Origin of the sequence: uncultured Maribacter sp. (genome assembly GCF_963974015.1) — a bacterium.
Lineage (GTDB): Bacteria > Bacteroidota > Bacteroidia > Flavobacteriales > Flavobacteriaceae > Maribacter.
Genome location: NZ_CAXBBZ010000001.1, coordinates 519,044 through 980,416 on the forward strand (window position 1 = coordinate 519,044; position 461,373 = coordinate 980,416).

Here is a 461,373-nt window from a genome sequence, read left to right on the forward strand (position 1 = left end):
GTTAATAGAGCTTACGATGAAATTATAAAAAACAGAAAAGGAACTAAAATCATTGTAGCGGTACTTGATTCTGGTATTGATTTAAACCATGAAGACCTTGACGATGTTTTGTGGACCAATACCAAAGAAAAGGCAGGCAACAATAAAGATGATGATGGTAATGGCTATATTGATGATATTCATGGTTATAACTTCTTAGGAGAATCATATAATGAACAATTAGAATACGTTCGTATGTTGCGCTTAAATATTGGTGATGCGGCAACGCTATCGAAGGCAAAAGCAATGTTAGACAAAAAGTATAACGAAGCATTACAAGGAAAACAACTTTACGAACAGAACAAGCAACTTTACGAACAGAACAAACAGCAATACGAACAGATTTTACAGGCTGTGAAAATTGCCGATAGCGCAGTTAAAAAATATCTAAACAAGGAAACGTATACTCAAGAAGATTTAACCACCATCACAACTGAGGACGAGGCTATGCAACGAAATATAGCAGTGCTTAATCAAATGTTCGGTATTAAAAATTCCATTCCAGAAGTTGTTGAGGAATTGAATGATGGTATTGAGGAATTGAGTAATGGACTTGAGGAAGTAGGGGATGGTATTAAATACTTTTCGGATCAAGTAAATTACAACCTAAATAAGGATTTCATCGGCAGGGAGCCTGTTGGTGATGACCCTTACGACATTTCAGATATCGCCTATGGTAACGGCAATCCAAAAAACAGGGTAGCCGATGAAAGCCACGGTACGCATGTTGCCGGTATAATAGCAGCTGAGCGTAATAATGGGTTAGGCGTTAACGGAGTTGCCAACAATGTAGCAATAATGAGTATTAGAGCGGTGCCTAATGGTGATGAATATGATAAGGATATAGCTCGCGGCATTCGTTATGCTGTCGACAATGGCGCAAGGGTTATCAATGGTAGTTTTGGAAAATCCTATTCTCCAAAAGCCGATTGGGTATATGATGCGATTAAATATGCAGCAGAAAAAAATGTTCTTTTCGTACATGCAGCAGGTAATGATGGCGCAAACTTAGATGACCCAACGAATGGAAATTTTCCGAATGATCAAATTAATAATGGTCCTGAAATTTCGGATAACGTTATTACGGTTGGCGCATTAAATCCAAAATACGGTTCTGAGCTGGTTGCCAGCTATTCGAATTACGGTAAAGTAAATGTTGATATTTTTGCTCCAGGTACCGATATTTATTCTACCTACCCGAACAATGAATATGAATACTCACCAGGCACCTCAATGGCAGCACCTGCAGTAGCAGGAATAGCAGCCCTTGTAATGTCACAATATCCATCACTTACTGCCGCACAGGTAAAAAAAATAATCTTACAATCTGGGTTACCAATTAAAACCACGGTAATTTTAGGAAACGATGGAAAAAAGAGCGGTTCTCTTAATGAAATTTCCAAATCCGGCAAGATCGCAAACGCTTATAATGCTTTGGTATTGGCAAGTAAAGTAGCTGCCAGACAGATTCAATTATAATAATCACAAAATACATATGACTAAATCAATTTTAAGTTTTTTTATCGCATTATTCACTATTGGGTTAATGGCTCAGAATAAAACTGACTACTGGCAACAACATGTAGACTATACCATGGATGTGGATATGGATGTGGATAATTTTCAATATACCGGAACACAAACATTGGTCTACACCAATAATTCGCCAGATGAATTAAAAAGGGTTTACTTCCATTTATATTTCAATGCTTTTCAACCAGGTAGTGAAATGGATATTCGTTTGCAAACCATTGCTGATCCTGATAGTCGTATGATAACAGAAGAAAAGAAAAGTAGGATTTCTACCCTATCTGAAAGTGAAATGGGATATCTACACCCTACTTCTTTAACACAAGATGATAAGAAAGTAATATTTTCTGAAGAAGGCACTGTGTTAGTCGTTGACCTAGCTTCACCAATTGCGTCGGGCAGCAAATCTACTTTTAACATGTCTTTCAATGGTCAAGTTCCTCTACAAATTAGACGTTCTGGCAGAAATAACGAAGAAGGTGTTGCGTTGTCTATGAGCCAGTGGTATCCAAAACTTGCAGAATATGATTTTGAAGGATGGCATGCAGACCCTTATATAGCACGTGAATTTCAAGGTGTATGGGGTGATTTTGATGTGAAATTAACCCTAGATAAAAATTATACAGTTGGTGGTACTGGTTATCTTCAAAACCCTAATGAAATAGGGCACGGTTATGAAACACCGGGAACAAAAAGCAAAAAGCAAAAAGGGAAAACATTAACCTGGCATTTTAAAGCGCCAATGGTTCATGACTTTATGTGGGCGGCAGATCCTGAATACATTCACGATATTCAAAAGGTTCCTAATGGTCCGGTAATACATTTTCTATATAAAAACGATCCTAAAATCTTAGAAAACTGGAAAAATCTTCAACCAAAAACAGTTGAAGCTATGGAGTTTTTTAATAAGAATATAGGCGAATATCCTTATGACCAATATTCTGTAATACAAGGTGGTGATGGCGGTATGGAATATGCCATGTCCACCCTAATAACAGGTGACCGTGAATTTGGCAGCTTAGTAGGTGTTATGGCCCATGAAATGGCACATTCTTGGTTTCAGCACATATTGGCGACCAATGAAGCAAAACACGAGTGGATGGATGAAGGATTTACTTCCTTTATCTCTAAACTTTGTATGAGCGAGATAATGGACTTGGATAAGGACAATCCTTTTGAGGGCGCCTACAAAGGGTATAGAAATCTAGCGCTTTCGGGTAAAGAACAACCACAGACGACCCATGCAGATCGTTATGGTCTTAATTTCGCTTACGGCATATCCGCTTATAGCAAAGGTTCTATTTTCTTATCTCAATTAGGCTATGTTATCGGTCAGGATAAATTAATGGAGACCATTCGAAAATACTATACTGATTTTAAGTTTAAGCATCCGGTTCCTAACGATATTAAGCGAGTTGCAGAAAAAGTCTCTGGCTTTGAATTAGATTGGTATTTAACCGATTGGACCCAAACAACGAACACCATTGATTATGGCATAAAAGAAGTTGCCGCAATAGATAATAGTACTAAAGTAACTTTAGAACGCATCGGTTTGATGCCAATGCCTTTGGATATTCTTGTTGTTTACAATGACGATAGCAGGGAAACTTTTTATGCTCCTTTACGTATGATGCGGGGTGAAAAAGAAAACCCATATGAAGGTATAGAAAGAACTGTAATTAAAGATTGGGCTTGGGCCTATCCTACTTATGATTTTGTAATAAACAAACCTATTTCTTCCATAAAAGCTATTGTTATAGATCCATCACAATTAATGGCTGACATTAATTTGGAAAACAATGTTTGGCAAGCGGAGTAATTGGATATGGCACTGTTCAAGATATCAATGCTTCCTTTTTAAGGGGTAAAATCTTTATAATAATAATTTGGGAATGGATTTATCCTTCGGTAAAAAGGAAAAACTTAAAAGTAAAAAGCTCTTCACACAATTGTTTGAGGAAGGCAAGGGTGTTTCGGTATATCCGTTGAAATTAATTTATATCTCTACCGAAAAGAAGGAGACTCCTATACAAACCGGAGTTACCGTATCTAAGAGGAATTTTAAAAGTGCCGTTAAAAGAAATAGAATAAAGCGTCTATTACGTGAGTCTTACAGACTTAATAAAGGATTGGTTTTTAACAATACAGATGCAAACTTTGCGTTTCTATTTTTATACCTTGGTAAGGATATGCCCTCCTTTGAGCTATTAGACCAGAAAATGAAGCTCGTATTGAACAAGTTTAAGCTCCAGATTAATGAAAAAAATACTCAGTAAAAAAGTACTTGTACCTATTATAGCGATTGTCTTTCTTTTTGTAGGAAGTAGTTATAAAAGTGACTTTTTTGAAATAGCGAAGCAAATAGAAATTTTCACCACCCTGTTCAAAGAATTGAACATGAATTATGTGGATGAAACGAACCCTGCAGAATTAATGGATACCGCCATTAAAAACATGTTAGAGGAATTGGATCCGTACACCAAGTTTTTAAACGAACAAGATGTTGAAACCTATCGAATAAATAATGCGGGTGAATATTCTGGCATCGGTGCAATGGTTCGCTCATTTAAAGATAAACTGTTAATTATAGAACCACACCAAGGATATCCGGCAGATAAGGCTGGTTTAAAAGCGGGAGACGAGATAATACAGATTGGAGATATCGAAGTGGCTGATTTCGAAGAAAATGCCAGTGAGCTCTTAAAAGGCGCTAACGGTTCAACAGTGACCGTAACTTATAAAAGACAGGGCAAAACAAATACAACAACTATTACTCGAGAAGGTATAGAAGTTGATGCGGTTCCTTACTTTAATATGATCGATGATAAAACTGGTTATATCGTATTGGCAAAATTTAATGCAAAAGCATCTGAACAAACAAAGGCCGCCTTGCTGGACTTAAAAGGAAAAGGTGCCGAAAAAATAATACTAGACCTTAGGGATAACCCTGGCGGGTTACTTTCTGAGGCTATTAATGTGACTAATCTTTTCGTTCCCAAAGGGGAATTAGTGGTAACAACTAAATCTAAAGTTAAAAAATTTAATCGTGAATATCATACCAATAATCAACCTGTAGATGAGGATATTCCTTTAGTGGTTTTAGTAAATGGCAGCAGTGCTTCGGCAAGTGAAATTGTATCGGGCAGCTTGCAAGATTTAGATAGGGCGGTAATCATGGGAGCAAGAAGTTTTGGAAAAGGCCTAGTTCAACGCCCCTTAAAATTAACATACGGTACACAATTAAAAGTAACCATTTCAAGATATTACACTGCTTCTGGTCGCTGTATTCAAGCATTGGATTATTGGAATAGAGACGAAAGTGGCAATGCAGTAAGAAACACAACATATACTGATTTCGCTACCCGAAACGGCAGAAAAGTACAAGATGGTGGGGGAATTCTTCCTGACATCGAAGTGGCTACCTCTAAAACTAATGACCTTACATTGGCCTTACTTCAAAACAACATTATTTTTGATTATGTTACCAATTATTTTTATGCGCATAAATATAACTCGGTTACAGATTTTAAATTTACAGATGACGATTTTAGTGCTTTTAAAAATGAAGTAAAGAAAAGTAGTTTCTCTTTTGAGACCAAAGCAGAAAAGGCTATTAAAAAAGCACTCTCAGGAGATGAAAATGATTTTTTAGGAAGCGATGTTAAGGATAGCTATAAAACACTTTTGGCTAATATAGAAAAAGGCAAAATTAATGCCCTTGACAAGTACCAAAGTGAGATTCAAAAAAACCTAGAAGATGAAATCGTAAAACGATACTTCTATAGAGATGGTTTATACCGGTATTATCTAAATAACGATGAAGCTATTTTAGCTGCAACAGAATTATTAGGAAACACTTCTAAGTATAATGGTATTTTAAAGTAGATACCCTTTAATTATAAGAGCAAGATTTAGCATCTGAAACAATATAATACTCTTTATAGTTTTTAGCTTTAGGATCTGTACACCCTTTTAAATTTCTGATTTTAATATCTCTAAAATCAATAGGTTGGCCTTCACTTTGCAATGCTATTAACCCTTCTTTTAAAGGCTTGCCGTCTTGTTTGATTTTTGGGTCATAACCATTCGCTACTTCTCCACCAATTTGTGGCTTCGTGTATTGCAAAACCGTTTTTCCATTAATTATATGCGTAATTAAAGAATCGTGCAATACAATTAATTCGGCTGTTACCCATTGATCTCCAAAATAGGTGTTTGAACTCGAATTAATACAGTGTCTAGGGTCTATTTTACCTTCATAGACAACATCTGTGCCCGGGGAGCACATATTGCCCGTAGGCCGCTCCTTACCCTCTTCTATACCTGCCAGAAATTGCATTTCTACAGAGATAGGCCAGTCTTGTTCCTTAAGCATCGTTTTTGGGTCTTGTGAATGGAACATAATACCGCTATTCTTCAAAGTGTACTCTGGCGCTCCTTGATAAAGTTCACCAACAAACCTGTATTGCATGGTCAAATGAAAATCTGAAAAGGGTTTGTCATAATACAAATGTGAAAAACGCTCGTTAAACTCACCTTCATACTGATCATAGCGCACTTTTACCATACCATTCTCAGCTCTAAAGGTTTCCCCATAATTATCACCAACTTCATAATGATGAATTTTTGTGGTCCATCCTTTTAGGTTTTCCCCATTAAACAGAGTTTCCCAATCACCTTCTGTTTGTTGAGATTTTGTTATACTACAACCTACTATGAAAAGTAAAGCTGTATAAAGGAATCTTGTTTTAAGTACTACTTTTTTCATTTATTGGTTTTTTAGATTTAATCGGATGATTTTTATGTAATCCAAAACTTAATTATTCAAAGAGAGAATCAGCATCTTTTGATGGTGCTTCAAACTTTCTCAAATAAATGATTCGTTCGTTTTTACTTCTTCGATTCATAAATTCTTTTTTGGTTAAATTAGGGTCTATTTGACTAAAATGACATTTGTAGGAATCAAATGCCGTACTAAGATCTGCCGCTGAATATGAAATTTTAGTTCTTAAGTATTTCTTATGTTGTCCTCTCAGTGTTTTGGTGTCAACGTCATCTATTGATTCAGAAGGTGTGCCATAAAAGAACAAGGACATTGGCTTTTGCCATTCACTACTTAAATATACCTGGGTTACCGATGCCCCTACCAACCTATGGTCCATATGGGTTGAGCCACCATCTGGTCCCCAAGTGATTAAAACATCTGGCCGAATTCTCTGAATAATATTTTTCAATTCTAAAACAATAGCCCTTGCGTGAGGTACATGGCCATCATAGCCTTCATCAGCTTTTAACTGGTCGTGATAATCTAAGTGTATCAATTCTGCACCCAATTGATTGGCGGCACACTTCATTTCTTCTTTACGGGTAGCAACCAAAGTTTCACCCGCTAAATGATCATGAAAATCATTGGTGCCATATCTGCCATCGGTAACTATCACCAAATAAACTTTAGCGCCTTCCCTAGTGTACCTTGCCAAAATTGGTGCAATCGTACTTTCATCATCTGGATGTGCAAATACAGCTAAAATAGACTTGCCTTCAAAAGGTTTTTGCCCTCGTAATTCACCTGTTTCAAAAAGTAATAACGTCGTAAGAAAAATAAGAATTAAAGAATGGTGACTAATGAAAATTAAAAACGCCCCTTTTTTATTGTTCATAATACCTCCTTTTACTTTTGAATATAACGAATATTGCTTGATTTGCGCATTTTATATTGTAGTATAACAAATGTGTGATGTTAATACCACAACTATATAATTAGATGCAGAATTCAAATATTGTGTTTTCTTATACTAAATATTTCAGATTTTGAAATAGATTTTTTTCTTATCTAAAAAGTAGGTGATGAACCAAAAAATAAATAATACAAGCAGTGAGTTCAATACCAGAATCAACGATTCAGATACCCCAAATGGGGCTAATAACCCTTCCGTCCAAATTAAACCAAAATCCCTAAACCATTGTACACCTACTGTTTCGGCAAAAAGATAAATAAATATAGCATTAGTGCCCACAACCGAAAATACAGCACCCCATTTTTTATGGTTGGCCCTTACGTCTATAACCCAGTAGAAAAAGGTTAAGGTTAAGATGGCCAAACCACCTGAAACTAGGGTAAAAGAGGAGGTGGCAATGCGTTTTATAATAGGTGTGATATTTAAAATATCTAAGACAAACCCAATAATCAATATCGAAATTCCACAAATTAGAAAAGTTTTTAGTTTATAGGCTGTCGATTTATTCTGCAATAATAGTTGTCCACATAGTACGCCCCATATAGTGTGAGCAGCTGTAGGGATAAAGTTTACAAAAACCCAATATCCACTATTTACCTTTCCCATAACCAACATATCAACATAAGAGCCGAAACTATCATGCCCTTCTACATAAGGTGCTTCGATGTTATAGCCTCTATACAACAACTCTGTCAATATCAAAAGTGCGGTAGATATAATTATTTGATTTTTGTGTGACATACCCATAATGGCGTAGGCTATTAAAATAGTAAAAGCCAATTGCACTAAAACATTCCATAATTCCCAAACCAAGGCATGGTTATAAACACAATGCAATAAGACACCAAAGCTGAACAAAAGAAAGCATCGTTTTAAAATATGCTTAGTTACATTTTTTCTATTACCTGTTGCAAGACGTTTTCGCAGCGAAAAAGGCATAGCTACCCCCACAATAAACATAAAAAAAGGCTGAATTAAGTCCCAAAACCGCAATCCGTTCCACGGATGATGATGCAACTGTAATGCTAAAGGTTCTAAAAATGTGCCTTGGGTAAGTTCGAAAAAATGATGATGAAATCCTGCTGCTTCCGCAATTAATAAAAACATAATCACTCCTCTAAATACATCTAAGGAATAAAGTCGTTCAGAAATTGGTGCAGATAATTGAGCCATTGTTTTTTTATTTATTTAGACTTCCACTTAAATGTAATTGATTTAAATGGAAAAAGTAACTGTTCGTATTTTATCCCTACTTTTAAATTGACAAACTAAAACCTCACATATTTAGCAATTCAAATTATGCGAAACTATTTTTTAATAACCACTAGCTTACTATTATGTCTGCTATCACAGAGTCAAGAGACTAAAAAAGATTCAACCCCTAAAGCAATTCCAGAAGCCAAATCTTTCATCACAAAACATCAAGGTGTTTTTGGAGGTAAAACTCTTGATTACACCACTACTGCGAAGGAAACTTTTCTAACGAACAAAGATGGCGATTCAATAGCCACGTTTTGGTCGGTTGCCTACACTAAAACATCGATGGGCGATGTTACAAAACGGCCTGTTACTTTTGTTTTTAACGGTGGGCCAGGTTCTGCTTCAATGTGGTTGCACCTTGGTTTTTTTGGACCTAAAATTGTAAAAGTAGATTCTGAAGCCAAAAATGATGATGGGGCCGCACCCTATAATTTAGTAAACAATGAGCATGGACTATTAGATATTACCGATTTGGTATTTATTGATCCTGTAGGAACTGGATATAGCAGATTAGTTGGTAAGGGTGAAGGAAAAGACTTTTACGGACTAAAAGAAGATGTAAATTCTTTTGCCCAATTTATTAGAAAATGGGTTACTGAAAATGAACGATGGTTTTCTCCTAAATATTTGGCAGGTGAAAGTTATGGAACTACACGTGCCGCAGCCCTTGGTAAAGCTTTGGAAGGGTCAGGCCAGAATATGGCATTAAACGGAATGATACTGATATCTCAAGCCTTAGATTATGCCGGCTCTACATCAGAACCAAATAATATAACTTCATTTATTACCTATCTACCAAGTATGGCTGCCACCGCATGGTATCACAAAAAAGCTGGACTAGGCAAAACATTGGAAAGTTTCACTCAAGAATGTCGTGATTTTACTTATAACACCTATGTTCCTTCACTTTATAAAGGCAATTTACTTGCCGATGAAGAAAAAGGTGTAATCGCAGAAAAGCTTGCTTATTTTACTGGACTGGACAAAACTTATATACTTCGTTCAAACCTAAGAATTTTAATGGGTCGCTTTCAAAAGCAATTATTGTTAGATAAAGGATTGGCTATTGGTCGTCTTGACGGACGATTTATGGGAGACGAAGAAGATAAGGTGTCTGAAAAGCCTCATTTAGGTGATGCTGCCAGCTACCAAATTAGTGCTGCCTATACCGCAAGTCTTAACCATTACTTTGCATCAGAATTAAAAATAAAAATGGACAGACCTTATATCACCTCTGGTGGTGGTTCAAATTGGCGCTGGAGAACTGTGCCAGACACTCAATATTGGGAGCCAATGCCGGTAAATACAGCACCGGATCTAGGGGAAACTATGCGTAGAAATACCGCAATGAAAGTAATGGTGGCAAGTGGTTATTATGATTTAATTACTCCTTTTTTTGATGCGGAATACACTTTTGATAGAAACGGAATTGTGAAAGAACGTGTTCAAATGAAGTACTACGAAGCGGGTCATATGATGTATACCCACGAACCAGATTTAATTCAGTTAAGTAAAGATATTCGTGAATTTATAAGTACTAATTAAGTATTAGAAATAGCATCTTATGAGGATTAACTCCTATTTATTTACATTTTATATCCTATCGCTTTGCATCCTTGTCGGTTGCAAAGAAGAGGCTTCAATAAAAGATGATAAAAGGTATACTACATGGTCCTCGTATTTAGGTGATTCTGGTAGAAGTCATTTTACGGTCCTTAACCAAATTACACCTCAAAATGTTTCGCAATTAGACGTTGTTTGGCGATACGAAGCGCCCGATTGGGGACAAATGCAAATGAATCCTTTAGTTGTTGATAGCCTTGTCTATGGGGTAACCGCAGCATTACGCGTAGTAGCGCTTCATGCTGAAACAGGTAATGAACTATGGCAATTCGGCGATTCGGTTCAAGTATGGCATTCTACAAGTAGAGGTGTCTCTTACTGGGAAAAAGGAAATGACAAGCGTATTCTATGCACACGTGGTGCTGATCTTTATGCTCTTGATGCGCTCACTGGAATACCTATTCCCTCTTTTGGTATAGATGGAAAAATAGACATGCGTTCGGGAATGCCAGAGTCTGCAAAAGAAAAATTTGTTATTTCTAATACTCCTGGCACTGTTTTTAAAGACATTATTGTAATGCCTTTAAGAATATCTGAAGGTTCTGATGCAGCACCTGGTGATATTATGGCCTTTAATGTAATTACCGGTAAACCAGAATGGGTGTTTCACACCATACCTCACCCAGGAGAATTAGGGTATGAAACTTGGGAAGACCCCAACGCTTACAAAAGTCCAATGGTAGGTGCTGCCAATAATTGGGCAGGTATGGCATTAGACGAAGAAGCAGAAATTATTTATGTGCCAACAGGTTCTGCCGCCCCTGATTTTTATGGTGGTGACCGTTTGGGAAGCAACCTCTACGCTAATTCTTTAGTGGCTTTAGATGTAAATACCGGTGAATATCTTTGGCATTTTCAATTCACCCATCATGATATTTGGGACCGCGATCCTCCGGCCCCACCTAATTTGTTAACAGTAAATCATAATGGTCAAAAAATAAAAGCGGTGGCACAAGTCACCAAACAAGGATATGTTTTCCTATTTGATCGTATAACAGGGGAGCCTTTGTTTGATATAGAAGAAGTACAAGTTTCACCTTCAACATTAATTGGTGAAGTAACTTGGCCTACACAACCGATTCCCACAAAACCGAAGCCTTTTGCACGACAATCAAATGAGCTAACAAAAAAGGATATCAACCCTTATGCCGAGAATAAAGAGGAGCTTTTAGAATTTTTCGAGTCCGCGGAAAAAGAAGTGTATAGTCCCCCTAGTCTTGAGCCTACATTATTGCTTCCTGGTTATGATGGTGCTGCTGAATGGGGAGGTGCAGGTGTTGATCCTGAAGGTGGAATTCTATACGTGAATTCCAATGAAATGGCTTGGAATTTAAAGATGAAGGTCAATGAAGCAAATGCTCAAGAAATGCCTTTAGGTAAGCGTATTTATAGTAGTAAATGTGTTACTTGTCATCAGTCAGATAGAAAAGGTTTAGTAGCTAGTGGTTTTCCTTCCCTAATAGATATTGATCTTAAGAGAAGCAAAGAAGAGGTGGCCTCTATTGTTACTCAAGGAAAAGGTATGATGACCGGTTTTCCAACATTGTCCAATCTAGAAAAAGATGCTTTGCTTCAATTTCTGTTCAATGAGGAGCAAACTTCAGCCCATCAAGGAAAAAAGGAAATTGCCAACACTTTAGAAGAGAATCCATACTTACATGGTGGCTACAATAAGTTTTTAGATAGTAATGGTTTGCCCGGTATTTCGCCACCTTGGGGAACACTAAACGCTATAGATTTAAATTCAGGGAATTTTTTATGGTCTATTCCCTTTGGGGAAACCATGTCGCTAAAAGAAAAAGGATTTCCTACCACAGGTACTGAAAATTATGGCGGACCTATTATTACCCAAAACGGACTACTGCTTATTGCTGCCACAAAAGATGGTTTTTTTAGGGCATTTAATAAAACAACTGGTGAACTTCTATGGGAATATGAATTGCCTGCAGCTTCATTTGCCACACCAAGTACATATGAGTACAAGGGCAAACAGTATATCGTTCTTGCTTGTGGTGGTGAAAAATTAGGAACTAAAAAAGGAAATCAGATTATTGCATTCGCATTAAAGTAGAGATACTTTATAAGTTACATTTGGTGTTGTAATAGTGAACTATATCTTTCACGTGCTTTTTCTTAAAATCTCTATTTTGTATTTTCTTTACAAGTTCAGGGCAATTTGAAAAATAATCTGACGCAGCCTTTTTAAAATTTTTAGAAAATAATTGGTTCGACCCTAGGTGGGTTAATTCTCCGTTTTCTCCACTTTTCACATAAAGGTTTTGTAAATCGTAGAAATTACCTCCGGTCACGTTCATGTGACCATTGGCGCCACCCATTTGCATTGGGGGTGCATATCCTTTTTCTTCCAATACGTAAAGATTGACAGCACCAATTTCTAACTCTTTTACAACATTAAATCGCCCTTTAGGTGTTTCAATATAAACATACGTTGAAGGTTCTTCACTATCATAAATAACCGCTTTTTGTAGCTCGCTAAAATGAAACTTTTCGGCTTTTTGCCCTTTTGCTTTTTTGAACTTTATTTGGTCGCCTCCAATTAATTTTGCTAAACCTTTTCGTTGTTTTCCGTCCTTAAATTCTAAAGTTGCCAGATTATTTTGTGCAAGTATAGGCGCAGTTGTTAAAAGACAAAAAAGGAAGGTGTAATAGGAAGCTTTTTTCATAAATCTATAATGAACATTAATTATCATTAAACGAATCTATTGCTGTCTTGGTATGCTTTACTTTAAAAAGAGTTTTGAAAATAAAACTTATTAATCTTTAAAAACACTCAAGTTTTTTAAAAGTGGGTCGTTTTCTTTAAGTAATCTTTTGGTTCGTAAATAACGACTAACATTGTATTCGTCATAATTTGAGGCATTCTTATCTACACTGCTTACCCGAACCATATTTGAAGAATGGATAAATTGATTATCGCCAATCCACATACCTACATGTACTACTTTTTCTGCAGTCGAATCGGTTGCTTTTCTACCAAAAAACAACAAATCACCTTTGTCCAATTTACTAAAATCTGCTATGGAATCTATAGGTTTACCTGCATGTACCTGCTGTGAAGCATCACGCGGAATTACCATACCATTCATGTAATAAATAGTTTTAGTGAAACCGCTACAATCAACTCCCTTCGTTGATGTCCCTCCCCACAAATAAGGTACCCCCATTAATGATTTTGAGGTTTCAATTAGCGCATTAGCATCATAGCTTAAACTAGACAACCATGATGTATAATCACTTGCTTCTTCTTTAGAAACCAAAGCTTGTCTACCATCTGGAAATTGAACTTTATAATAACCTTCTTCTTCCTCTAAAACCTTCAAAAGACTGCCGGCAACAAGGTCAGATACTCGTATTGTTTTATCTGTTAAATCATATGCATGACCGTAAGTATTCGTATAGATGATCTTATTTGAGGTTTCCCACCGAGATAAACTTTTCTCATCCATTAATTGAATACCGCCAGCATCTACCCATGCCAAGTATTCATCTGGTGTTTGTATCAAATACCAATCTGAATCCTTTTTTAAAACATTGACTTCTGTGCCAAGAATAGCTTGTGTTGCTAATTCTGCAGAGTGCTTTGGATTGCTTCTTAGATTGGCCGCAGAAATATTGATAATTGCCTTTGTTTTGCCTTTCAAATCTGATGATGGAAGTATATTAATTTCATCTACAAACTGAATACCTTTCTCCTTCAAATTTGCTTTTAGAGAATCTATCGCCTTTGGTAGATTACTTTCCCCTACCAATTTTAAACCAGAAGGATCTTCTAAAACATCTACATTAAAAAGGGCCGTACGCTTATCAGGAGCAAAAAAATCTTTTATGCTCTCAATCTCATCGTTAGAAATTTTCTTTTCTTCCAAATTCGTGCCGCATGATATATTCAATGCTATCAAAATCAACACAAAAGCTTTTTGTAACAGCGTTTTCTTCATACCTAAAAAAATTTCAAATAGTATTAGCCTTGTGAATTTATGTAAATTTATCGCAAATGAAGAAACTTAAGGTCATAGAACTTTTTGCTGGTGTTGGTGGATTTCGCTTGGGCTTGGAGGACTCGGACAAGTATAAAGTAATCTGGAGCAATCAATGGGAACCCAGCACAAAAACACAGCATGCCTCACTAGTTTACGAAGCCCGGTTTGGAAAACAGAACCATAGTACTATGGATATTTCTGAAGTAGAAACAAAAGTAATACCAGATGCAGATATTCTAGTGGGTGGTTTTCCCTGTCAGGATTATTCTGTAGCTACTACCTTGCAAAATTCTAAGGGTTTAATTGGTAAAAAAGGAGTGTTATGGTGGAGTATTCATAGAATACTATCGGAAAAGAAAAATCCGCCAAAGTATCTTTTTTTAGAAAATGTAGATCGCTTACTAAAATCACCCTCGAACCAAAGAGGTAGAGATTTTGCCATAATGCTAAAGAGTCTTGATGATTTAGGATATGCAGTAGAATGGAGGGTAATAAATGCCGCAGATTATGGTATGCCCCAACGTCGCAGACGAATTTTCTTCTTAGGCTATCATAAGTCGACGCCGCTTTACAAAAAATTTAAAAATATAACACCAACAGAATGGATTTTTGACACCGGAACAATTTCAACTGCTTTTCCTATTACCAGTGCTTCAACAAAAACAACTGCATTTACAATTGATGAAGATTTGGTTTCACTATCAGAAAATTTTAATGTAGATGGAAAATTATCCCCTTTTCAAAATACAGGTGTATTTATAACCGGACAAGTTCATACGGCTAAAACCCTGCCTGATTTTGATGGAAAAAGAACCGTTTTAAATGATATTCTAGAGAAAGGTAAAATACCCGATGAGTTTTATATAGCTGAGGATGAATATGAAAAATGGGAATATTTAAAAGGTGCAAAAAAAGAAATACGAACAGCCAAGACAGGATTTTCATATAACTATAGTGAAGGAAGTATGATTTTTCCAGATTCGTTAGATAATGCGTCAAGAACAATAATTACGGGCGAAGGCGGTAAAAGTCCTTCTCGTTTTAAACATGTGGTTCAGACCAAAAAAGGGCTAAGAAGACTAACTCCTTTAGAACTAGAGCGTTTAAACATGTTCCCAGAAAACCATACTGCCCTTGAAGGAATTTCAAATACCAAAAGAGCTTTCTTTATGGGTAATGCTTTAGTGGTGGGAGTTGTTCAAAAAATAGCGAATATTCTTGCTAATAAAATTAGTTCAACGTGAAAAGTAAATTCACGTCTGATTTAAGAAAGGAGAAACAACTCTCTAATCTTTTAGATGTATATTATGAAAAAACTTTAGTCTATTATGAAACATGCCGAGTTTATGATATGAAACGTCAAATGGCAGGTATTGACCTTATATTTACCCATAAGCAAACAAAAACTGTTTTTAATATTGACGAAAAAGCGCAATTAGATTATATAAATGAAGATTTACCCACATTCGCTTTTGAATTAGGCTACTATAAAGAAGATATCTATAAAGAAGGTTGGCTTATTGATATACATAAGAAGACCGATATCTACTCTTTGGCAACTGCCATATATGAAGATGAACCCAACATATTTACTTCATGTAAAATAACATTTGTTAACCGAAAAATGTTGCTTTCTTTTCTAAGTAAAAAAGCTATATCCAAAGAAGTTTTGAAAGTTTATTGTGACGCTAATGTAGAGCACCATGGTAAATTAAAAATAAAGGAATTAAATACAAGAACTGAGGGTTATCTCTATTTTTCAAAAAACAATAAACCTGAAAAACCGATTAATCTAATTCTAAAATTAGAATTTTTAATTGATCAAGGGATTGCCAAGCGATTGATTTAAAATATGTTCAATTATCTCAACATATTGTTAATCAACGTATAAAATTTTGAATTGTCATTTTTTTTGTTATCTTATTAGGTATGGTAAAGTTAGAAAAGTCAGATAATACAGCGTTTTTAGAAAAATCAATTCAACATTTAGAAGCAACAGGTTTTGAAAATATAAAAGCCGATATGGAGGGTTATGAAACTCCCAAATCATATACTAGAAAAGGCAAAGAAGATCATATTACCCCAGATATTGTTGCTATTAAGAATGGAAGGAAATACTATTTCGATATTAGTCTTAAATCTCCAAAGACAAGGTTACTAAAATCGAAATGGTTGTTTTTAGATACATTAAGTCGTATGAATTCTAACCGTTTTAGAATTATAACTACTAAAGGGCATTATAAGTTTACGGATAGTATGTTAGAGGATATAAATTTGAGTAATAAAACTCCTATTAAAATTTAAATGCACTAATAATATATATAAAGATATAGCCGCTTTTAGCGGCTATATTTATTTTTTAACCATCTGAATATGTGGAATTCCATCTTCTAAGTATCCTTCACCAATTGCTTTAAAACCTAGTTCTGTATAAAATTTATTAAGATAGGTCTGTGCCGAAATTTTTATTTGTTGTTCCTTAAACTTTTCATTGACCGCATTAATTGAGGCTTGCATAATTTCTTTTCCATAACCATACTTTCTGTAGTCTTTATGTACGGCAACCCTACCTATACTAGCTACATCAAAATAATCGCCAGGTTTAAAAATTCGAGTATATGCAACAACTTTATTTTTATTTATTCCAATTACATGAAGTGCCTTAGCATCTTTACCATCTAAATCTTGGTACACACAATCTTGTTCAACAACAAAAATTTCACTTCGTAACTTCAACAAACTATACAGTTCTTGAATAGTTAATTCATTAAATTTTTTTACTTTAATATCTAACATTAATTAGTGTAATTAACTTGTTATGTTTATATCTATTATCAACTAATTATTTAATTTTTAATTAGTTACTTATTCCTTTTAAAGGTTATTAACATATATTTAATAGTCTTTATTGAATGGGAATTTTTTCAACCCTACGTTCATGTCTTCCTCCGGAAAAAGGAGTATTCAAAAATGTGGATATCATTTCAAGAGCTTGAGGTAAGGCTATATATCTTGCAGGTAAGCTTATTATATTAGCGTCGTTATGTTCTCTTGCTAGTTGTGTTATTTCTTTGGTCCAACATAAAGCAGCTCTCACATTTTGTTGTTTATTAGCTGTCATACAAGCCCCATTTCCACTACCACAGATTAAAATACCAAAATCAACTTTACCTTTTTCAACATCTTGGGCAACTGGATGAGCAAAATCTGGATAATCAACACTATCAGTACCATCGGTACCATAATTTGTTACCTCTACTTGTAGAGATTTCAATAAACCAATAATAGCTAGTTTATATTCGGTCCCAGCATGGTCATTACCAATAGCTACTTTCATAAGCATATTTTTAATAGGTTAATTGTTCATTATTTATCGTGCGGGGGATCGATAAAATGGATTATAAAGGTACAATAATCAAGCATTCACAACAAAATTTAAGCACTTGACAACAATTGTTATAGTTTAAAATATATTAGTTGTTAATTACTATGTTATAAGCTAGTTTACTCGATGCATAAATTGTTTAAAAAAACATGCTTAAAAATTTGCTTTTTAAAGTTGATATCTGCTTACACTTTTAATCTTCAAAAGAAGAATTAAAATATTAGAAAGTATGAGTTAATTTTTATCAATTAAACACCTCTGGTTAACATTAAAATTACATTTAGTTATTAATAAATTCATGTTAATAGAGGTTATAAACCATTTGTGATAACTTCTCAAAATACTGATTTCCAATATCCAATTAGGTTAAAGTTCTGTCAACAACTTTTAGTATATCATAAAGTCAAGAAAAAATGAAATAAGTTATACCTGTTATTAACAGACTATAATAATCATCAAAATTTAATTTAATTTAAAAGAAAAAATGTCAATTATGATATATATGTTAATAACAACTTATTAGCTTAACTTTTCAATAATAGGTTGACTAATAGGTAGTGGATTATAATTCGTAATTTTCCAACAAATAAAAAGTTTAATGTCGAAGAGAAATAAAAAGGCGAATAATCATAGAAAGAATGAAATTACAAAAGGAATTTTTACTGTTCTTGAAAGGGAACCTAGTAAAAGTTTTAATTACAAACAGATTGCCGCAAAGATTGATATAACTGATGCTCAAGATAGAAATATCCTAATTAAAAGGTTAACAGAGCTTAAGGAAAAGAAGCGTATACAAGAAATTGAACGAGGTCAATATAAAGTATTAGAAAATACGAAGTCGTACCATGAAGGTACCGTGGATATTACAGGTAAGGGAAATGCCTATATCGTTGTTGAAGGTATGGATGATGATATTTTTATACCATCAAATAAAATAAATAAAGCTTTTCATAAAGACAAGGTAGAGGTTTATATATACCCTAGAAGTAAAAGTAAAAAGTTAGAGGGGGAAATAGTAAGGGTTATTGAACGATACAAAACCACATTTGTTGGTATTGTAGATATGCAAAAAACATTTGCTTTCGTAAGGCCAACAGATTTTAGAATGTATACCGATATTTTCGTTTCAAAAGATAAATTGGGAGATGCAAAAGATGGTGAAAAGGTTTTGGTTGAAATTACCGATTGGCCAGATAATGTAGATTCACCTTTTGGTAAAGTGACCGAGGTGTTAGGAATACCAGGCGAACATGATACTGAAATACATTCAATACTTGCTGAATACGGATTACCTTATTCTTTTCCTGCAGAAGTTCAACGTTTTGCCGATGGATTAGATACTAGTATTAAAAAGGAAGAAATTTTAAAACGTAGGGATGTTAGAGATGTTTTGACATTTACTATTGATCCTAAAGATGCCAAAGATTTCGATGATGCACTTTCGTTTCAAATATTAGAAAATGGAAATTATGAAATTGGCATTCATATTGCCGATGTATCTCATTACTTAGAAAAAGAAACGATTTTAGATGACGAAGCTTATGAAAGAGCTACATCTGTTTATTTGGTTGATCGTGTAGTACCTATGTTACCTGAAGTATTATCAAATAATGCGTGTTCATTAAGACCTAATGAAGAGAAGTATACATTTTCTGCCATTTTCGAGCTTGACGATACTTCGATGATAAAAAATCAATGGTTTGGAAGAACTGTAATCAATTCTAACGAACGTTTCGCATATGAAGAAGCTCAACATATCATAGAAACTGGTAAAGGTCTTATTCCTCAAGATATATCTATCAGAGATTCAGTTTACACTGTTTCTAATGATGTAGTAGAGGCTACATTGATAATGGACCGACTAGCAAAAATTATGCGTGATAAACGTATGGATCAAGGTGCATTATCTTTCGATAAAGTTGAAGTGCGCTTTAATCTTGATGAAAATAGTGAACCAATTGGGGTTTATTTTAAAGAATCTAAAGATGCTAATAAACTTATAGAAGAGTTTATGCTTTTAGCTAATAGAAAGGTTGCAGAATTTATTGGTAAACAAAAACCAAAAAAGACTTTTGTATATAGAGTGCACGATGATCCAGATCCAGATAAATTAATGGCTTTGAACGGTATTGTATCTAAATTTGGACATAAATTGGATTTTAAGGATAAGAAATCTATTAGTTCATCTTTAAATCAATTGCTAGAAGATGTTAAGGGTAAAAAGGAGCAAAATATGGTCGATACCCTCACTATTCGTAGTATGAGTAAGGCTATTTATACTATTGATAATATTGGTCATTATGGGTTAGCTTTCGATTATTATACACATTTTACCTCACCTATCCGTAGATATCCTGATGTTATGGTTCATAGGTTATTACAACATTATCTTGATGGTGGCAGTTCAGCTAAAGAGGAAGAATTTCAGAAGAAATGTAAGCATTCTTCCGATATGGAATATTTAGCTTCTAGCGCAGAACGTGATTCAATCAAGTATATGCAAATTAAATTTATGCAAGATCATAAAGATGAGGAGTTTCGTGGTGTTATAAGTGGTGTTACCGAATGGGGAATATATGTTGAAATTATAGCAAACAAATGTGAGGGTATGATTCGTATTCGAGACATAAAGGGAGATTATTATATCTTTGATGAAAAGCAATATGCTATAGTTGGTGAACGTACCAAGAAGAAATATACACTTGGTGATGAGATAACCGTTATGGTTAAAAGTACCGATTTAATAAAGAGGCATTTAGATTTTGCTTTGATACCGAATGATAAAAAATAATTTGGAACGGAATTTGGTATAAGGTGGCTGTATTAGAAAGGCAATATTGAAGTTAGTTGCTTTTCTATAAAACAAATTTATACGTAAAGAATGAAACAAGTACTAGTTTTAATGTTTCTCTTCGGATGTATTTTGGTTACTGGCCAGGATAGTAAGGTTACTCATAAATTAGAACCCTTTAAAGAACTAAAAGGTTTTGATGGTTTATCTATTAATCTTATAAAATCTACTGAGAACAAAGCAATAATTTCTGGCGAAAATACCAACAGTGTTGCTATTGTTAATGTTGACGGTATATTAAAAATACGCATGCAAATAGGTAAGATTTTTAGTGGATATAAAACTTTTGTTGATTTATACTACTCGGATAAAATTTTAGTTATCGATGTCAATGAAGATGCTAGGATAGTAACTAAGGATAATATTAAACAAGAAGTTTTAGAATTAAAAGCACAAGAAGGTGGTGAGCTTATTGTAAACGCAGAAGTTGAACAAATGTTAATTAAGTCAGTTTCTGGCGGGATTATTAGAACAACAGGTTCTTCTAATTTACAGGATGTTCAAATCAATACTGGTGGTGTATATGAAGGTAAAGATTTTAGTACAAATTTTTGCACAATAAATGTAAATGCTGGTTCTAGGGCGGAGATCAATGCAAAGGATTATGTAAAGGCAACTGTTAAGGCTGGTGGTGAAGTTTTGGTTTATGGTAATCCAAAAAAATTAGAAGAAAAAACTGTCTTTGGCGGTACAATAAAAAGAATGTAAAATTTCATGTTAGAAGATATACAAGCGGCGATTCCTTTAGGCTTTTTTTTAAGTTTTATGGTGGGTCCTGTTTTTTTTGTTCTTTTACAAACAAGTGCGGTTAAGGGTTTTCGGGCGGCAATAACCTTTGATTTTGGTGTTTTATTGGCTGACATTTTATTTATTCTTCTTGCTTATTTTAGTAGTTTTCAGTTACTGGAGAATTTAAGCAATCAACCTGGGTTATATGTTTTTGGTGGGGTTATACTTTTAATTTATGGATTAGTTACTTTTTTTAAGGTAGATAGTAGTAAGGAAATACCAGAAGTATCCAAAAAAATTAAAAAATCTGATTTCTTAAGCCTATTTATAAAAGGGTTCTTACTGAATTTTATAAATATTGGGGTTCTTGTATTCTGGTTAGGTATTATTATTATTGTTGGACCCAATTTAGATAATCAACCGAATCGTTTTTTTACGTTTTTCGCTACTGTACTTCTCTCCTATTTTATAACAGATATATTTAAAATTTTATTAGCGAAACAGTTAAAGAAAAAGCTAACTGTTAAGAGAATTTTTTTAGTGAAAAAGGTTATAGGTATTATACTTATTATTTGTGGTATAGTACTAATTGTTAAAGGCTTCCTTCCTAAGGACCAGTTTAACATTGAACATGAACTAGAAAGATTTGAACAAAATATTATAGAATAAAAAAAGCCGGTTAAAAGCCGGCTTTTTTTATTTAAATTTAAAAAAGTATTATTTTTTATATTTTTCATTAAGTAACTTAACTATTTCATCGGTTAAATTATTTTTTTCAATACCATAGAGAACACTACCACCATCGCCACCACCTAATATGTATGAATAACCGTTGGCCTCACCATAAGATTTAATTTCTTCTTTAACTTTAGAAACGATGCTATCCATTTCAGTTTGACCGGCTAATTGAAGTTGCTGATCTTGTTGTTGTAATTGTTGTCCAATTATTTGACCCTTTTGTTGCATAGCGGCATATTCCTCCTGTGCCTTAGTTTGAGACATTGATTGTGCCTTAGCTTGAAAAGCTTGTGCTTCCATTTGAAAGGCTTGTGAAATACTATCTCTTTTGGAAGCTAGTGCATCAGCTTGAATTTTAAATTTTGATTCAACATCAATTTTCTGTTGGTACTCATCCATCAACTTTACATTATCTACATATCCGATCTTTTCTTGTTGACACGAAGCCAATAATGCAATAGCTAATAGTACTATTAGATTTTTCATTTTTTTCATTTTTAAGTTTTGCAAAAGTAGTAAAGCTTTCTTACATGAAATTGTTTTTAAAAACTATTATGAAAGAGATTTTCCCTAGTATTGATTTTTATTATGTTTTTTTATTATTTTATAGATAACTCTTATTTTATAATCTTATTATAAGCCGTTTTAAAGAATTATCTTTTATTTAGTGACATGTTCATAAGGAGGACGATAAAAACGCATTAAAAAGTCTTAATTAGGTTTTTATACTCTTTTTAGCACATATGTGAGCGAAGAATACTCACTAGTTCTATTTGCTTTATAATTTGATAGCCATCCTTGGTAAATCGCTCTAAAATAATTTTGTTTTCCATTCTTATATTTTTCCGATAATAGAGAAACATAATATGAGTCTAATGGCATTGGTATGGTATTAATTATTTTGAAATTTTGTTCTTTAAATAATTCTGAAATAGCATGTTGAGAAAAGTGCCATAAGTGTCGAGGAGTGTCATATGCTGCCCAATATTCTTTGTAATGTATAGCATCATTTGATTTAAAATTAGGAACTGCAATAATTAAGGTACCTTCTTCAGTTAATAGATTCGTAATTTTTTTTATTTGATCTTTTAAATCAGGAAGGTGTTCCATTACATGCCACAAAGAAATAATATTGAATTTTTGTAGTCCTAAATTTTCTAATTTTTCTACTACATTCAATTTTTTTGACACTGCTTTTGTACGGGCTTGTTCATTTGGTTCAACTCCAAATATCGTCCAGTTTTCTTTTTTGGCAGAGGCTAAAAATTCACCTGTTCCACATCCAATGTCAAGTAATGTTTTTCCGTTTTTTGAAAATTGATTTATCAATTTTGTTTTTTTATGTAAGGTATATTTTTTAGCTATCAAATATATTTTTTCAAAAAAATTAGTAGATGAATCGTTGTGTGAAATGTAATTTGTTGTTTGATAATATTTATCTAAATTTTTTGGTTGTGGTTTGGTAATAAGCATATCATAGTGGGTATCTAATTCAAGTGAAAATTCTTCTTTTGTTAAAAGGTAATCTTTAGTTTTTAGATGTATAATATTTTCTGACATGCTTAATTTCAATATTTTGATATAATTGATTTTCATTGTTCCACGTGGAACAATTTCTCCTACCGGCCAAGGAAAACTAAAAGAACACTAATATCGCTTGGCGTAACACCACTAATTCTTGATGCTTGTGAAATGGTTACAGGTTGTATTTTGGTCAACTTTTCTCTAGCTTCGAAGGAAAGTGATTTTAGTTTTGAGTAGTCAAAGTTTGTTGGAATTTTTACAGCTTCAAGTCTGTGAAGCTTATCGGCATTTACTTTTTCTTTTGCTATATATCCTGAATATTTTATTTGAACCTCTGCTTGTTCTAGAACTTCACCATCAAAATTATTTTCTTTTATGAAACTGGAAACTTTATCAAGTTGTAACATGTGATCCATAGTTACATTAGGTCTTGAAAATGCTTTATACATTTTATCCGATTGTTTGACTAAAGCAGAATCAACACTTTCTAATATTGGATTTATTTCATTTGGCAGTACACTGGTTTCCTTAAAGAAGTTTATTAAAGAATCTGATTGTTCCAGTTTTTCTTCCATTCTTTTCATACGTCCCTCACTTGCTAAACCTATAGAAAAACTAAGAGGTGTTAATCTTAAGTCTGCGTTATCTTGTCTTAATAACGTTCTATATTCTGCTCTTGAAGTAAACATTCTATAAGGTTCTTCTGTACCTTTTGTTATAAGGTCATCTATTAATACGCCAATGTAGGCTTCGTCCCTTTTAAGAATTAATGGGTCTTTTTCATTTAATTTTAAATGTGCATTGATACCGGCCATTAAACCTTGGGAGGCCGCTTCCTCATAACCTGTGGTGCCATTTATTTGACCAGCGAAATATAAATTTTCTATTAGTTTTGTTTCTAAGGTGTGTTTCAATTGTGTTGGTGGAAAATAGTCATATTCAATAGCATAGCCTGGTCTAAAAAATTTAACTTTTTCAAAACCAACAACTGAACGGAGAGCTTTAAATTGGATATCTTCAGGCAATGAAGTTGAGAAACCGTTTACGTAAACCTCAACGGTTTCCCATCCTTCAGGTTCAATAAACATTTGGTGACTGTCTTTGTCGGCGAATCTATTTATTTTATCCTCTATAGATGGGCAGTATCTTGGACCTGTACTTTTAATTCTACCATTGAACATTGGTGATCTATCGAAACCCTCTCTTAGTAAATCATGAACCAATTCACTTGTGTGTGTCATATGACAATCACGTTGCTGTAATAAAGGTTTAGTGTTCGTATAAGAAAACTTTTCTGGTATTGTATCACCTGGTTGAACTATCATTTTAGAATAATCTAGCGATCTGCCATCTACTCTTGGTGGTGTACCGGTTTTCATTCTACCACTTTGAAAACCTAAATTAAGTAGTTGTTCCGTTATTCCGGTTGCTGCTTTTTCACCAGCTCTGCCTCCTCCAAATTGTTTTTCTCCAATATGAATTAATCCATTCAAAAATGTGCCGTTCGTTAAAACAACGGATTTTGATTTTATATCAATTCCTAAAGATGTTTTCACTCCAACAATTTTATTGTTTTCAACCAAAAGACCTGAGACCATTTCCTGATAAAAATCTACGTTTAGCGTTCGCTCAAGCATTAATCTCCATTCTTCGGCAAAACGCATTCTATCGTTTTGTGTTCTTGGACTCCACATTGCAGGCCCTTTAGATTTGTTCAGCATTTTAAATTGAATTGCTGATTTGTCCGACACTATACCACTATATCCGCCAAGGGCATCTATCTCTCTTACAATTTGTCCTTTTGCAATTCCACCCATGGCAGGATTACAGGACATTTGCCCTATGGTTTGTAAATTCATGGTAATCAAAAGTGTTTTTGAACCCAAATTTGCAGCAGCGGCTGCAGCTTCTGCACCCGCGTGACCTGCACCAACTACGATAACATCATATTCTTCTCCAAACATATCTTCTATTGTTCCACGTGGAACAGCTTTATTTTTTCTTCTTCTTTTGCGCGCATTTCGGCAGTAGCTGCATCCGTTTTATCCGAATAACCCATTAGATGTAATACCCCATGAATCATTACGCGTTTTAATTCATTGTCAAAGGAAACATTAAATTCCTTTGCATTCTCTTTTACACGATCAATTGAAATGTATATGTCTCCAGAAACATTTTTTCCTGACACATAATCAAATGTTATGATATCAGTCAAGTAATCATGTTGAAGATAATCTTGGTTGATTTTTAGCAAATAATCATCATCACAGAAAATGTAGTTTAATTCATGTATCGAAAAACCTTCTGTCTTACAGGTTTCTGTTATCCACGATTCATAGGTTGTTTCTGCGGTTAATTTGAAATCAATTAGGTAATTGTAGTTAATCATTAGCTTTAAAATACTCTTTAACCTTGTTTTGAAAATTTTGGCGCAAAGGTAAGCTTTGCCTATTTAAAATTTCAACTTCATTACGATAATTATCTAATAATGAGGGTTTAGTAGTAATTGGATTGAAAAAATCCTTTTGATTTGCCTTACTTTCTCTTTCAGATTTCTTGCCTTGTTTTAATGCTGCGTTCTCTAATTTTAATAATTCGTGTTGTATAGTGTTGGCTTTGTTGATAGTACGTTGTGTGATTCCGTTTTCTAATAAGTCGTTTTCAAAATCTTCCATCTGCTTAATCAACTTTTGACCTAGTTTTTGGTCGCCTGAATTAATCATATTTTGAAGTTGATTTTCTAGCTCTTGGCGAATTTTCTGTTGACTCTGGTAAATTTCGTAGATTTCTTTTAGCTCTGCTTCGCTCATGTTCCCTTGTCCTTCTCCATTAGTGCCAGATTCACCTGTTTTGCCATTTTTGCCACCAGTACCCTTACCTCCTTCTCCGTTCTCGCCATTTTGACCATTTTTCCCTTCCGAACCTTGTTTTCCACCTTCCCCTTTCTCTCCTTTTTTGTCATTTTTTCCTTGACCGCTCTCTCCCTCTTGCCCTTCTTTACCTTCATTTCCGGTTTTTCCTTCGCTACCCATTTTTTCACCTAATTGTTGTTGCCCCTTAATAATATCAGGTAATTGAAAACCGCCTTCACTTTGTCCAGAACCTTTTCCCATTTGCATACTTTGCTGCATATTGTCCATAACTTCGGCTAAAAAATCTGCTAAACTATTGGCGGCGGTTAGTACATATTTTTGATGTGAAATACCTTGATATATTTGGCCATCGGCCATAGTTTCTAATGACTTATCAATGTTATAATAAACCTCTGTTATTTGCTCATTAACGAATTCAGATAGTTCAGCTTGTCTTAATGATAATGCAAATAGACTATCATCTACATGTTCAAAAAGACCCCTTAATTCATTCTGATCACGAACTGTTTCAGAGTATTGAGTAGCGTCTTGATCTTCTTTCTGTGCTAGCCTATCAAAAAGCGATTCTTGTTTAAACGAAAATATGATAAGATTATCCAATATCTGTCTTAACATTTCTGCATCCTCGGCAACCGAAGAACCACCACCACTACTTGAAGAAGATTCACTCAATTGTTTACTCAGTTCCTTCATTTTATCTGCTGCAGATTTTTGTTTTTTGTTTGCTTTGGTGTTGGAGTCAGTTTTCTCATCATCTTCTTTTTTCTTTAGCTCCTCTAAAGCGTCTTGTTGGTCTTCCTTAACACCTTCTTTTTTGGTATTGTCCAATTTTAAATCAATTGGTTTTTTTAGCTTTTCATTATCCTTTTTTAAAGCATCGAGTTCACTTGATATCTCATTGAATTTGTTATTCAATTCTTTTTGTTTTTCCGGGCTATTTTCTGTTTTGTTTTTCGTAGAAAGAATTTCTTGTTTTTTAGCTAATTCTTCTAAATCCTTAGATAATTGAGAAGCCTTTTCTGTTACATAATACCGTTTGGTCAATTCTAAAAGTTGTTCTAAGCTTCGCTCACTGTTTTGCTGCTTTTTGCCAAGCTCCTCTAGGCGTTTAGTCAAATCTTCCTTGTTTATTTTATCCGCTATTTTATTCAGTTCTTCCAGTAGTTTTTCGTTTTTCTTGGCGATTAACTCTTGTCGTTCTAATCGTTCTTGTAACAATTGGTTTAATTTGTTATCACTTGCATCTTTTGCTAAATTTTCTTTAAGCTCTTTGCTAAATTTTTGCATGAACTGTTCTTGGCGCTCTTGCTTCTTTAGAAAGTTTTTTATTCGATTTTGATCATTGAAGTTTAAGCTACTTTTTTCTTTTTGATTTTGATTTAATTCTTCTAGAGATTCTTTCTGTTCTTTAGCTCTTACTAAAGACTTGTCTAAATCTTTAATTAAGGATTGTTGTGATTCTAAATCTTTATTTTTTAACTGATTCTCATCTAGTACTATTTGTTGAAATACCTGACTTTTTACACTTTTGCCATTGTGGATAGCATCGTTGTCGGTTATTTTAAAATAAAAGCCATAATCCTTACCTGTTTCTAGATTTAAACCAGAAGGAAATGTATAATAGAACTGTTCATAATTTGATGATGGCTTTACCAATGAAACAATGCGCTCTTCTTTTTCATTTCCTACTTCAAAATAGACAATGTCTATTTTTCGTAGGCCGTAATCATCTGAAGCACTTCCACTGAAATAGGAAATGTTAGGATTAATAGTATCCAGTACTTGATTTACTTTGACTGTAGGATATTCATCTTTTATTACTTTAAAATCATACGTTAATCTTTCATAATTGGTCACATTTTTATTTGTGGTAGTTAATTGATAGTTCAAATCATTATAAATTTTCTTCTCTAATTTAAATTCATTTTTTTCCTTTGAAAATGGTAATGAAGTGTCTTTTTGAACGAGATTAATCTTATCGGTATGTTTTCCTTCAATCTTCCAGATTACTTGAGTTCCTTCTGGAATTACAGCGTTCCCTGTACTTTTCATGATTTCATTTCGCTTATTTAAGTAACTAGGATAATTTAAGTTCATAGTAAAATCAACTATGGACGGAGTTTCTAATGCTACCAAGGCGTAATTTCGAGAATTGACTTCGTTTGCACTAAATCTAAATTGTGTTGTTTTTATAGGAGGCGTAAAAGTGTGGACGTAAAAGCCATTTTCTTGTTGAAGTAAAATAGTTTGGCCATTTATTTCGATGTATACATTTTCTGGTTTAATAGAGCCTTTTGTAGCTACTTGAACAGTAAAAGATTCATCTTGAAGAATATTGAGATTCGAGGACAATAATTCGAAATGGAATGGGGCGGGTTTCTCAAAAGCCATTTCATAATTAACTACGCGTTCATAGGTGCCGAAAAAAGATTTCGAATTCCCTGTAAAGTAAAGCGTTGTAATTATTAATAATGGGATGAGTACATATTTTAAATATTTTGCTGCATCTTTATAATTAATTGCATTCGAAAATGGAATGGAATCCATTTGCTTTGAACGTTGTGTGATACTAGCCAGCAAAAGCTCTGATCGTTGTGTGTCTTCAGCTAAATCTAACAGATTGGTAAGTTTATCTCCTACTTCAGGGAAATGTTTTCCAATCATTGAAGCTGCAACTTTTCGGCTTATTCCTTTTTTTAGTTTTAAGAGATAAAAAATCGGAACCAAAATATAGCGGAAGAGTAGAAAAAGCTCTGTTGCTATAAATACACCAAACAGTATCATTCTGCCCATGGTATTAAGCCATAAAAAGTATTCTACACCCAATACAATTAAGAAAAATAGTAGTCCAAAGGCAAAAAACAACAAAATACCCTTAAGTAAAACTTGAGAGTAATGCTTTTGAATGAATTTATTCAAACGGTTTAAAATGTGGTTGAAGTCTTCCAAGGATTGAATTTTATACCAAGATAATGGTTATCACGAATGAATAATGGGAATAATTTGTTAAAACAAGACGGTATTCATTTGATATAACCGTTACCATCACTTAATTATTATAGTAAAAGATACAAATTCACGTTTCAGATTTTCTCTATAAAAACAGTTGGTTGTGTATCTTTGTTACTTCATAAAAAGAATATGTCAAAAAAAGTACGCGTTCGTTTTGCTCCTAGTCCTACTGGGCCTTTACATATCGGTGGTGTTCGTACCGCTTTATTTAATTATTTATTTGCTAAAAAACACGGTGGTGATTTTATTCTTCGAATAGAAGATACCGACCAAAATAGATATGTTGAAGGCGCAGAGCAATATATAATCGATTCGTTGAATTGGTGTGGAATTCCCTTTGACGAAGGTATCGGTAAAGATGGCGGTTATGGTCCTTATAGACAGAGCGAACGTAAATCTATATATAAAGAATATGCCGATGAACTTATAAAAAACGGAAAGGCATATTATGCTTTCGATACCTCTGAAAGTCTTGATGGACATCGAAAAAATCATGAGGAAAAAGGTAAAACGTTTATTTATAACTGGCATAATCGCCTTAAGCTCGACAATTCGCTGTCTTTAATGCCAGAAGAGATTCAACAAAGGCTGGATAATGGCGATGAATATGTCATTCGATTTTTAACCCCACCGGACGAAAAATTGGAGTTGACCGATATCATTCGTGGTCCAATGCAAATTGATACTAACGTTCTGGATGATAAGGTTTTATTTAAGAGTGATGGCATGCCTACGTATCACCTAGCAAATATTGTTGATGATCATTTAATGGAAATTACACATGTAATTCGTGGAGAAGAATGGCTTCCTTCTTTAGCATTACATAAGCAGCTTTATGATGCTTTTGGATGGGATACCCCCGAGTTCGCTCATCTACCGCTGATTATGAAACCTGTTGGAAAAGGAAAATTAAGTAAGCGTGACGGAGAAAAATTAGGCTTTCCTGTTTTTCCACTTTCTTGGAATGAGTCAGTAGGGTATAAAGAAACAGGATATTTTCCTGAAGCGGTTATTAATTTCTTGGCCCTTTTAGGGTGGAATCCAGGAACGGAACAAGAATTCTTTACTTTGGATGAATTGGTTGCCGCCTTTAGTTTAGAGCGTGTAAATAAATCAGGCGCACGTTTTGATCCAGAAAAAACCAAATGGTACAACCAATATTATTTGCAACAAACCCCAGATGTTGAGTTAGCAAAAAGTTTCTTACCTATGGTCAAAGAACGAACCACTAACGAATCATATGTGAACTTAGAGTATGTAACCAAGGTTGTTGCTCTTATAAAAGAACGTGCGGTATTCGTTTCTGATTTCTGGGAGTTAAGTGACTATTTTTTCGTAGCTCCTAAAGAGTATAATGAAAAGGCAGCTAAAAAGCTGTGGAAAGAGGATACTGCTGACATCATGAATGACTTAATCAATACGATAAAACCTATAGATGATTTTTCATCAGAGAGTACCGAAACACAAGTTAAAGCATGGATTGCCGAAAAGGAATTATCTTTTGGTAAGGTTATGCCTCCACTTCGTTTGTTTTTAGTGGGTGACATGAAAGGTCCTCATATTTTCGATATTATGGCTATGATCGGTAAAGAGGAAAGTATCTCTCGTATTGAAACTACCTTAAATAAATTGGGTTAAATCTAAATTTTCAGGATAATGATTTAAGCTTTATTTTCCTGAGAATTCACCCAATACCTGCATTGCCCTATCCGTATCTTTTGTTGATACGAAAATATGATCATGAAAGTAGGCGGCTACTACATTGCAACTAATATTATATTTTGTTAAGGCGTTAGCTACTGCCGCTGTTAAACCAACAGCATCTAATGCTGAATGAACGGTTAGGGTAATCCAAGAAGAAATGTATTCATACCTAAAATTAAACTCATCTGCTTTCTCCTTGGTTAAGATAACCGTAATACCTTCTGCCTCTTTAAATTCGAACAATATATCTTTTCTAGGAATTTGGTCGATGTCCTTTAGGGATATGAAAACATAACAACCCGCATTTAAACTTGGTCTTAAAGACTTTAATAATAGGTTAAGATCGGTTTCTCCTGCCATTTGGGGTTGCCTATGGGTTTCAAAAATAAAAATCGACCCTACGGGCCAATAAATTGTGTTACGCGGCTTAAAACACCTTTAATTTAAATCTGTTAATTATATAATTTATTCGCTTTTCCATCTGTCATTTGCCCAATCTTTCATTTCTGTATCGGTTAAAAAAGTCCAGGCAATTATTCTACTCATTTTATTGCCTTGCCCCATGGGTGTGGTTGTGTGTTTAATTGCCCCAATTTTTTCCAATCTATCATAGAACGAGCGTAAATTAGATTGTTTGGATACTAAGGTTGAATACCAAGCTGAATTTTTTGGAAATTGGGCACTTTCATTGATCATATTTAAAACAAAACGCTTTTCGCCACCATCCGTCCATAGTTCACCACCTTGTCCGCTGAAATTAAGTTCAGCTTTTTTAACTCTTTTTTTCTTAAGATTACTCAACTTTCTTAAAGTACCAGCCTCTGCTTCTGCTTGGGTAGCATGAAATGGTGGGTTGCATATTGTAAAATCTACTTTTTCTTCAACTTTTAAAATTCCAGAGAATATCTGCTCAGGTTTTTGCTGTAGTCTAAATTCTACTTTACCATGAAGTGAAGGATTTGAAGTAACAATTTTTTGTGCAGCTTCAATTCCTTTTGAGTCGATATCTGTACCAATAAATGACCATCCATAGGTACTATTTCCAATTATCGGGTAAACACAATTGGCGCCAACGCCAATATCCAAACAAGTAATCCGCTCCCCTTTAACGAAAGCCCCATCATTACTTGCGGCTAAAATATCTGCAATGTGGTGAATATAATCTGCTCGACCAGGTATGGGAGGACATAAAAAACCATCTGGTATATCCCAATAATCCAATCCGTAATGTGAGATTAATAACGCTTTATTCAAGGCCTTAACCGCTTTAGGGTTAAAAAAATCAATGGAAAGATTACCATACTTGTTTTTGGCTACAAATTCTTTAAGGTCAGGGTTTACAAGGCGTAGCGCCCTTAAATCGTAACGTCCGTTATGTTTGTTGCGTGCGTGTAAACTTGGCTTTTCTAAATGTTCCTTTTTCTTAGGGTCTGGCATAATGTGGAATTGAATACTATAGGGCCCAAAGCTAAAGCTAATTTTTAAGTGGCGCTATTATTTCTTCGCATGCGTTTAGGGCCATACCAAAGCCAAAAACCGGTAATCGTAAAAACCAGAAGAGCAACACCCATAACCGAAGTATAAAAAACCTTAATCTGATTGTCACTTGTGCCCAGATATTTATCTAAAATTGAACCATCATGTATGTTTTCAATCAAATCAGAATAACGACGGTCGACATGTAATAATTTTCCTGTTGCACCATCAAGTTGAAGTCCCCATAGATGATTGGCGTATATAAATTTCACCATTCCCTTGTCTTTTCTAATGTCGATACGATCGATGTCGGTTGAAAGTTTCGGTGAAATTGTTTTCAAAAGATAAGAGTTTGCCAAAACGCTAAGACTGTCAATAGGAAGCCATTCTTTTAGTTCGGTAGAAGTACCTCGATAAGATTTGGATAAAATGACACCTCCACTATTCTTTTTCCACCCTAGAAGTAATCCGGTTATAGCGATGAAAAAGAAAAATATAAACAATGCAGCCCCAGTAACTCTGTGTATTTTTCTAAAAATGCGTAATAATTTAGCCTGTCTCTGTCTTTTGGTGTCCTTACGCATTGGTTTCTTTCAGTTGTTTTGCAATATAGTCAGTTTTGAAAAAGACATACTAGAAGAAATTGTTAAAAGAAAATGACTAAACACAATATTTTATATGCTATTAAATAGTAACCTTTTATATTTTTCGTTTAAATAGCTACTTAACGTCCTGTTTAGGAATAGTATATTCACAATGCCTTCAGAAAGCAAAAAATTTGCTATTCAAAATGTCTATATCTAAAAGTGTTATTTAAGATATAATGATAGGGCGAATAGTGAAAATTAAACTATAGATTTTATCTATTAAATTTTAATTCTTAATAAACGAATTATTGATAATTTTACTAGAGTAGATAGAAAACAACTTTTAAAACTAATATAATCATGAGTAGTACTAATGGAAAAGGCGAAGCTTGGGATGTGAATGATTCCTCAGCAGCAGATTGCCCATTTTTAAATGGTGAATTAAATCAAGCAGCAGGTGGTGGCACAACCAATAAAGATTGGTGGCCCAATATGTTGAACTTAAATATTTTAAGGCTGCATTCTAAGTTGGCCGACCCGATGGATGATGACTTTAATTATGCGGAAGAGTTTAAGTCTTTAGATCTTGCCGCTATTAAAAAGGATTTAACCGATTTAATGACAGCGAGCCAAGATTGGTGGCCAGCTGATTATGGTCATTACGGACCTTTCTTTATACGTATGGCTTGGCATAGTGCAGGTACGTATCGTATTGCTGACGGTAGAGGAGGTGCTGGTGCAGGAAACCAAAGATTTGCACCATTAAATAGTTGGCCAGATAATGCAAACCTAGATAAGGCACGTCTATTGTTATGGCCTATTAAGCAGAAATATGGAAAAAAGATTTCTTGGGCAGATTTGATGATATTGACAGGCAATGTGGCTCATGAAAGCATGGGTTTACCAATGTTTGGTTTTGGGGGAGGCCGAGAAGATATATGGCAACCTCAAGAAGATATTTATTGGGGTTCTGAAACGGAATGGTTAGGAAATAAACAGCGATATGATGAAGATGGAAACGAATTAGAAAATCCTCTTGGCGCTGCGCATATGGGGTTGATTTATGTGAATCCGGAAGGGCACAATGCAAACCCTGATCCTTTAGAAGCAGCACATTATATTAGGCAGACATTCAAAAGAATGGCCATGGATGATTATGAGACCGTTGCCTTAATAGCGGGCGGCCATACGTTCGGAAAAACACATGGTGCTGCAGACCCTGAGGAATATGTTGGTGCAGAACCTGCTGCTGCCGATATTACAGAACAAGGTCTTGGGTGGAAGAGTAGCTATGGATCAGGTTCTGGTGCCGATACTATAACTAGTGGGCTAGAGGGTGCATGGACTCAGACTCCAACCAAATGGAGTCATAAATATTTTGAAAACCTATTTGGTTTTGAATGGGAATTAACAAAAAGTCCCGCTGGAGCTTGGCAGTTTAAACCAGTTGGTGATGCTGGCTCAGGAACTGTGCCAGATGCGCATATTGCAGGTAAAACACACCAGCCTTTTATGTTGGTTACCGATATGTCTTTACGAATGGATCCTGCTTATGAAAAGATTTCAAGAAACTTTTTAGAAAATCCTGACGAGTTTAAAGATGCATATGCGCGTGCTTGGTTTAAATTAACGCATCGTGATATGGGGCCTGTAGATCGTTACTTGGGGCCAGAAGTACCACAAGAGGAATTAATATGGCAAGACCCTGTACCTAATGTAGATTTTGAGCTTGTTAATGATAGCGATATTCAAGAATTAAAGAAGAGTATTTTATCTTCTGGCTTATCAATTTCAGAATTGGTATCTGCTGCTTGGGCATCAGCCTCTACATTTAGAGGTTCTGATAAACGTGGTGGTGCTAACGGTGGGCGCATTCGTTTAGCGCCCCAAAAGGATTGGAAGGTAAATAATCCTGAACAGTTGGCTAAGGTTACCGCTACATTAGAAAAGATCCAGAAAGATTTCAATGATAAGCAAACGGGCAATAAGAAAGTATCGTTTGCAGATTTAATGGTATTGGGTGGCTCTGCTGCTGTTGAAAATGCCGCTAAAGTTGCAGGATATGATATAAAAGTTGGTTTTAACGCCGGGCGTACCGATGCAACGCAAGAGATGACAGATGTTGAAGCTTTTAATGCATTAGAACCAATTGCTGATGGATTTAGAAACTTTACAAAACAAAAATTCTCAGTAAAAGCTGAAGAACTTCTAGTTGACAGAGCAAATCTTCTAACATTGACTGCACCAGAAATGACAGTTTTAGTTGGTGGTCTGCGAGTTTTGGGCGCTAATTATGATGGATCTAAAAATGGTGTGTTTACCGATAGACCTGGTATATTGACAAATGACTTTTTTGTTAACTTATTGGATATGGGTACAACTTGGAAAGCAGCCTCAAATGATGACACTGTTTTTGAAGGAAGTAACCGTAAAACAGGTGATGTAAAATGGACAGGTACAAGAGCTGATTTAATATTTGGATCTAACTCCGAATTACGCGCATTGGCCGAGGTATACGGAACTGAAGATGCAAAACAGAAATTTGTTCGCGACTTTGCAAGAACTTGGACCAAAGTTATGAACTTGGACCGTTTCGATATTTAATGAAGTAAACTTAAGCCCGCATAAAAAGGCAGCTCTTTAGAGCTGCCTTTTTTGTTTGTTATAGTCAAGAGAGAACAATAATTTAACTAATTGATTGACCAAATGTCAATAAGTTGCTGTCGGGATCCAATAATGAAAATTCCTTTTGTCCCCAAGGCCGAATCCCTAATTTACCATTAGGGTGTATAGGCACATTATTTTTTAACACCATTTGGTATAATGTGTTGATATCATTTGTTCTAATATACACTTGACCGTAATTCTCTTTTGGATTAAGGGCTTCAAAAAGAAAGAAGTGTAATTGTATTTCATCTTTCTCTATCATTAAATACTCTGCATATTCATTAGTTCCATATTCTCTGAATCCTAACAAATCAAAATAGTATTCTCTAGTTTTCGCCTTGTTTCGCATGGGTAATTTTGGCTGTATTGAAACTAACATTGCTTTTGTCTGTTTTAAAAATATAATGATTTAAAGATAGCCTTTATGCCACATTCATAAATGTGCATATCACAGTTATAACCTTTGAATAGTATTTTATAATTAAGTTTTGATAGTTGTTATGAGATTATTGCTGTAACAATTGCTTATGAAATACTACTAATAACAAGAAGGTATTTAGTATCTTATCAGTATTAACTATAAACTTAAAAATTATGGGCTCATTTATTTGGATTCCGATTGTATTTTTTGTGATCATCACTATTCTTTCGGGCGTATTTATCGTAAAACAGCAGACTGCAGTTTTAATTGAAACCTTTGGAAAATTTACCAGTGTTAGACAATCTGGCATACAATTTAAGATCCCTTTTGTACAACGTATTTCAGCTCGTATAGGTTTAAAAATTCAGCAGTTGGATGTAATTATTGAAACTAAAACGTTGGATGATGTTTTTGTTAAGCTAAAAGTATCGGTTCAATATGTTGTGATCAAAGAGAAAGTTTACGATGCCTTTTACAAATTAGAATATCCACACGAACAAATTACATCGTATGTGTTTGATGTTGTTAGGGCTGAGGTACCTAAAATGAAATTAGATGATGTTTTTGTAAAGAAAGATGATATTGCAATTGCGGTAAAATCAGAACTGCAAGAGGCAATGTTAGACTATGGATTTGATATCATAAAAACATTGGTTACAGATATTGATCCAGATGCTCAGGTTAAAGAAGCCATGAACCGTATTAATGCGTCTGAACGACAAAAAACTGCTGCACAATTCGAAGGAGATGCCGCACGTATTTTAATTGTAGAGAAGGCAAAGGCAGAAGCAGAGAGCAAAAGACTACAAGGGCAAGGTATCGCAGACCAGAGAAGAGAGATTGCTCGAGGATTGGAAGAATCTGTAGAGGTATTGAATAAAGTTGGTATAAATTCTCAGGAGGCTTCAGCATTAATTGTAGTAACTCAACATTATGATACTTTACAGAGTATTGGTGAGGCGACGAATACAAATTTAATACTATTACCAAATTCACCCCAAGCAGGTAGTGATATGTTGAATAATATGGTGGCTAGCTTTACGGCTAGTAACATGATTGGTGAAAGCATGAAAAAAACTAACAAGCCAAAAATCAAAGAATAGTATTAACCAACAAGCCAAAAATCAAAAAACCCAATAACTTAAGTGTTTTTGGTTTTTCGGATGGATTTGGTTCAGGGTTTATCAGAATAAACCTGTCAGCCCCTTTTTGTTTTTAATAGCCTAAAACATCGTTTTAATTAGCATTGAATAATTAAACATCCAAGCGACACCTAATAGGTCTATTAAACTAAAAAAGCCCTTAGATCATAAGTTTAAGGGCTTTTTCATATCATCATATTCAATAAGATTATGCTCATTGATAAGCATTTTCTATACTATTGTTTTTCTTGTATTTTTGCCCAAGAATCACGTAAACCTACGGTTCTATTAAAAACAAGATTCTCAGGTGTAGTGTCTGGATCAACACAGAAATATCCAATACGTTGAAATTGAAAACGCTCACCTGGTTGCGCATTTTTTAGTGCAGGCTCAACATACCCCGTAATAACACTCAAAGAATCTGGATTAATAAAATCTAGAAAATCTTTGTCTTTGTGCGTATCAGGACTTTCATCTGTAAAAAGGCGGTCGTATAATCGAATTTCTGCAGGTACAGCATGTGCTATAGACACCCAATGTAATGTTCCTTTTACCTTACGCAAACTTTCCTCTGTTCCGCTACCACTCTTGCTTTTAGTGTCATAAGTGCATTGCACCTCGACAATATTCCCTTCGGTATCTTTTGTGCAACTCTCCGCTTTAATGATATAGCCATTCTTTAAACGTACTTCACCACCTAATTTTAAACGGAAAAACTTTTTGTTCGCCTCTTCTTTAAAATCTTCTTGCTCTATGTATATTTCTCTAGAAAAAGGTACTTTTCGGGTACCGGCAGCATCGTCCTCAGGTGAGTTTTCAGCTTCTAACCATTCTGTTTCACCTTCAGGATAATTAGTGATTACAAGTTTTAATGGATTTAAAACACCCATCACCCTATGGGTAATCTTATTCAAATGCTCTCTAACATTAAATTCAAGTAGAGAAACATCGATAAGGTTATCTCGTTTTGCAATACCTATAGCATCCACAAAATTCCGTATCGACTCAGGAGTATACCCTCTTCTTCGCAAACCTGATAAGGTCGGCATTCTAGGATCATCCCATCCAGTAACAAACCCCTGCTCAACTAATTGTAACAGTTTACGTTTACTGACAACAGTGTGGCTTAGATTTCTGCGCGCAAACTCTCTTTGTTTCGGACGTATTTTTTTAGGGTCATAAACTTGGTCTAAAAACCAATTATATAATTCGCGATGCATTGCAAATTCTAATGTACAGAACGAATGTGAAACCTGCTCAATATAATCGCTCTGACCATGTGTCCAGTCATACATTGGATAAATACACCAATCGGTATTCGTTCGATGATGGGCCTTATGCAGTATTCGATACATGATAGGATCTCTCATTAACATATTGGAAGAGGCCATATCTATTTTAGCTCTTAACACATGAGTTCCTTCTTGGAATTCACCGTTTTTCATCTTTTCAAATAGCTCAAGATTTTCTTCTATCGACCTATTTCTATTAGGACTATTGACACCCGGTTCGGTTGGTGATCCTTTTTGGGAGGCAATTTCTTCAGAGGATTGATCATCTACATAAGCCTTACCTTCTTTTATTAAAAGAACCGCCCAATCGTAAAGTTGTTGGAAATAATCCGAAGCATACCGTTCGGTATCCCACTTAAATCCCAGCCATTCTACATCTTTTTTAATAGCGTCTACATATTCTTGCTCTTCTTTTGCAGGGTTGGTATCGTCAAATCTAAGATTAACAGGGGCATTATAGCGTAGGCCTAATCCGAAGTTAAGGCAAATAGAACTGGCATGACCAATGTGTAAATAACCATTAGGTTCAGGTGGAAAACGAAAACGAAGCTCTTCTTTGGTATACCCATTTACCAAATCTTCTTCCACTATTTGCTCAATAAAATTTAAAGACTTTGATGTCTCGCTCATGTCATGATATTTCAGTCTACAAAAGTAGCAAAATTGCCTTAATTGGCAGGTTTAAATTGAACACACCTTATATAAAATGAGTTTCACAACAGAAATCTTCCTTCCGACAACATTAAATTCCTGTTCGTCGTAATAAATAACATATTTGTCTATGGATTGATGGAATAGTGAATTTTTTTATTAACCATCTTTTCAACCGTAGTGGCCCCATAACTACAAATACTTATGAAAACCTTGACCAAAAAATCAATTTTTAGCGCATTAGTAGTGCTTTTCAGTGTCTTTCAATTAACGGCACAAGCAATAGTAATCAATGCACCCGAACCGGCTGATAATCCTAATTTGTCAGGCAGCAGTCCTTGGTCCGCCATTTGTGCCGGTAACAGTGGATTCAATGAATACTTTGTTAACATTAGTTGGATAGGAACCGCAAATGCCGGTAACGAGTTTATTCTTGAACTTTCTGATGCTGATGGAAGTTTCGATAATGCGCAAACACTAAAGACAATTACTGATAAGAATACAGTAAATGATTTTGACACGAGCTTTCCTATCCCTACCGATACTCGCGGCCAAGGATATAAAATGCGTGTACGAAGTACCGACCCAGTAAAGACTGGTTCAGCATCATCTGCATATAATATGTATTATATGGATGTAACTTCTAATTTAAATATTAGTGAACTAGGGGACGGTGTTCCTCCAGGGAGTGTTTGTAGCACTGGCGCTATAACCCTTCAGGTTGACAATATTCCCAATCCAGAAACCTATCAGTATATTTGGTTTAGAAGTGGAACTGAACTTACGGGAGAAAAAGGACACACATTGAATGTAACCCAAACGGGTATGTATAATGTGTATGTTGATTATGGACCTTTATGTACTGGTTCAGGAAATACCGATTCAAATATTGTTGATGTTAACATTGGAGGTACAGGAACAGGAATTGCCATTCACACTCCAACGAAAACATCTCTTTGTAGTACCGATACAGAAGTTTTGAGTATAGATCAAACAAATGCTTCTTGGAACTATCAATGGTATAAGGATGGTAATGCAATATTAGGCGCTACAGGAACTAGCTATACAGTTAATGCTGCAGTGACAGGATTTGAAGCTGATTATGCTGTTGAAATTGCTGGTACAGGAATATGTAATGAACTATCTGAAGTAGTCACTATAACGAATGCCGAGTTGTATACCGTAACTCTTGACAATGAATTGAACATGGTTCTTTTGCCTACTCAAAATCAAGTTTTAACAGTTAGTACAACTGCAAATACACCAAGTTATAAATGGTTTAGGAATAATATTGAAGTAGCAGGAGAAACAAATAGTTCCTTAACAATTTCTGAAGATGGGGAATATTATGCTGAAGTCACCCAAACTGGTGGTGCTTGTTCTGTTTCGTCAAAAAACTCAGAGATTACTACGGTTGTATCTCCCGCATCATTCGAGATAACTACGAATTATACCGGTTCGTATACCGCATGTGAAACAACGAGTATTACAATAGGTGTTGAATTGATCAATGCTGTTGCTGACAATGGTACCAAAACAGATGTGACTAGTTCTTTAATCGATGCTTTTACTTATCAATGGAAAAAAGATGGTGCAGATGTTACTGGGGCTACTGGTAAAAATATCAGTCTAGCATCAAATTTAGAAAATGGTAGTTACCTTTTAAATGCAACCATTCAAGCTTTTGATATCAACTCAAATACCTTAACTGCCCAATTATTAACTAGTGAAACTGTAAATATTACAAGTTCTGGAACTGTTTTTTGTAATGGGGGTGAAACAATAACAATAAGTACTTCAGCCGATTTAAGCTCATCAACTTTTGATTGGCAATTAGATGGTTCGTCGATAAATACCACGGATGCTACATTGACCATATCAACGCCAGGTATCTATAAATTAGTTTTAGATAGGGATGGTTGTTCTTTAAACTCAAATGAGATTACAATTACGCCTTTAGATGAAAATCTGATAACGTTAGACCCAGGTACCGAAATCGTAATTCCTGAAGGAACTACTAAAACAGTTACCGCTAACGGAGGTACTGCATATCGATGGGTAGATGCTAATTCAACAGAAATCAGTAATTCTGATAGTGTAACTTTTTCTGAAGCAGGTATCTATACGTTAATTGCCTCGATAGATAATTGTGAGATTATTAAGCAATTGGAAGTTACCTTTTTAGACACCTTCAAAGTTCCTAATGTAATTACCGTAAATGGAGATGGCATTAATGACCAATGGATAATTCCAAATTCATATTCAAATAAAGAAGATGTAAACGTGATTATTTATAACGAACAAGGTCAAGAAATTATAAATCAATTCGATTATAAAAATAATTGGCCGCAGTCGACGACTGCTTTCACCAAACAAAATATGGTGTTCTATTACAAAATAAGGAACGCCAGTGAGGTACTCAAACAGGGTACTATCACCGTAATACGATAAGCTAAAGCTCACCATGCTAAAGAAAAGTGTTTTATATCTATTGTTATTTGTGTTTGCTACCATGAAGGTTAGCGGGCAAGAGGAGAATCCGTTTGTAGCGTATGATGTTCCTGCCCAGAACCTTTTAAAGTATAACCGATTTTTAATCAACCCAACCTTTTCAACGGTTAGGGAAGATAAATCCTACATCAACCTGCTTCACCGAAACCAATCGGTACAATTTGATGATAACAATCAAAATTATTTCTTAAGTTATAGTGGTCGTATCAGTGATAGAACAGGTCTTGGTTTAAGTTTGTACTCCCAACAATCAGGTACGCTAAGTAACTTTGGTGTGTTGGCAAACTATGCCTACGGGGTAAAGCTTAACGATAAAAGCAACCTAACCTTTGGTGCAAATGTATCTTACTATAATAGTGGGTTCGACCAAGGCAGGGCTTCAACAGTGGAAGTTGATCCTTTTTTAGCGGGACTACAAGATCAGAACCTATTGTCTTTTCAACCTGGATTAAACCTTTCTTATGGAAAATTTGATGTAGGTGTTTTTGCAGAAAACTTATTTGACTATAATCTTAAATCTAGTGAGTCTCTAACTGAATTCAAGGATAAAACCTTTTCAGGACATTTACAATATACCCATCAGTTTGAAAATCAAACAGGCATATTTGAAGAAGGACGACTTATGCCATTGGCAAGAGTTAGGAAAATTGGAGAAGAAGATGTAACCTTAGGTGGAAGTTTAATATTAGACCTTCCAAAATTAGGTTGGATTCAAGCTGGGTATGATAGTTTTTATGGCGCTGCAGCTGGTGTCGGTTTCAACCTTAACCGTAGGATCTCGTTAGGGTATACGATGGAAAAAGGGTTATCTAATAATTTTGACAATTTCGGACTTACCCATGAAATTTCTTTTGCCTATTCTTTCTCACCTAATCTTACTGAAGATAGGGTAATGTTAGAAGATGATTACGAAGATGATATAGTGCAGAATGATATAGAGCCAGAGAATATTGCAACTAATGAAGAAATTGAAGAACTTAAACAAAAATTGGCAGAAAATGATGCCATTATAGAAGAGCTGATGTTTCGCCAAGATTCATTGGAGGCCATTCGCCAAACTGATTTAGAACGTCGTTTTGAAATGGTTATGCGAATGGTGAGAAATGAAACAAACGGCGATAGGCCCGATCTAGAAAAAAGAGCGAAAGAGCTTTTTATGGATGATGATACTAGAACCGGAGTTGCATCGGCCCAAGATCCAAGCAATATACAAGACCCTTCAACTTTAGACACTTTAAATGATGGGAAGCAACAAGATAGGGTAGCCGTTTCAGATAATAGAAGTGATACTTCAGTTGAAAGACAAGAATTAGCCGAGTCGAACACAAATCGAAATGATATAATCGATACAAAAGCAAATGAACTAGTACAAGCGAAAGATGCGGTTGTGGCGAATAGACCAAGAAAAGAAGTTAATCCTGTTACTACACCAGAAGTTGTTCAAGACGGTGTTAAAAGCAGAAAATTCAAAAATCTACCGAATGTAACTAATGGCTATTATGTAGTTGCCAATGTGTATAAAGGAGGTAAGTATATGGACAATTTCTTGACCACATTAAACAACAAAGGTATAAATGCAGATTACATTGATAATCCAAATAACGGACTTAAATATGTATATCTACACCGATATGAAACATTTGAAGATGCCGTAGCTGCCCACGACTCAAAGTTGAACGGTATGTACGATGGGGCCATGTGGATTATGAATGTAGACAATAGATATACCAATGAAGCCTACGCAAGTAACGTTAATAAAATCAAGGAGAAATCTTCTAAATATGATTCTGATGTGCTAACCTCAAATGTGGTAGTTAAGGATAATGTAGCTTCTACTGATGCCGATCCTAAGTCTTATGTTATTGATGGTGCAGGATCTAGTTATTACTTAATTGCAAATGTGTTCGCTAATCCGAACAATGCCAAAAAATTTGTTGACTTGTTAAACTCCTTCGGTTTAAGTGCTAGTTACTTTATCAACCCAAAGAATAACTATAGGTATGTATACCTTAAAAAACATGACTCTTGGACCAATGCTCTTATATCGTATTATTCTAAGCTAAATGACGCTTATAATGACAAGATGTGGATAATGCGCGTTAATCAAGAACAGATGGTTTAAAAGAGCTTAAAACCGCATAACAATACACTAAATCACCTAAGTTTAAACCATGTTATTAGGGCAGACGTTATACTAATCGAAATGGAAATAGTCTACTCTTTGTTTGAATTGGGCTTACTTATATCTTATTTTTTATAAAAACTTAGGCGATGTTTCTAAACAAGACATTGTACAGGCTCTTTCTCATATCTTTAATTACGTCACATTTTAACTTAGAACTGCTATTAAATAATAAACATGAAGCGACCTCTTTCCGGTTCATTCATTTTTGTAGTCCTTGATTTTTCTGATACTTGTTATATATTCTTAATGAAATATTTTTTGTTTAAATCTTGTTAGATATAGTAAGTGACTAAAAATTTGTTTACGGCCCTTGATCTTCATGTAATCTAAATATGGTCGCATCAGTAACAAGATGCCTTAAACTTCATTGTTGTAATCTCATATCACTTACCGAAAGATTAGTTCAGACTAAATTTTAATTCAGATAGTTAGGTTGGAGACGACCGTTTTTTGGCGTCTTAAGCGATAGAATAAAGGAATAGTACTTAATTATATAATCCACTAGAGTATGACATAAAATCGTTGGTAGTACTTATGAAAACTAAAAGACGCTCATTTTTGGAATTTATTAATATTGAACCACCATGTTTTATAAGAAACTTAATAAACACTGCCTTTAACAATATTAGATTTACTTGATGAAAATCAAGTGCTGTGAAGAAAGAAGAACTAAGAAAGTCTGTTATAATAGTTAACATACGTTATTGACAAATATGGGTTTTTTAGGAGACCCCAACCCAAAACGAATTATATTTTTATATGGAAAATTAAGCGCAAATAAATCTTCATGTTTTTTTAAATTTTAATAAGTCCGTTACCGTGTAAGATGTTGAGTTTCGTGATGCCATTTTGGATGCCTTTTTTTATAACGAATAGTCAATAAAAATTTTCTCCCTTCTCTATAGAACTAATAAATTGGAAAAGAAAGTCATATTCAAAACCGCAATTATTAAAAAATGAAACAGTTAGGCTATCCAAAATAAATAGAGATATAATTGTTTAAAGGGTGCTTGTTAGAAAATGATCTATAAGAAAGGGAATAACTGGTCTTTAAAAATTAGTAATCAGAAAAGTAACAAAATGAAGAATATTGTTATTTATTAAAGTAAACAAACCTTTCTGTTTTAGTTTTTTTAAGCAAAGAAAACAAGTTAAAAATTCACCGTTCTTCGTAAGTACGAACTTCATTTTGAAATGTAAATCATCACGATAATACTTTAAAAAAAATTAATACTTAAATCAGACTTTAAGTTTAAAAAATCCAGGTCTTATTTTCGAAGGTTTTAAGCTCATTTTTTACTCTAATTTTCTTATCTAAAATTGTATTTCTAACACCGATTTTTTCTTTTAAATAGTCTGATTTTATCCCAAAAAAATAAATATCTGTTCCTCTAATAAGCGGTTGAAAGTATTAAAAAATGGACTTTTCTAAGAAATCAAACCCATTCTAATTGCTGTTTCACAACAGAAACTGATCATACCACAACAATAAATTCTTTACCTAAGTACTATAGTGAATATTTGTTAGTGGAGATTTTCACCTGGAACGATTTGAATTTTAAATCGATTGTATGATTTTCTTCTGTAAGTATAGAACATGACCAAACTGACTAGTTTTTTAGATTTCACCAAATTCACTTCTCTAATGGGAAAACATTACACTAAATGTTTAATTTTTATTTTGTTTCTTGTTTTAGGTGCCCAAACGGCCCATTCGCAAGTTAAAGAACCGTTTCAAGTACGCTATGCTGCGGATATTAGGGGTGAATTGACCTTTGCCGCTAACAACATTGTAAGCGCGCAAATTGATGCGTACTGTACAGGCAATAGAAGAAATAGGGTGTGTTACCCAGAGCAAACACCTAATGACCCTTATAACTTAACAGGTAGTGCTTCAGATTATAATGACAATATTGATATGCAATACATAGATGTAGATGGCGATGCCTCTACATTTAGTTCTAGTAGCGCTATACTAACGGTTCCAGATGCAACTTGCTCCTTGGTGCGATATGCAGGTTTATATTGGTCAGCGGTTTATGTAAACTCTGATAGAAGCACTATTGATGATATTAAGTTTAGAATGCCTGGTGGTGCCTATCAAGACATAACGGCAGATGAGATACTTTTTGATGGCGACGGTGATACAGATTTTGGGTATTATAGCCCATATGCTGCTTATAAGGATGTCACCAATATGCTTACCGGATTGGCCGATCCCAATGGGGAATATACGGTTGCCAATGTAAGGGCTAGTACAGGAAGTAGTGTATCTGGTGGTATTTCTGGTGGTTGGACACTAGTTGTTGTTTACGAAAACCCAAACTTACCCGGCAGTAGATATATTACCACTTTTGATGGTTATGCGGGTATTAAATCCGGAGAAAGTGTAGATATTCCTATAAATGGTTTTACTACCTTGCCAGCCCCATTTGCTGTAAACGCAAAAATGGGAGTTGCGGCTTTAGAGGGGGATAATAGAATTAGCGGGGATGGACTTGCAATCGACGCTTTTGGTGCGGGTGTTTATATGCCATTATCTAATTCTGTTAATCCTGCAACTAATTTTTTTAACTCCAATATTACTAGGGATAATGCTTTAGTAACTGATAGGACACCGAATAGTACCAACACTTTAGGTTGGGACATGGATTTGTTCGAGATTGATAATCAATTTAACAATGTTATCCCTAATGATGCAACCAGTGCAACATTAAGAGCGAGTTCCTCACAAGATAAATATGATATCTTTTTCACCTCTTTTGATGTAGAGATCATTGCCCCAAATATTGTTTTGGAAAAAAGGGTAAACACACCAGGAGGAGATGATATTACAGGACTAGGTGTAAATCTTGGCCAGACTCTTGACTATGTACTTACCTATCAAAATATTGGAAATGATGATGGAGACAATTATACGATAAGGGACATACTCCCTGTTAATGTTTCCCCACCAGATGGACGTACCGATTTCATTGCAGCTGACTTTTCGCTCCCACCAGGAGTTACTTACGTTTATAATTCAGCCACTAGAGAAGTGGTTTTTACTATTCCTAATGATCTAATAGAAGAAAATGACCCAGCTTATGCTATTCGTATGCGGGTTCAGGTTGCCGAAAATTGTTTTGATTTTATCAATGCGTGTTCAGATTTGATACAGAATTTGGCTTATTCCACGTATCAAGGTGTTGAAAACTCTGCAATGGTTACGGATGACCCAAGTGTTACCGACTTTAATGCCTGTGGTTTTATTATTCCAGGAGCTACAAACTTTTTATTGGATGACCTGTCTGACTGTAATTTTGAGCGCACTGTTGAACTTTGTGGAAACTTCGCCGTATTGAATGCAGGTGATGGTTTTGATGAATATATATGGTATAGCGATAATAATGGTAACAATGATATTGATTCAGGAGACACTATAATTACAGATAGTGATCCCGACAACGACCCTAGTACAATAGTAGTCACCCAAGAGGGCACTTACATTGTGGATAAGATAGTAGCTGATCCATGTAAAGGATTTAAAGAAATTATTACGGTTTCTCCTTATGGATCAGGTCTTATTCCAAATCCAATAATAGAATATTTTAATGATGTAAATTCAGATAGCGACCCTTCTAATGATATAGCTGGTGAAATAGTACAATGTAGTGTAGATAGTGATCTATTGCCTAAACTATTTTTATGTGGTATAGATGATACCAAACTGCTACAGGTAAACATAGTTGATGCACAAAGTATTGTTTGGGAACAGTTAGATGAGGGTAGTTGTTCCGCATCTGGAGATGATTGCGCCAATAAAGCACTGACCTGTACATGGTCTCAAGTAGGTACAGGGAACAATTATACGGTAAACAGTGAAGGGCAGTATCGCTTGTCAGTTACTTATCAAAATGGTTGTACTAGCCGCTTCTACTACAATGTATTCCAAAACACCTTGGATATTCAATACAATGCAGAGGATATTATTTGTGGTGACCCAGGAAATATTACGATTACAAATTTAGGTAACGGCTATGGGTATCAATTGGTTGATGCTGCTACCAATAATATTTTGATTCCATTTAGTTCCAATAATGGTCCAAGTTTTGACTTCAATTCAGGAGAAAATGGCTCCTATATTGTGGAGGTTAATCAATTGGACCAAACTGGGAACCCTATTGATGGCGCTTGTGTTTTTAGCACCCCAGAAATAGGTATTTTAGATAGAAATGTATCTTATGCCGTAACCGCAAATGATGCTACCTGTAACGGGTTGGGCTCAATAAACATACAGATTAACAATGCCGACCCCAATTATGAGTATGAATTAAGATTGGATGATGGTTCTAATGGTGGCGCTGGCACTTTGATTGATAACGAAACAGCACAACCAGACAACAACTTTACTTTTACAGGTTTAGCTGAAGGAGATTACATTGTAATTGCGCGCACAGATGAAGGTTGTTCACATACCGAACAGGTATCTATTGTAAATAACAATGATCTTGCATTAAATGCAAGGGTATCACAGCATATCACCTGTAGAGAGGGTAATATTTTAATGGATTCTGGAGGTGGTCAAACGCCACACACCTATGCCATTTGGCAATATGTTGATAATAATGGGGTTACGGTAACTTCATATCCAACGCCACAGGACATACCTTCTTCTGAGTTTCAGACTAGTCAAATCTTTGACATATTTGATCCAGGTGACTATATTTTTGTAGTGGTAGACAGAAATAATTGCTTCTCATTTTCCAATAATGTAACTATTGAGTTTAGACCAGCTGCAGAATTTAATCCTACTTCGGTAATTGATGTGGCTTGTTTTGGGGATTCTAGCGGAACAATACAGTTTAATTTAATAGATGATAATGGTTATCAACTAACTTATTATCTATACGATGAAAATGATGTAGAATTAGCAACCAATACAACAGGTTATTTTCCAAACTTACCTGCTGGAGATTATACAATTGTAATTAACCAAAGAAAAGGTAGTGCATCTTGTGATTATACAGAGGAACATACAATTTCCGCTCCAAGTAATGCAATTAGCGCAACATCAACCTTAATTCAAGACTATACCTGTTTGCTAGAGGGTATTATTGAAGCACAAAATGTAACGGGAGGAACGGCACCCTATGAATATAGTATAGATGGCGTAAACTTTATTCCAGATAGCACACCAAATGCACATCGTTTTGAAAACCTTACAGATGGCACATATGCTATAACAGTTAGAGATGCAGCTGGATGTACGTATCCAACAGACCCAATAACGATATTACCTTTAAATGAACCCACAGATTTAACTTTTGTCGCAACCGCTCCTAATTGTCCTGATCTTACATCAGATGTAACAGTTTCTGTGGTAGGCGGGAATCCTAATTTCACATATGAAATTGTTGCCCCTGCAGGGGATGTTGCAAATAATGGAAATTCCAATGTGTTCGCTGGGTTAGACCCAGGCACATATACCTTTAGGGTAACGGATGACAAAGGCTGTGCTATTCAAGAAGATTTTACAATTACCCCTGTTGATAGAATTAGCGTAACCGGAGCTTTAAATAATAATGTTACTTGCTTTGGTTTATCAGATGGTTCTATAACATATACTTTAGCCGATTTAACGGGCACCTATGATTATAACGTAACGGGACCTGCAAATTTTTCTGCTTCGGCACAAACAAATGCAAGTATTCCATTAACGGGACTTGGTGCAGGTACTTATGTAATTGCAGTAACGGATAATACAACAAACTGTACAGATAATGCCTCCGTAACGGTAGCGGCTCCACCAGCACCACTCCTAATCTCAGATTTGGATGTAACAGATTTAACCTGTTCTACAACAGGAACTGTACCTGGTTCTGTGGTAATTACAGCAACCGATGGATGGGGAGGTTATGAATATGAATTAGAAGATCCTGCTGGGACAGTAACCGGCCCTCAGAGCACAAATTCCTTTACAGGACTTACGGATACTTCAGGGAATTATACAGTTACAGTGCGTGATGCAGGAGGCTGTGAAGTAACCCAGACATTTAGTCTAAACCCAACAGTTGCGCCCGTTTTGGAGGTTACTGCCAATAGTTTGTGTTATGATAGCACAACTGGATTAGTATTAACGGCTAATGTAACTTCTGGAGGAGTAGCACCTTTTCAATATCGATTAAATGGCGGCCCATACCAATCAAATGTTGATTTTACGGGATTAGGCCCAGGAAGTTACAATGTTGAGGTGATTGACAGTAGAAATTGTACGGCAACAACATCAATTGATGTTTTTCCTACCATGAGTGCTTCTGCCAGTTTACTAAAGGATTTAGATTGTACCATACCACCTGATGCCCAAATAGAAATTACGATTGCAGGAGGTAACCCGACCTTTAGCTATGAAGTCTTTTTAAATGGGGCTTCTTTTCAAGCAAATACAGCGGTTCCAAGTATACCGTTCACCTATACAACAACTACACCTGGCACATATGCTTTTGTAATAACAGACAGTGAAAATTGTACAATTACAACGAATGAAATTATTGTGTCCGATGCTTTACCACCTGTAAGCTTACCGGTTATCACCGATGCAAGCTGTAATGGCGATAGTAACGGAATTGTGGATTTGAATATTTCCGGCGGTTTGGCACCATATAGTATTGTCTTTGATGGCAGTGCACCATCAACACAAGAAATATATACTGACTTAGCAGCTGGTTCATATAACTATAGTATTACAGATAGCAAAGGATGTATTACTAATGGTACAGCCATAGTTAATGAGCCAAATGCACTGGTACTTGGCACTGATATCACTACGGATTATGATTGTACAACAGGTGCAGCAACAATAAGTGTGATTAGTGTTAACGGTGGTACCGGTCCATTTGAGTACAGTATTGATGGTGTTAATTTTGATGGAACAACGGCATTTACAGGTCTTTTAGATGGTTCTTACACCATAACAGTAAGGGATGCCAACCTTTGTATCGCAACAAGTACCGAGGTAATAGATCCATTAAACGAACCTACCGACCTTTCATTTACACAGACCGCTGTTATTTGCCCGGCTTTAACGAGTGATGTAACCGTAGCGGTTACTAATGGTAATCCAAATTTTATATATGAAATTGTTGCCCCTGCAGGGGATGCCGTTAATAATGTAAATAATGCAACTTTTACTGGTTTGGCGCCAGGTACATATACCTTTAGGGTAACGGATGATAAAGGATGTTTTATTGAAGAGGATTATACTATAGCACCAATTGATCAGGTGACAGCCGTTTCTCAAATTGTAAGCAATGTAACTTGTGTTGGGGATAGTGATGGTGAATTTACGTTCACGGTAACTGATTTTGCAAGCACATACAGCTATACCGTTGAGGATAGTTTAGGGAACCCCATTCAGTCAGCAATTACCATTAATACTGCAACACCTATTTCAGTACCTGGATTGGCTGCTGACACTTATGTGGTAAACGTTATTGATGACACCACTAATTGTAGTATTACCATTAACCCTGTAATTTCTGAGCCATCGGCAATTCTAGACTTTACCTTTACCAATACACCAGTTACATGTATCGAAAATGCCACAATAACCGTTACAGCGACAGGTGGTTGGGGCAACTATGAATACGAATTGGAAAACACCGTTGGTTCTGTTATTGTGTATGCCTACAACAGCAATAATCAATTTACCAACGTCCTAGCAGGAACTTACAATATTTATGTCAGGGATGCCAATGGTTGTATCGACACAAAACCAATAACCATAGATTCTGCAGTAGCGCCAACATTAGCTTTGGCAACATCAGATTTTTGTTATGACAGTACGGACCAGGCTTCGCTGACAATTGATATCACAGATGGTGTGGCACCTTATTCATATAGTATAAACGGTGGTGGTCAAAATAGTGTCGTTGGAAATCAGTTTACTGTACCAAACTTAACACCAAACACCTATAATATTATCGTTACTGATGCTTTTGGTTGTACATCCAATACCATTACAGAGACTATTGAGCCTCAATTAACGGCAAATGCAGTATTGACACAAGATCTTTTGTGTACAGGAAACGCTATTATAGATGTCACCATTGCAAATGGCTACATACCTTATGCTACTTATCAAGTACAAGTTGATGGAGGCGGTTATGGAGCTATCACTCCAATAGTTGGTAATTCATTTACTTATAACGGTGCAGCCGTTGCTGGAACATATCAGTTCTTAATTACAGATGCAAGAAATTGTACTATTGAGACTAATGAAGTTATTGTAACTGATGCTTTACCGGCTACAAGTACTCCAATAATCACTCATGTAACTTGTAATGGAGATACTAACGGAATTGTAGATTTAAATATCTCTGGTGGTTCAGCACCTTATAGTATTGTCTTTGATGGTAGTGCGCCTTCAACACAAGAAATATATACTGACTTAGCAGCTGGTTCATATAACTATGGTATTACAGATAGTAAAGGATGTGTAACTACCGGTACAGCCGTAGTAAATGAGCCTAATGCTTTAATACTTACAACTGGTATCACAACAGATTATGATTGTACTTCTGGGGCAGCCACTATCAGTGTAACAAACGTAAATGGCGGTACTGGCCCGTTCGAGTACAGTATAGATGGCGTTAATTTTGATGGAACAACGGCATTTACAGGTCTTTTAGATGGAACTTATACCATTACCGTAAGGGATGCCAACCTTTGTATCGCAACAAGTACCCAGGTAATAGATCCATTAAACGAACCTACCGATCTTTCATTTACCCAGACCGCACCAACCTGCCCTGCAATAGTAAGTGATGTAACAGTTAATGTCACAGACGGAAACGGACCTTTTACCTATGAAATAATAGCACCTGCAATAAGTGCAACTAATAACCTAAACAACAATGTATTTGCAGGCTTGGCACCGGGCACCTATACTTTTAGGGTAACGGATGACAAAGGATGTTCTGTAGATGAGGACTATACCATAAACCCTATACCTCAGGTTAGTGTGCTATATCAACTAGTTAGTAATGTTACCTGTGTTGGGGACAGTGATGGTGAATTTGCATTTACAGTCTCTGATTTTGTGAGTACGTACAGCTATACAGTAGAAGATAGTTTAGGCAACCCTATTCAATCTGCAAATAATATTAATACCACAACACCTATTTCAGTGCCCGGATTGGCAGCTGATACTTATATCATAAACGTAGTGGATGACACCACTAATTGTGATGTTTCATCTTCAGCTTTAATTACTGAGCCTGCTATAGCATTGGATTTTACTTTTACAAATACCCCTGTAAGTTGCATTGAAAATGCAACAATAAACGTTACGGCAACAGGTGGTTGGGGCAACTATGAATACGAATTGGAAAACACCGTTGGTCCCGCCATTGTGTATGCCTACAACAGCAATAATCAATTTACCAATGTCCCAGCAGGAACTTACAATATTTATGTAAGGGATGCCAATGGTTGTATCGATACAAAACCAATAACTATTGACCCAGTAGTTACACCTACATTAGCTTTAACAACTTCAGATTTTTGTTATGACAGTACGGACCAAGCTTCGCTGACCATTGATATTACAGATGGCGTGGCACCATATGCCTATAGTATTAATGGTGGAGGACAAAATGTTATTATTGGAAATCAGTTTACAGTTTCGAACCTCACACCAGATACATATAACATAGTAGTTACTGATGCTTTTGGTTGTACTTCCAATACCATTACAGAGACTATTGAGCCTCAATTAACGGCAAATGCAGTGTTAACACAAGATCTTTTATGTACAGGAAACGCTATTATAGACGTGGCCATCGCTAATGGATATACACCATATGCAACCTATCAAATACAAGTTGATGGTGGTGGATATGGAGCTACCACACCAATTGTAGGAAGTACATTTACTTATAATGGCGCAAGTGCCGCAGGAACATACCAGTTCTTAATTACAGATGCTAGAGGCTGTACAGTAGAGACAAACGAAGTGGTTGTTGAGCCTACCGTTTTACCACAAGCAATTCCCGTAGTAACCGATGTAGCTTGTTTTGGAGGTGCAGATGGTTCTGTATATGTAGATGTTGATGCAAATTTTGGATTAACGCCATATACCATTAGTTTTAATGGCAGTGCTTTTACGTCAACCACAACATATTCTGGCTTGGCTGCGGGCACCTACCCATATATCGTAAGAGATAGTAAAGGTTGTGAATTTAATGGAAATTCGGTTGTAAATGAGCCGTTACAGATACTTTCAAGTATGACTTCAAGAGACGTTACATGTAGTAATGTTCCAGGAGGGGGTAATGTTCTTGGGGGTGTTGATGTTACTGTTACACAGGGCGGAGTTGCTAATTTTACGTATACACTTTATGATAGCGCAAATAATATTGTTGTTCTTGGAAGTGGCGATCCTAACCCAGCTGTTTCCGCTAGTGCTACCCATTCTTTTGATGGAGTTGATTTTGGCGATTATTATGTAAGAATTGTGGATGCCAACGGTTGCGAAAGTGATTTGGGATCGGTAAGGGTAAGATCTAATCCATATTTATCATTAACAGCAAATATACCACCACCTGATTGTCCAACTGGCGGAACAGCCATTATAACCGCAACAGGAGGTTCTGGGGATTATGATTTTAGAATTTATGACGTTGGTACACTTCCGGATGCCGAGGTTACCACAGGCCCAACTACAGAGGAAGCAACTTTCAATGGCCTAAACCCAGGGCAAACCTATATTATTGAGGCGACTGACAATATTAATCTTTGTACAAGTTATCAAGAAGTGGTTATACCACCTTTATCTACTATCACTGCATTAGTTGATAGTACAACCGATATTACATGTACAGGTTCTGATGATGGTATAATGTCCTTTACTGTTGATAATTATGATAGTGGAGTAAATACAATTGACTGGGAAATTTTAAACGCAGTAACAAATACTAATGTTACTGGATCAGGTGCATATGCCGGAACTGTTGGTCCTGGACCTGCTGGAGGCCCACAGAGTTTAACAGTGAATCAGATACCTCCAGGTGATTATGTGTTATTGGTAAGAGAGGCAACCGCACCATCATGTACGGCAACCACTACCTTTAGAATTACTGAGCCTACTCCTGTAGCTTTAAGTTTAATAAGTCAAACTTCCGCTAATTGTAATGATGATGCAGAGGTTACGGTTAGAGCTAGTGGTGGAACAAGTCCATATACTTACGCATATGTTGTAGATGGTGCAGCTGTACCTAGTTCATTTCCTGAAGGAGCAACGTTTACATTAGACCCTTCTGTTAGTTTAGATTGGGATGTTTATGCCCAAGATGCTAATTTATGTATTTCACCTGTTTTAAATGTTACCATTACGGTAGACCCAACCCCTGGTATTGTCTTGTCGATAGTCGACGAGTGTGTTTCGGAGGGTACGTACGCCGTTGACGTTACGATGGACGTAGCTGGAGTTGGTCCCTATAGGATCAGTGTTGACGGCGGTTCGCCGCAGTCCGCCCCTGGATGGGTGTCCGCGGGTGACGTGGTAACGGTATCGAACCTATCGTCCGGCGCGCACACGATAGCGATCGTGGACGCCAACGGATGTGGTGAGACCGAGAACATAACGATATTCCCACCATTGACGGCCCTTGCGGCGGTAAGCTCCGACGAGAACTGTGACCCTGCCAATACGGGCGAGGTAACGGTCACTGCCAATGGCGGATCTGGAGTGTACACCTATACACGGACAAGTCCTGCGGGACCTTCCAACGGAACCGGTGTATTCACGGGCTTGACACATTCCGTTTCCTATACCTTTGAGGTAGAGGACACGGCCACCAACTGTATAGTCCCTGTAACGATTACCTTACCGGCACCCGAGTTGCCTACCTTTAGCCTATCGGCAACGGACGTTAGCTGTTTTGGCGGCAACGACGGTACGATTACGGTAACCTTGGATCCGGGCAATATAGATACGCCATACTTATATAGTCTAGACGGCGGGACCACTACACAGCCAACGAACGTGTTCACTGGCTTGGTTGCGGGCACCTATAATGTTACGGTGATATCCGACAAGGGATGTGAGGACACCAAATCGATAATTGTGGACGAACCAAGTTTATTGGCGATTTCTGCCAGTGCATCGGCATATACCTGTGACGATACGGCAAGTACCATTACGGTAACGATAGACAATGACGGAACGGGGAACCCATCGGGAACCGGTCCATACCTATATAGTTTTGACAATGGCGCCAACTTTGGCACTGACAACACGTACCAGGTGGCCTATGGTTCCGCTGCGGTCAATGTAGTGGTGGAGGACAGCAACGGATGTCAGGATACCGTATCGGTACCAGTCCCTGTGATGCAGGAGGTAACGGCGTCCATCAACCAATTACAGGTCATAGACTGTAACAATGGCGAGGAGATTATAGAGATCGTTGCCTTGAACGGATCGGGCAACTATACATACACACAATTACCTAGTGGCAATGTGGTAGCGGACCCGGCCAATATAGTGATCACCGCACCGGGCAACTATGTATACGAGATAACGGATACGACAACGAACTGTTCGGTGATCGTGGAGCACAATGTGGCACCATATGACCTTATCGATGCTGTTGCAACGGTAACAAACGACGCTACCTGTAGCGATAGTACCGATGGTACCATTGAGGTAACGGTAACGGGCTATGTTGGGACATTTGAATATGAGGTACGTGATGGTTCTGGCACTGCGGTTACCGCAACGATTACGGACAATGCCACGGCAGACCCATATGTGTTCACTGTGCCAAGTACATTTGGCGCGGGCACCTATACGGTAGCGATCACGGCAACCGCTTACCCGGAATGTACGGCGATAACCAATACGGTAACGATAGATGCCCCAGAACCATTGGCACTGACCTTGGTAGATGTGGTGAACGCGAACTGTAACGTATCCGATGCAGTGGTTACGGTACTTGCCAACGGAGGCACACCTGCATATACGTACGGTGCATCGCAAAGCGGGGCGGGAGTTCCAGGGTCCTTTACCTTTGACAGCACAATAGAACTGGACCCATCGGTGAACCTTAACTGGGACATCTATGTACGTGATAGCAACGGTTGTATCATAAGCGCCCCATTAGCTGTAACGATAGCTATGGACCCAACCCCTGGTATTGTCTTGTCGATAGTCGACGAGTGTGTTTCGGAGGGTACGTACGCCGTTGACGTTACGATGGACGTAGCTGGAGTTGGTCCCTATAGGATCAGTGTTGACGGCGGTTCGCCGCAGTCCGCCCCTGGATGGGTGTCCGCGGGTGACGTGGTAACGGTATCGAACCTATCGTCCGGCGCGCACACGATAGCGATCGTGGACGCCAACGGATGTGGTGAGACCGAGAACATCTCTATTGAACCTGAATTACAGATCAGTGCCTCGGTTAATACACAGCCAAGTTGTATTACCAATGATGGTATTATCGACTTTACGGTTACTGGTGGTTCTGGAGCATCGACTGTTCAGTTGTTACGATCTGACTTGACTGACACCGGACTAGTGCCAACAGCGAATCAATTTATAGGTGTAGCTTTTGGAGATTATATAGTTAGAGTAACAGATAATACGTTGGGAACACCAAACTGTTTTGCAGATGCACCAGTTTCATTGGAAGAACCAACACCTGTAACTTTATTGGCTACGGATAAAACGGATGTTTCTTGTGCTGGACTTTCAGACGGAAGGATTACGATTAACCTGGCACCAACAAGTATAGGGGTTAATGATAATCCACCGTATGTTTATGAAATAACGGACGGGACAAACACATTTACCCAAAATACGGGGTTATTTACAGGACTTCCTGCCGGAACGTATGATATTACAGTCACATCTAATAGAAACTGTATTGCTACGGACCAAGTAATTATCCGGGAACCATTTGCTTTGGATGCTGCTATTACGGCAGTAACAGAGTTAACTTGTAATATAAATAATGGCACGCAGTCAGCTTCTATTGAAGTAACAATTACTACAGGCACAGGAACACCAAACTATTTCTATAGTGTTAATGGTGGAGCGTTCCTGCCAACAGGTGGCGATGTGTTTACCTACGAAACAACCATTGCTGGCAATTATGATATTGTGGTAAGGGACCAAAACGGTTGTCCGTTCCCATTACCAACACAAACCATAGCGCCTTTAAATACGTTTACAGCTAATGTAACAACATTAAGCAGCATCACGTGTGATGTTAATAATCCAGAAGAAGTATTGATTACAGTAACTGATGATGGCAATCCTCATTACTATACATTTGAGCTATTGCCTATTGGAAACCCTAATGGCGTACAGACAGCGCTTACGGCAACTACGGCTAATTATGATTTAACCGCGGTTGGTAATTATACATTCAGAATTACGGATACCGATACTGGTTGTTATGTAGATACAGCTACTTATACAATTGCTCCATTCGACTTTATTGAGGTGACAGCTACAGCTATTTTACCAGTAACATGTTTTGGAGATGGTAATGGAACTTTAGAGTTTACTATTTCTGGATACACTGGTAATTATGATTATCAGGTATTTGATAGCAATGACAATCCTATTGGAGGAATCGTTAGTACAGACACCTCGGTAAATCCGAGAACTGTAGGAGGACTTTCAGGAGGTAATTATTATGTGACCATTACGGAAACAGATGTTCCTTTGTGTGATGATAATAGTAATATGGTTACAATTATATCTCCGGATATGCCATTGTCGGCAACTGTAGATGTATTGGCAGAAGCGACATGTACAAATGACCAAGGAGAAATTCTAATTGACCCAACAGGCGGATATGCTCCTTATGACATCGTAATGACCAATACAACAACAGGTCAGCCTGCATATACGGCTACAGACGTACAGTCTATTGTATTCACGGGACTCTCTGCGGGTAGTTTTGATATTACGATTACCGATGCCTCTGGATGTCCACGTTCTTATACCGAAGTGTTGAATCCTGCAACTCCAATTGTTGCTAATGCTACTCCGTTAATTACCGATTTAGCTTGTTATGGTGACACCGGGGCGATTGTTTCGGCAAATGTTACAGGTGGAGGTAGTGGTGGTTATGAGTATCAGCTCAATTATTATGATGACGCAGGAACCTCTATAGTATTTACAACCGGTCAACAGCTAAGTCCTGATTTTAATGATTTAGGAGCGGGTATTTATAGTATTACCGTAAGCGATGGATGGAACTGTGATGTTACTACAAATACTGTAGAAGTTAGGGAACCAACACCAGTTGAGGTATTTTTAATAAGAACTGATCCATTGACATGTGCTACAGGGGCAGAATTTGAACTTACGGCAATTGGCGGCAGTGGTACATATGAGTACAGTACAGACAATGTTACTTTCATGCCTATGACAAGCAACCCAATGGGATTACCTGCTACAGGTACTTTCCCAGCTGGAACGTATCAATATTATATAAGGGATGCCGTGAACGGTTGTGAAGCCGCGATATCAAATGCAATTACAGAAGATCCAATTGACCCGTTGACCTTGATTGTAGATCAGACGGCAGCATTCATTAATTGTACTGGCGAAAGTACAGCAGTTATTTATGCTGAAGCAACTGGAGGTTTGGGCAACTATCAATTTGAGTTGTTCACAGATGCTTCATTGTCGTTAGCGACACGTATTGCAGGTCCTCAGTCACAAGGCGTATTTAGAGACTTGAGCGCAGGAACATATTATGTAACTGTAATAAGCCAAGATTGTACAACAGCAGCTGAAGAAGTAGTTATTGTCGAACCTACACCTCTTTCTTATACTGAAAGTGTAATAGATGTAACATGTGCAGGTGAAAATGATGGTGAGATTACAGTAACGCTATCTGGTGGAGCTGGAGGTTTCCAGTATGCGATTTCTCCTAACCTGAACCAGTTCTTTGATAATAATACATTCACAGATCTAGAACCTGGTGAGTACACGATAATCGCACAAGACCAAAATGGTTGTTTCGAATATCTAACGTACACTATTTCAGAACCGGCAAGTTTAGTGGTATCTGCAGAAACTACACCAGAAATTTGTGTAGATAGTCAAGATGGCACGATAGTTCTTGAAATTAGTGGTGGGACAGCTCCTTATAGTACAGCGTTGAATTCTAGTGATGATGCAGATTTTGTATTAAACAGAACTGAGTTCATTGATATGGCTTCTGGTGAATATATTATCATTATTAAAGACGCAAATGGTTGCGACACCAATATAGTTGTTGAAATAGAGAGAGGTGTAAACCTCAATGCTACTATTGAACCGATTTATGAATGTTCAGGTGATACTCCAAGTAATTATGTGAATATCACGGTAGAAGATGATAGCGTTATAGGTGACATATTATATGCTATAGATTCTGTTGATCCGGCCGACTTACAATTGAATCCTGATTTCAGAAATACAGCGCCTGGTAGCCACTATATTACAATCGCTCATGAAAACGGTTGTATACAGACTATTGACTTTGTAATAGAGGCGTTTGATCCGTTGACCCTAAGTTTAGAACAACGTAACATGAATGAGATAACCGCTATCGCAGAAGGTGGAAGAGAAGAATACACCTACTACTTCGACGATATCGATAATGGTGATAAGAATACCTTTTACATTACTAGAACAGATACATATGAAGTTCGTGTTATAGATCAAAATGGTTGTGAATCAATTGCAAATATTTTCATGGAATTCATTGACATTGAATTGCCCAATTTCTTTACCCCTGACGGCGATGGACAGAACGATTTTTGGATACCAAGAAACATGGAACAATTTCCAGAAATACTAATAAAAATATTTGATCGTTATGGTAGAGTAGTTTCAGAACAATCGGCAGATTCAGAAGGTTGGGATGGTTTATACTCTGGTAAAGAATTACCTACAGGAGACTATTGGTATGTAATCAAATTGAATGGAGAAAGAGATGAAAGAGAATTTGTTGGTCACTTTACCCTATATCGTTAATATTTAACCTAAAAAGATGATGCGAAACAGTCTATTGGCCTTAGCATTTTTTATTAGTGCCTATGTTGCTAAAGCGCAGGAGCTAACCATACCCCAATTATCGCAATACCTTGCAGATAATCCGTTTGTGATGTCGCCAACGTATGCCGGTATTGGTGACCATGTAAAAATACGTCTTAACGGCCTTACACAATGGGTTGGTATTAAAGATGCGCCAGATACCCAGTCGCTTGCGGCAGATATGCGAATTGGTGAGAAGTCAGGTATAGGAACTTTATTATATAACGATAGTAACGGTGAAACAAAACAACGCGGCGCAAGGCTTTCTTTTGCGCACCACCTTACCTTGGACCGTTATGATGATGAGTTTTTATCTTTCGGACTTTCCTATAATTTTAATCAGTTTCGAATTGATATTCAGAATTTTGACGCCTTAGATCCATCTGTAACAGATGATAGAGCGACCACGAATCATAACTTTGATGTTGGCATGCTTTATCGATACGACAAGTTTTACTTTAGTGTAAATGCGTCTAATATTTTGGATAAGGATTTAAGCAATTTCAACCCTATTTATGAGCCAAATAGACTTAGAAACTACTATGTTTATACGGGGTATAGGTATATGAAGAAAAAAACGAGTAAGGTAGAAGTAGAGCCTTCTATTTTCTTTCAGTTATTTGAAAGTGATGGTCGTTCGGTAACCGATTTGAACTTGAAATTTAGGTTTTACGATTTTGAAGATTATTATTATGCGGGCATTAACTATCGTTTTTTGAATGATCAAATAGGAAACCCACTCTATATCGCCCCTATAGCAGGTTTAAAGAAGAGTAATTTTTACTTTGGATATTCTTATCAAGTTATTCTAAATGAAATTTTAGGCTATAGTTCAGGAACCCATGTGGTTACTTTAGGAGTAGATTTATTTCAAGGTATTAGTAATTGTCGTTGTACCTATTAAACCTTTCATGAGATTGATTAAGTTTGTTATCCAGAACATGAATAATGGGTAAAGTACAATTAGAAAATATAAAGGCATATGCGCATCATGGTTGTTTGCCGCAAGAGACCAATATTGGAAGTGATTATTTGGTTAATGTGTCGGTAGATACGAATTTATTAAAAGCTTCAATATCCGATCAGTTGAAAGACACGGTCGATTATGTTCACATCAATAAAATTGTCAAACAAGAAATGGCGATACCTTCTAAATTATTAGAACATGTAGCCAAAAGAATTATTGATCGAATATTTTTAGAACTTCCATCCGTAGAAAAATCAATGGTTTCCGTATCAAAAATCAACCCGCCTATAAACGGTGATGTTGAAAAAGTAACGGTATCATTGAATTTAAGTAGAGAGTAATTGGTTTTTTAAATATTAAATAATCAGTATTCCTTTATTTTCTTGGTTTTGTATGGCACTTGGAAAAGGATAATTGTTTATTTTTGCTATCCCTTAAAAAAGGGCATCGTGGCCGAGTGGCTAGGCGCAGCTCTGCAAAAGCTTGTACAGCGGTTCGAATCCGCTCGATGCCTCCAAAAAAAACCCTCCTATTTGGAGGGTTTTTTATTTTGTATCAATTTGTATTGTTAGTCTTCACTACGCTTAGCGACTATTAAAACTGCAAGAGAAATACCAATAGAATAGATGGTATAAAATATACTGCTATGGTTTTGGCCCCTTCGTAATCTTTGGCAACACGTTGTCCAAACAATAACATGAGTAAGGTTATACATGATAAAATTGCACCATAAATCGCAAAGAGCCTATCACCTGTACTTAAAAGTTGGTATATACCGATTAAACAAAGTATCCCAGCAACAACTTCTGTAACTAAAATTATACCGACCATCAAGGGTACTATGTTTTTAAGTGATGTTTTAGAAAAATGTTCTTTCAGCCATGAAACGTTTCCATTCCAATCAGAAATTTTGTCAAAACCACTTTGTAGAAAAGTAATTATTAAAAATAATAAAAGTAAAATCTCTGTTGCATGTTCTAAAATGTTTTTCATGGTAGTTTATTTAAGTTCGGTTTTTTTTCTGTGCAATAATCGCGTTAGTTTGATTGAAAGGTCGGTGAAAATGATTTTTGAATTTCCATTTCGTTCTATATGATATATAGCACCTTCAAGCTCCTTGGTTATATCTAAAATATTGTTTTCATGCACAAATGGCGCAAATTTTTTCAATTGAAATCCTTCTGCATGAATCTTTAAATAAGCAAGTTCCTCTGCACCATAATTTATCATTAAAGCTTGTCGCATTACTGTAATACAATACAGTAGAAAATTTTTCTGCGTTTCTCTTCCTGTCTTGGCAACTTCTTCGCTCCAAAGTATTAATTCATGAATTGCGGCCTTATTACCTTTTGCCTTAAAGGCACTGCGTACCCATTGTACAAACCAATTCTCAAAGACTAGATCTTCCGAATCATTATTCAACAGGTCTAAAGCTTTGTTGAAATTTCCGTTTGCTTCATGGGCTAATCTCATAGCTTCTGGTTTCGCGGCTCCTTTTTCTATTAAAGCATTTGCTATAGCATCTTCAGCCAAAGGGGGAAAATGAACCACTTGGCATCTCGATTTAATAGTTTGAATTATTTGTTCTTCATCTTCACATAAAAGAAGAAAAATAGTTTTATCGGGCGGTTCCTCAATTAATTTCAAAAGTTTGTTCGAAGCGGCCGTATTCATTTTTTCGGCCATCCAAATCAACATTACTTTGAAACCGCCTTCATAAGATTTTAAATAGAGTTTTTTTACAATATCTTGTGCTTCATCAACACCAATTTGCCCTTGCTTTTTTTCAATTTCAATATGGCGATACCAGTCAAAGAGATTGCCATAAGGCTGGTTTTTAATAAAATCGCGCCATTCTTTCATGTAATGGTTGCTAACCGCATGAGATTTCACTTTATCAGAATTGGCAACAGGAAAAGCAAAATGAACGTCTGGGTGGGAAAAAGAATTGAACTTAAGATTACAAGCTTCATTTTCTCCTTCATTCTCTCCATTGCGGTTTTGGCAAATAATGTATTGTGCATATGCCAAGGCCATTGGCAAAAGGCCACAGCCTTCTGGCCCAACAAAAAGTTGCGCATGAGGTATTCGACCTGCATCAGCACTTGAAGACAAGTGTTTTTTAATATGGGAAAGTCCTAATATATCTTTAAATAACATCGATTCAAATATAGTTGTTTTAAAGCATAACAAAATTAATGGAATTGAGCATAAATTATCCCGATTAGCACTTCAACCCAAGCCTATAAATCTTTACATTTGTTACTTAATAAAAGGAAAATCACATGAAAGTATTGAATGACTTTAATTTTGAAAATAAGAAAGCGTTAATAAGAGTGGACTTTAATGTACCATTAAATGATAAATTTGAAGTAACGGATACAAATAGAATTGAGGCAGCTAAACCAACTATAATTAAGATTTTAGAGGATGGCGGAAGCGCTGTATTGATGAGTCATTTGGGCAGACCAGAAGGCAAACGCAATCCTAATCTATCTTTAATCCATATTGTTAATGCAGTTTCTGAAATAATTGGAGTTGCTGTAAAATTTGTTGGAGATTGTGTAGGTGAAGAAGCAGAAAAAGCTGTTGCAGAATTAAAAAACGGAGAGGTTCTTTTGTTAGAAAATTTAAGATTTCATAGCGAAGAAGAGAAAGGGAATGAGAAATTTGCGGAAAAGCTTTCAAAACTTGGAGATATATATGTAAACGATGCTTTTGGAACGGCACACCGTGCTCACGCATCAACTACTGTGGTGGCAAAGTTTTTTCCGAATGCTAAGTGTTTCGGATTGTTAATGGCTAAAGAAATAGAAGCGATAGAAAAAGTAATGGCGACAGGTGAAAAACCTGTTTTGGCTATTCTTGGAGGAGCAAAGGTTTCTTCAAAAATCACTATTATCGAAAATATTCTAGATAAGGTTGATGACTTGATTATTGGTGGAGGAATGACCTATACCTTTATTAAGGCACAAGGTGGAAAAGTAGGAGATTCTATTTGCGAAGATGATAAGATGGACTTGGCTTTAGAAATTCTTGAAAAAGCAAAGCGAAAAGGTGTCAATGTTCATATACCCGTAGACGTAATTGCAGCAGATGATTTTGATGCCAATGCAAATACGCAAGTGGTAGATGTAAACAAAATACCTGATGGATGGCAAGGGTTGGATGCTGGCCCAGATACATTACAAAATTTTAAAAAGGTGATTTTAGCTTCTAAAACTATTCTCTGGAATGGTCCTATTGGTGTCTTTGAAATGGAAAAATTTGCAAAGGGGACTATTGAGGTAGGCAACTTTATTGATGAAGCAACAAAAAACGGTGCTTTTTCATTAGTAGGTGGTGGTGATTCTGTTGCTGCCGTAAAGCAATTTGGTTTTGAAAACAAAGTAAGTTATGTATCAACAGGCGGAGGCGCAATGTTAGAAAGTTTAGAGGGTAAAACCTTGCCTGGTATCGCGGCAATATTAGCATAGCAAAGGCGTTATCGATAAACGGGTTACAACGAAAAATTGTGCATTTTAAGAGAATTTATTTTATTCTCATTAAAAAATGTACGATTTTCGTTAGTTCCGTTAACAAATTCGCCTCTTATGAATAAATTCGCCTGCAAATATTTTTATTTTTTGGGATTAACTTTAGTTCCAATTTTGGGTTCTGCACAAAATAAGGATTCGGATACTACGGTTAAAGATTCTATAAGTGATAATTTAATTATTGTTGATGATTCTTTAAACAATGAAGTTTCTACTGCAATACCTATTGATCAAATTGAAAATTTAGCGAATTCTCCAATAGAAAAGCTAGTGTTGTTTAAGCCTACTGAATCTTCATCTTACAATCTTGAAGACAATGAATTGGCAGCCAAGTTTGATAGTCTATGGATGAAAGAACTTGTAGAAGCAGCCCCTCTTTTTGATGAAATGTATCAAGAAGTAATGGAGCTTGACACAATCTCCGATTTCGTTTTAGACTTGCCCACCGACACTTTAAAAATGCGTTTGGCAAGATTAAATGAAAAGACACCTTTTAATGTAGAATATAATGCATCTTTAGAGAGTGTAATTAAATCATTTTTAACAAGAAAAAGAGATTTAATGGAGCGTATGCTTACCATAAGTCAATTCTATTTTCCCTTATTCGAACAGCAATTAGATAATCATGATATTCCATTAGAAATGAAATATCTATCTATAGTTGAATCGGCTTTGAACCCTAAAGCTAAATCTCGAGTTGGTGCAACCGGCCTTTGGCAATTTATGTATGGTACTGGTAGAGAAATGAAATTGAACATCAATAGTTATGTTGATGAGCGAAGTGATCCAATAAAATCAACTGAGGCGGCGTGTAACTACTTGAATAGATTATTTAGGATTTATAATGATTGGGATTTGGCACTTGCTGCCTATAACTCTGGTCCAGGAAATGTAAACAAAGCAATTCGTAGAAGCGGAGGTCAAAAAAACTATTGGAATATTAGAAGAAACTTACCAAGAGAAACGGCAGGATATGTACCAGCATTTCAAGCTACCATGTATATTTTTGAATATGCCGAGGAACATGGATTAAAAACGAAAAGAGCAGAAAGAGCTTATTTCGAAACAGATACGATACATGTAAAAAGCTTGATAACATTTGACCAAATTTCAGAATTAACCGGCATCGATAAAGAGGAATTAAAAATATTAAATCCGTCCTATAAGTTAGATGTCATTCCTTTTGTTAATGGTAAAACTCATGCGTTGAGGTTGCCTGTACATAAAATGGGAAAATTTGTTGCAAACGAAGAGGCAATTTACGCACATGTAGAAGAAGAATTAAAAAGTAAGGAAAGTCCACTTGCAGAAATCACAAAACAAGCAGAACAAAATAGTATTCGTTATAGAGTAAGAGATGGTGATTTTCTTGGAAAGATAGCTGAACGTTACGGAGTTGGTGTAAGCCAAATTAAACAATGGAACGGTTTACGAAGTAATAATTTGCGTATTGGGCAACGTTTAACAATCTATCCAAGAAAAAATGCAACTGCATCTGTAAAACCTAGGGAAACGCCTGCTAGGAATGCTGTGGTAAGTAACTCAAAAACACACGAAGTAAGAAGTGGAGACTCTTTATGGACCATTTCTAGAAAATATCCTGGAGTTAGTATAGAAAATTTACGAAAGTGGAACGGTATTAGTGGTAATAATTTAAAACTAGGCACAAAACTTAAATTGTGTGACTGTTCTTCGTAAATTAAAATACCAATGAAAAAAAGAATTTTACTTTGTTTTTTTGCTATTCTAGGATTGTCAATTGCCTGTAAGGAAGAGGGCAAAGCTGATTATTTGCCAGAATCTGTAGGCGCAATGAATACGTTAACGATAGTAATCGATAATGAGCTATGGAAAAGTAGTGTTGGCGACGCAATTCGCGAAAATTATACTGCAGCAGCACAAGGCCTAACTTGGGACGAAGCGCTATTTAGTGTTACTCAAATTCCGCAACAAATATTTTCTGGATCTATTAGAAACACGAGCTCCGTTTTATACGTTATGCAAGATTCGTTAAATTTGGCTCACATGAAATCTAATATGTACTCTAAGCCACAAAAGGTCGGAGTTATAAAAGGTCGAAACAAACAAGAACTTATCGACAACATCAATAAGACTTCAGCCGAATTTATTAAGGATTTCAAAACACTTGAAATTTCAAAAGCGCAAAAACGATTTGAAAAATCATTAAATAAGGAGAAGGCTTTAGTAGATAAGTTTAATATTTCGATGAAAATCCCTTCTATTTATAGAGTAGGTAGAGAAGAAGACAATTTTGTCTGGATTTCGCGTGAAATCCAAAAAGGGAACATGAATATTATTGCCTATACCATGCCAGAGAATGGTTTTCAGAACGATTCTACTTTTGCGCAAGACATCATTAGAATGCGCGATTCTATAGGTGATCTTTTTATTAAAGGAAGTGATGTTGCAGGTAAAAATAATCACATGATTACAGAAAAGGCATTTACGCCATATGTCTTTCCTGCCGAGGTTTCTGGAAAAAAAGCGGCAGAAGTAAGGGGAATCTGGGAAATGTCCGCATACCCAATGGCAGGCCCGTTTTTAACGTATATCATAAATGATAAAGAAAACAATCGTAAACTTATATTAGAAGGTTTTGTATTTGCACCAGCGACTAAAAAGAGGGACTATATGTTCGAACTAGAAGCAATACTTAAATCTGTTCGATTTAACGTTGAATAGAAGAAATAATTAATTCAATTGACTTCAAAAACAAAGGCCCAGAAATTTCTGGGCCTTTGTTTTTTTAATCTTTAACTGTTGTAAAGATGTTCTGGATAGGTAGCATAATTATAGTAAAGTAAAAATGTTACTCTAATACTCTATATGTTACTAAAAGTAAACCCAGTAGATATTCTAAAAACTATTGCATAAATCGCCAAACCAATTAACACAAAACACAACCAAGAAAAGAGCTTAAAATAATTCTCAAGAATATAACTTCTCCAATTTCTAAACGCTTCTGTGTATATTTCTTTAACTAAAGTAATTTTTTCCATATCCTATATTTTAGGTGTTCCTGAAATATAAAGTTCCCTTTTAATTCTTCTTTTATTGAAAAGATTAGTTAAAAGGGGAATTAATACTACGAAAAGCATCTACAAAAAAACTATTTCTATGAAGTGTAAAACATGGCGGATTAAATACAAGAGTGAAGAAAGTGTCGTATTCGGTAAAAGGTATATAAGTATGGGCTAACGGCTAAATAAGGATAACAAAAAGGACTGTTTTGAAGTGACTATAAGAGTTTATGTATAACACCATAGGTCCTTTGTCAAAGTCAGAATATTTTAGTCAAAAAAACACCGCTTTTGGCGGTGTTTTTAAAGTTTACATATCTACGATAATAAATTCTGACCTACGGTTAAGATAGTGCTGTTCTTCTGTACAGCGAACAGAACCATCACAACCATTAAGTAATTTTTCTTCGCCATAACCAATTGCACTTTCTATTCGCGAAGGGTCTATACCTTGTGCTATAATATATTCCCTTGTTGATTTGGCACGTTTGTCAGAAAGGTATTTGTTATATACGGCATCACCTCGTGAATCGGTATGTGATTCAATTTTAATTATCATGTTAGGTGAATCGTTCATGAGAGCAACCAATTTATCAAGTTCTAAAGAGGCATCTTTTCGAATATATGATTTGTCGAAATTAAAGTGAATCATCTCTGTCTTCAGCTTTCTAATTCCGTTTTCAACTGCAATCATATCATTAAGTTTCCTCATTGAAACATCAACGTTTACGATTTCGTTATTTTTTGTTGCTGCATCTCTAGTGTCATCAAAGTAAGAACCCTTTGTAGTTTTTAGTACATATCTTTTATCCGATTCTAGATCTTCAAAAACGAAACTTCCATTTTCGTCCGTCTCCATTTCTTTAAGTTTGATGTTGTTCTCATCTAATAGTTGTACCAATGCATTTGGCATGATATCACCACCTACCAATTCCGTAACTATGCCGGAAATCGCGTTTGTATTCACTGGAATTTCCTCAATTTGTAATGTTTTAAACGAGTAAATATCATCATCACCCTTACCGCCCGCACGGTTAGATGCAAAGTATCCTTTTTGTGTATCCTCATCTACTATAAATGAAAAATCATCTTTTTTACTATTTATAGGTTTTCCAACATTTCTTACTTCTAGAAAGCCAACTTCATCATCGAAGGCAACTTCAAAAACATCTAAACCCCCTAATCCAACATGACCATCTGAAGAAAAGTAAAGTTTCTTTTCATTTATAAAAGGAAACATTTCTTTATGTTCTGTATTGATTTCAGGACCTAGGTTTCTTGGTGTAGAGAAAGAACCATCTTCTAAAACGTCTACCACGAAAATATCTGTTTCACCTATACTACCTGGCATATCTGAAACAAAATAAAGCTGCTTGCCGTCTTTGCTTAAAGCAGGGTGACCGGTTGAATATTCATCACTATTAAAAGATACTTCATCTGCCTTTGTCCATTCTCCATTTATTTTTTTAGAACGGTATATTTTAAGGTGGTTGATGCCATTTTTATCTCTTTTCAACTTTTTTCCATAATTATTTCTTGTAAAATACATGGTTTCATTATCAGGCGAGAAGGCTACCGATGCTTCATGGTATTTGGTGTTAATTTCTTTCGAGAACTTTATAGCATTCTTTAAATCTTGAGACTCTTCATTTACCTTGGCTACATACAAATCCAAATAAGGTTGATTATTCCATTTATACCGCCTAGTATTAAATATAGAGGAATCTTTTGCCGAAGCGTAAACAATTTCGTCGCCATTATAGAACATTGGTGAGAATTCGGAATATTTTGAATTAACATTAATATTTTTAACATCAAACCTGTCATCCATTCTTAAAAGACCGTCTAATACAACTTCATTTAATTCACTATTCTTTTCTATCTTTTCTCCTGCTAGTTTTCTATTGTATAATTTCATAAGGCGTTTAGACCTTTTGTAATTTCCGATTCCTTTCAGTGAATGTGCATATTTAAAAATATAATCAGAGCTCATTTCTGATTCATATTTTTCATACAAGATATTATACCATTTATAGGCTTTTTCCATATCTGTATTAAAATAATGCGCGTCACCTGTTTTTTTTAATACATCATAAGTGTAGGCTTCATTATTCTTATTTAGGGCAAGTTCATAAAGTTTTGCAGCCTCTGCGTACCACATCTTATTAAAGTACTCATCTGCTCTTTGTGTGAGGTTACTTTTAGATTTTATTTCAACTGATTTATGGGCAACATTTTTATTTGAAGTCAAAGTGCTTTGCTCAGAATTTTCTAAATTATCATAGGTAATATCTTCTAAAGGAATTAATTCGGAATCAGGTTCATCATTATCTATTTTAAGTATCCAGAATTCTTTATCATAACGATTGTGGAATTTTGTACTACAGTCTTCTAAAGCTGTCTCCCACGATTTATAGTGATTTAAATAAAGATAGAATAAATCGTTTTCGAGGTTTTGAAAATAACCTGAATCAAAGCCTTTTTTATTTAACTTTCGAATTTGAGATTTGAGATTTTTACTCTTACTAAAAATACCTACTATTACATAATAGCCATTTACAACTGCGTCTATATTGCTAAACGTTTTATTTGCAATACCATAAGAGGCTGAAACTCTTTCAAACGCTTCAGAGTCAGTTTCCTCAATTTCTATTAAGGTACTTGGGTCGTAATCGTTAGATGTTTGGTCAACAAGTTCAGATTGAAAACCTTGTGCATGAACAAAAAGCACAAATACTAGAAAAAATAAATTTATTAAAGCTCTCATAGACATATTTCTAAGTTGATTAGTATAGCTCAACTTCAATATTAAATATGGTACAGGGGGGTTAAGATTGTATTGATAATACCATATGTGTTACGAATTTAGCTTTAAAGCTTTTTTTCATATAGTATTTGTTGTGAAAGAAGTGTTTTTTGTCGTGTATTGACTGTTATCAGTAGCTTTGATATATGTTTAAACACATTTTAACCATGTATTTAAGTATTTAAAGGGCAAAATAGTATTGAGCTAAAAGTAATTTTAACTAGGCTTAAGTTAAAGACTAGTTATTTTTTGAGCATAAAAAAAGCCCTGTATTGCAGGGCTTGATAAAGTTTTATAAAAAAAATTAATCCTTTTTCTTTTCTTCTAATTGATCGTCCTCTTTAGAGGCATCTTTGAATTCTTTTATTCCACTACCTAAACCTCTCATTAGTTCAGGAATCTTTTTTCCTCCGAATAATAGCAGAACAACCACTACCACTAGAATTATTTGCGGAGCACCTATAGCCAAAAAAGTAGATAAGATTGTCATATGACTTTAATTTTAAATGGATTTCAAAGATACTAAAAACTTCTTAGTTTGCTGTTAATATTAACTTCAAGTGTTCATTTATTTAGAATAAAGCTAAATCTATAAACCAATTTGACGAACCCTAACTAATAAACCTTTTGGTATGATTAATATTTGCGTTCTAATTAGGCCCTGTCCGGTATTACAAAATGAGGTATTTTTTTTTGTAATCTATTCAATTAATATAATCTTAATCTTTTTAACTATAAACAAAGAATAGGTAATCACCTAATGTACAAATAATGGAATTTAATGAATTTTATTCTTTTTGAAGGGCAATTTAGGAGATTATGTAAACCAGATATCTATTAAAAACGTAAGTATAGTACTTTTAGACTTGTCTTGTAGAATTAATTATTTTAAAGAGAGTCTTAATTAAATTCTAAGTTTATCTTTGTTAGGATGGCCAAGAAAGTTAAAAAAAGAAAAGAAATAAAACGAAAGTTACTTCATAAGTACCGTTTGGTCATTTTGAATGAAAGTACTTTTGAGGAAAAAATATCTTTTAAACTTAGTAGACTTAATGTTTTTGTTACAGGGTCTCTTTTTATGATTACCCTTATAGGGCTAACTACTTTATTGATAGCCTTTACGCCTTTACGCGAGTATATACCTGGATATTCTTCGACACGGCTCAAAAAAGAAGCCACAGAACTTACGTATAGGACAGACTCTTTGGTTAGAACCTTAAATTATACCAATAAGTATTTGGATAATGTTCGAATGGTGTTAAAGGGAGATATAGAAAATACAGTTGTAAATAGAGATTCTCTTTTTCAACAGTTTAAATTAGATCCCGAATCTGTAGATTTAAATCCTATAAGGGAAGATTCATTGCTAAGAGCTGAAGTTGCACTTGAGGATAAATACAATTTATTTGAACGAACAATCGACAAAAAAAATCTGGTTTTATTTACCCCTGTATCAGGTGCAATATCTATGGGGTATAACCCGAATGAAAAGCATTATGCGGTAGATGTTACTGCTCCAACTGATAGTCCGGTAAAAGCTGTTGCCAATGGTACGGTCATTTTTTCCGAATGGACCGCCGATACGGGTTACGTGATTATTATCGAACACGAAGGTGGATTGTTGAGTGTTTATAAACATAATGGCTCATTATCAAAGTTTCAAGGAAATATTGTAAGGGGCGGTGAGGTTATTGCATCTGTAGGCAATACAGGTGAATTTACTACGGGCCCTCATTTGCATTTTGAGTTGTGGGATAATGGAACACCCATAGACCCTGTTAATTATATTGATTTTAATTAAAAATTAAATGTCTTTAAAGACTATAGCTGCTAAAATATTTGCTCATCGAATTGCTAAAAGGACCAGCAAGTGGGTAAACAAACCTATAGAAACGCAGCAAAAGGTTTTCGAAAGCCTAATAGAAAGTGCTGGTCAAACCAAATTTGGAAAGGACCATAATTTAAGTACCATTCGAACTCATGATGATTTTGTTCGAAATGTACCTATTAGAGATTATGAGGAACTAAAGGAATATATAGACTTAGTCGTGTTGGGCGAGAACGATATTCTCTGGCCGGGAAAACCTATTTACTTTGCAAAAACATCAGGAACGACATCGGGAGCAAAATATATTCCTATTACCGAGGTTTCTATTAAAGAACAGGTTAAGGCATCTAGAAACGCTATATTAAACTATATCCATGAAACGGGTAAGGCTGATTTCGTTTCTGGCAAAATGATTTTTCTACAAGGTAGCCCCGTTTTAGAAGAGAAAAATGGAGTTAAGTTGGGTCGACTTTCGGGTATATCGGCACATTATGTTCCTAATTATTTACAGAAGAATAGGATGCCTAGTTGGGAGACTAATTGTATCGAAGATTGGGAAACCAAGGTAGCCGCTATTGTGGAAGAAACCAAAGGTGAGGATATGACCGTTATTGCTGGGATTCCTTCATGGGTTCAAATGTATTTTGAAAAACTTAAGGAAAATACCAATCAGAATATTGGCGATTTGTTCAAGAACTTTGAGCTGTTTATATATGGAGGAGTCAATTATGAACCTTATAGAAAGAAGTTTGAAAAGTTAATAGGTAGAAAGGTTGCTAGCATTGAACTTTTTCCTGCAAGTGAAGGGTTTTTTGCATATCAAAATTCCCAAAAGGAAAATGGTATGCTTTTACTTTTAGAAGCAGGTATATTTTATGAGTTTGTAAAATCAGATGAATTTTTCGAAGAGAACCCGAAACGACTTACCTTAAAGGATGTTGAAATAGGAGTAGATTATTTAATGATCATTACTACGAATGCTGGTCTGTGGGCCTACAATTTAGGAGATACCGTTCGGTTTGTTTCTGTTTATCCCTTTAAAATTGTTGTTTCGGGTAGAATAAAGCATTTTATTTCAGCATTTGGTGAACACGTAATAGCAAAGGAAGTTGAAGAAGCTATGTTGGTGGCAACTAGCGCAACAGATGCCAGTGTAAGCGAATTTACAGTTGCCCCTCAGATTACGCCAGAAATAAATGAATTGCCATATCATGAGTGGTTTATTGAGTTTGAAAAGCTACCAAGCGACATGAATTTCTTTATTCAACAATTAGATGAGGCTTTGCAAAAGCAGAATAGTTATTATTATGATCTTATTGTTGGTAAGGTTCTACAAACTTTGAAGATTACACCAATTAAAAGTGGAGGTTTTCTATCTTATATGAAATCTATAGGAAAACTAGGCGGACAGAATAAAGTTCAAAGATTATCGAATGACCGAAAAGTGGCTGATGGTTTGGCGAAGTTTAGCACAACTAAAATCTAGCTTTTTATTAACAAATATTAAATTGTAATTTTGTTTGAAATCTTCCATGGGAAAAGCAATCACTACAACTAGAGCTCAAGAATCCACAAATGCTATTGAACGTATGTATATTACTATGCGGCATCTTTTTAATAGGGGCTTTTATAAGCCGAATGGAGTCTCTGGTGAAGCTTTAAAAAATGCATTATTACAATTAAGACCTGAAATTTATGGATCGGTCGCTGAAGAAAAAGCCGAATTAAATGGCCTTATCTATGTTCTTGAACGGTTGCCCGAAGGCATTGAGCAATGTACTTTTATTAATTTAACATCTGATGAAGGTTATGGTGCTTCCCATATCAATCCTATTATCCCGCCAAAGAGAAGAAGAAATTGTTATCGTATCGATGATGAGCAGATGAATATTGAAATTACTAGAGGTCGTTCTGACATCTATGATATTTTGACCCACTTAACCTTTTTGTTTATTGAATCAGAAAAAATCTGTAATCGAGTTTTAATACCTGAAACAGAAAAAACAATAAGAGATTGGACAAAGCTTGAAAATGCTGTTAATAAAGAAGAATTAACTCAAGAAGAACGTGAAATAGCTCTAATTCATACGGCCAATATTTTAGGAAGGTCTTTTGAGGAAATATTAGAGGTTTATAAAAAGTTCAGTACTAAAACAAACCCAGAGAGATTTTTAAAAGTAATTTACTGGCTTGGAAAGCTAGCGCTAGAAGAAGAAATTTCTGGTGAAAAAAGAGCTATTACATTTAGTGCTTTATTGAGAGAGCGATTGGGGCATCATATTCATGGTGAAATTTGGGCAAATAATATTAAAAGTGTTTTAGTAAAACATAATTTACAACATAGACCTATTCATATTATATCCGCAAATATGCATAGTGTTATGAATTCACTTTTTGCAAAGGCGGCTTTAACTAGCGAATTTTCAGACGCAGACTCATTAGATATATTTGAGGCACTAAGTAGTCCTGGTAATGCTGAATTAAGGAAGAAAGTAACTGAGTTGGCAGAAATCAATGGGATGATTTCAATCGATGATACCTCGGGTACCAATATCGATGTTCAAATTTTTGATACGGCGAAGATAAAAGTTGATAACTGTTCGTACGAATTTTCAATCGAAGAGATTGATAAAAAACCTGTTATATTTGTAATGGACTACGCATTTGGTGAGCAGGCTTATGAAACAATTGACGAGTTGTTAAAACCATATATCACAAAAAAGAACAATGGTTCTTTAATTAATGTAGATTCAGTTTCAATAATGGGTAAAGCAGGTATACTTGAAGGCGGAAAAGGTGATTTGATGATTCCATCGGCACATATTTTTGAGGGAACTGCTGATAATTATCCTTTTAGGAATGAGTTATGTGCCAAGGATTTTGAAGGATATGGACTTAAAGTTTTTGAAGGGACTATGGTAACTGTTTTAGGCACATCGCTACAAAACAAGGATATTTTAAAGTTCTTTCATAAGTCAACTTGGAATGTTATAGGACTGGAGATGGAAGGCGTGCACTATCAGAAAGCGATACAATCAGCATCGAAAATAAGAAAGAGTATTAGTGAAGATGTCAAGGTTAGATACGCATATTACGCATCAGATAATCCTTTGGAAACAGGCAGTACATTAGCCTCTGGAGGATTGGGTACAACAGGAGTTAAGCCCACGTATCTAATTACCGATAAAATTTTAAAACAAATATTTAATTCATAGAATGGCTGAAAATCAATCACCAAAAACGCAAAACAGTTCCGATGAAATAGATTTGGGACAATTGTTTCAATTGATAGGAAGAGGTTTTAATGCTGTTTTTCTGTTCTTTTTAAGAGTGTTTCTATATCTTAAGAAGAATATTCTAATTCTAATTAGCCTTCTTATACTTGGCCTTGCAATTGGTTATGGATTAAGTAAGATAATTTCCAAAAAACTTAAAACAGTTGTTATTGTTAAGCCTCAAATGGAGAGTAAAAATTATTTATATGATGTCGTTGAAGAAATTGAATCAAATATTCAAGCTGAAGACACATTATTTTTTAAATCTATAGGTTTAGATAAAGTGGATTTCAATGGACTGGAAATAACAATTGGGCGTGTTGAAGAAGAGATTAGCTCCGAAAGCGATATTAAATATTTAGAATTATTACAAAGTTTCGATAATATAGAAGCTATATCGGATATCATACGAGCAGAACTTCAAAATAAGAGTTCTTTCAATCACAGGATTATATTTTTTTATAAAAATGCGGAATCAGGAAAGAACTTTGCTAATAAAGTAATGGCGTACATTAACAAGAATCAATATTTTGATGGGCTAATAGAAATTTACCGAAGTAATGCCAATAGTCGTATCGAACAAAATAAAGTTTTATTAGAACAAGTTGATGAAATCATTACCAATTACGCGGCTAAAATGGTAAAGGATGAGTCACAGTTGGGTAGTGATAGAATTTTGCTAGATAATCAAGAAACAGTCAATATTACTGGGTTGTTTAGTCTAAAAAATGATTTGATTAGGGATATAGAATTAAAAAAACTAGAATTAGAAGAACGTTCGCAACCGATTAAAATAATAAATTTTGGAAAATCTCAAGAGATACATAAATTATTTTTTGGAAAGAAGATTATTTTGTTGCCACTTATTTTTTTAGGAAGTTTCTTTTTAGTTTCTTTCTTAGGGTATCTTAACAGAAAATCAGCTTCACTTTAAATATTGAATATGAATTTATTGATTACAGGGGGCGCAGGTTTTATTGGTTCTCACGTGGTAAGAAGATTTGTGCAAAATTATCCAAATTATCATATATATAATTTAGATGCTCTAACCTATGCCGGGAACCTTGAAAACTTAAAGGATATTGAAGACTTTCCTAATTATCATTTTATAAAAGGTGACATTGTTGATGAACCATTTATTAATGACCTATTCGTTAAAATTGATTTTGATGGTGTAATTCATTTGGCAGCAGAGTCACATGTAGACCGATCAATTGAAGACCCTTTAGCATTTGTGAGAACGAATGTTATTGGAACCGTAAACTTGTTAAATGCTGCAAAAAAGTTATGGTCTAACTCATATGTTAAAAAACGTTTTTACCATGTTAGTACCGATGAGGTCTATGGTTCTTTAGGTAAAGAAGGTTTATTTACCGAAACCTCTTTATATAATCCAAATTCACCGTATTCTGCATCAAAAGCAAGTTCTGACCACTTTGTTAGGGCATATGGTGAAACCTATGGCCTTCCATTTGGAATCAGCAATTGCTCAAATAACTATGGACCATATCATTTTCCTGAAAAATTGATTCCGCTATTCATAAATAATATTATTGAAAGAAAGTCATTGCCGGTATATGGAGATGGTAAATATACAAGGGACTGGCTTTTTGTAGAAGATCATGCTATGGCTATTGATTTGGTATTTCATAAAGGGAAAAATCATGAAACTTATAATATTGGGGGTTTTAATGAATGGCAAAATATAGATTTGGTTAAACTGCTCTGTAAAGTCATGGATAAAAAATTAAACCGAAGAGAAGGAGAATCCGAGAAGTTGATTGCCTATGTAAAGGATAGACCAGGACATGATTTAAGATATGCTATAGATGCTTCTAAAATAAACAAGGAATTAGGCTGGAAACCATCCGTTACTTTTGAGGAAGGACTGGAAAGGACGGTAGATTGGTATTTATCAAATTCAGAATGGCTAAACCATGTTACTTCGGGCGATTATAAAGAATATTATAAAAAAATGTATTCTTAAATTACTGCAAACCAAAAATATGAAAGGAATAATCTTAGCTGGCGGATCGGGAACAAGACTGCATCCATTAACACTTTCCGTGAGTAAACAATTGATGCCCATTTATGATAAACCAATGATATATTACCCCTTGTCTACCTTGATGTATGCAGGTATTCGAGAAATTCTAATTATATCCACCTCTAAGGATTTACCGCTTTTTAAGGAGTTATTGGGTAATGGTAAAAAATACGGTTGTTCTTTCTCTTATGCGGTCCAAGAATCACCTAAGGGTCTGGCAGAGGCCTTTATTATTGGTGCAGATTTTATAGGGGACGATAAAGTTGCCTTAATACTTGGAGATAATATTTTTTATGGTTCTGGTCTTGCAAAATTGTTGCAAAGCAACAGCGACCCGGATGGGGGAATAATATATGCCTACCGAGTACATGATCCAGAACGTTATGGTGTGGTTGAATTTGATGATACAGGAATAGCGATAAGCATTGAAGAAAAGCCATTAAATCCCAAATCCAATTTTGCTGTTCCTGGAATATATTTTTATGATAATGATGTTGTCGATATTGCGGCAAATATTCTCCCAAGCCCAAGAGGAGAGCTTGAGATTACCGATGTCAATAAAGAATATTTAAAACGTGGCAAATTAAGTGTAAGTATTTTAGATAGGGGAACTGCTTGGCTTGATACTGGAACTTTTCAATCGTTAATGCAGGCATCTCAATTCGTTGAGGTTATTGAGGAAAGACAAGGGCTAAAAATAGGGGCTATTGAAGGTGCTGCATATGAAATGGGTTATATCAATAAAGAACAATTTATAGAATTGGCGGCGCCACTTATGAAAAGTGGTTACGGAAAGAATTTATTAGGCATATTAAACAAGGATAAATGAAATTTACCGAAACCAAACTTAAAGGATGTTTTGTTTTAGAACCCACCATATTTTCAGACGAAAGAGGGTACTTTTTTGAATCATTTAATAGTAAAAAATTTAATGGGGCAATAGGAAAGGAAATTGAATTTGTACAGGATAACCAATCATTTTCTAATTATGGTATTATACGCGCTATTCATTATCAGTTAGGAAAACATGCCCAATCAAAATTAGTAAGGGTTCTGAGCGGAAAGGTGCTTGATGTTGCGGTAGATTTAAGAAAATCTTCACCTACTTTCGGAGAGCATGTTGCCATAGAATTAAGTGGTAAGAATAAAAAGCAACTTTTTATTCCAAGAGGTTTTGGTCATGGTTTTTCAGTATTATCTGATACGGCGGAGTTTTTTTATAAATGTGATAATTACTACAATAAGGAGTCTGAAGGTGGTATTATTTATAATGACTTAGTATTACAAATAGACTGGAAGTTAACTCCAGAAGAAATAGAGGTTTCTGATAAAGATTTGGTTTTGCCAACCTTAAACGAAGCAAGATTATGAAAAACATTCTTGTAACTGGCGGTAAGGGTCAATTGGCTAGCTGTATTAAAGATGTATCTGGAAACTTAGACAATCTGAACTTTATTTATGTAGATATTGATCAATTAGATATTACCGATATAAAATCTGTAAAAACCTTTTTTGAAAAAAATAACGTTTCATATTGCATTAATTGTGCTGCATATACAGCAGTCGATAAAGCAGAGTCAAATAAAGAAATGGCTGAAAGGATAAATGTCCTTGGAGCAAGGAATCTTGCGATAGCCTGTAAATCGAATGATGCTGTTTTAATACACATTTCCACTGATTTTGTTTTCGATGGCGTAAATACAAAACCTTATAACGAGGAAGACAAGGTAAACCCCTTAAGTATTTATGGGTTGACCAAACTTAATGGGGAGTTGGTTATAGCTGATTCGTTAAAAGAGTATTTTATCATTAGAACATCTTGGTTGTATTCTGAACATGGTAATAATTTTTTAAAAACAATGCTTAGGCTAGGTTCGGAAAGAGAAAATTTGGGTGTTGTAATTGATCAATTAGGCACTCCTACGTACGCTGGAGATTTAGCAAAAGCTATTATGACTATAATATGTGTAAATTCATCTGCATTTGGATTATATCATTATAGTAACGAAGGTGTTGCTAGCTGGTATGATTTTGCCCACGCTATATTTGAATTTAAAGATATTTCTACAGTTTTGAAACCAATTAAAACGGAAGCATACCCCACACCTGCGGCAAGACCTAGAAATAGTATTATGGACAAATCGAAATTTAAAAAAGAATTCGGTATTCAAATCCCTCATTGGCGTGAAAGTCTGCAAAAATGTTTAAATTCTTTATGAGGCCGGTAATATTTCTTGTCGTAACATTACTATTTCTGAATTGCCATAATACTGGTAGAATAAAAGCAAAAGAAGAAAAAAGTAAAATAGCTGATTTTTTGACAGTGAGTCTCAAGACTAAACTAGCAGAAGATGATATTCTTGAAGTTTATTATTCTGAGAGTGTACAGACCCCTTATAACAACCAAGATAAGGTAAGTCTTTATGTAAAAGGTGATAGCGTAATTCAAAAAATAGTGTTTAGACTTCCAGATAGAATTTACCCTATGAAATTAAGAATCGATTTAGGGTCAAAAAGGCACGAAACACCTATACAACTTGAAGAAATTGTCTTGACTACTGGTGGTAATTCCAGAGTGTTTAAATTTGAAGAAATTAAAACTAACTTTCGTAAAAACCAATATTTGGAAATTAACCCTGAATCAAACGGATACCTTAGAAAATTGATTAATGGGGTTTATGACCCCTTTATTTTAAGCGGTGATTTAACTAAGATTACAGTTGCCTTATTTAGTGAAAATTAGTTTTATGTCATTTATGATCAAAAATAAGGTTAACAATTTTATTTTAAAAAACCATAAATTTTTTAATGCCTTTTGGGCAATAATTTCTAAGCTTTTATCTGGTGTGAAATTAGTGGTCATTGGAATTATAGTTGCAAGATACCTGGGACCTAAAGATTTTGGGTCTTTTAGTTATTGTATAAGTTTTGTAACCTTATTTTCTGTTCTTGCAGAGTTTAGATTTCATAATATAATTATAAGGGAAATTTCTGAAAGTAAGATTAATACAGAAAAAATCCTAGGATCTGCTTTTTACAGTTGCTTTTTCTTTTCTCTATTAGGTTACATAACTCTAGTTATTTTAGTCAATTTGGTTGAAACAAATGAAAACCTTAAATATCTAATTTTAATTTATGGGATATCTTACTTTTTTCAAACCCTAAGATTTTTAAGGGCCTTTTTCATCGCCAAGTATAAAAATGATATTATTTTCCGAGTTGAAATATTGGTAGGTTTGATAGTGATGAGTTTAGGGCTATTATTGGGTATAATGGGTCAAGGTATAATCGCTTTCATTGTTCTTAGAGTATTTGATGTTTTAATGATATCAACTTTATTAGTTGTGTTTTATCAACTTGAATTCAAAAGGTTAAAAAAATGGCGATTTGACAAACAAGTTAGTATAGACTTGATAAAAAACTCCTCTCCATTAGTACTTTCAAGTTTAGCCCTTGTAATTTTTCAGCAGTTTGACAAAATAATGATCAAACAATTTTTAGATGAATATTCTGTAGGTCAATACACAGCTGCAGTTTCACTAATTAGTTTAATTGTATTCGCACCTGTAGTCTTATCTGAAGTAATAAGCCCATACTTAATAGCAACAAGGGAGAAAATAGGCAAAGAGGCATATTTGAGAAACACTCAACTTTTCTCGGATTATATTTTTTGGGGAAGTTTTTTATTATGTTTAATAGTTACACCTCTATCTAATTTTATTATAAAAACCGTCTACGGTGATAAGTATTTGGAGGCAATAATGGTAATGCAAATATTTTCATGGCAAGGTGTTTTGATAGCAATGGGCTCTGTGGCAGCACAAATCATGATTATTGACAATACGCATCAAAAGGCATATTTTAAAAGCATAGCAGGAGGCTTGATTAATATTGTATTAAATATTATATGGATACCAAAATATGGAATTATTGGAGCGGTTTGGGCCTCTTTGCTTGCTTACGTGGTTTCCTCTTACATTGCTCATTTTTTCATCCTTAGATACAGATATATTTTTTTTGTACAAACTAGGAGCATAACACATGGTTTATTGAATATCTTTACAGATTTAAAGAACAGAAAAAAAGGATTAAATGCTTAAATCTAATATTTCCCTAAAACCCTATAATACTTTTGGATTAGAGGCAAACGCCAAGGAACTTTTCTCGTTCTCTACTGTGACTGAATTGGATGATTTTATGACATCATATTATGGGTCTCTAGATAACATATTTATTTTGGGTGGGGGGAGTAATGTACTATTTTCTAAAAATTATGATGGTATCATAATTCATTCTAAGATAAAATATATAAAAACGGTCAAAGAAACTGCAACAGAAATTTTTCTTGAGGCAGGATCTGGACTGAATTGGGATGAATTTGTTCGATTTTGTGTTAAAAATAAATATTATGGTGCGGAAAACATGTCACTTATTCCCGGTAATATTGGAGCTACTGCTGTTCAAAATGCAGGTGCTTATGGTACTGAGGCAAAAGATTTAATTGTTACCGTTAAGGTATATGATTTAATTGAAAAAAAAGAGATAGAACTCACGAATAGCGAGTGTAATTTTGAATATAGAAATTCAATTTTTAAATCGGCTGATTTTAAAGACCGTATTTTAATAACTTCAATTGTTTATCGCTTATCTAAGATTTCTAAGTTTCAAGTTAAAATGAGTACCTATGAAGGAAATTTCATAAAAAGACAATTTCACTTCTGGAACGATTTCTTAGGTCATCTCTTTAGTAGTATAATTTTAAAGAGGAAGGGTGGTAAAAAAGCATTTTTTGATTATAGATTTTTAAAAAATCTATTGGAAGATTCTGGGTTGTTACCTTTAGCTTTAAAAAGAAGGATAGTTATTAAGACAAGAACCTCGAAGTTGCCTGATATTAATAAACTAGGGAACGTAGGTAGCTTTTTCAAGAACCCTATTATTTCTTTAGAAAAGGCAAATAGTTTGAAGAAGGAATATCCAGACGTAATATTGTTTCCATACCTTGATGATAAGATGAAAGTCTCTGCAGCTTGGTTAATTGATGGTTGTGGCTGGAGTGGTAAAACGCATGGAGCTGCAGGTTCGTTAAAGCATCTTCCACTTACCATTGTCAACTATGGTAGCGCAACTAGTAATGACATCCTTACTTTAGCTAAAAACATAGAAGAGGCGGTGTTTTTAAAGTATGATGTAGTTTTGGAGAAAGAAGTAGTAATTATATAAGAAATGAGGGCAAACGTTATAAATTTCCACCACGTATTAAACTACGGTGCAGTTTTTCAAGGCTACGCATTATGTGAATTTTTAAATAAAAATGGACATGAAGCTAAGCTAATTGATTATAGACCATTTTATTTTCTATCAAGAACTTATAGACCTGCTAAGGGCTTTGGAAAATCTTATAGAAAATATAAGATGAACAGAAATTTTCTTGATTTTAGAAAAAAGCATTTCAAACTTACAAAAGAAGTTTTCTTATCTGCTAAAAAGTTAACAAGACACTATGAGGGGTCTAAAGATGCCTTTATTTGCGGTAGTGATCAAGTTTGGAACGCAAACATAACAAACGGTACTATAGACCCAGGATATTTTTTGGATTTTGTTCCTGATAGTGGTAGAAAGATAGCATATGCTGCAAGCATTGGCCATACAAAGTTCAATAGGGCAAATAAAACAGAAATTGCTAAAAAACTACGATCTTATAGTTCAATATCGGTTAGGGAAGATTTTGCTAAACAAGAGGTTTTAGACATTACTGACAATGCAGTTGACCCATTTCTTGTTTTGGACCCAACACTTTTGCTTGAAGATTACACTGAGGTTTTGGATTATGAACTTGTGCCCATAGAAGACTATATGGTCATATACACTACTGAGAACAGCGATAGTTTTAGAGATTACATAAGACGCATATACGAACATCTTGGGATAAAAGCAATAAATCTTGGACATTATGATACTGGAATTGACTCAGTAGATTATACCAACATTCACCCCTGTCAATGGCTAGGCCTATTCGCCAAGGCAACCTATGTATGCACCAACTCTTTCCACGGCACTGCATTTTCAATTGTTTTCAACAGAAATTTCACGGTACTTGGCAGAGAAACCATGCGCGACTTAAACAGAAGGCAGCTCACGTTGATGGGTGGACTTGGCTTAGAAAACCGATTTTTATATAACGTTAATGATTTTGATGTTAACAAACATTTTAACGACATCAATTTTGTCGATGTAAAAAGAAAACTTGAAGAGCAACGAAAAAGCTCAGCTAAGTTTCTTTTTGATGCTTTAAGCTGAATTTACTACTCTAAATATTAATGAAATCACTCGTAAATAAATTTGTATTACTTTTTATCTTTTTGGATAATATATTCTTACCAATAAATTTAGGGTTTGATTTTAAATTAAATTATTTAGTAATGATTGGGTACGTATTTTACTATATGTTGACTCATAGTAAAATTAATTTATCAATAAAGAATCTAGTTTTTTTTACGATAGGGGTTGTTTTATTTTTTGGGTTAAATTTTTATGTAGGAATCTCTCGTTTTCTCATCACAAAACAATTGGCGTTAATATCCATAACATTAGTGTTTAGTTACCTTTTTATAAACTCCTATGATTTCGACCTAAAAAAGATTTTCAAAGATTATATTGATATCATTTTTTTTGCTTCAGTAATGGTTGTAGTTCAAATAATTGGCGTTGTCTTTAATCTAAATTTTCTAATCGATTTTTCTTACTTAGGTTTTGATACTGGGGGCATTGTGCTGAATGCGCCCAGAGGTAGGTTTCATTCCTGGTTTTACGAACCTTCTTTTATGGCATACGCATTCGCTCCAATAGTTTTTGTTAGTTTATGTAAGCTCTTTAGAATTGGAAATTTGATTTCTAAAGAAAAAGCTTTGTTTATTATAATAATCTCCTTGATGACCCAATCATCTATAGGCTTTTTAGGCTTTTTATTAAGTATTTCTATAATAGGGTTTTCTAAATTCCCTATCTTAAAAAGACCTGTTATACTTTTTGTAGTTGCATTTTGTTTTATTTTAGGTTCTATTTTGATTTACCGTATACCTCCTGTTAAATTGCGTGTTGATCATACTATTGCATTGTTTTTAAATGAGAATGTAACTGCTGATGATATTGTTAAGACCAATTTAAGTACCTATGCATTATACAGCAATTATGAAATCACAAAAATGGCGTTTAATAAAAACCCTGTTTTCGGAACTGGAATAGGTACATACGAACTTAATTACGATACGTATTTGAATAAAGTGATTCCTGATATTACATGGAGGAAATTTCATAAGTTAAATAGACAAGACGCAAATAGTTTGTTCTTTAGGATTCTGGTAGAAATGGGTTTGTTCGGTTTGCTATTTTATTTATATTTTGTTTTAAGTCGAAAACTAAAATATAGTTCTACAATAAAAACAGATTCAGAACAGTCCCTATGGATAATTAACAATGGTGTTTTTGTATTGATTTTCTTGCGCTTAATAAGACAAGGCCATTACACAATGCTAGGTTTTATTCTATTAATACTTATTTATTTGATTTCATTCAAACAAGCAAAAGCTATAAAAGCAACTAAATGAGAAAGAAAATAATAGTCATTTCAGGAATAAATATCAATCAAGCCGGTCCTTTGTCAGTAATGAAGGATTTGATGACTGTGTTTTCTGAGAATAAAGATGATAACACTCAAATCATTGCTTTAGTCAACAATAAGAAGTTATACGATTATAAAAATGTGAAATATTTAGAATTTCCAAAATCCAAGAAGAGTTGGTTTTTAAGAATTTACTATGAATATTTTTACTTTAAAAAACTTTCCAAAAGGTTAAAGGCAGATCTTTGGATATCTATGCATGACATGACCCCAAATGTTGAATGTGATAACCTTTATGTGTATTGTCACAATGCTACACCCTATTACTCACCTACTTGGAAAGATTGGATTTTTGGATCTAGAGCATCTCTATTTAGTTATTTTTATTCCTTTTTATATAGTATTAATATTAAAAAGAACAAAGGTGTTATAGTACAGCAAGATTGGTTTCGAAAAAAACTTATCGAAAAATTCAAACTTAAAAATGTAATAGTTGCCTATCCTGATATTAATATAGACGTTAACAATATAGGTTCAAAACTATCAGAAACAAACGTTAAAAAAATCTTTTATCCTAGCTACCCTAGGTCTTTCAAAAACTTTGAAGTTATCTGCGAAGCATACAAGCAACTGTTGCACAAGGAACAGGAAAAACTTGAAATATTTCTAACAATGGATAAAAATCAAAATGCGTATGCTTCTTATATTTTCAAGAAATACGGTAAATTCCCTAATATTCATTTTATTGGTCTTCAAACAAGGGAAAAGGTTTTTGAATATTATAGAAACGTTGATGCGCTAATTTTCCCTTCAAAGTTAGAGAGTTGGGGGCTTCCTATAACCGAGTTCAAGATTTTTGGAAAGCCCATTATTCTTTCTGACCTACCATATGCTAGAGAGACTTTGGGAACTTATGATTATGGTTATTTTTTCAACCCTGAAAAAGCAGAGGACCTTGCCCAAATATTCAGGTTACTGGTTAAAAATGAATTAGAAGTTAAGAAAGTTGAAAAAATAAAGGTAGACCAACCTTTTGTTGAAGGGTGGAAAGAACTGTACGATTACTTACTTGAGAATGATTAAGGCTGTATCCAGATTAGATTTGAGATTTATTTTACTGGCTACGGTATGCATTTTTCCTATTCTTAAGTTTAATGTAATTTCTATTGTTATTATTCTGTTTAGCTTGATAAGCATCATCATTTTTTTTACCCAAAAAGAAAAATTAAATAGTTTTTTTGTTAAACACTTCTTTTTAAATTCTATTTTATTTTTTCTACTGCTTATTTCATTAGCATACAGTTATAATTTTGATTTTGGGCTAAATAAATTGCAACAGGTTTTAAGCCTTATGGTTTTTCCTTTGATTATTTTTTTTCTTAATATAAAAATTGACCAAAAAAGGCTAAACATATTATTGTGGGTATTTACTGCAACCTGTCTTCTTTTAACAGCATATATCTATACAGAGTTAATTTCTAGTGGAGCATTCACCGCTTTGTTAAACAATGATATAAAGTTCTGGAACAATCCATTTCGTGAGGTATTGTATAGTTTAAAATATGTTCAGCTGCATCCTAGCTACTATTCGATATGGATATGTTTTAGTGCGTTATTTCTAACACAGGACGTGTTTAAACAGGAAAAATTATACACTATAATCATTAGGGTATTATTAGTTCTTATTCTTGTTTTTACCGCTTTATTATTTTCTTCTAGAGGCCCACTATTAGGCTTTTTTGTCGCCTTTATAATTGTATTACTTTCTCTTTTTAAATCTAGTAGCAAGAAGCTATTGTTTTTAGCTCTTGTTTTTACTGTTATAGGTGTATCTGTAACTCAAATGTCTTTTTTAAAGTCAAGATTTATTGATGAATTTTCGGCACAAGAGTTTCGCCCCCCTGTCGGCAACGCTCATACTTCAACCAATATCAGGGTTGGTATATATACTTGTGTTTTACAGATTTTCAATAATAATAAATTTATTGGAGTAGGAATAGGTGATGTACAAAATGAATTAGATAGTTGTTATCAACAGTTCCACACTAAGGTTTATGAAGAAAGTAACTACAATACCCATAGTAGTTATTTCAATATTTTATTAGCTACAGGTACTATTGGACTAATTATGTTTTTGGTGGTTTGGTTCTACCAATTTAAGTTAGCCTATAATTCAGAGAATAAACTTTATTTAGGTTTTTTGATTTTAATTGCTGTATCTATGTTATTTGAAAATATATTAATTAGAATGCACGGCGCTGTTTTTTATGCGCTGTTTAATTCTATTTTTGTAAAAAACCTATTTATAAACAAATCATCTTAAGTCGTGCAAAAATATAACCTAACCGTATCTATAGTTCTCTACCAGACCGACATAGATGAAGTAAATAACATTCTTAGAATACTATCGGAGATTTCTTTAAAGTATAAAGTTTTCTTGGTGGATAATTCCCCAACAGATGATTTAAAAACTGAATTTCAAGGTTTACCTAATGTAGAATATATTTTTACAGGAAAGAATTTGGGGTTTGGTTCAGGGCATAACGTTGCAATCAATAAGGTTAAAGAGCAAACTGAATATCACTTGGTTTTAAATGCAGATGTAAATTTTGAAGGAAAAATACTTGAAGAAATTTACGGGTATATGTCGAAAAATAATAATGTTGGTCTTTTAGCACCCAAAATATTTAATCCAGATGCTTCCATTCAGTATTCGGCAAAATTATTACCTACTCCAGCCAACCTTATAGTTAGAAGGTTTGTGCCAATTAAATGGCTGCAAAGTATATTGGATAATAGATACGAATTTCGATTCTTTTCTTTCGACAAAATAATAGAGGTACCGTATGTTATGGGTTGCTTTATGTTTATATCCGCTAATGTTTTTCAAAAAATAAATGGTTTTGACGAGCGTTTTTTCATGTATCCTGAAGACATTGACTTAACAAGAAGAATCCACGGGGAGTTTAAGACCATTTATTATCCTAAAGCTACCATAACGCATAAACATGGCAAGGGGTCTTATAAGAGTGGTAAACTATTATATTATCATATAACCTCAATGATAAAGTATTTTAACAAATGGGGTTGGTTTTTTGATAGCGAAAGGAGTGAAATCAATAACAAAATATTAGCTCAGTTTAAAGATATTAAATGAAAAGTATAGCAATTGTTTTTGGTGGTGCCGGATATATTGGCCGTAACATGGTAGCGGAATTTTTAAATGCAAATATTTTTGATGAATATATTATTTGTGACATACGTGAATTGAATGAATTTAAAGATGAGCAAAAGGTCAGTTTTAAAAACCTAGACGTAAGAAAAACCATAAGTATTGATTTGCCTTCGATGGATTTGAATAATACTTGGATTTTTAATTTTGCTGCGGTTCATAGAGAGCCAGGACATGAATTCCAAGAATATTTTGACACTAACATTCCAGGCGCTAATAATGTCACAGAATTTGCTCGTAGGACTGGAATAAAACATATTTATTTCACAAGCAGTATTGCACCTTATGGTAAATCACTAGAAAAGAGAACAGAACAGTCCATACTATATCCGTATACTGGTTATGGAATATCTAAAGCTTTAGCAGAGAAAATTCATAATATATGGTTAGCGGAAGACTCTTCGCGTAGATTAATTATTGTCAGGCCAAGTGTTGTTTTTGGGCCTAAGGACCCAGGCAATGTTTATCGAATGATAAAAGCGTTGAAAAAAGGAACATTTGTGTTGCCGGATGGAGGTAAGGTTATAAAGGCATATGGGTATATACATGGTTTAATTGATAGCATGTTATTTACTATTAATCGTAAAGAAAGATTAATTGTTTATAATTATGCAGAAAACCCTCTTGTACCTTTGGCAGAGATGACAGAAATAGTAAAAAAAGAATTCAACTATAATAAACCAGTCATGAAAATACCTGTTAAAATACTGGCAGTAGTGGCTATTGTTTTAAGAGGACTTTTAAAATTAATAGGAAAAACTACAGATATACATCCTGTCAGGGTTAGAAAAGCTGGATTCCCAACTAACATTGAACCAAGGTACTTGATCGATAAAGATTTTGAATTTAAATATGATTTCGAGAACGCCCTGCAGCATTGGAAAAAAGTATCGCCAGAAGATTTCTAAAATTATTGATTAAATAATTTTTAGGAGGCTAAAGATATTTTAAAACCTAGATTCATATTCTGTATTTAGGTTAAATTTGTATTACTTTTAAATAATAAACTAAAAAAAACCATAAACATTACAATTTACTATGAATGATCTAACAAATCTGCTTTCTCAGAGCTTTGATGAATCTTTTTCTATACTTGGGTATGTAACTAACATCATTATATGTGCAATTCTACTATATTTATTGTCTGTAGTATATGTAAAATATGGTAAATCTATTTCAAATAGATTTCAACTGTCTAGAGTTTTAATTTTGGTGGGTATAACTACGTTCATTATAATTTCAATAGTTAAATCCTCCTTGGCATTATCTTTAGGTCTTGTAGGAGCCTTGTCGATTATTAGATTTAGAACAGCAATTAAAGAACCTGAAGAACTTGGTTATTTTTTTATGGCTATTTCCATAGGTTTAGGCCTTGGGGCTAACCAATTATACCCTACAATAATAGGGTTTGTTGTTTTAGTGATGGTAATAATTCTATTAAACCTTAAAAAATCAAATAATCTTTCTCAAAACCTTTTAATTTCATTAAGAGTTGCTGAAGGAGATAAGTCTAAAATTGGAGATGAAATCAGTGAAATTGTAACTACTCATTGCAATCAAGTTAACTTAAAGAGACTCAAATATTCTGAAGGGCTTATTAACTTTAATTTTTTAGTGAATGTTGATTCTTTTGATGAAATTAAAAAAATCAATGACCAACTAATAAGTTTCGATAATAGTATAGATATCACTTTTATAGATAGTGAAATTTAACAAACCACTTTTTAAAGACCGTTTCTATGCAATTAAAAGGTAATAAAACAAACAAAAAAATAGTTTACACCTCTATTTTAGTAGGTGCTTGTTTAGTTTTCTTTGCAATTATTGGAACCTCTAAAACCTCTAAGAACGAGAAACAAAAGGAGGATGATTTAGAGCTCAAAACAAACATTGTTGTTGAAGAGAACAACATTAATTTTCGTGAGTTGATAGATAACGACATCAACTTAATCCATTCAGATTCTATAATAAACATTCATTTAGTCAGAAGCCTAGGCATTAACAGTCTGGTTTTTATTTATAGGAATGAACTTGTTGGAAGACAAAAGGATGATAACTTTTTCGTTCATTTATTTGTTAAGGATACGTCTAAAGTACTTAACGGGAAATACATAAATCTTGATTTTATACCACCAAAAATAAAACCAACCAGAATTGGAAATGAAGATTATTTCATATTCAAAAAGGCCCTTGTTTCAGAAAATTATAAAGACAAGTATATTGACTTAAAGCAGATCGATTTTATAAATGCTGGAAGATATAAGCCAGGCCTGAATAGATCATATAGTGCAGGAAATATCAAGGTTAAAGATGTTAAGAGCGTTAATCTTAGTAATAACTTTGAGACGGTTAGAATCTTCGTTAAGAACAATGCCTTTAAAAAAATAAAATCAAAGCGTGACGAAGCTATTAAAAATGGTATTCTGATTACCGAAGACGATGATATCATTAATGGGGAAATAAGCATAAACAACGGTGCTAAGTTAAAATCAGAATTTAGATTAAAAGGTGATTTGCCAGACCATTTGTTATCGCAAAATAAATGGTCTTATCGATTTATTATGAAAGGGGAAGAAACCTTTAAAGGGCTAAGGAAATTTTCAATTCAACATCCTAAGGTTAGAAATTATATGTGGGAGTGGCTTTTTCACAAGGTCATTAAAGACAATGAAATCATTGGTTTAAGATATAATTTCATAAATGTAGATATGAATTTAATCAATGGAAATGATTCTGTTGAAAAAACCTCATTGGGTATAATGGCAATTGAGGAATCTTTCGATAAAATACTTATTGAAAACAACAAGAAACGTGAAGGGCTCATACTCGCTTTCGATGAGTCTTTATTATGGAAAGATAGAAAAAAGCAAATCAGTACTGATTTAAGTCCAAGTTCACGGTCATCAAGACTTCATAGTCTTGACGTAGCTCCAATAAAGGTATTCAATCAAAATAAGGTACTCTCTGACCCAAAATTAGCCAAACAATTTGGAATAGCTAAGGACTTGCTTGAAGGTCTAAGGACTAAAAAATATAAAATATCAGAAGTTTTCGATATTGATAAATTAACAATGTTTACTGCTCTTTCAAATTTATTTGGTGGCCACCACGGACTTATTTGGCATAATTTGAGAATTTACTACAATCCTATTACCAATAAATTAGAACCAATTGCCTTTGACACCAATTCTGGAATGAAAATCACTAAAATTCAAGATTATCCCATGTTTATCGGTGATGAGGTATATGATAAATTATTTTTAGAAAAACTCAAATTAGTTAGCTCATCAGACTATATAAACGGATTCATAGAAAAGTACTATGATGAGTTAAATACCCTTCAAATTAACCTGAACTCAGAATTTAATATAGAATTAGATCTTTCTATACTTGAGTATAATAGTAATTTTATAAAAAAACACATTAATCCTTCAGATGTCATTACAGCTAATTTGATTGAGCAAAATGACAAAATAATCACTCTTGAAATTCAGAATTTATCCAAATACCCAGTTGAAGTGGTAAGCCTTATAAGTGATAAAGGTAGAAAGTTAAATACTCATCTTTCAACTCATATTATTAAAGGATTAAAGAAAGAACTTGTTTCTTTTGACCTTAATAAATCTTTCAACAACGCTTTTGTTTCAAAAAAAAATAAGAAAGGAGGTTTTAGATATCCAAAAGATGTTGATAAATTAAAATTAAAATACGGCATTCTAGGATTAAATTATCATAGGGAAAGTGGTATAATTCCATTTGGCAATAATCAAGAGTTAGATGTAAGTATAGCCAAATATAAAGAAATGTTTTTGCCAAATTTTAAGGATTTCTTATTTATAAACAACAACGAGAAATTGAAAACCGTCTACTTGAAATCAGGCGCCCATGTGCTTAATAAGACTTTAATAATACCTGCTGGTTTAACAGTAGTTGTAGAAAAGGGTTTTGAGTTGGATTTTAAGGACAAGGCCTCCCTAATTTCGTATTCCCCTATTATTGCCAATGGAATTAAAGACAATCCAATAAAATTCTTTTCCACAGACGCTTCTGGTGGAGGGATTTTTGTCACGGACACTGATCAATCCTCTAAGTTAGATTTCTGTACTTTCTCTAATTTAGCAAATCCAATCTATAATAATTGGGAATTATCTGGAGCGGTAAATTTTCATGAATCAAATGTAGAGATAACTAACTCTATTTTTGAAAATAATAATAGTGAAGACGGACTTAACATTATTAGATCAGACTTTTCAATTGGCTCAACTATTTTTAGAAATACTTATTCTGATGCCTTTGATGGAGATTTTGTAAGGGGAGAAATTTATGACAGCAAATTTGTTAATTGTGGAAATGATGGGATAGATGTTTCAGGGTCTCAGATTAATTTAAGGAATGTTGTAATCCAACAGCCATCAGACAAGGCAATTAGTGGTGGTGAGGCAAGTAATATTACTGGTGAGGGCATTAATATACTTGGTGGTGAGATAGGTATCGTGAGCAAAGATTCTTCCAAAATAGAGCTAACAGATGTTGTAATTTCAGATACAAGACTTGGATTGTCGTCTTTTCAAAAAAAATCGGAGTATGGTATTGGGGTAATTGAGATTTCAAATTTAAAACTGGTCAATAATGAATTGGATTATCTCGTAGAGAATGGATCCCAATTATCTATCGATAATATTCCGGTAATGACTGTTTCAAATAACGTAATAGATCAAATGTACGGGAAAGAATATGGTAAAAGCAGCAAGTAAAAATTTAAAGGATCTGTTTTACAATCTAAGGTTTGAACGTAAATTCATTTATATAGGACAAGACGTAGATGATATTATAAAAACAGTTGTGCTTGGTAATAAATTCTGTTTCAGAGAGATTTATCATAGGAGGCGGGTTAACAGTATGTATTTTGACGATAACAACCGAACGTTCTACACAATGAATGTGTCTGGTGATGGAATAAGAGAAAAATATAGGGTAAGATGGTATGGCGATGACTTTGCGCTACTATCAAACCCTACTGTTGAGATTAAGAAAAAATTTGGTGAAGCAGGAGACAAGTATTCTTATAAAATAAAAGATTTAAGTTTAGATTTAAAGGATTATTCCGTAGATGAGATATGTAACTTAATCTATACAAATATTAAAGAACCAAAGCTATCCACAAAATTTGGTTTCATATTTCCAACGTTATATAATTCATATGATAGAAGATATTTTTTATCTGATTGTGGTAAATTCAGAATCACAATTGATTATAATATGATTTTTTACAACCCAAATAGCTGTCAATTTCAAGCTTCTGAACGTAGTTTGGAAGACGTTATATTAGAGTTGAAGTATAACACCGTAGATGATAATGAGGGTAGAGAGGTTTCACAAGAATTTGGAACTCGGTTGTCGAAAAATTCTAAATATGTGAGAGGTTATGAGATGTTTAATTATTAAACATCTCAATTAGTTTTTTAAATGATACTAGAACTTTAAAGTTGAAATTTATTCTACAAATAAGGCTAATCTTAACCTTTTTTGAACTTAAACTATGTTTGAAATTAAATTGATAATATTAATGAAAAACCTACTGCAAAGGAATTTACCATTATTACTATTGCTGTTACAATCTTGTTCTAATGATTATAGCAGTAAAAGTTATGAAACAAATAATGTAGTAATATTAGTAATGGATGGGGCAAGGTTTACTGAAACTTGGGGAGATTCGACCCATCAATATATACCTAGACTGGCTAATAGAGTATTTAATTCTGGAAATGTATACACTAAATTTTATAACCAAGGCCCAACATATACTAATTCTGGGCATAGTGCCATAACAACAGGGAATTATCAAAAAATTGATAATACGGGTTCTGAGTTGCCTTTGGAGCCTTCAATATTTCAGTATTTTTTAAGGCAATCAAAAAAGGATAGTAGTAAAGCATTTGTAGTTGCAAGTAAGGATAAATTAGAAATTTTAACTAATTGTTCAGATACTGTCTGGCGTAATAGTTTTACACCAATGTCAAATTGTGGAATTAATGGATTAGGTAGTGGCTATAGAAATGATAGTATTACTTTTGAAAAAGCCAAAGAAATATTTACAACACATCATCCAAAATTAGTTTTAATTAATTTTAGAGAACCTGATTATTCCGGTCATACAAATAATTGGGATGATTATATAAATGGAATTAAAAAAGTTGATGAATATGTTTATAAGCTGATTGAATATGTTGAAAATGATGAAACATATAAAAATAAAACCACCTATTTTGTTACCAATGACCATGGCAGGCACTTGGATGATATTTCAACAGGATTTTCTGAACATGGAGACGGATGTGAGGGGTGTAGACATATTAATTTGTTTGCGTTCGGCCCAGATTTTAAAAGTGGTGCTATTTTTGAAAGAGAAAGGGAATTGATAGATGTTTCTGCAACAACGGCGGAACTTTTGGGATTTGAAATACCTACTGGAAAGGGGCAAATTATGGTTGAGTTATTTGAGTGAAAATAGTTTTGAAAGAATTTAGAAAAGTTTTAGATTCTAAGTTGCTAAAATAATAGCATAAACATTACTGTCCTCGTTAGAAAAGACTAAAAGGATGTGCAAAAACAACGAAAATAAATAATAATTTATTTAAATATTATTAACATATCATAAAGAAGCACATCAACGATAATATGAAATTTATTTACTTGCTGTTTTTAGTATTTCTTTTTTTGAATTGTGGTTCTAAAAAAGAAATATATAATTTACCAACGTTTTCAAATAACAATACGGTTAATTGTATTGTGGAAATCCCATCTGGTACAAATAGAAAATTTGAGTATAATAAAGAGTCTAAAAAATTCGAGATAGATTTAATTGAGGGTAAGGAAAGAGTTATACAATTCCTGTCATACCCAGCTAACTACGGCTTTATCACTTCTACATATTCTAATCCAGCTATAGGTGGTGACGGAGACGCTTTGGATATAATTGTTATATCAGAAGCTGTTAAAACAGGTACTGTAATAGAAACAATTCCTATTGGTGTTTTAAAGCTTATTGACAACAATGAATATGATTACAAAATAATTGCTGTACCCGTTAAAGAAGAACTAAGAATAATTAGCGCCCTTTCTTTTAGGGAACTCGAACAAAATTACCCTAAAATTTTAGATATTTTAGAGATATGGTTCTTGAATTATGATAGTCGAGATTCCCTAACGACTGAAGGTTGGGGTGATGAAAAGGAAGCAATAAAGGAAATTAGAAAGTCAATAAAATAGAGTCATGTTTTACGTTTTTAAAACTGAATTGCTATTAAATAATAAACGTTAAAAGAAATGCTCTTTAAACAAGGTAGATATTCAGGTTTTATAACACCTATTTCTTATGGGCTGGATTTATTGGTTATAAATTTGTTTACTTTTTTTTTACCAATAAATTTTCAGAATCCATGGCTGTTCCATTGCTATATTTCAATTACGTGGATTATTCTATCTTTTAAAAATGAATTTTATGTAATTCACAGGTATTCTAAGGCGGTAGTTCTACTTAGAAAACTATTTACGCAATTCGTTTTCTTTTTTTTAATCTTATATGCGTACATCGGCTTTTTTAAACAACCGTTAATGAGTAGATTGGCATTAGGTCAATATTTTATACTAGTTTTTGTTGGAATCGGTTTTTTAAAGTTATTAAACTTCTTTCTTCTCAATAAATATAGAGAGCGTATAAAAGGGAATATTAGAAATGTTGTTGTGATAGGTAAAAGCAAAAAGGCAAATCAACTTATAGAAGTTTTTAATACAAGACGTGAATTTGGGTATAATTTTTCTTCTCAATTTTCACCCAGAGATAAGGATTTTGAGTTGTTAAATTGTTTCAGATACATTGTGAACAATAATATTGATGAAATATACTGTTCGGTTTCTGAATTGAAGAATGATGAGCTTTCAGCATTTATTAATTTTGCCGACAATAATCTAAAAACACTAAAATTCTTGCCAGATAATAAAAATATATTTGCTAAGAAACTTAAATTTGAATACTATGATTACCTCCCAATCTTATCATTACGAGATATACCATTGCATAATTCCCTTAATGCTATTTTAAAGCGATTGTTTGATATTGTTTTTTCACTTGTTGTAATTTTCGGAATATTAATTTGGCTAGTGCCGTTATTGGCACTTTTAATATCACTAGAATCTAAAGGTCCGGTTTTCTTTATTCAAAAAAGAACTGGATTTGATAATGATGAATTCCAGTGTTTTAAATTTCGTTCTATGGCCATTAACGATTCATCTGATCATCAACAAGCAGGTAAAAATGACATGAGGGTCACTAAAATAGGACGATTTATTCGGAAAACTAGTATAGATGAGTTGCCTCAGTTTTATAATGTACTGTTTGGTAATATGTCAGTAGTTGGGCCAAGACCACACATGTTAAAGCATACTGATGAATACGCAAATAGAGTGGACAAATATATGTTACGTCATTTCGTGAAACCAGGTATTACAGGATTGGCTCAAATAAGAGGTTATAGAGGGGAAATAGAAAAAGATAGTGATATTCAAAACCGTATAAAGTTCGATATTTTTTATGTTGAAAACTGGTCTTTTTTCTTAGACTTAAAAATTATTGTTCAAACTGTTGTTAATGCCTTTATGGGCGAGGAAAAGGCATATTAAACATTATGAAAAGAATTTTAATAACAGGTGCGGCAGGATTTTTAGGTTCTCATTTATGTGATCGTTTTATCGCTGAAGGTTTTCATGTAATTGGGATGGATAATCTTATTACTGGCGACTTAAAGAATATTGCACACTTATTTCCATTGCAACATTTTGAATTTCATCATCATGATGTTTCTACCTTTGTTCATATAGAAGGTAAGCTTGATTATATACTGCATTTTGCATCACCTGCAAGTCCAATAGATTATTTGAAAATACCTATAGAAACATTAAAAGTTGGTTCGTTAGGTACCCTTAACTTATTAGGTCTTGCAAAGGAAAAGAATGCTAGAATATTGGTGGCATCTACTTCTGAGGTGTATGGAGATCCTTTGGTACATCCTCAAACGGAAGAATACTATGGGAACGTTAGTCCAATAGGTCCTCGAGGTGTATATGATGAGGCTAAACGCTTCATGGAGTCGATTACAATGGCTTATCATAGGCATCATGGACTTGATACCCGTATTGTACGTATTTTTAACACCTATGGGTCTAGAATGCGTTTAAATGATGGGCGTGTGGTGCCTGCATTTATGGGTCAAGCCTTAAGAGGTGAAGATCTAACGGTTTTTGGTGATGGTTCTCAAAGTAGGTCATTCTGCTATATTGATGATCAAGTTGAAGGAATATACCGTTTGTTATTTAGTGACTACACCGACCCTGTGAATATTGGAAACCCCCATGAAACAACTATTAAGCAATTTGCAGAGGAGATAATTGCACTTACCGGAACTAAACAGAAAGTTATTTATAAGCCTTTACCCCAAGATGACCCGACCCAACGTCAACCTGACATTACCAAAGCAAAAGAAATTTTAGGATGGGAGCCAAAAGTTAGTCGTTCAGAGGGCTTAAAAATCGTATATGATTATTTTAAATCCTTGTCTTCAGAGGATTTACAAAAAAAGGAACATAGAGATTTCTCCAGTAAATAGTTTTATTCTAATGCAAAGTTTATTTTTGCAAAAACCATAAGTATGAATATTTTAATCCTTGGATCAGGCGGTCGTGAACATGCTTTTGCCTGGAAATTAACTCAAAGTAATAATCTCTCGAAGCTTTTCGTGGCTCCTGGTAATGCAGGTACGGCAGAAATAGCAATAAATGTACCAATTGGTGTAAATGATTTCGAGGCTATTAAAGAGTTAGTTTTAAAAGAGAATATTGAATTGGTTTTTGTTGGGCCTGAAGACCCCTTGGTAAATGGTATTCATGATTTTTTCCTTAATGATAATCAATTGAATAAAGTCGCAGTTATTGGTCCGGAAAAATTAGCTGCTACTCTCGAAGGTAGCAAGGAATTTGCGAAGGAATTTATGATGCGACATCAAATACCCACAGCTCAGTATAAAAGTTTTACTTCTGAAACAGTCAATCAAGGATTTAGATTTTTAGAAGAATTAAATCCGCCGTACGTTTTAAAGGCTGATGGATTAGCTGCTGGAAAAGGTGTGGTCATTCTTAATGACTTAAATGAAGCCAAGATAGAATTAAAATCTATGCTGGTTGATAAGAAATTTGGTTCGGCCAGTGCAACAGTAGTTATTGAAGAATTTTTAGACGGTATAGAATTAAGCGTTTTTGTACTAACAGATGGGGATAGTTATAAAGTTTTACCAACAGCAAAAGATTACAAAAGAATAGGGGAAGGAGATACCGGACTCAATACTGGCGGCATGGGAGCTATTTCTCCCGTTCCATTCGCGAGTAAGGGGTTTATGGATAAGATTGAGCATCGTATAGTAAAGCCGACGGTAGAAGGGCTTAAAAAGGATAATATGCCGTATAAGGGTTTTATCTTTATTGGATTGATTAAAGTTGGTGAAGACCCAAAGGTTATCGAATATAATGTTCGAATGGGTGATCCGGAAACTGAGGTTGTTCTACCTAGAATTAAAAATGATTTAGTAGAACTATTACAAGCTGTGGCAAACGAAAAACTTTCTGAAGTCGAGTTGCAATTAGATGAACGTGCCGCAACCACTGTAATGACGGTTTCAGGAGGATATCCTGGTGCATATGAAAAAGGTAAAGAGATAAAGGGGATTGAATCTATCGGAGATTCATTGGTCTTTCATGCAGGTACAACCATAAAAAATGGCAAAGTAGTAACAAATGGAGGAAGAGTTATGGCAATTACTTCTTTCGGGTCAGATTTTAAATCCGCTCTGTCAAAATCTTACCAAAATGTAGAGAAGCTTTCTTTTGAAGGAATGAATTATAGAAAAGATTTAGGCTTCGACTTATAAAATTTTTATCGGATCTCTTTTAGAGATCCGATAAAAATATATCCTTAATTTTATAGGTAAGAGTGAGAAGTACTAGACGTATCCTCTTCACCACTATCATTATATTTCTTTAATTGAAGCATCCAATATATAAAAGCAGCTGAACCAATTAACATAAAAATCCAGTTAAGAATGTTGGAAATAGCCCAACTTTCCGCAAATCTAAATGGATCCATTGTGTATTTAAATATCACATTAACAAATAAATCCGCAATACCTTCAAAAAATGATTTCATCTTATTACTATATTTACTGACAAAAATATAAAAAGCTTAGATGATTTCAAGCATTTTTGAGAAAACAAAACCAATCAATTTCATTATTGTACTCGTTTTTTTGTTTCTTTTTTACTGGTCTGTACAATTTTACCTTTTAGACTATACGTTTACCGACATTGAAATTGCGCCATCGATTGTGGTGCTAAGCATTCTTTTGTTCAGTGTTTTTGTAGTAGATTTTGTGGTGAAAAGAAATAAATTGACGGGAACAAACTCCTTTGCTATCCTTTTCTTTACCCTGCTTTTTGTGGTTTTTCCTGAAACCTTAGGTGATAGCAATGCTGTTTTTACAAGTTTTTTTTTGCTGCTTGCCATGAGGCGCTTATTAAGTATTAAATCACTTAAAAATATAAAGCTCAAAATTTTTGATGCAGGTCTGTGGATATGTATTTCTAGCATTTTTTATGAATGGGCCATTTTATATCTTCTTTTGGTATTCGCGGCAATTTATATTTATGACCCTAAAAACATTAGGAACTGGCTAGTATTGCTATCAGTAGGATTTTCTTTTTTCATGATTTTATATGGGGTTATGGTTTTATTAGATGAAGTTTCTTTTATGATAATTCACTATGATTTTGCCATCAATTACGATGCGATTTTCCCAATCAAGTGGTGGTCTAGCCTTAAGCTATCACTATATGCGCTTTTAAATATGGCGCTTGCTTTTTCTACCTTCATACATTTAGGCAAAGCCGGTATGGGTAAAGTGATTATTATGCGATTAATTGCACTATCATTTATAATTGGCATAGTAGTTAATTTTTTGGTTACATCAGAAAATACAAGTGCGGTAATGATTACTTTTTTTCCGTCAGTTATATTCATTGTCAATTATTTGGAATCTATTAAGAAACCCAAATTTTTAGAGGCAATATTGATTGCCGGTATTTTGGTTCCTATTTTAGTTTTTGTAACCAAATTATAGTTTAAAACTATAAACTTTATCTTTGTCAAAAAAGCTCATATGTTTAGCGAGTTCGCATTTTCTATTTTTAATAATTGTATTGAAAAATATCACATTAAGGACGATGTGTATCAGATTTTTGAGAATCCATATTCAAAAGATGATATCGAATACCTTCTCTATCGAAAGAGTTGGATAGATACCGTTCAGTGGCATTATGAAGATATTATACGAAATCCTGAGATTGACCCACAAGCGGCTCTTGTCTTAAAACGTAAAATTGATGCCAGTAATCAAGACAGAACTGATTTGGTTGAATTTATAGACAGTTATTTTTTAAATAAATACCAATCGGTAGATGTTAAGCCTACAGCAACTATAAATACCGAAAGCCCAGCCTGGGCTATTGATCGCTTGTCAATTTTAGCGTTGAAAATATATCACATGAACGAAGAAACATACCGTTCAGATGCTTCTAATGACCATAAGCAAAAGTGTCGAACGAAGCTGAACATTCTTTTAGAACAAAAGAAGGACCTCTCTTTTGCAATTGACCAATTATTGGCAGATATTGAAAATGGTAGCAAGTATATGAAGGTATATAAGCAGATGAAAATGTATAATGATGAGGAACTAAATCCCATCTTACGTGGCAAATAATAGCCCAGTACATATTTTGGTCATACGCCTTTCTGCTATGGGAGACGTTGCTATGACCGTCCCTGTTCTTCTTGGTATTTGTAAAAAATATCCATCAGTTAAGATTACGGTTCTAACGAAACCTTTTATGGCGCCGATTTTTTCTGATATTCCGAATGTATCGGTTTTTAATGCTGACGTAAAAGGCAAGCATCAAGGAATATTGGGACTTTGGAAATTATACAAAGAGTTGGCAAATCTAGAAATTCATATGGTTGCCGATTTGCACCATGCATTGCGTAGTAGTATTTTAAAACAGTTTTTTAAACTTAAGACGATTCCATTTATTCAAATAGATAAAGGGAGGAATGAAAAAAAGGAACTAATAGACCCTAAAAGAGTAAAATTAGAACCATTAAAATCTACTTTAAATCGTTATTCAGAAGTGTTCGAGAAGCTTGGCTATATTATTTCTGTTGATGAAATGGATGTAATGCCTAAAAAACCTTTTCCAAAAGACTTCGTTCATTTAAAAGATAATGAAGAGCAATTACTTGTGGGAATTGCACCATTTGCAGCGTTTAAGGGAAAAATGTATCCTTTGAACTTAATGAAAGAAGTGGTTAATGAATTAAATAATACTAATAAGTATAAAATAGTATTGTTTGGGGGTGGAGAGAAAGAGGTGCTAATTCTTAATACTTGGGATAATCAATTCAATAATGTTTTTAATGCAGCAGGTAAACTTTCTTTTTCCTCAGAACTAAGTTTAATTTCTAACCTTGAACTTATGTTGGCTATGGATAGTGGAAATGCTCATCTAGCAGCGATGTTTGGTGTGCCTACAGTTACATTATGGGGAGTAACCCATCCTTTTGCAGGATTTTTTCCTTTCGGACAACCTATGGCCAATGCACTATTGGCGGATAGAGTTGAATATCCGTTGATTCCTACTTCTATCTATGGGAACAAGTTCCCAGCTGGCTATGAAAATGTAATGAGTACCATTCAACCTACCCAAGTTGTTCAAAAAATCATCGATATAATTAACAATAATGTTTAACATAATTTAAATTTAAGCTGTTACCGGTTTTGTTTCAATACTTCTGAAATATTGACGTAATTGTGTCATGAACCTATACTTTTTTGCACTTGGTGAAGAACCGGTCATTAATGTTCGTACTCCGAAATAAGAACTCATTAAAAATGTTGCCACCGCTTCGCAATCTACATGGCGGTCTAAATAACCATTAAATTTTCCCTTTTGTAATGCAGAAATCAGATTGACCTCCCATACGGTTACTATTTCATTTAAGTGGTACATGATTACCTCATTCTTACCATTGAATTCGGTAAGAAAGTTACTCAGTATGCAGCCAAAATCCATTTCATTATGAACAGCAGTTTCCATGGCTTCATCAAAACAGTTGGTTATTAAATTTAGTGGATTTTCGTGCCCTTCAATAGGTTCTATTAAACTGCTATATACTTTACGTGCAAGTAAGTTTTGAATTATTTGTACAAAGAAATCTTCTTTAGAATCAAAATGATAATAGAATGCTCCTTTTGATAATTCTAATTTTTTAAGAATATCATCTACACTTGTATTATAATACCCTTTGGCATAGAATAATTCTAGTCCTGTTGTTTGCATTCGTTGCATGGTGGCCATGCGCTTTAGACTTTTGTTCATGATATATAGATTTGGGTAAATCAGACCAATTGGTCTATATAAAGAACTTCCATATTGTAAAAAGCTTTAGTATTTATAGATGTAGATGTCCTAATTTTCGGTGAACGTACATTTTGTCGTTGAATGACAAGGATGGTAAACGGGGCTACAAACTAAGTGGTCGGTTTAAGTGTTCTTAAAAGAAGTTGTATTACGAGGGAAATTATAGATAATTAATTATAAAACCGCTCTGTGTTCAGCACTGAACGGTTTTATTCTAATATCTCTTATAAACATAATAGCGGAAGAACTAGACAAGTAAAATATTGACCTAAAATTCATGCTTACGCTACCGTTCCTTGACAACTGCTACCTGCGCCTGCCGTACAACCATAACAGTGCTGTGAGATAATGATGTTTCTATCGTTTAATAAATCTTCATTGTAATCTTTAATATGCTTCACTTTACTGGCAACCTTTAAATCTAACATTTGATTAAAGTCGCAATCATATAGCCATCCATCCCAACTGATTGAAATCGTATTGGTACACATTACATTTGCTACTGCAGAAGGATTATATGCTTCTACCAAGGCGTACATATAATCTTCATAATTTTCTGAAGCTATTAAATAATCTAAAAATCGTGCTATAGGCAGGTTCGTTATAGCGAACAAACTATGAAATTGAATATCAAAATCTTCTTTAAGTGCTTTTTTGAAATCCTTTTCCATTGCCGCTTGGTCTCCTGGCAAATATGCGCCTGATGGATTATATACTAAGTCTAATCGTAAGCTACTGCCGGGTAAGCCGTACCCTCTTTCATTCAGTTCTTGTAAGGCTTTAATCGATTTATCAAAAACCCCATCACCTCGTTGCTTATCTGTTTTTCCTCTGGTATAATGTGGCATAGAAGAAATTACGTGCACATTGTGTTTCTTAAAGAAATCTGGTAAATCATAATATTTCTTATTTGCTCTAATAATGGTAAGGTTGGAACGTACGATAAAATCCTTTATTCCTGCTTTTGCAGCTTCCTCAACAAACCATCTAAAATCAGGATTCATTTCTGGTGCTCCACCAGTTAAATCTAGAGTATGGGCTCCTGTATTTTTTATGACCTCTAAACACTGCATCATAGTTTCACGGGTCATTATTTCCTTACGATCCGGACCTGCATCTACGTGGCAATGCTCACATACTTGGTTACACATATATCCCACATTGATTTGCAGTATTTCCAACTTTTTAGGGCGTAGTGGAAAGTGGCCTATCTGAGCTATCTTATCCTTAAAATATGGAAGCTCTCCATCAGCGAAGATTCCTCCGTTCAATATTTCTAACTGCTTGTTGGAAACTGCTAAATCGTTCCCTTTCGCTTTTAATGATTTTGTAGCCATTTTTTTATTGTTGTGGGTTGAAGGTTGTTTGTCGTTCATATATTATTACGAATTCATAAACCGTTCAGCCTGTATTAATTTCTTTTTAATAGATAGCAATTTCTATTCTATACTTGTTTTGTAAATGGTTCATTGTCGATTTTTAAATTCTCTAACAACCGACAATGAACAACTATCAACCAAACTACATTGACAATTTATTGTACTTATTCATCATTTGAACACCATGAACCAGTGTAGCTCCACTTTCTATAGCAGCACCTACATGAACAGCCTCCATCATTTCTTCTTTCGTAATTCCTTTCTGTAATCCGTCTTTTGTATAGGCATCAATACAATAAGGACATTTAACAACATGGGATACCGCTAAAGCAATTAGAGACTTTTCCCTAGCACTTAGTGCGCCTTCTTCGAAAACCTTACCATAATAGTCAAAAAATTTAGTTCCTAATTCTTCGCTCCATTCTGTAATCTTTCCAAATTTTCTTAAATCTGCTGGGTCATAATACGTATTTGCCATCTTTTTCTGAGTTTTAGTATGTGTTGTATTTTTTTGCTCTTTATTAAAATATATAGGAATTCCCTGCCCCATTTTTTCTACTTCGGGGAGTATTTCCATGTTGTCCCAAATACCTGACGTAAGTGTGTCTCCGTAGGCTTCGGGCAAATGGTTTTTGTACATTAATTTTTGTGCGGTTTCTGCATCATATTCAAAGGAATGATGGGTATAGGTAACTTCACCGTTAGCAATGTCAAGAATCATATACCAAACTCTTGTTGTCCCATCATTTGCCGGCATACCTATAACACCAGGATTTAACCAAACCTTATAATTGAAGGACTGATGAAAGGGCAAGCCACAATGACCGGCTATAATAATTTCACTTTTAGTTTCTATAAAGCAGCGTTCTTTACTTTCTGTCGCGTTGGATGCAAATATAAATTCAGAGGTATTACCATAATTTCCATGGACAACGGTAACTTTTTTGCCACCATAATCAAAACTGATGTACTCCGGAATTTTCTTCATCCAATCTAATGATTGTTGCGACAAATGACCTTTGGTATAGGGAAACCACATTTTTGAAAAATCGTCACATCGACTACCACTTTTAAAATCACAGCCACAGTCTTCACTATCATTCGCCAATTGCAATTCTACATTACCCGCAATACTTAAAGCTCCCCATTTTTGAAACAATTGAACGGTTTCTTCGGGCTGCGCACAGTATCCGGTAATATCACCAGTGCTGATACAGTTTTCTGGTTTTATCCCAGCTTCTTCAGCAATGGAAATGAGCTTCTCTAAAGCTTGAAGGTTGCTATATACACCTCCGAAAAGTAACAGCTTTCCGCTTTTAGTGCCAATATGTTTTATTTCTTTATCCATGTTGGTATTATATATACAAGTAGGCAACAAATGATGCCCCAAAAATTAATCCAAAGTAAATCGGCGTACTTTCCTGACGTAAAAATAAGTGCTTGTGGAAACCAGTTGAAAATCAAAAGGAAACCAAAGAATAACCCACTAAACACACTTAAATGAAAACTTATTTTGGGAGCTTTCCCTCTCCAAAAAAGAAAAACAGGAGTCAAGCCAATAACCATAGTACCACTACTTGTTGTCGCCGAAAGTATTTCTGCATTTAAGAACACGGGAATTGTACCTAAAATTGCAACTACAACCATTGACCATCTGCCAAATTTAAGTGAGTTTCCAAATTTTAAATCAATCGCCACTAATTTTGAAAAGGATGAAAATGTAGAATCTAATGTAGATGCCGCAGATGTTATCATTATAAAATTAATGACCAACAAGATTAAGACACCAAAAGCTTTCCCCACTTCTACAGCAGCCTGCCCTTGCATACCTTGTGATTGTGCATAAACACCAATGGAACTAAATAGTATTATACATATTGCCCCTAGAATACTTGCCCATAGAAAACTTTTCAATGTGATTTTAGGACTACTAATAAATCCGCGATCAGTTAAAACAGGATCATGAAAAGGATAACTGAAGGATTGTAATAATGCCGCAAATAATAAATTCAACCCCGTTTCGAACGACCAGATTCCAGAATTTGCTACTTCCGTAACAGTTGTTGATGTTGTATTCCCAAAAATAGTGAACAATATTACCGCTAAAAGAATAGAAAAGAGTCCCATTTGGACAACATCGGTAAATATAGAACTACTCATGCCTCCTTTTAATACATAAGCCAATGTCAACCCTGTAAATACTAAAATGGACCAATAATACGACGATGTACCTGTAGATCCAAAATAAGTGCCAATGACCATAGTATTACTCCATACCTCGTTAAATAAGCGAATGGCAATCAAAATAGAAAATATAGTAACAGCAGATTGTCCGAATTTACTCGATAGAAAATGGTGTATGCTTGTATACTTTCCATGTAATCGCATTCTGTAAATTACAAAACCAGCTACGGCAAAGGATAGGTAGTATCCTGCATATGCAACCCCACCAACAATACCAAAGTCTAAGCCTAAATTTGCGGCGTTCGTAATACTCTTGGCAAATATCCATGAGATGATCAAGCTGCCCATTAACATAAACGTATTGGGCGCTTTCTTTTTCTGAACTGCTTTAAAAAACTGATTCGTGTCTTTTGCCCATGGGGAAAGTAAGAACAGCACCAAACTTGATGCTATAATTAAACTCCATTGCCAAATTTTTACTTCAGTCATTTAATTTTATTAATTGCTATTATTCAAGGTCTCTACTACACTCGACACGACCGGATTGTTTAATTCTTAACTATTCATCCCACCAAACCGGAACATTTATGCTATTGCCATCTGTTTTACTTGCGGCAGCTGCATAATTGACACTATTCAAAGCTTCTTCTTCTGATGGATAGGGCATGCGAACGGGAATTAAATTATCATTTAAACTTGCGGAAATCGTTTTCAATTGCGGAAATCCAGTTCTTCTATATTCAACCCAGCCTTCATAACCATTTATAGAATTAGCTATCCATTTTTGAGTAATGATGTTTTCTAAGGGATTACCATTAGCCAATGGTGCATCAACGGATAAATAATCGGCAGGTAGTTCCACTTGCCAATATGCAAAAGCTTGAGTTACCCCTGTATTGTATAGTGTTTCGGCATCACCAGTTATTAAGCCTTTTTGAGCTGCTTCTGCCAATAAGAAATGTGTTTCCATACTGGTCATGAAATTAGCGTCTAAAAGCCCTGTATTTTCTCTAAAAATGGCACCTAATAATGAATAATCTGCCAAGGAAACTCCTGCAGATGCATCTATACCGTTTAATAGTCCGTTGTACGCCCCATCAGCACTATTTGCAAATGGCCGATAAAGTCGGTCAATACGCGGATCATTTAAACCGGTCAATATTTCATCCATAGTTTCAGATAATACATAGTTATTGAAATCGCCTATTCTTAGACGGGCCAACCTAAAATTATTTGGCTCACCATCGGTAAAGTTGAAAATGGCATTTTCGCTGTTTTTATCTATAAAATTACCTTCCGTTGCCAATTCTTGTAATTGTGAAGCCACATTTACCCTATTAGAAACACGCATCAGGTATTTAATCTTCAAAGAATTTGCAAAACGAATCCAACCTTCCAAATCACCATTGAATAATATATCACCTTCCAATGCTATAGTACCTGTATAGTTTTCTAGGGCAGTTATACCTTTATCAAGATTATCAAAAACGCCACCTTCATCCATGTAAATAGATTCTTGGGAGTCATATACGGGGGTTACAGATTCTGAATCACCTTTGAATGCTTCAGAATATGGTACATCCCCGAACAAATCTGTCAACCCTGCTGCCATATACGCTTTCATTATTCTAGCGGGACCTTCATATACTGCGAATGCCGGACTTTCCCGTGATAGATTCAATACAATTTCATTATCCCTTAAGTTTTTATAAAAAATAGACCACGGATTTCCGCCTAGTTGTGGAGATTTTAAATCATGTCTATCAAATAAATTAAAATCAAGGGCGGTACTATATTGGCCTAGCAAGTTACCCGCCGTAAAACCTTCATAGGACATTTGTTCGCCATAATCATAGATCACCTGCCTAAGCAATAAACTGGGCTGTACAGTTACAGGTGCATTTGTGTTGGTATTAATTTCTTCAAAATCTTTTGTGCAGCCCATGACCAACAATAAGATTAGAATGCTATCTATATATTTCATCTTCTTTTTCTTAAAAATTAAATCCGGCTTTAAAACCTATACTTCTTGTTGTGGCGTATGACATATCTTCTACACCACTAATAAAACCTTGACCTTGTACAGCGAGTTGTTCAGGGTCAAAATGTGGATTCTCAGTAATAGCAAACAAATTCTTACCTATTAATGACAAGTTTAATGTAGCATCTTGATTAAAAAAGCTTAGGTTGTCGAAGGTGTAACCAATAGACAATTGACGTAATTTTAAAAATGAAGCATCGTAGGTATTGTTTTCCTCATGGTTTCTATCATAAAACTGGCGATAATAGCTTTCTGCGGATACCGCCACTGTATTTTGAGTGTACACCGGATTTTCCTCAGTACCTGTATTTACAACGCCTTCGGGAACAATACCATCTTCTGGTCTAAAAGCGGTTTCTGCTAATTGACCACCTACATTTCCTAATGCCTTCGTTCTTGAAACAATTATACCGCCTTGTCTCCAATCGAAAAGAAAGCCTAGATTCCAGTTTTTGTAATTGAACTGGTTATTGAAACCCAGCATAAAATCTGGATTGTAATTTCCTAGTTTTTGTAGTTCATTATCTGGAATATACCTGCCCTCATCTGTCAAGATAAAATCACCATTTTCATTTTTTAGATAGCCAGTACCATACAGATCACCAACGCGACCGCCTTCTTCTGCCTGTAAAAATACCGTTTGGTTTTGACTGTCATAAATTCTGGAATATGCCAATGTTAATCTACCTTCTTCTTGTGGTAAACTTTCTACGGTAGATCTGTTCGTGCTAAAATTCAAGGTGCTGTTCCACTTTAAGTCTTGACCTAGTATAGGCGAGATACCAAGAATAATCTCCACACCTTTAGAACGAACCTCACCACCATTTACTACTTGTTGAGTGTAGCCAGAAGAAATGCCTATCGGCAATGAAATTATCTGGTCTTTTGTTAATGCGTTATAATACGATACATCAAACCTTAGTTGGTCTCTAAAAAAGCGTAAATCGGCACCTAATTCAAGAGAAGAAGTACGCTCTGGTTGTAAATTTGGATTTGCAATGGTATTTGAATTACTAAAGGTCGGTTGCCCATTGAAAGGTGTTTGTGCAACAAAAGCACCTGTGGTTTGGTACGGATTGGTGTCATTACCCACCTGTGCCCAACTTGCCCGTAATTTTGTAAATGATATTGCCTCAGGCATTTCTAAAATTTCAGAAAGGATAAAGCTACTTGATACCGACGGATAGAAGAATGAAGTGTTATCTACAGAAAACGGATTTGCCAAAGCACTAGACCAATCGTTTCGACCAGTGATATCTAAGAAAAGAAAATCCTTATACCCGAATTTTGCAAGTCCGTAAATACTATTGATCCGTTTGTTAGATTCAAACTCAAAAACTTCTATCGGTGAAGCTGCATTTGATAACCTAAAAACACCCGGTTGTGCTAAACTTGTTGTTTGAGATTGAGAGGTAAAAGCTTTTTGGTCTAATCTGTTACCTCCTAAAGATACATCTACACTAAAGTCACTAAACCGATTCGAATAATTTAAAAGAAAGTCGGTGTTTATCTCCCTAAAGAAAACATCATGTTCTGCGTATGCACCATTAGAAAAACGATTAGAACTGTAGGCTCTTTTTAATTGGCGTAATTCACTTGAATAATCCATTCCCGTTCTAATAGATGCTGTTATGTGCCGGGTAATATCATAGTTGGCAGAGATGTTTCCAAAAACTCTATCTCGGTTAAAGGAGTTTGTGTTTTCGTTAAGAATGAAATACGGATTATCGAAAAAGGTGTAGTTGTAAGAATATTGTTGTAAACCCTCTAAACCTGGTTGCCAATAGTCCTTTAAATTTTCAATATTTAATGAACGAGGCCCCCATGCTACTAATGAATAGTTCACGTTTTCCGAGCCATAGCCGTTAGATGGCCTGTTATCACTTCTGGAATTGATATAACTAATAGATGAATTAACACGTAATTTTTCTATTGGTTGAAAATTTAGTCGAGTACTTATGGTTTGTCTGTCTAGATTAACGCCCGGAATAATAGATTCACTTCGTAAATCGGTAAATGAAAGGCGAAGGTTACCTTTATCAAACCCTGATGCTATTGAAATGTTATTGATCAAGGTTGTTCCGGTTTCGTAGAAATCCTTCAAATTATCCGGGTTCGACTTAAACTCAGTTGGTGTGATAGGAATTCCGCTGTAAAGAGCAGTATCACCACCACGTACAACACTTCCATCTGCTAAAGTCACCGGACTGTCATATTGCGGAATTAAATTGCCGACATCTAAGCGAGGACCCCAACTATAGGTGATCAAATCATTGGTTCCTCCTCCTAAACCGTCAACAAAGGCAAATTCATCAGAATTTCCTTGTCCGTATTCATTTTGAAATTCAGGAAGTTTAAAAGCGGAATCCACAAAAAAACTGGTATTGTAGGTTACTCCTAATCCTTTAGTGTTTTTACCACTTTTAGTTTCGATGATAATAACTCCGTTAGAAGCTCTTGTGCCATAAAGCGCAGCTGCACTTGGTCCTTTTAATACCGATACCTCTGCAATATCATCGGGGTTAACATCCATAGCGCCATTTCCAAAATCTATTTCTTGAAATCCGGCTGCCGCTTCATTGGTAAAGTTGAAGACCGAGTTGTTGTTTATAGGAACACCGTCCACAATAAACAACGGATTGTTATTGGAAAATGATGCTTCTCCACGAATGGTAATTTTTGAAGAAGAACCTACTCCGGTAGCACCTTGATTAATGGTTACGCCAGCTAATTTACCAGAAAGGTTATCTAAAAAGTTAACCGACTTTACTTCGGTAATACCTGCAGCATCTAAGGTTTGTACAACGTAGCCTAATTCTTTTGTTTCCCTTTTAAGTCCTAATGCGGTCAATACCACTTCATCTAAAATTTCAGTTGATTCTTCAAGGGTGATATTAATAGTATTGCGATTGTTTATAGGAACTAATTTAGATTGAAATCCTAAAACCGAAAACTCAATAGCACCTGAAAGGTTGGGCACATCTATTGAATATTTACCGTTTTCACTTGTCGTAGATCCGGTCAAGGTACCAGACAATACAATGTTTACGTACGGAATGGGATTTCCATAGGTATCTTTTACAATACCTGTTATTGTTTCTTGAGCATTGACCATGTTTAATACAAACAATGTCAACACTAGTAATAAGTGTTTCATATATAGCTTTTGAACTGAGTTTACATTTGCCCTATACTATGGCAGGGTTGGCTTTAAACAAATGAAACTTCAGGAGAGCCTTTATTGTAAAGAAAACTGTTGCGAAATAGATAAAAAAAGTTCTGGTTTAAGTGATATAGATTTCCGTTTCTTTTTAATAACCGTATAATCAACAGTAACAAGGTTGGCGATAAACTTCTGGAAAACGATAATATGGACTGTAGGTCCTTTTCGTTGTCCAAATCTTGTAGAACGGGTAGTTTAATTAATTCTGTTGACTCTTTTCTTAGCCATAATGATATTTGATGGTATAGGCTAAAACGTTGCCAAGGAAGGTTGTGAAAACCACTAACATCAAAATTAGATTTTTGTAAGCCCAACAAGTAGAAACCTCCGTCATTAGAAGGACCAATTACGGTCTTGCCCATTGATAATTGCTTGGCAGTATGTTTAAGGTGTTGGGTTTTTAAATGAGGAGTATCGTTACCTATGGTAATAATACTAGAGAATCCTTTGTCAAAAATATTGGCTATGGCATTTGTAAAACGTTCACCAAAAGTAGCGCCAACTTGATCTTTGTCTGAAAAGTGAAAAACAGGTAAACCTGTGTTATGGGCTTTCTTAAGAGTGACCCTCGTTAGATCGTGGAATAATTGCTCACCTTTAGAAATGGACTTATTGGCCAAATCTTCCTTGGCGGAATTGGCAAATACCAAAATAGCGGTTGTACCCTGTGAATTCAATTCAAATTTTCTTTCTCGTTAATAAACTTACGTAAAAATATCGCAAAGGTTTTCTTAGTGTATATAAAAATCAAAATTTAAGTATCCGAAGCTTCTTACTTTAAGTCAAAATGTCAGTTTAAACTAATCAGTCGGTTTTGAAGGTTCAAAATGTAATATTAAATATCTGTTTCCTATATAAACAGACACTTAAATCTGTCCATAAGTACCTTTTTAGCTAATTTACGGGCGTAATTTTACGTTTCAGACTGGTTAGTCTGAAAATTCCCTTAAAATTTCAATCAATTTTAAAAAATTATTAGCATTTGCGTATCTAGCACTGGCACAGCTATTGCAATTAGGCCAATAGAAAAATTAAAAAAATATTAATTATGAAATCAGACACAAATAACAAAAGCGCTTGGAAGGTTTACCTCTTCTCAGCGATTATTGCTCTAGTAGTAAGTTACGGGGTCATTGAATTTAACAAGCAAACTACAAAAGATGATGTTGGCGTGACAGTTGTTGATTCGGTTCCTGGTAGTCATGTTCTCTATACTGCCGACAATGAAGGAAATATTAAACCATTAGATTTTACCGAAACATCTGAAAAAGTTTTAGATGCGGTGGTACATATTAAATCTACGCAAACCGGTGCTTCTTACGGAAACCAAGGTGCACGTGAATTACCAGACCCTTTTAAAGAATTTTTTGGTGATATGTTCAAAGGGCAGTCTCCAGAAGGTATGCAGTCACGACCAAGAGTTGGAACAGGATCCGGCGTTATTATTAATGATAAAGGGTATATCGTTACCAACAATCATGTTATTGATAATGCAGATGAGGTTGAAGTTACCTTGTATAATAACCAATCGTATAAAGCAACGATTATTGGTACGGATCCCACAACAGATTTGGCACTTTTACAAATTAAGGCCGATAATCTAAAAACAATGGCCTTGGTAAATTCCGATGATGTTGAAGTAGGTGAATGGGTACTAGCAGTTGGTAATCCTCTAGGATTAAATTCTACGGTCACTGCAGGTATCGTGAGTGCCAAAGCAAGAAGTATTCATATTAATACGGATAAGTTTGCGGTTGAAAGCTTTATTCAAACCGATGCGGCCATTAACCCTGGTAATAGTGGTGGCGCTTTAGTAAATCTTGATGGTAATTTGGTAGGAATCAATACCGCGATTGCAAGTACAACAGGTACCTATACCGGATATGGTTTTGCCGTACCGAGTAATATCGTCACTAAGGTGGTCGAAGACCTTTTGAAATATGGAAATGTACAACGTGGGATGTTAGGAGCTACCATTAGAACAATGGACGGTAATTTAGCTAAAGAGAAAGATGTTGCGTTTAATAAAGGAGTTTGGGTAGAGCAAGTAGGTGAAGACAGTGGTGCAGATATGGCAGGTATTGAATCTGGTGATATCATTGTTAGTGTGAATGGAAAGGAAACAGGTACTTCGCCAAGACTTCAAGAAATTATTGCAGGTAAAAGACCTGGCGATAAAGTCACAGTGATAGTAAATAGAAATGGTAAGGAGAAAGAATTAGAAGTAGAACTTCAAAATTCTCAAGGCGGTACTAGTATTATCAAAAAGGAGGAAAAAGAGGTTTTTAACCTTTTAGGAGCCGATTTTGAGAATTTAGATAAGGAACTGGCCAAGAAGTTTGATTTGGACGGTGGCGTTCAGGTGACCAAATTATATCCTGGAAAAATTAAGAAGGAAACGCAAATTCGAGAAGGTTTTATCATTACACATATAGATGGTAAACGAGTAAAGGATGTTGATGACGTAGCATCTATTCTTGAGCGTAAAAAAGGCGGAGTCATGATAGAAGGAATCTACGAAGATGGTACTAAATATTATTATGCCTTCGGAATGGATTCATAGTCCTTGATTATACTTAATTTTATGCCGTGCTGATAATATTATCGGTACGGCATTTTTTTTGAAATCAATTCTAGATAGATGCAAACACGTTCAAAGTCCATAGGTTTAGTGCTTTCAGGTGGAGGAGTACGAGGTATGGCACATATAGGAGTTATCAAGGCCATGCAAGAATTTGGTGTTGAAGCTGGTGTTGTTGCCGGTAGTAGTGTGGGTGCCTTAGTAGGGGCATTATATTCAGCGGATAAGTCAATAGAAGATATGCTTCATTTTTTCAAGGATACTCCCTTGTTCAAATACAATTATTTTGCTGTTGCTAAGCCCGGTCTTATAAATACCGAACGGTTTATTGGGGCATTTCAAGAATATTTTCCTGAAGACAATTTTGCCGCTTTAAAGAAAGACTTACATGTTGTGGCTACGAATTTAGAAGAAGGCGAAGAAATTTTTATAAATAGGGGGGAGCTAATACTTCCACTTCTAGCCTCTGCAGCATTGCCTCCAGTTTTTAGTCCTGTTCATTATAATGGCGCTTTACATGCTGATGGCGGTATTATGAACAATTTCCCTTCAGAACCTGTAAAAAAGAAGGTTGACTTTATGATCGGTAGTAATGTATCTATCGTTTCTAAATTAGAGAAAAAACATCTCAATAATTCCTTTCAATTGACTGGCAGAGTTACGGGGCTTATGATTTATGCTATCAACAGAGAGAAAATCAATAGTTGCAATTTAATTATTGAACCACAAGAATTGGAACACATTGGTATTTTAGACCGTAGAGGTATAGAAAAGGCCTACGCCATTGGGTATGAAACGGCGGTTAGAACCTTTGAAAAAGTTCTATAAAACCGATCAGGCCCTATATAAGTCCTAAAATTTACAAATTACCAAAGGGGTTAACCTTATTACATGTATCAATTTACACATCGTCATAATCTACTTTGATAGTTGGTGTAGTAGGATGTGCTTGACAAGTAAGAATGTATCCGTCGGCTATTTCCTTATCCGTTAAAATTTGGTTCATGACCATTTCTGCTTTTCCTTCGGTTACTTTGGCAATACAACTACTGCATACACCACCCTGGCAAGAGTACGGGGCATCAATATTTTCTTTTAATACAGCATCTAAGACCAAGGTCTTTTTATCCATGGTAAATTGAAATTCCTCATCATCCAATACTACCGTAATAGCAGTTGAACCTTCCGCTTGAATAGGCAGTTCTTCTTTAATTTCGGTTGGGGTAAAAAGTTCAAAGAGAATTTTATCCTTGTCAACACCATTATCTAAAAGAGTATCACGTACCGTGTTGATCATAGCCTCTGGGCCACATAGATAATAGGCATTAAAATCGACAGCTGCATGTTTATTCTTTAAAGCGTAATTAACCGTTGAGGTATCGATACGACCAAATAGGGCCTTGTCTTCACGTGTTTGACTATTCGTGAAATAGACAAAAAACCGATTGGGATATTCTAATTCCAATTTCACCAAATCGGTGTAGAACATGGTTTCTTCGTACGATTTATTACCATAAACAAGTACGAATTTGTTCTTCGAATTACTGTCTAAAACCGATTTCACGATACTCATTATAGGGGTAATACCACTACCAGCAACAAAGGCAGCAATATTTTGAACCTCTTTCGAGGGCTTGTAAACGAAACGCCCTTCGGGTTCCATTACTTCAAGTACATCTCCAACTTGTAATTTATTATTCGCGTAGTTAGAAAATCCTCCGTTATCTACTTTTTTAATACCAATGGTAATACCATCTTTTTCTGGTGAGGAACTAATGGAATAGGCTCTCCTTAATTCTTTACCCTTTATTTCTTTTTTGATGGTGATATATTGACCGGCCGTAAAAGCAAAGGTCTGTGCCAAATCTTTTGGGATAGCGAAAGTTACCGCTACAGAAGTTGGCGTTAATTTTTTAATATGTTTTACCGTTAGTGGGTGAAAATGCGACATAGGATCGTTTCTTTAAATCGAAATACAAAATTAAGCATGCTTTTGAGATATCATATGACATTTGTCAAAAAATCTATATCTCAAAGTTTTTTGTTGTCACTGAGCTAAAATAGAGAACCCTTAAAGTTGCACTTTAGCATTAAACTTTGCATTTTGTAGTAATTAACCTACTGCGTTCAATAAACTTTTTATTTTTGGTCGTTTACCACTAAACCCAATTCTTGAAAAAATTAGCTTTTTGTTTTTTACTTGTATCTTTTAATTTCCTTACAGCCCAAAACGAGGCGGCCATTTGGTATTTTGGCGAAAATGCCGGGCTGGACTTTAACTCCGGGGCACCTGTGGCCTTAACGGATGGTGCCTTGATTACCCAAGAGGGCTGTGCCACCATTTCGGATGGAAATGGGAATTTGCTGTTTTATACAAATGGAGTAACCGTTTGGGACCGCACCCACAATCTTATGCCCAATGGTACGGGACTTTTAGGACATGATTCGAGTTCACAGTCGGCCATTGTGGTGCCTAATCCTGGCAACCTGGATCTGTATTATGTATTTACAGTTGACCAAAAAGGGGAAGCCAATGGCTTTCAGTATAGCGTAGTGGATATGACATTGAATGGGGGCTTGGGAGACGTTACCCTAAAAAACATACCCTTGACTACCCCTGTAGCCGAAAAACTAACGGCCGTGGAACATGCCAATGGTACGGATATTTGGGTACTAGTACATACCTATGGAAACGATCAATTTTTGGCGTATTTGGTAACCCCAACAGGAGTAATTACTACTCCTGTGGTTTCTTCAGTGGGTAGGGATTTGCCACTAGATCCTGGAAGTAAGGGAACCGGCGGTTACATGAAAATATCACCGGACGGCCAATATTTGGCATATGTTAACGGAATTGGTAGGGATCGGGACCTATTTCGTTTTGACGCACTTACGGGACAGGTCAGTGATTTTATAGATTTGAACCCCTATTTCCCAGCCCCCAATTTTTCGTTTATAAGCACTTCCTATGGGGTGGAATTTTCCTCGGATAGTAGTAAGCTGTACATTACTTCTGCAAATTTTTACCCGAATTTTACGTGGGAACATAATATTCATCAATTTGATATCTCTACTTATTCGGCACCGGCAATTTTGGCCTCGGGCCTGGAAATTGCCCCTATGAGACCTGGCGACGAAGGCGCGTTGCAACTAGGTATCGATGGAAAAATTTATGTGGCCGAATTTGGTCAAAACGCTTTGAGTGTCATCAATAATCCCAATTTGGGAGGTCTGGCCTGTAATTATGTACCGGATGCCGTTCCATTAATAAGCGGTTCAAGTCGGTTGGGGTTACCACCCTTTATCCAATCTTTTTTCGTTGTGGGCTTGCGGGCACGGAATTTCTGTTTGGGGGACGATACCGAATTTGAGGTGACCTCCACCGACCCCATTGTGAGTAATGCTTGGGACTTTGGGGATGGGAACAGCTCCACTTTGGAAACCCCAACACATACCTATGCAGCGGCAGGTACCTACCCTGTGAGTGTTACGGTTACCACTACATCGGATACAAAGACGGAATCCAAGGATATTACCATATATGAAACCCCGGTTGCCAACCCTCCTGCGGATTTGGTGGGATGTACCTCGTATGGTGGCTATAATATAGACCTACCCTCTTTTGATACCACCGTGTTGGGTACACAGGACCCCAACGATTTTAGCGTGGCCTATTTTTTATCCCAGGCCGATGCGGATAGCAATGTCAGTGCCTTGGAACCCATTCATTCCTTTGATTATGGAACTACCCCTGTGTATGTGAGGGTATCCAATGCGAACAACGGACAGTGCTATGACACCACCCAGTTCAATATCATAGCACGCGAAGCCCCGTTGGTAGATACCATAACCGATTGGACGGTCTGCGAGGACGATACGGACGGACTTTTCACTTTTGATCTTTCTCAGAAGAATATGGAGATTTTCAACGGTCAGGATGAAACCAAGTTCGAAATTCTATATTATGCCTCACAAGTGGATGCCGATGCAGGAACGAATCCCTTGCCCTTGAACTATACCAATACGGTAGCTACGGAGGAGATTTTTTTGCGGTTCCAGAACAGTACCTATACCGATTGTTACCGAACGGGTAGCTTTAATATTGAAGTGATTCCGGGAGTAACGGCCAACCAACCGAACGACATGTCCCTTTGTGATGACAACAACGACGGCGAAGCCATTTTCGACCTGACCCAAGCGGAAGCTGAAATCATCGGCATGCAAAATCCTGGTAGCTTGAACATCAGCTACCATGAATCTCAAAACGATGCGGATGCAGGTACAAACCCTTTGAATGCCAATAATTACTTGAGCGAAGCCTATCAAAACACAATATTTGTACGTGTCGCCAATGCTTCGGATGTTTCATGCTATGACACTACTTTTTTTGAACTGAACATATTTGATACCCCAATTGTGCCAACGGTGACGGATTGGTTGGTATGCGATGACAACAATGACGGGCAATTTATTTTCGATTTTACCCAGAAGGTGGATGAAATTATAGCAGGAGATAATGGACTTTCCGTTTCCTTCTATACGAACCAAACCGATGCCGATGTTGCTCAAAATAGAATCAATGGAAGCTTTGAAAATAGTGTAAATCCACAAATGGTTTATTTCCGTCTAGAAAATGCAAATAACCCCAATTGTTATGTTATAGGTGATTTTGACCTTCGGGTATTTGATAGTCCAACTGCTTATGTTGCTTCCGATTTTATCATTTGTGATATGGATGAATCAGGGGTGTATTCTTTTGACCTAAGCCAAAAAGATGCTGAGGTATTGAACGGTCAAGATGCTACTATATATAAGGTTAGTTATCATGACACAGAACAGGGAGCTAATGACAATTTAAACCCATTGTCAAAAAACGGTTATCAAAACAGCATTTATAATGAAACACTTTGGGCCAGGGTACAGCATATTTCATTAAATAGTTGTTATGACGTTACTAGTTTCAATCTTATCATAAACCCATTACCACAACCCGTTTTGGAAGAGCGTTATGTGATATGCCCAGATAGTCCGGACTTGATCATCGATGGCGGGGATTTTGAGAGTTGGTCATGGCAAGGTGCGAACGGTATTGAACTAAGTACCACCAGATTTTTTGAAGTAGTGGACTTAGGGGAATATCAATTGAAGGTGTCCCAAACCATGAACGGGGTAAGCTGTGATAATTCCGTAACCTTTGAAGTGTTGTCCTCTGGAGCACCGGAAAGTATGGAAGTGGAAACTAAGGGGTTTTCAGACCAAATTGATGTTACGGTTACCGCTACTGGAACAGGACCTTTTGAGTATTCTGTTGATGGTGAAAATTTTCAGGTAAATAATGAATTCAAAGTATTTCCTGGAAAATACACGGTGTATGTTAGGGATTTGGAGGAATGTAGAATTTTATCCGAAGAAATCATCGCCATTGGCTATCAACGCTTTTTTACCCCAAATGGAGATGGCAACAATGAATTTTGGAATATTATTGGTTCGGAGCTCTACCCAGGTTCTCAACTTTTCATTTATGATAGGTATGGAAAATTCTTGAAACAGTTGAGTGCTGATTCCAAAGGATGGGATGGTAAATCTAACGGAATATCGCTACCTGAATCAGATTATTGGTTTAAATACAATTACGCCAATAATCAAGTCATGACAGGGCATTTTACGCTGAAAAGGTAGCTTCAAAATGTATTGGTTTGTCAAATTTGGGAATATAAATTTGATCAGTCTTGTAACAATCCCAAGATTTATCTTACCAATACCCTGAACACCAAAACCAACCACAGTATGTTCAGACAATTTACTTCATTACAATGGAAATCATTCTTTAGGTCTTCCAATCTTGGCAAAAGCTTGGGCATAAAAATCTTGATGGGCTTTTTCGGAGTGTATATGCTCCTTTCACTTGCCGGTCTTGGAGGCGGAATGTACTTTATATTAAAAGAGATATTTCCAGATCAGAGCCCCATGTGGAGTATTGGTCAATATTTCATTTACTGGATCTTAATTGAATTATTCCTTCGGTATTTTATGCAGAAATTACCGGTTATGGACATTAAGCCTTTTTTGACGACACCAGTTAAGAAGAGCACTATTGCCCACTATATTTTAGGTAGATCAGCTGCTTCAATTTATAATTTACTGACGTTATTTTTTGTCGTTCCTTTTGCAATTGTACTCTTGTTTAATGATTATCCTGTACTCAATGTACTGCTATGGGTTGTTGCAGTCATGGCCATTGTTCTTTGTATTAACTATGTTAATCTATTGATCAATAAAAATGAAAAGGTTCTGATTGGTATCGCCAGTATTCTTGTAATAGGATATGGGCTAGATCACTTTGACGTTTTTTCGGTGAAAGAATTGTTCGCGCCTGTCTTTCATGCGCTATATGCATATCCGGTAACAGTTTTGATTCCAATTGCTTTGGCTGTAGGTATCTATTATGTGAATTATCAGTTTTTAAAAGACAAAATTTACTTGGATGCCACCTTAAAGGCGAAAAGTGTAGAGGCCAATACCTCAGATTTGACGTGGACAAAGCGTTTTGGGGAAATGGGATCCTTCTTACAACTCGATTTAAAAATGATTTGGCGTAATAAACGAACCAAGTCACAAGTCTTTATTTCGCTTCTGTTTGTTTTTTATGGTTTGGTATTTTATACGGTTGAGGTTTATAGTAGCATGATGCCTATGAAAGCCTTTGTCGGCATTTTTATGACAGGTATTTTCTTAAGTAATTTCGGGCAGTTTATTCCTGCTTGGGATAGTAGCTACTACAGTATGATGATGTCTCAGAACATACCTATGCGTAAGTACCTAGAGTCAAAAGTAATCTTGATAACGGTTAGTGTAGTATTTATGTTTCTGTTGACTATACCCTACGTATACTTTGGTTGGGAGGCATTGGCTATTAATTTTGGATGTGCAATGTATAATTTAGGAGTAAATATACCGGTCATTTTATATTTCGGGTCTTTCAATAAAAAACGGATCGAATTAGATCAGAGTCCGTTTGGGAATATGCAAGGCACGAGCGCTACACAATTTCTAATTATGCTGCCTGTTTTGGTAGTTCCGATTATACTATTCTCCATAATTTATTACGTGTTTAACTTACAAGTAGCGGTAATTGTACTTTCTGTCTTAGGGGCTTTAGGTTTTGCGATGAAGAATTACTTTATGAACTTAATTACAGAACAATACAAAAGAAAAAAATACGGAATGATTGCCGGCTTTAAAGAAAAGAGCAGTTAGAAATACAATTCACATTATCTTCTATTTTTTATAAATAAAATTTGAATTTCAAGATATGATTACAATAGAAAATTTATCTAAAAAATACGGTTCTCAAATAGTTTTAACTATTGGAGAATTAACAATTCCTACAGGACAAAGTTTTGGTTTAGTGGGTAATAATGGTGCGGGTAAAACTACCCTTTTTAGTCTTCTACTCGATTTAATTCAGCCTACAACGGGCCATATTATTAATAATGAAGTTCAAGTCAATACAAGTGAAGAATGGAAACCATTTACTTCCTCTTTTATTGATGAAACGTTTTTGATTGGATATTTGACTCCTGAAGAGTATTTCTATTTCATCGGCGACTTACGTGGGCAAAATAAAGCAGATGTAGATGCTTTATTGGCTTCTTATCAAGATTTTTTTCATGGAGAGATTTTAGGACAGAAAAAGTACCTAAGAGATCTATCGAAAGGAAACCAGAAAAAAGCGGGTATTGTTGCTTCATTTATAGGAAATCCTAAAGTGGTTATACTTGATGAACCTTTCGCCAATTTAGATCCAACTACGCAAATACGTTTAAAGCAAATAATTAAGGAGCTGGCAGAAAAACAAGATGTTACCGTATTGGTATCTAGTCACGATCTTATTCATGTTACAGAAGTATGTGAACGTATTGTAGTTTTAAATAAGGGAGAGGTAGTAAAGGATATTCAAACTTCTACCGAAACATTAAAAGAATTAGAGGTGTTTTTTGCAGGGTAAATGCATTGATTAGTAAAATGATACTGTATTTAATCGAGAAATCACATTTTCATTCATAAATCAAGAAACCGACCATCTGGTCGGTTTTTTTGTAACATAAAATATTCAAACATCTTTAAATGACGATGAATTTAAAAATGTATCGATTATCGTTTAATATTTTAATTAATAGCGCTGGTTTAGAATTGAAACAAACTACATAGTCGGTATTTGTGAGATGTGAAAGCCTGTTTTACTGTATAATACTTAAAAATAAAAACACGTTTTACCGATGAACCGTATAATAATATGGCTGTTTTTAAGTTAAATATACATACGTAGATCATCTATTTTGAACCTTAGAAAAAAACTTATTTTATCCGGTGTTTTGGCCAGCATGCTCTTTAATGCATGTTCTACCAAAAAAGACGCCCTTATAAACCGCAAGTGGCATGCATTAAATACCAAGTACAACACTTTGTATAATGGTAATATTGCATTTGAAGAAGGTCGTAACACCTTAAACGATACCTACCAAGACGATTATTTTGAAGTATTACCGGTAGAACGTTTGCAAGTCAGCGGAGAGATAAAACTTGATTCAGAAGACAATAATCCTAATTTTCTTATTGCGGAAGAAAAAGCAACTAAGGCCATTCAGCGCCATAGTATGGATATTAAGGATGAAGAGCGTAATCCTGAAATAGACGAAGCTTTTTTGTTGCTGGGTAAAGCACGTTATTTTGACGAGCGTTATATTCCTGCATTAGAATCATTTAATTACATCTTAAATAAATATTCAGAAAGCGATAAACTAAACGAAGCCAATATTTGGCGAGAAAAAGTGAATATCCGTTTAGAAAATGAAGATTTAGCAATAAAAAATCTTAAGCGTTTAATGAAGTTCGAGCAATTAAAGGATCAAGAGTATGCTGATGCAAGATCGATGATGGCACAAGCCTTTATTAATCTTAACGCACTTGATACAGCAGTACAAAACCTTAAAATTGCATCGCATTACACTAAAAAGAATCCTGAAAAGGGAAGGTATTATTATATCATTGGGCAACTTTATAATCAATTAGGCTATAAAGACAGTGCAAATTATGCTTTTGATAAAGTCATTGATTTAAATAGGAAATCGCCAAGAGTCTATATGATTAATGCTGAGATTCAAAAATTAAGGAATACCAAAATTACAAACGAGAATAAGGAAGAGGTTTTAGAGTACTTGACTGAAATGGAAGTGAATAGGGAGAACAGACCCTTTTTAGATAATATTTTCAGACAGTTGGCAGAATTTCATTTAGAGCAAGAATCAGATAGTTTGGCGTTGGTTTATTTCAATAAATCACTTAGGGCTACACAGAATAAACCAAAATTGAATGCCCTCAATTATGAGAATTTGGCCGAGTATAATTTTGATGAAAGTATTTACAAGTCGGCAGGGGCATATTATGATAGTGTACTTACCAATCTTGATGATAATACAAAAAAGTTCCGTTCCGTTAAAAGGAAACGTGATAACTTGGAAGATGTAATAAAATATGAGGATATTGTTCAATACGCAGATAGTGTCATAACACTTTATAAAATGCCTAAAGATGAACAATTGGCTTATTTTGGAAAGTATATTGAAAACTTGCAGAAAGAGAAAGAAGTAGCCGAGAAAAAAGAAAAAGATAGAATTACCGATGGTTTCGCAGCCTTTAATAAAAGTAAGGGGGGTAAGGAAAATAAAGGGAAGTTCTACTTTTATAATATTACCAGTTTAGGCTACGGACAAAACGATTTTAAGAATAAGTGGGGTAACCGTGAGTTAACTGATGATTGGCGTTGGTCAGATAAATCTAGAGTGAATGTTATAGATGATATTGCCCAAAATACCACTGGCATAACTGATAGTTTACGTACGATCGGCGATGACGAAAAATTTTCTCTCGAATATTATATGGATCGCTTACCAACTGATGTAACGGTAATCGATAGCCTAAATACAGAGCGTAATTTTGCTAATTATCAATTGGGATTGATTTATAAAGAGAAGTTCAACGAAAATTTATTGGCAGCTGGTAAGCTAGAAGATGTGTTATCATCGAATGCCGAAGAACGGTTGATTCTACCCTCTAAATACAATCTTTATAAGATCTATGAAGAGGTCGACAGTCCGCTAAAGAATGCGATGAAGAATGATATAATTACAAACCATTCAGATTCTAGGTATGCTGAGATTTTATTGAATCCGCAAGCGGTATTGGCCGATAATTCCGATAGTCCTGAAAAGCGATATGAAAATTTATTCAAAAAATTTAAGGACCAACAATTTTTACAGGTGATTACGGGCGCCGAGGAGAACATCAATAGATTTACAGGAGATCCAATTGTGCCTAAGTTTGAAATGTTGAAGGCAAATGCCATTGGTAGGCTTCAGGGTTTCGAACTGTTTAAAGAAGCACTTAATTATGTTGCATTAACGTATCCGAATAATCCGGAAGGCAAAAAGGCAGAGCAAATGGTAGCGGAGCAGTTACCTAAATTAGAGCCTAAAGAATTTTCTCCAGAAACAGATTCTAAAGGAACATCAAATTGGAAAGTAGTTTTCCCGTTTAAGCGCAACAATAATCAAAAGGCGTTAAAATTGATGGAATTGTTAGAAAAGTCCATCGAAGATCTTCGTTATAAAAATATAGTATCAAAAGATATTTATAACCTCGAAGATCAATTTGTGGTTGTACATGGCTTTAAATCTAAAGATTTTGCACTTGGCTATGCAGAGCTTCTAAAAAAAAATAAGGATTACCGAGTTGCTGATGAGAATTTTGTAGTTTTATCCGAGAACTATAAGATTATACAGGTACATAAGAATATAATAGATTATAGAAATACGCTTTTAACCCCAAAACCGTGAACAATGTTTTCAGACAGACAAAAACCTAAGGCTATGAATGAAATAGGAGGACAACCCAACAGAATTGAAAAGAATACCAAGATAAAAGGAGATATAATTTCCGAAGCAGATTTTCGTATCGATGGTAAATTAGATGGAAATGTAAAAACATCTGGTAAAGTAGTTATTGGTAAAGATGGCTATATACATGGTAAAGTAGAATGTGTGAATGCTGACATTGAAGGTAGCTTCAATGGTGAACTTTTAGTTTCTGACCTATTATCTTTAAAGGCATCTTCAGTTATAGAAGGTACGGTAACAGTAAGTAAATTGGCTGTTGAACCAGGTGCGACCTTCAACGCTTCATGTACAATGGGTGGTAAGAAAGGCTCGGGTAACAATGTAGGATTTAAATCATCAAACAGTAATGAAACCGCAAAAGCCTCGTGATGACAAGTCCGAACTTTTAAGAACAGCCGCTAGCTTATCAGGTATTGCCATTCAAATGGGTGCTACAATTTTCTTGGGCAATCTTTTAGGGGAATGGTTAGATATTAGGTTCGAAAAAACATATTTAGAAGATACAGTTACTTTACTTGCCGTATTTTTGTCCATATATCTGGTCATTAAAAAAGTAATGACCTTAAATAAATAAGGACAATTGCTTAAAAATATTCTCATAATAATAGTCGTGTTCCTTTTCGTGGGCACGACTTCTTATTTTTTCCATCTTTTTCTTTTAGAGGAAAAGCATCAATTTTTTATACCACTTCTTAAGAAAGCATATCTATTTCATTTTAGTTTTTCCCTAATTTTACTACTAGCGTTTGTCATTCTTGCTCAATACGATAAGTATTTTGTGCAATTAGGATTTATATATATGGCACTGTTGGTTTTTAAGATTGTGGTTTTCGCAGCCCTCTTTTATCCACAACTTTTAGGAGAGAATTTGTTATCCAGTTTTTACAGGGCTTCTCTATTAATTCCTGTTATTGTATTTTTGCCGCTTGAAGTGATTTTCATTTCAAAAATAATGCGAGGCAAAAAAGCTAAAATTTAAAGCTCTAAATTTGCGTAGATTAGGTTAATATAACTACTTTTGCGCAAAATTTCAAGAGCTTAATTTTTGAAAAAGATATAATGAAGAAAGTTTCAGAAACATTGAAAACGACAGCACTACTTTTCGTACTATGTTTTTCCTTACAAGGATTTGCATCGTCTGACGAGGACCAAAACCTTTCGGTAGACACTAAAGATGAGGTAGATGCATACATTATGCATCACATTAAAGATGCTCATGACTTTCATTTGTTTTCGTATACCTCTAACGGTGAGCGTAAACATGTTGGTTTCCCATTACCTGTAATCGTATGGTCTAGTAATGGTCTTGCAACGTTTATGTCTTCTGCTTTTCATCATGATGATGATGGTAAGGTAATTGTTGAGCGTAATGGTTCAAGTTTTGTAAAACTTCACAGTAAGATTTATGAACTGGAGTCTGGTGCTTCTCAAGTTGAATTCGACGAAACACATCACGCTACAAATGCACATAAAGTTTTAGATTTTTCTATTACTAAAAGTGTAATGGGTATATTATTGGTAGGTCTTTTTATGTTGATTGTTTTTAGTTCTTTGGCAAAACAATATACAAGCAAGAAAGTGCCAACTGGTTTTGGTCGGGTTTTAGAACCATTGGTTTTATATGTTAGAGATGAAATAGCACGTCCAAATATTGGGGAGAAGAAATATAGAAAATTCACTGGTTATCTTTTAACGGTATTCTTTTTTATCTGGATTTTGAACTTATTGGGATTAACGCCTTTTGGATTTAATGTGACAGGACAACTTGCAGTAACTGCTGCTTTGGCAATCTTTACTTTAATTATATATACGGTTAGTGGAAATAAAGATTATTGGATGCACATACTTTGGATGCCTGGAGTCCCTGTATTAATTAGGCCAGTTTTGGCTATTATTGAATTAGCGGGAGCATTTATAATAAAGCCATTTTCATTGTTGGTGCGTTTGTTTGCAAACATTTCAGCAGGGCATATTGTAGTGATGAGTTTAATTGCAATTATGTTCACCTTAAAGAATAGTTTAGGTGTTGTTGGCGCAACAGGCCTTTCTTTGGTGCTATCATTTTTCATCACTTTAATTGAAGTATTGGTTGCGTTCTTACAAGCGTACATATTTACAATGTTATCGGCATTATTTATAGGTATGGCAGTTGCAGAACATGATCACGAACACGAGCATGATGCACAGGGTCATGAATTGCCTGATGCAGAAGATGTAAGAGGAGATTTTATTTAACGAGAGTTTTTTTAATTTAATTATATAAATCAATTAGTATGGTAACTTACAATTTAATTGGAGCAGGTTTAATCGTAATCGGAGCAGGTATTGGACTTGGTCAAATCGGTGGTAAAGCAATGGAAGGTATTGCTCGTCAGCCAGAAGCGACAGGTAAAATCCAGACTGCGATGATTATTATCGCTGCACTTTTGGAAGGTTTGGCATTCGGTGCATTGTTCTTAGGAAAATAAGAACACAAAAAAACCAAAAAACATTTTCCTGTAACGGTTGGTTGCAGGAAATGTTTTTAATTATTGATTTACTATTTAAAAAATTAAGATATGGAAGTTTTAATTAACGATTTTTCACCAGGTCTGTTTGTTGTACAGACTATACTATTATTAGGTTTGATTTTCTTATTGGTAAAATTTGCATGGAAGCCAATATTAACTTCTTTGAATGAAAGAGAGTCTGGAATTAAAGATGCTTTGGCCGCTGCCGATAAAGCTCGTACCGATATGCAAAATTTGCAGGCAGACAATGAAAAAATGCTTCAAGAGGCACGTACAGAGCGTGAGGCTATGTTGAAAGAAGCGCGTGAAATCAAAGAAAAAATGATTTCTGATTCTAAAGAACTAGCTAAAGTAGAAGGCGATAAAATGTTAAAGCAGGCGCAAGTGGCAATAGAAAGCGAAAAGAAAGCGGCTGTTGCGGACATTAAGAACCAAGTGGCAGAATTATCTGTTGCCATTGCTGAGAAGGTCATAAAAGAAGAGTTGTCCAGTAGCGAAAAGCAATTGAAGCTAGTAGATTCATTGTTGAGCGATTTAAAACTTAACTAAGGTATATAATGAGCGAATCAAGAGCAGCATTACGTTATGCAAAGGCAATATTGGATATGGCCAAGGAAAAGAAAGCCTTGACTGCTGTTGAAAAAGATATGCGTTCAATCGCAGCTACTATTTCCGATAGTAAAGAGTTAAGAGATGTTCTTGCTAGTCCTGTAGTATCTGGTGTATCAAAAAAGAATGCTTTAACAGAAATCTTTAAGGGTAGCGATGCCATTACAGAGGGTTCAATTAGCATGTTGGTTGATAACAAGCGTATTGGAATGCTGAATGAAGTAGCATTAAAATATATTATTCTTAATGAGCAATTGAAAGGAAAAGGCGTAGCTTACGTAACTACGGCAGTACCTTTAAATGCTGAAATGGAAAAAAAGGTATTAAAGCAAGTTGCTACTATTACTGGTGACGAAGTAACCATTGAGAATAAAATTGATGAAAGTATCATAGGTGGATTCATTTTAAGAATAGGTGATTTACAATATGATGCAAGTATCGCCAACAAGCTAAATAATATTAAAAGAGAATTTTCGAATAGTCTATAATAACTATATAAGGCTAAGGATGTTTTCATCTATCGCCTAATATCTTATATCTAATTAAAAATGGCAGGAGTAAAAGCCGCTGAAGTATCAGCAATTTTAAAGAAACAATTATCAGGATTTGATGCTACCGCTACTTTAGACGAAGTAGGTACTGTTTTACAGGTAGGTGATGGTATCGCAAGAATCTACGGACTGGCAAATGCCCAATATGGGGAATTAGTTGAGTTCGAAGGTGGGCTTGAAGGTATTGTATTGAACCTTGAAGAAGATAACGTTGGTGTCGTTCTTTTAGGACCTTCTAAATCAGTTGGCGAAGGCGATACGGTTAAACGTACGCAACGAATTGCATCTATTAAAGTTGGTGAAGGAATTGTTGGTCGTGTGGTTGATACCTTAGGTAACCCAATCGATGGTAAAGGACCTATTGCCGGCAAGACTTACGAAATGCCATTGGAGCGTAAAGCACCAGGAGTTATTTTTAGAGAACCTGTTACTGAGCCAATGCAATCTGGTATTAAAGCAATTGATGCTATGATTCCGGTTGGTAGAGGACAACGTGAACTTGTAATTGGTGACCGCCAAACTGGAAAGACTACAGTTTGTATCGATACCATTTTAAATCAAAAAGAATTTTACGATGCAGGTGAGCCTGTTTTTTGTATCTATGTTGCCATTGGTCAGAAAGCTTCGACCGTAGCCGGTATTGCACAAGTATTGGAAGATAAGGGAGCTATGGCCTATACGACTATCGTAGCGGCTAATGCGTCTGACCCTGCTCCAATGCAGGTATATGCTCCTTTTGCAGGTGCTTCTATCGGGGAGTATTTCCGTGATACTGGTCGTCCGGCATTAATTATATATGATGATTTATCAAAACAAGCCGTAGCATACCGTGAGGTGTCCCTTTTGTTAAGAAGACCACCAGGACGTGAGGCTTACCCAGGTGACGTTTTCTACCTACACTCTAGATTATTGGAGCGTGCTGCAAAAGTGATCAATAACGATGCTATTGCAAGAGAAATGAACGATTTGCCAGAAGTGTTAAAACCAATGGTAAAAGGTGGTGGTTCTTTAACGGCTTTGCCAATCATTGAAACACAGGCAGGTGACGTTTCCGCTTATATCCCAACCAACGTAATTTCTATTACTGATGGTCAAATATTCTTAGAGCAAGATTTATTCAACCAAGGTGTACGACCAGCTATTAACGTAGGTATTTCTGTATCTCGTGTTGGTGGTAACGCACAGATTAAATCAATGAAGAAAGTTGCAGGTACGTTGAAATTAGATCAAGCACAGTTCCGTGAGTTGGAAGCTTTCGCGAAGTTTGGTTCAGATTTAGATGCTGCTACTTTGAACGTAATTGAAAAAGGACGTAGAAACGTTGAAATATTAAAGCAAGCTCAGAACGATCCTTTTACTGTTGAAGATCAGGTTGCAATTATCTATGCAGGTTCTAAAAACTTGTTAAGAGATGTTCCTGTAGAGAAAGTAAAAGAATTCGAACGTGATTATTTAGAATTTCTTAATGCAAAACATAGAGACGTTTTAGATACGTTGAAGGCAGGTAAACTTACAGATGAGGTTACTGATACGTTAACCGCGGTATGTAAAGATCTTTCTGCTAAATATAAAAAATAAACCTAGTACATAGTACTGAGTAAAAAGTACAAAGTGTTTTGCTTAACCATGTTGAACGATATGCTTTGTACTTATTACTAAATACTCTAAAGTATGGCTAACTTAAAGGAAATACGGAATAGGATTTCATCGGTTTCATCAACGATGCAGATTACCAGCGCCATGAAAATGGTTTCTGCTGCAAAATTGAAGAAGGCACAAGATGCCATTACAGCAATGCGGCCCTATGCCGATAAACTAACCGAATTACTTCAAAATTTAAGCGCTAGTTTAGATGGTGATTCAGGTAGTGTATATGCCGATAATCGTATTGTAAAAAAGGTTTTAGTTGTTTCCATAACTTCAAATAGAGGTCTTTGTGGTGCTTTTAATACCAATATTTTAAAGCAATCGGTTAATCTTGCTGATAATGTACATGCCGGTAAGGAAGTAGATTTTATTACTGTTGGTAAAAAAGCAAATGACTTTTTAGGAAAACGTTTTAAAGTTATTGCAAATCATAGTGGTGTTTATGATGACTTAACTTTTGATAATGTTGCTGATATTGCAGAAAGTTTAATGCTTCTTTTTACAAACGGATCTTATGACCGTATTGAAATTGTCTATAACAAATTCAAAAATGCGGCTACTCAAATTGTAATGACAGAGCAGTTTTTACCGATTGTTCCATTAGAAGTTGAAGGTACTGTGAGCGCAGATTATACGTTTGAGCCTTCAAAAGTTGAAATTATAGAACAATTGATTCCAAAATCTTTAAAGACACAATTATATAAAGGCATTAGAGATTCGTTTGCTAGTGAACATGGTGCACGTATGACAGCTATGCATAAGGCAACTGATAACGCGACTGAAATGCGTGATCAACTGAAATTAAAATATAACAAAGCAAGACAAGCTTCTATTACTAATGAAATCTTAGAAATTGTTGGCGGTGCGGAAGCATTGAATAATTAAGAGTTATTTCGTGCTTAGAAAGCAATCTTTTGATTATAAAATATTCTAATATGTAAAACCCCACATTAATGTGGGGTTTTATTTTTTATGGGTTTTAGATTCCTTTTTTTATCCGACTTTTGCCTTGACCATGAAATCCAATAAAACAGCCTTACTATTCATTTTCATTACCATTCTAGTTGATGTAATCGGCATCGGCATAATTCTTCCTATTATTCCTGATTTGATTATGGAATTGACAGGTGAAGGTAATCACATAGCAATTATCTACGGTATGTGGTTAACAACCGCGTTTGCCGGGATGCAATTCTTGTTTTCACCAGTTTTAGGTGAGATTTCTGATAAATTTGGTAGACGTCCTATATTACTTCTTGCACTTTTTGGGTTGAGCGTTGACTATATGATTCATGCGTGGGCCCCAACCATAGCCTGGCTATTTTTAGGAAGATTTTTGGCGGGTATCACAGGGGCAAGTTTTACTGTTGCATCAGCTTATATAGCAGATGTCAGTACTAAGGAAAATAAAGCAAAGAACTTCGGATTAATAGGAGCTGCTTTTGGTGTAGGATTTATTATTGGACCAGGTATTGGTGGCTTTTTTGGAGAAATTGATATTAGATTACCTTTTTATATCGCAGCAGGATTAACATTTGCGAACTTTTTATTCGGTTATTTCTTTGTTCCAGAATCTTTGGCTCTAGAAAATAGACGAGAAATTAATTTCACGAAAATGATTCCTGGGGTTTCTTTAGTGGCTTTGAGAAACTATAAAGGGTTATTATTATTGATTTCTGCTTTCTTTTTGGCAAACTTAGCGGGACAGGCTTTACCTTCTACATGGTCATATTATGGTATAGAGCGATATGATTGGAATCCGAGTCAAATTGGCGTATCACTTATGGTCGTTGGTCTTCTTGTGGCTATTGTACAAGGGTTTTTAGTGGGTGTATTGGTAAGGAAATTTGGTAAACGAAAAATCATTATTTATGGATTTATGCTGTGGACGGTAGGAATGTTCCTTTTTTCCCTAGCTTCTGAACCTTGGATGCTGTATGCCTTCTTAATTCCATATGCATTAGGCGGTATAGCTGGCCCAACTGTACAAGGGGTAATCTCTAATCAGGTATCTGAAAAAGAACAGGGAATTTTGCAAGGGTCTATTACAGGGTTGGTAAGTATTACTGCCATTTTAGGGCAATTCATTTTTGCACCGGTATTTTATTATTTTATCCGCCCAGAGGCTTCTATTTATTTTCCTGGCGCTCCATATGCATTAGCATCTTTATTCTTGTTAGCGGCTTTTATATTAGCATTCACAGCTATAAAACGGATGGATGTTGAGCCAGAATAACATTATTATACTAAGATTTACGTACACTTTAGTATTAAGCAGTAAATTAAAGACATATACTTATTTTTATAAATATCTATACTTACAAAAACTAACTTTGTAAACAGGGTTTTAATAGGTACATTTATTGCTTCAATTTAAGGTACTTGAATCCACTCAAAAAACTTTTTAAACAAACTGCTATTTATGGCTTGGCAACTGTCTTGCCAAGGATGATTTCATTTTTGTTGGTGCCTATTTACACCGAAGTAATGGCGCCAGGAAAGTACGGTGAAGTAACCCTTATTTTTTCATGGTTCGCAATTTTCAACGTGTTTCTTGCCTATGGCATGGAAACTGCATTTTTTCGATTTTATAAAGAAGCAGATAACCGTAAAAAAGTAGTGAGCACCTCATTACTTTCAATAATGGGCTCAACATTTTTATTGATGCTGATAGGAATTCTTTTTAAAGAAAAACTATCAAACGCCTTAAATATAGATTTGCCTTTCATGAATTATGTGTTGGGTATTTTAGCATTAGATGCACTAGCAATTATCCCTTTTGCATGGTTGAGAGCTAACGAGAAACCAATGCGATATGCTATTGTTAAAATACTTAATGTTTCACTTAATCTAGGGCTTACCCTCTTTTTCTTAATTCTACTACCTAAAATATCCGATGGAACTGCTTCTGGATTTTTGAATTCGATTTACAAACCTGATTATGAAATACCTTATATTTTAATAGCCAATTTATTAGCTAGTGGGATTACGCTACTTCTTATGATTAGGGTTTATATACGTCGACCATATGTCTTTGATGCCATTTTATGGAAAAGAATGGTAAGATACGCTATGCCTGTTATGGTTGCCGGTATTGCCTTTACCATAAATGAGGTATTTGACCGTTATTTACTTTCAGAATTATTACCTGTAGATATTGCAAAAAGCGAAATGGGTAAGTATTCCGCCTGTTATAAACTAGCGCTGTTCATGACCTTATTTGCTACGGCTTTCCGAATGGGAATTGAGCCATTTTTCTTCAGTCACTCTGACACTAAAAATCCGCAAAAAGCCTATGCTCAAATTACCAATTACTTTGTGGTTTTGGGTAGTATAATTTTGGTAGCAGTAGTTGTTTTCTCCGACGTGCTTAAACAATTATTAGTATTAAACGAGGCGTATTGGGAGGCGATGCCAATTGTACCTTTGATTGTATTGGCAAGTTTTTTCTTAGGAATATATCATAATCTATCAGTTTGGTACAAAGTAACCGATAAGACGATTTATGGTGCTTATATTTCAATGATCGGAGCTGTTATTACAATAATCATCAATTTTGTTTTCATACCTTATTTTGGGTATATGGCATCAGCTGTAGCTACGGTATCTGCATATGGTACCATGATGCTATTATCATTTTATTTCGGACGCATGTATTATCCTATTCCATATAACTTCAGAAAAATTAGCTTTTATTTAGTAGTGTCTATCTTGTTTTCCATCCTTTCATTTTACATTTTTGATAGAAATCTTTTTGTAGGCATACCATTGTTATTGTTGTTCTTAGGTTTGGTTTACAAACTTGAATTTGACAACTTAAAAAAATTATATTTAAACAGATGAACATAAAAATTATCAATAAGTCTAATCATGATTTGCCGAACTATGAAACTGGTGCATCTGCCGGTATGGACTTAAGAGCAAATCTTTCAGAATCCGTTATTTTGCAGCCTTTGGGAAGAACAATTATACCGACAGGTCTTTTTATGGAACTTCCGATTGGTATAGAGGCTCAGGTGCGCCCAAGAAGTGGTCTTGCAGCTAAAAAAGGAATTACTGTACTAAATGCACCTGGCACGATTGATGCAGATTATAGAGGAGAGGTAGGTGTCATTTTGGTCAACTTATCCAACGAACCTTTTACTATTGAAAATGGTGAACGCATTGCTCAAATGGTAATCGCTAAACATGAAAGGGCAGAATGGAGCCTAGTAGATTCGTTATCGGAAACAGCAAGAGGAGAAGGTGGTTTTGGAAGCACTGGTGTCAAATAAGTTATTTAACATATAATTATACGTTTAAGGGATATATGAAGAAGTGGTTCTTTTTGGTGATTGGAATTAGTGGATTTTTTTCACTAACGACAATCTATGCCCAAGAAGAACGAGACATAGAGGTTGAACAAAGTGCTGAAGTATTTTTAGAAGAGTATTCCGATGCTTTTCAAGAGAATTTTTTCGAGGGATTGAAGCAAATGGGAATTCGGAATTATGATCGTGCGATAACTTACTTTTTAGAATGTAAACGGCTTCAGCCAGAAAATACGGTGGTTTCTTTTGAATTGGCAAAATTTCACCTTTATGACAAACAATTTGAAGTAGCTCAAGAATATGCAATAGAGGCTGTACAAGGTGAACCAGAAAATTATTGGTACGCAGAAACATTAATAAATATAGTTGAAGCTAGAAAATCTGTTTTAGAAGATATCATAGATAAATTACCCTTTAATAATTCTGAGTTGAAAAGTAATATAACAGAGATTTATTTTTTGAAGGGGGATTATGTAACTGCCCAATCTATTTTAAAGGATTTAAAGGCAACTAAATCTATCGAAAGACTAGAGCAACGAATAAAGGATTCGCTCGAAATACAAAGGGAAAAGATTTCATCAATAGCTGTACTCAGCAAGAAATTTTCTAATGAAGATTTAAATGGAGTAGAAGAATACAAGTCGAAAATAAATGAGTTGCTAATAGCTAATCTTGATGCGGATAAATTATTATCAACGTCAGAAGAGGCTATGGAAAATTTTCCTTCACAGCCATTTTTTTACTATGCGAACGGCACTGCCTTAAACCGTTCACAAGAATACAATGATGCTATAGAAATTTTGGAAACAGCTTTAGATTACTTGATTGATGATATTGTTTTAGAAAATAAAATTTATAAGGAATTGGCCAATGCGTATACCGCAATCAACAATACGACAAAGGCAAATATGTACCTTAGTAAAATAAAACTAGGTTTTTAGATGATGAAGTTTTTGAAGGGGATTACCATAAAGCGTACATTGTTGATAGCATCAGTAGTGCTAATGGCTTCTTGTAAGAGTGCAAAGGTCGTTACGGGTGGAACTGTAGATGAGAAATTATCGGTAAAATCTGTCATAAAAGCGCATTATCAAAATCAGGCTAAATTTAAAACACTCAATGGTAAGGTGAGAATCAGTTTTTCAGATGGGGAATCTTCGCAGAATGTTTCGGTTAGTATACGAATGGAAAAGGACAAGGCCATTTGGATGAGTGCACCATTGGGTATCGTTAAAGCGTATATTACACCCGATCGTGTTTCGTTTTATAACAAATTGCAAAATGAATACTTTGATGGGGATTTTTCCTATTTAAGTGAATTATTGGGTACCGAGGTTGATTTCTCAATTTTGCAGAACCTGCTAACCGGACAAGCTATCGTTGATTTGAGACAAGAAAAATATGGTATTGATCTATTCGAAGAATCATACAGACTAACTCCTAAGTTGCCAGGAACGTTATATAAAACTTTATTTAGGATTGAGCCAAAAAATTACAAAATGGCTCTACAGCAACTTTCTCAACCTTTAGAGCAAAGATTGTTAGAGATATCGTATGAGAATTACCAAATCTTAGATAAGGAGATACTTCCAAATGAAATAAAGATTAGGGCGATTACCAAAGACAATGAGAATAATATAGCCCTAGAATTCAGGAATATTGAATTAAATGGCGCGGTTAATTTTCCGTATTCCATACCAAAAGGTTTTAAAGAAATAGAGCTATAATCAAATGCAGTTTAAACTACAACATGGCGTTTTATTTTTGTTGTTGGTCACTGCTATGACGTGTTTTGGTCAAACTAGTGAACAAAAGGCTTTAGAAGAAAAGCGTGAACAACTACAATCAGAAATTAGAAATATTAACCGTTTACTTTTTGCTGAGAAGAAGGAAAAAGGAAATGTTTTGGATCAAATGGAAGCGCTTGATAAGAAAATTACTGTGCGTCAACAATTAATTCGTGTTACCAATCAACAATCTAATTTGTTGAACCGTCAAATTAATACAAATATTAGAAATATAGGAAAGCTAAAATCTGAATTACAAGAAATCAAGGACGAATATGCCAAGATGATTCAGAAATCATATCAAAATAAGTCTAAGCAAAATAGATTAATGTTCTTATTGTCGTCCGAAAGCTTTTTTCAGGCTTTTAAGAGGCTTCAATATATGAAGCAATATACAGACTACAGAAAAGAGCAAGGTGCTCAGATTATTTCTAAAACCGAGGAGTTATCACGTTTAAATACTGACCTTAACGAAGAGCGAAAAGTAAAAGAGGTATTATTGGCCCAAAATAAAAAAGCAAAAGATCAATTGTTTGGTGAAATACAAACACAAAAAGCATTGTTAGGTACTATTCGTAAAAATGAATCTAAATATACTAGCGCAATTGATGCCAAGAGGAAAGAGGCCCGAAAGATAGATCAGCAAATAGAACGATTAATTAGAAGTGCTATCGCGGCATCCAATAAAAAATCGGGAAGCACTACCAAAAACTCAAGCAAGTTTGTCCTAACCCCTGAGGCGACTATCATTGCAAATAATTTTTCTGCAAACAAAGGCAAATTAATTTGGCCTGTTGAAAAGGGTATAAAGAGTCAAGGGTTCGGTGTGTATAGTGATCCTGTTTACCCAGGTATAAAACACCAAAGTAACGGTGTAATAATAGCAACAGACGAAGGGTCAAAAGCACGTGCTATTTTTGAAGGCGAGGTCATAGCTATTTTGGCTGTTCCAGGAGGAAATAAAGGGGTTCAAATTAAACATGGAAATTTTATTAGTACCTACTACAACTTATCTGATTTGTATGTTAAAAAAGGTGATAAAGTTGCTAGTAAAGAGGAGCTCGGGACTGTTTATACCAACCGGAATAATGGCCAAACTCGCCTTAAATTTTATCTTTATCAAGATACCTCTCGCTTAAACCCTGAAGATTGGGTGTATAGGCTTTAACTACTATTCGATATGCGAAATAAACCGGTAATTACAGATATTCAAGGAAGTTTTACCTTACGTAATGGTGTACAAATGCCATATTTAGGCCTGGGAACTTACCAAGCTGATAATGAGCAAGAAGTTGTAGATGCTGTAAAAGGAGCATTACAATTGGGTTACAGACATATAGACACTGCGTCTGCTTATAAAAATGAAGAAGGTGTAGGGCAGGGCATAAAAGAAAGTGGCGTTAATAGAGAGGAGATATTTGTAGTTACGAAGGTTTGGAACGCTGATCAAGGATATGAGTCTACGTTAAAGGCATTTGATGAGAGCTTAAATCGGTTAGGTTTAAAGTATTTGGATTTATATTTGATCCATTGGCCAGTGGCAGGTAAATACAAAGAAACTTGGAAGGCCCTTGAGTTTTTATATGCACAAAAGAAGATTAGGGCAATAGGAGTCAGTAATTTTTTAAAGCACCATTTAGAAGATCTAATGGAGGATTGCAAAATAGTTCCTATGGTGAATCAAATGGAATTTCATCCCCTTTTAGTACAGCAAAATTTGATAGATTTCTGTAATAAAAATTCTATTCAATATGAATCTTGGTCACCATTTATGCAGGGCAAGATTTTTGAATTAGATATTTGTAATTATTTGGCAAGAAAACATGAAAAATCAGTAGCGCAGATTATTTTGCGTTGGAATTTACAGAAAGGTGTGGTTGCTATTCCTAAGTCAGTCCATATCAATCGCATTACATCTAACGCGGATATTTTTGATTTTGAATTATCTAAAGAAGATATTAACTTTTTAGATAGTTTAGAAACAGGACAACGAAGTGGTCCTGATCCAGATAATTTTAACTTTTAGTAAATAAGGCTTTCAATTCAGTTGCATTGTCAGGCTTCATTTTACCTGCCAATACGAGACTCAATTGTTTTCTTCGAAGAGCACCTTCAAAACGAGATATTTCTAATTCCGTTTCAGGTACTAGTTCAGGCACCTCAGTAGGCTTGCCCGTTTCATCAACAGCAACGAATGTGTAAATCGCTTCATTTGCTTTGGTGCGCTTACCATTATAACGATCTTCTATCCAGACATCAATGTACACCTCCATAGAGGTGTTATAGGCTCTAGAAACTGCTGCTTCGACAGTTACAACACTGCCTAAGGGTATAGCAAGGTTAAAGGCTACGTGATTAACAGACGCCGTAACTGTAATTCTACGGCTGTGTCTACCTGCGGCAATACTAGCAGCACGATCCATTCGCGCCAATAATTCGCCCCCAAATAAGTTTTGCAGTGCGTTGGTCTCACTAGGGAGAACCATATCGGTCATTGTGGTACGAGATGCTGCAGGTGTTTTTGCTTCCATTAATTGAAATTTTCCGCAAAGATACGGGCATCAATGGTAGTTATAAAATGTGTATAGGTTTATTTTTTAGATAATAACCAAGCGTCTTTAGACTGGGTACGTTTAATTTCCCTTAACGCTTTTAATGCATCTGATGAATTGGTATAGCTTTCGTAGGTTACCATATGAAGTCCGTAGTCATTGGTACCATAATAATCCGCATTAAAACCACTTGCTTTTAGCTGCTCTATCTTTCTATCGGCATTGGCTTTTACTCTAAACGCACCAGCAACGATGTAATGCATTTCACCTTCTTCAATAGTTGGTGATGTTGTGGTAGTTGCTTCAACAGTTACGGTTGGTAGCTCTAAAGGAGAAAGGTCGAAAAAGGTGGCTTCTTGAATTTGTTTGGTTACATATTCTTGAGCATCTTGCCTAGCAACCTGTTCATTGGTACGTTGTTGTTGAAAAACACGATAACCTGTTACTCCAGTTGAAAATGCTAATAATAAAATAGCAGCGTATTTTAAATAAGGTCTAAAACCTTTATTTTCTCTACGTTCCGGGCTAATAACGAATGGTATATTTTCTTCGATTTCAACTATTTCCCTTTTTAGGACCTCTCTGGTAATAGGAATGGAATTAAAGTTAGAAAGACCGAAAGATGATGTCAAGTAGTTTGGTTCAGAAGCTGGTTGAAATAATATTTTATCCTCATTATTTCTGGATAAGGACCCAATATTCTTTAGGTTTAATGACGTTTCTTGTACTAAGATATTTTTCCAAACCTTAACTTGTTCCTCTATTGAGGACAATGCAGATTCAAAAGTGATTTTCTCTGATTCTGACACGTAAGATACTAGCAAACCATCATTGGAGATGAGTTGTTTGTTAAAGGCGATAGATTTATTTGGTGCACTGAACGTATTAGTGACTTGATTAATACTAGCCGAATTTTTTTGAGCAAGGAATGCTCCAAAACCTGGGACAACAACACAGTTGTACCTGTACAATAAATCGCTTATATAATGTTCTAAAACCATTGTTACGCAAATATGAAAAAAATATGGGGGCATAAAAACCTCTTTCGTAACTTTTTATTAACATATTTTTTTCTCTAATTTGTGAACAATTAATGAAAACTACACAACACACTGCTGATGAACTCATTGCAATACTTCGGTTGCAACATGTTCCAAACATCGGCGATATTTTGGCGAAGAAATTAATTTCGCACTGTGGAAGTCCATCTGCAATTTTTGAAGATAATCAGCGAAACCTTTTAAAAATTGATGGTATTGGTACACATGCCATAAGGCATTTATTCGAAAAAGAACATCTTGAAGCGGCCGAGGCTGAATACAATTATATGGTTAGAAATGATATCGTTTGCACCTATTTTCTAGATGCCTCATATCCTAATTATTTAAAGCATTGTATCGATGGGCCCATACTTATTTTTCAAAAGGGAAATATTGATTTAAGTAATCGAAAGATTATAAGTGTAGTTGGTACTCGTAATATTACTAGTTATGGAATGGCATTTTGTGAACAGTTCATTTCAGATGTAGCTCCGTTGAATCCTATTATTGTTAGTGGTTTTGCCTACGGGGTTGATATTTGTATTCAGAGGGAAGCAGTCAAAAATGGACTTCAAACTATAGGATGCTTGGCGCATGGGTTAAATCAAATGTACCCAAAGGTTCATGCGAAATATCAGGCTGATGTTTTGAAAAATGGCGGGTTTTATACTGAGTTTTGGAGTACCAGTAATCCGGAGCGGGAGAATTTTTTGAAGCGTAATCGTATTATAGCTGGCGTCAGTGAAGCAACCGTTGTTGTTGAATCTGCAGAAAAAGGGGGAAGCTTGGTGACAGCAGATATTGCGAATAGTTATAATCGTGATGTTTTTGCGGTACCTGGCAGAACAACCGACAAGTATAGCTTAGGCTGTAATAATTTAATTAAACAACAAAAAGCGCATGTCATGACCTCTGCCGCCGATTTAATTTACTTGTTAGATTGGGAAGTAGAGCAAAAGCCAAACAAAATTATTCAAAAGCAATTGTTCATAGAGTTGGATGAAGTTGAACAAGATATTTATACATATTTACAGAACAACGGAAAACAATTATTAGATAGTATAGCGTTAGATTGTGAATTACCCATATTTAGAACATCTTCAACGTTGCTAAATATGGAAATGAAGGGAGTAATACGGCCATTGCCAGGAAAATTGTTCGAAGCGATTTAGTCTTTACAAACTATTCGGTTTGTTTTTTACGGGGAACCATAACAATAAATGACATATTGCTTGTACAACGATTTATTTGAGCACTAAATCGAAGTAAATAGAGATAAGACTAGGATTTAAAAGGAAACCTATTTTTCTTAGTATCCCAACTTTTCACGAACACGTTCTAATACACCGTCGGCCACTTTTTTTGCTTTTTCAGCACCTAAAGCTAAAGCATCATCGATCTCGTTTAAGTTGTTCATATAGTAATTGAACTTTTCACGTGGCGCCTCAAACTTATTTACTATGACTTCATAAAGGGCTTGTTTGGCATGACCATAACCATAGTTTCCAGCTAAGTAATTGGCGCTCATTTCCTCTATTTGCGGTTGCGAAGCCAATATTTTATAAAGGGCGAATACATTATCGGTAGAAGGGTCTTTTGAATCTTCCATAGGCGTGCTATCGGTTTGTATGCCCATAATCTGCTTACGTAATTGCTTATCCGTTTGAAAAAGATTGATTAGATTCCCTTTGCTTTTACTCATTTTTGCACCATCGGTACCCGGTATGTACATCGTTTCTTCTTGAACCTTACCATCAGGCAATACAAATGTTTCGCCTAATTGTGCATGAAAGCGAGATGCTACATCACGGGTCATTTCAATATGTTGCATTTGGTCTTTACCAACAGGTACAATATTTGCGTCATACAACAGTATATCTGCAGCCATTAGCATAGGGTATGTAAATAAGCCCGCATTTACATCTTCTAATCTATCAGATTTATCCTTAAACGAGTGGGCAAGTGTTAGTCGTTGATATGGAAAAAAACAGCTCAAATACCAAGAAAGTTCAGTTACTTGTGGAACATCACTTTGTCTATAAAAAACAGTTTTTTCTATGTCAAGGCCAAATGCCAGCCAAGTTGCTGCTGTAGCATAAGTGTTTTGTCTTAGTTCAGTGCCGTTTTTTATTTGAGTAAGAGAGTGCATATCCGCAATGAATAAAAAAGATTCATTTTTTGGATTTTCCGCCATTTCTATCGCAGGCATAATCGCACCTAGTATATTACCTAAATGAGGGGTTCCAGTACTTTGTATGCCAGTTAAAATTCTTGCCATTTGCTTTATTTCTAAGAAAGCAAAGGTAAAACAAATACAAAAAAACTAACCTAAATAACTACTTTTGATTTATGCTTAAAGTCGTTAGACAAACCGGTCAAACACTATACCGTATTTGGTTTCATGTTTTGGTGGCCGTACCTATTCTAATATTTTTCCCATTTCTAGTCCTATTTGCGTCAAGGGAAAAGTGGTATCCACAATTTTTTTGGATGGCGCGAAACCTATGGGCGAAACCCATTCTATATGGAATGTTCTGTTGGCCAAATGTTAAGTATGATCAACGATTAGTTAAAGGAAGCAGTTATATGCTTGTAGCAAACCATACTAGTATGTTAGACATTATGCTAATGCTGGTGGTTAGTAGAAATCCATTTGTATTTGTAGGTAAAAAAGAATTGGTGAATATTCCTTTATTTGGTTTTTTCTATAAACGTGTATGTATTATGGTGGATAGAGATGATGCACAAAGTAGAACCGGTGTGTATAGAAGGGCTCAAAAACGATTACAGCAAGGATCGAGTATTTGTATTTTCCCAGAAGGGGGCGTTCCGGAGGAACAGGTTGTATTAGATAATTTTAAAGATGGTGCTTTCAAAATGGCTATTGCCCATAAAATTGCTGTAGTGCCAATGACATTTTATGATAACAAGAAAAGATTTTCATTTACCTTTTTTAGTGGAGGTCCAGGTAATTGTAGGGCAAAAGTACATCGGTTCGTTGCAACTGACTTCTTAAGACCTGAAGATACATCAATCTTACGAAATAGTGTTAGGGAGACTATCTTGAATGATTTAATTATTAATGGTTAGAATCTATACCCTAAGTTGATTCCTCCTTTACCGATAATGGTAAAGTCCCTATCGTTTTTGAAAAGGTTACGACCAATTCCCAAATCAATTTCTACCACAAATCCTCTTCTAGTAAGAAGCTTTACGCCGGTGCCAATACCAAGGGCAAAATCTATTATATTTTCTTCATAACCACCGTCGTAATAATAGATGTCTGTCGCAGGGTCATATGTATTGTCAAAAGTGAAATCATTGACGGAGTTTAGCATACCAAAAGCCTCAACAAAAAAACCTGAAGCATATTTTTTGCCAAAATACTGTCTATAGTAAGGAGAGACGTAATAGTTTAAATCTAAATTTTCGTCATCAAAAGCCAGTAAAAGGTCTACACCAATACCAGACTCATCATTAATTAAATATTGATAATCTAATTCAACAGCACCTAAAATTAAGAAGAGTCCGTTTATTTTCAGTTCATTCCTATCTTCTATGGGGCTAGTTGATGTCTCATTGTCTTGAGAAAAAATGGTATAACTAAATATGCAAAAACAGATTAAAAGAATTTTTTTCATCATAATTTTTAAAACTTAAAACTAAGGCCACTGTAAACTCCAATAGAATATGGTAAAAATGTACCGTCAACTTCTGAAAATGTATTTAATTGGTATTTGAAAATTGGTTCTAAGTTGAAACGAATCATAGGAGAAAATTTATAATTAAAACCAAGGCCCATATTTGCACTAAAGTTAAGGTCGTTAATGTTATTGGCTTCCCCGATTTCTGTAGTTAATTCCCCAGCTGTTAAAGAAACTGCATTATCTATTAAAAATAATGAACTTACACCACCAATAATATTAACACCGAATTTTTTATCTATTAGAGCATAGTTCACTTCAATTGGTAGTTCAAGATACGCAAATTGTTGCGACATATAACCATCTCTAGTGGCGCTTTTAGCAGTGACATCTAATGCGGAGTTAGAGGTGCTAAAATTTTCTGAGGCTACTTTTTTGCTTGAAACGGTAAGTGTTTCTGATGTAGGTGCGTAATCTATTGACGCTAATTGACCATTTGTAGATATTGCATTAATAGATGACGAAAAAGCAACATCTTCAGTATCATAGCCATAGTCAACTTTATTAATTCCTGAACGAATGGTCAGCTTTTTAGACACGGCATACGCGACAGATAGTCCATAGCTAAAGTTGATATTTCCTGACTTGGAGTTAGGGGTGAAGATTGAGTTTACAGGAGATCCTTTTCCATGGCCATTAAAATATACAGGAGCAACATTTGGCCCTGCTGACCATCTTTTACTTGCCACATCTTCTTTTTTCTCTTCTTTATCATCGATTTCTTCGAAAATGGATTTTTTATCTACTTCAGCTATTTCTTTTTTTTCATCGTTAAGTTCATTGATTGCAACTTCAGAACTTATATCTGACTTTTTATTGGTAATATTATTTTCTAAAGTAGTTTTTGAAGTTTCGAGCTTTGATTTATTTATACCATCTTTCATCGGTGTTGCTTTGTTTTGCATCTCATTGTCTAATTTTTTTTCTGAAGTATTTTCTACAATCAAAATGTTAGACTTTGCCCTATTTGCCTCGTTTTTTACTAAAAGATTATTCTTTTCAGACCGATTAGTATTATTTTTTTTGCCTGAAAACTGTATGGTCTTTTTGGAATTTCCAGTTTTTGTAGCAACTAGATTAGTGTCGTCATGAGCCTTTTTAGTATCATTAGTAAGGGTATCGACGAAGGTATTTTTTCTAGAAGTAGGCTGAATCTCTGTATTTTTTTCTTCTTTTTGAGTATCTACTAGTATCTCATTCGAAGTACGGTTCTCTGTAAACGGATTGAACGCAAGAAGGCCAATAACTAGTGTAGCAGCTATACTGCCCAGTTTCCACCAAATAGGAATAATTCTCTTCTTTCTCTTTTTTTCCAATGACGCATCAATAGCCCTCCAAACTTTATTGTCTGGGGTGGGTTTAAAGTCCGAGAGTTTGTCTTGGAAAAGTTCGTCTAATTTCTTTTTCTGCATCTTTTAAGATTTCAGTTTATAATCAATTCGATTATAAAAAATGTATTGTTATAATTGTAAATACCCCAATAATAGATTGGGTTATTTTAGTTTCTATTTTTTCTTTTAATAATGTACGAGCGCGTGCAAGGTTAGATTTAGAAGTACCAATTGAAGTACCTAACAATTGGCTAATTTCTTTGTGGGAGTATCCATCCAAAACATATAAATTGAATGTCGCACGATATTTGTTCGGTAATTCTTGAATTAAGGCTAACAGTGATTGTAGGCTAACATCACTAAAAGCATTATCTACGGTAACTTCTTCTTCAGTATTATCAGTAACTACGTTTAAAAACTCTTCCTTTCTATATTTCTGCAATACCGTATTAACGGTTATTCTTTTCATCCAACCTTCAAAAGACCCTTTACCTTGGTATTGACCAATTTTTTCATAAATGGTTATAAAACTATCATGAAGGTTATCTTCTGCGTTGGTTTTAGAATTAGAATATTTCAGACATATACCAAATAGAGTGGTGGCATAGGCTCTATATAAAAGTTCCTGTGCCTTACGGTCTCCCTTTTTACAATTTTGTATGAGTTCTTCTAGACTCACAAATGGTTGGTTATTTTAAGGTTTGTTAACTGGCACTAGTACTTCAAAATATTGAGCTTCTCCTTCGCTATTTTCACCTGTATAAAACTTAAAAGTGTAAGGGTCAGTGTAAATTACTTTAAAGTTAAATGACGCTGTTTGTTCTATTGATTGTAAGGTACAACCATCTATATCGGTTCTTACGGATCCAATGGCAACAACATTTCTAATCGTCAAGGAATCTTTAACAACATCAAAACCTTCATAATTAGTGCAACTATCGGGCTTAATATAGTTTACCAATATCTCATAGGTCTGATTATAATCAAAGGATTCAGGTAATTCTGCGTCAACAATTTCCAATGCTGTAAAATGAAAATTGGCGCCATCATCTTCTATCGAGCAACCATTGTTAATGAGCGCCAGAGTAACCACCAACAAAATTAACTTTTTTCTCATTGAACAATAACTTGCTTATAAGATGAAAGTTGGGCGCAATGGTTGCGTAGAAGGCAACTATGTTTAACTAAATAAAACTTTATTTAGCGTTCAGCGCATTAATTGCCTCTCGTATCTTACCATCCAATTCTTCAAAAAGTTCTGGATTATCTAACAAAAGACTCTTAACCGCATCACGACCTTGACCAAGTTTTGTGTCACCATAACTAAACCATGAACCGCTCTTCTTTATAATTTCATATTCTACACCAAGATCGATAACCTCACCAACTTTTGAAATCCCTTCACCGTACATGATGTCAAATTCAGTAGTACGAAATGGTGGAGCTACCTTGTTCTTAACTACCTTTACTCGAGTCTTGTTTCCTTGTACGTTACCATCTGTATCTTTTATTTGCGTAGATCTTCTAATATCTAAACGAACTGATGCGTAGAATTTAAGGGCATTACCACCAGTTGTTGTTTCAGGATTACCGAACATAACACCAATTTTCTCACGCAATTGGTTAATGAAGATAACGGTACAATTGGTTTTACTTATAGATCCGGTAAGTTTTCTTAGTGCTTGAGACATTAAACGAGCGTGAAGTCCCATTTTAGAATCTCCCATTTCTCCTTCTATTTCACTTTTTGGCGTCAATGCAGCAACCGAATCAATAACGACAATGTCAATTGCGCCAGAGCGAATTAAATTATCAGCTATCTCTAAACCTTGCTCACCATTATCTGGTTGAGAGATAATTAAGTTATCTATATCAACACCCAATTTTTGAGCATAAAAACGGTCGAAGGCATGTTCTGCATCAATAAAAGCTGCTATACCACCATTTTTTTGTGCTTCTGCAATGGCATGAAGTGTCAATGTGGTTTTACCAGAAGATTCAGGTCCGTATATTTCTATAACACGGCCTCTTGGATAGCCACCTACTCCTAAAGCAATATCCAATCCTAATGAGCCGGAAGGAATCACTTCAACATCGGCAACAACCTTATCACCCATTTTCATGACAGCACCCTTACCATAGGTCTTATCCATTTTGTCAAGGGTCAATTTTAATGCTTTTAATTTTGCTTCTTTTTCCGAACTCATTTTTAATTTTTTTGGAAAGCTAAATTACCAATTCTTTTTTGATTTGAATAATATTGAATCGTATTACGCAACCATTTTAAGTAATTATAATCTAATAAAAAATAGAAGGGCTTAATTGGTTATTCTTCCTTGTTTTTAGTGATAATGAACATTGGCGGCTATTTCCCTTTCTGTATTTCGAAAGAATGCTATGAAAAAGAAAAGAATGGAATAGTTATTAAAGAGTCTTGATTTTTCAAGACTCTTTTTTGATTCAAAGTGGTTAAGCTAAATAGAATAGGCTTATTTTTCTATATTATCATTACTTTTGCTTTTTAATTTTTTCTATAACTTAAAACTATTGGTATAGCATGCAACTGTACAATACACTAAGTGCAATAGAAAGAGCCGCTTTAATTGAAGAAGCTGGTAAGGAGCGTCTTACTATATCTTTCTATACCTATGCACATATCGGTAATACCGAATTATTTAGAAATCATTTGTTTATACATTGGAATGGGATGGATGTTCTTGGTCGAATTTATGTCGCTCAAGAAGGTATAAACGCTCAATTATCAGTACCTGCTGAAAATTTCAATATTTTTAAAGAGCATTTAGATAGCATTTCATTTTTGGAAAATGTTCGTCTGAACATTGCGATTGAGCAAGACAATCTATCATTCTTGAAGCTTAAAGTAAAAGTTCGAAATAAGATCGTGGCAGATGGCCTTAATGATAATAGTTTTGATGTTACCAATAAGGGAATTCATGTAGATGCAGAAAGGTTCAATGAGCTTATCGAAGACCCAGATACCGTTTTGGTCGATATGAGAAATCATTACGAGAGCGAAATCGGTCATTTCAAAAATGCAGTAACACCTGATGTAGATACATTTCGTGATTCGCTAGATATTATTGAACGAGATTTAGCAGACCACAAGAAAGATAAGAAACTTGTTATGTATTGTACAGGAGGTATTCGATGCGAAAAAGCAAGTGCTTATTATAAGCATAAAGGTTTCGAACAAGTTTATCAGCTTGAAGGTGGAATTATTGAATATGCAAGACAGGTCGAGAATAAAAATTTAGAAAATAAGTTCAGAGGTAAAAATTTTGTATTTGACCATAGAAGGGGAGAGCGAATCAGTGATGATGTCATTTCAAATTGCCACCAATGTGGAGAGGCTTGTGATGAACACGTTAATTGCGCGAATGAAGCATGTCATCTGTTGTTTATTCAGTGTAAATCTTGCGCTGAAAAAATGAACGATTGTTGTTCTGATACTTGTAAAAAGGTTCATGAATTACCTTTTGAAGAGCAAAAGGCACTAAGAAAAGGTAAAGTTGTCAGTAATAAAATTTTTAAGAAAGGCCGCTCAGAGGTTTTAAAGTTTAAGAAATAAAGTAATTTTTTAAGTTTAGTACTGTGGGAAGCCTAAAGTTTAACTAAAAATAAGCCGAGATTTCCCACTATTTTGATTCTATAGGATACAACTTATCGACCACTGGTTATTGATTGCAGAATATCGATACTACTAACTTGTCTTTTATTTCACATTAAAAAAACAGTATCTTTACCTATAAGTTTTTTATGAACCTTTTTTGGTGAATCTTTAAAAATTCGACCAAATCAATATATATAATATGGGTTGTAGTAGTTGTTCTACCGGTAAGGATGGACAACCAAAGGGATGCAAGAACAACGGTACTTGCGGTACAGATGGTTGCAATAAATTAACAGTTTTTGATTGGCTTTCCAACATGTCGCTCCCTAATGGGGAAAGGCCATTTGATTTTGTTGAGGTAAGATTTAAAAACAGTAGAAAAGAATTTTTCCAAAACACAGAAAATCTTTCACTTTCCATTGGCGATATTGTTGCCACTCAAGCTGTGTCTGGTCATGATATAGGTATGGTCACCTTAACAGGTGAGTTGGTTCGCGTACAAATGAAGCGAAAGAAGGAAGCGATTAATGCTCCCGACGCACCAAAAGTGTATCGTAAAGCCAGTCAAAAAGATATCGATATTTGGCAGAAATGTAGAGATAGAGAAGAGGAAATAAAAAAGCGCGCTCGTGAAATTGCTATTATCTTAAAACTTCAAATGAAGATTTCTGATGTTGAATTTCAAGGAGATGGCTCTAAAGCAACCTTCTATTATACTGCAGATGAACGCGTAGATTTCAGACAGTTAATAAAAGATATGGCCAAGGCATTTGGTATTCGTATCGAAATGCGTCAAATCGGGTATCGTCAAGAAGCACAACGATTGGGCGGTATTGGATCTTGTGGTAGAGAGTTATGTTGTTCTACATGGCTTACAGATTTTAGATCGGTAAGTACTTCTGCAGCACGTTACCAACAATTATCGTTAAACCCACAAAAACTAGCAGGACAGTGCGGTAAACTTAAGTGCTGTCTAAACTATGAGCTTGATGTTTATTTAGATGCCTTAAAAGACTTTCCTTCACAAGACACCAAATTATTTACAGATAAGGGTTTAGCCTTTTGTCAGAAAACCGATATTTTTAAAGAGATGCTCTGGTTTTCTTACAAAGAAGATCCAGGTAATTGGCATGTTCTTTCAAAGGATCAGGTAAATGAGATTTTAGAGAAAAATAAAAAGAAGGAGAAAGTCGCTAGTTTAGAAATGTATGCGATTGAAATAGAAGTAGAAGAAAAAGTAGTTTTTGAGAATGTAGTTGGTCAAGATAGCCTAACCCGTTTCGACAGACCTAAAGGTACTGGTAATAAGAACAAGAATAAAAGTAGGAATCGAAACCAAAATAAGAACAAGAACAGAAATCGAAAAAGAAATCAAAACAATGCGTAGTTTATCAAGTTGTTTTTTGGCAGTGATGCTTTTAGCTTCCTGTAATACCAATATTATTAAATCAGAATACCGTTCTATAAAAGATGGTGTTTGGAATAAAGATAACGTGCTTGAGTTTACTTTATCCGAAATGGATACTCTAGAAGGGCATGATATATTTATCAATATTAGAAATGATAATACTTTTCCGTATAGTAATTTATTCATAATTACATCCCTAACTACACCTGAGGGCGAAGTAACGAAAGACACATTAGAATATGCAATGTCTTTACCAGATGGCACTTGGCTTGGCAAAGGTAGTGGTAGTATTAAGGAGAATAAATTATGGTATAAGGAAAACATCGTTTTTTCGTCTTCTGGCGTATATACTATTGAGGTTTCACAAGCGATGCGTAAAAACGGTAATGTTTCTGGAATTATTGGTCTAGAAGGTATTACCGATGTAGGTATTGAAGTAATTAAAAGTAACCCGTAAGTTATGGCAAAAACGGAAAAGAAGAGTACAACAAATAGTTTTTCCAAATTCATAAAGTGGTTTTGGATTTTATTTTTATCAGGTATAGCCTTTGTGGCCTTGATATTTTTATCTGCCTCCTGGGGACTATTCGGGGAGCTTCCTCCTTATGAATATTTAGAAAATCCAAAGACTAATTTAGCATCTCAGATTATTTCATCTGACGGTAATTTATTGGGTAAGTTTTATCTAGATGATAACCGTACCGATATAAAATTTGAAGATTTGCCGGAAAATTTAGTGAATACTTTAATTGCAAGTGAGGATATTCGTTTTATGGATCATTCTGGTATTGATGCTAGAGGAACTCTAAGAGCATTTGCGTATTTAGGCAGTAAGGGTGGTGCAAGTACCATATCTCAGCAATTGGCAAGACAATTATTTGTAGGCGTTCGTTCTCGAAGCAAATTAGATGCTATTAAACAAAAATTAAAGGAATGGGTATTGGCTATACGTTTAGAGCGTAGTTATACCAAAGAAGAAATCATAAGTATGTATTTGAATATTTATGATTTTGGAAATAATGCCGATGGTATACGATCTGCGGCACGTATTTATTTTGGCAAAGAACCAAAAGATTTAAAGGTTGAAGAATCAGCTATGCTAGTTGGTATGCTACAGAACTCTTCATTGTTCAATCCATTAAGACGAGAAGAACTTACGCTTAACAAAAGAAATGTTGTTCTTGGCCAAATGGCTAAATACGATTATATCACCGAAGCAGAAAAAGATTCACTACAGGCCTTGAAAATGGATATTAATTACAATCCGGAAAGCCATAGAGAAGGTTTAGCTACCTATTTTAGAATGTACTTGCATCGCTTTATGAAAGATTGGATCGATAAAAATCCTAAGCCTGCCATGGAGGGTGATCGTGAACGTTATAACTTGTATTTAGATGGACTGAAAATTTACACGACCATTGATTCTAAAATGCAAGCGAATGCAGAGGAGTCGGTTAATGAACACATGACGAAGTTGCAAGCGGAATTTTTTCATCAAAACACACCGGATAGAAATCCAACAGCTCCGTTTTTAGATTTAACTCCGGAGGAGACGAATGGTATATTGGAACGCGCGATGAAAACATCAGAAAGATGGCGTATCATGAAGGATTTGGGTAAATCTGAAAAGGAAATTCGAGAATCATTTACCAAAAAGACCGAAATGACGGTTTTCGATTGGAAAAGCGCTACCAAGGAAAAGGATACAATTTTAACACCAATGGATTCCATTCGGTATTATAAAGCTTTTTTAAAAACAGCCATGATGTCGATGGAGCCACAAACTGGTCATGTTAAGGCTTGGGTCGGTGGGATCAATTATAAGCACTTTCAATATGATAACGTAATACAAGGTGCTAGACAAGCAGGTTCTACTTTTAAGCCTTTTGTTTATGCTGCGGCGATTGACCAATTACGATTATCGCCTTGTGATACACGGCCGGACACTCAATATTGCATTGAAGCAGGGAAACATGGAAATATGGAGCCATGGTGTCCTAGAAATTCTGATTTAAAATATTCTGGAAGCAGTTATACTTTAAAAAGAGCTTTGGCGAATTCAGTAAATACAGTTACCGCTCAGTTAATAGATGAGGTGGGTCCAAAATCTGTAGTTAGTATGGTTCGTAACTTAGGGCTTACTGGTGATATTCTTGAGGTGCCTGCTATTGCTTTGGGTACCTTAGATGTAAACGTGTATGAAATGGTAGGTGCTTATGGGGCCTTTGCCAATCAAGGGGTATATGTAAAACCGGTGATGGTAACTCGTATTGAGAATAAAGATGGTACCGTGCTTTATGAATATGTGCCAGAGACTAAAGATGTATTGAGTAAAGATGTTTCTTATGCAATTGTTGATTTATTGAAAGGTGTTACTCAAGGTGGTTCAGGTACGCGTTTACGTACAACAGGTGCTAATAAATTTAGAAAGGAATATGATGAAATCATTACCGGGTACCCATATGAATTAACGAACCCTATAGCAGGTAAAACCGGTACCACACAGAATAATAGTGATGGTTGGTTTATGGGTATGGTTCCAAATTTAGTAACCGGTGTTTGGGTCGGTGGTGAAGAAAGGTCAGTTCATTTTAAGAGTATCACTTACGGTCAAGGAGCTTCTATGGCATTACCTATTTGGGGGCTTTATATGAAAAAAAATTATGCTGATCCTGAACTTGGTATTTCAAAGGATGACTTTGAAAAACCTGAGGATATGTCAATCGAAATAGATTGCGATAAATTCACATCAGATATCAAAGAAGATAAAGATATTGAAGATGATTTAGATGACTTGGATTTTTAATCCAAGTTCTTAATTAAATAAAAAAGGTCTTGGTTTATACCAAGACCTTTTTTATTTAATCCATTTAAATTCGGTATTTTAGTGACAAGATAATTTAATAAGAAATGATACGTAAAACAGTAGCAAACGTAACTGAGGCATTGGTTGGTGTACAGGATGGAATGACATTTATGTTAGGCGGTTTTGGTCTATGTGGTATACCAGAAAATGCAATAAGCGAATTGGTAAAACTGGGTGTAAATGATATTACTTGTATTTCTAATAATGCGGGAGTAGATGATTTTGGCTTAGGATTATTGTTGCAGAAACATCAAATTAAAAAAATGGTGTCTTCGTATGTTGGTGAAAATGATGAATTTGAACGACAAATGCTCAGTGGGGAATTAGAGGTGGAGTTAACACCACAAGGTACACTTGCTGAAAAATGTAGGGCGGCACAAGCCGGTTTTCCAGCATTTTTTACACCTGCTGGTTATGGAACAGAAGTTGCAGAGGGCAAGGAAGTACGTGAATTTAATGGTAAGATGTACATATTAGAGGAAGCATTTAAAGCGGATTTTGCCTTTGTGAAAGCTTGGAAAGGTGACGCTGCTGGTAATCTAATATTTAAGGGTACGGCAAGAAACTTTAATCCTTGTATGTGTGGTGCTGCCACAATTACAGTTGCAGAGGTTGAGGAGTTGGTTCCCGTAGGTGAATTAGATCCTAATCAAATACATATTCCAGGAATTTTCGTTCAACGAATTTTTCAAGGTAAAGATTATGAGAAAAGAATAGAAAAAAGAACTGTACGTCAAAAATAAGATCATGTTAGACAAAAACGGAATTGCAAAAAGAATTGCACAAGAAGTGGAAGATGGCTATTATGTAAACCTTGGTATAGGTATACCAACTTTGGTAGCTAATTATGTACGTGATGATATTAGTGTTGAATTTCAAAGTGAAAATGGAATTCTTGGTATGGGTCCTTTTCCCTTTGAAGGTGAAGAAGATGCTGATTTAATCAATGCGGGTAAGCAAACCATTACAGCTTTGCCAGGTGCTTCATATTTTGACTCTGTAACTAGTTTTGCTATGATTAGGGGTAAACATGTGGACCTCACCATACTAGGTGCAATGGAGGTTTCTGAGAATGGTGATATCGCTAATTGGAAGATACCGGGAAAAATGGTTAAAGGAATGGGTGGTGCTATGGACTTAGTCGCTTCAGCAGAGAATATAATTGTCGCTATGATGCATACGAATAGGGATGGGGAATCTAAACTATTAAAAAAATGTAGTTTACCCTTAACTGGCGTTGGCTGTGTTAAGAAAATTGTAACCAATATGGCAGTTCTAGAGGTTACAAATAGTGGCTTTCTACTTTTAGAAAGGGCGCCAGGGGTAACAGTAGAAGAAATAATAGAAGCTACGGAAGGTGCATTAATTGTGGATGGTGAAATACCAGAAATGAAAAATATTTAACACCATGCTGTTTGTCGATAAAACAGTCATTTCATTTTTTTCACAACATGTATTATACTATACACAACATTAATTTTTTGAAAAGAGAAAAATCAGTGTATATTTAGAACGTAAAATCCATTTAACCTTTTAATTACTTAACCTAAATGAATTCTCAATTTAACCAGATCGCAGCTGAAGAAAAAGTTCAAGTTTATCGTAATGATTTTTTTAGCGGATTTTTAAGACTTACAAAAAAGTTGTTTATGATATAAATTACTTTTTAGACAATTACAAAAGAGCGACTTAAAATAGGCGCTCTTTTTTTATGCCAAATTTTGGTGTTTTGATTGCTCAAAATTAGTATGAACTGCCATTATATCGTTGAGATATAAATATATTTACTATGCAACCTAAGATGTTCACAACAGGTTTAAGGATTTTTACCACAAATATTATTTTGTAAGAAAAAGACTACATATTTTTGAAATGTAATAAAAAGTGAATCCCAAATCGCTTTTGAAACTTAACCTAAAATGAAGTATGTATTAAGATGCCTCGTTCTGTTGGTACTAATTACCTCTTGTTCAAAAATTGAAGAAAATAATGACCCTATTATTGGTATTTGGAAGCATACTGTAAAAACCGCAACTAATACTAATAAATTGGTTGTTGATAATGAAGAATGGATATTCAATGATGTTTATCTAGGTAGGTTTCATGGCTACAAAAATGGACAAGTAGTTTATTCAACAGATTTTAAATGGAGTGTAAATAATGATATTTATATGATTAGCTATCCAGGTACTGATTTCCCCTTTGATTTTATTGAAATGAAAGAAACGGAAAACGGTACTATTCTAGTAAGAATGGAAGGTAAAATATTCGCCGCAAAACAGTAGAAAAAAGTTGCAATTGAAAAATACACATTATCAGTTGAATTGCAATTAATAGCAATGTTAAAAATAGTCAAAATACCAAATCAACCATTTTGTATTATTTCCCCCAATTAGGAGCAAATATCTTTGCTCCTTTTTTTATTTTAGTAGTATGGAACTTACTTATACCAAATGTTCTCTTACTGATCTTCAGCAATTGCGTCAAATTTCTGAACAAACTTTCGTCACCGCCTTTGAGAAGGATAATAATCCTAATGATTTCAAAAATTATATTGAAAATGCTTTTGCATTAGAGCGAATAAAGGAAGAATTATTAAATCCAAATAGCGACTTTTTTTTCGCTCTGTCCAATAACGAAATAGTAGGTTATTTTAAACTTAACGTTGGGATTGCACAAACAGAAATTAAACAAGATAATAGTATTGAGCTTGAACGAATTTATGTACTTACTAAATATCAGAATAGTGGTTTAGGGGAACAATTTCTTAAGTACATAAAAAGTATCGCTTTAAAAAGAAACAAGAAAATCCTCTGGTTGGGGGTTTGGGAAGAGAATATACGAGCTATAAAATTTTATGAACGCCAAGGATTTAAAAAATTTGACACTCATCCCTATTTTATTGGTTTAGATGAGCAAACAGATTGGCTAATGCGTTTCGATTTAAGTACCTTGTAGCAAAAAAACAAACAGCAATGAAACTACATTACCTTATTCTTTTTGCATTTATTGGTTTTTTAAATCTAAATGCGCAAGATTATTACTTTCCAGATGTAAATACAGCATGGGAGCAAAAATCCCCGAAAGTATTTAAGATTAAGGATGCTCCATTAAAGGAAGCCATAGAATTTGCTGAAGCAAACGAATATTCAGGTTCACGCGATTTAAGAATTGCAATTTTAAAAGGTTTTGAAAAAGAACCTTTTCATCAAATTTTGGGTCCTACCAAAAAACGTGGTGGTCCAGCGGGCATGATTCTTAAAAATGGATATATTATTGCACAATGGGGAGATACTAAAAGAGTCGATATGACCTTTAGTGTTACTAAAAGTTTTTTGAGCACAATGGCTGGTCTTGCAGAAGACGAAGGATTACTTTCTAGTACTAATGATAAGGTGGGTGATTATGTATGGGATGATACTTTTAAAGGCGCACATAATTCTAAAATCACATGGGAACATTTGTTACAGCAGAATTCTGCTTGGTCAGGTGAATTATGGGGAGGTAAAGATTGGGCCGATAGACCACCTAGTGAAGGTGATATAGATGATTGGAAATTTGCGATACCTAAAGAACCAGGTACTGTTATGGAATATAATGACGTTCGCGTAAATGTGTTGGCTTATTCCCTTACTCAGCTTTGGCGCAAACCTATGCCAATGGTTCTTAAAGAGAAAATAATGGATAAGATTGGAGCTTCTTCAACTTGGCGCTGGTATGGGTATGATCATGCTTGGACAGAAATTGACGGACTACAAATGAAATCAGTTACAGGCGGTGGGCATTCTGGTGCCGGAATATTCATTAATGCAGAGGATATGGCTCGTTTTGGTTTATTGTTCTTAAATAATGGTAAATGGAAGAATGAACAGTTAATTTCTGAAAATTGGATTAAAAAGGCTACTACGCCATCGACCCCAAATGTTAATTATGGCTATATGTGGTGGTTGAACAAGAAAGGAGGTAGACATTGGGAAAATCTTTCCGAGAATATTTACTATGCAGCCGGTTTTGGCGGAAACTTTATTGTTATTGATAAAGAAAACGATTTAGTAGTAGTTACCCGTTGGTTAGAACCGAATAAAATTGGAGAATTTATGAGGAAAGTAAACGCTGCTCTAAACTAGTTCGTTTTTAGTAAACTGTTATAGCGAACAAAGAATTTCCACAGCTTGTTCTAAAGTTTCTTCCTTTTTTGCAAAACAGAATCTAAGCATATAATCATTTCTATTATCAACATTGAAGGAGGAAATAGGAATGGAGGCTAAACCATTGTCTGTAATTAAGCGCTTTCCAATAACTACATCTTTTTCCATAGAAATATTGGTATAGTCTAATAATTGAAAGTAAGTGCCCTGTGTGGGTTTGAATTTAAATTTGGACGATTTTATGCCGTTTAAGAAGAATTCTCTTTTTTTTTGGTAAAAATTGTTCAATTCAAGATAGTGCGACGGGTTTTTTAAATATGTAGCTAATGCACGTTGTACCGGATGATCTACACAGAAGACAGCAAACTGATGCACTTTTCTAAATTCAGCCATTAATGCAGCTGGGGCTACGCAATAACCAATTTTCCAACCGGTTACGTGAAATGTTTTTCCAAAGGATGCGCATACAAAACTTCGTAGCGCTAGATCAGGAAATCGCGAAGCACTTTCATGAGTATGGTCATCAAAAATAATATGCTCATAAACCTCATCACTTAAAACAATAATATTGGTGGGTTTTAGAATGGCCTCTAATTGTAACATATCCCATTTAGATAAGATTGTACCGCTAGGATTATGTGGGGAGTTAATAATCACCATCTTGGTCTTATCGGTAATTTTACGCTGAAATGCAGTCCAATCAATTTTATAATCAGGTGCATCCAATTGTACATAGATAGGTTTACCTCCATTTACTATAATGGCGGGCTCATAGCAGTCGTATGCAGGTTTTATGACAATTACTTCGTCGCCTTTACCAACAAAGGCTGTAATGGCGCTAAAAATAGCTTCTGTGGCACCTACCGTAACGGTTATTTCACTTTCTGGGCAATACTTGCTATTGTGAAGCGATTCTATTTTCTCGGATATCTGTTCTCTTAATCCATAATAACCTTGCATAGGAGCATATTGGTTATGACCTTCGTGCATGGCTTTGGTTACTAACGATTTTAATTTCTCATCGGTTTCGAAATTAGGAAACCCTTGAGAGAGGTCAATAGCATTATACTCTCTGGCAAGATTTCCCACTGTGGTAAAAACAGTAGTCTTTACATGTGGTAATTTTGAGGCATTTAAAAGAGGGCTATAATTCATAGTAGTAAAAGTATGAATTTTGAGAATGCCCATAAAAAAAAGCCCAACCTATTGGTTGGGCTTCTCAATTCCGTTACAAAGAATTATGCATGTTGCATTTCGTGTTTACCCTCTTTTATTTCCTCAATTAGTTTAGAATTAAATGCTGGTAGATCATGAGGGTTTCTACTGGTTACAAATCCTTGGTCTACTACAACTTCTTGGTCTACCCAATTGGCACCAGCATTTATCAAATCATCCTTTATCGAATTAAAAGAAGTCATTTTTCTACCTTTTACGACGCCTGCACTAATTAAAGTCCACGGTGCGTGACAAATTGCTGCTACCGGTTTCTTCATCTTAAAAAAATCCCTAACAAAATTTAAGACGTTTTCTTCTCTTCTTAACAAGTCTGGATTAATTACACCTCCTGGTAGAACCAGTACATTATAATCTTCAGCCTTTACTTCATTTATCGTTTTATCTACTTTATAGGTGTTCGACCAATTTCCGTCAGCCCATGCTTTTATCTCACCACTTTTAAGACTTACAATTTCAACTGTAAATCCTTCTTTTTCCATTGCTTCTTTAGGAGATTTTAATTCACTTTCTTCAAATCCATTAGTAGCTAATATTGCTATCCTCTTCACATATTTAGTTTTTAAGATTAATAATATTGTTTGATACTAAATTACGAAGTATAGAAGACTAATTCCGTTAAGAGCTTATTAAATAAGGCTTTCCAAGGGTTAAAGATTTATTAAATGAACTTTAAAAATATCATTTTGTGCTCATATATACCGAGTTTAGATGTGTAGTTGTCTTTTCTAAACATTTGGATAAGTTCTTTTTGATTTCAGTTTCCCAAAATCTTATTACCGTGTAACCAAGTCTTGTTAATTCTGTATTAACTTCCTTATCGCGTTGTATATTACGTTCAATTTTCGCAATCCAAAATTCTCTATTTGTTTTGATTTTAGGTTTTCTTTCTTCCCAATTTTTGCCATGCCAATATTCCCCATCTATGAAAATGACGGTTTTATATTTTGGCAATGCTATATCAGGCTTTCCTATTAATTTTTTATAATCAATTCGGTATCGATATCCTGCAGCATATAGTGCTTTACGAAAGGTTAATTCAGGTTTGGTGTTTCTACCTCGAATTTTGCCCATAATTTTGGAGCGCTGTGGAGTTGTGAAGAAACCAGATTCTTCATTAAATCGTGGCACTTTTATGCGTTCTTCTTTGTAATCTTTTGGCATGTATTAAAAATAAAAAATCCCAAGCCTTTCGACATGGGATTTTTAATATTTATTATAAATGGAACTTATCCTTTTACATTAGCACTTAAATACTCGCGGTTCATACGAGCAATATTTTCTAAAGAAATGCCTTTAGGGCATTCAATTTCGCAAGCCCCAGTGTTCGTACAATTTCCAAAACCTTCTAAATCCATTTGCGCGACCATATTTTTAACACGATCTACGGCTTCAATCTGGCCTTGTGGTAATAAAGCATATTGTGAAACTTTTGCACCTACAAATAACATTGCAGAGGCATTTTTACAACTTGCAACACAAGCACCACAACCAATACAAGTAGCAGCGTCCATTGCTTCATCTGCTGCATGCTTAGAAATAAGTGTACCGTTGGCATCTTGAGTGTTTCCTGATGTATTTACAGAAATATAACCACCGGCATGTTGAATACGATCAAATGAGCTTCTGTCAACCACTAAATCTTTAAGTACAGGGAAAGCTTTCGCTCTAAATGGCTCTATAGTAATGGTGTCGCCATCTTTGAACATGCGCATATGTAGTTGACAAGTAGTAACACCTCTATCTGGTCCATGTGCTTCACCATTAATAAACATTGAGCACATGCCGCAAATACCTTCTCGACAATCGTGATCAAAAGCTACTGGTTCATCACCTTTGTTAATTAACTGCTCGTTTAGAACATCCATCATTTCTAAGAAAGACATGTGTTCAGATATTTCTGTCACTTTATAGTCGACCATTTGACCCTTAGATTTTGAGTCTTTTTGTCTCCAGATTTTTAATGTAAGATTCATATTTTTTAGTTTTTGGTTGTTCGTTGTTCGTTGATGGTTTATACTAAAAACCAGCAACTAGCAACCATCAACTATTTGTAACTTCTTTGTTTTAATTCGATTTCGTTGAACTCTAACTGTTCTTTATGCAAAACTGCATCAGCAGGTTCTCCTTTAAATTCCCAAGCAGAAACGAATGCAAAATCTACATCATTACGTTTTGCTTCTCCTTTTTGTTCGCCATCAAGTTCAACGGACTCTTCTCTAAAATGACCGCCACATGATTCAGCTCTTTCTAAAGCATCTTTAGCGAATAATTCGCCTAACTCTAAGAAGTCAGCTACACGACCCGCTTTTTCTAGTTCGGCATTTAGTTCGTTTGCTGTTCCAGGAACACTTACGTTCTTGTAGAAATCTTCACGTAGTGCCTTAATTTCAGCCATAGCTTCTTTTAAACCTTGAGCATTACGAGACATTCCACATTTATCCCACATGATTTTACCCAATCTTTTATGGTAATAATCAACAGAATGAGAACCTTTATTGTTGATAAAGAAATTAATCTTATCGTTTACAGATTTTTCAGCTTCATCGAACTCAGGGGTATTCGTCGGAATTTTCCCTGTTCTAATTTCATGAGATAAGTAATCGCCAATGGTGTAAGGCAATACGAAATATCCATCGGCTAAACCTTGCATTAAAGCAGAAGCTCCAAGTCTGTTTGCTCCATGATCAGAGAAGTTGGCTTCACCAATACAGTATAAGCCTTCAACTGTAGTCATTAGATTGTAATCTACCCAAACACCACCCATGGTATAGTGTACTGCTGGATAAATCATCATTGGGGTTTTATACGGATTCTGATCTACAATTTTCTCGTACATCTGAAAAAGGTTCCCATATTTAGCTTCCACTATTGCCTTGCCTAAATCGTATATTTTTTCTTTAGATGCGTTTTCTATATTATGGATCTTAGCTTGTTCTATACCATAACGGTGTATGGCAGAAGCAAAATCTAAATAGACGGCTTCACCGGTTGCATTTACTCCGTAACCAGCATCACAACGTTCTTTTGCTGCTCTTGATGCAACATCACGTGGTACTAAATTACCGAATGCAGGATAACGACGCTCTAAGTAATAATCTCTTTCATCTTCAGATAAATCGGTCGGCTTTTTCTTGCCTTCACGAATTGCCATTACATCGTCCAAATTCTTTGGAACCCAAATACGACCATCATTACGTAATGATTCGGACATCAAGGTTAATTTAGATTGATAATCTCCAGAACGCGGTATGCATGTTGGGTGAATTTGTGTATAACAAGGGTTTGCAAAAAATGCCCCTTTCTTGTGTATTTTCCATGCAGCAGTTGCATTAGAACCCATGGCATTTGTTGATAAGAAATAAACATTTCCGTATCCACCCGAAGCAATAACGACTGCATGAGCAGAATGACGCTCAATTTCCCCTGTTATCAGGTTACGAGCAATAATTCCTCTTGCTTTGCCATTTACCTTAACAACATCTAACATTTCATGACGATTGAACGGGGTAATTTTACCACGCGCAATTTGTCTATTCATTGCAGAATATGCCCCTAATAATAATTGTTGTCCTGTTTGTCCTTTTGCATAAAAAGTACGCGAAACTAAAACACCACCGAATGAACGGTTGTCTAATAGTCCGCCATAATCCCGTGCAAAGGGTACACCTTGGGCAACACACTGGTCGATGATATTTCCAGACACTTCTGCCAAACGATAAACGTTCGCTTCTCTAGAACGATAATCGCCACCTTTTACCGTATCGTAAAATAAACGGTAAGTAGAATCACCATCTCCTTGATAGTTTTTAGCAGCATTGATACCACCTTGCGCTGCAATAGAGTGCGCTCTTCTTGGTGAATCTTGGTAACAAAACGTTTTAACGTTATAACCTAATTCTGCCAAGGTAGCCGCAGCAGAACCACCAGCTAATCCTGTACCTACAACGATAACATCTATGTTTCGTTTATTGGCAGGGTTTACCAAATCAATATGGTTCTTATAATCGGTCCACTTCGTTTTCAATGGACCTTTAGGTACTTTTGAGTCTAATACAGACATAAGTAAAAGGTATTAATGATTAAAATGATGATAAATGGCAATGAAAATAAAGCCTAACGGAATTATGATAGCATATGCCTTACCAAAAGTTTGAAGCTTTTTCTTTCTCATCGATGTAACACCGGCAGACTGAAAAGCAGAACTGAATCCGTGCATAAGGTGTAATGATAAAAATACAAAGGCCAATACATAAGCAGCAACCCTAATCGGATTTACAAATTTATGTGTCAGTTCTTCGTAGTAACGAAAACCTTCACCGTCTCCCAACATTCCGGACATATCGCCTTGAATATATTTGATATTGATTTCTGGTAACCAGAAATCAATAAAATGCAGTACTAAAAAGGCTAAAATTGCCAATCCACTGTAAATCATGTTTCTACTCATCCAGCTAGAATTAGCAGAACCATTGTTTTTAGCGTAATTAACTGCTCTAGCATTTCTATTTTTAATTTCTAGAATGAAACCCATCACAAAGTGATAAATAACTCCAAAGATTAAAACAGGTTGCAAAAGGTATTGTACGGCCCAAAAAGTACCCATAAAATGCGAAGCTTCATTGAACGCATTAGGACTGAAAACCGATAAAATATTAATTGCAAAATGCTGAAGTAGAAAAAACATTAAAAAGAAAGCAGAAAGTGCCATTGCATACTTTCTACCAATCGAAGATTTAAAAAATCCGCTCATTAGTTGTTAATTTTATACGCGAATTTACATCACACGCTAGTTATTAACAAGTTTTCAAGGGCTTTAGTATGTCAATTTAGATTCATTTTAAGAATCAATTTTATACTGTTGAACATTTATAACTTTAATCTACTAAAAGGATTAAAAATCTTGAACAAAAATCCAATGTGATAATTGATAAGTTTTGAACTGTGATTTTTCTATGGCCCAAAGCATGCCTTCATCTAAATTTTTGAATTGAATAATAGAGTTTTTAAAGAAAAATTGTTCTAAGAGTAAACTTGCCCAACTGCCAGAGGTTTGACCTACCACACTTTTAAAGGTCATTTTATGTCTGTTTTGATAAAACTTGAGCCAATTGGACGGTACTACATAATAGTTTGTTTATGCGATTGGCAATGTAGTTTATTGAAATTTCTAAGCCATATATGTTTTCAGCTGCGGTAACAATTTTAGAGGCGTCTTCCCACTCTGAAAAGAACTCCTTTATTCATTTCTGATATAATAATTCCCTATTCTCTTTGATCTGATTAAGCAACTGAAGCTTTTTTACTCGGTTCATTTTTCCATATCTTTTAATTGAATTGATAAGGCCTTGGTGGAAAGTTGAACTTCAATTAGACTCAAAACTAAGGAAATGATTAAAGCAAATAAACTAATGCCAAACACTATTTTGGCCAAAATTACATATTCAAAAAATAGGAGTGCCATTGTAATTACAGCTAATAAAAAACTGAATATAGCAGTTGCTTGCATGTTTTTTATTATGGTTAGTCTTTTGCGTAATTTTTTAACTTGTAAGCCAATAGATGGTGAAGCTGTTTCTTGATATTTTTGATGCAATTGACGAATTAGAGCAGCAATGGCTAGGTATCGAGCATTATAGGCTAACATGGTCAAAGAAATTGCGGGGAATAGTAAAGCAGGTATCCCTAAAGTAAGTTCCATATGTTTTTTGTAAGATTTTAATCTATAGCAATACCAAAATATGTCCAAGTGACATTTGTATTGAACGGATTTCGTTGCGCATGTAATTCACCGGGTTCTATAGTGATGCAATGTCCAGGTCCTACTTCATATTCTTTGCCCGAAATGGTAAAAACGGCTTTACCTGTCTGAATATGAAAAACTTCAAACATGGTGTCATGTTTATGTATTTCGACTTCTTGGCCAGGTTTAAAGACGGCTGTACCGTACATCATCAATTGAGGAATTTCATTATAACCAATTAATGTTCTTTTTTTTATCTCAGGATTATGGCTAACACCCAATTCTGGTAATTGATTCCAATCAACTATTTTCATAGTGGTTATTCAATTTCAAAAGTGACAAGTTCCGTTTTTCCGTTTCCTTTTAATTCAACAGAATAAGAACCTTTGGGCAGATAGGTCTTTCCATCATCTGCTGTCTTTAATTCCGTTTTATGTTTTTTGAGGTAGTTTAATTTTCCAATTTTGGAGAATGCCAAATCATATGATAGAATGTTGATTCCTTTATCAGACACAATATCGGTCTCACTAACTAAAATATCATCGTATGATTTTATTTTGGCTTGGTAAACCTCATCCCTGTTAGAATAAAAAGTTATATCTAATCCTGGTGTACTTGCTTTTGACCATGAGTTCCACGCATTGCCCCAGCGCTCAGAAAATTTAATGTTTTCGAGCGGATAAATGTGTAAATCCTTTTGAAGGACTTCAGGGGTCATTTTTTGTACGTTTGAAATGTCTGCCTTGTAAATACTTCTTCCGTGTGTGCCTACTAAAAGGTGTTTTGCTTCTGGTTGAATAACCAAATCATGTATGGCAATACTTGGCATTCCATCTTGGAAAGCCTCCCATGATGTGCCTTGGTCAAATGAAGCATATAACCCATTATCAGTACCTACAAAAAGTAAATTTTCATTTTCAGGATCTTCAATGATAACGTTCACTGGAGAATTAGGAATGTTGGCACTGATACTTTTCCAAGTTTTACCGTAGTCATTGCTTTCATACAAGTAGGTTGTAAAATCATCCCAACGGTAGCCGCTAAGCGCCAAATATACCCGCTCTTTCTTATGTTGTGAAGCCACTAAACTACTGACCCATAAATCCTTTTTGAGGGATCCAGATATAATTTGCCAACGACTACCCCCATCTTTTGATACCTGCGCAATACCATCATCACTACCTGTATACAGCAGTCCAAATTGAAAAGGAGATTCAGATATACAAGTTAGGGTGCCAAAAGGAACATTTCCTTCTTTGCCTCCTGAAGTAAGATCTGGTGAAATAGCTTGCCAAGTATCACCTTGGTCCATGGAGCGTATCAATTTATTGGTTCCAAAATAGAGGATGTCTTGATTATGTGGTGATAGCAAAATGGGCGATTCCCAATTGAAGCGATAGGGCTTTTCACCTAATTCGTGTTTGGGCCTAATAAAGGTGCGTTTATCATTTTTAAGATCTATTCTAGAATAATATCCAAATTGTGATCCGGTAAAAATGATGTCAGGATTTCTTCGGTCTATTTGAATTTGCATACCGTCCCCCCCGGCTACCCCTTTCCAAGGGTTGTGCCCTGTTTCTTGCCAGCTTGCATCGATTTCGGCATTATGAGGGCCCATCCAAACGCCGTTATCTTGGAGGCCACCATATACATTATACGGTTCTTGGTGATCAATGTTAATGGCAAAGAACGTACCCACTGGTTCTGAATTATTTTTAATCCAATGCTCCCCATCATCATAGGAAATATTTAGGCCTCCATCATTTCCATTGATCAAATGACCGGGTCTTTTAGGGTTTACCCATAGGGAATGATGGTCTACATGCACATTTTCTTTTTGTATGGACGTATACGTTTTACCTGCATCCTCAGATTTTATGATAGGTACCCCTAGAAGATAAATTTTATCCTTATTGTTTGCAGCTACACGCACTTGCGCAAATACATAACCGTAACTGTAAAACAGGTCGTCGATGTATTCTTCGTTCTGTTTTTTCCAAGTTTTTCCGGCATCATTACTTCTATAAACCTCTGCTCCAATAACAGGAGAGCTGGTTTCATCACCATCTCCCAAATAAAGTGCTAAGTCCACTGGTTTCACCTCATTTTTTGAAACCAGTTGCTTAACAGCGGTTGCCGTATATTTTTTAGGAAAGCGATTGTCCTTTAAAAAAGTGTCTAGTTCGGTATTATCCAATTTTTGAAAATCGGCATTTGACATCGTTTTAAAATCTTCCTTACTAAGCCCAGTAGTCTTTTCATTTTCATCGAATTTTTTCGGTCTTCGAAATTGATTATCATGAACGGCATAAACCGTGTTTTCATCATAAACGGCAAATCCTATTCGACCCACCCCATCGCCTGTCGGAAATCCACTTTCGGCGGTTGAAATTTTAGACCATGAATTACCTCCATCGGTGCTTATGTAGATGCCCGATGCATTTCCATTACCTGTAAAATTCCAAGCTTTCCTATCTTTTTGCCAAGCTGCGGCATACTGAATTGAAAAATCATTGGGGGCAAAGGCTACATCGATAATTCCCGTAGTATTGTTTATAAATAAGGTTTTTTGCCAGGTATCACCTCCATCTCTCGTCTTATACATACCTCGTTCTTCGTTGGGCGAATACAAATGCCCGGTTACCCCTACCACCACTTCATTCGGGTCTTTTGGATTTATAATGATTCGGCCAAAATGGTGTGCATCTTTCAAGCCTTTGTTCTCCCATATCTTACCATTATCGGTCGTTTTTAATATCCCGATACCTGAATACGAAGACCGTGAGGAAATATTCTCTCCCGTACCCACATAAATGGTTTTCGAAGGCCAGTGAACCGCAATATCACCAACGTTTAGGGTTGGGGCATTGTCCATGATAGGTATAAAAGAGGTTCCATTATTTTGCGTATGCCATACACCTCCTGATGCATACCCAACGTAGAATTCAGTAGGGTCGTTTGGATTGACTTCCAAATCGGCCACCCTACCGCTCATTATTGTAGGGCCAATGTTTTTCAGAGGAAGATTTTTTAGGAGCGAATTGGCTTCCATAGTTTTTTTGGCAGCGAGGGATTCATCAACCTTTTGTGGTGCCGTAGGTTGTACTTGTGCCGTTGAAATTGAAATACTGGCAAGTAGTATAAGGTAGAATTGTTTCATTTTCATTTTTTTGATAATGCTGATGGTAAGTTAAGGATTAGTTTTCCCCTTGCCAATTTTAGGATTGACTACCGCTTTCCAATTGTAGTCAATGATTCACTTAGTTTTTTTGTTTTTGAATCAACTTCGGCTTGTGCTTTTTCTATAGCATCTGTAGTAGCGCTATCTGAAGTGTGATTCACATCATTAACAGACTCGATAGCATCTATATACCAAATTCCCCAAGCTTTTAAAATTTCTATTTCATTAGTTAACGGCTCTCCAGTATCAATTGCTTTTTTACTCAATTCAAATTCGTTCGACAAACGAAGTAAGGCTTGCTCTTTTAACATTGAGGTTTGTTTCAATGCAAAAGCCGTACCTGCATTCACCAATTTCAATCCACTGACTAAAGCCGCAGTACCCACATTTTTTAAGGTTTCTTGCGAAACTTTATCGATACGGTCATTATCAGTATGGTAAAATTGATCCGTAAAGTGCCAAAGTAAAAGTCCGGGAATATCGGCCTGTAAAAATGGTGTGTGATCACTACCTCCTTCAAACGGATTCGTTTCTACTTTCCAATTTGCGAATTCACCTTGTTCTTTAAAATTTGAAAGGATAAAATCGTTGAGGAAATGTGGTTTCATATCCTCTAGCGATAAAACCTCGCCACCCCATTCGGTATGTTTATCGTTACCTCTTGTCCAGATAGCACTAGGGTCTGGCATTTTCTCGATTAAAAATGAACCGCCCGTTATATCTGTATTTTCACCGACCATATCCAAACTTATACCCCATTTTATACCCTTAGCACGTTGTGGGTCTTCTTCTATATATCTGCGTGTCGAAATTATTTCATCTCCCCATAAAAAGGTCATGCTACGGTCAATTTCAATTTTATGCTCCTTGAATAAATTTGCAGCTACTTTTGCCATTTCTAATTGAGCACCTACGCCAGTAGCATTATCATTTGCCCCTGGTTCTTGAATATGCGCACTAAATACCAATCGCTCATCTGGGTTGTTGGCTCCTTTAATAGTTGCCACAACGGTTAGTTCTTCAGATGGGTATCGTTTGGTTTGGATGTTTACCAAGACGTTGGTCTTTCCTTTTTTCAAATGATCAATTAATCTTTCTTTTGCCTCGTAGGAAAGTGCGATACCCCAAAAATCAGAAGCATCTTCATCGGGCAAACTTCTAAATTGTATGGAGGTTTTGTTTTTTTCTGGTTGCAAATAATCAGGATTGTTATAGGAAATGATACCTAAGGCACCTTTTTCTAAAGCAAGTTTAGCCGGTCTTCTTGAGCCCATTTCTGTGAAAATCACTTTTCCACTTACTGAAAGTGTTTCTAGCTCATCAATAGATTTTATCCAAACTACTTCAGCTGTTATACCATTTTTAGATGTTGATGCCGAATTTAAATAGGTCATGTTTCTATTCGTTTCCGACTTCAATACAGGTTTTTCTTCACCAAGTATTTGTAACGAGGCTGAAACGGGTTCCCAAGTGTTATGTTCCATTGCTCGTTTTTCAATGCGATAGATTAGTCGGTCAGAAATTGCGGCATCTTTTTCTAACACGTAACCAGCGGCTTTTAAGGTATCGGCAATGAGATAGACAGTTTTGTTAAATCCTGAATTGCCAACTACACGCCAATAGTCTTCCATGAAATCTGCGGTTTCATAGGCTAATTGTCCAGTAAATTCAGGGCGAACTAATTCAAAATAATCAACAGTGGTTTCCGTCGAATGTTGAGAGCAGCCTGTTAAAAAAGAAAAGCAGAGCATTATTTGAACAATACCCTGCTTAAACAATTTTCTTTTAATGAGTTTTATGAAATTTATTCTTCCCATTTCCAATCGTTACCTATTATCAATTTCTCCTTTAAATTATTTTTTATCATGAATTCTTTGGTAGTCTCACTGTCCATTTTAGTTGCTGGTAATTTGTCAGCATTTGCTAAAGAATACAACATCATCGTACCAAAACGAGCTGTATTGGTCATGTGATCTTCATTCACTAAATTGAAATCATCACAATCAGAATGATAGCAACCATATATGGAACGATCTAAATTACTAGTTACAGATAAAATCGGAACACCTTCTAACATGAAAGGTTGGTGGTCGCTATGCAGACCAGATTTGTTAGAAAATGTGTTTTGATAGATGGTATCTTGTTGCTGAATAGCTGCGCCTAAATCATTAAAAAACTTCTCGTCATCTAACTTTCCACCAGCATTCATACCGATAGGATTACCTGACATATCTAGATTCATCATATACTTTATATTGTCAATGGTGTTATTTTCAATAGCCTTTTCCACTAGATGTTTAGAACCAAGAAGCCCTTGCTCTTCACCCATGAACATTACAAATTTTACTGTTCGCTTAGGTTGTAGGTTATTTGCCTTAAAAGCTCTTGCGATATCGATAACTGCAAAAGATCCAATACCGTTATCGATGGCACCTGTTGCTAAATCCCAAGAATCTAAATGGCCGCCAATAACAATTTGCTCTTCCTGAATTGTAGAGCCAGCTAATGTAGCTACAACATTTCTTGCTTTAATAACATTGCTTGTATTCGTCATTGCTATTTTTGCACTGGCTTTTTTAGTTTTTAATGATTCTTTTAATGCCATGCCGTCTTCTTTACCGATACAAACTGCAGGAATCGGAATTAACTCTCCTGTTACAGAGGCTGTGCCGGTCAAAAGAACTCCGTTATCCACTTGATTAACGATTATAATACCAATGGCGCCATATTTTATTGCTAATGCCGTTTTTTCACTACGGTGTAGGTTGGTCAAACCTTCTACACTTTCAGGTAAAATATTGATATAAGCTAAGGCAATTTTTCCCTTAACCAAATCTGGGTTGGCAGCATAGTCCGCTTCTAAGCCATTACCCATATCTACAATTTCTCCTGTTATATTAGCTTCTATAGGAGAATGACCTAGGGTAACAACTTTTGTAGGCTTATCGTTTATGGATAAAGAAACATCACCACGAGCCCATGCTTCAACTTCAAAAGTTTCATACACGACATCTTCAAAGCCGTATTCTTTGAACTTATTAAAGGTGTATTCTTCGGCTTTTGCACCATTGGATGATCCAGTTAATCTATGTCCTATGGTTTCGGTGGCCTCCTTTAGAGTGCTATAGCCTTTTGAATTCTCTTTGATTTCAGTATCTATTCGAGCAAATAATTCTACTTGTGACTCTTCTTTTTTGGTTTCACTACATGAACTTATTATGAGGGCTAATAAGACGAAAAAAATTGGTTTCTTCATTTTTTGATTTATTGAGTTAGGATTTTATTTTTTTGTTATTTTTAATTTGTAATTCACTCTTTTTCAATTGTATATTCAATTTTTTGATGTCAACATCTATAAATTTTTTGAATTTCGCATCCACATCTTTTAATCGTTTGTTGAAAATAGTATATACTTCTCTCTGCTGATCTGTAGGTTTGAAATCGGCTCCATATCCGCCAATATCACTAGCCAAGGCACTAAGTCTTCCATATAGTTTCATGGGAGATCTAAAAGCATCTTCTCGCGCACCGGTTAATTGAATGTCATAAAGCGAGGCAACAATAGTTTCTGCTTCTTTTCTTAATTCTTGAGATTTTTTACGATCAGTACCACGTTCTAGTTTGGGAATAATTTCGTTCAATTCAGCCCTAATCGTTTCAATATCGTTTATCATGGTAACTGCGAGGTTCATGGCATCTCGCAGTTCTAAGGAGAATGCTACTTGTGCTGTTAATTCTTCTAAACTTGCTTCTGAATATGGATCTTTTACAACCTCTAATTCACGAATAAATTCCTGGTCACCTACAATCAGTTTTACTTTGTAATTTTTTGGTATCACACGTGGGCCGAATTGACCTCGCCACAAATCTAAATCCCAAGTAACTAAAGGTCGCCAACCTTCACCGTTTAATTGTACCCATGGTCTTCCAGGTGGTGTTGTCTTTAATTTCGCTTTGTAAGTGGGTTCATATCTCAAATCCCACATTACTCGATGTATACCTGCATTCTGTTTGCCTTTTAAGGTTCTGATAATTTCATCGTTATCGGCCAATACTTGAATTTCTACTTTTTGGTTGGTACTATCCTGTAAATAATAATGGATATCTGCCCCGTAAGCAGGGTTGGTTCCGGAGTTTAAACTTGGTCCATCCGTTTTTATACTTTGTTGGTCTATAAACCGATATGCTGGTCGTAGACTAAATAAATGTGCTGATTTATTCTTTGCATCTACATCGAATTCACGTAATGGGGCTACATTATCTAAGATGTAATAACCACGGCCATAGGTACCCACAACTAAATCATCAAAACGTTCTTGAATCTCAAGCCAATATACCGGTACTGGTGGTAAGTTGTTTCGAAAACGCATCCAGTTAGCACCATCATCATGGCTTATATAAAGACCATTGTCTACGCCGAGGTATAACATGCCTTCCCTTTTAGGGTCTTCTTTTATTACATGTGCAAAACTATGTACCGATTTTGGGACAGTCGAGCTTATTAATTTCCACGTTGATCCATAATCTTCTGTTTTATAAACATAAGGATCAAAATCTCCCATTTGATGTAAGTCTACAGTAATATAAACAGTTCCTTTTTTATAACGTGATATTTCAATATTGGCAATAGTTCCCCACTTTGGTAAATCTGGAACATTTGCTGTTACATTAGTCCAATTTGAACCTCCATTTTTGGTTAAATGAACCTGCCCATCATTACTGCCTGTCCATATTATGCCAGGTTCTAACTCGGATTCCACAATGCTGAATAATACAGAACCATCAAAGGTCATCAGGTTATCAACGGCTATTCCTCCAGAATTTTGTTGGTGTGTTTTATCATTCAACGTTAGATCAGGACTTATAACTTGCCAGCTTTGACCTCCATCATCACTTTTATGAACATATTGGCTTCCTACATATACTCGATGTTCGGTATGTGGTGAAAAGGCCAATGGAAAATTCCAATGCCAGCGATACTTTAGTTTGCCAGGCTCCCAGCCATAACCTGCTTCTGGCCAAACACGAACATCACGAACATGACCTGTTTTTGCATTGTAGCGTTGTAATCCCCCATCATAACAGCCAGACCATACAATGTCATTATCAAAAGGGTCTGGTTGGGCAAAACCGCTTTCGCATCCACCTACGCCTTGCCATAATCCTAAAGGAATATAGCCTTGCCTGCTATTACTTGGTCCTTTATAAGAATAGCCATCTTGTCGATTACCATAAACATTATAGGGAATCTGATCATCTACTGAAACATGATACATTTGTGCGATAGGCAGCACGATGCGTTGAAAAGTCTCTCCGTGATTACTACTAATACTTGCACCACCGTCATGAGCGACCATTATTCGATCCGCATTAGAGGGGTCTATCCAAATATCATGATTATCACCTCCTGCACTATACCCTCCTTTGATTGTTTTTCCGCCATCTTTTGAAATACTAAACTTTACACTAGCAAAATATAATTCGTTTGGGTCTGTGGTAGATACCGCCATTCGAGTATAATAAGGTGCTCTTTCTGCGATATCGTGATTTCGGGTTTGTAAAGTCCAAGTTTCTCCAAAATCTTCGGAACGGTATAATGCCGGACTATCAATTTCAAAAAGAGCGTAGACGATATTTGGATTTGAATGGGAAATGGCAACCGCCGTTTTACCTACGGGATTTTCTTTACCTCCAGGAAGTCCTTTTGTATTTAGCGCCTCCCAATTTTCACCCCCATCTGTTGTTCTATATACGCCGCCTCCAGAACCGCCGCTATTTAATCCCCAAGTATTTATTTGTATAGACCACATACCCACTAATAGGCGATCAGGATTTTGTGGGTCTATAGCTAGCTCGGCTGCACCGGTGTTCTCATCTATAAAAAATATGCGTTTCCAAGTTTCACCCCCATCTACAGTTTTATATACACCACGTTCTTGTTGTTTACTATATGTATGGCCTAATGCCGCAGCGTATACAATGTCTGGATTAGTAGGATGAACGATTACGCGGCCAATACGACCTGTTTTTTCCAGACCCATATTTTTCCAGGTATTTCCCCCGTCTATAGATTTATAGATGCCGTCACCCATTGAGTGAGCTGGTCTAATAACAAAGGTTTCACCTGTACCGACCCACACAATATCTGGATTGGTCGGCGCTATCGCCAAAGATCCTATAGAAGATACCTCTTGATCATCAAAAATTGGTTTCCAAGTACTACCTGCGTCGGTTGTTTTCCATAACCCCCCTGATGCTGCACCAATATAAGTGGTCATTGGATCTTTTGGTATTCCTGCAATAGCAATAGTACGATTGCCTTCAGGGCCGATAAATCGAAATTTTAAATTTTCAAAAACAGAACTTTCAGTTTGGGCTTGTGCAGATAAGAATACTAAAAAAAATAGTGTTGTAATAAGTAGCCTATTTTTCATTAGTTATCAGTTTTTATGGTTGAGACTCACAAGTTAACTAATTAACATCTAAATGTTATAAAATTGTTGGGTATGACTTTCATAATTATATGCTTTATTTTCTATTGAAACAACACATAATCCGTAATTTTATATCAAAATGTAAATTCATGAAATACGATCAAATACCTAATTCGTTATTTATAAAGAACCGAAAGAAATTTATGGATCGCATGCAACCAAAAAGCATTGCCGTTTTTAATTCGAATGATATTTATCCGATAAGTGCCGATAGTGTATTGCCTTTTGAACAACATAGAGATATTTTCTACTTGTCTGGGGCAGATCAAGAAGAGACTATTTTAGTACTGTTTCCAGATTCTATAAATAAAAAGAACCGAGAAATTCTCTTCGTTAGGGAGACAAACGAACATATTGCTATTTGGGAAGGTGAAAAATTGACCAAAGAAAAAGCAATAGAGGTTTCTGGTATTCAAAATATTCAATGGTTAAAGGATTTTGACAAAACATTCTTTGATTTAATGACCGAAGCCAAAACAATCTACTTTAATACGAATGAGCATTATAGGCAGGCGGTAGAAACTGAAACACGAGAAGACCGTTTTATTAAAAAATGTAAGCAACAATTTCCTGCACATCTAGTTGCTAAAAGTAATCCAATTCTACAAGAAATACGTGGCGTTAAAGAGCCCGAAGAGTTAGAATTGATGCAAATGGCCTGTAATATTACGGAAAAAGGTTTCAGACGGCTATTGGGTTTTGTTAAGCCTGGGGTCATGGAATATGAGATCGAGGCAGAACTAGTACATGAGTTTGTTAGTAATCGTTCTAAAGGTTTTGCGTATCCACCGATTATCGCTTCTGGTAACAATGCAAATGTGTTACACTATTTAGAGAATAATAAGGCTTGTAATGGTGGTGATTTAATTTTGATGGATGTTGCTGCAGAATACGCAAACTATTCTAGTGATTTGACTAGAACTATTCCTGTAAACGGAAAATTCACAAAACGACAAAAAGAGGTTTACAATGCCGTTTTACGGGTAAAGGATGATGCCACCAAAATGTTGGTTCCTGGTACGCTATGGGCTGAGTACCACAAAGAATGTGGTAAATTAATGACATCTGAATTATTAGGGTTGGGATTATTGGATAAGGCCGATGTACAAAATGAGAATCCTGAATGGCCCGCGTATAAAAAATATTTCATGCATGGTACAAGTCATCATATTGGCTTGAATACACATGACTATGGAGCTTTAAAAACGCCCATGAAAGCAAATATGGTATTTACAGTTGAACCGGGAATCTATATTCCGGCAGAAAATATGGGAATTCGATTAGAAGATGATGTAGTAATTCAACAAAAGGGAGAGCCTTTTAATCTTATGGCAAATATTCCTATTAAGGCCGATGAGATAGAAGAATTGATGAACAGATAATACCATAGAATGAAATTAGTATCATGGAATGTTAATGGGATAAGGGCTTCTGTAAAAAAGGGCTTTGAAAATATTGTTAAAGATTTTGACGCAGATGTTTTTTGTATTCAAGAAACCAAGGCGCAAGACGACCAAGTAAGTGAAGCATTAAAAGATATAAGTGGCTATGAACTATTCACCAATAGCGCTGATAAAAAAGGATATTCTGGTACAGGAATTTTAACAAAGCAAAAGCCTGTTCAATTCAAAAGGGACATGGGTATTGCTGAGCATGACTTAGAAGGCCGTATCACCCATACTGAATTTGAGCACTTTCATTTGGTGAATGTATATATACCAAATAGCGGAAGTGGATTAAAACGATTGGATTATAGAGCAGGATGGGACAAGGCTTTTACGAATTACCTTAAAGAGCTTTCAAAAACGAAACCTTTAATTATTACGGGCGATTTTAATGTTGCGCATACTGAAAATGATTTGGCAAACCCGAAGAGTAATTACAATAAAACATCTGGCTTTACACAGGTAGAAATTGATGGTTTTGATCATATGCTGAATGAATTAAATTTGGTGGATAGTTTTAGAAAATTGCACCCAACTACATTCGATAAGTATACTTTTTGGAGTATGCGTGGTGGTGCAAGAAGTAGAAATGTTGGTTGGCGGCTCGATTATTTCTTGGTGAGCGAATCTATTTGGGACAAAGTGAAATCAGCAGAGATTCATGATCAAATTATGGGGAGTGACCACTGTCCTATTAGTTTAGAAATTGAATTTTAGAATATGGGGTTAATTTTATTGTTTCAAGAAACTGTTGAAATTGAAAAAAAAATGCGGGAAGCGCCTGATAACTCTTATGAAATAGGCGTTGCCATAGGAACCTACCTTCCATTTGTTGTGTTGGTTTTAATAGCGTATGCCTTTTATTACTATTCTAAAAAACGAAAAAATAGAGAGTTGTAATTTACGCTGATTTAGCTTTTGTAAAAATATTGGTCAATATAAACACTAACAAAGCCGGTAACACCCAACCTAAACTATATTGCTGAAGTGGTATCCATGAAAATGCATCTGTAGCAGGTGCAATTGCGCTAATACTTCCTAAGAAATCTGGAACACTAAATAAGATAGTCGCTATGGTAACAGTTTTAAAAACCAATGATGATGCATACTTTTCTGGTACTACATTTAGTAAAATTAAAATGATGGTTATAGGGTAGATGAACATTAATGATGGTAATGCTATTGCGATTATATATCCTACATTAAATTGGCCCATTAATACACCTAATACACTCCCTATAACAGCTGTTATGTTATATGCCGATTGAGAATCATTAAATCTAGACCTTACGAAATCGGCTGTTCCCGTAACTATACCCACTGCGGTGGTAAAACATGCAATACCTACTAATATGCTTAAAAATAAATTTCCAACATTACCTAGGCTATTAATGGCCAAACCAGACAGTAAAGTTGTTCTAGTGGTATCTGCATCAAATACAGAATGTGATAGCGCACCTGAAAGAATTAAACCCATATAAATTAAAAATAGGGCCAAACCTGCTAGCCATCCGGCGTTGCGTATCAGTGATTTTTTATCGGTATAGGAGGCAGTCTTATGTTTAATATTTATAGAGATAATAATCACTCCGCCTACCACTACTGCACCAATGGCATCAAATGTTTGGTAGCCTTCCAAAATACCATTGGTAAAAGGACTGGCAATTGTTGTAGTGCCGAATTCAAATGGGTAAGAGAAAATCGTTATTCCGATAACAAAAATCAGTATTAGGATAATTGCAGGCGTTAATATCTTACCTAGAATGTTCATTATTTTTGAACGATTCATGGCGAAGACAAATACTAGGCCGAAATATATGCTACTGGTAAACCAAGGAGATATATCCCAATAAGGTTGAACGGCCATTTCGTGGGTAACTGAAGCAGTTCTTGGACTTGGTAAGGCAATGGCAATGGCATAAATGAAAAAAGAATAAATCAAGCTAAAGGTGGGTGACACCTTTTTTCCAAAATCCATCAACGTACCTTGTAGTTTAGCATGTGCCAAAATACCAAGAATGGGAATCACCATTGCAGAAAGGCAAAAACCTATGGTTACTATTAGCCACTGATTTCCTGATTTAAAACCTAATAAAGGGGGTAGTATTAGATTGCCCGCTCCAAAGAAAAGGGAGAAAAGGGCAAAGGCTGTAACGAGAATTTCCTTCTTCTTAAACATGGTTACAAATTAAGCGAAAGATTATGAAATAACAGACATGCAGTTGTTTTTGATTTGGCAAGACACCAAAAAAAAGTAGATTGACAACAGGTTAGGCAACACTCACAACAATTAGTGGTGCAGTCGTTTAATATACAGTACTTTAACAAAAGGGAATTTAGCGTAAGCGAATTCTCTAGTTAGTTCAACTTAAATTATAAATCGCATTTTCTCGATCACCCAAATCGAAATTCTAGCAAAAAAACCTACAGCATGAAAAAAATATTCTGCAACATTTTCGGCCATCACTACTCCATTTCAAAAAAAGTGACCTCGCATATCAAAGAATACAAGTGTATTCACTGTCAAAAAGAAGTAACAACAGATGTTAGTGGAAATCTTTCTGTATTAACACCTGAATTACAGGATATCAACAGAACTTTAGAGCATATTTACCAAAGAAGACACACCGCTACACAGCAGCAGGTAGCTTAGTAAGTTTCTCTATTCAGTAAAAGAATTCCAACCCTGAGCGGTTAATGGAATCTTCGTATTATTCCTGGAAATCAAGAAAGCACCTTCTTCTTTACCCGTGGTATGCCCCACGACGGTTAAGTTAGGATTGCCCTTTATTTTCGGGAATTCTTTTTGGTCTATTGTAAACAATAGCTCATAATCTTCGCCTCCACTTAAGGCCACAAGGGTACTATCTACCTTGAACTCTTCACAGGCAGCAATTACAGTTGGATCTAAAGGAATTTTATCTTCATATACATCGAAGCCCAAACCACTGCTTTTACTTAAATGTAAAATTTCAGATGAAAGTCCGTCACTAATATCTATCATAGATGTTGGATGAACATCTAATTTTTTCAATAATTCAATAATATCTTTTCGAGCTTCTGGTTTTAACTGTCGCTCTACGATATAAGAATAGGGTTCTAAATCTGGCTGACTATTCGGGTTTACCTTAAAAACTTCTTTTTCGCGCTCCAAGACTTGAAGACCCATATAGGCAGCACCTATATCACCCGAAACAACCAAAAGGTCGTTAGGTTTGGCACCTGATCTATAAGCAATATCTTCTTCGTTGGCTTCACCTATTGAAGTTACACTAATCATTAACCCTGTTTTAGAAGATGTGGTGTCACCACCAACTAAATCAACATTATAGTTTTTGCATGCAGTAGCTACACCAGCATATAGTTCTTCTAATGCTTCTAAAGGAAATCTATTAGAAACCGCAATAGAAATGGTTACTTGAGTGGCGGTGGCGTTCATGGCATAAATATCTGAAAGATTTACCATTACTGCTTTGTAGCCTAAATGCTTTAATGGCATGTAGGCAAGGTCGAAATGCACACCCTCTATTAATAGATCCGTACTAATAACCGTTTTTTTGTCTTTAAAATCTAAAACGGCAGCATCATCACCAATACCTTTTAAAGTAGATTTTCGCTCAATTTTAAAGTCTTTGGTTAGGTGTTCTATAAGGCCAAATTCGCCTAATTTTTCTAAAGATGTCTTTTCTTGATTCTTGTCTTCTAGCATGCTGCAAAAATAAGAAGTAATACTAGACCAAGAACATAAAAAAGACCGAAGCTGAAAAGCTTCGGTCTTGATACTTAAATTTAGAATAAAATCTATCCTACTGAATAACCATCTCTATACGTACGCTTAACATATTTATTCGCTGGCTCGAAATTGGTAATTTTCATATTTGCCGCATCCCACTGTAAACGTTTTCTTCCGTAGTATTGTTTACCGCCGCCCCAAAAACTTTGGTTTTCTACAGTTGGGTCTACTTCGAAGTACGATTTCAATGCTAAGTTACCGATAAGAATACTCTCTGTAAACGGACCGGCATAATCGAATGAAGAACTGGTTTCAGCATTACCATAACCTGCCATACAAGCATTTACCCATTGTAAATAATGACCTTCTGGTATACGGGCAATAGTTTCTTCTACTTCGAATTGTTCGTTTAAGCTTAAAGGAAGCAGTCTAGGGTTTGCCCCATAACAATCAGCCATCAATTTACCTTTGGTGCCAATAAATAGTACACCACCATCCCAGTTTCCTAAAGCTTCATCATCGCCCAATTCCTCTGGTCTTTCAGGTAGTAAACCACCATCCATCCAAGTAACTTTTATTTTACCTTTTCCATCGGTTCTTGGGTAACTTAAATGTATTTTGCTAGAGTTCGGGAAACTTTTTGGGTAATCTTTATATTCAAAATTTCCACTAAAAGAATCTGAAACACTGCATTCTACCGTGTCTGGGTACAATATTGGTAATATTCTGTAAACTGGATCCATAATATGACAAGCCATATCGCCTAAAGCTCCGGTACCAAAATCTGACCAACCTCTCCAATCAAAAGGTAAATATGCATTATTGTAATCTCGTGCTGCTGCTGTACCTAACCAAAGGTCCCAATTCAAACCTTTTGGTATTCTGTCTTTTTTAGTAGGTGTTTGTAATGCCTGTGGCCAAATTGCTCTATTGGTCCAGCATTTTACAGTGTGTACATCTCCTATTATGCCCGTATCATATATTTCCTTCATTTTACGAACACCATCCCCAGATCCACCTTGATTACCCATTTGCGTAACAACCTTATATTTTTTCGCAGCTTCGGTAAGCATTCTTGCTTCCCAAATATCATGGGTCAATGGCTTCTGTACATATACATGTTTTCCCATTGCCATTGCCTGGTAAGCTGCAACAGCATGGTTATGGTCGGGAGTAGAAACAGAAACCGCATCTATATTGTTTCCTTCTTTTTCTAGCATTTCTCTAAAATCACTGAAATAACTAGCTTTCGGGAATGCTTCCCTAGAGGCAATTGCTTGTCTGTCGTCAACATCACAAAGTGAAACAATATTTACATTTGGACTCTCAGCAAAGGAGGCAATGTCGCTTTGACCTTTTCCGCCAACCCCAATACCCGCAATGTTTAGTTTATCGCTTGGAGCTATAAAACCAGTACCGCCCAAGACATGTCTTGGTACAATCATGAATCCGGCCGCCGCCATACCGGTATTTTTTATAAATTTTCGACGCGAGTTCTTTTTTAAATTCGTCTTTTTGTTTGACATAAAATGAAGTTGTTTTAGTTGTTTGATGATTTGGACTTCAAGATAATCCAATTAAGCCAATTACGTGAAGGTCATTGTAGTTTTCTGATTATTGAAACAATGCAATTAGTATCTTTAAGTGTTGAAATTAAAACAATTACATGAAAAAAGGGCTTTGGTTTATAATATTCATTATGATTTTCGGATGCTCTTCTGATGAGAATATGGAAGTTGAGGTTAACGAACTAATGGAAGAAGAAGTAGAAGAAACGCCAACTTCAGAAAATAATACCACCGCAATTGTGCCATGTGAAAATGGAATGGCGGGTATTTACCCTTGTAATGGATATGATTTAGTTGCCCATATTTCTCTAAGTGAAATGTCTGCTCAGGAAGGTAACGATATCTGGGGTTGGACGGATGCTGAAAGTGGCAAAGAATATGCTTTGATCGGGTTGGATAATGGAACCGCTTTTATAGATATATCAGATGCAGTAAAGCCTATTTTTTTAGGTAAGCTACCTACTGCCACAAGTTCGAGTCCATGGAGAGATGTAAAAATCTATGGAGACTTTGCGTATATCGTATCTGAGGCCAGTGATCATGGTGTTCAAGTTTTTGATTTAAAAAAATTGAGAAACGTAAGTAATATTCCTAAGGAATTTTCTGCTGATGGGCGTTATACAGATTTGGGTAATGCACATAATATTGTAATTAATGAAACATCTGGTTTTGCATATCCTGTTGGTACGAATAGAGATGACCAGTTTAATGGTGGTGTGCATTTTTTGAATCTTGAAAACCCTATAGTTCCTGCTTTAGCTGGTGGTTGGGGTTTAAATGGTTACACGCATGATGCACAGGTAATTACTTATAATGGACCCGATGCCAATTATTTAGGTTCAGAAATATTTGTAGGTGCAAATGAGAATCAAGTAGTGGTGGTAGATATTTCAGATAAGAACGCACCCGTAACTTTGGCGACATTGCCTTATCCAAATATCGGATACACCCATCAGGGTTGGTTTACAGAGAATCATCGCTATTTTATATTGGGGGACGAGTTAGATGAGGTGCGGCAAGGGTTTAAAACACGTACCCTAATTTTTGATATGGTTGATTTAGAGAATCCGGTATTACACTATACCTACTTAGGTCCAACAAACGCTATTGACCACAACGGTTATGTTTTAGGAGATGAATTTTTCTTGGCAAATTATACGGCAGGTGTCCGTGTTTTAGATATTACAGAAATTGAAAGTAAAACAATAGTTGAGAAGGCATTTTTTGATACCTATCCGTCTAATAATAATACACAATTTGCCGGAGTTTGGAGTGTTTACCCCTATTTTGAAAGCGGTTATATTATCATTAGTGACATTAATAGTGGATTTTTTATAATCCAAAAATCAAATTGAACATGAGAAAGGTGTTTTTACTAGTACTTGCTTTTAGTATCTTTTCTTGTGCAAAAGATGAAGCTGAAATTACATTTGAGTCATTGAATACTGAATTTAAGGGAGAACTCGATTTTATTAAGAATTTTGGAGGTAGTGGAAATGAAAGTGCTCAGGCGATTATAAAAACCCCTGACGGCGGTTTTGCAATTTTAGGATATACAGGAAGTACTAATGGTGATATCTCAACAAAAGCTGAAGAAGAAAATGATTATTGGTTATTAAAATTTGATGAAAATTCGAATTTGCAATGGAATAAGACCTATGGTGGAAGTAAAGATGATATTGGACAAAGTCTCGCACAAACTAGTGACGGAGGTTTTATTCTAACAGGCTATTCTATGAGTAGTGATGGCGATGCTTCGAATAACGAAGGTTTTCATGACAACTGGATTTTAAAATTAGATGCTCAAGGAAATTTGGAATGGGAAAGTAGTTACGGTTTTTCAGGTCACGATCATTCGTACGATATACTTGAAGCATCTCAAGGAGGATATTTTTTTACGGGGTTTTTAGATATAACTTCTGCTAGGGCGGATGGAAATACTGAAAAAGTCAACTCATTAACCAGTCATGGAGTAGGTGAGTTTTGGGGAACAAAAATAGATGAACGAGGTACCGTACAGTGGCGAGGTTATTTTGGGGGCACCAATAATGACCGCGCACACGGGGTCGTGCAAACAAGTGATGGCGGGTTTGTGATGGCGGGTTTTACGGAGAGTGACGATTTTGATATAAGCAATACCAATGGTAGCTACGATTTTTGGGTGATTAAAGTAGATTCTTTTGGCAATCTAATTTGGGAACGGTCATTTGGTGGTGAAGGTATCGAGGTTTCTTATGATATTGCTAAAACGGCAGATAATGGTTTTGTAGTAGTAGGTAATACTTTTAGTACCAATGGCGATATTTTATTAAACCACGGAGAATCTGATATGTGGATGATTAAACTTGATGAAGAGGGTAATTTAATTTGGGAACAAACGTATGGCGGTAGCCAGTTCGATTTGGCACAGGCTGTAGTACAAAGTAAAGATGGGGGTTTCTTACTAACGGGCAACACCAAAAGCGATGATAAAGACAGTTCATTGAATAAGGGCGAAAATGACATTTGGGTAGTTAAAACCAATGCTTTTGGAGAGCTAGTTTGGGAAAAATCTTTTGGAGGTTCTGGGCTGGATTTTGGTTTTGATCTTCTAGAAAATTCTGACGGGAGCATTCTTATTGTAGGCGAATCTTCAAGTACAGATTTTGGGTCCATATCTTCTAAAGGAAACGCAGACTTAATTCTACTTAAAATCAAATAGTATATTCCAGTCATTTATTATAAGATTCTTTAATAGTTATATACGTTATATTAATGTTAGGTTCTATGGAAAAAACCTACTTATAACCTATATTTGTAAACTATTTAGATTAAATCTAGTTAATATATGATTCAAGTATCAGAAACAGCTAAACAGAAAGTCATCAACCTTATGACAGAAGAAGGTTTTGATGCGACAACGGATTATGTTCGTGTGGGTGTGAAAAGTGGAGGATGTAGCGGTTTATCTTACGAGTTGAACTTTGATAACAAGAAGGATGATGCCGATAAGGTTTTCGAGGACAATAATGTTCGAATTATTGTAGACAAAAAGAGCTTTTTATATTTAGTAGGAACGGTCTTAGAATACTCTGGGGGCCTCAATGGTAAAGGTTTTGTTTTTAACAACCCTAATGCACAGCGAACTTGTGGTTGTGGCGAGAGTTTTTCATTATAAATCGATAATTGTTAGTTGAGTAAAATCAATTGACCAATTAAACTATATGGCATATACAGAAGAAGAATTAAAAAAAGAATTGGAAACCAAAGAGTATGAATATGGTTTCTATACAGATATTGAATCCGAAACGTTTCCTATTGGTTTAAGCGAAGAAATCGTTATTGCCATTTCCAAGAAAAAGGAAGAGCCAGAGTGGATGACACTATGGCGTCTTGAAGCTTTTAAGTATTGGAAAGAAATGGTTGAACCAGAGTGGGCCAATGTACATTATACAAAACCAGATTTTCAAGCTATTTCTTATTATTCAGCACCAAAAAAGGCAGATCCTAACAAAACAATGGATGATGTAGATCCTGAGTTGCTAGAGATGTATAAGAAATTGGGTATTTCTGTCGATGAGCAAAAGAAACTTCAGAATGTAGCTGTAGATATAGTTATGGACTCCGTTTCTGTTGCTACTACATTCAAAAAGACGTTGGCGGAAAAAGGAATCATTTTCTGTTCTATTTCAGAAGCTATAAAAGAGCATCCTGAATTGGTGAAGAAGTATATTGGTTCTGTAGTTCCCCAAAGAGATAATTTTTATGCTGCATTGAACTCCGCAGTTTTTTCAGATGGTAGTTTCTGTTATATTCCAAAGGGTGTACGTTGCCCAATGGAGCTTTCAACCTACTTTAGAATCAATCAGGCTGGTACAGGTCAGTTCGAGCGTACATTACTTATTGCTGATGAAGATAGTTATGTAAGTTATCTAGAGGGTTGTACAGCACCATCAAGAGATGAGAATCAATTGCATGCTGCGGTAGTAGAATTGATTGCTTTAGACGGTGCAGAAATTAAGTACTCAACAGTGCAAAACTGGTACCCTGGCGGTAAAGATGGTAAAGGTGGAGTATACAACTTTGTTACAAAAAGAGCTTTATGCGAAAAGAACGCTAAAGTATCTTGGACACAAGTTGAAACCGGTTCAGCTGTTACTTGGAAATATCCTTCTTGTATTTTAAAAGGGGATAATTCTATCGGGGAATTTTATTCAATTGCTGTAACCAATAATTACCAACAAGCAGATACGGGCACCAAAATGATTCATATTGGTAAGAATACAAGAAGCACCATTATATCTAAGGGTATTTCTGCCGGTAAATCTCAAAATAGCTACCGAGGTTTGGTGCAAGTAAATAGTAGAGCCGATAATGCGCGTAACTTCTCTCAATGTGATTCACTATTGATGGGTAACGAATGTGGGGCACATACTTTTCCGTACATCGAAGCGAAGAACAAATCTGCAATGATAGAGCATGAGGCTACAACAAGTAAAATTGGTGAAGATCAAATATTTTATTGCAATCAAAGGGGCATACCTACTGAAAAAGCTATTGCTCTAATCGTGAACGGATTTAGTAAAGAGGTTCTGAATAAATTACCAATGGAGTTTGCAGTAGAGGCTCAAAAATTATTGGAAATTAGTTTAGAGGGTTCTGTAGGATAAATTGAACAATGTCTTTAAAATAACGATGAAGAAGTTTTTAATCATATTAGTTATTATAGCGGCCTTTGGTTGTAAGGAAAATAAAAGTGAAACTAAAGATGCAAATACTGCTGAAGAGGTTGTTAAGCCAGAGGTGAAATTATACACCTTTAATGGGGGTACCGTACTAGTGAACAACTTGGAATTATTTTCCCAAGACACTACCTATCATGGTCAGACAAAAGAATTTGCGGATCCTTTTTATGTAATTAGTCATCCTAAAGGAAATTTAATGTGGGATGCAGGTTTGCCTGAAGGGTTGATTGCATTGGGAGAACCATATACGGATCCTAGCGGAGCATTTACAGTTTCAAGAAAAGACTCTGTTGTAAACCAGTTGAAAAGTATAGGTATGTCTCCATCCGACATAAAATATCTCGCTTTATCACATACTCATTTTGATCACAGTGGCCATGCCAATGTATTTAAAGAAGCAACATGGTTGGTTCAAAATACTGAGTTTTATTTTATAACTAGTGAAGAAACGCAAAAGAATAATGCTGACATTTATAATGCCATTAAAGAACTGGCCAATATTGAAAAACTGAATGGTGAATATGATGTATTTGGTGATGGCACAGTAGTAATAAAATCTATGCCGGGCCATACACCTGGCCATCAGGTTTTGTTATTAGATTTACCTGAAAACGGACCAGTATTATTAACAGGTGATCTGTATCACCTATATGAAAATAGAGAACACAGAGGGGTTCCTATTTTTAATTTTGATGTTGAGCAAACATTAAATAGCATGACAGAATTTGAGGCTTTGGCAAAAGAAGTTAATGCTAAAGTATTTATACAGCATTCAAAAGAAGATTTTAATAAAATGCCTAAGGCACCAGAATATTTAAAGTAGCATATTATGTTGAAAATCAAAAATTTACACGCTAGTGTAGACGGGAAAGAAATATTAAGAGGAATAAACCTAGAGGTAAAGGCAGGTGAAGTGCATGCGATTATGGGACCAAATGGTTCCGGTAAAAGTACATTGGCATCTGTAATTGCTGGTAAAGAGGAATTTGAAGTTACCGAAGGCTCAATTGATTTATATGGTGAGGATTTAGAGGATATTTCTCCAGAGGAACGAGCGCATAAGGGTGTTTTTCTTTCTTTTCAGTATCCTGTAGAAATACCAGGAGTTTCTGTAACCAACTTTATGAAAACTGCAATTAATGAGTCTCGCAAAGCAAAAGGTTTAGAAGATATGCCTGCAAAGGAAATGTTGAAGCTAATCCGTGAAAAAGCTGAGTTATTGGAAATTGATCGTAAGTTTTTATCAAGATCATTGAATGAAGGTTTTTCAGGTGGTGAGAAAAAGCGTAATGAAATCTTTCAAATGGCAATGTTAGAGCCTAAAGTGGCCATTTTAGATGAAACTGATTCTGGATTGGATATCGATGCATTACGTATCGTAGCTAATGGTGTAAATAAATTGAAGAGTAAAGACAACGCTGTAATCTTAATTACACACTACCAACGTTTGTTAGAATATATTGTACCTGATTTTGTGCATGTATTGCACAATGGTAAAATTGTTAAGTCTGGTGGTAAAGAATTAGCACTTGAGCTTGAGGAGAAAGGTTACGATTGGTTAAAACAAGAAGCAACAGTATAATTTGCAGTATGCAAGATCAGTGAGCAGAATCTTCTGCCAACTGTGACTGAGCACTGCCAACTGAAAAAGTATGGATTTAAAAGATAAATTAATTTCTTCCTTTATGGCGTTTGAGAACAACGTGGATGTCGAACATCCGATACATGATGTACGTACGGCCGCCATTAAAAATTTTGAAGAAAAAGGATTTCCTTCTAAAAAGGAAGAAGCTTGGAAGTATACGTCGCTAAATAGTTTACAGAAAATTGATTTCAGTATTTTTCCTAAACAAGAAAATACAATAGAATACAAAGATGTTAAGCGTTATTTTCTACATGAAATCGATTCTTATAAAATTGTTTTTATAGATGGTATATATAGCTCATACCTTTCAGAAACTACACATGATGGCGTAGATATCTGTTTAATGAGTTCGGCATTAACAAAGCCAATGTATAAGCAGATTATAGATGTTTATTTTAATAAAATAGCATCAAAAGATGAGTCTTTGACTTCTCTAAATACGGCATTTAGTCGTGAAGGGGCATATATTTATATCCCAAAAAATAAGATGCCTAAAAAACCGATAGAGATTTTACATTTCTCTACAGGTAATGAAGCTTCTTTAATGTTACAGCCAAGAAACTTGGTCGTGGTAGAGGAAAATGCTGAAGTTCAGATTATAGAACGTCACCAGAGTTTAACGAAAAATGAAGTGCTTACAAATGCTGTTACTGAAATATACGCAGCAAAAAGTGCTATCGTAGATTTTTATAAAATACAGAATGATGCAGCAACTGCATCTTTAATCGATAATACATATATTGATCAGAAAGATAAAAGTGTTGTTAAGGTTCACACCTTTTCATTTGGAGGAAAATTAACACGTAACAATCTTAATTTTTATCAAAATGGGGAGTATATCGACTCTACCATGAAAGGTGTAACGATACTAGGTGAGAAACAACACGTGGATCATCATACTTTGGTACATCATATTGAACCGAATTGCGAAAGTCACCAAGACTACAAAGGTATTTATGGTGATAGTTCAACGGGAGTTTTTAATGGTAAAATTATCGTTGATAAGATTGCCCAAAAAACAAACGCATTTCAACAAAATAACAATATACTAATTAGCGATAAGGCTAGCATCAATACAAAACCTCAGTTAGAGATTTTTGCTGATGATGTGAAATGTTCGCATGGTTGTACAATTGGTCAGTTAGATGAAGAAGCAATGTTCTATTTGAGGTCAAGAGGTATTCCTGAAAAGGAAGCTAGAGCTTTATTAATGTATGCTTTTGCAAACAATGTGCTTTCTTCTGTACGTATCCCTGAATTAAAAGCTAGAATTAATAAATTGATCGCTAAAAAACTTGGGGTGAACCTTGGTTTTGATTTGTAAAGTTCTATGATAATATTTTCATATATAAAAGGATAGTTAATTTTTTAACTATCCTTTTTATTTAATACCGCATTAGAACGAAATAAAGTACCAATAATATATATGTTTTCATTATCTGGTATCTTTGTATATAAGAAGATTGACTATGTTAGATATTAAAAAAATTAGAGCAGATTTTCCAATTCTTAAGCGTGAAGTTAACGGAAAACCATTGGTTTATTTAGATAATGCGGCTACCTCTCAAACACCGCAGCAAGTGATTGATGCTATTGTAGATTATTATCAAAATTACAATGCAAATATTCACCGTGGAGTACATACACTTTCTCAAGAAGCGACTGATAAATACGAACAAGCAAGAATAAAAATCCAAACGCATTTTAATGCTGCCAAGTCGTACGAAATCATTTTTACGTCTGGTACTACACATAGTATAAATCTTGTAGCTAACGGTTTTTCTTCTTTGATTAAAAAAGGAGATGAAATATTGGTCTCTGCAATGGAACATCATTCAAATATTGTGCCTTGGCAAATGCTTTGTGAACGCACAGGTGCTATATTAAAGGTAATTCCTATGAACCTAGAAGGTGAATTACGAATGGATGTTTATGATGAATTACTTAGAGATAAGACCAAATTGGTTTTTTGTAATCATATCTCAAATGCCTTAGGGACAATTAATCCCATTGAAGAAATAATTGAGAAAGCGCACAAAGTAGGTGCGGCCGTTTTAATTGATGGTGCACAGGCTGCTCCACATTTAGTGGCAGATGTTCAGGAACTCGATGTTGATTTTTATACATGTTCGGCACATAAAATTTGCGGACCGACAGGTGTTGGTATGTTGTATGGAAAGGAAGAATGGTTGAATAAATTACCACCTTATCAAGGTGGGGGCGAGATGATCGCTGAGGTTACTTTCGAAAAAACTACTTATGCAGGTCTTCCACATAAATTTGAAGCAGGTACGCCTAATATATGCGGCGGTATTGCTTTTGGTGCAGCTTTAGATTATATGAATGCCATAGGTTTCGAAGAAATTGCCAAGTATGAACTTGAGCTGTTGGAATATGCGACTCAGGAGTTATTGAAAATTAATGGGCTCAAAATTTATGGTACCGCAAAGAACAAAACCTCTGTTATTTCATTTAATATAGAAGGAATACACCCTTATGATATAGGTAGTATTTTAGATAAGCTGGGTATTGCAGTGCGTACTGGACACCATTGTGCACAGCCTATTATGGATTTCTATAAAATACCTGGTACAGTAAGGGCAAGCTTTGCTTTTTATAATACACGCGAAGAAGTAGATGTACTTATCGCTGGGGTGTTAAAAGCTAAAAGCATGTTGTTGTAAAACAACTATTTATCGTTTCTGTTAACTTTTGAAATCCATCAATTGTTATCGTATTTTTGCATAAAATAAAGCAATGGAAATTAAAGAGATACAAGAGGAAATTATCGACGAGTTTTCTATGTTCGATGATTGGATGCAGCGTTACGAATATATGATTGAGCTCGGTAAGTCACTTCCTTTAATTAATGAGGCATACAAGACCGAGGATAATATTATAAAAGGTTGTCAAAGTAAGGTTTGGGTACACGCAGAATTAGAAAATAATAAATTGGTTTTTACTGCAGATAGCGATGCAATTATTACAAAAGGCATTATTGCCATTTTAATACGTGTGTTTAGCAATCAAAAACCACAAGATATATTAGATGCCGATACTCAGTTTATAGATGAAATTGGGTTGAAAGAACATCTCTCGCCAACAAGAGCGAATGGTTTGGTTAGCATGATCAAACAATTAAAATTATACGCAGTAGCGTATCAAACACAAATTGAAGATTAGAACGTTATGAGTAAAGAAAATATAGCAGAGGATAGTGCAGATTTGGGAGAAAAAATAGTTCGTATTTTAAAAACAATATATGATCCAGAAATACCAGTCGATATCTATGAATTAGGATTGATATATGATGTTTTGGTCAATGAGGATAACGAGGTTAAGATACTAATGACTTTAACATCGCCTAATTGCCCTGTTGCAGAATCTTTACCTGCAGAGGTTGAAGAAAAGGTTAAATCTCTTGATTCAATTAAAGATGCGGAGGTTGAAATTACTTTTGATCCACCTTGGACTCAAGACTTAATGAGCGAGGAAGCAAAACTAGAATTAGGACTTCTTTAATTAAATGTCGATTTCTGTCTAGATTTTAATTCTATTTTTATGCAAGACGAAATTATTAATAGAGTTGCCCAAAGTAAACTAATCACCTTTAACCTTGAGGATTATTATCCAAAAGGGGATAGGATGGTATTAGATATTAAGGATTGGCTTTTTGAGGGGTTTATTCTAAAAGAAAAAGATTTTAGAGCTTCTGTAGAAGCACATGACTGGTCTCAATATGAAGGTGCATATGTAGCTATGCAATGTTCTACAGATGCGATCATCCCAGGGTGGGCTTACCTATTAATTAGTATTAAACTTAGTGCTTTTTCGAAAAAGGCGATACAAGGTACTTTGGTCGATTTAGAAACGAGTATTTATCAATCTATCATTGAAAAATTAGATATTTCAGAGTTTCAAGATAAGGTGATTATCATTAAAGGATGTAGTAAAAAGCCCGTTCCAGAAAATGCATATTTATTTATTGCAGAGCGGTTAAGGCCTGTTGCTAAGTCTATTATGTATGGGGAAGCTTGTTCTTCAGTACCCTTATACAAAAGAAAATAACAATTTCCTGCTCAGGGAATTTGTTAACTATTCTTACATTTGCGACACTATAAACTATAAACATTTTATTATGAAGAAAATTATTTTAACCATAGCAGTTGCATTTGTTGCAACTATGGGCTTTTCTCAAACAGAGGAAGAGCTTAAAGGGCAATTAGGTGCTGCAAAAGATTCGATAGCTGTTATTCAAGGTAGAGCTGACGCTATACAAGGCCAAATCGATAAATTACCCGGTTGGAAAAAAGGTGCTTTTGGTACAATTGGTGCCAATATCAGCAGCTTTAATAATTGGTATGCGCAAGCTTCACCAAATAATTCGAGCGGTAATATTGGTGTAACAGTTAATGCATTCGCTAATCTTAACCAAGATAAATTTTTCTGGAGAAACTCAGGAAATATAAACCTAGGATGGGTAAAGTTTGACGATAAAGATAATCCTGCTGATGATGATAGCTTTAAACAAGCAGCAGATGTTTTTACCATTTCATCTTTATATGGTCGTAAATTGAGCGAAAAATTTGCCATATCAGGTTTAGGCGAATACCGTACTACTATCCTTGACAATTTCAATGATCCAGGATATTTAGATTTAGGGGTTGGTGCAACTTGGACACCGATTACTGATCTTGTAGTAGTTATACACCCACTTAACTACAACTTTGTATTTAGTAGTGAGGATACTATTTTTGAATCTTCTTTAGGGGCTAAAATTGTTGCTGATTACACAAGAAAAATTGGAGCGATAAACTTTAAGACCAATTTTTCTACATTTCAAAGTTATAAAAGTGGAGATTTATCGAACTTTACTTGGATCAATAGTTTGGGATATACGTTGTGGAATGGTATAGGTCTTGGTTTTGAATTTGGTTTACGTAACAGTAAACAAGAAGCTTTGAACTATGCGGCGATAACAGGACCAGCTCCAGACCCTACAATTACTTTCGATAATGTAGATAACAATTTACAGACTTACCTATTATTTGGTTTAAACTATTCATTCTAAATTCTACTATAAAATTTAGTTTTAAAAATAAAAAAGCCCTCTATTTAGAGGGCTTTTTTCGGTTAAGTAATTATCGTAAAATTTGGGATTCTACTTTTAGTCTTAATAAGTCAAATATTGATTTGGGGTCAACACTAACACTTAAGCACATGGTAAAATTAACCCAATACCTTTGCTGATGATAATTTATGTTGTGAACATAACTTAAAATGTGGTGAGATTTATTAATGGTTTAATTTCATCGATGAACTACACATTTTACATTGTAATTGGCAATCAATACTCGTCTAAATGTTCAGGATATAGAAAGTTATTATACGGAAAACGGGTTATATGTATATCTCTTACTTCGTCATAAACTCGTTTTCTAAACTCATCTAGATTTTCTTTATTCAACGCAGAAATAAAAAGTGCTCTGTCTCCCACCTTTTCCATCCAGGTATTTTTCCAGTCTGTAATGGTAAAATGTCTTCCGGTGCGTTCAGTAATTAAATCGTCTTCATCAATTGTTTCATGTTCGTATTGATCTATCTTATTGAATACCATGATGACTTTTTTGTCTGAGCTTTTTATTTCGGACAAAATCTTGTTTACAGATTCGATATGCTCCTCGAATTGAGGGTGCGAAATATCTACAACATGCAATAGTAGGTCCGCTTCACGCACTTCATCTAAAGTGCTTTTAAAGCTTTCTACCAGTTGGGTAGGTAACTTTCTAATAAAACCTACAGTATCACTTAACAGAAAAGGCAAATTACCGATAACCACTTTTCGCACTGTAGTATCTAAGGTTGCAAAGAGTTTATTTTCTGCGAATACGTCACTTTTGCTAATTACATTCATTAAGGTAGACTTACCAACATTGGTATACCCTACTAGTGCCACCCTTACCAAAGCTCCTCGGTTACCTCTTTGGGTTTCCATCTGGCGGTCTATCTTGGTCAATTTTTTTTTAAGCAATGTGATGCGATCACGAACGATACGTCTATCCGTTTCAATTTCCGTTTCACCAGGCCCACGCATACCAATACCACCTTTTTGGCGCTCTAAGTGTGTCCAAAGTCCGGTAAGTCTAGGTAGTAGATATTCATATTGTGCAAGTTCTACCTGAGTACGAGCATAGCTAGTTTGTGCGCGTTGCGCAAAAATGTCCAGAATTAAACTGGTTCTATCAATTATCTTGCAGCGCAGTTGCTTTTCTATGTTACGTTGTTGGCCAGGGGTAAGTTCATCATCAAAAATAACCGAACCGATTTCGTGCTCTTCAACATATTTTTCGATTTCCTCCATTTTCCCTGTTCCAATCATGGTTTTAGGGTTAGGGATGTCCATTCGTTGTGTAAAACGTTTATAAACCTCTCCACCGGCAGTGTAGGTCAAAAACTCTAGCTCATCTAGATATTCCTTAACCTTTTCCTCATTTTGGTCTTTATTGATTATACCAATAAGAACCGCTTTTTCATAATCTATACTCTTCTTTTCTATCATAATTCCGTAAAGTGCAAAATTAAGCAATTAGCCATAAGCTATTTCGTATTTTTATTCACCCAATAAAAAGCTTTATGCGTATACCATTTTTTAAAAAAAAGGCTAAGAAACAACGATATACTATTGCATTCTACAATTTAGAGAATCTATTTGATCCAGAACAAAATAAAAATACCTTAGATAGAGATTATACCCCCACCGGAATAAAAAAGTGGACTGTAGAACGATATCGACATAAGCTGGCCAAACTATCAAAAACCATCATTAGAATTGGAGAAGAAAAACATCCATATCCACCGGTATTAATTGGTGTTGCCGAAGCGGAAAATAATAGTGTTCTTCAGGCACTTGTAGATACAGACCCGATGGAGGATTTAGATTACGGATTTATACATTTCGATTCGCCAGATGAACGTGGTATTGATACTGGACTTATTTATCGAAAAAAGTTTTTTAAAGTTCTACATGCCGAACCTTTAGCCCTAATGGTCAATAACGCTGGTGGTATTAGAGATACTACTAGAGATATACTTTATGTAAAGGGTGAATTAAATAAAGAATTAGTACACATCTTTGTAAACCATTGGCCATCTAGGCGAGATGGTGATGTTGAAACTGAATACAAAAGAGTAATTGCTGCTGAAGAAATTATTCAAAATATTAAAAGTATTAAGTTGCAAGAGCTAGAGCCTAACATTATTGTAATGGGAGATTTTAATGACGACCCATCCTCAAAGAGTATTCAAGTGCTGAAGGAAGGTACAAGTTTGTTTAATGCTATGGAGACTTTACACATTCCTGACAGTAGAGGGACTTCTGTCTATGGCGGGAAGTGGAATATGTTCGACCAAGTCTTGATTTCAAATTCATTCTTCAACTTTGAAAAGAACACGCATAGTTTTGATACTGCCGGTATCTTTGATCATAAATCTTTGAAGGAAAAGAAAGGCAAATATAAAGGTACTCCTTATAGAACTTTCGTGTCACATAGATATATGGGTGGATATAGTGACCATTTTCCGGTATATACTGTATTTACCTTCAATTCATAACATATTTAAAAAGAAAGAAAAAACCTACACAACATAAATTGATGTTTTCACAACAGGTTCACCGTAATGTATAGGTAATTCATCGAATAAAAGTGTTCACTCATCGAACACAGTTTCTGGTTTATATATTTGTAGTCCAAATCTTACACTTATATAGCCTAACGATGAATACCAAAAACTCTACATACAGCGCAAGTAGTATTCTAATAGTACTTTTTTCAGTGTTCTCAACAGTAATGAACCTTAATGGCCAATCTACAGAGCAACGATTAAAGATAACTTCTAATAATAAGAATATTGAGTTGGCTAGTTTCAAATCTAATTTGGTTTCTGATTATAAAATGAAAAGAATACAATTGAAAGAAGTTGCAAAACTGAACAATTGGAAAATTAAGGAAACACTAGCAAACGGTAAAAAAATCGAATTACAAGAAATAGGTGAAGATGGTAGTCCTTTATATTATGAAACCTATTCTGACGAAGCTGGTTTAATATCTAGAGCCTCCACTTTAAATACAAATGGTATGCTAGGTCTTCATTTAAATGGTGAAGGCATGCAAGTAGGTGTTTGGGATTCAGGTGTAGCTTTAGAAAATCATGTTGAATATACCACTCGAATTAAAATTGGTGATGATCAAACTGAAGTAGATTCTCATGCAACCCGAGTTACTGGTAGTATTATCTCAACTGGTCATAAGAAAGAGGCAAAGGGCGTAGCTAGTATGGCAAGTGTTATTTCTCACGATTGGACAAGAGATAAAATTGAAGTTACTGAAGCAGCAGCTGACGGACTTTTACTTTCTAACCATTCTTACGGTATTAAAGCGGATCGTGTACCAGATTGGTATTTCGGTGCTTATACTAAAGTAGCTCAAGATTGGGACAAGATTATGTACAACGCACCTTACTACTTAATGGTTTCTGCTGCAGGTAATGCGCAAAAAAGCAGAGACAACGAGTCACCTATTTACGGCACAACTGCAGATGGTTTTGATGTGTTGCTAGGTTTTACATTAGCTAAAAATGGAATTACAGTAGCTGGTGTAATTTCTAAAATTGATGGAAATGGTAACTTGAAAAGTGCAGATGTTTCAGCTTACAGTAGTTTTGGTCCTGTTGATGATGGTAGAATTAAACCTGATATCGCTGGTAATGGTGGATCAGTACTTTCTACTGATTCTTATAGTAATACAAGTTATAATACTTCCTCGGGTACTTCAATGGCAACACCAGGTGTAACAGGTTCTTTATTATTGTTGCAACAGTATAATGAAGAATTATATGGTTCTTATATGAAAGCTGCTACACTAAAAGGTTTGGCATTGCATACAGCAGATGATGTTGATGCATTAGGGCCTGATTACAAAATGGGATGGGGCGTTATGAATGCTAAGAGCGCTGCTGAGCTTCTTTATAATAAGGATTTTACCAGTCATGTTGCCGAAGAGTCATTAGAAAACGGAGAAACATTTTCATTGACTGTTTCTGCAAAAGGAAATGAGACATTAATAGCTTCAATTTCTTGGACTGATTTAGAATCAGCTTATATCAATAAAGGTGAATTGAACAATACCACTGCTGCATTGAATAATGACCTTGATATTAGAATTACTCAGAACGGTAAATCTTTTTTACCTTGGAAATTAAATCCTGCGCAAGCTAGTAGCGCTGCCATAAAAGGAGATAATAATGTAGATCCTTTCGAACGTATTGAGATACCAAATGCAAACGGCACGTATACCATTACAGTGACTCATAAAGGTGAATTAGAAAATAATACACAAGATTTTTCCATCATTCTTTCAGGTGTAATGATGACTACTTGTTCAATTGAAGCCCCAGATCAAATTTCTTTAGAAAAAACCGAAATCTCTAGTGTAGACCTTACTTGGGATGCTACTACAGACGGACTTTATGAAATACAGTATAAAGAAGTTCACCAACAAGAATGGTCTACTGAATACATTACCATCAATAATTTTGCTTGGAACGGCTTAATGGTTGATAATACATATTCTTTTAGAATTAGAACTTTTTGTTCTCAAAATATAGCTTCTGAATATAGCGACCCAGTTACTTTTATCTTTCAAGGTGAAAAAACTGTTTTAGAAACTTTTAATACGTTAAGTATTGATTCTGAAATTCCTTTTAGTGTATATCCTAATCCTGCAATTGACGAGATTCAATTGAATATTAAAACTACCGATAGTACAGTGTTTAGAATACTAAGTACAAGTGGTGTAGAGTTGAAAATGGATTCTGCTACCAATTCTAGAATAAATGTTTCTGATTTGCCTACAGGATTATATGTATTGCAAATTCAAGATTTTGACGTAAACAAGAGTACAAAATTCTATAAGTATTAATATTATTTTATTCTTCTAGATTGTGTTGTAAATGAAAGTCCTTGTTGACCAACCGTTGAATTCATTACCCCTTCAAACAAAGGCTCAGGACCATCTTTTGGAGCGTTCCATTCAAAAATAAAGTTAGACCCTGTGCCACCTTCTATATCCATCTCATCAATAATAATTTCAGCAGTTTCTAAAGGGGCTAAATAAATAGGATGGTTGAAATAACTTCTTAAAGAAGTGCCATGTGTATCAAAATATTCAGCTTTCAGGATATATATCGTATCAATATCACTTGTATTTCGCAAACTGACCATAGCAGTGAGGTTGTGTGTTTTATGCTCTGAACTACTATATATCTGAGAATAAATAGAAAGGTAAGATTTTCCATACTCCAGTGAATCCTTAGTGTTTAAAGTGATTTTTCTTTTAGACCAATTTTCAGGATTTATAGAACTGATTTCCTTTTCTTCCATACAGCTGAATAGCGCTATGGCAACAAAGGATAATAGAATGAATTTTTTCATATTTAAAAGTGGTTTAGAACAAAGTACACTGTTAGTAAAATTACATCATTCATGCAGTTTTTAAAGTACGGATTCTTGTTTTTTAGTAAGAATTATACCGTTTTAATCATATTAATTATTTGGCTACTTTCTTTATTTCATCATCTTCTAATAACGATTCATTTCGTAGTCTTAAATAAACTTGTGCAGTAGTTAAAACGTCTAACTCACAATAGTTTACAATTCTTTTTAAATCGTTTTCCTCATAATAGACCGCTTTTACCATACTGCCATCAATATCTTCTTTTGGCGAAGGTATACCTAGAACATGGGCCATTAACTTTAACGACGTATAATGTTTGTAATCTCCAAATTTCCAAAGCTCCATGGTATCTATATGTGGAATCTCCCAAGGTTTTTTGCCGAATAGGTCTAACTTATTAGGTAGAGAAATGCCATGAATAATCATTCTACGCGCTATATATGGAAAATCGAATTCCTTACCATTATGAGCACATAATATGTTTTTAGGATGGTTGAAATGCTCGTTTAATAATGTTTTAAATTCTTGCAATAATTTATTTTCTTCCCCGTGAAAAGTAGTAAGTCTAAAACTTCTATTTTCTCCTTGAAATTTAAAATAGCCTACAGAAATACAAATGATTTTACCAAACTCTGCCCAAATTCCTGCACGATCATAAAATTCTTCGGCAGTAAATTCTTCTTTTCGTTGGTATTGCGATTTGTGGGCCCATAGTTGTTGGGTGGTATCATCCAATTGGTCAAAGGAGCTTTTTTCTGGTACGGTTTCAATATCTAAAAATAGAATATGCTCTAGTTGTATCTTATTTAGCATAGAGATGTAAATTACTATGAAATAGAAATTTAAGATAATTTCTTCAATTCTAAGGCCCATTTAATTCGTTTCAAAATATGGTATCTTTAAGCCTGGATATCAATTGCTATGAAATCTTACAATTACATAGTAGCCGATTATTCTATTTAGCTAATTTTTATAACACAAAAGATATCCATGATTTTCGGTAATAAGCACCTAATTGTTTTAGTTCTTTTCATTGCGGCTATTTTGTTTTCGTGCAGTAACGACGAAGTTCAAGAAACAAAAGAAAGTCAAGATTTTAATCTAACCATTATAGGTGAAGACTTGCAGGAAGTTTACCAATACGACTATGAAAGTCTAAATAATACAGGAACCCGAATCAATCTTTCGAGTGAATTAGGTATACAGAACAATTACTTAACTCTACGAGAATTTGAGGGTTCGTTGTCATTTTATTCTTTTTCAAATAGTGCAATTTCTCTTGCTCAAAAGAATTTAGGCACAGGTAAAATAAGTTTTTTTCCTGATTTTTACATGACTAGCGCTGAACGGTCTTTGGTTTGGGGGATTAATGATGAGAATTCGGTTTATTTTGGACTTTATAAGCCTCTTGGTTCTACTAATTTGACATTACGTGTTGTTTCTTTTGCCGACATGCAGGGTTTTGACATATCATTAGAGTTCGGAATTACAAGGTTGTTTGAGCCTTTGTATGATAATGGAAATTTATTTATTACATATCTAACGGGTAGTGAAAATTATAAATTAGCGGTGTATAATGTAGATGCTAATGCTATATTGAAGACGTTTGAGTTTGGTAAGGGAAAACCTAGTTTTCTAATTACAGACTTGGGAAATTTGGCAATTTTGACTCAAGAAGGTAATAGTAATACCAATTTAGAGTTTTTTGATACTTTAAACTTTCTTAGCATATCTACCTCGGTATTACCAATGGCACAACCTTTTGAAGCGGGTCCGATAAATGGAGCGATAGTAGATGAAAAATTATATTATCAATACGTTTATACACAACCTTTTGAAATTGAGAGCGGACCTGCAGTGCTAGACTTGAATTCTGGTGATAATACGATTTTGGATATTGTAGGATTGATCAATAAAGTAAATGAAGATGAAGAAATAAGTATACGACCATTATTTGGTCAGTATCTTTCAGATATAAATCTCTTTGCCATTTCATATGCGCTTCAAAATCAAGTAGGGGATGAAATAGGAGGCTTTTTATTGGTTTCTTTAGAAGGTAATTTGGTCGTACAAAGGAATTTGGAATTCCTTCCAACCTATTTTGTTGATTAATTGATTACCGACCACCTAGTCTGTTTTTCAATTGCGAATGGACTTAAGATTTAAAAAAATGAAGATGGAAAACTAATTTTTATCGACCAAAACCTATTTATTAATCGACAAACGATTCTTTCAATGATAAAACAAACTAGCTAGTTTGTTTGGTAATCTCTAAAAAATAGTGGGTTAGAATAAACTCTGTTGTTTGTGCGGACTTTCATGATCCAATAACCACTTTTTTCGGTGCAGGCCACCGGCATAACCGGTAAGTGAACCATCGCTGCCAATAACTCTATGACAAGGAACAACAATCCAAAGTGGGTTTCTGCCATTTGCAGCTCCCACAGCTCTAATGGCTTTGGGGTCACCGATCAATTTTGAAAGTTCCATATAAGAAGCTGTTCTTCCATAAGGGATGTTTTGCAGTTCTAACCAAACCTTTTTTTGAAATTCTGTGCCTTCAGGATTTAGGTCTAGTTGAAATTCTGTTCGAATACCTTCAAAATATTCATTCAGTTGATAAACGGCATCCTCCAATGATTCTGGCATAACATCAGTAATTGGTTCTTCGGAATCTAAGACGATGATAGAGGAAAGGCCTTCAGAGCTTCCAGTTATTTTGGCAACCCCTAATGGTGTATTAATATATGCAACGTCGTCCATTGATATAATTTTGTTTTTATTCGTCCGGTGAAACACTTGGCTTTTCAATGACTCCAGAAGCTTTTGCGCGTATTTCCCAATTTTTTCTTGCCAGTACCTGTAAATCTGCTATATTATCGCTCTCATCCATTATCTCTAGGCCTAATAAAGTTTCAATAACATCTTCCATAGTTACTAATCCACTCACAGAACCATATTCATCTACTACAAGTGCGATAGCTTCACGTTTTTGAATAAGAGTTTCAAACAATGTTGGAATGGGCGTGCTTCTTCGAGTTACAAGTATTTCGCGCTTAATCTCTTTTAATGGAATCTCTCCGTTTTGATTGATCATCTCTTCGAGAACATTATCCTTCAATACAAATCCGGTTATGTTATCCATATTTTCAGTGTACACAGGAATTCTAGAAAAACGTAATTTTTGATTATCCTTAAAGAAATCAGCTATGGACTTTTCCTCAGAAGCTATTTTCATAACGGCTCTTGGTGTCATAATATCCTTTACAAGAATATCATCAAATCGCAGTAAATTTTTTATGATAGTTGATTCAGATTTTTCAAATACCCCTTCTTTATGGGCCATATCTGTCATGGCGTGGAAATCTTCACGACTTAGAACACTACCATGATGTTTACCACCACCGACCATTTTCGTAAACAGACGTAATACCCAGAGTAACCCTGTATATTTTAAGCCTATTACCATAATATTTAAGGTTTTTGCTGAAAAATTTGCGAGTTGTTTCCAGTAGGTAGCACCAATAGTTTTAGGAATAATTTCTGATGCAACTAGTATAAGAATTGTCATTAACGTAGAAACTACACCTACCATAAGGTCTTCAGTAAATTCAATACCAAAAACTGAACGGCTTTCATTGCCATATAATTCGGCATAAGCCGCTTTAGCTTGAACACCTACTAAAATTGCACCAACCGTATGGGCGATTGTGTTAATGGTAAGTATGGCAATTAAAGGTTGATCTACATCTTTTTTAAGAACTTCTAATGTTTTGGCAAATGATTTACCTTCTTTCAATTTTACATTTATAAAAGTTGGTGTAATGCTTAGCAATACGGCTTCTAATATGGAACATAAGAATGAAAAGAAGATGGATACGAATGCGTAAAATACTAAAAGTCCCATAAGATGGTTTTAAGAACCGAAGATATCAATAAAATTAATAAGGTTTGTGCTGTATCGCGTTATCGAATGCTTGATAAAATACTTGTTGAATAGCTGGTCTGATATTGAGTTCATAAATATTTCTATTATCTCTGGTAGGGTACACTCGATTTGATAAAAAAACATAAATTAATTCATGCTCTGGGTCTGCCCAAACAAAGGTTCCAGTGAATCCACCATGTCCAAAACTATCTTGACCAACCTCTGGCGCAGGATATGCATCTGGCAAAGAGAATTTATAATTGTTCAAGTATGGTTTATCAAAACCTAAACCTCTTCTATTTTCGTTTTCTGGATATTGTGTTCGGGTAAATTCTTCCATTATTTTTTCGGAGATATAGCGTCTACCTGAATAAATTCCTTTTTGAAGAAACATTTGCATAATTATTGCTAAATCGTCTGCAGTGCCAAATAGGCCGGCATTGCCTGAAATGCCACCTAATAATGAAGCATTTTCATCATGTACCCAACCCTTAGTTAAAGAATGTCTATACATAGTATCTACTTCGGTTGGAACAATTTTGTTGGTAAAGTTTTGATTGCTTGGTAGAAATCCAAAAGTTTTCATACCAAGTGGTTTGTAAAATTTCTGAGCCAGATAATCCTCATAAGGTATTCCTGTAATTTGTGATATTAACTCTGGAAAGATTAGAAAAGTTAATCCTGAGTATGTGTACTTTTTATTGGTTGAAACTTCAGAACGATTTATCATTCTATACATTTTCCTATTAAATCTATTTTTTACATAGATGTTTTCATAAGCTTTATTCTGAAATTTTTCGCTCGCGTTATCACGTAAAAATCTTTCTTTAAACCGACCGTTATGTTTTAAGGTTTTACTTAGAAAAACAATATAGGGCTTAAGCCCTGCTTGATGCGCTAAAATTTCTCTAAGCGTAATGTTTCTTTTGTCTTTCCGGCGTTTCCATGGCTTCCAATAAGAGCTGAAAGGTTTGTCTAAATCTAGTTTTCCCTCATCAACTAATTTCATGATTGCAGGTAATGGCCCTAAAATTTTGGTAACCGAGGCCAAATCGTAAAGGTCAGTTAGCGCAACAGGTTGAATGCTATCATAAGTGTGGTAACCGTATGCTTCATGAAATATTATATTTCCGGCCTTAGCTATTAAAATCTGTGCCCCAGGAAACGAATGGTTTTTTATACCATTCGTTATAATGCTATCTACCTTTTGGTAAATGTGTATAGAGTCTAATTCAAAGTGTGCTAAAGTAGATTTTTGTAACGTAGATCCTTTTGGTAACATTAAAATATTCGAATCATTTTCTTGAGCATTAAGCCCAAGATATAATAAACCAAAAAGTATTATATGTATTTTTTTCATGAAAAAAGGTCTAATAATTATCCCATAATCCGTATTACATCTTTCGCAAAGTAACTTGCGATGACATTGGCGCCAGCTCTTTTGATGGCAGTTAATTGTTCCATTACTACGGCATCATGATTTAACCATCCTTTTTCTGCGGCAGCTTTTACCATGGCATATTCACCAGATACTTGATATACGGCGACAGGTACATCGACTTCATTCTTTATTTCGCGTACAATGTCTAAATAACACAAACCTGGTTTAACCATGACAATGTCAGCACCTTCTTCAATATCCATCTGAGTTTCCCTAATAGCTTCAAAGCGATTGGCAAAATCCATTTGGTAGGTATTTTTATCTTTGGGTACGTTTTTAATATCAACGGGGGCTGAGTCTAAAGCATCTCTAAAAGGACCATAAAAGGCACTGGCATATTTTGCGCTATAGGCCATAATCCCTGTATTGAGATATCCTTCATCTTCTAATGCCTCACGAATACTTAAAATACGGCCATCCATCATATCGCTTGGCGCAACAAAATCGGCACCAGCTTTGGCGTGAGATACGCTCATTTCCGCTAGAACTTCAACACTCTCATCGTTTAAAATCTGTCCGTCTGCAACAATACCATCATGACCATATGATGAGTAGGGGTCAAGGGCAACATCAGTCATAACGAGCATATCTGGACAAGCATTTTTAACCGTTTTTATGGCCAATTGCATTAAACCATTTTCATTCAATGCTTCCGAACCGCTGTTGTCCTTTAAATTATCAGGAACTTTTACAAATAATAGAACTGAGTGTAAACCCATTTTCCAAAGTTCTTTCACCTCTTTTGTTAAATTGTCAAGGCTAAGGCGGTAATAATTAGGCATAGAAGGTATTTCTTCTTTAATGCCCTTGCCCTCAACAACGAAAAGAGGTACTAAAAAATCGCTCGGTGAAATAATGGTTTCCCTTACCAAACTTCTAATGGCTTCATTGCTACGTAATCTTCTTGGGCGTATAAGTGGGTACATAATACTATATTTTATTGCTTATTCAGATTCTTTACTCTTTCTAATGATTTCTTTTAAGCGTTCTTTTCTTAACGCAGCTTCTCTTTTCAATTTGTTCTTCTTTCTATCCATTAGCTTGGCATGCTTTGCTTTGTTCACCGTATTTTTAGCCTTGCCTTTTTTTGCCATACCTGAATATTTATATTCAAACGCTTTATCGCTTTAACTAACTAGTCTTTACCAAATAAAACGAATGTATCTTGAAGCTTTACAAAAATAGGGGAATTTGAATAATAGCTAGAGCGGTTATTACTTATTTTTATAGGCTTAGCGGCTAAATGATCCTTGATGCAGAAAATCAGTGAAATTTTACAATTCAAATATACCTGGCGTAACTACCAACAAGAGTTTTTAGATGGTTTTCAAGAACATATAAAAGATGAGCATTTACATGTAATTGCACCACCAGGTTCTGGCAAGACAATACTCGGTTTAGAAATATTGAAACGTATCGGTAAGCCGACTTTGGTGTTGTCACCAACTTTGACCATTCGCAATCAATGGCGTTCTAGATTGTTGGAGTTCTTTACGGTCGATGGTAAATTTGAGGATTATTCACTGAATATAAAATCTCCGGATCACATTACATTTTCTACCTATCAATCCTTGTTTTCGTTATCAAAATCATTTGGTGATAACGCTAAACAGCAGCTATTAGCGTTTATCAAGCTTCATAAAATCGAGACCTTAGTTTTAGACGAGGCACATCACCTTAAAAACGAGTGGTGGTATTGTTTATATCATTTGAAGGAAATAGAAGGATTAACCGTGGTTGCTCTTACGGCGACGCCACCATATGATAGTACAGCTACTGAAATTAATCGCTATTTTAGTTTATGCGGACCAATTGATGATGAAATTGCCGTACCAGATCTTATCAAGAACGGAGATCTTTGTCCGCATCAAGACTTTATCTATTTCTCCAAACCAGAAGAGGCTCAAATAAGGTATATCGTTAACTATCGTGAGCAGATATTAAACTTTACCAATAACCTTATTGCTAATACAGCATTACAAGAAAGTTTAATTACCCTTGATTTTTATATCGCCCCAAAAGAATCTTTAGAATATATTTATCAAAACCCTAGGTTCTTTTCGTCCATCATTATTTATTTAAATTCTTGTGGTTATGCCGTAAATGAAGAAAACCTTAAGCTATTAGGGTTTTCAAACAGCGATGTCACTTTTCCTAGTTTCAATTATGAATGGGCACAAGTACTGCTGCAGCATTTACTCATAGATCAGCGAGAAGAATTCGTAGCCTTTGAAGAGGTGTTGTTGCCTATTGAAAAAGAGTTAAAACGAATTGGGGTTTTAGAACATAAACGGGTAAACTTTGTGGGAGATGAGGTTTTATATAGAAACTTGTCTAACAGCCCTAGCAAGCTTGAAAGTATATTCCAGATTGTAAAGCATACAGATAAGCATCTAGAGGAAGATGCCAGAACGGTCATCTTAACCGATTTTATTCGTAAAGAGTTTTTGAATTTTAAAGGGAGGGAAACCAGCGTTCTAAATAAGCTGGGTGTTCTTCCTATTTTTAAATATATATTAGCGAAACAAGTAGGTAAAACTTCTTTAGGCGTTCTTACGGGTTCGTTGGTTATTATTCATGAGACTGCGTTAAACCAACTAAGGGAACTTTTGACTAATGAGAATCTAACGAATGCAAATGTAGATGGGTCTGAAGGTTATGTTCTTATTCATGTACCCGATGCCTTGAAAAATAAAATTGCAGAAGCTGTTACCCAACTGTTTGCTGAAGGAGTAATTAAGACACTTGTTGGTACTAAGGCATTTCTTGGTGAAGGCTGGGATGCTCCATGTATAAATACCTTAGTGCTGGCTTCTTATGTAGGTTCGTTCGTGTCTTCAAATCAGATGAGGGGTCGTGCCATACGTGTAGATGCCAATAATCTCGATAAGACAGGAAGTATTTGGCACTTGGCTTGTTTAGATCCTACGGCTATTGATGGTGGAAAGGATATGGAAAAGCTACAGCAACGGTTTGATGCCTTTACGGGCGTTTCGTTAAGGGACGAGGTGTATATCTCAAATGGAATAGACCGATTGGTATTACCTTTGAAGTGGTCTGAATCTACCGAAATAGCAAGGATTAACAAGAATATGTTGTTGTTGTCTCAGCAAAAATCCGTTTTCAAGAATCGATGGAACGAAGCGATTGAAGAAGGCAATATTTTGGTACGGGAACTTAAAATACCGTACGGTCAAGAGCAACCCTATGCCAAGACTAAAAAGATGCATGCGTTAAATGCGCGCAAATATGTAATGCTAGAAGTTGTTTTAGGTGTTTCGGTCTTTGTGCCTGAATTTCTAATAAAAAATATGGGGGCAGTTTTAAATAAGGGTATGGTGCAAGTATTGTATTTGTTCTTTGCAGCATTATTCTTAGGTTTTGGTCCAAAAACGTTTAAAGCACTCAAACTATATTTTCTATTTGGAAATCAATACAAGAAAACCAAGAAAATAGGGAAAGCTTTATTGGGTTATCTTTTAGATTCTAAAGTGTTGAGCTTTGAATCTGTTGATGCCATCATCCATTCTGAGCAAAATATAAAAGGGTCATTTTCGATTTATTTGAAAGATGCAAGTCAGCATGATAGCAACTTATTTATATCGCTTTTAGAGGAAGTCATCGCTCCAATTGATAATCCTAAATATTTATTGGTAAATGGTAATTGGATAAAAAGGAAAATGGGTATTCGTAGCTATTACGTGGTGCCAAAAAATTGTGGTAAGAATAAAACAGAAGCGCTGCTTTTTCAAAAATATTGGAACAAAGAGGTTGACGGGTCTAGAATTTTATTTACGAGATCCTTAAAGGGTAGAAAAGAACTGCTAAAAGCAAGATTCTCACATCTTAAATATCAATTTGAAGAGATTTCAAAAAAAGCGATTACATGGAAATAAAAATATGTATAATTAGTGCGCTATATTTCTATCTCACCAATTAAATAGCAAACACCGTTACCCGATATTTTTACACGTTCTCCAAGATATTCGCATTGTATATCGCCACCACGTTCAGATAGTTGTTTTGCGGTAAGTGTTTTCTTATTCAGTTTCTTTGACCAATATGGTGTAAGTGTAGTATGAGCAGAACCTGTTACAGGATCTTCAGGTATACCACATTGCGGCGCGAAAAAACGAGATACAAAATCAACTTCATTTCCATTTGAAGAAACAATTACACCCCTACAATCCAATTCATTTAATAAATGGAAATCGGGTTTAATAGCCTCGATTTCTTCTTGAGAGTTATAGATGAGTAAATAATCGGTTTTTCCTTTATAGGTCTCCAAAGGTTGCTTTCCTATGGCTTTAGAAATATCAGTTTGCTCTGAAACGGCGATTAAATCATCCGTAGGAAAATCCATAGTAAAAAGTTCAACTTCATTTTTTTGCACTAATAACTCACCACTTCTAGGCGAAATAAACCGAAGTGTATTTTCTTTAAAACCATAGTAATTATATAGTACAAAAGAAGTTGCTAAGGTTGCATGACCACAAAGGTCCACTTCAATTTCAGGGGTAAACCAACGTATCTCATAATAATTATATTTTTTAACCGCAAAAGCAGTTTCTGCTAAATTGTTCTCGGCAGCGATTTGTTGCATAAGCTCAGTTTCTAACCAATCTTTAAGAATACAAACTGCTGCCGGATTGCCACCAAACAGCTTTGTTGTAAACGCATCTATTTGATATATTTTTTGCTTCATGGTAAAATTTTAGTCTATTCCAAATTTACGACTTATCTCATCTGCTTTGGCAACCCATTTTTTGGGTGCGTCAAATCTATATCCCACATAAAATTCAAGAAAACTAATAGAATCATCTAAAACAAAATTTTCGGCAGAAGTATGTGTTAGAAGTTGTGTATTAATGTTTATACCACTGAAGAAGTTTTCTGAGTTGTATCCACCGGTTAATCTGAAAATTAGTTGGGCAAGTCCATTCAAGGAAGTCTTTCCTTGAGATTTGGAGAGATTAAATCCCAAACCTCCTGTTGCACCTGCTGAAAGAATATAGTTTTCATCGAACACCCAATTGTAATAGTATCCAGGTCCAACGGCCATTTTAAAAGAATGTTCCAGTTGATTTTCTAAGAAGGGATCCTCAAGTTTAAATTTGGTGTAATAATAGGAGATGCCAGGTATAAAACTACCTACACTTTCTTTTTGCCATTCATTTTGAAAGCCTATAGCTCGAAAAGAAAAATCAGGATTAAATATATAGCTAGATGTTCCGCCAATTTTGAACGTTTTTAAATCATCTATAGGCAGGGTTAATTCTTGTGTTCTAATGAAGAATCCTTTTTGCTTGTAAATGTCTACCGTCTGCATGTATTGCCCAAAAAATGTTCTAATATTGAACGTAATTAATTTAGAGTCACCGTTGTCTTTATTCTCGGACAAAAAATTGGGTGCATAGCCAAAATCAACCTCTAAAAAACGAAATAGTACGGATAGGCCCAAATAGCTTTTGTCATTAGGAATAAATTCGGTTTTATCCCTCGTTATCTTGTCTCTAAGCGTAAAACTATTGGAAGTTGTCTGTAAGGATAGTCGAAGGGTGACTTTGTCTGGAAAGGACTCTTTATAGGTAGAATTTTGGGCAGTACAGAACTCTGTTAAACATAATAAGATCAGTAAAAGTGATAATCTTAAACCCATTCTTTAGGTTTCATTAATACATTCAATAGTCGTTCTTCTTCACTACCTTTCTTAGGATGATGATCATAACGCCATTGTACATGCGGTGGAAGGCTCATCAGGATACTCTCAATTCGTCCATTGGTCTTTAGACCGAACAGGGTTCCTTTATCATGAACTAAATTGAATTCTACATATCTTCCTCGTCTAATTTCTTGCCAATCTCTTTGTTCCCTAGTGTAATCCAAGTCTTTTCTTTTTATAACAATCGGTACATAACAACTTAAAAAGCTATTGCCAACTTCGGTAACATAGTTGTACCAGTCTTGCATATTCATTTCTTCGGTTGCCTTGCAATAGTCAAAGAATAATCCGCCAATACCACGGGCTTCATTTCTATGCGTGTTCCAGAAATATTCGTCGCATCGTTTTTTATAGGTAAGGTAAAAAGTATCGTTGTGTTTGTCGCAAGCGGATTTACATACATTGTGAAAATGAACGGCATCTTCATCAAATAAGTAATACGGTGTTAAATCTTGACCACCACCAAACCATTGGTCAACAATTTCACCATCATTTCCATACAATTCAAAATACCGCCAATTTGCATGAACCGTTGGCACCATTGGGTTCTTTGGATGTAATACTAAACTTAATCCGCAAGCAAAAAAATTAGCATCTTTCACACCAAAATAAGCCTTCATACTATCGGGAAGCTCCCCATGAACACCTGAAATATTGACACCTCCTTTTTCAAAAACAGCTCCGTTTTCAATAACCCTGGTACGGCCACCACCACCTTCCGGGCGAACCCAAACGTCTTCCTTAAATGTTGTTTTTCCATCAACCTTTTCTAATTTAGATGTGATGGTATCTTGAAGTTGTTCTATGTATGCGTAAAATTTATCTTTCATTCTCTAAGACGTAAAGTTCCATATCTAACGGGTATTCGTTAGTTGGAGTGTGTTCTTTTACCAACGTTTTCTTCCAAAGATAACCACAATTTTCTGCTACCTTAATACTCCCAATGTTCGATTTGTAAACTATTATTCTAAGTCGTTTTAAATGTTGCTCTGTAAATCCCCATTCTGAAATGGTTTTAACGGCTTCTGAAGCGAAACCTTTTCCTTTATGTGGATATGCAATGCAATAAGCAATTTCAGCTTCTTTAGTTGCTCTTTTTAATTCTTTAAGATAGACCAGACCTATTATTTTTTTTTGTTCCAATTCTTTGAGCGTAAACAAATACTCTTTACCGGAAAGAAACTCTGATACCTTTTCTAAAACAAAGATTTTAGATAATGTAGGATTCAAATTTGCAGCAACGGTCTTAGGAAAGTACCGTTTTATATAATCTGTATTTGCACATACGAAGTCGCATAAACGCCATCCATCTTTTTCTGAAATCGGGTTTATTTCAAAATCTGACAGTTGAAATGAATTCATAGCTCTACTATAATTTCGACTACACATTACGTATTAACGTAATGAAATATATTACACCTGTTTGTATTCCTTCACGGCATCGATAAACGCCTTTGCATTTTCAACAGGTACATTGGGTAGAATACCGTGACCTAAGTTTACTACATAACTATCCTTTCCAAATTCATTGATCATTTGGTGGACCATCTTTTTAATTACAGCTGGCGGTGATAACAATCTTGCAGGGTCAAAATTACCTTGTAATGTAATTTTACCACCACTTAGATATCGCGCATTCCTAGCAGAACATGTCCAATCTACTCCAAGTGCAGATGCACCGGATTTTGCCATTTCGCCTAAGGCGAACCAACATCCTTTACCGAAAACGATAACCGGAGTTTCGTCTTTTAACGCATCGATAATTTGTTGAATGTATTGCCAAGAGAATTCTTGATAATCTGTTGGTGACAGCATGCCGCCCCACGAATCAAAAACTTGTACGGCATTGACACCTGCAGCTACTTTAGCTTTTAGGTATGCAATAGTGGTATCTGTTATTTTCTGTAGTAATTCATGTGCAACAACAGGTTGTGTAAAGCATAATTCTTTTGCTTTGTCAAACGTTTTGCTTCCTTGACCTTGTACACAGTAGCATAAAATAGTCCATGGTGAACCAGCAAAACCAATTAGAGGAACTTCATCGTTCAATTTTTCCTTGGTCGCTTTTATAGCTTCCATTACGTAACCTAATGTTTCATGAACATCTGGTACGATAACGCTATCTAAATCCTTTTGAGTGCGAATAGGATTCGGTAAATACGGACCAAAATTCGGTTTCATTTCTACATGAATGTTCATTGCTTGTGGAATCACCAAAATATCACTGAATAAAATTGCGGCATCCATTCCGTATCTGCGAATAGGCTGTACGGTAATTTCTGATGCCAATTCAGGAGTCTGACAACGAGTAAAGAAGTCATACTTCTCTTTAATCGCCATAAATTCTGGCAAATATCTACCGGCTTGGCGCATCATCCATACTGGCGGTCTCTCTACGGTTTCACCTTTTAAGGCTTTTAAGAATAAGTCGTTTTTTAAACTCATAGGTTGTCTTTGTTCATCTTTGCGAGAAGCTTTGAATGTTTGGCTACGCTCGTAAAGTCAATAATTTTATATTAAGCCAACAGCCAAAGGCTAATCCTTATAATCTTGGTTTACTAGATCTATAACACTTTCTACGGTAGGTATTTTAGCAACTTTTACTTCTTTGAAGTGTTCTCTAGCGGCTTTTGCCGTAGTTTCACCAATACAATAGGCTACTTTGTCAGCTGAGTTTTCCTTTAAAAAACTTTCTACGTTTGATGGACTATAGAACATGATACCTTTTACGGTTTCTGGTATCGATTTGCCAGATAGTTTAGTTCTATACGCCTCAATTGCATTTATGGTTATATTGTTTTCCTCTAAAATACTTGGTAACTCATCTAGACTTAAATTACCATGAAAATAGGTGACCTCTGAACCATCTATAAATTCTATTAGATGGTTAGCTAAATCTTTAGCGTTGTTTTCATAATGCGTTATCTTACCGAATTTGTTTTTAATAAATCGACGTGTTTTTCTGCCAACACAATAAATATTTTCGAAATCAAGCTCCACAGCGCTGCTACTTGTTAAAACAGCTTCAACAGCATTTTTACTCGTGAATACCACGTTTTTGTGTTTCTTCTTTAAAACAATCGGCGAAATTCGGTTGGGACTAATCTTTATAAAATCATCTGAATCTGCATTTACCGAAATATTAAGTAGAAGTTGTTGTGGCGGAGTCAATTTTTTGGTAGAAAAAATATTTATTTCCAAACCGGCATTAGCCAATTCGGTCATTAACCTTTTACCACCTCTTGCTAAAATACTTTTAGCACAGTCTATACCTAAATTTTTATGTTTTCCTAAAGGTGCAGTTAATTCTGCTTCTAGCTTTTTGCTTCCGTCAACATTAAGTAATACGCCTTTAAGGGTGACAATATTTTCTTTATTAATGTAAGATAAAGCTCCAATTGGAGCACTACAACCGCCTTCAAGTTCTCGTAAAAATTCTCTTTCTAGAGTAACACAGGTGTCCGTTTCCTCATGGTTTAATTGTGCGCATGCCTCGCGAATTTCATCATCATTTTCCATAGCAACGACCATGATTGCACCTTGAGCAGGAGCAGGTAGCATCCATGTTAGTCCTATAGTATTTTCAGGCTCTAAACCAATACGCTCTAAACCGGCAGCGGCAAATATGGCACCGTTCCATTCGTTATTATATAGTTTTTCTAATCTACTGTTTACGTTTCCTCTTAAATCAACAATAGTGTGCGTCGGGTATCTATTCAGCCATTGCGCTTGTCTGCGTAAACTTCCTGTTGCAATAACGGCATCACGAGATCCTAAAAACTCCTCGTTATCTTTAAATGCCATGATGTCCATGTAATTACCGCGTTTTAAAACAGCAGCTTTAACAATACCCTTTGGTAGTGCTGTAGGAACATCTTTCATTGAGTGAACAGCGATGTCGATGTCTCCATTTAGCATGGCTACATCCAAAGTTTTTGTAAAAATACCAGTTATGCCCAACTCATAAAGAGGTTTATCTAAGACTAAATCTCCTGTTGATTTTACAGGGACTAATTTAACGATATGCCCTAAAGCTTGTAATTGGTCCTTAACGGTGTTTGCCTGCCATAACGCTAATTCGCTATCGCGTGTTCCTAATCGTATTACTTTACTCATTTTTCGTCCAATTCTAATTGAAATACTTTTTGGATAAATTCTAAACTTGAATTGGAATCTACCGAGTCATCCTTAAGATGATTTGCAAATTGTGTAGTTATTTTTTGAATAATACGATTTGTAATGACATCTGCCTGATCTGCGTTGAAATTGACTGTTTTCTTAGATTGATAGTCAAGCTCTTCATCTTTCATGGTCTTCAGCTTTTTCTTCAATGCTTTTATAACAGGGGCAAATTTTCGAGTTTCTAGCCACTGATTAAAATCGTATTTTACCTCTTCGTTTATGGCTTCTGCCTCCGGAATAAATTGTTTTCTACGCTCTAAAGTTTCATCGGTCATTTGAGATAGATGATCTAAATGAATAACGGTTACGTTTTCCATATTGGAAATGGTATCGTCCACATTTTTAGGAACTGAAAGGTCTAATATCAATAAAGGCTTATTCGTATAAATCAATTCTTTGGTAATCGTAGGCTTTTGTGCACCTGTGGCAACCACTAAAATATCCGATTTCCTTATTTCTGATTGTAAATCGCCATAATCTTTCACCATTAGGTTGAATTTACCAGCAATTTGCTCAGCCTTGCCTTTAGTTCTATTGATTAAGGTGATATGCGGATTCTTGGTGTGCTTAATTAAATTTTCACACGTATTACGACCAATTTTTCCTGTACCGAATAAAAGAATATTCTTCTCTGATACATTTTTAACATTGCGTAAAATATATTGAACGGATGCAAAGGCAACCGACGTAGCTCCCGATGAAATTTCGGTTTCATTCTTTATACGCTTGCTTGCCTGTATAATACTGTTGCATAGACGTTCTATAAAAGGATTGGCTATACCCAATTCTTTTGAACGCTTAAAACTTTGCTTTAATTGACTGATAATTTCAAAATCCCCAAGAATTTGACTATCCAATCCAGTACCTACTCTAAACAGATGATTGATAGCTTCTTTGTTTTTATACACATAGGCAACTTCTTGAAACGCTTCAACGGTTCCGTTAGAATGGTCGCATAATAATTTTATAAGTTGAAAAGGATGTTGGGCAAAACCGTGCAGTTCTGTACGGTTACAAGTAGATGTTGCTAATAGACCATCAATACCTTGATTCTTTGCTTCTGTCAAAAGCTTGTTGACTGCAACTTCATCTAAACTAAATTTACCACGCGCAACGGCATCAGCCTTTTTATAGTTAAGGCCAATTGTGTAAAAGGAGTTGTGTTTAGAAATATGATAGTCCTTCATAAAGCGGATACAAAAGTATGGCTGTCAATCTAATAAAAATAACGCTTGCGGTACAATAAGTGTCGTCTGCAGAATTTTTGGATGAAAAATGATATATATCAGTTTAATAGCATAATTTTATAGGGTTTTAAGACAAATGCAAACTATTTATTTAGACGCTTTCTAAATAGATACAAAACTATTTTAGGAAAATGGAAGTTAAAAATAACGCTCAAAGGTCATATGATGAGGTACTGATTGAAGACGGATTTTACGTACTTAAATTTCATAATGAGGAAGATGTTAATGTTAGCTATTCTCGTGAAATTAATAAGAAATTTATTCAATTTCATTTTTGTTTGAAGGGTAAGGGTACATTTTCGTTTAATCAAGGTAGTTATAGTTTAAATGTTACAGAAGAAAACTCTTTACTACTATATAATATGCAGTTAGACCTACCGCTAGATTTAAAATTAGAGCCAAAATCTTCTATAGTTTCAGTTGTAATGACCTTAAGAAAATTTCATTCCCTATTTACCGCAGAAGCTGATTATATTCCTTTTCTAAGTACAGATAATAAAGAGAAGAAGTATTACGCTCAAGAACCTTTTTCACCATCGATTGCGGTTATATTGAGTCAGATTATTAATTACAATCTGCATCCATCAATAAAAGCGTTATATGTAAAAGGCAAGATTTATGAATTAATCGCTTTGTATTTCAATAGGAGTCCGAATGCAGATATAGAGCAGTGTCCTTATCTAGCGGATGAAGAAAATGTTAAGAAAATTAAACGAGCTAAAGATATCATTCTTGCAAATATGGCCGAGCCACCTACATTGACAGTGCTGGCGAGCGAAGTCGGTATAAGCTTAAAGAGATTGAAAGATGGCTTTAAGCAAATTTATGGAGATTCTGTTTACAGTTTTTTATTCGACCATAAAATGGACTACGCAAAACGGTTATTGGAAACCGGACAGTATAACGTTAATGAAATAGGTTTAAAGGTTGGGTATAGTACGGCAAGTCATTTTATAGCAGCGTTCAAGAAAAAATACAATACCACTCCAAAGAAATACTTAATTGCGTTGACAGGAAATTAAAAGAATAGTTATAGAGGCCTAGCGACCATAATACCTGTATTGCTTTTAATTCCTTTTAAATAATCGGCTAAAGGTAACTTGGAAACTTCAACCTCCATAGAACCTGTAGATGCATGCAGTAAATGAATTCTACCGTCTTTTTCTCGTGTTGCTATACCTGTATGGGTAACATCTAATCCGTTAATTGAGGTGGCTAAGGCGATGATATCACCAGATTGAATTAGGTACTCGTTTTCAGCAATTTTGTCTTGTGCCAAAACACATATGGCCTGACTATTTAGATAATTTTCTGAAGCGTTTATTTTATCGAAATTTGTGTCATCTGCCAAAAAAGGATACAAATCTCTGTGGGTACTCATAAAATTAATATCCTTGGTGATTTCTGTACCACCAATTTCACCAGTTATATCTTTCAGAATTCCTTTTTTGGCATTATTGGCAATCCATTCAGAGAAGTAGTGCAAGCGTGATGCGTACCCATTAAGAGCACCATCTTTATACCGTATAACTTCAAGATTTTCAACAAATGCATCAAACGAATTTTCTTTTTGTCTAAGAAGCATTGAGAACGCCAATACATTCTCAACAAAAGTGGTACAATCTAATCCTTGCAGATTTACTACTAACGTTTCAGTATCCCCAATTTCTAGAGTTTTGGCTACGTATGGTGTTTTCATGAAGGTTTTACCAACGGATACTATTGTGCTTCCAAAATCAGAATTTAAATAACCATCGATTTCGTTAATTTTTTTCTCAACTGCTTCTTTGTCCTTCGGGGAGCAGGTGATTTGTTGTGTGAACCCTAACTGAGAGTTGATAAGTACTATTAGTAGTAGTAAAAACTGACGCATGATATAGAATTATATATTATTACTCTTTTCTGTATTATTTTCCATAAGTACTCTGGTATGTACGATACTCTCAGGATAATTTTTCTGTAAAAAAGTAATTAGTTTTTCACGAACAAAAACCCTTAAATCCCAAAGTGTAGATGCATCTTGTGCACTTACCATAGCCCTTATTTCAACACAAGTAGGCTTAGAATCTGTCACTTGAATGTTTTGGTTTATTCCATCCCATAAATCGGTAGTTTTTAAAACCCGTTCAAGTTCTTTTCTAAGGGCATCAAATGAAACTCTATAATCGGTATATAAATATATAGTACCTAGTAGGTCGGCCGATTTCTTCGTCCAATTTTGAAAGGGTTTTTCGATAAAATAAGAGGTGGGTACAATCAATCTTCTTTTATCCCAAATATTTACAACTACGTAAGTCAGTGTAATTTCCTCGATTCTACCCCATTCACCTTCGACAATAACCACATCGTCAATTTTTATAGGTTGCGCTATGGCAATTTGTATTCCCGCTAAAATACTCGCAATCATTTTTTGGGCAGAAAGACCTACAATGATACCTGCAACCCCAGCGGAGGCAAAAATACTAACACCGATTTCGCGTATGCTCTCAAAACTCATAAGGGCGATACTTGCCCCTATGATGATGATGATGAAAATGATGATGCGCTCTAATATATTAAATTGGGTATAGACCTTACGTGCCCTGTAATTATCGACTGAATTAACATCGTAATTTTTAATGATTTTCCTCTTTGTAATTTTCAGCCCAATTATTAGTAGCCAGGTAAAGGCAAAAATTATAGAAATAGTACTGATCTTACTTAGCAGATAGGTAATCTCTTCAAACCCCAAAAGGTTATGAAACGGTTTAATACGGATTGCAATGGCAATAAATATTATAAAGATGGGCTTTGTGATATTTTTAATATCCTCTTTATCAAGAAGATATTTAGGATTTTTACCTAACCTTCTTAACAATTTAACAGTAATTAATTGAAGCAATAATAATACTAAGATTGCACCAAATATGTAAGCTAACAGTATCGGATTATTGGTTAATTTTTGCATTCAGTGTAGCTTTCGTGTGTAAAGAACAAATTTAGGCATTTAAATATGCAAATAGGAAAGGTTAAACACTATCAACTTTACTTATGCATCGATTTGAAACTTTTTTTGGTTCACAAATGTAGGTAGTATTTCTTGTCTTATTTTTGCACTTGGAAAAACTAACGCTATGAAAGGAATATTATTGGTCAATTTGGGTTCGCCGGAAAGTCCGACCGCAAAAGATGTAAAACCTTATTTAGATGAATTTTTAATGGATGAAAGGGTTATTGATGCCCCTAAATGGTTACGCGCTTTTCTTGTAAAGGGAATTATTTTGCAAACCAGACCAAAGAAATCAGCTAAGGCCTATGCTAAAATTTGGTGGGAGGAAGGTTCGCCACTAATAGTACTATCTGAACGCTTTGCCAATAAAGTACAACAACACACAAAAATGCCGGTTGCGTTAGGTATGAGATATGGTACAATGACCATTAAAAATGCGTTGCAAGAGTTGAAGGATAAGGGAGTAGATGAGGTTCTATTGGTTCCCTTATATCCGCACTATGCTATGTCTAGCTTTGAAACAGTTGTGGTAAAAGTTTTAGAGGAACAACAGCGATATTTTCCTGAAATGGAAGTAACTACGTTACCTGCTTTTTATAAAAATACAGATTATATACAAGCCCTTTCAGAAAGTATTAAAGACGGATTAAAAGATTTCGATTACGACCACATATTGTTTTCATATCATGGTATTCCAGAACGTCATATTCGCAAAAGTGATCCAACACGTTTTCATTGTAAAATTGATGGTAGTTGTTGTAAGATTAACTCAGTAGCACATAATACCTGTTATAGACATCAAGTTTATGATACTACTGAAATGGTTAAGGCATATTTAGGATTGCCTGAAGAACAAGTTAGCTCTTCTTTTCAATCTCGTTTAGCTGGTGACCCGTGGTTAAAACCGTATACGGATTTTGAATTTGTACGTTTGGCTAAAGAAGGAAAAAAACGCTTAGCAGTCATTACTCCCGCTTTTGTTAGCGATTGTTTAGAAACCTTAGAGGAAATAGCCATGGAGGGTAAAGAACAGTTCATGGAAGCTGGTGGTGAAAAGTATAAGCACATACCCTGTATGAATGATAATGAAGCATGGGTAAAGGTGATGGCTAAATGGGTGAATGAGTGGGAGGCCACTGGTAAATTGGCTGTTACACCAAGTACTTAATGTACTGGAAATATAAATCACTTCAAAGGTTCTGGAGTTTACATAAATTCCTTTCAAGGAATATTAATGCCAAACAATAAACTTAAAAAATGGCAAATGTATCCGCTGAACAATTAGGCTCGGAATCTATCTCAAGTTTGCTCATTAAACAGGCCGTTCCCGCCAGTATTGGAATATTGGTGATGTCCCTCAATGTTTTGGTAGATTCTATCTTTGTAGGTAATTGGATCGGTTCTATCGCAATTGCGGCAATAAATGTGGTATTGCCAGTCTCTTTTTTTATTGGTGCATTGGGTATGTCGATCGGTATTGGTGGTGCCAGTATTATTTCTCGTGCATTGGGTGCCAACAATAAGAAAAAGGCACTGCGAACCTTTGGGAATCAAATCTCCTTTACAATTTTAATTACAACCATCATGGTTGCATTGGGCCTTGCTTTTGTAGATAACCTTATTCCGGCATTTGGTGGTAAGGGTTCTATATTTGAACTAGCCAAAATTTATTATGTAATTGTATTGTACGGGGTGCCGCTATTAGCTCTGAACATGATGGGTAATGCTGTAATTAGGGCTGAAGGCAAACCTAAATTTGCCATGATCGCCATGATCATACCGTCCATAGGTAATCTTTTAATGGATTATATCTTCATCAATGTATTGGATTATGGTATGGAAGGTGCTGCTTGGGCAACAACAATTAGTTATTTTTTATGTTTTTGTTACATCCTTTATTTTTTTCTCTCCAAACATTCTGAACTTAAATTAAATCTGCAGGATTTCGGAATTAATTTTAGAATTCTTAAGGAAATAAGCTCCTTAGGGTTTGTGACTCTATCAAGGCAGGCCGTTGTAAGTATTATTTATCTTTTAATGAATAATATTCTTTTTGATTTAGGAGGCGAAGCTATGGTCGCTGTTTATGCCATAATCGGTAGAATGTTGATGTTTGCTCTTTTTCCGGTTTTCGGGGTTACACAAGGATTTTTACCTATTGCCGGATTCAATTATGGAGCTGGAAAATTTGATAGGGTAAAAGAGTCTATTTACACCGCAATAAAATATGCCGCAATTCTTGCTACTATTGTTTTTGCTGGATTGATGATTTTCCCAGAGGAGATTGCCGGACTTTTTCTTAGCCATAAACAAGGTATGAGCTCTGTAGAGCTTGCTACGAATAAATTCGTTCTTGAAAACACCCCTTCGGCCATGCGTTGGGTGTTTGCAGCTACACCGATTATTGCGCTGCAATTAATTGGTGCTGCCTATTTTCAGGCGATAGGTAAAGCCGTACCAGCTTTATTGTTGACGTTGTGTAGACAAGGATTTTTCTTTATTCCACTCATTCTTATTTTGCCAATTTATCTAGGTGAATTAGGGGTTTGGATCTCTTTCCCGATTGCAGATGTACTTGCTACAATTGTAACCGGATATTATTTACGTAAAGAGGTAAATAGAACATTAGTTTCTGAAAAAATGCAGTAAAACCAAACCCAATAAAAAATCATACGTAGGTAGCTTTAGAAACACTTAAAACACACGTATGATTTTTATCTTATCACAATTAATTTCTGTAACAATCTTTTTTGATACGGAAGCTTGGGCAGGTTGATAAACAATCAGATTACCTATATGAAATTACTAAAGGAAGTAGCTGTCAAGTCCCTAGATTTTAGACAAAGAAATTAGTTGTTTGGGGTAGTGTGTAGCAACTCCATTCCAGTAGACGACCTTGGCTTAAAACCTGTCCAATCTTTTTTGTTTGAATTTTCTTGAACCTCTAGAAACTTGGAGTTGTCTTGATTTTTTAAATGCTTTCCAAGAAATGCGGTTACAAAATGTTGGTTGATGTTATTTATTTTACGTTGGTCCCAAGAAGGTTCTGCATACCTGAAATACTCATCTATATGCAAACCTGGCGCCAGTGCCTCTACTGGCGGAGGATTAGGTGCTACGTTATGCCGTGCATTTTGGTAGGTCAACATAAATCGGTCTGCATTTACGGCTCCTTCGTATATAGCTTTTATTCCTTTCTCATAACCGGAAATATCATCTTGACTACCGGCAATAAAGAATGTCGGAGTTTTTAATCCCTTTAATCCTTCAGCATCCCAAACACCACGTTCCATTCCCCAAGGTGCAAAGGCAACAATAGCTTTAATTCTGTCATCAGCTAGTTTTTTATATTCTTCATTACTAGCTGTATTAACAGAAATAGAAGTGCTACCACCTGTCATTCCTGAGAAAAATCCTGCTAACGCTTCGCTATATCCTGCCCCGCCAACATTAAGTACTCCGTAACCACCCATAGAATATCCGATTATGGCTGTGTTATTTGCATCAACTAAACCCTCCAAGTTGCTTTTGGAACCTTGAGCTCCTAATTTTTCCATTTCGTTTATGACAAAGCGAATATCTTTTGGTCTATTTAAAAGAGTACTTTGAAATGCATTGGCGTCTTTAAAAGTAGAATCGGTATGATCTATAGCTGCTACGATATATCCTTTAGATGCTAAGTTTTCGGTCAAATAAGTCATTAAATAGCGTGAGCCAACATAACCATGTGATACTACCACTAAAGGAAATTGAGTGCCGGTTTTCGGCTGTACATCTCTGTATGCTCTTCCCTTAAAGGTAAACGGAGTTAATGGTCTTAAGGTATCACCTGCAGTTCCCATTACTTCGTCGTAAATTACTGTATTGGCATTATCACCTACACTTGCAGGATACCAAACTTCAATGGTTATGGGTCTGTCATATACAGGGTCTTTTCCTTCTTTTGAGTTTAAAATATCAACTTGATTCTTGTTGACAAGATTTATGGTTTGTACACCAACTTTAAACTCACCTCTTGCACTAAGTTCTGGGGCATCGGGCAACAGGTCTCCGTATAAAAAGTCTTGTGTTTGAGCATTTATCGAAGTAATGGCAAACCCATTTAATAGAAATGTTATTAGTGATAAAGAAAGTAATAGTGGTCTAATTTTCATAATTGTCAGTTTATTCGTTTAAATATAGGAATACTTTAAATATTGATTGCGTTTTTTCAATTTTGTTGAACTGTTTCTTTTAGTTGTCATTCTGACTTTTAAAAAGCCAAGCATATACCATATAGCTAGAATATATTAAATAGAGTTTTTAGAACATCTTTTGAATATTAATGATAGAAACTATGTATGGATTGATAATTTGATAAATGTGCCTCTAGAGGAATGCCAATAAAATCTTAAAATCAACATTTTCACAACAATTTGTGTAATTTTAGGATAGACTAATATCAAACTAAGAAAATGAAAAAGCACCTTACCAAGGCGGGCATTATCATGCTTGTACTTTTACTATTGCCTTTATCCTTATTATCTCAAAGAAGGAATAATTCTCAAAATAATGCTCCAACTTACCCAGAAGAACTCTATTCAAGTTTAGATTATCGTTTAATAGGTCCGTTTCGTGGTGGTCGTTCTGCTGCCGTAACCGGGGTTCCTGGCGAACCTAATTTATTTTATTTCGGTGCTGCTGGTGGTGGTGTATGGAAAACATTAGACGGTGGACGTACTTGGGACAATATATCCGATGGCTATTTTGGTGGAAGTATCGGTGCCGTTGAGGTTGCTAAGAGTGACCCGAACGTAATTTATGTTGGTGGAGGTGAAAAAACCTTGCGAGGAAATGTTTCCTCGGGTTATGGAGTTTGGAAAACCGAAGATGGTGGTAAAACATGGGCTTCTGCTGGTTTAGAAAAAAGTAGACATGTACCAAGACTTCGTGTTCATCCTACAGATTATAATACAGTTTATGCAGCTGTGTTAGGTGATATATACAAACCAACTAAAGAACGGGGAGTATATAAAAGTACCGATGGTGGAGAAAACTGGAAACAAGTATTATTTGTAAACGAACAAGCGGGTGCTGTCGATTTAACTTTTGACCCTAATAATCCAAGAATTTTATATGCTTCTACTTGGCATGCGCAGCGCACACCTTATAGCTTAATTAGTGGTGGAGAGGGTTCAGCATTATGGAAGAGTGTGGATAGCGGTGAAACTTGGACAGAGATTTCTAAGAATGAAGGTTTTCCAAAAGATACTTTAGGTATTATTGGCGTAGCAGTTTCTCCAAAAAACTCTGAGCGTGTATGGGCAATTGTAGAGAACAAGGAAAAGGGAGGTTTATACCGTTCTGATGATGGTGGTAAAACTTGGTCTGTCATTAATGAAGAAAGAAAAATTAGACAACGAGCTTGGTATTATACAAGAGTTTATGCAGATACCCAAGATGAAGATGTGGTTTATGTATTAAATGTAAATTATCACAAGTCTACAGATGGGGGTAAATCATTTAAAACATTCAATGCACCTCATGGGGATCATCATGATTTATGGATTTCACCTGAAGATTCGCAACGTATGATTATTGGCGATGATGGTGGTGCACAAATTTCATATGATGGCGGTGAAACATGGAGTACATATTATAACCAACCTACTGCACAGTTTTATCGAGTAACAACAGATAATTCATTTCCATACAGAATATATGTTGCACAACAAGACAATTCTACTTTACGTATAGATCATAGAAGTGATGAAAATTCTATTGGTGATGGCAATTGGGAAGAAACCGCCGGCGGTGAATCGGCCTGGATAGCTGTTGACCCTAAAAATGACGACATCGTTTATGGAGGTAGTTATGATGGATTCTTAACTCGTGTAAATCATGATAAAGGTACCGTTAGAGGTATTAATGTATGGCCAGATAACCCAATGGGTGCAGGTGCAGAAGCCATGAAATATCGTTTTCAATGGAATTTTCCTATTATGTTCAGCAGACATAATCCGAAAAAACTGTACACGTTTTCTAACTATGTACATGTAACGGAAAATGAAGGTCAGAGTTGGGAAGTGTTAAGTGGAGATTTAACTCGAAATGACCCTACAAAATTGGGTTCTAGTGGTGGTCCAATCACACAAGATAATACCAGTGTAGAATATTATTGTACTATTTTTGCGGCGAATGAAAGTCCGTTGAAAGAAGGTATTCTTTGGGTAGGTAGTGATGACGGATTAATTCATGTTTCTAAAGATTCTGGCGCAACATGGGATAATGTTACTCCTACCAATATGCCTGATTGGAATATGATCAATAGCATAGAACCATCTTATTTTGATGAAGGTACATGCTATGTGGCCGCTACAAGATATAAGTTGGGTGATTTTCAACCGTATTTGTACAAAACTACTGATTACGGTAAAACTTGGATAAAAATAACGAACGGTATTCCTGCAGAACATTTTACAAGGGTAGTTCGCGAAGATCCTAAAAAGAAAGGATTATTATATGCAGGTACTGAATCGGGTATGTACATTTCATTTAATGATGGTGCTAGCTGGTCTCCATTCCAGATGAATTTACCAATTGTTCCAATTACTGACTTAGCTATTAAAGATGATAACCTAATCGTTGCAACACAAGGGCGTAGCTTATGGATTATTGATGATTTAACAGTGCTACATCAATTAGATGAAGGCAAGAAAAATCAAAACACGATTCTTTTTAAGCCAAGAGAGTCTTACCGTACAAAAGGGAGAGCATCTAAAAAGCCTTCTAAAACAGCTGGGCAGAATTTAGAGAATGGTGTAATCACACATTTTTTGCTTAAAAATTATACAGAAAAGGATACTGTTCAATTGACCTATACAAATATGGCTGGCGATACCTTGGCAAACTACAATTCGTCTGCCAAGAAAAAGGAGAAGAAGTTGGAAGTAAAAAAAGGCGGTAATACTTTTGTTTGGGATACCCGTGGTAAAGGTGCAGAAAAACTGGAAGGAATGATTTTTTGGTGGGCCAGTTTTGATGGTGCAAAAGCAGTACCTGGTAACTATAAAGTGCATCTAAATGTTAATGGAAATAATAGCTCTGAGACTTTTGCTATTCTACCAGATCCAAGAGCAGAAAGTTCGGTTGCCGAAATGCAAAAACAATTTGATTTTATTACCGATATCAATACCACAATTGAAAATGCGCATCAATCTATAAAGAAGATTAGAAATGTAACGGAACAATTAAATGCTTTCAAAGAACAATACAAAGATGATGACCGAACAAAAGAGTTGGTTGAAAAGGCTAAAGCAATGAAGGATAAGTTGGGTGAAGTAGAAAAGGCATTGTACCAGACACAGAACAGAAGTGGTCAGGACCCATTAAATTTTCCTATAAAACTGACAAACAAATTGGGTCATTTAAACAGCTTGGTTTCAATAGATGATTTTCCTCCAACGGAACAAGATATCGCGGTTAAGAATGAACTAACGGCTAAGATAAATACCGAGCTCAACATTTTTAACGAAGTGATCTCATCAGAATTGAAAGAATTTAATACAGCATTTAATGAATTAAAGTTGAATTATCTATTCATTGAAGAAAGTGAATAGGACATTAAATAAATCCTCTCTAGCAATAGCTGGGATTCATCTATAAAGTCAACGATAAAGAACAAACAAATTATAATGAAAAAACAACTACTATTTTTCATGGCGGTACTCTTGGCCACCATAACTTTTGCACAGACAGCCAATGATTATTTTAAACCTTTAAAATTTCGAAATATAGGCCCGTTTAGGGGTGGACGCTCCGTAACCGCAACAGGGGTTGTCGATGACCCTATGACTTATTATATGGGAACTACAGGTGGTGGAGTATGGAAAACAGAATCTGCCGGGCAGCGTTGGGAGAATATTTCCGATGGTTTTTTTGAATTAGGCTCTGTAGGTGCTGTATCCGTATCTATATCTAATCCGAACATTGTGTATGTTGGTATGGGCGAACATGCCCCACGTGGGGTAATGACATCCTATGGTGACGGCGTCTATAAATCTACAGATGCAGGCCATACATGGAAAAAGATGGGTCTAGAAAAGACACAACATATTTCTCGTATCATTATACATCCTACAAATCCTGATATCGTTTATGTAGCTGCTCAAGGAGCTCTCTTTGAAGGTAATCCTGAACGTGGTATTTACAAATCAACTGACGGTGGTCAAACATGGACAAATACGCTATTTGTAAATGAATTAACTGGTGCATCTGAGCTTTCTATGGATGCAAATTATCCTGAAATCATGTATGCCGCTATGTGGGAGTATCAGCGTAAACCGAATATGATAGTAAGTGGGGGTCCTGGAAGCGGACTCTATAAATCTACCGATGCTGGAGAGACTTGGAAGAAAATACATAAAGGTCTTCCAGAAGAAAAAGGCAAAATGGCAATTGCCGTTAGTCCATCAAACTCCAACAAAGTATATGCATTGATTGAAAGTGATTCAGATGCTGATAAAGGCGGACTTTTCGTGTCAAACGATGCAGGGGAATCCTGGACTATGGCTAGTGGTGATAATAGATTGGTACAACGTGCATGGTATTATATTGAGGTGTTTGTAGATCCTAATGATGAGGATACGGTGTATGTGTTAAGTGCACCAGCATTGCGTTCTGAAGATGGTGGTAAAACATGGGAGAATGTTGAGGTTGCCCATGGCGATACGCATGATTTATGGATCAATCCCAACGATTCTAAAAATATGATATTGGCAGATGACGGTGGCGCATCCGTCTCTTTTGATTACGGAAAAACTTGGTCTACCCAAAGTAATATGCCAACTGCTCAATTTTATCGTATTAACGTAGATAATTTGTTTCCTTATAATATTTATGGAGGTCAACAGGATAATGCATCCGTAAAAATCGCCAGCCTATCTACAGGTAGCGGTAGCATAACTACTAGAGATTGGACCGATTCTGCCGGAGGTGAGAGTGCCTTTTTAGCATTTGACCCAGATAATCCGCGTTATGTTATGGGCGGTCAATATTTAGGTACTATCGAAATTATGGATATGGAATCTAAAGCTTCAACCCAGATTATGGAAGCTCCTATTCAGTATTTAGGTCGTGAGGCTAGAAACATGAAGTATCTGTTTAATTGGAATGCTCCCATAATAGCTTCAACCCATGAATTAGGCACCTTTTATCACGGTGCTCAATATGTCTTTAGAACTCGAGATATGGGTAAGACTTGGGATAAAATTTCTCCAGATTTAACTCGTGATATTGATGCAAAACAAGGCAACGGTGGCGGACCATATACCAACGAAGCAGTAGGTGCCGAAAATTATGGAACATTGGCATATATTTTAGAATCTCCACATGAAAAAGGATATATCTGGACAGGCAGTGACGATGGATTAGTGCATTTGACTAAAAACGGAGGTGAAACATGGGAAAACGTTACTCCGAAAGGATTAAAGGAATGTTTGATCAACGCTATAGAAGTGTCTCCACATGATGCGGCAACGGCTTATATAGCTACAACACGATATAAATTCAATGATTATACTCCTGGTTTTTATAAAACGACCGATTATGGAAAAACCTGGATTGCGATAAACTCCGGTATTCCTTACGGGGCTTTTACACGGGTGGTACGTGAAGATGAATTTAAAAAAGACCTTTTGTATGCCGGTACCGAAAAGGGAATATATACATCATGGAACGGAGGTAAGTCTTGGGAGCCTTTTCAGTTGAATTTACCGAATACTCCAATTACAGATTTAAAAATGCACAAAGGTGATATGGTCGTAGCAACCTCGGGTCGTTCATTTTGGATTCTTGATGATGTAGTTGCATTGGGTCAATATCAGCCTTCCAAAAAAGGACTTCAAATTTTAAAACCAAAAGATGCTTATAATGGCTCTTGGGGTAGCCCATTAAATGGCAATTCAGATAAGTTTACAGGCAGTGATACTTTTGAAGGTATCAACCCGGCAAACGGAATAGTGCTATATTATGAGCTTACTAAATTAAAGGACAGTACTGAGATTACCTTAGAAATTTCAGATTCAAATGGTAAAACTATAAGAACTATTAGCTCAGAAAAAGACCCTTCTTATAAACCTCATAATGGTGGTGGAGCTCCACCCGCACCAGTGCTTAGTAAAAAAGAAGGGTTGAACCGTTTTGTATGGGATATGAAATACCCAATTATGCCAGGTATACCAGATGTCTATATAGAAGCTGGTTTTAGCGGACACAAAGTTTCTCCAGGTACTTATACGTTTAAATTAATGGTTGATGGGCAATCTGTTTCTACAACTGGGACTATTAAAGAAGTACCAATCTATGAAACGAAACCTGGTCAATATGAAGAGTATGATGCTTTTATGACGACTGCTGAAGCTGAGTTGACTACAATGCATAACATGATTAATCAATTATATGCTGTTCAAGAAAATTTAACTAAGGTATTAAAGAATGTTACCGAAGCTGCTGTTAAGAAAGAAGGAGATAAACTGCTAGCAGATCTAAAAGCGTGGGACAATGATATGGTGCAACGTAAATCTCAAGCCTATGATGATGTGGAGAATTTTCCGAATAAATTTTCAGCGGAATATATATTTATGATCAATCAGACGAATAGTAGTATTCCAAGATTGAACCAATCAAGTATAGACAGAAAAGCAGAATTAGATGCGCAATGGTCAGGTTTAAAATCAAAAGGCAATCAATTCATCAACACTGCTATTCCTGCCTATAATAAAAGATTGTGGGAAGCTGGAATTGGAGCTATAAGATTATAATAAAGAATCTATTCGCTTTTGCTAACTTTGAACTTGAATTTTAAACTTGAGTTTGATTCCTGTATTTGAACTTAGCATATTATGACAGAATATTACAATTATATTAAATCCCTGCATCTCATCTTCGTAATTACATGGTTTGCAGGGCTTTTTTATATTCCGAGGTTATTCATTTATCATATAGAATCCAATCAAAAACCATCACCTGAAAAAGAAATCCTTTCTAAGCAGTTAAAATTGATGACCAAAAGACTTTGGTTCATTATCACTTGGCCTTCTGCAATATTGGCAATTTTTTTTGCTATTTGGCTTTTAGTAATTTACCCTGGATGGTTAACACAACCATGGATGCACGTTAAACTAGGTTTTGTATTATTATTGATTCTTTATCATTTAAAAAACCATCAAATTTTCAGGAAGTTTCAACGTGATGAAATTAATTACACCTCGAATTATATGCGTATTTGGAACGAGGGCGCTACGCTAATCCTGTTTGCAATTGTATTCTTGGTGATTTTAAAGCATGCTTTTAATTGGATTTTTGGTATAGTAGGGATTATTGTTTTGGGAATACTTTTGATGATTGGGATAAAGCTATATAAGAGAATTAGAAATAAGAACTCTGAGGCTTAAAAAGCAGAAGTTTTTTACTTCATGAAACGGTGTTACTATTATAGTAGCTATTTTTAGATTGAACTTGGTAATTGAACTTGAATTTTTTTTGGTGCGATATTTGTTAACTTTAGACCAAATAACAGCAACTTGTTAACTAGGGTTTCTTTACGGTCACGTATTTTCTTATCCATGATTTTTCTGGTGCTTATCGCATCGGTATTGATTGCAGGCGTAACGGTGTATCAATACCGTGAGCAGTCTAAAGATTATCATGAAAACAGAATGGAACGTAAAGAGGAGCAAATACGCCAAAGTATTGACCTCGCCATTCAGAAAACCACCTATCCGGTAACTACCGAAAACCTAGACCTTATTTTTAAAAATGAAATTTATGAGATTGCCGTTGTGCAGAACATGAATTTTAATATTTACAGCTTAGATGGGCAGCTTATAAAAAGTTCTAGACCCAAATTTGCCAACGATTCCATTTCTATGTGTTTAGACCCTGAGGTATTGAACAAATTAGAAATAAGCCCCAATAAGAGATATGTTCGGGAAAATGCCTTGGCAGGTGATAAGTACCAGGCTTCATTCACCTATATTTCCGACCAAAAGTTTAAGCCGATAGGTATACTTAACTTACCTTATTTTGAAGATAATTCTTTTAATGATTATGAGCTGAAAGAGTTTTTAATGCGCTTATCTGGCGTGTACCTTCTCATGCTTCTCATGGCTATTTTATTTGCCTTCTTCATTTCAAAATACATCACCCGATCCTTAGAGACTATTTCTGATATGATGGAACGTACGGACCTTAGCAAACAGAATAAGAAAATATTTATAGAAAACCCAGGGGAGGAAATTGAGAAACTAATTTCGGCCTATAATGGAATGATCGACGAATTAGGTCATAGTGCGGCAAAATTAGCTAAGAGTGAACGAGAGCAAGCTTGGCGTGAAATGGCGAAACAGGTGGCGCATGAAATAAAGAATCCGTTGACCCCTATGCGTTTGAGCGTGCAGAGTTTCGAGAGAAAATTCGACCCTCAAGACCCTAAAATTCAAGAGAAAGTTAAAGAGTACTCAAACACTTTAATACAACAGATTGATACACTTAGTAGTATTGCTTCTGCATTTTCTAATTTTGCAGAAATGCCTGCACAGCAAAACGAGACCCTGAATGTTGTAAAAATTGTGAAGTTGGCCTTGGATATTTTCAATGAGGATTATATTCATTTCATTGCCGATGAGGAAGAAATTATTGCGAAATTGGACCGTACACAATTAATACGGGTGGTTACCAATTTAGTTAAAAATGCCATACAGGCCGTGCCTGATGTAACATCGCCAAGGGTTTTGGTTTCTGTTGCTTCCGAGGGCGATATGGTGAAAATTTCTGTGGCTGATAACGGTATTGGTATTGAAAAAGAAAACGAGGAAAAAATATTTGAACCTAAATTTACTACTAAAACTAGTGGGATGGGATTAGGGTTAGGTATGGTCAAGAATATCGTGGAAACATATAAAGGGACTATTGAATTTACATCTCAACCTGGTAAAGGGACCGTGTTTTGTGTAAAGTTCCCGAAAGAAAATATATAAAAAGACAAAAACTACTACTATGTCATACGAGACTATTTTAATTGAGAAAGTTGCATCAACGGCTATAGTGACAATTAACCGTCCAAATAAGTTAAATGCACTAAACAAAAAAACCATTGGCGAATTGCAAGATGTTTTCAATGAATTGCAAAAGGATAAAAAGATAAAAGCTATAATATTAACGGGTAGTGGTGAAAAGGCATTCGTCGCAGGAGCAGATATCTCAGAATTTTCTGATTTTTCAGTAAAAGAAGGAAAAAAATTAGCTGCCAAAGGACAAAAAAATCTTTTTGACTTTATTGAAAATTTATCGACTCCGGTTATTGCCGCGGTTAATGGTTTTGCATTAGGTGGTGGTTTAGAACTGGCAATGGCCTGTCACTTTAGAGTGGCAAGCGAAAATGCTAAAATGGGACTACCAGAAGTCTCTTTAGGTGTAATACCTGGTTATGGAGGAACACAACGTTTGCCACAGTTAGTAGGCAAGGGTAGAGCAATGGAAATGATTATGACCGCAGGTATGATAACCGCTGAACAAGCGCATTCATATGGTTTGGTCAATCATGTAACTTCACCAGAAGAATTGTTGCCATTATGCCATAAGATTATCTCTAAGATTACCAATAACTCATCGGTAGCCATTTCTTATGCAATAAAAGCAGTAAATGCTGGTTTTAAGAATACTGTAAATGGTTATGAGCAGGAAATTGAGGCTTTTGGTGCATGTTTTGGAACTGATGATTTTACCGAAGGTACTACCGCTTTTTTAGAGAAAAGAAAAGCAGATTTTCCGGGTTCATGACATAAACCAAATTGGTTATGTTGAATCGAAGTATTTTTTTATTTCTTTTAATTATTGGGTCATTGAGTGGTTTAGCACAAGAAGAACCCGTTACTTATACTATTGGCGAAAAATTCAATGATAAATACCGCTATTCTAATATGTTGGCCATCGCAGATGATGGCAATGAAGGTACTATAGTTGTAAGGGCATATTATACGGGAATCATTCTGCGTCCTAAAGGGTATTTCATTGAACATTATAATAAAGATTTAGAGCTAGTTTCCGAATATAATTACAAACTAAAAGACGCCAATTTTATTGATGCCTATGTGCGTAATGGGCAGGTATATCTATTGTTTTTAGAATATAGTTATAGAAATAAAAGTTACCAGTACGAAGTACATAGAAGTCCGTTTTCTCAGTTTCAATTTACAAAAGAGACTATTCTGTCAATTGAATCTGACCCAGTAGAACAGCCATTAGATAGAAATTTTTATAATAGAAATTTCTCCTCAGGATTTACGACATCTGTTCTTTTTAACGATGATAAATCGGCATTTGCAATTACGACGCATTACAAGAAGAAAAAGGTTGATCAGCACATAATTCATGTGTTCAATTCGAACTTGACTAAATTAATGGAGCATGATTTTTCTGATGAGGTTGAGGAAAAGAATTATGCCTTCGAGAATATCCTATTCTCAAAAGATTTACAAAACGTTTATCTTGTAGGAAAAGCTTACTTTAAAAAGAAACGTTTTAATGCCACAGAACGTAAGTTTCAGTATGAAATGGTTCGTATCTCAAAAGATAGCCGTAGTGTTCAATCTTTCTATACTCCCAATAAATTTCCAGAAGCCTTGAAGCCAATATTTAAAGGTGATGATTTATTGTGCATTGGGTTTTATGCAGATCGTAAGGATAATCGATTCAACGGTATTTCTTATTTCAAATTAAACCCAATTACTTTAGAAACGGAGACGAGTAAGTTCAATCCGTTTTCAGAGCAGTTTATGTTGGATAAATTTGGTAGAGAAGATGATAAGGCGATTAAAGATTTAGTTTTTAAAGGAATGGATGTTACCAAAGACGGAAACATTCTTTTTAATGCAGAAGAGTATTTCACTAGTTCAAGCGTACAGTCGAATTCAAGTGGAGGTCGAGTGATGGTAACTAGGTATCACCATAATGATATCATCAGCGCGAAGTTAAGTTCGACAGGAGATTTGGTTTGGGCTCGAAATATTAATAAAACAGAAGTTACACAAGGCGATGGAGCGTATGCTTCTTATAGTGCCTACACAAAAGGTGATACTACATACTTTTTTATAAGCACATCAGCAGAAAATCCTCAGCAATTAAGTGATGACAGAATCATGTTCAAGCAAGGCTTGAGTAGAAATAGAAATGTCTTTCTAATTCGATTAGATGAACAAGGTCATATGACCTACAGCAAAGTTATTGATGATACTGAAGCTCGACTCCCTTTAATGGTTTCAGTACCCTATACTGACTATTTAAAAGATGAACTTACCTTCTATGCTAAAAGAGGTACTAAAAAACAACTAGTTCAAGTTGCTGTTAAATAAATCTTACTTTAGGATTATATCCATATTTTTGGAATAAATCCTAAAAAATGAATTCTAATTCTTTTCTGAAGGGTCGAGGGGCACAACAGAATACCGACAATAAATTCTCTGCGTATAGCTATGAGGTCCGTGATGATTTTTTGGAGTTCTGTAGGTTAGAAGGGGAAATTGCAGACGCTAATAAAACTCAATACATCCCTATATTTCCTAAAACGATTGTCAACAAAGTAACGAGTCCAGATGTTGGTATGAGTTACTCTATGAATATGTACCAAGGCTGTGAACATGGTTGTATTTATTGTTATGCCAGAAATGCGCACGAATTTTGGGGCTATAGTGCCGGGCTTGATTTTGAACGAAAAATTTTAGTTAAACATGATGCACCAAAATTATTAGAAGAAAAACTAAAAAGCAAAAGTTGGAAAGCCTGTACCATAGTCTTATCCGGTAATACGGATTGTTATCAACCTGCCGAAAAAGAATTTCAATTGACACGTAAATGTTTGGAAGTCTTTTTAAAATATAGGCATCCGGTCGGTATCATAACCAAAAATGCATTGATTCTAAGGGATTTAGATATTCTAAAACAATTAAATGAATTTGGCTTAATCGGTGTAAATATTTCTATTACATCTCTATCGGAAAAGACAAGAAGAATATTAGAGCCAAGAACCACGACTATTAAAAAACGTTTGGGGGCTATTAGGGTTCTATCAGAAAACTGCATTCCAGTAAATGCGATGTTAGCGCCAATTATTCCGGGAATAAATAGTCATGAGATTTTGAGTTTAGCAAAGGCGGTAACAGAAAACGGGGCCTTGTCAATGGCTTTTACTATCGTTAGACTAAATGGCGCTCTAGGTGAAATTTTCACTGATTGGATCAAGAAAACCTTGCCCGATAAAGCTGATAAAGTTTTGCGCCAAATACAAGAGTGTCATGGGGGAACCTTAAACGATAGTAGGTTTGGTGTTCGCAGTAGAGGAGAAGGTAAAATTGCAACCCAAATCCATGATATGGTACGGTTGGCTAAAATGAAGTACTTCAAGGATAAAAAATTCCCTAAATTGAATACGAATATGCACGAGGCCTACAAAGATGGTCAACTGAAATTGTTCTAGTGCGCCGCCTTGTTCAAAAAGACTCAAACATCATTTGGTATTTGCAAATACTTGTATTAAATCTTAGTCAAAGTCCAAATAATAATCAAAAAAGGGTAGAACCTGTTGAGGAATTCTGCCTTCTTTTGTATAAATATTGCTGGTATGCGTACCTATATATTCTTCGGAAAAATGTTCCACACCTACGTTTTCCAATGCCTGACTGAACATTTTACATTGTATCGTAAACCGCTCACCTGCATTGCGTCCCCAATCTAGTTTTATAGCGTTTAATTTATTTAAGTTATCTATATAATCGGGTACCATATAAAAGGGCATATTGGCATGCCATTTTTTTAAAATAGCTTCATGTACTTTTAGTGTTTTATCTTCATAAGAAAAGGGTACATCACAATAAAAAGGTCCATTTAAGGCATTTGCAGACCATGATCTGGCAAAGGCCAGAATCACTTTGCCAAAATAGGTTTTTGAGAGGTCTTCAATGGTTGCGGCTTGATCATATTGTCTATAACTGTCGCTATTTGGTCCATATTCTCTAACGATGGCCAGTGCACCTGGACTTATTGCATACACAGCCCCAAATATGTCTGGATGCTTCATAGCAATCTTGATGGCACCATAGCCGCCCATGCTATGTCCTGTTATACCGCGACTGTCCTTTTTGGCCAATGTTCTATAATTGGTATCCATATAACTGACCAGATCCATTGAGGTGAAGTCTTCCCAATTGCCAAATATTCCCGTATTGGAATAAAAACTACCGTCATACGTAGTTTTTTGGTCTGGAATTACTAGAATAAAGGGTTTAATTTTTTGCGCCGCCAAGGCATAGTCCAAAAGGTCTTTCATTGGATTGATGAGGTTATCATCATTCAAAAAGCCATGTAAGAAATAAATCACTGGATACCTTTTGTTTGTTGATGAGTAATTGGGTGGCAGGTATACCGAAATAGATCTCTTTGGATTTTCACCCATCTGGTTCTCTAAATTTTTCGAGTATAAAGAGTCTTTAACAACAGTGCCGACCTGTTCTTTTTGTGCCGATAGGGTGAAGGATACAAAAACGGTGAAAATTAATAGTACAATTTTACGCATAGTAGATAGATTTAATTAATTGTCATGTTGAGTAATTGTGCACCAAGGGTTTTTCCATGTTTATCCAAGGCTGTTGAATTCGTGACCCCACCGTTCAATGCATCATACATAACAAAATTAAGAGCCCCTAACTGCGGGAGTTCATATCGAATGATATCGCCTTTTACTTGGTCACCATACCATTGTTTTAAACGGGTGTTAGTTACCTTGTCCTTGATGAGTTTAAAATGTTCCAAATTATGGACAGTAAGTGAAATGTTACTTATATTTCCTTTGTCTCCAGTTCTGGCGTGAGCTATTTCCCAAAGTTTCATAGGCTATAGAGTTGTATAGGTGGTTGAGATTTGAATGTCTTTTTTAGGCACTAGAATAGAAGCAATGGCAATAATTTCAGAAACCTTTTTTGTTGCCCCACCACCTCCAGATGGGCCGTTTGTGTATAAGGTCTCTACTTCGTTGGCAATCTGTTGCGCCTCGGTTTTAAGTATGGTTTTACCCGCTACCCTGAGTCGTACTTCATTAGGTTCGTTTGAATAATCTGTATTTGGCAAAAGCGAGTTGATCCCAATAAGTTCTAAACGAAGATCCTTAATTGAAAAGGGTAATAACCCCAATCGTTTTTCAACGATGTCTTTTGCCAACAAGGCCCGTTTAAGACAATTGGCGCCACCGTAGCTCATTTCACCTTCCCCTATAAACCCATTTTCATAGCCGACACTAACTTTGTAGGTTGCTGTGGCCGGCTTTGAACTCGCTCCTTCAAAGTATACTACATCCTTACTTTTTGGGGTAAAAATTACTTTTGAAAAATCAGCTGTACAGTCAGGTGTTATATAGTTTTCAGGGTCGTGGATCTCATAGAGCAATTGCTCGGTGCAAGTGGCTTTGGTTACCAAACCGCCGGCATCTTGTAATTTGGAAATGTACCCCTGGCCATTACTGTCTATTTCAACAAAAGGGAAACCCAAATTCCATAGTTCGGGAACTTCTTTTTTTCCGGGATCGGCAAAATATCCTCCAGTTACTTGACCAGCACATTCCAATAAGTGACCTACTAAAGTACCCGTACCCCAATAATCGGCTTGATGTTTTTTCCATCCAAATTCATATATCATTGGAGCCAAAAATAACGACGGATCCGCCACTCTTCCAGTAATTATTACGTTAGCTCCATTCTGTAGGGCATCTACAATACCATCACATCCCAAATAGGCATTGGCAGAAATTATTTGTTCATTTAGGGTACTTAATGGTTTGCCCGTTTCAATAATTGGAAAATCTAAGTAATCTGATATGTTTTCATGAATATCGTCACCGGTAATAGCAGCTATTTTTAGATTTTTCAGATTCATTTTATGCGCCAATTTTGCAATATCTTCCATAGCGGATAAAGGGTTGGCAGCACCCATATTGGTAATAACCTTAACTTTATGTTTAATGGCCAACGGTAGTACTTGTTCCATTCTATATAAAAGAAGTTCGTTGTACCCTTTTTTTGGATCTTCCTTTTTCGCTTTTTGTGCCAAAGCAATTGTTCTTTCGGCCAATCCTTCAAAACAGATATAGTCTAACTTTCCTTTTTTTATAAGTTCTAATGCTGGTTCCAGACGATCACCTGCATATCCCGCCCCGCTACCAACTCTAATTTTTTTCATGTTTAAAGTGTTATTGCTCCAATCAATATGGAAACTGAAAGAATGATAAGGGTTATTAAAAATGCAAATGGAATCGTTTTTTTCTGATGTTCTCCTAATTCAACCCCTGTCAATCCAATTAACAAATAGGTAGAGCCGGTTAACGGGCTCACAGGAAAACCGGTGGTCATTTGGCCCATAATGGCTGCACGGCCTACTTCAATAGAATCTACTCCAAAATGGGATGCAGTGGTTGATAATAATGGGAGAATGCCGAAATAAAATGAATCTGGATCAAATAACAGACTGGCGGGCATGGATAGCAATCCTGTTAGTACGGCCAAATGACTTCCTATGGACGGTGTTATCATAGACACAGAACTTGCGGCCATCGCGTCTATCATTCCGGAACCTTTTAGGATTCCCGTAAAGCAGCCTGCGGCAAAAAGGATGCTGGCCATTAAAAGTGCTGCTTTTGCATGGGCATTAATTCGGTCGCCCTGTTGTTTCGGGTTTGGATAATTTAGGGTTATAGCCAAGGCAAACGCAACCATAAAAATAATATGTGGCGGTGCTATACCACTAATTAATAAGGCAACAGCAATTAGAATCAAGGCAATATTAAAGTAAAAAAGTCTAGGCCTTTCCAACTCCGAATCAAAGGACAGTTCTGTATCCGATTTTTGGCTTTTTATATATTCAGGCGTATTTTTGCGTTCTTTTTTACCTAACATATAGGCGATGATTAGTACGGAACATAATCCTATAATTACAGGGATTAAGATAGGATTAAACAAAGTAGTTACAGAAACTTCCAATGCAGAAGCCGCGCGTATTGTTGGACCGCCCCAAGGTAAAATATTCATGGTTCCAGCGGCCAATGCCGTTATGGTGGCCAAGGTGGTACGTTTCATGTTCAAGCTATCATAAAGGGGTAGAAATGCTGGTATGGCGACTAAAAATGTTACTGCCCCAGAGCCGTCTAAATGCACCATCATTGCCAAAAGAGCCGTAGCTACCGTGACTTTGGCTGGATCATTACCTGCAAATTTTAATAATCGTTTGATCATAGGTTTGAATGTACCTGCATCGGTAAGGATACCAAAAAATAGAATGGCAAAAATGAACATCACACCGGTAGGTGCAATTGTCTTTAGCCCGTCTGTAATAAAATTTATTATTTCACTTGTAAATCCAGCCATAAGGGCTGTAATGATGGGCACTAAGATTAAAGCGACCACAGCGGCCATTTTTTTTGTCATTACCAAGAACAAGAGCAACAAAATGGTAAGTAAACCTAACCAAGCCAGCATATTTATAACATTTTGCCCATGAAAGTCAATTATAGGGAAGATTAGTAAGGTTTAAAGATATTTAATTTTTTTTTCTTGGATGAATCGATTGGCCTACCAATTTCCATTTTCCATCAATTTTTTCTAGAATTCGAATTTCGAAAGTATAGGTGGTTACGCCTTCTTTCGTGGTCGATTCTTCATCATGACTTACCCAAGCATTGGCACCATTGATATTCATTTTGTAGTTGGAGTTTTTTGATGTGCCACCATTACCTATCATATTTTCTGGAGGATTGAGCATGATGGCTGGTGGTACGTCAATACTGTTGCCCTCTTGGGTAGAGACCAAAATTCTGCTGTAGGGCTTTATGGACCAACATTCGGAATGGGCTTTTACATCTCCAGAACGCCAAGTAGCAGATTCTTTTTCCAACAATGAAATAATTGCTTCTTCTTCGGATTGGGCATAACCAACGGAGATTGTAAATAATAGTAGAAAGAATATTTTGTTCATATTATTAATTTATTTACTTATGAAAGTCATTTTTACTGTCCATAATGCGATTAATCTGTACAGGACTTTAGTATGAATATAATGGTTTTTCACATTTAGCAACCCAGTAATTTAGTATCATCTTAAAATTCTGCTATGGTACTTTTTGTGTGTGAATCAAAAATTGTAATGTCAATTAATCAGAACTATTTTTCGAATACCTTACTTTTTAACTTCCGTTAATTCCATTATTAGTTCAACCTCATCTTGTTGGTAGGGAGTGCCATCATTTCTAAATATTTCATGGAACCAAAGATTTGGTTCGGAACCATCAAGAATGGGTTCATCCCAGGCATATTTGGTATTTGATTTTCCATCCACAAGCCCCCAATTAATTGCGCCAATATTTTCATTCTTTAAAATGGGCATAATATTACTGAATAAACTGTTGTGCTTTCTAGCCATATATTCTGTACATATTAGAGGGCGGTTGTAAATTTTTAAAGAATCAATAGCGCTTTGGTGACTGATCTCATCATTATAGTTGTGATAAGTGATGACATCAGAATGTTCTACTTGAAATTTATTCAATTCTGGTAAATCTAAACTCCAAACTCCTGCAGAAATTGGTTGGTTCGGGTCAACTTCCCGAGCCCATTCAAAAACACTTTTTAAAAGTGGTAATGATCTATTTTTATAATCTGAATTACCAGGTTCATTATAAAGATCCCAAAGTATGATTCTTTTATCATCCTTAAAAGTGGTCAGGATATCTTTGGTATAGCTTTCAAGCGTGGGCATTAGGTTATCTGAAGTGTACAGCAGGTCACCTGGATCTCTTACCCAACCAGAATTGTGTATTCCAGGCTTTGGATCTGGCTGCTTCCCTGCCTTGTAGGTAGGATTCCAGCAATCATCAAAAATTACGAATATGGTGGCAATCTTATGCTTTTCCGCAATAGAAAGATATGTATTTATGCGTTCCTTAAAACCAGTTTTATCTATCTCCCAGGCTAAATGATGCAGATAGACCCTCATACAATTAAGGCCTATATCCTGTGCCCAACCCAATTCCCGATCAATAGTTACTGGATCAAAACTTTCGACTTGCCAAAACTCCAATTGATTTATAGCAGTGCTAGGGTTAAAATTGGCACCCCGTAACCATGGGTTATTGGCTGCCCATGCATTTGCTTTTTCTTCTGACCAACGTTGATTTATAATCAAAGGATCTTTATTGGTTAAATCTTTTTTTACCTGTTGTTTACAAGAGGAGACAAAACTTAGGATAATTAAACCTATATATAAAAAGCTGTTTTGTGTTTTTAGCATTCGTTACGTTAATGATTATTAATACTTTCTCAAGTAAGTTACTAAAAAAGTTTTTAGATTTAAAAAGGTGGTGCTGTTTCATTTCGTATTATGACTTTGGTGAATTATTATATTTTGCACCAGAAAAGATTTAGGTTTTGTGCCATTTTATTTTAGTTACGAAACACACATTTTGTCTGAATTTAAATGAAGGCACTATGAAGAGCAAGAACAGTGAAAATTCTTAAAAGGCGTTGATTTAAATAACAGTAATAAGCTTGATTCAGGATTAGATTTGGTAAATGGAAAAAAGTTTTAGAAAGTTTTGTTAAAATAAAATCCAAAGATGATATGTGAACGTATTTCACATGTATGCGACAAATACTAGAACCATTTATGAAAACCAAGAACACTACCAAATACGAAATGAATACTATTAAAAATAAAAACTCTAACACCGAAAAGAAATCTTTTTTCGCTAAAATCGGACACCTAATAGAAAATGCCAATGCATGGGGTATTTTTGTAATGGGTAGCACATTTGTGCTAATGTTCGGATCAGCTTATCTAGCTTATATTTTACAAAACGATTTTACGCAGTTACATTTAGAAAGACGAAGCACTTTAATTGGCTTAATTTTTATGGTAGTGGCGGCAGTATTTTTCGTTTTCAAACTAAGTTTTTTTATATACACTTTTATAAGATTTTTAAAGTATAAGGCGATACCATCAGTCTCGAATGAAGAATTGCCAACTGTTACTGTGATTGTGCCGGCATACAATGAAGGAAAACAAGTTTGGGCAACCTTAAAAAGTTTAGCAGAAAGTGATTATCCAGAACATAAGGTGCAGTTATTGGCTATCGATGATGGTAGTAAAGATGACACCTGGAATTGGATGTTAGAGGCTAAGAAAGAATTGGGCGACCGTGTTTCTATTTGTCAACAGCCAAAGAATATGGGGAAGCGTCATGCACTATACAGAGGTTTTAAAGAGGGTACAGGTGAAATTTTTGTAACAGTTGATAGTGATTCTATAGTAGATAAGGATACGCTTAGAAACTTAGTTAGCCCTTTTATAGTTGATAAGAATTGTGGTGCAGTTGCTGGTAATATTCGTGTATTGAATAATAATGATGCTCTTTTACCTAAAATGTTAGACGTAAGTTTTGCTCTTAGTTTTGAATTTGTACGATCTTCCGAAAGCACTTTAAACTCTGTATTATGTACGCCAGGAGCACTAGCGGCTTACCGGGCCACAGCAGTATTTGCTTGTCTTGAGCAATGGATTAATCAGACATTTATGGGGCAACCTTCTGATATTGGTGAGGACAGGGCAATGACGAATATGATTTTGAAACAAGGATTTCATGTACTGTTTCAAAGAAATGCTTTCGCTTATACTAATGTTCCAGAGAAGTTCAAGGGATTATATAAGATGTTTATTAGATGGGGTAGAAGTAATGTTCGTGAGAATATTCAAATGTCTAAATATGTATTTACCAATTTTAGAAAGGGACCAAAAGCTGGGACAAGATTATTGTTCTTTAGCCAATTTTCGAGAATTGTATTATGCTACCCATTTGTTTTATTCATGATGGTTTTTGTAATTACACATCCACTTCTATTCATAAGCTCTACATTTGTAAGTATACTGGTATTATCTACTTTTCCGGTATTGTTTTACGCAAAGAGATATACGTTGATAGAATCTTTCTGGGCATATTCATATAGTGTTCTATATACTTTCGGGTTATTCTGGATTACCCCTTACGCTATTGCAACTGCAAGTAGAAGGGGTTGGTTAACAAGAGAGTTATCGCAGAAATAAGTATACGCTTTTAAAACTTAAAAAGGGTTTCAATATTTATATTGAAACCCTTTTTTATAATTTAATATTTTATTTAAAAATGAAAATAAACGTTATGGTTGTTTTTTAAATGATAAGGGATTCCACTCATAATAAAATTGCTTTAAGTAATCTACCATATATTGGTGTCTTTCTTCAGCTAAACGCTTACCTGTTTTGGTATTCATTTTGTCTTTCAACAATAATAGTTTTTCGTAAAAATGATTAATAGTAGGAGCTGTAGAATTTTTATATTCCTCTTTGGTCATATCAAGATTTGGTGCAATGCAAGGGTCATAAAGCATTCGGTTTTTATAACCGCCATAATTAAAGGTGCGTGCTATTCCTATAGCGCCAATAGCATCTAAACGGTCTGCATCTTGTACAACTTGCAGCTCTTTCGATCTAAATAGTTTCTTTTTAATCTTACCATCGCTTAATCCAGCCTTAAAGGAGCTGAACTTAATAATTTTAACAACGTGATTAATGATCTCTGTTGGTACATTTATTGAGAGTAGAAAATTTTCTGCCATTTTAGGACCTAATGATTCATCACCATCGTTAAATTTTGCATCCGCAATGTCATGAAGTAGTGCACCTAAACTCACTACTAAAATATTCACATCCTCTTCTTTAGAAATAAGAATGGTATTGTTGAATACTCGCTGTATATGAAACCAGTCATGGCCCCCTTCTGCATTTCGCAAGGTTTCTTTAACAAAGACGATAGTTTCATCTATAATCTCAGAGTTTGTCATTTAAAACTGTTTACGCCATTGGTAACTGAAGCCTCTATTTGAACGATAAGCGCATCTAAATCACCATTATTTTCAATAGGTTGCTGAACATCAATACTTACTTTGGCGCCTAAACCCATAGGAAATTGGCCAAATCGCACCAATTTCCAAGAATTATTGATGCTTATGGGAACTATTAATGCAGATGGTGCTTTTTTAAGAAGCATTTTCAAGCCCATAGGTTTAAATGGTTTTGGATGACCATCTCTACTTCTTGTTCCCTCCGGAAAAATAACAGCGCTTCTATTATGCTTTTCAATATAGGTGCCAAGTTTTCCTATTTCCATTATGGCAGATTTACCATCATTTCTATCAATTAAAACAGAGCCACCATGAACTAGATTGAAGGATACGCTTGGTATGCCTTTTCCTAATTCTTTTTTACTGACAAATTTAGGATGGTGTTTTCGCATATACCAAATTAATGGCGGAATGTCGTACATGCTCTGATGATTAGTGACTATTATTAGAGGCCTATTGGTAGGTAAATCATAATTGTTGGTAAACTTATACGTAGTACCAAGTATGTTGGTACATCGCATTAAGCAAAAGTTAAGTATACTGACTACTGGTTTTAAGCCAGAATACCCAAATAATTTAAAACCTAACCATTGTAATGGATGAAATATAAGCAGACAGAGGCCGAAGGCTATAAAAAATATGGGTGTTATGGGGTATGAAATCAACTTCTGCATAGTGCAAAAATAAAAAACCGCTCTATTTAGAGCGGTTTTTTTGAGACTATTATTTTATGCTAAATAAATTCTAGCAAAACTCGTCGTAAGCTTGTGCCAAGTTTTGAGCGATCATTTCAGCCGGCCTTCCTTCAATATGGTGACGTTCGATCATATGAACCAACTCACCATCTTTGAATAATGCCATTGAAGGAGATGATGGAGGAAAAGGAACCATAAGATTTCTTGCCGCGTTCACCGCCTCTGTATCTACACCAGCAAATACGGTAACGGCATAATCTGGTTTTTTACTATTCTGCAGGCTCATTTTGGCTGCAGGCCTTGCATTTGCTGCTGCACAGCCACAAACAGAATTTACGACTACCAAAGTAGTTCCTTCTTTTTTTATGGCATTTGCTACCGCATCTGCTGTATATAATTCTTCAAATCCGGCAGAGGCCAGATCATCTCTCATTGGTTTTACTAATTCTGCAGGGTACATATTGTTATATTTAAATTAATCTACTACAAAGATAACCAATTAGTCGTAGAGGTGCTTAACACCTTAACTTTTCATTGGCCTTACTTTCTATTCGTAATATTTTATCTTTGGCGAAATTGAGAACACGAAATGATTAAATGGTTGGGAGCTGTAATAGGCTTTTTTTTAAGAGGATTGTCTGGAGCGGTTTTAGGATTTTTTGCAGGTAGTATTATAGATGGTTTTTTTGGCAGTAATAAAAGTAATACACGTTCAGTCTTTCAAGAGTATACAAGACCTAATGTGTCACCCGCAGATTTTGAGTTGAATTTACTTTCATTATGCTCTATCGTTATAAAGGCAGACGGACAAGTGAGTCGATCTGAAATGGATTACGTGCGTCAGTATTTTGTTAGCACTTATGGTAAAGATAAAGCCAATGCTATTTTTAGAACCTTTAATGAAATTAATAAAAAGGGTGAAATATCCGCACAACGGGTATGTGCGTTTTTAGCACAGCGTACACGATACGAGGTACGCCTACAGTTACTACACTTTTTATTCGGTATAGCTCAAGCAGATGGTAGCATTAGTAATCCTGAAATACAAAAAATACGGGAAATTGCTGGTTACCTTAGAGTGGCATTAAATGAGTTTGACAGTATTAAGGCAATGTTCGTTAAATCTGCCAATAACTCCTATAAAATATTGGATGTTCTAAAATCGGCAACAGATGCGGAAGTTAAAAAGGCTTATAGGGAAATGGCTAAAAAGTATCATCCAGATCGTGTGAATACTCAAGATGAGGCTATAAAAAAAGGTGCCGAAGAAAAATTTAAACAAGTGCAAGCGGCATACGAGACTATTCAGAAAGAACGAGGTTTAAATTAATTGGAGACTTAAAAACAACTCTTATTATGCAAGAATTTTGGTTTTATATACAATTGGGTTTGCAGCATGTTTTAGATGTCAATGCTTATGACCATATTTTATTTTTATCTGCATTAGCACTTCCCTTTACATTTAAAAGTTGGAAGAATGTATTGATTTTAGCAACGGTTTTTACAATCACCCATTGTTTGGCTTTAGTATTATCTGTTTATGAAATAATACTTATTGAGGCTAGTTGGATAGAGTTTTTGATTCCGGTGACCATTTTATGTACTGCCATTTATAATTTAATGGATAGGGAAGTGCAAAAAGGAACCAAAACCATATGGTTTCATGCATTGGCAACCGGTTTCTTCGGATTGATACATGGCTTCGGATTTTCCAATTATTTTAAAATGATGATAATGGGAACAGATGAAAAATTGGGGCCTTTATTCGGTTTTGCCGCTGGCATAGAAATTTCACAAGTGGTTATTGTTTTGTTGGTTCTTGTACTGGCCTATGTAATTCAAACAATGTTTCATGTAAAACAAAGTTTATTCGTTGTTGTAGGTAGTATTTTAATAATGTTAATTACACTACCGTTATTATATCAAACGTTTCCATTTTAAGAGTGTTAAATTTAACCCTAAGTTATTGTTCTTGCCTTACAAAGCAGGTATCTTAGTGCATTAAGCTTTAGAAAAGCTAGTAGAATGAAGAGAGAAAAACAATTGAAATACGATAGGGCCTATTTAAGAATGGCAAAGGAGTGGGGAAAATTGTCTTCGTGCAAGAGAAAGCAAGTAGGGGCTATCATTGTTAAAAATAGAATGATAATTTCAGATGGTTATAATGGTACACCTACCGGTTTTGAAAATTACTGTGAAGATGACGAGGGATATACAAAATGGTATGTTCTACATGCCGAAGCCAATGCTATTCTTAAGGTAGCGAGTTCAACACAATCTTGTCAAGGTGCTACCCTTTATATAACATTATCCCCTTGTAGGGAATGTAGTAAGTTAATTCATCAGTCTGGTATTAAACGTGTAGTATATCAGGTTGGTTATAAAGATGATTCCGGATTAAAATTCTTGGAAAAAGCGGGAGTTGAATTGGAGCACATGCCAGAAATAAATGTTACTATCTAACGTTTGTACTAATGATGAACAAGAAAAATAGTTTTCTAATGCCGTTAATAATTGCCGCAGCCATAGCTGTTGGGTTTTTTATAGGTGGAAAACTTAGTTTTAATGATTCGCCTGAAAGACTTTTCTCTACTAATTCTAAGAAGGACAAACTTAATAGACTTATTGATTACATTAATTATGAGTATGTAGATGATGTTAACACCGATAGTATTGTTGATGTTACGGTAAATAGCATCCTCGAAAAACTAGATCCACATTCGGTATACATTTCAGAGAAAGAAATGGATCGTGTGTCTGAAAATATGAAAGGTGATTTTGTAGGTATCGGAGTAAATTTCTATGCTTATAAAGATACAATTACGGTTATAAAAACTGTAAAAGATGGCCCCAGTTTTTTGAAAGGTATTTTACCTGGTGATCGTATTTTAATGGCAGATAATGATACATTGTACGGTAAAGATTTTCCTAGTGAAGTAATTGTTGAAAAGCTGAAGGGGAAAGAAGGCACAACGGTCAACCTAAAGGTATTTAGAAAAGCAGAAAATAAAACATTCAATATAGAGGTTAAACGTGGTGTAGTGCCATTAAAAAGTGTAGAATCTTTCTATATGCTTACCAAAGATATAGGTTACATAAAGGTGAATCGTTTTGCCGAATCGACCTATAAGGAGTTTAAAAGTTCATTGGATGATTTGCAAAAAAGGGGAGCTAAAAAATTGGTGCTTGATTTACGCGATAACCCAGGTGGTTACTTAGGAATGGCAGAAGAGATGGCCGATGAGTTTTTAGAAGATGGTAAACTTATCTTGTTCACCAAGAATAAGAAAGGTAAGATAAATAAGAGTTTTGCTACTGATGAAGGTAGTTTTGAAGATAAACCTATCTATGTTCTAATAAATGAAAGGTCTGCTTCGGCAAGTGAGATTGTTGCAGGTGCTTTACAAGACAATGATATTGGCACTATTGTAGGCCGTCGTTCATTCGGAAAGGGATTAGTACAGCGCGAAATGGCACTAGGTGATGGTTCGGCCGTACGGTTAACAGTTTCAAGGTATTATACTCCTACGGGCCGTAGCATTCAAAAAACATATGCCAACGGGACTAAGGATTATTACCAACGCTTTACAGACAGATTTCATAGTGGAGAGATGGTTTCAGTTGATAGTATCAAAGTAGCGGATTCTCTAAAATTTGTTACACCAAAAGGCAAGGTAGTATATGGTGGTGGTGGCATAATTCCCGATGTATTCGTACCTATAGGCAGTAATGAGGAAGAGGCTGTAGAGAGTATGGATAACTTAGGTTTCTTATCCTTTTTTGTATTTGAACACTTAGAAGAGGATCGTGATAGATATGCGAACTATTCTCAAGAAGAGTATGTGAACGATTTTAAAGTTGATGATATACTTTTTGAAAAATTCGTAGAGTATTCTGTAAATAGAAATTTGAGGATGAATTTCTATGACCATGAACAAAGCATAAAGCGATTTTTAAAGGCAAGCATTGCAGAGCAATTGTTCAATACCAATATACATGCGAAGATTAAGGCCGATGAAGACCCTATGCTTCAGAAAGTATTGGAATTGGATAGTAATATAATGCAACAACAAGAATCTAGCTTAATTCAAGCTAATAATTAATCTTTATTTATTTTGTCCTGAATCTTTTTGCTTGTTACAAAAACTAAAAGAAGTATAATGGCGCATAGCGAAGCCATAATACCAATAAGTGCGATAGTACTATCTTTCTCAAATGGATTGGCAAAATCTACCATCGTTACGTTATAGGCAATTAAAGCTACTGCAATAGCTATGAAGATAATTGATATTGTCTTGCTCATAAACTTGTTTTTTATAAAGTTACAACCTTCTTCCCTTCTAGAAAAGCTGGTTTATATTGGCTGCGAATAATTTTACTGCAATTGCCATTAGAATAACCCCAAATACTTTTCGAATAACATTAACACCACCTGATCCTAGCATTTTCTCAATCTTAACAGATGACTTAAGAACTATAAAAACAAAAATAATGTTTATGATTATTGCGATTATTATATTTTCAACATAATACTCAGCTCGTAATGAAAGAAGAGAGGTTAGTGTGCCTGCACCGGCAATTAATGGAAAAGCTATAGGTACAATAGATGCACTTTCGGGTTCATCATCTCTATATAAAGTGATACCCAAAATCATTTCGATAGCTAAGAAAAATATAATGAAAGCACCTGCAACTGCAAATGAGTTTACATCAATACCTATAAGATTTAAAATTTCTTCTCCAAGAAACAAAAAGGCAACCATTATAATTGCGGCAACAACAGAAGCTTTTTCAGATTGAATATGCCCAACCTTATTTCTAAGACCAATAATAATGGGAATACTCCCTAAAATATCAATAACAGCAAAGAGCACCATACTTGCTGTAATAATTTCCCTAAAATCAAAATGAAACTCCATGTTGAAAATTTTTGCAAATTTACGTTTATAAATATCGACTTTGTCGTTTATTCTTAAAATATTCTAAGACCATTACTTTTTAAAAAATGTATCTTGCGACCTTTAAATTAGGCCATGTTTCAATTAGGAAAAACTATCGTATCAGAAGAAATCATCGAGAATGATTTTGTTTGTAATCTTAGCGCTTGTAAAGGTGGTTGCTGTGTAGATGGCGAAGCTGGTGCGCCAGTAGAGGATTCTGAAACGGAAATCATGGTCGATATTTATGCGAAGGTAAAACCATTTTTACGTCCTGAAGGGATAAAGGTTATAGAAGAACACGGTGCATTTGTAAAAGGTGAAGATGGTGAGTGGGAAACTCCATTAGTGAATGGTAGTGAGTGTGCTTACGTTATTTTTGATGAGCGAAAAATTGCTAAATGTGGTATCGAAGAAGCGTATAATCAAGGTAAAATCAAATGGAAGAAACCTGTTTCCTGTCATTTATATCCAGTTAGGGTTAAAGAGTATACGGAGTTAACTGCTGTAAATTATCATAAATGGCAAATTTGTGATCCTGCTTGTTCGTTAGGTGAAGAATTAAAAGTTCCGGTTTACAAATTCGTAAAAGAGGCTTTAATTCGAAAATTTGGTGAAGGTTGGTATAATGAGTTAGAAGAGGTGGCGAAAGACCATCTTAAATAGTTGGTATATAAATAACTATTTGTGTGCCAATTGGGTTGGTGTCGTCATCGAACTTGTCAATGATCTCAACATGAAAATAGTTCTCGTAATCACGCGAAAAATTTGCTAATCGCTCTTTAGTTATATCAATACCGACCGATTTTCTTTTTAAAACCTTACTATCTTTAATTTTTTCAGCAGCATCACGGCCTATTCCGTTATCGGTTATGATTATTTCTATAAAACCGTTTTTTCCTTTTTTGATTTCTAGGTCAATATTTTTTACTCCATCTTTAGAAGATAGTCCATGCCATAAAGCATTTTCTAAAAATGGCTGTAAAATTAGAGAGGGTATCTTAATATTATGAGTGTTAATGTCATCTTTCACATAAACATTAAAATTGATTTCTTTAGAAAACCTAATGTTTTCAATATTCATGTAAAGAGCAACCGTTTCTAATTCTTCCGCTAATGATATTTCTCTTTGTGAAGAAGCTTCAAGTATTTTACGAACTAGTTTCGAAAATTTATTTAGATAATGAACAGCGTTTTTTTTCTCGTTATTTATTATATATAATTTAATTGAATTTAAAGAATTGAATAGAAAATGAGGATTCATTTGACTTCGTAACATGCTTTGTTCTAAAGTCAATAATTTTTTCTCGGCATTTAACTGACTTTGTTTGTATAGTATATAAAGTATGGCTGTTAATAGTATTAAGAAGATTGCGATAACGATTAAGATTGTCCTATTTTTTCTAAGTTTTAAACGAACGGATTCGTTTTCTTCTGAGAGTCTTTGTAATTGATTAGCGCTCATTTGAGATTCATACCTCAAAATCACATCATTTACATATCTCAAATTTAATGAGTTTGTAATTCGCTTTTCATATTTTTCAGACTCTTTATAATAGCCCATACCTTTTTCATAGTCATCACGCTTAATCCAAAGTTCAGATAGAAACCCATTTGCTTCGGCTATTTCAGCATTTAGATTATAGGTTTTAGCCAAGTCAAGCCCAGTTTTTAAGTTTGTTTCTGCCTTGTCATAATCCCCTAAATAGATTAACGCCCAACCAAGATTATTATAGATAATGGCGACTATTTTTTGGTCTCCGAAAGCAATTGCCCTTTGTAGGTTTGTTTGTAATATGTTTATTGCTTCATTAATTTTTTCGTTGTGAACATAAACATGGGCAATGCTATAATTACAGATAATCTTTCCTTTTTCAGAATCGATTATTTCATTGTAAACTAGAGATTTTCTGAAGTTTTGAAGTGCAGGTTCTAATTTTTCTTGAGCTTCGTAACACTCTCCTAGCTTTTGGTGATTAATTGCAAGACCTAATTTATTGTCGAGTTCCCTTTCAAGAATTATTAACTTTTCGAATTTTTCTATGGCGAGATCATATTGTCCTAAAATTTGATAAATATTAGCAATACTATTAAGTGAAACATTTTTGCTTCGCTTTAGGTCATTGTTTGGTTTAGTAACTGTTTCAGCTAATTCAAGTGCTTCTTGACTGTAGTCGAGGGCAGATTTTATAGCTTCCGTTTCGCTATATACTAGGCTTGTCATGTTAAGACTATAGACCCTAAATTCTATACTATTCGCATTGACGGAGATTTTAAGTGCATCTTGAAATAAATCTAATGCCTCTGGGTATAAAGAAATATCACTATAAATTCTACCTAATTGATTAAGTGCATAAGCTTGCCCATATAAATACCCTTTATCTTCAGATATATTGTCAACGTATCGAATTAGGGTACTGTCTTTGCTGAATTCTCTTAAAACTATATCGATTTCTTGATAAGTTTCAGGTGCTGCAGTTATTAGGCTGTCGACCTTCTTTTTGAATGATGAAGGTATGGTTTGAGAATAGTTGTATTGTATGAAAAATAGGGTGCTCAAAATACAAAATAGGAAGTTGAGCCTATTGCTATTTGCTGAATTCTCAGAATTAGGAATATGTATTCGTAGTTGTTTAAACATAAATGGGTTTACAACAAATCTAAAAAATCTGATTTCTTTTGTCTGGAAACCGGTATTTTATGGTTCGATTTTAGTACCACATAACCATCAGTTTTCAAGAATTCTTTTATTTTGTTCAGATTGATAATATAAGAATTATGAATTCTAAAAAAGGAGTCTGACGGTAATAATTCGTTTACTTCTTTCAATTTTTTTGTGAGCACAATTTTTTGACCATCTGTTAAAAATATAGTACTATAATTCCCATCAGATTCGGCGTATAAAATTTCATCACTCTCAAGAAAAAGTAACTTACCATCTGTATTGAGCGTGATTCGTTTATGTATGGATCTTGAATTGAAATTGAGCATTGCCATCTCTAATTTTTCAACAGAGAAATTTTTATTATTGAACTTTTTTATTTTGGTAATAGTTTCTTCAAGGTCATCTGTGTCAATAGGCTTTAGTAGATAATCTAAAGCTTCATTTTTAATTGCCTTTAGGGCGTATTGATTATATGCTGTTGTAATAACAACCGGAAAGTTTTTGTTGGTAAGCTTTTGAATGAATTGAAATCCATCCATTGTGGGCATTTCAATATCTAGAAAAAGACAGTCAGGAGTGTTTTTTTCTAGAAAGTCTAAAGCATCATGTGGGTTGGTAAACGAGGCTATAACATTAATTTCATCGCTGAAATTTGTGAGTTCCCAAGTTAAACTTTGCAATGCTTTTATTTCATCATCAACAATTACGGCCTGTAGCATATTAATAATATATTAATATAGAAAGTTAGGGAAAAATTGGGGGTTGTTTAGCTCTCAGGCACAAATTTGTATCAATGGAAGCAATTCTCGTATAATCGGTTGAAAAAGTAATAATGCTGTAACAATTCTCGTATTTTAAATTATTTGAAAGAAAAGGATTACATAATATGTGAAATGTGGTTCTCTTCAAAATTTGTAAAGGCAGTTTACACAAAAAAAAGGACAGGTTATACAATACTAACGTAGCTTTTTCCATCTTAATTTACCTTTATGGAGCAAGTTAGAATTAGTTTAAATTTTATTAACATGAGAAAATGCTGCATAATGTTTGCATTATTTATAGTGTTGTTGGTGATGGCTTCTAAAGTTTTGAAAGCCGATAATGAATTAAGCGAAAATTTGGTAGTCGAAAATGAAAATAAGGAGCAACCGATTATTCGACCATGATTTTTTTTATGTTAACGTGTAATCTATGATTCCAATACTATGTAAGTCTCTAAAATTATTTTTTTTCGGTTTTATACCGTTATTTCTGCTTTCTAGTGGATCAAAGCCAACTATAGACTACCCTGCTCTTAAAAGTGGGTCATGTAATTTTAATGTTACTGGTAAATATAATTTTAAAATTGAGGGGATAGCATCCTTTCAAAATAACATACAATTAGATGAACGGAATAATAATCATAATGAGTTAATACTAAATTTCGTCACGAATAATAATGATAAAGTACAAACAATCGAATTTGTAATTGCGTCTAACAAGATTGCTCAGAAAAAAACGTTTACGGGGTTTTATAGAATTAAAACCTTGAATGGCTTAATTAATGGGTTTGATGGTGTTTATGGTTTTGCAGATATAAATGGGCTGAACGAGCTTCCTTTTTTTATTAAAACAGGTGGTATCATAATTATTAAAAACCATGAAGATACCATTGACGGTAATCTAGAAGTACAGTTTAAAAATGCAAATGGAGAATCTTTGAATATCAAAGGTTCTTTTAGTGCTGATATAAAATTATAATTGCATAAATATAAGTACGGTTCTTTATGAAATAGTGTATGTTATTTTATTTCTGATGTTTTGAGCGCCAATATAAGTAAGGTTACGGCTTATCCGTATAATTACAGTCTAAGAAAAGGTTTCGGGGGAACTACCTTTATTAGTCTTGGTGGGCATTTTTCATAATATGAGCATTAGAGGGGCCGTACATTTTTATCAATTCTTCCATATTCCTAAGATTCTTTTAGTTAATATTAATAAACCACCTAGTATGATTTTTTATACTTTTTGGTTTATAATTGTTTTGTTTAATTTTAAAAAAAAGTTACTTCGAATTATCGATTAGCCTTAAGGCAATGAACATCACCTCTGAGCCTAGATTTCAACATTTTGTGTTAAAAACTTTGTTGCCTAAATGCTAAAACACCCTTTAAAAATTGAATGCATTTTTGAATCTTTGTTAGTCCCTACAAGAAGGTAGAATTCATCTTCTTTACAACTAATTTTTAAAAATTTAATTATATGTCCACAGCCCTAGAGCCTATATTGGAAGAAAATGCAGACCGATTTGTTATATTCCCAATTAAACACCACGATTTATGGGACTGGTACAAAAAATGTGAAGCTTGTTTTTGGACAGCAGAAGAAATTGATTTAAGTGAAGACTTAAATGATTGGAATAATAAATTGAATGAGGACGAGCGGTATTTTGTTAAACATATTCTTGCTTTTTTTGCCGCTTCTGATGGAATCGTAAATGAAAATTTAGCTGAGAATTTTGTAAGTGAAGTACAATATGCCGAGGCCAAGTTTTTCTACGGATTTCAGATTATGATGGAGAATATCCATTCAGAAACATATTCTTTATTAATCGACACCTATGTAAAGGACGAGAAAGAAAAGAATATACTTTTTAAGGCTTTGGAAAATTTTCCTGCAATTAAGAAAAAAGCTGATTGGGCGTTGAATTGGATAGAGTCTCCAAGTTTTGCAGAGCGGCTAATTGCCTTTGCTGCTGTTGAAGGTATTTTCTTTTCAGGTGCTTTCTGTTCAATTTTCTGGTTAAAGAAAAGAGGTTTGATGCCAGGCTTAACTTTTTCTAATGAGTTGATATCTAGGGATGAAGGAATGCATTGCGACTACGCTGTTCATTTGCACAACAAACATTTAATCAATAAGGTGCCAAAAGAGAGAATCACTGCGATTTTGACCGAAGCACTAGATATAGAACGTGAATTCATTACAGAATCGTTACCAGCAAGTTTAATTGGAATGAATTCTAAATTGATGACACAGTACCTAGAGTTTGTTACCGATAGACTTCTTGTTGAACTGGAGTGCGATAGGGTTTATAATACTACAAACCCGTTCGATTTTATGGATATGATTTCATTACAGGGAAAAACAAACTTCTTTGAAAAAAGAGTTGCTGAATATCAAAAAGCAGGGGTAATGAATAACGATGAAGAAAATCAGAAAATTAGCTTCGATGCAGATTTTTAAATTTTATGAAAGCCTGAATATGGCCAGAACACTTGATAAGAATTTTTACTCATTATAGAGAATAACAAATTTAATTTTCGCCTACATTTTTTAGTTACGTTTACCCTATAGCTAAATCTTGATGGCTTTGATGACCAATAGTGATAACCTTTAAAAAATAACAGTAGCCACATGTATGTATTAAAAAGAGACGGAAGAAAAGAGTTAATCATGTTTGACAAGATTACGGCTCGAGTAAGAAAATTATGTTACGGACTTAATGGGCTTGTAGATCCTTTGAAAGTAGCTATGCGTGTTATTGAAGGTCTATATGACGGGGTTACGACCTCAGAATTGGATAATCTTGCGGCAGAAATCGCTGCAACAATGACGACTACACACCCAGACTATGCAAAATTGGCTGCTCGTATTTCTGTTTCAAATTTACATAAGAATACAAAGAAGTCGTTTTCTGAAACTATGGAAGACCTTTACTTGTACGTTAATCCAAGAACAGGTAAAAAAGCACCACTATTATCAGACGAGGTGTACAAGGTTATTGCTGATAATGCAGAGCTTTTAGATTCTACAATTATTTATAACCGTGATTTTGGCTATGATTACTTCGGTTTTAAAACATTAGAACGCTCTTATTTATTAAAGTTGAACGGTAAAATTGCTGAGCGTCCACAGCATATGTTAATGCGTGTATCTGTTGGTATCCATTTAAATGATTTGGACTCTGCGATAGAAACGTATGAGTTGATGTCTAAGAAGTACTTCACCCACGCTACACCTACATTGTTTAATTCTGGTACACCAAAACCTCAAATGTCATCATGTTTTCTTTTGGCTATGAAAGATGATAGTATTGATGGTATTTATGATACGTTGAAGCAAACTGCCAAGATTTCACAATCTGCTGGGGGTATTGGTCTTTCTATACATAATGTAAGGGCTACAGGTTCTTATATTGCTGGTACAAACGGAACATCCAATGGAATTGTTCCCATGTTACAGGTATTTAACGATACCGCTCGTTACGTTGATCAAGGAGGCGGAAAACGTAAAGGAAGTTTTGCTATCTATATGGAGCCATGGCATGCTGATATTTATGAGTTTCTTGACTTGAAAAAGAATCATGGTAAAGAAGAAATGCGTGCTAGAGATTTATTCTATGCAATGTGGATTTCTGATTTGTTCATGAGAAGGGTAGAAGCAAATGAAGATTGGACATTGATGTGTCCTAACGAATGTCCTGATTTGTATAATAGACATAGTGAGGAGTTCGAAAAGCTGTATCTTAAATACGAGGAAGAAGGTAAAGGTCGTAAGAAGGTTAAAGCACGTGAACTATGGGAGAAAATCTTAGAATCACAGATTGAGACCGGTACACCGTACATGTTGTATAAAGATGCTGCCAACCGAAAAAGTAATCAGAAAAACCTGGGTACTATACGTTCTTCTAACTTATGTACCGAGATAATGGAGTACACCTCCCCCGATGAGGTTGCTGTATGTAACTTGGCTTCTATAGCCTTGCCAATGTTTATTAAGAATGGGGAATTCGACCATAAAGAATTGTTCAAGGTTACAAAACGAGTAACTAAAAACTTGAATAAAGTAATTGATAGAAACTACTATCCAGTTAAAGAAGCAGAAAATTCGAACATGCGTCATAGACCAATTGGTCTTGGAGTTCAAGGTTTAGCTGATGCTTTTATAATGCTACGTTTGCCATTTACAAGTGATGAAGCTAAGAAGTTGAATCAAGAAATTTTTGAAACCTTGTATTTTGCCGCAGTAACAGCATCGGTAGAAATGGCAAAAGAAGAAGGTCCTTATTCTACTTTTAAAGGTTCGCCTATGTCTAAAGGAGAATTTCAACACAACATGTGGGGAATTAAAGATGACGAATTATCTGGAAGATGGGACTGGGAAAAATTAAGAAAGGAAGTTGTGAAAAACGGGGTGCGTAATTCATTATTAGTCGCTCCTATGCCAACAGCTTCTACCTCTCAAATATTAGGTAATAACGAATGTTTCGAGCCTTATACTTCTAATATTTATACTAGACGTGTACTATCTGGAGAATTCATTGTGGTTAACAAGCACCTTTTAGAGGATTTAGTAGGTCTTGGAATGTGGAACGAGAACATGAAGCAAGATTTAATGCGCGCTAATGGCTCAATTCAACATATAGAGACGATACCAAAAGACATAAGAGATTTATATAAGACCGTTTGGGAGCTAAGTATGAAAGATATCATCGATATGTCTAGGCATAGAGGTTACTTTATTGATCAAAGTCAATCTTTGAATTTATTTATGGAGAATGCAAACTATTCGAAATTGACTTCGATGCATTTTTATGCTTGGAAAAGTGGCCTAAAAACGGGAATGTATTACTTACGTACCAAAGCTGCGGTAGATGCAATTAAATTTACCTTAGATAACTCTAAGAAGAAGGAAGTTCCAGTAGCCGAGGCTGTTGAAGCAGAAGTGGTTACATCTGTCGTAAATAATGCGGTTGTAAGTACAGAAGCAACTGTTTCTAAGGTTGCTCCACAAGCTGAAATAGATATTAAGCCGATGTCTCCACAAGAGATGAAAGAAATGATTGCAAGGGCTAAGGAAGGTCAAGCAGATGATGATTGTTTAATGTGTGGTTCTTAAGCATTCCGGCTAATACATAATAAAAAAGCCTCCTTAAATAAGGAGGCTTTTTTATTTGCGGCTAAAGCCGAGGTTAAGTCAGGGGATTCTTATTTATCATTTTTGAGATAGGGCTTCAACACAGTTGTAAATAATAAGGCAGCTGCGTAGATTATCAAAATGGTGACGTACTTTTCCATAGCTTAAGTATTGAATTATAAGTTATGTACGAATAAATTCTACTTTTGGATTACGGAAATTTTATAGTGTCATTAAATAGACTGTTAAATACTAATCTTATGACGTTTTTAATGCTCATCCATTTAAAGATTAGTTTTAATCGATAAAATTCAAAAGAATCGGTTTTTGTCTTCTTATAGATATAATAAGATAATTTGGAAGCCAGAAATAAACCGGCGTAGACAAATAATGTGTTTAGGTATTGGGACATGCACAAAAGAACGAATAAGTAAGTTTATTCTTACAAATATATAATGCATTTCATCGAAAAAAGATAATATTTCGATGAAATGCATTCTTTTTCCTTGTCTAATTGCTTTGAGGGGTGGTTTTAAAGATAAAGAGTTATGGGAGGTTATAAAAAGTTGTCTTCATGCTTATATGCATCTATAACTGCTTGCTCGCCTTCTTTTCCATCTTTAGAGTTACCATGTTCCATTCCAAGAACACCATCAAAGTCTTTTTCATGAATCCATTTAAAAACGTTTCGGTAATTTATTTCACCTGTAGTAGGTTCGTTTCTACCAGGGTTATCTCCAATTTGTATATAGGCTATTTCATCCCAGGTAAGGTTCATATTGTGTATTAAATGGCCTTCATTTTTTTGCATATGATAGATATCGTACAGTATTTTACACGATGGGCTATCTACACCTTTACAAATTAAATAAGTTTGCTCAGAGGTCTGTAAATGAAGATCAGGGGAATCTGATAATGGTTCTAACACCATGGTCAATCCGTGTGGTTCAAGAATCTCTGCACCTCGGCGCAATGCTTCTATGACATTGGCATTTTGAATACCTATAGGTAAATTTCTTTCATAACCACCAGGCACAACCGTCATCCATTTGGCATTTACCCGTTTTGCGGTATCAACAGCTCTTCTGCATCCATCCAAAAAAATATCAAGATGTTCTTGTTTTCCAGCTGCCAAAGTATTCTCCATGTTACCGCCTTTATCTACGACAAATACACCCATGGTCATACCTCGCTTTACTAAGGTTTCACCAATCTTTTCCTGAAGGGCTATATCTCGCTTCATCATGTTATTATCCTCAAAAGCAGTAAAACCTTGATCTGCCATGAAATTTAGCTGGTCGATAGGGTCATCACCGGCAAGATGTTTGAACATGCCTAAATGTGGTGCGTATTTCAAATTGAATTGATGCGCATTCGTAGTACCGATAATCGAATTGGCGAATGATAGTGTGTTGCCTAAACTTATTGCTCCCGTACTAAGGGCTGTTTTTTGAATGAAGCTTCTTCTTTTCATTTTCTAAATATTAAAACTAAAAAAGCCAAGAGATAGAAAAATCTGACTCTTGGCTAGTTTGTAATTGATTAATTTATTGGTTTATAAAGACCAGTCTTTGCCGCCAGTTAATTCTTGAACATCTGCACAAGCGATGTACTCACCTGGTACAGGTAAGTAAGCCAAAACTTCTTCGCCAACATATTCTGAAGCTTTGTAACCCCAAATTGCTAGTCCACGTAAGTTATTTGCAAAGGCAAACCTTGTAGTTTCATCATCTAACGTAGAAGTTTTGCCTTCTGCAAGAGCTTCTGAATAGCTTGTTATAGATTCAAGCATTTTTGTTTGATCATTTTTTGAGTATTTCAATGAGCTAGATAATACAGGCTCTAAATCTTCAGATGTTAAATCTGCAGCTTTTTCCTTTCCAGAATCTGCTAACGCCTTATCCATAAATTTCCCCATAGACATTTTGAACATATCTTGTTTTTCTTTCTCCATTACGTCATTGGCAAACTTGTCGATGAAAATATCAACTTGAACCTCTGATGCTGATGGGGTGTCTGTTTTTGGTAAAATTAAATCAACTAATTTGGTCAATACACTTCCTTCTTCTTCCGTTAAGAATTCTGGTGTCCAAGTAATTGCAGGTTCATTTTTACAGCTCTGTACAAGACCTAGTAAGGTTGGAGTGGCCACCATATATCCAAGTGACAGTCCCATATTTTTTAATACGCGTCTTCTATCCATTATATATTTCCTTTTTTAAGTTCCTGAGCGGCATGGTTAGCTGCCCTAGCCGTAAAGGCCATATATGTTAACGAAGGGTTCACACAACTTGCAGAAGTCATGAAAGAACCATCTGTTACATATACATTTGGAACGTCGTGTAATTGATTGTTTCCGTTTAATACAGAAGTTTTTCTATCTCTACCCATACGAGCAGTACCCATTTCGTGAATTCCTAACCCAAGTGCACCAGGATTGTCATATGGGGTAACATCTTTCAAGCCTGCTTTTGTCAACATGTCGACTGCAGATTGTTTCATGTCTTCTCGCATTTTCCATTCGTTCTCTTTGAATTCTGCATCAAACGTAACAGTTGGTAAACCCCAATCATCTAGTTTATCATAATCTAGAGTAAACCTGTTTTCTTCATAAGGAAGTACTTCTCCAAAACCGGTCATACCAAATTGCCAACCTCCTGGTTTTAATGCTGCCTCCTTCATTTCTGCCCCGTAAGCAAATTCTGCAACAGAGTCTTCCCAGTTTCCTCTTGAAGCGCCACCTTGGTATCCAAACCCTCGCTTGTATGCAGTAGTGTTCGAATCACCTCCTAAATTTCTAAACCTTGGTATGTAGATCCCGTTTGGTTTTCTTCCTTTATAGAATTTGTCTTCAAAACCATCAAAATTACCTCGAGCGCCTACACCTAGATGATGGTCCATAATATTACGACCAAGTTGGTCAGACTCGTTACCCATACCATTAGGGAACGTATCAGATTTTGATTGCATTAATATTGATGTTGAAGCAATGGCCGATGCACAAAGGAAAATCACCTTTGCTTTAAACTCATATGTTTCTTTGGTTACACGGTCAATTACTTTGACCCCAGTAGCTTTTTTGGTTTTTGGATCGTAGATTACTTCATGTACAATCGAATCTGGTCTTAACGTCATATTACCTGTGGCCTCTGCAGCTGGTAATGTTGAAGAAAGACTACTGAAATAAGCGCCAAAAGGACACCCTCTTATACATCTATTTCTAAATTGGCACTTACTTCTGCCATCGAATTGTTTTGTTCCGGTTAAATGTGCTACACGACCAGCGGTTACCACACGACCATCAAAATTTTCAGCAACTTTTTCTCTAAACTCTTGCTCAACGCAGTTTAAGTCCATCATTGGAAGAAATTGTCCGTCGGGCAATTGTTCCAATCCTAAGTTTTCACCACTTACACCAATGTAAGATTCAACCTTATCATACCATGGTGAAATATCTTTATAGCGAACTGGCCAATCAACAGCTATATTTTCTTTCTTATTTGCAGTAAAATCAATATCACTCCAACGGTAACTATGCCGGCCCCATTGTAGTGAACGACCACCTACGTGATAACCACGCATCCAATCGAAACGTTTGGTTTCATTGTATGGGTGTTCTTTGTCGTTAACAAACCACATATTGCTAGCTTGACTTGTGGTGTATCCAGTTCTATTCTGTTTAGGCTGTTGTTCAATGATTTCTTTTGTTGGCGCACCTGCATTCGGAAAATCCCAAGGATCTTTATTTGCAGTTACATAGTCTTCTATATGCTTTACCATTCGACCACGTTCTAAAACCAATGTTTTTAGGCCTGCTTCACATAATTCTTTAGCGGCCCAACCACCACTAATTCCTGTTCCTACAACAATGGCGTCATAGGACTCTTGTTCTTCGTTATAATAAAATTTGCTCATAAAAGTTGTTTATTCTCTAAATTTATTAAATATAAAATTAATTCTATACATTTAATGTCCATTCTTCTTGCGAAATTCGCTAAAATTAGAATCTAGTTAGATTAATGTATTAATTATTAATTTTAACGCTAACTGTTAAGGTTATATTTCAAACAACAACAAACTACCAAACATGAAAAGAAAAAATTTTATTCGAATTGCCTCAGCTGTAGGTATTGGAATCTCGTTACTAGGAACTTACGCTTGTAAGGAAACGAAAAAAGAAAAAGTAGAAGATTCTGAAATCGTTGAAAGTGATAGTAACTCAGAGCCATTTTTTGAATTATCATTGGCACAATGGTCCATACATAAAATGATTAATGAAGACGGTGTAGATCCATATTCGTTTGCCGAAAAAGCAAAAAATTGGGGATTTACCGGACTGGAGTATGTGAGTCAACTGTATAATCCTGAATTGGCGGATGCAAATTATTCTGAAGAGGCAATGGCAAATTTTGTAGCTAAATCTAATGCAGAGGCAAAAAAGTACGGAATGAAGAATGTATTGATCATGATAGATGGTCAAGGTAACTTAGCTGTTAACGACGAAGCTGAAAGAAATGAAACGGTTGAAAAACATAAAAAATGGGTTGATGCGGCAGCTGCTATGGGATGTCATGCCATTAGAGTTAATCTAAATGGTAGTACTGTGCCAGAAGAATGGATCAAGAATTCTGTAGACGGACTAACAAAATTAGCTACTTATGCGAAAACCAAAAATATCAACATATTGGTAGAAAACCATGGCGGTTTATCATCTAACGGTGAACTTCATGCAGAAGTAATGAAAACCGTAAACATGGATAACTGCGGATCTTTACCCGATTTCGGTAATTTCTGTATAGAACGTAAGCCAGAAAGTTGGGATTGTTTAAAGGAGTATGACAAATACAAAGGTGTTAAAGAATTAATGCCATTCGCTAAAGCGGTAAGTGCAAAATCGAATAATTTTGACGCGAATGGGAATGATACAGGGATAGATTATGTTAAAATGCTTAAAATAGTAAAAGAAGCAGGTTATACGGGTTTTATAGGTGTTGAGTATGAAGGTACAGAAATAAGTGAAGAAGCTGGAATAATTGCTACCAGAGATCTTTTATTAAAAGCTGCAAAAGAAATAGAATAATCTAGACTGAATCGAATATGAAGGCCTTTTTTAATGAAATTTTTGATTACAATTTTCAGTGTAATAAAAAACTGATCGATGAATGTTTAGGACTATCTGAAATTTCACCAAGAACTAAAAGTTTATTTAGTCATATACTAAATGCACATCATATTTGGAATGCTCGAATATTACAAAAGGCAACTGAGTATGATGTTTGGCAAGAACATGATATTAAAGATTGGGCCGATATACATTATGAGAATCAACGCAGCTCTTTTGAAATTTTAACCAATGCTGACAGATTTGATAAACGTATAGATTATGAAAATTCTGAGGGTAGACTTTTTACCAATACCTTAAAAGATATGCTGTTTCATATTGTAAATCATTCTACGAATCATAGAGGGCAGATAGCCGTAGAATTTAAAAGCAATGGTTTGACTCCTGTTGGCTTGGATTATATTCATTATAAAAGATAGATGAAGAACAAAATAAGGGCACAACTTTGCTTTATGATGTTTTTAGAGTTTTTTATTTGGGGAGCATGGTTTGTTACCCTTGGTACATTTCTCGTAAATAATTTAAAAGCTACAGATGGGGAAATCGCATTAGCATTTTCAACACAATCTTGGGGAGCAATAATCGCTCCCTTTGTTATTGGAATTATTGCTGATAGGTATTTCAATGCTGAACGTATTTTAGGAATTCTACACCTTTTAGGTGCTGTTCTCATGTATTTCATGTATCAAAGTACAGAATTTAATGCGTTTTATCTTTTAGTCATGGGTTATATGATTCTATATATGCCCACTCTGGCATTAGTTAACTCAGTGTCATTTAATCAAATGAAGAACCCCGCCAAAGAGTTTTCAATGGTAAGGGTATTTGGAACAGCAGGATGGATTATTGCCGGACTATCAATTAGTTATATTTTTAATTGGGACCAAGGGGAAAATATTGGGGACGGACTCCTGAGAAATACTTTTTTAATGACTGCTATTGCATCGTGCATTCTAGGGGTATTTAGTTTTACATTGCCTAAAACGCCACCTAAAGCCAAAAGTGCCAATAAGCTTAACCTAAAAGAAATCTTAGGATTAGATTCGCTTAGTTTATTCAAGGATAAAAACTTTTTGATTTTCTTTATTTCGTCGGTTTTAATTTGCATTCCATTGGCCTTTTATTATCAAAATGCGAATCCGTTTTTGGTAGAAGTAGGCATGGATAATCCGACAGGGAAAATGACATTGGGTCAAATTTCTGAAATAGCATTTATGCTGTTGTTGCCTTATTTTTTCACCAAATTTGGGTTTAAGAAAACTATTCTTGTAGCCATGGCTGCGTGGGTCGTACGCTATTTGCTATTTGCGTTTGGTGATGTAGAGGAGTTAGGCTTTATGTTAATCATAGGCATCGCACTTCATGGTATCTGTTATGATTTTTTCTTTGTTTCAGGTCAAATTTACACCGATAGTAAAGCCGGGGAAAAATTTAAGAGTTCCGCCCAGGGTTTAATAACTTTAGCAACCTATGGATTGGGTATGCTCATTGGTTTTTGGGTAGCCGGTAAGATATCAACAGCCTATCTGTTAAATGATGGAAATCACGTTTGGGGAACTATTTGGTTATATCCAGCTGGTTTTGCATTAGTGGTTTTTCTTTTATTTGCAATTTTCTTTAAAACCGAGAAAATAGATTATCAGTCTTAAATAATTTCTTTAAATTAAACCCCTTAAAATTGTAGAGAGAAAATAGGTTTCATCTTTTTTAAAAAATAGTAGTTTAATTAAAAAATAAATCCATCAGGATGTTTTATATAAATATACTTTCAACTTAAACAGAAAACAATGCCAAAGAAAATACGCTTAGGAATATTAGGAGGGGGAGGCGATTCCCTAATAGGAGTACTACATAGAGTAGCTTCACATATTAATGATAATTATCAAATTACCGGTGCCGTATTCAATCCAGATTTTGAAGCGAATATGGCTTTTGCGAAGGAAATAGATGTTCCTTTGAATAGAATTTATAAAGATTTTGATACTTTAATAGAAGAAGAATTAAAGTTGCCAAAAGATGAACGTATTCAAGTATGTTCGATACTTACACCAAACTTCTTGCACTATCCAATGGCTAAAAAATTATTGGACAATGGATTTCATGTTATCTGTGAAAAACCAATGACAACTTCTTTGGACGAGGCGAAGGATTTGCAAAAGTCTCATGAAAAGTCGGGTACTGTGTTCGCTTTGACACATACGTATACAGGATACCCAATGGTGCGTCAAATGCGTGAAATGATTAAAGCTGGTGCCTTAGGTAAAATTCATAAAGTTGATGCGGTGTATTACCAAGGTTGGATCAATACCATTATTCATGATAAAGAGAAGAGGTCTTCTGTTTGGAGATTAGATCCAAAAAAAGCAGGTATAAGTTCATGTATGGGTGATATAGGTGTTCATGCTTTTAACCTTGTTGAATATACTACTGGTCTTAAGGTGAATGAATTGCTTTGTGACTTCAATTATCTTTATGAGGATAATAAAATGGATGTTGATGGTACCGTACTTATACGTATGAGTGACCATGTTAAAGGTGTTATTAGAGGAAGTCAAGTTGCCACTGGCGAAGAAAATGCTTTGGCCATTGCTATATATGGTGAGAAGGGGGCTTTTCGATGGGAACAAGAAAGCCCAAACTTTTTATATAAATTGAGTGATACAGAACCTACACAAGTGTATAAGCCAGGTCATGCCTATAACTCTGAATTGTCGTTAGATGGAACAAAACTACCTGCTGGTCACCCAGAAGGAATTTTTGATTCTATGGCAAATATTTACAAAGGAGCTGCAAGGGCTATAAGAGGTGAAAACTATAATGACGGCGAATTTCCTACAATGAAAGATGGTGTTCGAGGAATGAATTTTATCGAGGCTACGGTAGATTCTCATAAAAATGGTAATACTTGGGTTACCTTAGAAAAATAATCAACTTATATTAATATAAAAAAGAGTCGCGATTAGCGGCTCTTTTTATTTGGTAAAATATTATAATCGATCAATAAACTTTTTCAAATTCTTGACAAACGATAATCATACTCTCTCTAGGTTCTCTTCCAAATTTTTGTAACTCTCTTGTGTAGTAATCCCAATGTGTTTTTTTCCAGTAGTCAAGTGATTTATCACCTTCACCCTCTATTTGGGCGTAAGCGCTATCAATACTAAAGTAAGGCTTGAGCTTAACTGCGGTTGTTCTTACAATACATTGGGCTTCACCAGTCCAATTCGTAACCACGATAAAATCTCCTATTCTTGGTAGTTTTTCATTACGGTTCTGTAACCCTAATAAAGAATGTGATGTTGCTTTTTTCACACCTTGTTTTGTTAGGTTTGCCAGCGTATTGGCATCTATTTCATTATCGCCAAAAAAAGTAGTTGATGGTGCATGTTCAAAGGCATGTTCTAAATGTGCACTTAAATAATTACCCCACATATTTCTGGCCGAAGCATTTTCCATAAGCTAATATTTACTTTACTCTAACGGCATTAGTTGTCGATATAGTTTAAATTTTAAATAATAATCAAGAAAATTTACCTGCTTTTAATTGTTCGGCGGCATGGTCTGCAGCTCTTGCTGTAAAAGCCATATAGGTCAGTGATGGGTTTACGCAGCTTGATGAAGACATAAAAGCACCATCAGTTACATAAACATTGGGTACAAGATGAACTTGATTGTTCTTATTTAATATTGAGGTTTTCGAACTATGACCCATTCTTGCGCCACCCATTTCATGTATGCCTAAGCCTGGTCCTGTTTTTTGATCATATACATTCACATCTTTAAATCCTGCAGCATTGAACATATTTGCGATTTGTGTTTTAATGTCTTCACGCATATTATATTCATTTTCCTTAAATTCAACATCAAATGCTAATTGTGGTAAGCCCCATTTATCTTTTTCAGTTGGGCTAAGTGTTACTCTATTGTCATCATAAGGTAAGAACTCTCCAAAACCGGTTACGCCAATAGTCCAATGGCCAGGTTTAAGTATTTGCTCTTTTAGATCTTTACCGTAGTTCAGTTCTGCTATAGCCTCAGACCAATCGCCCCTACTTGCTCTTCCTTGATAGCCGAAACCTCTTAGGTAATCTTTCTTTTTGGTCTTCTCATCTAAGTTAACAAACCTAGGTATGTAAAATCCTGTTGGTTGGCGTCCTTTGTAATATTTATCTAAATACCCATCTACTTTGGCCGATGCTCCAAGCTTATAATGATGATCCATAATTCCTCTACCTAAGGCATCAGAATCATTGCCCAACCCATTCGGGAACCGTTCAGATTTTGATTGGAGTAATATACCTACTGAAGCCATAGATGAAGCACAAAGGAAGATAACCTTAGCGTTAAATTCTAGTTTTTCATTAGTTTCTGCATCTATAACTCGAACTCCGGTCGCCTTTTTTGTAGTATCATCATAAATAATTTCATGCACAATAGAGTTAGGTCTTAGGGTCATATTGCCTGTTCGTTCAGCAGCTGGTAGAGTTGATGAATTACTACTAAAATATCCTCCAAAAGGGCATCCTCTCCAACAACGGTCTCTATTCTGACAAGTGCCCCTACCTTCAAAAGTAGCATCAGGGTCCGTAATGTGTGCTGTACGCCCAATTGTAATCAAACGGCCATCATTAAACTTTTCTGAGATGCTTTTTTTAAAATCTTCTTCAACACAATTTAATTTCATGGCAGGTTGAAATTTTCCATCCGGTAAAACCTTCAACCCTAAGTTTTCACCACTAACACCAATATACTCCTCTACTTTATCATACCATGGTGAAATATCTTTGTACCTAACTGGCCAGTCGACTCCGATTCCTTCTTTCTTATTGGCTTCAAAATCAATATCACTCCACCTGTAACTTTGGCGGCCCCAGGTAAGGGATCTTCCGCCGACTTGATATCCTCTTATCCAATCGAAACGTTTAGTTTCTACATAGGGGTGTTCTAGGTCATTTACAAAAAAATGTTTTACATCTTCCTTTGGCGCCCAATTAACACGACTCTGTACATGGTATTTTTTCTTATCCTCTTTAGAAAGTTCTCCCTTCAAAGGATAATCCCAAGGGTCATCGTTCATGGTTGGGTAGTCCTCAATATGTTTTACCATACGACCACGTTCTAACACAAGTGTTTTTAAACCCTTTTCAGTTAATTCCTTAGCTGCCCATCCGCCACTTATACCAGTTCCGACCACAATTGCGTCGAATATTTCATTTTGATTCATGCTTGAATTTTTATCTTTTTCTATTGGTATTCCCTATATTTATAGCAAATCTTCATGGAATTGTAACTAACGGGTTACAATTTTTAAATATAAGATAATTTGACATATTTAAAGTGTTGATTAGAGGAACTAATTCAAATAACATATAGCATATTTTTATGAAAACAATCAAAGGGCCGGCCGTATTTTTAGCACAATTTGTAGATAGTAAAGCACCGTTTAATACCTTGGATGGTATGTGTAAATGGGCTTCTGATCTTGGGTATAAGGGAATTCAAATTCCTACTTGGGAAAGTTTCTTGATCGATTTGGATAAAGCTGCAGAAAGTCAAGATTATTGTGACGAGCTAAAAGGAAAGGTGAATTCTTACGGTTTGGAAATAACAGAACTCTCTACTCACTTGCAAGGTCAACTAGTGGCGGTACATCCTGCATATGATTTAATGTTCGATTCTTTCGCGCCAAAAGAGGTACACGGTAAGCCAAAAGAAAGAACAAAGTGGGCTGTTGAAACAGTCAAGAAAGCGGCAACAGCGAGTAGACGTTTAGGGTTGAATGCACACGCTACATTTTCTGGCTCACTTTTATGGCATACCATGCACCCATGGCCACAAAGACCTGCAGGTTTGGTTGAAATGGGCTTTGAGGAATTAGCAAAAAGATGGACTCCTATTTTAAATCACTTTGATAAGGAAGGTGTTGATGTATGTTATGAAATTCACCCTGGTGAAGATTTGCATGATGGCGATACCTTTGAGCGTTTCTTAGAGGCTACGGGTAATCATAAAAGAGTAAATATTCTTTATGATCCAAGTCATTTTGTTTTACAACAGTTAGACTATATTACCTATATAGATCATTATCATGAGTTTATAAAATCCTTCCATGTAAAGGATTCTGAGTTTAATCCAACAGGGAAGAAAGGTGCTTTTGGTGGATATAATGATTGGGGAAACAGAGCAGGTAGATATCGTTCTTTGGGTGATGGTCAAATAGATTTTAAAACAATATTTTCTAAATTAACGCAATACGGGTGCGATGTTTGGGCCGTAATGGAATGGGAATGCTGTATTAAGAGTCCTGAACAAGGCGCTCGTGAAGGTGCAAAGTTTATTCAAGACCATATAATTGAAGCTACCGAAAAGACATTCGATGATTTTGCAGGTGCTGAAATTGATAAAGAGATGTTGAAAAAAATGTTAGGACTTTAAATAGAAATAGTATGAAAAAAGTAATTGTTAGTATGGCGTTTTTAATATTTTTCATCTCTTGTAAACAAGAAAAGAAGGAAACAACTGAAACAGTAGTTGAGGAAATGGAAATGCCTGAAAGTGAATGGGAAATTTTATTTGATGGCACATCATTAGATAAATGGAAAGAATTTCAGAATGATACCGTTGGTGATGTTTGGAAGATTGATGGTGATGCCTTAATCTACACTCCACCATCAGAAGGTGAAGATAACAAAAATCATGACCTTGTTACTAGAGATGAGTATACCGATTTTGTTCTTTCTTTGGAATGGAAAATATCAGAAGCTGGCAATAGTGGTGTTTTTTGGGGGGTGAATGAGGATGCTAAATATAGTACCGGCTATCAAACGGGTCCTGAAGTTCAGATATTAGATAATGATAAACATCCTGATACAAAAGCTGGCACTACGCATCAAGCAGGTGCATTATACGATATGGTATCGCCAGCAGAAGATGTTACCAAACCGATAGGTGAATGGAATACCATGGTAATTACAGTAAACCATAAAGATAATATGGGCAATGTTATTTTGAATGGCACTGAAATGGTAGCTTTTCCTGTACAAGGTGAAGAATGGGATGCTATGGTGGCGGACTCTAAATTTGCAGGCTGGGAAGGTTTTGGAAAATTTACAACTGGTAAAATCGGATTACAAGACCACGGAAACGTAGTGGCATTTAGAAATATAAAAATCAAACAACTTTAATAGTATATCCACTTATGAAAAATAAATATTCATTATTACTTTTAATAACATCTTTTGGCATAATATCCTGTCAAGAAAAAGTAGAGCCGATAGAGAATGAGAAAACTACTGCAGAAGATAACGTCATCGTTTATGAAGAATATATGGGAGACGAACCTACTACGCCTGAAGAAACAGAATTTTATGAGCCAAAAGTGGCCGTTGTAAAACCTGGCTCATTAGGTGCCCCACCAAGTGACGCCATTGTGCTTTTTAACGGCACAAATTTGGATAATTGGATTAGTTCTAATGATAGCACAGCAGCTAAATGGCATTTGAACAAAGATGGAAGTATGACAGTTAATGATAAAACTGGAAATATACAGACAAAGCAAAATTTTGGGGATGTACAATTGCATATTGAATGGAAATCACCGTTACCTGTTCAATTGGAGGGTCAGCACAGGGCTAATAGTGGTGTTTTTCTAAATGGAATTTATGAAGTACAGGTTCTAGATCAAAACGATAATCCTACCTATGTAAATGGACAGGTAGGGTCTATTTACAAACAACATGTACCATTAGCAATGGCATCGGTGCCTACAGGTGAATGGAATACCTATGATATTATTTACCATGCTCCAGAATTCAATGCTGATGGGGGTAAAATAAAATCTGGAGATATTACGGTAATCCATAATGGAGTTTTAGTACAAGACCATGTTGAATTAAAAGGAACGACTCCTTATATAGGGTGGCCAAAGAATCCAGCACATGGTAAAGGCCCATTATTATTACAAGATCACGGTGATGATAGCCGTGTAAGTTTTAGAAATATTTGGGTAAGAGAACTATAATCTAGTTCAGAAAAGAGAGTAAATAGGAGTTAACAAGAGATTATTTTTGTTTGCTCCTTTTTAATTATGGACAGAGATATGATAAAAATTACATTTAACAATTATCTTACCTTTGTCTAAATCTAAAATGTATTCATGATTCAATCGATGACCGGCTTCGGAAAATGTGTAGTTCAATTACCTAACAAAAAAATTACTGTAGAATTAAAATCACTGAACAGTAAAAGCATCGATTTAAATGCGCGTATGCCCTCTAGTTATCGTGAAAAGGAACTTGAACTTAGAAAGATTATCGCGAACTCACTACAACGTGGTAAGGTAGATTTTAGCTTATATGTTGAACTAACGGGAGATGAAACTACTTCTCAGGTAAATGAGGTTGCCGTGAAACAATACATGGCACAGTTAAAAAAAATTGCTACTGGTGATGATCTTAAATTGTTAGAAATGGCGTTACGTTTTCCAGATGCTATGAAAACTGCAAAAGAAGATATTGATGAAGAGGAATATGAAGCAATAATATTAGCACTACAAGGTGCATTGGTTGAGATAAATGAATTCAGATCTGAAGAAGGTAGCGTATTGGAGCAAGATTTTTTAGATAGGATAGCTTCATTGAATAAATTGTTAGAAGAGGTAATCAAGATTGACCCTGATCGTCAAAGTACAATTCGTGAACGATTAGAAAAGGCAGTGCAAGATTTAAAGACCGATGTAGATGCCAATAGATTTGAACAGGAACTTATTTATTATTTAGAAAAATACGATATTACCGAAGAGAAAGTAAGATTAGCGAACCATTTGGATTATTTTGGAAAAACCCTAAAATCCGATGATAGTAATGGTAAAAAGTTGGGTTTTATCTCACAGGAAATAGGGCGTGAAATCAATACGATCGGTTCAAAGGCGAATTATGCGCCAATGCAGCAGATAGTGGTACAAATGAAAGATGAGCTTGAAAAAATTAAAGAACAAATGTTAAATGTACTATAGATGAAAGGTGGGAAACTTATAATTTTTTCTGCACCCTCTGGAAGTGGGAAAACAACAATCGTACGTCATTTATTGGCTCAACCAGAATTGAATTTGGCTTTTTCCGTATCTGCGACTTCAAGGCCAAGAAGGGGTAAAGAAAAAAATAAAGAGCATTACTATTTTATGTCAGTTTCTGAATTTAAAAATCATATTAAAAATGATGATTTTTTGGAATGGGAAGAAGTGTACCGAGATAATTTTTATGGTACTTTAAAAAGTGAAGTAGAGCGTTTATGGGCAGAAGGCAAGAATGTTATTTTTGATATTGATGTTGTGGGTGGACTTCGAATTAAAAAGAAATTTCCAGAAAAAACTTTGGCTGTTTTTGTGAAGCCGCCTAGTGTAGATGAATTAAAAATCAGACTTAAGAAACGAAGTACTGAAAGTGAAGATAAAATAAACATGCGTATCGCAAAGGCTTCTGTTGAATTGGCTACAGCCCCTCAATTTGACAAAATCATTAAAAACTATGATTTAGATGTTGCTTTAAAAGAAGCAGTAGATTTGGTGGCCTCTTTCATTCAGGACGAGAAGCAATAAGTGTAGATGAAAAAGGTGGGACTTTATTTCGGAACCTTTAACCCTATTCACATTGGTCATTTAGTCATTGCGAACCACATGGTGGAGTTTTCCGATTTAAATGAGGTTTGGTTCGTTGTAACCCCTCAAAGCCCTTTTAAGACTAAGAAAACGCTTTTAGAAAATCATCATAGATATGAAATGGTCTACGAGGCTACAAAAGAATATCCAAAATTAAAACCTTGCAAAATTGAGTTCGACCTTCCTCAACCAAATTATACAGTGAATACCTTGGTTCATTTAGATGAGAAATATTCTTCCGGTTATAGCTTTTCATTGATTATGGGCGAGGATAATTTAAAAAGTCTGCATAAATGGAAAAATTATGAAACCATTTTAGAGAACTATACTATTTACGTGTATCCAAGAATTTCAGAAGGGGCCGTAGAATCACAATTTATGCAACATGAGAGAATTAAACGCGTTAATGCACCTATAATGGAAATATCTTCCACATTCATAAGAAGAGAGCATAAAAAAGGAAAAAATATAAAGCCAATGCTACCGCCTGAAGTTTGGACTTATATGGATGAAATGAATTTTTATCGCTAGTCTAGAATTTTTCCTTCTACTAGTTTATCAGTCGCCAAATAAACATCTTCTTTATTGTAATACCAAGCACGAACCTTTGGAATTTTAATGTTGTTAACGGTAATCATTTCTGATAACAGTATATACTCACCATCATTTTTACTTTCATCATGAAAGAATTGGTACACTTCCATTGCATAGGTCTTTGGGTCGAAATAGAAATACCAAGTATCACTACCGACTTCTTTTTCGTAGCCTGCTTTTAGTACTAGATATTCTTTTCCTTTAAAAGTCTTTTTTTGAACCTTAGGGTCTATTATAGTGCCTGGATCTTTTAACTTCATAGGAAGTCCATACAGGTAGGTGTAATAATTCTTCATCATATTAGCCCTATCGCATGAAATTTTTAGACTATCCTTGACCTTAGCTGAAAAAGTAGTGCTACCATCTAATTTTAAACTGCACTCTTTATTCTTTAATTCAGATTCTATGGTGAAATTATCTTTTTTAACGGTAGACTTAAAGTAGTTAGAAGGTAAGTCTATTTGTATTGTAGTGCTTCTTATACCGTTATTAGGACTCTCCATTTCAATTAGCAACTCACCTTTAAAGGATTTCCAATTATCATTAGGATCATGAAAAGCTATAGCTTTTTCAAGAAGTTGTTCGCCACTAATGTCCTGTGCATAAACAAGAATATTTACCTGTAGTGCTAAGAATAAAAAAAAGTACCTCATCGTCATATTATTTGTGATGACAAGGTACTTATAATTTCAGATTTTAAATACTGTTACGACTTTTTAGGTTGTTCTATGGTTGCAGGCGCTATAGAACTATCGTGTTCATTATGGTATTGTTGTAACAAATTCATCGTAGATGTAATCAAATCTTTTGTCTCTAAGAGTAAAGAAAAGTATAGTGTCGTATTTTTCGGACTAGATTCTTCTGTACGTGTTCTAGCAATTTGAGTTTGAATTTTATCAGACACCATAGCGAATAATTCATCTTTCTGATTTAATACAAGTCCAATTTGTTCAAAAGATTGATTAGTGAAAGCTGTTTGAGTTTGATTTAAAATTTCCTCAAGTTTTAAATCAATTTGCTTCAACTCTTTTATTTGATTGTATTTTAATTTTTTATGATTGTTATTGACATGCTTATGGCTAACTTTTCCGATGTATTCTAAAGATTGAGCTATATCTGTTAAATAACCAAGTGCATTAATATAGAAGTTACTGGCGCCAATACTATTTTCATCAAGATTTTTGATAAAATAGAAGATATGGTCACGTAAATCATCAATTTCATTTGAGAGTTTCTCTCCTTGTTTTTTGTTCTTTTTCAACAAATTAACATCTTGTTTGGCTAGACCGTTAATGGTATTCGTGTAAATTTTATTCGTTCTTTTAAGAACATTTGAAATGTTCTCGGCGCTTTCTATAATTACACCTTGAATAGAACTGCTCTCCGCTCTGTTCAGGGAATCTTCTGCACGTAATTCTTTTGCCTTCTTATTATGTGAAATATAGTTTCTTGCTAGTAGCAATATGGCCAATAATAAAAGTACTGCAATCGCAGAGCCTTTACCAAAACTAATTAGCGCTAATATGGTTCCAGATGCTATAAAAGCGATAATTGCCGTGCCGAACCATCCTCCGATAACATTAAGCACACCTGCAACTCTATATACAGCACTTTCAGCGCCCCAAGCTCTATCGGCTAAAGATGTTCCCATGGCTACCATAAACGTTACATAGGTAGTGGATAATGGTAATTTATATGAAGTGGCTATGGATATTAATATACCGGCTACCATAAGATTTACAGCCGCACGAACCATATCAAAAGCAGGTAATTCATGTACCTTATTTTTAGATAAAGCAATTACAGGTTTCTCGAACTGTTTGTCAATTTTGGTTTGCCAAGATAAAGGTAGAATATAAGTTAACGATTCTGAAATTGTTATAGCTAATCGTACCAAACCTCTTGATAGAAAATTTGGTTGAAACCTTTCTTTGGTATCTTCTTGACTAGAAAGGTCTAAAGAAGTTTTAACTACACTTTTAGCTTTACTGGAAAACCATAAAGTAAGTACCATGACCATACCTGCTATGAATAAAAGCAAAGTTGGGGTGGGAACTTTTTTCGCCAATATGCCCATACTAAATTCTGATGCAGCTACACCAGATGCCATCCAAGCCTCATACGATTGCCATGCAGCAATTGGTACTCCAATAAAGTTAACCAAATCGTTACCAGCGAAAGCTAAAGCCAAAGCAAATGTGCCTACCCCGATAATTAATTTATAAATATTCGTTTTGGCGAATTTCATTAAAATGAAGGATAGAACTGACCAAATTAAAAAGTTAAGCAGTACTAGGACGACTACTTTAGTCTCCAAGAATTCTTTTATTGTAATACCACCAATAATATCATAGCTTTCACCTGCAAAAGAAGTTCCGCCAATACCTTTCATTAGAATAAAGTAGGTAATTGAGGATAGAGCAAATCCACCAAAAAGAGCACCTACCCATGTTGGTTTTTTCTCAAAGTTATAGGATAAAAGTAGTCTTGAGACCCATTGAACCAAAGCCCCGATAGAAAAGGCAACGACTACAGAAAGTAATATCCCAAATATAATTTGAATGGCTTTGTCATTATTGATGTAATTAACTACTTCAGTAAAACTTCCATTATCTGCTCCAATTTTAATCAATGACATTGCAACAGCTGCACCCAATAGCTCAAAAACAATCGAGACTGTTGTTGATGTTGGCATACCAAGGGTATTAAAGAAATCTAACAACAAAATGTCAGTAATCATTACCGCCATGAAAATGAACATTATTTCATCGAAATAAAATTCACCTGGATTGAAGATTCCTTTTCTGGCCACCTCCATCATACCGCTCGAAAATAGTGCTCCTGCAGCAATACCAAAACTGGCAACGATCATTATAGTTTTAAATGAAATGGCTTTTGAACCAATTGCCGAATTTAAAAAATTAACGGCATCGTTACTAACTCCTACAACAAGATCCGCTACAGCCAAAATAGCTAGTGCGATTAGCATTAAAAAATAAATATTGTCCATAATATAGTACTCTAAGAATTTGCAAATATCATTATCGCTTTCCGCTGTAATGTTACGTAAAGGTTATTATTTATTAAAAATGAATGTCTAACTGTAATCTATACATTAAGCCATCTTGTCCAGCTTTTTCTGAAAGGTAGCTAAGGTCGGTTTGTATTTTTAATTTGTGCCCTACGATATATTTTGAAAGTCCTAGGGTGTATTGTGATTGCGGATTTCTTCCTGTTATTTCTTCATCAAGTTTAATATTGGTAAATCTTCCAGATACTTCTAAATTGTTCCTGAACAAATACCCAGTTTGCAGATTTATTCCATCTCCCACTTGTACTTCATCTCCGGTTAGCGAGCCATCTGAATTTAATGCTAAAGGATTATCAGCAGTTCTATGGGCATATTCTCCCATAAAAGAATACCCATTGTATTTAAACATTGCATCTATAAATAGTGTATTAATGTCGGTTTCAAATAGACCTGTATCATTGAACATATAGGTGCCTTGATTACTTCTAGTTTTTACTGCATTTTTATTGCTATCAAAGGTTGCTGCTACCATTAATTTAGGCGTTTGTTCTCTCTTAAGATCACTACCTTTATACTCACCTTTACTTAAAAATTCTCCAAAAGGAAGTAATTCTAAACGACTTGTATATTGATGGCCACCTAGATTTCCCGTTGTAATATTTCTTCCCTCTCCTTGAGAAACTGCAAATATTTCGCGAACTAAGAATTTTTCAGAAAGGTTGAATTTATGTCTCAACTGGAAGCCCATGTCGCGGTCAATATTAAACCTACTGTTTAATAAGGAGCGATCAACTTGCTGCAAATCGCCAGATGAAATCACCCTTTCTATATTACCGGGCAATTTAGTTTGACCGAACCATAATACAAAATTTTTGTAAAAATTCCACTTAACCACTGCATCAAGAATATACCTTGGTGCGTTACTAGTATACTGCGAAGCTCCTGAAATATCCCGATTAGAAAGACCTAGTTCTAATTTGTATTCTAATTTAGGTGAATAAGCAAAACCACCAAATTTAAGTCGTGCTCTACGTACGAGGAAATTTTGTTCAGGATTTATAAGACTACCATCAACTGCATTCCAATTACTTATTGCTAAGATTTGCATTCTCGCACCCACGTTCATGGTCCACGTACTATCTTTACCAACTAAATTGAACAAGCCTTTGCCAAATGTTGGAGAGTTTGATTCTTGACTTATTGCACTAGATGAAATTAATAATATCAGGCATAGCCAAATTGGCGCGATTTTCATTATTTATTAGTTTTTGTCGACTGCAAATTACTTAAACCAATGTTAAGTTAATGTATTCTTAATATTAACATTTGGCGTGATTCTTAAAACTTAGAATATTGAAGATTTTTTTTGAATTACAAGCTTAAGTGTTTTGGTTGCCTGTGAGGAGATGTATAAATAAAAAAGCTACCTTAAATAAGGTAGCTTTAAGATTTCAAAAAACTAGTCGACAAAAACTAATAGTATAAGAAATCGGGTTGTCTAAAGACAATAACGAAGGTCAGTTTTATTCATCAACTAATTGTAATGCTAACATTAAGTAATCTTTAATTTATTTCAGAGTATTTATAAAATTAACCTCATGCATTATTGATTTTATATAGGTAACTCTTAAATTATTTTGAGGTTATTTTTATGTTTGATTCGCCAATTAAGCTTAAAGTTTTAGCCTGAAGGCTTGCTTGAACTTTAGTCGTTTCGCCTGAAGCAATGGTAACAGGTAATTTAATGGTTTCATAGCCTAAAAATTGAACTATGATGTTATAGGTTCCTGGTGTTAGGTTGTCAAACTCAAACATACCATGAAAATTAGTGTGTGTAGATTTAGAAGTATCTTCTATAGAGACGGTTGCCATTAATAACGGTTCGTTAAAAAGTTCGCCATCTAGTATATTACCTTGTATAGAACTGTTATTCTGTCCAAAAGACAATGAGAAAATCAATATGGTGAAAAGAAAAAATACTTGTTTCATAGAGTGCTCTTAATTTCTTTAACAAAGAAACTCTAGCTAGGTTAAGTTAAGGTTAGGTGCGTATTATTAAAGTATCTCTTAATGGTTAAGATATTGTTCAACTCATTTCTAGTTTGGCTTTTCTATTTCTATTATGAAATATCAAAAAATGTATCTTGCAGACTTATAAAAGAGAATACATGAATTGGGAGCAATTACTTTCTTTACGCAGGCAGGGAGATAAGAATAAACGTTTACGAAACGAGCAAGATGAGACCCGATTAGGGTTCGATGTTGATTATGATCGTATAATTTTTTCTTCTGCTTTTAGAAGTCTACAAGATAAAACTCAGGTTATTCCCTTATCAAAGACCGATTTTGTGCATACTAGATTAACTCATAGTCTAGAGGTATCTGTTGTGGGGAGAAGCTTGGGTAGGCTCGCAGGTAAGAAAATTATTGAAAAACATCCCTATTTAAAAGAGGTACATGGGTATAGATTCAATGATATCGGAGCTATAGTTGCTGCAGCGGCACTAGCGCATGATATCGGTAACCCACCTTTTGGGCACAGTGGTGAAAAAGCTATTGGCGAATATTTTAAAACCGGAAACGGATTAAAATATAGAGAGGAACTTTCTGAAGTGGAATACCAAGATATTATAGATTTTGAAGGTAATGCGAATGGATTTAGATTAATGACTCAAGATAGGGCAGGAGTTTTTGGAGGTTTACGATTAAGTTATGCAACGTTGGGTGCTTTCTTGAAATACCCAAAAGAGTCGCTTCCGAAAAAACCTTCGAAACATATTTGTGATAAAAAATTTGGTTTCTTTCAGAGTGAGAAATATATTTTTGATGAAATAGCTCAAGATTTAGGTTTGCCAACGAGAAGTAATAACGGCACGGTATCTTACGGGAGACATCCGTTAACTTTTTTAGTTGAAGCTGCCGATGATATTTGTTATACCATTATTGATTTTGAAGACGGAATCAATTTAGGACTTATATCTGAAGATTATGCTTTAGAATATTTAATTAAATTAGTTAAGGATACCATAAATACCAATAAGTATAATTCTTTGGAGTATATGGAAGCTAGGCTAAGCTACTTACGGGCCTTAGCCATAAATACACTCATTCAAGATGCGGTATCTATTTTTATAGAGAATGAAGAAAGTATTTTGAATGGTACTTTTGAAGTATCTCTTATGGCCAAAAGTGGTTATAAAGCGCAGATAGAGGATATCATTAGTTTAAGTGTTAAAAAAATATATCAATCTCAAGAAGTCGTTGAAAAGGAAATCGCAGGCTATACTATTATATCCGATATATTAGATGTTTACATAGGTGCTTTAATCGGAAAAAAACACGATAAGGCATCTAATTACCACAAGCTAATGTTACGTACCCTACCAGGGTTTTACCAACAAACAGATAAATCAATTTATGATATATTATTGAATACGTGCTGTTATGTTGCAAGCCTTTCAGATAGTGCAGCGGTTCATATTCACAATAAAATTAAAGGAAAACAGCTTTAGAAGCCATAAAGAATACCCACAGTCAATATTTGTTTGAATTGTATTTTGGGTGTTCCTGGGTTTAAAATAGTGCCGTTTTCATTTTTAACGACATCAAAAAGTATATCGTCATCATAAATCATCTGTGTGCCCAAACTGGTGCTAATGAACTTATTTACCTTCATGTTTAGGTTCAGTTCCCAATCTATATCAATGTTTCCAAAACTTTTAATGTAATCGGTATATAGGTTAAGCCTACTTTTTAATTCGATGTTTTCGGCAACATTATAATTAACATTATTGGTGATAAGTATACCAATTTCTAGTAGATGGTTTTCACCAGGGGTTATAATATTTCCATCAGCATCTAGTATTGCTTCATTTACACCAAATGCACCATTATTGGCCAAGTCTTGATCTAAAACAAAGGTCGATTTTTGAGTAAGTGGAGATAAATACAGATTGAATTTTTGATCTTTAGTAATAAATGAGGTTCCTGCTCCGAATAATAGGTAACCAGGTGACATAAATCTTGAAATCGGAGTATCTCTATCTGGATATTTATAGCCGTTAGAAAACTGGGTGTTAAAGTTGAGCTGAACGGAATAGAACCAACTACTGATGGTATCTTTTCGAAAACCTAGGTTCGAACTTAAACGAATTACATCTTCTGTTTTTCTAAGTTTTCGTCCATCTTGTGCATTTAGGCCATAGCGCAATTCTAAATTATTATCCCATTGAAAGTTGCTGAATTTATATTTCCTGGCAAATTTCAAAAACCCTAGACCACTAACGGCATTATCACCCCCAGCTTTCCAATTGACAAAAGCAACTTCACTTATGTTTATACCAAAACTATTTTCTGTTTCCCAAAAAGATGGCACTCTAAACCTGCTAAAACCTTTTTGTAATGTTTTAGTCTTACTAAAATCAATATTTGGAATTTTTAGATTGACATCTTTTCTCGGAGAATAAATTTTGTCTACCGTTCTTCGAATAACAATGGTATCAACAACCACGCTGTCAACGACCATACTATCTACTAGAATAGGTGCCGGAATTGTGTCTTGTCCGAAAGACCAAAATGACGCTAAGCAAAGTAAAGGGGCTATAAATTTAATGTATTGTGAACGTATTCTTCTCATAGAAACTGTTGTACATATTTTATTACGGACATCTTATCTATTCCCGCTTCTTTATATAGTCTTTCGGTATCACCGTGTGGAATAAAAAAATCAGGAATGCCAAATATCTTAATAATTTTATGGATTCCAATATTATTTGAAAATTTCAATATGGCGCTACCAAATCCGCCAATAGCAGAACCATCTTCTAAAGTGATAATATGGTCGAATTTTTTTACTATTTCTGTGAGCAATTCTTCATCTAAAGGTTTAATGAAGGGAAAATTATAATGTGCAATACCTGAATTTAAGCCAAGTTCATTAATGATTTCAGATGCCATATTTCCTATAGGTCCAGTACTTAGAATGGCAATTTTACTACCTTCTTTTAAAAGTTCACCCTTACCTATGGTCATTTTGCTCATAGATTTTTGCCAGTTCAAAATACCACCCCTTCCTCTTGGGTAACGTATCGCAATAGGATGATTGAGCTCTAATTGCACTGTGTACATTATATTTCTTAATTCAATCTCATTTAATGGTGAAAAAATTATGAGATTTGGAATACACCTTAGATAGGCAATATCGAAAACACCATGATGTGTGGGGCCATCTTCACCAACCAATCCGGCACGGTCCAAGCAAAAAATTACAGGCAGATTTTGTAAAGCTACATCATGAATAACCTGGTCATAGGCCCGCTGTAAAAATGTAGAGTAAATATTACAAAATGGAATAAGACCATCAGCTGCCATACCTGCAGCAATGGTTACGGCGTGTTGTTCAGCTATGCCTACGTCAAAAGCTCTTTCGGGGAAGACTTCCATCATGAATTTTAAAGAACTACCCGTTGGCATTGCTGGTGTAATACCTACAATTTTTTCATTTTTCAAAGCCAATTCTACCAAAGTCTTTCCGAATACATCTTGATATTTAGGAGCTTGTTGCTGAGCTTCTTTCTTTTGTAGTTCACCAGTTTGTTTGTTAAACTTACCTGGCGCATGATAAACTACTTGATTTTCTTCAGCACTCTTCAGCCCTTTGCCTTTGGTCGTAATTATATGTAATAATTTTGGGCCTTCTATCTTTTTTAAACGTTCTAATTCTTTAACTAATAAGGTTAGATTATGACCATCAATTGGCCCAGTATAATGAAAATTCAGGCATTCGAATATATTCTCTTCTTTTGCGGTTCCTGTTTTTACATTTGTTAGGTATTTTTTTAAAGCACCCACACTGGGATCTATTCCCATGGCGTTATCATTTAAGACTATCAATATATTGGAATTGGTTACCCCTGCATGGTTTAACCCTTCAAAAGCCATACCGCTAGCAATAGATGCGTCGCCAATTACAGCAATATGTTGTCTATGTATATTTCCTTGTAATTGAGCTGAAAGCGCCATTCCTAAAAGCGCCGAGATAGAAGTAGAACTGTGACCGGTACCAAAAGCATCATAAATGCTCTCTTCCATTTTCGGAAATCCACTTATACCACCAAATTGTCTATTGGTTTCAAATGTTGATTTTCTTCCGGTAAGTATTTTGTGCCCGTAAGCTTGATGGCCTACATCCCAAATTAATTTGTCAATTGGTGTATTGAATACATAATGAAGGGCAATCGTTAATTCTACAACTCCTAGGCTTGCACCTAAGTGACCTTCTTTTGCCGAAACGATGTCTATAATGAATTCACGAAGTTCAAAGGTCAATTGCCCTAAATCTTCAATGCTTAAAGTTCTGAGGTCTTGAGGAGTATTTATATGTTCTAGAATTGCTTTCAAATTACCTTTATAATGGACAACAAAAATACTTTTTTAAAAATGAAACTATCGTATTTTTGAGGCTATGGTTTTACCTTATGATGATGCTTATTTTATGAAAAAGGCACTTCAAGAAGCAGAATATGCTTTAGAAGCCGGTGAAGTGCCTGTAGGTGCTGTAATTGTTGTGCAAGACCGAATTATTTCCAGGGCACATAATCTCACTGAAATATTGAACGATGTAACTGCACATGCAGAAATGCAAGCAATTACATCTGCTGCCAATTTCTTGGGGGGGAAGTATTTAAAAGATTGTACGCTGTATGTAACCTTAGAGCCTTGCCAAATGTGCGCGGGTGCTTTATACTGGAGCCAGATTGGTAAAATAGTATTCGGTGCTGCAGATGTACAACGTGGTTGTGGGGTAATGGGAACAACATTGCACCCAAAAACAAAGATAATGGGGGGAATTCTTGAAAATGAAGCTTCTATGTTGCTACAGCAATTTTTTCAAAAAAAAAGAAAGTAATATTTACGTATTAAAATAAAAAACCACGCATTTGCGTGGTCATATTGATTTTAAGCAAAAAAGAATATTTTTATAGTACTTGTATCTCTCCGGCCACAATACCTTTTCTTCCTTCTTCTTCTTTGTAACTCACCTTATCTCCTTCTCTAATTTCTGTTCCATGTAAAGCGGTGGCATGAACAAAAATATCTTTTCCTGTTTCTTCGTTTGTAATAAACCCAAAGCCTTTAGATTCATTGTAAAATTTGACGGTGCCAATCATTGTATTAAAATTTAGATATTAACACTCTAATTTACAATATTTTAGGATTGATTGGAATAAAATGGAATTATTAATTTGTCGGAGTATCTTGATTATCAGTGTTTCTAGGTTTTTTTCCTTGCATTTTTCGAACGTTTTCATCGGTTAACATATAATCATTGAACTTTTTGCCCTTACTCTCTTTAATCAAGAAGAGTGGCATCGCGAGTAAAAACAATCCTAAAGTCCCAGAACCTATAAATTTGTTTGCCATTGCTTCTTGTTCACCATCAAGATTCAATCCGTAGATAATCAACCCGATAGAAATTAGCGTAATTGCCGTGATTACATATTTCATTACTTGGTAAATTTTATTAGTTCTCTTCTGTATGCCGTTAATAACTTAGATTTCGATACGAATCCCATATATTTTCCATCTTTAATCACCGGAAGATTCCATGCACCGCTATCCTGAAATTTTTGCATCACTGTTTGCATACTGTCCTTTCCATAATAAATATGGTCTGGTGCTTTATGGGTGAAAGAGTCAACCTTTGTTGTAGCGTACAATTTAGTATCGAACATAAATTCTCGAATATCATCCAATAGAATAATACCTAAAAATTTATGGTTTGTATCAACAACAGGGAAAATATTTCGGGTCGATTTTGCAACCGAATCGTGCAACATTTCGCCTAATGTCATTTCTGGGTGCACAATCTTAAAGTTGGTTTCTATAACGGTATCCAATTCCATAAGGGTAAGCACTGCATGGTCTTTGTTATGTGTTAACAAATCTCCACTTTCTGCTAGTTCTCTCGTGTAAATGGTATAATCAATCGTATTTTTTGTGATTATATATGATATAGATGCTGTTATCATTAAAGGTACAAAAAGAGCATAACCACCTGTTATTTCGGCAATAAGGAATATGGCTGTAAGTGGTGCATGCTGAACCCCTGCAATAAGACCTGCCATGCCTATTAAGGTGAAATTACTTTCAGATACTGAGAAGCCTAGGCCAGAATTATTGATGATTTTGGCAACAACATTACCTAATGCGCTGCCCATTACCATTGTTGGAATGAAAATACCACCAGCACCGCCAGCCGCTAATGTAGTAGTCATCGCTACGGCTTTAAATATGGTTATGCCAAATAGTAATGTAATAACCACCCAGATGTTACTTATATAAGCATCAAAAGGGGTTTTGCCCAACGCTTGAATATGATCGCCGATTAAAAGGTTGTTGATGAATACAAATCCTTCACCATATAAAGGCGGAATCATATATAACATAATGCCAATGGCAAGTCCGCCGACTAAAAGCCGGTATTTCGGACTTTTCAATGGTTTAAAGAGATTGATAATGCCAAAATACATTTTTGTAAAATAGATGGAGGCAACAGCGGTACCGATGCCAAGCAGAACATAAAACAACGTGTCTTTAACTTCAAAAGATTCGGTAATGGTAAAATTGAACAGTACCTCGTTGCCCATAAAAAAGTAGGAAGTAAGTACACCACTTATAGAAGCCAGTAAGAGCGGTAGCATCGATATCATGGTGAGATCTAAACTAAATACTTCGACAGCAAAAATTATAGCTGCAATTGGTGATTGAAATATGGACGAAATTGCACCCGCCGAGGCACATGCAATTAATAAGGAACGCGTTTTTGAATTGATATGAAACAACCGACCTAGATTAGAACTAATGGCCGCTCCCGTTGCTACTGCCGGGCCCAATAAACCAACGGACCCACCGAAACCTACCGTTAAAGGCGCAATTATCAATTGTGTGTAAACTTGCTTTACGTCAATATTTCCTTTGTTTTTTGATAATGAGAATAGAATGGACGAAACGGCATGTTTCAATTTTTCTTTATGTATGTACTTTACATAAAGATATACAAGGGTAAGGCCGACTATAGGTAGAATGAAATAAAGCTGATTACTAGAAAAAATGATACCTTTTTCTAGGGATGCCTCAATAAAATAAGTAATGTTTTTCAACGTCACTGCCGCCAAACCGGCCAAAAGACCAACTGCAACACTTAAGATATAGATAAAGGTCTTCTGGGAGATATGTTTATACCTCCACTTATAAATACGTCTTAAAATCTTATTTTTTTGAATGGGCATGTTGCAACCATATCGTTAATGGTGTTCAAAGGTATTTAATTACTTGCTATGATTCTTTAAGAAATGAATAAGAGTATTTCTAAAAAACTATAAATGAGTGCTTTCGGTTACGAAAATATAATTAATGATAGAAGCACTTCTATTTATTCATAGGAATTTTAAATAGTTGTGATTGCTTTGCTCGAATTGAAGTGAATAAAAAATCCTGCACTAGGCAGGATTTTCAACTACTATTTAGATGGTGTATTTTATTTCAAATCCAACTTCAAATTTAATTCCTTCAATTGTGCGGGATCTATAGGTGCAGGCGCATCGATCATGACATCTCTACCGCTATTATTTTTAGGGAAGGCGATGAAATCTCTTATGGTTTCTTGTCCGCCTAAAATGGCAACAAGCCTATCTAGACCAAAAGCTAGTCCGCCATGAGGTGGAGCACCGTATTGAAAAGCATCCATTAAAAAGCCGAATTGCGCTTTTGCTTCTTCAGTGGTAAAACCTAAATGCTTGAACATAGTTGCTTGTGTTTCTCTATCGTGGATACGAATAGAACCACCACCAATTTCATTACCGTTCAATACAAGGTCATATGCATTTGCACGTACTGCACCTGGGTCAGAATCCAATAAATCTAATTGACCAGGTTTAGGTGATGTGAATGGGTGGTGCATAGCATGATAATGCCCTGTTTCTTCGTCAAGTTCCAATAACGGAAAATCAACTACCCATAATGGTGCAAATTCATTTGGTTTTCTAAGTCCAAGTCTCGTAGCCAACTCCATTCTAAGAGCGCTTAATTGTGTTCTTGTTTTATTGGCATCACCTGATAGCACGCAAATTAGGTCACCTGGTTGTGCACCAGTTACTTCTGCCCATTTGGCTAAATCTTCTTGATCATAAAATTTATCAACGGTCGATTTAAAACTTCCATCAGCATTGCACTTGGCATAGACCATGCCTTTAGCACCAACTTGTGGACGTTTTACCCAGTCTACCAATGCATCCAATTCTTTTCTAGTGTACTCAGCAGCACCAGGTACAGCAATACCAACGACTAATTCAGCATCATTGAATACTCCAAATTCTTTATGTTGAGTGATGGCATTCAGTTCTCCGAATTCCATACCAAAACGAATATCGGGTTTATCGTTCCCGTATTTTGCCATGGCATCATCATAGGTCATTCTTGGAAAAGAATCGATTTCTACACCATTAACTTCCTTTAAAAGATATTTAGTTAGATTTTCGAAAACATTAAGGATGTCTTCTTGCTCAACAAAAGCCATTTCACAGTCTATCTGTGTGAATTCTGGCTGTCTATCGGCACGTAAATCTTCATCTCTAAAACATTTTACGATTTGAAAGTATTTATCCATACCGCCAACCATCAACAATTGCTTGAAGGTTTGTGGCGATTGAGGCAGCGCATAAAACTGACCTTCGTTCATGCGACTAGGTACTACGAAATCTCGTGCACCTTCTGGTGTAGATTTGATGAGGTACGGAGTTTCCACTTCTATAAAACCTTGGCCTGATAAAAATTTACGGACCTCCATAGTTACCTTACTTCTAAAGATGAGATTATTCTTTACCGGATTTCTACGGATATCTAAATACCTATATTTCATACGAAGGTCTTCACCACCGTCAGTTTCATTTTCTATCGTAAAAGGAGGAGTTTTAGATTCATTCAGAATAGTAAGTTCAGAAACCAAAACTTCTATGTTCCCTGTAGAAATATTAGGGTTTTTTGAAGCTCTTTCTATTACCTCTCCTTTAATTTGAATCACGAATTCACGACCCAAATTTCTTGCTTGCTCTAATAATTCTTTAGAAGTACGGTCTTCATCTAAAACAAGTTGTGTAATACCATAACGATCTCGCAAATCAACCCAAACTACAAAACCTTTATCCCTAGTCTTGGCTACCCAACCAGATAGGGTAACGGTTTTGCCAATGTGTGATTCTCTTAACTCCCCGCAGGAATGGCTTCTATACATAATGCTTGCTTTAATGAAAGGGCAAATTTAAGAAGTCTATTTCATAAACGATCTATTTAAGATGCAGGTTTTATATTTGGGGTACTATTGATAAAGTAAGATCAGAAATTTTCGTAAGTATCTAAAAAGGAGATGATTATATGTTTAATGTAAAGTTAACGTAAACTAATAGTTACCTAAATGTTGATTAATTTAAAAATAAATGTACCTTTGTAACGTTACTATTAAGCGATAAATTAATCAAAAAAATAAATATCATGAAAAAAATACTAATGATAGCTTTAATGGCATTGTCCTTTGGAGCTTATGCTCAAATAGAACCAACCTTTGAGAAAGAAGGTGATATGGTAAAGGCGACATATTTTCATGCAAATGGAGAAGTGTCTCAACAAGGTTACTTTTTAAACGAGAGGTTAGAAGGTGAGTGGAAAATGTTCAATGAAAAAGGAGATAAAATTGCCATGGGTAATTATGAGAACGGTGTTAAATCTGGGAAATGGTTATTTTGGGAAGGTGATGTGAAAAGCGAAGTTAATTTTGATAACAACAGAATTGCTAGTGTTACTAAAGCAAGTGCAAAGGATCCAGTTGTTAGTAATAAATAACAACGAACAATAATATATAAGCCCCGTATCAAATGATACGGGGCTTTTTTGTTTCAGAGATTTTATTGGTTATGCAACGCTGCCTAATTTTTTCTTTTCATTAGTATTACCCATACCTCTCAATCTTATTTTTATACGGTACACAATGTTAAAGAGTACCGGTACGATAATAAGGGTAAGGAATGTGGCTACTATTAATCCGAAGATTACCGTCCAAGCTAAAGGGCCCCAGAAAACAACGTTATCGCCACCGATATAAATCTTAGGGTTGAACTCTGAGAAAAGCGAAAAGAAATCAATGTTAAGGCCAATAGCTAAAGGTATTAACCCAAGTACAGTTGTAATCGCTGTCAAAATTACCGGTCTTAGTCTAGCTTTACCACCTACAATCATGGAATCGGTCGCATCTTCAATGGTTAAAAGATCACTGTCTTCCATTCCTAATCTTACTTTTTTACGGTCGACCAAAATTTGAGTGTAATCCAGGAGCACTACCCCGTTGTTCACTACGATACCCGCCAAAGAGATAATACCCATCATGGTCATCATAATTACGAAAGACCAACCTGTTATCATTAAACCGCCAAATACTCCAATAAAGCTTAAGAAAATGGCAATCATAATAATCAATGGTTTTGAAATACCACTAAATTGGAAAATTAGAATAAGCATGATTAAACCTAGTCCTGAGAAAAAGGCACCCACCAAAAAAGCTTGTTGTTTTGCCTGTTCTTCTAACTGACCTGTATAATCTATTTTGACTGTTGCCGGAGTGCCGTTAAAACTTTGCATTTCTCTTTGAATTTCAGCAACAATAGCACCTGCATCTGTAAAACCAGGTTTTAATCCGGAATAAATAGTAACTACTCTCTTACCGTCTCGGTGTTTAATAGCACTGAATCCTGAGGTATTCTTTTCAGTCGCTACAGCAGAAATCGGAATTTCTTTAATTTGACCATTAGCAGGATCTCTAAAAATGATATTCTGATTGAATAAGGCACTTTTATTATACCGTAAATCTTCGTTGAATCGTATGTTAATGTCATAATCATCACCGTCTTCTTTGTAAACACCTGCTTTTTCTCCGAAAATAGAGCGTCTTAACTGATTACCGACTTGGCCTACTGCAACACCCAATTCACCTGCTTTTTCGCGATCTACAATCACTTGCATAGATGGCTTGCCTTTGTTTACATCAATTTTCAACTCTTCAATACCTGCAATATTTTTGGTATTAATGAAATTTTTAATGTCTTCTGCAGTATTTATGAGTTGATCATAATCGTTACCTTCTAGTTCAATATTAATTGGAAAACCTGCCGGTGGTCCATTCGCATCTTTTTCAACTGAAATAGCGACACCAGGGTAAATACCTTGAAGGGCAGCTTGAACGCGACCACGAATATCTTCTGTATTTAGGCCTTCCCGATATTTATATTCACTAAAGTTTACGGTAACTTTTCCTTTGTGTGGCATTTCTGCGGAAGAACCACCATCAGTTAAGGGGTTGCCTGCCCCTTCACCTACAACAGAGACAGCAGATGCCATCATAAAGTTTTCACCATTCTTTTTGTACTTCCCATCATCCATTATGGCATAAACCTGTTTTTCAACCTCTAGGGTGATTTCGTTGGTTTTCTCAATAGATGTACCTTCAGGATATTCTACATAGACATAAATTTCATTCGGCTTATTATCTGGGAAGAATTCGATTTTGGTACGGCCACTGCCTACCGACATACCGAATAGCATAAATACACCTATCAGCATTAAAAATGTAATACTGAAATACCAGTAAACATTACGACCCTTTAGTGCATGTTTTAAGCGGCGTTCATACCAATTTTCAAAACGGGACATTGTTTTTTTCTGGAATTTGATAGCAGTGCCCTTAATTACATACTTGTAGGCCCAAAACATGATTCCGGTTAATATTAAAACAGAACCTAAACCGCGCATTACTCCACCAAAGACTAGTATTAACGTACCTAAAACACCTAAAATAACACTCATTCTTATGAGTTGCTTTAGAGTAAGTTCTTTTTCGTCGGTGCTCATAAATTTAGAAACAAGCATCGAGTTCATGAAAATTGCAACAAATAACGATGAACCTAGTACTACTGAAAGTGTGATAGGGAAATAGATCATAAATTGACCAAATATTCCAGGCCATAAACCTAGCGGTACAAATGCAGCTACGGTTGTTGCCGTAGAAATTATAATAGGATAGGCTATTTCACCAATACCTTTTTTAGCCGCTTCGATACGAGACATGCCTTCGTCCATAAGACGGTATACGTTTTCAACTACTACAATACCGTTATCGACCAACATACCTAGACCCATAATCATTCCGAAGAGAATCATCGTATTCAGTGTGTAGCCAAGCCATGACAGTATTACAAAAGACATGAACATCGACATAGGTATGGCGAATCCAACAAAGAGTGCATTTCTAAACCCTAAGAAGAACATTAAAACCGTTACTACTAGAATGATTCCGAAAATTATGTTGTTCACCAAGTCATCTACTTGATTTAATGTACGGGTAGAGGAATCGTTTGCAATAGAAATATTAAGGTCTGGTGGAAAGTAATTCGCTTTCTCATTCTTTACAATTTCCTTTATTTTATCGGCTGCAGAAATAGAATTTCTACCAGCTCTTTTTTTAACATCGAGCATTACTACATTATCACCGAATTCACGGGCATAAGTTGTTTTGTCTTTTGCTTTAAAGTTAATACTGGCAATATCTTTTAGATAAACCGCACCGTTTTCAGATTTAACTACAAAGCTTTTAAGTTCATTTGGGCTTTCTACTTCTCCTATGATACGAATAGTACGTCTTTGCCCAACAGTTTTAAGATTGCCTGCAGACATTGTCATGTTACCGTTGCTTATGGCGCTAATAACATCTTGAAAGCTAATTTTAGCAGCCATCATTTTATAGATATCTACAGCAACTTCTACTTCTTTATCTTGAGCCCCACGAATATCCGCTTTTTTGATTTCAGGAAGATCTTCAATTTCGTCTTGTAAGTATTCTGCAAATTCTTTTAACTTTTCTACAGGATAGTCACCAGTAAAGTTGATGTTCATAATAGGAACTTCTTCAGAAAAGTTTAAGTCAAAAACATTTGGCTCAACTTTGGCGCCATTAAAGGTAGGCCAGTCTTCGCTTGCCTTTTCACTATCTACCTCATCCTTTACTTTTTGCTTGGCCTGTTCTACTGTAATTTCCTCATCGAATTCTACCGTTAAAATGGCATAATCTTCTTGTGAGGTAGAAGTGACTTCAACAACATTACTAATGTTCTTTAACCTATCTTCTAATGGGTCGGTAATCAGTTTTTCAATGTCCTCAGCTGTGTTACCAGGGTAAGGTGTACTTATGTAAATTTTAGTCTCAACAATTTCTGGAAAATCTTCTCTTGGCATGGCCATATAGGCGTTGAACCCTAACCATAGAAAAATACCGATCATCACATAGATAACCGACGGATTATCAATGGCCCAAGACGATAAACCAAATTCCTTATCAGCGTTTTTTTGTACTTTGCTCATTGATTTCTATTTTTTTATTTTTACTTTTTGACCGTCTTTTACACTTCGTGCACCTTCTTTAATAATAAGATCTCCATCTTCTAGGCCAGATAGTACTTCTATTTTCGCTCCTTGGGTTTTACCTGTGGTAATGATGATTCTTTGTACCACTGCTTCATTTTCTGAATTTGGTTCTTCTGCTACGAATACATATTGTTCACCTTCAGCATTTTCAGAAATAATACTTGTTGGTATTAATATGGCGTCTTCACTGGTATAATCATTTATATTAACCTTGGCAGTAAGATTAGGCTTAATCTTACCTTCTTTATTTGGAACTGGAATTTCAATTTCAAAAGATCTGTTCGATGGATTTATAAAATTTCCTGTTTCTCTAATCATCGTGGTAATACTATCACCCAAAACAGGAAAATATACCAATGCTTCTTTTCCTTTTACAACACTACCTAAATATGTTTCTGGTATTTCTACTTTTATATACATATCAGAAAGGTTTACAAGACGAAACACTTCTGAACCTTGACCTGGTAAGACGACGGTACCTTGATCTTTTATAACATTATCAATGATACCTGAAAAAGGAGCTCTAATGCTAGATTTTGCTAATTGACTCTGCGCCTGGGATACCATATTTTCTGATGATTCATAGTTGGTTTTGGCTTGTAAATATTGAATTTCTGAACCTATATTCTGTTTCCATAAACGTTCTTGTCGTTCGAACGTAGTTTTCGCAAGTGTAGCTTGAGATTTTAATTGACTTAGTTGACTCGACAAGCCCCCATCATCTATGGTGGCCAATAATTGTCCTTTAGATACTCTATCGCCTTCTTTTACATATACTTTTTGAAGAGTACCTGCCATTTCTGGATAAATCAATACATTTTGTTTTGTACTGACATCACCTTGTAATTCTAGATAGTGATTAAAAACTTCTTTCTTAGCAGTTAATGTATTAACAAGTGGAAACTTTTCTTCATTACCTAAAATTGCTATAGCCGAATCTAATGATTTAAGCTGTGCTTCAATTTGATTTTGTTGAAGAGTGATTTCGGTCTTCTTAGCTCTTATTTCTTCTAGGTTACGCTTTTCAATAATTTCACTTACCGACTGGTCTCCACCGCCACAAGAAAATAGGCTGATGGTTACAATTAATAAAACTATTACTTTCTTCATGATTATATTTTTAATGATTGATTATTTAGGCTTTTGTATTTAATATGATTTCCAATTCGGTTTTTTTATTAATCACTTCTACCATGGATTGTAGGAATTCTTGCTGGGTTGTATATAGTTGTGTTTGGGCCTGTCTCAGTTCAAAACTTGTTGCAAGACCTTCTTTATATTTTATCTGATTTTTATTCTCGATTCGTTCGGAAAGTGTAAGATTTTGTTTTGCAGTCTCGTAATTGGCTATAGCAAGTGTGTAGTTGTTTTTTGCATTATCTAACTGTAATCTAATTTGCTGTTCTGCCTCTGTTAGTTGAGTCTTGGCCTTTTCTAAAGCTATTTTAGCACGTTGTGTACTTGCATTTCTTTTTAGGGAACTAAAAATCGGAATACTAAGATCAAATCCTAGTATCGATGAATCGAACCATTGTTGGTCGCTACTGAAAAAATCGAACGTATTTGAATAAGCGGAACTACCGTAGTTAACGAATGCGTTTAGGGTTGGTAATGCACGGCTTTTGGCTAGTTTCCATTCGTAGTAGCGTTGTTGGTTTAAATTTTCAGCTAATTTAAAATCGACATTCTCATTAATATTAAAGTCATAATTAAGTAGCCCAATATCAATTTTCGATACTGTTAAGTCTTCAAGATTTTCTTGAAGCTGGGTAGGTGCACTTAAATCTAAACCCATGCTTAAGTTTAGCATTTGTAGGGTTATTTCTTTTAACCTTAGGGCATTTTGTAATTGATTTTCGATAGAAGAAAGTGTTATTTGTAGTTGATCTACATTCTCTTGTTCTCCAAGTCCGTTTTCGTAAAGCTTCGAAGTTTCATATACATTTTTCTCAAGAGTATTTTTATTTTTTTCCAGAATTTCAACACTTTCTTCTGCCAATAGCACATTTCCGTAAGCTTCAACTACTTGTTTTCTAACCTCTAATGCCGTTTTCTCTTTGTTGTTATTACTATAGCTTAAAAATGCTTTAGTGGCTTGAACACCGACAATGTATGAACCGTCGAAAATTTGTTGTTTTAAGGTAGCGGTCGCTGTTGCGGATTGTGGTTGTCCAAAGACAACTTGTGCGAAGGTACCTGGTTCGCCACCAAATATTTCTGCTGGTATAACACTTACCGGTTGTTTTAGCTGGTTTTGATAACTTAATGCACCGCTTATCTGTGGTAGACCATCAGCAATGGTTTCCCATTTTTGTTTTTGGGCATCAATTAGATCCCTATCAGCATTTATGGCGGAGTAGTTGTTTTCTAAAGCAAACTGTATAGCTTCCTCTAAAGTAAAACTATAGGTTTGTTCTTGGGAATAGCCAATGCCAAGGCTTAGAACGGATACTAATAATAGTAGTTTATTTCGCATTATTCGTGATTTGAATTGATGATTTCATTTAATATTTGACGCCCTTTTGGCGTAACGATTCCCCTTAGATGGTATTCTAGGTACGTGTCCATTAATTTTGAAACTGGAAACATAGGCAAAGGGAAAAGGTGTTGGTCTTTGATGCTATTTAAGCCTGAAAAATATATGCGGGCCACAAATTCAATATTTAGGTTTTCTCTATAGATTTCCTGTTCAATTCCTTTTGCTATATTGGATAGGATACAACCGTGCATTTTAGAAAAATGTAAGGCTTTTACCGTATCGAAGATTTGGGGATAGTATTTGGATAATTGAAATTGTGGGGACGATTTTTCACCGTTTAGATGGGACAGAACATATTTTTTTATTTCATATAATTCTTCAATGGGATTTTTGCCCAAGGCAACTATATTATCTATTCCATCGCTTACAGAGCAAAATTTATTCATTACACAATCCTCTATGAGTTTGGTTTTATTCTCATACTCTGTATAGATTGTTTTTTTGGACATGCCCATTTCATTGGCAATATCGTCCATAGTAACACTTTTAAAACCTTGTTCCAAAAAAAGCTCCGTTGCCTTATCTCTAATTTTGTCTTTCATAATGTGAGGCAAAGATAGCTAAGGAAACTTTAAAAACTAAAAAAGTTTCCAAAGTTTTACAATTATTTAATATTCACCCATAATTATCACAAATTGTCGATAGTATGATTTCGGTCCACATAGTTCTTATATGCTTGCTCACCTTCATTTTCCCAAAATTCATCGTAATATTTCCATTGAGAAAAATCCTTTCTCATTGAACTGCACGGGTTAACATTAAATCGCTTTTTGTTTTTTTTATGTTTACTATGGCTACTTCCACCACCAAAACCAAAAATAATTTTAGATAGAAGTAGTATACCGACCGCTTTCCAATAATCAATCGCTGGCAATCCAAATATGTCTGGCATAAGCCAATTCCATAAACGCATTACAATGTATCCTACCAAAAAGGCGATACTCAAGCCAAGGATAATAAAGAAAACTATTTTAAATGCTTTGTATACATAAAATCTGACCGATTTCTCCATGTTTTTTTCAATTTTAGATTTCATAACTATGTTTTTTAATGTTTTGTATTTCTATATCGTTTAATAAAATGGACAATGCTCTGTGTCTTCTAGACATTAATGTGCCTTGTGGTATACCGGTTTCTTGTGAGATTTCTTTGTAGCTGTAATTTTCAAAGTCAATTGCTATTATGATATCCCTATAAACAGGTTTTAAGTTCATGATCGCAAGTTTGAGTTTTTCCTTTATCTGTTCTGGATATTCTGGTGAAGCGGCATTATAAAAATTACTTGTAAATTCTGTCCAAAGTTGTTCTAACTCGTCATGGCTATCAATGCGTTTTTTTTTGCTACGCATTACATCTGTAATTTTATTTTTAATAGCACTGTAAACAAAACCGCCAATGTTGTTTATTGGCAAAGCATCTAATGGCCTTGAAAAAATTCGTAAGGCAACTTCTTGAATGATATCTTCGGCATCACTTTCTGATGTTTGTTTGATTTTAGATTGAATATAGCTCCTAAGCGAGCTATATTCTTCTTCAAAGAAACTGTTCAGGTTAGAGTTATTTTCTTGATTGGATGCCATCCAAGGATTTTTCAATTGGTCTTCAGTTATAAAGACGGAAATTTTGAAGCCTATTGCATTTTTGGGGGGAAGTTTTTGCTTTTTTTGAAATAAAGTACTTTTATTTTTTTGCCAGCCTTCTTTTGCGATATAAAAAATAAGCCATTGGAAGTACTAGAATAGCACCTAAAAAGTACCAAAAATAGGGTTGGTCTTTTGTTGGAGCATTTGATTCTATTATCATTAATTGTTGATTTACGCCTACTTGGGTTATTATTTGTTGCTTACCTCCTGTCCAATCTATAATTACAGAATCAACCACTGCATTAGCACCCAAGCCAAAATGTGCTATCACCGAATTTTGGGAAAGATGGCTTGATCCACCACCATCAATTTCGCGAATCATTTTTTCCCCATTGGCAATAATAGTTACCCTAGAACCAATTCCATTAGCTTCAGCCTCTAGACCTTTAAGAGCCACTTTCAGCCAGTTGCCTTTTGCTAAATCATTTCGAAAGAGCTTTGTTGTAGACGGTATAGGATAATTTAATATGGGTTTTTGATTTACTACCAATAAATCCATATCCCCATCATTGTCCATATCAAAAATCACAGAACCCCTACCAATACCATAATCATTGATGGCTAATTCTCTTCCTTTTTCAGTAAAGGTATTTTTGTTATTCTCAAAATAGAAATTACCCATGGGTGTGCAGTTCGGGTTTAGATCTCCATTTGAAACAAATAAATCTAAATCTTCATCGTGATCAAAATCCGCAAAATTTGCACCCCAACTAATAGCTAAATTATATGTACCCAGTTCTTTTGCTTTGTCAATAAAAGGTAAACCGTTACCCTGGTTCTCCATTAGCATATTGAACTTTATGTTGGTGATATAATAATCCATCCACCCGTCATTATTATAATCGCCTACAGCGGCACCCATGGCATTAATTTTTAGGTCCATGCCTGTTTCTTTGCTAACATCATCGAAATGGTCACTTGGATATTCATTTCTGTAAAGAAAATTTGGCACTGCTTTATATCCGAAATCTTGATTCACCAGTAAATCTTGGTCTTGGTCATTGTCATAATCCGTGAATACACCACCAAAACCAAAACCCTTATGGCCTAATTCATAATCTTCATAAACGTTTTCAAATTTTTCGCCATGGTTATTTTGTAATAAATAGCTTTTAGCTGTTTGATTTGCGCTCACTATGGTTGCATCTTTAATAATACCTAGCTTACCGGTAAATTCTTGAAAATAATTACCGACAAATAGATCAGGATAACCATCTGCATTAAAATCACCGAAACTAGGGCCTGTGCTGAAGGAGTTTAAATCTTCTAATCCATATGCATCGGTAGCATCTTTAAAAGTAGAATCACCTAGATTTAAGAATAATAGATTTTTTGCTCTAGGAATCACATTTTTGCCATCTGTAGTAGTAATTGTTGTAATGAATAAATCTCTATACCCGTTTTTATCAACGTCCGCACTTACCACACCTTGGGTTACATATTCATTCGTCACCTTTAATCCAGAGCCTTCAAAAATATCTTTAAAAGTTCCATTGCCATTATTAAGATAAAGCCTATCCGATTTTATACCGCCGGTAATGTAAAGGTCTTCAAAACCATCATTATTCACATCAAACACCGTAACGCCTCCACCAAATGTTCCTTCGTATACTTGGTATTCATGATCAATACCTGAAGGTTCTGTTATGTCGGTAAATGTTTGTTGTGCAACGCTTTTCAATCCTAAAGAAAGAAAGAAGAGGTTGAGGAGTATCGTATTTAAGGTCAAATTAATTTTCATCTGCTTTTTTCCATTCTAAGGCATATACATTTTTCGCTATTTCTTTCCCTTTCTCTAGGCCTACTTCATTATCTAATTGTGTGTGAATACCACCATAAAATCTAGAATCCGCAGTTTCTTGGGCAGCTTCCCAGAAGGTATCAAAGGATCTGATAACAAAATCTGTCTCTTTCTGTTCATCTCGCTCCCTGCCTTCATGAGCCTTGTCGGTAAATGTGAATTCTTTTCCGAAATTGTGTTCTAAAATAGTGGCCGCAGCGGCAGCTTGAATTGCGTGCCCTGATGGAAAAGATGGAAAAGGTGGGTCTGGCCAAAATGACTCCCATTCTTCATCAATATATTTTGGTATAAAAGTATTTGGTCGTTCTGTGAAGAACTGATATTTCCATTTCCAACAATTGATAAAGGCATCTGCTATGGCCATGCCCATTTGAGCAAACACTTGTGCACATTCTATCATTGTAGAATCATGACCATCTAGTGCTAAAGTTGCAAAGTAATAGGAATGCCCTGGTGGTGTAAAACTCACATCTGGGTCATCGCCCCACCAAATGGCAGCTTCTTTTTCTAGCTGGGTCAATTCTAAATCCTTAGTATAAACATTTTTAAATTGTTGGTAGTAAGGAGAACCAGGAACAGTATCGTAAGGAATCATTTGTGGGTCTTGAACTTTTTCATTTAAATTAACGAATGTCCTATTTTCACCCCAATGTGGGTGTAATGGGTGATGGCTAAATGATTGTGCGAATAATGGTGGTTTCCAAGATCCCGGTCTATCTGGGTGAACCATGGTCTTGTCAAAATTATGAAGATACCCTCTATGACCACCATCGGTTTTTGACCACTCAAAGATTGCATTGGCTACTGTTTTTCCAAATGCGACAGAACGCAAAACTGTTTCGGTATCAATATCTTGTTGAAATTGATTAAAAACAAGTTGTTCAAGCGAATCAATTTTTTGAATATTTTCTTCGGATGTTTGTACGTATATTTTCTTTAATATTTCTGATTGCCCTGCATTTAAGGAAAGTGCCCAGTTATATTCTTTTGCAGGGTCAATTTTAGGAAGCGATCCAAGACCCTTTAGTTGCCCATTCATAGAGTTATATTCTTCAAAACCAGGAACAATTGATTCATACATCGTTAATCCAATATAACCAAAAGCTCTTGAGGCAAAGGTGGGGGAGTTAGAAGGTGTGTATCGTGTAACGAACAAAGTCATATTTGCCCATTCCATTGCTACATCTTTATCGCTCAGTTTAGCTGGTTCTATAGTAGAACATGCCATTGACATTATGAACAGAAGAACTAGAGATAATCTATTTATTATTTTCTTTTTTGAAATAGTCATTGTATAAATAAAGCTATTTTAAGAGTTTGTAAGTCTCGGTAGACAACCCATAACTGGTGAATATCAATTCATCATTTATTAGTAATGCGTGGGTGTTACTTCCTTTTATAGAGAGACCTGAATTACTTTGAGTAACATAGTTAAAATTCCCTAAACCATCACCCAAAAGGACAGTGCCGTAATTGGCGTCAAATTTTCCTATTCTTAATTTATAATAATCATTGTTACCTAAAAATAAAATATCAATAATGCCGTCTTTATTAAGGTCGGCAGTTAGTATTTCTGAAATAGGTGAAAATTGAGCTTGCACGGGTAATGTTGCAATTTCGTACTTATCTCCTACTGTGCTCAGAAATACGGTAGTCTCTTGATGCGTACTCGATAGTTTTTTGGCATTTTGTAATTCGGCTTCATTAAAGAAGTCTGACATACCCGCGTCTGAATATTTTTCATAGCTTGTAAAGCGCTGTCGTAAACCAGATAACTGGCCTAAAAGCTCATCTCTTGTTAAGTATGGGTAACTTTTACCGTCAACATAAAAATTTAATATGGGGTCTATAGAGCCATTATTATCAAAATCTGAATAGTATAATTCAGCAGGGGTCTTAGTGCTTAATTTAAATTGGGTATTAGTGCCTATGTTTCCAGCAATGATATCTGGCTTTCCATCTTTATTTAAATCCGTAAGTTTAAGGCTGGTCCATAGTCCAGATAGGGGCTCTTTTAAAAATCTATTGGTTTCATTCAAAAGTTTTCCATTCTTGTTTATATATATTAATATAGGAGTCCACTCTCCTAATACTACAAGGTCCTCGATTTTGTCACCATCCATATCCGCCCAAGCGGCGTCTGTAATCATACCAGGGTATTCTAAAGCTGGTTGAATGTCTTTTGTTTGATCTGTAAAGTTGCCCTTACCATCGTTAATTAGAATAAAGCTTCTTGGTATTTCTGGATATCTACCTGGTACGACATAGCCGCCTATAAAAATATCTAAGAATGAGTCGTTATTGATGTCCGATACGGAAACCGTACCTGCACTTACGTGCATGATGGGTAAAGCCGATTTAGTTTTTATGAAATCGCCTTTTCCATTGCCGAAATAAAGTCGGTCCTGAAGTTTGGGGTCATTTTCAGAAAAATCGTGATAACCACCACTAGCAATATAGATGTCTAAATTACCGTCTGAATTTGCATCTAATACGGCAATATCAGCGTCAAAACTATTTTTGTCCACTTCAAAACCGGGAACATCTTTTTGAATGAATTTCTTCGATTTTGTTTGGAAAAATAAACTTGGTGCTTGCCCTACACCACCACCAATTATAACATCTTCAAGACCATCATTGTTTAGGTCTGCCTTTGCCATTGCCGGACCATCATGTGATAGCTGCTTTAATAAAAGCGATTGCCTTTTAAAATCATTATTGATAGATGATTTATGTTTAAAGTTAATTAGAGATTCTGTTTTCGTAAACAGTTGGTCAGTGTTGACCGCCTCTGATTTTAATGTTGTAGCATTACTTTCTTCTAAAACCAATAATTTGTTTGCTGAAATGTCTTTTAGCGTTTCTTTTTTACCTGAATTCCATTCTACTAGTAATGAATCAATTTTAGCATTCTCGCCAAAACCAAAATGCATTATTGAGGATACGGTTGATAAATAACCTTGAGTTGGCATCTGTTCTAAAACTTGTATGTGTCCTTTTGAGAATACAGTGATTTTTGTTCCAATACCATTAGTATTTTTGTTTTCTCCTTTAAGTTCAATATTTAAAAATGTATTTTTCTTTTTAGAACTATCATTTCGGTAAATAAAAGCTGGTTTGTTGATGTTGTTGACTACTAAATCTAAATCGCCATCATTATCTAAATCGGTGTAAATAGCACCGTTACTATTTGCCGGTTGGTCTATGCCAGCAAATTTAGTGTTGTCTTTGAAATTGATGCCATCAGTATTGGTATAATAGAAATTTGTCAAGTCTGATGCAGGCATTTTTTTAATTAGCTCCAAAACATCTTGACGTTGCAGCCTTCCTTTCGATTGCACAAAATCTTCCATGTAATTAATGAAGTCTAGATTGGTGTAGTCCCTATAATATCCATTGGTGATAAATAAATCTTTTAAACCATCACTGTCAAAATCTGCGAATAGGGGAGCCCAACTCCAATCTGTATTTGAAATACCAGAAAGCTGACCTATTTCACTGAAACTGTCGTCACCGTTATTTAATTGCATCATGTTCCGCATATACTGATGATGAAAACCACTTCTAATATTCAAGTCGAATTTCTCATAGTTGTCAGGAGACAATAATAGCTTTTGACGTTTATTATTTTTAGGTAGCATATCCAACGTAAAGATATCTTGCCAGCCATCATTGTTTATATCTGCTACATTGTTACCCATCGAAAAATGACTGGTGTGACCCATTTGCGAACCTAATTGGTCAGTAAAAGTGCCATTTTTATTATTAATGTATAAATAATCAGGAATCGTATAATCGTTTGAAATATAGAAATCTTGCCAACCATCATTGTTAATGTCACTTATAGCGATACCTAGACCGTAAGTTAGGGCAGACCCACTAATACCCGATTTTTCGGTAACATCAATAAATTTGTTTTCTCTTTGCTCAAAAAGGCGTGTGCCTTGTAGGGGGTCATCTTTTTTTAAAAACTCTTTTGTGCTTACTTCATTTAGAACTGGTAATGATTTAGGATTATGGTTTAATAAAAGCATATCTAAGTCACCATCTTTGTCATAATCAAAGAAATAACCTTGATTGCTAAAAGCCGCACTTGCTAACCCATATTCTTCAGCTTGCTCTTTAAAAATTGGAATATTTTTGTCATCGTTTCCTTGATTAATAAAGAGTTGATTTTTTCTTTTAACATCAGGTAAAGCTCCTGAATAGCATAAATACAAATCTAATTTTCCGTCACCATTTACGTCGGCGGAGGTAATGCCGGTTTTCCATGGGCCAGGTCTTCCTTTTACTTTCGAAGTGCCAGTAACGTCTTTGAATTTAAAGCCGCCTTCATTTATATAAAATTTATTCTCCCCCATATTCGAAGTAAAATATAAGTCCTGTAGACTGTCACCATTAAAATCCCCGGTTGCCACACCGCCACCATTATAGAGGTATTCATAAACTAACACATTGGCATTCAACCCTTCTTTTAGTGTATTTTGAAATGAAATATTTGTTTCTCCTTCAGGTAAAAGGGTAAAAAGCGATGCTTTTTCATCGGCTTCTAACTTAGAAGTCGTATCGTTTTTTTTTGTCTTATTAGTACAACTTTGAAGCAGTAGAAATAAAATAAAAAGTAAGGAAACTAGATTTTTTGCCATTTGCTTAAAAGTAAAAAATCTATCCCAAAAAGGGATAGATTTTTTCATTAACTCAATTTAAAACTAACTCAACAATAAATTTATTTAATAACCAGGATTCTGAACTAATAATTCATTACGGTTAATTTCATCTCTACTTATCGGCATGAAGTACATTTTGTCATCCCAAGTTCTTGTCTCATTATCATTATTATCTACAACGGTATAAGTATAATCATATACTGTTGGGTCGTATTGATATGGAGTTCTTGGAGTAGCACCTGATTTTAGGGTAGCAGTAACTTTCATCACTTTAATGCCACGACCTAAAGTTTGGTCTGCTATCATCCATCTTCTTGCATCATGATATCTATGTTCTTCATATGCCAATTCAACTCTTCTTTCGTTTATATAGGCTGCTAACAAGTCTGCGCCAGATGCGGTAATTGCAGGCATACCTGCTCTAAAACGAAGTTTATTCAGCCAGTTTCTAGCTTCACCTTCATCGCCAGTAGCGATAGAAGCTTCAACGTAATTAAGAACTATTTCAGTATATCTGATAAATGGCCAAGGAACTACTTGTGCACTAGATTGGTTGTCTACCACAGCCGGATCTGCATCAATAAATTTTCGAACATAATAACCTGTTCTACTACCGTTCCAGTTTTCAATAGGAGAGTCTCGCATATCAACACCATTTATGATGCCGCCGGAACCATCGTCATAGGTGCCGGTTTGAATCTCATCATTAGGATCGATTGCTGCAACATCTGATGGTCTTGGTTTCCATCCGGAACCGTCATAAAGAATGGTTGCAGAAAGCCTTGGGTCTCTGTTTTCATAAGGTGCCGCAGCATGCTCAGGATTGCTCCAGTCAAATTCAGAACCATCCATCATTTGATAATCATCTACCAATTGTTGAATAGGAGTATTACCTGCCCAGTTATGATAACCGTTAGGGCCGTTGTTTATACCTTGGTGAATACCACCTAAAGGCCAATTACTTTCTACGGTAAATAAAGGTGTATGTGTACGTTCAAACAATAATTCTGCTCTTGCTGCCGGATCACCTATTGCGCTTCCACCACCCATAGCAATCGAAACATAAGTTTGTGTAGCTTCTTCGGCAGTTGCGGGTGCGGTTAAATCCAATTTATAACCCGTCGTTTCATCTAAAACAGCTTTAGCTGCTGCTTTAGCTGTATTCCAACGTGCAGCTCTGTCGCCAGATGTATACGCTACTAAATCAAGGTTGGAATAACTTCCTAAAACAGACGATTTAGCACTTGCTGTCGGACCATCACGTAAGTCGCTTGCCGCATAGATCAACACTCTTGATTTAAGACCCATAGCACTTAACTTAGATGCTCTACCGGCGGTAAAATCCTTTCCGTCTAATAAAGAAATTGCTTGGTCCAAATCAGCAACGATGAAATCGACATTTTCGGCAAATGTACCTCTTGCTGCTGAATAGTCTTCGTCCAAACCATATGGCCTGTCAATTAATGGTGCGCCTCCATAGTAACGCATTAATTGATGATAATAATAGGCTCTTAAAAAATGTGCTTCACCTAGTAAGCGATCTTTTAGGCTTTGATCATCGAACGTAGCGTTTGGTAATTCTTGTATGGCAATATTTGCCTTACGAACAGCCAAATACAATTCATTCCATTGAGGTATAATATTTACGTTACCCGTCCCTGATGGGGAAAGTGATCCTTCGGTAATTACATTGATACCTCGTCCAGAGTGTGTAAACATTGCTTCATCTGTTAGAGATGCAAGTCCTTCTTCTTCAAACCCTCCATAGCCAAGGGATGAATACACATTAAATACAAATGCTTGTGACAATGCACCATCGGCCCAAGTAGCATCTGCTGATATAGAATCTAAGGGCTGTGTCTCTAAAAAGTCTTCATTACACGATATGGGTATTAAGGCTACCGTTAATAGGCCTAAGAGTACTAATTTTCTTTTTTTCATGATTTTTTTTTTAAAATGTTAAACTAAAACCTGTGTTAATAATGGTCTGCTGTGGATAAAACTGCCCACTATTACTCGTTGATTCAGGATCATAAATGTCTTGTGCTGCCCAAGTCGCCAAATTGAGACCACTCATGTAAACCCTAAATGCAGATAATCCAAATTGGTCAATCATTCCTTTTGGGAAATTATATGCTATTTGAACGTTTTTAAGTCTAATATAATCCTTGCTATATAAATTATAAGTGTTGTTGCCGTAAGAACCACCACTATAATAGGTATCGCCCCTACTTGCTAATCTTGGGTGTACACTACTTGGGTTATCTGGACTCCATCTATTATCAAAGCTATATTTAAGGTAATTACCTATATCGCCTGATTCTGTCAGGATCGGTAGTTTTGCGCCTGTAGCACCTTGTAAAAGAACCGATAAATCAAAATTCTTATAGGAGGCGTTAAAGGTTGCACCAAAGTTAAAGTTTGGCACAATACTATTATCCAATCGAACCTGGTCTAAATCATTGATGGCGCCATCACCATTAATGTCCTTAAATTTCATGTCTCCTGGTTCTAATTGTGGTTTAACAGCACTGTAATCTAATGTATTACTTGAAATGGCCGCCTCATCGATAAAAACTCCATCAGATTCATACACTAAGTAAGAACCAATAGGTTTGCCTTCTTGCAATTGATAATCTGGTGCGCCAGGAATTTCATCTAAAAAGACTACACTGTTCTGAGCATAACCACCATTTACACCAACATCCCATTTAAAGCTATCCGCATCACCACCATAATAATTTAAGGCAAATTCAAAACCTTCGTTATCTACTTTACCGGCATTAACAGGGGGTAATAAATCTGAAATACCTGAAGAACCTGGTGTGGAACCTGTTTTTTGAATCAAAATTTGATCTCGTCTGTTTAAGAAGTACTCCAAAGTAAAGCTCAATTTTCCATTGAGGGTAATACCGTCAAGACCTACATTGAGGTTGTTTGCCCGCTCCCATGTAAAACTAGGGTTTGCCAATAATGGCTCCGTAAGGGTAGTTTGTACGTTACCGTCAATGGGATAACTGCCAAAATCATAAATAGATAAATAGGCATATTCTTGTAATTCATTTTGAAAGAAAACCTGATCATTACCCATTTGACCGTATGAGGCACGTAGTTTAAGGTAATCGATTGACTCAACATTGAACCAATCTTCTTTATTTATATTCCACCCAACCAAGAATCCTGGGAAAAAACCAAAACGATCATCACCTGGGAAGATATAGGAACCGTCATAACGCCAAATGAATTCGGCCAAATATTTCTCCTTAAAGTTGTATTGTGCACGACCATAATACCCTAAACGGGTCCTATTATACCCAAAACCATCAGTAACCTGTCCATCTTCACCACCTACACCTATTTGATCAACAGCAGCGGATAAGTAATTTCTTCTAAAGGCCGATAGAAACTCTCCTTGGAAATTTTCACGGGTTACACCAGCTAATAAATTAATTGTGTGGTCATCACCTATTGTTTTATCGTAATTTAATAAACCAGTTAGGTTGGTGTTTAAAACGTTTAACGAAGATTGTGTTAACCTGGGGTCGGTAAAGTTAGATCGAATTGCTCCACTTAAAACTGGATCTCCGGTTGCGATATAATTGGCACGATCCAATGAATAAAGTGTCCAAGGTGTTTGCCATAGTTTTCTGCGCTGTTGGCTTTGATCAACACCAGCCAACAAGGTTAAGGTTAATCCATCAACCCACGGGTTTTTGATATCTACAGAACCTGTAAATTGCAAATAATCGGTTGGTTGTTTATCGTAACCAGTGGCATTAGTAGTAATAACTACAGGCTGTTGTCCATTTTCAATATCTGGTCCAGGTAATCCATTTGGCCAAACTGCAGGCTCATTGGGTCTACCTCTCATCAACATCCTGAAAATGGCGCCAGCACTTTCCGTTGGGAATGTTCGGTATTCTTTTCTATAACCCATACTTAATTTAGTGGAAAGATATTCGTTGATCTTGGCGTCGGTATTGATCCTAAAATTATATTGCTGATAACGGTTTGCAGAATTTTTGTAAATCGCACCTTGATCTGAATAGCCTAGTGATGCGTAATATTTGAGGTCTTCACTTCCGCCACTTACAGAAAGATTATGCCGTTGTTGTTCTGCCCAATCTTGAAACGTAGCACCGAACCAATCTGTATCTGGGTATAACCATGGATCAGCATTGGTTCTATGATTATTTATTGTTTCAGGACTAAAAGCTGCGTTTACAGTTTCTGCCGGACTACTTCCAGGAATAGTATAACTGCCCGTATTTTGAAATGCGCTATTTGCAGCACCCCATTGACCTGCAGGAATATTACTGTTATAAATAGCTAACTCGTTCATGATAGTCTGATACTCCACAGCACTTGCCATTTCAGGAACTCTTGTTGGTCTGGTAAGACCAAAATCAGCGTTATATTTCACTTCCATTTTACCAGAATTTCCGGATTTTGTAGTGACAATAATAGCACCGTTTGCTGCTCTAGCACCATAAATAGCAGCAGAAGCATCTTTTAAAACTGAAATATTAGCGATATCATTTGAATTAATACGGCCAATACCACCATCTCTATCAGGAATACCATCAATAACAATCAATGGTTGATTGTTACCTAATGTGTTGGTTCCACGAATGCTAATGGTAGATTGGTCATTACCGGGTTCTCCACTTGTTTGGATGATAACTACCCCAGGTAATCTACCGGCAAGGGAGTTAGAGACACTAATAGCAGGGGAGCTTTCAAGAACTGGTCCTTGAACTGCTGTAACCGCACCGGTAACCGTAGCCTTCTTTTGAGTACCATACCCAACCACAACTACTTCTTCTAGATTTGCCACATCTTCTTCTAGAGAAATATTAATAGTGCTTTGATTGTTAACTGGAACAACAGCAGACTTAAAACCAATATAGCTAAAGCGCAAACTGGTATTGCCATCGTCTAGAGTGATCGTAAAATTTCCGTCAAAATCTGCTTGTACCCCTCTTGTAGGATTTTTTGCATCAATGACCGAAACGCCAGGTAATGGCATGTTGTCCGCAGCTGATGTTACGGTACCCGATACTTTTACTTCTTGCGCGTGTATACTCGTTAAGAGGAGCCCGCCAAAAAAGAAAACCATCGTTAAGATTGCATGACTTCGAATCATGAAAAACTTAGGAAAATTAATTAGTTGATTCATAAAAATAGGTTCTTATGGGTTGTTAGTTATTTTGTAATCATAGGTATCGTAATTCTATTGAGAGCATTGTTCCAATATGGAGACTATGATACACTATGCTACTATGAACAAATATATAATAAAATGTTAATTATATAAATTAAACTTTAATATATTTTGAATTTGTCAAAAATGTTATAAAAATATAATAATATGGTATTTGTTCAATTTTATTTTTTAATAAACAATGCTTAATAAAATTTAATATTTTCCAACGAATATGGAAAGCATTCCAATGCCAATTGTGCTGGAGCGGCAATAACAAGTATTCTCAAGTTTAATACCAATTGATAATTTTTTTCAGTAATAAGAATTATTATAAAATTCCTACAGTGTAAGGCACTACTAGATTTTGTGACACCTTGATAACCTTGATTATGTTGTATATTCGATAGTTTATAATTGTATTATATGTCGATTGTTAAAAGAATTTTAAGCTTAACCCAATACAATAATCTATCCAAGCACGAACAATTGGTGCAAGGCGTTATAGAGTCAATTGAAGACGGCACCTTATCTATTGGCGATCAATTACCTTCAATTAATAACATGGTTGAAGAAATTGGCTATGCTAGAAAAACCATTTTTAAGGCTTACGAAGAGCTTAAGAACAGAGGTTTAATAGAGTCTAGGCAGCTTAAGGGCTATTTTGTTATAAGTCAAGAAACGAATATTACCAAAAGAATGGCCTTGCTATTATTCGCTTTCCAAAGTTATCAGGAAGAATTTTACAAAACATTTAGGAAAGAGATGGGTAAACGATTTCAAATCGATGTATTTTTCCATCATAATAATTTAACCATTTTTGAAACAATACTTACCAATATTAAAGGTAAGTACGGTATGTATGTAATTGCCCCTATTCAAAACCAAAAGGTTGTACCGTTACTACAAAGTATTGATCCAAAAAAATTATTATTGGTCGATAGGTATTTAGATCTAGGCAAATCATTCTCCTATATTTCTCAAGAATTCGAAGAAGTCATTTATACATCGTTAGTGCAATTACTCCCCGAAATTAAAAAATATAAAAACCTTATTTTATACTTTAACGAAGAAAGTGATTACTCTCCAATTTCCATTCGGATAGCATTCGAGAGATTTCTTAAAGATTATAATATTAATGGAACGGTAAAAAACAATTATTCTTTAGGCACGGCCCATAAGGGTACTCTTTATTTTGTTTTAGGAGATACTATTTTGTGGCACATTTTAAGAGATTGCGTTCGGAAAAAGTATAAAATCGGCGAAGATATTGGTATCCTTTCTCAGAATGATAATGTTGCCAAAGAGATAGTATTTGGTGGAATTACAACGATTTCTACTGATTTTAAAGAGATGGCTAAAATGGCAGCTAAACATTTAAAAAATGAAGATACCACTCAAGTAATTATGCCTTCAAAATTGATTAAACGTAATTCTCTATAGATTGATAACTGCTTATGGGTTAATTATTTTTCATGTAAAACCTCAGATAGTTATACTTTCTTCTTTTCTATGATGTATGTCTTCAAGAATCTAACCTTCAATGATTAAAAGGGCTTATTACAAAACATATTTATTCTATTTTTGATAAAAATTGCGAGAATGCATTCTATAAATGAATATCGAGAAGAGTTTATCAATTATTTAAATTCTAAAAAGCTTACAAAAGAACCGAGAAACCTGTATGAACCTATCACCTATATTTTAGGCTTAGGAGGTAAAAGACTTAGACCTATTTTGGTATTGCTAACAGCCGAAATTTTCAATACGGATTATAAAAAAGCCTTGGATGCAGCTTTGGCAGTAGAAGTATTTCATAATTTTTCATTGGTACACGATGATATTATGGATGACGCTCCTGTAAGACGGGGCGAGATAACTGTGCACGAAAAATGGGATATAAATACAGGTATTTTATCTGGAGATGCTATGCTGATTATGGCATACCAGCTATTTGAAAATTATGAACCTCTAATTTTTAGGCAGTTGGCGCAACTTTTTAGTAAAACGGCTTTAGAAGTTTGTGAAGGACAACAATATGATGTCGATTTTGAGACTCGCGACGATGTTATGTTGCCAGAATATTTAAAAATGATTGAGTATAAAACTGCGGTTTTAGTTGCAGCAGCATTAAAAATGGGAGCTATCGTTGCTGGTGCATCTGAAAAATCTCAAGAACAAATGTATGCTTTCGGGTTAAACTTAGGTATAGCCTTTCAATTGCAAGATGATTATTTAGATGTTTTCGGGGACCCCAAAACTTTTGGTAAACAAGTTGGCGGTGATATCATTGAAAATAAGAAAACTTTTCTTTACTTAAAGGCCATGAGTTCGGGTTCAGAAATGATGACAAAAGAGCTTGAACATTTATACTCTATACAACCTAAAGAGTCAGAAACGAAAGTAAATGCTGTTCGCTCTATTTTTGAAAAAACCAAAGCAGACGAAGCTACACGGGTTGCAATTGCCGACTACACTGCAAAGGCTTTTCAAGTGCTGGATAATATTGAATTGGAGAATGATAAGAAAGACTTGTTGCAAAAGTTCGGTGAGAATTTAATGAATAGATCGGTTTAGAATAATCGTTTAAAAAAAGCTTTTATAAAAGGAGTTTTAGGGCAGGCATTTATATAGATGATATCTTCCCATAAATTGGTTTTCTCATCTAAAAACTTGAAGACCATTTGAGGACTCAATGATTTAAAAAGCGATTCAAAGACCTTATAGCCATTTGCATTGTCATGGTGTAATACATCAAGAAATAGGAGGTCGTAATACCAAAATTTATTCTTTAATTTTAAATTTTTTAATGGCTTTCCATTCTTAATATGGTTAATTAGCTGAGGCACCTTATTTGCTGTGCTCATTAAAGTATACCCTGTGCTGGGCTTGGCCCAGCCACCAGCAGTGCCTATATATCGTATTCTACCTGAATGATGTTCTCTAAAATCATAGGCAGTCATAGGTATGCTGCCAAACTCTTTATCAATGATTGTATAGTCTTTACATTTATACTTATCCCATATATAATTTTTTATGGCCTTTTCATATTCTTGTTTTGGAAGTAATTTTTCTGAAAATAGGGTATACTCAATTAATGCAGTATTATTTGAATATGGTAATACATACATAAATCGGGTATTCCCTTTTTGAGGTATCGAGAAATCCATATATGTAACTTCGGAAGCATTAAATACAGGGTCTTTGGTTTTTATCTCCCAACCAACAAAATGTTGTTGTAAAACAGGATAGTTCTTTTGCTGGGTAGCCATTTTATAATCAAAAAGGCTTGTAAATATAAAGTCTGAAACATAACTTTTATTTAAGGTGCTAACGGTTACTTCGTTACTTGTTTCTTGTAAATTCACTACTTCATCTTGTTTAAAAGTAATGTTTTTATAACCGTCAATTCTATCTAAATAGTGATTGTAGAAATCAATACCCTTTATCATTTTATAGGAGTAGGGTGCTATTTTGTTTCTTTTCGAAATTTGAGTTCCTTCAAAATGAATTTTGCTCCATTGCCTATGAACAATAGCATCGAACTGTCCTTTATCTTTTTCCCAATAACACCAAGTGCGATCATTGGTTTTTTTGGCATCTTTATCAAGAACAAGAATCCTTTTATCCGCAAAAAAAGAATCTTTTCCCATAGCATCTGCTAACAATAAGCCAGATGCGCCAGCACCAATAATAATGTAATCGTACTTGTTCATGAATCTTTCAAGGTATTTGTCGGGTCAGATTTCCCTATAAACTCAAAAATACGAATTAGCAATAGTCTTTTGGTGTTAATTCAATGCGTAGCGTACTCCAAGAAAAGACCTGATTCCTTGATTGGGGCCATAAACGTAGGTGGGGTCAAAAGTCAGCGCATAAGGATTATTCGAAGTGGAAACTGCATTGCCATTAGTATCAAAAGTAACTTCTTTATCAAAAGGGTCGTTTGCACGGGCTATAATAAACGGATTACCGTTATTCGGAGTCCAGTTTAAAAGGTTTTTTACTCCAGCATAAATTTCAAAATTCTTCATTCCACTATACGAGAATTGAATATTTTGTATACTCCAAGTAGGTGAAAAATCTCTTCTTGGGTCATTGTCACCTAAAGTTGGTAATCGCATTGGGCCATAAAGATTGCCGGTATAATCTAAAGTTAAATTCCATGGCCAAATGGTGTAGCTAAATCCCCAATTTGCCGAATAACTCTCAGTAAGAATTTGTCGTTTGGTAATTCCGTTTTCGATATTGCTTACGTCTTGTAATGTGCCGCCAAACATTATTTTAAAGCTAATTGGCAAAGAGATGTCGACATTGGCACTTATCCCTTTAGAAACTGATTTTCCATTTAAATTGTCGTAGATAATTTGATTAGGATTAGTATCATAATCGGGTATAATAATATTTTGAAAATGGGTATAAAATAAGGATGCATCTAGTGTTAAGAAAGTACCGTTATCCCCATATATTTTTTTTAGATAATTAAGATTTACGTTGAAAGAACGTTCTGGTTTTAATTTTTCAGTAATTATGACTTCACGAGAACCAGTAAGCGCGGCATGCTCTTCTGTAAATAAATTTACGACCCTAAAACCTGTGCCAGCATTTAATCGTAGAATGTCATTATCGGTAAATTTAAATCGATAAGCACCTCTTGGTGTAAATATAGCCCCATGTCTTTCATCATAGTCATATCTAGTACCTAAAAGTAAAGCGTGTTTTTTGTTAAATGTAATCTCGTTTTGCAGAAAAATACTTGGTATAATTACCTCATCGGGCTTATTGCCGTTTGGATCTGATGTTGCTGGTGTACTGTCATCATAATAATTATAGCGTAATGCAGCCCCTGCCAATATACTGTGCTTACCCAAAGATTTATCCCAAGTAAGCTGAGTGAAACCAATACGTTGGTCAGCTAAGTAAGAAACATCACCATAAACAGAGTTTTGACTATGGTCATTATACGAGAATGAAAACATAAATTGCTCCTCAAAAGGGAGTTGGTATTTGCCTAACACTTCCCATCTGCGGGTATAAATGCTTTCTCCATAAATTTCATCTCCACCTCTAAATTTTGGAGTCCATTGTAATTCTCCTCCCCATCTATCTTCATAAAAAAATCGACCGGCCAATGAGAGAATACGTGATTTTTTTCTGGTAAAATTCCATTTTTGAAAAATAGATATTCGGTCTTGCAAGGTGAGATCCGTAAAATTATCTCCGTTATTATCAATCGGGTTATCATACTTAAAATAATTGACACCTAATAATAGACTGGTTTTTTTGTCGAGATTTACTTTAGTGCCAATATCAAGATTGTATTCTCCCCAATCAGTTATAAAACTATCTCCTGAGAAAATGGGTGCGGTAAGGTTGTTTTTGGTAATAATATTTATCAATCCGCCAACAGCTTCACTACCATAAAGAGTAGAAGCAGGCCCTTTCACAATTTCAATTTGCTCAATAAGTGAGTTAGGTATGCCAGATAAACCATATACAGTTCCAAGTCCACTTACAATTGGCATGCCATCTATTAGTACAAGAGTATAAGGACCTTCAAGACCATTAATATGGATATCACCGGTGTTGCACACATTGCAGTTTATTTGTGGCCTTACGCCATTTACGTTCTGTAAAGCTTCGAAAATACTTGCCGTTGGATTTTTCTTAAAAAAAGTAGGTTTGTATACTTCAACAGGAACGGGACTTTCAAGTCTGCTGACTGGTTTTAAAGTACCGGTAACTACCATTTCGTCTAATGATTCTATCGAAGGTTGTAGATCGATATCTATGAGCTGTTCCTGTCCTTTTTTTACAATAATTGATTTGCTAAAAGGTATGTAGCCAATGGTAGATGCTATGAGCGTGTATTTTCCAGGGGGAATATTTTTTAATTCATACCATCCATTTTCATTAGAGGAAGTGCCTAACTCAGTGTTCTTTAAATAAATATTCACAAAAGGGGTAGGGGAGTTTTCAGATGTTACAGAACCATATAGGTTCGCTTCTTGTGCGTAGGTGCTCGAAAAAGTTAAAATAGAAAACACTAAAATAATAGTTTTAAACATCTAAAAATAAATTTAGACAAACCTAAAAAATTGTTTTTATATATAAAAATGTATTTTTGTATTTATATTATTTTGAAATGACCTTATCAGAAGAAGATTATATAAAAGCGATTTATCATCTAAGTCAAATAGATGGCAAAACAGTGGCCACCAACGCCATCGCTGAACAAATGCAGACCAAGCCATCGTCGGTAACCGATATGGTTAAAAAATTATCCGAGAAATCATTGGTAAAATATAAAAAGTACCAAGGTGTATCACTTTCTGAAAAAGGCAGGCTTGTGGCACTTTCCATTATACGTAAGCATCGTCTATGGGAGGTTTTTTTGGTGGATAAATTGAATTTTTCTTGGGATGAGGTTCATGAGGTGGCAGAACAACTAGAACATATAAAGAGTGATGCGCTAATTGATAAGTTAGATGCTCACTTAGGATTTCCGAAGGTGGATCCACATGGTGATCCGATACCAAATAAAGAAGGATTTTTCACTAAGTCGGTTAAGAAATTGATTAGCGAATTACCTGTTTTAAGTGAAGGTGTATGTGTCGGTGTAAATGATTCATCTGTTGCTTTTTTGAAGTTTTTGGATAAGAATAATATTGCTTTAGGCGATACATTTAAAATTTTGGATAGAGAAGAATTCGATGGCTCAGTTACCATTTCAACAAGAGTTGGTCCTATTCGTATTTCAGAACAGATTGCATCAAATTTATTTTTAGAGATTGTAGATGAGGAGTAATAATTTTTATTAGTAATAATTTTTAATTTATGGAACAAATAATCAGTTATTTTGAATCTATAGACCCGGTTTTAGCTGCATTTTATGCGACGCTATTTACTTGGGGACTAACTGCAGCTGGCGCTGCATTAGTGTTTTTGTTTAAAACGCTAAATCGTGCAGTTTTAGATGGTATGCTCGGCTTTACAGGGGGTGTTATGGTAGCAGCCAGTTTTTGGAGTCTGTTGGCGCCAGGTATAGAAATGAGTCCTGGAGAGGGGTTTGTAAAAGTAATTCCGGCAGCTGTTGGTTTTCTACTTGGGGCTGCATTTATTTTCGGATTGGATAAAATATTACCGCACCTTCATATCAATTTTAAAGAAAGTGAAGCGGAAGGAGTAAAGACACCTTGGCATAGAACGACCTTGCTTACCTTGGCAATAACTCTTCATAACATTCCTGAAGGATTGGCCGTTGGTGTGCTTTTTGGTGGGGTAGCAGCTGGTTTTGATGGTGCTTCAATTGGTGGTGCTGTCGCTTTGGCACTTGGTATAGGATTACAAAATTTCCCAGAAGGGTTTGCTGTTGCCATGCCCTTAAGAAGACATGGACTTAGTAGAACTAAAAGCTTTATGTTTGGTCAAGCATCTGCACTTGTAGAGCCTGTAGCCGCCGTTTTAGGTGCTTGGGCCGTAATGACCTTTCAGCCTATATTGCCTTATGCACTTTCATTTGCTGCAGGCGCCATGATTTTTGTAGTAGTAGAAGAGGTGATACCAGAAACCCAGCAAGACAAATACACCGATATTGCTACAATGGGTTTCATCGGAGGCTTTATAATCATGATGACTTTAGATGTTGGTTTAGGTTAGGGTTTATAGAATAAAATCACTCTAAATAAAACCCTAAATGTGTTTGTCATTGTAATAGTAATTTAATAGCACTTTTACCGTTTAAGCAATTAGAGGTTATAACATTATATTTTTTAAGAACATATGCACTTGACTAAGAAACATTGGGTTTGGACAGTTCTATTAATAGTAACTGTAATTCTCTGTGCTACAATATTAATACTGCACTTTAAAAACTGGATTAGTAATGATAGCCAAAGTCTAAAGTTGAGATCAGGCTTTTATGTTGTAGAGATTCCCTACAACGAATTAGATAGTGTGGTCATGGTTGAAAGAATTCCTCCCATGGAGCGTTTAAATGGTTTTTCGGCCCTAGAAAAAGAGAAAGGAATTTTTAGGGAGTTTAAAGATTCGCTAACAGATAAGAAAGTTCATGTATTTGTCGATAACATAGGTCAGCAGAAAGTGAAATTGGTGTACCAAGATTCGACTTATTTATATTTTAATCTGAAAGATTCGGTAGAAACTATTAATCTTTTAGATGAGTTAACCGCCAAAATGAATTCACTACGTACTCCTAATTAGTTGAAATAAACAATATGGCATCAAAATTGGAATTACTTTTAAAATTGAATTTTTGAAGTATGATACATAAAAATTTATTATTGCCCTTCCTTTTTGTTTTGATTTCAAATGCCATAAGTGCACAGCACAGCCTTAGTTTGAATATTGATGGTGTAGCTTCTGAAAAAGGGAATATATGTTTCGCTATTTACACCAATGAAAGTTCTTTTTTAAAGTTTGATAAGGTATATAAATCTGGCTCAGAGAAAGCCGTCAAAGGGAACACGGCTTTTCATATAACTGATTTGCCAGATGGTGAATATGCCATTGCAATTTTTCACGATGCGAATGATAATAAAAACCTAGATACGAATATACTCGGCATCCCTAAAGAACAAGTTGCCTTTTCGAATGGTAAAATGAAAATGTTCGGTCCACCAAAATTTGAAGAGTGTGTATTTACCTTTAATTCTAATATGGAAATGAAAATTAGCCTTCAGTAGTTCCTATTAATAACTTACTATTTTTATTACTCCATTCGATCCTTGAGAACCATAACTGGCGGCATCTGCACCGGTTAGAATGATAATTTTTTTCACATTATAATTATCAATAATCCCATTAATCGAATAAAAAGAATTGCCAATAATTTGATTATTGAGAACGAATAACGGTTCTTGATTTCCTGCTGATGCGAATGAATTGGCTGTTTTATTTATGACAGGTAAATTATTATGAAGTACAACACCCCGCATTTGGGTTATACGCTGCAATAAAGATACATTTGCTCTATTTCTATCTTTTAATTCATCATTTAATGAAGTAGAATCTGTGTTGTTATTTGTCTTTTTTGTTGTGCCACAACTACCTAAGATAACCATTGCTGCTATTAGCAGTACTAATATTGATTTTTTCATAATTATAGGATAATGTGTGTGTTAATATATGAATTTAAAAGGCGATGACAGTATCTTTGAAATAAAAACAATATGGTTTTAGTAGCACAGTTAGTAGGGGCATTGTTAGGTATGCTGGCGGTAATATTTGGTGCCTTTGGTGCCCATTTACTAAAAAAAATATTTTCAGTAGATCAGTTAAGCAGTTTTGAAACAGGTATAAAATATCAAATGTATCATGCTTTGTTGATTCTAATGCTCAGTTTTAATCTCAATCTAGAAAGCTCATTAGAGAAAAGTATGATGTTCTGTTTTATGATTGGAACATTTCTTTTCTCCTTTAGTATTTACGGTCTTTGTATTAGCGCCGCAAAAGGAAAAAAACTCAAAATTCTTGGTCCTATTACTCCATTGGGTGGACTCTTGTTAGTGATAGGTTGGGGATTATTGCTTTATCACTTTATTAAAAATTTAATCTAAGATTATTCTGAAGATGTAGAGGTAAATTCTTTTATAGCTGTATTTGGTTCCATAATTGCATATCCTTTCCAGAATTCTGGGTCATATTTGGGCATATACATTGGTGATATGGCATTGTTTTCGGTAAAAGCATCAAAAGTAGCCTGACTAATACTTTCCGATTCAAAAATGATAACTTCATTTTTTACTACGTTATTGAAAACAAAGTCCATATCGCCAGATAGTTCGTTCTGCTTGTTTTTACCTTTTACTATTTTGTTCTTTTCAATAATTTTTAGTGGTCTTCTAACCCCAACTCGTTCACCTAGTTCAGATTCTAAATACCGTAGGCCATAAAAACCATTAGAGCCTTTATTGTAAATTATTTTTCCTTTTGATAGATACTTGTTAGCCGAAATTCCTAGTAAATTGAATTTATTAATGGGCTTCACATTTATATAATCTATTTCAAGTATGGCAAAATCATCTGCATTTATATACAATGAGCCTTCGAAATTGGCAGAACCACTAGGTTGAAATGAAATTACATATACGGCATCATTTCCTAAATAGGTAAATTCTTGTAACGTGAAATCGTATTTTCTAGATTTTGATATAAAGTTTAAATCTGAATCTTCTTGTGTAGGTAGTGTGCTTAAAATACCGGCTAAATTATTCCTTTTCCATTTACCGTAATTTTTTTGTTCCTCTTCTTTGTTTTTCTTTTTTTCTTCAAGCTCTTTGTTTAGTGATACAACATCTGTAGAGTCAACATCTTCTTCAAATAGTTGATTTACTTCATCAGTATCTATTTTGAATGATAAAAGTCCAGATTTAATTTTAAAATAAGACCCTGGTTTTACATTCTCTTTGAGAATTTCATTAAATTTTTTCTCTAACTTTTCGTAATCTATCTCAGTTTCTTTGTCGAATAGTTTTGATGCTTTTAATAAATCCAACTTCTGTACTTCGGTGTCGTAATTACCATAAAGGTCACCTACTATTTCAGAATAATAGCTATCATTTTTCGGCACACTCGATATTACACTGTCTATGAATTTCTGGTTTAAAACATCAATTGTAGATTTCTTGACCTTAAAATTGCTTTGTGTCCAACGATTAAAACTAGACTCTCTATGAAAAAGTCTTTTTTTAGTGAGATCATTGCTATAATTTTTTCCCATGTTTTCCTCTACCAAATCAATTATTTCATCAGCTGTATAATTCTTGTTTGAGACAATAACCTCTTTAAGTTCAATAGCTTTTGGTTTAAGTAAAATTCTATTGTTGTTGAATTCTGAAATTGGTTTTGCAAGGGTTTCATAACCCATCGAGGAAATAATTAAGGAGTCAGTTTCTGAAATAGTTTCGTTTAATATAAAATTGAAGTTACCTTCTTCATTGGTAATTACCCCTTTTTCTTTTAATTGAACAGTAGCGTAGGGTATGGGTTGTTGGCTTACGCTATCTATTACAAATGCACTTAAACTCTGTGAATGTATATTAAATGTGCTAGCGATTAAAACGATATAAAGTGATACGAGTAGTCTTTTTGAATTCATAGGTTCGATTATTGCAACGCAATCTAGACGAACCAATGATAGTAACGTTACAGTTTTAGAAACCGTTAGGAATGTTTTAGAATTTATTTAACTAAATATTAAATTTTATTCAACGTACAATGAAGAATAAATCAAACTTAATGGCAGCCACAATCATCTTGCCCACATGCTTTTGAGCTAGACTTTTTACCTGACCAAATTGATTTTGGCAGAAAAAATTTGGAAACTATATAACCTACAGAAATTGCTAGTGTTATGTAAACTAATATGTGTTGTAAAGTGTCCATTTTATTTTAATAATTGATAAGCTATTAAAGCAACAAGATACGCAAAAAGACTCATGAAAACTAGTTGTCCTGCTGGCCATTTCCAAGAATTTGTCTCTCTTTTTACGACAGCTAAAGTACTCATACATTGCATGGCAAAAGCATAGAATAAAAGTAGGGAAATACCAGAAGCCAAATTAAAAAGCGGTTTTTTAGTTATCGGGTTAACTTCTGCAGCCATTCTATTTTTAATAGTTTCTTCCTCATCATTGCCTACGCTGTAAATTGTTGCAAGGGTGCCTACAAAGACTTCCCTTGCAGCAAAAGAAGTAAGTACTGCAATGCCTATTTTCCAATCATAGCCCAATGGTCTGACAATGGGTTCTATTGCTTTTCCCATGTAGCCCATGTAAGAATGTTCTAGTTTATAGCTTGCAATCTCTTGGCTTATGGCGCGCTCTTCAAGTTCTTTCTGTTGCAGTGCTGTATACTCGGCATCTAAACCAGTATTTAAATCATCTTGGTTGTTTTCAAAATATATTTCACTACTAGTGCTAAAACCTTGTTGTTTAACCCTATTAGCTACAATTGTTTCTGCATTTTTGAATTCATCAGAAAATCCGTTGGAACCTAGAAACCATAGAATAATTGAAATGGCAAGAATGATTTTACCCGCTCCAAAAACAAAGCTTTTAGTTTTTTCAAGAACTGTATACCCAACATTTTTAAGCAATGGTAATTTGTAATTGGGCATTTCAACTACAAAAAATGATTTACTCTTAATTTTTAATATCTTATTTAAGATAAGTGCCGAAAAAATGGAAGCCCCAAAACCTAATAGGTACAAAAGCATAAGAGTCAGGGCTTTGTAGCTTAAGCCCAGTAGGCTGCCTTCAGGAATGACCAATGCGATAATAATCAAATAAACAGGTAGTCTAGCAGAGCATGTTGTAAAAGGGACAACCAATATGGTAATAAGCCTTTCTTTCCAGTTTTCTATTGTTCTCGTAGCCATTACCGCGGGTATTGCACAGGCAGTACCTGAAATTAAGGGCACAACACTTTTACCGCTTAAACCAAAAGGACGCATTATTCTATCCATTAAAAAAACCACCCTACTCATATAGCCTGTCTCTTCAAGTAATGCTATAAAGAGGAATAGGAAAGCTATCTGTGGAATGAATATTACGATGCCACCAATGCCGGCTAAAATACCTTCAGCGATAAGGTTGGTAAACACGCCTGGCGGTAGCGTATCTTTTACCCATTCTGTGGCAGAAGCAAAAAAGCCATCAATCAAATCCATTGGGTATTCGCTCCATCCATAAATAGCTTGGAAAATAGTCAATAGAATTAATAAGAATATGGCGTATCCAAATACTTTATGGGTCAACACTTTGTCTAAAGTTGCCCTAAAACCTTTGGCAGCATTAACATCGACCTTATAAGTTTCTTTTAAAATTCCATTAATAAACTGGTATCTTAAAATGGTCTCTTTTTGTTGAAGCCGCTTTAGTTCAGATTTCGATTTGGTCGCAAAAGAGGAGGCGTCTTTAAATAACTTCTTTTCTAAAGGCATGAAATTGACATCTTGTGTGATGACCAACCAAAGTTTGTAGACATCTTCTTTAGGAAATGTCTCTCGAAGTTTATCAAAATATTCTGGGGCAATTACAGAAGTATCTACATTTTGTGCCTTTGAAAGATTTTTGTAATCTGAAATTAATTCTCTAAGCTTGTCAATACCTGTTTCTTTTCGGGTACTTACCAAAGCAATTTTGCAGTTCAGTTTCTTTTCTAATAAATCAATGTCTATCGTAATCCCTTTTCGAGACATACGGTCGGCCATATTAATTACTAAGATGGCAGGTATTTTTAAATCTTTTATTTGGGTGAAAAGTAGAAGGTTTCTCTTTAAATTCTCTACATCGGAAACGACAACGGCAACGTCTGGGTGGTCTTTATCATTTTTATTTAAGAGAAGTTCTACGGCGACACTTTCATCTAATGAGGTGGTATTTAAACTATAGGTACCGGGTAAATCTAATATGTGCGCTTTTACACCTCTAGGTAATTTGCAAATACCTTCTTTTTTCTCAACAGTAATACCAGGATAATTACCGACTTTTTGGTTGAGACCGGTTAATTGATTAAAAACCGATGTTTTACCTGTGTTAGGATTCCCTATTAGGGCTACATTGATTTGTTTGCTCATACGATCGCATTGTCTTCAATGATTTCAAGAGCTATATGAAGTGCCATTTCTCTTCTAATGGCAATATGAGATCCATTAACATTAATATAAATAGGATCCTTTAATGGTGCTACTTGTACCAGTTCTACTACATTACCAGGCAAACAACCAAGTTCAAGTAATTTTATAGGCAAAAAATCTTCAGTGAATTCTTTAATAATTCCCTTTTGGCCTCTCCTTAAATCTGCAACGGTAGTTTCCAATCTTTATTTAGATTCATTATAAGTAAGGCAAAAGTAAAGGAAATATTTTAATTAGGGATTAATATCCTCTTAAAATAAACGGACTTTCTATGCCTTATACTCAGTAGTATTCGATTTATTCTTGATAGGACGCTCTAAGAATTTCAAGGTCGATCAAAAGTTGTTTTATATCTTCTTTATTGGTGCCGTCGTAAAAGCCACGTATTCGCTTTTGTTTATCTACAAGGATGAAATTTTCGGTATGTATCATATCGAAAGGTCCGCCATCACCATCGGTCTTAACGGCCAAATAGGATTTACGCGCAAGGTCATAAATTTGTTTTTTATCACCAGTAAGCAAATTCCATTTACTATCATCAACACCTTTTTCAACAGCATATTTTTTCAACTGAGCTACCGAATCTATTTCTGGGGTTACAGAATGAGATAAAAGTAGCACGTCATCGTCACCAATAATTTCTTTTTGTATATCTGCCATGTTTTTGGTCATTATAGGGCAGATGGTAGGACAAGTGGTGAAAAAGAAATCGGCGATATAAATTTTATCCTTGTAGTCTTCTTGAGTAATAATTTTTCCGTTTTGATTAGTCAACGAAAAATCTCCAATAGTATGGTACTTTCTAATATGTTGAATTTCTTCAGAAACTAATTCTGAATTTACCATGGCTGGTGAATATACAGGAAGTAATTTTTTAGGTACCAGGGCATTGTAAAAAAGGTACACGATAACTCCTGAAATTAATAGGAGTACCAAACCAAAAAACTTGAATTTAGCGAAGAAAGACCGCATATTTATTTTTTGTAAAGGTACGTTAGGGCACAATAGCTTTCAAGTGAATTGGCGTCTATACCTGATAAATTATTCTTAAAATATCTCGACCTTTGCCTGTTTCTTTTTTTAAGCGGTTGTAAAAATGTACTTTTGTCCGATTTTAATTTTCAGGAAAAAAGAATGAGCCCCATAATTATAAAGACGATACAATTTTTTTTAAGCCTTTCTATACTAATAGTTTTACACGAGTTAGGTCATTTTATACCCGCAAAATATTTTAAAACAAGAGTAGAAAAATTCTACTTGTTCTTTGATGTGAAATTTGCGCTTTTCAAGAAAAAAATAGGAGAGACGGAATACGGTATTGGTTGGCTGCCTTTAGGCGGATATGTGAAAATATCTGGTATGATCGATGAAAGCATGGATAAAGAGGCCATGGCCGAAGAACCGAAGGAGTGGGAGTTTCGAAGTAAGCCGGCTTGGCAACGTTTAATTATTATGTTAGGTGGTGTTACTGTTAATTTCGTACTGGCCGTTATAATTTTTATCGGTTTAGCTTTTACTTACGGTGAGCAGTATATTTCAAATGATGGTTTAAAAGATGGTGTCTGGGTAACAGATACAAACTTAGGAGATGCGTTAGGTATTAAAACAGGAGACCGATTTGTTACGATTGATGGTAAAGAAGTAGAGAACTTACAGACGATACCTTACGAATTGGTGTACGGTGAAAAATTCACCATTGAAAGAGACGGCAATAAAATTGAAAAGAAAGTTCCTGTAGATTTTATTGAAACGATATCGGCTAACAAAGAAAATGCCAGGTTTATAAGTCAAAGAAGTCCTTTTATTATAAATAGTGTTCCAAAAAATTCCCCAAATTCAACAACGGGCTTTGAAAAGGGAGATGCATTAATTGAGATTGAAGGTACTGCTGTTGAATATTTAGATCAAGTGTCCCCTTACTTGGAAGAAAATAAGGGAAAAACCGTAAATCTGGTTGTAAAACGTAATGGAACCAATGTTCCGTTACAAGCAAAAATATCAGATGAAGGTAAATTGGGTGTGTCTCTTGGTTTCGATACTATGGAGGAATATGCAGAGAAAGGTTATTTTAAAGTTAAAACTTTAAACTATACCTTTTTAGAGTCTATACCAGCAGGATGGAACAAAGGCGTTAAAACACTTACAGACTACATCAAAGGGATGAAGAAAATATTCAACCCAGATACTGGTGCCTATAAAGAGGTTGGTGGTTTCGCTGCAATAGGGGGTATGTTTCCAGATACATGGAACTGGCCTGCATTTTGGGCTACAACAGCTTTTATTTCTATTATCCTAGCGTTTATGAACATTTTGCCTATTCCTGCTTTAGATGGTGGTCATGTAATGTTCTTACTATATGAAATGGTCACTGGTAGAAAGCCAAGCGATAAGTTTTTAGAGTACGCTCAAATCACAGGATTCTTTATTTTAATAGCACTTTTATTGTTCGCAAATGGTAACGATTTATATAAATGGTTATTTAAATAAAAAAACAGCATTTATTTATTTGGCGAGTTTCAAAAAACTACTATATTTGCACCCGCTTTAGGAAACTAAAACGGGTTATTTTCCTCCTTAGCTCAGTTGGTTAGAGCATCTGACTGTTAATCAGAGGGTCCTTGGTTCGAGCCCAAGAGGGGGAGCAAAAAACGAAATCCAATCTATTTATTTAGGTTGGATTTTTTGTTTTTAGTCAATACTGACGGTGCTTTGCGATAGTTTTAGGCTAAATCAGCTCTTTCCAATAAAAAGTCAACTTGTCAACTTAAAACTTGAAATTAGGTACCCCATTCAAAATCTCAGGTACCCCACTTTCCGAATTGCATGCCAATTGTTTAACATAAAAACCAATTGGTTATGAATCAAAGAAATTTATCGGTCCTGTTCTTGTTAAAAAAAGAAAAAACCAACAAGCAAGGAACCTGCCCCATTTATTGTAGAATCACTTACTTGAAAAGAAGGAAACAATTCTCAACTGGAGAGTTTATTGCCCCATTCGAATGGAATGCTAAGAAGCAGCTAGCCAGTTCAAGAACCGTTGCAAATCAACAAATCAATCTGCAGTTAGAGATTATTACAGTAAATATTAAGAAGGCATACCTATAATTGTAGCTAGTGGATGATACATTTGGAGTTGAGAAAACCCTTGCAAAGTACCAAGGCAAAACGGAAAAGAAGAATGAGTATGTAATATCCTATTTTGATAAGTTTTTACCTAAGCAATCAAAGCTAGTAGGAAAAGATATCAAATTGTCTACTTGGAAGAAGTCAGAATACGTTTGTACTGACGTGGCAGCATTTATTAAGTCGAAGTATAAGAAAAATGATTACTCTTTAAACAAGTTAGATCAATCATTTTTAGATGATTTTGAATACTATCTTAAAACTGTCAAGAATCAGAAACAGATTACGATAAACAAGGCTATACAACGATTCAGGAAGCCTATTAAGGTAGCTCTAGCGGAAGGTTATTTGGAGAAGACCCATTTATACAACACAAACCAGGAAGAGTATTAAAAGAGATTATTTTCCTTTCTACCGAAGAATTGGTAAAGTTGGAAAATCATTGTTTCGCTCAACCTAGGCTACAATTAGTGAAGGACCTTTTTATCTTTTGCTGTTATACGGGATTAGCATATCATGAAATGGCAAACCTAAGAAGGGAACATATCATAAAGGGCTTTGATGGTAAATCAATAGAGATTATAACGGGTCTTGGATATGGAGATTGTGGAGATGATTTTACTGTTGGCGAGGAGTACATTGTTTATGCCTATGACGTGCGTTGGTCCGAAAAGAATGATGGTTATTATGAAACTAGTATATGTTAATCGAATGGCTTGATAGTTGAGAATGAGGCTTCCTTTGAAATCTTAGAATTACTGAGGTCTGGAAAGACTATAGATGAAATTAAAAGAATGGATTTTAATAATTAAAAAAACAAAAAAGAACTATATTTTAAGGATTTTGTTTTTTATAATTATCACGAAAATTAGACGGTGTTGTTTTTGTTCTCATTTTAAAAACCTTCGAAAAATAGGCATAATCCTCATACCCTAAGCTATCGGAAATTTCCGCTAACGAATCTTCTGAGTGTACCAAAAGACGCTTTGCCTCTAAGATAGTCCGCCCATTAATTATTTCAGATAGTGTCTTGCCTATGGTATTGGTGGTAATTCTGTTCAAATGTTTCGATGAGATATTAAGCTCTTTGGCATAAAATGCAACGGATTTCTTTTTTCTGTAATACTTTTGAATTAACTCTTCAAACTTTCTTAAGTAACTCAAATAAACTGTTGAACCTATAACTCTATATGATTCAAAGCTGGTATAGAGACGGGTCAAATCGATATATATAAGATTAATAAGACTAGACAACTTTTGCTCCTTATACATTGCATCTTTATAATATTCATCATTTATTTCCTTAAAAAGCCCTTTGATCGATTTAAAATCATCACATTTCAACTGAAGGTTTGGTGGGTTTTCATCTGAATAGTAAAAAGGGAATTGGGTTAACTTGGCATTTGAAAATCCGAACTCAAAAAAATCCCTAGTATGAAAAAAGATGAATCCTTCGGGGTCACTATCAAATCTCCATAGATGTGTTTGACCAGGTTTTAAAAAAAAGACACAGCCAGGTTGAATATCAAAATTGTTAAAATCGATTTCATGTATCCCGGTGCCTTTGGTGAAGAATACACATAGAAAAAAATCATGTCTATGGGCACTATGTACTATTTCTTTATTTTTCGTTAAATGGTCGCTCAATTCATTACTATATACATCATTAGAATGTATTACTCTATCGAACTGCTCAATATTCAAGATGGGTATCAAAAGTAAAATTTTTATTATAATGTCCTAAAAGTACAATTATTGGGGAATATCCTGTAAACATGTAAATACTTTACAATCCTACCTTTGCTTTTTATCATGAACATGGTAGTGAGAATATTTTATGCATGAGTTGACTTAAAAAAGTAGCTATGGAATTTCTGAAAGGCACAAAGGTTTACGGTATTTTTTCGGGCACTTGTCCTGTTTGTCAAAATGAAAGTATGTACATGGAAAGTAACACATATAAACTTCGCAGTACTTTGAAAATGAAAGAAAGATGTAGTGATTGTAACACCAAATATAAAATTGAACCTTCATTTTTCTACGGGGCAATGTATGTAAGTTATCCTGTTGGACTGGCTTTCGCCACAGCGGCGTTTGTATTGGGATATCTTGTATTTGATTTGGGTTTGATAACAACATATTGCATTATAGTCGCTGTAATGGTTATGGCGCTACCTATTATTCTAAGAATTTCTAGAAATATCTGGATTAACATTTTCTTGTCTTATGAAAAGCGGGAAAAAAAGACCGGATAATCTTACTTCAAACTATACCCACTCTGCTTTAAAACCTTTTTTTAGATTTACAATAACTTTCAAACTATACTAAATTTATTATGAAACATTTTATTATTTTACTGACCTTTTTACTTGTTGCAATTTCCGTACAGGCTCAAAATCTTGGAGAAGCTTTCGAGGAAAAAACCCTTCACAGTACCATTTTAAAAATGGATCGCCAATATTCCATCTATTTACCTGCCGGTTATAATTCTTCTGATAGAAGCTACCCTGTACTTTATTTACTGCACCCTGCCGGACCTCGTAACACAATTCCGGACCAAAGATCTTGGTTCTATTACGGTGGTTTAAAAAAATATTTGGATAGTTCCATTGCAAATGGAGATATGGAACCTATGATAGTGGTGACCCCAGATGCGAATTACGGGTCAAAAAGAATTAGTTATTTCAATGATCCTGAAGGCGATTTTAGCTTTGAGGATTTCTTTTTCAAGGAATTGATACCACATATCGAAGAAAATTACCGTTGCCGTACCGAGAAAGATAGTAGGGCCATTGCTGGAGCTTCATTAGGAGGAGCCGCCGTTTTACAATATGCTCTGCATCAACCGGATAAATTCTCGGTAGTATGTGCATTAAGTGGGGCAGTGAGAAAATATGATAAGCAATATTTAAAAGGAAAGTTTCCAAATGTCAGCGAAAAAGTATTGATCGATTGGTATAAACCTTATGATGTGTACTCATATTTTGAAAACTTGTCCACAGAAAAAGTGAATGAGGCAAAATGGTATATAAGTTGTGGGGACGATGATTATTTGTCGCCTAACAACGTTATGTTACACACTTTACTAAAAAATAAGGGTGTAGAGCACGAATTCAGAATACAGAACGGAGCACATGACTGGTCGTATTGGCGAAATGTAATGCCTGAGTTCATGACATTTATTTCAGATTCTTTTCGAAAATAGTTTAGCTAAGCTGCAAGTTCGTCAATGATTAGAAATATTAAGAGCCTGATTAAGTTTCCATAAATTGTTTTTCTCTGCCTCTTTTTGCGCATTATTTCGTTAGAATTTCATCAAGTAGCCCAGCTATTATTTTCAATTTTGCCTCGTTCTGCATCAAAATAGGCTATACAAAAATTCAATCATACAAATTTAAACAGGCTCTAAATTCAAATTCTATAGGAAGATCTTATATCAGAAAATAATTATTTTTTACCACTATTATTAGTTTTGATGACGTTACTCACATTAAGTCAATCAAAAGATGAAGAGGAAATAAGAAGGCTGGAAAAATATTGGTCGGAATAGCTGGACATAGTCAATTCAACTTCATTGTTAAAAATTTGGTCTCCAAATAATGTCGTAACATTACCAATGGAAAAAATGTACCTGCAAAAGAAATTATTGTACTGATCAATAGTGGACATCGATTTCCCGTAGTGGAACGAATTATTGAAACTATCACGCTAAACGAAAACATTTCCATAGTTGTGGGAAGGAAGTTGCAGCAACCTGCAAATCTGCCCATTGATAAAAAGGATTGGATACCTAAGAAATTTACAAATGTTTGGCTATTGGCTGCAAAACAATCTTCAACGTTTGATGCGGGATAAATAAAAGTATTACTATTCAAAACTTTTTTGTAAGGTTACAGTTCAAAACAATAATATCAAATTCAGGGGTATTTAGATTAAAGTAGATTGTGTTATATTAATTCATTTTTAGTTAATTCCAAATCTCTATTTCTATTGGAAAATAATACAGGATATGTGAGAAATAGATGATCAATATTTTAATTTTATTTAATGGTCTTAGCTAATCGAAGGTTAATGAGACCCTCTGGAAAGACGGGTCGATTCCCAAAAAACGTTCGTTTTTCGAGACCATCCTTGCCCATGAATTTGTTATCCTAGAAAGTTCTTTTGGGCAACAAAAGGCTGTCGATAATGTCTTTTGCCCGTTGCTTGATACAAAGCATTCGCCAATGCAGCAAAAATTGGTGGGAAGGTAGGTTCGCCCAATCCTGTTGGGTCGATGTTGTTTTCAACAAAATGAACGTCGATTTCCTTCGGTGCCTCGCTCATTCGAATCATACGGTAACTATCGAAATTTGTCTTTTCAGGTGCACCTGCTTTAAAAGTCAGTTCTCCGAAAAGGGCGTTGCCGATTCCGTCTACGATGCCACCTTCGGCCATGTTTTTTGCGCCATCAGGGTTGACCACAATGCCACAATCCAAAACACAAGTAACTTTTTGAACTACAGGTCTGTCACCTTCTAGGGTCACATCCAACACTTGGGCGGCATAGGAGTTATGGCAGAAATACGCTGCTACGCCACGGTGTGCATTGTCAGCTGAAGCATCCCAATTCGACTTTTCCTTTAGCAATTGCAGTACGCCGGCATAGCGCGTAGCATCATAATCGTTCTTTTCTCCAACTGGGTTGTTTTTTGCGCGTTCCAAAAGTTCCAATCGAAAATCGATGGGGTCTTTGCCTAGGGTTTCGGCTAACTCATCTAAAAACGACTGTTCGGCACTAGCCATAAAATTTGAGCGTGGCGCCCTAAAAGAGCCAATCGTAATGTTGGTGTTTATCGTCCAACTTTCGGCTAGGTAGTTGTCCACCGCACCGGCAGGAAAACGGTCCTCATACAAGGGACTTTCAGGAATTCCCCCTGCGTTTATATGAATCGCAGTTAGGTTGTTTTTGGAATCCAAAGCAGCTTTATAGGTGACTTGATAGCTTGGGCGATAGATACCGCCGGTCATATCATCCTCACGGGTATAAACCAACTTCACCGGAGCCTTCATCTTTTGGGAAATCAACGCAGCTTCCACAGACCAATTCGCATACGACCGTCGGCCATATCCGCCGCCGAGTCGCGTCATTTCAATATCAATTTGTTCTACAGGAATGCCCAAACGCTTGGCCAAAGTCTGTTCCGTCAGTTCCGCTTTTTGCAATGGGCCGGACAGTTGCGCACTGTCCTCTTTTACATCAGCGAAAAAGTTCATAGGTTCCATACAATTATGGGCCAAAAATGGTGCGGAATAGGTGCGTTCAATCACCTTTGCCGCGTTTCGAAATGCTGCTTCCGGATTACCATCTCTACGAGCCACTTTTGCCTTTGCAGAAGCCATTTCAGTCATTTTTTTTCGATGGATTTCGGTACTTTCCAGGCCCGCAGGAATGGTCAGGGTTTGCTGTGGTCCACTATACGGCTGTCTTTCTTCGGAATAGGTTTCAAAAGTTTCCCATTCAACAGTCAAGGTCTTTTTGGCCTGCATGACTTCCCAAGTAGAATTTCCCACTAGCGCTACTACTTCAAGAAAGGCGCAGGTGTCAAAATGCTGTCGTGTAAAATTATCGTTCAATACTTTGATGGGAAAAACATCTTGAATGCCGGGCATTGCTTTGGCCGTAGTCGCATCCATAGACTTAAACTGCAATCCAAAAGCAGGAGGATGTACAATCATCGCGGTCAACATACCTTCTTTGTAGGTATCGATTCCGAACAAGGGTTTTCCAGTAACGATTTTTTGTCCGTCTACATTTTTCTGTGAGGTCCCGATGATATTGAAATCACTGATTTCCTTCAACACCACTTCTTCGGGAACAGGAATTCCTGAGGCAGCCGAAGCCATTTCACCATAAGAGGCAGAATTGTTGCTTGACCCATGTTGTAACCTACCCGCGGCGGTAGTGATTTCAGCAACTGGAACTTCCCAAGCTTGGGCAGCGGCTTCTTTAAGCATCTGTCGTGCAGATGCCCCCGCCATTCGAAGACTTTCCCAACCTTGTCGAATCGCCTGACTGCCACCGATAAATTGACGTCGATATAGTTCCGTATTCAATGGGGCTTGTTCGACGATAACATCTTTCCAATCGATATCCAATTCATCCGCTACGATCATCGGCATGGACGTTTTTACACCTTGTCCCCCTTCAGGATTGGGAGACATGATGGTAACCAATCCGTTGTCTCCAATTTTTAAATAGCCGTTGAGCTCAAACCATTCTTTGGGCAAAGTGGATACTTCTTCGGGAGTCATTTTACACGATGCCAACCAATTAAAACTTAGCAGGAGTCCACCACCCGCCAAAGCCGATGTTTTGATAAATGAGCGTCTTCCGATTTTGGTTTTTGCTGCTGCCATGGAATAGATGCTGTTTTGAAGTTTAACCAACCACTTGCTTTTCCTTTACAAAGGGCTGCTCATAGTGTCGTTGTCCTGTAGCTTTATATAATGCATTGGCAACCGCCCCAAAAATGGGAGGGAATGGCGGTTCGCCCATACCCGTAGGTTCAATTTCGTTTTGCACAAAATGCACATCGATTTCTTTAGGCGCTTCACTGGAACGAATCATGCGGTAGGTATGAAAGTTGTTCTTTGTAGGCACGCCTTCCTCAAAAGTCAGTTCACCAAAAAGGGCGTTTCCTATACCATCTGTAATCGCTCCCTCCGCCATGTTTTTGGCAGCATCGGGGTTGACCACAATACCACAATCAATGGCACAACATACTTTTTCTACCACGGGCTTCCCGTCTTCCATAGTGACATCTAAAATATGGGCAGCATAGGAGTTGTGACAGAAATAGGCCGAAACCCCTCTGTTGACACTCGAATCGTTTTCTGTCCAGCCTGATTTCTCCCGAACCAGTTCAAGAACTCCCGCGTAGCGGTCAGCATCATAATCGTTCTGTTCCCCTACAGGATTATCCTTGGCACGTTTGAGCAAGTCCAACCGAAATTGAATCGGGTCGTTGCCTAGGGTCTCCGCAATCTCATCCAAAAACGCTTGTTCGGCACCCGCCATAAAATTTGAGCGTGGCGCCCGGAATGCCCCTATAGTGATATTCGAATCGATCGACCACTCTTCGGCCATATAATTGTCCAAGGCCCCTGCCGGAAAACGATTCGCAAACAAAGGACTCTCAGGTATTCCGCCCGCCTTTACATGCAATGCCGTCAACTTATTATCGGCATCAAAAGCGGCACGATAGGTCGCTTGATAGGTAGGACGGTAAATGCCGTTGGTCATATCGTCCTCACGAGTATAGACCAATTTTATGGGCGCATTCACTTTTTGTGAAATTAATGCCGCCTCCAACACATAGTGTCCATAGGCTTTACGGCCAAATCCACCTCCCATTCGGGGAATGTCCATCTCAATATTTTCTTCGGGAATTCCCAGGCTACTGCTAATCGCGGGTACCACCGAGGAAGGAATTTGCATGGGTCCTGCAAGCTTCACCTTGTCTCCCTGTACATGGGCAAAAGCGTTCAAGGGTTCCATGGTATTGTGCGCTAAAAAGGGCGCGGAATAGCTTCGTTTCAAGACTTTTGCAGCCTCCTTGAATGCTTTTTCTGGATTACCGTCTTTACGTGTTATTTTACCCGGTTTTGCAGCTAGCTTGGCCATTTGTGCTTTGTGGCTCGTCGTAGATTCCAATTCTGCCGGGATATATACGGTTTGTTCGCCTCTGAATCCCTTTACGATTTCTGTAGATGCTTCAATGGGCTTCCAGTCAATTTTTAATTGCTTCTTGGCTTGTAGGACCTCCCAAGTAGAGTTACCCACGATGGCCACCAACTCGGGAAAAGCATTGGTATCAAAACCAGCTTTTTGAAAGTCTTCTTTATAACTTTTAATCGTTACCACATCTTTGATGCCCGGCATGGCTTTCGCGGCCTCTCCATCTACCGAATCTAAAGTCATACCAAAGGCCGGAGGATGTACAATCATGGCAATCAACATGCCTTCTTTATGGTAGTCCATTCCGAACATGGGCTTGCCCGTCACAATGTCTTTTGCATCTACATTTTTGCGGGACGTACCAATGATTTTAAAATCCTTGACCTCCTTCAAATTCACTTCTTCGGGGACTTCCAATGTTGCCGCCAATGCTGCCATTTCACCATAACCCACTGATTTTTCGGAAGCCGTATGCTGCAATACACCGGACTCCGTAGTAATTTCTTCTAGAGGCACGTTCCAAGTTTGTGCCGCTGCTTCTCGAAGCATATGCCTGGCCGTTGCCCCAGCTGTTCGCAGGGATTCCCATCGTCTGCGAATTCCTTGGCTACCACCTGTAAATTGGAATCCAAATTTTTCTTTGTGATAAGGAGCTTGGTCAACCAGAACGCTTTGCCAATCCACATCCAACTCCTCTGCCACCAGCATGGGCATAGAAGTTCTGATGTTCTGACCGAATTCAGGGTTGGGGGTATACACCGTTACCAAACCGTTATCACCAATCTTTAAGTAACTATTGATTTCAAACCACTCCTTTGGCATTTGCATAACCTCTGCGACCGTCTTGTCTTTACAAGAGGCCAACAGATTAAAGCCAAGTATCATTCCACCACTGGCAAGACTCGTGTTCTTGATAAAGGCACGTCTTCCGAATTTTGTTTTTATAGCTGTCATTGGATTTCTCTTTTTTGGATGGATTAAACCACGGATTTCGAAGCCATTTTCACAGCTTTTTTGATTCGTGTATACGTACCACATCGGCAGATGTTACCATCCATGGCCGATTCGATTTCAGCATCGGAAGGATTGGGATTCTTCTTCAACAAAGCCGAAGCCGTCATAATCTGACCCGCTTGGCAGTAGCCACATTGGGGAACATCGACTTCCAACCAAGCCTGTTGCACAGGATGGTCACCGTTTTCTGAGAGTCCCTCAATAGTCGTGATTTCTTGGTCGCCCACGGCGGAAACAGTAAGCTGGCAAGAGCGTACGGCAGTATCGCCTAGATGTACCGTGCACGCCCCACATTGGGCAATGCCACAGCCATATTTTGTTCCGACCAATTTGATATGATCACGTAGTACCCAAAGTATTGGTGTTGATGGGTCGACGTCAACTTCTTTTGTTTCTCCGTTGATGTTTAAGGTATATGTTGCCATGATGAAAAATGTTTCTTTGAAGTTACAAATTAATGCTCAATTTTATGTTCATCCCTGACCTTGCTGAAGGTCAAGTCCAACAATTTCCAATCCTCCACTTCTTTTTTATAGAATTCGGTTACGGTAAATTCATTGGAAACATCATTGCCCCGAACGTGTGCGACTAGGGTGATTCTGTTCCAAAGAACAGCGGTGTCATCTCCAAAAATCTCTACAGCGACATCATGCACATCGGCATTCTTGTACCAAATGCTTCCACTTTCGATGATTTCGAGTTCTCGGGCTTTTTTCCAAGAGCCGCTCATATGAACAAATTTGGACTTATCATGAAATAGGGTGGCTAGTTTATCCAAGTTCTTATCGGCCATCCATTGCCATTTCTGCATGGAAAGTGCTGTGATTTCTTCTTCCGTTGTTACCTCTTGGGCAAATGATGGTGAACAAATTACAATTAAAAAGAGTCCGATTAATAAATTTCCCATAGTGTGCTGTTTTAAAATTGTAATCGATATGTTCAAAAGTACAATCCATTGAAAACAAATGACTTACCTATATTACGGATATTCATACCACTATTACGGATTTTTAATATGTAGTTGGATTATCGGGAAATCAATAGCTTATCTTTAACTTAAATTCATTTGGATAATGGAAAATGCGTATCGTATCGATTCCGTAAGTGATTACCTCAAATTACGAGATAAGGAAGTATTACACCCTTTGGTAGGTTTGGTCGATTTTAAAACAGTGGATGAAAAAGCAAAAACCGTTCATGACCATGACGCACTACATTTTAATTGCTACGCGATTTTCTTGAAGGATGCCAAAGGATGTAAATTAAAATATGGAGGTAAGGATTATGACTATGACGAAGGCACCTTGGTTTTTGTTGGTCCGAACCAAAAAGTGGAATTGACCAAAAACGAACCCAATTATGTCCCGAAAGGATATGCGCTTCTATTTCACCCTGATGTTTTGGCCAACACGGATTTGGGACGTAAAATTCATACCTACAATTATTTCGCCTATTCCGTAAAAGAGGCATTGCACATTTCGGCAAAAGAGCGTAAAGTGATTTTGAGTCTGTTGGAGAAAATCCAGTTTGAGTTGGAGCAGACGATAGACAAGCACAGTAAGAAATTAATCGTAGCCAATATTGAACTCTTTTTGGATTACTGTATGCGTTTCTATGACCGACAATTTCTTACGAGGGATTCTGCACACCAAAGTTCCCTAGAAAAGTTCGATGCTTTATTGAACGATTATTTTACCTCAGAAAAACCACAAAAAGAGGGTTTGCCTTCTGTGAGCTACTTTGCCGACCAGTTGCATTTGTCCTCCAATTATTTTGGGGACTTAATCAAAAAAGAAACTGGAAAGTCGGCCCAAGAAGTCATTCAAAACAAGCTCATCGCCGTGGCGAAAGAACGCGTTTTCGACCCCAACAAATCGGTGAGTGAAATTGCCTATGAATTAGGTTTTAAGTATCCACAACATTTTAGTCGTTTGTTTAAAAGACAGGTTGGGCATTCACCAAGTGAGTTTCGTATGTTGAATTAAATTTTACCTATACGCTTATATTAGTTGGGTATCTACTTCGCTTCTTTAGGCCCATTAAACGGCCGTTTTATAGGATACTTTGCCTAGTCTGGACGACTTATGAGTAATGTGTCTCATTCGCCGTGTCTTTTATTAGTCTCGTTAAATATGTTTTTACGAGACTTATTAATTAGTGGAGTATATGATTTATTTGAAGATTTTTAGAGAACATTCAGCTCCTCTTGATACATAAGAGGTTAAACGCTCTTCAATTTAGCAAAGCTCCGCAATTTTCTTAAGGCCTTTGTTATAATTCTTTAATGCCCATTGCGCATCTTTGTATTGAAGTTCTAGCGAATCTCTCTTTAGAATTGGAAGAATAAAGTCTTTCCGTTTCTTTTTGTTGATATAGAATTTTAAAATCTCCTGCATTTGTTCAGTGACTTTGATATCGTACATTTTGGATGTCTTCTTAGGCTGGAATTTGATTCTGCCGTCCACAATATTTTCCTTTCGCAGAAACGCCATATCAATAAAGGACTATCCTTTGAAAAAGTTGGACCAATCCTTTTTAAATGATTTTGAATACTACCTTAAAACGGTCAAGAATCAAAGACAGGTAACAATCAACAAGTCGATACAAAGGTTCAGGAAACCTATTAAGATAGCCGTAGCCGAAGGATATCTTGTAAGTGACCCATTTGTAATGCATAAGCCCGGTCGGGTCAGGAAAGAAGTGATATTCCTTTCAGCCGATGAATTAAAGTTGCTCGAAGATCACCATTTCACAGCCTAGATTTTAATTGGTCAAGGACCTATTTATTTTCTGCTGTTATACAGGGTTGGCATATCATGAAATGTCCAACCTAAGAAAGGAGCATATCATAAAGGGTTTTGATGGCAATGAATGGATCAGTATGAAAAGGGAAAAGACTGACAAACTAATTTCGGTGCCATTGCCTCCTAAGGCTAAAATGATTCTGGGTAAATATCGGGATGTTGGGGACTATGCTCTTCCTAGATTCAGTAACCAAAAAATCAATTCTTACCTAAAGGAAATTGCCGGGATAGTAGGGATTAACAAATCTATTAGTCATCACATGGCTAGAAAGACATTTGCTTCCACTGTGCTGCTTTATAATGACGTTCCTATGGAGATAGTGAGTGAATTGTTGGGTCATTCAAGCATGAAGATTACCCAAGAGTATTATGGGAAGATTGTTCAGAAGAGAGAGAGTGAGGAGATGAGTAGGGCCACAAGTATTTTCAGCCAATGATGTTCCCATCAAATAAGTAAAGGTTTCTGAATACTACGGAAAGTAAGAAGCTATATTGATTTTTGCCATAACAGCCGAATTGGTCCGTTAATCTTCTATTTTTTCAAACATAGCGGTAACTCTTACCGTTTTGATAGTAGAGCTCATTTTACAAGGTACCAGGGAAAAAGGGTTTTCTATTTTATCTGTTATTGGATCCAGGTCCCATTTTTTGAACTGATATCCTTCCTTTGGAGTGGCAAAGAATTCGACTACCTGAGTGGGCATTAATCCATCTAGTCCTTCTGAGTAAACGAATTCTGATTTACTGACATTTCCAGTCCCTTCAGGAGATACTTCAATGATAAAACTGATATTTCGACCGCATGTAGGGTCGAGTGAAAAATCAAATGGATCATCACTGCTGCAACTGTTGAAGAATAATAAAACCACTAATGCAAAGCCCATATATGTGAATAACCTCTTGACCATGTTTAATCTTTTGATCAATAAAGGTGTTCAGTAATCTGATCTAAAACAATGACTAGCATCATTAATACTCATTAAAACCCCATTTAACAATGACGTTCCTATGGAGATAGTTAGTGAATTGTTGGGTCACTCCAGTATGAAAATAACTCAAGAGTATTATGGTAAGGTTGTTCAGAAGAGAGTTAGTGCTGAAATGGAGAGGATTTCAAGAAAACTTGGGTAACGGTAAATAGTATGAGTAGTGGCAGATTGCGTGGCACTTCCCTGTCTAACCGCTACGCCTTTTGAGCGGACTACAAATCTTGATATTTGTTACATTGCCTGCCATTACTTATACAAAATGTTACTTAACGTTTTACTTATTCCGGGGCATTTTGCCATTTATTCCATATCGGACTTAAGTCCACACCAGAGGCCTTAGACATTATAGACTCAATCTCATTGTATTTAAATGCTCTTTGATTGTCTTTTGACCAATTAAGCAATCCAAGAATAGCATCCTTAAAGGACTTTTTTCCATTGGTTTCTTTTTGAATGAAGTCATTTAAATCATAAGCCATTAAAGCTCCTCTGGAAAAAAGGTTTTTCCCTATTCTAAAATCTGAGGCATATTGGGTTGAGCCCAGAAGAGATAATTCTTTTAAGTTTTTGTTTTTAATATAATCCGGAGCATTGTCTATGTTGGATTTCCACCAATTTAATCTTCCCTCGTCGCTGAGGATTTGCTGGAAAGAAACATACCATATAAATCCTTCATTTAGCCAGATTGTTTCGATTAGAGGGGCCACTTGCCATGCAAATGGTCGGTACCCTTCTCCCCAAGACCTTAATGGAACCCATGAATGTGCTATATGATGTGTGATACTCCCAATTTCTCTATTGGTATCATATTCCTGGGAAATATCACGGTGTGCCGTCATACTGTTTAAATGCTCCATATTGAAGCCGTAGTCATGTCTTGCTGATATAGGGTTCAGAAACTCGTAAACTAAGGTATAATGAGGCATTGGAATGTATCCAAAATAATCAGCAAGTTTTTCCAGCGATAGTAAGCCTTTGTTCATTATATCTTCCAAATCAACAGTTGTCTCGGCAAAGGATGCCACAAATAAAGGAATTGGTGCTTCTTCAACACGGATTACCTGAACAGCCTTACCTAATAGATACTGGGCATCAACCAGTTCGGCATAGTTTTCAACCTCATAGCTATCCGTTCCGTATTGTCTTTTGGTATCAGGTCTTAACGTACTGAAAATAGGCCATGAAGAGTCGGTATTGATCATTAAATTGATGGCCTTTGTTTCCATTCCCTCAATAAATCCAAATACTGAATAGCCGAACAGTCCCATATAGTCTTTTCTGGCTTTGGAACTCGTGGAGGCATCCAATAAATCAATTTCCATTTTTTGTATGTCGATCGTATAACTCACCTTATTCAGAAGGTCATTACCTTCTCCAAACGAAAAGAAGCTTCCGTCCCCAATTATTCCTGGTAACCGCTCACCTACATCTGTATAACCGACAACATCATCCACAAAGGCTATATAGTTGGTTAGAATATAGGTTCCCGGGGCACTTCTTGGAATCACTAAATGGGCATCACTGGACAATAACCCATCAAATGTGATTTGAATAGTAACCTTATTTAAATCTGCTTGCGTGTCAAGCAAATAGCTAACCTTTTGCTGTGCCTTTAGATTTGAGATAGATATGATAAAAGAAAATAGAAAGATAATTCTTCTCATGTTGATCTTGTTATGTAACGTGTTTGTATAAGATTAGCCGCGTTTTTAAGCACCTAATTTAGCAAATACAAACAGAATAGAAAATCAGCAAGGATTTTCGTAAGTATGCATGCACTAGCAATTAATTTTATATGGTGTTAGCGGTAGTTTTTATCTCTTAAATCTATTAATTACTTTCTTAATAAATTCCGAAATAATATTGATGTCCTTTTTTATTGAATCTTTTTCAAATTGGCTGACGTTATTCCTTTTCGTTTTAGCCCAGTTTAATTTCAAAGTAGCTATGTCTGAATTAATCGAATCTTTCTCGAATTGACTTACTTTACTTTTAAACTCATTTATGAGCTGTGATACTTGAATATTAATTTTTTCGGATTGAGGCTGTTCATTCCAAGTATTTTTTATGTCTTGCCAAATATTTTTCTGTTCACTATTCCACATAATATTATATTTTATTCGTTATACAATCCAATAGGATTTTTTTAATTCTTTTCATTTTTACTGCAATATGATTTTCTGTTAATCCGGTTATTTCAGCAATTTCTTTATACTTCAATTCTTCTAAATAAAGGATAATGATTGATTTATTTTCATTGTTTAATTTTGAGATACACGAAGTCAAAGCGTTATACTTTTCTTGCTGATTATTCTTAATAGGAATTTCGACAGGAATGAATTGAATGGATTCTAATTGAAGTGTCTTGTCATAAGTTATCTCTGATTTTTGTTTTGAGCGAAGACAGACATTTAGTGTAATTCTGTAAATCCAAGTGTCAATACTCGAATTGCCTTTAAAAGTTGAAAGAGATTTCCAAATTGCAAAAATTACTTCTTGGAAAAGGTCTTGAGGTTCTAAAGGGGAAACTGCGTAGATTTTACAAATTCTATAAATTTTCTCTTTATTATTCTCAAGTACCTGTTCAAATGTTTCTGTCATTGGTTTTTTATCTTTCATTATTACTCTCTACTTATTTAGTGACAAGAGTTTTTGAAATATGACAGATTTTTCAATTTATTTACGGATTTTCTTAAATTACTGGCAACGTGATTGTATAAGATTAGTGGCGTGTTTAAGCACCTAATTTAGCAAATAAACACCAGATAGAAAATCCGCGAGGATTTTCGTAAGTAGGCGTGAACTAGCCATTAATTTTATACGGTGTTGTAGCTAGTTTTTTCTTTTTTATTCTTTCCCCAAGCAATTACTTTTACTCCTTTTGAGTATTGAATTTTGTCAGGTTCGTTTTTTATTAGTTTGTCAAATCTAGGATAATTAATTTCTAAATTTTTCAAGTCAATTTTATTAATTGGCCATTCTAAATGGTGGATTTCAAATTCGTTAATAGACGTTTCTGTGTCTTGAAAAAGAGCATATCTTTCGGTTAACCACTTTTCCAATTCCGTTTTCTCCGTAATTCCTTTTCCAATCTCAAATTGAATCTTCAATTTGTCATTAAATTCCGAGTTATTAGATTCGTATTGGTTTTCAGTTCGTTTTATTTTTGAAAATCTATATGGAAGTTCAGACATTCCTTTCGCAACTTTACAAGACAAACTTTTTCCGCCTTCAATGCTCAAAAAATACACTCCAGTTTTGTTATTTGATTTTACATAAGTTCGAATATTAATTTCATCAAAATCCGAAATCGGTTGGAAAGCAGGTAGGTTTTTTGGTCTTATCTTTTCCATAGTAAAAGCAACAACAGAAATCCAAGGTTTTCCATCAAAAAGGTCAATTTCAAGTTCCTTTGGGACAAACTTTTTCAATTCGGATAATTCAACTTGCCAATGAAGAAATATTGCATTATTCCACTCTTGATAAAATTTCCAATTTTCATTTGGGATTTTCCAAGGTCTGTGTTCTGTCGTATTTAATATCTCTCGGATTGTCATTTTTCTCAAATTGGCTACAACTTGTTTATATAGATGCAAAATACATCTATATACCCCCGTTTAAGAATAAAACTCATGCATTCAGGTGAATTTTATAAAAGAGTAATTTACTCAATAAACATGAGTTTCTAACAATAAAATTCCTACATAAAATTCAGGAAAGCAATTTCACAAAGGATAAAACTGAATCTAATTAACCCTAATTAAGCCAGATTCAACTTCACTCCTCTTATAATACACCCTATTTTCAATTCCATAAGAAGGCAAAATTTCTTTTTTGCTCTAATGCCATAATGTTGAAAGTGATATTTTAAGGCATTTAGCCGTTTCCTCTCTGGTCAATAATTCTATCGGTTCTTTAGGTTGGTGATTTTTGTTTTATGATTCTATTTTATTCAAATAAAGTCCTTAGTAATTTTAAATTATAAAAGATTAATGATATTTAAAATTTGGAAAAAAACTGACCTACTCTAAGTTCTTTGTTTAATTTTAATGATTAAAAAGTAGACCACAGTAGGGAGCAAAAAGCAAAATTTTATCAGAAATGATAAGGTTTTTTTGTTTTTTGGTGACTTAAATATTGTCTAATTATTTTTTCTAAAACCAAGATGTCCTTCCCATTCCTTATTCCTAGTTTTGCAGTGTTAAAATTCAAACTATGATTTCAGTTGATAATTTAGCTGTAGAGTTCAGTGGAACTACTTTGTTCAGTGACGTGTCGTTTGTAATAAACCCTACCGATAAAATTGCACTTATGGGCAAGAACGGTGCAGGTAAGTCCACCATGATGAAAATAATTGCAGGGGAACAAAATGCAAATCGTGGTAATGTTAGGGTGCCTAAAGATGCCATAATTGCGTATTTGCCACAACATTTATTGACAGAGGATAAGTGTACCGTTTTCGAGGAAGCTGCTAAGGCTTTTAAGCATGTTTTTGAAATGCGTGATGCAATAGATAGGCTTAACAAAGAATTGGAGACTAGAACAGATTATGAGAGCGATGCCTATATGGGCATTATTGAGAAGGTATCCGATCTTGGTGAAAAATTTTATGCACTAGAAGATGTAAATTATGATGCAGAGGTTGAGAAGGCATTAAAAGGTCTAGGTTTTAAACAGGAAGATTTTACAAGACAGACAAAGGAATTTAGTGGTGGATGGCGCATGAGAATTGAACTTGCCAAAATTTTGCTACAAAAACCTGATCTTATTTTGTTAGATGAGCCTACCAATCATATAGATATTGAATCTGTGATTTGGTTAGAAGATTTTCTACTCAATAAAGCCAATGCCGTAATGGTGATTTCACACGATAGGGCATTTATTGACAATATTACCAACAGGACTATTGAAGTTACCATGGGCCGTATTTATGATTACAAGGCCAACTATACCCACTATCTGCAATTACGAGAAGACCGTAGGTCTCATCAAATTAAAGCTTATCAAGAACAGCAAAAATTCATTGCTGATAATATGACCTTTATTGAACGGTTCAAGGGAACATACTCAAAGACAAATCAAGTAACGTCTCGTGAACGAATGTTAGAAAAACTGGTAATCATAGAAATTGATGAAATAGATACATCATCTTTAAAATTGAGTTTTCCGCCAGCACCCCGTTCCGGTGATTACCCTGTAACTGTTAAAGATGTTTCTAAATCTTACGGAGAGCAAGTGGTATTCAAAAATGCGAACATGTCTATTGCAAGGGGTGAAAAAGTTTCCTTTGTTGGTAGAAATGGAGAAGGAAAATCTACCATGATCAAAGCTATTTTAGGTGAGATTGAAGTAGAAGGAACTTGCCAATTGGGCCATAATGCAAAAGTAGGATACTTTGCCCAAAATCAAGCCTCGTTACTAGATCCTGAATTGACCATTTTTCAAACAGTAGATGAAGTAGCCTTTGGGGATATTCGTAATCAGATAAAGAATATTTTGGGAAGGTTTATGTTCAGTGGTGATGATATAGATAAAAAAGTAAGTATGCTTTCCGGTGGAGAAAAAACCCGTTTGGCGATGGTTAAATTATTATTGGAACCCGTAAATCTTTTAATTCTAGATGAGCCTACCAATCATTTGGACCTAAAATCAAAAGATGTCTTAAAAGAAGCACTATCCACTTTTGACGGTACGTTGATTTTGGTTTCCCATGATCGCGATTTTTTACAAGGCCTTTCTGAAAAGGTATTTGAATTTAAAGACCAAAGGGTGATAGAGCATTTTGAAACTATTGATGCCTTTTTAGAACGTAATCGAATTAAAAGTATATCAGAAATCAATTTGATGAAATAATAGCATCCAATAAACTCCTAAAATATAAAACCCTATGTCATAATATATGCTATAGGGTTTATGAAAAACCAACTAACTATTTTACTTAATGAGTTTGTTCATAATCTGAATAATAAAATACCCAAGAAGTATTTTTTAAACAGTGGTTACTGTTTATAGATATGATTTCACCAACGTCTTCGAGCTGAAATCCTAAGAAAAAATACACGACTTTTTTTCAATAAATTTTAAGGTATCAACGCCTTTTTGCTATACATTTCTACTTTTTCTAAATGTGCTGTACCGATAGCCTAAATGGTTTTTTTGTCTACAGTAGTTTAAGTGTTTATGGTAGAAACGTATATCATTGCTAGAAAAATGAATTATTTTTTTAAGCTAGTAATCAATTGATTCGAATTAATGGCAACATTTTAATACAGCTATATTTATCTGAATCAAAAAACTAAAAAATGTCGCTATTAACTATAATTTTAAATATTCTTTTACCGCCGTTGGCTGTTTTTATGAAACACGGTATTGGTACGACCCTTTTAATAAGTGTTTTATTAACGTTACTAGCATGGTTGCCAGGGGTAATTCACGCTTTTATAGTAAATCAATAAATTGGTATACTTCATGTCTTACTTTTTTATAGGTGAAGTATAGACGTTTAAAACCGAATAGTTGTCAATAATAGAATTGATAATTATTAGGTTTTTTTATTGCCCATTTTCCTTCATAAGTTTGTATTGTTGAATTGTTCGTTTTTTTGCGTCTTCGGTACCCAATGCTATTAAACAATACCTTTGAGAGGTTAGGATTGGTATAACTGTTCGACAAATAAAATTCTATCGGCAAAAAATTTAGAAGGCAATTTTAATTTTCAAAATATGAATCGACAATTTTTAATGGCAACTGTTATTTTGTTAGTAACAGTAGGGTGTAAAGACTTTCAAAAAAGTGATAAAAATATGTCACAAATAGAAAAGTCTCCTAATGAACTAAATGATGGGAATACACAAATTATAGTAAACGAGGCAATTATAGCGCATGGTGGAACGCTATATGATTCTGCACACTATCAATTTGCCTTTCGAGATAAGCTATACTCTTTTGATAATAAAAACGGATTTAAATATCAGGTAAGTTCAATGGATAGTTTAGGTAATAGAATTGAAGATATTTTACAAGATGGGAAGTTTACCAGAACAGTAAATAATGAGTTGGTAGAACTATCGAAAAAGGATATTGCCAAATACAGTGAAGCTTTGAACTCAGTTATTTATTTTGCTACATTACCGCATAAATTAAATGATAAAGCCGTTCAAAAGGAAGGGGTAGGCGAGACGATTATTAAAGGGGAAGATTATGACGTAGTTAAGGTCACTTTTGGTAAAGTAGGTGGTGGTAAAGATTTCGATGATGTTTTTATGTACTGGATAAATAAAAAATCGCATTACATAAATTATTTAGCATACAGTTATAGCGTTAATGACGGCGGCGTACGATTTAGGAGCGCTTATAACCCAAGAACCGTTGATGGTATTCGTTTTCAAGATTATATTAATTGGGAAGCGCCTGTTGGCACTCCTTTAACGGAACTACCCGCAATGTTCGAAAAAGGACAACTAAAGGAACTTTCTAGAATTGAGACTTCGGATATTCAGAATTTGAATTCCGTCCAGGTTGTGGAGTAGTCATTTTTATTGAACACAATTTACTTATCGTATCTTTGATAAGCGATGTTTGAGGTTTTTAAATACGTATGATTATAACTTGTTTCTTATTTTAACTCCGTCTTATATGAAGGGTGAAACCTTATTCGAAAATTTTAGGAAGGTTTCTGCAAAAGAGTGGAAACAAAAAATTCAATATGACTTAAAAGGTAAAGATTACAATGAAGAGGTTGTTTGGGATTCTCCTGAAGGAATTAAGGTAAAACCTTTTTACCATGCCGACGATTTAGGGAATATTAATGTAGAGTCTTTGTCGGCTACCCCTTGGAGAATAGGTCAATCCATTTACGCAGGTAATGCTATAATGGCTAATGAGAAAGCCCATAAATTAATTAAGAAAGGTGCTGAAGTTTTACATTTTGTAATTACTACAGAAACAATTGATGTTGTAAAACTTTTGAACAATATTGATTTAAATAGAACAAGTGTGTCTTTAAATATGCAATTTTTGTCTAAAGATTATATAGAGAAGATTGTTTTAGGAGTTTCAAATTCAAGAAAGGTTTATTTTCAAATTGATCCCATTGGCCATTTAGCTAGGTCTGGCAATTGGTATGATTCTTTAACTTCAGATTTCACTGTTTTTAACGAATTATTAGATTTGAATATTGAAAATTTAGTAAGCGTTGATCTTACGCTTTATGAAAATGCAGGGGCAGATATTACTCAGCAATTGGCATATGCACTAGCACATGCCAATGAGTATGTAAACATATTGCATGAGAATGGAAACCTACAGAAGTTAAAGAATATAGAATTCAGGGTTTCAGTTGGGGGCAATTATTTTTTTGAGATAGCAAAGTTAAAGGCGTTACGAAAACTTTGGAAAGTTCTTACTGAAGCATATGAGATTTCTCCGCGTTGTCACATCTCTACCATACCATCAAAACGAAATAAAACCATATTTGACTATAATGTTAATATGCTAAGAACGACAACGGAATGTATGTCTGCAGTTCTTGGAGGTTCTGATACCGTTTACAATTTACCTTATGATTCCATTTATAAAAAAGATAATGATTTCGCAAATCGCATTGCTCTAAATCAGTTAGTGTTGATGAAAGAGGAAAGCTATTTTGATAAGGTCGAAAACCCTGCTGAGGGAAGTTATTATATAGAAACCCTAACAAATCAATTGGCAGAAAAGGCTTTGATTCTATTTAAGTCTATTGAAAAGGAAGGTGGTTTTCTTAAACAATTAAAAAATCATTCCATACAGAATAGGATAGCTGATAGTGCGAAAAAGCAACAAGAAAAGTTTGATAATAAAAAAGCTGTTTTGGTAGGGACAAATGCATATCAGAATGCTAATGATAGCATGGCTGGGGAATTGGAGATTTATCCATTTCTAAAGAAGAATCCTAGAAAAACTTTGATCACACCTATTATTGAAAAGCGTTTAGCAGAAGAATTGGAGCAAAACCGTTTATCACATGAGTAGAAAGGACCTGCAACAACTTAGTTTAAAGAACTCGCATAAGCATACTTCCAAAATAGGGGAGTCAAACTCATCGAATACGGTTTATGAAACAGCAGAAACCATAGGAATAAAAAAAAGATATTCTGCGGAAGATGTAGCCAAGGTAGAACACCTAAATTTTGCAGCTGGTATGCCGCCTTTTCTTCGTGGGCCCTATGCTACTATGTATGTACAACGCCCATGGACGATACGTCAATATGCAGGATTTTCAACGGCTACCGAGAGTAATGCATTTTACAGGAAAAACTTAAAAGCTGGTCAAAAAGGATTATCGGTCGCGTTCGATTTACCCACACATAGAGGTTATGACAGTGACCATGAACGTGTTGTCGGCGATGTTGGTAAGGCAGGTGTGGCAATAGATACCGTCGAGGATATGAAAATTCTGTTCGATGGTATTCCTCTAAACGAAATGTCGGTTTCTATGACCATGAACGGGGCGGTATTGCCTATCATGGCTTTTTATATCGTTGCCGCCGAAGAACAGGGTGTTTCGTTAGAACAATTATCGGGTACGATACAGAACGATATACTTAAAGAGTTTATGGTTCGCAACACATATATCTATCCGCCAAAACCATCTATGCAGTTGGTTGCAGACATATTCAAATATACGAGCATGTATATGCCTAAATACAATAGTATTAGTATTTCTGGGTATCATATGCATGAAGCTGGGGCACCGGCGCATTTAGAGCTGGCATATACCTTGTCTGATGGATTGGAATATATTAGAACAGGTATTGAAGCAGGTTTGAAAATTGATGACTTTGCTCCTCGTCTTTCATTTTTCTGGGGTATTGGTATGAATCATTTTATGGAAATTGCCAAAATGCGAGCTGCGAGAATGTTATGGGCTAAAGTGGTTAGGAAATTCGACCCCAGGAGTGAAAAATCATTAATGCTTAGAACACACTGTCAAACGAGTGGTTGGAGTCTTACTGAACAGGACCCGTTCAACAATGTAGCGCGAACTACCATAGAGGCTTCTGCGGCAGTTTTCGGCGGAACACAAAGCTTACACACCAATGCTTTAGATGAGGCGATAGCATTGCCTACCGATTTCTCTGCGCGTATTGCAAGGGAAACCCAATTATATCTACAGCACGAAACCAATATTACCAAAACGGTGGATCCCTGGGCAGGCAGTTATTATGTGGAGAAATTAACGCATGATTTAGCGCATAAGGCATGGGAACTAATGCAGGAGGTCGAAAACCTTGGTGGAATGACCAAAGCAATTGAAACCGGAATTCCGAAAACACGTATAGAAGAAGCTGCAGCAAGAAAGCAAGCGCGTATTGACAGTCTTCAAGATGTAATTGTTGGGGTTAATAAATATCAATTGTCAGCCGAAGATGAACTTCAAATATTGGAAGTTGATAATAAAGAAGTACGCAGGCAGCAATTACAACGATTAAAAGAGATAAAAACAAAACGTAATACTACTAAAGTAGAGGCATGCTTAAATGCCATTTCAAAGGCGGCAACAAATAAATTGGCTGGTAGTGATTCGGAAGAAAATTTATTAGCTTTAGCGGTAGCTGCAGCCAGGGAAAGAGCAACCTTAGGAGAGATAAGTAGTGCTTTAGAAAAGGCGTATGGCAGACATAAAGCAATCATTAATACATTTACTGGTGTGTATTCAAGGGAGATTAAAGAAGACGGAAATTTTAAAAAGGCGCAGGAGCTAGCAGATCGTTTTGCCGAGCAAGACGGTAGAAGACCTCGTATTATGGTTGCAAAAATGGGTCAAGACGGCCATGATCGTGGGGCAAAGGTTGTTGCTACAGGGTATGCCGATTTAGGTTTTGATGTAGATATTGGACCTCTTTTTCAGACGCCAAAAGAAACTGCGAAACAGGCTGTAGAAAATGATGTGCATATTCTAGGGATTTCATCACTTGCTGGGGGACATAAAACCTTAGTGCCAGAAGTTATCAAAGAATTGAAAAACTACGGCCGTGAAGATATTATGGTTATTGTTGGTGGAGTAGTGCCGAAACAAGATTATGCATTTTTGAAGGAGGCTGGTGCAACTGCAGTATTCGGACCAGGAACTAAAATTAGCGATGCAGCAATACAGATATTAGAGTTGCTTTTGGAATAAGACTTTAAAAAGCTTAAAATAAAAAAGGCCGAACAAATTACTTGTTCGGCCTTTTTTATAGTTAAAAGATGCATTATGCTGTAGCAACTTCTACTTCACTTTTTTTATTCTTCATCCAAAAGTAGAGTATAGTGAAAAGGACTATCAATATAGCTGGGAATAGTACCATTGTACCTAAAGTTTCCTGTCCAGAGACTAATTCTAGTTCATCTCCTGTAAATCCTTGAGCTGAGGCAGCTGCTCTATCGGCATCAATCCATCCACCAATGATAGGTTGAAAAATTGAAGTTGAAAACATACCAATAGCACCTATTATAGACATGCCTAAGGCGCCAGTTTTAGGAGTTTTTGTTGCTGCTAGTCCAATCATGTTTGGCCAGAAATAAGCAATTCCTAATGCGAAAATAATAGCTGCGACGTAAGCCATAGCACCTGTTTGTGTGCTAAATAGATAAATACCTAAAGTGGCCAAAATAGCAGATCCTAATAATACACCTGTTTGGTCGAACCTTTTTACCATATCTCCTCCAAAATATCTTGCTATTGCCATTAAACCTGCTGTTAATGCCAAAATTAATGTTGGTTCTGCCCCACTTTTTGATAATATAAGACCAACCCATTGATTTGGTCCAAATTCAGAGATAGCTGTAAGTGCCATACAAATTGCGATAAATGCAAATAATGGGGTAAGCATACCTTTTAAATTTCCACTTAGGGTTGCAGCTTCCTCTATTTTTGCTTTAGGCCAAGTTTGTCCATAAAACAAATAGGCATAAATAACTGCTGGGATTAAAAGTAACCAAACTTGACTTTGACCGATAATATTAAAATCTGTCATAAACCCAGATAGTAAACTACCTACTGCAATACCGCCCGGAAACCACATGTGAAAACGGTTTAGCATCTTACTCATTCTGGTTCCTTTATATGCATCGGCTATCATAGGATTACAAGCTGCTTCGGTACAACCATTTCCTAACCCAATGAGTAAGTTAGCTACTAATAAGCCAACATAACTTCCGGAGAATATTAATAATAAAATACCAATTGTATGTGCAAAGAAGGCAAATTGCATTATAATTTTACCACCTACTTTATGATAAATTAGTCCTCCTATTACCATTGCAATTGGGAATCCTGCAAACCACATTGAGGTAATTAAACCTGCTTGACTTGCGGTTAATTCTAATTCTGTTTTTAATTGATCCAAAATCCCCGCTGCTATAGCAAAAGAGAAGGCTGTCGTGATTAATGCGAAACAGCTGGCATAAAACAGTCTATTGGCATTTACATTAGAAGTCGTACTAGAACTTTCCATATTTGTATTGATTTAGTTGTTGTTGGTTTAACTGCTAAACTAATAAAAATGAAATAATATCAGGGCTTTTTTATTAAAATGATATCTTAAGTGCGCCATATTGCACAAAAAATAGTATTTGTGAAAGTTTTTATGGATTTTATGCAATGCTAAATGGGGTAATAATATACTTTATCTCTTTGATTATGAACTATTAACTAACTTGTAACCTTAATAATCCTATTTAATCGAATATCTATGAAAACCTACGTTTGTATACTAACTATTGTTTTGTTTTTTAGTTGTGCCGATGTTGAAAAGGGCCTAAATCGAGAAATACAAACTTCTACCTATACAGTAGATGCACATTATAACCCCCAAGCAAATTTAGATAGTTTGGGTATAAAGCTGAGAGATCAAGGAATACCTGTGGCAAATTATGTTCATGCAGTAAGGAGTGGTAATCTTTTGTTTTTAGCGGGTAAAGGACCAAAACAAGCCAATGGTGAGAATATAGTAGGCAAACTAGGACAAGATTTAAGCATTGATGAGGGTTATGCTGCAGCTCGTGAAGTTGGTATCAATCAACTGTCAGTTTTAAAAATGGAATTAGGTGATTTGAATAAGATTAAAAGGATAGTTAAAGTTCACGGTATGGTCAACGCAACACCTGATTTTACAGAACATTCTAAAGTAATCAACGGGTACTCTGATTTAATGGTAGCGGTTTTTGGTGAAAATGGAAAACATGCACGTGCTGCAGTTGGCATGGGGTCTTTACCAGGGAACATGGCAGTTGAAGTTGAGATGATCGTTGAGGTTTATGAAGAATAAATAAATGAGGTATAATTCATATTTGTGATATTTAAATTAATTCTATTTTTACGCACACTTTAAATTATTGGCCTCGTAGTTCAATGGATAGAATAGAAGTTTCCTAAACTTTAGATGCAAGTTCGATTCTTGCCGAGGTCACTTTTTATTAAAATATACTTACACTAAACTTGGAATTATTAAACCCGAGAATTTTTTATAAAAAGATTGGAATGCCTTTTTGCTGTCTAGACTTAATAGTTAAGAAATGTTTCCCCTTTTTGAACTTTTTCCGCAAATTCTGAAATGGAATTGTTGCTAAGCTCATATAAAAATTTTTTTCTAAGAGGTTGAACAAGGGTGTGCATAGGACAAGGTTTTTCGCTGTTGCAACTTGAAAGCCCTAGTACACATTCTTTTAATTTAGATAGGCCATCAATATGATCTATTACCACCAAAAGTTTCTGTAATCTATTTTCTTCTGTTAAATAAAAACCACCATTAGGTCCTTTGGTTGAAGATACCACCCCTTTACGAGATAAATTTTGAAGCAATTTTGCAAGAAAAGCCACGGGTACATCAATACCTGCAGCAATCTCTTTAACCCCTATTTTACGGTCTTTATGAGCGTCGAGAGCCAAAAACAAAACGGCATTTATTGCATACTTGCTGGCGTTTGATAACATTTCCATACGAAGGTAAGTTATTGTCGCATATTATTAAAAATCTTTTATGACGGAAAGATATAAAATAAAATAAGACCTTTATATCTTTTATTATTATATTTGCTGAAGCAACTTTAAATATAACCAAATGAAAATTCGAATACATCACCCTATTTTAATCGCCTCAATCTTACTATTAATTAGTTGTGGAGGTAAAGAAGAAAAGAAAGAAGGCTTTGGTATAGATCGTTCAAAGTCTACCGAAAAATCTACAGAAACTGCTCCAGCAACAGATGAAGTTCCAGCATCACAACGTATTACACTTGATGATAAAGGAGTAGGTCAAATTAAGGATATTACCCTTGATGAAGAAATTAATAAAGAAATGGCTGCCGCTGGTGGAGCACTTTACAAAACTAACTGTACGGCCTGTCATAAGTTAGACAAGAGATTTATTGGTCCATCACCAATAGGTATCCTAGAAAGAAGAAGTCCAGAGTGGATTATGAATATGATTCTTGATCCTAAGTTAATGACAGAACAAGATAGATGTGCTAAAGATTTATTAATTGAATTTAATGGTGCAGCTATGTCTAACCAAAATTTAACGGTAGAAGAAACCCGTTCAATATTAGAATATTTTAGAACCTTATAATCAACATATTATGAAATCAACCACTTTAAAATTATTATTCGGTTCATTTTTAATGCTGTCATTAATATACAGCTGTAAGAATGAAGCCAAGACTGACAACACGAGTACTTCTGCTGCAACAAATGAAGCGGCTGATACTCATAAAAAAGGACAAGCCTTTATTGAAGATGATGGCTCAACACCAAACGTATTGCAAATAGCTATAGGTTCACCAGACCACACCACCTTGGTGGCCGCGGTACAAGCTGCAAGTTTGGAAAATGCTTTAGTGAACGCAGGTCCTTTAATGGTATTTGCACCCACTAATGCTGCCTTTGATGCGCTACCAGAAGGTACTGTAGAAAACTTATTGAAACCTGAAAACAAAGAAACTTTAGCGAAGATTCTAAAACATCATGTTACGGCCGGAAACTATGACAAAGAGTTTCTAAAAAAGTTTAAGAAATTAGGGCAGGCAGATGATACAAATGCCATTGTGGAAGTAAAAGGTGACGATGTATATGTTGGCGGCGCTAAAATTATTGCGAGCATACCTGCTGGTAATGGAATTGTACACGTAGTAGATAAAGTCATTTTGCCTCCTTCTAATTAAATCATAACAACTTTAATACAGATAAAATAAATACACAATGAAAAAATATACATATCAATTATTTGCGTTACTAGGGTCGGCTTTGATGCTATCTAGTTGCGGTAATCAAAACGGGAACTCATCTAGTGGAGCACTTAATTCGAGTAATGCTGAAAAAGTCTATGTAGCACCTGGTGAACACGATGAGTTTTACGCCTTTATGTCTGGCGGTTATAGTGGTAACCTTACGGTGTACGGTTTACCGTCTGGTCGTATGTTTAAAGAAATACCTGTTTTCTCACAATTCCCTACCTCCGGCTATGGTTATTCTGAAGAAACCAAACCTATGCTAGAAACTTCTCATGGATTTGTACCTTGGGATGATTCTCATCATCCAGATATTTCACAAACTAAAGGAGAGTTAGATGGTAGATGGATATTTATTAATGGTAATAATACACCAAGAATTGCACGTATAAGCCTTACTACATTTGAGACGGAAGAAATTATTGAAGTTCCTAATAGTGCAGGTAATCATAGTTCGTCTTTCGTAACTGAAAATACAGAATATGTAGTTGCTGGAACACGTTTTTCTGTGCCTATTCCACAACGTGATATGCCTATTAATGAATATAAAGGAAATTTTCAAGGAGCATTATCTTTTATAAGCGTTGATCCAGAACATGGCCATATGGATATTAAATTTCAAATAATAATGCCTGGATTTAACTACGATTTATCTCATCCAGGTCGGGGAAAATCTCACGGTTGGTTCTTCTTTACAACTTATAATACTGAGGAAGCTAATTCGTTACAAGAAGTTAATTCTTCTCAAAATGATAAGGATTTTATTGCTGCAATAAATTGGAAGATGGTGGAAGAGTATGTAAATAATGGTGGTGGTAAAAAAGTGCCGGCAAATTATGCACACAACCTTTATGATGAGTCTACGCATACTGCAACAAGTACAATGAAAAAAGAGGTGCTTACGGTAAATCCACTTGATGTGCCTGGGGCTGTATTTTTTCTACCTACACCAAAATCTCCTCACGGTTGTGATGTAGATCCATCAGGAGAATACATCATTGGAAATGGTAAACTTTCTGCAGATCTAACTGTGCACTCATTTGACAATATGATAGCTGCTATTGAAGGTAAAAAGTTCGATGGTGAAGCATACGGTATTCCTATCTTGAAGTTCGAGGATGTTTTGGCTGGTGTTGTTAAAAGTGGTGGTTTAGGTCCATTACATACCGAGTTTGATGGAAAAGGAAATGCCTATACTACGTTCTTTATTTCTTCTGAAGTTGTAAAATGGAAACTGGGTACTTGGGAAGTAATTGACAGAAAACCGACGTATTATTCTGTAGGACACTTAATGATACCTGGCGGAAACTCAAGAAAACCATTTGGTAAGTATGTAGTTGCGTTGAATAAAATTACTAAGGATAGATACCTACCTGTAGGCCCAGAGATGGAACATTCAGCACAGATATATGATATTTCTGGTGAAAAAATGGAGCTTCTTTATGATTTTCCAACCCATGGTGAGCCGCATTATGCAGCGGGTATTCCGGCAGAATTATTGGCTCCGAAATCTAAAAAAATCTATCGTTTAGATGAGAATAAGCATCCTTATGCAGTACTAACTCCCGATCAAGCTAGAGTTGAGCGTAAGGGCAATGAAGTACACATCTATATGTCTACTATACGTAGTCACTTTACTCCAGATAATATCGAAGGTGTAAAAGTAGGGGATAAAGTGTATTTCCATATTACAAACCACGAGCAAGACTTTGATGTACCGCACGGTTTCGCAATGATAGGTCAGAATACTTCTGAGTTATTAATTATGCCAGGCCAAACAAAAAGTTCGGTTTGGGAACCCAAAAAACCAGGTGTTTGGCCATTTTATTGTACAGATTTCTGTTCGGCATTGCACCAAGAAATGCAAGGTTACGTAAGGGTGTCTCCAGCAGATTCAAATATTGAGCTTTCTTGGTCTTTGGGTGAGGATTAGTCAAACTTCTTTAAGAATATTTTTCAAACGAAAAGCGGGTACGTTATTTAATTTGCCCGCTTTTTTTACAACTAAATACAACCTTCCACAACAAAATTAATGTTGAATTTTAAAGTGTGATACAATGAAAAAAGCTAGTATAATAATGATGGTAGGTCCTTTATTTCTATTAGGATTGTATTTTTTTCCATTGTGGAATATTATGTTAGGTGCTCCACAATATCCAGAACCTCTAGGGATGAATATTTTTATAGATGGCATTAAAGGTTTTAATGAGTTCGATATAGTCAATATCGATGGCCTAAATCATTATATCGGCATGAAAACCATACCAAAGCCAGAAGAAATGTGGGAGTTCAGTGCTTTTCCTAAAGTAATTGGTGCTATGGTGTTTTTAGGTGTATTAATTGGCTTTTTAGGGTTTATTGGTAAGGTAAGTTATAAATGGTTTATAGGATGGTTTCTTTTAATGTCAGTTTTGGGTGTTTTAGGAATGTATGATTTTAATGCTTGGATGATAGATTATGGCACTAATTTAGACCCTCACGCTATTATGAAAATGGCAAATCCTGATGGCACACCTATGACATATAAGCCGCCATTATTTGGTCATGCCAATATGTTGAATTTTCAAGTCACCTCTTTGCCAAAAACTGGTGCATGGATGATGTTTGTTGGGATGATGCTTACTGTGGTTGCTTTTCTTGTAGGTAAGAAAAATACTTCCAAAACTTAGGGTTAGCATATAATAAATTAGCAAAATTATGAAAAATTATTTCATCCTAATAAGTGCCTTTTGTCTGATGCTAACGAGCTGTAACAGTACTCCGAAAGAAATAGCGTATGGTTCAGACGGCTGTCATTTTTGTAGCATGACCATTGTTGATAAGCAGCATGCAGCACAGTTTATGACACAAAAAGGTAGAAGTTATGTTTTTGATGCTTCTGAATGTATGTTGAACCATTTAAAGGAAATTGACCCTTCAACAGTAGCTGTGTTTTTGGTAAATGATTATAATGCTCCCGGAAAGATGCTTGACGCTACTCAAGCAATCTATTTAATTAGCAAGAATATACCAAGCCCTATGGGCGAATATTTGACTGCGTTTGCTTCAAAAGAGGCTGCTCAGAAAGCACAATTAACCAATGACGGTGAACTTTTTAACTGGGCAGAACTAAAAGCAAGATTTGATTAACAATACAGAAGATATACTAAAAATCTCGGTTAAGTTTCAATACTTTTAAGCAAGTAATAATTATGCTATCCTTTAATTCTAAATTCTTGATCATTAAATTATGAGGTATTTCCTTATATTTTTTATTTCATTTTTTATTACCTCCATGGGTTGGTCTAGAACACTACCAATTTGTTCAGATTGTACTATACAATCTATTACAGAAGGGGTAAGCATGGCATCTGATTTCGATACATTATTGATTAAAAAAGGGACCTATAAAGAGTTTAATATTCTGATAGATAAACCATTGACGTTAATAGGTTTAAATTACCCAATAGTTGATGGTGAAGACCAAGGTGAAATAATTCGAATTGTATCTGACAATGTAACTATAGATGGACTTTTTATCATCAATGTAGGTACAAGTTATACTACAGATTATGCCGCAATTAGGGTAGTAAAAAGTGAACATTTCATGATTAAAAATGTGGTATTGGAAAAGTTGTTTTTTGGTATCTATCTAGAAAAATCAAATAACGGTAAAGTATATCATAATAAAATAATAGGTGATGCGGTAGACGAGTATAACTCTGGTAATGGTATACAGCTTTGGTATTGTAAGAATGTTGAAGTCGAAAAAAATATTGTACAGCATGTTCGTGATGGCATTTATTTGGAATTTTCTGATAACATCGTTATAAAGGACAATTTAAGCACAGATAATTTGCGTTACGGACTCCATTTTATGTTTTCTAACGATGACATTTACACAAATAATACATTTGAAAATAATGGGGCAGGGGTGGCGGTAATGTTCTCGAAACGGATAAAAATGATTGGCAATACCTTTCGCAAAAATTGGGGAACTGCTGCTTTTGGAATGCTTTTAAAAGAGATTAATGATGCTGAAATATCTGGTAATACCTTTGAAGAAAACACCATCGGTATTAATATTGAAGGCTCTAACAGAATAAGGTATGAGAATAATAGTTTCCTAAAAAACGGATGGGCCGTTAAAGTGCTTGGGGCATGTTACGAAAACACATTTACCAAAAATAATTTTCTATATAATTCATTTGATATTTCCTATAACAGTAAGTTGAACGATAATGTATTCGACCAAAATTACTGGAGCGAATACACGGGTTATGATTTGGATAAGAATGGTATCGGTGATATTCCCTATAGACCAGTAAAACTCTTTTCTTATATCGTTAATAATACACCCGAGACTATTGTTTTATTACGAAGTCTCTTTATGGATATAATTGATTTTTCAGAAAAAGTTTCACCAGTATTTACGCCCGATAACCTTTTAGATAAAAATCCTTTAATGATGAAAACACTATGATTCAGGTCGAAAATCTATATAAAAAATTTGGAAAGAACGAGGTCCTTTCTGGTCTGAATCTCACTATTGATAAAGGTGGCATTTTTGCAGTACTAGGTCCTAATGGTTCTGGAAAAACTACTTTGATTAAAAGTATTTTGGGTATGGTGGTGCCGAATAAAGGAGATATCAGTGTATCGGGAATAGCAATTAAGAAGAATTGGAAATATCGGCAAGAGATAGATTACTTACCTCAAATTGCTAACTTTCCAGGTAACCTAAAAGTAAAAGAACTGATTCGAATGATCAAAGACATTCGACAAAGACCTAGTGATGAGCAAACTTTAATTGAGCTTTTTAAGCTAGATTCTTTTCTAGATAAAAAATTGTCAACCCTATCAGGTGGCACCAGACAAAAAGTAAATATTGTTCTGGCTTTTATGTTCGATTGCCCTTTGCTTATTTTAGATGAACCTACTACAGGGTTGGATCCTGCTTCTTTAATTCGATTAAAAGAATTGATAAAAAAAGAAAAGGCGAATGGAAAAACCATTCTTATTACCTCACATATAATGCAGTTTGTGGCTGAAGTGGCAGATGAAATAATTTACCTTTTAGAAGGCAAAATTTATTTTAAGGGTAGTATTGAGCAATTGAAGAAAAAGACCGATCAAACCGATTTAGAACACGCCATTGCGGCCATAGCAACTACACCAGCCAATGCTTAAAATATTAAAGTATAGTTTTTACGACTTAATTCGTAGCCGATGGAGCTACGTATATTTTCTTTTCTATTTGCTTTTAGGGTTCGTACTCCTCTTTTTAAACAACGATGTTTCAAAAGCGGTTATTACACTCATGAATATTATCATAGTTCTAGTACCCCTGATAGGAACCATTTTTGGGGTTATGTATTATTATAATTCTAAAGAATTCATTGAGCTATTATTGGCGCAGCCAATTAAACGTTCCTCAATTTTTTTAGGACAATATTTAGGCGTGGCAGGATCGTTGACGTTGAGTTTAGTCTTAGGACTTGGGATACCTTTTGTGCTTTATGGACTATTTAAAAGTGATGCCATTTTCGACTTTTCATTGCTTTTGGTTACGGGTGCATTTTTAACTTTAATATTTACAGCACTTTCATTTAACATAGCACTATCTAACGAAAATAAAATAAAAGGATTTGGTTATGCGGTATTGTTGTGGTTATTTATGGCAGTTATATATGATGGCCTTTTTCTAATGTCACTTATCATTTTTAAAGAATATCCTTTAGATACTTTTTCATTGGTTGCAACAATGTTCAACCCTATAGATTTATCAAGAACACTGATTCTTTTAAAGTTGGATATTTCTGCTCTTTTAGGATATACAGGTGCGGTTTTTAAACAATTTTTCGGAACCGATAAGGGTCTTTTTATTTCTATATTCATGTTAGTACTCTGGACGGTGATACCTATTTGGAGATTGTCTTATAAAGCAAAGCGACAAGATTTTTAAAGAGCTTAATTATTTAGAATGTTAGTATTAAAAAAGCACAGTAGAGTTGCATTAATCTATTTTTTATTGGCAGCTCTCTTAGGTGTTGTTTTAAGAGCATTTTATACAATTGAAATCCCAATCAATTACCGCTTTGTAGTACATGGCCATTCGCACATAGCATTATTGGGTTGGGTATATGTGGCATTGACTACATTGATTTATAAAACATATATAGATCAAGCCTCCTATTATTCTAAGTACCGCTACATTTTTTGGTTTACTCAAATTACTATTGTTGGTATGTTGGTGACCTTTCCTTTTATAGGGTATAAGGCTCTTTCTATTGTTTTTTCAACCTTATTTCTATTTGCATCATATAGTTTTACTTGGTTTATATTAAAACATGGTAAGAAAGAATTAAAAGACCCAAATTCGTTTAAATGTGTTAAGATAGCTTTAGGTTATATGGTGCTTTCTAGTATAGGGCCTTGGGCCTTAGGGGCAATAATGAGCACAATTGGTACTGAGTCTATTTGGTACCGAATGGCCATCTATTTCTATTTGCATTTTCAATATAATGGGTGGATGGTTTTAGCCTTAATAGGGCTATTACTTTATCTGCTGGAGCAAAACAATATTCAATTACCAAAAAATGTGTTCAGACGCTTTTTCTGGAGCTTTAATTTAGGAATCATATTGACATTTTCTTTATCTGCTTTATGGACTAAACCTTCTTTTTTATTCAATATTTTAGGAGGATTGGGGAGTGTTATTCAGATTATAGCAGTCTTAGGTTTAGCTAAATATATTTCCACAAAAAAGTCGACATTAAAACAATTATATTCGAATTTTCAATTTGAATTATTGACTACTGTTTCGGTATTGTTGCTAATCAAAATGATACTTCAGTTAATAACGTCAATTCCGTTCTTTGCAAACTTGGCAGCATCTTATGTTGATTTTACAATCGGTTATCTCCATTGGACATTTTTGGGTGTTGTAACCTTAAGCTTATTCTTACTCATGGATTTTTATAAGTTGTTACATATATCAAGACTAGGTTATGTAGTTTACTTAACAGGATTTATAATGACCGAATTTTTAATTTTCTATAAAGGTTTAGCGGGGTTGTTAAGCCTACAAATAGGAGATGGTTACTTTTTGACTCTAACCTTAGGTAGTTTGCTTATTCCGGTAAGCATCCTATTAATTTTAATTGCGAACATAAAAACAAAGCATTCTTTGTGAGTTATGTTTTTGAGTTTCATTTTTTATAAAAGCAATCACTTACGCTTAAAGCGCGACAAAAGATTCTTTTAAATATAAATCAACCATTTATTCACGTTTTGCCCATATCTCATACATAGGCTCTCCTTTACTATTATTGCCTGTATGGTGCCAGTCATTTTCATTAAGCTCATAGTTAAACTCAAGTGTAGCGCCTACCCTTGAATTGTCTTTAGAGAAAAATTCAATCTGTTCGGTATATACACCATCCTTCGAACTATAACTACCTCCGCCAGTACCTGAAAATCGAAAAGATTCTGTATCGTAAGCAATCCACTGAAACGTACCATCTTTTAGAAATTTTAAGGTTTTTCTTGAGCTTTCTTCCCCTCGCCTTTCTTGACCTGTATCAGGGCCTCTAGTTGCAAAAAGCCATTCGCCATCTAAATCTTGAGTTTTTGTTTCAATAGGTTCTAAAGTCAGTTCTTCAAACCAGTTCAATTGTAATTTTTCTCCAATCATTTTTACCGGTATACTTAGCTGCCTAATAGAATCTTGTTCGTAATTAGAGTTAAATTCTAGTAAAACGACCAATAGAGTCTTAGCATCAGTCTTCTCTATGGTAAAAAAACCACCAAATGTTTTTATGAAATTAGCGGGTTCATTTTCATAAGCGGTATAGATAAAATAATCATCAAGTATTTTTACCTGGTGTATTCGTTTTGAGCTGGTATTTTCTAAAGTGTCAACATAAATCCTCTCAGATATCTGACCATTTGCGATAAAATTGGCCGTCAAAAACAGTAAAGTGAGTAAGGAGCAACTCAATACGGTATATTTTCTCTTTTCTTTCATCGCTTTAAGTGTTTTTAATGTGTTAAAAATAAACTAGTTACATGATATTTGAAAGTATTATTACGAATTTAATACTTCAATAAAGTAGCTCATCGTAAAAAAAATGAAAACGCTTGTTTTTTCATTTTTTTTGATTTCATTTGTTCTATCCTAATACGCTATTATGAGTGTTAGAGATTTCAAGCTTTTAGCTGAACATTATGTGTGATTTTTTTATGTTTGGATTTAGGGGAAGTTGGAAATATTTTCAACAGATAGCTTATAACATTGGTTTTAGACTAGTAAAGCTAACATCCCATCCTTTTTCAACAATCGTGCAAAGTCAGCATGATTATTTCTTCATTCCTACCACACAAAAGCAAATTCTAGTTTGATTTTCCATTAGATGGTTACGTTTTCTTAACTTTCAAACTGTAGGCTAGTTGTTATTTTTATAAAAAATCATTATAATTCAATTTCATGAATACCAAATACATTGATCTTATTGATCAAACTTATTATTTTCCTCAAGAAGAGTTTAATTTAGATGGTGAACACTTACAATTTCACGGTATTCCTTTACACGATTTAGTACAGGAATATGGTAGTCCTTTAAAATTTACCTACCTCCCTAAAATTTCTGAGAATATTGTAAGAGCCAAAAACTGGTTTGCGAATGCCATAGAAAAGAATGATTACAAGGGTAGGTACCACTACTGCTATTGTACAAAAAGTTCTCATTTTCAGCATGTAATGCACGAGGCTTTAAAAAACGATATTCATATGGAAACTTCATCAGCCTTTGATATCAATATTATTGAAAAACTTAAGGCAGATGGTAAATTAACGGATAAAACTTATGTAATCTGCAATGGGTTTAAGCGTGAAAAATATATAGAGAATATTGCTAGGTTAATTAATAACGGCCATCAGAATTGTATACCGATTATTGATAACTATGAAGAAATAGATTTATTGGCCGACGCTATAAATGACACCTTTAAAGTGGGTATTCGAATTGCGTCTGAAGAAGAGCCTAAATTTGAGTTCTATACATCTCGATTGGGTATAGGCTATAAAAACATAGTTCCGTTTTATGAAAATCAAATAAAAGACAATGATAAGGTAGAGCTTAAAATGCTTCACTTTTTTATCAATACCGGTATTCGTGATAATGCTTACTATTGGAACGAATTAGTAAAGTGCCTTAAGGTATATGTTCGTTTAAAGAAAATTTGCCCTTCTTTAGATAGTTTAAATATTGGTGGAGGCTTTCCTATTAAAAATTCTCTGCAATTTGATTATGACTATCAATATATGATAGATGAAATATTAAATCAGATAAGTATTACATGTTCTGAGGCAGATGTACCGGTGCCACATATTTTTACCGAATTCGGTAGTTTTACCGTAGGTGAAAGTGGTGGAGCTATTTACGAAATCTTGTATCAAAAGCAACAGAACGACCGTGAAAAATGGAACATGATTGATTCTTCTTTTATTACTACATTACCAGACACTTGGGCGATAAACAAAAGATTTATCATGTTGCCTATTAATCGTTGGAATGATGAATATGAACGTGTACTTTTAGGAGGCCTTACTTGCGATAGTGATGATTATTATAACAGTGAGCAAAACATGAACGCTATTTATTTACCAAAATATAGAAAAGATAAACCTTTATATATAGGCTTTTTTAATACTGGTGCTTACCAAGAATCAATAGGAGGTTATGGTGGTTTACAACACTGCCTTATTCCTCAGCCAAAACATATTTTGATAGATAAAGATGAAAATGGTAATTTCACTTATAAGCTCTTTAGAGGGCAGCAAAAAGCAGAAGACCTTTTAGGTATATTAGGTTATGATGTTGATGCTTATAATGAATAAAAATAAGTAGATTTAAAAGACCGTTAAATATAGAATTACGTATATAAAATTGAAAAATTTTTCTAAAAAACCACTTAACAATAGCTGAAATATCATGAGTACATCTAAGAATTATGCCGGTATTGCCGATGAATTCGCCCAACTAGAAAAATCCAAAATTATCTTGATTCCTGTTCCTTATGATGGAACCAGTACTTGGGGTAAAGGAGCGGACAAAGGTCCAGAAGCTTTTTTAGAAGCATCTGAAAACATGGAATTGTATGATATTGAAACCGATTCTGAAGTTTACAAACAAGGAATTCATTTAACTGACCCCATAACCGAAAACAGCTCGCCTGAGGCTATGGTCAATGAGGTACATGCAATCACGAAAGACTTTATTAAACGTAATAAATTTGTTACGTTATTTGGTGGCGAGCATTCTATGTCCATTGGTTCAATTCGTGCTTTTAATGAATGTTTTGATAATCTAACTGTGTTGCAGATTGATGCACATGCAGATTTAAGAGAATCATATGAAGGCACAAAGTATAATCATGCATGTGCTGTATATGAAGCCAACCAGACTACAAATTTGGTACAGGTAGGTATTCGCTCTATGGATGCTATCGAAAAAACATTAATGGATGAAGAAAAAACATTCTTTGCCCATGATATGGTGAATGATGAATATTGGACGGATAAGGTGATAGAAGCCATGACTGAAAATGTTTTTATAACATTAGATTTAGATGCTTTTGACCCTTCTATTATGCCTTCTACAGGTACACCAGAGCCAGGCGGGTTACTTTGGTATGAGACTTTAGAGTTTTTAAAGCAAGTTTTCGAAGATAAGAATGTGGTTGGTTTTGATATTGTAGAACTTTGCCCGAATAAAAATGATAAATCATCAGATTTCTTAGCAGCTAAATTATATTACAAAATGCTTAGCTATAAATTTGCTGGTCAAGATATTGATCAAGAGTATGATAATACCTTCGATATAGATTATAAATCAAATACGAATTCAAAATTTGAAGATGACGAAGACTAAAGGTGCAATCACCAATTTTATAGAAAAATACTATTTACATTTCAATGCTGCGGCTTTGGTAGATGCTGCCAAAGGTTATGAAGAGCAACTAAATAATGGAGCTAAAATGCTAGTTTCATTAGCAGGCGCAATGTCAACAGCTGAGCTAGGTAAAATTTTCGCAGAGGTTATTCGTCAAGATAAGGTTCAAATTATATCTTGTACTGGCGCTAATCTTGAAGAAGATATTATGAACTTGGTAGCACATTCTCATTACAAACGTGTACCAAATTACAGAGATTTAACGCCTCAAGATGAATGGGATTTGTTAGAGAAAGGTTTAAATCGAGTTACCGATACCTGTATTCCAGAAGAAGAGGCTTTTAGAAGATTACAAGAGCATATCTTTAAAATATGGAAAGATGCAGATGATAAAGGTGAGCGCTTTTTGCCTCATGAATTTATGTACAAAATGTTACTTTCTGGAGTATTAGAGGAATATTACGAAATAGACCTTAAAGATTCTTGGATGTATGCTGCTGCAGAGAAAAACCTGCCTATTATTTGCCCAGGTTGGGAAGATAGTACTATGGGTAATATTTTTGCTTCCTATGTTATGAAAGGAGAATTAAAGGCAAGTACTATGAAATCGGGTATTGAGTACATGACTTTCTTGGCCGATTGGTATACCGACAATTCTAAAAACGGAATCGGATTCTTTCAAATTGGTGGTGGCATTGCAGGCGATTTCCCAATATGTGTAGTACCAATGTTATATCAAGATATGGAACGTACAGATACACCTTTCTGGAGTTATTTCTGTCAAATTAGTGATAGCACAACCAGTTATGGCTCATATTCTGGTGCTGTACCAAACGAAAAGATTACTTGGGGTAAATTAGACATTAATACTCCCAAATATATTATCGAGAGTGATGCGACTATTGTTGCACCCTTGATTTTTGCTTACCTTTTAGATATGTAATTATGGACAAGAACGCACATTTAAACAGAGTCATTGTAGACTTTAAAAAATTGACTCCAGAAGTTCTTAAACTTTTGGTAGATAAATATCCTGACGGTTACGATGATCGTAATATTATCTCTTTCAGAAATGGACAAGGAGAGCGTATTGAAGCTGTTGAGGTGTTAACTGCTGATACCAAGTATTTAGTGAAGATAAGCGCTAAGCTTGAGTATACTATGGAGAATTATGACGAAGATGATTATGAAGATTTCGATGATGATGATCCAGCAGCAGTAGTAGAGCCAGATCCAGAAGATATGGTCGATGGTCAAGATGAAGACTAGCTTTAATACCTAGTTAGAACTACAAAGACATTTAAATAAGATTAAAATATTCCTTTTCCGGTTTGCTATTTGTATTCCGGAAAAGGATTATATGATATACAGACATTTTAAACTTAACACCGTTGTATTTACAACACCTATATGAAAATTGATGAAATTGAAAATATTGAATTAAAGTTTTTAGATCTTGATGATTATCAAGAGCTTAAAGCAGCAATGATTTCTGCTTATGCTAGTATGCCTGGGTCATACTGGAAAGAGGAGCATATAAAATCTTTAATCAATAAATTTCCAGAAGGCCAAGTAGTCATAAAAATCAATGGACAAATTGCTGGTGTAGCGTTGTCTATAATTGTAGATTATGATGCGTTCGACGATAATCATACATACGAACAAATTACTGGTAAATATACTTTCGATACCCATAATAATGAAGGTGATGTGCTTTATGGTATAGAAGTTTTTATAAAACCTAGTTTTAGGGGCTTACGTTTAGGTCGACGTTTGTATGATTATAGAAAAGAACTATGTGAGAAGTTGAACCTAAAAAGTATTGTATTTGGTGGTCGTATGCCTAACTACCATTCACATGCTTCAGAACTTTCGCCAAAAGAATATATTGCTAAGGTTCGTCGTAAAGAAATTCATGATCCAGTACTGAGTTTTCAAATCAGTAATGACTTTCATCCCGCTAAAGTAATGAAAGGGTATTTAGATGGTGATAAAGCTTCTCAAGACTTTGCTATTCTTATGGAATGGGATAATATCTATTATCAAAAACCAAATAAAAAGGCGGCTACCAAAAAATCAATTGTTCGTTTAGGATTGATTCAATGGCAAATGCGCCCTTACAAAGACTTGGAGGAACTTTTACAGCAAGCGGAATTTTTTATAGATTCTGTTTCTGGTTACAGGTCGGATTTTGCTCTGTTTCCAGAATTTTTTAATGCTCCCTTAATGGCAGGTAACAATCATATGTCTACAGCGAATGCTATTAGAGAGCTCGCTAAACATACCCAAGCCATAGTTCAGAAATTTTCTGAATTCTCTATATCCTATAATATCAACATTATTTCAGGTAGTATGCCTGAAATGATAGATGGCCGCCTTTATAATGTAGGTTATTTATGTAGACGCGATGGTAGTATGGAACGTTATGAAAAGCTGCACGTTACCCCAGACGAGGCAAAGGTTTGGGGAATGCAAGGAGGTACGCAGTTCAAGACTTTCGATACGGATTGTGGTAGAATAGGAGTTTTGATTTGTTATGATTCTGAATTTCCTGAACTAAGTAGGTTATTGGCAGATGAAGGCATGGACATTTTATTTATTCCGTTCCTGACCGATACTCAAAACGGTTATTCACGTGTGCGCCATTGCGCACAAGCACGTGCGATTGAAAATGAATGCTATGTAGCCATTGCTGGTAGTGTTGGCAATTTGCCAAATGTTCAGAATATGGATATACAGTTCGCTCAGTCTATGGTGTTTACACCATGCGATTTCTCTTTTCCAACCAATGGTATTAAGGCGGAAGCTACCCCAAATACAGAAATGATTTTAATTGCAGATGTGGATATTGACCTATTGCGAGAGCTTAATCAATTTGGCGCGGTACGCAATTTAAAGGATAGAAGAACAGATTTGTTTGAGTTAAAAAAGAAATAAGAAAAACTCCTTATTTAAAGGAGTCAAAAAATAACAATTTGGATAATTTACAGATTATAGGTAGTGAAGAGTGGTGTGTTTTTAATGAGTTGGGTATACCAGCTATAAAAGCAAGGGTCGATTCTGGCGCAAAAACATCTTCTTTACAGGCTGCCAATATAAAAATAGTTAATAGAGGGGCTAACGAATGGGTGAAGTTTGAAGTGAGCCCATTACAAGAAAATCGGAGTATTGCAATCGAATGCCAGGCAAGATTGGTTGATCGTCGGATGGTAAAAAGTTCTTCAGGTATATCTGAAGTACGGTTGGTTATAAAGACACCTGTTACCATTGGTGATTCGACTTTTGATATTGAGCTTACATTGGCCAATAGAGATACGATGGAGTTTCGAATGTTATTAGGTAGAGAAGCCCTCAACGAACGTTTTATAGTAAATCCTGCGGTTAATTATCAACTACAGGCTTTTGAAGATGCCGAGGTCAACAAAATGTATGCGCCTTATTTTAAGGAAAAGTCAGGATTGAAAATTGCTCTTTTGGCCAGTAATCCTTTATTATATAGTAATAAAAGGTTGATGGAAGCAGCCGAGGCGAGGGGACATGAAATTGTTTTTCTAAATGTGGAGCAGGCCTATATGAAACTTGATGCACATTCTCCAGAAATTAGATATCGTGGAGGTACTATTCTTAAAGATTTCGATGCTGTAATACCACGTATAAAACCTGCGGTTACGTTCTATGGTTGTGCATTGATTCGTCAATTTAAAAACCTAGGGGTGTATTGTCAGAATTCTGCTGAAGCGATTACCCAATCTCGCGATAAGCTTTTTGCATCTCAGTTATTCTCCAATAACGATATCCATATTCCTATTACAGGTTTTGCAAAATCACCGATGGATACGAAAGACTTGATAAAAATGGTTAATGGTGCCCCATTAATTATAAAACTTTTAGAAAGCACCCAAGGTAAGGGAGTGGTTTTGGCAGAAACCAATAAGGCGGCCGAGAGTGTTATCAATGCTTTTAAGAGTGTGAATACCAATATCTTGGTGCAAGAGTTCATTAAAGAGGCCAACGGCCAGGATATTCGTTGTTTTGTAGTGAACGGTAAGGTTGTCGCCAGCATGCAACGACAAGCTCAAAAAGGTGAATTTAGGGCCAATATTCACCAAGGTGGTGTAGCTTCGATAATAAAGATTACTACCGAAGAAAAGAAATTAGCCTTAAAAGCGGCCAAAGTGTTGAACTTGGCAGTTGCCGGTGTTGATATTATTAGGTCTCATAAAGGGCCATTGTTGTTAGAAGTGAATTCCTCTCCAGGACTTGAAGGTATTGAAAACGCTACAGGTAAGGATATCGCCAATGCTATGATTGTTGCGATTGAAAAGCGATTGAAATACAGTAATTAAAAATTTGAAAAACAGGCTAAACCCTGTTTTTCAAATTTTCTAACATGGTTTTTGTAGTCTTTTGAAGGTCGAATTCGGCCTTCCAATTCCAGTCTTTTTGTGCATTTGAGTCATCTATACTGCTTGGCCAAGAATCGGCAATGGCCTGTCTAAAATCAGGCTCGTAGTCTATTTTAAACTCAGGTATAACTGCTTTGATATTTTCAGCCATTTCTTTAGGTGTAAAGCTCATGGCTGCCAAATTGTAAGAAGAACGCTCTTTAATTTTATTTTCAGGGGCTTCCATGATCTGTAAGGTGGCACGTATGGCATCGTCCATGAACATCATTGGCAGCCTAGTGTTTCGCTCAAGAAAACAGGTGTAAGAGCCTTCAGATAAAGCTCTGTGGTAGATTTCAACGGCATAATCGGTTGTTCCGCCACCAGGCATTGTTTTCCAACTAATAAGTCCAGGGTATCGAATGCTACGCACGTCAACATTGAACTTGTTGAAATAATATTCACACCAACGTTCTCCAGATTGCTTACTGATGCCATACACCGTACTAGGTTCCATTATAGTGTTTTGAGGAGTATCTTCTTTAGGGGTATTTGGCCCAAAAACGGCTATGCTTGACGGCCAGAAAATTTTATCGATTTTTTTCTCTTTTGCTAAATTAAGTACGTTGAACAACGTATTCATATTCAAGTTCCACGCACGCATCGGAAATTTTTCTGCGGTTGCACTTAACATGGCAGCCATTAAATAAATTTCAGATATATCATAGTAGGCAATCACTTCCTCTAGATTATCATAGTTGGTGGCATCTAATATTTCAAAGGGTCCGGACTGCATTAGTTCGTCATTACCTTCTCTAATGTCACTTGCGATGACATGGTCGTTTCCGTATTTTTCCCGGAGGGCTAAAGTGAGTTCCGTTCCAATTTGACCACAAGCTCCAATAATCAATATGTATTTTGGCATTTAAAATAGCGTTAAATGAATATCAGATAAAGATACCTTTTCTTAAAATTTGTACATTCGCTTATGCCCAAAATTATTTTTTTTTTAATAGCTGTGCTTCTGGCTTCTTCATGTAAAGAAGCTGTTTCTGAAACAGAAAATGTTCAGGAATCGCAATGGGATGTTACCGATAGTCTTCCCATCAAAGTAAGTGTAGATTCAAAAGCACAGACCATACTTAATGAATGGAAAGATTTTATTGCCTTGGAAAGAAGTTTCGATAAGATTTATTCAACTGAAAATAGAGAAGATTTCGTTTTAATAGTTGATGAGTTGGTCGAAAACCAGAAGAAAATGGAAGTGGGTATTTATCCTACTGCTTTTGATATACCTCAAATTAAAGGGAGACAAAAGGTTTTTAAAACATACGTCTTAAAAACAAAAGGTGATTTAGAGTATCGTCAAAATACCAAAGAATCTTTGGTAGAAATGATAACCGCTTTCAATGACCTTAGAAATCAATTTAATGTGGTAGTAAATAATACACTGCCAGATGAATTACGTGCAAATGAAGAAAATTAGTGTATTAATTCTGTTTATGGGTACTGTGCTTTTTGGGCAGAGTGACGAAAAAATTCTAATTACCAAAGCTTTGGACGATTGGCATGCAGCTGCTGGGTCGGCTGATTTTGATACGTATTTTGGACTAATGACCGAATATGCTGTATTTATTGGAACAGATGCAACTGAAAATTGGCAGCGAGATGAGTTTATAAATTATGCTAAGCCTCATTTTGATAAGGGTAGGGCTTGGAACTTTACTGCTGTAGAGCGAAATATATATGTAAACGGCGAAGCAAATATCGCTTGGTTCGATGAGCTTTTAGATACGCAAATGAAAATTTGTAGAGGTTCTGGTGTTTTGAAAAAAGTAAATGGAAAATGGAGAATAGCTCATTATGTACTTTCTATAGCAGTGCCTAATGAAAATGTAGATGAGTTGGTGAAACTCAAAGGTGAAAAAGATAGTCTATTACTGAAACAGTTGAAAATGAAATAAAAAAAAGCGGATCCATTGGATCCGCTTTTTTTTAGTCCTATAACTTGATATTATTTTTTCTCTTCAGGAGCATCTTTTCTTGATGTTAAAGCTTGCTTGCTTAAACTTGCCAAATTAAAGTTCGGGTCCATTTGTAAAGCTTGATCAATCGTCGAAATAGCTTGATCTATATTGTTTTTGTCCATGTTGTACTGTATAAGACCTTTTATATGCATAAAGGCTGCTTTTAAAGGAACTTCATAGGGCTGTTGGCGCTCGTAAAAGGCATATTTCATGTCATCAGTTGCATTTACAAGACCATATTCGACATTTTTCATGGCACCTGCATTGTCACCTAATTGAACTTTTAAATCTGCTAATTCATAAGCCAAATAGGCATTAGGCTCTCTAACATTCAAAATTTCAAATTGCTCTAATGCTCTTTTTGGTTGGTTTAAGGCTTTTAAAGAAATCGCTTTAACTTGAACAGCAAGATCAGAATCAGTATCAACTTTTTCTATACCGATAGTATTTAATGCCTGTAAATGCTGATTATCATTAGCATATATATAAGCGAGGGTATCCATTCTTTCTTTAGAAGGAGACAGTACGTTCAAGTGGGTAAGGGCATTAATAACACCATCTACATCACCTTGTAGACGCATTTGGTCATAAAATGCTTGATAATGCTTTTCTAATTCTGTCTTCGTTTGTGAATATCCAAAATTGCCAGAAAATAATGTGGCAATTAATACTATCAAAACTGTCTTTTTCATCTTTTTAGTTCTATTTAAAGTGCGCTAAACTATTAAAATAATCTGTATGATCCTGTTAAGGAAAGCCTTAAATGTTGAAAAAGGAAAAAGGCGCCTATAAGGCGCCTTCTAAAATCAATGTTTTTTAAACGTTTAAACCAATTCAATGGTATTATTAGACTTTCTAAAAGAGTTTAAAAGTTGTGAATAAAAACCTATGCTTTTTCTATCTCTTTCAACACAAGATTTCAAAAATTTACTTAAACTATTAAAAAGTAAATTGGTATAAATTGTGGGCAAATAGGTATTTACCGTTTTTGGGTCATACAAACTATCATCTTGTATAACTTCCATCTTTATTCTATGTCGGTGATAATCTATTATTACATTAGTAGCATTATAGTACTTTTTTAATAATGCGACATGTAATTGCTCGTACTTTCTAGAACCGTTAGGATTCTTACAACTTAGGGAGATGAGCTTCTCTAATTCAACTAAAACCCTCTCCCTTAATTTTTCTTTCTTCATGACATTTTGGATTTAAATTGTTATTTAAAGATATGTCATTACTTCGTAAGTAACTGAAAATCAATAGTATATTAACAATTTTATGTTCAATATGTTGTGAAAATGAATGCAAGTGTTGTAAATGGTTAATTTATTGATGTAAGAAAATCATATTTATTAATAAGAAAAAGACTACATGTAGTTATTGATTTATATGTCTTGTTGTTTTCTAATTCATAGTGTGGTGGAGCTATCCCTCTCTTTAATGCTTCCTTAATGTAATATTCTTCTTTGGTTGGGTGTTGTGGATACACAGCATTGAGAATCGCATTCCAATGATTATGATGAATAATAGACTTTATTATTCCTATACAATCATCTAAATGAATAAGGTTGATGGGTGCATTGCCACCTTTAAGATTTTCCCGGCCCGATAGCATGGTAATCGGATGCCTTTCGGGGCCAATTAATCCACCAAACCGAATAATGGTAGTTTGTAATTTTTCATCATTTAGCAATAGATTTTCACACTCCAATAACTGAACTCCAGATGCTGTGTTCGGCACTGGCTTAGTTTTTTCTGTAACCGTGCCATCAGCTTCTCCATAAACAGCCGTGCTACTCGCAAAAATTACTCGTTTAATTTCTGTTTTTCTAATGGCGGCATGTAGTAATTTTATTTTTTTTATATAACTTTCTTTTGGTCCCTTACCTCTTAAACCAGGAGGAATATTAATGATAAGTACTGATAACGTACTTAGAAACTCTAAAATAGGGCCATTGATACCATCTTCAGAAATTGATATTTTAAAAGGTTGAATCCCCTTTGATTTCAATAATGCTATCTTTTCTTCTGAAGTGGTTGTTCCCCTAATACTATACCCTGTTTTATGAAGTTCTTCCGCTAAAGGAAGTCCTAACCATCCACAACCAATAATCCCTATGTTTTTAGTCAAATTTTACTTTTTTAATGGTTAAAATGGCATCGTTAAGTATAAAAGGCATTGGAATTTCATTCTCTTTCCTCTGAGGTATGGTAAACAACGCATTAGTCAATAAATCATTAGACGCCTCATAGATTGTTAATTCTAAGTTTGCTTCTGAGGGAATTTCTAAGTTTAGTTCTGTATGAACAATATCACTGATGTAATGAGTTATCAATTTTCCATTCCCTCTATTTTTTAAATAATATTCAGATAGTTCTATGCCATTGACATCAGCTTTTAAAATATCAACCTCATTAGTAAAAACTTCTAGACGATTAATAGCTCTATTAGGTGAAATACAAACCCTAAGCTTTCTAATCGGACCAATTACCGTATCTAATTGTATATCGATGTTTGGCGATGGCACATCCTTTAACGGAGCCTTATTGGTATAGGTGAAATTTGAGCCATATTTACTGCTAATCGTATTCTTGATTAAGGTACTATCTACATAATTTTCATCGGTAATATATTGAGTTGTCCAATCAGATAGAACATTTTCATAGGTTGCCCACATGGCTTTTTCTTCATCAACATTTAAGGCATAAAGTAAGCTGGTAGGTTTCGGACTTTCTTTTGTGAAATTAGATTGCATATGAGCAGATATCATAAAACCTACAAAGAGCAAAAAGCTAAGAAAAGCTAATGCCGCTTTTTGTCGATATTTTGTAATAAGGGGTAATAATAAAAAGAATATCAAAGTAGTAAGTAGGGTTGTGGCAACCATCATTTTTAAACCTAAACCAACAGGGAACATTTTAACGAATGGCGATAGAATAAATAAGGCAGGTATACCCAAAAATACCAACAAAAATGGATTCGGATTCTTTTGGTTGATATGTACATAAAGAGCAACTAAAAAACTAAATAATGGCACAATAAAAAATGCAGCACCCTTAAGATAGACCGCTAATAAACCGCAAATTATGAGCCATAAAAAAAGAGGTGCCACTAATAAATTGGCTGTTTTCACTACTTTAAACCTATAGTATGCATAGAAACATGTGCCTAGTGCGAAAAGAGTGAATGCGATAATATAAGCATGACCATTATAAGTGAAACCATGTAAAATATCTTTATAGCTTGGATATAGCCATTTAAGTATCGACCAACTATAAAAACCAACGATACCGTTAATGCCAAGCGAGAATAATACAGGTATAAAGCCCTTTAAAATGTCCTTACCATTTAACACTCTCTTTTTAAAACCTACTATTAAAAGAATAATAAAAAATAGAACTGCTAGAATTAGCATGGGCATAATCCACGTAAAAGGGTAGGAGACCATTCTAAAAAACGGCACATTAAAATAGACATTATCATTCAAGCTTTTCAAATTCCCTAAATCAATATTGCTGAAATGATTCAATAGGGGCATTAGATAACTGCCTTGGTGCGCTAAGGTATTTCTATCCATTCGTTCATAATTGTCATTTGCAGTATGATAATCGAAGTGATCATCGATAAAAGCAAAGTTAAAACCCTCTATATCGGCATCTTCCCTAAACACGGTTAAATCCGTATCATTTGGCAACATTTTATAGATGCTATAGGCCAATGAATTTGCTACTGGAAATTTAGGATTCGCAGTAATGAATTCTGAAATTAATCGGCTATTGCCACGGTTAGTTTCCATCAACATGTAACTAGGACCACCACTACCACGTGCTTCAAAATTTAAAACTAGGCCAACATCTTTGAGCCATTCATGTTCGTCGACAAACAGGTCCGCACCATTTAAACCTAATTCTTCAGCATCGGATATAAGGATGATAATATCGTTTTTAGGATTTGGATTTGTTTTCAGAAAAGCTCTTATGCCTTCTAATATAGTGGCAACTCCGCTACCTGCATCACTTGCGCCGAGTGATGAATGCGGATTGCTGTCATAATGACTTAATAATAATAAAGCCTTACCAGATTCTGTACCTTTAATACGTGCAAGAATATTTTCCGCTTTGCTGAGATTTCCCCAATCACCTGCAGTGTACCCTTCTTGTATAGATGTTTCGAGGCCTAATTTTTGAAGCTCTGCGACGACATATGAGCGTACTTTAGCATGAGCGGCAAAACCAACCGCATGTGGTTCTCTTGAAATTTCCTTAACATGTACCAAGGCTCTGTCTGTAGAGAATTCAGTTTCTACAACCGCATTATCTGTTGTGTATTGGGGCAAGAGGGCACGAAAGCTCCAATAGACTGCGAGAATAACTATGAGTAAAGTTAGAATGGTTGGTGTTTTTTTCATCATTATGATATTCTTTTATAAAGTCATAAATTATTAAAAAATAAGTTGAGTTTGTCGACTTTTATTAGTAAAAGTGATATTTTTTAGTATCTTTAGTAATCAACCTCTAAATAAACTGTTATGGGAATCAAAAGCTTTCAAGGTGTTCGAAAGATATTTAAAAAAGAATTTGAGGCCCCAATTTTGGTAGCCGATTACATGACGACTAAGTTAATCACTTTTTCGCCAGATGAGTCTATTTTGACTGTAATGGAAAAATTTGCAAAACACCACATTTCAGGTGGGCCCGTTTTGGACAATAATGGGTTTTTAGTTGGTATTATTTCAGAAGCGGATTGTATGAAGCAAATTTCTGAAAGTCGCTATTTTAACCAACCCATTTTAGATAAAAGTGTTGAAAATTTTATGACTAAATCTGTGGAGACGATACCACATGATATTTCAATTTTTGATGCTGCGGGTATTTTTGCACAACATAATAGAAGAAGGTTACCTGTTATGAAAAGCGGTATACTAGTAGGTCAAATTAGTAGAAAAGATATTGTTATAGCAGCACTTAAGTTAAGCGGTCATAACTGGAAATAGTTTTATTTTTATTTTTTTAATAGCTAAAGGCACTCGTAAGAGTGCCATTTTTTTACTAATTACTCTCGCTTCACAATCATAAAAAAATCATTGTCTAAAGGAAGGTACCCAAGGTCATATAAAAAATAATACGTAGTTCCTTTTTTTGTCGTGTAAAGATTGGTGACATAATCAAAATCGAAACCTTTATCCAGCAAACGGGTTCTTGTTGTTTTGGTTTTACCATCGGTGAGTTTGTAACTATCTAAAACCTTGTAATTCTTTCGAAGTCGATTGTTAATATTTCGAATTAGGTTTTTACTATCTGGATTAACCTTGTTATTGTAGGCATTACGACAGTAATCGTTACAGAACTTTTTGTCTATACGTCCCATGACTTCCTTTCCACATTCCAAACATTTTTTCTTTTCCATATTTACTGTCTGTGGTAATTAAATTTTACCTCGCTAGAGGTGCCTTCTTCTTCGCCTACCTCTACATACATGTTTATCTCCTTATCTGATATGCGTTCTATGGTGAAGTCATCGAAATAAAAGCGGTCGCCTTCTACCTTTATCAACTTAAAATCTATAGTTTCCTCTTTTTCTTCCCAACCAGTTAAATCAGCATTAAAGTGCTTTAGTTGTAGAATTAATGTACCGCCTGTTTCAAGTATATGCCCAAATTCATAAAAACTAATGGCACCATCTGCCACCAGACGAAATGAAAACATCATGACACCGCCTAATGGCGGACTCCATATTTCTTCGGCAATACCGCCAAAAGCTTCTCCTTTCCAATGACCTGTTAACCATTCTATATTTTTAAGATTGGATTCTGGGCTTGTCATTCCTTCTTCAAAAGACACTGTATTTTGAGCGTGCATCAAGTACGTGGCGCTAATGAAGAATAGCAGTATAAGTTTCATATTCAGGTATTTGTACCAATATACAAATTAAACGTTTACAAACGCCTTCGTCTACTTTTCGTAAAATTCTATAGGCAAGTCATCTGGATCGGCAATAAACGTAAATCGCTTTTGAGTGAACTCGTCAACCCGTATTGTCTCAGCAATTACATTATATGATTTACAATGTGCTATGATTTTATCTAAATCATCTACTTCAAATGCTAAATGTCGTAGTCCACATGATTCTGGTCTTGATGGTCGTTTTGGTGGATTAGGGAAAGAGAACAGTTCAATGATGTACTCACCATTTAAGGCCAAATCGAGTTTATATGATTTACGCTCTTCTCGGTATACTTCCCTTACTATCTTCAAACCTAATACATCTGTATAGAATTGTTTGGAAACCTCATAGTCTGAACTTATGATGGCTATATGGTGTACTTTGTTTATCATTCAATTAAGCTTTTGACGGTCTTTTTCTTTAATAATGCTTTTAGAAAAGTTTATGTTTAGAATTCTTTCTTTCATTTTTTAAAATATGATTTTCTTTGTTCTAGAGACAATTTTGAATTAAGGTTTAAAGATTTTTTGAGTTGCCCATACCTTTCTCTTAAAACCACTAAATAATCTTCTTTTCCATCGGAGTGTATTTTCCGTTCAATAATTATTTTTTAGTATTAGTAGTTAACTTGCCTCAATTTTAACTTTAGAGAAGAGTGGTGAATTTTTTCATAGTAGCCGTTTTAAACACCATATTACCTAGAAAAGATTGTATTACTTTTAACTTTACCTGCGCTTTTTCTGGTGAAATTTAATGTATTCATCGACTGTTTTCGGTAACATTTTTAAATGACACATATACGTTTGTATATAGTAACAAGTTACAATATTTCTGTTTTTATGAAGGTTCTATAGTTTTTAGGTATTAGCAAGCGCTTATTTATCTTTATAAAGATAATGATACTCATATTTTGCTCTTTGATATTTAATGATTTCTAAAATTTCATACATTTTTAGTTTTTACTTTATTTTTAAATAGATATGTAGAAATATAATTTTCAATAATTAGTAATACCTGCTTGAAAAGAAAATAACCAAATAAAAAACCACCGCCTTAGCCGTGGTTTTTTATTAATAATACCGAATTTTAATTAGATACCCTTCTTTCCTTCTTTGTGAATTAGATTTTATACTAGATTGCCATCTAATATAGTTAGCTCTATTTCTGAACGATATTTTTTTTCATCAAATCGTTTTTCCTTTATAGGAATCCATTCCATGCCGTTTTCGTACTTCAATACCGCATTTTGTTTCAAGGGGTCCATAACTAGTAAATATATCCACTCATTGTCTAAAAGTGTTTTTAGATGTTCATTTTGTAAAAGAATTTTTTGGACTCGGTCTACCGGTGCCTGTACGAGTACTGTTAGACGCAGAGGTTGATGATACATTTCCTTATCGGATTGGCGTATAGATTGTAAAGGAAGCCCCATTTTAAGATCACCTCCATTTCCTTGAACCACGCCAAATTTTCCCGTTATGTTGTGGGTAATCTTTGTGCCCCCACCAAAATTGTCATTATCTACTGTTGAAAAATAATAATGATTGTTAATCCATTGAGTGACCACCATGGGTCCCTGAAGAATACTTTCCAAAGCCTTACCTTCGGTATCCATTTCCCAGTCGTAGGAGTGAAGAAAACAGCGGCTATTAAGATTGACGTTTTTAGTGAGATTCCTAGGGGCTATTATGAAACCTGCATTTTTGGCTAAGCCCCATTCTGGTCTAGTTTCTCCCCAGTTGTTAGCTTTTTGCTGGGCTTTAGAAATACTATTTTTATCAACACCGAGTCTTTCTTGAGTTGCTGTTTTTTGTGCTTTGAATAAATCCGATTTTACTTTTAGTAGTAGTTTTTGATGTGAATTAGGTACTTCAGTATCAAAAATGTCAATCTTATCTGTAGTGGTATTATGTTCGGCTCCTAGAAATATTGTAGTATGTGGAATGATAATATTATACTTATTTAGGAGTGCCAATCTAACTTCAGAAAGATTTGCCAACTTAGCCAGCATACGGGCATTGTGTCTACCTGGACTAGCTGCACATGCACCACAATCTAGACTGGAACCGAACGGATTGTTCGCGGAATGGCTTCCGTGGCCTACAAAAAGTACCAAAGGCGAAAAATATTTCCAACCAGTTAGGTCAAAAGCGGATTTTACAATAGCCACCTGTTCATCTAAAGGAATAGCATGATTAGGGTGGTCAGCAGTTATACTATTGATTTTTGGTTCGCAGATATGCTCAAATGAAGATGTGTTTTTTATTTTGAGTTTATAAGAATAACCAGGTACAAGAGTGCGTGCCAGTATTGAAAGGCCATAAATTAATCCTGACCCTTCTACATATCCGAAAGCTGAGGGTAGCATATTCTTCATTCGAGATAGAAAATATTCTCCGAATTTGAAGATTTCATTTTTCTTTTTATACGCTAGTACCTTTTCTATTTTCCTCTCTTGTGGTATTTCAGAAACTTGATATGATGAAGACACAATTGGTGGACATGATTTACGAGACAGGCCATTGTTTAAATCTTTATAGTCCATTGCGATCCCAAAAAATCCTGCATATCCAAAAGTTTCATAATTACCTTTAGTTTCCACATGCCTCCTAATAAGTTCAGATCTAGTATCGATACAAAAGACCATTTGAGCATCTGGAGATTTTACTTTTGGCTTATTATTTTTAATTTCTTTAGATTTCTCTTCTAAAGTATATACCAATTGGTCTTGCCAACTTTTTTCCCAGGCCTTTAACCATAAATACTGAATTAATTCTATGCTGCCATCCTTTTTTGGCTCATCATTTTTCGGAATAATAGGGACCTTAAGCTGTTGGGCTACATATAACCGTACAGCCAAATAATCCTCTATATTTATAGGATATTTCTGCTGCCAAAGTGAATTAGTTTCAGACCTGTGGTTAATATACCCTGTCCATCCAGGTAAAGCAGCTAAATGATAAACTAAAATATTAATATACTCATCTTTTATATAGTCTTTTAAAACATGTGCTAAGGCTTCAGAGCTTGTTTTTGGAATATCCGTATTTTTTAGTAATATCAGGTCGTCATCGTACAGTGCCAAGGAACGCCACGCATTATAAAAACCTTTTTCCTTACCTGGCATATCCCATTCTGCCAGGCCCTCATCCATAAAAGCGGATAACCACTTCACCATAATTCTATCCAATCTGTGAAAGTTGTTTTTTTTCTCTGTCCGTTTTTGCGATTCCAATTGACGAAGGTAGAATTCTGGAGTATTGGCGAGCCCGTTCTGTTTTAGAAGGTGCAATATATTTTTCTCTGCAATTTCTCCTTTTTCCCATGCTTGTCGGTAGAGTATAGCTTCTGGAAAAACTCTTGCATTCAAAAGTTTTTTGGCATTGCTTAAAGCAACTTTAAAAGGCGACTTTTCATACCCCGAAAGTGGATTCGAGGTCACAAAGGAGTACAATGGCCAAGTCTTCCCAAAAATTTTAGAGGCTTCTTCGATACTTTTTAGAATATTTTGATGGTTCATTAGAAGTTTGATTTATAATATAAAATGGATTTTTTATAGGGTTGAGATAAGTTGAGAAGTTTTATATAGAGCCAGGGAATCTTGCGGTAAACCCCCAGTTTCATAAAGAAAAACCCTACTAAGAAAATAATGCCGAAAACTACCTGTAGAGAAGAAAGAGGCAAGGGTACTGCAATCATTGGCATGTCTGCTAGTATTAGGGTTACTGCATTATATAGTATCGCATACATTCCTATGCCCAAGAAAAAAAGTATGGGCGGTAAAATGATTTTTTTTGAAATTGATAGACTTTGTTCCTTGACGATATTATAGGTGACCTGACCTACCGTAATCGCTACTATTAAGGTTAGGAAAATACTGCTGTCTAGTTGGGTTCCCTTTCCTGTAAGCAAAATGAAAAGTACGGCTCCAAGAACTCCAAATAAAATTACAATGACTGCTTGTAGCGGTCTTATCTTAATTTCTAATGGGGTTCGCGGTTTTGAATGTGCGATTTCTTCCCCAGAAGATAGAAATAGATAGGCCTTATAAAACCCGTGAAGGATTAAGTGTACTATTGCCGCATTGAAAAAGCCCAACCCGCATTGCATAATCATGAAGCCCATTTGAGCTATGGTAGAGCATGCCAGTTTTTGTTTTACATTAACTTGTAAAAGCTTGGTGAACTGAGCAATGATTGCGGTAAGTCCCCCAACAATCAATAGGACATTTAATGTGTTCGATGTGAAAATTAAGGTAGAAAATAATGCTAATAATATTCCCGATGCATTTACAAAACCAGCGTGCATTAGTGCTGATGCAGGCGTGGGCGAGGTCATAGATGAAAGTAACCAACGATGGAATGGGTATATGGCAGATTGTATAAAAGCTGCAACAATGATGCAAAGAGCTGCCATTAAAACGATGTGCTGTGGTAGATTCTCTAGTATTGGAATTATTTTACTTATGGTAAAGGTTCCACTTTCATAGGCCAATAATAGTAATCCAGAACTAAGGAACAAACTGCCAGTAAGAAAATAACGGAAAGTAAATTTTAAAGCTTCCCGCGCCTCTCCCCATTCAGAATCTACACCGATTAAATAAGACATAAAACCGCCCATCATCAGCCAGCTAAATAATAAAAGTAATACATGATTAGACATGACTAAAAGCATTACAGAAAGCGTAAACCCAATGCATAGCAACATGAATTTGGTATGATATTTAAAGCCTTGTAGATAGGTTTTTGCATAACTACTTACAATGGCACTGAAGAAGGTGACGGTGGTCCAGATTAAAATAGTGAAACCATTAATTCGTAGTATAGTTCCTTTAGACCATTCGGGTATTGAAGGAAAAAAATATAAGGTGTACATAATATTCCCAATGAATACTAACCATAAAAAAATCGGAATAACATTTATAAGAAAAATAGAAAGGGGAGTATGGCTTATGTAACTTTTATTTAAGATCGTTTTTTCTTGTATTTTGTTTTCAAGAATCATGTGCAGGTTGTATAAGAATTTTTAATTTTTGGATGTAGGATTTATTATTTTATATTTTGGCCCAGCTTGGCAATAAATACGAAACTTAAAATGACGCTACAGATTAAAATACGGTCTAAAAAAATGGCTTCATTTACGTAGGACATTATAATTAATAATGCAAGTAAGATTACGCCCATTACCGGTAGAATAGTAGATTTTGAAAATTGCATGTTCGATTTTTTAGTGAAAGATGTAGTTAAAAGGTTCAATAAATAGGATTTTGATTGTGTAATTCGATACTAATTTTTATTCAGAAACCTTGATTTCCAAAATCCCGTTGATTACATATTTCTTACCAATTTCCTTGGTATCTACTAAGAACTCTTTGGTATTTAATTTTTCTTTTAGAAGTTCTTTGATTCGACCGTCCAAAAGGTCTGTTTTACAAATGTGATTTCCTTCCCAAAGCTGGAGCCTTTGTAATTTGTGAAAGTTGATTTTTTCATCGATGAGCGACATAATAATATCGTTCGCTTCGGACGAAGTGAATTCACCTTTGATCAATTGAATTTTTTTTGTTGAGGTTAATTTATTTGTTTCCATTTAGTTGTTTTTTAAGACTTTAAAGATTAGTTACTATTTTCTAGGGCAAAGATTACATATTTTAATTATAAATTTTTATTTATATTAATTATATAATACATAAATATATTTTATGCATTATACTTTGCGCCAACTTCAAATATTTTTGAAAATAGCTCAAATACAGAGTATTACTTAAGCTTCTGAGGAGCTCCATTTGACCTAGCCTGTAGTTTCTATTCAGTTAAAAAATTTTCAAGACCAGTTTCTTATTCTGCTGACCGAGGGGGGTAGGTAGAAAGCTTTATATCACAGATTTTGAAAAGGAAATAGCCTTGGCAGCGAAAAAAATCCTAAATGAGGTTTATGCTATTAATTACAAGACCTTGGCATACCAAGGCTCACTTTCTGGAAGGCTCAAAATATCTATAGTTTCTACCGGTAAATATGTTATGCCATATTTTTTATCTGACTTTATGAAGATTAATTCGGGGGTAGATCTTGTTATGGATGTGACCAATAAGGCGAGAGTGGTTGAAATTTTAGAATTGAACGAAGTGGATTTTGTACTAGTTTCAGTTTTATCTAATAATCTGAAAATATATAGTATAGAATTGATTTCTAATAGATTGTTTTATGTAGGTAGTAAAGAATTGAAGTTTAACGAAATACAGAACAAAGAGAAATTTTTCGAGAAACAGCCCTTAATTTATATAGTACATAGATCATCAATCCGTATGGGCTCAGCAATTACATTATATGATTTACAATGAGCTATGATTTTATCTAAATCATCTACTTCAAAGGCTAAGTATCTGAGTCCGCACGATTCTGGTCTCGATGGTCGTTTTGGAGGATTGGGAAAGGAAAACAATTTAATAAAGTACACCATTTAAGGTCAAATCAAGTTTTATGATTTAAGATTTTGGCGTTATACTTCCCTTATTACCTTCAACCCTAATACAGCTGTATAGAATTGCTTGGAAATGGATCAGTCTGAATTTATGATTGCTATATGGTGTACTGTACTTTGTTTGACATTAGGTTTTAATCTTAAGTTTATACTTCTGCAAAAGCCCGGACAGTCCATCTTTATAAAAAATAGCTCCTGTCATCTTATTATTCTCTGGGTCAATACTAAAATTTGAAGCAGTGCTAAAATCTGTCTTTTCAAGAATTGTTCTTGAAAAAATAGTACGATTTAAATCGCACGAGTCAAAGTTCGCTTTACTAAGGTCGCAATCTGAAAATTCAGCTTCATTCAGTATACACGATATAAAGAACTGCCCTACAAGTTTCAATTCATTAAAAATTGCATAACTGAGATTACAGTTGAAAAAAGATATGTCCATTAAAAATGTATTGCACGTATTAAAAGCCACTCCCATAAGTTTACAATATGAAAACTTCACCTCTTTAAAGGTTGTATTTACAATGTTTGCATTACTTAAATTACATTCTATAAATTCACATTCCATAAATATCTGGTTGTCCAAATATCCTTCGGAAAAGGCACATCCTTCAAAAATGCAATTTTCATACTCTGCTCTGGGCAAACGAGTTTTGGTAAAATCTTCTCCTTTATAAGTTGTGTCAATAATTAAGTTATTCACTACGACGTATCTATTTTTTATTGGATAATATTAATGCCGGAATTTCTAAACTTCTAAACGTCTCATTGTATGCTGCCATTTCTGTATTAATGATGGCACTATGCTCTGTTTTAAACGCTCTCCATTGCGTTAAAAGGTCTTGTAATCTAACTTTGGCGCCTGCTGTAACTTTTGGTTCTACTACATCTATGTAGCCCCTTAAATTTAATAGTTGTGAATTTAACTTATTTTCAAAATTGATAACATCTTGAAAAGTTTTTTGATCGGGTTGTATTAAATTCTCTTCCCAAGTCGTAATTCGTTTCACTAAAGAATCTCCTTGTTTTAATAGGGATTCAGCTATTTCATTATCTTTTAGAAGTTTAGCGTAATCTTTCAATTGTGCCTTTGCCGAACGCATTGAATTAACTGAATTATGTATGTCGACCACAGTGGATTCTATAGTCTTTAAAAGTTCTTGTTGCTCTTCATAATCGGCTAGGCTACTTTTCACTTTCGGGTGCGGTAAAATTTTCACGGTAGTTTCTGTGATGCTTGTCCCTAAAGTTAGTTTTAAGCTATATTCTCCTGGGCCTACTGTAGAACCATCATGCCCACCAAGAACAAAAACCTTATCAACCGCTGGCAAACTCTCTCTTTTAAAATCCCAAGTAAATCGATTGTATCCTTTTTTAGAAGGTAATACATCAGGTTTAGATGGACCCCCAGGCCATGATTTAAAATCTTTCGGTTTTTGATTGGTAATGGTGCGTATGACTTCGCCATCTTTTAACACCTCTAATTTTAGTTCTGTACTATCTTGTTTTTGGTTTAAATAATAATCAAAAGTAACCCCACTTTTAGGATTACTCCCTACACCGGGAATAGGTTTGTCACTTGACCCGCCTATAAACAAATAGGTGTTTTTGGGTTGAAAAATAGATACTTCTTGTTTGGGTGTTTTTATATTTTGGAATGAAGCCAAATCATCCAATATCCAAAATGCACGACCAGCTGTGGCGGCAACTAAATCATTATCTTGAATGGTTAAATCATTTATAGGGGTCACTGGCAGATTTAGTTGTAAAGGTTGCCAAAGTAGTCCATCATTTAAAGAGATAAAAAGGCCTGTTTCGGTACCTGCATAAAGTAATCCCTTTACCTTTTTGTCTTCACGAACAACTCTGGTAAAGGTATTGTCACCAGTTATTCCATTAATAATTTTCGTCCACGTTGTTCCGTAATCAGTGGTTTTAAAAATATAGTTGTCTAAATCCATCGACTTATACCGCATAAGCACAATATAGGCGGTTGCTGGGTCATGTGGCGATACTTCAATGCTATTAATAATACCTTCTTTTATACCCGTTGGCGTAACGTTGGTCCAATTTACACCACCGTCTTTTGTGACATGTACCAAGCCATCATCGCTGCCTGACCAAAGTACACCTTCTTCATGTTGAGATTCGGTAAGGTAGGTAAGTGTGTTGTATATTTCACCACCTGCAGCTTCGTTCGTAAATGGTCCGCCACCAAGTCCATGTTTGTCTTTTTCATTCCGGGTTAAATCTGGACTAATAGTTTTCCAACTATGACCTTCATCTGTTGATTTGAAAACAACGTTACCACCATGGTAGATTGTTTTTCTGTCGTGGGGCGATGTAATAATTGGTGCATTCCAGTTATAGCGATATTTTGCATTTTCGGGTGAGATACTCAAACCTAGTTCTGGGTATTCTTTTATAGGTTTAGATTCTTTGGTACTTGCATTCCACTTATCAATATTACCTTGGTAGGTGCCACCATAAATTAATTGCGGATTGTCTGGGTCAAAGGCCAAAAAAGCGCTTTCTCCACCAGCAACTGCATACCAATCTTTCCAATCGATACCTCCATCATTGGTTCTAGATGCTATGGCCACTGTAGAATTATCTTGCTGACCACCATAAACATTATATGGAACTAGATTATCTGTGATTACCCTATAGAATTGTGCTGTGTTTTGATTTTCTTGCGTGCTCCAGCTTTTACCACCATTGTTGGAAACGTTAGACCCACCATCATTAGAATTGATCATACGCTGGTTGTTTAAGGGGTCGATCCATAAATCGTGGTTATCACCATGCGGAGTGGATAGTGGAGAAAAAGATTTACCACCATCAATTGATTTGGTTACAGGAGCGTTGAGTACGTAAACAATATTTTCATTTTGTGTATCCGCAAAAATCTCCATGTAATACCATGAACGTGTAATATTGATTCTATCCTTATTAATTAATGTCCACTTCTTACCTGCGTCATCAGATCTATAAACACCTCCTTTTTCACCTTCAGCTTCAATTACGGCGAACACCCGTTCTGGGTTTGCTCTTGAAACGGATACTCCAATTTTCCCCATTTCTTTTGGAAGCCCTTCGGTTAATTGTTTCCAAGTATCACCACCATCGGTAGATTTATAGATACCCGAATTTTTACCGCCAGATTCCATCGTCCAAGGAAAACGTTTATGTTGCCACATGGCAGCATATAGTATTGTTGGGTTGGTCATATCCATAGAAAGTGCAGAAGCACCTGTAATATTGTCTATAAAAAGAACATTCTCCCAAGTATCACCACCATCAATAGATTTATAAATACCACGTTGCGAAGATGGGCCATATTGTGCTCCTTGGGCTGAAACAAGAATAATATCAGGGTTAGTTGGGTCTATGATAACATCAGAAATATGTCTGGTCTCATCAAGTCCCATGTGTTTCCAGGTTTTTCCTGCATCGGTAGATTTGTAAACACCATCGCCCATAGAGGTCATTACCCCTCTAGCGGCATGCTCGCCCATGCCGGCGATAACAATATTCGGATTGCTTTCAGAAACTGAAATTGCCCCTACGGTTGCAGTTTTCAAGAATCCGTCAGAAATATTGTTCCATGTAATACCGTCATCGGTAGTTTTCCAAATTCCACCGCCAACGGTACCCATGTAATAGGTCATCGGTTGACCGACCACTCCGGTCGATGCAACACTTCTTCCACCTCTAAACGGACCTATATTCCGCCATTTTATTCCTTGAAAAAGGGAATCTTCTAATTTAATTGTTGGTTCGGTGACCTTATTTTTTCTACGTTGCGATTGTAACGCTAGAGGAGAAATAAAGAGCAGTAGTAGTAAAAGTTTGATGGCTTTCATATTGTGGTTGGTTTTTGGTCTTTTTATTTTGAAATTTTATTCTTGTCCGCCATTGCGTTTGGGAGTTCTTGGTGTTGGCCATTCCATCTTTTCTCCGGTTCTGGAATTGATGCCAAGAACCGCTTTTTCACGGGATGTTTTTTCTGGGTCTTCACAAGCCATATACGTTAGGATTGCCGTTAGAATGGAATTGTTACGAACATCATCGAAAACGATTTTATCATATGTATCCAAATTAGTATGCCAGGTATAGTTCCAGTAATCCCAACTTAGGGAACTTAATGAAAAAGCTGGAGCTCCGGCTGCAACAAAGGAAGCGAAATCAGAACCTCCACGGCCTGGTGAACCTGGGAATGTAGTTTCTATTTCGTTTTTATACCCTTCAGGAACAGCTTCTAACCAACGCCCTAAATAATCATACGCATGAAGAAATCCTTGACCTGAAAGATTAACTACGCGACCAGTACCATTATCTTGATTGAAAACAGCTTGTACACCTGCAACAATTTCTGGATGATCTTCTACAAAAGAGCTGGAACCGTTCAATCCTTGTTCTTCACTTCCCCAATGCCCAATTAAGATGGTTCGTTTAGGATTAGGATATACTTTTTTCAGAATACGGGCTGCTTCCAACATGGTGATTGTTCCTGTTCCATTATCGGTGGCACCTGTAGCACCATCCCAAGAATCGAAATGTGCCGATAGAATTACATACTCATCTGGGAATTCTGTTCCTGGTATAGTTGCAATGGTGTTGAAGGTGGGTACTTTGCCTAAATCTTTTGATTCGGCTATTATTTTTATCTGCGGATTAGCTCCATGCTCAACCATTCGATATAACATGCCATAATCTTCTAACGAAATATCTACTGCAGGAATTTTTTCGGTACCTGCACTGAATATTTTATTCGCCCCAAAACCTTCTGACCATCTTGATTGGGCAATACCTAAGGCACCTGCTTTTTCAAAGGCCGCATTGATATTTCTACTGGTATAGCCTGTATTATTAATATTCTGCCTCCAGATTTTTTCCAAAGAATCCCGTTCCGTTTTCATTTTTTCAAAGGATTCTTTGGTTGCGTATTCTTCCCAGTTTTCATCTGGTCGACCTGTAGGCTGTAACATGCTTATCATTACAATTTTACCTTTTACATTAGGTAGCCATTTTTCAAAGGCCAATGAGTCTGAAAAGCTCGGTAACGAAATTAAAGAGGCAGTTACACCTTTAGAACTTGTACCAGGGTTCCAAGCCAATTGTGTGGCATGAAGTGATGCTAAACGCGGTGAAACCATATCTACGTGGGTGATGCCGCGTTGCCAACCTTTCCAAGTTCCCCATTGTTGGTTTTCTGCAGAAATGCCCCATTTTTTATAGGTGTTAATGGCCCAATCATGAGCAGTTTTCATTTCGGGAGTCCCAACCAATCTTGGCCCGTTCAGGTCCATTAGTTCGTAAGCCAATTGTTCTAATTGGGAATTTTCTATACCTTCTTTTTCAATGGCCTCTACAATATCTTTTTGGGTTTGTGCAGTAATAATAGAACTGCATAGCATTAATGATACAGCTAAAAGACATAATAGTTTTTTCATTAGAAAATGTTCTTTGGTTAGATTTTACTAAAGATAATACTATTGAAAAATAAAGAGTGTTCTGAAAGTGATTAAAATTATAAGGATTTATCCAACGCTAAAATAGTTTTCAATAACACATTAGCGCCGTTCGCCATATCTGAAGCGGAAGTGAATTCTTTCGGCGAATGACTAATGCCACCTTTGCTCGGAACGAATATCATTCCTGTAGGTGCAATTAATGCCATGTCTTGAGCATCATGGCCAGCACCACTTGGCATAGACTTATAACTTAGCCCAAGCGATTTGATACTTTTTTCTATCTCCTTCTGAATAGAAGTGTCCATAATTGCTGGGTCTGCCGTTGTATCCAAAGCGAAAAACTCAATTTCGACACCAGATGTTTTACTAATCTCTAAAGCTCGTTTTTCAATTTCTTGATATACTTTTTCAATAACTTCAGATGAAAGGTCACGTATTTCTAAACTGGTAACAACTTTTCCTGGAATTACATTTGGGGCACCCGGCACCGCAGAAATTCTACCTACGGTGGCAACTTGTGCGCCTTCAAGACTTGTGGCAACTTCATTCACCGCAACGATAAATTTTGCTGCGGCCAATAAGGCATCTTGTCTCGCATTCATAGGTGTGGTGCCTGCATGATTTGCAAAACCATTGAATTCAACATTCCACCATTTTAGACCTACAATACCTTCTACAATGCCAATATCAAGATTTTCTTTTTCTAGTATGCCACCTTGCTCAATATGTAATTCTAAGAACGCCGCGATAGCACCTTTTTTTCGTGCGACTTCTGCAAGTCTGGTGGTGTCACCACCTAATCGCATCATGCCTTCGCCAATGGTATACCCTGTAGAATTTTTAACAGGAAAGGCAGTTTTGTTCAAATGGCCCGCAATTGCTCTACTACCTACAACACCACCCTCTTCATTTGAAAAAATAATAATTTCTAAAGGATGCTTTGTTTTCACTTTATTTTCATCAAGCACCTTTAGAACTTCTAAGGCGGCCATGCTTCCAACACAGCCGTCATAATTTCCACCATGTGGAACACGGTCTATATGTGACCCAAATGAAATAGGCTTTTTAGAAGCATTGGTTCCTTTTCGAATACCAATTACATTTCCGGCGAAATCGATATGGGTTTCTATGCCCATTTCTTTTAATTGCGAGATTACCCATTTTTGCGCGGCAATATCTGCATCACTAAAAGCTACTCGTTCTGTTTCTCCATTTTCTTGAATTCCAAATTCGGCTAGTTCGGTTATTCTTTTTTCTAAACGGTCTTGGTTAACCGTAAGTTGAGCATATAGCCCAATTATTGGTTTAATCAGTAAAACGATAAACAGTAGACTTTTGTAATTTTTCATAGTATTCTAGTTGGTACTCAATTCATTTCTATTGTAAATACAATTGGCCATAGGTTGTGCACCTGCTAAAATGGCTAAGGTATTATCAACAGTCATGGTACACATTTTTGTGTAGGTGGTTTTTGTTAAACTGCCCAAATGTGCAGTAATTAAAACATTATCCAATTGTAAAAGTGGGTCGTTGGTATCGGGCGGTTCTTGTGCTAAAACGTCTGCTGCGAAACCTGCTATTTTTTTATTCTGTAAGGCACTGTACAATTCCTTTTGGTTTATGATACCACCTCTTGCGGTGTTTATTAATAACGCACTAGATTTCATTTTTGAAAATGCCGAAGAATTTAATAAATTCTCTGTTTTTGGTGTCAAGGGCAGATGAAGGCTAATACTATCTGATGTGCTTAAAAGTGCATCAAAATCTAAAAAAGGGTAGGGGACTTCTTCTTTTTTGGCACTCCAATACACAACGTTCATTCCCAAAGATGTTCCAATTTTCGCAACTTTTCTACCAATATTTCCCATACCGATAATACCCAAGGTTTTACCGTGACTTTCATCACCAATATATGAACCTCTATCGGCCCATCTATTCTCTTTTACCATGGTAATGGCGTTATACAAATTGCGCTGAAGCATTAATAAAATAGCGATGGTATGTTCTGCAATGGTATCGGCGTTCGAATTAGGTGCGTTTACTACTTTTATATTTCTCTTGGTGGCTTCTGATACATCAATATTATCTAACCCTACGCCACATCTAGAAATTACTTTTAAATCGGTAAGCTTACCCATTAAATCGGTACGAACTTGACCTTTACCTCGCGTGATTATTGCATCGATTCTTTCCCTTGCAATATGATGCTGTAGCGTTGTTTCATCAAAACCTTTCAAAATCTGAATATTCTCAGCAGCTTCCAATAGTTGCATTGCCTCATCTGCAACGGTTTCTAATAAAAGAATGTTCTTACTCATCAGATTTATGATAAAGGGTGGCGTCTTTAGATTTGTAACCACGGAAATCATTTCTTCCGGATACATAAATTCCTTCTTTGAACAATTCGTCTTCGAATATTTTTGGATCAATGTAATCGCCAGGAACAGAAGATAATTCCACTAAATTCCCCGACGGGTCACGAACGAACATTTGAATGGCACCATCAGGCAGTTGACGTACTTTCCCCCATGGTTTAATATCAATAACACCTAATTCCTTCATCCGAAAGAAAATAGTATTAATATCATCTACCTGTACGCAAATATGCCCTCTAAATGAATAGGTATCTTCCCATTCTGTTAAGTGCAATTGCTGCTCTTCATTAAATTTAAAAAATGCCGTTGGGTAGTCGAACAAAAATGCCGGAATAGCTTCCAAACCCAATTCCTCTTCATAAAATTTACAAGCTTCTTCTAAATTGCTAACTACGAGTGCTACGTGATTTATATGTACTGCCTTTGCCATAATTTATTGTTTAAAGTCTTTTACAAAATCCCAATTAGGGGTAAGGCCTAAGCCTGGTTTCTCTGGTGCGGGGAGCATACCTTCTTTATCCACGGTTATATTTTCTTGCACCAAATCGTACATCATAGGGTTGCCACCTAATGAAAATTCAATAACATTTGCTGAAGGTGATGCAAAGGCAACTGAAAGTCCTGCCATAAAAGAAAAGGCAGACCCCCAACAATGCGGAGCCAGTTCTAACTGATAGGTATGTGCCAATTGTGATACACGCATAGCTTCTGTTATACCTCCTATAATTGCACAATCTGGTTGTAAAACATCTAACGCTCGTTCTGTAATTAAATCACGTATATCAAAAGCGGTGTATTCACTTTCCCCAGCTGCAATAGGTATAAAGGTATTTGCACGTACTTCTGCAGTACCGATTTTGTTATCGGGACTTATGGGCTCTTCAAACCAGTATAAATTACAATCTTCTACCCCTTTTGTAAATTGTTTGGCTTCTGGTACGCTAAAAGTACCATGTGCATCAGTCATTAATTTAATATGGTCAGGCAACGCTTCTCTTGCTGCTATTACCCTTTTAATACTTTCGGCAACGGTTTGGTCCATAATACCAACGCGCATTTTTACACCACTGAATCCTTTTGAGGTGTAGCCTAATAATTGTTCGCCAATGGCATCTGCTTTTGCCCAGCCACCACTTGCATAAGCTGGCATTTTATCACGGCAACTTCCACCTAGTAATTGAACTACAGGTGCACCCAAGGCTTTGCCTTTAATATCCCAAAGTGCTGTATCAATTCCGCTCATGGCAGAAATGGTTAATCCTCTTCTACCTAAAATCGGGAATTTTCGTCCGCGAGAAAGCGAGTAATGGTCTCTTGTTCCATTATAGATATGTTCCCATATTCGAGATATGTTTCGGGCATCTTTACCTATCAATTGTGGTTTAAGTTCATTTTCAATGCAGCTTACAATTGAAGCACATGAACCTGATGATCCAACAGCTGCTTTTGCTTCTCCAAAACCTTGTAGTCCGCTATCGGTAGTAACTACGACCAAGGTCATATCAAAATTTGTAAGTAAGCCATAATCAGAGAAGTGTTGTTTCTCTTTTGGTATAGGGCAACGTAACCAATACGCTTCTACATTGGTAATTTTCATTTAATAAGGTCTTTTAAGGTGTCGATTGATTTTTTGGTAAGCATGGTGTAAAACTCATCGGTAACGGCAGAACTACCATGGTCTTCTAAAAACTTCTTTTGTTCAGCAGTTAGGCCTTCGGGATTTGTTTCAATTGAATTCGGATACGGATTGGCTGGCGTACGGTCTAATGGCGAACAAAATTCTACCGAGAGCACTTTGTCATATTCAATTTCTTTTAGCGTGCTAATAATTTTAGGCCAGTTGAGGTGTCCCATACCTGGTGCCATACGATTGTTGTCGGCCACATGAAAATTAACAAGTCGTTTGCCGACTTTTTTCATGGTATTGAACATATTTTCCTCTTCCAAATTCATGTGAAAAGTGTCTAGACAAACTCCGCAGTTCTGACCAACAGCTTCTGCCAATGCCAAAGCTTGTTCGCCTCGGTTAATGAAATAGGTTTCAAATCTGTTGATTGGTTCAATTCCGATTTTCAGCCCATGGTCTTCTGTGTATCTGTAAATTTCTTGAATCCCTTCAACGGCCCATTCCCATTCCTCATCCGGTCTGGCATCGGGCACTATTTTCCCAACAGTTGCTGGCACTAATGAAATGACCGAACCGCCTAAATCATAGACCATTTTGGCAACGTCTTTCACATATTGAACTGACATTTTGCGTTGAGCCGGATCTTTAGCCAATAAATTTCGTTGCTCAAGCATAAGGGTAACAGATCCCCAGCACTTTATGCCGTAGAGGTCTAAAAGCAATTGTGCCTTTTGGGTGTCATAACTTTCTGGGGCACCCTGTATTTCTATATGAGTATAATCTAATTTATTAATTCTATTGAGTGTATGCTCCAAAGATTCTGCACGCATCCAATTGTGTATGGCTAAATCCATTCGTAAGTTTTACTATTTATAATCTTATCCGACAAAGTCAATTTTTCTGTGTGATCCATCACAGAATGGTTTGTTTTCAGAAACACCGCAACGACAAAAGCCGGTAGTACCTTCTTTGGCAACTATTTCTCCAGACGCCAATTGTATTTCTAAATCACCTTTGATTTTTAAAGGGCCGTTGTTAGCAACAATAATTTGAGTAACATTTGTTTCAGTTGATTCCTTTTCTTCGTTCATTTCGTTTTTTATGTAATAGGTTAAAGCCCCAGTTGGGCAATTGTTAATTTGTGATTTTAAGTCTGAGATAGCAGAATTTTCAGGAGTTATCCAAGGTTTTTCAGTTGGTTTATATACTTTGGGAAGGGTATGGACACATACTTTTGAATGGATGCATTTTTTTGGTTTCCAAACAATTATGAACTCACCTTTAGCGTATTCTTTGGTAATTTCTTTTTCCATGATTTATTGACCGATGTTAACACCTTGCATTACTATTTTTTTCCATTCCAGATGCTTTTTTAAATATAGGGCAACAAAAGGACATGGTGGAATTAAGGTTAAAACTTTTCGTTCTATATCTACCAAATTCAATTCCATAGCAAATAAAATTTTAGAAGTTTTAAGGTATGGAAAAAATGTTTCTTTTGATAGTTAAGTGTACATCGAATTGTTAAAAATTGTCATTTTAATGTTCAAGAACTTAATAGCTTGTACGTAGCTTCAACTGATATATTGATTAAATTGTTAAAGGAGTTTTATGAGAATAATAGTAGAATTGAAACAGGTAATCAAGAATGTTTGGTAATGGATTTTGAATTTGCTCCTTAGAATATGTATTTGATGTAGATATAGCAGAATTGATTATTAAAACAGGATGGTTGCTATTAAAGTTTTAATTAACGATTCATTCTCATTTAATCTTTTTTATATTTATTCTAATGATAGCATTAGAAGAACAACTTAAAAACCCGGTGTGGCATTCCTTAAATGAGACTCATAAAAAATTTATTGTAGAATTCGATGGAGTTCAATTTTATAACCCAGAGGTCTGTACCTTTGGTTCTTTCTTAGATGAAACTAAAACGGCCAAAGCTTCAAATCAATATTTAAAAACTACGGATCATTTCTTTTTTGTTTCAGAGAATCAAACACCTATTATAGATGATAATAAAGTCTTCTTAGAGAAGAAAATTGATGGATGTCAGATGGTTTTGAATGAGCTAACTGAAGTTCAAATATTCGAAGACATTGTGCTTTTAGACCATGAATTTATCGATGAGATTTATGATTTAATTTGGTTGGTGATGCCTGGTTATTATAGGAAGAGAACTTATGAAATGGGTAAATATTTTGGCATATTTAAGGACGGTAAATTAGTATCGATAACCGGTCAACGAATGCAAACGAATCAATTTATAGAAGTAAGCGCCGTTGTAACGCATCCTGATTATACGAGAAAAGGATTGGCAAAACAGCTAATTGCCCATACTACAAAAGAAATTTTAAAAGAAAATAAAACGCCTATTTTACATACAAACAAAGGAAATCAAGCAATTCCTCTTTATGAGAAATTAGGTTTTGAACTAACAAGAGATATGAATTGGTGGTTGTATCGTAAAAAATAATGTAACCAATTTCATGCATGAGCGCTTAAAATGGGATAATGAGCTTGCTTGTCCTCATTGCGGTAATTTAATACATATAAGACCAATAAAGGTTGGAAGTATAGAGAAAGGGAATGATAACAAGAATTAAATTACAAATTCATGTCTTTTAGCTACATCGTTAAAATTATTCTGGCTAACACATTCATTTATATAATCATCAATATTACCAATTTTGAATATAAAGTCAATAACAAATTTTTCTCTATCAGATTTTAAATTTAAAGCTCAATTAAAGGATTGTCATTTATTAACTTACGATAATAAAAATATTTCGATATGAAAAAATCATTTTATTTAAGCATCATCGCACTGTTTGGAATTTACATGATGCAATCACAAGATTCAACAAACACTGTTGATAAGGAGGATAATCGATTGCTTAAATATGACTGGAGCACTATTGCAACTACACCGTATATCATTGGAAAAAGAACAAGGAAGAATAATTTTGATTCCTATTCGAATCTTGTCAAGATAGTTGAAAATTCAGCTGCAGTTGGTTCAATAAACTATCCACTACCAGTTTCCGGTAATTCTAAAATGCCTGTTTATGAGCCAAAAGGAATTCATAAAATGAGAATTTTTGAAATCGATACTACTTCACAATTTTATCTCCAAATTTTCAAAGTTCTTTAAATATTGGCTTAAATCTTTTTAAAAAAAGTTCAAAAATCAATTCTTAATAGCAGCAGACTAAACGGCATGAAAAATCTATTTATTGTATTTCTTATACTACTGCTTAGCTATTCTTGTTCTAATGATGAAATTGGAAAATGGGATGACAACATTAAGCTTTCCCAGAAAGAATTTCAATTCGACTCCAAACAAAATAGCGCAATAATTACGACGGAAGGAGAGGGGTGGTGGATTTCAGAGATATATTCGGATAAAGGCCAAACTTATGATTTTAGTGATACGGACACTACAATTAAAAATTTCGTTATAATAAATCCGGATTTTAAATTGGAAAGGAAAAACGCAACGGAAATAAGTATCACAATGTTCGAAAACCAAACCAATTCTGAAAGGACTCTAAAAATCGGTTTGCAAGCAGGAAATTATTTTGATGGAATAAAAATCATTCAATCGGCAGATTGAACTTTTTATAATATAATATCTTTAGCTAGTTATTACTTGTTTTCCAAAGTTCAAAAAAAGGATTAATAGATAGCGAATAACTAAACAGTCTACAACTTACTTCGATTTTTTAAATTTTAAATAGAAAAAATGAAAGTCTGTATTGCCGAAAAGCCATCTGTAGCGAGAGAAATTGCTTCCGTTCTTGGGTCTACCACCAAACGTGATGGGTATTATGAAGGCAATGGATACGCTGTAACGTATACCTTTGGACATCTTTGCACGCTTAAGGAGCCAAACGATTACAAGCCGCATTGGAAAAGTTGGGATCTAAACAATTTACCAATGCTACCAGAACATTTTGAAACCAAAATATCAAAAGATGCTGGTATTCGAAAACAGTTTAAAATTATAAAACAATTATTCGATAAAGCAGATGTTGTTATAAATTGTGGTGATGCTGGGCAAGAAGGAGAATTAATACAACGCTGGGTTTTAAATCAAGCGAATTACAAAGGCAAGGTAGAACGGCTTTGGATTTCTTCGCTTACAACCGAAGCCATAAAAGAAGGTTTCAAAAACTTAAAACCATCTGCAGATTACGATAATTTATATTATGCAGGTTTTTCTCGTGCTATTGGAGATTGGCTTTTAGGTATGAATGCAACACGTTTGTACACTTTAAAACATGGTGGTTACAAGCAGGTATTATCTGTTGGTCGTGTGCAAACACCAACATTAGCTATGTTAGTTAACCGGTTTAAGGAGATAGAGAATTTTAAACCACAACCGTATTGGGAATTGCAAACGCTTTATCGCGATATTTTATTTAGCTATGAAGAAGGGCGTTTTCTTAAAGTTGAAGATGGAGAGAAGTTGGCGAAAATTGTAAAAGAATATGATTTTGAAATTGTTTCTACTACAAAAAAGGCAGGCAATGAATATGCCCCAAAGCTATTTGATTTAACTGGCTTACAAGTCTATTGTAATACTAAGTTTGGTTTTAGCGCTGATGAAACCTTAAAGATCGTCCAAAAACTATACGAACAAAAGGTAGTTACGTATCCTAGAGTTGACACCACGTTTTTACCAAATGATGTATACCCTAAAGTACCTGGAATACTAAAAAAATTAACCAATTACGCAGCTTTAACAGCGCCTCTGCATGGAAAAAAGTTAAAGAAGACGAAAAAAGTTTTCGATGATGGTAAAGTAACAGATCACCACGCAATAATACCAACCGGGCAGCAAATGAATTTGCAATACAACCAGCAACAGGTTTACAATATTATTGTACGCCGTTTTATCGCTGTATTTTATCCAGATTGTAAAGTCTCGAATACTATGGTTATTGGTAAAGCTGAAAAAATAAAGTTTAAAACTACTGGAAAAGAGATCTTAGAAAAAGGTTGGCGTGTTGTTTTTGAAACTCCAAATTCTTCGTCTAAGGAATCTGGAATGTTACCAACATTTAAAAAAGGTGAAAGAGGACCACATGAACCGTCGTTTTTAGAAAAGCAAACCAAACCACCAAACCAATTTACCGAGGCCTCACTGCTGCGCGCAATGGAAACAGCAGGGAAACAGGTTGACGACGATGAACTTCGTGAAATTATGAAAGAAAACGGTATTGGCCGCCCTTCTACACGTGCTAATATTATTGAAACTTTATTCCGTAGAAAATATATAAAAAGAAATAAAAAACAAGTAGTGCCTACCGATACCGGCATACAATTAATAGATACCATTCAAAATGAATTATTAAAATCTGCCGAGCTTACAGGTAAGTGGGAAAAACAGTTAAAAGACATTGAAAAAGGAACGTTTAATGCCGGAAGTTTTATTAAACAAATGAAACAAATGGTTGATCGTTTGGTATATGAAGTTAGAAGTGAAACTAAAAAAGCTAATATTTCGGCAGTACATAATACGCCTGTTGGTACAAAGAAAAAAGCAGCTAAAAAAACTTCAGGGATAGCATCCGAAAAATGTCCAAAATGTAAGAATGGGTCTATTCTTAAAGGAAAAAATGCTTATGGTTGTTCAGAATTTAAAAAGAACTGCGATTTTATTATTCCGTTCATTTTTGAAGGTAAAACCATTTCAGAAAAACAATATATAAGATTGTTGCAAAAAGGGTCGACCGTAAATTTAAAAGGCTTTAAGGTTCATAATGCCGCTATTGAAGGACTTGTTAGACTTGATGAAAATTTTAAACTAAAATTGGAACCTAAAAAGCAGTTAAACGCTAAAAATGTTCCCGATTCGACAAGCTCATCCGAAGAAAATAGTTGTCCAAAATGTGAAAAAGGAACTATTATTAAAGGAAAAACAGCTTATGGTTGTAGCGAATATAAAACGGGTTGCGATTTTAGGTTTAGTTACGAATCCGTTCGTGAAAAAGCAAAAGGACAACAATTGACCAAAGAATTGGTTTTTAACATATTTAGAGAAAACTAAATGTTTTGGCATTCCTGTAAAAGTATAAACTGAAATGAGTCAATGAGTAATGAATTGATAATTAGGAATAATTGGTTTAAGAGGAATTGGAAATGGTTTGTGCCAGTGCTCTTAATTTTTCTTTTATATATATTTCTATGGTCATCATCTGGTTTAATCGGTCTTTTTGGCGATTATGGAAAAGCTTATGCCGATTCTAGTCTTTATGCAATTCCGATGGAGAAAGTGAAAAGCAATAGTAGGGTTAGAGAAGTATTGGGTGAAATTGAACCTATGGGAAAGATGACTATTTTGAATGGGGCGATACACTATTCAAATGATAATAAATTCGTGGAATCCACGATTAAGATATTTGGAAAAAATGGAAAGGCCATGCTTGATATTTCAGCAGAGTGGATTAATGGTTCATGGGTGTATAATAAAATCAACGTAAGAATTAAGAATCCTCCAGAAAATAGAGAAGTGATACCAATTATAAAATCTATTGATTAACTATTTGCATAAGATTTAAAAGTTTCAATGTAGTAGAGTTAGCAAATTATGTCTTATTCCTAAACGTTGAAATAAAGGATAAAACAACCAATTATTTTACAACATATACTTTTCCACATGATATAATTGATAAAAGCAAGTTAGAGGCTTTTAGTATTGAATGGTTTTTGTAAGACGAAATGAAAATTCAAGTGCATAATTTTTACTCAAATGTTTTGGAAGGAATAAAACATCAGGTAAATAAAGTTGATCTTGAAAAAGCAAAGAGCATAATAAGTGAACACCCAGATATAAGAACAGATTATTTCGATTCTAAAATTAAGTGTACTAATTGAAAAATATCTATGGTAAACTTTATGCTATTTGCTATTCCTATTCCAGTTTTTTCTAAAAAGAAAGGTTGTTTCGAATGCCACAAATAATTTAAGCTATATAAGAAACCATAAATTATTTGTATTATGGTTAATAAAGAACGTTTTACATACAATAGGTTAAGACACCTTACATAAGTACATAGAACAATAAATAAAAAAAATTTGGCTGGAGGAGGGAGTATTCAAGGAATGATAACCAGTTTGAGTAATAATAAAAAATTACTCAGAAGGAATAGACTTTTTCGGCCGGAAAATTCCTTTTTAAACTTAAAAAAAGAATATTTAAAGGCTGCAGAAGGTAAAATTAATATCAAGAAAGCAACAAAGAAAGAATTAGCAGAAATTCGTAGAAAAGTACTTGAACAAAGAAGAAAAGAGGATTACATTACCGCTGGATTATTCGCTGCATCTCTTATGTTTATAGGTCTTCTAATTTCTATCATAATTAAAGATATGATTATTTTTAACAGTGAAACGCAACAAATAGAGCTGAAGAATAGAACAGACCAATACTTAGAATTAATAGCTGATGGGGATCAATGGCTGGCAAAAAGAAAGTGGTACAATGCCATATATCAGTATAAAAAAGCCCTTGAAGTTTTTCCAAAAGAGTATGACATAAATTATCGACTTGCTTCTGCCTACTGTTATAGATGTGAGATTGAGGTTAAAGACTGTACTGAAGCAAAAGAACAATTGAATAAGCTTTTAAAAGAGTATCCTGAAAAACCTGACTTATTAAGGTTAAGAGAAATCCTAAAATTTGAATATCATACGGACTATAAATAGCAGGTTTATAAACTTGTATTTAGTCCGTATGAAATTCGCAAAAGCAACATAGTTTTGAAGATATTTTCAATTATTTCTATGCTTATTTTCAAAGTTGAATGAACAATGTATATTTAAGATGTTTTTAATAATATTATAATTTACTTTGATTTCTTAACAGTAGTGGCTTCTAGAAATTTGTTGACCTCAAGCCAATGCATAAAGGAATCGAACCAACGGTTGCTTGTTCGATTGGGATTCCCTAGGCCAAAACCATGGCCCCCGTTTTGGTAAAGATGAAACTCAACTGGAATTCCTGCTTTGTACCAAGATTCAATTACTCCAAATTGTCCCAGGAAAAGAAAATCATCCGTAGCAATAACGTTAAACATAGGTGGTGCATCTTTAGGAACATCTACAGGTCCCATACCTCCATAGATAGGACCAATAAAAGCCAACTTCATGGTCTTGGAATTTAGGGTTGAATGCATGGTAAGTCCAGCGCCGGCAGAGAAGCCGATCATTCCAATTCTATTTATATCTACCCCCCACTCATCAGCTCGGTCTATTATCATGGCATAAGCCGCTTCTGCATCTTCTAACTGATCGGATAAGTCACGTTGCCGAGTGCTTGGTTGTGTTGTATTTTTCAATGTATCCGAAGTTTCTGATGGTGCTGGTCGCGGACGATTCATCCAAGTCTTAAAATCTTCAAGGGATTCATCGGTGGGTTTAAGGCGATATTTTAAAACAAACGCTGCGATACCTTGCTCAGCCAGTGCTTCCGCTACTTCCCAGCCCTCATTGCCCATAGAGAGCCACATAAAACCTCCACCTGGAGTTACGATTACCGCTGTGCCGTTAGCCTTGTCAGGATCGGGTAAAAAGGGGGTCAAGGTTGCCTCTGTTATATTTCGAGCCATAGGGTCTCCCCATTGGCGAAACCAGGTCTCAGAAGCAGGCTGGTTTTCGACGCCACCTGTATTGAGTGGAATGGCCGTTGGTTCATCAGGGGCTGCAAGTGGATAGATTGTTCCGTCTTGGGCTATTGTTGCTGAGGTGAAAAAAAGTGTTGCGATAAAAACGAAACTTTTTGTGAGGTTTAATGGCATGGTCGACATATTAAAGTGTTTAAATTACACTTAAATATATGGAATGTTTACGATACTTTGAAATTTATTTCATTTCATGATACGTTGAAAATTTATTCTATACCTCTAATTCTCATTTAAAGAACACAATTTTATTTAATTTGAAATATTTTTTATGTATTATTAAATATGTAGGTTATTGATAATAAGGGAACTATATATCACTTTACACTTCTTTTTTTCTTCTTCTCAATCTTGTTGCCATAGCGGCTATAATTAAAATAAACAGGATTTGAATTGCAAATGATAAAATATAATTTACCCAAATATTATTATCAAAAATTATAGGAATAGATGAAGTGACTAATGTTAAAAACAGACAGATAACTGAAAAAACAAATCCTAATGTAAAAGAATCCCTGATGTTGCTATAGTCATAATTATTTGACCATACAGGCGCAGAAAAACATAAAAGAGAAACAAGTGCGAATATTATAGAAGAACTTAAAAAATATAAAGTAATGGAAGATTTAGGACTGTCAATTTGGATTTCTGCTGTTTTCTTAGGGGGCTGTTGGGCTTTACTGAGTTCTAATAAAGATGACCAAGAAGATAAAAAGAAATGATAATAGTGTTCTCCTTCTAAAATTTCTTTTTCCTTATCCAATAGCATCTTATAAACATCATCATCATTCTTATATGAATTTTTAAGGTTGGCTATTCGTTCTAGGTTTTCAAGCTTTGACGTTTCAAAACTTCTATAAGTAAATTGAAAGCAAAAATCCAAAAAAAGCGCAAACAATATAACCATTACGAAATTACCTACTCTTACGCCAATCGATTTTTTAGCATCAAAAAATATTAAATTAAATAAGTCAATCAGTTTCTCCATTATTAGAACTTATTTACACTAAATAACTAGGATAAGTGTAATTAACTACTTATCTTAGCTGTATAATAATACAGTTATGATCAACCAAGATTTCAATTCGATTTTAGACTTAATCAAAGCCTTTCCTGATCAACAATCTTGCATTGACCATTTAGAGCAATTAAGATGGAATGGAAACGTAGTAAGTCCTTTCGATTCTGAATCTAAGGTTTATAACTGTAAGGGGAACAAATATAAATGTAAGAATACTGGAAAGTATTTCAACGTAAAGACCAACACTATTTTTGATAATACCAAAATAGAGCTTCAAAAATGGTTCTTAGGTATATGGTTGGTTACTTCTCACAAAAAAGGTATTTCATCTTTACAGTTAGGTAGGGATTTGAACATCACACAAAAATCAGCTTGGTTCATGTTATCTAGGATTCGTCAATGTTTTGGTATCGACAATGATACTCAATTAGATAATGAAGTTGAAGCAGATGAAACTTTCGTAGTCGGTAAGAACAAAAACAGACACGCTAACAAGAAGTTTAAAGGCACTAGTGATGATAAAACACCAGTTTTAGGAATGGTAGAAAGAAGCGGTAAAGTAATCGCAAAGCAAATACCTAATACTACTTATGAAACGCTATCTACTGAAATACTTAAAAGCGTAAAAGAAACTGCTAAACTTTATACTGATGAATACACATCTTATAAGCGTTTAAAAAAAGTATACGACCACCAAGTGGTAAAGCATAGCCAATTCCAATACGTACAAGGTAGAGTACACACAAACACAATAGAGGGGTTTTGGTCTTTATTAAAGAGAGGTATTTTTGGAATATACCATTTCACCTCTAAAAAGCACTTACAGTTATATGTTGATGAATTTGTATTCCGTTACAATTCAAGAACTTCTAGCGAAGCAATGAGATTTAATTTACTTTTACAGAACACCGAGAATAGAATAACCTATAAAAAATTGATAAATGCATAGTTTAGAGAACACAGAATTTATGTTCTATACCTCGGATAATGGTACTGCCAATATCCAAGTGATACTTGACGATAAGAATGAAACAGTTTGGGTTTCTCAAAACGGTATGGCTGATATTTTTGATACTACTAAGCAAAATATCAGCCTTCATTTGAATAACATATTTAAAGAGGGTGAGCTAAATAAATATTCAACTGTCAAGGAAATCTTGACAGTTCAAAAAGAAGGTAATAGGGATGTTCAAAGAAACATTGAATTTTATAACCTAGATGCAATAATTTCTGTAGGTTATCGTGTAAGCACTCAAAAAGCTACAATGTTTCGTATATGGGCCAGTAGTGTTTTAAAAAACTATCTAGTTAAAGGTTTTGCAATTGATGATGATAGATTAAAACAAGGTAAGAATCTTTTTGACAAAGACTATTTTGATGAATTAATTGAAATTGTCAGGGAGATACGAGCTTCTGAAAGGAGATTTTATCAAAAAATAACAGACTTGTATGCAACTTCAATTGATTACGACTCAAAAGCCGAGATAACAAGGTTATTTTTTGCCACAGTACAAAACAAACTTGAGTTTGCGATAACGCATCATACCGCACCTGAAATTATAAAACTTAGAGCTGATTCAAAAAAGCCTAATATGGGCTTAACTAGCTGGAAAAATGAAAAAAAAGGTGGTAAAATAATTAAGACTGATGTTTCAGTAGCTAAGAATTATCTTAAAAAGGAAGAGATTGGAGAATTAAATACCTTAGTGAATATGTATTTAGATTTTGCCGAACTTCAGGCTAAGAGAGGCAAGACAATGACAATGGCTGAATGGGCCGATAAGCTAGATTCTTTTTTAAAGTTCAATGATTATGATTTATTAGATGATGCTGGTAAAATAAGAAAGGATGTAGCTAAAAAGTTTGCGGAAAGCGAATATCAAAAATTTAGAATAAAGCAAGATAAAGAGTTCGTTTCTGATTTTGATAGGGTTGTATCTAAAATAAATAGAGGTGAAAAGTTACCACCACCACCACCATTACCAAAACCTACTCCAATAGAGCAACCTATGTCAGATTTCAATAAGAATTTAACAAAGGGCTTAAATTGGAATCCTAATAAAAACAACTAATTGTTATGGAAAATAAAATAGAATTTAGAAGTAAAGAATATGAAGTGAAATATGAAAATGGCATTGTTTCGTTTAAATCAAAAGAAAATATTGGATGGGTTTCTTGCCAAAAAGAACCACTACACAATTTAGACAATAACGAGGTTATAGAGATAGCAAGACAATGCATAAAGGGTCTTGGAAATTAGTTAGAAACACCCGCATCGGTTCTGACCGTACAGTCTTGGAAACGTCCTAAGAAAACGATTCATTGACAATGCAACACGCTCATTGATATTCGGAATATTGTTATACGAAAAAAGTTATGCTCTGCTATATTGATTTAGCGATATAGTAATCATAATAAAAGTAGTAATCAATCAGCCGAAAAAAAATATTGGATATAGCATCCGAAATAAAACTTTCCTTTTAAGTGTAAACAAGTATATAGTTCCCGATAATAAGTTTAATAAAAGTTTTTAAACGACTGTAAACGATAACAAACGATAGTAAACGCTTACAAACCGATTAATGTTTCAATGCTGTTCTAGGTTTGCAGTGTTGAGTCAGCGAGGCTTGATAGTATAAATTGTTTAACGATAAAATTATTTAAGATGAACGCACTAAAAAACAAAGTACAATTGATTGGAAACTTGGGTCAGGACCCAGAAATTGTAAACTTAGAAGGAGGTACAAAATTGGCTAAATTTTCAATTGCCACTACCGATAGTTTTAAAAATGCAAAGGGTGAAAAAGTTGATGATACACAATGGCATAATATTGTAGCCTGGGGAAAGACTGCAGAAATTGTGGAGAATTATTTGACTAAAGGAAAGCAAGTCGCTATCGAAGGGAAACTTACACATCGCTCATACGAAACTAAAGAAGGTGAGAAACGATACATTACCGAAATTAGGTGTAATGAATTGTTGATGTTGGGGAAGTAGGGAATGCCTAATTCACGAGGAGTTATGGCGGAGTGACCTGTAGGTTCAAAATGCAAATACAACAGATTGCTTCGCTTCGCTCACAAAGACATTTTCAAACACTATTTTTGCAAAATATGACAATTACAGAGCAAGACTTACTCCCTTTATTAAAAATCCATTTTGGTTATGATTCCTTTAAGCCGAATCAATTGGCGATAATAGAAGATGCCCTTAGCAAAAAAGATGTGTTGGCCATTATGCCGACTGGAGGAGGAAAATCATTGTGTTTTCAATTGACGGCATTGGCCTTAGAAGGTACGGCGATTGTAATATCACCGCTGATCGCCTTAATGAAAGACCAGGTTGATGTATTGCAGGCCAATGGTATTGCTGCGGCCTATTACAATAGTTCCCAATCAGAAGAAACTAGACAGGCAATTTTGCAGCAATTAGAAAAGGGCGAATTGAAACTGTTTTATGTAGCTCCAGAAAGTTTAGGCTTCTTTGATTCTATATTAGAAAATTTAAAGATTAGTTTGTTTGCCGTAGATGAGGCACATTGTATTTCTTCATGGGGGCACGATTTTAGACCTGCCTATACGCAGTTGGGTAGTTTAAAAAAACGTTTTCCAAATATTCCTGTAATGGCACTTACGGCAACGGCTGATAGAACGACACAAGATGATATTGCCGACCAATTAAAAATTCCGAATGCAGAACGACATTTGGCGTCCTTTAATAGACCTAATTTATACCTGGATGTTAAACCTGCTCAAGACCGAATTAAGCATATACTCGATTTTTTGGAAGACCGACCAAATGAAAGCGGCATTGTCTATTGTTTGAGCCGAAAGAGTACGGTGGCAATCGCTGAAAAGCTGCAAAAGGCCGGTTTAAAAGCTAAGGCCTATCATGCCGGTATGTCTTCTGAAGAACGGTCTACCGTGCAAGAAGAATTTATAACCGATAAAGTTCCTATAATTGCGGCGACGATTGCCTTTGGTATGGGAATAGATAAAAGTAATGTGCGTTGGGTGATACATTATAACCTTCCCAAAAATATAGAAGGGTATTATCAAGAAATTGGTCGTGGTGGCCGAGATGGTCTTCCTGCCCATGCATTGTTGTTTTATAGTTTTGCCGATGTGGCACAGCTACGTAGATTTATTTCGCAAAGTGAGAATGCCGATGTAGAATATGCCAAATTAGACCGTATGCAGCAATTTGCAGAAGCGCTAAGCTGTCGTCGTATAGCGTTATTGAACTATTTTGGAGAACAGGTAACCAAGGGCTGTGGTAACTGTGATATATGTGCAAGTCCTCCAGCGTATTTTGATGCCACTTTACTAGCTCAAAAAGTGTGTTCTGCCGTTGCAAGATTACGAGAACGTGAGCCGATGGGGATGGTCATAGATGTTTTGCGGGGAGCACAAAATGCCCAAGTATTAGAACGAGGATATCAGAATGTTAAAACATATGGAGCCGTAAAGGACGTGTCTTGGTTAGACCTGCAACAGTATGTTATTCAGTTATTGAACCAAGGCGTGTTGGATATTAATTTTAGGGAAGGGGCAAGATTGGGATTAACACCTTTAGCTAAAGAGGTACTCTTTTCCAATAAAACAATTCAATTGGCCATCTTGCAAACAGAGAAGGAAAAGAAAAAAACGTCAGCCAAAACCAAAACTCCAAAAACAGGGCTTTTCGAAAAACTTCGGCTTTTAAGACAGCGAATTGCCGAGGATCAAGGCGTGCCAGCTTATGTTGTTTTTGGTGATGCCAGTTTAAAGGATATGGAACTCAAGTTGCCTAAAAATGAAAAAGAATTCTTGGAGGTTTCTGGTGTAGGGCAAGCCAAATTAGAAAAGTACGCCGATATATTTATTAAGGAAATTGCCAAACATGCTCCTGCAAAAAAATCAAAAAAAGCAACGCACGAGCAAACTTTCGAATTATTCTCTGACGGGTTAACAGTTACAGAAATTGCAATTGTAAGAAACCTTTCTGAGAATACCATTTACGGTCACCTCATGAAAAAACATGCGGAAGGTGAGGAGCTTGATTTGAATCAATTTGTAAGTGTTGAGGAAGTAGCAAAAATAGAAAATGCAAAATCTGAACTAACTGATGCCACTGGCTTAAAAGATTACTATGAATTCTTTGAAGAGCAAATACCGTATTGGAAAATTAAATTAGGCTTGTATTTGCTCGATTCTTAAAGAGCTTAATTATCGATAGCGGAAAAAAGCATTTGCTTAAATTTCCAACTTGTACTATCATCAACAGGGCCTTGGGTTTGTTTCATTAAAATACCAATTATTTTTTCTTTTGGGTCGGCAAAATATTGGGTGTTAAAATAACCGCCCCATTCAAATGTTCCGTCACTACCTAGTCCACCTGAAATCTCACCTTTTTCATTTACTATTGAAAATGCTAGTCCGTGGTTTTTAGGCCCATCCCAAATAGCTCCTATCTGATTGCCTAAAATACTTCTTACCGTGGTTCTACTCAATAAGCGCACTCCATTCAATTCACCCTCGTTTAGATACATCTGTAAGAAAGTAGCGTAGTCTTTAGCGGTACTTGAAAGGCCGGCACCACCAGAAAAGAAAGTTTTTGCTCCTTTTATGGGATAATCGGTGTCATAAAAGGTAATGGGATACTTTATCCATTGGTCATTCTCCTTTTTTTGGACAGCTACCATTCGATTGTAGTTTGCTTTTGGTTGGTAGAACCAAGTATCTTTCATATTAAGTGGTTCAAATATTCTAGTTTTGAGAAATTCATCGAACGGTACACCAGAAATAACTTCGATAAAATATCCTAAAACATCTAATCCTTCGCTATAGGTAAATGCTTCACCTGGTTCATGATGTAATGGTAGGGCTGCCAATTTTTTCACACTTTCGGCAATGGTTATTTTCTCTGTTGTGAATAAATCGGTAATTCCCGCTTTTGCATAAATTTTCTTGAATCGTTCATCTCCATCAATCACTCCATAACCAATACCAGATGTATGGGTCAATAAATCTCGTATGGTGATTTGATTTTCTGCAGGTTTTGTAGTGTATGTATCATCCGCTTCATTAAAGGTATCTAGTATTTGAGCCTCACCGAATTCAGGAATATATTGTGATATTTTATCATCTAACTGAAATTTACCTTCTTCCCATAGCATCATTACGGCTGTTGAGGTTATTGCCTTTGTTTGGGATGCAATACGAAAAACAGCATCCTTATTCATCGGAATTTTTGCATCATTGTTTGCCATTCCGTAAGCATTATAAAACACAATTTTACCATTACGTGCAATTAGAGCAACAGCCCCAGGGATATTGCCATTAGTAACTTCTGCTGAAATCATGGCGTCTATTTTTGAAAGACGCTCTGGTGACATGCCTACATCTTTTGCATTCCCAATTTCTAATACAGGTGATTTTTTTAGGGATGGAGTTTGAGAGATACAAACTATTGTGAATAGGGCAAAACAAAAATTAATCAGAATTTTCATTAGTTCGGTTTTCAGGTGTAGGACTAATGTACTGAAAGTTTAAATAAACTTCAATAAGATTTGTATATGAAGAAGAAAATTAAGTGTAGTTAGAATTTAAGCTAAGTTAGAAATTGATAGTTACACCCATTTGACCCGGACCAAAATTTAAGTTCCAACTCACCAATTTTTGTTGGTTGTTATATTTCTCGTCATACTTTTTGTCTAGATATCTGTCTATTGATTCAACAGTAGCTATACTTATTGCGAATGCAAAAACCATATCGCTTAACCAATGTTGACCATCCCAAACCCTCGATATGCCCGGTATGGCACCCACGGTGTAAATACCAGCTTTTACCCAAGGATTTTTAAATTGTTTTGCAATGGCATACGCATTGGTAAAAGCCAATAATGCATGGCCTGATGGAAAAGAATGAAAGTTTCTACTCGAATTAAAAGGGTCAAATGTGTCCTTACCTAAATTAGCCAAAGGTCTTGCCCTACCTACAACTGACTTTAACACTTGTTGTAAAAGCCCGGCAGAGGTTGCAGACGAGACTAACAATACCCCTGTGCGACGTAATTTTTCATTTTTTGTAATCAATCCGGCAAAGTAAACACCAGATGTTGCTATATAATTATTTTCTGGACTACCATAAGTTTCTCCATACTGACGTAGGAATTGTGGAACACCTTCCCTGTTGTTTCGAATAAACCTTGATGTGTTATCATCTGCTATATAAACTAAACCAGTGCCGCCAACAACAGCACCAAATTGTGCCCATTGTTGACCTTGCCAATGTAACGGTCTTGCATAAGAATAACCAACACCTTTGAACATATTACCAACGTCGTAGGTAAACATATTCCATCGTGTCAGCGTTGAATCTGTAGCTATATTTTGGGCATATAAAGTTGAGCTACAAATTAGAACAAAGAGTATGACTAACTTTTTCATGCCGTAAATTTAAACTTCTATCAACTTTAAAAATAACCTGTACCAATTAATTTTGAGTTCTATGCCTAGAAAACCTATCTAAAAATATAGAGATTGCGCCAATCGAAACGTATTTGCATGTGCTTCCACAATAATTTTAATGTCTTCGGAATACCCACCACCCATGCTACATTGCACAGGTATTTTTAATTTTATACAAGTATCAAGAACAAACTGGTCTCGAAGTTTACAACCCTCTAATGATAGTCCAAGAGTACCCAATTTATCACTTTCAAGAACATCAACACCACTGAGGTAAAAGATGAAATCTGGTTGAACTGTATCTATTAATTTGGGTAGGTTCTCTTTAAGAATGGAGAGGTACGTTTTATCATCGATACCTTTAGGTAATGGAATATCTAAATCTGATTGTTCTTTTTTAAATGGATAATTTGCTTCTCCATGCATTGAAAAGGTGAACACTGAGTGATCATTTTGAAAGATTTCAGCGGTTCCATTACCTTGATGAACATCTAAATCTACAATGAGTATTTTTTTTGCTAAGCCTTTGTTCAATAGGTATTTTGCGCCAATGGCTTGGTCATTTAACATACAGAAAGCTTCCCCGTGATTACTGTATGCATGGTGTGTGCCACCAGCAATATTCATTGAAATTCCATATTGAAGAGCGAAATCACAGGCTTTTAATGTACCATCTGCTATTATGCGTTCACGTTCCACTAAATCTTCTGAAAGGGGAAAGCCTATTTTTCGTGCCACTTTTGCTGAAATTTTCATATTCAACAAATCATAAAAATATTCAGGATCGTGAACGGCTACAATATACTTGTCATTAGGAATTTCAGGTTCGAAAAAGTTAGCATCTGTACACGTACCTTCATAAAGCAATTGCTGATGCAAAAGGTCATATTTCATCATAGGAAAACGATGACCTTCTGGCAATGGATGTTTATAAATGGGATGGTAGGCTATTTTAAGCATCCCCTCTATTATTTGTGAAGCTTCAATTGAATCCTTTTTCTTGGAACATCAACATCCAAAACTTTTACGATAATTTGTTGATGAAGATGCACATGTTCATTTACATCTTTCACAAAGGAATCTGAAAGGTTGGAGACATGGATCAGGCCACTTTCTTTAATGCCAATATCTACAAAACACCCAAAATTGGTAATGTTGTTAACGATACCGGGTAGTAATTGACCACTATGTAAATCGGTAATCGATTTAATGTTTTGGTCGAAGGTAAAAACTTTCGCTTTTTCCCGGCGGTCTAATCCCGGTTTTTCTAATTCTGAACGAATATCCTCTAAAGTTGGTAGACCAACATTTTCGGTGCAATATTTTTTTAATTCTATCTCTTTAAGTAATGCTTTGTTGCCGATTAAGGATAGAATTTCGGTGCCTTTATCTTTAGCCATTTGTTTAACAATAGCATAGCTTTCTGGATGCACCGCAGAATCATCTAAAGGGTTATCAGCGTCTTTTATTCGTAAAAATGCGGCTCCTTGTTCAAATGCTTTTCCACCTAAGCGAGGAACATCCATAATCTCCTTTCTACTTTTAAATGCGCCTTTTACTTTTCTTTGGATAACAATGTTTTCAGCCAATTTTGGCCCTATACCTGAAACATAACTTAATAAGGGAACACTGGCTGTATTTATATTTACTCCAATAGAGTTTACACAACTTTCTACTACGACGTCAAGCGAATTTTTTAGTTTAGTTTGGTCTACATCATGCTGATATTGGCCAACACCAATAGACTTCGGATCTATTTTAACCAGTTCTGCAAGTGGGTCGGCCAAACGTCTCCCAATCGAAACAGCACCACGTACGGTAACATCGTAATTTGGAAATTCATCACGTGCAATCTTTGATGCAGAATAAATAGATGCGCCAGCTTCGCTGACTACAAATACTTCAACCGGATTATTGAATATCACTTTTTTGACTAGATGTTCGGTTTCTCTAGATGCCGTGCCATTACCTATGGCGATGGCTTCAATTTTATAGGCATTAACTAATGAACTCAATTTTTTAATGGCTCCGCTTGCATCGTTTTGCGGTGCATGCGGATAGATATTTTCATTATGAACTAAATTGCCTTGAGCATCTAAACATACTACCTTACAGCCCGATTTAAAACCGGGGTCAATAGCAAGTATTCGTTTTTCTCCCAAAGGTGCCCCCAATAGCAATTGTCTTAGATTATTGGAAAATACACTAATAGCTTCATCATCTGCCTTTTCTTTTGCAGCTTTTAATAGTTCGTTGGATAATGATGGAAATAATAATCTTTTATAGGCATCGGCGATTGCCAATTTAATTTGGGTAGCGCAAGCGTTATTAGATTTGATAATTCTATTTTCAATTCGATCTAATAATCGTTCGTCATCCAACTCAATTTTAACCCGGATGAATTTCTCCGACTCGGCTCGTAAAATGGCTAATAATCGGTGCGACGGGCATTTATTCAAAGGCTCGCTCCAATCAAAATAATCGCGATACTTCTGTGCTTTTTCGTCTTTTTTTTTGGTGGAAATAATCTTGGTGGAAATAATTGCGAAACGGGCTAATTGAGACCGTATTTGACTTCTAATATCTGTTCGTTCATTAATCCATTCAGATATGATATGTCGAGCACCTTCAAGGGCATCATCTTCGTTTTCTACATCGTTGCTCAGGTACTTAGATGCTGTAAATTCAATATCATCATTTCGTTGTTCCATGATGATTTTTGCCAATGGTTCAAGTCCGTTTTTACGTGCAACTTCGGCCTTGGTTTTTTTACTCTTTTTAAAGGGAAGGTAAAGGTCTTCTAACTGCGTGATATCTTCTGCAGTTTCAAATTTCTTATGAAGTTCAGGGGTTAAGGCATCTTGTTCCTCAACTGCCTTTATTATTGCTTTTTTACGTTTCTCAAGTGTTTCAAACTGTTCTTTAAACTGTACTATGGCGCCAACTTGAACTTCGTCTAGATTGCCTGTTTTCTCTTTTCGATACCTTGAAATAAATGGGATTGTACAATCCTGATTTAAAAGTTCAATCGTGTTTTGAATCCCTTTTTCGGGAAGTTGCGTGTGTTTTAAGATGTAGGGGAGTAGGTTCATAGTCTTTGAATATATTAGACCTTTTTGCTATTATTTATATTTCACTAGATTATAAGTCTTCTCTTTTTTGTTATAATAGCCATAAACAAAAAAGTCTTCCATTTTAAAAAAGGTTTCAATTGCTAATTTATTCTTTAAGACCGAATTCTTGAGATATCGGGATCGCATTGACATCTTATCAAATACATTGTTAAGCATATTGGAAGAATTAGAGGGTATATGATTTAACGTGTGGTCTTGTAATAAGCTTTTAAAAAATATGGATTTACTGTTTATATAGGAGTGGAAACTATAGCTAAATGGCATCGTGGTATGAGACATATTTTGTATAGGTGAAAATGACGATGATGAATTAATAATTGAGATGGATGATGTATTTATTATCGACATTATTTTACCTGGTGTCACATTAACGCCACCAATGGTAATATCTAAAATGTCTTCTTTGTTAAATACCTGTATGCCTACATCTGAATTAGATAGTTTTCTTAGTAGTTCATTAGTGTTTGTAATAACTTTTCTATTACTTACCGAGCGTTTGGGAATAAAGAATGTTGGTACATCACTTTGTTCGTAAATAGGGCCATTTTTGAAATCTATAGTGTCATTTTTACTAAAGGAAAAAGTTTTTAATTGCTCTTTGGTTAAAAGATTATTTATTTCAAATAGAAGGGTATCTTTTGATACCCTTAATTGATAAATATTATTATTCAGAATAAATGAATTACTTTTTTTTATAAAATTGGCATCCTTTTTTAGGGAAGTTTTAAGAAATATGGATTCAGAATTATTATCCAATAAGCTTAGTCTAAGAATTTTTGTGCCAGTTAGGCGATGGTCAAATGACAATAAAAGTTGTTTGTCATATGGATAAATTTTTAACTTTTTAGATGAAATTTCTATTGAAAGTGGAATGTTCTCTTGTATTATAGAACAATCCTTATTTGATGTGATAATATTTGATAGAAGGACTTCGTTCTCATTTGAATTGTAAAAGATATACTCGCTTAAATCATAAATAGTACTTGTGCTTCCCTCTTTAGAAAAGGTATATCTTTTAATAATTGAGGTGCCTTTGACATATGTTAACATATGAAACCTTTGTTCATGATTTATAGTTTCAAGAAAACGCTCTTTTTTGTCAAATTGTAATGGGAATTGTTTGGCGTATATTTTTTCATTTTTCTCATTAAGTGACATTAAAAGAAAACCATTGTTCTCATAATTTGAGAAAAACAAATTGATAGTATCATCTTTTTCAATACTAAATCCATGTAGCCTAGGAAAAATGTTTGAAGGTCTGGAATATATTTTTTTGGATTGACCCTTTGTTCTTGTGTTATGAACTAAATGGGTTATTTTATCTTCTGAGGCATAAAAAAAATGAATATTACTTTTAGAATCGGGTATTACCAAAGGTTCTATTTGGTTTGGAAATTTTAATTTAATATCAAAAGAAGATAACGTTTCTTGACCAATTGAATTAGCAATAAGTGTAAGTGCAAATAATATAAATAAATAGATGTTTTTATTCAAGAAAAGTGGTTTTGTATTAATTTTTTTTAGCTAAAGATTAGTTAATACCCAAACCATTCCCTACTCCATCTTCATCAGGATTCACGAATACCAATTTTCCATCGGTATTTTCGGTCATTAAAATCATTCCTTCACTATCTACGCCACGAAGGGCACGAGGTGCTAAATTGATTAATACCGTTACTTTTTTGCCTACAATCTCTTCTGGAGTAAAACTTTCTGCAATACCGGAAACTATAGTGCGTACATCTAAACCGGTATCTACTTTTAAAACTAAAAGCTTTTTGGCCTTAGCCATTTTTTCGGCTTCGATGATGGTACCTACACGCATGTCTAGCTTAGAAAAATCATCAAAGGTAATGGTATCTTTTTGGGGCATTAGTTTTTTATTTTCGTTCGCGTTCGCTTTTTTGGTGGCCTCCAACTTGTCTAATTGTGCCTGAATTTCACTATCCTCGATTTTTCTAAAAAGTAATTCAGCTTGATTGATCTGATGGTCTGCAGGGAGAATTGTTTCGATTGTTGAAACTGATTTCCAACTTAGGCCTTCTACAGCACTCAACTTTATATTGAGAATGTTTTTAAGCTTAGTGGAGGTATATGGCAAAAATGGTTCGCTCAGAACGGCCAAGCCTGTTGCTATTTGTAAAGCAACATTCATGATTGTTTTTACACGCTCTTCATCTACCTTAATTACTTTCCAAGGTTCGGCATCGGCCAAATATTTGTTTCCTAAACGCGCTAGGTTCATTAATTCTTGTCCGGCTTCTCTAAATCGATAGCGCTCTATTGAGCTAGAGATAGTTTCTGGAAACTTGCGAAGTTGCTCAAGGGTTTCTGTATCAACATCAGATAAACTTCCAGCAGCTGGTACTTTTCCGTCATAATACTTATTGGTCAATACAACTACTCGGTTTATGAAATTTCCTAGAATAGCAACCAATTCATTATTATTTCGGGCTTGAAAATCTTTCCAAGTGAAATCGTTATCCTTAGTTTCTGGGGCATTCGCTGTTAACGTATAACGTAACGAATCTTGTAATTCTGGAAAATCAATTAAGTATTCGTGCAACCAAACCGCCCAATTTTTCGAGGTCGATAATTTGTTACCTTCCAAATTTAAAAATTCGTTGGCAGGAACGTTATCAGGTAGAATATAGCTTCCTTCAGCCTTTAACATCGATGGGAAAATGATACAGTGAAAAACGATATTATCCTTTCCTATAAAATGAACCAATTTAGTGTTTTCATCTTTCCAATATGGTTCCCAATCCTTGCCTTCACGTGCGGCCCATTCCTTGGTAGATGAAATGTATCCGATAGGTGCATCAAACCATACATAAAGTACTTTGCCTTCGCCCCCTTCTACAGGTACCGGTATACCCCAATCTAAATCTCTGGTTACCGCTCTTGGTTCTAGACCACCATCGATCCATGACTTACATTGACCGTATACGTTCGGTTTCCAATCGTCTTTATGTCCTTTTAAAATCCAGTCGGTTAAGAACTCCTCATACCTATCTAAAGGCAAAAACCAGTGTTTCGTTTCTTTAGTGGTAGGTATTGTACCTGTTATAGTTGATTTGGGATTTATTAAATCGGTCGCATTTAAGCTAGACCCACAATTTTCACACTGATCGCCGTAAGCTTCTTCATTACCACATTTGGGGCAGGTACCGATTACAAAACGATCTGCTAAAAATTGCTGCGCTTCTTCATCATATAACTGAGCTGTAGTTTCTTCAATAAAATCGCCTTTTTCATAAAGATTTATAAAGAATTCCGATGCCGTTTCATGATGTATAGGTGCAGATGTTCTAGAATAGTTATCGAACGTAATTCCGAAATCTAAGAAAGACTGCTTAATTATTGTGTGGTATTTATCTATAATATCTTTTGGTGTAACACCTTCTTTTTTAGCTTTCATTGAAATGGCAACACCATGTTCATCGCTTCCGCAAACAAAGGCTACATCTTTTCCTATTAAACGAAGATATCGGGCGTAAATATCCGCTGGTACGTAAACACCTGCCAAATGACCAATGTGTATAGGACCATTGGTGTAAGGTAATGCTGCTGTTATGGTATATCGTGTGGGTGATTTAATATCGGACATCAAAATAAATTAAGCTACAAAAATACAGAATTTGATGGGAGAATCACCAAATACTTACCATTTGTAATTAGCACTTAAATAGATTAAATGGTAATATTTTAATTAAAATAGATGATAAACAGTGTGTCTTATCGATTATTTATACGAAGGATTTATAAAAACTGTTTTATTGTAAGAAAATACTTGATTGATTACAAAAATATAAATGATATGAGTGTTGGCAATCCTAAAAATTTAAGATTCGCTGAAGGCTTGCAAAAGATAGAGAAAGCCGTAAAAAATGTAGAAGCCGATTTAAACAATATCGCTTTGGTGCATAAGGATAAGAACCATAGAGTAAAAAAGGAACTGTCTTTTAAAACGAAGAATGACAAATCGAAATCAGCTTAAATAAAAAGACCCTATTCACACATATTGAATAGGGTCTTTTTATAAAAGTGGGAAACAATTTAAGCTACCATCACGGATTTACTCATCTTTTGATTCTGTACACTAATACGATATATGTACTTTCCGGTTGATAGTTGTTCGGGCATGCGCTCTCGTATATTTATTTCGGTAGACCCTTCGAACATCATTTCATTAAAAACAGTGCCGACTCGTTGACCGAGGATATTAAAAAGTTGAATATCTACGTGTGCCGAAAAAGGCAGTTCTAGATAAATATGTGGTGTACTATCCGTTGGATAAAATGGTTTGTGAACAACGGCATTCAACAAATCTGGATTAAAAGGTGTTTCAGCTTCTTCCTCAGGTGCTACAGGTGGCGTAACCTCACCATCGCTATATGCTATTTCTGGGAACGCTTCACCACTACAGCTAAAGCCTAAATCAACGGGTACATAAGGTTTGTAGTTCAATAAATGTGCCTCCACTAAAGGAACATCTACACAAAGCCATTCTGCAAGAACTGTTGCATATAGGTCTCTGAAATCCATCGTATACTCTAAATTTCCACGTCCGTCTGGGTCATCTAATGTTGGGTGGTCGCCAACAAAAGCACTACCATTTAAACCTGAACCAAAGAATAATGTTGGGGATGCTTTGCCATGATCGGTACCGTTAGAACCATTTTCAAAAATACGTCGACCGAATTCTGAAAAAGTCATACTCAATACCTTATCGTCTTGTTGCGTAAATGCTAAATCTTCGTAGAAATTGTTAACTGCAACCGATAAAGTTGTCATTAATCGCGCATGAGCTTGAGGTTGGTTACCATGGGTGTCAAACCCGCCCATTGAAATCATAAATACTTTTGTGCCTAAGTTTCCTTTTATTAATCTGGCTATAAGCGCCAATTGGCGTGCAAAGCCGTTTTCTTGATATTCTACTTGATTTTGTCCTCTTTCATAAGCCTCATGAATGAGTCCTGAGTATTCGTACGTCGTATTGGCAACCCCTCTTAAAAATTTAAGTTGGTCACCATACATGCAATTGTTAAAAAGTGAATCGTCTAAACCATATACAACTCCAGATTCTGCGATTTCCTCCAATTGATCTATGTTCGAGGTTACAAATGCATAATTAGTTTCGTCACCTTGAAAGACCAAACTACCGAATTGACCGATTTGAATGGCTGCAGGGGCTGCTGGTGGGTTTATTAAGTAATCTGGATAAATATTTTCGAAATGTCTACCCATCCATCCAGTATTTAATCCACTAAATCCTGTTGTCTCTATATCGGTATTGGCAAAAATATCAGAACCTGTAAAATGTGAAAGACTTTGCCCTTCATATCCTACACCATGTACAGCCTTAAATTGACCTTCTTGCCACATGGGCGCCAAAGCATTCATATAAGATGGAACACCAAATTCATCGGTAAGTTTTAATACTTTGCTTTCAGGAACATAAATATTTGGTCGTGCATTGGCATAGCTGTCATATTGCTCTAAAGGTATAACGGTACTTAGTCCATCATTACCCCCCGATAGCCTTATTAATATCAGAATATTGTCTGTTTCAGCAGCAGCAATACCTGCTGTTAAGGGTGATGGCGCTGAAGCTGTTAACATGTTTGCGCCGAGCATCATAGACCCAGAACCGGCAATGCCCATTGCTTGTAAAAATGAGCGGCGGCTCCATGTTTTATGTTCGTCATCATGACCTTCATGTTGAAGACCTTTATATGGGGAGTGGTGTGTATTGCACATAACTGTAGGTGTTATTTTAATTGAAACTCAGGTTGTCTAGCTAGATATTGTAATAGGAGATATACTTGAAAAGGAGCTTGTTGCCAAGTACCCAATGTCCAAGATTCTTGGTTACCACCTTCATAGTATACTTCTTCAATATCACTTCTGAATATTGCGAATGCTTTTGCGTATTCAGGTTCATCTAAAAGTCCTTTGGGGAGCATAAAGTCAATGATTAATCTAGCAACAGTATCTGGATTAGTACTTGTTAAACCGGCATTCCCGGAGATATCTAACCCTAATCTTCTAAATTGTTCATTATCGGCCATATAAAAATTTTCCAATATACTTTCAATAGTAAGCCAACGCCCGATCATAAAATTGGTATTGATCCAAGATCTATCACGTTGCCATCCGGCCACATCAAAAGGTTCGAATATTTCTTGGCTCAGCAGAGCACTGTAGTTGACCATTTCGGCAACATTTGTATCTGTGTAGCTGAAATCAGTTTCTTTTAAGGTATTGAAATAAAAATCTATCGGACTTTTAATGATTACACCAATTGCTTCGTCATCAAAGAAATGTTGACTTTTAAACAACTGTCGTAAGACAGGTGCGATTTCGAAGTCATTAGATACGAAGGTTGCTGCCATACCATCAATAATAGTTTGTGCATTATTTGCTTCATCTTTAGAATCTGGGTGCACGAAAAACTCATATAATTTACGACAGATAAATTCTGCTATTTCTGGTGCTCGTTGATCAAAAAGAATGTTGATAACATCATCATAACCCCAATTACCGGTCTGCCCTAGAATAGTTTTGGATCCTGCATCATGTTTAGTGGCATCAAAAGTTACTGGTGAACAGCCTATATCACTGCGTTCAACATAACCACTTAGGGCTCTAGCAGTTTCTATAATATCCTCTTCTGTATATCCATTGCCTTCACCTAGAGTGAAAAGCTCATATAACTCACGGCCATAATTTTCATTAGGATTGTTACCATTGTTGAATACTCCATCCAAATAATATAACATGGCATTGGTCAACCCTATTTCACTTACAAAAGTTTTAAAGTTACCTAGTGAATTTCGCTGTAGACAATTGATGTATTCATATAAATAAGAATTACAATTATAGACCTCTAGTTCTGTTACAAAATGGTTGCTCCAGAAAAAGCTTAGCCGATCTCTTAGATTATTATTTAATAATCCATTCGCATAATCTAATTGAAATTCAGATTTCTGCTGATTCTTCAATTGGTTACGGGCATCGTCATCTTCAGGATAATTGGCATTGGTCCAATTCGCCCATGCTGGTGCTGGTAGTGGTGCCATGTTTAGTGCTTGATCTACTAAATTATCTACTAAAGCTGCAACAGATTGGCTTGTAGCTTGATCAATAGTAGCGACCGAGGCACTGAATCCTAGTCTTCTATATAAATGTGATGCTCTTAATTGGTCTAAATTAGCAGTATACGGAGCAAGAGTAGAAGTATTACAATTAATGAAATATTCCATAATCTTAAAAAAAGGCGTTTGTATTACGGTTCGCAGAGTTGGGGCTCTTAATCTAAACGTTTCGAAATTTGGTATAGTATTTTAAACTATATATTTTCGAAACTCAAAATCTAAATAACGATATTTATTAACAAAAAAGCGTCGAAAGACTGGTATTTTCGATGAATTGCACAATATTGAGGGGTTATTATGGGAAAACATAATGAATTTGGTAAAGAAGGCGAACAAATAGCGATTGACTATCTAATAAAAAAAGGATATACTATTAATTATAAGAACTATAGATACCTACAGGCTGAAATTGATATTATAGCAGCTAAGAAAGGCCTCTTGGCTATAGTTGAAGTGAGGTCTAGAAAATCTGATTATATTGAGAATATAGCAGAAACGGTAACTCCAAAGAAAATCAAGTTGTTGGTGATGGCTGCAAATCATTATGTGACCGATAATGATTTGGATGTTGATGTTCGCTTTGATATTATTACGATTCTTAAGAATAAACGTCGCTTTGAACTAGAGCATTTAGAGTCTGCATTCTATCATTTTTAAGTAATCTACCGGATCAGTAGATTTTATTTAAATACATTTTGTTTTATTTATAACAAGTTGTTATATTTGCATAACAACCAATTAGTACAATGAAAACAATCTCATCAGTCGTAGAAGAGTACATTAAGAAAAAACCATTTCTGCAAAGTGCTCTAGCACAAGGTATCATCAACCTTACATCATTATCAAGAATAGTAAAACCAGAAATTGAACACGAATTAGGTAAAGACATTCGTAATGGCGCCATCGTAATGGCATTAAAAAGATTATCTGATGATCTAGAATTTAGAGCGACCCATAAGATATTAAAGGTTCTAAAGAATATAGGCGAGATTACCGTACGTTCTTCACTTACAGATTATACTTTTCTAGCTTCGGATAAGATATTGGTACATCAAGCCAAGTTGCTTGAAGAAATCAACAATAACCAAGATGTTTTTTATACCTCTAGTCGAGGTGTGAATGAAATAAACATTGTTATTAGTAATGTGATGGACAAGACCGTTGAGCGATTGTTCAAAGATGAAAAATGCACTCAAAAAGCAGAAGAACTCTCATCAATAACGGTGAAATTACCAGCAGAAAACGTTTCTGTTCCAGGTATTTACTACTTCATATTTCAACGTTTAGCTTGGGAAGGAATTGTACTTTACGAAGTTATTTCTACTACAAATGAGTTTACCATTCTTGTGAACGATGAACAAGTTGATATAGCTTTCAAAACTATAAAAGATTTAAAGTCGCTTTAATTTTCTAAAAATTCAACAACTTCTTTATCCGATTCAGGCTTTGCGATAAAGCGTTTTTCGCTATCTAAAATAAAATAAGTGGGAGTGCTTTGAATACCAAAAGTTTTGGCATAATCACTTTCCCATCTTCCAAGAGCGATGGCGTGGCTAAAATCGGGTAGGGTAGCAGATACCTTTTTCCAATTTAGTTCGTCATCTTCTAATCCTATGGCTAGTACTTTTAAAGAATCAAAACCCTTTAACTCTTTATGTAATATTGGTAGTTCTTTAAGACAATGTGAACAAGTACTGCTCCAAAATACCAATAAGTAGTTTTCTGCTTTTTCCATAGTAGAAAGAGCATATTTTTTTCCATTTGTTTCCCAAGTAATCTCGGGTGATTTCACTCCTGTTCTAAGTCTCGAAGCAGATTCAATATCATCAACGATTTTTTGATTTCCATTGGTAATAGCTAATTTTTTTAAATGATTTGTGAACGTATAATCTTGCACAGAACCCATAGTATTTGCTTCGGCTATTTCCCAAATTTGATGCAAGGCCTTTGTTTGAAAGTTTATAGGAGTGTTCTTAATAATGTCAGCAACAGCTTTTACATTTTTAATTACTTCTATTTCTACTGCATCTTGGGTTGCAATATCTGTTGGTATGGCAGAGAAAATATAACTGGCAATCTTATCGGTGAGAAAATTAGAGCCTTGTAGAATTGGGTCGTTTAGATTTACATTATCAAAATGGTGTTCCTTCTTATGTTTTAGAAATGTTTCTAAATCTTCATAATCTTCGGGAAGATAAGACCTATTCGCCTTTATGAATTTATGGGCTATAGTATTGGCATGGTTTTCCTCGTAGGACTTTTGAATGGTTTTTAACTCTTTAATAATATCAGAATAATCCCTCTTCGATTCATTTCCTTTTTCATAATAATCCATTAGCCTGTCTTGGGCTATTTTGATTTTAGAAAAATATTCATTGAACCACTTATTCTCTATTGAATTAGTAATTGTTAATCCGTCTTGAATGTTATAATTGAATTTTACCTCCTCCTTTTTATCATAGATAACATCAATATAAAATTCATTTTGTGGTACGGCATACACCAATCTATACATTCCGGGTTGTGCATTAATAGGCATTTCTAAGCTAAAAGAACCGTCTTTTACTGCTGTGTCTGCGGTGTATCGTTCACCACCTGGGGTCAATTCATAGGCTATTAACCATTTGAAATCTTTTGCAGGAGAGAAATTACCAGAAATAGAACCTTGAGCGTTTAACCCAATTGAAATAAATAAGATGCAGTAAATAATAAAAACTTTCATAGAAAAGGAAAAACAATTATCGGACCAGAATTTCTTAAAAACAATTATATTTTGATGTGCTAAAGGTCTTGTTTAATAACTTTTAGTTGATAATGAGCTACAATGGTTAATCGGCTAAGTTAATCGATTGGTACTTGAATTCTTTTATGATAACTCTCTGCCAATTTCCATGTGGCCAAGAGCTTCTGTTATTTTAATGATTTCTTTTTCATGAACAAAGCCATCGGATATGGCAACTTCATCTAAAAGTTGGGCCAATATTTTCTTCTTGCCCAAAGACATTAGACTTAAAGTTTTAAAAGCTTTGTCTTTATTTAAATTTCTCGCCTGCCCAATAAAAAAGCTATCAAAACTAAATCGTACCATTAATTGAGTAAGTAAATTCATTTCAGCAGGATCTACTTTACTGTCGGCTAATATTACATAATCTACCATTTTAACTACAGCTAATTTTTCCTCTCTTGTAAATTCCATACTGCTATTCTGTTTCTTCCCCTAAACCAATGTTAATGAATGTATCTATGATTAAGGCCATTTCTTTTTTGTGAACCGACCCGTCAGATATGGCTACCTCGTCTAAAATTTTCACCAAAGCTTTCTTTTGCTCATGACTTATGTTATAAAGGGTAACAAGAGCATTATCGTAATCTAGCTTTTTAGTTCGTTCTAAAAACGCATCATCAAAACCTAATGTTTTTTTAAGTTCATTTAGTATTTCTAATTCTGCGGGGTGAACTTTACCGTCTGCCTGTATAACCTCGTATATCATCTTTACAAAGGCTGCTTTTACAAACTCTTCAAACTTCATGTTTTATTTTTAGAGTAGAAAGATAAGCAAAACCCCAGAAATTTTGAATGTACTTTATTAACGAGTTTTAGAAGTTTATTAAAACTTATAAGGGGATAGAACTTTGTATTATTTTCCAAACGAATATGGGCCGTATACAGCATCTCTAAACTGTTTATGAAGACCTATTTGGTCATAAGGGAAAAGCTGTACAAAAAGAATGGCGGTTAAGTTGTTAACTGGATCTACCCAAAATAAAGTAGATGCAGCTCCATCCCAGTAAAATTCACCCACTACGCCATTATTTTCTTCAGGTGTTTTTGGTGGTGCTACCCGTACGGCAAAGTCGATACCGAAACCAACTTGGCCTTTAGTAGGTAACCAAGAACGTTCGGTAACACTATCTGCCAATTGATTTGTTGCCATAAGTTGAATAGTTTCTGGTTTTAAAATTTTAACGGAATCTAAACTACCTTCATGAACTAGCATTTGGGCGAAACGCATATAATTGTCTAAAGTTGAGGTAAGACCAGAACCACCTCGGGTAAGTGGCCAATGTTCAGTATAATTACTGTAGGTTATAGAATCTTGAACTAATTCACCTTCACCTTTTCTTATATATAGTTTTGCAAAACGGTCTCTATCTTCACTAGGGATATAATATCTGGTTTCACTCATTTCTAGTGGGTCTAAAATATTTTTTCTGACATATTCCCCATAAGGTATGCCTGCTATACGTTCTACCAATAATGCTTGTACATCAACACATGGGCCATATTCCCATTGTGTACCTGGCTGAAACCATAATGGAACTTTTCCCATTTTTTCACCCATTTGGGTTAGGGTATTTTCGCGATTCATTGCATCAGCTTTTATCATAAGTTCACTCAGTCCGGGAATGTCTGCTCTGTTAGGAAAACCTGCGGTATGCCTAGTAATATCTCTTATACTCACTTCTCTTTTAAGTGGTTCGGTCATCACATTTCCGTTTGAATCTACACCTGTGTAAACAGTCATATTTGAAAATTCTGGAAGGTATTTTGAGATTGGATCGTCCAACTTAAACTTACCTTGTTCGTAAAGGGTCATTAATGCTGTACCCGTAATAGGTTTGGTCATGGAATAAATTTGAACAATTGTATTCCGGTCCATTGGTTTTTTTGCATTTAGGTCTGCATAGCCAAAGGCATTGTAATATACTTCTTGACCTTCTTCAAAAATAAGTGCTGATAAGCCCGCAATATTTTTAGCATCTACAAAATTTTGAAGTACTGAATCTATTCTTGCCTTCGCCGAAGGAGTTATGATTACTGGCTCTGCACCCACCATTTCTTTTGGAGATTCTTTACAGGCAGATATAAATAAGAACAGTATAAAAAGGAAGGATAGTTTTTTCATTTTAGATTGTTGAATGAGTGTTTTCTAAAAGTACTAAAAATTATAAGGTGATTGCAATTTGATTACTTTGCCAATGAGAGAACTTGCTCCCATATTTTAGCACTAATTTGCATACCTTCTTTATTATTTTTTTCCCTAGTGGCTAAAGTACGTTCACCAGGATAAAATGTAGAACCTCCCTTTTTCATAGGATGAACATCATGAGTATATTGTATGATTTCATTCACTAGTTTTTCCTGTAATTCACTATCTGTGAAAAAACTTGGGTCTATACATAAAAACACTTGTGAAACAGCAGTTTCAGAACCTTTTTGACCAATTTTATAGGTAGAATTTCCAGCGGATAACAAGGTAGCCAACATATCTAAAACCATAGACAGTGCAGAGCCTTTCCAATACCCAATAGGTAGTGCACGCCCGGAAGCCATAATATCTTTAGGGTTTTTACTTAGTTGATCATTAGTGTCCCAGCCACCATGAAATGGTAATTGTTCACCTTTTAAATGCAGGTTCTCCATTTTGCCAAATGAAAATTGCGAGAGTGCCATATCTAAAACTATGTGACCTTCTTTTCTAGGTATAGAAATAACCAAAGGATTATTTCCTATTCTATTTTCTTTGCCTCCCCAAGCTGGCATATTGGGTGTGGTATTGGTAAACATAATTGAAATACAGCCTTGTTCAGATGCTCGCCATCCATAAGTTCCACCACGCATCCAGTGATTTGTATTGCGTAGTGCTACCATACCCATGCCATGTTCTTTTGCTAATAAAATCGACCTGTCAGTACAGGAGATAGCATTCAAAATACCTGAGCCAAGGTTACCGTCCCATCTTTCAATACTTCCCATTGATGCTATTAGTGTTGGGATGGAATCTATTTTTACCAGACCTTTATTAACATAATCTAAAAATATAGGCACTCTGTTAATACCGTGTGAATCAACACCGTCTAATGAACTTTCGGTATGTGTATTCGCCAATATTTCGGCCTGTTCTTTTGAGAAAGAATATTTGTGGAATGCAGATTCTAAAACCCTTCTCATTTCATGAGATGAAATTTTTACTTCGCTCAACGTACGTATTATTTAAAATTAGTTTCTTTCGTTAAGATACAATAGTTAAGAATTTTTTTGAAATTACATAATTCTTTTTAGCGCCAAGTGCAAAATGAAAAGATTGAGGTATTAGATTAGTTAGTTGTTATTGCGACTCCTCTTGTAAAACAACTCCATCAGAAAACAAGCGATTATTATAGATAAAGAAACGATGACGCCTGTTCTGTTCGTAGCATATTGTTGAACGATAAGTATTGAAGAAGCAAGTAGGCAAAGTACAAAGCCAGTTAAAGTAATGATTTTTTTTGCTTTTATTTTTGCCGATAATTTATACGCACTAAAATTTACTACGGCGAAAATAAGTAGAAAACCAACGCTTCCAGAAGTTGAAATACTTTCTAAATCCAACATGTTTACCAATAGTAAGGTAAATACGGCAGTTATCATCAATCCGACTGGCTGGTTCCATAACTGACTCGTTAATTCGTGAGGTAATTCATCATCTTCTGCAATTTCATAACTAACTCTACTGCCGCCATAAAGAGATGCGTTAATGGCTGAAAATGTTGAAATCAATGCAGCTATGGTCATTATAGTAAAACCTATTTCGCCTAACATTGGTTTTGCGGCTTCTGCCAATACATAGTCTTGAGCATTGGCGATTTTTTCAAAAGGTAAAGAACCTATGGTAACAATAGTTATAACGATGTAGAGTAGAATAACAAATATCACCGACCAATAATATGCCCTTGGGATATTTTTTTTAGGGTCTTTAATATCTGAAGCAGAATTAGCAATAAGTTCAAAACCCTCATATGCAACAAAAATAACCATGCCTCCTGTAAAAAGGTCTAGCGGACTTTCCCAATGTGTGAAGTTGAACTGCTCTAAATTAGGATTACCAATTAGGCCGTAGATTCCTATACCGATAAACCCAATAAGTATAATAAGTTTTATAAAAACGGCATAAGACTCGATCTTGCTTACAACATTTATACTATAGTAATTTATACCAGTGGCCAATAGTATTATTCCGCTAGCATATATGTGCGAATCTAAAGCAGTGTTGTTCGTAACAGAATAAAGATTTGGAGCGTAAGACCCAAAAGCAGATGCATAAAGCCCAAGCATTATTATATAACTGACCCAAAGTAGATTATTAAGTCCGCCACTAAAAACGTTTATTCCTAAACCTTGATTTATGAATTTTACAGTTCCCCCTCTATCAGGGTAAACCAGAGAAAGTTTTACATAACTATATGATGTGATAAGTGCGAGAATACCTGCAACAAGAAAAGCGATTGGTGTGCCACCATGGGCTAGTGAAACGGCTAATCCTAAAACAGCAAAGATACCACCGCCCACCATGCCACCGATGCCGATGGACATTGCTTCTTTAAGGCCAATATTACCACTCATTTTTTTGTTAATTCTTATGCACTTTCGCAATACCGATAGATTTATAAATATGATTTATAACATCGTTTTCCTTATCATGAAAGAAACCATCAGATAGCGCAACATCTTCTAAAATTTTCACAAGCCTATCTTTTTTTTCTTGTGGCATTCCTTTAAGAATCACAATACTTTGCTCGGTATCAATCGTTCGGGCTTGAATTAAAAAATTACTGTCAAAATCAATGATTTCCATCAATTTGCTCAATGCATTGATTTCGCCGTTATGAACTTCACCATCTGCCACGATTACAGAATCTATTACATTGACCATTGCCAATTTTTCAGATATATCAAATTTCATTTTAAACAATTTGTTTTTCTTTTATTTCGAATGGCTTCAACGCCAAGTATGCCCTATCTACGGATCGTATGTTTTCAAAAACCAATAATAAACGTAATCCGTTTCGGGTCTGTTTCTCTTTTATTTTACACTGCTGTGCGTGCGCTTGAACATATTGTAAAACCCTTGTAAAGTTAGGTGTCTGATAAAAGGCTGACTGTTGGTCGCTAATGAAATAACCAATCATTTTGCCTTGTTTCATGACTATTTTCTCCAAACCAATACTATTTGCGATCCACTTTATACGAACAGAATTTAATAAGTCTGCTGCTTGATCTGGTAATTCACCAAAACGATCTACTAATTGTGCTTCGAATTTTTGAAGAGCAATTTCATCCTTAACTTGATTTAAATCAGTGTATAAGGTAAGTCTTTCAGTTATATTGTTAATATAATCGTCTGGGAAGAGTAATTCAAAATCTGAATCGATTTGCGTTTCCTTGACAAAAATTTTCTCATGCGGACCTTCAACCTCGTCATACAAGTCTTTAAACTCATTTTCTTTCAGTTCGTCAATAGCTTCTGCTAATATTTTTTGATAGGTTTCAAAACCTATTTCGTTGATGAAACCACTTTGTTCACCTCCTAATAAATCTCCTGCACCCCTTATTTCCAAATCTTTCATAGCAATATTAAAACCACTTCCTAATTCGGTAAATTGCTCTAGAGCTTCAATTCGTTTACGGGCATCGTTTGTCATTACTTCGTAAGGCGGAGTTATGAAATAACAAAATGCTTTTTTATTGCCACGGCCAACACGACCTCTCATTTGATGTAGGTCGCTTAAACCAAAATTATTGGCATTGTTGATGAATATGGTATTTGCATTGGTAACGTCTAAACCACTTTCTACAATGGTCGTAGAAACTAGAACATCGAATTCGCTATTCATAAAACCTAGCATAAGGGCTTCTAATTTCTTTCCTTCCATTTGCCCGTGACCAACAGCTACTTTTGCATCGGGTACCAAACGCTGAATCATACCAGCTACTTCCTTGATATTTTCAATGCGATTATGGATAAAGAAAATTTGCCCGCCTCGTTCAATTTCATAACTAATGGCATCTCGAATTATTTCTTCATTGAACCGCACAACTTGACTTTCAATAGGATATCTATTCGGTGGGGCAGTCGTAATGGTAGAAAGGTCACGAGCAGCCATTAAGCTAAACTGAAGTGTACGAGGAATTGGTGTTGCGGTTAAGGTGAGTACATCAACATTCTCCTTGATGGATTTAAGTTTATCCTTTACGGCAACACCGAATTTTTGTTCTTCATCAACTATCAATAGACCAAGATCCTTGAATTTTACATTCTTGTTCACCAACTGATGTGTACCAATAATGATATCGACCTTACCGGCAGCTAGTCTTTCTATAGTATCTTTTTTCTCTTTTGCCGTACGAAATCTGTTCAAGTAATCTACCGTTACTGGCATGTCTTTTAAACGTTCCGTAAAAGTACGGTGATGTTGAAATGCTAAAATTGTGGTCGGTACTAAAACCGCTACCTGCTTGCCGTTATCAACGGCTTTAAAAGCGGCTCGAATGGCAACTTCGGTTTTTCCAAATCCTACATCTCCACATATTAAACGATCCATAGGTCGCTCACTTTCCATGTCCCGTTTTACATCTTCGGTAGCCGTACTTTGGTCTGGTGTATCTTCATAAATAAAAGAGGCTTCTAGTTCGTTCTGTAGGTAACTATCCGGGTTGTATTGAAATCCTTTTTCCAGTCTTCGTTTTGCATAAACCTTTATAAGGTTAAAGGCAATTTTCTTGACTCGACTCTTCGTCTTGTCCTTAATTTTCTTCCAAGCACCAGAGCCTAATTTGTAAATCTTTGGTGGTGTACCATCCTTACCATTGAATTTCGAAATTTTATGTAATGAATGTATGCTTACATATAAAATATCACGCTCGCCATACATCAGTTTTATGGCTTCTTGTTTTTTGCCTTCTACATCTATTTTTTGAAGTCCACCGAACTTACCTATACCATGGTCAATGTGAGTAACATAATCACCTATTTCAAGTTTGTTCAGTTCTTTTAATGTAATGGCTTGCTTTTTTGCATAACTGTTTTTTACATGAAACTTATGATATCGTTCAAAAATTTGATGGTCGGTATAGCAAACTAATTTTTGGTCGTCATCGACAAAACCTTGAAATAATGGAAATACAATAATGTGATAATGGACCTGCTCGTTTACTTCTTCAAAAATGTCATGAAATCGTTTTGCCTGCTGTTCGCTGGCGCAAAAAATATAATTGGTATACCCTTGTTCACGGTAACCGTTAAGATTTTCGATGAGCAAGTCGAACTTCTTGTTGAATGAAGGTTGAGGTTTAATATGAAATTCTATCAGAGATTCAGAGTTGCGTTTAGAATTTTGGGTTAAAAGGGTGAAATCTGAAAGGTGCTTTCTAAATTCTGTACCACCCATAAACAATTCTTCTGGCTCTGCATGTTTAATATCTCTCGAGAGTTTGGTGAAAGCTTCTTTTGCCTTTTCAAAGAAATCATCTAAACGGTCATATAGCAAGTCAGTATTTTTTGCAAAAACCAATGTTTTTGATGCAACATAGGTTAAAAAGCTCTGCCTTTTCTCCGTTAAAAATTTGTTGGCCATATTCGGCACAATAGTTATTGACTTTACCTTTTCTTTAGAAAGTTGTGTTTCAACATCGAAGGTTCGAATACTATCTATTTCATCACCAAAAAACTCAATACGATATGGTTCATCGTGAGAAAACGAATACACGTCAACAATACCGCCCCGTACCGAAAATTCGCCGGGTTCGGTTACAAAATCGACCCGCTTAAATTTATATTCGAATAAGATTTCATTTAAAAAATCTAAGGAGAGCGTATCTCCTAATTTCATTTTTAAGGTGTTCTTATCAAGCTCTTTACGCGTTACCACTTTTTCAAAAAGCGCATCGGGGTACGTAACAATAACCGCCGGTTTTTTTCTAGAATTTATTCTATTTAATACCTCGGCACGTAAAAGAACATTGGCATTATCGGTTTCTTCAATTTGATAGGGTCTCCTATAACTACCTGGGTAAAAAAGAACATCATCTTCGCCAATAAGGCGCTCTAAATCATTTAAGTAATAAGCGGCTTCTTCCTTGTCATTGAATATGGCTAGAAAAGGACGTTCTGAATCTTTAAAAACATTTGCTAAAACAAAGGATAGAGATGAACCTACAAGCCCTTTTAATTGAATGTTTTTTATTCCCGAATTTTCAGAATCGGCAATAGTTTTCTGCAGTTTCCCTAGTTGGGGAGACTGATTGTACTGTTGTTGGATAGAGGAATGACTCAACAATTTAAAATTTGTGCAAATATAAGAATACCTAAGGAACGATTTGGGCGTAATTTTTAGTATACTATTTTGAGGTTTGGGTATGAATTTTAAATGATATAAAAACGATTATAATACAAACAATTGTTTAGGGGAGACTATTAAAACGTTCTTGGAATTTTTTAATCGGATTTGTTCTCCTGTTTTTAAATGCATGTACGGTAATAGCTATAAAAAGAATGATACTTCCAATCAAAGCTGTGTTTGCGATAGAATTATAATAGCCTTCATGTCTAATATATATAGCGAATAAAGCCCATATGCCAACTAAAGCGAATTCGCGCATATTCCTTTTCCAAATCATTAATAAATTAAGGGTTATAGCCACCACAATCATACTAATTGTCCAGGCCTGTTCAGAAAATAAACCGCCATTCCAGTTAAGTTTGCTTAAATATGCTGAAATATTAGCGATGGTGGCGACAGAAATCCATCCACTATAAAGGCAAATTGGCCACCAAACAAATGCAATGGTAGTAATGGGAGCATCCCAGCGCTCCATGTTCGTGTTCAATATTATTTTTATAAGTGAGATGAGAATACCGAACATGATAAGTACCGAAAGGCCTGTGTAGTCATAAACGAAGGCAAATACCCAACAACAATTTAAAATATTGGCAAGAATGAACCAGTATCCTGTTTGTTCAATGAATATGCTTTCTTTTTTACTGAAAAAAGCTCTTCGAACCTGAAAAATGCCATAGGCCAATAATGCTAGAAATATGATTCCCCAAATGGCAAAGGCATAGCTAGCGGGCGTAAACAGGTTGACATACCTTGAGCTAATTTCGCCAATTGTTGTGCCGTTAAACTGCATTATCTGAGAAATATAGTTTACGGCAATGACTAAAATAACAGATGCCAAATTAAGAACGGATAGTATCTTTTTCATCACAGTAAAGCTATTCGGGTTATCTTATAAAGTTATGTTCTTTATCACATTAAACGAACTATTTTCGGTGGTAACGTTTCTTTTTCACTTCTATTATAGGTATTTGCAGTACTTCGTCACCTAAAAGGGCGAAAATTTCACAATTATCGCACGGTTCTAGTGTATAAGTGCCCGTAAATTCCCCAAATGCCGGTAGTATCATTTGATGGTCCTTTTTATAAAAGCATGGTAGTCTTACAGATTGTCTTCCCAAACCTCTTAAGCGAATTGCTGGGTGTATATGTCCCGAAAAATTAAATAGACCATCCCGTTCTTCTGGGTGATGCGTTAATAGAAAAGACTCTAAAATAAGCTCAGGTATTACTGTTATATGCAATCCCTCATATTTAAGCGGAGAGATAATATCATGGTTACCGCTTACCAAAATAATTTCTGCATTGGTTGATTGTACCCAATCTTCAAACAAAGTCCATTCTATATTTAGGGTAGAATGGAATAGATCGCCTAAAAAAAGAACTGTTTTGGGTTCAAAGTGTTCCACTACCGAGGTCAAAGCATCAAAATTTTGCTGTACCGCTTGTTGTGGTACGGCAGCGCCATATTTTCTAAAATGTGAAACCTTGCCCAAATGAACATCACTGATTAACAGCATTGATTGCCCTTTCCAGAATAATGCGCCAGAGAAGTGCATTTCAAACGATTGTTCATGAAGAGAAATCAAATGGGTCATGAATGCAAAATTACCTATTTCTTCATCAATAAAGCCGCCATTTTTTTAATACGGTCAGCCAATTTTTCACTTGATAATTTTTCGCGACTCATACGGTCCGTTATTAACGGAAATGAAAAAGGTGTAGGCTTTGCACACTCTTTCCAAACGATATCTTGTGTAGCAATACGTTCTAAAGATAATCGTAAACGACCTTCTTCCAATTGATGTTCAAAAGTTTCGGTAAAGGCTTGTTGAAACAATAAATTATCTGGTTCATAATCTCTAAATACATCGAACAGTAATTGAGAACTGCTTTGTAAATGCTTCATTTTAATGCCTTTCTTTGGGTAGCCGGTAAAAACCATGCCGCTGATGATAGCAACATCTCTAAACCTTCTGCGTGCCATTTCTGTTGCATTTAGACTTTTTTGCAAATCATCTGACATGAAATCTGTGGTAAACAAATCATTATCCAGAACTTGTTGAATATCTATTGGTTGGTCAGATAACAGTTCAAAACCATAATCATTGAATGCTAGTGAGAAAGTGATCGGCGAAAGCAAGCTAATGCGATAACCCAATAAACTGCCCATAGCCTCGTGGACAAATCTACCTTCAAAAGGATAAAATAGGTGATGATAGCCATCACGGGTCTTAAAAGTTTCGATTAAAAACTCTGACGGTTTCGGTACTATACTGTCTCTTCGTTGCCGCTCAAAAAGCGGTGCCAATGCTCTTATTTCTGCAGATTGATTTTTTAGAGTTTCGCCGGAGCTATACAGCTCATTTCTCAGTAATTCTGACATCTGTGCCGATAGGGTTAGGCGACTACCCATCCAACTAGAAATTTTATTGGTTTTTTTATTGGAGTTCCGTACTTGTACTGTCATTTCCTTAATGCGGATGAATTCTAAGTTTCTGCCTGCAAAAGTGAACACATCACCTTTATTCAATTTAGATATAAAGAATTCTTCAATAGAACCAATGTAGCCCCCTTTCTGATATTTCACAGCTAAATTGACATCACCCACAATGGTGCCGATCTGAAATCGGTGCCTCATTGACACACCACGATTATTCACTTTGAATTTACCATCATCTTCTATTTCTACTTTTTTGTATTCATCATAGCTCTGCAGACTTTGGCTCCCCATGACCAAAAAGTTCAGCAACCATTGCCATTTATCTTCAGTAAGGGCTTGGTAGCAGAAAGTCTTTTTAACCTCTTTATAGATTTCCTTTGGGTAGAATCCGTCTGAAATTGCCAAGGTGGTCAAATATTGCAAAAGCACATCGTAACTGTTGAGGTAGGGCATGCGATCTTCAACCGTGTTCTGTTTTACCGCTTTTTGTAATGCAGACGCTTCTATCAATTCTATGGCATGTGTGGGTAAAAAATAAATAACACTTTCCTTTCCTGGACTGTGGCCACTGCGACCTGCACGTTGTAGAAAACGGGCAACCCCTTTTGGTCCCCCAATTTGTATAACAGTTTCTACTGGGGCAAAATCGACCCCCAGATCTAAACTTGAGGTGCACACTACTGCTTTTAAACTTTCATTTCTAATAGCATTTTCTACCCAAACCCTGGTTTCTTTATTTATGCTACCATGGTGCATTGCCATTTCACCGGCATATTCAGGGTGTTTTTCCAATATTTTCTGAAACCAAATTTCACATTGGCTCCGCGTATTAGTGAACAGTAGAGTGGTTTTACTAGAATTGATTATGGGGATAACATCTTCTAGCAAATGAAGCCCCAAATGACCACGCCATGGAAAGGTTTCCATTTTTTTTGGAATGATACTTTTGACGGTAATCTTTTTGTTGAGATCGGCTTTTATAAGAACGGAGTTGTCCAAAGCATGTGATTCAATTCCTAATAAAACATCTCGAGCCTGTTCCAAATTACCTATGGTTGCAGATATCCCCCATATTCTTAAATGTGGAGAAACATTTTTTAATCGGGACAGGGCAAGCTCCATTTGTACACCTCGTTTAGTACCTAGAATTTCATGCCACTCATCAACAACAATAGCGGTGCAATCTTTAAAAATTTTATCATAACCAGTAGTTGCCAGTAATAGCTGTAAACTTTCTGGTGTGGTGATCAACAAATCTGGCATTTGTTTTTTTTGTTGTGCCCGCTCTTTGGTAGAAGTATCTCCCGAGCGAATACCAACGGTCATTTGTGTACCTAGATCCAGTGTAATACGTTCTGCCGACTGTTTTATTTCTTGAGATAGTGCACGTAGTGGAGTAATCCAAATAGCTTTTAAACCCTTTTTGTGTTTGGTCTTGTAATCTGGATTGTTTTTAATGTAATTTAAAACTATGGGAAACCAGAGCGCGTAAGTTTTTCCACTGCCTGTTGGGGCATTTAATAGCCCGTTTTTACCCTGTAGAAAAGCCTTCCAAGTGTCTTTTTGGAATTTAAAAGGTTTCCAATTTTGTTCTTGGAACCAATTTTTAGCGATATCGTAGAGTTTTTCTCTGTTCATTAGGGGATTAATAATTTTAAATCCTCAAGAGTATTCGCTTCATGAATATTTTTATCCTTTCTCCATCGTAACATTCTTGGGAAACGGGTAGCGATGCCACTTTTATGTCGTTTTGATAAAGCGATACCTTCAAAAGCAATTTCAAAAACATGGTAAGGAGTAACGCTACGTACGGGACCAAATCGTTCTAAGGTGTTTTTTTTAATCCAGGCATCCAGCTTTCCAAATTCCGTATCCGTTAATCCAGAATAAGCTTTAGCAAATGTGACTAATTCTTTTTCACCTTCCTCGTTTTCATTCCAAAGGGCGAAGGTGTAATCGGTAAAAAGATTACTTCTTCTTCCGTGACCTCTCATGGCGTAGGTGAGTACCGCATCTATGGTTAATGGGTCTACTTTCCATTTCCACCAGTCGCCTTTTTTTCGTCCTACCAAGTACGGCGAATCCTTTCTTTTCAACATAAGTCCTTCACTATGCATTTCACGAGAACGGTCTCTTTCCTGCGCTAATTCATCCCAAGAACTAAAATGCATTGCTTCAGATAAGTAAAGTGGAATATCAATTTGGCTTCCCTCTATAACCTTGTTTTGATTATTTTCATTGGTTACCATTTTAAATAATTCCTCCAAAATTTCTCTACGTTCAATAAAAGGGAGTTTTCTTATGTCCTTTCCTTTCCATTCTAAAACATCATAGGCTTTTAAAATAACGGGTACTTTTTTTAATAATGCCGCGGATATAGTTTTTCTGCCAATACGGGTCTGTAGATCGTTAAACGCGCCAATGTTTCCTTTAGGGAAAGGAAGTATTTCGCCGTCTATGACCGTACCATTTGGTATAGTGCCAATAAATTTTTCAAATTCGGGATATTTGTCGGTTACCAATTCTTCGCCGCGGCTCCAAACAAATAATTCATCATTTCTTAAGATTACTTGCGAACGTATACCATCCCATTTATGCTCTGCTGACCATTCTTGAATGTCACCTAAATCTGAAGCTTCCCCTTCTATAGCATACGCTAGGTAAAAAGGATAGGGTTTAGAGAGATAGTCACTTTCATTTTTTTCAAGTACAAGCTGTTGAAAAGTGATGGTGTTCGGGTCCCAATTACCCATTAATTTGTAGGCCAAAATATCTTCATCTATTTCAGTGGCTTTTGCCAAAGCACGGGTCATTAATTTTTGACTGACTCCAATTCTAAATCCGCCAGTGATTAATTTTATGAAAACAAAGCGTTCGTAATAATTGAGAACTTTCCAGTTTTCATAGATATAGGTTTTTTTATCATTATCGGTCTTCTTTTTTAAGGCAATCATTTCCTCTAAAAATATGGTCAGACTTTTATTTGAAGATTGATTAGCCGTAGGTATGACCAAGGCAATAGTTTCTGCCAAATCACCTACAATGTGATAGCTCTCTTCAAATAACCATAAAGGAATTTGTGCTAATTCTGATGCCCAAGTTCTAAGAAGGGTCGAATTAACCGGTCGTGGTGGCCTGCGGTGAGAGAGTATGGCAATTGTCCATACTTTATCGGCATCGTTAGCTTTAAGAAAGTAATCGGTCAATGCCTGTACCTTAATCGTAGTTTTGTTGGTACTGTCCAATATTTTTATGAGGAGTGCAAAATTTTTCATGCTGTAGCGGTAGATTTTGAAGCTAAGGCAGCTTCTGTTTCTTCCTCCCCATATTGTGTTGCCTCGGTTCGGGCATCATAACCTTGCTCACGTAGATATTTTGAAAATATATCCGTATATCCATGTGTGCAAATTATCTTCTCAGCTCTAGTAGCTTCAATACTCTCTAAAAGTCCGGGCCAATCGCAATGATCGCTAAGTACAAAGCCTTTATCTATGGCCCTACGTCTACGGGCACCTCTAAAAGTCATCCATCCACTAGCTGACGCGGTTACGTATGGGACCATTTTTCTAATCCAAGTACTACCATGAGCACTTGGTGGTGCCAATACTATATTTCCTAACAGTTGTTCTTTTTTAGTTTCCTTGGTGATGAGTGTTGTTTTCGGAAAATCTACATATGGTCTCAATACTTCGGTCATATTTTCTATAGCGCCATGTGTATATATTTCTCCAATGTCTGTATTCAGGTATTTCAATAATCGCTGTGCTTTGCCTAAACTATAGCCAAAGAGTATGGATGTTTTGCCCTCGGCTCTATTTTCTGCCCACCAATTATTTATATTCTCAAAAACTTCAACTTGTGGCGTCCATTTAAAAGCTGGTAATCCGAAAGTACATTCGGTGATAAACGTATCGCATTTAATGGGTTCATAGGGAGTTGAAATTCCGTCATTTTCCGTTTTGTAATCACCGGTAAATACCCAGACCTCACCTTTGTGTTCTACACGTATTTGAGAAGATCCAATTATATGACCTGCTGGATGTAGACTAAATTTTATATTGTTAATGGTAAAAGATTCTCCCCAATCTTTTCCTACCACATTGATTTCACCTAATCGATGTGAAATAATGGGAACATTTCTATGGTGTGTAATGTACTGTTTATGTCCATACCGACTATGGTCGGCATGGCCGTGAGAAATGATGGCTTTGTCAACAGGTTTCCAAGGATCGAGGTAAATTTGGGCCTTTTCACAGTATATGCCATTACTAGTAAATTGTAAAAGGGGTGATTTCATAGCCTACGAAAGTTACAATTTTTTGAAAACAACAAACTTGTGCCAGATGTAAACTTTGACCTCTAAAAAAATTATATTTGCTCAATAATTAAAAAATAAGATATGTCTTTTGCAGATTTATATACAAGTGGTGAGCATAGAAGAAATTTAGCCCATTTTGCCGCTTTAGCAACTTTAGCGTCCATTGACGGTGAACTAAGTATTGAAGAAAAAAATATGTTAGATCGTTTCGCAACTAAATTGGACATTACCAAATCAGAATTTGAGGAGGTAATGAAAAAGGAAAATAAATACCCGATAGATGCTTCCCACGATGCAGAAAAGCGTTTAGAAAGGCTTTTTGACTTCTTTCGTATTATTTATACAGATCATGGAATAGATAATGAGGAAATGATTTTGGTCAAAAAATATGCCATTGGAATGGGCTTTACAGGTGAAAAAGCTGATAAAGTTATTGAGCGTTCTATTGAAATTTTTGGTGGTAAAATAGATTTTGACGATTATCTATACCTTGTTAATCACTAACGTACCAAAAGAAAGAAAATAAAAAAAGGGAGCATTTTGCTCCCTTTTTTTATTGATATTTATTTAAAAATTCTTGAAGTTTTTCAACCATATTGCGGCTTCCGCAGAAGAACGGAACGCGCTGGTGCAATTCAGTGGGTTCAATATCCATAATACGATTTACTCCTCCAATTGCAAGGCCATTCGCTTGTTCGGCTATAAAGGCCATTGGGTTGCATTCATATAACAGCCTAAGTTTGCCACTTTGGGTTATGCTACTTTTCGGGTACATGTAAATACCACCTTTTATCATGTTCCTATGAAAATCCGAAACTAGCGAACCAATATATCTAGACGTGTAAGGTCTATCGCCTTCTTCCATCTGACAGTATTTAATATAGTCTTTTACACCTTTATGAAAATGGACATAATTACCTTCATTTACAGAATAGATAGTACCATCTTCTGGAAATTTCATGTTGGGGTGCGACAGGTAAAAAGTACCCAAGGCAGGGTTTAAAGTAAAACCATTTACGCCGTCACCGGTCGTATAGACCAACATTGTTGAAGTGCCGTATACAATATATCCTGCAGCGACTTGTTTATTGCCGGGTTGTAAAAAGTCTTCTATGGTAACAGGCGTGCCAACAGGCGTAATCCTTCTATATATAGAGAAAATAGTCCCAACAGACACATTAACATCAATATTCGAAGACCCATCTAAAGGGTCGATAAGTACAACATATTTGTTCTGATGATTATCATCATTACTGTTGATGCTTATGAAACTATCTTCTTCCTCTGATGCAATGCCGCAAACAATTTCGCGATTTTTTAAGGTTTGAATAAATTTTTCATTCGCAAATAAATCTAATTTTTGCTGATCCTCTCCTTGAATATTAGTCTCGCCGACCCCACCTAATATGTCAATTAAACCAGCTTTACTTACTTCATGATTTACAACTTTCGCTGCTAATCTAATGGCATTGATGAGTTTTGAAAGTTCTCCTGAAGAATATTGAAAAGAATCTTGATTTTCAATGATAAACTCTCCAAGGGTTTGATTTTTTTTAGGTAACATTCTTTGGTTTATAGTTATATACAAATATCCGATATTTTGTTAAACGTTCAAGTTTGGTTTTAATTTCATTTTTTAAATTTATAACTTTGTGTTTTATTTGTAACAATTATGGAATATACAATCAGAACTGCCCAAAAAGGAGATATGAAGCAAGTACTTCAATTGATTCATGAATTAGCCACTTTTGAAAAGGAAGAAAATGCGGTAGAAATTAGTGAGCAAAATCTTATGGAAGATGGTTTTGGTAAGCATAAGTTGTTTCATTGCTTTGTTGCTGAAAAGGAAGAAAAGGTTGTGGGTATGGCATTGGTCTATCCAAGGTATTCTACATGGAAAGGACCTGTTATTCATTTAGAAGACTTAATCGTAACCAAAGAAATGCGTGGTACCGGTTTAGGTACTGCACTTTTAGACGAAGTAGTAAAATATGGGAATGACTTGGGTGTTAAGAGAATTAGCTGGGAGGTAATAGACTGGAACGAACCTGCAATCGGATTTTATGAAAGTAAAGGAGCGAACGTAATGCGAGATTGGGATGTGGTACAGTTAGATGAAGTAGGTATAAAAAATTATTTAAACGCAATAGCGTAAACAAAGACAGATTGATTTAAGACAAAAGAAGGCTATGAGGGTTTTTAAATTTGGTGGTGCATCGGTTAAAGATGCAGATGCAGTAAGAAATGTTGTTAAGGTTCTAAAAGAAGTAGGGTATGAAAATACTTTGCTAGTTGTTTCTGCCATGGGTAAGACCACAAATGCCATGGAAGATATAATAAACGCATATTTTAATGATAAAAAAGACATACCATCGAAGGTTGCAGAAATGGTAGATTACCACCTTGGTATAGTCTCTGAATTATTTCCAAATGCTCAACATTCGATCTACAAGGATATTAAAGTTCTAGTTGATGAAATAAATGGTTTTCTCGTATGGAACAAATCACCTAATTACAATTTTGTATATGATCAAGTAGTAGGGTATGGTGAATTGATTTCAACTACAATTATTAGCGCATATTTTAAAGAAATCGGCATCTCAAATAATTGGTTAGATGTAAGAAACTTCATAAAAACAGATAGTAGTTATAGAGATACCACCGTGAATTGGGAACGTACACAAGAGAATGTGACCAAAATAGACAAGAAAGTTTTAAATATAACTCAAGGGTTTTTGGGTAGTGATGATAATAATTTCACGACTACCTTAGGCCGAGAAGGTTCAGATTATACGGCAGCAATTTTGGCGTTTTGTTTAAATGCAGACTCTGTAACTATTTGGAAAGATGTACCTGGTGTTTTAAATGCCGACCCGCGGTATTTTAAAGAAACACAATTATTGAACAATATCTCGTACAGAGAAGCAATAGAATTAGCTTTTTACGGGGCGTCGGTAATTCACCCAAAAACATTGCAGCCATTACAAAGAAAAGAAATTCCATTACACGTGAAATCGTTTATAAACCCTACGAATAAAGGAACAACTGTTGGTAAGGGTGTTGGTATTGAGCCAAAGGTTCCGTGTTTCATTGTTAAAAAGAATCAAGTTTTAATAAAATTATCTTCGCTGGATTTTTCATTTATAGTAGAGGATAGTATCAGCGAACTTTTCAAGTTATTTCATCAGCATAAGATTAAAGTAGATCTCATTCAGAACTCTGCTATTAGTTTTTCGGTTTGTATAGATAATAAGTTTGGAGGTTTAGATGCGATGCTTCAGCAATTGAAAAGTAAGTTTAAGGTAGCCTATCATGAGAATGTATCCTTATATACTATTCGTCATTTTGATACCCAATCATTAGAATCATTACAGAATGGTAATGAGTTGCTTTTAGAGCAACGAGGAACAGAAACCGTGCAGCTAGTTGTAAAGTAATTACCTTTTAATTTCACCTTGTTTAAAAGCGAAGCTACTACTGCTATTTTCCTATATTTACAGTCTAATTGAGGATGATATATGGGTTTAGTTACAGCTAAAGAAGTTGCCAAGGCTATTAATCTAACCAAATATGGGGTATTCGGTACTTTTATCGGTTGGGTTTTATTAAAGGTAACCCGATTATCTGGCATCAATAGGTATTATGATTCAATTGCTCATTTAGAAGGCGAAGCCTATGCTGATGCCATATTAGAGCATTTTGAAATTGACTACGAAATACCTGAAGAAGACTATAGAAGATTGCCAAAAGAAGGGCCATATGTTACCATTAGCAATCATCCTTTAGGTGCTATTGATGGTATTTTACTTTTTAAGTTAATGGTGAAGCAACGGCCTGATTATAAGATAATGGCTAATTTTCTGTTACAAAGGATGGTGCCATTAGAGCCTTTTATTTTGCCGGTAAATCCTTTTACCGACCATAAAGACGCAAGAAGCAGTATCGCAGGCTTTAAGAATACACTTCAACATTTAAAAGATGGTCATGTATTGGGCGTTTTCCCTGCTGGTGAGGTATCTACTATTAAAGAAGGTAAAATGATGGTTGATAAACCTTGGGAGGAGGCCGTCATAAAATTGATTAGAAAGTCAGATGTGCCAGTAGTACCTATATATTTTCATGCAAAGAATAGTGGGCTGTTTTATCGTATCGCCAAATTGGGCGATTCATTACGAACCGCAATGATCCCTTCTCAAGTTTTTACTCAAAGAAATAGGCCTATTAAAGTTAGAATAGGACAGCCAATTTCTGTCGCTACCCAAAAGGAGCAAGAAAGTTTAGAAGAATATACAGATTTGCTACGGCGCAAGACCTATATCTTATCGAATGCATATGAAAAAGAACGTTTAATAGACCAAATACCAACTTCTCTTAAACTTCCTAAGCAACCTAAGAAAATAGCTACAGCTGTTCGGAAAGAGGTAATGGAAGGTGAGATTGAGAAGCTTAGGGAAAAAGATTGTCGTTTATTGCAAAGCAAGAATTACGAAGTGTTTTTAGCTAAGGAAAAGGATATGCCTTTTATCTTAAAGGAAATAGGAAGACAGCGAGAAGTTACTTTTAGAGCTATTGGTGAAGGTACCAATAAGGCGATAGATTTAGATAGTTTCGATTCGTACTACCACCATTTATTTCTTTGGGATGATGAGGCGAAATGTATTGTCGGCGCATACAGAATGGGAATGGGTTCTGAAATTTTTCCACAATATGGTATTGACGGATTCTACGTTCAAGATTTGTTTAGAGTTGAACCAGAATTATATGATATGATGGAACATTCTATAGAAATGGGTAGAGCATATATCACAAAAGAATATCAACAAAAACCAATGCCCTTATTTCTACTTTGGAAAGGCATTGTACATACTACCTTAAGATTTCCTGAGCATAAATACCTAATTGGTGGGGTAAGTATAAGTAATCAGTTTTCAAATTTCTCGAAATCATTGATGATCGAGTTTATGAAATCTAATTACTGGGATCCGTATGTGGCGCAGTATATACGGCCAAAAAAAGAATTTAAGGTAAAACTTAATGATGCCGATAAAGAGTTTGTATTTGATGAAACTCAGGCAGATTTAAATAAGTTCGACCGATTGATTGATGAGGTGGAGCCAGGTAATTTGAGGTTGCCTGTATTAATTAAAAAATACATTAAACAAAACGCAAGGGTAGTTGCTTTTAATGTTGATCCTCTTTTTAACAATTCTGTTGATGGTTTAATGTATATTAAGATTGCAGATTTACCTGAAAGTACCGTTAAACCGGTAATGGAAGAATTTCAGGCTGAATTGGAACGTAGACTTCAAGAAGCTCAAAATCATGAGAAGGAGTAATTTAATCTACACCGACCAAGCTACTTCTTCGTTCAAAAAGCACATTGTCGATCCATGTTCCATTTAATTTTCCAACACGTTCACGTGTACCTATTCGTCTAAAGCCTACAGCTTCGTGCACCTTAATACTGCCATGGTTGGTAGGGAAGATTCCTGATTGTAATGTCCAAATGCCATCTTGCTCACTAGCATCTATTAAATGCTTTAACAATAATTTACCGATACCTTTGCCTCTACTTGCTTTTGAAATGTAAACACTGACTTCTGCGACCCCACCATATACGCATCTGTTAGAAACAGGTGAAAGTGCCACCCAACCCAAGATGGTATTGGAAATTTCAGCTACGAGCCTACACGAGTTCATATGTGCTTTGTCCCATGTTTCAAAGGAGGGAACGGTAGTTTCAAATGTTGCGAAACCGGTAGCGATACCTTCTTTGTAAATACCAGCAACGGAGTCCCAATCTGTTGCTGACATTTTTCTAATAGTTATCTTATTCATAGCGGTGTTGATTAGCAGCAACCACTGCCTGGTGCGCATGAAGATTCCATAACTTCTACAGTTTCAGGCACGCCACAAGTTTCTTTAGCCTTGCAATCTGTTTTTTCGACTCCTAAATGGAAAAGTAAATTATTATCCTTAATTTGATAGGATAAAACAAATAACTGAGCAGTATGAAATAAGGCGTTGCTGTATTCGAATTTAACTTCAACATCTTTTACCATAGGCTTTATTTTATCTACCCTATTTAATATAGATAATGCCTTCTCTGCTAACATGTAGTCTCTTTTTCCTAGTTCTTCCGGACTTTCCCAAAGTTGAATAATAGTTTCTTTCCAAAAATCTGTACCTGCGCCACAATCAACAGAATCAATAGTAATGTTTTTTACTTCGGTAATATGGTAATTTGCACCAACCAATAAACCAGGTGCATATTCAAATACTAAACTTTTATCTGTGTGTTCCTTTAATAAGGCTAGAAATTCATTTGTTTTCATGTTTTGAAATTTTGATTAACAACAATTGCTTTTGGTTGTATTGAAGAAGGAGTTAAGAAGGGCCTGTATTTCTGTCCATTTCGCTAGATTAATACAATAACAAACCTTCTTACCTTCGATTTCTCCTTTTATAAGATCAATACTCTTTAGTTCTTTTAAATGCTGTGAAATGGTTGGCTGTGCCAGTCCTATTTCATCAACGATGTCATTACAAATACAAGAGTCTTGCTGACTTATATATTGTAAGATGGCAATACGAGCAGGATTAGATAATACCTTAAAAATGACTGCCAATTCGTTTTGCTCTATATTAAATATTTGTGTTTTAGTAACGCCCATATCATATTTATATATTGCAATATTACGATAATAAATTAAATAATAAAAGCCGGATATAATTTTACCCGACTTATTTTTTTATAGACTTTTAAACCAATCTTGAAAATACTCCCCAACTACAGGAGTTGGAACTTTTTTTTCATTAGCGGCATTAATTACACTCATTACTATGAGTACTACACATATTAAAAACGCAAAACACCCTACGATAGGTATCCAACTAAGTACGAGGGCAAGAAGCCAAATACCCAAAGTTTGCCTTATATAATAGCTACCTAGCTCAGTTTTGTTGCTACTGTTCATAATTATAGCAACTATCCACCCGATCAAAGTAATATGAGCAATTATTGCCACAGTTTTACCGCTATCAGGGTTGTTGGTGTCAAAGGTTTTTTTTACATCATCTGAAAATTCCTTTGCAGATTCTTTAGCTTTGTCAAAAGCATCTTCGGCCATATCTCCTAAATCTCTATTCTCGTCTGACATTTTAGTTGTTATTTGGTGGTTAATGTTAATGATAAATGTAGCAAATATTTGAACATCATAAAAATGCTTTATCAATAGGTTCCCAAAGTTCAATCTTATTACCATCGGGATCTAGTATCCAGCCAAATTTTCCATATTCAAATTCCTGAATATCACCGACTACCGTAACACCTTCTTCTTTTAAAACTTGTATTAATTCTACTAAATTTTCGACCCTAAAATTCATCATATAAGTAGATGTGCTAGGCTCAAAATACGTAGTGTCATCCTTCATCGGACTCCATTGTGTAGAGCAGTCATTACCCTCTTTGTCTTTCCACCAAAAAGTACTCCCATATTGGTCGGTATTTAGTCCTAAATGTTTATTATACCAATCTTTTACCTTGCTAGGGTCTTTTGTTTTAAAAAAGAAGCCTCCTAATCCTGTAACTCTTTTTTTCATGATTACGCTATTTTATATGCTTCGAAGTATTTTATTTCTTTACATTTTTCTCACATAAGGTAATCCATTCCTTAGTTGTCATCTTTGTGCATAATTCTGCAATTAGTTTATAAGGAATATCATTTAGGTTTTTGAACCGAATACAACTTTTACCCATGTTAAGTTTTAGGGTACTATGTTTCGGATATTCGGCAACAAACCATTCTAGTAAATTAGTGTTGGCATAAATGCCAGAATGGTATAGAGCTACAAAATTCTTTTGTGAAGCTACGTTGATGAATGGTAATGGTAATTCTGGATTTACGTGATATCCGGCCGGATACAAAGAGTGCGGTACAACATAACCCAGCATACCATAGCTCAATTGTTCTTCAAAACCTTGAGGTAAATTTTGTTTTATCACAGCACGTATTTTTTCAATTACTTCACGACGTTCTTGAGGTAGTTGGTCAATATAGTCGTTAGGTGAATTGGCGATATATTTCATTTTAAACTATAAATTTTGCTTTTATTTTATTGACTATAGTTTGGGCCAATTTTATTTTGCTTTCAACCGTCCAACCTGCTACATGTGGTGATAGTATTACTTGGTCTGAGTCTATTAAATATTGAAATGCATCAGGTAAACTATTCTCTGAAAACATATTTTCGAAAGAAGCTTTTTCATATTCCAAAACATCTAACCCTGCACCTAGAACCTTACCAGATTTCAAGGCTTCCACTAAATCTGAGGTTATAATACATTTTCCTCTAGCGGTATTTATAATCCAAATAGGATTTTGAAACTTTTCTAGAAATTCAGAGTTAATCATTCCGATTGTCAATTCTGTTTGAGGTACATGTAGACTTACTACATCAACACGGTTTTGAAATTCCATAATACCAACTTGACGTGCATTTTCATCTTCTACGCCGCCTTGTATATCATAACAGATAACCTCTTCAACATCAAAACCTATTAGTTTTTTCGCAAAAGCTTTGCCCATATTGCCATAGCCAATAATACCAACTACTTTACCTTCTAATTCTAAACCCCTATTGCCTTCGCGGTCCCATTTTCCAATTCTAACTTCTCGGTCCGCTGAATTTAACTTATTAAATAGAGACAATAACATACCCATGGCATGCTCACCTACTGCATTTCGATTGCCTTCTGGTGCTGCAGCAAGAAATATACCTCGTGATTTGGCGTATTTTGTGTCAATATTTTCAAGTCCTGCACCTAATCGACCAATAAATTTAAGGTTCTTCGCCTTATCTAAAAATTCAGAGTCTATAGTAAATCGACTACGAATAATTAAACCATCGTACTGCTCAATTTTGTTTTCGATTTCTTTTTTAGAGGAGATGTAATCTTCATCGTTCTGAAAACCTAATTCAGAAAATTGTTCAATAATTAGTGGGTGGTTAATATCTACGTGTAATACTTTCATTTATTAGGGGATTATATTTTAGGATAAACGGTTTGTGTTAATTCAGTTTCAACCTTTCCCGTATGGTTTGTAGTTAATTTTTCAAATAATAAGACCTGAACCTCTTCATGGTTTTTTGTGCTTGGGCAATGCTCGACCCCTTTTGGAACGATAATTATTTCACCTTTGTTCACGACTTCGATGCGGTCTCTAAATTGCATATACAAAGTACCTTTTATAACATGAAATAGTTCATCTTCATTTTCATGGGCATGCCATACGAATTCCCCTTTTAACTTTGCCAACAATACTTGCATATTATCTACAATGCCAATTTGATGTGGATGCCAATAGGCATCGACCAACTCATATTTTTCTTTAAGATTTATGCTTTTCATTTTTTAGATTAAAAACTATGAATAATATAAATTCTTGATTTGACATAACAATACCTCATAACTGCTGTAAACCAATAGCGAGTGTTGTACAAAGTAAGATACGTAAAGTAGCGGTTTTCTAAAAACAAGAATCAGGGTTTATTAAATACCTAAAATGAGTTTAGCTATAGAAAAGTAAATTAGAATCCCAAAAATATCATTACTGGTGGTTATAAAAGGTCCTGTTGCTATTGCTGGGTCAATACCTCTTTTGTGAAGAAATAAAGGCACGAATGTACCGATAAACCCTGCAACGACGATTACGGCAATAAGTGAAATAGAGATTGCCAAAGAGGTTAAGAAGTCCCCTTTCCAGACCCAAGTAAATACTAACAAGAGACATGATAGAATAAACCCGTTTAATAGTGCCAGAAGCATTTCTTTAATTAATCGGTTACCTATGCTTCCTTTAATATCATCGTTTGCTAAACCCTGTACAATAATGGCACTAGATTGAACACCTACGTTCCCGGCCATTGCTGCTATCAAAGGTGTAAACAAGAACAAAACGGTATATTCTCTGAACATTTCTTCAAAACCACCCATAATTACAGCCGCCGCAGCACCTCCAAAAAGACCTAAAATCAACCATGGTAAACGTGCACGGGTAAGTTCCCAAATACTGGCGTCCGCTTCAACACCTTGCGATATACCAGCTGCCATTTGATAATCACGTTCGGCTTCTTCCTTAATAACATCAATAATATCATCAATGGTAATACGCCCTACAAGTCTGCCGATTTCATCAACTACGGGTATGGCTTCCAAATCGTACTTACTCATTATTCTAGCTACCTCTTCAGGATCTTCATTGACATTTACATAATCTACATTAGGTATAAAAACATCCTTTATGTGTGTTTTGGTCGATGTGGTCAATAAATCTTTTAACGATAAACGTCCCTTTAGTTTATCCTCATCATCTACAACATAAATAGAATGAACACGAGTTACGTTTTCGGCTTGTGCCCGCATTTCTTTAACACAGGTCAGTACGTTCCAATTTTCGTTAACCTTTACAAGCTCTTTCGCCATAAGACCACCTGCAGAATTTTCTGCATAGCGTAATAAATCAACAATGTCTTTGGCATGTTCGCGATCCTCTATTTTAGAGATAACGTCTTGTACTTGCTCTTTGGGTAGTTCACCAATAATATCAGCCGCGTCATCAGTATCAAGCTCGTCTAATTCGCTTGCAATTTCTTTCGAGGAAAGGTTGCCCAATATCGCCTCACGAACATCTTCATCTAACTCTGTAAGAATATCAGAGGTTTTATCGCTATCTAATAATTTAATGAGGTAGGTAGCCTCATCATCATCAAGTTCATTTATGATTTCTGCAATATCTGCATAATGCACATCTGCAAGCATAGCATTTAGTCCAGCATCATTTTTATTTTCAATGTGCTGTTCTATTTCAGTAACAAGTTCTTCTGTAAGTTTAAAGGGTATCATCCGCTATTTTCTTCGTCAATGAAATAAAGTCCGCTACGGCCAATTGTTCTGGCCTTAGGTCAAATATAGTATCTTCTTTAAGAATATCTGATAGTGCAAATGTTTTTAAACTATTACGTAAAGTCTTTCTACGTTGGTTAAAAGCTGTTTTTACAACTCTATGAAACAGTTGCTCATCACAAGAAAGTTCAAAGTCTTTTTTACGTGTTAGGCGTAATACGCCCGATTGTACTTTTGGCGGTGGGTCGAATACATCTGGTTGTACCGTAAAAAGATATTCTGCGTCATAAAATGCTTGAACCAAAACTGATAGAATGCCATAAGCCTTGCTACCTTCTTTAGAACAAATACGTTGGGCCACTTCTTTTTGAAACATGCCGGAGAATTCTGGAACTTGATCTCTCAATTCTAGCATTTTAAAAACAATTTGAGTGGAAATATTATATGGAAAGTTCCCTGTAATACCAAATTGCTCTGTGCCAAATAAAGTTGAAATATCAAAATTCAAGAAATCGGCCTCAATGACCTTAAAAGAGCCATCACCTTCAAATGCCTTCGGATGCTCTGATGGAAAGATTTCATTTAGATATTTAATAGACTCGGAATCTAAATCCATCGCTATTAAATTGCTGTTTCGTAGAAGTAGGTATTTGGTTAAAACCCCTGTGCCAGGACCTATTTCTATAACATTATGATATTCTTTTTGTAAAAGTGTATCGGCAATTTGTTCGGCAATATCTTCATCTTTTAAAAAATGCTGACCTAAGTATTTCTTGGCTTTTACAGGTCCTTTCTCTTGATGCTTTTTATGAACATACCCATCACTTTTATTCTTTTTCCTTTTCGTTCCCATATTATGTTCTTAAACCAAGCTTATTTTGCAATATATACCCATGCATTTTTACCAGATGACAATTGAATTTGTTTTCGTTCATAGGCTTCACCTTCATATGTGTCGGCCTTCATTAATTCTTGATTTGATAAGGTATAGACTTGCCCTTTAATAGAATCTTCTTTTTGTCCGGTGTGATACAACGTCGGATATAGGTCTGCTACTTTTTTGTCCGAAAGAATATACAGTGGTAATTCATCTTCAAAGCCAGCTAAGGGTCTTGAAAAAACACCTAATTGTACTTCTCTTTCTTGCAATGTACCATAGGTGAACAAGTAGTGTGTAGCAGTTGCACGCTGCACAAAATATTCATCTATAACCTCTAATTCAGTTTTGAAGGAAACCAATTTTCCAGCAAAATTACGTTGAATACTTACTATTAATTTAGGAGCGTCTTCTTCATAATATCGTTCTAAAGTAGCTTTATCCTTTACAGTATATTGAACCGAATAAGTGAAACCGCCCATGTCTTCTTCAATCAATACTTTTGTGAATTTTGCACTTAGAAACTTACCGGTAGATAGTACTTCTGGTATATGAGTTTCTTTCATCCATTTTACCCAAGAATCATGACTGGTTTCTTCAATATTGGTGGTTACGTTATAAATGTACATATGTTAAATTCAGATTATTCCGTAAAATCAAATGTCAGATACAAGGTTAAATGAACAGTATCTTAAATATAATTGTGAGGATGTTTTTAATTAATCGAGTCGCCCCTTAATATTCTAAAGTTCTTTCGTGCTTGTGGAAAATAATAACTGTCTTGATAATTGTAAATTATTTTTTCATATTGTTCTTTAGCTTTTGCTGTGTCTTTGTAAACTTTTCTGTAAAGCTCGCCCAAAGCATAATATGCATCATCGGCCAAAATACCATTACCATAAAAAGTGATTATTTTTTGATAGTTTAATTGGGCTTCGTCGTATTTTTTTTGTGATTCGAACAACTCAGCCTGCTTAAGTAAGGCTTCGTCTTCAATTTTTTCGCCTTTATGGTTTTCAAGAATATCGTTCAAGGTAGTTATGGCATCATCAGTTTTATTTTGATAAGATAGAAAATCTGCTCGTGCATACTTTTTTAAAGCTGTTTGTGTAGAATCTTCTAAGGAATTATCTGAAATCAACAAACTCAATTGCATCGCATCATTGGCTATTAATTGTGAAGTTGAACTTCTTAAAACCTTTAACTGGGTCAATGCCCAATCAAAATCTCCCTTATAAAAACTTGTTTGGGCAACTTTAAAGCGGGCATCTTGCCCTAGTACGTCATTCTTTAGTTTTTGCTGTATCTGCGAGAAATAAATTAGTGCTTCGTTGAATTTTTTGTCATAGACCAAAATATCACCCAGAGCTAATTTTAGATACGCAGTTCCTCGGTCACTTAAAGGAAGTTCAAGACTATTTTTTAATAGCTTTTCTGCCGGTTGTGGGTCATTTTTTTTAAACGTGAGAAAATTTGCATAGGCTACTTGGAGTTGAAGGGTCTGTGCCTTGTAACCGTAGATATCTATAAGTTGATCATATCTCTTTTTAATCGTTTCTAATTGACCTTGAGAGGCATTTATTAACTCAATATCGATTAGGTTTAATTCCGCATCTAATTTGGTAATCTCATTGTTGGTATTATCGATGATATAGCTATAAATATCTTTAGCGACTTCGTAATCTTCAGCTTCTAAAGCATTATCACCCAAATTTTCTAATCGTACAGTAGAACTACCATCTATACGTTTTAATATGGCTTTTTCTTGTCTGAAGGCACTACTGTATTGATTTTGTTGCGTAAAAAGCCAGCTAAGTAATTCGTTCCATATTATATCAGGTTTTTTTTGAGCTCGTTCTAGTAGTACTTTCTTTAATAGAATATTATTGGTATCCTCAGAATTTTCTGAAACGAAATCATCGATACTCCTTAAAATATTCGATTTTGAAGTTTTTCCGTCCATAACCAAATTCAGGTAGGCATTGTACATTGCTTCAACATTACCTTGCTCGCCATAAATACGCGCTAATTGAAAATTGAAATCTAATGCTGGGTTAAGCTGCATTGATTTTTCAAAAGCGCTAATCGCCATATCTAAAAGGCTATACTTTTGAAACTGAAGACCGATTGCATAACCGTAATTTGGATTTTTAGGAATAATATCTAAGGCTTGATTATAATACGTTTGCGCCATCTCTGGCTGCTCTTGAAGGGCATGATTGTATCCTAGGTCTACCAACAAAGTGGGGTAGGGGTTGCGGTCTTTTAAACGTGTCTTAATAAATTCACCTGCCTCTTCGTAGCGTTCTAATTGTTGGTAGCAGGCGACTAAATCTTGTGCATATTCTGTTCGCCGCGGATTTTTCTCTACTAATTTCTCGTAGAAAACCACTGCTTTTTCAAAATCGCCATCAGCGAAATATTGCTTTGCCAAAAAATCTTCTTGAGCCCAAGCAAAAGTGGTCAGTGATAAATACGAAATAAGGAAAATTAAGATACGCATATTCAAAGATACGTAGAATGCTATAAGATGTTATAAAGATGTTGATAACAACACGAGTGTAAAATAATTTATTTAGAAGAGAGTTGATTATGAGAACCATCACAATTCGGCATTCGTTTAGAAAGCCCGTAAATACAATCGTTTAATCCCTTACCATTAAAAATTCGTTTGGTATTTTTTTCTATTCTTGATAGTCGCGTTGAATACTGTTTTGCTTGAGAAAAATGTAGTAGATACCCTTTCTTTCGCCCAGGAGTAAGATTATTGAAGGCAGTTTCAAGTTCAGGATTTTCTTTAAATTTTTGCTTTAGTTCTAAAGGAAAAGTAAAATCCGTAACTTTTTTCATCGGTATTTTCAGACCAGATTTTTCATGCTCTACCGCTTCCAGTACATAACTTCTAATTGATTTATCTCTGCTAAATTTATAAATCGAATTTGTCGACCGGCCTGTACATTCTCTGTTTGTTGGATCAGTATTTTCTTTGGGTCTTTTAAAAGCGCTCCTTTGTAAAATAGTAGGGCACTATATTCTTTAAAACCATGCAGTAATACAATGTTTTGCCTTTATACGTGTAACATGGATGCATCCATTTAAAATCTTCTACCAAGTTACAGTCAAGAATTATCTCTCGAAGTCGGGTAAGTTCATCTTTCCATTGGGTAAGTCCATTTAGATAATCTGTAACTTTTTTATTCATGATAATCAGATATTCTATTTATAATCTTAAAAAATTAAATCATAAGTCTATTTATTGATTGCCATATTTCTAATCGCTTTAAATTTAATGAGATACTACTTTTAAACCAATAATAGAGCCAATTAGAGTAGTGATAAAAAGCAGTCTAAGAAAAGTGGCAGGTTCTTTGAATACCATAATCCCCAGTAATACTGTGCCAACGGCACCAATACCTGTCCACACTGCGTAAGCTGTTCCTATTGGTAAGGTTTGTGTCGCTTTTACTAAAAGTATCATACTTATGGCAAGGGCTACCAAAAACCCAACATACCATAAGTACATTTCATTACCTGAAGTTTCTTTTGCTTTTCCTAAACAAAATGCAAAAGCAACTTCAAATAGACCTGCAATTATTAATAAAATCCAATTCATTTTTTGGTATTTATCTATCGTAATACTGGTGTCTCTCTTTAGTTAAATTTTTCTCATGAAAATTCATTTTCAAGTTGTTAGTTCAAAGAATTTATGAGGCCGACTATGTTGTAAAAATAGGCGGTTCAAAACCTTCGTTTTTTCTAATCTGAAATTTTTTCAATGCTGCCATTTATTGCACAAGATAATTTGATGGTGTTGTAAATGGTCCCGAACTTTTCTATATTCTTTTTTAGTAAGTCTATATTTAAGTTCTTGTCTTTGCTATGTACTTTTAGTACATAGTTTATCTCGTCCATTCTTGGAGGTTTTTCTAAACGTGTTGCCTTTACCGAAATTTCAGTAGAGGTATATTCAAAATGCATAAGAATGGAGAAACGCTCAACATTTTTAAGGATACAAGACGAAAATGAACCTAAAAATAATTCTGCTGGGTTTGGTAGGCTATCATCTGTTTCTGGGGTAATCCCAAATTCAATGCTTGATTGTTTTATGACTATTGTAGCATTTGTTTTTGAGGCTGAGTATGCTGTTGTATGGTATTCCATAGTTTAGATATCGTTATAATTTATTAATTGGCAAGTCTCGTAATATACATTACTTAAGCTAAACCAATAAAGAAAGGAATATTATCAATTAACTACCAATTAGATATCTACTATATTTTGGAAAAATTCTTTTTACAATAAAAGTTACAATTAGGGAAAGGAGAAATACAATTGATGCAACGATGAAATATATTATAAATGAATTTGGGGTAAATGAAAAATCTAATTTCTCCTTGATAAGACTAATAACAGTAATGACAATCCCATGAATAAAAAATATGCCAAAACTATTGCTAGCTATTATTTCAAAAAACCGAAGTTTATAATTTTCAAAACGATTTAAAAAAACCATAAAAAAGAGACATAGAAGAATTTTCTGTATTATCATCAAATCCATCCCACTATAAATAAATGGGGATTTGTGATAATTCCCCAATTCCCCAATATATGCCTGAAATAATGCAAGAGTAAAAGCTATAATTAAGATATAGAATTCATTTCCCTTTAATTTAGAATAAATAACATCTTTCTTTTCTGAGGATATAATACCAAATAAATAAATAGGTGTAAAGAATAAAACATTTTGAAAAACAGAAAAGGCATTTAAATCCATACCCCTGTGCATAAAAATCGAACAAATTAGGAGCAAAATGGTAATTAATATCTGGGTTTTAAAATTAAGTTTTATGAACCTGACAAAAAGAGGTGATAGGAGGAAAATGATTATAATAAAAGGAATATACCAATAGCCAATAAAACTTTTATCAACTCCAGTGAGGTAATGACGAAATATTGGAAAGGAAAAAAGTTCATTATAACGGTTTGTAATAGAGCTTGATGATGAAATACATGCAATACAAATTCTAAGAAGTAAATAGGCTATTGGAAGTGTTGATAATATTAGGTATGGAAATAAAACATATTTAGTTTTTTTTATTAGAAACCGCTTAAATTGAAATTTTGGGTAAAAAATATGATGAAACAAAAAACCAGAAATAAACACAAAAAAAGACGTACCTCCTAGAGTCAAGTTATGAATTGTATTACCTAAGACGGAATCATAAGAAAAATCAGCTAGACCTAAACAATGTCCAAAAACGATGAGAATTATTGAAATACCTCTAAAATAGTTTAATGAGTTTAAATACATTTATTTAATCTAACCTTTGTATGAATTTTTAGAGAGCAGAGAGAAAATGGGTACGGGGTTTTTTGTTCAGGAAATTTAAAATAAAGTCATGTCTGGGTGATTTACCGAAATGGGACGGTAAATGAGTAAATACCACTAGCATATGAATTCATTTTAGAAATAATCCAGATATAGAACAAGATAATACCATCATAGATAGCATTATTAGTCTCCCAAGTATGTGGTTAATCAATCATATTAAATCCACAATAAGGTACTAATACATCTGGTATTCTAATACCTTCAGGGGTTTGGTAATTTTCTAAAATACCTGCCAAAACACGAGGTAAAGCCAATGAGCTACCATTTAAGGTATGTGCTAATTGATTTTTACCATTCTCATCTTTATATCTTAATTTTAACCTATTGGCCTGATAGGTTTCGAAATTCGAAACAGAACTAATTTCTAGCCAACGGTCTTGGGCTGTAGAAAACACTTCAAAATCAAAAGTAAGAGCGGCCGTAAACCCTAAATCACCACCACAAAGACGAAGAATACGATATGGTAATTTTAATTCCCTTAAAATATTCTTTACATGTTCTACCATACCATCTAAAGCTTCATAAGACTTCGTTGGATGCTCTACACGAACAATTTCAACCTTATCAAACTGATGTAAACGGTTCAGACCACGTACATGGGCACCATAACTACCTGCTTCCCTCCTAAAACATGGTGTATAGCCAGTATAGGTTATCGGAAAATCACTTTCATTTACAATTACATCCCTAAAAATATTGGTAACAGGTACCTCTGCAGTAGGTATTAAATAAAGGTCATCTGCTGTTACATGATACATTTGCCCTTCTTTATCAGGTAATTGCCCTGTTCCATAACCAGATAGTTCGTTCACTAAATGTGGTACTTGAATTTCGGTGTAACCCGCTTCTGTATTTTTATCTAAAAAGTAATTTATTAATGCTCGCTGTAAACGGGCTCCTTTTCCTTTGTATACGGGAAATCCGGCTCCTGCTATTTTTACTCCCAATTCAAAATCGATAATGTCGTATTTTTTAGCCAATTCCCAATGTGGTTGGGCGTCTGCATCTAAGGTAGGTATCTCACCTTCTTTAAAAATTTCTTCATTGTCCTCTTCGGATGAACCTTTTCGAACAGAGGTGTGTGGTGCATTTGGTATTTGATATAGCAATGCTTGAAGCTCTTCTTCGACAGTATTCAAATCTTCACCCAGTTGTTTGGATTCGTCTTTTAAATGGACTGTTTTCTCTTTTAAAATATTGGCCTCTTTAGCCTTACCTGTTTTGTACAATGCACCAATTTCTTTGGAAAGGGAATTGGATTCAGCTAAGACATTATCTAATTGGGTTTGAGTAGTACGTCTTTTTTCATCCAATTGAAGAACATTGTCCAAGAGGGTATGAGCGTCAATATTTCTTTTTCCAAGGGCAAGGAGAATTTCTTCTTTATTCTCCCGTATGGTCTGTAATTGTAACATTTTAGGTTGTATTTGACTGCAAATTTACGGTAATCTTAGTTTTAAATTAGATACTTTTATGGTCTAATCATCGATTAAAATGACTTTTGAACACTTTGCATTAAATGTGGTTGATATTAAAGGGGTAGTTAATTGGTACTGTACCCATTTAGGGCTAACAATAGCGAACCAGCAGCGCGAATCTCCGTACATGACATTTTTGGCCGACAGTACGCATCGCGTAGTTATTGAATTTTATAAACGAGAAGACGAATTAGCTGAGGATTTTAGTAATAGGCACCCTTTAACGTTCCATGTAGCGTTTGTATCTGAAAATGCAGAAAAGGACAAACAACGATTACTTAATGCTGGTGCTAGTTTTTTTGATGAAATTTTAAAGGAAGATGGTAGTCATTTGGTAATGTTACGAGATCCTTGGGGTATTCCGCTTCAACTTTGTCAGAGAACTGTGAAATTCTAGTATAATTCATGTATGATACTATAACCGTTTTCATGATTCTAAGGATAAATCTTTTTTAGATACTATAAAAGGGACAATGACTTAGCGTTTATATTAACTTTTGAGTTTTCTAAATAAATCGAAACATCTTTGCCATTTTTTAGAAAATCCAAAGATTTAAATTTGGAGGAAACTCCCATAAGACCAAAATAGGAATACATGCCTGAACCAGGTAATGGGTGTTACCAATAAAAATCTTAAAATGGAATTTTTTTTTGGGCCTTTAAGATTTCGTTTTACCCATCCTTTAGCGATTGCCCCAAAACACTCAAGAGATATTAAAATGCCGAAGAACATGCGAAAAATGATCAGTGAGCTATTATCTATCTTTTGAAATAATAACTTGTTAAACATTTTATCGCTGAATATATTGGAGAGATTTTTCTTTGTCTTTTGCCAATTGCTCTTTTAAACCATCTATCGATTCAAATTTGTGTTCGTCACGTAAGCGCGCTAAAATATCTACCTGTATCTTTTTATCATAAAGATCGGAATCAAAGTCGAAAAAGTTGATTTCTATAGTTTTTTCCGTACCATTTACTGTTGGGTTGAAGCCTATATTCATCATGCCATAAACCGTGGTTCCGTCTAGCTTAGTTTTAACTATATATACGCCATTTTTAGGTATAAGTTTGTAGTCTTCTTCAATTGATAGGTTTGCTGTTGGGTAGCCTAGCTGCTTGCCAATTCCTTTTCCTCTTACAATTATACCTGTAAGCATATAATCATAGCCTAAATAACTATTTGCCGTATCTATATCCCCATCCTCTAAGGCTTTTCTGATTTTAGTTGAACTTACAGATACGTCGTCAATTTCTTGTGCAGGAATTTCATCTACGGTAAAATCTAACGCATTTCCGAAAGCAATTAGGTCTGTAATATTGGCATTTCTATTGCGACCAAATCTATGATCATAACCGATAATTACTTTTTTAATGTTCAATGTGTTCACTAAAATGTCACGAACAAATTCTGTAGCGGTAAGTCTAGAAAACTCTACTGTAAACGGATGAATAATTAAAACATCTAATCCTAGTCGTTCTAAGATGCTAATCTTTTCGTCTATTGTATTCAATAGTTTAATATCGGTATCTTTCTGTAAAACCATTCTTGGATGAGGAAAAAAGGTAAGTACTGCAGATTTTAGTTCTGTGCTCTTGGCATGGTTTATGACTTTATTAAGTATTTTTAGGTGACCTATATGTACCCCATCAAAAGTGCCAATAGTAATGACTGTGGGATATTCTTCTTTATATTTGGAAATGTTGCGGACTGTAATCACCTATGATAGAAAATAAAAAGACTTATATTTGATTTGAGATAAAAGCCTCTTAATGATTGTAAAATTACGCCTAGTTTTTTCAATTACCATACTATTTCTTTCCTTTTATGGGCTGGCTCAATCTACATATTGGAAAAATACGGAATTAAATGCAAGCGCTAAACAATTTTCTAAGCAACGTTTACGCGTAGATAAAGGTCGGGCATTTACATTGAATCAAGAACAATTTTTAAATACGCTATCTGTAAAATCAAGTTCTAAAATAATTTATTTTCCAGATGAGCAAGGTAATTTGGTCCCTTTTGAGGTGGAAGAGGCCAATGTTTTTTCGGAAGGTCTTGCAAAGAAGTACCCTACTATAAAGTCATTTAAAGGTGTAGCATTACATAACTCTTCCAAGCAAGTTCGTTTTAGTGTTTCAGGTAAGGGCATTCAAAGTATGATCAGTACACCAGGGGAAAACGGAGCACTATTTATGCAAAAGTCAACCGATGACATCTATGTTCTTTACAGAAGAGCCGAACAAGAAAAAAGTGATCTTAACTTTGTTTGTAGTACCATGCCAGAGGTTATGGAATATTCGCAGAATTTAACTGCAAAATTAGTCGATGATCAAACCCTTAGAACTTTTAGGGTCGCAGTTTCTGCTTCTGGCGAATATACCCAATTTCATGGTGGTACAAAGGTTGATGCTCTCGCCGCAATTAACGCGACCTTGACAAGAATAAATGGGATTTTTGAACGTGATTTGGCAATTACACTTGAATTAATCGATAATACGGATTTGGTGATATATACTGATCCAGAGACTGATCCATACACTGGTAGTTTAAGTGCTCAAGTTCAAAATACACTTACCAGTATTATAGGTGAAGCTAATTATGACATAGGGCATCTGTTTAACCAACAGGATAATACTTTAGATGGTAATTCTGGCTTTATAGGGGCGGTTTGTACAGATAATAGAAAGGGTAGTGGTTATACGACTTTGTCATCGCCTACTGGTGATGCTTTTGATATTGATTTGGTTGCACATGAAATGGGGCATCAATTTGGTGCAAACCATTCTTTTTCACATATTTCTGAAGGTACCACAGTGCAGGTAGAGCCAGCTAGTGGTACAACTATAATGGGCTACGCAGGTATTACCGGTAATAATAATGTGGCGGCCAATAGTGATGATTATTTTCATTATGTGAGTGTGGTGCAAATAAGGGATTATCTAAAAACTGTTTCTTGTGGGCAAACTCAAGTATTGACCAATTCACCGCCATCGTTACTTCCTTTGTCTAACTATAGCATACCTAAAGGAACACCTTTCGTATTAACGGGGGTAGCAAACGATGTCGATGCTTTGAATGTTCTCAGTTATACTTGGGAGCAGATAGATAATGGTGTGGTCACCCAAGCTACTTTTGGACCTAATAATCCGGCAGGAGCTAATTTTAGGTCCTTACCCCCGAGCCTTTTGCCGCATCGTTATTTCCCAAATTTGACTCGAATTTTAGACGGGCAATTGACACAAATATCGCCTACAGTAGGCGATGCTTGGGAAACACTCTCTAATATAGGTCGTGAAATGAATTTTTCGTTGACAGTGCGCGATAATGCATTAAATGGTGGTCAATCAATTTCAGATGAGCTACAGGTGTCCGTGATAAATGAAGCGGGGCCATTTGTAGTCACTTCACAAACTTCAGAACTAACTTTTGAGGCGGGATCGGTACAGACGATTTCTTGGGATGTAGCCAATACCAACATAGCACCGATTAATGCTGAAACGGTATCAGTATTTTTGTCTATAGATGGTGGTTTTACGTATCCTATAACATTGGTTGAAAATATTTTAAACGATGGAAGTCAAAGTGTGATTATCCCAAATATTTCGGCCAGCGCCGGTCGTATCATGGTAAAGGCTGATAATAATATCTTCTTTGCGGTTAACGCTGCTGATTTTTCTATAACACCTTCAGAAATTGTATTGAATTTTGAGCAGGTTGTATATGATGTTTGTAAGCCGAACGATATTAGTATTCCTTTTACGTATGAGTTGGGCTTAGGCTTTAATGAACAGAGTACGTTCAGTGTTATTGATATGCCTGCAGGTTTAACGGCGCAGTTTACTCCAGTATCTGCTGATTTTACCAATACACCTGTTATTATTGATTTTCAAGGTATTTCGAATTTAGTTGTTGGTACATACCCAGTTCGAGTTTTGGCTACTTCTGCGACGGTCACTAAAGAAGTTATTCTTCAGTTAAGGGTATATGATGATAATTTTGAGGCGGTGCAGTTATTGTCTCCCCTAGACGGCTTTGTAGATGCTTCAAGGGATATTATTTTACAATGGAATGCGGCATTGGGCAATACACTTTATGATGTCGAAATTTCGACTGATGCTGGTTTTTCAAACATTATAGAATCTGCTACCGTGAATACAGATACATATTCCCCAGTACAAATAGGTAATAATAGTCAATACTTCTGGAGGGTAAAACCAAAAAATGATTGTGGCGAAGGAGTTTTCAGTGCTGCATTTAGCTTTTCTACCATACAGTTTAATTGCACGACAAAAGATGCTACAGCATTACCTATTTCTATTTCAAGTAGTGGTACGCCGGTAATCAGCTCTAAAATTGTATTCTATGAAGACCTACCTGTGGCCGATATGAATGTTGTAATAGACCTCGATCATACTTTTTTAGCAGATTTGGTCATTAGCCTAACATCACCAACGGGTACTGTAGTTACTTTGGTTTCTAGTTCTTGTGGTGAATCGCAAAATATAAATGCTACTTTTGATGATGATAGTCCGTCGTTCAATTGCTCGATTGATCCAGGTATAAGTGGTATGGTAAAACCGCTAGGTAGTCTTAGTGATTTTAATGGAGAGTCTATACTGGGAGAATGGGTTTTAGAAATTCGAGATAATGCACCTTCAGATGGTGGTAGCTTAAAAGCCTTTGCTCTTGAAGTTTGTGTAGAGGGTGACTTTAGGCCAGATAATGATAACGATGGCGTTTTTGATGACGGTGACGACCTTTGTCTTGGTACGCCGGTTGGTCTAGAAGTAGATGCCTCTGGATGCCCTATATACCGTTTTCCAGCAGAAAATTTTACTATAAGCTTGGTTAGTGAAACATGTAGGGAAAATAATGATGGTGCATTATCTGTAATTCCGAAACTGGCCCTTGATTATCAAATAAGAGTTTTAGGGAATGGACTTGATATAACTCAGAATTTTTCGAACTCCTTTAATTTGGCAAATTTAAGTTCTGGTACGTATTCCTTATGTATTATAGGTACAGATGGAAGTATTTCTTACAATGAATATTGTTTAGAAGTTCAAATAGCAGAACCTGATCCGCTAAGCGTTACATCTAAAATTACATTGGATGGTACACAGATTACCCTTGAAATGGAAGGCTCTTCTTTGTATACCATAGAGCTAAATGGAATTTCAATACAGACCGAAGAGTCTAGTGTGGTTTTAGATTTAGAAAAAGGATTGAATACATTAAAGGTGTCTACTGATATTCCATGTCAAGGAATTTATGAAGAACAAATTAGCTTTTTTGAGAAGCCAATAGTTTTCCCAAACCCTGTAGTTGATTTTGTTCAAGTTTATTTAGGTGACAGAAAAGAAGATATTATAGTGAGCATTTTTAGTGCTGATGGTAGATTAATTTCCAGTTCTTCCGAAAACGTACAACAAGGTATCATAGAGTTAAATTTAAGTTTATTATCTACTGGAATCTATTACCTGAAATATGAAGGAAAGACGGTCAAAGGAACCTCTAAAATAATTAAAGAATGATGCGCTTTTTGTTTTTAGGTATATGTGTGATGATGGCTTTTACAAGCTGTAAAAAGAAGAGAACGCCCTCACCTCCGGAAGCTGTGCAATTGGTATTTCCAGAGGAAAATTCTGAATGCACTACTGGTTTAAGCTTAGGCCCGGAAACTAGCCAGGTAGAATTTAAGTGGTCTGAAGCAGATAATACCGAAACATATGAATTAAGAGTGACGAATACCTCTACAGGTACAGTGCAAACTATTACTTCATCAACTACATCTGCAAAGCTGCCATTGGCAAAAGGAGAGCAATTTTCTTGGATAGTACGTTCAAAAAATAGTCAGGTAGACCAAACGGTATCTAGTGAAATTTGGAATTTTTATAATTCTGGTTCAAGAACTACATTTGCGCCTTTTCCTGCCAATAATGTGAGTCCGGTATCTTCAGAAAATGTATTTAAAGACATTAACAACGAAGTTACTTTGTCTTGGACAGTATCTGATTTAGATAACGATATCGTTAGTTGCGAAGTTTATTTTTCGGTAGAAGCAATTCCTGTCGATTTAATTCGAACACTTCAGCCTACAGTAAATAGTATAAAGGTTTCGGTCACTGCGAATACTGTTTATTATTGGAGTATAATTGTAATTGATGCTCAAGGCAATAAATCTAATTCAGGAATATATAATTTTAAAGTACTATAGATTATGTGTTATTATATTGATTCATTGTGCGAGCAATACCAGCTAGTACAAATGAATTAATTATTTCGGTTGATTTTTTTAATCGCTCTGGTAATAATGCTTTTTCTTCATCGTCCCATTGTCCTAATACGTATTCTACTTGTCTGCCTTTGCCAAAATCTG

General features: G+C 35.4%; 397 protein-coding genes, 3 tRNA genes and 1 pseudogene (2 of these 401 only partly in view). 202 read left to right on the top strand and 199 right to left on the bottom strand.

All coding sequences use genetic code 11. The annotated features are described in order from the left end of the window. The 4 genes from AACZ41_RS02305 to AACZ41_RS02320 form a co-directional block, all read left to right on the top strand. On the top strand, nt 1-1,518 hold the 3' portion of the coding sequence (locus AACZ41_RS02305) for a S8 family serine peptidase (RefSeq protein ID WP_339626092.1). The gene continues 219 nt to the left of window position 1, outside the view; only the last 1,518 of its 1,737 coding nucleotides appear in the window; the start codon falls outside the window, past its left edge; it ends in the stop codon at nt 1,516-1,518. Nucleotides 1,519-1,534: 16 nt separating this feature from the next. After that, entirely contained in the window at nt 1,535-3,388 is a 1,854-nt protein-coding gene (locus AACZ41_RS02310; protein ID WP_339626094.1) for a M1 family metallopeptidase, read from the top strand. Nucleotides 3,389-3,461: 73 nt separating this feature from the next. Next, nucleotides 3,462-3,845, top strand: coding sequence for a ribonuclease P protein component (gene rnpA / locus AACZ41_RS02315; RefSeq protein WP_339626096.1), 384 nt, complete (start codon nt 3,462-3,464; stop codon nt 3,843-3,845). Beyond that, nucleotides 3,826-5,454: a S41 family peptidase gene (locus AACZ41_RS02320; protein ID WP_339626098.1), complete on the top strand. Its 1,629-nt coding sequence runs from the start codon at nt 3,826-3,828 to the stop codon at nt 5,452-5,454. Before rnpA ends, AACZ41_RS02320 begins: the two co-directional genes overlap by 20 nt. Before the next feature lie 7 nt (nt 5,455-5,461). Here the strand turns inward: AACZ41_RS02320 and AACZ41_RS02325 are convergent, their stop codons facing one another. The 3 genes from AACZ41_RS02325 to AACZ41_RS02335 form a co-directional block, all read right to left on the bottom strand. After that, nucleotides 5,462-6,337: a DUF1080 domain-containing protein gene (locus AACZ41_RS02325; RefSeq protein ID WP_339626100.1), complete on the bottom strand. Its 876-nt coding sequence runs from the start codon at nt 6,335-6,337 to the stop codon at nt 5,462-5,464. A gap of 52 nt (nt 6,338-6,389) precedes the next feature. Further along, complete coding sequence (locus AACZ41_RS02330; protein WP_339626102.1) at nt 6,390-7,229, bottom strand: PIG-L family deacetylase; 840 nt, start codon at nt 7,227-7,229, stop codon at nt 6,390-6,392. 144 nt (nt 7,230-7,373) lie between these two features. After that, nucleotides 7,374-8,480, bottom strand: a complete 1,107-nt coding sequence (locus tag AACZ41_RS02335) for a DUF5009 domain-containing protein (RefSeq protein WP_339626105.1) — start codon at nt 8,478-8,480, stop codon at nt 7,374-7,376. 126 nt (nt 8,481-8,606) lie between these two features. Here AACZ41_RS02335 and AACZ41_RS02340 point away from each other — a divergent pair, with 126 nt between their 5' ends. Next, nucleotides 8,607-10,112, top strand: a complete 1,506-nt coding sequence (locus tag AACZ41_RS02340; RefSeq protein WP_339626107.1) for a peptidase S10 — start codon at nt 8,607-8,609, stop codon at nt 10,110-10,112. Nucleotides 10,113-10,131: 19 nt separating this feature from the next. Then, nucleotides 10,132-12,261 carry a PQQ-binding-like beta-propeller repeat protein gene (locus AACZ41_RS02345; protein WP_339626109.1) on the top strand — a complete coding sequence of 710 codons (2,130 nt, stop codon included), beginning with the start codon at nt 10,132-10,134 and terminating at the stop codon, nt 12,259-12,261. Between the two features lie 7 nt (nt 12,262-12,268). On the opposite strand, the gene AACZ41_RS02350 is transcribed toward AACZ41_RS02345, so the two are convergent. Both AACZ41_RS02350 and AACZ41_RS02355 read right to left on the bottom strand, forming a co-directional pair. Next, nucleotides 12,269-12,874 (bottom strand): hypothetical protein, encoded by a 606-nt coding sequence (locus tag AACZ41_RS02350; RefSeq protein WP_339626111.1) that lies wholly within the window; start codon nt 12,872-12,874, stop codon nt 12,269-12,271. Between the two features lie 90 nt (nt 12,875-12,964). Further along, nucleotides 12,965-14,149: an SH3 domain-containing C40 family peptidase gene (locus AACZ41_RS02355; RefSeq protein WP_339626112.1), complete on the bottom strand. Its 1,185-nt coding sequence runs from the start codon at nt 14,147-14,149 to the stop codon at nt 12,965-12,967. A gap of 56 nt (nt 14,150-14,205) precedes the next feature. Here AACZ41_RS02355 and dcm point away from each other — a divergent pair, with 56 nt between their 5' ends. From dcm to AACZ41_RS02370, 3 genes are all read left to right on the top strand, one after another. Then, nucleotides 14,206-15,435: a DNA (cytosine-5-)-methyltransferase gene (gene dcm, locus AACZ41_RS02360; RefSeq protein ID WP_339626114.1), complete on the top strand. Its 1,230-nt coding sequence runs from the start codon at nt 14,206-14,208 to the stop codon at nt 15,433-15,435. Beyond that, nucleotides 15,432-16,040: a hypothetical protein gene (locus AACZ41_RS02365; RefSeq protein WP_339626115.1), complete on the top strand. Its 609-nt coding sequence runs from the start codon at nt 15,432-15,434 to the stop codon at nt 16,038-16,040. Before dcm ends, AACZ41_RS02365 begins: the two co-directional genes overlap by 4 nt. Before the next feature lie 80 nt (nt 16,041-16,120). Next, complete coding sequence (locus AACZ41_RS02370; RefSeq protein ID WP_339626117.1) at nt 16,121-16,495, top strand: hypothetical protein; 375 nt, start codon at nt 16,121-16,123, stop codon at nt 16,493-16,495. Between the two features lie 48 nt (nt 16,496-16,543). Here AACZ41_RS02370 and AACZ41_RS02375 read toward each other — a convergent pair whose 3' ends face one another. Together AACZ41_RS02375 and AACZ41_RS02380 are read right to left on the bottom strand one after the other, a co-directional pair. Further along, complete coding sequence (locus tag AACZ41_RS02375; RefSeq protein WP_339626119.1) at nt 16,544-16,987, bottom strand: GNAT family N-acetyltransferase; 444 nt, start codon at nt 16,985-16,987, stop codon at nt 16,544-16,546. A 109-nt stretch (nt 16,988-17,096) separates the two neighbouring features. Further along, entirely contained in the window at nt 17,097-17,528 is a 432-nt protein-coding gene (locus AACZ41_RS02380) for an RpiB/LacA/LacB family sugar-phosphate isomerase (protein ID WP_339626121.1), read from the bottom strand. A 646-nt stretch (nt 17,529-18,174) separates the two neighbouring features. Here AACZ41_RS02380 and rnr point away from each other — a divergent pair. The 3 genes from rnr to AACZ41_RS02395 all read left to right on the top strand — a co-directional run bounded on the left by rnr (nt 18,175) and on the right by AACZ41_RS02395 (nt 21,825). After that, complete coding sequence (rnr, locus tag AACZ41_RS02385; protein ID WP_339626123.1) at nt 18,175-20,367, top strand: ribonuclease R; 2,193 nt, start codon at nt 18,175-18,177, stop codon at nt 20,365-20,367. A 90-nt stretch (nt 20,368-20,457) separates the two neighbouring features. Continuing rightward, entirely contained in the window at nt 20,458-21,135 is a 678-nt protein-coding gene (locus tag AACZ41_RS02390; RefSeq protein WP_339626125.1) for a head GIN domain-containing protein, read from the top strand. A gap of 6 nt (nt 21,136-21,141) precedes the next feature. Beyond that, nucleotides 21,142-21,825, top strand: coding sequence for a LysE family transporter (locus tag AACZ41_RS02395; RefSeq protein ID WP_339626127.1), 684 nt, complete (start codon nt 21,142-21,144; stop codon nt 21,823-21,825). A gap of 48 nt (nt 21,826-21,873) precedes the next feature. Here the strand turns inward: AACZ41_RS02395 and AACZ41_RS02400 are convergent, their stop codons facing one another. From AACZ41_RS02400 to AACZ41_RS02420, 5 genes are all read right to left on the bottom strand, one after another. After that, nucleotides 21,874-22,380, bottom strand: coding sequence for an OmpH family outer membrane protein (locus AACZ41_RS02400; RefSeq protein ID WP_339626129.1), 507 nt, complete (start codon nt 22,378-22,380; stop codon nt 21,874-21,876). 237 nt (nt 22,381-22,617) lie between these two features. Continuing rightward, nucleotides 22,618-23,454: a class I SAM-dependent methyltransferase gene (locus AACZ41_RS02405; protein ID WP_339626131.1), complete on the bottom strand. Its 837-nt coding sequence runs from the start codon at nt 23,452-23,454 to the stop codon at nt 22,618-22,620. Between the two features lie 59 nt (nt 23,455-23,513). After that, nucleotides 23,514-25,382, bottom strand: a complete 1,869-nt coding sequence (gene mnmG / locus AACZ41_RS02410) for a tRNA uridine-5-carboxymethylaminomethyl(34) synthesis enzyme MnmG (RefSeq protein ID WP_339626133.1) — start codon at nt 25,380-25,382, stop codon at nt 23,514-23,516. Between the two features lie 5 nt (nt 25,383-25,387). Beyond that, nucleotides 25,388-25,807, bottom strand: a complete 420-nt coding sequence (gene ybeY / locus AACZ41_RS02415; RefSeq protein WP_339626135.1) for an rRNA maturation RNase YbeY — start codon at nt 25,805-25,807, stop codon at nt 25,388-25,390. Continuing rightward, the gene (locus AACZ41_RS02420; RefSeq protein ID WP_339626137.1) at nt 25,800-29,240 is read right to left on the bottom strand and encodes a DUF4175 family protein; all 3,441 of its coding nucleotides are present in this window, start codon (nt 29,238-29,240) and stop codon (nt 25,800-25,802) included. The genes ybeY and AACZ41_RS02420 overlap by 8 nt, the downstream gene beginning before the upstream one ends. Before the next feature lie 192 nt (nt 29,241-29,432). Between AACZ41_RS02420 and gltX the strand changes: the two genes are divergently transcribed. After that, entirely contained in the window at nt 29,433-30,941 is a 1,509-nt protein-coding gene (gltX, locus tag AACZ41_RS02425; protein WP_339626139.1) for a glutamate--tRNA ligase, read from the top strand. Between the two features lie 30 nt (nt 30,942-30,971). Here the strand turns inward: gltX and AACZ41_RS02430 are convergent, their stop codons facing one another. The 3 genes from AACZ41_RS02430 to AACZ41_RS02440 form a co-directional block, all read right to left on the bottom strand. Next, on the bottom strand, nt 30,972-31,367 hold the full coding sequence (locus tag AACZ41_RS02430; protein WP_339626141.1) for an ACT domain-containing protein: 396 nt from the start codon (nt 31,365-31,367) through the stop codon (nt 30,972-30,974). Nucleotides 31,368-31,472: 105 nt separating this feature from the next. Next, nucleotides 31,473-32,444, bottom strand: a complete 972-nt coding sequence (rlmF, locus tag AACZ41_RS02435; RefSeq protein WP_339626143.1) for a 23S rRNA (adenine(1618)-N(6))-methyltransferase RlmF — start codon at nt 32,442-32,444, stop codon at nt 31,473-31,475. A 44-nt stretch (nt 32,445-32,488) separates the two neighbouring features. Next, nucleotides 32,489-33,067: a PepSY domain-containing protein gene (locus AACZ41_RS02440; RefSeq protein ID WP_339626145.1), complete on the bottom strand. Its 579-nt coding sequence runs from the start codon at nt 33,065-33,067 to the stop codon at nt 32,489-32,491. A gap of 363 nt (nt 33,068-33,430) precedes the next feature. Between AACZ41_RS02440 and katG the strand changes: the two genes are divergently transcribed. Continuing rightward, entirely contained in the window at nt 33,431-35,674 is a 2,244-nt protein-coding gene (gene katG, locus AACZ41_RS02445; RefSeq protein ID WP_339626147.1) for a catalase/peroxidase HPI, read from the top strand. A gap of 82 nt (nt 35,675-35,756) precedes the next feature. On the opposite strand, the gene AACZ41_RS02450 is transcribed toward katG, so the two are convergent. Beyond that, a complete protein-coding gene (locus AACZ41_RS02450; protein WP_339626149.1) occupies nt 35,757-36,116 on the bottom strand; it encodes a VOC family protein in 360 nt (119 codons plus the stop codon). 215 nt (nt 36,117-36,331) lie between these two features. Here AACZ41_RS02450 and AACZ41_RS02455 point away from each other — a divergent pair, with 215 nt between their 5' ends. Further along, on the top strand, nt 36,332-37,261 hold the full coding sequence (locus AACZ41_RS02455; RefSeq protein ID WP_339626151.1) for an SPFH domain-containing protein: 930 nt from the start codon (nt 36,332-36,334) through the stop codon (nt 37,259-37,261). A gap of 275 nt (nt 37,262-37,536) precedes the next feature. Here AACZ41_RS02455 and AACZ41_RS02460 read toward each other — a convergent pair whose 3' ends face one another. Beyond that, nucleotides 37,537-39,222: a glutamine--tRNA ligase/YqeY domain fusion protein gene (locus AACZ41_RS02460; RefSeq protein WP_339626153.1), complete on the bottom strand. Its 1,686-nt coding sequence runs from the start codon at nt 39,220-39,222 to the stop codon at nt 37,537-37,539. 225 nt (nt 39,223-39,447) lie between these two features. Between AACZ41_RS02460 and AACZ41_RS02465 the strand changes: the two genes are divergently transcribed. The 6 genes from AACZ41_RS02465 (at nt 39,448) to AACZ41_RS02490 (ending at nt 62,503) form a co-directional block, all read left to right on the top strand. After that, entirely contained in the window at nt 39,448-41,694 is a 2,247-nt protein-coding gene (locus AACZ41_RS02465; RefSeq protein ID WP_339626155.1) for a gliding motility-associated C-terminal domain-containing protein, read from the top strand. Nucleotides 41,695-41,707: 13 nt separating this feature from the next. Then, on the top strand, nt 41,708-43,876 hold the full coding sequence (locus AACZ41_RS02470; RefSeq protein ID WP_339626157.1) for a type IX secretion system membrane protein PorP/SprF: 2,169 nt from the start codon (nt 41,708-41,710) through the stop codon (nt 43,874-43,876). Between the two features lie 1,660 nt (nt 43,877-45,536). Beyond that, nucleotides 45,537-60,959: a T9SS type B sorting domain-containing protein gene (locus tag AACZ41_RS02475; protein ID WP_339626159.1), complete on the top strand. Its 15,423-nt coding sequence runs from the start codon at nt 45,537-45,539 to the stop codon at nt 60,957-60,959. 19 nt (nt 60,960-60,978) lie between these two features. After that, on the top strand, nt 60,979-61,923 hold the full coding sequence (locus AACZ41_RS02480; RefSeq protein ID WP_339626943.1) for a type IX secretion system membrane protein PorP/SprF: 945 nt from the start codon (nt 60,979-60,981) through the stop codon (nt 61,921-61,923). Nucleotides 61,924-61,967: 44 nt separating this feature from the next. Next, nucleotides 61,968-62,327: a dihydroneopterin aldolase gene (gene folB, locus AACZ41_RS02485; protein WP_339626161.1), complete on the top strand. Its 360-nt coding sequence runs from the start codon at nt 61,968-61,970 to the stop codon at nt 62,325-62,327. Between the two features lie 102 nt (nt 62,328-62,429). Further along, nucleotides 62,430-62,503 (top strand) — tRNA-Cys (locus AACZ41_RS02490). Between the two features lie 77 nt (nt 62,504-62,580). Here the strand turns inward: AACZ41_RS02490 and AACZ41_RS02495 are convergent. After that, the gene (locus AACZ41_RS02495) at nt 62,581-62,979 is read right to left on the bottom strand and encodes a DoxX family membrane protein (protein ID WP_339626163.1); all 399 of its coding nucleotides are present in this window, start codon (nt 62,977-62,979) and stop codon (nt 62,581-62,583) included. 6 nt (nt 62,980-62,985) lie between these two features. After that, nucleotides 62,986-64,146 (bottom strand): DNA polymerase III subunit delta', encoded by a 1,161-nt coding sequence (locus AACZ41_RS02500; protein ID WP_339626165.1) that lies wholly within the window; start codon nt 64,144-64,146, stop codon nt 62,986-62,988. Between the two features lie 125 nt (nt 64,147-64,271). Here AACZ41_RS02500 and AACZ41_RS02505 point away from each other — a divergent pair, with 125 nt between their 5' ends. From AACZ41_RS02505 to AACZ41_RS02515, 3 genes are all read left to right on the top strand, one after another. Further along, on the top strand, nt 64,272-65,462 hold the full coding sequence (locus tag AACZ41_RS02505) for a phosphoglycerate kinase (RefSeq protein ID WP_339626167.1): 1,191 nt from the start codon (nt 64,272-64,274) through the stop codon (nt 65,460-65,462). 150 nt (nt 65,463-65,612) lie between these two features. Beyond that, a complete protein-coding gene (locus AACZ41_RS02510; RefSeq protein WP_339626169.1) occupies nt 65,613-67,220 on the top strand; it encodes a LysM peptidoglycan-binding domain-containing protein in 1,608 nt (535 codons plus the stop codon). A 12-nt stretch (nt 67,221-67,232) separates the two neighbouring features. Then, complete coding sequence (locus AACZ41_RS02515) at nt 67,233-68,225, top strand: DUF4837 family protein (RefSeq protein WP_339626171.1); 993 nt, start codon at nt 67,233-67,235, stop codon at nt 68,223-68,225. A gap of 140 nt (nt 68,226-68,365) precedes the next feature. Here the strand turns inward: AACZ41_RS02515 and AACZ41_RS02520 are convergent, their stop codons facing one another. The 3 genes from AACZ41_RS02520 to tatA all read right to left on the bottom strand — a co-directional run bounded on the left by AACZ41_RS02520 (nt 68,366) and on the right by tatA (nt 71,859). Next, nucleotides 68,366-68,542: a DUF6747 family protein gene (locus AACZ41_RS02520; protein ID WP_339626173.1), complete on the bottom strand. Its 177-nt coding sequence runs from the start codon at nt 68,540-68,542 to the stop codon at nt 68,366-68,368. A 331-nt stretch (nt 68,543-68,873) separates the two neighbouring features. Further along, nucleotides 68,874-71,330: an OmpA family protein gene (locus AACZ41_RS02525; protein ID WP_339626175.1), complete on the bottom strand. Its 2,457-nt coding sequence runs from the start codon at nt 71,328-71,330 to the stop codon at nt 68,874-68,876. A gap of 343 nt (nt 71,331-71,673) precedes the next feature. Next, on the bottom strand, nt 71,674-71,859 hold the full coding sequence (gene tatA, locus AACZ41_RS02530; RefSeq protein ID WP_091625105.1) for a twin-arginine translocase TatA/TatE family subunit: 186 nt from the start codon (nt 71,857-71,859) through the stop codon (nt 71,674-71,676). A 441-nt stretch (nt 71,860-72,300) separates the two neighbouring features. On the opposite strand from tatA, the gene AACZ41_RS02535 reads away from it, so the two are divergent. The 25 genes from AACZ41_RS02535 to purD all read left to right on the top strand — a co-directional run bounded on the left by AACZ41_RS02535 (nt 72,301) and on the right by purD (nt 100,348). Beyond that, on the top strand, nt 72,301-73,170 hold the full coding sequence (locus AACZ41_RS02535) for a M23 family metallopeptidase (protein WP_339626181.1): 870 nt from the start codon (nt 72,301-72,303) through the stop codon (nt 73,168-73,170). A gap of 7 nt (nt 73,171-73,177) precedes the next feature. Next, nucleotides 73,178-74,683 (top strand): GH3 auxin-responsive promoter family protein, encoded by a 1,506-nt coding sequence (locus tag AACZ41_RS02540; protein WP_339626183.1) that lies wholly within the window; start codon nt 73,178-73,180, stop codon nt 74,681-74,683. 46 nt (nt 74,684-74,729) lie between these two features. Next, the gene (locus AACZ41_RS02545; RefSeq protein WP_339626185.1) at nt 74,730-76,412 is read left to right on the top strand and encodes a hypothetical protein; all 1,683 of its coding nucleotides are present in this window, start codon (nt 74,730-74,732) and stop codon (nt 76,410-76,412) included. 1 nt (nt 76,413) lies between these two features. Further along, nucleotides 76,414-77,406, top strand: coding sequence for a hypothetical protein (locus AACZ41_RS02550; RefSeq protein WP_339626187.1), 993 nt, complete (start codon nt 76,414-76,416; stop codon nt 77,404-77,406). Nucleotides 77,407-77,415: 9 nt separating this feature from the next. Then, nucleotides 77,416-78,459 carry a dTDP-glucose 4,6-dehydratase gene (gene rfbB, locus AACZ41_RS02555; protein ID WP_339626189.1) on the top strand — a complete coding sequence of 348 codons (1,044 nt, stop codon included), beginning with the start codon at nt 77,416-77,418 and terminating at the stop codon, nt 78,457-78,459. 19 nt (nt 78,460-78,478) lie between these two features. After that, nucleotides 78,479-79,348 (top strand): glucose-1-phosphate thymidylyltransferase RfbA, encoded by an 870-nt coding sequence (gene rfbA, locus AACZ41_RS02560; protein WP_339626191.1) that lies wholly within the window; start codon nt 78,479-78,481, stop codon nt 79,346-79,348. Then, nucleotides 79,345-79,890, top strand: a complete 546-nt coding sequence (gene rfbC, locus AACZ41_RS02565; protein ID WP_339626193.1) for a dTDP-4-dehydrorhamnose 3,5-epimerase — start codon at nt 79,345-79,347, stop codon at nt 79,888-79,890. Before rfbA ends, rfbC begins: the two co-directional genes overlap by 4 nt. Next, nucleotides 79,887-80,738, top strand: a complete 852-nt coding sequence (gene rfbD, locus AACZ41_RS02570) for a dTDP-4-dehydrorhamnose reductase (RefSeq protein ID WP_339626195.1) — start codon at nt 79,887-79,889, stop codon at nt 80,736-80,738. The genes rfbC and rfbD overlap by 4 nt, the downstream gene beginning before the upstream one ends. Beyond that, nucleotides 80,735-81,262, top strand: coding sequence for a hypothetical protein (locus AACZ41_RS02575; protein ID WP_339626197.1), 528 nt, complete (start codon nt 80,735-80,737; stop codon nt 81,260-81,262). The genes rfbD and AACZ41_RS02575 overlap by 4 nt, the downstream gene beginning before the upstream one ends. A gap of 13 nt (nt 81,263-81,275) precedes the next feature. Then, nucleotides 81,276-82,619: a flippase gene (locus tag AACZ41_RS02580; protein ID WP_339626199.1), complete on the top strand. Its 1,344-nt coding sequence runs from the start codon at nt 81,276-81,278 to the stop codon at nt 82,617-82,619. Then, nucleotides 82,612-83,742 carry a UDP-N-acetylmuramate dehydrogenase gene (gene murB, locus AACZ41_RS02585; RefSeq protein WP_339626201.1) on the top strand — a complete coding sequence of 377 codons (1,131 nt, stop codon included), beginning with the start codon at nt 82,612-82,614 and terminating at the stop codon, nt 83,740-83,742. The genes AACZ41_RS02580 and murB overlap by 8 nt, the downstream gene beginning before the upstream one ends. Nucleotides 83,743-83,745: 3 nt before the next feature. Beyond that, nucleotides 83,746-84,819, top strand: a complete 1,074-nt coding sequence (locus AACZ41_RS02590) for a polysaccharide pyruvyl transferase family protein (RefSeq protein WP_339626203.1) — start codon at nt 83,746-83,748, stop codon at nt 84,817-84,819. A gap of 269 nt (nt 84,820-85,088) precedes the next feature. Continuing rightward, nucleotides 85,089-86,126, top strand: coding sequence for an O-antigen ligase family protein (locus AACZ41_RS02595; RefSeq protein WP_339626205.1), 1,038 nt, complete (start codon nt 85,089-85,091; stop codon nt 86,124-86,126). After that, the gene (locus AACZ41_RS02600) at nt 86,123-87,223 is read left to right on the top strand and encodes a glycosyltransferase (protein WP_339626207.1); all 1,101 of its coding nucleotides are present in this window, start codon (nt 86,123-86,125) and stop codon (nt 87,221-87,223) included. Before AACZ41_RS02595 ends, AACZ41_RS02600 begins: the two co-directional genes overlap by 4 nt. Next, on the top strand, nt 87,216-88,463 hold the full coding sequence (locus AACZ41_RS02605; protein WP_339626209.1) for an O-antigen ligase family protein: 1,248 nt from the start codon (nt 87,216-87,218) through the stop codon (nt 88,461-88,463). The genes AACZ41_RS02600 and AACZ41_RS02605 overlap by 8 nt, the downstream gene beginning before the upstream one ends. 3 nt (nt 88,464-88,466) lie before the next feature. Further along, complete coding sequence (locus AACZ41_RS02610; RefSeq protein ID WP_339626211.1) at nt 88,467-89,297, top strand: glycosyltransferase family 2 protein; 831 nt, start codon at nt 88,467-88,469, stop codon at nt 89,295-89,297. Then, nucleotides 89,294-90,280 carry an NAD(P)-dependent oxidoreductase gene (locus AACZ41_RS02615; RefSeq protein ID WP_339626213.1) on the top strand — a complete coding sequence of 329 codons (987 nt, stop codon included), beginning with the start codon at nt 89,294-89,296 and terminating at the stop codon, nt 90,278-90,280. The genes AACZ41_RS02610 and AACZ41_RS02615 overlap by 4 nt, the downstream gene beginning before the upstream one ends. 130 nt (nt 90,281-90,410) lie before the next feature. Next, on the top strand, nt 90,411-91,085 hold the full coding sequence (locus tag AACZ41_RS02620) for a DUF4956 domain-containing protein (protein ID WP_339626215.1): 675 nt from the start codon (nt 90,411-90,413) through the stop codon (nt 91,083-91,085). 26 nt (nt 91,086-91,111) lie between these two features. Then, nucleotides 91,112-94,126, top strand: coding sequence for a hypothetical protein (locus AACZ41_RS02625; protein ID WP_339626217.1), 3,015 nt, complete (start codon nt 91,112-91,114; stop codon nt 94,124-94,126). Beyond that, a complete protein-coding gene (locus tag AACZ41_RS02630; RefSeq protein WP_339626220.1) occupies nt 94,107-94,817 on the top strand; it encodes a VTC domain-containing protein in 711 nt (236 codons plus the stop codon). The genes AACZ41_RS02625 and AACZ41_RS02630 overlap by 20 nt, the downstream gene beginning before the upstream one ends. A gap of 121 nt (nt 94,818-94,938) precedes the next feature. After that, a complete protein-coding gene (locus AACZ41_RS02635) occupies nt 94,939-95,877 on the top strand; it encodes an alkaline phosphatase family protein (protein ID WP_339626222.1) in 939 nt (312 codons plus the stop codon). A 173-nt stretch (nt 95,878-96,050) separates the two neighbouring features. Continuing rightward, the gene (locus AACZ41_RS02640) at nt 96,051-96,641 is read left to right on the top strand and encodes an inorganic diphosphatase (protein WP_339626224.1); all 591 of its coding nucleotides are present in this window, start codon (nt 96,051-96,053) and stop codon (nt 96,639-96,641) included. 57 nt (nt 96,642-96,698) lie between these two features. After that, nucleotides 96,699-98,051 carry an exopolysaccharide biosynthesis polyprenyl glycosylphosphotransferase gene (locus tag AACZ41_RS02645; RefSeq protein ID WP_339626226.1) on the top strand — a complete coding sequence of 451 codons (1,353 nt, stop codon included), beginning with the start codon at nt 96,699-96,701 and terminating at the stop codon, nt 98,049-98,051. A gap of 5 nt (nt 98,052-98,056) precedes the next feature. After that, nucleotides 98,057-99,034 carry a UDP-glucuronic acid decarboxylase family protein gene (locus AACZ41_RS02650; RefSeq protein WP_339626228.1) on the top strand — a complete coding sequence of 326 codons (978 nt, stop codon included), beginning with the start codon at nt 98,057-98,059 and terminating at the stop codon, nt 99,032-99,034. 42 nt (nt 99,035-99,076) lie between these two features. Further along, entirely contained in the window at nt 99,077-100,348 is a 1,272-nt protein-coding gene (gene purD / locus AACZ41_RS02655) for a phosphoribosylamine--glycine ligase (RefSeq protein ID WP_339626230.1), read from the top strand. Between the two features lie 50 nt (nt 100,349-100,398). Here purD and AACZ41_RS02660 read toward each other — a convergent pair whose 3' ends face one another. Continuing rightward, nucleotides 100,399-100,563 carry a uracil phosphoribosyltransferase gene (locus tag AACZ41_RS02660; RefSeq protein WP_339626232.1) on the bottom strand — a complete coding sequence of 55 codons (165 nt, stop codon included), beginning with the start codon at nt 100,561-100,563 and terminating at the stop codon, nt 100,399-100,401. A 100-nt stretch (nt 100,564-100,663) separates the two neighbouring features. On the opposite strand from AACZ41_RS02660, the gene AACZ41_RS02665 reads away from it, so the two are divergent. From AACZ41_RS02665 to AACZ41_RS02675, 3 genes are read left to right on the top strand one after another with little or no spacing between them, the layout of a single operon-like run. Continuing rightward, nucleotides 100,664-101,593 carry a DUF6427 family protein gene (locus tag AACZ41_RS02665; protein ID WP_339626234.1) on the top strand — a complete coding sequence of 310 codons (930 nt, stop codon included), beginning with the start codon at nt 100,664-100,666 and terminating at the stop codon, nt 101,591-101,593. Between the two features lie 39 nt (nt 101,594-101,632). Further along, a complete protein-coding gene (locus AACZ41_RS02670; protein WP_339626236.1) occupies nt 101,633-102,232 on the top strand; it encodes a DUF4254 domain-containing protein in 600 nt (199 codons plus the stop codon). Next, on the top strand, nt 102,222-103,274 hold the full coding sequence (locus AACZ41_RS02675; protein WP_339626238.1) for a glycosyltransferase family 9 protein: 1,053 nt from the start codon (nt 102,222-102,224) through the stop codon (nt 103,272-103,274). The genes AACZ41_RS02670 and AACZ41_RS02675 overlap by 11 nt, the downstream gene beginning before the upstream one ends. 12 nt (nt 103,275-103,286) lie before the next feature. On the opposite strand, the gene AACZ41_RS02680 is transcribed toward AACZ41_RS02675, so the two are convergent. From AACZ41_RS02680 to AACZ41_RS02715, 8 genes and pseudogenes are all read right to left on the bottom strand, one after another. After that, nucleotides 103,287-103,904, bottom strand: coding sequence for a TetR/AcrR family transcriptional regulator (locus AACZ41_RS02680; RefSeq protein WP_339626240.1), 618 nt, complete (start codon nt 103,902-103,904; stop codon nt 103,287-103,289). A gap of 323 nt (nt 103,905-104,227) precedes the next feature. Next, nucleotides 104,228-105,283, bottom strand: a complete 1,056-nt coding sequence (gene arsS, locus AACZ41_RS02685; protein WP_091625177.1) for an arsenosugar biosynthesis radical SAM (seleno)protein ArsS — start codon at nt 105,281-105,283, stop codon at nt 104,228-104,230. A 184-nt stretch (nt 105,284-105,467) separates the two neighbouring features. Continuing rightward, on the bottom strand, nt 105,468-105,803 hold the full coding sequence (locus AACZ41_RS02690; protein ID WP_081819435.1) for an arsenosugar biosynthesis-associated peroxidase-like protein: 336 nt from the start codon (nt 105,801-105,803) through the stop codon (nt 105,468-105,470). Nucleotides 105,804-106,037: 234 nt separating this feature from the next. After that, nucleotides 106,038-106,673 (bottom strand): annotated as a pseudogene (locus AACZ41_RS02695) (metallophosphoesterase family protein); the annotation flags it as partial. Beyond that, a complete protein-coding gene (locus tag AACZ41_RS02700) occupies nt 106,658-107,998 on the bottom strand; it encodes a sodium:solute symporter (protein ID WP_339626242.1) in 1,341 nt (446 codons plus the stop codon). The pseudogene AACZ41_RS02695 and the gene AACZ41_RS02700, both read right to left, overlap by 16 nt. Nucleotides 107,999-108,068: 70 nt before the next feature. Continuing rightward, the gene (locus tag AACZ41_RS02705; protein WP_339626244.1) at nt 108,069-109,493 is read right to left on the bottom strand and encodes a SusD/RagB family nutrient-binding outer membrane lipoprotein; all 1,425 of its coding nucleotides are present in this window, start codon (nt 109,491-109,493) and stop codon (nt 108,069-108,071) included. 10 nt (nt 109,494-109,503) lie between these two features. Continuing rightward, entirely contained in the window at nt 109,504-112,707 is a 3,204-nt protein-coding gene (locus tag AACZ41_RS02710) for a SusC/RagA family TonB-linked outer membrane protein (protein ID WP_339626246.1), read from the bottom strand. Between the two features lie 53 nt (nt 112,708-112,760). Beyond that, nucleotides 112,761-113,450, bottom strand: a complete 690-nt coding sequence (locus AACZ41_RS02715) for a DUF2064 domain-containing protein (RefSeq protein ID WP_339626248.1) — start codon at nt 113,448-113,450, stop codon at nt 112,761-112,763. 371 nt (nt 113,451-113,821) lie between these two features. On the opposite strand from AACZ41_RS02715, the gene AACZ41_RS02720 reads away from it, so the two are divergent. Together AACZ41_RS02720 and AACZ41_RS02725 are read left to right on the top strand one after the other, a co-directional pair. Further along, entirely contained in the window at nt 113,822-115,336 is a 1,515-nt protein-coding gene (locus AACZ41_RS02720; RefSeq protein WP_339626250.1) for a Do family serine endopeptidase, read from the top strand. A gap of 78 nt (nt 115,337-115,414) precedes the next feature. Beyond that, nucleotides 115,415-116,182, top strand: a complete 768-nt coding sequence (locus AACZ41_RS02725; RefSeq protein WP_339626253.1) for a patatin-like phospholipase family protein — start codon at nt 115,415-115,417, stop codon at nt 116,180-116,182. 73 nt (nt 116,183-116,255) lie between these two features. On the opposite strand, the gene AACZ41_RS02730 is transcribed toward AACZ41_RS02725, so the two are convergent. Further along, on the bottom strand, nt 116,256-117,305 hold the full coding sequence (locus AACZ41_RS02730) for a ferredoxin--NADP reductase (protein ID WP_339626255.1): 1,050 nt from the start codon (nt 117,303-117,305) through the stop codon (nt 116,256-116,258). A gap of 221 nt (nt 117,306-117,526) precedes the next feature. Here AACZ41_RS02730 and AACZ41_RS02735 point away from each other — a divergent pair, with 221 nt between their 5' ends. The 19 genes from AACZ41_RS02735 (at nt 117,527) to AACZ41_RS02825 (ending at nt 139,749) form a co-directional block, all read left to right on the top strand. Continuing rightward, nucleotides 117,527-121,033, top strand: a complete 3,507-nt coding sequence (locus tag AACZ41_RS02735) for a T9SS type B sorting domain-containing protein (RefSeq protein ID WP_339626257.1) — start codon at nt 117,527-117,529, stop codon at nt 121,031-121,033. 108 nt (nt 121,034-121,141) lie between these two features. Next, complete coding sequence (locus tag AACZ41_RS02740; RefSeq protein ID WP_339626259.1) at nt 121,142-122,611, top strand: DUF5687 family protein; 1,470 nt, start codon at nt 121,142-121,144, stop codon at nt 122,609-122,611. A 55-nt stretch (nt 122,612-122,666) separates the two neighbouring features. After that, the gene (locus AACZ41_RS02745; RefSeq protein ID WP_339626261.1) at nt 122,667-123,362 is read left to right on the top strand and encodes an ABC transporter ATP-binding protein; all 696 of its coding nucleotides are present in this window, start codon (nt 122,667-122,669) and stop codon (nt 123,360-123,362) included. A gap of 331 nt (nt 123,363-123,693) precedes the next feature. Continuing rightward, complete coding sequence (locus AACZ41_RS02750; protein WP_339626263.1) at nt 123,694-126,249, top strand: hypothetical protein; 2,556 nt, start codon at nt 123,694-123,696, stop codon at nt 126,247-126,249. 3 nt (nt 126,250-126,252) lie between these two features. Beyond that, nucleotides 126,253-126,678, top strand: coding sequence for a polymer-forming cytoskeletal protein (locus tag AACZ41_RS02755; protein WP_339626265.1), 426 nt, complete (start codon nt 126,253-126,255; stop codon nt 126,676-126,678). After that, nucleotides 126,656-126,883, top strand: coding sequence for an AtpZ/AtpI family protein (locus tag AACZ41_RS02760; RefSeq protein ID WP_339626267.1), 228 nt, complete (start codon nt 126,656-126,658; stop codon nt 126,881-126,883). Before AACZ41_RS02755 ends, AACZ41_RS02760 begins: the two co-directional genes overlap by 23 nt. Before the next feature lie 485 nt (nt 126,884-127,368). Then, nucleotides 127,369-128,544 carry a F0F1 ATP synthase subunit A gene (gene atpB / locus AACZ41_RS02765; protein ID WP_339626269.1) on the top strand — a complete coding sequence of 392 codons (1,176 nt, stop codon included), beginning with the start codon at nt 127,369-127,371 and terminating at the stop codon, nt 128,542-128,544. Nucleotides 128,545-128,582: 38 nt separating this feature from the next. Beyond that, the gene (gene atpE / locus AACZ41_RS02770) at nt 128,583-128,777 is read left to right on the top strand and encodes an ATP synthase F0 subunit C (protein WP_036825176.1); all 195 of its coding nucleotides are present in this window, start codon (nt 128,583-128,585) and stop codon (nt 128,775-128,777) included. A 90-nt stretch (nt 128,778-128,867) separates the two neighbouring features. Further along, nucleotides 128,868-129,368: a F0F1 ATP synthase subunit B gene (locus tag AACZ41_RS02775; RefSeq protein ID WP_339626271.1), complete on the top strand. Its 501-nt coding sequence runs from the start codon at nt 128,868-128,870 to the stop codon at nt 129,366-129,368. A gap of 8 nt (nt 129,369-129,376) precedes the next feature. Further along, nucleotides 129,377-129,916 carry an ATP synthase F1 subunit delta gene (gene atpH / locus AACZ41_RS02780; RefSeq protein ID WP_339626273.1) on the top strand — a complete coding sequence of 180 codons (540 nt, stop codon included), beginning with the start codon at nt 129,377-129,379 and terminating at the stop codon, nt 129,914-129,916. Nucleotides 129,917-129,976: 60 nt separating this feature from the next. Then, on the top strand, nt 129,977-131,557 hold the full coding sequence (gene atpA, locus AACZ41_RS02785; RefSeq protein ID WP_091625221.1) for a F0F1 ATP synthase subunit alpha: 1,581 nt from the start codon (nt 129,977-129,979) through the stop codon (nt 131,555-131,557). Between the two features lie 93 nt (nt 131,558-131,650). Further along, a complete protein-coding gene (gene atpG / locus AACZ41_RS02790; RefSeq protein ID WP_339626277.1) occupies nt 131,651-132,511 on the top strand; it encodes an ATP synthase F1 subunit gamma in 861 nt (286 codons plus the stop codon). Nucleotides 132,512-132,641: 130 nt separating this feature from the next. Continuing rightward, the gene (locus tag AACZ41_RS02795) at nt 132,642-133,862 is read left to right on the top strand and encodes a TCR/Tet family MFS transporter (RefSeq protein WP_339626279.1); all 1,221 of its coding nucleotides are present in this window, start codon (nt 132,642-132,644) and stop codon (nt 133,860-133,862) included. A gap of 146 nt (nt 133,863-134,008) precedes the next feature. Then, entirely contained in the window at nt 134,009-135,469 is a 1,461-nt protein-coding gene (locus tag AACZ41_RS02800) for an oligosaccharide flippase family protein (RefSeq protein ID WP_339626282.1), read from the top strand. After that, on the top strand, nt 135,466-135,900 hold the full coding sequence (gene dut, locus AACZ41_RS02805) for a dUTP diphosphatase (protein WP_339626284.1): 435 nt from the start codon (nt 135,466-135,468) through the stop codon (nt 135,898-135,900). The genes AACZ41_RS02800 and dut overlap by 4 nt, the downstream gene beginning before the upstream one ends. Before the next feature lie 35 nt (nt 135,901-135,935). After that, on the top strand, nt 135,936-136,877 hold the full coding sequence (locus AACZ41_RS02810; protein WP_339626286.1) for a hypothetical protein: 942 nt from the start codon (nt 135,936-135,938) through the stop codon (nt 136,875-136,877). Beyond that, nucleotides 136,878-137,663 (top strand): DUF4292 domain-containing protein, encoded by a 786-nt coding sequence (locus tag AACZ41_RS02815; protein WP_339626288.1) that lies wholly within the window; start codon nt 136,878-136,880, stop codon nt 137,661-137,663. Nucleotides 137,664-137,667: 4 nt separating this feature from the next. After that, nucleotides 137,668-138,891: a peptidoglycan DD-metalloendopeptidase family protein gene (locus AACZ41_RS02820; protein WP_339626290.1), complete on the top strand. Its 1,224-nt coding sequence runs from the start codon at nt 137,668-137,670 to the stop codon at nt 138,889-138,891. A 12-nt stretch (nt 138,892-138,903) separates the two neighbouring features. Then, nucleotides 138,904-139,749 (top strand): aldo/keto reductase, encoded by an 846-nt coding sequence (locus tag AACZ41_RS02825; RefSeq protein WP_339626292.1) that lies wholly within the window; start codon nt 138,904-138,906, stop codon nt 139,747-139,749. Here AACZ41_RS02825 and AACZ41_RS02830 read toward each other — a convergent pair. Together AACZ41_RS02830 and AACZ41_RS02835 are read right to left on the bottom strand one after the other, a co-directional pair. Then, complete coding sequence (locus tag AACZ41_RS02830) at nt 139,739-140,254, bottom strand: acyl-CoA thioesterase (protein ID WP_339626294.1); 516 nt, start codon at nt 140,252-140,254, stop codon at nt 139,739-139,741. The genes AACZ41_RS02825 and AACZ41_RS02830 overlap by 11 nt on opposite strands. Nucleotides 140,255-140,313: 59 nt before the next feature. Then, nucleotides 140,314-141,309: an SPOR domain-containing protein gene (locus tag AACZ41_RS02835; RefSeq protein WP_339626296.1), complete on the bottom strand. Its 996-nt coding sequence runs from the start codon at nt 141,307-141,309 to the stop codon at nt 140,314-140,316. Nucleotides 141,310-141,368: 59 nt separating this feature from the next. On the opposite strand from AACZ41_RS02835, the gene dprA reads away from it, so the two are divergent. Then, complete coding sequence (gene dprA, locus AACZ41_RS02840) at nt 141,369-142,487, top strand: DNA-processing protein DprA (RefSeq protein WP_339626298.1); 1,119 nt, start codon at nt 141,369-141,371, stop codon at nt 142,485-142,487. Nucleotides 142,488-142,624: 137 nt separating this feature from the next. On the opposite strand, the gene trpS is transcribed toward dprA, so the two are convergent. Continuing rightward, a complete protein-coding gene (gene trpS / locus AACZ41_RS02845) occupies nt 142,625-143,593 on the bottom strand; it encodes a tryptophan--tRNA ligase (RefSeq protein WP_339626301.1) in 969 nt (322 codons plus the stop codon). 71 nt (nt 143,594-143,664) lie between these two features. On the opposite strand from trpS, the gene AACZ41_RS02850 reads away from it, so the two are divergent. Continuing rightward, nucleotides 143,665-144,405: a lysophospholipid acyltransferase family protein gene (locus AACZ41_RS02850; RefSeq protein ID WP_339626303.1), complete on the top strand. Its 741-nt coding sequence runs from the start codon at nt 143,665-143,667 to the stop codon at nt 144,403-144,405. Here AACZ41_RS02850 and AACZ41_RS02855 read toward each other — a convergent pair. The 5 genes from AACZ41_RS02855 to recA all read right to left on the bottom strand — a co-directional run bounded on the left by AACZ41_RS02855 (nt 144,402) and on the right by recA (nt 148,557). Then, a complete protein-coding gene (locus AACZ41_RS02855; protein ID WP_339626305.1) occupies nt 144,402-144,959 on the bottom strand; it encodes a DUF3575 domain-containing protein in 558 nt (185 codons plus the stop codon). The genes AACZ41_RS02850 and AACZ41_RS02855 overlap by 4 nt on opposite strands. Nucleotides 144,960-144,964: 5 nt before the next feature. Continuing rightward, nucleotides 144,965-146,431 carry a hypothetical protein gene (locus AACZ41_RS02860; RefSeq protein WP_339626307.1) on the bottom strand — a complete coding sequence of 489 codons (1,467 nt, stop codon included), beginning with the start codon at nt 146,429-146,431 and terminating at the stop codon, nt 144,965-144,967. A 31-nt stretch (nt 146,432-146,462) separates the two neighbouring features. Then, entirely contained in the window at nt 146,463-147,029 is a 567-nt protein-coding gene (locus tag AACZ41_RS02865; protein WP_339626309.1) for an RNA polymerase sigma factor, read from the bottom strand. A 15-nt stretch (nt 147,030-147,044) separates the two neighbouring features. Further along, entirely contained in the window at nt 147,045-147,467 is a 423-nt protein-coding gene (locus tag AACZ41_RS02870; protein ID WP_339626311.1) for a hypothetical protein, read from the bottom strand. Between the two features lie 79 nt (nt 147,468-147,546). Continuing rightward, nucleotides 147,547-148,557, bottom strand: a complete 1,011-nt coding sequence (gene recA / locus AACZ41_RS02875; protein WP_339626312.1) for a recombinase RecA — start codon at nt 148,555-148,557, stop codon at nt 147,547-147,549. Between the two features lie 350 nt (nt 148,558-148,907). Here recA and AACZ41_RS02880 point away from each other — a divergent pair, with 350 nt between their 5' ends. The 9 genes from AACZ41_RS02880 to AACZ41_RS02920 all read left to right on the top strand — a co-directional run bounded on the left by AACZ41_RS02880 (nt 148,908) and on the right by AACZ41_RS02920 (nt 158,382). Further along, nucleotides 148,908-149,939 (top strand): rhodanese-related sulfurtransferase, encoded by a 1,032-nt coding sequence (locus tag AACZ41_RS02880; protein ID WP_339626314.1) that lies wholly within the window; start codon nt 148,908-148,910, stop codon nt 149,937-149,939. Nucleotides 149,940-150,180: 241 nt separating this feature from the next. Beyond that, nucleotides 150,181-151,368: a regulatory iron-sulfur-containing complex subunit RicT gene (ricT, locus tag AACZ41_RS02885; RefSeq protein ID WP_339626316.1), complete on the top strand. Its 1,188-nt coding sequence runs from the start codon at nt 150,181-150,183 to the stop codon at nt 151,366-151,368. Then, nucleotides 151,361-151,846 carry a gliding motility lipoprotein GldH gene (locus AACZ41_RS02890; protein WP_339626318.1) on the top strand — a complete coding sequence of 162 codons (486 nt, stop codon included), beginning with the start codon at nt 151,361-151,363 and terminating at the stop codon, nt 151,844-151,846. Before ricT ends, AACZ41_RS02890 begins: the two co-directional genes overlap by 8 nt. Before the next feature lie 3 nt (nt 151,847-151,849). After that, complete coding sequence (locus tag AACZ41_RS02895) at nt 151,850-154,195, top strand: transglycosylase domain-containing protein (protein WP_339626320.1); 2,346 nt, start codon at nt 151,850-151,852, stop codon at nt 154,193-154,195. A 104-nt stretch (nt 154,196-154,299) separates the two neighbouring features. After that, on the top strand, nt 154,300-154,998 hold the full coding sequence (locus AACZ41_RS02900) for a CoA transferase subunit A (protein ID WP_339626321.1): 699 nt from the start codon (nt 154,300-154,302) through the stop codon (nt 154,996-154,998). A gap of 4 nt (nt 154,999-155,002) precedes the next feature. Then, entirely contained in the window at nt 155,003-155,659 is a 657-nt protein-coding gene (locus AACZ41_RS02905; RefSeq protein WP_339626323.1) for a CoA transferase subunit B, read from the top strand. Nucleotides 155,660-156,174: 515 nt separating this feature from the next. Continuing rightward, nucleotides 156,175-156,540: a hypothetical protein gene (locus AACZ41_RS02910; protein ID WP_339626325.1), complete on the top strand. Its 366-nt coding sequence runs from the start codon at nt 156,175-156,177 to the stop codon at nt 156,538-156,540. Between the two features lie 148 nt (nt 156,541-156,688). Next, entirely contained in the window at nt 156,689-157,213 is a 525-nt protein-coding gene (locus AACZ41_RS02915; protein WP_339626327.1) for a GNAT family N-acetyltransferase, read from the top strand. 17 nt (nt 157,214-157,230) lie between these two features. Beyond that, a complete protein-coding gene (locus AACZ41_RS02920) occupies nt 157,231-158,382 on the top strand; it encodes a serine hydrolase (protein ID WP_339626329.1) in 1,152 nt (383 codons plus the stop codon). Between the two features lie 18 nt (nt 158,383-158,400). On the opposite strand, the gene AACZ41_RS02925 is transcribed toward AACZ41_RS02920, so the two are convergent. The 13 genes from AACZ41_RS02925 to AACZ41_RS02985 form a co-directional block, all read right to left on the bottom strand. Next, nucleotides 158,401-159,558, bottom strand: a complete 1,158-nt coding sequence (locus tag AACZ41_RS02925) for a methionine aminotransferase (protein ID WP_339626331.1) — start codon at nt 159,556-159,558, stop codon at nt 158,401-158,403. Between the two features lie 83 nt (nt 159,559-159,641). Next, on the bottom strand, nt 159,642-160,187 hold the full coding sequence (locus tag AACZ41_RS02930; RefSeq protein WP_339626333.1) for a type 1 glutamine amidotransferase domain-containing protein: 546 nt from the start codon (nt 160,185-160,187) through the stop codon (nt 159,642-159,644). 130 nt (nt 160,188-160,317) lie between these two features. Then, nucleotides 160,318-160,800 (bottom strand): very short patch repair endonuclease, encoded by a 483-nt coding sequence (locus tag AACZ41_RS02935; protein WP_339626335.1) that lies wholly within the window; start codon nt 160,798-160,800, stop codon nt 160,318-160,320. Nucleotides 160,801-160,865: 65 nt separating this feature from the next. Then, complete coding sequence (locus AACZ41_RS02940; protein ID WP_339626337.1) at nt 160,866-161,612, bottom strand: succinate dehydrogenase/fumarate reductase iron-sulfur subunit; 747 nt, start codon at nt 161,610-161,612, stop codon at nt 160,866-160,868. A gap of 71 nt (nt 161,613-161,683) precedes the next feature. After that, the gene (locus AACZ41_RS02945; RefSeq protein ID WP_339626339.1) at nt 161,684-163,699 is read right to left on the bottom strand and encodes a fumarate reductase/succinate dehydrogenase flavoprotein subunit; all 2,016 of its coding nucleotides are present in this window, start codon (nt 163,697-163,699) and stop codon (nt 161,684-161,686) included. Between the two features lie 12 nt (nt 163,700-163,711). Further along, nucleotides 163,712-164,389: a succinate dehydrogenase cytochrome b subunit gene (locus tag AACZ41_RS02950; protein ID WP_339626341.1), complete on the bottom strand. Its 678-nt coding sequence runs from the start codon at nt 164,387-164,389 to the stop codon at nt 163,712-163,714. Between the two features lie 141 nt (nt 164,390-164,530). Continuing rightward, entirely contained in the window at nt 164,531-164,716 is a 186-nt protein-coding gene (locus AACZ41_RS02955) for a hypothetical protein (protein ID WP_339626344.1), read from the bottom strand. Between the two features lie 231 nt (nt 164,717-164,947). Beyond that, nucleotides 164,948-165,337, bottom strand: coding sequence for a DUF2721 domain-containing protein (locus tag AACZ41_RS02960; RefSeq protein WP_339626346.1), 390 nt, complete (start codon nt 165,335-165,337; stop codon nt 164,948-164,950). A gap of 17 nt (nt 165,338-165,354) precedes the next feature. Beyond that, nucleotides 165,355-165,693, bottom strand: a complete 339-nt coding sequence (locus tag AACZ41_RS02965; protein WP_339626348.1) for a cupin domain-containing protein — start codon at nt 165,691-165,693, stop codon at nt 165,355-165,357. A gap of 5 nt (nt 165,694-165,698) precedes the next feature. Beyond that, entirely contained in the window at nt 165,699-168,539 is a 2,841-nt protein-coding gene (locus AACZ41_RS02970; RefSeq protein ID WP_339626349.1) for a glycosyl hydrolase, read from the bottom strand. Nucleotides 168,540-168,607: 68 nt separating this feature from the next. Continuing rightward, a complete protein-coding gene (locus AACZ41_RS02975) occupies nt 168,608-170,377 on the bottom strand; it encodes a M28 family peptidase (RefSeq protein ID WP_339626351.1) in 1,770 nt (589 codons plus the stop codon). After that, nucleotides 170,365-171,816: a M20/M25/M40 family metallo-hydrolase gene (locus AACZ41_RS02980; RefSeq protein ID WP_339626353.1), complete on the bottom strand. Its 1,452-nt coding sequence runs from the start codon at nt 171,814-171,816 to the stop codon at nt 170,365-170,367. Before AACZ41_RS02980 ends, AACZ41_RS02975 begins: the two co-directional genes overlap by 13 nt. Nucleotides 171,817-171,832: 16 nt before the next feature. After that, nucleotides 171,833-174,994 (bottom strand): glycosyl hydrolase, encoded by a 3,162-nt coding sequence (locus AACZ41_RS02985; RefSeq protein ID WP_339626355.1) that lies wholly within the window; start codon nt 174,992-174,994, stop codon nt 171,833-171,835. Between the two features lie 149 nt (nt 174,995-175,143). On the opposite strand from AACZ41_RS02985, the gene AACZ41_RS02990 reads away from it, so the two are divergent. The 3 genes from AACZ41_RS02990 to AACZ41_RS03000 are packed head-to-tail and all read left to right on the top strand — an operon-like array spanning nt 175,144 to nt 177,399. Further along, complete coding sequence (locus tag AACZ41_RS02990; protein WP_339626358.1) at nt 175,144-176,436, top strand: aminopeptidase P family protein; 1,293 nt, start codon at nt 175,144-175,146, stop codon at nt 176,434-176,436. A 9-nt stretch (nt 176,437-176,445) separates the two neighbouring features. Next, nucleotides 176,446-177,216 carry an exodeoxyribonuclease III gene (locus AACZ41_RS02995; RefSeq protein ID WP_339626360.1) on the top strand — a complete coding sequence of 257 codons (771 nt, stop codon included), beginning with the start codon at nt 176,446-176,448 and terminating at the stop codon, nt 177,214-177,216. Nucleotides 177,217-177,219: 3 nt separating this feature from the next. After that, nucleotides 177,220-177,399: a hypothetical protein gene (locus AACZ41_RS03000; RefSeq protein WP_339626362.1), complete on the top strand. Its 180-nt coding sequence runs from the start codon at nt 177,220-177,222 to the stop codon at nt 177,397-177,399. A gap of 1 nt (nt 177,400) precedes the next feature. Here the strand turns inward: AACZ41_RS03000 and AACZ41_RS03005 are convergent, their stop codons facing one another. Beyond that, nucleotides 177,401-178,678 carry a branched-chain amino acid transport system II carrier protein gene (locus AACZ41_RS03005; RefSeq protein WP_339626364.1) on the bottom strand — a complete coding sequence of 426 codons (1,278 nt, stop codon included), beginning with the start codon at nt 178,676-178,678 and terminating at the stop codon, nt 177,401-177,403. Nucleotides 178,679-178,984: 306 nt separating this feature from the next. Between AACZ41_RS03005 and AACZ41_RS03010 the strand changes: the two genes are divergently transcribed. Further along, on the top strand, nt 178,985-179,152 hold the full coding sequence (locus tag AACZ41_RS03010) for a hypothetical protein (RefSeq protein WP_339626367.1): 168 nt from the start codon (nt 178,985-178,987) through the stop codon (nt 179,150-179,152). Between the two features lie 9 nt (nt 179,153-179,161). Here AACZ41_RS03010 and thiL read toward each other — a convergent pair whose 3' ends face one another. Beyond that, nucleotides 179,162-180,208 carry a thiamine-phosphate kinase gene (thiL, locus tag AACZ41_RS03015; protein WP_339626369.1) on the bottom strand — a complete coding sequence of 349 codons (1,047 nt, stop codon included), beginning with the start codon at nt 180,206-180,208 and terminating at the stop codon, nt 179,162-179,164. Nucleotides 180,209-180,300: 92 nt separating this feature from the next. Then, complete coding sequence (locus AACZ41_RS03020; protein ID WP_339626371.1) at nt 180,301-181,758, bottom strand: Gfo/Idh/MocA family oxidoreductase; 1,458 nt, start codon at nt 181,756-181,758, stop codon at nt 180,301-180,303. A gap of 140 nt (nt 181,759-181,898) precedes the next feature. Here AACZ41_RS03020 and AACZ41_RS03025 point away from each other — a divergent pair, with 140 nt between their 5' ends. The 12 genes from AACZ41_RS03025 (at nt 181,899) to AACZ41_RS03080 (ending at nt 193,240) form a co-directional block, all read left to right on the top strand. Next, entirely contained in the window at nt 181,899-183,155 is a 1,257-nt protein-coding gene (locus AACZ41_RS03025) for a choice-of-anchor B family protein (RefSeq protein ID WP_339626373.1), read from the top strand. 2 nt (nt 183,156-183,157) lie between these two features. Beyond that, entirely contained in the window at nt 183,158-184,501 is a 1,344-nt protein-coding gene (locus AACZ41_RS03030) for a hypothetical protein (RefSeq protein WP_339626375.1), read from the top strand. A 126-nt stretch (nt 184,502-184,627) separates the two neighbouring features. Next, the gene (locus AACZ41_RS03035) at nt 184,628-184,957 is read left to right on the top strand and encodes an iron-sulfur cluster assembly accessory protein (RefSeq protein ID WP_068480363.1); all 330 of its coding nucleotides are present in this window, start codon (nt 184,628-184,630) and stop codon (nt 184,955-184,957) included. A 46-nt stretch (nt 184,958-185,003) separates the two neighbouring features. Further along, the gene (gene sufB / locus AACZ41_RS03040) at nt 185,004-186,449 is read left to right on the top strand and encodes a Fe-S cluster assembly protein SufB (RefSeq protein ID WP_339626380.1); all 1,446 of its coding nucleotides are present in this window, start codon (nt 185,004-185,006) and stop codon (nt 186,447-186,449) included. A 25-nt stretch (nt 186,450-186,474) separates the two neighbouring features. Then, nucleotides 186,475-187,347 (top strand): N-acyl homoserine lactonase family protein, encoded by an 873-nt coding sequence (locus AACZ41_RS03045; protein ID WP_339626382.1) that lies wholly within the window; start codon nt 186,475-186,477, stop codon nt 187,345-187,347. Nucleotides 187,348-187,353: 6 nt separating this feature from the next. Beyond that, a complete protein-coding gene (sufC, locus tag AACZ41_RS03050) occupies nt 187,354-188,106 on the top strand; it encodes a Fe-S cluster assembly ATPase SufC (RefSeq protein WP_339626384.1) in 753 nt (250 codons plus the stop codon). A gap of 70 nt (nt 188,107-188,176) precedes the next feature. Next, nucleotides 188,177-189,493 (top strand): Fe-S cluster assembly protein SufD, encoded by a 1,317-nt coding sequence (sufD, locus tag AACZ41_RS03055; RefSeq protein ID WP_339626386.1) that lies wholly within the window; start codon nt 188,177-188,179, stop codon nt 189,491-189,493. Nucleotides 189,494-189,638: 145 nt separating this feature from the next. Then, nucleotides 189,639-190,853 carry a cysteine desulfurase gene (locus AACZ41_RS03060; RefSeq protein ID WP_339626389.1) on the top strand — a complete coding sequence of 405 codons (1,215 nt, stop codon included), beginning with the start codon at nt 189,639-189,641 and terminating at the stop codon, nt 190,851-190,853. Between the two features lie 73 nt (nt 190,854-190,926). After that, nucleotides 190,927-191,352, top strand: coding sequence for a SufE family protein (locus AACZ41_RS03065; protein WP_339626391.1), 426 nt, complete (start codon nt 190,927-190,929; stop codon nt 191,350-191,352). Nucleotides 191,353-191,358: 6 nt separating this feature from the next. Beyond that, entirely contained in the window at nt 191,359-191,691 is a 333-nt protein-coding gene (locus tag AACZ41_RS03070) for an SUF system Fe-S cluster assembly protein (protein ID WP_339626393.1), read from the top strand. A gap of 39 nt (nt 191,692-191,730) precedes the next feature. Continuing rightward, nucleotides 191,731-192,237 (top strand): DUF2480 family protein, encoded by a 507-nt coding sequence (locus tag AACZ41_RS03075; protein WP_339626395.1) that lies wholly within the window; start codon nt 191,731-191,733, stop codon nt 192,235-192,237. 70 nt (nt 192,238-192,307) lie between these two features. Beyond that, the gene (locus tag AACZ41_RS03080; RefSeq protein WP_339626397.1) at nt 192,308-193,240 is read left to right on the top strand and encodes a DUF3078 domain-containing protein; all 933 of its coding nucleotides are present in this window, start codon (nt 192,308-192,310) and stop codon (nt 193,238-193,240) included. 276 nt (nt 193,241-193,516) lie between these two features. On the opposite strand, the gene hflX is transcribed toward AACZ41_RS03080, so the two are convergent. Next, complete coding sequence (gene hflX, locus AACZ41_RS03085) at nt 193,517-194,728, bottom strand: GTPase HflX (protein ID WP_339626399.1); 1,212 nt, start codon at nt 194,726-194,728, stop codon at nt 193,517-193,519. A gap of 74 nt (nt 194,729-194,802) precedes the next feature. Between hflX and AACZ41_RS03090 the strand changes: the two genes are divergently transcribed. After that, entirely contained in the window at nt 194,803-195,780 is a 978-nt protein-coding gene (locus AACZ41_RS03090) for an endonuclease (RefSeq protein ID WP_339626401.1), read from the top strand. Between the two features lie 164 nt (nt 195,781-195,944). After that, entirely contained in the window at nt 195,945-198,146 is a 2,202-nt protein-coding gene (locus AACZ41_RS03095; RefSeq protein ID WP_339626403.1) for a S8 family serine peptidase, read from the top strand. Nucleotides 198,147-198,148: 2 nt separating this feature from the next. Here the strand turns inward: AACZ41_RS03095 and AACZ41_RS03100 are convergent, their stop codons facing one another. Further along, on the bottom strand, nt 198,149-198,658 hold the full coding sequence (locus AACZ41_RS03100; RefSeq protein WP_339626405.1) for a DUF3124 domain-containing protein: 510 nt from the start codon (nt 198,656-198,658) through the stop codon (nt 198,149-198,151). 115 nt (nt 198,659-198,773) lie between these two features. Further along, nucleotides 198,774-199,493, bottom strand: a complete 720-nt coding sequence (locus AACZ41_RS03105) for a 3'-5' exonuclease (protein WP_339626947.1) — start codon at nt 199,491-199,493, stop codon at nt 198,774-198,776. Nucleotides 199,494-199,670: 177 nt separating this feature from the next. Here AACZ41_RS03105 and AACZ41_RS03110 point away from each other — a divergent pair, with 177 nt between their 5' ends. Next, nucleotides 199,671-200,792, top strand: coding sequence for a hypothetical protein (locus AACZ41_RS03110; RefSeq protein ID WP_339626408.1), 1,122 nt, complete (start codon nt 199,671-199,673; stop codon nt 200,790-200,792). Nucleotides 200,793-200,966: 174 nt separating this feature from the next. On the opposite strand, the gene AACZ41_RS03115 is transcribed toward AACZ41_RS03110, so the two are convergent. The 5 genes from AACZ41_RS03115 to AACZ41_RS03135 are packed head-to-tail and all read right to left on the bottom strand — an operon-like array spanning nt 200,967 to nt 205,143. Continuing rightward, on the bottom strand, nt 200,967-201,443 hold the full coding sequence (locus tag AACZ41_RS03115) for a methylated-DNA--[protein]-cysteine S-methyltransferase (protein WP_339626410.1): 477 nt from the start codon (nt 201,441-201,443) through the stop codon (nt 200,967-200,969). Between the two features lie 16 nt (nt 201,444-201,459). Further along, nucleotides 201,460-202,587: a hemolysin family protein gene (locus AACZ41_RS03120; RefSeq protein ID WP_339626412.1), complete on the bottom strand. Its 1,128-nt coding sequence runs from the start codon at nt 202,585-202,587 to the stop codon at nt 201,460-201,462. A 34-nt stretch (nt 202,588-202,621) separates the two neighbouring features. Then, nucleotides 202,622-203,968 (bottom strand): serine hydrolase domain-containing protein, encoded by a 1,347-nt coding sequence (locus AACZ41_RS03125; protein ID WP_339626414.1) that lies wholly within the window; start codon nt 203,966-203,968, stop codon nt 202,622-202,624. Between the two features lie 17 nt (nt 203,969-203,985). Then, nucleotides 203,986-204,975 (bottom strand): porphobilinogen synthase, encoded by a 990-nt coding sequence (gene hemB / locus AACZ41_RS03130; RefSeq protein ID WP_339626416.1) that lies wholly within the window; start codon nt 204,973-204,975, stop codon nt 203,986-203,988. 18 nt (nt 204,976-204,993) lie between these two features. Beyond that, a complete protein-coding gene (locus AACZ41_RS03135; RefSeq protein ID WP_339626418.1) occupies nt 204,994-205,143 on the bottom strand; it encodes a hypothetical protein in 150 nt (49 codons plus the stop codon). Nucleotides 205,144-205,302: 159 nt separating this feature from the next. Between AACZ41_RS03135 and AACZ41_RS03140 the strand changes: the two genes are divergently transcribed. Further along, nucleotides 205,303-207,945, top strand: a complete 2,643-nt coding sequence (locus AACZ41_RS03140; protein ID WP_339626420.1) for a DEAD/DEAH box helicase family protein — start codon at nt 205,303-205,305, stop codon at nt 207,943-207,945. A gap of 20 nt (nt 207,946-207,965) precedes the next feature. On the opposite strand, the gene AACZ41_RS03145 is transcribed toward AACZ41_RS03140, so the two are convergent. The 7 genes from AACZ41_RS03145 to hemA form a co-directional block, all read right to left on the bottom strand. Continuing rightward, nucleotides 207,966-208,754 carry a PhzF family phenazine biosynthesis protein gene (locus AACZ41_RS03145; protein WP_339626422.1) on the bottom strand — a complete coding sequence of 263 codons (789 nt, stop codon included), beginning with the start codon at nt 208,752-208,754 and terminating at the stop codon, nt 207,966-207,968. A gap of 9 nt (nt 208,755-208,763) precedes the next feature. Beyond that, entirely contained in the window at nt 208,764-209,708 is a 945-nt protein-coding gene (locus AACZ41_RS03150) for a DUF4421 family protein (RefSeq protein WP_339626424.1), read from the bottom strand. Next, nucleotides 209,699-210,601, bottom strand: coding sequence for an oxygen-dependent coproporphyrinogen oxidase (gene hemF / locus AACZ41_RS03155; RefSeq protein WP_339626426.1), 903 nt, complete (start codon nt 210,599-210,601; stop codon nt 209,699-209,701). Before hemF ends, AACZ41_RS03150 begins: the two co-directional genes overlap by 10 nt. Continuing rightward, nucleotides 210,591-211,133, bottom strand: coding sequence for a GNAT family protein (locus AACZ41_RS03160; protein ID WP_339626428.1), 543 nt, complete (start codon nt 211,131-211,133; stop codon nt 210,591-210,593). The genes hemF and AACZ41_RS03160 overlap by 11 nt, the downstream gene beginning before the upstream one ends. A 51-nt stretch (nt 211,134-211,184) precedes the next feature. Then, nucleotides 211,185-212,216 carry a uroporphyrinogen decarboxylase gene (gene hemE, locus AACZ41_RS03165; protein WP_339626430.1) on the bottom strand — a complete coding sequence of 344 codons (1,032 nt, stop codon included), beginning with the start codon at nt 212,214-212,216 and terminating at the stop codon, nt 211,185-211,187. 90 nt (nt 212,217-212,306) lie between these two features. Then, nucleotides 212,307-213,887, bottom strand: a complete 1,581-nt coding sequence (gene hemC / locus AACZ41_RS03170) for a hydroxymethylbilane synthase (protein ID WP_339626432.1) — start codon at nt 213,885-213,887, stop codon at nt 212,307-212,309. Beyond that, a complete protein-coding gene (gene hemA / locus AACZ41_RS03175) occupies nt 213,884-215,140 on the bottom strand; it encodes a glutamyl-tRNA reductase (protein WP_339626434.1) in 1,257 nt (418 codons plus the stop codon). The genes hemC and hemA overlap by 4 nt, the downstream gene beginning before the upstream one ends. A 191-nt stretch (nt 215,141-215,331) precedes the next feature. On the opposite strand from hemA, the gene AACZ41_RS03180 reads away from it, so the two are divergent. Then, a complete protein-coding gene (locus AACZ41_RS03180) occupies nt 215,332-216,222 on the top strand; it encodes an AraC family transcriptional regulator (RefSeq protein WP_339626436.1) in 891 nt (296 codons plus the stop codon). 8 nt (nt 216,223-216,230) lie between these two features. Here AACZ41_RS03180 and AACZ41_RS03185 read toward each other — a convergent pair whose 3' ends face one another. Next, on the bottom strand, nt 216,231-217,073 hold the full coding sequence (locus tag AACZ41_RS03185; RefSeq protein ID WP_339626438.1) for an N-acetylmuramoyl-L-alanine amidase-like domain-containing protein: 843 nt from the start codon (nt 217,071-217,073) through the stop codon (nt 216,231-216,233). A gap of 9 nt (nt 217,074-217,082) precedes the next feature. Next, nucleotides 217,083-218,147 (bottom strand): mechanosensitive ion channel domain-containing protein, encoded by a 1,065-nt coding sequence (locus tag AACZ41_RS03190; RefSeq protein ID WP_339626440.1) that lies wholly within the window; start codon nt 218,145-218,147, stop codon nt 217,083-217,085. 166 nt (nt 218,148-218,313) lie between these two features. Here AACZ41_RS03190 and hemH point away from each other — a divergent pair, with 166 nt between their 5' ends. Both hemH and AACZ41_RS03200 read left to right on the top strand, forming a co-directional pair. Continuing rightward, nucleotides 218,314-219,357, top strand: a complete 1,044-nt coding sequence (gene hemH, locus AACZ41_RS03195) for a ferrochelatase (RefSeq protein ID WP_339626442.1) — start codon at nt 218,314-218,316, stop codon at nt 219,355-219,357. An 89-nt stretch (nt 219,358-219,446) separates the two neighbouring features. After that, complete coding sequence (locus tag AACZ41_RS03200) at nt 219,447-220,838, top strand: MATE family efflux transporter (protein WP_339626444.1); 1,392 nt, start codon at nt 219,447-219,449, stop codon at nt 220,836-220,838. Nucleotides 220,839-221,038: 200 nt separating this feature from the next. On the opposite strand, the gene AACZ41_RS03205 is transcribed toward AACZ41_RS03200, so the two are convergent. Beyond that, nucleotides 221,039-222,343 carry a dienelactone hydrolase gene (locus AACZ41_RS03205; protein WP_339626446.1) on the bottom strand — a complete coding sequence of 435 codons (1,305 nt, stop codon included), beginning with the start codon at nt 222,341-222,343 and terminating at the stop codon, nt 221,039-221,041. 300 nt (nt 222,344-222,643) lie between these two features. Here AACZ41_RS03205 and AACZ41_RS03210 point away from each other — a divergent pair, with 300 nt between their 5' ends. The 7 genes from AACZ41_RS03210 to AACZ41_RS03240 all read left to right on the top strand — a co-directional run bounded on the left by AACZ41_RS03210 (nt 222,644) and on the right by AACZ41_RS03240 (nt 234,699). After that, entirely contained in the window at nt 222,644-225,787 is a 3,144-nt protein-coding gene (locus AACZ41_RS03210; protein ID WP_339626448.1) for a glycosyl hydrolase, read from the top strand. A 75-nt stretch (nt 225,788-225,862) separates the two neighbouring features. After that, a complete protein-coding gene (locus tag AACZ41_RS03215) occupies nt 225,863-228,988 on the top strand; it encodes a glycosyl hydrolase (protein WP_339626450.1) in 3,126 nt (1,041 codons plus the stop codon). Between the two features lie 81 nt (nt 228,989-229,069). Continuing rightward, complete coding sequence (locus tag AACZ41_RS03220; RefSeq protein WP_339626452.1) at nt 229,070-229,621, top strand: CopD family protein; 552 nt, start codon at nt 229,070-229,072, stop codon at nt 229,619-229,621. 171 nt (nt 229,622-229,792) lie between these two features. Next, nucleotides 229,793-231,205: an ATP-binding protein gene (locus tag AACZ41_RS03225; RefSeq protein ID WP_339626454.1), complete on the top strand. Its 1,413-nt coding sequence runs from the start codon at nt 229,793-229,795 to the stop codon at nt 231,203-231,205. 19 nt (nt 231,206-231,224) lie between these two features. Further along, nucleotides 231,225-232,007, top strand: a complete 783-nt coding sequence (locus AACZ41_RS03230; RefSeq protein WP_339626457.1) for an enoyl-CoA hydratase-related protein — start codon at nt 231,225-231,227, stop codon at nt 232,005-232,007. Between the two features lie 17 nt (nt 232,008-232,024). After that, the gene (locus AACZ41_RS03235) at nt 232,025-233,578 is read left to right on the top strand and encodes a hypothetical protein (protein ID WP_339626459.1); all 1,554 of its coding nucleotides are present in this window, start codon (nt 232,025-232,027) and stop codon (nt 233,576-233,578) included. A gap of 47 nt (nt 233,579-233,625) precedes the next feature. Beyond that, complete coding sequence (locus AACZ41_RS03240) at nt 233,626-234,699, top strand: PA0069 family radical SAM protein (protein WP_339626461.1); 1,074 nt, start codon at nt 233,626-233,628, stop codon at nt 234,697-234,699. Between the two features lie 63 nt (nt 234,700-234,762). On the opposite strand, the gene AACZ41_RS03245 is transcribed toward AACZ41_RS03240, so the two are convergent. The 6 genes from AACZ41_RS03245 to AACZ41_RS03270 form a co-directional block, all read right to left on the bottom strand. Beyond that, nucleotides 234,763-235,794, bottom strand: a complete 1,032-nt coding sequence (locus AACZ41_RS03245) for an alpha/beta fold hydrolase (protein WP_339626463.1) — start codon at nt 235,792-235,794, stop codon at nt 234,763-234,765. 11 nt (nt 235,795-235,805) lie between these two features. After that, complete coding sequence (locus tag AACZ41_RS03250; protein ID WP_339626465.1) at nt 235,806-236,108, bottom strand: hypothetical protein; 303 nt, start codon at nt 236,106-236,108, stop codon at nt 235,806-235,808. Between the two features lie 3 nt (nt 236,109-236,111). Beyond that, a complete protein-coding gene (locus AACZ41_RS03255; protein WP_339626467.1) occupies nt 236,112-237,449 on the bottom strand; it encodes an acyclic terpene utilization AtuA family protein in 1,338 nt (445 codons plus the stop codon). A gap of 2 nt (nt 237,450-237,451) precedes the next feature. Further along, complete coding sequence (locus AACZ41_RS03260) at nt 237,452-238,783, bottom strand: citrate:proton symporter (RefSeq protein WP_339626949.1); 1,332 nt, start codon at nt 238,781-238,783, stop codon at nt 237,452-237,454. 19 nt (nt 238,784-238,802) lie between these two features. Beyond that, nucleotides 238,803-239,237, bottom strand: coding sequence for an endo-arabinase (locus AACZ41_RS03265; RefSeq protein ID WP_339626469.1), 435 nt, complete (start codon nt 239,235-239,237; stop codon nt 238,803-238,805). A gap of 201 nt (nt 239,238-239,438) precedes the next feature. Beyond that, nucleotides 239,439-240,548 (bottom strand): glycoside hydrolase family 2 TIM barrel-domain containing protein, encoded by a 1,110-nt coding sequence (locus tag AACZ41_RS03270; protein WP_339626471.1) that lies wholly within the window; start codon nt 240,546-240,548, stop codon nt 239,439-239,441. Nucleotides 240,549-240,923: 375 nt separating this feature from the next. Between AACZ41_RS03270 and AACZ41_RS03275 the strand changes: the two genes are divergently transcribed. Continuing rightward, nucleotides 240,924-242,357 carry a glycosyltransferase family 2 protein gene (locus AACZ41_RS03275; protein WP_339626473.1) on the top strand — a complete coding sequence of 478 codons (1,434 nt, stop codon included), beginning with the start codon at nt 240,924-240,926 and terminating at the stop codon, nt 242,355-242,357. 92 nt (nt 242,358-242,449) lie between these two features. On the opposite strand, the gene AACZ41_RS03280 is transcribed toward AACZ41_RS03275, so the two are convergent. From AACZ41_RS03280 to AACZ41_RS03290, 3 genes are all read right to left on the bottom strand, one after another. Then, nucleotides 242,450-243,133, bottom strand: a complete 684-nt coding sequence (locus AACZ41_RS03280) for an HD domain-containing protein (RefSeq protein WP_339626475.1) — start codon at nt 243,131-243,133, stop codon at nt 242,450-242,452. Then, nucleotides 243,130-243,867 (bottom strand): lysophospholipid acyltransferase family protein, encoded by a 738-nt coding sequence (locus AACZ41_RS03285; protein ID WP_339626477.1) that lies wholly within the window; start codon nt 243,865-243,867, stop codon nt 243,130-243,132. Before AACZ41_RS03285 ends, AACZ41_RS03280 begins: the two co-directional genes overlap by 4 nt. Nucleotides 243,868-243,937: 70 nt before the next feature. Next, nucleotides 243,938-244,348 (bottom strand): BrxA/BrxB family bacilliredoxin, encoded by a 411-nt coding sequence (locus tag AACZ41_RS03290; RefSeq protein ID WP_091625479.1) that lies wholly within the window; start codon nt 244,346-244,348, stop codon nt 243,938-243,940. A 129-nt stretch (nt 244,349-244,477) separates the two neighbouring features. On the opposite strand from AACZ41_RS03290, the gene AACZ41_RS03295 reads away from it, so the two are divergent. From AACZ41_RS03295 to AACZ41_RS03310, 4 genes are all read left to right on the top strand, one after another. Beyond that, nucleotides 244,478-245,218 (top strand): TerB family tellurite resistance protein, encoded by a 741-nt coding sequence (locus tag AACZ41_RS03295; protein WP_339626480.1) that lies wholly within the window; start codon nt 244,478-244,480, stop codon nt 245,216-245,218. 26 nt (nt 245,219-245,244) lie between these two features. Then, complete coding sequence (locus AACZ41_RS03300; protein WP_339626482.1) at nt 245,245-245,829, top strand: HupE/UreJ family protein; 585 nt, start codon at nt 245,245-245,247, stop codon at nt 245,827-245,829. Between the two features lie 84 nt (nt 245,830-245,913). Beyond that, nucleotides 245,914-246,351 carry a dCMP deaminase family protein gene (locus AACZ41_RS03305; RefSeq protein WP_339626484.1) on the top strand — a complete coding sequence of 146 codons (438 nt, stop codon included), beginning with the start codon at nt 245,914-245,916 and terminating at the stop codon, nt 246,349-246,351. Between the two features lie 14 nt (nt 246,352-246,365). Continuing rightward, on the top strand, nt 246,366-247,991 hold the full coding sequence (locus AACZ41_RS03310) for a S41 family peptidase (protein WP_339626951.1): 1,626 nt from the start codon (nt 246,366-246,368) through the stop codon (nt 247,989-247,991). Here AACZ41_RS03310 and AACZ41_RS03315 read toward each other — a convergent pair. Both AACZ41_RS03315 and AACZ41_RS03320 read right to left on the bottom strand, forming a co-directional pair. Beyond that, nucleotides 247,988-248,191: a hypothetical protein gene (locus tag AACZ41_RS03315; RefSeq protein ID WP_079512418.1), complete on the bottom strand. Its 204-nt coding sequence runs from the start codon at nt 248,189-248,191 to the stop codon at nt 247,988-247,990. The two genes, AACZ41_RS03310 and AACZ41_RS03315, sit on opposite strands and share 4 nt — an antisense overlap. 37 nt (nt 248,192-248,228) lie before the next feature. Continuing rightward, a complete protein-coding gene (locus tag AACZ41_RS03320) occupies nt 248,229-248,807 on the bottom strand; it encodes a MarC family protein (protein ID WP_339626491.1) in 579 nt (192 codons plus the stop codon). A gap of 114 nt (nt 248,808-248,921) precedes the next feature. Here AACZ41_RS03320 and AACZ41_RS03325 point away from each other — a divergent pair, with 114 nt between their 5' ends. Further along, entirely contained in the window at nt 248,922-249,491 is a 570-nt protein-coding gene (locus AACZ41_RS03325; RefSeq protein ID WP_339626493.1) for a DUF3109 family protein, read from the top strand. Here AACZ41_RS03325 and AACZ41_RS03330 read toward each other — a convergent pair. Continuing rightward, nucleotides 249,484-251,466 (bottom strand): tetratricopeptide repeat protein, encoded by a 1,983-nt coding sequence (locus AACZ41_RS03330; protein ID WP_339626495.1) that lies wholly within the window; start codon nt 251,464-251,466, stop codon nt 249,484-249,486. The genes AACZ41_RS03325 and AACZ41_RS03330 overlap by 8 nt on opposite strands. Nucleotides 251,467-251,474: 8 nt before the next feature. After that, nucleotides 251,475-252,209, bottom strand: a complete 735-nt coding sequence (locus tag AACZ41_RS03335; RefSeq protein ID WP_339626497.1) for a LytTR family DNA-binding domain-containing protein — start codon at nt 252,207-252,209, stop codon at nt 251,475-251,477. Between the two features lie 324 nt (nt 252,210-252,533). On the opposite strand from AACZ41_RS03335, the gene AACZ41_RS03340 reads away from it, so the two are divergent. From AACZ41_RS03340 to AACZ41_RS03355, 4 genes are all read left to right on the top strand, one after another. Continuing rightward, complete coding sequence (locus AACZ41_RS03340; RefSeq protein ID WP_339626499.1) at nt 252,534-252,656, top strand: hypothetical protein; 123 nt, start codon at nt 252,534-252,536, stop codon at nt 252,654-252,656. A 25-nt stretch (nt 252,657-252,681) separates the two neighbouring features. Beyond that, complete coding sequence (locus tag AACZ41_RS03345) at nt 252,682-253,230, top strand: hypothetical protein (RefSeq protein ID WP_339626501.1); 549 nt, start codon at nt 252,682-252,684, stop codon at nt 253,228-253,230. A gap of 501 nt (nt 253,231-253,731) precedes the next feature. Further along, nucleotides 253,732-254,712 (top strand): ribonucleotide-diphosphate reductase subunit beta, encoded by a 981-nt coding sequence (locus tag AACZ41_RS03350; RefSeq protein ID WP_339626503.1) that lies wholly within the window; start codon nt 253,732-253,734, stop codon nt 254,710-254,712. Between the two features lie 171 nt (nt 254,713-254,883). Continuing rightward, nucleotides 254,884-257,367: a ribonucleoside-diphosphate reductase subunit alpha gene (locus tag AACZ41_RS03355; protein ID WP_339626505.1), complete on the top strand. Its 2,484-nt coding sequence runs from the start codon at nt 254,884-254,886 to the stop codon at nt 257,365-257,367. A 574-nt stretch (nt 257,368-257,941) separates the two neighbouring features. Here AACZ41_RS03355 and AACZ41_RS03360 read toward each other — a convergent pair. From AACZ41_RS03360 to AACZ41_RS03370, 3 genes are all read right to left on the bottom strand, one after another. After that, entirely contained in the window at nt 257,942-258,859 is a 918-nt protein-coding gene (locus AACZ41_RS03360; protein WP_339626507.1) for a TIM barrel protein, read from the bottom strand. Between the two features lie 81 nt (nt 258,860-258,940). After that, complete coding sequence (locus AACZ41_RS03365; protein ID WP_339626509.1) at nt 258,941-259,588, bottom strand: gluconate 2-dehydrogenase subunit 3 family protein; 648 nt, start codon at nt 259,586-259,588, stop codon at nt 258,941-258,943. Continuing rightward, on the bottom strand, nt 259,588-261,300 hold the full coding sequence (locus tag AACZ41_RS03370; protein ID WP_339626511.1) for a GMC family oxidoreductase: 1,713 nt from the start codon (nt 261,298-261,300) through the stop codon (nt 259,588-259,590). The genes AACZ41_RS03365 and AACZ41_RS03370 overlap by 1 nt, the downstream gene beginning before the upstream one ends. A 172-nt stretch (nt 261,301-261,472) precedes the next feature. Here AACZ41_RS03370 and AACZ41_RS03375 point away from each other — a divergent pair, with 172 nt between their 5' ends. From AACZ41_RS03375 to AACZ41_RS03390, 4 genes are all read left to right on the top strand, one after another. Then, on the top strand, nt 261,473-262,465 hold the full coding sequence (locus AACZ41_RS03375) for a sugar phosphate isomerase/epimerase family protein (protein ID WP_339626513.1): 993 nt from the start codon (nt 261,473-261,475) through the stop codon (nt 262,463-262,465). A gap of 17 nt (nt 262,466-262,482) precedes the next feature. Then, nucleotides 262,483-262,926, top strand: a complete 444-nt coding sequence (locus tag AACZ41_RS03380) for a DinB family protein (RefSeq protein ID WP_339626516.1) — start codon at nt 262,483-262,485, stop codon at nt 262,924-262,926. After that, nucleotides 262,927-264,156 (top strand): nucleoside permease, encoded by a 1,230-nt coding sequence (locus AACZ41_RS03385; RefSeq protein WP_339626518.1) that lies wholly within the window; start codon nt 262,927-262,929, stop codon nt 264,154-264,156. It abuts the gene before it with no gap. Between the two features lie 138 nt (nt 264,157-264,294). Next, nucleotides 264,295-265,434: a Gfo/Idh/MocA family oxidoreductase gene (locus tag AACZ41_RS03390; RefSeq protein WP_339626520.1), complete on the top strand. Its 1,140-nt coding sequence runs from the start codon at nt 264,295-264,297 to the stop codon at nt 265,432-265,434. Between the two features lie 70 nt (nt 265,435-265,504). Here the strand turns inward: AACZ41_RS03390 and AACZ41_RS03395 are convergent, their stop codons facing one another. Together AACZ41_RS03395 and AACZ41_RS03400 are read right to left on the bottom strand one after the other, a co-directional pair. Then, a complete protein-coding gene (locus AACZ41_RS03395; RefSeq protein ID WP_339626522.1) occupies nt 265,505-265,963 on the bottom strand; it encodes an ASCH domain-containing protein in 459 nt (152 codons plus the stop codon). A gap of 64 nt (nt 265,964-266,027) precedes the next feature. Next, entirely contained in the window at nt 266,028-267,731 is a 1,704-nt protein-coding gene (locus AACZ41_RS03400; RefSeq protein ID WP_339626524.1) for a GMC family oxidoreductase, read from the bottom strand. Nucleotides 267,732-267,889: 158 nt separating this feature from the next. Between AACZ41_RS03400 and AACZ41_RS03405 the strand changes: the two genes are divergently transcribed. The 6 genes from AACZ41_RS03405 to nadD all read left to right on the top strand — a co-directional run bounded on the left by AACZ41_RS03405 (nt 267,890) and on the right by nadD (nt 272,693). Next, nucleotides 267,890-268,942, top strand: a complete 1,053-nt coding sequence (locus tag AACZ41_RS03405; RefSeq protein ID WP_339626526.1) for a sugar phosphate isomerase/epimerase — start codon at nt 267,890-267,892, stop codon at nt 268,940-268,942. Between the two features lie 11 nt (nt 268,943-268,953). Then, a complete protein-coding gene (locus AACZ41_RS03410; protein ID WP_339626527.1) occupies nt 268,954-269,691 on the top strand; it encodes a DUF1080 domain-containing protein in 738 nt (245 codons plus the stop codon). 14 nt (nt 269,692-269,705) lie between these two features. Further along, complete coding sequence (locus AACZ41_RS03415) at nt 269,706-270,527, top strand: DUF1080 domain-containing protein (protein WP_339626530.1); 822 nt, start codon at nt 269,706-269,708, stop codon at nt 270,525-270,527. A 135-nt stretch (nt 270,528-270,662) separates the two neighbouring features. Further along, on the top strand, nt 270,663-271,520 hold the full coding sequence (locus AACZ41_RS03420; RefSeq protein WP_339626532.1) for a YicC/YloC family endoribonuclease: 858 nt from the start codon (nt 270,663-270,665) through the stop codon (nt 271,518-271,520). Beyond that, the gene (gene gmk / locus AACZ41_RS03425; protein ID WP_339626534.1) at nt 271,521-272,102 is read left to right on the top strand and encodes a guanylate kinase; all 582 of its coding nucleotides are present in this window, start codon (nt 271,521-271,523) and stop codon (nt 272,100-272,102) included. A 6-nt stretch (nt 272,103-272,108) separates the two neighbouring features. After that, the gene (gene nadD, locus AACZ41_RS03430; RefSeq protein ID WP_339626536.1) at nt 272,109-272,693 is read left to right on the top strand and encodes a nicotinate (nicotinamide) nucleotide adenylyltransferase; all 585 of its coding nucleotides are present in this window, start codon (nt 272,109-272,111) and stop codon (nt 272,691-272,693) included. On the opposite strand, the gene AACZ41_RS03435 is transcribed toward nadD, so the two are convergent. From AACZ41_RS03435 to AACZ41_RS03450, 4 genes are all read right to left on the bottom strand, one after another. Then, complete coding sequence (locus AACZ41_RS03435) at nt 272,690-273,409, bottom strand: DUF6503 family protein (RefSeq protein ID WP_339626538.1); 720 nt, start codon at nt 273,407-273,409, stop codon at nt 272,690-272,692. The two genes, nadD and AACZ41_RS03435, sit on opposite strands and share 4 nt — an antisense overlap. A gap of 53 nt (nt 273,410-273,462) precedes the next feature. Next, nucleotides 273,463-275,766: an inorganic phosphate transporter gene (locus tag AACZ41_RS03440; RefSeq protein ID WP_339626540.1), complete on the bottom strand. Its 2,304-nt coding sequence runs from the start codon at nt 275,764-275,766 to the stop codon at nt 273,463-273,465. A 73-nt stretch (nt 275,767-275,839) separates the two neighbouring features. Beyond that, nucleotides 275,840-277,042, bottom strand: coding sequence for a porin (locus AACZ41_RS03445; RefSeq protein WP_339626542.1), 1,203 nt, complete (start codon nt 277,040-277,042; stop codon nt 275,840-275,842). Between the two features lie 377 nt (nt 277,043-277,419). Then, nucleotides 277,420-277,776 (bottom strand): carboxypeptidase-like regulatory domain-containing protein, encoded by a 357-nt coding sequence (locus AACZ41_RS03450; RefSeq protein ID WP_339626544.1) that lies wholly within the window; start codon nt 277,774-277,776, stop codon nt 277,420-277,422. A gap of 179 nt (nt 277,777-277,955) precedes the next feature. Between AACZ41_RS03450 and AACZ41_RS03455 the strand changes: the two genes are divergently transcribed. After that, nucleotides 277,956-279,299 carry a deoxyguanosinetriphosphate triphosphohydrolase gene (locus tag AACZ41_RS03455; protein ID WP_339626953.1) on the top strand — a complete coding sequence of 448 codons (1,344 nt, stop codon included), beginning with the start codon at nt 277,956-277,958 and terminating at the stop codon, nt 279,297-279,299. On the opposite strand, the gene AACZ41_RS03460 is transcribed toward AACZ41_RS03455, so the two are convergent. Together AACZ41_RS03460 and AACZ41_RS03465 are read right to left on the bottom strand one after the other, a co-directional pair. Beyond that, nucleotides 279,296-280,423 (bottom strand): DUF3078 domain-containing protein, encoded by a 1,128-nt coding sequence (locus tag AACZ41_RS03460; protein ID WP_339626547.1) that lies wholly within the window; start codon nt 280,421-280,423, stop codon nt 279,296-279,298. The genes AACZ41_RS03455 and AACZ41_RS03460 overlap by 4 nt on opposite strands. Further along, a complete protein-coding gene (locus tag AACZ41_RS03465) occupies nt 280,420-282,186 on the bottom strand; it encodes a 1-deoxy-D-xylulose-5-phosphate synthase (RefSeq protein ID WP_339626549.1) in 1,767 nt (588 codons plus the stop codon). The genes AACZ41_RS03460 and AACZ41_RS03465 overlap by 4 nt, the downstream gene beginning before the upstream one ends. Nucleotides 282,187-282,250: 64 nt before the next feature. Between AACZ41_RS03465 and AACZ41_RS03470 the strand changes: the two genes are divergently transcribed. Beyond that, nucleotides 282,251-282,694, top strand: coding sequence for a nucleoside deaminase (locus AACZ41_RS03470; protein WP_339626551.1), 444 nt, complete (start codon nt 282,251-282,253; stop codon nt 282,692-282,694). A 70-nt stretch (nt 282,695-282,764) separates the two neighbouring features. Here the strand turns inward: AACZ41_RS03470 and AACZ41_RS03475 are convergent, their stop codons facing one another. The 4 genes from AACZ41_RS03475 to aspS form a co-directional block, all read right to left on the bottom strand. Then, on the bottom strand, nt 282,765-282,956 hold the full coding sequence (locus tag AACZ41_RS03475) for a cold-shock protein (protein WP_339626553.1): 192 nt from the start codon (nt 282,954-282,956) through the stop codon (nt 282,765-282,767). 70 nt (nt 282,957-283,026) lie between these two features. After that, entirely contained in the window at nt 283,027-283,293 is a 267-nt protein-coding gene (locus AACZ41_RS03480; protein WP_339626555.1) for a hypothetical protein, read from the bottom strand. Beyond that, entirely contained in the window at nt 283,293-285,077 is a 1,785-nt protein-coding gene (locus AACZ41_RS03485; protein WP_339626557.1) for a chloride channel protein, read from the bottom strand. Before AACZ41_RS03485 ends, AACZ41_RS03480 begins: the two co-directional genes overlap by 1 nt. A 248-nt stretch (nt 285,078-285,325) precedes the next feature. Further along, nucleotides 285,326-287,077 (bottom strand): aspartate--tRNA ligase, encoded by a 1,752-nt coding sequence (gene aspS, locus AACZ41_RS03490; RefSeq protein WP_339626559.1) that lies wholly within the window; start codon nt 287,075-287,077, stop codon nt 285,326-285,328. 257 nt (nt 287,078-287,334) lie between these two features. Between aspS and AACZ41_RS03495 the strand changes: the two genes are divergently transcribed. Beyond that, complete coding sequence (locus tag AACZ41_RS03495) at nt 287,335-287,682, top strand: nicotinic acid mononucleotide adenyltransferase (RefSeq protein ID WP_339626561.1); 348 nt, start codon at nt 287,335-287,337, stop codon at nt 287,680-287,682. 69 nt (nt 287,683-287,751) lie between these two features. Here the strand turns inward: AACZ41_RS03495 and AACZ41_RS03500 are convergent, their stop codons facing one another. From AACZ41_RS03500 to AACZ41_RS03550, 11 genes are all read right to left on the bottom strand, one after another. Next, on the bottom strand, nt 287,752-291,246 hold the full coding sequence (locus tag AACZ41_RS03500; protein WP_339626563.1) for an efflux RND transporter permease subunit: 3,495 nt from the start codon (nt 291,244-291,246) through the stop codon (nt 287,752-287,754). Nucleotides 291,247-291,252: 6 nt separating this feature from the next. Beyond that, on the bottom strand, nt 291,253-292,419 hold the full coding sequence (locus tag AACZ41_RS03505; RefSeq protein ID WP_339626565.1) for an efflux RND transporter periplasmic adaptor subunit: 1,167 nt from the start codon (nt 292,417-292,419) through the stop codon (nt 291,253-291,255). Nucleotides 292,420-292,444: 25 nt separating this feature from the next. Continuing rightward, a complete protein-coding gene (locus tag AACZ41_RS03510) occupies nt 292,445-293,785 on the bottom strand; it encodes a TolC family protein (RefSeq protein WP_339626567.1) in 1,341 nt (446 codons plus the stop codon). Beyond that, complete coding sequence (locus AACZ41_RS03515) at nt 293,785-294,390, bottom strand: TetR/AcrR family transcriptional regulator (RefSeq protein WP_339626569.1); 606 nt, start codon at nt 294,388-294,390, stop codon at nt 293,785-293,787. The genes AACZ41_RS03510 and AACZ41_RS03515 overlap by 1 nt, the downstream gene beginning before the upstream one ends. A gap of 86 nt (nt 294,391-294,476) precedes the next feature. Beyond that, nucleotides 294,477-294,884 (bottom strand): hypothetical protein, encoded by a 408-nt coding sequence (locus AACZ41_RS03520; RefSeq protein WP_339626571.1) that lies wholly within the window; start codon nt 294,882-294,884, stop codon nt 294,477-294,479. Next, complete coding sequence (locus AACZ41_RS03525; protein ID WP_339626573.1) at nt 294,874-295,428, bottom strand: RNA polymerase sigma factor; 555 nt, start codon at nt 295,426-295,428, stop codon at nt 294,874-294,876. The genes AACZ41_RS03520 and AACZ41_RS03525 overlap by 11 nt, the downstream gene beginning before the upstream one ends. Before the next feature lie 100 nt (nt 295,429-295,528). Next, nucleotides 295,529-297,232 carry a CRTAC1 family protein gene (locus AACZ41_RS03530; protein ID WP_339626575.1) on the bottom strand — a complete coding sequence of 568 codons (1,704 nt, stop codon included), beginning with the start codon at nt 297,230-297,232 and terminating at the stop codon, nt 295,529-295,531. Beyond that, nucleotides 297,222-298,583, bottom strand: a complete 1,362-nt coding sequence (locus AACZ41_RS03535; RefSeq protein ID WP_339626577.1) for a phosphatase PAP2 family protein — start codon at nt 298,581-298,583, stop codon at nt 297,222-297,224. Before AACZ41_RS03535 ends, AACZ41_RS03530 begins: the two co-directional genes overlap by 11 nt. A gap of 13 nt (nt 298,584-298,596) precedes the next feature. Continuing rightward, nucleotides 298,597-301,986 carry a VCBS repeat-containing protein gene (locus tag AACZ41_RS03540; protein ID WP_339626579.1) on the bottom strand — a complete coding sequence of 1,130 codons (3,390 nt, stop codon included), beginning with the start codon at nt 301,984-301,986 and terminating at the stop codon, nt 298,597-298,599. A gap of 36 nt (nt 301,987-302,022) precedes the next feature. Beyond that, nucleotides 302,023-303,900, bottom strand: a complete 1,878-nt coding sequence (locus AACZ41_RS03545; protein WP_339626582.1) for a RagB/SusD family nutrient uptake outer membrane protein — start codon at nt 303,898-303,900, stop codon at nt 302,023-302,025. Nucleotides 303,901-303,910: 10 nt separating this feature from the next. Further along, nucleotides 303,911-307,138, bottom strand: coding sequence for a TonB-dependent receptor (locus AACZ41_RS03550; protein ID WP_339626584.1), 3,228 nt, complete (start codon nt 307,136-307,138; stop codon nt 303,911-303,913). A gap of 450 nt (nt 307,139-307,588) precedes the next feature. Here AACZ41_RS03550 and AACZ41_RS03555 point away from each other — a divergent pair, with 450 nt between their 5' ends. Both AACZ41_RS03555 and AACZ41_RS03560 read left to right on the top strand, forming a co-directional pair. Continuing rightward, nucleotides 307,589-308,605: a GntR family transcriptional regulator gene (locus AACZ41_RS03555; protein WP_339626586.1), complete on the top strand. Its 1,017-nt coding sequence runs from the start codon at nt 307,589-307,591 to the stop codon at nt 308,603-308,605. 159 nt (nt 308,606-308,764) lie between these two features. Then, the gene (locus AACZ41_RS03560; RefSeq protein WP_339626588.1) at nt 308,765-309,739 is read left to right on the top strand and encodes a polyprenyl synthetase family protein; all 975 of its coding nucleotides are present in this window, start codon (nt 308,765-308,767) and stop codon (nt 309,737-309,739) included. Here the strand turns inward: AACZ41_RS03560 and AACZ41_RS03565 are convergent. Continuing rightward, complete coding sequence (locus tag AACZ41_RS03565) at nt 309,736-310,878, bottom strand: lycopene cyclase family protein (protein ID WP_339626590.1); 1,143 nt, start codon at nt 310,876-310,878, stop codon at nt 309,736-309,738. The two genes, AACZ41_RS03560 and AACZ41_RS03565, sit on opposite strands and share 4 nt — an antisense overlap. A 75-nt stretch (nt 310,879-310,953) precedes the next feature. Next, a complete protein-coding gene (locus AACZ41_RS03570; RefSeq protein WP_339626592.1) occupies nt 310,954-313,230 on the bottom strand; it encodes a TonB-dependent receptor in 2,277 nt (758 codons plus the stop codon). A 77-nt stretch (nt 313,231-313,307) separates the two neighbouring features. On the opposite strand from AACZ41_RS03570, the gene AACZ41_RS03575 reads away from it, so the two are divergent. The 4 genes from AACZ41_RS03575 to AACZ41_RS03590 all read left to right on the top strand — a co-directional run bounded on the left by AACZ41_RS03575 (nt 313,308) and on the right by AACZ41_RS03590 (nt 315,867). Further along, nucleotides 313,308-313,970 carry a metal-dependent transcriptional regulator gene (locus AACZ41_RS03575; protein ID WP_339626594.1) on the top strand — a complete coding sequence of 221 codons (663 nt, stop codon included), beginning with the start codon at nt 313,308-313,310 and terminating at the stop codon, nt 313,968-313,970. A 29-nt stretch (nt 313,971-313,999) separates the two neighbouring features. Beyond that, nucleotides 314,000-314,821, top strand: a complete 822-nt coding sequence (locus AACZ41_RS03580; RefSeq protein WP_339626596.1) for a ZIP family metal transporter — start codon at nt 314,000-314,002, stop codon at nt 314,819-314,821. Between the two features lie 123 nt (nt 314,822-314,944). After that, nucleotides 314,945-315,385 (top strand): hypothetical protein, encoded by a 441-nt coding sequence (locus AACZ41_RS03585; protein ID WP_339626598.1) that lies wholly within the window; start codon nt 314,945-314,947, stop codon nt 315,383-315,385. A gap of 59 nt (nt 315,386-315,444) precedes the next feature. Beyond that, nucleotides 315,445-315,867 (top strand): DUF2141 domain-containing protein, encoded by a 423-nt coding sequence (locus tag AACZ41_RS03590; RefSeq protein ID WP_339626601.1) that lies wholly within the window; start codon nt 315,445-315,447, stop codon nt 315,865-315,867. A 6-nt stretch (nt 315,868-315,873) separates the two neighbouring features. On the opposite strand, the gene AACZ41_RS03595 is transcribed toward AACZ41_RS03590, so the two are convergent. Continuing rightward, a complete protein-coding gene (locus AACZ41_RS03595; protein ID WP_339626603.1) occupies nt 315,874-316,281 on the bottom strand; it encodes a hypothetical protein in 408 nt (135 codons plus the stop codon). A gap of 72 nt (nt 316,282-316,353) precedes the next feature. Between AACZ41_RS03595 and AACZ41_RS03600 the strand changes: the two genes are divergently transcribed. Continuing rightward, nucleotides 316,354-316,740, top strand: a complete 387-nt coding sequence (locus AACZ41_RS03600) for a DUF423 domain-containing protein (protein ID WP_339626605.1) — start codon at nt 316,354-316,356, stop codon at nt 316,738-316,740. A 2-nt stretch (nt 316,741-316,742) separates the two neighbouring features. On the opposite strand, the gene AACZ41_RS03605 is transcribed toward AACZ41_RS03600, so the two are convergent. The 4 genes from AACZ41_RS03605 to AACZ41_RS03620 all read right to left on the bottom strand — a co-directional run bounded on the left by AACZ41_RS03605 (nt 316,743) and on the right by AACZ41_RS03620 (nt 321,794). Then, complete coding sequence (locus AACZ41_RS03605) at nt 316,743-318,281, bottom strand: carboxypeptidase-like regulatory domain-containing protein (RefSeq protein WP_339626607.1); 1,539 nt, start codon at nt 318,279-318,281, stop codon at nt 316,743-316,745. A gap of 288 nt (nt 318,282-318,569) precedes the next feature. Further along, on the bottom strand, nt 318,570-320,762 hold the full coding sequence (feoB, locus tag AACZ41_RS03610; RefSeq protein WP_339626609.1) for a ferrous iron transport protein B: 2,193 nt from the start codon (nt 320,760-320,762) through the stop codon (nt 318,570-318,572). Next, nucleotides 320,759-321,004 carry a FeoA family protein gene (locus tag AACZ41_RS03615; protein ID WP_339626611.1) on the bottom strand — a complete coding sequence of 82 codons (246 nt, stop codon included), beginning with the start codon at nt 321,002-321,004 and terminating at the stop codon, nt 320,759-320,761. Before AACZ41_RS03615 ends, feoB begins: the two co-directional genes overlap by 4 nt. Before the next feature lie 115 nt (nt 321,005-321,119). Beyond that, nucleotides 321,120-321,794, bottom strand: a complete 675-nt coding sequence (locus tag AACZ41_RS03620) for an SCO family protein (protein WP_339626613.1) — start codon at nt 321,792-321,794, stop codon at nt 321,120-321,122. Nucleotides 321,795-321,956: 162 nt separating this feature from the next. On the opposite strand from AACZ41_RS03620, the gene rseP reads away from it, so the two are divergent. From rseP to AACZ41_RS03645, 5 genes are all read left to right on the top strand, one after another. After that, nucleotides 321,957-323,309: an RIP metalloprotease RseP gene (rseP, locus tag AACZ41_RS03625; RefSeq protein WP_339626615.1), complete on the top strand. Its 1,353-nt coding sequence runs from the start codon at nt 321,957-321,959 to the stop codon at nt 323,307-323,309. An 81-nt stretch (nt 323,310-323,390) separates the two neighbouring features. Then, nucleotides 323,391-323,464 (top strand) — tRNA-Asn (locus AACZ41_RS03630). A gap of 214 nt (nt 323,465-323,678) precedes the next feature. Further along, nucleotides 323,679-323,927 carry an Arm DNA-binding domain-containing protein gene (locus AACZ41_RS03635; protein WP_339626617.1) on the top strand — a complete coding sequence of 83 codons (249 nt, stop codon included), beginning with the start codon at nt 323,679-323,681 and terminating at the stop codon, nt 323,925-323,927. Nucleotides 323,928-323,936: 9 nt separating this feature from the next. Continuing rightward, complete coding sequence (locus AACZ41_RS03640) at nt 323,937-324,338, top strand: phage integrase SAM-like domain-containing protein (protein ID WP_339626620.1); 402 nt, start codon at nt 323,937-323,939, stop codon at nt 324,336-324,338. Between the two features lie 128 nt (nt 324,339-324,466). Continuing rightward, nucleotides 324,467-324,652 (top strand): hypothetical protein, encoded by a 186-nt coding sequence (locus tag AACZ41_RS03645; protein ID WP_339626622.1) that lies wholly within the window; start codon nt 324,467-324,469, stop codon nt 324,650-324,652. Between the two features lie 127 nt (nt 324,653-324,779). Here AACZ41_RS03645 and AACZ41_RS03650 read toward each other — a convergent pair whose 3' ends face one another. Beyond that, nucleotides 324,780-325,661 (bottom strand): AraC family transcriptional regulator, encoded by an 882-nt coding sequence (locus tag AACZ41_RS03650; RefSeq protein WP_339626624.1) that lies wholly within the window; start codon nt 325,659-325,661, stop codon nt 324,780-324,782. A gap of 149 nt (nt 325,662-325,810) precedes the next feature. Between AACZ41_RS03650 and AACZ41_RS03655 the strand changes: the two genes are divergently transcribed. From AACZ41_RS03655 to AACZ41_RS03665, 3 genes are all read left to right on the top strand, one after another. Next, on the top strand, nt 325,811-326,200 hold the full coding sequence (locus AACZ41_RS03655) for a DUF983 domain-containing protein (RefSeq protein ID WP_339626626.1): 390 nt from the start codon (nt 325,811-325,813) through the stop codon (nt 326,198-326,200). 80 nt (nt 326,201-326,280) lie between these two features. Beyond that, the gene (locus AACZ41_RS03660) at nt 326,281-327,150 is read left to right on the top strand and encodes an alpha/beta hydrolase-fold protein (RefSeq protein WP_339626628.1); all 870 of its coding nucleotides are present in this window, start codon (nt 326,281-326,283) and stop codon (nt 327,148-327,150) included. 476 nt (nt 327,151-327,626) lie between these two features. Beyond that, on the top strand, nt 327,627-327,800 hold the full coding sequence (locus AACZ41_RS03665) for a hypothetical protein (RefSeq protein WP_339626631.1): 174 nt from the start codon (nt 327,627-327,629) through the stop codon (nt 327,798-327,800). A 291-nt stretch (nt 327,801-328,091) separates the two neighbouring features. Here AACZ41_RS03665 and AACZ41_RS03670 read toward each other — a convergent pair whose 3' ends face one another. The 4 genes from AACZ41_RS03670 to AACZ41_RS03685 are packed head-to-tail and all read right to left on the bottom strand — an operon-like array spanning nt 328,092 to nt 333,586. Continuing rightward, nucleotides 328,092-330,344, bottom strand: a complete 2,253-nt coding sequence (locus tag AACZ41_RS03670) for a molybdopterin cofactor-binding domain-containing protein (RefSeq protein ID WP_339626634.1) — start codon at nt 330,342-330,344, stop codon at nt 328,092-328,094. Between the two features lie 22 nt (nt 330,345-330,366). After that, nucleotides 330,367-332,619, bottom strand: coding sequence for a molybdopterin cofactor-binding domain-containing protein (locus AACZ41_RS03675; RefSeq protein ID WP_339626955.1), 2,253 nt, complete (start codon nt 332,617-332,619; stop codon nt 330,367-330,369). 23 nt (nt 332,620-332,642) lie between these two features. Beyond that, nucleotides 332,643-333,104, bottom strand: a complete 462-nt coding sequence (locus tag AACZ41_RS03680) for a (2Fe-2S)-binding protein (RefSeq protein WP_339626636.1) — start codon at nt 333,102-333,104, stop codon at nt 332,643-332,645. 29 nt (nt 333,105-333,133) lie between these two features. Next, the gene (locus AACZ41_RS03685) at nt 333,134-333,586 is read right to left on the bottom strand and encodes a nuclear transport factor 2 family protein (RefSeq protein WP_339626639.1); all 453 of its coding nucleotides are present in this window, start codon (nt 333,584-333,586) and stop codon (nt 333,134-333,136) included. Between the two features lie 166 nt (nt 333,587-333,752). On the opposite strand from AACZ41_RS03685, the gene AACZ41_RS03690 reads away from it, so the two are divergent. Then, nucleotides 333,753-334,664: a helix-turn-helix transcriptional regulator gene (locus AACZ41_RS03690; RefSeq protein ID WP_339626641.1), complete on the top strand. Its 912-nt coding sequence runs from the start codon at nt 333,753-333,755 to the stop codon at nt 334,662-334,664. A gap of 252 nt (nt 334,665-334,916) precedes the next feature. Here AACZ41_RS03690 and AACZ41_RS03695 read toward each other — a convergent pair whose 3' ends face one another. Next, the gene (locus tag AACZ41_RS03695) at nt 334,917-335,102 is read right to left on the bottom strand and encodes a hypothetical protein (protein WP_339626643.1); all 186 of its coding nucleotides are present in this window, start codon (nt 335,100-335,102) and stop codon (nt 334,917-334,919) included. Nucleotides 335,103-335,190: 88 nt separating this feature from the next. Here AACZ41_RS03695 and AACZ41_RS03700 point away from each other — a divergent pair, with 88 nt between their 5' ends. Next, entirely contained in the window at nt 335,191-335,439 is a 249-nt protein-coding gene (locus tag AACZ41_RS03700) for a phage integrase SAM-like domain-containing protein (protein ID WP_339626645.1), read from the top strand. Nucleotides 335,440-335,500: 61 nt separating this feature from the next. Continuing rightward, a complete protein-coding gene (locus tag AACZ41_RS03705) occupies nt 335,501-335,920 on the top strand; it encodes a site-specific integrase (protein WP_339626647.1) in 420 nt (139 codons plus the stop codon). Between the two features lie 87 nt (nt 335,921-336,007). Here AACZ41_RS03705 and AACZ41_RS03710 read toward each other — a convergent pair whose 3' ends face one another. The 5 genes from AACZ41_RS03710 to AACZ41_RS03730 all read right to left on the bottom strand — a co-directional run bounded on the left by AACZ41_RS03710 (nt 336,008) and on the right by AACZ41_RS03730 (nt 340,029). Further along, a complete protein-coding gene (locus AACZ41_RS03710; protein WP_339626649.1) occupies nt 336,008-336,391 on the bottom strand; it encodes a hypothetical protein in 384 nt (127 codons plus the stop codon). Between the two features lie 359 nt (nt 336,392-336,750). After that, nucleotides 336,751-338,136, bottom strand: a complete 1,386-nt coding sequence (locus AACZ41_RS03715; RefSeq protein ID WP_339626651.1) for a hypothetical protein — start codon at nt 338,134-338,136, stop codon at nt 336,751-336,753. Nucleotides 338,137-338,286: 150 nt separating this feature from the next. After that, nucleotides 338,287-338,577: a hypothetical protein gene (locus tag AACZ41_RS03720; protein ID WP_089376951.1), complete on the bottom strand. Its 291-nt coding sequence runs from the start codon at nt 338,575-338,577 to the stop codon at nt 338,287-338,289. A gap of 4 nt (nt 338,578-338,581) precedes the next feature. Continuing rightward, complete coding sequence (locus AACZ41_RS03725; RefSeq protein ID WP_339626660.1) at nt 338,582-339,073, bottom strand: sigma-70 family RNA polymerase sigma factor; 492 nt, start codon at nt 339,071-339,073, stop codon at nt 338,582-338,584. 215 nt (nt 339,074-339,288) lie between these two features. Next, the gene (locus AACZ41_RS03730) at nt 339,289-340,029 is read right to left on the bottom strand and encodes a DUF2071 domain-containing protein (RefSeq protein ID WP_339626957.1); all 741 of its coding nucleotides are present in this window, start codon (nt 340,027-340,029) and stop codon (nt 339,289-339,291) included. A gap of 658 nt (nt 340,030-340,687) precedes the next feature. Here AACZ41_RS03730 and AACZ41_RS03735 point away from each other — a divergent pair. The 5 genes from AACZ41_RS03735 to scpA all read left to right on the top strand — a co-directional run bounded on the left by AACZ41_RS03735 (nt 340,688) and on the right by scpA (nt 347,630). Continuing rightward, on the top strand, nt 340,688-342,325 hold the full coding sequence (locus AACZ41_RS03735) for an ABC-F family ATP-binding cassette domain-containing protein (RefSeq protein WP_339626662.1): 1,638 nt from the start codon (nt 340,688-340,690) through the stop codon (nt 342,323-342,325). A gap of 449 nt (nt 342,326-342,774) precedes the next feature. After that, a complete protein-coding gene (locus AACZ41_RS03740; RefSeq protein ID WP_339626663.1) occupies nt 342,775-342,927 on the top strand; it encodes a YqaE/Pmp3 family membrane protein in 153 nt (50 codons plus the stop codon). A gap of 267 nt (nt 342,928-343,194) precedes the next feature. Beyond that, entirely contained in the window at nt 343,195-344,001 is an 807-nt protein-coding gene (locus tag AACZ41_RS03745) for a DUF6503 family protein (RefSeq protein WP_339626665.1), read from the top strand. Between the two features lie 106 nt (nt 344,002-344,107). Then, nucleotides 344,108-345,481, top strand: a complete 1,374-nt coding sequence (locus AACZ41_RS03750; protein WP_339626667.1) for a methylmalonyl-CoA mutase subunit beta — start codon at nt 344,108-344,110, stop codon at nt 345,479-345,481. Continuing rightward, nucleotides 345,474-347,630 (top strand): methylmalonyl-CoA mutase, encoded by a 2,157-nt coding sequence (gene scpA, locus AACZ41_RS03755; protein WP_339626669.1) that lies wholly within the window; start codon nt 345,474-345,476, stop codon nt 347,628-347,630. The genes AACZ41_RS03750 and scpA overlap by 8 nt, the downstream gene beginning before the upstream one ends. 73 nt (nt 347,631-347,703) lie before the next feature. Here scpA and AACZ41_RS03760 read toward each other — a convergent pair whose 3' ends face one another. After that, complete coding sequence (locus tag AACZ41_RS03760) at nt 347,704-348,948, bottom strand: MFS transporter (RefSeq protein WP_339626671.1); 1,245 nt, start codon at nt 348,946-348,948, stop codon at nt 347,704-347,706. A 237-nt stretch (nt 348,949-349,185) separates the two neighbouring features. Here AACZ41_RS03760 and AACZ41_RS03765 point away from each other — a divergent pair, with 237 nt between their 5' ends. Both AACZ41_RS03765 and AACZ41_RS03770 read left to right on the top strand, forming a co-directional pair. Beyond that, on the top strand, nt 349,186-349,761 hold the full coding sequence (locus AACZ41_RS03765; protein WP_339626673.1) for a RidA family protein: 576 nt from the start codon (nt 349,186-349,188) through the stop codon (nt 349,759-349,761). 69 nt (nt 349,762-349,830) lie between these two features. Further along, nucleotides 349,831-349,902: transfer RNA gene (locus AACZ41_RS03770), tRNA-Arg, on the top strand. Between the two features lie 92 nt (nt 349,903-349,994). Here AACZ41_RS03770 and AACZ41_RS03775 read toward each other — a convergent pair. Next, a complete protein-coding gene (locus AACZ41_RS03775; protein WP_339626675.1) occupies nt 349,995-350,432 on the bottom strand; it encodes an Rrf2 family transcriptional regulator in 438 nt (145 codons plus the stop codon). Between the two features lie 121 nt (nt 350,433-350,553). Between AACZ41_RS03775 and AACZ41_RS03780 the strand changes: the two genes are divergently transcribed. The 9 genes from AACZ41_RS03780 to AACZ41_RS03820 all read left to right on the top strand — a co-directional run bounded on the left by AACZ41_RS03780 (nt 350,554) and on the right by AACZ41_RS03820 (nt 358,892). Beyond that, the gene (locus tag AACZ41_RS03780) at nt 350,554-351,060 is read left to right on the top strand and encodes a cytochrome c (protein ID WP_339626677.1); all 507 of its coding nucleotides are present in this window, start codon (nt 350,554-350,556) and stop codon (nt 351,058-351,060) included. Nucleotides 351,061-351,070: 10 nt separating this feature from the next. Beyond that, a complete protein-coding gene (locus AACZ41_RS03785) occupies nt 351,071-351,652 on the top strand; it encodes a fasciclin domain-containing protein (RefSeq protein WP_339626679.1) in 582 nt (193 codons plus the stop codon). Between the two features lie 37 nt (nt 351,653-351,689). After that, nucleotides 351,690-353,651, top strand: a complete 1,962-nt coding sequence (nosZ, locus tag AACZ41_RS03790) for a Sec-dependent nitrous-oxide reductase (protein WP_339626681.1) — start codon at nt 351,690-351,692, stop codon at nt 353,649-353,651. 124 nt (nt 353,652-353,775) lie between these two features. Continuing rightward, nucleotides 353,776-354,387: a hypothetical protein gene (locus AACZ41_RS03795; RefSeq protein ID WP_339626683.1), complete on the top strand. Its 612-nt coding sequence runs from the start codon at nt 353,776-353,778 to the stop codon at nt 354,385-354,387. 28 nt (nt 354,388-354,415) lie between these two features. Further along, complete coding sequence (locus tag AACZ41_RS03800) at nt 354,416-354,847, top strand: nitrous oxide reductase accessory protein NosL (protein WP_079511923.1); 432 nt, start codon at nt 354,416-354,418, stop codon at nt 354,845-354,847. 100 nt (nt 354,848-354,947) lie between these two features. Continuing rightward, a complete protein-coding gene (locus AACZ41_RS03805) occupies nt 354,948-356,180 on the top strand; it encodes a nitrous oxide reductase family maturation protein NosD (protein ID WP_339626686.1) in 1,233 nt (410 codons plus the stop codon). Then, a complete protein-coding gene (locus AACZ41_RS03810; RefSeq protein ID WP_339626688.1) occupies nt 356,177-356,887 on the top strand; it encodes an ABC transporter ATP-binding protein in 711 nt (236 codons plus the stop codon). Before AACZ41_RS03805 ends, AACZ41_RS03810 begins: the two co-directional genes overlap by 4 nt. Further along, nucleotides 356,880-357,662, top strand: a complete 783-nt coding sequence (locus tag AACZ41_RS03815; protein WP_079511920.1) for an ABC transporter permease — start codon at nt 356,880-356,882, stop codon at nt 357,660-357,662. The genes AACZ41_RS03810 and AACZ41_RS03815 overlap by 8 nt, the downstream gene beginning before the upstream one ends. A gap of 18 nt (nt 357,663-357,680) precedes the next feature. Then, on the top strand, nt 357,681-358,892 hold the full coding sequence (locus AACZ41_RS03820) for a hypothetical protein (RefSeq protein WP_339626693.1): 1,212 nt from the start codon (nt 357,681-357,683) through the stop codon (nt 358,890-358,892). 87 nt (nt 358,893-358,979) lie between these two features. Here AACZ41_RS03820 and AACZ41_RS03825 read toward each other — a convergent pair whose 3' ends face one another. Then, nucleotides 358,980-359,726, bottom strand: a complete 747-nt coding sequence (locus AACZ41_RS03825) for a hypothetical protein (protein WP_339626695.1) — start codon at nt 359,724-359,726, stop codon at nt 358,980-358,982. A gap of 459 nt (nt 359,727-360,185) precedes the next feature. On the opposite strand from AACZ41_RS03825, the gene AACZ41_RS03830 reads away from it, so the two are divergent. The 6 genes from AACZ41_RS03830 to rimK all read left to right on the top strand — a co-directional run bounded on the left by AACZ41_RS03830 (nt 360,186) and on the right by rimK (nt 366,998). Next, nucleotides 360,186-361,598, top strand: coding sequence for an arginine decarboxylase (locus tag AACZ41_RS03830; protein ID WP_339626697.1), 1,413 nt, complete (start codon nt 360,186-360,188; stop codon nt 361,596-361,598). 94 nt (nt 361,599-361,692) lie between these two features. After that, nucleotides 361,693-362,631 carry an agmatinase gene (speB, locus tag AACZ41_RS03835; protein WP_079511916.1) on the top strand — a complete coding sequence of 313 codons (939 nt, stop codon included), beginning with the start codon at nt 361,693-361,695 and terminating at the stop codon, nt 362,629-362,631. Then, nucleotides 362,618-363,595 (top strand): deoxyhypusine synthase family protein, encoded by a 978-nt coding sequence (locus AACZ41_RS03840; RefSeq protein ID WP_335639966.1) that lies wholly within the window; start codon nt 362,618-362,620, stop codon nt 363,593-363,595. The genes speB and AACZ41_RS03840 overlap by 14 nt, the downstream gene beginning before the upstream one ends. A 2-nt stretch (nt 363,596-363,597) precedes the next feature. After that, on the top strand, nt 363,598-363,921 hold the full coding sequence (locus tag AACZ41_RS03845; protein ID WP_339626704.1) for a hypothetical protein: 324 nt from the start codon (nt 363,598-363,600) through the stop codon (nt 363,919-363,921). 141 nt (nt 363,922-364,062) lie between these two features. After that, nucleotides 364,063-365,589 (top strand): bifunctional GNAT family N-acetyltransferase/carbon-nitrogen hydrolase family protein, encoded by a 1,527-nt coding sequence (locus AACZ41_RS03850; protein WP_339626706.1) that lies wholly within the window; start codon nt 364,063-364,065, stop codon nt 365,587-365,589. A gap of 38 nt (nt 365,590-365,627) precedes the next feature. Continuing rightward, nucleotides 365,628-366,998: a 30S ribosomal protein S6--L-glutamate ligase gene (gene rimK, locus AACZ41_RS03855; RefSeq protein WP_339626708.1), complete on the top strand. Its 1,371-nt coding sequence runs from the start codon at nt 365,628-365,630 to the stop codon at nt 366,996-366,998. Between the two features lie 16 nt (nt 366,999-367,014). Here rimK and AACZ41_RS03860 read toward each other — a convergent pair whose 3' ends face one another. Beyond that, entirely contained in the window at nt 367,015-367,962 is a 948-nt protein-coding gene (locus AACZ41_RS03860) for an NAD-dependent epimerase/dehydratase family protein (protein WP_339626710.1), read from the bottom strand. Nucleotides 367,963-368,025: 63 nt separating this feature from the next. Between AACZ41_RS03860 and AACZ41_RS03865 the strand changes: the two genes are divergently transcribed. Continuing rightward, nucleotides 368,026-368,523, top strand: coding sequence for a hypothetical protein (locus AACZ41_RS03865; protein ID WP_339626712.1), 498 nt, complete (start codon nt 368,026-368,028; stop codon nt 368,521-368,523). Beyond that, nucleotides 368,510-369,001 carry a nuclear transport factor 2 family protein gene (locus tag AACZ41_RS03870; RefSeq protein ID WP_339626714.1) on the top strand — a complete coding sequence of 164 codons (492 nt, stop codon included), beginning with the start codon at nt 368,510-368,512 and terminating at the stop codon, nt 368,999-369,001. The genes AACZ41_RS03865 and AACZ41_RS03870 overlap by 14 nt, the downstream gene beginning before the upstream one ends. 50 nt (nt 369,002-369,051) lie before the next feature. Here AACZ41_RS03870 and AACZ41_RS03875 read toward each other — a convergent pair whose 3' ends face one another. The 4 genes from AACZ41_RS03875 to AACZ41_RS03890 form a co-directional block, all read right to left on the bottom strand. Beyond that, complete coding sequence (locus AACZ41_RS03875) at nt 369,052-369,756, bottom strand: hypothetical protein (protein ID WP_339626716.1); 705 nt, start codon at nt 369,754-369,756, stop codon at nt 369,052-369,054. Nucleotides 369,757-369,888: 132 nt separating this feature from the next. Beyond that, nucleotides 369,889-370,263 carry a hypothetical protein gene (locus tag AACZ41_RS03880; protein WP_339626718.1) on the bottom strand — a complete coding sequence of 125 codons (375 nt, stop codon included), beginning with the start codon at nt 370,261-370,263 and terminating at the stop codon, nt 369,889-369,891. 125 nt (nt 370,264-370,388) lie between these two features. Next, nucleotides 370,389-371,198 (bottom strand): NAD-dependent epimerase/dehydratase family protein, encoded by an 810-nt coding sequence (locus AACZ41_RS03885; protein WP_339626720.1) that lies wholly within the window; start codon nt 371,196-371,198, stop codon nt 370,389-370,391. Further along, the gene (locus AACZ41_RS03890; RefSeq protein ID WP_339626959.1) at nt 371,191-373,476 is read right to left on the bottom strand and encodes a M28 family peptidase; all 2,286 of its coding nucleotides are present in this window, start codon (nt 373,474-373,476) and stop codon (nt 371,191-371,193) included. Before AACZ41_RS03890 ends, AACZ41_RS03885 begins: the two co-directional genes overlap by 8 nt. Before the next feature lie 120 nt (nt 373,477-373,596). Between AACZ41_RS03890 and AACZ41_RS03895 the strand changes: the two genes are divergently transcribed. Further along, the gene (locus tag AACZ41_RS03895) at nt 373,597-374,061 is read left to right on the top strand and encodes a CBS domain-containing protein (RefSeq protein WP_339626722.1); all 465 of its coding nucleotides are present in this window, start codon (nt 373,597-373,599) and stop codon (nt 374,059-374,061) included. A gap of 59 nt (nt 374,062-374,120) precedes the next feature. Here the strand turns inward: AACZ41_RS03895 and AACZ41_RS03900 are convergent, their stop codons facing one another. The 6 genes from AACZ41_RS03900 to AACZ41_RS03925 form a co-directional block, all read right to left on the bottom strand. Further along, nucleotides 374,121-374,474, bottom strand: coding sequence for a hypothetical protein (locus AACZ41_RS03900; protein WP_339626724.1), 354 nt, complete (start codon nt 374,472-374,474; stop codon nt 374,121-374,123). A gap of 2 nt (nt 374,475-374,476) precedes the next feature. Further along, nucleotides 374,477-374,968 carry a DUF6265 family protein gene (locus AACZ41_RS03905; protein WP_339626726.1) on the bottom strand — a complete coding sequence of 164 codons (492 nt, stop codon included), beginning with the start codon at nt 374,966-374,968 and terminating at the stop codon, nt 374,477-374,479. Nucleotides 374,969-375,019: 51 nt separating this feature from the next. After that, nucleotides 375,020-375,403 (bottom strand): VOC family protein, encoded by a 384-nt coding sequence (locus tag AACZ41_RS03910; protein WP_339626728.1) that lies wholly within the window; start codon nt 375,401-375,403, stop codon nt 375,020-375,022. A gap of 734 nt (nt 375,404-376,137) precedes the next feature. Then, nucleotides 376,138-378,531 (bottom strand): DUF2309 domain-containing protein, encoded by a 2,394-nt coding sequence (locus AACZ41_RS03915; RefSeq protein ID WP_339626730.1) that lies wholly within the window; start codon nt 378,529-378,531, stop codon nt 376,138-376,140. Further along, nucleotides 378,531-379,886, bottom strand: a complete 1,356-nt coding sequence (locus AACZ41_RS03920; RefSeq protein WP_339626732.1) for a proton-conducting transporter membrane subunit — start codon at nt 379,884-379,886, stop codon at nt 378,531-378,533. The genes AACZ41_RS03915 and AACZ41_RS03920 overlap by 1 nt, the downstream gene beginning before the upstream one ends. 417 nt (nt 379,887-380,303) lie before the next feature. After that, nucleotides 380,304-380,600: a hypothetical protein gene (locus tag AACZ41_RS03925; protein ID WP_339626734.1), complete on the bottom strand. Its 297-nt coding sequence runs from the start codon at nt 380,598-380,600 to the stop codon at nt 380,304-380,306. Nucleotides 380,601-380,914: 314 nt separating this feature from the next. Between AACZ41_RS03925 and AACZ41_RS03930 the strand changes: the two genes are divergently transcribed. Further along, nucleotides 380,915-381,352 (top strand): LysR substrate-binding domain-containing protein, encoded by a 438-nt coding sequence (locus AACZ41_RS03930; protein WP_339626736.1) that lies wholly within the window; start codon nt 380,915-380,917, stop codon nt 381,350-381,352. 267 nt (nt 381,353-381,619) lie between these two features. Here AACZ41_RS03930 and AACZ41_RS03935 read toward each other — a convergent pair whose 3' ends face one another. The 10 genes from AACZ41_RS03935 to AACZ41_RS03980 form a co-directional block, all read right to left on the bottom strand. Continuing rightward, nucleotides 381,620-382,192, bottom strand: coding sequence for a pentapeptide repeat-containing protein (locus AACZ41_RS03935; protein ID WP_339626738.1), 573 nt, complete (start codon nt 382,190-382,192; stop codon nt 381,620-381,622). Between the two features lie 10 nt (nt 382,193-382,202). Next, on the bottom strand, nt 382,203-385,355 hold the full coding sequence (locus AACZ41_RS03940) for a glycosyl hydrolase (protein WP_339626740.1): 3,153 nt from the start codon (nt 385,353-385,355) through the stop codon (nt 382,203-382,205). A 36-nt stretch (nt 385,356-385,391) separates the two neighbouring features. Then, nucleotides 385,392-386,945: a M20/M25/M40 family metallo-hydrolase gene (locus AACZ41_RS03945; RefSeq protein WP_339626742.1), complete on the bottom strand. Its 1,554-nt coding sequence runs from the start codon at nt 386,943-386,945 to the stop codon at nt 385,392-385,394. Nucleotides 386,946-387,022: 77 nt separating this feature from the next. Next, a complete protein-coding gene (locus AACZ41_RS03950) occupies nt 387,023-388,315 on the bottom strand; it encodes a Zn-dependent hydrolase (protein WP_339626744.1) in 1,293 nt (430 codons plus the stop codon). Between the two features lie 6 nt (nt 388,316-388,321). Continuing rightward, entirely contained in the window at nt 388,322-389,284 is a 963-nt protein-coding gene (locus AACZ41_RS03955) for a hydroxyacid dehydrogenase (protein ID WP_339626746.1), read from the bottom strand. Continuing rightward, nucleotides 389,277-389,771: a VOC family protein gene (locus AACZ41_RS03960; RefSeq protein WP_339626748.1), complete on the bottom strand. Its 495-nt coding sequence runs from the start codon at nt 389,769-389,771 to the stop codon at nt 389,277-389,279. Before AACZ41_RS03960 ends, AACZ41_RS03955 begins: the two co-directional genes overlap by 8 nt. A 3-nt stretch (nt 389,772-389,774) precedes the next feature. Next, nucleotides 389,775-390,938, bottom strand: coding sequence for a mandelate racemase/muconate lactonizing enzyme family protein (locus tag AACZ41_RS03965; protein WP_339626750.1), 1,164 nt, complete (start codon nt 390,936-390,938; stop codon nt 389,775-389,777). Then, on the bottom strand, nt 390,935-391,822 hold the full coding sequence (locus AACZ41_RS03970) for a sugar phosphate isomerase/epimerase (RefSeq protein ID WP_339626752.1): 888 nt from the start codon (nt 391,820-391,822) through the stop codon (nt 390,935-390,937). The genes AACZ41_RS03965 and AACZ41_RS03970 overlap by 4 nt, the downstream gene beginning before the upstream one ends. 24 nt (nt 391,823-391,846) lie before the next feature. Next, on the bottom strand, nt 391,847-392,281 hold the full coding sequence (locus tag AACZ41_RS03975) for a (4Fe-4S)-binding protein (RefSeq protein WP_339626755.1): 435 nt from the start codon (nt 392,279-392,281) through the stop codon (nt 391,847-391,849). A 3-nt stretch (nt 392,282-392,284) separates the two neighbouring features. Next, nucleotides 392,285-392,419 carry a hypothetical protein gene (locus tag AACZ41_RS03980; RefSeq protein WP_339626757.1) on the bottom strand — a complete coding sequence of 45 codons (135 nt, stop codon included), beginning with the start codon at nt 392,417-392,419 and terminating at the stop codon, nt 392,285-392,287. A 341-nt stretch (nt 392,420-392,760) separates the two neighbouring features. Here AACZ41_RS03980 and AACZ41_RS03985 point away from each other — a divergent pair, with 341 nt between their 5' ends. The 6 genes from AACZ41_RS03985 to AACZ41_RS04010 all read left to right on the top strand — a co-directional run bounded on the left by AACZ41_RS03985 (nt 392,761) and on the right by AACZ41_RS04010 (nt 398,681). Next, nucleotides 392,761-393,447, top strand: coding sequence for a GNAT family N-acetyltransferase (locus tag AACZ41_RS03985; protein ID WP_339626759.1), 687 nt, complete (start codon nt 392,761-392,763; stop codon nt 393,445-393,447). Nucleotides 393,448-393,765: 318 nt separating this feature from the next. After that, nucleotides 393,766-394,125, top strand: coding sequence for a hypothetical protein (locus AACZ41_RS03990; protein WP_339626761.1), 360 nt, complete (start codon nt 393,766-393,768; stop codon nt 394,123-394,125). Between the two features lie 66 nt (nt 394,126-394,191). After that, complete coding sequence (locus tag AACZ41_RS03995; RefSeq protein WP_339626763.1) at nt 394,192-394,587, top strand: hypothetical protein; 396 nt, start codon at nt 394,192-394,194, stop codon at nt 394,585-394,587. Nucleotides 394,588-394,716: 129 nt separating this feature from the next. Beyond that, the gene (locus tag AACZ41_RS04000) at nt 394,717-397,026 is read left to right on the top strand and encodes a DNA topoisomerase 3 (protein WP_339626765.1); all 2,310 of its coding nucleotides are present in this window, start codon (nt 394,717-394,719) and stop codon (nt 397,024-397,026) included. 42 nt (nt 397,027-397,068) lie between these two features. Then, entirely contained in the window at nt 397,069-397,518 is a 450-nt protein-coding gene (locus AACZ41_RS04005; RefSeq protein ID WP_339626767.1) for a cytochrome c oxidase assembly factor Coa1 family protein, read from the top strand. 536 nt (nt 397,519-398,054) lie between these two features. Further along, nucleotides 398,055-398,681 (top strand): hypothetical protein, encoded by a 627-nt coding sequence (locus tag AACZ41_RS04010; RefSeq protein ID WP_339626769.1) that lies wholly within the window; start codon nt 398,055-398,057, stop codon nt 398,679-398,681. Nucleotides 398,682-398,821: 140 nt separating this feature from the next. Here the strand turns inward: AACZ41_RS04010 and AACZ41_RS04015 are convergent, their stop codons facing one another. Beyond that, on the bottom strand, nt 398,822-399,583 hold the full coding sequence (locus AACZ41_RS04015) for an alpha/beta hydrolase (protein WP_339626771.1): 762 nt from the start codon (nt 399,581-399,583) through the stop codon (nt 398,822-398,824). A gap of 394 nt (nt 399,584-399,977) precedes the next feature. Then, nucleotides 399,978-400,643, bottom strand: a complete 666-nt coding sequence (locus tag AACZ41_RS04020) for a hypothetical protein (RefSeq protein ID WP_339626773.1) — start codon at nt 400,641-400,643, stop codon at nt 399,978-399,980. A gap of 76 nt (nt 400,644-400,719) precedes the next feature. Between AACZ41_RS04020 and AACZ41_RS04025 the strand changes: the two genes are divergently transcribed. The 5 genes from AACZ41_RS04025 (at nt 400,720) to recQ (ending at nt 405,875) form a co-directional block, all read left to right on the top strand. Next, nucleotides 400,720-401,625 carry an IS1595 family transposase gene (locus tag AACZ41_RS04025; protein WP_339626775.1) on the top strand — a complete coding sequence of 302 codons (906 nt, stop codon included), beginning with the start codon at nt 400,720-400,722 and terminating at the stop codon, nt 401,623-401,625. After that, nucleotides 401,618-402,748 carry a virulence RhuM family protein gene (locus tag AACZ41_RS04030; RefSeq protein WP_339626777.1) on the top strand — a complete coding sequence of 377 codons (1,131 nt, stop codon included), beginning with the start codon at nt 401,618-401,620 and terminating at the stop codon, nt 402,746-402,748. The genes AACZ41_RS04025 and AACZ41_RS04030 overlap by 8 nt, the downstream gene beginning before the upstream one ends. A 5-nt stretch (nt 402,749-402,753) precedes the next feature. Continuing rightward, entirely contained in the window at nt 402,754-402,936 is a 183-nt protein-coding gene (locus tag AACZ41_RS04035) for a hypothetical protein (protein WP_339626779.1), read from the top strand. A gap of 405 nt (nt 402,937-403,341) precedes the next feature. Next, nucleotides 403,342-403,674, top strand: a complete 333-nt coding sequence (gene ssb, locus AACZ41_RS04040) for a single-stranded DNA-binding protein (protein ID WP_091624045.1) — start codon at nt 403,342-403,344, stop codon at nt 403,672-403,674. A 116-nt stretch (nt 403,675-403,790) separates the two neighbouring features. Then, nucleotides 403,791-405,875, top strand: a complete 2,085-nt coding sequence (gene recQ / locus AACZ41_RS04045; protein WP_339626961.1) for a DNA helicase RecQ — start codon at nt 403,791-403,793, stop codon at nt 405,873-405,875. 5 nt (nt 405,876-405,880) lie between these two features. Here recQ and AACZ41_RS04050 read toward each other — a convergent pair whose 3' ends face one another. The 6 genes from AACZ41_RS04050 to metG all read right to left on the bottom strand — a co-directional run bounded on the left by AACZ41_RS04050 (nt 405,881) and on the right by metG (nt 414,872). Further along, nucleotides 405,881-407,167 carry a serine hydrolase domain-containing protein gene (locus AACZ41_RS04050; protein ID WP_339626788.1) on the bottom strand — a complete coding sequence of 429 codons (1,287 nt, stop codon included), beginning with the start codon at nt 407,165-407,167 and terminating at the stop codon, nt 405,881-405,883. 106 nt (nt 407,168-407,273) lie between these two features. Beyond that, on the bottom strand, nt 407,274-408,107 hold the full coding sequence (locus tag AACZ41_RS04055) for a phosphatase PAP2 family protein (protein WP_339626790.1): 834 nt from the start codon (nt 408,105-408,107) through the stop codon (nt 407,274-407,276). Between the two features lie 78 nt (nt 408,108-408,185). After that, a complete protein-coding gene (locus tag AACZ41_RS04060) occupies nt 408,186-409,088 on the bottom strand; it encodes a histone deacetylase (protein WP_339626791.1) in 903 nt (300 codons plus the stop codon). An 8-nt stretch (nt 409,089-409,096) separates the two neighbouring features. Next, nucleotides 409,097-411,220 (bottom strand): Tex family protein, encoded by a 2,124-nt coding sequence (locus AACZ41_RS04065; RefSeq protein WP_339626793.1) that lies wholly within the window; start codon nt 411,218-411,220, stop codon nt 409,097-409,099. A 30-nt stretch (nt 411,221-411,250) separates the two neighbouring features. Then, nucleotides 411,251-412,756 carry a hypothetical protein gene (locus tag AACZ41_RS04070; protein WP_339626795.1) on the bottom strand — a complete coding sequence of 502 codons (1,506 nt, stop codon included), beginning with the start codon at nt 412,754-412,756 and terminating at the stop codon, nt 411,251-411,253. Nucleotides 412,757-412,793: 37 nt separating this feature from the next. Then, entirely contained in the window at nt 412,794-414,872 is a 2,079-nt protein-coding gene (gene metG, locus AACZ41_RS04075; RefSeq protein ID WP_339626797.1) for a methionine--tRNA ligase, read from the bottom strand. A gap of 210 nt (nt 414,873-415,082) precedes the next feature. On the opposite strand from metG, the gene AACZ41_RS04080 reads away from it, so the two are divergent. Then, nucleotides 415,083-415,262 (top strand): hypothetical protein, encoded by a 180-nt coding sequence (locus AACZ41_RS04080; RefSeq protein ID WP_339626799.1) that lies wholly within the window; start codon nt 415,083-415,085, stop codon nt 415,260-415,262. A gap of 59 nt (nt 415,263-415,321) precedes the next feature. On the opposite strand, the gene AACZ41_RS04085 is transcribed toward AACZ41_RS04080, so the two are convergent. Next, a complete protein-coding gene (locus AACZ41_RS04085; RefSeq protein WP_339626801.1) occupies nt 415,322-417,025 on the bottom strand; it encodes a DUF1501 domain-containing protein in 1,704 nt (567 codons plus the stop codon). Nucleotides 417,026-417,036: 11 nt separating this feature from the next. Beyond that, nucleotides 417,037-418,530, bottom strand: a complete 1,494-nt coding sequence (locus AACZ41_RS04090) for a DUF1800 domain-containing protein (RefSeq protein WP_339626803.1) — start codon at nt 418,528-418,530, stop codon at nt 417,037-417,039. Nucleotides 418,531-418,719: 189 nt separating this feature from the next. Here AACZ41_RS04090 and AACZ41_RS04095 point away from each other — a divergent pair, with 189 nt between their 5' ends. Both AACZ41_RS04095 and AACZ41_RS04100 read left to right on the top strand, forming a co-directional pair. Then, nucleotides 418,720-419,079: a YraN family protein gene (locus tag AACZ41_RS04095; protein ID WP_339626805.1), complete on the top strand. Its 360-nt coding sequence runs from the start codon at nt 418,720-418,722 to the stop codon at nt 419,077-419,079. Nucleotides 419,080-419,168: 89 nt separating this feature from the next. Next, complete coding sequence (locus AACZ41_RS04100) at nt 419,169-419,828, top strand: aspartate kinase (protein ID WP_091624014.1); 660 nt, start codon at nt 419,169-419,171, stop codon at nt 419,826-419,828. Here the strand turns inward: AACZ41_RS04100 and AACZ41_RS04105 are convergent. The 13 genes from AACZ41_RS04105 to AACZ41_RS04165 form a co-directional block, all read right to left on the bottom strand. Then, the gene (locus AACZ41_RS04105) at nt 419,825-421,144 is read right to left on the bottom strand and encodes a TlpA disulfide reductase family protein (protein WP_339626810.1); all 1,320 of its coding nucleotides are present in this window, start codon (nt 421,142-421,144) and stop codon (nt 419,825-419,827) included. The two genes, AACZ41_RS04100 and AACZ41_RS04105, sit on opposite strands and share 4 nt — an antisense overlap. Nucleotides 421,145-421,288: 144 nt before the next feature. Further along, nucleotides 421,289-421,618, bottom strand: coding sequence for a hypothetical protein (locus tag AACZ41_RS04110; protein ID WP_339626813.1), 330 nt, complete (start codon nt 421,616-421,618; stop codon nt 421,289-421,291). 4 nt (nt 421,619-421,622) lie between these two features. Continuing rightward, on the bottom strand, nt 421,623-421,952 hold the full coding sequence (locus tag AACZ41_RS04115; RefSeq protein ID WP_339626815.1) for a TerB family tellurite resistance protein: 330 nt from the start codon (nt 421,950-421,952) through the stop codon (nt 421,623-421,625). Between the two features lie 108 nt (nt 421,953-422,060). After that, nucleotides 422,061-423,329, bottom strand: coding sequence for a serine hydrolase domain-containing protein (locus AACZ41_RS04120; RefSeq protein WP_339626817.1), 1,269 nt, complete (start codon nt 423,327-423,329; stop codon nt 422,061-422,063). A 62-nt stretch (nt 423,330-423,391) separates the two neighbouring features. Further along, a complete protein-coding gene (yiaK, locus tag AACZ41_RS04125; protein ID WP_339626819.1) occupies nt 423,392-424,405 on the bottom strand; it encodes a 3-dehydro-L-gulonate 2-dehydrogenase in 1,014 nt (337 codons plus the stop codon). A gap of 120 nt (nt 424,406-424,525) precedes the next feature. After that, nucleotides 424,526-425,806, bottom strand: a complete 1,281-nt coding sequence (locus AACZ41_RS04130; protein WP_339626821.1) for an APC family permease — start codon at nt 425,804-425,806, stop codon at nt 424,526-424,528. A gap of 7 nt (nt 425,807-425,813) precedes the next feature. Next, complete coding sequence (locus AACZ41_RS04135) at nt 425,814-426,146, bottom strand: TerB family tellurite resistance protein (protein ID WP_339626823.1); 333 nt, start codon at nt 426,144-426,146, stop codon at nt 425,814-425,816. A gap of 1 nt (nt 426,147) precedes the next feature. Continuing rightward, nucleotides 426,148-429,516 (bottom strand): transcription-repair coupling factor, encoded by a 3,369-nt coding sequence (mfd, locus tag AACZ41_RS04140; protein WP_339626825.1) that lies wholly within the window; start codon nt 429,514-429,516, stop codon nt 426,148-426,150. Between the two features lie 127 nt (nt 429,517-429,643). Further along, nucleotides 429,644-430,447 carry a tryptophan-rich sensory protein gene (locus AACZ41_RS04145; protein WP_339626827.1) on the bottom strand — a complete coding sequence of 268 codons (804 nt, stop codon included), beginning with the start codon at nt 430,445-430,447 and terminating at the stop codon, nt 429,644-429,646. A 58-nt stretch (nt 430,448-430,505) separates the two neighbouring features. Continuing rightward, nucleotides 430,506-431,177 (bottom strand): ligase-associated DNA damage response endonuclease PdeM, encoded by a 672-nt coding sequence (gene pdeM / locus AACZ41_RS04150; protein ID WP_339626829.1) that lies wholly within the window; start codon nt 431,175-431,177, stop codon nt 430,506-430,508. Between the two features lie 14 nt (nt 431,178-431,191). Beyond that, on the bottom strand, nt 431,192-433,660 hold the full coding sequence (locus AACZ41_RS04155) for a ligase-associated DNA damage response DEXH box helicase (RefSeq protein ID WP_339626831.1): 2,469 nt from the start codon (nt 433,658-433,660) through the stop codon (nt 431,192-431,194). Then, the gene (locus AACZ41_RS04160) at nt 433,660-435,297 is read right to left on the bottom strand and encodes an ATP-dependent DNA ligase (RefSeq protein WP_339626834.1); all 1,638 of its coding nucleotides are present in this window, start codon (nt 435,295-435,297) and stop codon (nt 433,660-433,662) included. The genes AACZ41_RS04155 and AACZ41_RS04160 overlap by 1 nt, the downstream gene beginning before the upstream one ends. Continuing rightward, nucleotides 435,294-436,319, bottom strand: coding sequence for a ligase-associated DNA damage response exonuclease (locus AACZ41_RS04165; protein WP_339626836.1), 1,026 nt, complete (start codon nt 436,317-436,319; stop codon nt 435,294-435,296). Before AACZ41_RS04165 ends, AACZ41_RS04160 begins: the two co-directional genes overlap by 4 nt. A gap of 102 nt (nt 436,320-436,421) precedes the next feature. Between AACZ41_RS04165 and AACZ41_RS04170 the strand changes: the two genes are divergently transcribed. Continuing rightward, on the top strand, nt 436,422-436,844 hold the full coding sequence (locus AACZ41_RS04170; RefSeq protein WP_339626838.1) for a TerB family tellurite resistance protein: 423 nt from the start codon (nt 436,422-436,424) through the stop codon (nt 436,842-436,844). A 49-nt stretch (nt 436,845-436,893) separates the two neighbouring features. Here AACZ41_RS04170 and fbp read toward each other — a convergent pair whose 3' ends face one another. After that, nucleotides 436,894-437,904, bottom strand: coding sequence for a class 1 fructose-bisphosphatase (gene fbp, locus AACZ41_RS04175; protein ID WP_339626840.1), 1,011 nt, complete (start codon nt 437,902-437,904; stop codon nt 436,894-436,896). 108 nt (nt 437,905-438,012) lie between these two features. Between fbp and AACZ41_RS04180 the strand changes: the two genes are divergently transcribed. The 3 genes from AACZ41_RS04180 to AACZ41_RS04190 all read left to right on the top strand — a co-directional run bounded on the left by AACZ41_RS04180 (nt 438,013) and on the right by AACZ41_RS04190 (nt 441,676). Then, entirely contained in the window at nt 438,013-438,495 is a 483-nt protein-coding gene (locus AACZ41_RS04180) for a GNAT family N-acetyltransferase (RefSeq protein WP_339626842.1), read from the top strand. A 34-nt stretch (nt 438,496-438,529) separates the two neighbouring features. Continuing rightward, nucleotides 438,530-439,777, top strand: coding sequence for an aspartate kinase (locus AACZ41_RS04185; RefSeq protein WP_339626844.1), 1,248 nt, complete (start codon nt 438,530-438,532; stop codon nt 439,775-439,777). Between the two features lie 81 nt (nt 439,778-439,858). Further along, nucleotides 439,859-441,676 (top strand): lysophospholipid acyltransferase family protein, encoded by a 1,818-nt coding sequence (locus AACZ41_RS04190; RefSeq protein ID WP_339626846.1) that lies wholly within the window; start codon nt 439,859-439,861, stop codon nt 441,674-441,676. Nucleotide 441,677: 1 nt separating this feature from the next. On the opposite strand, the gene AACZ41_RS04195 is transcribed toward AACZ41_RS04190, so the two are convergent. The 18 genes from AACZ41_RS04195 to serS all read right to left on the bottom strand — a co-directional run bounded on the left by AACZ41_RS04195 (nt 441,678) and on the right by serS (nt 454,930). After that, complete coding sequence (locus AACZ41_RS04195) at nt 441,678-442,178, bottom strand: N-acetyltransferase family protein (RefSeq protein ID WP_339626848.1); 501 nt, start codon at nt 442,176-442,178, stop codon at nt 441,678-441,680. Between the two features lie 11 nt (nt 442,179-442,189). Further along, the gene (locus AACZ41_RS04200) at nt 442,190-442,675 is read right to left on the bottom strand and encodes a DUF6428 family protein (protein ID WP_339626850.1); all 486 of its coding nucleotides are present in this window, start codon (nt 442,673-442,675) and stop codon (nt 442,190-442,192) included. 15 nt (nt 442,676-442,690) lie between these two features. Next, complete coding sequence (locus AACZ41_RS04205; RefSeq protein ID WP_339626852.1) at nt 442,691-443,014, bottom strand: metalloregulator ArsR/SmtB family transcription factor; 324 nt, start codon at nt 443,012-443,014, stop codon at nt 442,691-442,693. 78 nt (nt 443,015-443,092) lie between these two features. Next, the gene (locus AACZ41_RS04210; RefSeq protein WP_339626854.1) at nt 443,093-443,500 is read right to left on the bottom strand and encodes a YtxH domain-containing protein; all 408 of its coding nucleotides are present in this window, start codon (nt 443,498-443,500) and stop codon (nt 443,093-443,095) included. A 55-nt stretch (nt 443,501-443,555) separates the two neighbouring features. Beyond that, nucleotides 443,556-443,942 (bottom strand): VOC family protein, encoded by a 387-nt coding sequence (locus tag AACZ41_RS04215; RefSeq protein ID WP_339626856.1) that lies wholly within the window; start codon nt 443,940-443,942, stop codon nt 443,556-443,558. A 31-nt stretch (nt 443,943-443,973) separates the two neighbouring features. Continuing rightward, the gene (locus AACZ41_RS04220; RefSeq protein WP_339626858.1) at nt 443,974-444,429 is read right to left on the bottom strand and encodes a DUF1801 domain-containing protein; all 456 of its coding nucleotides are present in this window, start codon (nt 444,427-444,429) and stop codon (nt 443,974-443,976) included. Nucleotide 444,430: 1 nt separating this feature from the next. Further along, nucleotides 444,431-445,375: a 2-hydroxyacid dehydrogenase gene (locus tag AACZ41_RS04225; RefSeq protein ID WP_339626860.1), complete on the bottom strand. Its 945-nt coding sequence runs from the start codon at nt 445,373-445,375 to the stop codon at nt 444,431-444,433. Nucleotides 445,376-445,386: 11 nt separating this feature from the next. After that, a complete protein-coding gene (locus AACZ41_RS04230; RefSeq protein WP_339626862.1) occupies nt 445,387-445,752 on the bottom strand; it encodes a cupin domain-containing protein in 366 nt (121 codons plus the stop codon). A 141-nt stretch (nt 445,753-445,893) separates the two neighbouring features. Continuing rightward, nucleotides 445,894-447,246 carry a magnesium transporter gene (gene mgtE, locus AACZ41_RS04235; protein WP_339626864.1) on the bottom strand — a complete coding sequence of 451 codons (1,353 nt, stop codon included), beginning with the start codon at nt 447,244-447,246 and terminating at the stop codon, nt 445,894-445,896. Further along, complete coding sequence (rsmA, locus tag AACZ41_RS04240) at nt 447,233-448,099, bottom strand: 16S rRNA (adenine(1518)-N(6)/adenine(1519)-N(6))-dimethyltransferase RsmA (RefSeq protein WP_339626866.1); 867 nt, start codon at nt 448,097-448,099, stop codon at nt 447,233-447,235. The genes mgtE and rsmA overlap by 14 nt, the downstream gene beginning before the upstream one ends. 20 nt (nt 448,100-448,119) lie before the next feature. Further along, a complete protein-coding gene (locus AACZ41_RS04245) occupies nt 448,120-448,752 on the bottom strand; it encodes a DUF4286 family protein (RefSeq protein WP_339626868.1) in 633 nt (210 codons plus the stop codon). 86 nt (nt 448,753-448,838) lie between these two features. Continuing rightward, entirely contained in the window at nt 448,839-450,626 is a 1,788-nt protein-coding gene (locus tag AACZ41_RS04250; protein WP_339626870.1) for a tetratricopeptide repeat protein, read from the bottom strand. Between the two features lie 68 nt (nt 450,627-450,694). Further along, on the bottom strand, nt 450,695-450,973 hold the full coding sequence (locus AACZ41_RS04255; protein WP_339626872.1) for a YdeI/OmpD-associated family protein: 279 nt from the start codon (nt 450,971-450,973) through the stop codon (nt 450,695-450,697). Nucleotides 450,974-451,002: 29 nt separating this feature from the next. Further along, complete coding sequence (locus AACZ41_RS04260; protein ID WP_339626963.1) at nt 451,003-451,182, bottom strand: DUF1801 domain-containing protein; 180 nt, start codon at nt 451,180-451,182, stop codon at nt 451,003-451,005. After that, nucleotides 451,119-451,325 carry a DUF1801 domain-containing protein gene (locus tag AACZ41_RS04265; RefSeq protein ID WP_339626874.1) on the bottom strand — a complete coding sequence of 69 codons (207 nt, stop codon included), beginning with the start codon at nt 451,323-451,325 and terminating at the stop codon, nt 451,119-451,121. Before AACZ41_RS04265 ends, AACZ41_RS04260 begins: the two co-directional genes overlap by 64 nt. An 84-nt stretch (nt 451,326-451,409) precedes the next feature. Continuing rightward, nucleotides 451,410-451,736 carry a multidrug efflux SMR transporter gene (locus AACZ41_RS04270; RefSeq protein ID WP_339626876.1) on the bottom strand — a complete coding sequence of 109 codons (327 nt, stop codon included), beginning with the start codon at nt 451,734-451,736 and terminating at the stop codon, nt 451,410-451,412. A gap of 143 nt (nt 451,737-451,879) precedes the next feature. Continuing rightward, entirely contained in the window at nt 451,880-452,284 is a 405-nt protein-coding gene (locus AACZ41_RS04275; RefSeq protein ID WP_339626878.1) for an OsmC family protein, read from the bottom strand. Nucleotides 452,285-453,658: 1,374 nt separating this feature from the next. Then, entirely contained in the window at nt 453,659-454,930 is a 1,272-nt protein-coding gene (gene serS, locus AACZ41_RS04280; protein WP_339626880.1) for a serine--tRNA ligase, read from the bottom strand. 79 nt (nt 454,931-455,009) lie between these two features. Between serS and AACZ41_RS04285 the strand changes: the two genes are divergently transcribed. Then, the gene (locus AACZ41_RS04285; RefSeq protein WP_339626882.1) at nt 455,010-455,390 is read left to right on the top strand and encodes a VOC family protein; all 381 of its coding nucleotides are present in this window, start codon (nt 455,010-455,012) and stop codon (nt 455,388-455,390) included. A gap of 394 nt (nt 455,391-455,784) precedes the next feature. Here the strand turns inward: AACZ41_RS04285 and AACZ41_RS04290 are convergent, their stop codons facing one another. Beyond that, nucleotides 455,785-456,711: a bifunctional riboflavin kinase/FAD synthetase gene (locus AACZ41_RS04290; protein WP_339626884.1), complete on the bottom strand. Its 927-nt coding sequence runs from the start codon at nt 456,709-456,711 to the stop codon at nt 455,785-455,787. A 52-nt stretch (nt 456,712-456,763) separates the two neighbouring features. Between AACZ41_RS04290 and AACZ41_RS04295 the strand changes: the two genes are divergently transcribed. Both AACZ41_RS04295 and AACZ41_RS04300 read left to right on the top strand, forming a co-directional pair. Further along, nucleotides 456,764-460,528, top strand: a complete 3,765-nt coding sequence (locus AACZ41_RS04295) for a reprolysin-like metallopeptidase (protein ID WP_339626886.1) — start codon at nt 456,764-456,766, stop codon at nt 460,526-460,528. Continuing rightward, entirely contained in the window at nt 460,525-461,211 is a 687-nt protein-coding gene (locus AACZ41_RS04300) for a hypothetical protein (protein WP_339626888.1), read from the top strand. The genes AACZ41_RS04295 and AACZ41_RS04300 overlap by 4 nt, the downstream gene beginning before the upstream one ends. A gap of 1 nt (nt 461,212) precedes the next feature. On the opposite strand, the gene pth is transcribed toward AACZ41_RS04300, so the two are convergent. Further along, on the bottom strand, nt 461,213-461,373 hold the end of the coding sequence (pth, locus tag AACZ41_RS04305) for an aminoacyl-tRNA hydrolase (protein ID WP_339626890.1). 469 nt of this gene lie beyond the right edge of the window; the window shows 161 of its 630 coding nt (coding positions 470-630); its start codon lies off the right edge, out of view; the stop codon is at nt 461,213-461,215.

Excerpts from the sequence above, each read along its gene's own strand:
- AACZ41_RS03480 (WP_339626555.1), bottom strand. The coding sequence starts at position 283,293 with ATGAAATATGTAATCACGGCAATTACGCTAATTTCTATCGGGTTGATT.
- AACZ41_RS03590 (WP_339626601.1), top strand. The coding sequence starts at position 315,445 with ATGATACATAAAAATTTATTATTGCCCTTCCTTTTTGTTTTGATTTCA.
- AACZ41_RS03445 (WP_339626542.1), bottom strand. The coding sequence starts at position 277,042 with ATGAAAATCGCGCCAATTTGGCTATGCCTGATATTATTAATTTCATCT.
- AACZ41_RS03705 (WP_339626647.1), top strand. The coding sequence starts at position 335,501 with ATGTCCAACCTAAGAAAGGAGCATATCATAAAGGGTTTTGATGGCAAT.
- AACZ41_RS02775 (WP_339626271.1), top strand. The coding sequence starts at position 128,868 with ATGGAAGTTTTAATTAACGATTTTTCACCAGGTCTGTTTGTTGTACAG.
- AACZ41_RS03880 (WP_339626718.1), bottom strand. The coding sequence starts at position 370,263 with ATGAAGAAAGAAAAATTAAGGGAGAGGGTTTTAGTTGAATTAGAGAAG.
- AACZ41_RS03295 (WP_339626480.1), top strand. The coding sequence starts at position 244,478 with ATGATTAAATGGTTGGGAGCTGTAATAGGCTTTTTTTTAAGAGGATTG.
- AACZ41_RS03535 (WP_339626577.1), bottom strand. The coding sequence starts at position 298,583 with ATGACTATTTCAAAAAAGAAAATAATAAATAGATTATCTCTAGTTCTT.
- AACZ41_RS02400 (WP_339626129.1), bottom strand. The coding sequence starts at position 22,380 with ATGAAAAATCTAATAGTACTATTAGCTATTGCATTATTGGCTTCGTGT.
- atpA (WP_091625221.1), top strand. The coding sequence starts at position 129,977 with ATGGCAGGAGTAAAAGCCGCTGAAGTATCAGCAATTTTAAAGAAACAA.
- AACZ41_RS02580 (WP_339626199.1), top strand. The coding sequence starts at position 81,276 with ATGATCAAAAATAAGGTTAACAATTTTATTTTAAAAAACCATAAATTT.
- AACZ41_RS02670 (WP_339626236.1), top strand. The coding sequence starts at position 101,633 with ATGTTTAGCGAGTTCGCATTTTCTATTTTTAATAATTGTATTGAAAAA.
- AACZ41_RS03670 (WP_339626634.1), bottom strand. The coding sequence starts at position 330,344 with ATGGCAGCAGCAAAAACCAAAATCGGAAGACGCTCATTTATCAAAACA.
- nadD (WP_339626536.1), top strand. The coding sequence starts at position 272,109 with ATGAAAAAGGTGGGACTTTATTTCGGAACCTTTAACCCTATTCACATT.
- AACZ41_RS03660 (WP_339626628.1), top strand. The coding sequence starts at position 326,281 with ATGAAACATTTTATTATTTTACTGACCTTTTTACTTGTTGCAATTTCC.
- AACZ41_RS02965 (WP_339626348.1), bottom strand. The coding sequence starts at position 165,693 with ATGAAAATAGTTGATTGGAATCAATTACCAGAATTGGGTGTTAGCCAT.
- AACZ41_RS03905 (WP_339626726.1), bottom strand. The coding sequence starts at position 374,968 with ATGAAACTTATACTGCTATTCTTCATTAGCGCCACGTACTTGATGCAC.
- AACZ41_RS03505 (WP_339626565.1), bottom strand. The coding sequence starts at position 292,419 with ATGAAGAAAGTAATAGTTTTATTAATTGTAACCATCAGCCTATTTTCT.
- AACZ41_RS02900 (WP_339626321.1), top strand. The coding sequence starts at position 154,300 with ATGATACGTAAAACAGTAGCAAACGTAACTGAGGCATTGGTTGGTGTA.
- ybeY (WP_339626135.1), bottom strand. The coding sequence starts at position 25,807 with ATGATTAACTACAATTACCTAATTGATTTCAAATTAACCGCAGAAACA.
- AACZ41_RS04080 (WP_339626799.1), top strand. The coding sequence starts at position 415,083 with ATGAGTGTTGGCAATCCTAAAAATTTAAGATTCGCTGAAGGCTTGCAA.
- AACZ41_RS03250 (WP_339626465.1), bottom strand. The coding sequence starts at position 236,108 with ATGAAACTTTGGGAAATAGCTCACGCCAGAACTGGAGACAAAGGAAAT.
- AACZ41_RS03225 (WP_339626454.1), top strand. The coding sequence starts at position 229,793 with ATGATTTTTCTGGTGCTTATCGCATCGGTATTGATTGCAGGCGTAACG.
- AACZ41_RS04090 (WP_339626803.1), bottom strand. The coding sequence starts at position 418,530 with ATGGAATATTTCATTAATTGTAATACTTCTACTCTTGCTCCGTATACT.
- ssb (WP_091624045.1), top strand. The coding sequence starts at position 403,342 with ATGAACGCACTAAAAAACAAAGTACAATTGATTGGAAACTTGGGTCAG.
- rnpA (WP_339626096.1), top strand. The coding sequence starts at position 3,462 with ATGGATTTATCCTTCGGTAAAAAGGAAAAACTTAAAAGTAAAAAGCTC.
- AACZ41_RS03380 (WP_339626516.1), top strand. The coding sequence starts at position 262,483 with ATGAAGGCCTTTTTTAATGAAATTTTTGATTACAATTTTCAGTGTAAT.
- AACZ41_RS03275 (WP_339626473.1), top strand. The coding sequence starts at position 240,924 with ATGAAAACCAAGAACACTACCAAATACGAAATGAATACTATTAAAAAT.
- AACZ41_RS03915 (WP_339626730.1), bottom strand. The coding sequence starts at position 378,531 with ATGAACCATCAAAATATTCTAAAAAGTATCGAAGAAGCCTCTAAAATT.
- AACZ41_RS03580 (WP_339626596.1), top strand. The coding sequence starts at position 314,000 with ATGGAACAAATAATCAGTTATTTTGAATCTATAGACCCGGTTTTAGCT.
- AACZ41_RS02745 (WP_339626261.1), top strand. The coding sequence starts at position 122,667 with ATGATTACAATAGAAAATTTATCTAAAAAATACGGTTCTCAAATAGTT.
- AACZ41_RS03910 (WP_339626728.1), bottom strand. The coding sequence starts at position 375,403 with ATGATAAACAAAGTACACCATATAGCCATCATAAGTTCAGACTATGAG.
- AACZ41_RS02650 (WP_339626228.1), top strand. The coding sequence starts at position 98,057 with ATGAAAAGAATTTTAATAACAGGTGCGGCAGGATTTTTAGGTTCTCAT.
- AACZ41_RS02390 (WP_339626125.1), top strand. The coding sequence starts at position 20,458 with ATGAAACAAGTACTAGTTTTAATGTTTCTCTTCGGATGTATTTTGGTT.
- AACZ41_RS04115 (WP_339626815.1), bottom strand. The coding sequence starts at position 421,952 with ATGAAGTTTGAAGAGTTTGTAAAAGCAGCCTTTGTAAAGATGATATAC.
- AACZ41_RS02975 (WP_339626351.1), bottom strand. The coding sequence starts at position 170,377 with ATGGGAAGAATAAATTTCATAAAACTCATTAAAAGAAAATTGTTTAAG.
- AACZ41_RS02540 (WP_339626183.1), top strand. The coding sequence starts at position 73,178 with ATGTCTTTAAAGACTATAGCTGCTAAAATATTTGCTCATCGAATTGCT.
- AACZ41_RS03530 (WP_339626575.1), bottom strand. The coding sequence starts at position 297,232 with ATGAAAATTAATTTGACCTTAAATACGATACTCCTCAACCTCTTCTTT.
- AACZ41_RS02740 (WP_339626259.1), top strand. The coding sequence starts at position 121,142 with ATGTTCAGACAATTTACTTCATTACAATGGAAATCATTCTTTAGGTCT.
- AACZ41_RS02640 (WP_339626224.1), top strand. The coding sequence starts at position 96,051 with ATGAAATTTATTTACTTGCTGTTTTTAGTATTTCTTTTTTTGAATTGT.
- AACZ41_RS03725 (WP_339626660.1), bottom strand. The coding sequence starts at position 339,073 with ATGACAGAAACATTTGAACAGGTACTTGAGAATAATAAAGAGAAAATT.
- AACZ41_RS03150 (WP_339626424.1), bottom strand. The coding sequence starts at position 209,708 with ATGGGTTTAAGATTATCACTTTTACTGATCTTATTATGTTTAACAGAG.
- sufD (WP_339626386.1), top strand. The coding sequence starts at position 188,177 with ATGGATTTAAAAGATAAATTAATTTCTTCCTTTATGGCGTTTGAGAAC.
- AACZ41_RS03420 (WP_339626532.1), top strand. The coding sequence starts at position 270,663 with ATGATTCAATCGATGACCGGCTTCGGAAAATGTGTAGTTCAATTACCT.
- AACZ41_RS03735 (WP_339626662.1), top strand. The coding sequence starts at position 340,688 with ATGATTTCAGTTGATAATTTAGCTGTAGAGTTCAGTGGAACTACTTTG.
- AACZ41_RS02820 (WP_339626290.1), top strand. The coding sequence starts at position 137,668 with ATGCAGTTTAAACTACAACATGGCGTTTTATTTTTGTTGTTGGTCACT.
- AACZ41_RS03075 (WP_339626395.1), top strand. The coding sequence starts at position 191,731 with ATGCAAGACGAAATTATTAATAGAGTTGCCCAAAGTAAACTAATCACC.
- AACZ41_RS03450 (WP_339626544.1), bottom strand. The coding sequence starts at position 277,776 with ATGAAACAAGTATTTTTTCTTTTCACCATATTGATTTTCTCATTGTCT.
- AACZ41_RS02440 (WP_339626145.1), bottom strand. The coding sequence starts at position 33,067 with ATGCGTAAGGACACCAAAAGACAGAGACAGGCTAAATTATTACGCATT.
- AACZ41_RS02760 (WP_339626267.1), top strand. The coding sequence starts at position 126,656 with ATGAAACCGCAAAAGCCTCGTGATGACAAGTCCGAACTTTTAAGAACA.
- AACZ41_RS02725 (WP_339626253.1), top strand. The coding sequence starts at position 115,415 with ATGCAAACACGTTCAAAGTCCATAGGTTTAGTGCTTTCAGGTGGAGGA.
- AACZ41_RS03485 (WP_339626557.1), bottom strand. The coding sequence starts at position 285,077 with ATGCCCATTCAAAAAAATAAGATTTTAAGACGTATTTATAAGTGGAGG.
- AACZ41_RS03005 (WP_339626364.1), bottom strand. The coding sequence starts at position 178,678 with ATGTTTAAGAAGAAGGAAATTCTCGTTACAGCCTTTGCCCTTTTCTCC.
- AACZ41_RS03460 (WP_339626547.1), bottom strand. The coding sequence starts at position 280,423 with ATGAGAAGAATACGTTCACAATACATTAAATTTATAGCCCCTTTACTT.
- AACZ41_RS03875 (WP_339626716.1), bottom strand. The coding sequence starts at position 369,756 with ATGAAAAAGACAGTTTTGATAGTATTAATTGCCACATTATTTTCTGGC.
- atpB (WP_339626269.1), top strand. The coding sequence starts at position 127,369 with ATGAAGAAAGTTTCAGAAACATTGAAAACGACAGCACTACTTTTCGTA.
- rfbA (WP_339626191.1), top strand. The coding sequence starts at position 78,479 with ATGAAAGGAATAATCTTAGCTGGCGGATCGGGAACAAGACTGCATCCA.
- AACZ41_RS03970 (WP_339626752.1), bottom strand. The coding sequence starts at position 391,822 with ATGGATTTAGCCATACACAATTGGATGCGTGCAGAATCTTTGGAGCAT.
- speB (WP_079511916.1), top strand. The coding sequence starts at position 361,693 with ATGAGTACATCTAAGAATTATGCCGGTATTGCCGATGAATTCGCCCAA.
- mnmG (WP_339626133.1), bottom strand. The coding sequence starts at position 25,382 with ATGTTTGGAGAAGAATATGATGTTATCGTAGTTGGTGCAGGTCACGCG.
- AACZ41_RS03595 (WP_339626603.1), bottom strand. The coding sequence starts at position 316,281 with ATGAAAAAATCAATATTAGTACTGCTAATAGCAGCAATGGTTATCTTA.
- AACZ41_RS02665 (WP_339626234.1), top strand. The coding sequence starts at position 100,664 with ATGATTTCAAGCATTTTTGAGAAAACAAAACCAATCAATTTCATTATT.
- atpE (WP_036825176.1), top strand. The coding sequence starts at position 128,583 with ATGGTAACTTACAATTTAATTGGAGCAGGTTTAATCGTAATCGGAGCA.
- rsmA (WP_339626866.1), bottom strand. The coding sequence starts at position 448,099 with ATGGGAACGAAAAGGAAAAAGAATAAAAGTGATGGGTATGTTCATAAA.
- AACZ41_RS02970 (WP_339626349.1), bottom strand. The coding sequence starts at position 168,539 with ATGAAACAATTCTACCTTATACTACTTGCCAGTATTTCAATTTCAACG.
- AACZ41_RS04110 (WP_339626813.1), bottom strand. The coding sequence starts at position 421,618 with ATGGAATTTACAAGAGAGGAAAAATTAGCTGTAGTTAAAATGGTAGAT.
- AACZ41_RS03870 (WP_339626714.1), top strand. The coding sequence starts at position 368,510 with ATGAAGAAAATTAGTGTATTAATTCTGTTTATGGGTACTGTGCTTTTT.
- AACZ41_RS03105 (WP_339626947.1), bottom strand. The coding sequence starts at position 199,493 with ATGCTAAATAAGATACAACTAGAGCATATTCTATTTTTAGATATTGAA.
- AACZ41_RS03850 (WP_339626706.1), top strand. The coding sequence starts at position 364,063 with ATGAAAATTGATGAAATTGAAAATATTGAATTAAAGTTTTTAGATCTT.
- AACZ41_RS03135 (WP_339626418.1), bottom strand. The coding sequence starts at position 205,143 with ATGGCAAAAAAAGGCAAGGCTAAAAATACGGTGAACAAAGCAAAGCAT.
- AACZ41_RS03730 (WP_339626957.1), bottom strand. The coding sequence starts at position 340,029 with ATGACAATCCGAGAGATATTAAATACGACAGAACACAGACCTTGGAAA.
- AACZ41_RS04130 (WP_339626821.1), bottom strand. The coding sequence starts at position 425,806 with ATGAGTGGTAATATTGGCCTTAAAGAAGCAATGTCCATCGGCATCGGT.
- AACZ41_RS04275 (WP_339626878.1), bottom strand. The coding sequence starts at position 452,284 with ATGGAATACCATACAACAGCATACTCAGCCTCAAAAACAAATGCTACA.
- AACZ41_RS02635 (WP_339626222.1), top strand. The coding sequence starts at position 94,939 with ATGAAAAACCTACTGCAAAGGAATTTACCATTATTACTATTGCTGTTA.
- AACZ41_RS03350 (WP_339626503.1), top strand. The coding sequence starts at position 253,732 with ATGTCCACAGCCCTAGAGCCTATATTGGAAGAAAATGCAGACCGATTT.
- AACZ41_RS03820 (WP_339626693.1), top strand. The coding sequence starts at position 357,681 with ATGTTAGTATTAAAAAAGCACAGTAGAGTTGCATTAATCTATTTTTTA.
- recQ (WP_339626961.1), top strand. The coding sequence starts at position 403,791 with ATGACAATTACAGAGCAAGACTTACTCCCTTTATTAAAAATCCATTTT.
- AACZ41_RS04145 (WP_339626827.1), bottom strand. The coding sequence starts at position 430,447 with ATGAAAAAGATACTATCCGTTCTTAATTTGGCATCTGTTATTTTAGTC.
- AACZ41_RS02850 (WP_339626303.1), top strand. The coding sequence starts at position 143,665 with ATGCTTAAAGTCGTTAGACAAACCGGTCAAACACTATACCGTATTTGG.
- AACZ41_RS02955 (WP_339626344.1), bottom strand. The coding sequence starts at position 164,716 with ATGACCTTTAAAAGTGTGGTAGGTCAAACCTCTGGCAGTTGGGCAAGT.
- AACZ41_RS02915 (WP_339626327.1), top strand. The coding sequence starts at position 156,689 with ATGGAACTTACTTATACCAAATGTTCTCTTACTGATCTTCAGCAATTG.
- AACZ41_RS03220 (WP_339626452.1), top strand. The coding sequence starts at position 229,070 with ATGACAGAATATTACAATTATATTAAATCCCTGCATCTCATCTTCGTA.
- tatA (WP_091625105.1), bottom strand. The coding sequence starts at position 71,859 with ATGACAATCTTATCTACTTTTTTGGCTATAGGTGCTCCGCAAATAATT.
- AACZ41_RS03315 (WP_079512418.1), bottom strand. The coding sequence starts at position 248,191 with ATGAGCAAGACAATATCAATTATCTTCATAGCTATTGCAGTAGCTTTA.
- AACZ41_RS02660 (WP_339626232.1), bottom strand. The coding sequence starts at position 100,563 with ATGGATCCATTTAGATTTGCGGAAAGTTGGGCTATTTCCAACATTCTT.
- AACZ41_RS02455 (WP_339626151.1), top strand. The coding sequence starts at position 36,332 with ATGGGCTCATTTATTTGGATTCCGATTGTATTTTTTGTGATCATCACT.
- AACZ41_RS02320 (WP_339626098.1), top strand. The coding sequence starts at position 3,826 with ATGAAAAAAATACTCAGTAAAAAAGTACTTGTACCTATTATAGCGATT.
- AACZ41_RS03080 (WP_339626397.1), top strand. The coding sequence starts at position 192,308 with ATGAAGAAAATTATTTTAACCATAGCAGTTGCATTTGTTGCAACTATG.
- AACZ41_RS02330 (WP_339626102.1), bottom strand. The coding sequence starts at position 7,229 with ATGAACAATAAAAAAGGGGCGTTTTTAATTTTCATTAGTCACCATTCT.
- AACZ41_RS03360 (WP_339626507.1), bottom strand. The coding sequence starts at position 258,859 with ATGAAAAGAAGAAGCTTCATTCAAAAAACAGCCCTTAGTACGGGAGCA.
- AACZ41_RS03345 (WP_339626501.1), top strand. The coding sequence starts at position 252,682 with ATGATTCCAATACTATGTAAGTCTCTAAAATTATTTTTTTTCGGTTTT.
- AACZ41_RS03585 (WP_339626598.1), top strand. The coding sequence starts at position 314,945 with ATGCACTTGACTAAGAAACATTGGGTTTGGACAGTTCTATTAATAGTA.
- AACZ41_RS03785 (WP_339626679.1), top strand. The coding sequence starts at position 351,071 with ATGAAATCAACCACTTTAAAATTATTATTCGGTTCATTTTTAATGCTG.
- AACZ41_RS02815 (WP_339626288.1), top strand. The coding sequence starts at position 136,878 with ATGATGAAGTTTTTGAAGGGGATTACCATAAAGCGTACATTGTTGATA.
- gmk (WP_339626534.1), top strand. The coding sequence starts at position 271,521 with ATGAAAGGTGGGAAACTTATAATTTTTTCTGCACCCTCTGGAAGTGGG.
- AACZ41_RS03570 (WP_339626592.1), bottom strand. The coding sequence starts at position 313,230 with ATGTTTAAAACTATTATTTTAGTGTTTTCTATTTTAACTTTTTCGAGC.
- AACZ41_RS04295 (WP_339626886.1), top strand. The coding sequence starts at position 456,764 with ATGATTGTAAAATTACGCCTAGTTTTTTCAATTACCATACTATTTCTT.
- AACZ41_RS02880 (WP_339626314.1), top strand. The coding sequence starts at position 148,908 with ATGCAACTGTACAATACACTAAGTGCAATAGAAAGAGCCGCTTTAATT.
- AACZ41_RS02860 (WP_339626307.1), bottom strand. The coding sequence starts at position 146,431 with ATGCAGAAAAAGAAATTAGACGAACTTTTCCAAGACAAACTCTCGGAC.
- trpS (WP_339626301.1), bottom strand. The coding sequence starts at position 143,593 with ATGGCAAGAATTTTAACTGGCATACAAAGTACTGGAACCCCTCATTTA.
- AACZ41_RS03090 (WP_339626401.1), top strand. The coding sequence starts at position 194,803 with ATGCGTATACCATTTTTTAAAAAAAAGGCTAAGAAACAACGATATACT.
- AACZ41_RS02905 (WP_339626323.1), top strand. The coding sequence starts at position 155,003 with ATGTTAGACAAAAACGGAATTGCAAAAAGAATTGCACAAGAAGTGGAA.
- pdeM (WP_339626829.1), bottom strand. The coding sequence starts at position 431,177 with ATGACCCATTTGATTTCTCTTCATGAACAATCGTTTGAAATGCACTTC.
- AACZ41_RS04200 (WP_339626850.1), bottom strand. The coding sequence starts at position 442,675 with ATGAAAACAAATGAATTTCTAGCCTTATTAAAGGAACACACAGATAAA.
- AACZ41_RS03960 (WP_339626748.1), bottom strand. The coding sequence starts at position 389,771 with ATGGCAAAGGCAGTACATATAAATCACGTAGCACTCGTAGTTAGCAAT.
- AACZ41_RS04095 (WP_339626805.1), top strand. The coding sequence starts at position 418,720 with ATGGGAAAACATAATGAATTTGGTAAAGAAGGCGAACAAATAGCGATT.
- AACZ41_RS04170 (WP_339626838.1), top strand. The coding sequence starts at position 436,422 with ATGTCTTTTGCAGATTTATATACAAGTGGTGAGCATAGAAGAAATTTA.
- AACZ41_RS03475 (WP_339626553.1), bottom strand. The coding sequence starts at position 282,956 with ATGATTGGCACCGTCAAATTTTACAATGAATCTAAAGGCTTTGGGTTT.
- AACZ41_RS03370 (WP_339626511.1), bottom strand. The coding sequence starts at position 261,300 with ATGAGCAAATTTTATTATAACGAAGAACAAGAGTCCTATGACGCCATT.
- AACZ41_RS03540 (WP_339626579.1), bottom strand. The coding sequence starts at position 301,986 with ATGAAAAAATCTATCCCTTTTTGGGATAGATTTTTTACTTTTAAGCAA.
- AACZ41_RS03285 (WP_339626477.1), bottom strand. The coding sequence starts at position 243,867 with ATGCAGAAGTTGATTTCATACCCCATAACACCCATATTTTTTATAGCC.
- AACZ41_RS03200 (WP_339626444.1), top strand. The coding sequence starts at position 219,447 with ATGGCAAATGTATCCGCTGAACAATTAGGCTCGGAATCTATCTCAAGT.
- AACZ41_RS02855 (WP_339626305.1), bottom strand. The coding sequence starts at position 144,959 with ATGATGAAAAAAATTCTTTTAATCTGTTTTTGCATATTTAGTTATACC.
- rlmF (WP_339626143.1), bottom strand. The coding sequence starts at position 32,444 with ATGCCAGACCCTAAGAAAAAGGAACATTTAGAAAAGCCAAGTTTACAC.
- AACZ41_RS02470 (WP_339626157.1), top strand. The coding sequence starts at position 41,708 with ATGCTAAAGAAAAGTGTTTTATATCTATTGTTATTTGTGTTTGCTACC.
- mgtE (WP_339626864.1), bottom strand. The coding sequence starts at position 447,246 with ATGATACCCTTTAAACTTACAGAAGAACTTGTTACTGAAATAGAACAG.
- AACZ41_RS04230 (WP_339626862.1), bottom strand. The coding sequence starts at position 445,752 with ATGAAAAGCATAAATCTTAAAGAAAAATATGAGTTGGTCGATGCCTAT.
- AACZ41_RS03205 (WP_339626446.1), bottom strand. The coding sequence starts at position 222,343 with ATGAAAATTAGACCACTATTACTTTCTTTATCACTAATAACATTTCTA.
- AACZ41_RS02925 (WP_339626331.1), bottom strand. The coding sequence starts at position 159,558 with ATGAATTATAGCCCTCTTTTAAATGCCTCAAAATTACCACATGTAAAG.
- AACZ41_RS04020 (WP_339626773.1), bottom strand. The coding sequence starts at position 400,643 with ATGGAGAAACTGATTGACTTATTTAATTTAATATTTTTTGATGCTAAA.
- AACZ41_RS03600 (WP_339626605.1), top strand. The coding sequence starts at position 316,354 with ATGGTTTTAGTAGCACAGTTAGTAGGGGCATTGTTAGGTATGCTGGCG.
- AACZ41_RS03840 (WP_335639966.1), top strand. The coding sequence starts at position 362,618 with ATGACGAAGACTAAAGGTGCAATCACCAATTTTATAGAAAAATACTAT.
- AACZ41_RS03375 (WP_339626513.1), top strand. The coding sequence starts at position 261,473 with ATGAAAAGAAAAAATTTTATTCGAATTGCCTCAGCTGTAGGTATTGGA.
- AACZ41_RS04005 (WP_339626767.1), top strand. The coding sequence starts at position 397,069 with ATGAGTAATGAATTGATAATTAGGAATAATTGGTTTAAGAGGAATTGG.
- AACZ41_RS03145 (WP_339626422.1), bottom strand. The coding sequence starts at position 208,754 with ATGAAGCAAAAAATATATCAAATAGATGCGTTTACAACAAAGCTGTTT.
- AACZ41_RS02475 (WP_339626159.1), top strand. The coding sequence starts at position 45,537 with ATGACCAAACTGACTAGTTTTTTAGATTTCACCAAATTCACTTCTCTA.
- AACZ41_RS03635 (WP_339626617.1), top strand. The coding sequence starts at position 323,679 with ATGAATCAAAGAAATTTATCGGTCCTGTTCTTGTTAAAAAAAGAAAAA.
- AACZ41_RS03000 (WP_339626362.1), top strand. The coding sequence starts at position 177,220 with ATGGGGTTAATTTTATTGTTTCAAGAAACTGTTGAAATTGAAAAAAAA.
- AACZ41_RS03065 (WP_339626391.1), top strand. The coding sequence starts at position 190,927 with ATGGAAATTAAAGAGATACAAGAGGAAATTATCGACGAGTTTTCTATG.
- AACZ41_RS04060 (WP_339626791.1), bottom strand. The coding sequence starts at position 409,088 with ATGCTTAAAATAGCCTACCATCCCATTTATAAACATCCATTGCCAGAA.
- AACZ41_RS03690 (WP_339626641.1), top strand. The coding sequence starts at position 333,753 with ATGGAAAATGCGTATCGTATCGATTCCGTAAGTGATTACCTCAAATTA.
- AACZ41_RS04300 (WP_339626888.1), top strand. The coding sequence starts at position 460,525 with ATGATGCGCTTTTTGTTTTTAGGTATATGTGTGATGATGGCTTTTACA.
- AACZ41_RS02345 (WP_339626109.1), top strand. The coding sequence starts at position 10,132 with ATGAGGATTAACTCCTATTTATTTACATTTTATATCCTATCGCTTTGC.
- AACZ41_RS02375 (WP_339626119.1), bottom strand. The coding sequence starts at position 16,987 with ATGTTAGATATTAAAGTAAAAAAATTTAATGAATTAACTATTCAAGAA.
- AACZ41_RS02590 (WP_339626203.1), top strand. The coding sequence starts at position 83,746 with ATGAGGGCAAACGTTATAAATTTCCACCACGTATTAAACTACGGTGCA.
- thiL (WP_339626369.1), bottom strand. The coding sequence starts at position 180,208 with ATGCTAGAAGACAAGAATCAAGAAAAGACATCTTTAGAAAAATTAGGC.
- AACZ41_RS03290 (WP_091625479.1), bottom strand. The coding sequence starts at position 244,348 with ATGTACCCTGCAGAATTAGTAAAACCAATGAGAGATGATCTGGCCTCT.
- AACZ41_RS03470 (WP_339626551.1), top strand. The coding sequence starts at position 282,251 with ATGGTTTTACCTTATGATGATGCTTATTTTATGAAAAAGGCACTTCAA.
- AACZ41_RS02870 (WP_339626311.1), bottom strand. The coding sequence starts at position 147,467 with ATGAGAAAAAAGTTAATTTTGTTGGTGGTTACTCTGGCGCTCATTAAC.
- aspS (WP_339626559.1), bottom strand. The coding sequence starts at position 287,077 with ATGTATAGAAGCCATTCCTGCGGGGAGTTAAGAGAATCACACATTGGC.
- AACZ41_RS03685 (WP_339626639.1), bottom strand. The coding sequence starts at position 333,586 with ATGGGAAATTTATTAATCGGACTCTTTTTAATTGTAATTTGTTCACCA.
- AACZ41_RS02910 (WP_339626325.1), top strand. The coding sequence starts at position 156,175 with ATGAAGTATGTATTAAGATGCCTCGTTCTGTTGGTACTAATTACCTCT.
- AACZ41_RS02450 (WP_339626149.1), bottom strand. The coding sequence starts at position 36,116 with ATGTTAGTTTCAATACAGCCAAAATTACCCATGCGAAACAAGGCGAAA.
- AACZ41_RS03335 (WP_339626497.1), bottom strand. The coding sequence starts at position 252,209 with ATGCTACAGGCCGTAATTGTTGATGATGAAATAAAAGCATTGCAAAGT.
- AACZ41_RS02480 (WP_339626943.1), top strand. The coding sequence starts at position 60,979 with ATGCGAAACAGTCTATTGGCCTTAGCATTTTTTATTAGTGCCTATGTT.
- AACZ41_RS03955 (WP_339626746.1), bottom strand. The coding sequence starts at position 389,284 with ATGAGTAAGAACATTCTTTTATTAGAAACCGTTGCAGATGAGGCAATG.
- AACZ41_RS03210 (WP_339626448.1), top strand. The coding sequence starts at position 222,644 with ATGAAAAAGCACCTTACCAAGGCGGGCATTATCATGCTTGTACTTTTA.
- ricT (WP_339626316.1), top strand. The coding sequence starts at position 150,181 with ATGGGTTGTAGTAGTTGTTCTACCGGTAAGGATGGACAACCAAAGGGA.
- AACZ41_RS03985 (WP_339626759.1), top strand. The coding sequence starts at position 392,761 with ATGATAGCATTAGAAGAACAACTTAAAAACCCGGTGTGGCATTCCTTA.
- AACZ41_RS03125 (WP_339626414.1), bottom strand. The coding sequence starts at position 203,968 with ATGAAAAAAATACATATAATACTTTTTGGTTTATTATATCTTGGGCTT.
- AACZ41_RS03565 (WP_339626590.1), bottom strand. The coding sequence starts at position 310,878 with ATGAACAAGTACGATTACATTATTATTGGTGCTGGCGCATCTGGCTTA.
- AACZ41_RS03500 (WP_339626563.1), bottom strand. The coding sequence starts at position 291,246 with ATGAGCAAAGTACAAAAAAACGCTGATAAGGAATTTGGTTTATCGTCT.
- rfbB (WP_339626189.1), top strand. The coding sequence starts at position 77,416 with ATGAATTTATTGATTACAGGGGGCGCAGGTTTTATTGGTTCTCACGTG.
- gltX (WP_339626139.1), top strand. The coding sequence starts at position 29,433 with ATGTCAAAAAAAGTACGCGTTCGTTTTGCTCCTAGTCCTACTGGGCCT.
- AACZ41_RS04065 (WP_339626793.1), bottom strand. The coding sequence starts at position 411,220 with ATGAACCTACTCCCCTACATCTTAAAACACACGCAACTTCCCGAAAAA.
- AACZ41_RS04270 (WP_339626876.1), bottom strand. The coding sequence starts at position 451,736 with ATGAATTGGATTTTATTAATAATTGCAGGTCTATTTGAAGTTGCTTTT.
- AACZ41_RS02945 (WP_339626339.1), bottom strand. The coding sequence starts at position 163,699 with ATGTCTGTATTAGACTCAAAAGTACCTAAAGGTCCATTGAAAACGAAG.
- AACZ41_RS02680 (WP_339626240.1), bottom strand. The coding sequence starts at position 103,904 with ATGAACAAAAGTCTAAAGCGCATGGCCACCATGCAACGAATGCAAACA.
- AACZ41_RS03245 (WP_339626463.1), bottom strand. The coding sequence starts at position 235,794 with ATGCGTAAAATTGTACTATTAATTTTCACCGTTTTTGTATCCTTCACC.
- AACZ41_RS03265 (WP_339626469.1), bottom strand. The coding sequence starts at position 239,237 with ATGAACAAAATATTCTTTCTACTATTATTTACAATCTCCGTTGGTTAT.
- AACZ41_RS03400 (WP_339626524.1), bottom strand. The coding sequence starts at position 267,731 with ATGAATCAAAATGAAATATTCGACGCAATTGTGGTCGGAACTGGTATA.
- AACZ41_RS03410 (WP_339626527.1), top strand. The coding sequence starts at position 268,954 with ATGAAAAAAGTAATTGTTAGTATGGCGTTTTTAATATTTTTCATCTCT.
- AACZ41_RS02525 (WP_339626175.1), bottom strand. The coding sequence starts at position 71,330 with ATGAGAGCTTTAATAAATTTATTTTTTCTAGTATTTGTGCTTTTTGTT.
- AACZ41_RS02690 (WP_081819435.1), bottom strand. The coding sequence starts at position 105,803 with ATGGCAAATACGTATTATGACCCAGCAGATTTAAGAAAATTTGGAAAG.
- AACZ41_RS02720 (WP_339626250.1), top strand. The coding sequence starts at position 113,822 with ATGAAATCAGACACAAATAACAAAAGCGCTTGGAAGGTTTACCTCTTC.
- AACZ41_RS02535 (WP_339626181.1), top strand. The coding sequence starts at position 72,301 with ATGGCCAAGAAAGTTAAAAAAAGAAAAGAAATAAAACGAAAGTTACTT.
- AACZ41_RS04220 (WP_339626858.1), bottom strand. The coding sequence starts at position 444,429 with ATGAAATATATCGCCAATTCACCTAACGACTATATTGACCAACTACCT.
- AACZ41_RS03070 (WP_339626393.1), top strand. The coding sequence starts at position 191,359 with ATGAGTAAAGAAAATATAGCAGAGGATAGTGCAGATTTGGGAGAAAAA.
- AACZ41_RS02370 (WP_339626117.1), top strand. The coding sequence starts at position 16,121 with ATGGTAAAGTTAGAAAAGTCAGATAATACAGCGTTTTTAGAAAAATCA.
- rnr (WP_339626123.1), top strand. The coding sequence starts at position 18,175 with ATGTCGAAGAGAAATAAAAAGGCGAATAATCATAGAAAGAATGAAATT.
- AACZ41_RS02935 (WP_339626335.1), bottom strand. The coding sequence starts at position 160,800 with ATGCCAAAAGATTACAAAGAAGAACGCATAAAAGTGCCACGATTTAAT.
- AACZ41_RS03455 (WP_339626953.1), top strand. The coding sequence starts at position 277,956 with ATGAATTGGGAGCAATTACTTTCTTTACGCAGGCAGGGAGATAAGAAT.
- AACZ41_RS02505 (WP_339626167.1), top strand. The coding sequence starts at position 64,272 with ATGAAAGTATTGAATGACTTTAATTTTGAAAATAAGAAAGCGTTAATA.
- AACZ41_RS03320 (WP_339626491.1), bottom strand. The coding sequence starts at position 248,807 with ATGGAGTTTCATTTTGATTTTAGGGAAATTATTACAGCAAGTATGGTG.
- AACZ41_RS02995 (WP_339626360.1), top strand. The coding sequence starts at position 176,446 with ATGAAATTAGTATCATGGAATGTTAATGGGATAAGGGCTTCTGTAAAA.
- AACZ41_RS03270 (WP_339626471.1), bottom strand. The coding sequence starts at position 240,548 with ATGCTAAAAACACAAAACAGCTTTTTATATATAGGTTTAATTATCCTA.
- AACZ41_RS04160 (WP_339626834.1), bottom strand. The coding sequence starts at position 435,297 with ATGAAAAATTTTGCACTCCTCATAAAAATATTGGACAGTACCAACAAA.
- AACZ41_RS03020 (WP_339626371.1), bottom strand. The coding sequence starts at position 181,758 with ATGTCAAACAAAAAGACGAATTTAAAAAAGAACTCGCGTCGAAAATTT.
- AACZ41_RS03965 (WP_339626750.1), bottom strand. The coding sequence starts at position 390,938 with ATGAAAATTACCAATGTAGAAGCGTATTGGTTACGTTGCCCTATACCA.
- AACZ41_RS03865 (WP_339626712.1), top strand. The coding sequence starts at position 368,026 with ATGCCCAAAATTATTTTTTTTTTAATAGCTGTGCTTCTGGCTTCTTCA.
- AACZ41_RS02460 (WP_339626153.1), bottom strand. The coding sequence starts at position 39,222 with ATGAGCGAGACATCAAAGTCTTTAAATTTTATTGAGCAAATAGTGGAA.
- AACZ41_RS03355 (WP_339626505.1), top strand. The coding sequence starts at position 254,884 with ATGTATGTATTAAAAAGAGACGGAAGAAAAGAGTTAATCATGTTTGAC.
- AACZ41_RS04265 (WP_339626874.1), bottom strand. The coding sequence starts at position 451,325 with ATGAATAAAAAAGTTACAGATTATCTAAATGGACTTACCCAATGGAAA.
- AACZ41_RS02335 (WP_339626105.1), bottom strand. The coding sequence starts at position 8,480 with ATGGCTCAATTATCTGCACCAATTTCTGAACGACTTTATTCCTTAGAT.
- AACZ41_RS04030 (WP_339626777.1), top strand. The coding sequence starts at position 401,618 with ATGCATAGTTTAGAGAACACAGAATTTATGTTCTATACCTCGGATAAT.
- AACZ41_RS03255 (WP_339626467.1), bottom strand. The coding sequence starts at position 237,449 with ATGAAAAAAATTAGAGTTGGTAGCGGGGCGGGATATGCAGGTGATCGT.
- hemC (WP_339626432.1), bottom strand. The coding sequence starts at position 213,887 with ATGAGTAAAGTAATACGATTAGGAACACGCGATAGCGAATTAGCGTTA.
- AACZ41_RS04210 (WP_339626854.1), bottom strand. The coding sequence starts at position 443,500 with ATGTCAGACGAGAATAGAGATTTAGGAGATATGGCCGAAGATGCTTTT.
- AACZ41_RS03715 (WP_339626651.1), bottom strand. The coding sequence starts at position 338,136 with ATGAGAAGAATTATCTTTCTATTTTCTTTTATCATATCTATCTCAAAT.
- AACZ41_RS03675 (WP_339626955.1), bottom strand. The coding sequence starts at position 332,619 with ATGACAGCTATAAAAACAAAATTCGGAAGACGTGCCTTTATCAAGAAC.
- AACZ41_RS03620 (WP_339626613.1), bottom strand. The coding sequence starts at position 321,794 with ATGCGGTCTTTCTTCGCTAAATTCAAGTTTTTTGGTTTGGTACTCCTA.
- AACZ41_RS04025 (WP_339626775.1), top strand. The coding sequence starts at position 400,720 with ATGATCAACCAAGATTTCAATTCGATTTTAGACTTAATCAAAGCCTTT.
- AACZ41_RS03185 (WP_339626438.1), bottom strand. The coding sequence starts at position 217,073 with ATGCGTCAGTTTTTACTACTACTAATAGTACTTATCAACTCTCAGTTA.
- AACZ41_RS03215 (WP_339626450.1), top strand. The coding sequence starts at position 225,863 with ATGAAAAAACAACTACTATTTTTCATGGCGGTACTCTTGGCCACCATA.
- AACZ41_RS03780 (WP_339626677.1), top strand. The coding sequence starts at position 350,554 with ATGAAAATTCGAATACATCACCCTATTTTAATCGCCTCAATCTTACTA.
- AACZ41_RS02700 (WP_339626242.1), bottom strand. The coding sequence starts at position 107,998 with ATGACTGAAGTAAAAATTTGGCAATGGAGTTTAATTATAGCATCAAGT.
- AACZ41_RS03695 (WP_339626643.1), bottom strand. The coding sequence starts at position 335,102 with ATGTACGATATCAAAGTCACTGAACAAATGCAGGAGATTTTAAAATTC.
- AACZ41_RS03800 (WP_079511923.1), top strand. The coding sequence starts at position 354,416 with ATGAAAAATTATTTCATCCTAATAAGTGCCTTTTGTCTGATGCTAACG.
- AACZ41_RS03805 (WP_339626686.1), top strand. The coding sequence starts at position 354,948 with ATGAGGTATTTCCTTATATTTTTTATTTCATTTTTTATTACCTCCATG.
- hflX (WP_339626399.1), bottom strand. The coding sequence starts at position 194,728 with ATGATAGAAAAGAAGAGTATAGATTATGAAAAAGCGGTTCTTATTGGT.
- dcm (WP_339626114.1), top strand. The coding sequence starts at position 14,206 with ATGAAGAAACTTAAGGTCATAGAACTTTTTGCTGGTGTTGGTGGATTT.
- hemB (WP_339626416.1), bottom strand. The coding sequence starts at position 204,975 with ATGTACCCACTTATACGCCCAAGAAGATTACGTAGCAATGAAGCCATT.
- AACZ41_RS03750 (WP_339626667.1), top strand. The coding sequence starts at position 344,108 with ATGAAGGGTGAAACCTTATTCGAAAATTTTAGGAAGGTTTCTGCAAAA.
- AACZ41_RS04245 (WP_339626868.1), bottom strand. The coding sequence starts at position 448,752 with ATGTACATTTATAACGTAACCACCAATATTGAAGAAACCAGTCATGAT.
- AACZ41_RS03815 (WP_079511920.1), top strand. The coding sequence starts at position 356,880 with ATGCTTAAAATATTAAAGTATAGTTTTTACGACTTAATTCGTAGCCGA.
- AACZ41_RS02340 (WP_339626107.1), top strand. The coding sequence starts at position 8,607 with ATGCGAAACTATTTTTTAATAACCACTAGCTTACTATTATGTCTGCTA.
- AACZ41_RS03515 (WP_339626569.1), bottom strand. The coding sequence starts at position 294,390 with ATGAAAGACAAAATTAGAGATAAGGCAACGGAGCTTTTTTTGGAACAA.
- AACZ41_RS04105 (WP_339626810.1), bottom strand. The coding sequence starts at position 421,144 with ATGAAAGTTTTTATTATTTACTGCATCTTATTTATTTCAATTGGGTTA.
- sufC (WP_339626384.1), top strand. The coding sequence starts at position 187,354 with ATGTTGAAAATCAAAAATTTACACGCTAGTGTAGACGGGAAAGAAATA.
- AACZ41_RS02465 (WP_339626155.1), top strand. The coding sequence starts at position 39,448 with ATGAAAACCTTGACCAAAAAATCAATTTTTAGCGCATTAGTAGTGCTT.
- AACZ41_RS03990 (WP_339626761.1), top strand. The coding sequence starts at position 393,766 with ATGAAAAAATCATTTTATTTAAGCATCATCGCACTGTTTGGAATTTAC.
- AACZ41_RS03795 (WP_339626683.1), top strand. The coding sequence starts at position 353,776 with ATGAAAAAAGCTAGTATAATAATGATGGTAGGTCCTTTATTTCTATTA.
- AACZ41_RS02920 (WP_339626329.1), top strand. The coding sequence starts at position 157,231 with ATGAAACTACATTACCTTATTCTTTTTGCATTTATTGGTTTTTTAAAT.
- AACZ41_RS02310 (WP_339626094.1), top strand. The coding sequence starts at position 1,535 with ATGACTAAATCAATTTTAAGTTTTTTTATCGCATTATTCACTATTGGG.
- AACZ41_RS02600 (WP_339626207.1), top strand. The coding sequence starts at position 86,123 with ATGAGAAAGAAAATAATAGTCATTTCAGGAATAAATATCAATCAAGCC.
- AACZ41_RS02950 (WP_339626341.1), bottom strand. The coding sequence starts at position 164,389 with ATGAGCGGATTTTTTAAATCTTCGATTGGTAGAAAGTATGCAATGGCA.
- AACZ41_RS03940 (WP_339626740.1), bottom strand. The coding sequence starts at position 385,355 with ATGAAAGCCATCAAACTTTTACTACTACTGCTCTTTATTTCTCCTCTA.
- AACZ41_RS03240 (WP_339626461.1), top strand. The coding sequence starts at position 233,626 with ATGAATTCTAATTCTTTTCTGAAGGGTCGAGGGGCACAACAGAATACC.
- AACZ41_RS02605 (WP_339626209.1), top strand. The coding sequence starts at position 87,216 with ATGATTAAGGCTGTATCCAGATTAGATTTGAGATTTATTTTACTGGCT.
- AACZ41_RS03980 (WP_339626757.1), bottom strand. The coding sequence starts at position 392,419 with ATGGAATTGAATTTGGTAGATATAGAACGAAAAGTTTTAACCTTAATT.
- dprA (WP_339626298.1), top strand. The coding sequence starts at position 141,369 with ATGAAAACTACACAACACACTGCTGATGAACTCATTGCAATACTTCGG.
- AACZ41_RS04185 (WP_339626844.1), top strand. The coding sequence starts at position 438,530 with ATGAGGGTTTTTAAATTTGGTGGTGCATCGGTTAAAGATGCAGATGCA.
- AACZ41_RS03575 (WP_339626594.1), top strand. The coding sequence starts at position 313,308 with ATGACCTTATCAGAAGAAGATTATATAAAAGCGATTTATCATCTAAGT.
- AACZ41_RS02495 (WP_339626163.1), bottom strand. The coding sequence starts at position 62,979 with ATGAAAAACATTTTAGAACATGCAACAGAGATTTTACTTTTATTATTT.
- AACZ41_RS02350 (WP_339626111.1), bottom strand. The coding sequence starts at position 12,874 with ATGAAAAAAGCTTCCTATTACACCTTCCTTTTTTGTCTTTTAACAACT.
- AACZ41_RS03845 (WP_339626704.1), top strand. The coding sequence starts at position 363,598 with ATGGACAAGAACGCACATTTAAACAGAGTCATTGTAGACTTTAAAAAA.
- AACZ41_RS02500 (WP_339626165.1), bottom strand. The coding sequence starts at position 64,146 with ATGTTATTTAAAGATATATTAGGACTTTCCCATATTAAAAAACACTTG.
- AACZ41_RS03765 (WP_339626673.1), top strand. The coding sequence starts at position 349,186 with ATGAAAACCTACGTTTGTATACTAACTATTGTTTTGTTTTTTAGTTGT.
- AACZ41_RS03115 (WP_339626410.1), bottom strand. The coding sequence starts at position 201,443 with ATGGACGACGTTGCATATATTAATACACCATTAGGGGTTGCCAAAATA.
- AACZ41_RS04050 (WP_339626788.1), bottom strand. The coding sequence starts at position 407,167 with ATGAAAATTCTGATTAATTTTTGTTTTGCCCTATTCACAATAGTTTGT.
- AACZ41_RS02550 (WP_339626187.1), top strand. The coding sequence starts at position 76,414 with ATGGCTGAAAATCAATCACCAAAAACGCAAAACAGTTCCGATGAAATA.
- AACZ41_RS03720 (WP_089376951.1), bottom strand. The coding sequence starts at position 338,577 with ATGTGGAATAGTGAACAGAAAAATATTTGGCAAGACATAAAAAATACT.
- AACZ41_RS04285 (WP_339626882.1), top strand. The coding sequence starts at position 455,010 with ATGACTTTTGAACACTTTGCATTAAATGTGGTTGATATTAAAGGGGTA.
- AACZ41_RS03365 (WP_339626509.1), bottom strand. The coding sequence starts at position 259,588 with ATGGATAGAAGACGCGTATTAAAAAATATGGGACTGTCACTTGGATAT.
- AACZ41_RS03950 (WP_339626744.1), bottom strand. The coding sequence starts at position 388,315 with ATGAAAAATTACAAAAGTCTACTGTTTATCGTTTTACTGATTAAACCA.
- AACZ41_RS02325 (WP_339626100.1), bottom strand. The coding sequence starts at position 6,337 with ATGAAAAAAGTAGTACTTAAAACAAGATTCCTTTATACAGCTTTACTT.
- AACZ41_RS04135 (WP_339626823.1), bottom strand. The coding sequence starts at position 426,146 with ATGAAATTTGATATATCTGAAAAATTGGCAATGGTCAATGTAATAGAT.
- AACZ41_RS02830 (WP_339626294.1), bottom strand. The coding sequence starts at position 140,254 with ATGGAAGCAAAAACACCTGCAGCATCTCGTACCACAATGACCGATATG.
- AACZ41_RS03230 (WP_339626457.1), top strand. The coding sequence starts at position 231,225 with ATGTCATACGAGACTATTTTAATTGAGAAAGTTGCATCAACGGCTATA.
- AACZ41_RS03520 (WP_339626571.1), bottom strand. The coding sequence starts at position 294,884 with ATGAAATCTAAAATTGAAAAAAACATGGAGAAATCGGTCAGATTTTAT.
- AACZ41_RS03830 (WP_339626697.1), top strand. The coding sequence starts at position 360,186 with ATGAATACCAAATACATTGATCTTATTGATCAAACTTATTATTTTCCT.
- AACZ41_RS02545 (WP_339626185.1), top strand. The coding sequence starts at position 74,730 with ATGGGAAAAGCAATCACTACAACTAGAGCTCAAGAATCCACAAATGCT.
- AACZ41_RS03860 (WP_339626710.1), bottom strand. The coding sequence starts at position 367,962 with ATGCCAAAATACATATTGATTATTGGAGCTTGTGGTCAAATTGGAACG.
- recA (WP_339626312.1), bottom strand. The coding sequence starts at position 148,557 with ATGAGTTCGGAAAAAGAAGCAAAATTAAAAGCATTAAAATTGACCCTT.
- rfbC (WP_339626193.1), top strand. The coding sequence starts at position 79,345 with ATGAAATTTACCGAAACCAAACTTAAAGGATGTTTTGTTTTAGAACCC.
- AACZ41_RS03340 (WP_339626499.1), top strand. The coding sequence starts at position 252,534 with ATGTTTGCATTATTTATAGTGTTGTTGGTGATGGCTTCTAAAGTTTTG.
- AACZ41_RS02895 (WP_339626320.1), top strand. The coding sequence starts at position 151,850 with ATGGCAAAAACGGAAAAGAAGAGTACAACAAATAGTTTTTCCAAATTC.
- AACZ41_RS04100 (WP_091624014.1), top strand. The coding sequence starts at position 419,169 with ATGAAAACAATCTCATCAGTCGTAGAAGAGTACATTAAGAAAAAACCA.
- AACZ41_RS03435 (WP_339626538.1), bottom strand. The coding sequence starts at position 273,409 with ATGAGGTACTTTTTTTTATTCTTAGCACTACAGGTAAATATTCTTGTT.
- AACZ41_RS03330 (WP_339626495.1), bottom strand. The coding sequence starts at position 251,466 with ATGTTTAAACAACTACGAATACATATTCCTAATTCTGAGAATTCAGCA.
- katG (WP_339626147.1), top strand. The coding sequence starts at position 33,431 with ATGAGTAGTACTAATGGAAAAGGCGAAGCTTGGGATGTGAATGATTCC.
- murB (WP_339626201.1), top strand. The coding sequence starts at position 82,612 with ATGCTTAAATCTAATATTTCCCTAAAACCCTATAATACTTTTGGATTA.
- AACZ41_RS03235 (WP_339626459.1), top strand. The coding sequence starts at position 232,025 with ATGTTGAATCGAAGTATTTTTTTATTTCTTTTAATTATTGGGTCATTG.
- AACZ41_RS02520 (WP_339626173.1), bottom strand. The coding sequence starts at position 68,542 with ATGGAAAAAATTACTTTAGTTAAAGAAATATACACAGAAGCGTTTAGA.
- AACZ41_RS03190 (WP_339626440.1), bottom strand. The coding sequence starts at position 218,147 with ATGCAAAAATTAACCAATAATCCGATACTGTTAGCTTACATATTTGGT.
- rseP (WP_339626615.1), top strand. The coding sequence starts at position 321,957 with ATGAGCCCCATAATTATAAAGACGATACAATTTTTTTTAAGCCTTTCT.
- hemH (WP_339626442.1), top strand. The coding sequence starts at position 218,314 with ATGAAAGGAATATTATTGGTCAATTTGGGTTCGCCGGAAAGTCCGACC.
- AACZ41_RS04205 (WP_339626852.1), bottom strand. The coding sequence starts at position 443,014 with ATGGGCGTTACTAAAACACAAATATTTAATATAGAGCAAAACGAATTG.
- AACZ41_RS03405 (WP_339626526.1), top strand. The coding sequence starts at position 267,890 with ATGAAAACAATCAAAGGGCCGGCCGTATTTTTAGCACAATTTGTAGAT.
- AACZ41_RS04195 (WP_339626848.1), bottom strand. The coding sequence starts at position 442,178 with ATGAATAAGATAACTATTAGAAAAATGTCAGCAACAGATTGGGACTCC.
- AACZ41_RS04120 (WP_339626817.1), bottom strand. The coding sequence starts at position 423,329 with ATGAAAAAACTATCCTTCCTTTTTATACTGTTCTTATTTATATCTGCC.
- atpG (WP_339626277.1), top strand. The coding sequence starts at position 131,651 with ATGGCTAACTTAAAGGAAATACGGAATAGGATTTCATCGGTTTCATCA.
- AACZ41_RS02835 (WP_339626296.1), bottom strand. The coding sequence starts at position 141,309 with ATGCCCCCATATTTTTTTCATATTTGCGTAACAATGGTTTTAGAACAT.
- AACZ41_RS03325 (WP_339626493.1), top strand. The coding sequence starts at position 248,922 with ATGTTTCAATTAGGAAAAACTATCGTATCAGAAGAAATCATCGAGAAT.
- AACZ41_RS04180 (WP_339626842.1), top strand. The coding sequence starts at position 438,013 with ATGGAATATACAATCAGAACTGCCCAAAAAGGAGATATGAAGCAAGTA.
- AACZ41_RS03510 (WP_339626567.1), bottom strand. The coding sequence starts at position 293,785 with ATGCGAAATAAACTACTATTATTAGTATCCGTTCTAAGCCTTGGCATT.
- AACZ41_RS03555 (WP_339626586.1), top strand. The coding sequence starts at position 307,589 with ATGTCGATTGTTAAAAGAATTTTAAGCTTAACCCAATACAATAATCTA.
- AACZ41_RS02515 (WP_339626171.1), top strand. The coding sequence starts at position 67,233 with ATGAAAAAAAGAATTTTACTTTGTTTTTTTGCTATTCTAGGATTGTCA.
- AACZ41_RS03545 (WP_339626582.1), bottom strand. The coding sequence starts at position 303,900 with ATGAAAAAAAGAAAATTAGTACTCTTAGGCCTATTAACGGTAGCCTTA.
- AACZ41_RS03415 (WP_339626530.1), top strand. The coding sequence starts at position 269,706 with ATGAAAAATAAATATTCATTATTACTTTTAATAACATCTTTTGGCATA.
- AACZ41_RS02380 (WP_339626121.1), bottom strand. The coding sequence starts at position 17,528 with ATGAAAGTAGCTATTGGTAATGACCATGCTGGGACCGAATATAAACTA.
- AACZ41_RS04250 (WP_339626870.1), bottom strand. The coding sequence starts at position 450,626 with ATGCGTATCTTAATTTTCCTTATTTCGTATTTATCACTGACCACTTTT.
- AACZ41_RS02990 (WP_339626358.1), top strand. The coding sequence starts at position 175,144 with ATGAAATACGATCAAATACCTAATTCGTTATTTATAAAGAACCGAAAG.
- hemF (WP_339626426.1), bottom strand. The coding sequence starts at position 210,601 with ATGAAAGATAAATTTTACGCATACATAGAACAACTTCAAGATACCATC.
- AACZ41_RS04190 (WP_339626846.1), top strand. The coding sequence starts at position 439,859 with ATGGGTTTAGTTACAGCTAAAGAAGTTGCCAAGGCTATTAATCTAACC.
- AACZ41_RS03395 (WP_339626522.1), bottom strand. The coding sequence starts at position 265,963 with ATGGAAAATGCTTCGGCCAGAAATATGTGGGGTAATTATTTAAGTGCA.
- AACZ41_RS02710 (WP_339626246.1), bottom strand. The coding sequence starts at position 112,707 with ATGAAACACTTATTACTAGTGTTGACATTGTTTGTATTAAACATGGTC.
- purD (WP_339626230.1), top strand. The coding sequence starts at position 99,077 with ATGAATATTTTAATCCTTGGATCAGGCGGTCGTGAACATGCTTTTGCC.
- atpH (WP_339626273.1), top strand. The coding sequence starts at position 129,377 with ATGAGCGAATCAAGAGCAGCATTACGTTATGCAAAGGCAATATTGGAT.
- AACZ41_RS02980 (WP_339626353.1), bottom strand. The coding sequence starts at position 171,816 with ATGAAGAAACCAATTTTTTTCGTCTTATTAGCCCTCATAATAAGTTCA.
- AACZ41_RS03440 (WP_339626540.1), bottom strand. The coding sequence starts at position 275,766 with ATGGACAATATTTATTTTTTAATGCTAATCGCACTAGCTATTTTGGCT.
- folB (WP_339626161.1), top strand. The coding sequence starts at position 61,968 with ATGGGTAAAGTACAATTAGAAAATATAAAGGCATATGCGCATCATGGT.
- AACZ41_RS03025 (WP_339626373.1), top strand. The coding sequence starts at position 181,899 with ATGAAAAAAGGGCTTTGGTTTATAATATTCATTATGATTTTCGGATGC.
- AACZ41_RS02630 (WP_339626220.1), top strand. The coding sequence starts at position 94,107 with ATGGTAAAAGCAGCAAGTAAAAATTTAAAGGATCTGTTTTACAATCTA.
- AACZ41_RS03655 (WP_339626626.1), top strand. The coding sequence starts at position 325,811 with ATGGAATTTCTGAAAGGCACAAAGGTTTACGGTATTTTTTCGGGCACT.
- AACZ41_RS02940 (WP_339626337.1), bottom strand. The coding sequence starts at position 161,612 with ATGAATCTTACATTAAAAATCTGGAGACAAAAAGACTCAAAATCTAAG.
- AACZ41_RS03605 (WP_339626607.1), bottom strand. The coding sequence starts at position 318,281 with ATGAATTCAAAAAGACTACTCGTATCACTTTATATCGTTTTAATCGCT.
- AACZ41_RS03100 (WP_339626405.1), bottom strand. The coding sequence starts at position 198,658 with ATGAAAAAATTCATTCTATTATCCTTTGTTGCCATAGCGCTATTCAGC.
- AACZ41_RS03680 (WP_339626636.1), bottom strand. The coding sequence starts at position 333,104 with ATGGCAACATATACCTTAAACATCAACGGAGAAACAAAAGAAGTTGAC.
- AACZ41_RS03110 (WP_339626408.1), top strand. The coding sequence starts at position 199,671 with ATGATTTTCGGTAATAAGCACCTAATTGTTTTAGTTCTTTTCATTGCG.
- serS (WP_339626880.1), bottom strand. The coding sequence starts at position 454,930 with ATGTTACAATTACAGACCATACGGGAGAATAAAGAAGAAATTCTCCTT.
- AACZ41_RS02960 (WP_339626346.1), bottom strand. The coding sequence starts at position 165,337 with ATGGAACTTACTTTAGGGATACCTGCTTTACTATTCCCCGCAATTTCT.
- AACZ41_RS03975 (WP_339626755.1), bottom strand. The coding sequence starts at position 392,281 with ATGGAAAAAGAAATTACCAAAGAATACGCTAAAGGTGAGTTCATAATT.
- AACZ41_RS02625 (WP_339626217.1), top strand. The coding sequence starts at position 91,112 with ATGCAATTAAAAGGTAATAAAACAAACAAAAAAATAGTTTACACCTCT.
- AACZ41_RS03775 (WP_339626675.1), bottom strand. The coding sequence starts at position 350,432 with ATGGAAATGTTATCAAACGCCAGCAAGTATGCAATAAATGCCGTTTTG.
- AACZ41_RS03035 (WP_068480363.1), top strand. The coding sequence starts at position 184,628 with ATGATTCAAGTATCAGAAACAGCTAAACAGAAAGTCATCAACCTTATG.
- AACZ41_RS03385 (WP_339626518.1), top strand. The coding sequence starts at position 262,927 with ATGAAGAACAAAATAAGGGCACAACTTTGCTTTATGATGTTTTTAGAG.
- AACZ41_RS03310 (WP_339626951.1), top strand. The coding sequence starts at position 246,366 with ATGAACAAGAAAAATAGTTTTCTAATGCCGTTAATAATTGCCGCAGCC.
- AACZ41_RS03095 (WP_339626403.1), top strand. The coding sequence starts at position 195,945 with ATGAATACCAAAAACTCTACATACAGCGCAAGTAGTATTCTAATAGTA.
- hemA (WP_339626434.1), bottom strand. The coding sequence starts at position 215,140 with ATGAAGGACTATCATATTTCTAAACACAACTCCTTTTACACAATTGGC.
- AACZ41_RS04055 (WP_339626790.1), bottom strand. The coding sequence starts at position 408,107 with ATGAAAAAGTTAGTCATACTCTTTGTTCTAATTTGTAGCTCAACTTTA.
- AACZ41_RS03280 (WP_339626475.1), bottom strand. The coding sequence starts at position 243,133 with ATGACAAACTCTGAGATTATAGATGAAACTATCGTCTTTGTTAAAGAA.
- AACZ41_RS04015 (WP_339626771.1), bottom strand. The coding sequence starts at position 399,583 with ATGGCTCGAAATATAACAGAGGCAACCTTGACCCCCTTTTTACCCGAT.
- AACZ41_RS02395 (WP_339626127.1), top strand. The coding sequence starts at position 21,142 with ATGTTAGAAGATATACAAGCGGCGATTCCTTTAGGCTTTTTTTTAAGT.
- AACZ41_RS03995 (WP_339626763.1), top strand. The coding sequence starts at position 394,192 with ATGAAAAATCTATTTATTGTATTTCTTATACTACTGCTTAGCTATTCT.
- AACZ41_RS02615 (WP_339626213.1), top strand. The coding sequence starts at position 89,294 with ATGAAAAGTATAGCAATTGTTTTTGGTGGTGCCGGATATATTGGCCGT.
- AACZ41_RS03160 (WP_339626428.1), bottom strand. The coding sequence starts at position 211,133 with ATGAATTCATTTCAACTGTCAGATTTTGAAATAAACCCGATTTCAGAA.
- dut (WP_339626284.1), top strand. The coding sequence starts at position 135,466 with ATGAACATAAAAATTATCAATAAGTCTAATCATGATTTGCCGAACTAT.
- AACZ41_RS03895 (WP_339626722.1), top strand. The coding sequence starts at position 373,597 with ATGGGAATCAAAAGCTTTCAAGGTGTTCGAAAGATATTTAAAAAAGAA.
- AACZ41_RS03925 (WP_339626734.1), bottom strand. The coding sequence starts at position 380,600 with ATGGAAACAAATAAATTAACCTCAACAAAAAAAATTCAATTGATCAAA.
- AACZ41_RS03710 (WP_339626649.1), bottom strand. The coding sequence starts at position 336,391 with ATGGTCAAGAGGTTATTCACATATATGGGCTTTGCATTAGTGGTTTTA.
- AACZ41_RS02355 (WP_339626112.1), bottom strand. The coding sequence starts at position 14,149 with ATGAAGAAAACGCTGTTACAAAAAGCTTTTGTGTTGATTTTGATAGCA.
- AACZ41_RS02575 (WP_339626197.1), top strand. The coding sequence starts at position 80,735 with ATGAGGCCGGTAATATTTCTTGTCGTAACATTACTATTTCTGAATTGC.
- AACZ41_RS04085 (WP_339626801.1), bottom strand. The coding sequence starts at position 417,025 with ATGTGCAATACACACCACTCCCCATATAAAGGTCTTCAACATGAAGGT.
- AACZ41_RS03890 (WP_339626959.1), bottom strand. The coding sequence starts at position 373,476 with ATGAAAAAAACACCAACCATTCTAACTTTACTCATAGTTATTCTCGCA.
- AACZ41_RS03495 (WP_339626561.1), top strand. The coding sequence starts at position 287,335 with ATGAAAAAAATACTAATGATAGCTTTAATGGCATTGTCCTTTGGAGCT.
- AACZ41_RS02705 (WP_339626244.1), bottom strand. The coding sequence starts at position 109,493 with ATGAAATATATAGATAGCATTCTAATCTTATTGTTGGTCATGGGCTGC.
- AACZ41_RS03740 (WP_339626663.1), top strand. The coding sequence starts at position 342,775 with ATGTCGCTATTAACTATAATTTTAAATATTCTTTTACCGCCGTTGGCT.
- sufB (WP_339626380.1), top strand. The coding sequence starts at position 185,004 with ATGGCATATACAGAAGAAGAATTAAAAAAAGAATTGGAAACCAAAGAG.
- feoB (WP_339626609.1), bottom strand. The coding sequence starts at position 320,762 with ATGAGCAAACAAATCAATGTAGCCCTAATAGGGAATCCTAACACAGGT.
- scpA (WP_339626669.1), top strand. The coding sequence starts at position 345,474 with ATGAGTAGAAAGGACCTGCAACAACTTAGTTTAAAGAACTCGCATAAG.
- AACZ41_RS03760 (WP_339626671.1), bottom strand. The coding sequence starts at position 348,948 with ATGGAAAGTTCTAGTACGACTTCTAATGTAAATGCCAATAGACTGTTT.
- rfbD (WP_339626195.1), top strand. The coding sequence starts at position 79,887 with ATGAAAAACATTCTTGTAACTGGCGGTAAGGGTCAATTGGCTAGCTGT.
- AACZ41_RS03045 (WP_339626382.1), top strand. The coding sequence starts at position 186,475 with ATGAAGAAGTTTTTAATCATATTAGTTATTATAGCGGCCTTTGGTTGT.
- AACZ41_RS02430 (WP_339626141.1), bottom strand. The coding sequence starts at position 31,367 with ATGGCAGGAGAAACCGATCTTAACCTATTATTAAAGTCTTTAAGACCA.
- AACZ41_RS02730 (WP_339626255.1), bottom strand. The coding sequence starts at position 117,305 with ATGTCGCATTTTCACCCACTAACGGTAAAACATATTAAAAAATTAACG.
- AACZ41_RS03030 (WP_339626375.1), top strand. The coding sequence starts at position 183,158 with ATGAGAAAGGTGTTTTTACTAGTACTTGCTTTTAGTATCTTTTCTTGT.
- AACZ41_RS04000 (WP_339626765.1), top strand. The coding sequence starts at position 394,717 with ATGAAAGTCTGTATTGCCGAAAAGCCATCTGTAGCGAGAGAAATTGCT.
- AACZ41_RS04165 (WP_339626836.1), bottom strand. The coding sequence starts at position 436,319 with ATGAAATCACCCCTTTTACAATTTACTAGTAATGGCATATACTGTGAA.
- AACZ41_RS03745 (WP_339626665.1), top strand. The coding sequence starts at position 343,195 with ATGAATCGACAATTTTTAATGGCAACTGTTATTTTGTTAGTAACAGTA.
- AACZ41_RS02795 (WP_339626279.1), top strand. The coding sequence starts at position 132,642 with ATGAAATCCAATAAAACAGCCTTACTATTCATTTTCATTACCATTCTA.
- fbp (WP_339626840.1), bottom strand. The coding sequence starts at position 437,904 with ATGTTACCTAAAAAAAATCAAACCCTTGGAGAGTTTATCATTGAAAAT.
- AACZ41_RS04225 (WP_339626860.1), bottom strand. The coding sequence starts at position 445,375 with ATGAAAGTATTACACGTAGATATTAACCACCCACTAATTATTGAACAA.
- AACZ41_RS03180 (WP_339626436.1), top strand. The coding sequence starts at position 215,332 with ATGGAAGTTAAAAATAACGCTCAAAGGTCATATGATGAGGTACTGATT.
- AACZ41_RS03120 (WP_339626412.1), bottom strand. The coding sequence starts at position 202,587 with ATGGGACTTTTAGTATTTTACGCATTCGTATCCATCTTCTTTTCATTC.
- AACZ41_RS03560 (WP_339626588.1), top strand. The coding sequence starts at position 308,765 with ATGCATTCTATAAATGAATATCGAGAAGAGTTTATCAATTATTTAAAT.
- AACZ41_RS03550 (WP_339626584.1), bottom strand. The coding sequence starts at position 307,138 with ATGAATCAACTAATTAATTTTCCTAAGTTTTTCATGATTCGAAGTCAT.
- AACZ41_RS03945 (WP_339626742.1), bottom strand. The coding sequence starts at position 386,945 with ATGAAAAAACTATTATGTCTTTTAGCTGTATCATTAATGCTATGCAGT.
- AACZ41_RS03140 (WP_339626420.1), top strand. The coding sequence starts at position 205,303 with ATGCAGAAAATCAGTGAAATTTTACAATTCAAATATACCTGGCGTAAC.
- AACZ41_RS03305 (WP_339626484.1), top strand. The coding sequence starts at position 245,914 with ATGAAGAGAGAAAAACAATTGAAATACGATAGGGCCTATTTAAGAATG.
- arsS (WP_091625177.1), bottom strand. The coding sequence starts at position 105,283 with ATGGCTACAAAATCATTAAAAGCGAAAGGGAACGATTTAGCAGTTTCC.
- AACZ41_RS02620 (WP_339626215.1), top strand. The coding sequence starts at position 90,411 with ATGAATGATCTAACAAATCTGCTTTCTCAGAGCTTTGATGAATCTTTT.
- AACZ41_RS02890 (WP_339626318.1), top strand. The coding sequence starts at position 151,361 with ATGCGTAGTTTATCAAGTTGTTTTTTGGCAGTGATGCTTTTAGCTTCC.
- AACZ41_RS03810 (WP_339626688.1), top strand. The coding sequence starts at position 356,177 with ATGATTCAGGTCGAAAATCTATATAAAAAATTTGGAAAGAACGAGGTC.
- AACZ41_RS03900 (WP_339626724.1), bottom strand. The coding sequence starts at position 374,474 with ATGGAAAAGAAAAAATGTTTGGAATGTGGAAAGGAAGTCATGGGACGT.
- AACZ41_RS03825 (WP_339626695.1), bottom strand. The coding sequence starts at position 359,726 with ATGAAAGAAAAGAGAAAATATACCGTATTGAGTTGCTCCTTACTCACT.
- AACZ41_RS04155 (WP_339626831.1), bottom strand. The coding sequence starts at position 433,660 with ATGAACAGAGAAAAACTCTACGATATCGCTAAAAATTGGTTCCAAGAA.
- AACZ41_RS03300 (WP_339626482.1), top strand. The coding sequence starts at position 245,245 with ATGCAAGAATTTTGGTTTTATATACAATTGGGTTTGCAGCATGTTTTA.
- AACZ41_RS02825 (WP_339626292.1), top strand. The coding sequence starts at position 138,904 with ATGCGAAATAAACCGGTAATTACAGATATTCAAGGAAGTTTTACCTTA.
- AACZ41_RS04215 (WP_339626856.1), bottom strand. The coding sequence starts at position 443,942 with ATGAAAAAAAGAGTTACAGGATTAGGAGGCTTCTTTTTTAAAACAAAA.
- AACZ41_RS03645 (WP_339626622.1), top strand. The coding sequence starts at position 324,467 with ATGGCAAACCTAAGAAGGGAACATATCATAAAGGGCTTTGATGGTAAA.
- AACZ41_RS03920 (WP_339626732.1), bottom strand. The coding sequence starts at position 379,886 with ATGTACACCTTATATTTTTTTCCTTCAATACCCGAATGGTCTAAAGGA.
- AACZ41_RS04035 (WP_339626779.1), top strand. The coding sequence starts at position 402,754 with ATGGAAAATAAAATAGAATTTAGAAGTAAAGAATATGAAGTGAAATAT.
- AACZ41_RS03390 (WP_339626520.1), top strand. The coding sequence starts at position 264,295 with ATGCCAAAGAAAATACGCTTAGGAATATTAGGAGGGGGAGGCGATTCC.
- AACZ41_RS02985 (WP_339626355.1), bottom strand. The coding sequence starts at position 174,994 with ATGAAAAATAGGCTACTTATTACAACACTATTTTTTTTAGTATTCTTA.
- AACZ41_RS03525 (WP_339626573.1), bottom strand. The coding sequence starts at position 295,428 with ATGGCATCCAATCAAGAAAATAACTCTAACCTGAACAGTTTCTTTGAA.
- AACZ41_RS03060 (WP_339626389.1), top strand. The coding sequence starts at position 189,639 with ATGTTAGATATTAAAAAAATTAGAGCAGATTTTCCAATTCTTAAGCGT.
- hemE (WP_339626430.1), bottom strand. The coding sequence starts at position 212,216 with ATGAGTTTAAAAAACGACTTATTCTTAAAAGCCTTAAAAGGTGAAACC.
- AACZ41_RS02755 (WP_339626265.1), top strand. The coding sequence starts at position 126,253 with ATGTTTTCAGACAGACAAAAACCTAAGGCTATGAATGAAATAGGAGGA.
- AACZ41_RS02810 (WP_339626286.1), top strand. The coding sequence starts at position 135,936 with ATGAAGAAGTGGTTCTTTTTGGTGATTGGAATTAGTGGATTTTTTTCA.
- AACZ41_RS02405 (WP_339626131.1), bottom strand. The coding sequence starts at position 23,454 with ATGTCAGAAAATATTATACATCTAAAAACTAAAGATTACCTTTTAACA.
- nosZ (WP_339626681.1), top strand. The coding sequence starts at position 351,690 with ATGAAAAAATATACATATCAATTATTTGCGTTACTAGGGTCGGCTTTG.
- metG (WP_339626797.1), bottom strand. The coding sequence starts at position 414,872 with ATGTCCGATATTAAATCACCCACACGATATACCATAACAGCAGCATTA.
- AACZ41_RS04255 (WP_339626872.1), bottom strand. The coding sequence starts at position 450,973 with ATGAAAAAAGTTACGGATTTTACTTTTCCTTTAGAACTAAAGCAAAAA.
- AACZ41_RS02645 (WP_339626226.1), top strand. The coding sequence starts at position 96,699 with ATGCTCTTTAAACAAGGTAGATATTCAGGTTTTATAACACCTATTTCT.